Source organism: Azospirillum terrae (assembly GCF_053470425.1).
Map to the genome: position 1 here is coordinate 338,889 of NZ_JBPXMR010000002.1, position 353,223 is coordinate 692,111.

Below are 353,223 nucleotides of genomic sequence, written 5' to 3' on the forward strand. Positions count from 1 at the left end.
CTTCGGCAAGCTGCCCGAACGAAGCGATGCCGTCATGACGTTCGACGGTTTCCATCACCACGAAGCGATCCCGAACCGTCACCGCCACGTGCCGGTGGCGTTGGATGGCCCATACGGTGTCGCGCCCCGGCTGGCGTTCGATCTCGGCCTCTTCGATGATGCGGAAGGACCAGCCGAGGCCGCGATAGACCTCGGCGGCGAGCTGCAGCTTCCGATCATAATCCGCGTCGTCGTCCGGGTTGTAGGCCTTCTTGATCTCGCCGATCTCCACGCGCCCGCCAGCCATGTTGCGGCGCACGTCGGGAAAGTAGATCAGAGGACGCGCCCGGCCGATTTCGATCTCGAGCCGATGTGGCTGGGAAAGGTAGGTGATGACGTCGGTGTCGGCCTCGCAATGCCAGAAATAGGCCCGCTCGCGTTTGTCCTCCCAGGGCAACGCCCGACGCGCTTTGGCTCTGGAATACCGGCCCGTCGGCTTGCGGTGCCGTCCGTTGATGATCCGACGCATGGGGCCGCCCAGCGGATCCTCCACGACCCGTGCGACCGTGCGCATCTGCAGTACGGCTTCATCGATGTCAAACGGCATCTGGACCTTCCAGCAATAGGCCACAGGGGACCGCTTGCGCCCAAGGCGCCCGCGTCGCGACCGCATCGTCGGATGACTTGACCGACCGACGCGCGGACATGAGCATTCACGGTTCGAACATTGTTCGCAACGGTGCTTTCGGCTAGGCTTGCCGACCGAGGCATACCACCTGCGTTAGGATTCCCAGGTGCTGGATCGGCTTGCCTCGTCGAGGTGGACTTGCTTCCATGAGGGTCCTGAGGGCGAAGACGATGAATGCAGAACATCGCGACGGCACGAATGCTTTGATCTCCGGCCTATCGGCGCTTAGGGCCTTGTCGCGTCGCGAGCGTCACTGGACGACCGTGGTGGGCGTGCTGCGCCCAGCCCTGGAGACTGGGGCCTGGAAGTCCTCCTATCACTCAGAAAGCGCATTCCTGGCCGCGGTTTCCCAGGCATCCGGATACAGCAGGACGATGTTGCAGAGGGCCGTCAGGGCGGACGCCTTCGCCCAGCGCCTCGCCACCGAAGGCCACGCGCCGCTGGAACGCATCGTGGGCTTGCCTTTCGGTATCGTGGAGGAACTTGCGTCGATCGATGCCCACTCGCCCGAACTCGCGCATCGTATGTTGGCTCGGGCTCTGGAGGGTGAGATGACGCTGGGCGAACTCCGGAAGGTCCATCAGGAATCCGTTGCTTCCCTCGCAGAGCAGCGGCCGGGGAAGATTGCGGGGAGACGGCTGTTGCTCGATCTGGAGCGTCGCATCGTGCAGGCGCTCATCGCGAACCCTTCCGCCTTCGTCGCGCCGCCGGTGCGCATCGTCGCGGTGGACACGCCCTTGGGGCGGGGGGGCTGCGATGCGATTGCCACGCGGATCGTGCATGGTGTGCTGGAGACCATTGCCTTTGAAGTCAAGGTTACCAGCCGGTCAGCGGATGCGGGGCATCTGCTCGCGATTATGCCCCAGGTCGCGTTGGCCAGTTCCTTCCACACTGATTATTGGGTGCTCTCGAACGCTGGAGAGCGAGAGCTTCGGGAATTTGCAACCGAGATCGGAGAACTGAGCCTTGCCAACGTCGGATTGGCAACTGTGCGGGATGAAGGAGGTTGCTTTTCATTCCGCCCTACGCGCCGTCCGTCCGGTCTACCTACTCCGGATCGGCGTCTGGAAACGATTCGAATGTTGGGGCGAGCCGGTCTCAATAATCGCATTTCCAATAAACCTTAGCGACCCTCGCGAGTTCGCTGTTGGATCCTCAGCCCCGGGCTCAATCACCGGGCCATTTCCCCGGCTTGGCTGTAGACCCCCGCCAACCAATAAACTTCCCGGCTTCGTGCCGGTTGGCACATGGAGAAATAAGGGAGGTCATAACCTTCCGAACTCCATCGTGCCAACTATCTCTTGGAAAATTACTCTTTAGGTGGTACATCCTGCGATGAATGCGGCTTTTATGGTGGTTTTGCCATGCAGGTGGTGTCATTTGGATGTCGAAACTACAAGCCGTTCAAGGGTGACGTCTCCGTCGAGCTTCGCCCGCTGACGTTAGTTTTTGGGAAGAACAGTAGCGGAAAATCTGCCCTTATACGTTTGATTCGTCTGTTGCTGCGAGCATTGTCGGCCCGCTGCAGGGGGGGCTTTCCGCTTGAAGTGGACGAATTGTCTTTCGGGACCACATTCCGCGATCTTATTCACGGCAAATCTCCTCATGGAAACGTGTCCTTCTCCCTGAAACTTCAGGGGGATGATGGCGTTTTTGATGTGAATGCCAATGTGCAGAATATCGATGAGACCATCGCCCCGGCGGGGCTCCCGACGGAATATAGTGTCGTTTCCCGTTTTGAATTGCGGGAGCCATTTCCCTTGCAGCTGGATTGGATGCCGGCTGCCGCGACGGCTCCAGAATACGAAGGCAAAGGTGTTGTGCCTTTCCGAGGATTGATGCCATCCATCAGTATGTCGCTGGAGGCGGAATGCGGCGGGAAGACTCTTCAGAACTGGAGGGGGCTGATCCAGGAGTACGAAGCAGAGATCGAGCACCTAGGGCCATTCCGAGCGCGTATTGATCGTGTTTATTCAATGGGCACCAGGGTGCCTCTTGGTTTTGACGGAAGGGGCGCTCCAATCCGCCTTGCTCTTGACGACCGATTGGCTGATGCGGCTTCCTCTTGGTACGAAGAAAATCTCGACGGCTGGCGGTTGGTCATCAGCAAGCCAGCTGCGGCATTTCAGTGCATCATTTCTAGGGGCAAATCTTGGGAAGTCAATCTTGCAGATGTCGGGCAGGGAATGCAGCAAGTTCTGCCTATCGTTGTCCAGCAATTGGGGCGCCAACTTTATGGGGAAGCTGGTTTCCTGGACATTATTGAACAACCGGAACTGCACCTGCACACAGCAGCGCAAGCCCCGCTCGGCGAACTTTTCCTGAACACGGCGACGCTCTGCCACGGGCAAGTGATCGTTGAAACTCATTCGGAAAATTTGCTGCTGCGCATTCGGCGGCTGATCGCGGAAGGCGCTGACCCAGCGTTGGTTGCACTCTACTGGGTGGATGAGCAGGAAGATGGCCACAGTACCGTCCGGCGAATTCACATCGATCAGGATGGCAATCTCGACTGGTGGCGCGAGGGCGTGTTCTCAGAAGGCTATGAGGAGGTGCGTGCAATTCGTCGCGCTATCCGGGGGCGTACACCCTCCGGGGAGGCTATATAATGCGGGTTCGTTTCAAAGATTGTGCCTTGTCGTCGGCGAAGCATTTTAAGCATCTCGACGCCATCATCGCGCGGGTCGAGGTGGGGGCTCATGAGTGGGACGTTGATGATCCCGACACAGTTGAGCAAAGTTGCTGGCTAGCGAGTGCTCGTGATTTCTGCAAAGAAGTCTTTGAGAAGGCGGCTAAGGCGTCATCCTATCCATCTGGCTCAGAAATTCATAAACGGCTTATCATTGTAGCCGTTGCTCCAAATGGCCGGGAGATGGATCCTGACAAAGCGTCCCGTTATCTATCGAATCCGTTAAGAATTATAGTCGAAAACCAATTTACAGATGGGGCCTTCCTTGATTGCATTTTGCGTTTCCTCGCTCCCGAGAAGCTTAGAAAATTGCACGTAGAGGGTGGTGTTCCCAATTTATTCGAAATCGAGGGCGCGGGGGGTTTGGGAGAAGTGCCCAAGCATGTCTGTTATCGCGCCGAGACGGCGGCGCAGGAAGGATTGCCGATCCGGATCGTTGTCTTCACCGACAGCGATAGTCGATACGCTGGCCATCAGGACAGCCAAGTAGCCGCGGTGGAGTTAGCCTGTCAAAACCATAACGTACCCTATCGTATCCTCAAAAAACGAAGTATTGAAAACTATATACCTGATGAGGCATTGTCGGCTTGGGCTACCAGGAATGGGGGGCGTCGGCATATTGTGAGTGCACTAATCGGATTGCCAGACGGAATCCGTGATTATTTTCCGATCAAAAAAGGGCTGCCAGCGGTAAGTCCGAGTCCGGATGAAACGGCGTTCTATGCCTCCCTCCAGGAACCAGATCGCAGCACGCTGCGTAATGGCTTGGGTGACATCGCCATTGCCTGTTTTAAGGAGAATGTGTCATCCATCTCTGCCGAGGCGTTGCGACGGCGGGATTACGGCGGCGATCTGGACGATTTGGTTCAGATGATCGTAGACGAACTTTAGGAGAGGGTGATGGAACAAGAATCAACGCACGCCGAGGTAAAGCCCGAGATGGTTCTATTTAGGGACCTTGTTCGACATGTTGTTGAGGGGCGTGTGCGAATTCCGAGATTTCAACGCCCTTTCGTTTGGCGACGCGATCAAATGATCGACCTGCTGGATAGCATTCGACGTCAATATCCTATTGGCAGCTTGCTCATCTGGGAAACCGATACTCCGCGCAATACCTTGGACTGGGTTGGGCCGGTGCGGATTTCCTCTCCGCCATCGGGAGTTGTTTCTCTTGTTCTCGATGGTCAGCAACGCTTGTCAACGCTGGTGGGGATCCTCAGAAAGCCAGTGGGGCCTGAAGAGCTGCGCCCTGGCGAAGATGATCCGGGCCGCTGGAAGATTTTTTTTAACGCTAAGGATAACCGTTTTGAGCACCTAAAGCCAGATGAAAGCGTCGAGGCTTGGCACTTCCCTTTGGGGAGCTTGCTAAACACAGTGGCTTTTATTAATGAATCAAGGAGGATTATGGATAGCGGGCATGCAGATGCTGAAAATTTTGTGCAGAATTCAGAGCAGATGGCTCAAAAATTTAGCAGCTATCTTGTTCCCGTCATCCGCATTAAGAACACTGAGTTACCTCAAGCTATCGAAATTTTTGCCCGCCTGAACTCCAAGGGGCAGTCCATGACAGCGGACCAGATGGTGTCCGCGCTAAGTTATGGAGAAGCTCTCGATGGCACAACAACGTTTGATTTAGCTGAAGAGATTGGGGCGCTTGTTGACCGGCTTGATGATTTTGGATTCAGGGGGGTTGACCGAGTCGTCGTGCTGCGCTGTTTTTTGGCGACTCTGAAGACCGACATTTACCGCACTGACTGGACGCGGCTGGCGGACGCGACACAAAAGGAACTGCGTGAGAAACTGCCCACAGTCATTGAATCCACAGGCGAGGCACTGGAGCGCGCCGTTCGATTCCTGCACGGATTGGGGGTGCGCAGTCACCGTCTGCTGCCGTACGCTATGCAACTCGTTGTGCTGTGCGCATTTTTCTTGGAGTGCCCGGACCCGACCGAAGAACAGAGGCGATTCCTGAAGCGATGGTTCTGGGTGTCGTCGTTCACGGCGCGCTTTTCCTCCAGTAATCCTTCGCGCGATGGGTACCTTGTCGCTGAATTCCGGGATCGTGTGTCCCGTACGGCAAATCCCACGACATTGGATTACATGCGCCTCGACGTTCCAGCCGAACCGTTCCCCTCGACCTTCGACATGCGCAGCGCCCGTGCTCGCACGTTGCTGCTTGTTCTGTTGTCGCTCGCACCACGCGCCGCCAATGGAGAGGTGATCCCTGAACCCTGGCGACGCATCGCCGACCACGGCCCGAACGCTATCGGCTATCTGTTGGCAACCGTGAACGATAAGGAATTGAGGTCTAGCCCTGCGAACCGCATTCTTCGAATTGACATGGCGCAACGCCGGTCCCAGGCAAAAAACTGGCTGGAAACTCTTTCTGACACTTCAGATGACATTGGAAACATAGTTCTGAAAAGTCATGGAATACCAGTTGAGGCTTTTCAATCTCTTCTGAATGGAGATGGTGAGGAATTCCTTCGTCTGCGCCGCTCTCATCTGATTGATCTGGAGCGCCAGTTTATGAGCGGTCAGGGGGTCATTTTGCCGCGAGACCTGGAACCGAAACCTGCGGCAATCGACAACGACGAGGACTGACCTCGGCACGCTCCAAGCGGGTATCCGGTCCCCTCACCGAAGTCGAGGGGGTGCGATGGCTGCCGCAGGCATGAGTCGGAAAACTCCTTCATTGGGGGCTCCGCGTATGGGGTGGCACGTCAAGGGTCAGTCCTATTGTGGGTCAGGGTCAGTTATATTGTGGTTTAGGGTCAAGTATATTGTGGTTCAGGGTCAAGTATATTGTGGTCCGACAAGCTCAGCGCCGCCCGAACAGCTTCTCGATGTCCGCCAGCTTCAGCTCCACGTACGTCGGCCGGCCGTGGTTGCACTGGCCGGAGTGCGGGGTGGCCTCCATCTGGCGCAGCAGGGCGTTCATTTCCTCGACGTTCAGCGTGCGCCCCGCCCGCACCGAGCCGTGGCAGGCCATGGTGGCGCACACCTCCTCCAGCCGCTCCTTCAGCGACAGCGTGTCGCCCAGTTCCGCCAACTCCTCGGCGAGGTCCTTGACCAGCCCCTTGACGTCTGCCTGACCCAGCAGCGCCGGCACCTCGCGCACCATCAGGCAGCCGGGGCCGAACGGCTCGACCACCAGCCCCAGCTCGGCCAGTTCCGCCGCCCGCGCGGTCAGGCGGTTGGCGGAGGGTTCGTCCAGTTCCACCACCTCGGGGATCAGCAGGCCCTGGCGCTTGACGCCGCCGCCGACCATCGCCTCCTTCATGCGCTCGTAGACGAGGCGCTCGTGCGCCGCGTGCTGGTCGACGATGACGATGCCGCGGCTGGTCTGCGCGACGATGTAGGTGTTGTGCACCTGGGCGCGCGCGGCCCCCAGCGGGTGCTCGTCCAGCGGGGCCGCCTCGGGCGGCGGCGCGGCGTATTCCGGGGCGCGGGCCGAGGGCGTCGACTCGAAGCCGGACAGCGGCGCCTGGAACGCCATGGAGCGTTCGGCCAGCCCGCGCGACACCGGCGGGTCCGGCTGGTAGCTCCAGGACTGGTACCCGGAGGACGGCTGCGGCGACCGGTAGGGCAGGGGCGGCGGCGCCGCTCCCATTCCCGCTCCTTCCGGCCGCAGCGCGCCCAGTGTGGCGACGCCCACGGTGGTGGAGGCGCGGTGCCCGGCCTCGGCCAGGGCGTGCTTGAGCGAGCCGACGATCAGACCGCGCACCAGCCCCTGGTCGCGGAAGCGCACCTCGGCCTTGGCGGGGTGGACGTTCACGTCCACCTCCTGCGGGTCGATGTCGAGGAACAGCGCCAGCATCGGGTGGCGGTCGCGCGGCAGGAAGTCGGCGTAGGCGCCGCGCACCGCGCCGACCATCAGCTTGTCGCGCACCGGCCGGCCGTTGACGAACAGATGCTGGTGGCGCGCGGTGGGGCGGTGCAGGGTGGGCAGGCCGATCCAGCCGCTCAGCCGCACGCCCTCGCGCACGGCGTCCACCGGCACCGCGTTGTCCTGGAAGTCGCGGCCCATCAGGGCGCCCAGCCGCACCAGCCGGGCGTCCGCCAGTTCGCCCTGCACCGCGCCGAGGCGCAACGCCGAGCGGGCATCGTCGGCCAGCGTGAAGCCGACGTTCGGGTGCGCCATGGCGAGGCGCTCGATGCAGTCGGCGATGTGATCGAACTCGGTGCGCGCGGCTTTTAGGAACTTCAGGCGGGCCGGCACCGCGGCGAACAGGTCGCGCACCTCGACGCGCGTGCCGCCGGTCAGCGCGGCGGGCTGCGGCCGGCCCTTGGCCCCGGCGTCCACCACCATGGCCCAGGCGGAGTCGGCCCCCTTGGGCCGGCTGGTGAGGGTCAGCCGGCTGACCGCGCCGATGGACGGCAGCGCCTCGCCGCGGAACCCCAGCGAGCGGATGTCCAGCAGATCGTCGCTGGGAAGCTTGGAGGTGGCGTGGCGTTCGACAGCCAGTTCCAGCTCGTCGGGCGTCATGCCGCAGCCGTCGTCGGTGATGGAGATCAGCGACTTGCCGCCGTCGCGCACCACCACGTCGATGCGGGTGGCGCCGGCATCGATGGCGTTCTCCACCAACTCCTTCACGGCGGCGGCGGGGCGTTCGACGACCTCGCCGGCGGCGATGCGGTTGACGAGCGTTTCGGGCAACAGGCGGATCGGCATGGGGCAAATATAGGGGGTGCGCGCACCCCATGCCACAAGGATGTCCCGGTCAGGAAACGAACGCGACGATGCCGGGATGGTTTCCGTCGCCGCTCGGCACGAATGCATGTCTCGCTGGGAGGCACGCGGAGAAGCTGAAAAGTCATTGGAAAAGCATCGGTGTTTCGTGAGAAAAAACGAGTGGCTGAATGCTTTCCGGTACAGGTGCCGCCATGTTGGGCCGATCCTTTTCAAACGCGGTCGCCGCGGCTTACGCCGTTGCCGGATCGGTGTGGATTCTGGCGGGGAGCGAGGCGGCGGACCAACTGTTCGGCGCCGACATCGCCGCGCTGGGATGGTTCGAGATCGCCAAGGGGCTCATCTTCGTCGCCGTCACCGCTCTGGCGTTGCGCTATCTGCTGCAACGCGAACTGCGGCGGCGCGGGGAGGCGGAGCTGGCCCAGGCCAAGGCCGCGGAGCGGTTGAAACTGCTGTTGCAGGAAACCGTCGGCGCGCTGTCGCACACGCTGAGCCAGCGCGACCCCTACACCGCCGGCCACCAGGAGCGCGTCGCCGCCCTGTCCATCGCCATCGCGCGCCGCATGGGGCTGACCGAGGAGCGGGTGGACAGCATCCGCACCGGCGCGCTGCTGCACGACATCGGCAAGATCTCCATCCCGGCCGAACTGCTGTCAAAGCCGGGGCGGCTGACGGTGGACGAGTTCGCCCTCGTCAAGGGGCACGCCGCCAGCGGCCACGCCATCGTCGGCAAGATCGCCTTCCCCCCGGCGGTGCACGCCATCGTCGCCCAGCACCACGAGCGCCTCGACGGCTCCGGCTATCCCGCGGCCCTGCGCGCCGACGCCATCGCCCTGGAGGCCCGCATCGTCGCCGTGGCCGACGTGGTGGAGGCGATGACCTCGCACCGCCCGTACCGTCCGGGCCTGGGCATCCAGGCGGCCACCGACGAGATCCGCGCCCAGCGCGGGACGCGGCTGGACCCGGCGGTGGTGGACGCCTGCCTCGCCGTCGTCGAGTCCGGGCTGGACCGCGTCTGGCCGGCGCCGGAGGCATCGGTTCGCGATGCCGCGGCGCGGGCCGACGCGCTGACGGTGTAGGCCGCCTTCCCCTACCGGTGCCGCTGGTACCAGCCGATCAGCCCGCCGGTCGAGGTGTCGTGGCCGGGAACCGGCGCAGCGGCGCACGGTGCCGACAGTTCCGGCAGGATCTTGGAGGCGAGCTGCTTGCCCAGCTCAACGCCCCACTGGTCGAAGCTGTTGATGTTCCACACGATGCCCTGCACGAACACCTTGTGCTCGTACAGCGCGACCAGGGCGCCCAGCGTGTGCGGATCGAGCTTGCGGAACAGGATGCTGTTGGTCGGCTTGTTGCCGGCGAACACGCGGTGCGGCACCAGCTCCTCGATCTCGGTGTCCGGCACGCCCTTCCGGCGCATCTCCTCGCGCACCTCGTCCGCGGTCTTGCCACGCATCAGCGCTTCCGGCTGGGCGAAGAAGTTGGACAGCAGGATGCGGTGATGGTCGCCAATGGGGTTGTGCGTCACCGCGGGCGCCAGGAAGTCGCACGGCACCAGCTCGGTGCCCTGGTGGATGAGCTGGTAGAAGGCGTGCTGGCCGTTGGTGCCGGGCTCGCCGAACACCACCGGGCCGGTGGCGTAATTCACCGGGCGGCCCTGGCGGTCCACCGACTTGCCGTTTGACTCCATGTCGAGCTGCTGGAGGTAGGCTGGGAAACGGTGCAGGTACTGGTCGTAGGGCAGCACGGCGTGCGCCCGCGCGTCCCAGAAATCCACGTACCAGACGCCCAGCATCGCCATCAGCACGGGCATGTTGCGCTCCAGCGGGGCGGTGCGGAAATGCTCGTCCATGGCGTGGGCGCCGGCCAGCATCTCCTCGAACGCCTCCATGCCGATGCCCAGCGCGATGGGCAGGCCGATGGCCGACCACAGCGAGTAGCGGCCGCCGACCCAGTCCCAGAAGCCGAACATGTTCTGCGGGTCGATGCCGAATTTGCGCACCTCTACTTCGTTGGTGGAGACGGCGACGAAGTGCCTGGCGATGTGCGCCTCGTCCTGCGCGCTCTCCAGCAGCCAGCGGCGGGCGGTGTGGGCGTTGGTCAGCGTCTCCTGGGTGGTGAAGGTCTTCGACGCGATGACGAACAGCGTCGTCTCCGGGTCCAGCCACTCCAGCGTCTCCATGATGTGGGTGCCGTCCACGTTGGAGACGAAATGCACGCCGATGTTCGGGTGCAGATAGGGCGACAGCGCCTCGCTCGCCATGACCGGGCCGAGGTCGGAGCCGCCGATGCCGATGTTGACGATGTCGGTGATCGGCTGGCCGGTCCAGCCGGTCCACGTCCCCTCGCGCACCGCGTGGACGAAGCGACCCATGCGCTCCAGCACACCGTTGATTTCCGGCATGACGTCCTGGCCGTCCACCATCACCGGGCGGTTGGAGCGGTTGCGGAGCGCCGTGTGCAGCACCGCGCGGTTCTCGGTGGTGTTGATCCGGTCGCCGGCGAACATGCGGTCGCGCCAGCCCTCGACGTTCTGCTGGCGGGCGAGGCCGAGCAGGAGGTTCACCGTCTCGTCGGTGGCGCGGTTCTTGGAATAGTCGAACAGCAGCCCGGCGGCTTCCAGCGAGAAGCGCTCAAAGCGGTTGAAGTCACGGGCGAACAGGTTGCGCATGTGAGTGTCGGCCATGGCGTGGCGATGCGCCGACAGCGCCGTCCAGGCGGCGGATTGGGTGAGTGCGGACATCGACGGTCTTCTCCTCCTCGGAACTCAGGTGGACGGTACCACCGGCGGCGACGGGCGGGTATCTGACAAAACGCGCACCCCCCTATGCGATGGCTCAGCTCCCGCCATCCAGCGTCCGCGTCGCCGTTACGCCTTCCGGCCGGCCAACCAGCACCGTCAGCAGCTTGGCGGGGTCGAGCAGGCGCTTGGCGACGCGCTGCACATCCGCCTTGGTCACCGCGTTGATCAGCGCGTCGCGCTTGTCCAGATAGTCGATGCCCAGATTGTCGCGCTTCACCTGCAACAGAATCCGCGCGATCGCCGAGGTCGAGCTGAACTGCAACGGGAACGAACCGGTCAGATAGGTCTTGGCGTCCTGGATCTCCTGGTCGGTGGCGCCGGCCTCGGCCATGCGCTTCCACTCCGAGCGGATGATGTCCAGCGTCTCGCCGGCCTTGGCGTTGACGGTGGAGCCGCTGGCCAGGATCAGCGCCCCGTGGTCGAGCGGGATCAGATAGCTGTAGACGCCGTAGGACAGGCCGCGCTTCTCGCGCACCTCCTCCATCAGCCGCGACGTGAAGCCGCCGCCACCGAGGATGTAGTTCATCACGCTGGCCGCGTACCAGTCCGGGTCGTCGCGCCGCACCCCCTGCTGGCCCAGCAGGATCAGCGTCTGCGCGGTCGGGCGCGGCGCCACCAGCGTCTCGCCGAGCCCCTTGGCCACCACGTCGGGCAGCGGGGTGGCTTGGCTCTTGGCCGGCAGGCCGCCGAAGATGCGGTCCAGCGCCTTGCCCAGCTCGTCCGGCGTGATGGCGCCCGAAGCGGCGACCACCAGCCGGTCGCGGGTCAGTTCGGCCCTCACGAAGGCGCGCAGGTCGTCGGCGGTCACCTTGGGCAGGCTCTCAAGCGTGCCGCGCACCTCGCCGCCATAGGGATGGTCGGGGTAGGCGGCGGCGTAGAAGGCCCGGCGCGCCACGTAGTTGGGGTCGGCCAGTTCCCGCCGCAGGCTCGACAGGACGGAGGTGCGCACGCGCTCCACCGCGTCGGCGTCGAAGCGCGGCTCGGCCAGCGACAGGCGCGTCAGCTCGAACGCCTCGTCCCGGTTGTCCTTCAGCGTGCGCAAGGACCCGCTGAAGCCGTCTCGCCCGGCTTCGAAGCCCAGGCTGACCGCCAGATCCTGCATGCGCCCCTGGAAGGCCTGCGAGTCGTAGGGGCCGGCGCCCTCGTCGAGGGTCTGGGCCGCCAGATTGCCGCGGCCTTCCTTGCCTTGGGGGTCGATGCCGCCCGCCCCCTCGAACGCCCATTCCAGCGCCACCACGGGGATCTTGTGATCCTCGACCAGCCACGCCTCGATGCCGCCGGGGCTGACCACGCGCTTGACCTCGATGGCCTGCGCCGGAAGCGTGACGAACAGCACCAGCAGTGCCGCGATGATGGTGCGCATGCGTCAGCTCCCCTTGTGGTTGGCCGGCAGCAGCAGGCCGGTGACGTAGTTGGTCTTGCCCAGCACGGCGCGCGCGGCGGCGTTGACCTGCTCGGCCGTCACGTTGTCGATGCGCACCGGCCAGCTTTCCACGTCGTCGATGCTCTGCCCGGTGGCGAGCGCCTGACCCAGCGCGTTGGCCGGGCCGGACAGGCTGTCGCGGGCATAGGCTGCCTCGGTCAGCATGCGCTTTTTGGCGGTGGCGACCTCCTCGGCCGTCACGCCGTCCTTCAGCAGCTTGGCCGTCTCGGCCTCCAGCGCTGCCTCCAGGCGGTCCATCTCGACGCCCGGCGCCGGGGCGGCGCCCATGGCCAGCATGGTGTCGTCCCAGGACGACGCGCCGTAGCTGAGCCACGCCGACGTGGCGATCTTCTGGTCGACCACCAGCGAACGGTAGAGCCGCCCGGTGGCGCCGCCGCTCATGATCTCGCCCAGCACCTGGAGCGCGTAGGCCTGCCCGTCCTTGTCCGTGCGGTAGGAGGGGGCGTGCCACAGCCGGCGGATCGACGGCTGGCGCACCTCGGCGTCGCGCAGGATGACGCGGCGCTCGGCGCTGATAAGCGGCTCGACCACCCGTTTGCGCTCCGGCACCGGCTTGGCGGCCACCTTGCCGTAGTATTTCTCGGCCAATGGCTTCAGCTCCTCCGCCGACACGTCGCCGGAGACCACGAGGATTGCGTTGTTGGGCGCGTACCAGCGCTTGTAGAAGGCTTCCGCCTCCTCGCGGGTCATCGCCGCCATCTCCTGCGGCCAGCCGAGGACCGGCGTGCCGTAGGGGTGGTGGACGTAGAGCGTAGCGTTGATCTGCTCACCGATCTTATCGGCCGGCTCGTTCTCGACGCGCTGGCGGCGCTCCTCCAGCACCACGTCGCGCTCGGGGTAGACGACCTGATCGGTGAGCTTGAGGTTGGCCATGCGGTCCGCCTCCATGCGCATCACCAGCTCCAGCCGGTCGCGGGCGACGCTCTGGTGGTAGGCGGTGTAGTCCCAGGAGGTGAAGGCGTTGTCACGCCCGCCGTTCTTGGCGACGATGCGCGAGAAGGCGCCGGGCGGCAGCTCGTCGGTGCCCTTGAACATCAGGTGCTCGAGGAAGTGCGCGAGGCCGGAGTGGCCGCGCTCCTCGTCGGCGCCGCCGACCTTGTACCAGACCATGTGGGTGACCACCGGAACGCGGCGGTTGGTGATGACCACCACCTGCATGCCGTTGGCGAGCTGGAACGTCTCGGGGAAGAAGACGCCTTTCTCCGCGGCCTGTGAGAGGTTGGGGGCGGCGGCCAGCAGGGCGAGTGCCGCCAGCAGGGCGCGGGTGGTACGCAGCATCGGCCATCTCCGGAATCGAAAAAGGGGCGCCCGGATGGGCGCCCCTGGAATTTGGGATCTTGCGTCGCTTAGAACAATCCTTCCAGCGGCGCCTTGCGCTTGCGCTCGATGGTCGGGACGGTGCCGTCGTTGACCGGCTTGCCCTGCGCCTGCGCCTCGCGCAGGCGCTGGCTTTCCTTCTTCGGGTCGACGATCTGGTAGGGTTGCTCCTGCTTCTGCCAGAACAGCAGCGTGTCGATCCAACGCTTGTCGGCGACGATCAGCGCCGAGGTTTCCTGGTCGACCCGGTTGCGGATGTCCGGCTCGGCGTTGCCGGCCTTGCCGAGCAGCGCCGCTTCACCCTGCGAGGGGGCCTTGCCGCCCGCTTTGGACATGGCGGTGCGCGACGCGCCGCCGAAGACGGTGGACGCGGCGAGCTGGGCCGAGGTGGCCTCCTGCGGGCGCATGGCGCCGGGGCGCGGCGGGGCGAGGCGCATGTCGGGCGGCAGGGTCAGGGGCGCGCGCGACACGACGGCGAACTCGTCCGGCGCGTTGCGGTCGAGGCCGATGGCCCTGCGGGCGTCCGAACAGCCGGAAAGAGCCAGGGCGACCAGCGCCAGCCCGACGAACAGGGAGGCGTTGCGGCGCGGGGAAACGGAGGAGGTGCTGCTGTACACGGCTTTCAGATCCCGTCGTGTGTCATGGGCCGTTGGACGGCCTGCGCGGATGTTCTACTACGCCTTGTCGTTCCCTGCCAACAATCCGTCGAGGACCAGCAGCGTCACACCGACGCTGATTCCGGTGTCGGCGACGTTGAAGGCCCAGAAATGCCAGCCCAGGGCGTGGAAGTCCAGGAAGTCGGCAACCGCGCCGTAGCGGAACCGGTCGATGACGTTGCCCACGGCGCCGCCGACGATCATGCCGATGCTCAGCGCCACCAGCACCCGGTCGGCGGTGCGCAGCCAGCCGAGCAGCACCACGACGATGACCAGCGCCACCGCTGACAACACGTAGGGCATCACGGATGTCTCGTTGGAGAACATGCCGAAGCTGACGCCCTGGTTCCAGGCGAGCACCAGATTGAAGAAGGGGGTGACCTCGACGACGCGCGGCGGCTGCATGACGCGTTCGAGGACCCACCATTTGCTCAGCTGGTCGAGCACCACCACGAGCACCGCGATGGCGAACCCCAGGCCGAAATACGACTGCCGCTGCGGCGCGACGAAGGCTTGCATGCTTCTCCCTCTCCCCTCCGGGGCGTGAAGCCGACGGCCGAAGGCCGGACGGGCGCCGAAGGCGACTGTAGGCGGAACGCGGTCGCGAGACTTGCGAGCGACCTGGGCTGGGGTGAGGGGGGCCTGCGTGTGCCGAACTTACCCGTCCCCCGTGGCCCCCCTCACCCTAACCCTCTCCCCAGGGGGGAGAGGGGGCTTAAGCTACATATGCTCCACCGCGTCCGCGCAGCGGTGGCAGAGCGTCGGGTGGGCGGCGTCCTGCCCGACTTCCGGCAGCACCTTCCAGCAGCGCTCGCACTTCTCGCCCTCGGCCAGCCCCGGCACCACGGCAATGCCGGGCACGTCGGCCAGCGTGAAGGCTCCCTCGGGCGCCGCCGCTTCGGTGAGCCTGATCGCCGAGGTGATGCACACGTCGTTGAAGTCCAGCCCCGCCAGCAACGCCGTGGTGTCCGCGTCCACATGAACGGTCGGCTCCGCCTGCAACGACGAGCCGATCTTCTTGTTGGCGCGCTCCAGCTCCAGCGCACCCGTGACCACGCGCCGCACGTCGCGGATCTTGCCCCACTTCTCGGCCAGCGCGTCGTCGCGCCAGGAGGCCGGCACCACCGGGAAGACGCGCAGGTGCACGCTCTTCTCGGTCCAGCCGGTGCCGGTGGTCAGGCCCTCCGGTCGGGCCAGCCACGCCTCCTCGGCGGTGAAGCAGAGCACCGGGGCCAGCCACGCGGTGAGCGTGGAGAACAGCTGCTCCATCACCGTGCGGACCGAGCGGCGGCGCACGGAGTCGTGACGGTCGCAGTACAGGCTGTCCTTGCGGACGTCGAAGTAGAACGCCGACAGATCCACCGCGCAGAAATTGTGCAGCGCCGTGAACAGGCCGTGGAAGTCGTAGGCCTCGATGCTCGCGCGCACCAGCGCGTCCATCTCCACCAGACGGTGCAGCACCCAGCGCTCCAACTCCGGCATCTCAGCCTTCTCGATACGCTCCTCCGGCTTGAAGTCGGCGAGCGCCCCCAGCAGGTAGCGCAGCGTGTTGCGCAGGCGGCGGTACAGGTCGGCCTGGGACTTGATGATCTCCGGGCCGATGCGCTGGTCTTCCGAGTAGTCGGTGCCGACCACCCACAGGCGCAGGATGTCGGCGCCGAACTTGTCGCAGACCTCCTGCGGGGCGACCACGTTGCCCAGCGACTTGGACATCTTGCGGCCCTGCTCGTCCATGGTGAAGCCGTGCGTCAGCACGGCGTCATAGGGCGCCCGGCCGTTGGTGCCGCACGACTCCAGCAGCGACGAGTGGAACCAGCCACGGTGCTGGTCCGAACCCTCCAGGTACAAGGACGCCGGCCAGCCCAGCTCCGGCCGCTGGCGCAGCACGAAGGCGTGCGTCGAGCCGGACTCGAACCACACGTCGACGATGTCCTTGATCTGCTCGAAGTCGTCGGCCTTGTACGAATTCCCCAGGAAGTCCTGCGGGTCGCGGGCGAACCACGCGTCGGAGCCTTCCGTCTCGAAGATGTCGGCGATGCGGGTGAACACCGCTTCGTCGCGCAGGATCTGGCCGTCCGACTTGCGCACGAACAGCGCGATCGGCACGCCCCAGGCGCGCTGGCGGCTGATGCACCAGTCCGGGCGCTGCTCGATCATCGCGCGGATGCGGTTCTGTCCCTGTTCCGGCACCCAGCGCGTGTCGGCGATGGCCTGCAACGCCACCTTGCGCAGATCGTTCGTCTCCATGGAGATGAACCACTGCGGCGTGGTGCGGAAGATCAACGGCGCCTTGGAGCGCCAGGAGTGCGGGTAGCTGTGCTTGACCTTGTCGCGCGCCAGCAGGCCGCCGGCCTCGGTGATGGCCTTCAGCACGGCGTTGTTGGCCTCGCCGGGCTTGCCTTCGGCGGTGTAGACGCGCAAGCCCGCGAACAGCGGCACGTGCTCGTAGTAGCGGCCGTCCTCGCCCACCGTCTGCGGCACGTCCACGCCGTTGGCGGTGCCCAGATAGAAGTCGTCCTCGCCGTGGCCGGGGGCGATGTGCACGAAGCCGGTGCCAGCGTCGGTGGTGACGAAGTCGCCCGCCAGCATCCGCACCTTGAAGTCGTAGCCCTGGCCGTGCAGCGGGTGGCGGCAGATGGTGCCGGCGATGCGCGAGCCGGGGAAGCGATGAATCTGCTTCCACTCCGTGATCTTGGCGGCCTGGAACACCTGCTCGGCCAGCGCGGTGGCGAGGATCAGGCGCTCGCCCACCTGGGCGAGGCTGCCCTCGGCGACGCCGGTCACCTTGTAGGTGCCGTACTCGATCTCCTCGCCATAGGCGAGCGCGCGGTTGCCGGGCAGCGTCCACGGCGTGGTGGTCCAGATCACGATGTTGGCGTGATCGACCTCCGGCGCGCCGGCCCCCTCGACCGGGAAGCGCACGAAGCAGGTGGTGGAGGTGTGGTCGTGGTACTCGACCTCCGCCTCGGCCAGCGCGGTCTTTTCCACGACCGACCACAGCACCGGCTTGGCGCCCTTGTAGAGGCCGCCGTTCATGGCGAACTTGTGGATCTCGCGGACGATCTGCGCCTCGGCGTTCAGCGTCATGGTCAGGTAGGGGCGCTTCCAGTCGCCCTCGACGCCCAGCCGCTTGAACTCGGTCGTCTGCACGTCCACCCAGTGCTGGGCGAACTCGCGGCATTCCGCGCGGAACTGGATGACCGGGACCTCATCCTTGTCCTTGCCGGCGGCGCGGTACTTTTCCTCGATCTTCCACTCGATGGGCAGGCCGTGGCAGTCCCAGCCGGGCACGTAGTTGGCGTCGAAGCCCTGCATCTGGCGCGACCGGTTGATCACGTCCTTGAGGATCTTGTTCAGCGCGTGGCCGATGTGGATGTTGCCGTTGGCGTAGGGAGGGCCGTCGTGCAGGACGAACTTCGGCCGGTCCTTGGAGGTTTCGCGGAGCCGGGCGAACAGGTCCATCTCCGCCCAGCGCTTCAGCAGCTCGGGCTCCTTGGTGGGCAGACCGCCGCGCATGGGGAAATCGGTGCGCGGCAGGAAGACGGTGGACTTGTAATCGCGGGTCATTGGGAGGGTCCCTGGGGCAAAAAGGTCCGGGGCGCCACGGTCAGGGCTCCCGGCAGCAACGCGTCTGTCCCGGCCCCCCTCAGAGGACCGGGCCGATAATTCGCAGATCGTACCCCAGGCAGCTCGTCATGGGCCGGGATATTAGCCGTGTGTGGGGTTCGGTCAAGGCGGCGCTCAGTCCATCGTCGCCTTGCCGCCGTGCGCGGCGGACCAGTCCACCGGGGCGTGCAGGAACTTCTCCACCTCGTCCAAGGTCTTGACGTCGAAGTAGTTGTTGTCGCGCGCCACCTTCAGCACGTCCCACCAGGTGCACAGTGTGTGCAGGCGCACGCCGATGCTGTCCATGATCTGCTTCGACTGCGGGAAGATGCCGTAATAGAAGATCACGAAGGTGTCCGTGCACTCGCAGCCGGCATCGCGCAGCGCGTTGACGAAGTTGACCTTGCTCTTGCCGTCGGTGGCGAGGTCTTCCACCAGCACGACCTTCTGCCCGTCCGTGACCACGCCCTCGATCTGGGCGTTGCGGCCGAAGCCCTTCGGCTTCTTGCGGATGTACTGCATGGGCAGGCCCATGCGCTCGGCGATCCAGGCGGCGAAGGGGATGCCGGCGGTCTCGCCGCCGGCGATGGCGTCGATGCTCTCGTAGCCGCATTCGCGCAGGATTGTCGCCACCGAGAAGTCCATCAGCGCCGCGCGGGCGCGCGGGAACGAGATGATGCGCCGGCAGTCGGTGTAGACCGGGCTCGCCCAGCCGGAGGTGAAGATGAACGGCGTCTCGGCGTTGAAGTGCAGCGCCTTGATCTCAAGCAGCAGCTTGGCGGCGGTGGACGCGATGACCTCGCGGTCGGGAAGGGCGGCGAGCGACTGCATGGCGGGGCACTCCGGCGAGCTTACGGGCGAACGCCCTGTGTAAACAGCCGCGCCGGGATTCGCAACGGGGGAGGGAGCCGGCTCCTCAGTAGATCAGTTCGTTCTCGCCGCCACCCTCGGAGATGACGATCTCGCCGCGCGCCGCCAGGTCCTTGGCGAGCTGGACCATGTACATCTGCGCCTCGTCCACGTCGCGCACCCGCACCGGGCCCATCGCCGCCATGTCCTCGCGCATGATCTTGCCGGCGCGCTCCGACATGTTGGAGAAGAACAGGTCCTTCAGCGTCTCCGAAGCACCCTTCAAGGCGGTGCCCAGCTTGGTCTTGTCCACGTTCCTGAGCAACGTCTGCACGCCGGACGGGTCGAGCTTGGAGAGGTCCTCGAAGGTGAACATCAACGCCTTGATGCGCTCGGCGCTGTCGCGGTTGCGCTCCTCCAGCGCGGCCATGAAGCGGTGCTCGGTGGTGCGGTCCAGCCCGTTGAAGATCTCCGCCAGCATCTCGTGGCTGTCGCGCCGGCTGGTGCGCGCCAGATTGGTCATGAACTCGGTGCGCAGCGTGCGCTCGACGTCGTCCAACACCTCCTTCTGCACCGCCTCCATGCGCAGCATGCGCATGACGCACTCCATGGCGAAGCTCTCGGGCAGCTGGGTCAGCACGCGCCCGGCGTGCTCGGGGCGGATTTTCGAGAGCACCACGGCGACGGTCTGCGGGTATTCGTTCTTCAGGTAGTTGGACAGCACCTGCTCGGACACGTTGCCGAGCTTGTCCCACATGGTGCGGCCGGCGGGGCCGCGGATCTCCTCCATGATCACGTCGACCTTGTCCTTGGGCAAGGTCTTCAGCAGCAGGCGTTCGGTGGAATCGAAGGTGCCGACCAGCGAGCCGGTGGCCGACATCTGCTCGGCGAACTCGACGAACAGGCGCTCGATCAGGTTGGCCGAGACGGTGCCCAGGTTGGCCATCACCTGGGACAGTTCCTTGATTTCGTCGTCGTCCATCAGCGAGAACATCTTGGACGCGTGTTCTTCGCCCAAGGACAGCATCAGGATGGCCGCCTTCTCAGGTCCCGTCAGAGTGCGGTAGTCCTCGCGTACCTTGAGCGCCATAAACCCGTCTCCACCTCTTTACCGGCGGCAACCGCCGCGCGACGGGCACGACTATAGCGCATTCGCAACGCCGGGGGATGTGCCTTTCCTTGGACGCAGGGCGGTCCCTATACATCCCGCGGCTGGGCCAGCGCCCGGCGGGCGGCCTCGGCGTCTTGGATGATCTGCATCTTTAGATCGTCGAAACTGGCGAATCTTCTCTCCGGGCGAATGTGCTCGATGAGCTGGACGCGCAAATGCTGGCCGTACAGGTCGCCGGAAAAGTTGAGCAGGTGTGCTTCCAGCCGCTCCGTCGTGCCGCCCACGGTCGGGCGCAGGCCGAGGTTGGCGACGCCGTCGTGCCACACCGTGCCGGCGCCGTGGTCCACCCCGGCGCGCACGGCGTAGACGCCGAAGGCCGGGCGCAGGTACTCGCCCAGCTCGATGTTGGCGGTGGGGAAGCCGATGGTGCGGCCGCGCTGTTCGCCGTGTTCGACGCGGCCCTCGATCTCCCAGTAATGGCCCAGCAGGTGCGCGGCTTCCCGCGTGTTGCCGGCCAGCAGCGCGTCGCGCACGCGGGTCGAGGAATACACCCCGCCGCGCGGGTCGGTCACCGGGCCGACCGCGGTGACGCCGAAGCCGTGCGTGGCGCCATAGCGCTCCAGCAAGGCCACGTCGCCGGCCCGCTTGTGGCCGAACAGAAAATCACTGCCGCACACCGCGTGGCGGATGGCGAGGCCGCGGACCAGATCGTCCTCGATGAAGGATACGGCGGACTTGTGCAGGAAGCTGTCGTCGAAGTGGCAGACCACCAGCAGGTCCAGACCGAGCGCCTCCAGCTGGCGCGCCTTGACGCGGAACGGCGACAGGCGGAACTGCGGCACGTCCTTGCGGAAGACGCTGCGCGGGTGCGGCTCGAAGCTGACGACGCCGGCCGGGCAGCCCAGCTCGCGCGCGATGGCCTGCGCAGTGCCGATCACCGCCTGATGGCCGCGGTGCACGCCGTCGAAGTTGCCGAGCGCCAGAACGGCGCCGCGTGCGTCTTCGGGCAGATCGTCGGTGTGTCGGAACAGTCGCAAGGAGTGAGCCTCTCGCCGGAAGGCCGGGCGGTCCGCGGAACGGGCGGGCCGGACGGCTGGGCGAGTATATAGAACAGCGCCGACGCGGGGTAAACGCGTCGGCGCTGTATCGACGAACCTCGATACCGCCGCCGCGGATCAGCCGCGCGACGGAACCATCAGCATCGCTTCGCCTTCGAGCACGACGGTCTCACCGACGGTGCAGACCGTGCGCATGATGACGCGGCGCTTTTCCGGGATGATCTCGGTGATGGTGCCGCGGGCGGTGACGGTGTCGCCCGAGCGGACCGGCGCCTTGAACTTCAGTGTCTGCGAGATGTAGATGCAGCCCGGACCCGGCAGCTTGGTGCCCAGCACCGCCGAGATGAAGCCGGCCGACAGCATGCCGTGCGCGATGCGGCCCTGGAACATGGTGCCGCTGGCGTATTCCTGGTTCAGGTGCACCGGGTTGGTGTCGCCCGAGATGCCGGCGAACAGCACGATGTCGGCATCGGTGATCGTCTTGGCGTAGGCGGCCGTCATGCCAATGGACAGGTCTTCGATGTAGTGACCGTCCAATTCCTTCGAGATCTGACGAACGTCGTCCATACGCTGGGTCCTCTCTCTTCCGTGCTCCGCCGGTGCGGTGCAGCAAGCAATTGGTGCGGCGCGGTATATGCACCGCAGATGCATCATGACAACACATAGGGCGGAAAAAAATGGTTAATTTCCCCCGGGCGCGGCCAAAACGAGGGGCCTGTCTCCTTTTTCTCATCGCAGGTGCAAAACGGCCGATCCCCGAGTCGGATCCCATCCCAGGCGGGGTATCCATTCCTCGGCGCAGGAGATGGAAGACGCGCTTCCCCCTGACGGTCGGCCGCTCAATCATCAGCGACTCGGAGGATGACTTTCGGCAGGGTTGACCCCCGCCTTTACGGCACGAAGGTCTGACTGACGATCCGCCCGCAGCAAGGATGCCGTACGATGCCCTATCGTTTCGCCCTGGTGACCGGCGCCTCGTCCGGCATCGGCGCCGCCTTCGCCCGCGCGCTGCCGGCCGAGACCGACCTTTTGCTGACCGCGCGCAACGCCGAGGCGCTGGCCCAGGCGCGCCAGTCGCTGTCCCGTCCCGGCCGCACAGTGGAGGTGCTGTCCGCCGACCTCACCACCGGCGAGGGCCGCCAGGCGCTGATCGCCAGGGCCGAGGCGCTGGGCATCGACCTGCTGATCAACAACGCCGGGACTGGCGCCTTCGGCGCGGTCATCGCCAACAAGCCGGAGGAGGAGCGTGCCACCATCAACCTGAACGTCACGGCGGTGAGCGAGCTGACCCGCGCGCTGCTGCCGGGGATGATCGACCGCGCCGCGGCCAGCGGCCGGCGCGCCGGGCTGTTGCTGGTATCCAGCACCACGGCGTTCCAGCCCGTGCCCTACCTCGCCACCTACAGCGCCAGCAAGGCGTTCGTCCTGTCCTATGGCGAGGCGTTGGCGACGGAGTTGCGCCGCAAACCCATCGACGTGCTGGTGCTGTGCCCCGGCGCCACGCGCACGAACTTCGGCGAAAGCTCCGGCTTCGAGGTGGGCCGGCTGCCCGGCGCCGACGACGCCGACGATGTGGCGCGCGCCGGGCTGTCCGCCATCGGCCGGCGCACGGTGCACGTCATGGGCATGGGCAAGCGCACGGCGCTGGCGCCCTTCCTGTGGTCGCGCCACACCGCGGCCGGGGGCTTGGGGGCCGTGCTGTCGGTGTTCGACCGCGGCCGCCGGAGTTCGCGGATGTAAGGCATTCCGCTCCGCTGGACCGCCGGCCCGCGCGATGCTTCAATGCGCCCGCACGACGGAGGGATGATGGCGGACGCAAGTGGAGTGACGACGGGCACGGGGCCGGAGTTCGGCTGGCTGGATCTGCCCGACGGCGCGCGGCTGCGCACGGCCCGTTGGCGCGCCGGGACTGAGCCGCGCGGCACGTTCGTCCTGCTCACCGGCCGCGCCGAGTTCATCGAGAAGTATCAGGAAACCGCCGAAACGCTGGTGGCGCGCGGTTTCGACGTGTTTTCCATGGACTGGCGCAACCAGGGCCTCTCGACCCGGCCGCTCGCCAACCCGCAGGTCCACCACGTCGAGGATTTCGCCGGCCTCGCCGACGACCTGGAGCAATTCGTGTCCCGGGTGGTGGAACTGCAGGCACGCGGGCCGCTGCTGCTGATGGCGCATTCCATGGGCGGGCTGGTGGCGACGCTGTACGCGGCGCGCCAGCCCGACCGCTTCCGCGCGATGATCCTTTCCGCCCCCATGCACGACATCAACCTGCGCGGTTTGCCGGTGTGGCTGGCGCGCCGGCTGGCGGATGCCGCCTGCGCGCTGGGGTTCGGCAGCCGCTACGCCTTTGGCCAGGGCGACTACGACCCGCACGAGGCGGTCTTCGCCGGCAACGTCATCTCCAGCGACCCGCGCCGTTACGCCACCTTCCACGACGCCTTCCGCGACCGGCCGGAGCTGCGCGTCGGCGGCGTCACCTTCGGCTGGCTGCGCGCGGCGTTCCGCGCCGCCGACGCGGTGCGGACCACCGAACCGCTGGACCGCGTGCGCACGCCGGCGCTGTTGCTGAGCGCGTCCGGCGACCTCGTGGTGGACTCGAAGGCCCAGGCGGCGGTGGCGCGGCGCTGGCCCGGCTGCACGCTGGTGAGCTATCCCGACGCCCGACACGAAGTCCTGATGGAGCGCGACGAGATCCGCGACCGCGTGTGGGCGGACATCGACGCCTTCCTCGCCCGCCATTCCTTATAGAGCCCGCCATGCCCGATTTCTGGAAAAGCTCCGGCTACCATCTGCTGGACCGCGACGCCGGGGGAAGGCTCGCGGTGACCGACGACTTCCTGCGCGCCTACCTGCTGCGGCCGGAGATGCAGCCCCCGCCCGAGGCCTGCGCCAACGAGCGCGCGCTGTACGAGGGCCTGCTGGAGACCCCGCAACGCCCGGTGCCCGAATCCGCCATCACCGCGCTGGCCGATCCGGACGCGCGCGACAACTGGCAGGTCTTGCTGGCTTTCCGCGACCGCCTGATCGCGGCCGGCACGCTGGAGGCCTGCTACCTGCGCCTGTTCCGCGAGGGGGCGCGCGGCGTGCCGGGGCTGTTCGTCGACCAGCTCGTGCACGCCATCCTGCGCGGCATCCTCGACGAGACGCCGTCCGGCCTGCGGGCGCGGGCGGGCGAGCTGTTCTTCCGGGCGCAGACGGTATCGCTGGACGACGGGCGGGTGCGGCTGGCCGATTCCGAGACGGTCGCCATGCACGCCGCCACCGGCGGCTTCGGCAATCTGGGCAAGCTGGTGGTGGAGGCCGGCACGGCGCCGCGCTCGGTGGAGCTGGACGTGCTCGACGAGCGCTCGCACGCCCTCTACTGGGGCCGTGACGAAAAGTACGACACGGTGCTCGACGTCACCTTCGGTGCCGCGGGGCTGGACGCGCTGTGCCGGGTGCTGGAGCGCTGGGTGGCGCATTTCCTGGGCGTCGCGGTCACCGTCCACCCCGTGCAGACCATCAACGACGAGCGCTGGGTCTGGCACGTCGGGCTGGACGCCGAGGCGACGGCCATCCTCAACGACCTCTACCAGGGCGCCGAGGTGGCGGAGGAGCGCATGGCGCGAATCCTGGCGCTGTTCCGCCTGGAGTTCGCCGACCCCGCCGCCATGCGCGCCGACATCGCCGGCCGCCCGGTCTACCTCGCCATGGCGATGGCGCCCGACCGCACGCTGCGCCTCAAGCCGCAGAACCTGTTAGTAAACCTGCCAACAGCGGCAGTGTCCTGACGGGCGCTTTGGCGGGAAGCGACGCCGTCATGGCGGCGGCGATCACCTCCATGTCGTGGTCGCTGACCGTGAACAGCCCGAAGCGCAGCTGGTAGCCCCAGGACCGCCCACCCGCCGCGAGGTCCAGCGTCCCGAGCAGCGGCCGGATCGGTGCCTCGTGTGCGTCGATCCAGTCCACATCGCGGCGGAACGGGTGGAAGTCTCCGCCCATATCCGCCTGATAGGGCTCGCCGTCCTTGACGATGCCGATGGCGGTGAAGGCTTGCAGCGTGTCCGTGCCGCGGAACGTCGCGGTGGGCGAATAGTAGGCGACGCGGTCCCCCGGCCGCAGGCGGCGCAGCGGCGCCGCCTTGCCGTGGCAGACCTGCATGAAGCCGCCCGCACGCCCGATCTTGACATGCTCGCCCGAGGCGACCGCGATCCAGTTCGCGCTCATGGCCCTGCTCACGGCGCGGCCGGGGCGAACACCCGCAGGCGGTGGCCGTCCGGGTCGAGCGCCACGAAGGTGTGGCCGAAGTCCATGGCGGTGGGCTCCTGCGCGATGGGCAGGCCGCGCTGTTTCCAGTCCTGGTGGGTCGCGCGGACGGCGTCGGCGTCGGCGACCGTGAAGGCGACCTCCGCACCGCCGCCGGCCGCGGTGGCGGCGGGCTCCACCGTGTGCCGCGACCACAGCCCGAGCATGACGCCCGATTCCATGGCGAACATGGCGAAGGTCGGCGAGGCTTCCACCGGCTGCTTGCCCAGCAGCTCGGCGTAGAAGGCGGCGCTGGCCGAGGGGCTGTCGACATAGAGGATGACGAAGTTCAGGTCGCGCATGGCGTGGTCCTCACGGTTGGTTGCTCGTTGAGACGGACCTTAAGCGAGGCTGCTGACAGTTTCTGTCAGCAGTGTGCTACCGCGCGGCGATGCCCTCCACCTCCCGCCACTCCTTGAGCAGCGCCTGCCGCCGCCGCGGGTAGCGCGTCTCGGTCACCGTCAGCGCGGCGATGCGGTCGGTGCGGAAGTGGCGGATCGCCCCGCGCAGCTCGCACCACGCGACCACCACGCGCACGCGCTCGAAGAAGCCCAGCGCGAACGGCCAGATGACCCGCCGGGTCTCCGTCGCCGCCCCATCGCGGTAGGCGATGGCGAGCTTGCGCTCGCTGCGGATCGCCCGGCGGATGTCCGCGAGGTCGGCCTCCCCGGCGGCGACCGGCTCGCCCGGCCCGACCAGCAGCGCCGAGGCGTCGAGCGCCTCTCGCAGATCGTCCGGCAGCACCGCGGCGATCTTGGCCAGCGCGTTGCGCGCCGCGGCGCCGAGCTGCGCGTCCGCCCGCTCGGCGACCCACCGTGCGCCCAGCACCAGCGCCTCGATCTCTTCCTCCGAGAACATCAGCGGCGGCATCAGGAAGCCCGGCCGCAGCAGGTAGCCGATCCCCGGCTCGCCGTCGATTCGCGCCCCTTGCGCCTGCAACGCGGCGATGTCGCGATAGAGCGTGCGCAGGCTGACGCCCAGCTCGTCCGCGAGCGTGTGGCCGCTCACCGGCCGGCGGTGGCGGCGCAGGATCTGGATCAGGTCGAGAAGGCGTTCGGCGCGCGGCATGTCGGCATACCCCAGGGAATCGCCGACCTTACCATGCCCTGCTGCCAAACCATGTCAGCGGGGGCGCTGAGACATCATGCCGCCTTGGGCGCGGTCGCACGCACGCGTATAGACGCGCCTGGGAGAGCAACGACGCGGCTGCGCCGACAGCGGCTCGCGACAAGGGTGGACATTCCCCATGCATGCCAAGACCATGAAGGCCTCGTCCGACCCGCGTTGGGACGCGGTGGCATGGCAGGACGGATTCGGTGTCGGCCACGCCGTCATCGACGCCGACCACAAGCGCCTGTTCGAGCTGTTCAACGAACTGGTCACCGCCGTCAACGACAACCGGGCGGATTCGGAGATCGAGAGCGTGCTGGTCGAACTGCTGGAGTACACCGACAGCCACTTCGACCGCGAAGAGCAGATGATGAAGGCGCACGCCTACCCGGACTTCGCCATGCACAAGGCCATGCACGACACCTTCGTCCGCCAGATCCACGACGTGAACAACGCGCTGGACGCCGGGGGCGAGCAGGGCGCCTATGTGCTGGGCTTCCTCGCCAAGTGGCTGTCCGGCCACATCCTGAATGTGGACAAGAAGCTGGGCGCCTTCCTGCGCGAGCGCGGCGTCACCGCCTGAGCCCCCCTTGAGTCCGCGGCGGCACTCCGCATACCCTGCCGGATCGTCCGTCCGCACCGCCCCGCGCGGGGCCGCGAGCCACTAGATTTAGTGCCCGCCCGGCGCGAGCCTCGTTCCCCCTTCGTCTTACGCCGACTGCGAAACGGCGGCGCGGCTCCAACCCCTGGAACCGAAGGGAGATATACACGTTGTTCACAGGCACACCATATCCTGGGGATAAGTCGGGGGTCTCCCCCAGATCTGGTTGACCCACTTATCCTTCGTGGTAGGGTGCCCCCATCAGACGGCATCTGGAGTTCGGCAGGCAGCTCAGGCGCCGCCGGTCCATTGGGAAGGGAGCTCGAGTAGCACATGCGGATCCAGCGACGTTTCACGAGCGAAGGTCAGGACGCGTACGCCACCATCGGCTTCCGCCGCACCGGCAGCGAGATCCGCAACCCCGATGGCTCGGTTGTCTTCTCCCAGTCCGACATCGAAGTGCCGGAAGGCATGAGCCAGGTCGCCAGCGACATCCTGGCGCAGAAGTATTTCCGCAAGGCCGGCGTGCCCGCCGCCCTCAAGCCGGTCGAGGAGAACACCGTTCCCTCCTGGCTGTGGCGCAAGGAGGCCGACGAATCGGCGCTCGCCAACCTGCCCAAGGAACAGCGCGTGGTCGGCGAGACCTCGGCCAAGCAGGTGTTCGACCGTCTGGCCGGCACCTGGACCTATTGGGGCTGGAAGGGCGGCTATTTCGACTCGGAGGAGGACGCGCGCGCCTTCAACGACGAAATGCGCTTCATGCTGGCCGCCCAGATGGCGGCGCCGAACAGCCCGCAGTGGTTCAACACCGGCCTGCACTGGGCCTACGGCATCGACGGCCCGAGCCAGGGCCACTACTACGTCGATTTCAAGACCGGCCTGCTGACCTCCTCGGCCACCGCCTACGAGCACCCGCAGCCGCACGCCTGCTTCATCCAGTCGGTCGCCGACGACCTCGTCAACGACGGCGGCATCATGGATCTGTGGGTGCGCGAGGCGCGCCTGTTCAAGTACGGCTCGGGCACCGGCTCCAACTTCTCCCGCCTGCGCGGCGAGGGTGAGCGTCTGGCCGGCGGCGGCCGCTCGTCGGGCCTGATGAGCTTCCTGAAGATCGGCGACCGCGCCGCCGGCGCCATCAAGTCGGGCGGCACCACGCGCCGCGCCGCCAAGATGGTCACCGTCGACCTCGATCACCCGGACATCGAGAACTACATCGACTGGAAGGCGGTCGAGGAGCAGAAGGTCGCCGCCCTGGTCGCCGGCTCGAAGGTCTGCCAGCACCACCTGAGCCTCGTGATGGGCGCCTGCCAGAACGGCACCGACCCGAAGGAGAACAAGGAGCTCAAGCGCGCGATCGTCGCCGCCCGCAAGGCGCAGATCCCGGAGAACTACATCCAGCGCGTGATGCAGTTCGCCAGCCAGGGCTACACCCACATCGACTTCAAGACCTACGACACCGATTGGGATTCGGAGGCCTACCTGACGGTGGCCGGCCAGAACTCCAACAACTCCGTGCGCGTCTCCGACAAGTTCGTGCAGGCGGTGCTGGACGACGGCGCCTGGGATCTGATCCGCCGCACCGACGGCAAGGTCCACAAGACCCTGCGCGCCCGTGAGCTGTGGGACAAGATCGGCCACGCCGCGTGGTCGTGCGCCGATCCGGGCGTGCAGTTCGACACCACCATCAACGACTGGCACACCTGCCCCGAGTCCGGCCGCATCAACGCGTCGAACCCCTGCTCGGAGTACATGTTCCTCGACGACACGGCCTGCAATCTGGCGTCGCTGAACCTGATGACCTTCCGCCGGGCCGACGGCACCTTCGACGTCGAGTCGTTCGAGCACGCCTGCCGCCTGTGGACCATCGTGCTGGAAGTCTCCGTGCTGATGGCGCAGTTCCCGTCCAAGGAAATCGCCCAGCTCTCCTACGAGTTCCGCACGCTCGGCCTCGGTTTCGCCAACCTCGGCGGCCTGCTGATGTCGTCCGGCCTGTCCTACGACTCGGACGAGGGCCGCGCGCTGTGCGCCGCCATCTCCGCCGTGATGACCGGCGTCGCCTACGCCACCTCGGCCGAGATGGCGCAGGAGCTGGGGCCGTTCCCCGGCTTCGAGAAGAACCGCGAGCAGATGCTGCGGGTCATCCGCAACCACCGCCGCGCCGCCTTCGGCGAGTCGGAGGGTTATGAGGGGCTGGCGGTGAAGCCGGTTCCGTTCGTCGCCGACCTCTGCCCGGACGAGGATCTGGCCATGGCCGCCCGCCGCGTCTGGGACGAGGCGCTGAACCTCGGCGAGCAGTACGGCTACCGCAACGCCCAGGCCACGGTGGTCGCGCCGACCGGCACCATCGGTCTGGTCATGGACTGCGACACCACGGGCATCGAGCCGGACTTCGCGCTGGTGAAGTTCAAGAAGCTGGCCGGCGGCGGCTACTTCAAGATCGTCAACCGGCTGGTGCCGGAAGCGCTGACCACCCTCGGCTACTCCGATGAGGAGATCGAGGAGATGGAGCGCTACGCGGTCGGCCACGGCACGCTGAAGGGCGCGCCGGGCGTCAACCACGACACGCTGCGCGCCAAGGGCTTCACCACCGAGGCGCTGACCAAGCTGGAGCTGTCGCTGGGCACCGCCTTCGACATCAAGTTCGTCTTCAACAAGTGGACGCTGGGCACCGAGTTCATCACCACGGCGCTGGGCATTCCGGCCGAGCAGATCGACGCCCCCGGCTTCGACCTGCTGACCGCGCTCGGCTTCGGCAAGGCCGAGATCGAGGAGGCCAACACCTTCTGCTGCGGCGCCATGACGCTGGAGGGTGCGCCGTACCTGCGCGACGAGCACCTGTCGGTGTTCGACTGCGCCAACGCCTGCGGCCGCATCGGCAAGCGCTTCCTGTCCTGGCAGAGCCACATCACCATGATGGCGGCGGCGCAGCCCTTCATCTCCGGCGCCATTTCCAAGACCATCAACATGCCGAACTCGGCGACGGTGGAGGAGTGCAAGGACGCCTACCTGATGTCCTGGCGCCTGGGCCTGAAGGCGAACGCGCTGTACCGCGACGGCTCGAAGCTGAGCCAGCCGCTGTCGTCGGCGCTGATCGACGACGAGGACGGTGTAGACGAGATCGTCGACGCGCCGAACGCCGCCCGCACCCAGATGGTGTCCGAGCGCATCGTCGAGCGGGTGATCGAAAAGATCGTCGAGCGGAAGGTCTCCGACCGCCAGAAGCTGCCGCACCGCCGCAAGGGCTACACCCAGAAGGCGATGGTCGGCGGGCACAAGGTCTACCTGCGCACCGGCGAGTACGAAGACGGTCACCTGGGCGAGATCTTCATCGACATGCACAAGGAAGGCGCCGCCTTCCGCTCGCTGATGAACAACTTCGCCATCGCGGTGTCCATCGGCCTGCAATACGGCGTGCCGCTGGAAGAGTTCGTCGAGGCCTTCACCTTCACCCGCTTCGAGCCGTCGGGCTCGGTGCAGGGCAACGACGCCATCAAGATGGCGACGTCGGTGATCGACTACCTGTTCCGCGAGCTGGCGATCTCCTACCTCGGCCGCAACGATCTGGCGCACGCCACGCCGGACGACCTGCTGCCCTTCACCGTGGGCACCGGCGACAAGCAGGCCGACCTGCCCGACTCGCAGCAGGTGCAGCCGTCGGACATCGTCCGCCGGGTGGCGTCCACCGGCTACGTCCGCAACAACCTGCGCGTCCTCAACGGCGGGCAGGCCCAGCGCGCGGTGGCGGCGATGCAGTTGGCCCAGGCCACCGGCGCCGGTGCGGCGGCGGCGGTCGCCGGTTCGGTGGCGGTCGCCACGGCGACGACCGGCTTCGGCGGCGGCATGGCGTCCGGCACGGTGGCGACCGGCACGTCCTACGGCGGCAGCATGTCCGACAACCGCTACGACCGCGTCCGCGAGGCCCGCGCCCGCGGCTATGAGGGCGACCCCTGCGGCGAATGTGGAAACATGACGCTGGTCCGCAACGGGACTTGCCTCAAGTGCGACACCTGCGGCTCGACGACGGGCTGCTCGTGACCGGCTGCCATCCCAGCCGATGAAGGAAAGGGGCGCCGCGAGGCGCCCCTTTTCGTTTGCCGGCGAGGATTGGCGCTAAGCCGGATTGAGGCCGTATTCCGCCCAGCAATTCGGGGTTTCCCAGATGCGCAGCCGCGCCAGTTCGGCGAACCCGTCGCTGCGCTCGCTCACCTGCGCCGACAGGCGTCCGAACCAGTGAGCCGCCAGCTCCTCGGCGGTCGGGGGTGTCGGCAGAATGTAGAGCTTGGTTCCCAGCCGGCACTCATTGGTGGCGGCGAAGCCGTCCCGCGCGACTGTCGCCCGGACGGCGTCGATCCACCGGCCGGCATCCTGGCCTTCCGGCGCGAACATGGTCAGGAGTTCGACGTCGTCCACCTGGGCGATGAAGCCGTGGTCGCACGGAGCGTCGATCACCGCCATCATCTCCTCCTTCAGGAACCCGAAATCGAGCACCATTCCGCTCTGCTCGCCGGCCTCGTGCAGGCGCGCCGCGCGGCATGTGGCCTCGACCTCGTAGCGATGGCCATGGATGTGCCGGCATTTGGAGCCGTGCGTCATGATGCGGTGCCCGGCATCGACACCGATGCGCCGCGTAACCTGAAAGCTGCTCACGGTATCCCTACCAGTTTGTGTGTCTGCAATCCCAGGCGCCAGCGCGGGTGACGCCGGCACCAGTCCAGGCAAAGCGCCAGCGCATCGGCCGCCCCCGGCCCATCCATCGGCTGAAGAAAGAAGTGCTCGAAGCCGAGCGTCCCCAGCGCCGCCAAGTCCAGGCCATCCTGTGGCCAGACGACCTTCAGCTCGTTGCCGGAGCGCTGCGCCAGGGGCGCGCCCGCCTTGGGGCTGACGCAGATCCAGTCCAGCCCGGCCGGGGCGGGCAGCGTTCCGTTGGTCTCCACGGCGACCGCGAAGCCGCGCCCATGCAGGGCGTCGATCAAGGCGCCGTCGAGCTGAAGGAGAGGTTCGCCGCCGGTGCAGACGACGTAACGGCGCCCGTCGTCATCCGGCGACACCGCGTCCCGCCAGCAGGCTTCGACCGCATCGGCGAGCCCGTCGGCCGACGCGAAGCGCCCGCCGCCGCCTCCGTCCATGCCGACGAAGTCCGTGTCGCAGAAGGTGCAGATCGCGGCGGCCCGGTCGTCCTCGCGGCCGCTCCACAGATTGCAGCCGGAAAAGCGGCAGAACACGGCGACGCGCCCGGTCTGCGCTCCTTCACCCTGCAACGTATGGAAGATCTCTTTGACGGCGTAGCTCACGCGTGCTCCCCGGCCATGTCGGGCACGGTATATCAGTTGCCGCCGGATTCGGCGACAGCGTTGGGGCGACGGCGTCGGCGATCCCGCGCCGCCCTCCGGCCGCAAACTTTTTCGCCCCGTGCAAACTTTTTCCGGCGCAAACAGTTGCCATTTCAATGCCCTAAACCCGGCGCTGCCATGATTCTGACGAAATTCCGCTACACGGGCTCCACAGTGTGGAATAAACCTCGCGAGGGCCGTGTTTCTCAGGTCGGCACCGGACTTCGGGGCGACCTGGGAACCGCGGCCGCGTCTTCCTACTTGTGGGTGGGCCGCACGTCTGGCGGCGCTGCCTGGAACGATCGGGTGCGCGGTTGAGCAAATTCGGGGTCGAGCTGGAGGTCCACATCGCGTCGCTTCGCCGCTATGCGCGGTCGCTGCTGCGCAACCGCGTGGACGCCGAGGATCTGGTGCAGGAGGCTCTGGCGCGTGCGATCTCGCGCGCCGACAGCTTCCAGGCGGGGACGAACCTGCGGGCATGGCTCTTCACCATCCTGCACAACGTCCACGTCAATCAGGTCCGCTCCCGCGTGTCGCGCCCGGACGAGGTTCCGATCGACGCGGTGGAGCACCGGCTGACCACGCCGGCCCGGCAGGAGGAGCGCGTCGAGGTCCGCGAAATGATGCGGGCGGTGGACGAGTTGCCCGACGAGCAGCGGCAGGTGCTGATGCTCGTGGCGCTGGAGGGCCTGAAATACGAGGAGGTCGCCGAGGTCCTCGGCGTTCCGATCGGCACCGTCATGTCGCGCCTCTCCCGCGGGCGCGAGGCGGTGCGGACCAAGATGTCCAGTGGCGGGGCCGCGGCGGGCCTGCGGAGGGTGAAGTGATGACGGCGCATCGGCTGAAGGACGAAGATCTGCACGCCTACGTGGACGGCTATCTGGACGGCGACCGCCGTCTGGCCGTCGAGCGCTGGCTTGCCGACGACCAGGACGCGGCCCGCAAGGTCGAGGACTACCGCGCCCAGGCCGCCCTGCTGCACGAGATCTTCGACCCCGTGCTGCGCGAGGAGTTCGACCCCGCGACCCAGGGCCTCGCCGACCAGCTCAAGGGCCGCATCGCCGGCAACGACAATCGCCCGGCCTGGCACGCCAAGCCCCTGGTGCGCATGGCGGCGGCGATCATGCTGCTGGTTAGCGGCGCGGCCGGCGGCTATTTCGGCCGCGGTGTCACCGGCCCTTTGCCGGCCACCCAGCAACAGCGCCAGACCCTGCTGACCTTCGCCGAGGAGGCCGCCCAGGCCCACCGCTTCTACACCGCCGACGAGCGCTATCAGGTGGAGATGGGGGCCGACGACCCCGGTGCCTTGGACAGCTTCCTGTCGCAGCGCCTGGGCAAGGAGGTGTTCGGCCCCGACCTGTCGAAGGTCGGCTACCGCCTGATCGGCGGCCGTTCGCTGCCCACCGAGCTCGGGGCCGGTGCGCAGTACATGTACATCAACGATCAGGGCAAACGGATCACCCTGTTCGCCGGCTCCGCTCCGGCCGACCAGACCAACAACTTCAGCTTCACCCAGAAAGGCGACGTCGCGACCTTCTACTGGGTTGAGGGCCAGATCGCCTACGCGCTGATCGGCCGCTTGTCGAAGGACGAGCTGATGGGCATCACCAAGGCCGTCTACGAGGATGTCAAGGCCGGCCGCCGCCTCGCCCCGCCGCCTCCGCCGCCGCAGAAGAACCCGGAAGAGAAGAACCCGGACCAGCAGCACCGCGACGGCGAGCAGGGCAACGGCGTCCAACCCGTCAGCGACACCCACAAGCCTAAGGACAGCTAGGGCAGGGAAGGGACTGCGAGAGGCTCTGCCTCTCGCGCTCTCCGCCAAGGGCCGGTCGGCCCTTGGATCCCGGCCTTTAGACGGGAAGCGGCACGCGGTGCGCCGTCAGGGCTTCCGTCTGCCGGCGTTCCAGCTCCGCCACGTCGAAGTCCTTGATCAGGTCCTGGAACAGGCGGAACCAGTTCACCTCGGCTTTCAAATGCAGGAAGACCGAGCCCAGGCCGATCGCCGCGCGGTCCATGAAGACGAACTCGCGCGGCACCTCGACGCCGCCGACGCGGCGCAGCTCGGCGTGCACCTTCTCCGCCGTCTCGCGGCCGTAGTGGCCGGCGTTGGTCTCCTCGATGCGGCGGGTGCGGTCCTCCATGATCGGGGCGTAGACGAAGCGCGCCCAGATGTTCAGCACCTCCACCAGCTCCCGCGACGGGTTCACGAAGCCCCAGGTGCGGTACGCCTCGACCGCCCCGTCCTCGTCCCCGGCGCGCAGCGCGTTGTAGAGGTCGATCACCCCCTTGACGAAGCTCGGGTGGAAGACGCGCACGCAGCCGAAATCCAAGAGGTTGATCGAGCGGTCCGGCCGCACCGTGTAGTTCCCCAGATGCGGGTCGCCGTGGATGACGCCGTAGCCGTAAAACGGCACGTACCACGCCCGGAACATGTTGAGCGCCAGATCGTCGCGCGCCTCGGGGTGCTCCTTGACGAACTCCAGGATGCGCCGGCCCTCCGCCCACTCCAGCGTCAGCAGCCGTTTGGTGGACAGCCCGTGCACCACCGCCGGCACGTGCACGCCCGGCGTCTCGGCCAGCATGGCGCGGTAGAGGCCGGCGTGCCGGCCCTCCAGGTCATAGTCCAGCTCCTCGCGCAGGCGGGCGCCGATTTCCGCCTGGATCTGCTTGGTCGAGATGGCGCTGTCCGAGCGCTCGAAGATGGCGAAGATCAGTGCCAGCTGGCGCAGATCCGCCTCAACCGCAGAGGCCATGTCCGGGTACTGGAGCTTGCAGGCCAGCACGCGGCCCTCGTGGTCCACCGCTTTGTGCACCTGGCCCAGCGAGGCGGCTGCGGCGGCGGTGTGCTCGAAGCGGCTGAACTTCGCTTGCCACGTGGGGCCGAGTTCCGCCGACATGCGGCGCTTGACGAACGGCCAGCCCATGGACGGCGCGTCGGCCTGGAGTTGCGACAGCTCGCTCACATACTCGCGCGGCAGGGCGTCGGGGATGGTCGAGAGGATCTGCGCCACCTTCATCAGCGGGCCTTTCAGCCCGCCCAGCGCCAGACGCAGCTCCTCGGCGTGGCGCTGGCGCGCGACGGGGATGCCCAGCACGCGCTCTCCGGCGAAGCGGGCCGCAAGCCCGCCGACGGCGCTGCCGACCCGCGCATACCGCGCGATCCGCCCGCCAAGTGTGTTCTCTTCAGCCACCCCGCCTCACTCCCCGCGCAGCCGCCGCGTCCACGCCGCCAGCGCGGTCAGCAGGGCGGCGACCTTGCCCGGCACGGACCCGTCCTTCAGCGAGCCGTCGGGGTTGAAGGATTCGGCGTTGCGCACGAGCAGTTCGGGCTTGTTCAGCGGGTGCAGGTCGAGGAACACGCAGGTCTGGCGCAGATGGTATTGCGAGCGCGCGGTGCCCAGGCCGCCGCCGGCGCCCATCAGGGCCAGCGGCTTGTCGGCGAAGGGCTGGTCGGGCGGGCGCGAGGCCCAGTCGATGGCGTTCTTCAGCACGCCGGGGATCGAGTAGTTGTACTCCGGGCAGGCGATCAGCAGCGCGTCCGCCGCGCGGATGCGCTCGCGGAAGTCGCGCACCGGCTCCGGCAGGCCGGCGGCCTCGACGTCGCCGTTGTAGAGCGGGATGGGGGAGAGGTCGAAGACCTCCAGCACCATGCCCTCGGGCACGACCTCCGTCGCCACCCGCAGCAGGCTGCGGTTGGTCGATGCCTTGCGCAACGACCCGGCAAAACCCAGAACGTGGATTGGCGGCGCCATGCCGTCCCTTTCTCATGTGTGCCCGAGAGGGGGCCCAAAGGAGGAGTGGGGTGGCGGAGCGCCTTCGACAAGGGGGAGCGGTCAGCCGCCCTGCGAGCGGATCCAGGCGGCGGTGGCGCTGTCCATGGTGTTCTTGTGGGAAATGAACCAGTTCGGCACCATCTCGCGCACGTACCCGCGGGCGAGCGGGAGGTTGCCGGCGGCCAGCCGCTTCTCGATGCCCTCCAGCTCCAGGCGCACGCGGTCGTGCTCGTGCTTGTGGATGGGGTAGGCGGGGAAGCCGTACTGCTGCATCAGCTCCTCCTCATGGGCGAGGTGCTCGCGCAGGTGGGTGGCGAAGCCGGCGAACTGGGCGCTGAAATCGGCGTCCTCGGCGGCACCGCAGGTGGCGAGGAGTTCCACCGTCTCCTGGTGTTCCGCGTCGATGATGGCGTTGCCGATCTTGAGGCTGTCGTCCCAGGTCAGGGCGGGCAGGGCGGGCATGTGGCCTCCGAATTGAATTCGGCCGGGACCTTACCACCCCGCCCCACCGTTCACTTGATTAATATCAAGTGGCGCTTTCCAACTCATCAATGAAGCCGCGGATGACATCGAGGCCCTTCTGCCAGAACGCCGGGTCGGACGCATCGAGCCCGAACGGCGCCAGCAGGTCCTTGTGGCGCAGCGTGCCGCCGGCCTCCAGCATCGCCAGATAGCGCTGGGCGAAGCCGGCGTCGGCCTCCTGATAGACCGCGTACAGCGAGTTCACCAGACAATCCCCGAACGCGTAGGCGTAGACGTAGAACGGCGAATGCACGAAGTGCGGGATGTAGGCCCAGTAATTGCGGTAATTCTCGTCGAAGCGCAGCGTCGGGCCGAGGCTGTCGGTCTGCACGGCCATCCAGATCTCGCCGATGCGCTCGGGCGTCAGCTCGCCCTCGCGGCGCTCGTTGTGGACGCGGGTCTCGAAATCGTAGAAGGCGATCTGCCGGACCACGGTGTTCAGCATGTCCTCGACCTTGGTCGCCAGCATGATGCGGCGGCGCTTCGGGTCGGTTTCGGCGTCCACCAGGGCGCGGAAGGTCAGCATTTCGCCGAACACCGAGGCGGTTTCGGCTAGCGTCAGCGGCGTGTCGGACATCAGGTGCCCCTGCCGCCCGGCAAGGATCTGGTGCACGCCGTGCCCCAGCTCGTGCGCCAGCGTCATCACGTCGCGCGTCTTGCCCTGGTAGTTGACCAGCAGATAGGGGTGCGCGCTGGGCACCGTCGGGTGGGCGAAGGCGCCCGGCGCCTTGCCGGGGCGCACCGGCGCGTCGATCCACGCATTGTCGAAGAAGCGCTTGCCGTATTCCGCCAGCTCCGGCGAAAAGCGCCCATAGGCGCCGAGCACCAGATCTCGCGCCTCGTCCCAGCGGATGGTGCGGTCGGCGTCGTCGGGCAGGGGCGCGTTGCGGTCCCAGTAATCCAAATGCGTCTGGCCGAACCATTTGGCCTTCAGCGCGTAGTAGCGGTGCGACAGGTCCGGGTAGGCCTGCTTGACGGCGGCGACCAGCGCCTCCACCACCTCGTCCTCGACGCGGTTGGACAGGTTGCGCGACGACACCGGCGTGCGGTAGTTGCGCCACTTGTCCTCGATCTCCTTGTCCTTGGCCAGCGTGTTGGTGATCAGCGCGAACAGGCGGGCGTTGTCGCCCAGCACGCGGCCGACCACCTCGCCGGCCTCGCGGCGCACGGCGGCGTCGCGGTCGGACAGCTTGTTCAGCGCCTCGGCGCAGGTCAGGTCCTTCCCCCCCATGGGAAAGCGCAGCCCGGCGATGGTCTCGTCGAACAGGCGGTTCCAGGCGGCGCGGCCCACCACGTGCTTCTCGTGCAGCAGCCGCTCCAACTCGTCGGACAGCTGGTGCTCGCGGTAGAGCCGGACGTCGCGGACCCACGACGCGTAGTGCGCCAGATCCTTCGAGGCGCGCAGGCGGGCTTGCAGCGCCTCCTCCTCCAGCCGGTTGATCTCCAGCGTGAAGAAGACGAGGTGGGTGGAGATGCCGTTCACCCGCTCCTGCGCCGACTGGTAGAACTTGCCGATGTCCGGGTCGGCCATGTTGCCGGAATAGACCAGCCCGGCGTAGGACATGGCGCGCGACAGCACCTCGTCGATGCGCTCGTACTCGGCGATGGCGCGGGCGAGGCCGTCGCCGTCCAACTCGGCCACCCGGCCGGCGTAGACATCGTGAAAGGCCTTGGCGTCCACATCCATGCGCGCGAGGTCGGCCTTCAGCTCGGGCGACTCCGTCCCCGGATAAAGGTCGCCCAGGTCCCAGATGGGAAGCTGGCCCAAATCGGGGCCGGCGGACGTGTCCAGGGCGGCGCTGCGGATCATGCGTGGTCCTCTCGGGGGTAACATCGTCCTCCCCGATATAGGCGGAGCGGCCGGCAATGGAAAGGCGCCGCGACGTTTGCCCCGCACCGCGGTTCTCCTGGGCGAGGAAACCACGTCCAAGGAGTGCACGCATGCGTACGTTGAGCCTGACCGTCGCCGTGGCCGGATCGCTTCTCCTGCTGGCCCCCGCGGCAATGGCGCAACAGCAGCAGGACCAGGGCTGGCGGGGGACGCTCGACCAGCTGAACCGCGCTGTCAACCCGGACACCCAGCAGCAGCGCGACGAACGCCGCGAGCGGGACTTGGACCAGGACCGCGACCGCAGCGGCCAGTACGACGACCGCACCGACAGCCGCAACCGGCGCCTGGAGGGCTCGTCGGGCAGTTCGTCCGGCCAGTTGCGCAGCTATTCGGACGGGGACATCCGCGACCGCTGGAACCGCCTCAGCGACGAGCAGCGGCAATTGCAGCGCGAGCGCCGTGCGCTGGAGGACGAGATGGACCGCCGGGGCCTGCGCCGCTAAAGGCTCGGTGCGGTCCGCTTATCCGCCCGATTCCTGGACGCGGCGGATGGCGGCCTCGACGCATTGCATGTGCAGCTTGCGCTTGGCCAGCGAGCGCCCGCGCGTCTCGTCGGGGTCGGTGGTCGGCATCGCCTCGATGCGGCAGCCGCGCCAGCCCTGCGCGTCCAGCGCGCGGGCAACCTCGGCGTAGCCGAAATAGCCGTTGTCCGGCTGGTCCCACGGCGAGCGCAGATCGACCCGGCGCAGCACGAAGCGGTTCGACTGGCTGCTCGCCCCGGCGTTGGTCAGCCGCGCCACGATCAGCCGCTCGCCGTCCGGTTGGACGACGGCGAGGATCGGGCGGATTCCGGTGACGGGCGGATCGTAGGACATGCGCGCTGACGCTGGGCGGGGCTTGGCTATCCTGTAGAGGGTGTGGCGCCGATTGACCAGCGCCCAGTGCGCCATCCCCGGCAAAACCGCACGGAGCGGCGCGGGGATGCCTTAGGGTTGTGTCTGCCGGTTGAAGTGTCCGAAAACCCAGGAAAAGCCATATATGAAATAGGTCATAAGCAACGTCCGCCGAATCGAAGCTTGATAATTATCAAGAATGCGGAGGTCTTTGTTTCGTGTTACCTCGAATAGACAGAACAATTGATTTGGATCACTGTTTGCCGCACCAATCGCAGCCAGCCTCTGCCCATCGGCATAGGGCTCTACCCCGATGAGGGGCGATCCTTCCGGCCGAACCAGCAAAAACCCGGTCAGGAGATGGGGATGCCGTTTTCGGTGGCTTCCTGCGGCGACGCAGGCGCAGAGCGCGCGATGATCTCCCAGGTCGAGGCCAAGCCGGCGCCCGCCGGGCAGCGCGAGACGTTCTGCTCGTCGTGCCAGGCCCGCAACAAGGGGATGTGCGGGGCGGTGCCGGCGGCAGAGCTTTCGGGGCTTGGCGCGATTTCCCGCACCCGGGTGCTGGCTTCCGGCATGCCCGTGGCCCGCGAGGGCGACCACGCGGACGCCGTCTACACCGTCGTGTCCGGCATGCTGAAGCTCTACAAGATGCTGCCCGACGGGCGGCAGCAGATCACCGGCTTCGCCACCAGCGGCGACATGGTGGGCCTGTCCTACGGCGAGACCTTCGCCTACACCGCCGAGACGATCACTGCCGCCACGGTCTGCCGCTTCCCGCGCAACGGGCTGACGGTGATGATGGGGCGGCATCCGGCGCTCCAGGCCCGGCTGCTGGCGATGACCTCTATCGAGTTGACCGCGGCGCAGGACCAGATCCTGCTGCTCGGCTGCAAGAACGCGGCGGAGCGCATCGGATCGTTCCTGCTGGCGCTGGCGCGCCGTTCGGCGGAGGAGGGGGTGACGGAGACGACCGTCTTCCTGCCCATGCAGAAGACGGACATGAGCGCCTATCTCGGCCTGCGGCCGGAGACGCTGTCGCGCCAGTTCCGCAAGCTGGAGGAGTCCGGGCTGATCGAGCGCGTCGCCGCCGACCGCATCCGGCTGATCGACATGGCCGCGCTTGCGGATCTGGCCGGCCGGGCGGGGTAGGGCGGCGTCACGCGGTCGCCAGGGACATCGTCCGCTCCGCCTCCACGGCCCCCCTTCCCAGCGTGTCGCCGTTCAGGCGGTAGCCGTGCTCGCGGAACAGCGCGGGAACGTCGCAGCGCGGGACGGTGGCCGCCGAGATGGCGCCCGCGTCCACCGCGACCCTTTCCGCTCCGAAACGTTGTGCCAGCTGGTCGATAGCCTCGATCAGGCCCGCGGTGGTGGCGGGTGCGTCGAACAGGCCGGCAACGGAGAACGGGCCGATCCTCAGCGTCCCGGCCCCGTCCAGCGCATAGCAGAACAGGCCGCGGATGTGGCCCGTGCCCATCCGGCAGGCGATGATTCCGCGCGGCGCCCCCGGCTGCACGAACGGCGCGGCCATGGCGCGCCATTGCGCCGGCGTCATCGCCGGGCGCAGGGGCTGCACGACCGGGAACGCCTGATCGATGTGCTCCGGCGGGAGGGGAGCGACCATGAAGCTCTTGGGCATCGGGGGTCCTTTCGCAAGGCACCTTGCCCGCATTCGCCGGCCGGGGCCTTGATCCCGATCAGGCGTCCGTCGCGCCGCTCCCGTCCATCACACACTCAGCTTCCCGCGCAGCTCGTCCACCGCTTTCTTGGGCAGCAGCTTGCGGGCGGCCAGTTCGTCCACGGCCTGGAAGGGGCGGGCCTCGACGATCTTCTGCGCGCGTTTCGGCCCGATGTGCTTCAGCGAGGCCAGCGCGTCCGGCGCCGCCCGGTTCAGGTCGATGAGCGCCACGGCCGCGGCGGTCACGCCCCCGGCCACCTCCAGCGCGCGATCGATCGCCTTGGCGGTCTTGCCCTTCTTCTTGCCGGCGGTGACGGCGCCGTGCACGCTTACCGCCGCACCGACAATGGCCGCGGCGGCATCGACCACCGCGCGCACCGTGTCGCCGATGCCCACCGCGCCGGCCTTGGGGGCCTTAGCGGTTCGGGGGGGCGGGGTGGGCTTCGCCGCGCGCGCCGGCGCCTTTCTGGCTTCGGCGGTTTTTGTGGTCTTGGCCGTCGCAGCCTTGGCCGCGGGCTTTTTCGGTTCGGTCGGCTTGGTGGTCTTCGTGGTCTTGCTCGGCATGGCAGATCCTCCGGCTTTTCAGGAAAAACCCACAGGAGGGGGCCGTGTTCCCAAGCTCACGCTGAAACGTCGCCTCAGCCGTTCGGCAAATCGAGCAGGCGAGCCATTTCGGCGGGGGCCGCCACCACGTCGGCCAGCGTATAGCGCGACAGCACGCCGATGAACGCGGCCAGCGCCTCGCCCAGGATGCCCTTGAGCCGGCAGGCCGGCGTGACGCGGCAGGCGTTGCCCGACGCGAAGCACTCGACCAGTTCCATATCCTCCAGGTGCCGCACCAGTTCGCCGAGGTTGATGGCATCCGGCGCCCGGGCAAGCCGCAGGCCGCCACCCTTGCCCCGCACCGCATCGACGTAGCCGAGCCGGCTCAACTCCTGCACCACTTTGACCAGATGATTGCCGGAGATGCCGTGGCGGTCCGCGATCTCCTGAGTGGTCGCCAGCGCATCGCGCTTCAGCGCGCAATAGGTCAGAACGCGGATTCCATAGTCTGTGTATCGCGTGATCTGCATCCCGCATCCTAAGGCATGGCGAAGCGTTCAATGAAAGGCGAAAAACGTCCAATCAAAGCACGTTGAAATTGCATAGCGGCCCTGCCGGATTTGCGCGCCGCTCGCTCGCTATAATATGCACTATAAATGCATATTAAAACAAGGAGGCATGGTGATGTCGAATCTGGTTAGCAGCCTGAAGAACGAGCACGCGCAGCTGAAGGAGCTTCTGGACCGCGTGAAGGTGCTGGGCATCGGCACGGAGGAGGGGCGGCGGACGCTGCGCGGTGCGCGTCAGGTGTTCGTCGATCACATCGCGCACGAGGACCGGGAGTTCTACCCGGCCTTCCTGGCGGCCTCGGCCGGCCGCCCCGATGCCGAGCGTCTGGCGATGCAGTTCGCCAGCGAGATGACGGCGATCAGCAAGGACATCCTGGGCTTCTTCGACAAGTACAAGGACGGCGGTTCGGGGCTGGAGTACGCCCGCGACTTCGGCCGCTTGTCCGCCGCGCTGTTCCTGCGCTGGCACAAGGAGGAAAGCGTCCTCTACACCCGGTATGCTGAGCTCGCCGCGAAGACGGCGGCGTAGCTGGTGCGCTGCGGCACGGGCGGATGGCGGCCGCCCGTACCCGGTGCTTCTTGCCACGGCCGGCGAAACGCTATAGGATCGAAGTCCTCAAGCGCCCGAGATGCGTCTGGCGGGAAGCGGCGGAATGCAACGCTCGGCATTCCTGTGTTGCATAGCGTTACACAGCGTTGCATTCGCGGTCCGGCGATCCTCTTTGCACACAAAGGACGTGCTGCACGGCGCACAATGGGAGGGGGCGCCCGAACGCCCCCTCTCCTGGCCCTTCTACTCCGCCGCCAGCGGTTTCGGGGTGGCCGGCTGGTGGAAGGCGTTCAGCAGGTCCGCTTCGCGGGCCTTGGCGGCGGCGACGTTGCGCTCCTTGATGGGGCCGTAGCCGCGCATGTCCATGGGCAGGCTGGCGATCTCCAGGGCGAGGCCGAGGTTCTCGCGCGTCAGCTTCGTCAGCATCTCGCCCACCATCGCCTCGAAATCGGCGATGAGCCGACGCTCCATCCGCCGTTCCGGCAGCCAGCCGAACGGGTCGAGCATCGTGCCGCGCAGCCGCCGGCCCTTGGCGAGCCAGACCATCGCCTTGCGCATCCACGGCCCGTAGGTGCGCTTCTTCGGTTCGCCGCCGTCCGCGTCGGTCTGGCCGAGCACCGGCGGGGAGAGGTGGAACTGGACTTTCCAGTCGCCCTCGAACATGCGGTCCAGCTTGTCGAAGAAGCCGGTGTCGGTGTAGAGCCGCGCCACCTCGTACTCGTCCTTGTAGGCCATCAGCTTGAACAGCGACCGCGCCACCGCCTCGGTCAGGACGGTGGAGCCAGGCATTTTCTGGCCCTCGACGCGGCGGGTCCAGTCCACCGTCGCGTGATAGCGCGCGGCGTAGGCCCCGTCCTGGTACTCGGTGAGGAAGCGCGTGCGCCGCTCGATCACCTCGTCCAGCGTCTCGGAGATACGGTGCTGTTCCTCGATGGGCTCATGGCCGAAGCTCTCCGGCGGCGTCGCCGCGGCCTCGACGGAGGCCGGATCGTGGGCGGCGCGGCGGCCCCAGAGGAACGCTTGGCGGTTCATCTCGACCGCCGCGCCGTTCAGTTCGATGGCCTTCAGCAGCGCCTCGGCGGACAACGGGATCAGCCCCTTCTGCCACGCGTAGCCGAGCATGAACGGGTTGGACGCGATGCTGTCGCCGAGCAGCGCCACGGAAAGCCCGGTGGCGTCCACCGCCGACACGCGGTCCTTGCCGCCGCAGGCCGCCTCGATGTCGCCGACCAGGGCGCCGACCGGCACGGTCAGGTCGCGCTGCTTGGTGAAATCGGCGGTGATCAGCTCGTGCGTGTTGACGATGGCGCGGGTCTTGCCGGCGGCCATCTTCGACAGGCCGTCGCCGGCCGCCGCCACCACCACGTCGCAGGCCACCACCGCGTCGGCGCCACCGGCGGCGATGCGGACGGAGTGGATGTCGTCCGGTGTCCGGCCGATGCGGATGTGGCTGGTCACCGCACCGCCCTTCTGCGCCAGCCCGGTCATGTCGAGCACGCCGATGCCCTTGCCCTCCAGGTGCGCGGCCATGCCGAGCAGCGCACCCACCGTCACCACGCCGGTGCCGCCGACGCCGGTGATGTAGATGCTCCACGGCCGCTCGCCGATCTCGGGCAGGACGGGGTCGGGCAAGGCCGAGGCGTCCACGCCGGTCTTGGCGACCGGCTTCGGCTTGCGCAGGTTGCCGCCGTGGATGGTGACGAAGCTCGGGCAGAAGCCTTTCACGCAGGAGAAGTCCTTGTTGCAGGTGGACTGGTCGATCTGTCGCTTGCGGCCGAACTCGGTCTCCACCGGGATCACCGACACGCAGTTGGACTTGACCGAGCAGTCGCCGCACGCCTCGCAGACCAGCTCGTTGATGACCGTGCGCTTGGCCAGATCCGGCATCTTGCCGCGCTTGCGGCGGCGGCGCTTCTCGGTGGCGCAGGTCTGGTCGTAGATCAGGATGCTGACGCCCCCCCCCTCGCGCAGTTCCTTCTGCACGCGTTCGAGGTCGTCGCGGTGCTCGACGCTGGTGAAGGGCGGCAGGCCGGAGTCGGCGCCGTACTTCTCCGGCTCGTCGGAGACCACGATGATGCGGCTCACCCCCTCGGCGGTCAACTGCTTGGCCAGCGAGGCGACGGTCAGCGTGCCGTCCACCGGTTGGCCGCCGGTCATGGCGACCGCGTCGTTGTAGAGGATCTTGTAGGTGATGTTCACCTTGGCGGCGATGGCCTGCCGGATTGCCAGGATGCCGGAGTGATAGTACGTGCCGTCGCCGAGGTTGGCGAAGATGTGCTTTTCCTCGGTGAACGGGGCCTGCCCGACCCACGGCACGCCCTCGCCGCCCATCTGGGTGAAGGTGTCGGTCCGCCGGTCGAGCCACGTCGCCATGTAGTGGCAGCCGATGCCGCCGAGTGCCCGCGAGCCCTCCGGCACGACGGTCGAGGTGTTGTGTGGGCAGCCCGAGCAGAAGGTCGGCTTGCGGACGATGCGCGCGACGTGCGCCTTCTGCTTCTCTTGGGCGTCGAGGAAGGCGACGCGCTGGCGGATCTGCTCGTTGTCCACGAAGCGCAGCAGCCGCCGGCCGATGACCACGGCGATCTGCGCAGGCGACAGCTCGCCGGCCGAGGGGAGGATCCAGTCGTTGTTCTCGTCGAACTTGCCGACCACCCGCGGACGCACCTCGGGGTTCCAGTTGTAGAGCTGTTCCTTGAGCTGGTTCTCGATGACCGCGCGCTTCTCCTCGACGACGACGATCTCGTCGAGGCCCTCGCAGAAGTGGCGCGCGCCCTCGCGCTCCAGCGGCCAGGGCATGGCGACCTTGTAGACGGTGATGCCCAGGTCGGCCGCCATCGCCTCGGAAATGCCCAGCTCGTCCAGGGCTTGGCGGACGTCCAGATAGCTCTTGCCCGTGGTGACGATGCCGAAGCGCGGGCGGGGGGAGGATATGACGACTTGGTCCAGCTTGTTGGCCCGCGCGAACGCCAGGGCGGCGTACAGCTTGTGCCGCATCAGCCGGTATTCCTGCTCCAGCGGCGGGTCCGGCCAGCGGATGTTGAGGCCCCCCAAGGGCATGGGGAAGTCCTCGGGGATCACCGGATGCACGCGCAGCGGATCGACCATGACCGAGGCGGAGGTGTCCACCGTCTCGGCGATGGTCTTCATGGCGATCCAGCAGCCGGACCAGCGGCTCATCGCCCAGCCGATCAGGCCGTAGTCGAGGATCTCCTGCACGCCGGCCGGGTTCAGCACCGGGATCATGGCGTGCATGAACGCGTGCTCGGACTGGTGCGGGAAGGTGGAGGACTTGGCGTTGTGGTCGTCGCCGGCCAGCACCAGCACGCCGCCATGCCGGGACGTGCCGGCCCCGTTGGCGTGCTTGAAGACGTCGCCGGAGCGGTCCACACCCGGCCCCTTGCCGTACCACATGGCGAAGACGCCGTCGTACTTGGCGCCGGGGAACATGCCGACCTGCTGGCTGCCCCACACGGCGGTGGCGCCCAGCTCCTCGTTGACGCCGGGCTGGAAGTGGATGTGGCTCTTCGCCAGGAACTCCTTGGCGTTCCACAAATTCTGGTCGAGCCCGCCCAGCGGCGAGCCGCGGTAGCCCGAAATGAAGCACCCGGTGTTGAGCCCGGCGGCCAGATCCCGCTGGCGCTGCATCATCGGCAGGCGCACCAGCGCCTGGGTGCCGGTGAGGTACACGCGCCCCTGTTCGAGCGCGTACTTGTCCTGAAGCGACACGTTGGCGAGAGTCACGGTGGCGAGTGCCATCTTTCCATCCCCGTACGACGCGGCGAAACTCCGCGTGTTCTTATGTTTGACTGACAGAAAGGTAATTCTTGCTGTCGTATCAGTCCATCGCCGGCCGGGGTGCCGTGTGAAAAAGCAAGGAATGGTCGGCGGATGCGTTTCCGTCGACAGTGAATATAGGGATTCGCGGGGCCAACGGAAATTACCGGTCCGGCCTATGGAGGGGCGTACCGATCAGCCGATCAGCCGATCAGCCGGGCTTCGCGCGGACCGCGGGGCGCCTCCGGCTCATCCCAACTCGTGCCCTCGACCATGGGGTGGTTCTCGATCAGGGAGTCCACGCCGGTGGCAAGGCAGACGGCAAGGCTGCGGTCGGCGGCCAGCCGGTCGCCCCTGTCGCGGGTGACCAGCCAGCGCAGCCCGGCGTGATGCGCCCTCAGCGTCTCGAAGAAGGCCGGGACGAACGGGTCCACCTTGGTGACGCAGCGCGCCAGCGAGCGGACGATCTCCTCCACGACCGGGTCGCCGGACGCCCCGTGCTGGAGGTCGGCGGCGACGACGCGCAGCGCACCCAGGTTCAGGTCGCGCCGGTCCAGCACGCTTTCCAGACGGTCCAGCGCCATGAGCAGGCGCAGGCACCGCTCACGCTCGGCCGGCGAGGCGTCGCCGCCGGGCAGGCGCGGCGGGCTGTGCGGGAACAGCGCCCCGCCGGGCGGCAGCGCCGGATGCTGGATGTGCGGGGCGGTGGCCGGGACCGGGCGGCGGGGCCGGCGCAGCACCGCCTCGATCCGCCGGGCGATGACCGCCGCCGATACCGGCTTGGCGAGCACTGCGTCGGCTCCGACGTCCCAGGCGGCGCGAACGGTCGGAACGTCGGCCTGAGCGGTGAGCACGATGACCGGCAGGTCGTGGCGCGGGCTGTCTGGCGCGTGGCGGAGCCAGCGCAGCAACGCCGCTCCGTTGACCGGCGCCATGATCCAATCGGTCACCACCAGATCGACGGGCTCGCTGCACAGGATGCTCCTGGCCTCGGCGCCGTCGGCGGCGGTGAGCACCCGGACGACGCCCCACTGGATGAGCATTTCCTGAAGCCCACAACGCAGCAGGGCGTTGTCGTCGGCGACGAGAATCTTCAGGCGGGCGAGGGGGCGTGGGGTCATGGCGCTGGCGTTCGCTTCGTCGTGCATCGTCGATCGGACATATCGGCCGTGGGGGCCGCCGACGCAGGACGTGGAGACGGATTAGCGCCATTCCCGGACCGCTCGCCGGGAGGGGATTGCTTTGGGGGGATGGGCGCCCGATCAGGAGGGCCGCAAGCGCCGGGGGCAGACCGGCGCGCGTCCTCAAGGGGTTACCCCTTCACCAAGGTCAGGTCGCGCAGCACGGCCACCTCGTGTGCCTGCTCGTTCAGGCGGGCCTTCACCACGTCGCCGATGGAGACGATGCCGACAAGGTCGCCCACGTCGTTGCACACCGGCACGTGGCGGTGGCGGCGCATGGTCATCATCTGCATCAGGTCCTTGATGGAGTCCTTCGGCGTGCAGGTGCGGACCTCCTTGGTCATCAGATCCTCGACCTTGTCCTGCAAGGCGTCTTCGCCATGGTCGGCGATGGCGCGGACGATGTCGCGCTCCGACAGGATGCCCACCAGCTTGCCGCGCTTATCGCGCACGACGACGGCGCCGATCCGCTTGTCGGTCAGCAGCCGGGCGGCGTCCTCCAGCGTGCTGTTCGGCAGGATCGAGACGATGGTGTGGCCCTTGTTGCCCAGCACGTCGGCGATGGTGCTCATGCCTTCTCTCCCCTTGTGTGGAGCCGATTGTTGGCCCCTCATCATTTAGCGTTGCGCCCGCCGGCAACAACGGCGCAAAGGGAAGTCTTTGCATCAGGGAAACGGCATGAGGGGGCCTGGACGTGCAGGCGGCTGGTCTGAGCGTTCAGGTGGCCGGGATCTTTTCCGCGAGAATGATGTACTGGAGCGGCAGGACGCCCTCGGCAAATCCGTCCGGGTCGATGCCCATGGCCTGCACCGCGGGGCGCAGGGTGTCGGCGAAGCGCATCCCGTCCTCGCGGTCGAAGATGCGGCCGCGCACGTCGGCCGGCTGCCAGCCGGCGCGCATGAACAGGTCGAGGCCGCTGTCCAGCGTGAAGAAGCGCAGGTGCGTGCGGTCCAGGATGCCGCCGTCCGTGTAATCCCAGTGCCCGCCCAACAGCGCCGTCAGCACCGACCAGTGCTGGACGTTGGGGATGCAGGCGATAACCACGGCGTCCGCCCGCGTCACGCGGTGCAGACGGGTCAGCAGGCGCGCCGGGTCGATGAGGTGTTCCAGCACGTCCCCGAACACCACGGCGTCGAAGCTGCCGCCGTCGATCTGCGCCAGCACCGAGTCGTCCTCGGCGTCGCCCTCCACCACGCGGTCGAGGCGCTGGCGCGCGACCATGGCGGCCTCGGGGTTCAGTTCCAGCCCGGTGCAGTGCGCCTGCGGCGTGCGGGCCTTGAGCGCCTGCCCGAGTGCGCCGGTGCCGCACCCTACTTCGAGAATTCGCGTCGCGGCGGCGGGGATGGCGTCGAGCAGGTCGGGGTTGACCTGATCATGGTAGGCCAGCGGGTGTCCGCAAAAGGCCGGCATGGGATGGGTTCCTTTCCTCCGCCCGGCCATTCCCGCGTGCCGGGAATGGCCGGGCGGTGGGGCGTGTCTACTCGCCCATGCCCAGGGCCTGCTTGTAGAGCTCCAGGATGGCTTCCTGTTCCTGCAGGTCGTTCTTGTCCATTTTGCGCAGACGGATGATCTGGCGCATGATCTTGGCGTCGAAGCCGGTGCCCTTGGCCTCGGCATAGACTTCCTTGATGTCGTCCTGGAGGCCCTTCTTCTCTTCTTCCAGGCGCTCGATGCGCTCGATGAAGGAGCGCAGGCGATCCACGGCGATGCCGCCGACGTCGGACATGATGGCTAACCTCTCGCACGGTGACCGGGGTGTCTTTCGAAGCGGCGACGATATCGGCGCAAATTGGTGTTAGCAAGGGGGCGGCTTACGTCGTGCGCCGGTTGTCACGCATGGAGCCTATGACCCCCGGTCAGACCAAAGTCGCATCGCCGAAACCGACGCGGTGTGCGAAACCGGCCCATTGCGCCCCATGCGGCAAGGGGGCGGCTTCACAAGCCGTACCGATTGCGGCAAAGATGCCTATTCAAGAAGTGAAATGCCTTCGCGTTGCAGATTCGGGGAAGGGAAAAACAATGAAGGTCGCCATACCCAAGGAACGGCGCCCGAACGAGGCGCGCGTCGCCGCGTCTCCGGAGACGGTGAAAAAGCTTAAGGCCCTCGGGCTGGACATCGTGGTGGAGAGCGGCGCCGGTCTCGGCGCCTCGATCACTGACGATGCCTTCACCGCGGCCGGCGCCACCATTGCGCCCGACGCCGCCACGGCGCTGTCCGGCGCCGACATCGTGCTGAAGGTCCAGCGCCCGCTGCTGCCCGCCGAAGGCGGGGCGGACGAATTGTCGCTGATCAAGCGCGGCGCCCTGCTGTTCGGCATCCTGAACCCGCATGCCAGCCGCGACCACGTCAAGGCGTACGCCGATGCGGGCGTCAATGCCTTCGCCATGGAGTTCATGCCGCGAATCACCCGCGCGCAGGTGATGGACGTGCTGTCCTCCCAGGCCAACCTCGCCGGTTACAAGGCGGTGGTGGACGCGGCCAGCGAGTACACCCGCGGCTTCCCGATGATGATGACCGCTGCCGGTACGGTGCAGCCGGCCCGCGCCTTCATCATGGGTGTCGGAGTCGCCGGCCTCCAGGCCATCGCCACCGCCAAGCGCCTGGGCGCCATCGTCTCGGCCACCGACGTGCGCCCGGCCGTGAAGGAGCAGGTGAAGTCCCTGGGCGGCAGCTTCGTTGCCGTCGAGAACGACGAGTTCAAACAGGCCGAGACCGCCGGCGGCTACGCCAAGGAGATGTCGGACGACTACAAGCGCCAGCAGGCGGCGCTGGTGGCCGAGCACATCAAGAAGCAGGACATCGTCATCACCACCGCGCTGATCCCCGGCCGCAAGGCTCCGGTGCTGGTGACCGCCGAGCACGTCGCCTCGATGAAGCCCGGTTCGGTGATCGTCGATCTCGCGGTCGAGCAGGGCGGCAACGTCGAGGGCTCCAAGCCCGGCGAGACGGTGATGACCGCCAACGGCGTCAAGATCGTCGGCCATCTGAATTACCCGAGCCGCATCGCGGTCGACGCCTCGCTGCTCTACGCCAAGAACCTGCTGGCCCTCCTGACGTCGCTGCACGACAAGGAGAAGGGCATCGCGCTCAACTGGGACGACGAGATCGTCAAGGCCATCGCGCTGACCCGCGACGGTCAGGTCGTCCATCCGGCCTTCGCCGCCCAGCCGGCTTAAGGAGAGACCCAAACCATGGACCAGACCCAACTGTCCAACCGCCTCGCCGAGATCAAGGGGAACCTGGCGGTGCTCTCCAACCAGGCGGACGCGCTGGCCGCGCAGATCGCCACCAGCGCCGCCCCGGCGGCCGAGGCGGCCGGCGGCCACGGCAGCTTCTTCATCACCGGCCTGACGGTGTTCGTGCTGGCCTGCTTTGTGGGCTACTATGTGGTGTGGCGCGTCACCCCGGCGCTGCACTCGCCGCTGATGGCGGTCACCAACGCGGTGTCCTCGGTGATCATCGTCGGTGCGCTGATTGCCGCCGGCCCGGCCGACTTCGGCTTTTCGAAGATCATGGGCTTCCTGGCGGTCATCCTCGCCAGCGTCAACATCTTCGGCGGCTTCCTGGTCACCCAGCGCATGCTGAGCATGTTCAAGAAGAAGGGCAAATAAGATGGAATCCTTCGCAGCCCTTCTTTATCTGGTCGCCTCGGTCTGCTTCATCATGGCGCTGAGGGGCCTGTCGTCGCCGGAAACCTCGCGGCAAGGCAACATCTACGGCATGGTCGGCATGACCATCGCCATCATCACCACGCTGGCGCTGCCCATCGTGCAGTCCTACTGGATGATCATCCTGGGCATCGCCATCGGTGGCGGCGTCGGCTATGTGGTGGCCAAGCGCATCGAGATGACGGCGCTGCCGCAGCTCGTCGCCGCCTTCCACTCGCTGGTCGGTCTGGCCGCGGTGTTCGTGGCGGTGGCTGCCTTCTACTCGCCCGCGGCCTACGGCATCGGCCTGCCCGGCGCCATCGCCAAGGGCTCGCTGATCGAGATGAGCCTGGGCACAGCCATCGGCGCCATCACCTTCTCCGGCTCCATCGTGGCGTTCGCCAAGCTGCAAGGGCTGGTCAGCGGCAAGCCGCTGATCTTCCCTTACCAGCACCATCTGAACGCGGCGCTCGGCGTCGTCGCCATCCTGACGATCATCTGGCTGATGAACTCCAACTCGGCCGCGGCCCTGTGGATTCTCATCCTCTTGTCGCTGGCGCTCGGCTTCCTGCTGATCCTGCCGATCGGCGGGGCGGACATGCCGGTGGTCATCTCGATGCTGAACAGCTACTCGGGCTGGGCGGCGGCGGGCATCGGCTTCACGTTGCAGAACAATCTGCTGATCGTGACGGGTGCGCTGGTCGGCTCGTCGGGTGCGATCCTGTCCTACATCATGTGCAAGGGCATGAACCGCTCGATCTTCAACGTCATCCTCGGCGGCTTCGGCGGCGAGACCGCCGGCCCGGCGGCGGGGGCGGGCGGTGAGCGCGGCACGGTCAAGGCCGGCTCGCCGGAGGACGCAGCCTACATCATGAAGAACGCCCAGTCGGTGATCGTCGTCCCCGGCTACGGCATGGCGGTGGCGCAGGCGCAGCACGCCCTGCGCGAAATGGCCGACATGCTGAAAAAGGAAGGCGTCGAGGTCAAGTACGCCATCCACCCGGTGGCGGGCCGCATGCCCGGCCACATGAACGTGCTGCTGGCCGAGGCCAACGTGCCGTACGACGAGGTGTTCGAGCTGGAGGACATCAACCGCGACTTCGGCACGGCGGACGTGGCGTTCGTGATCGGCGCCAACGACGTGACCAACCCGGCGGCGAAGACCGACCCGCAATCGCCGATCTACGGCATGCCGATCCTCGACGTGGAGAAGGCCAAGACGGTGTTCTTCATCAAGCGCTCGATGGCCTCGGGTTATGCCGGCGTCGAGAACGAGCTGTTCTTCCGCCCCAACACGATGATGCTGTTCGGCGACGCCAAGAAGGTCACCGAAGAGGTCGTCAAGTCGATGGAACACGCCTGATCGCGTGCTGCGAGGGGGCCTTCGGGCCCCCTCGGTTTTTTGGGAGCAGGGATGGCCGCCTACATCATCGTCGAGGCCGACGTGCACGACCCCATCGCCTACGAGGAATACCGCAGGCTCTCCAGCGATGCGGTGAAGAAGCACGGGGCCACCTTCCTGGTGCGGGGTGGCGCCCGGCACGTGCTGGAGGGCGATTGGCAGCCCAAGCGCATCGTCGTGCTGGAGTTCCCTTCAGCCGAGGCGGCGCACGCCTTCTATCACAGCCCCGAGTACGAAAAGGCCCGCGAGGCGCGCAAGCACGCCGCCAAGCTGAACGTCATCATCGTCGAGGGCGGGGTTTAGGTGGTCAGCTGATCCAGCCGATCCGCTCCAGGCGCAACACTTTGAGCCAGCCCGCCGGGTTGTCCCAGCGCGCGTCGAAGTCCACCGAGAAATGGCGCAGATCGGCGCGGCCGATCAGGTTCTCCGCCGGCACGAACCCCACGCCGCCCATGTCCTGCGGCACGCGGCTGTCCAGCGAGTTGGAGCGGTTGTCGCCCATCATGAAGTAGTGCCCGGCCGGCACCACCAGCTCCGCCGTGTCGTCGAGCGGGCCGAGGACGGGCGCGTGCAGCACCCGGTGGCGCACGCCGCCCGGCAGAGTCTCGATGAACTGCGGGACGCCCTGGTGGTTCTCGACGCGCTCCAGCCGGACGGGTTCGCCGTTGATGGTCAGCACGCCACGCACCATGCGAATGCGGTCGCCGGGCAGGCCGACGACGCGCTTGACGTAGGCCGTCTCCGGGTCGCGCGGCAGCTTGAACACCACGATGTCGCCGCGCTGCGCCGGCCGTTCCAGCGCGCGGCCGGAGAAGAGATTCACGTTCAAGGGCAACGAATGCCGGCTGTATCCGTAGGCGAACTTGCTGGCGAACATGAAGTCGCCGACTGCCAGCGTCGGCAGCATGGACTCCGACGGCACATGAAACGGCTCGGCCACCGCGGTGCGCACGCCGACGGCGAGGAGACACGCCAGAACGACGGTCTTCGCCGTCTCGCGCCAGGAAGTCTTGCCGGTGCTCATCGTCCGCTCCGCATGGTTGTGCCCACGCATGCTAACAGCTTGGACGTGGCGGACAAGGGCGTCAGGTGCTCGCATGCCTCTTCCGCGCGATAGCGCTTGGCGCTATCATTATCATATGAATAAGGCGCACCGCACGACCCTGGCCGCCATCTTTGACCGTCCGACCCGCGCGGGCATCCGGTGGGCCGATATCGAAGCGTTGATCAGGGCTCTGGACGGTGTGGTAGAGGAGCGCGCCGGCAGCCGCGTGTGGGTGGAGGTCAACGGCAAGGGTGCCGTGTTCCATCGCCCGCACCCGCAACCGGAGACGAAGAAGGGCGCCGTGGACGCCGTGCGCACGCTGTTGGTCAACGCAGGGATCAAGCCATGACCATGGAGTACAAGGGCTACGTTTCAGGTCCCATCGACTTCGACCCGGAGGACGGCACCTTCTCGAGTACGGTCGCCGGCCTGTCGGACGTGATCCATTTCGAGGGTATGAACGCTGTCGAGTTGTGGGACAGCTTCCGGGGCAGCATCGACGAGTATCTGGCGATTTGCGCCGAGAAGGGCCGCTCGCCCGACAAGCCGTTCAACGGCAAGATCCTGGTGCGCACCGCGCCGGAACTGCACCGCAAGGCCGCCCTGCGCGCCGCGGCCGAGGGCATCAGCCTCAGCCAATGGATCGCCCGCCAGATCGAAGCGGCGCCCTGACCGGCGGTCAGCCCTTCTTCACCCCGAAGCAATGCTCATCGGCCGGGAAGCGCCGCGCCTTCACGTCGGCGGCGTACTCCGCAGCGGCCCGCGACACCTGCTCGCCCAGTTGTGCATAGCGGCGGACGAACTTCGGCGTGAACTCCGCGAACAGGCCGAGCAGGTCGTCGCTCACCAGCACCTGACCGTCGCACGCGGGGGAGGCGCCGATGCCGATGGTGGGGACAGCGACCTCGGCGGTGATGGCGCGGGCCAGCGGTTCGACCGTGCCCTCGATCACCAGGGCGAAGGCGCCGGCATCGGCGATCGCGCGGGCGTCGGCGCGGATGCGCTCGCTTGATGCCGGGTCGCGGCCGACCGCCTTGTAGCCGCCCAGCGCGTTGACCGACTGCGGCAGCAGCCCGACATGGCCCATCACCGGCACGCCGCGGGCGGTGAGGAAGGCCACCGTCTCGGCCATCTCGGCGCCGCCCTCCAGCTTCACCGCCTGGGCGCCGGTCTCAGCCAGCGCACGCGAGGCGGCGCGGAACGCGGCCTGCGGGGATTCCTGGTAGGTGCCGAAGGGCAGGTCGATGACGACGCAAGCGTGCGTGCTGCCGCGCACCACCGCGCCACCGTGGGCGATCATCAGGTCGAGCGTCACCGGCAGCGTCGAGTCGTAGCCGTAGACCACCATGCCCAGCGAGTCGCCGACCAGCAGCAGGTCAACGTGCGGGTCAAGCAGACGCGCCATGGGCGCGGTGTAAGCGGTGAGACAGACGATAGGCTCGCCGCCCTTGCGGGCGCGCAGCTCGGGCACGCCGATGCGGCGGGTGGACGTGACGGCGCTCATCCGATGTGCTCCGGGTTGGGGGCTTGGGGACAAATGCCAAAACCGCCCTCGCGCAGGCGCGGGGCGGTAGGCTTGACGCATCGACAGGGCGGGTGCGGTAAAACCGCGCCCGGCAGCTACGACTAGTAGCCCTCGCGCTCCATGCGCTTACGCAGAAGCTTGCGGGTGCGGCGAACCGCTTCCGCCTTCTCGCGTGCGCGCTTCTCCGAGGGCTTCTCGTAGTTCCGGCGCAGCTTCATCTCCCGGAAAATGCCCTCGCGCTGCATCTTCTTCTTCAGCGCGCGGAGGGCCTGATCGACGTTGTTGTCACGTACCAGAACTTGCACGGTTGACCGTCATCCCTTCTGAGGCGCCCGGAGGAGCCCTTGGTTTCGCCAAGCAACATTAGGGGATGCGCAATCCCGCGCACCCCTCAGCGGAATTGGATGTATCACGCATTTCCGTCGAAGGGAAGATTTGAATCGGCTTTCTGTTCCCGATGCCGTTCCGGTTGCCGAGGCCGTGCCCGCTCCCAGATAATGAACCATGGCTCTTTTGAAGATTGCCCGCATGGGGCACCCGGTGTTGCGCACCATGGCCGAGCCGGTGCGCGACCCAGCGGACCCGGAGATCCGGCGCCTTGCCGCCGACATGATCGACACGATGCTGGATGCTCCCGGCGTTGGCTTGGCGGCGCCGCAGGTCCACCAGGGGCTGCGCATCGTCGTCATCCGCGTGTCCGCCGAGCGCGCGGGCGGCGAGTCGGTGCCGGAGACGGTGCTGATCAATCCGGAGATCGAGCCCCTGGACGATGAGATGGAACTGGGCTGGGAGGGGTGCCTGTCGATTCCCGGCCTGCGCGGTCTGGTGCCGCGGCATCACCGCATCCGCTACCGCGGCGTCGGCCTCGACGGTGCCGTGATCGAGCGCGAGGCGGAGGGCTTCCATGCCCGCGTGGTGCAGCACGAGGTGGATCATCTCGACGGCGTGCTCTACATCGATCGCATTCCGGACCTGCGGCTGCTCGCCTTCAACGAGGAGTCGCATCACATCGCGGCCGCCCTGGCGGCCCAGCAGGAGGAATAAGATGGACACACCGATGGAAATGGATTCGGTGCGGGACGAGATCCTGCTGGCGACTCTGCCCAACGTTGTCTTCGACGGCTGGAGCGAGCTGGCGTTGCGTGACGGCGCCCGCATAGCCGGCCATGACGCGGTGATGGCGCACCGCGCCTTCCCCGGAGGCATCCCCGAACTGATCGAGCATTTCGGCGCCTGGACCGACCGCCGCATGGCCGAGGAGATGGCAGCGCGCCCGCTGGCCGAGATGCGCACCGGCGACAAGGTCAAGCTGGCGCTGCGCACGCACTTCGAGGTGCTTGAGCCGCACCGCGAGGCCAAGCGGCGCATGATGGCCTATCTGGCGATGCCGCAGAACGTGGCGCTGGGGCTGCAGCTGCTGTACCGCTCAGTGGATTCCATGTGGTACGCGGCCGGCGACGACTCGACCGACTTCAACCACTACACCAAGCGCGCGCTGCTGGCGGCGGTGCTCAGCGCCTCCACCTTCTACTGGCTTGACGATCAGTCGGAGGGGCGCGAGGAATCCTGGTCGTTCATCGATCGCCGCCTCGCCGACGTCATGGGCGTGGGCAAGGCGATGTCGACGGTGGGCGGCATCGGCGGCCTGATCTGGCGCCTGCCGAGCCCGATGCGCTTCGCCCGCCAGCTGCGCCAGCGCACTACCGACGCCCAGGCCGGCAACGCCACGGTGCACATGGCGGAGAACATCTGAGCCGGGGTGCGAGGTGCTGAGACTTCACGGATTGCACGAATTTTTTTCGATGCTTGCACAGCGACGGCGCATCCCGAAGGCCGTTGCTGGGCACGATCAAGAAAAATCCGTGTAATCCGTGCCCAAATCCGTGCAATCCGTGAAGATCTAGTTGTCCTCCACTAGGATCGCGCGCTGCTTCTTCGGCTTCTTAGCGGCCTGCGCCCGCAGCGCAGCGTCATAGGCGGGCCGCGCCCAGGACAGCATTTCGTTGCCATCGTCCAGCACCGAGTCGGGCGGGCGGTGGTAGGGCATCCGCATGGGCTTCTCGGGAAACGGCGCGAACGGCGGCAGGTCGAGTGCCTCGTACGCTGTACGTGTACGCTCGTCGGTGCGCAGGTACAGCACCTCGTCGGCGATCAGCGCCATCATCACGCCGTCGCAGTACACCCCGTACCCGCCGAACATACGGCGGGCACGCACCTCGCCCATAGGGGACAGCAGTTCGCAAACGAGGTCGGCGAACTCGGCCCCTGGCGCGGGCCTGGGCGGCACGGCGACTACTTCTTGCGGAAGGCGTCAAGGGTGACGACTTCGCCGCGCTTCGGCGGCTCGTCGGCGTCGGTGGGGGCGGGCTTCGCCTCCTCCTTGAAGGGCGTACGCTCGCCGATGGGAGCTACCTCGGCGGATTCGGCCGGAGTCGCGGGCTGGAATTGCAGCGCGAAGTTCACCGAGGGGTCGGCGAAGGTGGTGATCGCGCCCAGCGGGATCTCCAGCCGTTCGTGCACGTTGTTGAAGCTCAGCGTCACCGCGAACTTCTCGTCGTCCACCTCCAGCCCATAGTACTGGTACTGGAGAACGATGGTCATCTCGTTCGGGTATTGGCTGCGCAGGTACTCCGGGATGTCGACGCCGGGGTAGCTGGTGCGGAACGTCAGGTAGAAATGGTGATTGCCGGGAAGGCCCCGATCGACGACCTGGCGGATCGCATCGCGCACGACGCCCCGAAGGGCGGTCTCGACCATCTTATCGTAACGGAGCTGCTCTTTCGCCATTCTCACGCCGGCCTTCGAAAAGGAAGTGTGGGCCTTCTGTTGCTAGGTGGCCCACGAACCCCACCTTCAAGTGCTACCCCGAAGGGATTTGATTTAGGCTTACCAGCCGCCGTTAGGCAGCGAGGCGAGCCTGAGCAACGTTGTCATTGGCAACTATTGCGATTGGCCCGATAACGGCGGTACCATGCCGAGCGAAAACTTTACCTTTACTACGCGCGTCGATCCTGTTTCGCCCCCATGAGCCCGCCCGCCCGAAAAACCAGGAGGGAGGGGATTGGTGGAGGCGCCGGGTACCGCCCCCGGGTCCGCAACGCCTATTCCGCAAAGCGTTTATCGCCATAGTCGGTGTTACCCGACGGCGGTAATATAGGGACTTCCGTCGGCCAAAGGAAGAGCAGGGGTGCGGTCGCGGGCATATAATTTTGCGTGGAATTTTCCCCCGCCTGGTCTAGGAATGGCGTAGGGGTCCGTGACCAACCCCCCATATGCTGGAGAACCCATGCCGATCACGCCCGATCAGCGCGCCGAGATCGACCGGCAGCGCGCCGTTTCGTCCGAGACCCGCCGCGCCACCGTGCCGGCCCTGGAAGAGATCCTGTACGAGCCGCTCGAGGTGCTCGACCACGGGTTCGTCCGGGTCATCGACTACATGGGCGACGATGCGGCGGTGGTGCAGGCGGCGCGCGTCTCCTACGGCAAGGGCACCAAGAAGGTCAGCGAAGACGCCGGCCTTATCAAGTACCTGATGCGCCATCGCCACTCGACCCCGTTCGAGATGTGCGAGATCAAGTTCCACGTGAAGCTGCCGATCTTCGTCGCCCGCCAGTGGATTCGCCACCGCACGGCGAACGTCAACGAATACTCGGCGCGCTACTCGATCCTCGACCGGGAGTTCTACGTGCCGGCGCCCGAGCAGCTCGGCGCCCAGTCCACCGACAACCGCCAGGGCCGCGGCGACGTGCTGGTGGGCGATGAGGCGGCGCGGGTCCTGAAGATCCTGCGCGACGACTCCGAAACCTGCTACGCGCACTACGAGGAGCTGCTGAACGTCCGCGAGGACGGCTCGGTCATCGACGAGAACCGCCAGGGGCTGGCGCGCGAGCTGGCGCGCATGAACCTGCCGCTGAACTACTACACGCAGTGGTACTGGAAGGTGGACCTGCACAATCTGCTGCACTTCCTGTCCCTGCGCGCCGACATCCACGCCCAGTACGAGATCCGGGTGTACGCCGAGGCGATGCTGGACGTGGTGAAGCGCTGGGTGCCGGCGGTGTACGACTCGTTCACCCAGTACCGCATGGGCGGCGCGCACCTGTCGCGCACCGGGCTGGAGATCGTCCAGCGCATGCTCTCGGGCGAGGCGGTGACCCAGGAAAACAGCGGCTTGTCCAAGCGCGAATGGCGGGAACTGATGGAGTCGCTGGGACGCGCCGAGTGATCAGCGCTCGCCGCCCTGCAACCCCGTCGCCCACATCATGCCGAGCACCGCGCCCTTGCAGCGCGGCAGCAACGCCAGTGTGAGCGCCAGGGTCAGCAGCGGCCAGATGGCGAAGTGCACCCACGCCTCGGGGTGGTAGGCCTGCTCGACCATCAGCAGGCTCGGCACGACGATGTGGCCGACGATGAGGATCGTCATCCACGGCGGCGCATCGTCGGCGCGCATGTGGCCGTAGGGCTCGCCGCAGGCCGCGCACAGCTCCACCGGCTTCAGGTAGCGGTGCAGCAGCCGGCCGCGGCCGCAGGCCGGGCACGTCTGCGCCACACCGCGCAGCACGGCGGACAGCGTGGATCGCTTCTCCATAGGGATGCTCGCCATTCAGGGCTCTTTCGTTCGGTCCGGCACTCATATGGGGCGCGGACCGGCGTCCGGCACCGAGCGCAAGGCTTCTATGCGCCTGAGGATGTTCTCCAGCCGCATCTGGAGTTCATGGGCGCACAGCGCGTAGGAGCCGGCCCGCGCCTCTCCGGCGATGTCGGCCAGCGCGGATTCCAGCTCGCGGATGCGGGCGTCGCGTGAGTCTTCGGGCATTGCGGCTCCTGGGCGGCTCCTGGCTGCGTGATCTTTCCAGCTGGCATGCTCTCGCACCGGTTGACGGGGCGCGCGGGGCCGGCTAGGGCATGCGAGGAATCATCGTACGCCCAGGAAAATCCGACAAGGGGGACCGAGACCATGACCATTTCGCGCGTCCTGCTGGCTGCCGCCGCGGCGACCCTGTTCGCCTCGCCGGTGCTGGCCCAAAGCAAGTCGGTCGCCATCACCGCCATCGTCGAGCACCCGGCGCTCGACGCCACCCGCGACGGCGTGATCGCGGCGCTGAAGGAGGCCGGCTTCACGCCGGGCCAGGGGCTCAAGGTCGATTACCAGTCGGCGCAGGGCAACCCGGCCACTGCGGCGCAGATCGCCCGGCAGTTCATCGGCCAGCGCCCGGATGTGATCGTGCCGATCTCCACCCCCTCGGCGCAGGCCGTGGCGGCGGCGACGCGCGACGTGCCCGTGGTCTTCACCGCCGTGACCGACCCGGTGGGCGCGCAACTGGTCCGCAGCATGGAGAAGCCCGGCGGCAACGTCACCGGCGTGTCGGACATGGCCCCGGTGGCGGCGCACGTGGCGCTGATCCAGGAGATCGTGCCGGCCGTCAAGCGCATCGGCGTCGTCTACAATCCCGGCGAGCCCAACTCGGTCAGCATGGTCAAGGTGCTGAAGGACGAGGCGGCCAAGAAGGGCTTGAGCGTCGTCGAGGCGGCGGCCAACAAGTCGGCCGACGTGCAGACCGCCGGGCGCAGCCTGGTCGGCAAGGCGGACGCCATCTACGTGCCGCTCGACAACACGGTGGTCTCGGCGCTGGAAGCGCTGAACGCGGTGGGCGCGCAGGCGAAGCTGCCGGTGTTCTCCGCCGACACCGACAGCGTGGCGCGCGGCACGGTGGCGAGCATCGGCTTCGACTATTTCCAGGTCGGCAAGCAGACCGGCGCGGTGGTGGCGCGGGTGCTGAAGGGCGAGAAGCCCGGCGACATCCCGGTGGAACTGGCGAAGGGCACCGACCTGTTCGTCAACCCCAAGGCCGCCGCCGCCATGGGCGTGACCCTGCCGGAGAGCGTCACCAAGCGCGCGACCAAGACCGTTGGACAGTAAACAGTGACTGAAATCGCCTTCTTCGGCGCGGTGGAGATCGGGCTGGTCTACGCGCTGGTGGCGCTCGGGGTGTTCCTGTCGTTCCGGGTGCTCGACTTCCCGGACCTGACGGTGGACGGCAGCTTCCCCCTGGGCGCCGCGGTCGCCGCCACGCTGATCGTCGCCGGGGTCAACCCGTGGCTCGCCAGCCTTGCCGCCATGGCGGCGGGGGCGGGGGCCGGGCTGGTCACGGCGGTGCTCAACGTGCGCTTCCGCATCCTGCATCTGCTGGCCTCGATCCTCACCATGATCGCGCTGTTCTCGGTGAATCTGCGGGTCATGGGGAAACCCAACGTCGCGCTCATCATGCAGGACACGGTGCTGACGCCGTTCTACGGATTGGGGCTGCCCGACCACATCGTGCGGCCACTGTTCGTGGCGGCGGTGGTGCTGGCGGTGGTGGCGCTGCTGGCGCGCTTCCTGGCCAGCGAGTTCGGGCTGGCGATGCGGGCGACCGGCGTCAATGCCCGTATGGCCCGTGCCCAGGGTGTGGAGACCGACACCCACCTGACCCTCGGCATCGCGCTGTCCAACGCGCTGGTCGGGCTGGCCGGGGCGCTGTTCGCGCAGACCAACGGCTTCGCCGACGTCACCACCGGCATCGGCACCATCGTGGTCGGCCTCGCGGCGGTCATCGTCGGCGAGACGGTGCTGCCGATCCGCGGCATCGCCGGGGCGCTGGCGGCCTGCGTGGTGGGCTCGATCCTCTATCGGCTGGCGGTCCAGTTCGCGCTGTCGGCCGACGCCATCGGCTTGCAGGCGTCGGACCTCAATCTGGTGACGGCGGTGCTGGTGGCGGTGGCGCTGATCCTGCCGCGGATGAAGATGCGCGCGGGAGCGTTTGCGAAATGATCGAAGTGAAGGACCTGCACGTCGCCTTCGGCCGCGGCACGCCGCTGGAGAAGCACGCGCTGCGCGGCGTCGACCTGACCATCCCCGAGGGGCAGTTCGTCACCGTCATCGGCTCCAACGGCGCCGGCAAGTCGACGCTGCTCGGCGCCCTGGCCGGCGATGTGATCGCCGAGAGCGGCGCGGTCGCCATCGACGGCACCGACGTGACCCGCTGGCCGACGCCCAGGCGCGCCGGCTATGTGGCGCGCGTCTTCCAGGACCCGATGGCGGGCAGCTGCGCCGCGCTGACCATCGAGGAGAACATGGCGCTGGCCGCGGCGCGCGGGGCGAAGCGCGGGTTCGCCCTGGCGCTCGGGAACCACCGGCGCGAGCGTTTCCGCGAACGCATCGCCGAACTGGGCCTCGGGCTGGAGAACCGGCTGCACGACCGCATGGGGCTGCTGTCCGGCGGCCAGCGGCAGGCGGTCAGCCTGCTGATGGCGACGCTGGCGGGCTGCAAGATCCTGCTGCTGGACGAGCACACCGCGGCGCTCGACCCGGCGACGGCCGACTTCGTGCTGGGCCTGACCCAGCGCATCGTCGAGTCGAAGAACCTGACGGCGCTGATGGTGACGCACTCCATGCGCCAGGCGCTGGACTACGGCGACCGCACGGTGATGCTGCACGAGGGCAAGATCGTGCTGGACGTGGCGGGCGAGCAGCGCGCCGGGCTCGACGTGCCGCACCTGCTGGCCCTGTTCGCCAAACAGCGCGGCGGGGCGGAGATCAGCGACGATTCGCTGCTGATCGGCTGAGCGTGGAACCGGCTGACGACGGAATAGCGGGCGGGGCCTAACCGGCCTGCGAAGGGCGCAGGTCGAGCAACAGATGAACCTCGGATGCCTGCTTGTGCCGATCGATCACAGCCTGCAATTCGTCGATCATCGGCACGAAGCTCTCCTCCCATTTCGCCCGAAGGGGCGCGGCCTGTCCGCTTTGCCCCAGCACCACATGGATGCTGCGAAACAGGTCGAGGATGTCGGTGCCGAACCACCATTCGGCGACCCGCTTCATCTTGAACTCCTGGCACAACCACTCGATGGACGAGTTCGTGTAGAGGTGGGTGTGGGTTGCGGACAGATGGCGCTGCATCACCGATGGGAACACTGCTTCAAAGCACACGGTCGGGCTGTATAAGGGTAATGAGAGATAAAGGTATCTTGCTGCCGGGTTGTCTTTGATGAGCTTGAGTATCTCGCGAGGGTTCTGCAGATGCTCAAGCACCCCGATCATGGAGATGACGTGGGCTTCGACGGTGTGGGCGATAGACGGCATCTCGTCCATCTTGTGGGACCGTATGTCGATGCCGCGTGCCATGGCCTTCGCGAACGCGACCTGCGCTTCGGAGACCTCGTAGCCCACCATGTTTGCACAACCAATGGCCGCCATGGCTGCAACGAAATAACCTGATCCAGCTCCGAGATCTGCATAACGCAAGGATGCCGGTTTGTGGCCTTCGGCGAGCAAGGCCTCTTCCAGGAACGTTGCCTTCGGAACATAGATCTGAGCCAGCCGGCCAGCGTACGTGTCCTTGTCGGTCGCGGTGTACCTATTCGCGTAAGAATCATCATCGGTGTATACCGAAGCGCAGAATGTGTCCGTATCCTCAAAGCATCCGTTTAGGTGTCCGCAGCATTCGCAAAAATAATATGTGATTGTATTCTTGACGAATGTCTCGTTATTTGGGGGGGCTGACCACATGTTTTGCACGATATTCTTCTTGGCTGCCCTTTGTAGAGGCGAGCGATGTTTGTCTCGCGAGCGTGGAGAGCGTCATTGTCGGTGAAGAAGAATTTCTTGAGCGATAACAAGGCGCTGGACGCCTTGCTGTATTTCGTCAGCATGGTGATCCCCTGAAGCCCTCTTCATGCCTCGCCAAACAGGTTTCGGTGGAAAATAGTCAACAAACGGTAACTCATCTGATGGCGGCTGTTGGGTGTCGGCGCGGATGCCGGGTGACGGCCAATCCAATGCTCTTCATGCCTGTATAGCAGGGTTGACGCTTTGCGGGTGGGGCTAAATGTCCCCCTCTGTCGTTATGTGCTCAGGGAGGGCGGTATGAAGACCCGTGCGATTCTGTCGCTGGCGATGGCGGCGCTGGCCGCCTGCGCCAGCCCCGAGGCCGATCTGGCGAAGCAGGCGCCGCAGACGCTGGTCGGCATGCCCAAAGGCGATCTGCTGGCCTGCGCCGGGGTGCCCCAGCACAGCACCACTGGTTCGGACGGCACCGAGTATCTGAGCTACGGCCGCCAGCAGACCAACATCCACCGCGACTACGACGGGCCGGGGCTCTTCGGCGGCGGTGGACCGTTCAGCATCTTCGGCGACGTCGACACCTGGACGACCGAGTACAGCTGCGTGGCGACCTTCGCCGTCCGGCAGGGGCGGGTGGTCGATCTGCGCTACAACGAGAACCGCGACATCCAGCTCTGCTATCAGATGATCGGCAACTGCCTGCCGCCGGTTCGGCGGTGAGACGGCCGAATGGAACAGTTTGGAACACTATGGAACAGTGTGCGGGGGGTGTTCAGTACGATTCCCTGCGCACCGGGCGCACCTCGGGTACGCTGCGAATTAAATCCTAAGCGATTGCGGTGGATTTGGCAAGCGGCTTTGGCAGGGCAATCGCTTGAATGCCCCTCTCCCTTGACGGGAGAGGGGCTTTTTAGTCGGTGGCTGGCCTACTGCACGACGATCCGCGGCGCCTGCCGTCCGGCCGCGCCGCCGACCTTCTCCCAGACCTTGCGGGCGATCTCGCGGTAGACCTTGGAGTGCTCCGAGTCGGGCTGCGAGACGACGATGGGCTGGCCCTGGTCGGAGGTCTCGCGGATGACGATGTCCAGCGGCACCTCGCCCAGGAAGTCGGTGCCGAGGCTTTCCGCCTCCTTGCGCGCCCCGCCGTGGCTGAAGATGTCCGTGCGGTGGCCGCAGTTCGGGCAGCAGAAGTAGCTCATGTTCTCGACGATGCCGAGGACCGGCACGTCCACCTTGCGGAACATGTTCAGGCCCTTGCGGGCGTCCAGCAACGCGATGTCCTGCGGCGTCGAGACGATCACCGCGCCGGCCAGCGGCACCTGCTGCGCCATGGTCAGCTGGGCGTCGCCGGTGCCCGGCGGCATGTCCACCACCAGCACGTCCAGCTCGCCCCAGTTCACGTCGCCCAGCATCTGCTGGATGGCGCTCATCACCATCGGGCCGCGCCAGATCATCGGCGTGTCCTCCGGCACCAGGAAGCCCATGGACATCACCTTAATGCCATAGTTCTCCATGGGCTCCAGCGTCTTGCCGTCGTGGGTGACCGGGCGGCCCTGGATGTTCAGCATGCGCGGCATGCTGGGGCCGTAGATGTCGGCGTCCAGCAGGCCGACCTTCTGCCCGTTGGCGGCCAGCGCCAGGGCGAGGTTGACCGAGGTGGTGGACTTGCCGACGCCGCCCTTGCCCGACGCCACGGCGACGATGGCCTTCACGCCCGGCACCAGCTTCTTCTGCGGCTGGCCGTGGCCATGCCCGTGCCCGCCATGGTCATGCCCATGGCCCTGCTGTTGATGGACGGGTGCAGTCGGCGCGCCGGCCGGGCGGTGCGCGGTCAGCACCGCGGTCACCGAGGTGACGCCGGGCAGCGCTTCCACCGCCTTCTCGGCGGCGTGGCGAACCGGCTCGGCCTGAGCGCCGCGCTTGGGATCGACCTCGATGGAAAAGGCGACGTTGCTGTCCCGAATCATCAGGCCGGACAGCATGTTGAGCGCAACAATGTCCTTTCCCTGCTCCGGGTCGATGACGGTCTTGAGCGCCGCAATAACCTGCGCTTCGGTGACCTGCGCCATGGTTGAAAACTCCGGTTCTTTCCCGATATCTGCGGATATCCGTCGGTTCGTTCGCCCCGAGCGGGAGGGCGCACTATAGAACCGACCGTCAATAATGGTAAAGCGACCGGGAACACCGGCAATCGAGAGCGAGGGGGATCACAGGTATGCCGTGGAACAATCAAGGCGGGGGCCAGGGTGGGGGCGGCGGTGGCGGCCCCTGGGGGCCACCCCCCAGCGGCGGCGGACCGAGCCCGTGGGGGCGCCCGCCCGGCGGTGGCGGCGGTGGCGGCGGCCCGCAGCCGCCCGACCTTGAGGATCTCCTGCGGCGCAGCCAGGACCGGCTGAAGCGCGTCCTGCCCCCCGGCGGCATGGGGAATAGCCGCAACATTCTGCTGGTGATCGTCGCGTTGTTGGTGATCTGGGGGCTGACCGGCTTCTACCGCGTGCAGCCGGACGAGAAGGGCGTGGTGCTGCGCTTCGGCGAATGGGTGCGCACTGCGGATTCCGGCCTGCGCTACCACCTGCCGTCTCCTATCGAGTCGGTGCTGCTGCCCAAGGTGACGCGGATCAACCGAATCGAGATCGGCTACCGCTCGGCCACCGAGGGCCGGCGCAACGAGCGCGACGTGGTGGACGAGTCGCTGATGCTGACCGGCGACGAGAACATCATCGACATCGACTACACGGTGTTCTGGGTCATCAAGGACGCCGGCCAGTACCTGTTCAAGATCCGTGATCCCGAGGGTACGGTGAAGAAGGCGGCCGAGAGCGCCATGCGCGAGGTCATCGGCCGCACCGAGTTGCAGCCGGCGTTGACCGAGGCGCGCGCGCAGATCGAGGCGTCCACCAAGCAACTCCTCCAGGCCATGCTGGACGAGTTCGAGGCGGGCATCACCATCACCCAGGTGCAGTTGCAGAAGGCCGACCCGCCCGCCCCGGTCATCGACGCCTTCAACGACGTGCAGCGTGCCCGCGCCGACCGCGAGCGTCTGCGCAACGAGGCCGAGACCTACCGCAACGACGTGATCCCGCGCGCCCGCGGCGAGGCCGAGCGGCTGATCCAGGAGGCGTCCGCCTACCGCGAGCAGGTCATCAACCTGGCGCGCGGCGACGCCGAGCGGTTCAGCAAGATCTACCAGGCCTACAGCCAGTCCAAGGAGGTTCTGGGCAAGCGCATGTACCTGGAAACCATGGAGCAGATCCTGAGCGGCGCCCACAAGGTGATCATCGACGGCAACGTCGGTGGCGCCGGTCAGGGCGTGGTGCCGTACCTGCCGCTCGACAAGCTCCAGCCGCCCGTGGCGGCCCCCGCGCCGGCCAAGGCCGGCGGCCAACAGCGCACGCAGTGAGGGCGACGCCATGAACCGAAACCTCATCATTGCGGGCGTCGGCGTCCTCGTCCTGCTCATCCTGGCGTCCGCCTCGCTGTTCACGGTGACGCAGGCGCAGCAGGCGCTCGTCGTCCAGCTGGGCGCCATCAAGCGCGAGATCCAGGAACCGGGCCTGCACGCCAAGATCCCCTTCATCGAGGACGTGGTCTACATCGACCGCCGCGTTCTCGACCTCGACCCGCCGGTCGAGCAGGTGATCCTCGCCGACCAGAAGCGCCTGGACGTGGACGCCTTCGCCCGCTACCGCATCATCGACCCGAAGCTGTATTTCCAGTCGCTGCGCACCGAACAGGCGGCGAACGCCCAGATGGGCAGCGTCGTCAACTCGGCGATGCGGCGCGTGCTGGGCAGCGTGACGCTGCTGGCCGTGCTGTCGGACGAGCGCCCGCGGGTCATGAACGACATCCGCACTCAGGTGAACGCCGAGGCCAAGCAGCGCGGCATCGAGATCGTCGACGTCCGCATCCGCCGCGCCGATCTGCCGGAGGAGACCAGTCAGGCGATCTTCGCCCGCATGCGCTCCGAACGCGAACGCGAGGCGGCCGAGGCGCGGGCGCAGGGCCAGGAGCAGTCGCAGCAGATCAAGGCCCGCGCCGAGCGCGAACGCACGGTCATCCTGGCCGAGGCGCAGCGCGACGCGCAGATCCAGCGCGGCGAGGGCGACAATCAGGCGCTGAAGACGATCGCGGACGCGACCTCGTCCGACCCGCAGTTCTACGGCTTCTACCGTTCGCTGGAAGCGTACCGGAAGGCGCTGAACAAGGACGACACCACGCTGGTGCTGTCGCCCAACGGCGAGTTCTTCCGCTATTTCAACGACGCCAGCGGCGGAGTTCCGGCGGCCCCGGCTCCGGCTTCGGCGCCGGTCCGTCAGACCGCACAGTAACGCGACGCGTTGCCCCCACCCCAGCCCTTCCCCGTTTCGCAGGGGAGGGGTTAGGGATGGGGGCAAACGTCTCCCGACTCGAAGACCCCCCATGGACGACCTTCTCACCGCACTCGCCCTGGTCCTGGTGATCGAGGGCGCGCTGTACGCCCTGTTCCCAACGGGCATGCGGCGCGTCATCGAACAGGCGCTCACCATTCCCGAACCGCAGATGCGCGCCGCCGGCCTTGCCGCCACGGCGCTGGGCGTCGGCCTCGTCTGGCTGTTGCGGGCGGCGTGAGCGGTTGCGGAATGCCTTTTTTCCACCATACTCGTCTTCGCATACTCGCCGGCCGCTCTTTCGGTGGAAATCCGTGTGTTCGCTTGAAGCGCTTTCACACACGGATTACATCCGCCAAGCGGGAGGCGTGTGCACCGACGCCTGGGATCGCTTGAGCACGACTTGGCGAATCACCGGGCGCGGCGTTCGTGGCAGGGAGATCACCCCAGTGAACCGAGACAACGATAATTCCAACACCATGGTGGCGCGTCGCGGCCTGCTTGGCCGGCTGGCCGGGCTGCCGGTGGTTGCAGCACTGGCCTGCGCGCTGACGTTCTCCGCCGTGGGCAGCCCGGCGGCGGCGCAGCCGCGCGCGGGCGGACCGGCCAACGGCTTCGCCGATCTGGCGGAGAAGCTCCTGCCCGCCGTCGTCAACATCTCCACCAGCCAGACCGCCCCGCAGCAGCGTGTGGAGCGCAACGGCCGGCCGGACCGTCCCGACGGGCAGCAGCGCCCCGACGGCTCGCGCCCGGAGATCCCGCAGTTCCCGCCGGGCTCGCCGTTCGAGGAGTTCTTCAAGGACTTCTTCGACCGCCATGGCCAGCAGCCGGACGCGCCGGCGCGCAAGGCGACCTCGCTGGGCTCGGGCTTCATCATCGACGCCAAGAACGGCTACGTGGTCACCAACAACCACGTGGTGCAGGACGCCGACGAGATCACCGTCATCCTGCAGGACGACACCAACATCAAGGCGGAGATCGTCGGCCGCGACAGCAAGACCGATCTGGCGCTGCTGAAGATCAAGACCCAGCACCCGCTGGTCGACGTGAAGTTCGGCGACAGCGACATCATGCGCGTCGGCGACTGGGTGGTCGCCATCGGCAACCCGTTCGGCCTGGGCGGCACGGTGACCGCCGGCATCGTCTCGGCCCGCGCGCGCGACATCAACGCCGGACCGTACGACGACTTCCTGCAGACCGACGCCGCCATCAACCGCGGCAATTCGGGCGGCCCGATGTTCAACATGAACGGCGAGGTGATCGGCATCAACACCGCCATCTTCTCGCCGTCGGGCGGCTCGGTCGGCATCGGCTTCGCCATCCCGTCCAACATCGCCAAGACCGTCTTCGCCCAGCTCAAGGACTTCGGCCGCACCAAGCGCGGCTGGCTCGGCGTGCGCATCCAGGGCGTCACGCCGGAAATCGCCGAGAGCCTCGGCCTTCAGGCGCCGAAGGGTGCGCTGGTCGCTTCGGTGACGCCGAACGGCCCGGCCGCCAAGTCCGGCATCCAGGCCGGCGACGTGGTCACCAAGTTCGACGGCAAGGACATCAACGAGATGCGCCGCCTGCCGCGCGTCGTCGCCGAGACCCCCATCGACAAGTCGGTGCCGGTCGAGGTGTGGCGCAAGGGCAAGCCGACGACCATGCAGGTCAAGGTCGGTGAACTGGAGGCGGCCGAGGAGTCCGGCCTGCTCGCCAACGCGCCGGAAGAGCAGGAGAAGCCCAAGGGCGCCGCGCCGAAGGCCACCGAGGCGCTGGGTCTGAAGCTCACCGGCATCACCCCGGAACTGCGCCAGCAGTTCGAGCTGAAGGCGGAGCAGAAGGGCGTGGTGGTCACCGAAGTGGCGAACGGCACTCCGGCCTCGGAGAAGGGCGTGCGCGCCGGCGACGTGATCGTCGAGGTTGGTCAGGAAGAGGTGAAGGCTCCGGCCGACGTCGCCGCCAAGGTCCAGAAGGCGCGCGAGCAGGGCAAGAAGTCGATCCTGTTGCTGATCGAGCGCCAGGGCGACCTGCGCTTCGTGGCCCTGCCGCTCGGCCAGGGCTGAGCGGGGTTGGAGTTGCAGCGGCACCGGCGGGCGACCGCCGGTGCCGTTTCTTTTTTTGGGAAGACCATACATTGACGGACGACCGCCTGCGTGAGGCCCGCACCCTGCTTGCCGCAGGGCGGTTCGATGCGGCGTTGAAGCGGCTGGCCGGTTTGCCGGACGCGGACGTGCTGCTGGGCGCCGCTTACGCCGGCCGGCGCGATTCCATCAGCGCCTTTGCCCACCTCAAGCGCGCCCTTGCCAACGATCCCGCCGACGCGGAAGCGCTGTTCCACCTCGGCCGCGCCCATCTGGCGGCGAGCGACGCGCACCGCGCGGTCGGCGTGCTGGAAAGCGTCGCGGCGCTGGCGCCCGGCCTTCCCGGCCTCACCGACACGCTGGCCAGCGCCTGCCGCCGTGACGCGCGCTACGCCGACGTGTTGCGCGTCGCCGAGTCGGCGCCGGACCCCAGCATCGACCTGCTGTACGAGGTCGGCCTCAGCCACAACGCCCTGGGCCACGCCGAGCCGGCGCTGGCGGCGTTCGACGCGCTCCTGGCGCGCGACCCCGAGCACGCCGCGGCGTGGCTCGGCAGCCACGCGCCGGCTTTGCACCTGCGCGGACCGGATGACGCGTTGCGTCGCCTGGAACAGTCGGTTTCGCAGACCGGCGCCAACGGCAAGTACTGGGCGCTGCTCGCCGTCTACCGCCGGCTGCTGGGCGACGAGGCCGGCGCGCGCGCCGTTTTCGCCGAGCGCATTGCCACCCAGCCGCGCCGCCGCGCGCTGTGGGACTCGGTGGACGCCATCCGGCCGGCGCTGGCCCCGGACCTGCGCCTGTTCGCGCTCAGCAGCCTGTTGCTGGAGCACGCGGTGGCGCAAGCGACCCAGCCCGGCCTCGTGCTGGAGTTCGGTGTGCGCCGCGGGACCTCCATCGACCGCATCGCCGCGGTGGCGGGGCAGGCGGTGCACGGCTTCGATTCGTTCGAGGGGCTGCCCGAGGCCTGGGGCGCCGAGCCGCGCGGCGTGCTCTCCACCGGCCGCCAACTGCCGGCGGTGCGGCCCAACGTGGCGCTGCACGCGGGCTGGTTCGAGGACACGCTGCCGGCGTTCCTCGCCGCGCACCCCGGCCCGGTGCGTCTGGTCAACGTGGACAGCGACATCTACTCGTCGGCGAAGACGGTGCTGACCGCGCTGGCCGACCGCATCCGGCCGGGCAGCGTGCTGGTCTTCGACGAGTTCATCGGCAACCGCACCTGGCGCGACGACGAGTACAAGGCGTTCCAGGAGTACGTTCAGGCCACCGGCGTGCGCTGGGACATCTTCGCCGTCAGCCCCTTTACCAAGCAGGTGGCGATCCGCATCACCGGCTGACGAACTCGCCCGCCCGGTAGCCCTGCGCGTACAGCAGCGCCGTAAGGTCGCCGTGGTTCACGCGGGCGCGCGCCTCGGCGGCGACCGCGGGCTTGGCGTGGTACGCGACACCCAGCCCGGCGGCCAGCAGCATCGGCAGATCGTTGGCGCCGTCGCCCACCGCCATGGTCTCGGCCACCGGCACGCGGTGGGTGCCGGCGAACTCCATCAGCGAATCGAGCTTGCTCGTCTTATCGAGGATCGGTTCCAGCGCGCGGCCGGTCAGCGTGCCGTCCACCACCTCCAACTCGTTGCCGCGGTCCTCGTCGAAGCCCACCCACTCCCGCACTCGCCTGGTGAAGCAGCGGAAGCCGCCGGACACCAGCACGCACACCGCGCCGTTGGCGTGCATGGTGGCGACCAATTCCTTGGCGCCGGGCATCAGCTCGGCGCGCGCCCAGACCTCGTCCAGCACGCGCTCGGGCAGACCCTTCAGCAGGGCGACGCGCTCGTGCACCGCACCCTTGAAGTCGATCTCGCCGTTCATGGCGCGGGCGGTGATGCCGGCGATGTGGTCCTTGAGGCCGACATAGTCGCCCAGTTCGTCCAGCATCTCCTGCCGGATGATCGTCGATTCCATGTCGGCGATCAGCAGGCGCTTGCGCCGCCCGGCCCGCGGCTGGGCGATGATGTCCACCGGCATGCCGCCCAGGGCGAGCCGCGCGGCGGCCTCCGCCTGTTCTGGCGCCAAGCCCTCGAACGTCAGGTCGCAGGCGGCGCCCGGCGCCAGCCAGTCGGGCTTGGCCACCTCGGCTCCCAGCCCTTGCAGGGAGGAGCGCACGGCCTGCGCGGCGTCGGCGTCGAGGGTGGCGGGGGCGGCGATCAGCGTGACGACGGCTTGCATGGGGCACCGGGCGGTTGGATGGGCGCGGGCGCTCCCTAGCACAGAGCAAGGAGGTGAGCCAACCATTGTGGCCAATTGCAGGCCGGGTCTCGGCGGCCAACTTTATTAGAAAAGCATCCGGGAGGACCGCCGTGGACATGCGCATTTTTGTCGGCCTTGCGATGGCCGCGTTGCTCGGTGCGTGCGCGAAAACCGACATCGCCGACCGGCCTCCGGCCGGCTACGTGCCCGACGTCGGGGCGCGGGTCGCCGCCGCCGATTGGTCGAAGGCCCGCACCGTGGTGGTGACGCTGAACGAATACGCCTTCACGCCAAACGCATTGAACTTCGAACGCGATGTGCCCTACCGGCTGACGCTGGAGAATGCGGGCAAGGGGCCGCACACCTTCACCTCGGAAGGCTTCTTCCGTGCGATTGCCGTGCGCCGCGTGACGACGCCGCAGAACACCATCGAGACGCCGTCACTGGTGAATCTGGAGGTTCCCTCGCAGCAGACCACGGTGATCGAGTTCGTGCCGGTCGACGCCGGCACCTTCGATTTGCGGTGCGATGAACCGCTGCACAGCACGTTCGGCATGACGGGACGGATCACCGTGCGCTAGCTTGCCGCGTTGCGTGTCAGGGGCGGGGTGCATGGGTACCAAGGGCAGGGTCATCGTCGTCGGCGGACCAACGGCGTCCGGCAAGTCCGGCTTGGCCGTCGACATCGCCGAGGCGTTCGGCGGCACCGTCATCAACGCCGACAGCATGCAGCTCTACCGCGAGCTGGACGTGCTCACCGCCCGCCCGGATCCCTCGGATCTGGCGCGCGCCCCGCACCGGCTGTACGGCGTGCTGCCCGGCTCCGAGCGCGGCTCGGCGGCGCGCTGGCGGACGCTGGCGCTGGCGGAAATCGATGCCGCACGCAGCGCGGGCCGCCTGCCCATCGTCGTCGGCGGCACCGGTCTGTACCTGCGCGCCCTCATGGAGGGGCTGTGCGACGTACCCACCATCCCCGAAGCGATCCGCACCGCCGCCCGCGAGCGCCACGCGGCGTTGGGCGGCGAAGCGTTCCGCGCCGGGCTGGTGGCGCGCGACCCGGCGTCCGCACGGCTCAACCCCGGCGACACCACGCGGCTGGTGCGCGCCTGGGAGGTGCTGGAGGCCACCGGGCGCCCGCTCACCGACTGGCAGTCCGCCGCACCCGACGGCCCGCCGCCGGGCCTGCGCTTTCAGACCTATGTCATCGACCCGCCGCGCGCCGACCTCTACGCCATGTGCGACAAGCGTTTCGCCATCATGCTGGAGCGCGGCGCGCTGGACGAGGTGCGGGCGCTGGACGCGCTTGGGCTCGACCTGGAGTTGCCGGTGATGAAGGCGCTGGGCGTGCCGGAACTGCGGGCGCACCTGCGCGGCGAGCTGTCGCTGGCGGCGGCGACCGTCCGGGCGCAGCAGTCCACCCGCCACTACGCCAAGCGGCAGGTGACGTGGTTCCGTCACCAACTTCTGGACAAAGCCGCGCATGCCTGCCATGCCGTTCCTACTCTCTACTCAGCGGCGCATCGTGATGCCATGCTGCGCCCGCTTGAAACGACCTTGCGCGATTGAGTGTCTGGAGGACGGATAGTGACGGTGGATTGGGGACACGTGTTTGCCGGCCGGGTGTCCGGCATGAGCGCTTCGGAAATCCGCGAGCTGCTGAAGCTCATCGACCGGCCGGAGATCATCTCGTTCGCCGGCGGCATCCCCGACCCGGATTTCTTCCCGACCGCGGCGCTGGCGCACGCCTACCAGAAGGTGTTCCAGTCCAACGCCGGGGCCGGCGGTGCGCTCCAGTACACCATCTCCGAGGGCTACACGCCGTTGCGCGACTGGATCTGCGCCTATATGGGCCGGCGCGGCATCAAGACCGGGCTGGACGAGGTGCTGGTCACCAGCGGATCGCAGCAGGCGCTGGAGTTCGTCGGCAAGCTGCTGATCGGGCCGGGCGAAACGGTGGTGGTGACGCGGCCGACCTACCTCGGCGCGCTCCAGGCATTCTCGCCCTACGAGCCCAAGTACATCTCCATCCCCATGGACGATGAGGGGCCGGACCTCGCGGCGCTGGAAGCGGCGCTGGCCGAGAAGCCCAAGTTCTTCTATCTCGTCCCCGACTTCCAGAACCCCAACGGCACCACCGTGTCGCTGGCCCGGCGCGAGGCGCTGCTCGACCTGTGCACCGCGGCCGGCGTGCCGGTGATCGAGGACGCCGCCTACACCGAGCTGCGCTACGAGGGCGAGGCGCTGCCCCCCATCGCCGCGCTGGACGCGGCGCGCAACGGCGGCAAGCCGACCAACGTCATCTATTGCGGCTCGTTCTCCAAGACCATGGTGCCGGCGCTGCGCGTCGGCTGGGTGAACGCGCCGGCCGAGGTGGTCAACCGCCTCGTCCTGATGAAGCAGGCCGGCGACCTGCACACCAGCACCATCAACCAGATCGTGCTGAACGACGTGGTGCACGAGATCTTCGACAGCCATATCAAGACCCTGCGCGGCCACTACAAGGAGCGTCGCGACGCCATGCTCTCGGCGCTGGCGGAGTTCGCCCCGCCGGGCGTCACCTGGACCAAGCCGCAGGGCGGCATGTTCGTCTGGCTGGAGCTGCCGGAGCACGTCAACGGCGTGGCCCTGCTGGAACGCGCCATCAAGGAGGCCAACGTCGCCTTCGTGCCGGGTTCGGCGTTCTTCGCCGACCGCTCGGGGCAGAACACCCTGCGCCTGAGCTTCTCCGCCTCCAAGCCGGAGCGCATCCGCGAGGGCATCGGCCGGATTTGCGATCTGGTGAAGAGCGTAGCCTGAAGACGGGCGCCTGATCGCACGCGAGTCCGCGACAAAGCCCCTCGGCCGCCCGGCCGAGGGGCTTTGTCGTGTCCGGGGCGTCACATTGCATGTCTGCCATGCCCCCTCTGCGCAACATTTGGAAAAGCTGCGGCAAAAAAGCTTTTCGAAACTTCGCAAAATGGGTTGACCTTCCACCCTTGTTTTGACTAGCTTGCCCCTCCCAGCTGTGCCGCGGAGGGGGTAACCCTTTGTTTTGCCTGAATAGGGCAGGGGCGCGGCGGGGATTAGCGAACGAGGTCGCCCCATTCGGGGGCGCCAGCAAGAAGGTCGAACCATGCCCGAACAGAAGCTGACCGGCGCGCAGATCGTCATCAAGGCCTTGAAGGATCAGGGCGTCGATATCGTCTTCGGCTATCCCGGCGGCGCCGTACTTCCCATCTACGACGCGCTGTTCCAGCAGAACGACCTCAAGCACATCCTCGTACGCCACGAGCAGGCCGCCGTGCACGCCGCGGAAGGCTACGCGCGCTCCACCGGCAAGGTGGGCTGCGTGCTGGTGACCTCCGGCCCCGGCGCCACCAACGCGGTGACCGGCCTCTTGGATGCGCTGTGCGACTCGATTCCGATCGTCTGCCTGTCGGGGCAGGTGCCGACGCACCTGATCGGCAACGACGCCTTCCAGGAGGCCGACACGACCGGCATCACCCGGCCGTGCACCAAGCACAATTATCTGGTCAAGGACGTCAACAACCTCGCCCGCACGCTGCACGAGGCGTTCTACGTGGCGCGCACCGGCCGTCCGGGTCCGGTGGTGGTCGACCTGCCGAAGGACGTGCAGCTCGGCGAGGGCACCTACGTGCCGCCGACCGAGGTGAAGCACAAGACCTACCGCCCGCAGATGAAGCCGGAGTTGTCGCGCGTCGAGGAGGCCGTCGAGCTGATCGCCAACGCCAAGCGGCCGATCTTCTACACCGGCGGCGGCGTGGTGAACTCCGGCCCGATGGCAGCCAAGCTGCTGACGCAGTTCGCCAAGATGACCGGCATCCCGGTCACCTCGACGCTGATGGGCCTGGGCGCGTTCCCGGCGTCGGACCCGCAGTGGGTGGGCATGCTGGGCATGCACGGCACCTACGAGGCCAATCTGGCGATGCACGGCTGCGATGTGATGATCAACATCGGCGCCCGCTTCGACGACCGCGTGACCGGCAAGCTGTCGGACTTCGCGCCGGGCTCGAAGAAGATCCACGTCGACATCGACCCCAGCTCGATCAACAAGAACGTCGCCGTGGACATCGCCATCATCGGCGACTGCGCGCATGTGCTTGAGGACATGATCCGCCTGTGGAAGGCCAAGCAGAAGCGCCTGGACCAGCCGGCGCTGAAGGAGTGGTGGGGCAAGATCGACGGCTGGCGCGGCCGCAACTGCCTGAACTACAACCGCACCGAAAGCGTCATCAAGCCGCAGTACGCGCTGGAGCGCCTGCGCGAGGCGCTGAAGGGCAAGGACCACTACATCACCACCGAGGTCGGCCAGCACCAAATGTGGGCCGCGCAGTTCCTGCCCTTCGACCAGCCGAACCGCTGGCTCACCTCGGGCGGCCTGGGCACCATGGGCTACGGCCTGCCGGCGGCCATCGGCGCCCAGCTGGCGCACCCCGGCTCGATCGTCGTGGACGTGTCGGGCGAGGCGTCGTTCCTGATGAACATGCAGGAGATCGGCACCGCGGTGCAGTACCGCGCGCCGGTGAAGATCTTCATCCTGAACAACAAGTACATGGGCATGGTGCGCCAGTGGCAGGAGCTGCTGCACGGCTCGCGCTACTCGGAGAGCTATTCGGAGGCGCTGCCCGACTTCGTCAAGCTGGCGGAGGCCTGGGGCTGCGTCGGCCTGCGCGCCGAGACGGTGGCGGACGTCGATAAGGTGATCGAGCAGATGCTGGCGGTGACCGACAAGCCGGTGATCGTCGACATCCTGGTCGATCCCAAGGAAAACTGCTTCCCCATGATCCCGGGCGGCAAGGCGCACAACGAAATCCTGTTTGGCCCGGAGGACAGCCCCTCCGACGCCACGCCGGAAGACGGCATGGTGCTGGTGTAAGCGAAGAACACGATCTTGGCGGAGTTTCGGGTCATGGAAGATAAGATCGAAAAGCACACCATCGCCGTGCTGGTGGACAACGAGCCGGGCGTCCTCGCCCGCGTCATCGGCCTGTTCTCGGGCCGCGGCTACAACATCGAGAGCCTGACGGTGGCCGAGGTGGACAACACCGGCCACACCTCGCGCATCACGCTGGTCACGTCGGGCACGCGGATGATCGTCGAGCAGATCAAGGCGCAGCTCGACCGTCTGGTGCCGGTGCACAAGGTGCGCGACCTGACCGACGATGGCCCGCGCGTCGAGCGCGAGCTGGCGCTGATCAAGGTGGCCGGCACCGGCGACCGGCGCATCGAGGCGTTGCGTCTGGCCGACATCTACAAGGCGAACGTGGTGGACGCGACGCTGTCGTCGTTCATCTTCGAGCTGACCGGCGCCACCGACCACGTAGAGGAGTTCATCGCGCTGATGAGCCAGCTCGGCATGGTCGAGACCAGCCGCACCGGCGTGCTCGCCATGTCCAAGGGTGCCGCGGGGTTCTGACGCTTGACGCGGCAGCACCAGCGGTGGACTAATCCGCCCGCACCTGCGGGCAGCAACATTTGAGAAGACCAAGGAACCATCACCATGCGCGTCTACTACGATCGTGATGCCGACGTGAACCTGATCAAGGGCAAGAAGGTCGTCATCGTCGGCTACGGCAGCCAGGGCCACGCCCACGCCAACAACCTGCGTGACAGCGGCCTGAAGGACGTGCGCGTCGCGCTGCGTCCGGGTTCGGCCACGGCCAAGAAGGCCGAAGGCGCCGGCTTCACGGTCATGACCCCGGCCGAGGCCGCGGCCTGGGCCGACGTGGTGATGATCCTCACCCCCGACGAGTTGCAGGGCGACCTGTACAAGGACGATCTGGCCAAGAACATGCAGCAGGGCGCCGCGCTGGTGTTCGCGCACGGCCTGAACGTGCACTTCAACCTGATCGAGCCGCGCGCCGACCTCGACGTGTTCATGATCGCACCGAAGGGCCCCGGCCACACCGTGCGCGGCGAGTACCAGCGTGGCGGCGGCGTGCCCTGCCTCGTGGCGGTGCACCAGAACGCCACCGGCAACGCGCTGGACATCGCGCTGTCCTATGCCTCGGCCATCGGCGGCGGCCGCGCCGGCATCATCGAGACCACCTTCAAGGAAGAGTGCGAGACGGATCTGTTCGGCGAGCAGGCCGTGCTCTGCGGCGGCCTGACCGAGCTGATCAAGGCCGGCTACGAGACGCTGACCGAGGCCGGCTACGCCCCGGAGATGGCCTACTTCGAGTGCCTGCACGAAGTGAAGCTGATCGTCGACCTGATGTACGAGGGCGGCATGGCCAACATGCGCTACTCGATCTCCAACACCGCCGAATACGGCGATTACAAGACCGGCCCGCGCATCGTCACCGCCGAGACCAAGGCCGAGATGAAGCGCGTTCTGGACGACATCCAGTCCGGCCGTTTCGTGCGCGACTGGATGCTGGAGTGCAAGGCCGGCCAGCCGAGCTTCAAGGCGACCCGCCGCCGCAACGCCGAGCACTCGATCGAGCAGGTCGGCGAGAAGCTGCGCGCCATGATGCCCTGGATCGCCGAGCGCCGTCTGGTCGACAAGGCCAAGAACTGAGCTTCGGCTTCAGCGTCTGAAAACGGAAAGCGCGCCCTGCGGGGCGCGCTTTTTGTTTGTGCGGGTGGGGGTTCCCGCTACTTTCCGCTCCCATTCACCACCGCCAGTTTCGGCAGCTTCTCGGCGATTCCGTACAAACGCTCCCGCCGCCGCAGTTCGGCGAAGATCTCATCGGGGTGGATGTCCATCGCCGCCCAGAGAACGGACATGTTGTAGAGCAGATCGGCGCTCTCGTTGACCACGCCCTGGCGGTCCTCGGCCATGGCGTCCAGCGCCACTTCCACCGCTTCCTCGCCCACCTTCTTGGCGATCTTTTTCGGCCCGGCGGCGAACAGCTTGGCGGTGCGGGAGTCCGAGGGCGGGCGTCCCTTCCGCTCCCGGACGGCTTCATAGAGGCGCAGGAGATCGTCAGACATTCTTGTGTTCTTCTTCTTCCCATAGGCGCACGGCGCCGACGATTATTCTTTCATCACATAACCCTTATGCGCAAAGTTTTCCATTACCCAACCGGCCAGCCGCCGCCTGCTTTGCAAACAAAAGCCGTATTCCCTTCGTTTTAAACGGCGTCCGGCAGCGGTCAGCCGCTCGCCTCGTCGGCCTTGGGGCGCGGGTCGGCGAGCGGCTGGCCGGTGACCACGAAATGGACGATCTCGGCGATGTTGGTGGCGTGGTCGCCGATGCGCTCCAGCCCCTTGGCGATGAACAGCAGGTGCATGTGCCCGGTGAAGTGCTCCGGCGCCGCCTCGGCGGAGCGCGTGATGTCCTGGCAGAGGCTGGAGTAGAGCGCGTCCACCTCGTCGTCGTTGCGCCAGACCTGCAAGGCCTGCTCGGCGTTCCCTTCGATGTAGGCGTCGATGACCGCGCCCAGCCGCTCGCGCACCAGCCGGCCGAGCGCCGGCAGGGCGGCGAGCGCCGCCGTCTCCGGCACCTCGCGCAACGCCGCCGAGCGCTTGGCGATGTTGGCGGCGTAATCGCCGACGCGTTCCAGATTGCCGGCCATCTTCAGCGCGGCGATCACGTCGCGCAGATCGTCGGCCACCGGCTGGCGCAGCACCAGCAGGCGCATGGCGGCGGCCTCGATCTCCTGTTCCTCGCGGTCGAGCCGGCCGTCGCCGCGCACCACCTCGCCGGCCAGGGCGGGGTCGCGCTGCACCAGACAGGCCAGCGCGCCGTCCATCTGCGTCTCGGCCGCCCCGGCCATCTCCACCACGCTGGAGCGCAGCTTCTTCAGCGCATCCTCATAGGCGGTGACGATGTGGCGGTGGCTGGTCTTCATGGGGGGCTCCGGGGGAGGGCAGGGCGCCCGCACACCTTACGCATTTGTCGCGCCGACAGCACCCGATAAGGTGCGGACGCCGCCCGGCCGGCCGCCGGCGCATGTCCCCCATCCGTCACAGGGCCTTGCGGCGCCGGGGGAGTCCCCCTAGAACTCGTCTCCCAGAGTTTTTGCCGTGGTCGCGCCGTGTGGGGCATAACGGAAAATTAACCCTGATGGGCCAGTGTCCGGGCTGTCCGACGCACGCCGCAAGGCGCTGCCCGGTCCGCACTCTCCGCTTGAGCGCGATGCAGTGTTCGTCTATGCAACGGACGGCGGACGGTTTCGTGAACCGTGCTGCCGGCGAGGCCGTCTCAACCGCATGAAGAAGTAGTCGAGTCCATGCTTTCCAAACTTCTCGGCGTTCTGTCCGCCGACATGGCGATCGATCTGGGGACGGCCAACACCCTGGTCTACGTGAAGGGTCGCGGCATCGTCCTGAACGAACCCTCGGTGGTCGCCATCGCCAACGTCCGCGGCAAGAAGCAGGTGCTTGCCGTTGGCGACGAGGCGAAGATGATGCTGGGCCGCACGCCGGGCAACATTCAGGCCATCCGTCCTCTGCGCGACGGCGTCATCGCCGACTTCGAAGTCGCCGAGGAGATGATCAAGCACTTCATCCGCAAGGTGCACAACCGCCGCAGCTTCGCCAGCCCACAGGTCATCATCTGCGTGCCGTCGGGCTCCACCGCGGTCGAGCGCCGGGCCATCCAGGAGTCGGCCGAGGCCGCCGGTGCGCGCCGGGTCTTCCTCATCGAGGAGCCCATGGCCGCCGCCATCGGCGCCGGGCTGCCGGTGACCGAGCCGACCGGCTCCATGGTCGTCGACATCGGCGGCGGCACCACCGAGGTGGCCGTGCTGTCGCTGGGCGGCATCGTCTATTCGCGCTCCGTGCGCGTCGGCGGCGACAAGATGGACGAAGCCATCATTGGCTACATCCGCCGCACCCATAACCTTCTGGTTGGCGAAGGCTCGGCCGAGCGCATCAAGAAGGAAATCGGCTCTGCCTGCCCGCCGGAAGACGGCGAGGGGCGCATCCTCGAGATCAAGGGCCGCGACCTGATGAACGGCGTGCCCAAGGAGCTGATCATCTCCGAGCGCCAGATCGCCGAGTCCCTGGCCGAGCCGGTCTCGGCCATCGTCGAGGCGGTCAAGGTGGCGCTGGAGCACACGGCCCCCGAACTGGCCGCCGACATCGTCGACAAGGGCATCGTGCTCACCGGCGGCGGCGCGCTGCTCGGCAACCTGGACTTCGTGCTGCGGCACGCCACGGGGTTGCCGGTCTCCATCGCCGACGATCCGCTTTCGTGTGTCGCATTGGGCACAGGCCGCGCCCTGGAAGAGATGAAGACGTTGCGAAACGTCTTGGTCAGCGCCTACTGATCGTGTAATTCTCGATTGAATACCGCGGGCCCTGTGATTCGCCATAATCGCAGGGCCGCGCGGCGGCCAGCCTTCCTGGACGGGATGATCCTGTGAAGACGCGAACATCCGGATCCGTCGTTCGCCTTGCCGCGCCGCTGCGCGCACTCGCTCAGCGATTCTCTTTTCTGCTTCTCGTGGTCGCGTCGATCGCGCTGATGATGGTCGGCAAGGTCGATCCCGTCTTCGTGGACACTGCGCGTTCGCGGGTGACCGACGCCTTCGCGCCCATTCTCGACGCCCTGTCGCGCCCGGCCGCCACCGCGGCCCGCGTCATCGAGTCCGTGGTCGATCTCCAGAACGTCTATGAAGAGAACCAGCGCCTGAAGGCGGAGAACGCGCGGCTGACGCAGTGGCGTCAGGCGGCGCTGCGGCTTGAGGCGGAGAACAACAGCCTGCGCTCGGTGCTGCGCTACAAGCCCGACCCGGCGGCGTCCTACATCACAGCGCGCGTCATCGCCGCGCCCGGCGCCACCTTCTTCCGCACGCTGGTGGTCACCGCCGGCAAGCGCGACGGGGTGCGCAAGGGGCAGGCGGCGCTGGCCGGCTCCGGCATGGTCGGCCGCGTCGTCGAGGTGGGCGAGTGGTCGTCGCGGGTGCTGCTGATCACCGACATCAACGCCCGCGTGCCCGTGGTGCTGGAAAGCTCACGCCAGCGCGCGCTGCTGGCCGGCGACAACTCCGACCAGCCGAAGCTGATCTACCTGCCGCCGGATGCGGCGGCGACGGTGGGCGAGCGGGTGGTCACCTCGGGCCATGGCGGCATCTTCCCGGCCGGCATTCCCATCGGCGTCGTCGCCTCGGTCGGCGAGCGCGGCGTGCGTGTGCTGCCCATCGCCGACCTTTCACGGCTGGAGCACCTGCGACTCGTCGACTTCGGACTGCCGGGCGGCCCCGGCGAAGTCGATCCGTCGCGCGATTGGAAATAGGCCCCGTTTGGACTCGATGACCGTTACCCTCTGGCAGCGTCTGGACAAGACCGGCCGCAACCTGGCCCCGTTCGCGGTCACGGTGATGCTGCTGCTGGTCGGCATGGTGCCGTTGCAGATCCCGTCCTACACGGGCATCGCGCCGGCCCTGACCATGATGGCCGTCTACTACTGGGCGATCCACCGGCCCGACCTGCTGCGGCCGGGCGCGGTGTTCGCCATCGGCCTGTTGCAGGATCTGCTGTCCGGTGGCCCGCTGGGGCTGAACGCGCTGACGCTGGTGTGCGTGCACTGGACGGTGATGACGCAGCGCCGCTTCTTCCTCGCCAACAGCTTCGCGTTGTTGTGGTTCGGCTTCGCCATCATCGTGCTGGGCGCCGCGGTGCTCCAATGGGTGGTGGTGTGCGTGCTCAGCGCGTCGGCCGTGCCGTTCAACGCCCCGTTCTTCCAGGCGCTGCTGACGCTGGCGCTGTTCCCCGTGTTCGCGTGGCTGTTCATCCGCGTGCACCGGGCCTTCCTGCAAGGGTAAGCCCATGCCGCAACTGTCCAGAGAGCGCGACACCGACCGCTACCGTAACTTCACCCGCCGCATGCTGGTGCTGGGCGGTCTCAAGGTGGGGCTGCTGTCGACGCTGGCGGCGCGGCTGTACTACCTCCAGGTCGTGCAGTCGGCCAAGTACACCATGCTGGCCGAGGAGAACCGCATCAGCCTGCGGCTGATCGCCCCCTCGCGCGGGCCGATCACCGACCGTTTCGGCGTGCCGCTGGCGATGAACCAGCAGAATTACCGCATCGTCGTGGTGTCCGAGCGCACCAAGAACATCCCCGAGACGCTGGACAAGATCTCGCAGATCGTGCCGCTGACCGATGGCGACCGCCGCCGCGTCATGCGCGAGATGCAGCGCAAGCGCCGCTTCGTGCCCGTCACCGTGCGCGAGAACCTGACGTGGGAGCAGGTCGCCACGCTGGAAATGAACATGCCCGACCTGCCGGGCGCCGCCATCGACGTGGGCGAGATCCGCTACTACCCGTTCTCCGAGGCGACCGCGCACATCCTCGGCTACGTCGGCGCGGTGTCCGAGGCGGAGCTGAACGGCGACCCCGTGCTGTCGCTGCCGGGCTTCCGCATCGGCAAGAGCGGGCTGGAGAAGTTTCACGAGAAGAACCTGCGCGGCACCGCCGGCACCAGCCAGCTGGAGGTGAACGCGGTCGGCCGCGTCATCCGCGAGCTGTCGCGCGACGAGGGGCAGCCCGGCCGCGAGGTGCAGCTGACCATCGACATCGGCCTCCAGCAGTTCTGTCAGAAGCGCCTCTCGGAGGAGCAGAGCGCGGCGTGCGTGGTGATGGACGTGCACAGCGGCGCCATCTACGCGCTGGCCTCGCATCCCACCTACGACCCCAACCAGTTCACCATGGGCATCAGCGCCGAGCTGTGGGAGGAACTGCTGTCCAACCCCACGACGCCGCTGAGCAACAAGGCGGTGGCCGGTCAATACCCGCCCGGCTCGACCTTCAAGCCGATGGTGGCGCTGGCGGCGCTGGAGGCGGGGTTGGTCAACGCCCGGCACACCGTGCACTGCCCCGGCTACATGGAACTGGGCGACCACCGCTTCCACTGCTGGAAGAAGGGTGGCCACGGCGCGGTGGACATGGTGGGAGCGCTGCGCGACTCCTGCGACGTCTACTTCTACGATCTGGCGCGCCGGCTGGGCATCGACCGCATTTCCGAGATGGCGCACCGCTTCGCCCTGGGCGAGGCGTCGGGCCTCGACCTGCCGCACGAGCGGCCGGGCCTGATCCCGTCGCGCGACTGGAAGAAGAAGGCGCTGAACGCGTCGTGGCAGCAGGGCGAATCGCTGGTGGCGGCGATCGGCCAGGGCTACGTGCTGTCCACGCCGTTGCAGCTCGCCACCATGACCTGCCGGCTGGCCAACGGCGGCTTCGCGGTGAAGCCGCACCTGACCAAGCAGATCAAGGGCGTCGGCGGCGAGCCGTCGAGCTGGCCCTCGCTGGGCGTCAAGAAGGAGAACCTGGACGTCGTGATGGCCGGCATGAACGCGGTCACCAACGTGCAGGGCGGCACCGCCTACAAGGCGCGCATCACCGAGCCGGGCTTCGAGATGGCCGGCAAGACCGGCAGCGCCCAGGTGCGCCGCATTTCCATGGCCGAGCGCAGCACCGGCGTGAAGAAGAACGAGCAGCTGCCCTGGCGCGAGCGCGACCACGCGCTGTTCATCGCCTACGCGCCGGCGCACGCGCCGCGCTACGCCATCGGCATGATCGTCGAGCACGGCGGCGGCGGTTCCACGGCGGCCGCCCCGATCGCGCGCGACATCCTGCTGGAGTGCCAGAAGCGCGACCCCGGCCGCGCCGCGGTCGCCGATGCGCCGGAGCCGAAGGCCCGCGCGCCGCGGAGCTGACCGTTCGGGAAAAATCGCGCAATTTGGCTATCGACAAGCCCCGGAGCCTTTGCTATACCGCGGGCCTCGCCGGCTGGAACGACAGTACGGCCGGGCGGTTTCTTCGGAAGCCGCACAGTAGAGTGAGATGGGCGCATAGCTCAGTTGGTAGAGCAGCTGACTCTTAATCAGCGGGTCCAAGGTTCGAGTCCTTGTGCGCCCACCATCTCCTCAAGACGCGTCGAGCCCGATCGGGAAAGATGGGCGCATAGCTCAGTTGGTAGAGCAGCTGACTCTTAATCAGCGGGTCCAAGGTTCGAGTCCTTGTGCGCCCACCATCTTCCCACAAGACTGCAAGGCCGCCCTCGGGCGGCCTTAGTCGTTTCCGGGCCAGCGCCCCCGGCGCCTCCGCAGCAACCCCAAACGCAAAGACGCCGCGGGGCGGTGCCCGGCGGCGTCTTTGCGTTCGACTCGGAAGATGATCGTCTTATTCGGCGGCGCCGCTCAACACGCGGGGGCGGGCGACCGGCTGGCCGTTGCGATAGTCCTGCAAACGCGTGGCCCGCAGGCCGCGCACGCCGTGACTGTCGATCAGGCGCTGCCAGGACAGGAACTCCTCGACCGACAGGGTGTAGCGGCGGCACGCCTCTTCCAGGCTGATCAGGCCCGAACGCACGCCAGCCACGACTTCGGCCTTCCGTCGCATCACCCAACGCTTGGTGTTGGGCGGCGGCAGATCCTCTTCCGTTATCGGCCGGCCCTCTGGCCCGATGATCGACGCTCCGTTGGAGCCATCGTCGCTCATCTGAGTATCGCGAGATGACATGCGCGGACGCTCCACCACTGCTAGTGCTCTCCACGGTGGGGAGTGTAATGGCGGGCGCTTAACAAAAGCCTAAACGATAGGGTTAATGCTTTAGATGTCAATCAACTGGGTAAAATCGGCCCGAATCCTTGGAATCGGGCCGGGATTTGGGGTCGGGTTCCGGGTTTGGTGACAACCGTCAGTGGACCGAAGCGATTGAGGACAGCGGCAGTTCGCGGCCATCGACGCTCAGCGTGGTTTCGCCGTCCTTGGTCGATCCGACGCCGACGACGGTGCCGAACGTGTAGGTCTTGGGCTCGATGACCGTGTTCTTGTCTTCCGCGGTGGCCGCGACGCTCAGCTTGTAGGTGCCGGCGGGGACCACCTTGCCGTCGTTGTCCTTGTAGTCCCAGCCCAGCTGGTGCTTGCCGGACGCCGTCTCGCCCTTGATCGTGCGGACGGTCTTTCCGTTCGAGTCGACGATCTTCACGTCCACGGTCTTGGCCTTGGTGTCCAACTCGTAGGCGAGCGGCGTGTCCTTGGTGTCGGCGCCGAGCGTGAAGCTGGTGCCTTCGTACGAGACGGTCTTGCCGAGGTAGCTGAGGTTGCTCGACGCCGTGCTGGCCTGCTGCATTTTCAGCAGCTTGTCGAGGCGGGTGTTGGTGCCGATGTTCTGCTCGACGTTGGCGAACTGCACCAACTGCGAGGTCATCTCGTTGGAGTCCATCGGCTTGGTCGGGTCCTGATTCTTCAACTGCGTGGTCAGCAGGTTCAAGAAGTTGTTGAAGTTGTCGCCCAGGCCCTTGACCGCCGCGTCGGTCGAGTTCGAGCTGGTCTTGACGTCGGCCTTGTCGGCCGTCTTCGTCTGCGACTTCGCCTGAAGCTGCGACACGTCCCAGGAGCTGCCCGTGGCGGCGGAGGTGGTGGTCATGGCGAAAATCCTTTCCAGGAGAACCGGTCAGACGCGCACGTCGACGCGTCCGGGGGCGAGATAGAGGGTCTGCATGGCGGCAACCTCGGCTGCGTCGTCGCCGCCACCGCCGAAGCCGCGGCCCCGCCGGCCTGTGCCACGATGGTCATCCCCCCGCTGATCGGCAAAGGAGGAGGCGCCATCGCCCCGCAGGCTGAAGTTGAGGCTGCCGCTGTCGGCCTTCAGTCCAGCGTCTTGCAAGGCCCGTTCCAACCCGCGCGCGTCGCGCTGGAGAAGCTCTAGCGTCTGCGGCTTATCCACCGCCACCATGGCGCTGACGCTGCCGTCCTTGCCGATTTCCAGGCGGATGTCGATGCGCCCCAGCTCTTCCGGGCGCAGCATGATGGTGAATTGCTCGTTGCCCTCGGCGACGTGCCGGCTGATGTTGACCGCCACCTGCTCGGGCACGCCCATGGGCGTGTGCGGCCCGCGCGCCGGGCGCAGGGCGGCGAACGCCGGCGGCGCGTCGGCCGGGGCGGCAGCCTTGACTGCGTCGGTCGGCAGAATCTGCCCGGAGCCCAGGTCCTTGTTGCCGGGTGCGTCCGCCGAGGCGGACACGGAATCCGTGGCGGCGATCTCGTCCACGGCCGCGCCCTCGGCGGCGGCTGTGAAGGACTCTCCCACGGCGCGCTGCGGCTGGACGGGAGGAGGCGCCTGCACCGTGGCCGGCGGCTGCTGCGGCGCGGTGCCGCCGTCCTTGCCGGCCTCGGCATGGCTTTTGGCGGCACCCTTGTCGGCGGCTTTCTCGGTGCCTTTGGGGCCGAGCAGGTCGGCCATGCTGTCCGGCAGCTTGAACTCGTCGTCCTTATCCTTAGGCGCGTCCTTCTTTGCGGGCTTCGCCTCGTTCTTCGCGCCGGTGGGGGCGTCGGCGGGGGTCGCGTCGGCCTTCGCGGTCTTGGCGTCGGCGGGCGGCGCCGCGGTCTTCCCATCGGCCGGCGCCGTCGCGGCCTTCGCCGCAGCCTTGGCGTCGACGGGCGCCGCGTCGCCCTTGGCGGTCGGTGTCGCGTCGGTTGGCGCCGCCGCGGCGGTCAGGTCGGCGGTCGGGAGCGTGATGGCCGGGGTGACGGTGGCGGGAGCGCCTGCCGCCTGCGCGCCGGCCACGGCATCCGCCGCCTGGGTCGCCTGCGCCTTTTGCGGGTCCGCCTGGGGCTGTGCCGGGGCGCTGGCGCCGGCCTGGAGCGCGGCCAGCGCAAGGGCCGCTGGATCGGTGATGTTGGGGGCGGCGCCGGCGGCCGGGGCGGCGGCCGGGGCGGGCGCGACGGTGCCGGGGTCGGCCGTGGCCTCCACGCTGACCTCCGCCTTGGCGGTGACGCTGGTGCTGATGGACGTCGACCCGTCGGCGCCGATGAGCTGGACCGTCGTCTCGACGACGGTCACCTCCGCGTCCATGACGACGAGACCGTTCGGTACGGCGCCGTCCGCAACGGCCGAAGCCTCCGCCGGTGCATCCGCCCCGGTGCCGGACCCGTCCGTCTCGGCGGCATCGGCGCCATCCGCGGTGTTGTCAGCCGCCTCGACCTTCTCGGCCGCCTCGGACCCGGAAGCCTTTTCGGATTTCGCGGCCTTGTGCGCCGTGTCGCTGCGCTCTGTCTTGCCGGGCTTCACGGCCTTGGTGGTGCGCTCGGCCGGCTTGGCCGGCGCCTCGTCCTTGCTCGCCGGCTTGGCGATCTTGTCCTCGGCGTGCGTGTGGGGCGGGGCGGCATCCTTGCGGGCGTCGTTGGCGGCGTGCGCCTCGTCGGCGCGTGGCGAGCGCGGCGGGGTGTGATCGACCGCCGGCTTGGCCGCCGGATGCGAGGGCTGCCAGCGGCGGGGCTCCGCCACGTAAGGCTTCTCCCGGTCCGCCTTGTCGGCCTCGGACTGGCGCTCGGCGGCTCTGGCCGACGCCTGGTCCATCATCTGCGCGAACAGATCGTCCTTGGGGCCGTTCGCCGACGAGCCGACGCTCGGCGTGTCGAAGGTGGTCTGTGGAGCGAACGGCTGGATTTCCATGGGACGCGTTCCTTGCCTGGATTCTTGTCCGGGACGAAGCAACTCTCGGGCCAACTCCGCGGGCGCCTTGCCTTTGAGGAAAATCGTTGATCGTCGGCGCGTGGCGCGCGGCGCTGGGCAGATCCGGCCGGTGGCCGGCAATTTCCGCCGGGTGGCATGGCGCTTCTTGCCGGGCCAAGAAAGAAGGGGCCGCGGTGAGGCGGCCCCTTGAGTTGGATGGATGGAGGTCGTTGAACGGTTCTAAAGGCAGGCGTTGAGCGTCGCCGAGGTGGCGGGCCCGCGCGTCGGGGCACCGTAGCCGCGCAGCGGCTTGCCGCTGGCGGTGGGGGGGCCGTAGCGGACGCCGGGCTCGGTCCGGCGCAGGCGGTTCACCGCGTTCACCAGGGCGTCCACCAGCGTCTGCTGGGATTCCCCGGCGACGCGCAGAACGTGGGCGTTGACGGTGGCGCTTTCGCTCAGCGCCTCGGTCGCGGCGGCCAACCGCTCCCTAAGCTCGGGCGCCAGATCGGCCATGCCGGCGCGGTCGATGCGCAGCAGGCGCGTCAGCTCCTCGTACGCCATGGACAGCGGGTGCTTGGCGGTGGCCAGCGCGATCAGCTCGGCGGCCGGGCGGTGGCTGCGGATCGCCGCGGTTTCGCGCTCGATCTGCGCGGTGAGCCGGGCGCTCAAATCCACCAGCGCCACGGCGCGTTCCTCGGCGTTCCGCGGCAGGTTCAGGGGTTTCTTGCGTTCGCCGAGTGAGCGGATGTCGACCTTATCCATGGCTGGCCTCCTGGGCGCGCAGCAGCTCGCGGTACACGGCGTCGCCGATACCCAGGCCGCCGTGGTTGCTGATTTGCTTGCCGTATTCGTTGACGAGCAGGGAGCGGAACATGTCCTCGCCGTGGCCGCCGCCGAAGGTCGGGTCCGTCTGGATGGTCTCGAACATCGGCGTCAGCATCTGGCTGAGGAACTGCGTCTCGAACTCGTTGGCCGACTTGCGCAGCTTGGCGGCGACCGCCGGGTCCACCTTGCTGCCGTCCCCTTTGATGCCGTTCGGGCGGACCTCGCCGGTGCCGTAGGCCTGGCGGGCGCGCTCGGCCATCGGGCTGAAACGCGGAGCGGATGAGGAGTGCAGGGTGGCGTCCATCAGATCACCTCGATCTCGGCTTGCAGGGCTCCGGCGGCCTTGATCGACTGGAGGATGGCGATCATGTCGCGCGGACCGACACCCAGTGCATTCAAACTCTGTACCAACTCCTGGAGGGTGACGCCGGACTGCATGACGGCGAGGCGATTTTGCGACTGGTCGTCGACCTGGATGTCCGTGCGCGGCACCACCGTGGTCTGGCCGTTGCTGAACGGGCCGGGCTGGCTGACCTGCGGGGTTTCGGTGACGCGGATCGTCAGGTTGCCCTGGGCGATGGCGACGGTGCTGATGCGGACGTTCTCGCCCATCACGATGACGCCGGACTTCTCGTCCACCACCACGCGGGCGATCTGATCGGGGGTGACGCGCAACTGCTCGATCTCGGTGAGCAGGCCCACCACGTCGCCGCGCCGCGCCGCGGGCACCGTCAGCAGCACCGACGAGGGGTCGGTCGCCTGCGCCAGATTGCCGCGCAGCTGGGTGTTGATGGCCAGCGCCACGCGCTGGGCGGTGGTGAAGTCGGGGTTGCGCAGCGACAGGCGCAGCACCGGCAATTCGGCCAGCGCGAACTGGATCTCGCGCTCCACCAGCGCGCCGGAGGAGATGCGGCCCGAGGTCGGCACGCCGCGCGTGATGCTGGCGCCCTGGCCCTGGGCCGAGAAGCCGGAGACGGCGATCGGCCCCTGGCCGACCGCGTAGACCTCGCCATCGGCGCCCATCAGCGGGGTGACCAGCAGGGTGCCGCCCAGCAGGCTCTTGGCGTCGCCCATGGCGCTGACCGTGATGTCGATGCGCGTGCCCTGCGCCTGATAGGCCGGCAGCGTCGCCGTCACCATCACCGCCGCCACGTTCTTGGTGCGCAGGTTGGTGCCGCGGGTGTTGACGCCCATGCGCTCCAGCATGCCCACCAGGCTTTGCTCGGTGAAGGGCGAGTTGTTGAGGCTGTCGCCGGTGCCGTTCAGGCCGACCACGAGGCCGTAGCCGATCAGCATGTTGTCGCGCACGCCCTCCACGTCGAGGATGTCCTTGAGCCGGGCGGACGAGGCGGAGGCCGGTTGCACCAGCGCCAGCGTGAGGCCGGCGGCCAGCACGAGGTGAGCGAGGATACGGATCATGGCGATGGGGGCTTTCGGCTTCATGGCGATCATCACTTCCAGACGGATCGCCAAGCCCCATGCGAAGCCCGTGCCAAGTCAGGTTTTCCGGCGCCTCTCAGGTCCTCGCGGGAAGAGCTGCCCCGCATGTCCAGTTTTTGCCCCAACGAGTCGGCATTTTTTGCCCGATTGCGGCAAACCTTGACCGGGTGTAAAGGTAATAGTCTCTGGTGTTTGCCCTTTTCCGCTATGTGGTTGCGCAGGTCATGAAAGTCGAAGGCTCCGGAAATATTCGCGGCAGCGGTTCGGTCCGGCGTGCGGGCAAGTCGGAGGGCTCCGGCGGTGCCAGCTTTGCCAAGCAATTGGTGGGCGAGAGCAGCCCGACGCAGGGCGTGTCCGGCACCTCCTCGGTGTTCGGGGTGGGCGGCATGCTCGCCTTGCAGGAGGTGGACGACGCCACCGCCCGCGAGTCCCGCGGCAAGATGCGCGCCCAGGACATGCTCGACATCATGGAGGAGATCCGCCACGGCCTGCTGGCCGGCGCGCTCCCCGCACAGAAGCTGACGGACCTGTCGCGCGTCATCCAGTCGCGCAAGGTCCAGGTGGACGACCCCAAGCTGGCTGAAATCCTCGACGAGATCGACCTGCGCGCGCAGGTGGAGTTGGCGAAGCTCCAGTCCTGACGCCACGGCTTCCAGGCCCCGTTCCGCAACGCCCGCCGGATGCCGGCGGGCGTTTTTTGTTGCCCGCAGGTCACACCACGCCGGGTTCCGCCGTGCAATGCTGCAATGCAGCATCTGGTGCTCGAACGATTGTGCGCCATGTCGAGTCCAGGTGCATGAGCCCTTCCGGCTTCCATGAGGTGACACATGAGACTTGCGACAGCCCTGGGCGGCTTCGGCGGATTCAACCTGCACGGCGCGGGCATCCTGGCGGCGATGCGCCGGCTCGGGCTGGAGCCGGACCTGTTCACCGTGACCTCCGGGCAGATCGTCGTCCTGTCGGAATGGCTGCGCGGGCGCAACCCGCGCGACCTGCTGATGGAGAACAGCGCCGCACCCGGCCCCATGCACACGATGACGACCGCCATGAGCGGCCACCCCGGCATCTTCCGCCCGGCCACCTCGGAAAATCTGAAGCGCTGGCTGGACTTCCCGTTCACCGCCACCGGCTTCATGGAGCGCATGATGCCGGCGCGCCGTTATGTGCCCATGCTGCCGCGCGAGCGCTTCGAAGAGATCTCCGCGACCTTCGCCGAGGCCGGGGCCGGCGTGGTGTTCAACACCTACGATTTCACGGCGGGGCAGGGCGTGCTGCACGGCAACGAGCCGGCGCGGGCGCTGATGCCGGCCGACGTGGCGCTGCGCCCGATCACCGCCGACGCGGTGGAGAGCGCGCTCTGGCTCTACCTGTACGGCTTCGAGGAGGCGCCGAACGGGCTGATCGACGGGGCCTATCACCGCTCGCTGATTCTCGGCGAACTGCATGGATTCGACCATGTGGTGGTCGGTTGCCCGTTCCCCACGGCCTGGGAGTGGCCGCCGCCGGCCAATTCGCTGGAGGTCGAGGACTGGAAGATCAAACAGTGGTTCTCCAACTCCTACCGCGCCGAGGTGACCCGCCTGCGCAAGGTCATCGCTCTGATCGAGAAGGGCTCGTTGCAGGATTCCGACTACCGCATCCGGGATCTGACCGAAATACCGCTACAATCACGCTGGGGATACTTCGATTATTTTTCCGAAAAGGAGGATGTGTTCCAGGACGCCCTGGTCGATGCGCTGACGATGCTTGCGCCTCTGGCGCCGCGTCAGTCGAACGACGCCGCCTGAGGATCGCCGGCAAAGCGTGTCGCGCCGAGGTCACATTGCCTCGGGACTCCAAGGGCTTGTTCCGAATCGCCTCCTTCATCCGCAGGGTTGCGGGGCGGGTTCGCTCTACCTATACTCCGCGCCGCTCAGGCTACCCTTTTGAGTTTGGATGCCATCGGATGTCCTCGCAGCTTCTGCCCTCGGACTACATGCCGTCGGATGACGAGCCGTTCATGAACCCGGTCATGCGGGAGTACTTCCGCCAGAAGCTGCTGCGCTGGCGGGCGGAGCTCCTTGCCGAATCGAGTGAGACGCTGCACAGCCTCCAGGAAGGCGGGATCCAGGAGCCGGACATCGCCGACCGCGCGTCGGCGGAGACCGACCGGGCTCTGGAACTGCGCACCCGCGACCGCGAGCGCAAGCTGATCTCCAAGATCGACGCGGCGCTGGAGCGGATCGTCGACGGCTCGTACGGCTACTGCGAGGAAACCGGCGAGCCGATCTCCGTGCGCCGCCTCGACGCCCGCCCCATCGCCACGCTGAGCCTGGAAGCCCAGGAGCGCCACGAGCGCATGGAACGCACCCAGCGCGACGATTGAGCACCAGATCTTCGAATCAGGGCGGGCCGGTCGGGTCCGCCCTTTTTCATGCCCGCGCTCAGCGTTTTCGGAACAGCGTCACGTTGCGGCCGACTGGTTCCAGATCCCAGCCGAATCGCCCGGCGATCCAGGTCAGCGTCTCGGGGCGGTAGAAGGTGACGTGGCTGAGTTCGCGGATGTAGGTCCATGTCGCGAATCCGGCATCATCGCGCAGCACGCCGGTCATCAGTCCCAGCCACCCACCCGGCCGCAGCAGCCCGTCCAGGCGCTCGAATCCGTCGCTCGGCCGGTGGAAGTGCTCGGCCACCTCGGTGCAGGTGACGAAGTCGTAGCGCCGCTCCAGCGCCGCCGCGTCGGGGTGGAAGAGCGGGTCGTAGTTGCGCACGGGATGGCCGCGCTCGCCCAGCATCGCCGCGATGGCCGGCCCCGGCCCGCAGCCGAAGTCCAGCCCCTCCGCCCCCGGTGCGATCCGTTCCAGCAGCGGCTCGGTCACCTGCGCCAGGAAGCGCCGATAGCCCGGATCGCCGGGATCATTTTGGTGCAGCCCGTATTCGGCCCGCTCGGCTTCCAGTGAGGGCAGTTGCGCCGGATCGAGGATGGTGACGCGGCAGTGACCGCAACGCAGATAGCGGCGGCCGGCGACTTCGGCGAACGGGGTGGGAGTCTCGGCGCCGCAGAGCGGGCATAGCCCGTTGTCCGCTTGCTGGTTCACGCCGCCCTCCGTTTTGATGCTGGCATCGGCCACCGTCGCACGCGCCGCATGCGGAAAAAAGGGCCGGCAGTTTCTGCCGGCCCTTCTTGCCTACCCGCGCCGTGTCCGATCCGCGGATCAGAACGGCGAGATGATGTCGAAGAGCTGCTGGCCGTAGCGCGGCTGCTGGATGTCGCTGATCTGGCCGCGGCCGCCGTAGGAAATACGGGCTTCGGCGATCTTCTCGTAGCTGATGGTGTTCTGCGCGGTGATGTCCTCGGGCCGGATGACGCCGTTCATGTTCAGGTCGCGCAGTTCGTAGTTCACCCGCACTTCCTGACGGCCCTGGATGACCAGATTGCCGTTGGGCAGCGTCTGCGTGACCAGGGCTGCCACCTTCAGCTCGATCTGCTCCTTGCGGGTGATGTTGCCCTTGCCGTCGTTGCTGCTCTTGCTGGTGGCGTCCACCAGCTTGGAGGGATCGACGGCGCTCGGCAGCGCGTTCTTGAACTGGCTCTGGAACCCGAACAGGCTCGGCAGGCCCATGCTCTCGCCGTTGTCGCGCGACTTCTTGGTCTCGTTGTTCATCTGCGCCTGATCGTTGATGGTGATCAGCACCGTCAGGATGTCGCCGACCTGCTTGGCGCGCTGGTCCTTGAAGAACGCCTTGGAGCCGGACCGCCACAGCGAGTTGGGATTGCGCTCGGCCGGGATCGGCGTCGGCATCGGCAGGCTGACCGGCTGGTAGCCGGGCTGCGCGTACGGGTCCTTGATCTGGCTGAGCTGCGGTCCGGAGCCGACCTCGGAAAGCCGGGTCATGGAGTTGCAGGCGCTCACCGAAACGGCGAGGGCGGCGGCCAAAGTCAGGCGGACGGCGGTACGAACGGCGGGGCGGGCGGTCATGGCGGCGTTCCTTGTTCTTGCGTGCGGCGTTTTTTGCCTGCGGCGTCTTACCGTTCTGCAAGAGCCATGCCGGGCTTGGCGACGGAGACCCGGCCGGGGCCGGAAACCACCGCTTCGACGATGCGGTTCGACTGGGTGTTGACGACGCGGATCACGTCGCCCTTGCCGCCTTCCTGGAGCGCCTTGCCCTGCGCCGACAGCGACATGTTGGAGCTTTCCAAGGTGATGGTGACGAGCGAGCCCTTGTCGATCATGCGCGGCGACTGCAGGTCGCGCACCCGGACGGGCTGGTTGATCGGGATGCCCCGCTTCGGCGTCATGCCGATCAGCTGCGCCTCGGAGGCGGCGACGTCGGTGCCGGCCTGATCGGCGCGCAGTTCCACCCAGTCCACGTCGTTGGCGGAGATGGTGTCGCCCGGCGACACGCGGTGGTTCAGCACCGGCACGTCCACCGTGCCGTAAGCGCGGCCGGACACCGGCACGCGGACCTGCGGCGCGGTGCCGGGCACCACCAGCTCGGCGGCGAAGCGGCCCTGCACGGCGCTGTAGTAGACGTTTTCGACCGCCAGCCCGCCGCTCGCCGTCTGGCCGGCGGGGACGCGCACTTCGACGGCGCGGTTGTCCAGCTCCAGGTGCATCCGGCCGACCGTGATGTGGCGCGTCAGCGCCTCGGTCAGCGCCGCTTCCGCGTGCGTGGCGCCGTAGACGGCAGCCGGCGGCTCGGCAGAAATCGCCGGGCCGGCAAAAACTGCCAGGCAAAGGGCGGTGCCGAGGATGAGGGCGGTCGCGGTGCGCTTCATGGCGGGTGCTCCTTGGAAGTCGGGTCAGGCGGCGCTGGATCAGCGCATCTGGCCGGCCGACTGCATCATCTCGTCCGTGGTCTTGATGACCTTGGAGTTCATTTCGTAGGCGCGCTGGGCGGAGATCAGCGTGGTGATCTCCTGCACGATGTTGACGTTCGAGGTTTCCAGCGCGCCCTGCACGACGCGGCCGTAGCCGGGGGCGCCGGGGTTGCCCTGCACCACCTGGCCCGACGCCGGGGTTTGCAGGAACAGGTTGTCGCCCACCGCTTCCAGGCCGGTCGGGTTCGGGAAGGCCGCCAGCTGGATCTGGCCGACGTTCTGCGGGTTGATCTGGCCGTCCAGCTTGGCCATCACCTCGCCCGACGGGTTGACGGAAATGTCCACCGCCTCGGTCGGGATGGTGATCGCCGGCTGCACCGGGTAGCCGTCGGCGGTGACGATGACGCCTTCCGGCGACAGCTTGAAGTTGCCGGCGCGGGTGTAGGCGGTGTCGCCGTTCGGCAGCTGGACCTGGAAGTAGCCCGAGCCGTTGACCGCGAGGTCCAGCTTGTTGTCGGTGACGTTCAGGTTGCCCTGCTCCAGCATGCGGGACACCGCGGCGATGCGCACGCCAGCGCCGATCTGCACACCGGTCGGCACCGTGGTGCCGGCGTCGGACGAGGTCGAGCCGATGCGGCGGAAGTTCTGGTAGAGCAGGTCCTGGAACTCGGCGCGCTGCTTCTTGAAGCCGGTCGTCGTCGAGTTGGCGATGTTGTTCGAGATGGTTTCGACGTTGAGCTGCTGGGCCAGCATTCCGGTGGCACCGATGGCGAGGCTGCGCATGGCTTTGTTCTCCTGTTTCTCGTCGCTCAGGCGGTGCGGCCAAGCCGCTGGATAAGGCCCCGGATACGCTCGTGCTCGCTCTCGATCATCTTCTGCGCCTGTTGGTACTGGCGGTTGATCTCGATCATCTGAGTCATCTCGACCACGGGCTTCACGTTGGACTGCTCTAGCATTCCCTGTGCCACTTTCGTCTCGGCCGGGGCCGGCTGCGGCTCTTCGTCGCTGACGTACAGGCCGCTGCCGACTTCGGTCATCAGCTGTTCGCGCTTGAAGGTCACCACGTTCAGGCGGCCGACCGGGCCCAGTTCGGTGGCGACGGTGCCGTCGCCCTTGATCTGGATGGAGGCGGTGCCGTCCGGGATGGTGATCGGCTGGCCGTTGTCGGCCAGCACCGGCAGGCCGCCGCCGTCCACCACCTGACGCTGGTCGTCCAGGCGGAAGTTGCCGTTGCGGGTGTAGCGGCGGCCCGACGCGGTATCGACCGTGAAGTAGCCGGGGCCGCTCAGCGCCACGTCCAGCGAGTTGCCGGTCTGCTGCATGCCGCCGGCGGCCAGATCGCGCACCACGGCGCGGTCCTGGACGAAGCTGGCCTGCTCGTGCATGGCCGGACGCTCGAGGAATTCGGTGAACAGCACCCGCTGCTGCTTGAAGCCGGTGGTGTTCATGTTGGCGACGTTGTTCGCCACGATGTCCATCTGGCGATGCAGCGCCATCTGGCGCGACAGGGCGATGTAGGTCGGGTTTTCCATCGTCGGCTCTCCGGTCCTGGGCGTCGTTGCGGCCATCGCATCGACGCCTTTCCCTATGCAGCCACCGTGCCAACCGCAGAAAGCCGAGGATTCCAAGGGCGCGCACCGACCGCGGCAGCGGTTGCCCGGCAGTTCCTGCCGCATCGGGCCGAAACTGCCGGGCAATTCCGGGCCGAGCCGGGGCGTTCCGTCCCTTGCGCGTGGGGACGGGGCGGGGCGCACGGCCGCCAGGGCCGCGCCGCCGAGGCCGGGGGCGTTGGGATACGGGCCGCCGGCCTCCCGCACACCGCGCGAGGGCGCACCTCGACCGCCGAGGGGCGGGGAGGGCAGGACGGGGACCCGTGTCCGAACGGACTCCTGGCTATGTCGGGGGATGTCTACTCAAGAACCGTGCCGTTTGCCTTCAGCCCGCCAAAGCACCTCCACCCCATTCCCGTCCCCTTCCGCGCCCGGCGTGGTCACACCCCGAAAATGGCCGTTGAAAGGAGTTATTAACTATCCGAAAGATACGGTGACGACTGCCGGAAACGGCCGGACTCCCCGCTCGCGCACAATGGACTTCCAATGACGGCGCACGCCGACGATGACGATCTCTCCACCGACGGCTTGCCGCGCAAGAAGTTCAGCGGCAAGAAGCTGGTGCTGTTCGTCATCCTCCCGCTGGTGCTGCTGATCGGCGCGGGGGCGGGCATCTATTTCTCGGGCGTGCTCGACATGCTGTTGGGCAAGAAGCACGAGGAGCACGTCGAGGAAAAGCCGCCGGAGGTCGAAGGGCCGCCGGTGTTCTACGACCTGCCGGACATGCTGGTGAACCTCAACAGCAGCGGCAAGCGGCCTGCCTTCCTGAAGATCAAGATCTCCATCCAGGTGTCCAAGCGCGAGGACATCCCGGCCGTCGAGCACGTGCTGCCGCGCATCGTCGACAACTTCCAGGTCTACTTGCGCGAACTGCGCCTGGAAGACCTCAAGGGGTCGGCCGGCATGTACCGCCTGCGCCAGGAACTGCTGCTGCGCATCACTGCGGCGGCTTATCCGGTGAAGGTGAAGGACGTGCTGTTCCGCGAAATGCTGGTTCAGTGACGATGCGCGTCGGGGGCACACGATGAGCGACACGGACGAGCTGAGCGAAGAAGAACGCCTCGCCGCCGAATGGGCGGCCCTCGCCGAAGACAGCGGCGACATGGGCGGCGATGACGGCGGCGGTGGTGGCGGCGGTTCCACGCGCGTCCTCAATCAGGACGAAATCGACAGCCTGCTCGGCTTCGACCAGGGTGCCGGCGGCGACGGCGACAACTCCGGCATCATGGCGCTGGTCAACAGCGCGCTCGTCAACTACGAACGCCTGCCCATGCTGGAGGTGGTCTTCGACCGCCTCGTCCGCATGATGTCCACATCCTTGCGCAACTTCACTTCCGACAACGTCGAGGTCAGCCTCGACCAGATCTCGTCGGTGCGCTTCGGCGACTATTTGAACTCGATCCCGCTGCCGGCCATGCTCTCCGTCTTCAAGGCGGAGGAGTGGGACAACTACGGCCTGATGGTGGTGGATTCGGCGCTCATCTACTCCATCGTCGACGTGCTGCTGGGCGGCCGGCGCGGCACCGCGGCCATGCGCATCGAGGGCCGCCCCTACACGACCATCGAGCGCAATCTGGTCGAGCGCATGGTGCACGTCGTGCTGTCCGACCTGTCCGCCGCCTTCGACCCGCTGTCGCCCGTCACCTTCCGCTTCGACCGGCTGGAGACCAACCCGCGCTTCGCGACCATCGCCCGGCCGGCGAACGCGGCGGTGCTGGTCAAGCTGCGCATCGACATGGAGGACCGCGGCGGGCGCCTGGAGCTGATGATCCCCTACGCCACCCTCGAACCCGTCCGCGAGCTGCTGCTCCAGATGTTCATGGGTGAGAAGTTCGGCCGTGACTCCATCTGGGAAACCCACCTGGCGTCCGAGCTGCTGGTCACCGACGTCGATCTGGCGGCGGTGCTCGACGAGATCACCATGACGCTGCACGACGTGCTGAACTGGCGCGTCGGCTCGCGAATCCTGCTCAACGCCACGCCGGACGGCGCCATCGAGCTGCGCTGCGGCGACGTGTCCATGTTCCAGGGCCGCATGGGACGCAAGGGCGGCCACATCGCCGTGCGCCTCGAAAAGGAACTGCCCAAGCAGGAGGTCATGCGCCTATGAGCCCGACCGTCTCCCTGGTGATCGACCTGATCATGGTCGGCCTGCTGGTCGCCACCATCGCCTACGCCATCATCCTCAACCGGCAGATCGTCCGCCTGCGCGAGAGCCGCGGCGAGCTGGCCGAGCTGATCAAGGGCCTGAACGAGGCGATGACCAAGGCCGACGCCGGCGTGCGCGGCATGAAGGCGACCGCGCACAACACCGGCGAGGGCTTGCAGAAGACCATCGACAAGGCCGGGACGTTGCGCGACGAGTTGCAGTTCATGATCGAGGCCGGCAACACGCTGGCCGACCGCCTGTCCGGCTATTCCGACGAGCGCCCGAAGCCGTCGTCCAGGCCGGTGGCGCGGACGCCGGTCTTGCGCCCGGTGCACGACGAGATGGACGAGGAACACCTCGCTCCGCCGCCCGTGCGACGCACCCAGCCGTCCGCCGACGACCGTCCGCGCGAGGGTGAGGAGGGCTTGTCCCGCGCCGAACGCGAGTTGCTGCGCGCCATCGAGAACCGCCGGTAAGGGGGGAGTTCGGTCATGACCAACACCGCCGTGGCACCCGCCGTCAAACCCGCGCCGAAGCCCGCCCCCCGGCCGGCCGCGAAGGCGGCGCGCAAGTCCGCCAAGCCCAGGGGCGAGTCTCCCGCCGGGCGCTTTGCCGCGCGGATGAAGCGCGTGCGCTTCCGCGTGTTGCCGGTGATGATCTTCGTCGCCGTGCTGCTGCTGGGCGTCCGCGTCGGCGAGATGTGGCGGCTGGCGACCCGTGACGCCCGCATGCCCGACTTCCCGACCTCGCACGCCGAGGGCGCGCCGAAGCCTGCCCCGGCCCCGGCGAACGGTGCCAAACCGGCCGCTCCGGCGCCCGGTGCTCCGCCCGCGGCACCCGCCCCACAGCCCTCCCCGCAGCCAACCACTCAGGCATCGCTGCCGGCGCCGGGCGGGACCAGCAACGGCGTGGCGCCGGTCGATGGCGAGATGGCCCAGCACTTTGCCAACCGCCGCGCCGAGGTGGAGCGGCGCACCAAGGACGTGGAGCAGCGCGAGGCGCTGCTGGCCGCCGCCGAAAAGCGCATCGACCAGAAGCTCCAGGAACTGGACAAGGTGCGCACCGACATCCAGAAGCTGCTGCGCACCGGCGACGACAAGCAGAGCGCCCAGCTGGAAAGTCTGGTCAAGATCTACGAGACCATGAAGCCCAAGGAGGCGGCGCGCATCTTCGAGGAACTGGACATGCCCGTCCTCCTCGACGTGATCCAGCGCATGAAGGAGCAGAAGACCGCGCCGATCCTGGCCGCCATGGACCCGGTGAAGGCCAAGACGGTCACCTCCGCGCTGGTCGAGCGCCGCACCATGCCGGCGTTGCCGCAGTAAGAGGCACTGCGGGCTCGGTTAACCCCCTGTTAACCCAAGTATTTTAGGTTAAAACGGGCTCGGAGGGCCCGATTCGCTTCCTCTTTGCGCGCGCTCGCGCGGCCGGGTCCTGCCATGCCGAATGCTTCCTCGCCGGTGACGACCATTGTCCGCGACGTGCTGAACGGCACGGGCGACGGCGTGTCGGCGCACGACGCCAAGCTCTACCGCGAGCTGGAGGAACTGGCGCGCTACATCCACCGCGTCAAGAGCGAGGTGGCGGCGGTCCGCCCGGCCGACATCCGCGACGAGCACATCGCCACCGCCACCGACGAGCTGGATGCCGTGGTCGGCGCCACCGAGAAGGCGACCTTCGCCATCTTCGACGCCTGCGACGTGGTGGGCGCCGTGGCCGGCGCCGTGGACGCGGAGAACGCCGGCAAGCTCAACGACGCGGTCACCCGCATCTACGAGGCGTGCAATTTCCAGGACATCACCGGCCAGCGCATCACCAAGGTGGTCAAGGCGCTGAAGCACATCGAGGCCAAGGTGGACGCGCTGGTGGCCGCCCTGGGCGAGGAAACCTTCCGCGCCCCGGACCCGGCCCCGACGGCGGACGACGATCCCGACAAGGCGCTGCTGCACGGCCCACAGAGTGAGGCGCAGGCCACCAGCCAGGACGAGATCGACCGCCTGCTGGCGAGCTTCGACTGACATGGCCGACTGACATGGCCCTTCCCGGCAAACCGTCGCTTCCCACCAGCCACTCCGGCGGCAACGGCGCCATCGTGCTGCTGCTGTCGCTGTTCCTGCTGCTGCTGGTGTTCTTCATCGTGCTGAACGCGCAGTCGGTGCAGGCGATGTCGCGGGTCAAAGCGGCGCTGGGATCGCTGGAGCGCAGCTTCCACATCGACCCGCGCCTGCGCCATGGCGACGAGCCGGTCGTGTCGCGCGCCGGAACGGTGATCGCGGTGCAGCGGCTGGACGGCGTCGGCGATCTGTTCGCCACCGCCATCGCCGTCTCCAAGGTGACCAATGTGTCGCCCGGCCAGCTGATGGAGGTGCGCCTGGAGGCGGACGAGCTGTTCGAGCCCGGCACCGCGAGCGTGCGCCGCGACCGCCAGGGCCTGATCGACCGCGTCGCCGAGGCCCTGCGCGAAACCCGCGCCGGCGAGCGCATCGAACTGGACGCGCTGCTGGCGCTGTCGCCGACGACCCCCAGCCAGCCGCCCGGCCCCATCGAGCGGGCCGGCGCGCTGGTCCGCGCGCTGGTCGGCGACGGCGCCCCGGCCGAGGCGGTCACCGTCGGCATCGAGCGCGGCGAGCCGGGCACCGCGCGCCTGCTGTTCTCCATCCGCAGCGCCGAGGACCAGACGCGGGGGAGGCGGCGATGATCCGCGTGCCGAAGCCGCGTGCCCACGGCCGCCCCCACGACAGCGATGGGGCCGAAGCGCGCAAGACCATCTGGCTGATCAGCTTCACCGACCTGATGTCGCTGCTGCTGGCCTTCTTCGTGCTGATGTTCTCCATGGCCGAGCCGCAGGCGCAGCGCTGGGCCAAGATGGCGCAGGGCCTGTCGGCCCGCTCCACCGCGACGCGGCCGTCCGACGCGCAGCCGGTGCTGTCCACGGCCTTCAACGCCGCCACGCTGGAGGCGGAATCCTCCATCAACCTGGACTATCTCGGTGCGCTGCTGCACGGGCAGGTGGCCGACATGCCGGAACTGGCAGGCGTGCAGGTGACACGCGAGGACGACCGGGTGGTGATCGGGCTGTCCAGCGACGTGCTGTTCGAGAAGAACGCTCCGATGTTCTCACCGCGCGGGCGGCGGGTGCTGTATCTGCTGGGAGCGGTGGTCGGCCGCATCGGCAACCGCATCGAGGTGGTCGGCCACGCCGAGCGCGAGGACGTGCCGCCGGAGCTGGCCTGGGAACGCTCGCTCGGGCGCGCCGTGGCGGTGTCGATGGCGCTGCGCGAGCACGGCTACCGGCGCGAGCTGGTGGCGCGCACGTCGATGGGCCGGCTGCTGCGGACCGACACCGCGGGGCCGCGCGTCGATATCGTCGTGCGCGAGCAGAAGGAGTGAGGGCGATGGGCTTCGGCGCGAACCCATCAAGGCATGGGCATCGGCGGCATGGGCATCGGCGGATCGGCGGCCTCGCGGCCGTGGCCCTGCTGCTGGCCGCCGCGGGCGCGGCGGCGGCGCCCGTGCCGGTGCGCGGCGCATCGCACAAGGACTATGGCCGCCTCGTCTTCGACTGGCCGCAGAAGGTGGAGTTCACCGCCCGCGTTGAGGGAGAGCGCCTGATCGTCGGCTTCGACCAGTCCATCGAGGCGTCGGTGGACAAGGCGGTGGCGTCGCTGTCCGCCTACGTCTCCGCCGGCCGCATCGCCGCCGACGGCAAGACCGTCGAGTTCGACCTGAAGCGCCCGGTGTCGGTGCGCTCCTTCCGCAACGGCTACGGCGTGGCGCTCGACCTGATGCCGACCACCGGCGCGTCGGCTGTCACGACGCCGACCAGGACCGAGCCTGTCGCGGCCCCGAAGGCCGAGTCCCCCAAGGACGAGGCGCCGGCCAAATCCGCCGCCACCCCAACCTCGACACCGGCCACGCCCCCAAAGCCGGCGCAGGCCGCGTCCGCCGGGGTCAAGCTGCGTGCCGGGGACGATCCGGCGCACAGCCGCATGGTGTTCGAGTGGGCCGCGCCGGTGGACTACACGCTCCAGCGCGACGGGGCGTCGGTGACCTTGCTGTTCGACAAGGCGGCGCAGGCGGATCTGTCGCCCGCCACCAAGGCGAAGCTGCGCAACATCACCAATGTGGAGCAGTTCCGCGGTCCCAACGGCGGCCTCGCGGTGACCTTCGCCGCCCCGCCCGACGCCGACGTGCGCGAGTTCCGCAACGGCAGGTCGGTCATCGTCGATGTCCTGAACCCCGGCACCCGCAAGGCCGCGGCGCCCGCCGAGCCGCAAGCTCCCACGCCGGCTCCCACCAAGACGGCCCCCACCCAGACGGCCGCTGCCCCGCCGCCCGCCGCACAGCCTGCCCCCGCGCAGTCTCCCCCCGCGCAGCCTGCCAAGCCGGCGACCCCCCAGGTTCCGGCTCCGGCCCCCGCTGCCCAACTGGCCCCAGCCCCGGCCGCCCCCGCGATGCAACCGGTCACCGCGTCGCCGGCCAAGCCGGTGGAGCGGGAGAAAGGGCCGGCGCTGGTGTTCGACGCCGGCGGCCCGGCGGCGGCGGCGGTCTACCCGCGCGCCGGTTATCTGTACGTGGTCTTCGACAAGCCGTTGCCCATCGGCGCCGGCAGCGTCGTCGGTTCCGGCGCCGAGCAGGTCGGCGCGGTCGAGCCGGTGCCGGCCACCGGCGGCAGCGCCTTCCGCACGCGCATCGGCCCGTTCATCTGGCCGCAGGTCGAGCGGCAGGGCGCCGTCTGGCGCATCGTGCCGATGACCCGGCTGACCGCCCCGCCGGCCGAGGATCTGCGCATCGACACCGAACCCGACTTCCTGCTGGGCGCGCGCCTTGTCGTGCGGGCGCTGGACGCGGCGTCCGTCGTGCTGCTCAACGATCCCGAGGTGGGCGACCAGCTGCGCGTCGTGCCGCTGCCGCGCCCCGGACAGGCGGTCAACGAGCTGCACCGCTTCGCCGACCTGGAGGTTTTGCCCTCGTTCCAGGGCATCGCCGTGCGGCCGGTCGCCGATTCCATCACCGTGCGCCCGGTCAAGGAGGGTGTCGAGTTGACCTCGGCCGGCGGGCTGCACCTGTCGCCCACCGCCGACATGGGCAACCGCACCGCCGTCGCGGAGGCGTCGGGGCCCCTCACGCCGGCCCCGGCCCCGGCCACGGCACCGCCGCAGGGCGGCGCCTCGCCTGGTCTGGCGCCCCCGCCAGCGGCGCCGAATGCCCAGCCGCGCCTCAGCAACAAGCGCCTGTTCGACCTCGACGCGTGGCAGCGCGGCGGTGCCGAGAAGTACACCGACGCCCGTCAGGCGCTCCAGTTCGCCATCGTCGACGCGCCGGAGAGCGAGCGCCCGCGCGCCCAGCTCGACCTCGCCCGGTTCTACTTCGCCAACGGCATGGGGGCGGAGGCGCAGGGCATGCTGGACGTGCTGCAATCGACGCAGCCGGACCTGGAGGGCTGGGCCGAGTTCAAGGCGCTGCGCGGCGCCGCGCGCGTGCTGTACAACGACCTGGACGGCGCCGCCGACGATTTGAGCCACCCGGCGCTGGCCGACAACGCCGAGATCGGGCTGTGGCGCGCCACCGTCGCCGCCCAGCGCGGCGACTGGCCGGCGGCGGCGCGCGGCTTCAAGGCGGGAGCCGCCATCCTCTCCAAGTACCCCGAGCCGCTGCTGAGCAAGCTGGCGGCGCTGGCCGCCGAGGCGGCGTTGCAGACCGGCGACACCGCCGATGCCAAGCGCCTGCTCGACCGCATCGAGGCTCGCATCGGCCCCGAATCCGAAGAACGGCCGGACCTCCAGTACTTGCGCGGCGAGCTGGCCCGCCAGCAGGGCGACCCCGCCCGCGCCCAGGAGGCGTTGAGCAAATCGTACAACAGTCTCGACCGCTATCACCGCGCCAAGGCCGGCCTGGCGCTGATCAACCTGGAGCTGGCGGAGGGCAAAACCTCCCCCGCCGCGGCGGCCGAGCGGCTGGCCGGGCTGACCTTCATCTGGCGCGGCGACGACATGGAGATGGCGATCCGCCAGCGCCTGGGTGACACGCAGGTGGCCGCCGGGCAGTTCGCCCAGGGCTTCAACACCATGAAGGAAACCGCGGCGCTGATCGGCGACGGCCCGCGCGCCGAAAAGATCACCAAGGACATGGCCCGCGCCTTCGCCGACCTCTACAAGGATGGCGCTGCGCGGATGCCGACCATGGACGCGCTGAAGCTCTACGACCAGTTCCGCGAGCTGACGCCGGTCGGTCCGGCCGGCGACGAGATCATCCGTCAACTGGCCGAGCGGCTGATCCAGATCGACCTGCTCGACCGCGCCGCCGACCTGCTGCAATACCAGACCGAATACCGGCTGGCCGGGGCCGACAAGGCGTATGTCGGCACGCGCCTCGCCACCGTGCGCCTGCTCGACAACAAGCCGGCCGAGGCGCTGAAGGCGCTGGAGATCAGCAACGTGCCGGACATGCCGGCCGAACTGGCGGCCGAGCGCCGCCTGATGCAGGCCAAGGCGCTGGACCAGTTGGGCCGCGGCGACGACGCGCTGCAACTGCTGGCCCAGGACGACACCCGGGAATCGAACCTGCTGCGCATCGACATGGCGTGGCGGGCGCAGAACTGGGGCCACGCGGCGGTGGCGCTCGGCAAGGTGATCGGTCCGCCGCCGGCCGGCGGCCAGCCGCTGGAGCCGGAACGTTCGCAGCTCGTGCTCAACCGCGCGGTGGCGCTGGCATTGGGCGGCGACGGCACCGGACTGGCGCAGCTGCGCAAGGAATTTGGCGGCGCCATGGACAAGAGCCAGGACGCCGACGCCTTCCGGGTGCTGACCCGGCCGGAGCAGGCGACCGGCCTGATCGACGTCAACACCATCCGCTCGCGCGTTGCCGAAGTGGACGTCTTTCAGAAATTCCTCAAGAGTTACAAGGGGCGCCTGTCCGGGGCCAAGCCGAACAGCTGAGGCTTGGTAATTTTGTCTCCATGCCCGCAAACTTATGTTGCGGCGCATCTGTCGGAGGTACCGCCGCCGCCGCCGGAACTCGACGAAATCGCCAATTCTTCTTCCTTTTTTAAGGGGGCATAGGCATATACCTAAGGCGGGGGAAAGCCCCGCTATCTGCATCTGGATCGGGGCGACGTGCTCACTCTCCTGCCGTTCTTGGCCGAGCCTTCACCGGCTACGCTGCTTCTGGGCCTCGCTCTGCTGACCCTCGTGCACGAGGATGTGGCGATCGCCGCCGGTGCCGGCCTGATCACCACCGGAACCCTGCATCTGGGCGTGGCGGCTCTGGCCCTGCTGGGGGGGATCATCGCTGGGGACGTGCTGTTCTACCTTCTTGGCGCGCTGTCGCTGCGCAGCGACTGGATCAAGCGGCGCATGGAGGGGCCAGCGTTCCGGCGCTGCCGGGCCGCGCTCGAACGGAACCTGCTCACGGCGCTGCTGGCCTGCCGGGTGGTGCCGGGCATTCTGATGCCGACTTACTTCGCCTGCGGCGCCATGCGGGTGGGCTTCACGCGTTTTGCGCTGATCACGGTCGGGTCGGCGACGCTGTATTCGGGAGGGCTGCTGCTGCTGATGACCTCGACGCTGGAAGCATCCGTCGTGGAGTTGCAGGCGACCGGCGTGCTGCTGGTTGCCGCCGTCGTGCTGGCGCGCAGCGGCGCGTTGCGCAATTTTTCCGGTTTCCTGCGCACCCTGCTGGCGCCGCGCGCGGCCAGCGCCACGCCGGCCGTGCACCTGCCCGGCATGCCCGTGGTCGCGGCCGGGTCCGGCGCCATCGGCTTGGCGGAGCGCATTCCGCCGCTGCTGTTCTACATCCCGCTGGTCGTCCAGTGGTTCGCCCTGGCGATCAAGCACCGCAGCCTGACGCTGCCCACCGCCGCCAACCCGTCCATCGAGGCGGGCGGCCTGCTCGGCGAATCGAAGATCGCCTGCCTGGACATGATCCGCGGCCCGGCGCGCCGCTGGGTGGCGTCGTCGGTGCCGCTGGCCAACGACGGCCACTGGACGGCCGAAGCGTTGCGCGACCTCGTCGAAACCGCCGGGTTGAGCTTCCCGCTGGTGCTCAAGCCGGACATCGGCTGGCGCGGCTTCGGCGTCCGGCTGGTGACGGACGTGGATTCGCTGGTGGCCGACCTCGCCACCTTCCCGGCGGGCTGCTCGCTGATCCTCCAGGCCTACGTGCGGTATGCCGGTGAGGCTGGAATCTTCTACGTGCGGCGGCCGGGCGAGGAGCGCGGCTTCATCTTCTCCATGACCTTCCGCTATTTCCCGCACGTGGTCGGCGACGGCCGCTCGACGCTGGACGAGTTGATCGAGCGCGATCCGCGCGCGTCCTGGAAGGCGAAGCTGCACCGCGAGACGCTGGGCGAGCGTCTGCGGACGGTGCCGGCGGCCGGCGAGCTGGTGCGCCTGCACATGGTGGGATCGAGCCGGGTGGGCGGCCTGTACAAGGACGCGCAGGCCTACGCCACCCCGGCGCTGGCCCGCCGGTTCGACGAGATCGCCGATGCCATGCCGAATTTCCACTTCGGCCGCTTCGACGTGCGCTTCGCCTCGGCCGAGCGGCTGATGGAAGGCGAGGACATCCAGATCATCGAGGTCAACGGCGCTGGTGCCGAGGCCATCCACGTCTGGGACCCGGAGTTCCGGCTGGCCGACGTCTACGCCGACCTGTTCCGCCAGCAGGCTCTGATGTTCGAGGTCGGCGCGCTCAACCGCGCCCGCGGCTTCCGGCCGTTGAGCCTGCGCGAATTGGTGGGATTCCAGCAGCGCCAGCAGCGGCTCCTGTCGATCTATCCGGCCTCCAACTGAGGACGCATTTTCGTTGTAAGAGGTGTTTGCTCCGGCGGATGTGTTGCGCTATGGTGCGCCTCCGTTGCTGCTGGACCCGTAGCTCAGCTGGATAGAGCGCTGCCCTCCGAAGGCAGAGGCCACAGGTTCGAATCCTGTCGGGTCCGCCATCACCTCGGACCGTGTTGTTGATCGCAAAGGCTTTTTTCAGCCTCCGTTCGACGCCGTCCCATTTTCCACTCCGCAGATGAATGCCGATTTGGGCGTTGGTTCGAACCGGCGCGCAAGCCGCCGCAGAAGTTTGCTCATGCCGATTGCCGGATCATCCGGGCCGACACAGCTCTAGGGGGAGGCTTCCCCTCGCGGAGGTGCGCGCATGCTGGTCACGGCGGTCTATTGGCTTTTCATCCTGCTGACCGCGGTGGGCAAGCTGGTGGCCTTCGTGGCGCTGGTGGTGTTCGCCATCGCGCTGCCGCTCACCCGCATCCAGGTCGCCTGGGCAAGGCGCGCCGCCGACATCGGCCGCGTGCTGGCGACCAACCTCGCCGTGGCCGCCTTCGGTGTGGTGGGGGTGTTCATCCTGCTGGAAAACGCCCGGATCTTCCTCGCCGCACTCTGATCGTCTGTCTCCATTGCGAGACATTGTCTCCATGCGGAGACGATGAGGCGGCCATTCTGTCTCTAATAGGAGACAATTCCCCTTCGGTGTTTAAAAAAGTGGCGCATCCGCGGCGTTCCGCCGCATGGCATGGCCTTTGCAAAATTCATCGTGTCCTAACGAACGGCACACGGCTTCAGGCCATGGCACGCGTCACCATGAAGGCTCTTCTGCCCGTCTCCGCGCAGCGGCTTTGGCCGCTGGTGCGCTGGGATGGGCGATTGCTCGACTGGTACCCAGGCGCCGTCGCCCTGGACGTGGACGGGACGGCGAAGGGTGATCTCCGCCGTCTGCGGCTTCGGGAAGGGGCGGTGCTCGTGCATCGGCTCGACCACCTCAGCCGGATCGAGGATGCCTACACCTACTCGGTGCTCGACGGCCCTTATCCGGTCGCCGGCTACCTCGCGCAGATTCGCGTGCTGCCGCACGAGGATGGCCGCGCCACCCTGATCTGGACCGCGAATTTCCTGCCGGCCGGCATCGCCGAGGACGCGGCGGAGGACTTCATCCGCCGCCTCTATCAAGCCGGTTTCGACAGCCTCTACAGCCTCCTCGCCGACGGTGCCGGCGCGGAGAAGACATCCACAGCCAGGGCCGGGCTGCGACACGGCCCCAACACGCCTCAAATGGGGAGTTAACCGTCCATGAGTCTTCTGATCTGCGTAGGAGCGCTCGCGTTCCTGATGTTCGTGGCCTATCGAGGCTTCAGCGTCATCCTCTTCGCCCCCATCGCGGCGCTCGGCGCCGTTCTGCTCACCGACCCCTCGGCGGTGCCGCCGATCTTCACCGGCCTGTTCATGGACAAGATGGTCGGCTTCGTGAAGCTGTACTTCCCGGTGTTCCTGCTGGGCGCCGTGTTCGGCAAGGTCATCGAGCTGTCGGGCTTCTCCAAGTCCATCGTCTCGGCGGTCATCAAGATGGTCGGGCGTGAACGCGCCGTCATGTCCATCGTGCTGGTCTGCCTGCTGCTGACCTACGGCGGCGTGTCGCTGTTCGTCGTGGTGTTCGCGGTCTATCCCTTCGCGGCCGAGATGTTCCGCCAGGGCGATATCCCCAAGCGCCTGATCCCCGGCACCATCGCGCTGGGCGCCTTCACGGTGACCATGGATTCGCTGCCGGGCACCCCGCAGATCCAGAACATCATCCCGACCACCTTCTTCAAGACCGACGCCTTCGCCGCCCCGTGGCTGGGCACCATCGGCGCGATCTTCATCCTGGTCGTCGGCATCGCCTATCTGGAATGGCGCCTGAAGGCCGCCGCCGCGGCCGGCGAAGGCTATGGCGAGGGCCACACCAACGAACCGGAGGCCATCACCGCCGAGACCCTGCCCAGCCCGGTCATCGCCATCCTGCCGCTGGTCGTCGTCGGTGTGCTGAACAAGGTGTTCACCATGATGATCCCGGCGTTCTACGGGGCCAGCAATCAGGTGGCGCTGACGTCGGGCGCCAAGCCGCTGGTGACGCAGGTCTCCTCGATCGCCGGCATCTGGGCGGTGGAGGGCGCGCTGCTCGCCGGTGTGCTGACCGTGCTGGCCTTCGCGTGGAAGCCGGTGTCGCAGCGCTTCGCCGAGGGCACCAAGGCGGCTATCGGCGGCTCGCTGCTGGCGTCGATGAACACGGCGTCGGAGTACGGTTTCGGCGCGGTCATCGCGGCGCTGCCGGGCTTCCTGGTGATCGCCGACGTGCTGAAGGCCATCCCCAACCCGCTGGTCAACGAGGCCATCACCGTCACCACGCTGGCCGGCGTCACCGGTTCCGCGTCGGGCGGCATGAGCATCGCGCTGGCCGCCATGGCCGAGCAGTTCATCACGGCCGCCAACGCCTCCGGCATTCCGATGGAAGTGCTGCACCGCGTCGCCTCGATGGCGTCGGGCGGCATGGACACGCTGCCGCACAACGGCGCCGTCATCACGCTGCTGGGTGTCACCGGGCTGACGCACCGCCAGTCCTACGGCGACATCTTCGCCATCACCTGCATCAAGACCCTGGCGGTCTTCGTCGTGATCGCCGTGTACTACCTGACCGGGATTGTCTGACATGAAAAAAATCATCCCGTTGGCCGAGGTCGTCGAGAAGATTCCCGACGGTGCCTCGCTCCTGATCGGCGGCTTCATGGCCGCCGGCAGCCCGCTCCGCGTCATCGACGAGCTGATCCGCCAGGGCAAGAAGGACCTGACCGTCATCGGCAACGACACCGCCCGCCCCCACCAGGGCATCGGCAAGCTCGTGGTCGAGAAGCTGGTTCGCAAGGTCATCACCAGCCACATCGGCCTGAACCCCGAGACCCAGCGCCAGATGATCGCCGGCGAGCTGGAGGTCGAGCTGGTGCCGCAGGGCACGCTGGCCGAGCGCATCCGCGCCGCCGGCTTCGGCCTGGGCGGCGTGCTGACCCCGACCGGCGTCGGCACCACCGTCGAGGACGGCAAGCAGACCATCGAGGTGGACGGCAAGATCTTCCTGCTGGAAAAGCCGATCAGGGCCGACTTCGCGCTGATCAACGCCAAGCAGGCGGACTATTACGGCAACCTCGCCTACGCGCTGACCTCGCGCAATTTCAACCCGATCATGGCGATGGCGGCCGAAACTGTCATCGCCGAGGCTCAGGACATCGTGCCTCTGGGTGTCATTCCGCCGGACGCCGTCGTCACCCCGTCAGTCCTCGTGGACTACATCGTCGCCCAAGAGAAGCATTGAGGGGAGAAGCGCCATGGATGAGAAAACCCTGATCGCCAAGCGCGTCGCTCTCGAACTGAACGATGGTGACCTCGTCAACCTGGGCATCGGCCTGCCGACGCTGGTCGCGCGCTACGTCCCCTCGGACCGGCACGTGTTCTTCCAGTCCGAGAACGGCATCATCGGCATGTCCGGGCCGATCGCCGGGGCGGAGAACCAGGACCTGACCGACGCCGGTGGCGCGCCCATCAGCGCGTTGCCCGGTGCGGCGTCCTTCGACAGCGCCATGTCCTTCGGCCTGATCCGCGGCGGCCATCTGGCCGTGACGGTGCTGGGCGGATTGCAGGTGGACCAGGAAGGGCAGCTCGCCAACTGGATGGTGCCGGGCAAGATGGTGCCGGGCATGGGCGGTGCGATGGATCTGGTCACCGGCGCCAAGCGGGTGATCGTCGCCATGCAGCACGCCGCCAAGGGCGAGTCCAAGATCGTCAAGCGCTGCACGCTGCCGCTCACCTCGGTGCGCCGGGTCGACCTGATCGTCACCGATCTGGCGGTGATCGAGCCGACGGATCAGGGCTTGGTCCTCAAGGAGACCGCGCCCGGCGTCACCGTCGAGCAGGTGCTGGCCAACACCGCCTGCGAACTGATCGTGCCGGCCAACGTGCCGGCCATGCCGCTGTGAGCGGAGGAGGAAACAACCATGCTTAAGGGCAAATCGGCCATCGTCACCGGCTCCACCAGCGGCATCGGCCTGGGCGTGGCGCGGGCTCTGGCGGGGCAGGGCGTCGACGTCATGCTCAACGGCTTCGGCGATCAGGCTGAGATCGCGAAGCTGTGCGAGGACCTCGGCCGCGAGTTCGGCGTGCGCGTCGGCTATGACGCCGCGGACATGAGCAAGCCGGCCGAGATCAAGGCGCTGGTCGCCGCGGCGCAAGTGGCGTTCGGCAAGGTGGATATCCTGGTCAACAACGCCGGCATCCAGCACGTCTCTCCGGTGGAGGAGTTCCCCGAGGACGCCTGGGAGCGGGTGATCGCCATCGACCTGTCGGCGGTCTTCTACGGCACGCGTTATGCGTTGCCGGGCATGAAGGCGCGCAACTGGGGGCGCATCATCAACATCGCCTCGGTGCATGGCCTGGTGGCGTCGGTCAACAAGGCGGCGTACGTGGCCGCCAAGCACGGCGTCATCGGCCTGACCAAGACGGTGGCGCTGGAGACCGCGCAGACCGGGGTCACCTGCAACGCGATCTGCCCCGGCTGGGTGCTGACCCCGCTGGTGCAGAAGCAGATCGACGCCCTGGCCGCCAAGAACGGCTGGAGTAACGAGCAGGCCGGCCGCGAACTGCTGAGCGAAAAGCAGCCTTCGCAGAGCTTCGTGACGCCCGAGCAGTTGGGCGAACTGGCGGTGTTCCTGTGCTCCGACGCGGCGTCCAACATGCGGGGCGCGGCGATCAACATGGACGGTGGTTGGGTGGCGCGGTAGGTCTCGGCGCCGGCCCCCACCCCATCCCTCCCCTGCGAAGCGGGGGAGGGATGGGGTGGGGGCCGGCGCAGCCGCTTTACCGCCCCGCCCGTATCCCCGCCTTCGCCAGCTTCTTGTACATCGCCGCCCGCGAGATCCCGAGCCGTTTGGCGGCTTCCGCCGCGCGGTTGCCGGACGCGTCCAGGGCCTGTTGCAGCAATTCCCGCTCGAACGACGCGAACGCGTCGTCGTACGGACGCACCCCGGTCGCGGCCATCGGAACCAGCGGCACCGCCGCCGCAACCATCGCCTCGTCCCGCCGCGCGGTCGGCAGCGCTTCGGCCAGATCGGCCACCGTCAGGCGCAGATTGTCGGTCAGCATGCACACCCGCTCCAGCACGTTGCGCAGCTCGCGCACGTTGCCGGGCCAGCCGTAGCGCGCCAGCACCTCCACCGCGTCGGGCGTCAGCACCCGGCCGGGCATGCCGGTGCGCAGCGCGATCTCCTGAAGGATGGACTCGGCGATGGCCTCCAGGCCGCTGCCCATCTCCGACAGCGACGGCAGGCGGATCGACAGCACGTTCAGCCGGTAATACAGGTCGGAGCGGAACCGGCCGTCGCGGATGCGGTGCTCCAGATCGACGTTGGTCGCGGCGATCACCCGCACGTCCACCTTGACCGGCCGGTCGGAGCCGAGCGGCTCGATCTCCTGCTCCTGCAAGGCGCGCAGCAGCTTGGCCTGCAAGGCCATGGGCATGTCGCCGATCTCGTCGAGGAACAGCGTGCCGCCATCGGCGCTCTTGAAGCGGCCCTCGCGGCCGCGGCGGTCCACACCGGTGTAGGCGCCGGGCACCGCGCCGAAAAATTCCGCCTCCAGCAGCGTGTCGGGAATGGCGGCGACGTTGACGCCGACGAACGGCTTGGCCGCCCGCGACGACAGGCCGTGGATGCCCTGGGCGATCAGTTCCTTGCCGGTGCCGGTCTCGCCCAGCAGCAGGATCGGCGCGTCGTGGTGCGCGGCCAGCCGCGCCCGGCGCTTGACCTCCAGGCAGGCCGGGCTGTCGCCTACGTAGCTTTGCAGCGTGTAGCGCGGCTGCCGCCTTTCGTTGAGGTGGCGCTTCGCCGTCTCCAGCTCCGCTTCCAGGCGGGCCAGTTCGCTCAGCAGCGGCTTCAGGCGGTGCAGGCTGTCGTAGAACACGAAGCCCACCGCGCCGATGACGCTTCCGTCGTCGTCGGTGAGCGGAAAGCGCGACACCACCAGACGCTGGGTGCCGAAGAACATGACGTCGAGCAGGATCGGCTGTCCGCTGGTCACCACCTGACGCATCAGGCTGTTGGGGATGACCTCCTCGACCTCGCGGCCGATGGCGAGGGCCGGGTCGGCGACGCCGAGCATCTTGGCGTACTTGTCGTTGATCCAGACAATCCGCGCGTCGCGGTCCACCGCCACGGTTCCTTCGGACTGCTTCTCCAGCGCTTCGAACAGGGAGGGCATGGCCCGCCGCCGCAGCACCTCCGCCCCGCCGCTGAACCCTGCTTCGAACACGATGCCTCACCGTTCCAGTCCGAGGAGAGTATAGAACAACGCCGCCCGCATCCGGTATCCTCGGCTGGCCCGCCTTCCTGCGAAGTTCCCGATCCCATGACGCGCCCGCTGGACAGCATCGATACCAACATCCTGCGCGCGTTGCAGGAGGACGGCCGCATCACCAACGTTGATCTGGCGAAGCGCGTCCACCTCAGCCCTGCCGCCTGCCTGGAGCGCGTCAAGCGCCTGCAAACGGAAGGCTACATCCAGCAGTACACGGCGCTGCTCGATCCGGCGCGGCTGGACGCCGGGCTCTTGGTGTTCGTCGAGGTGGTGCTGGACCGCACCACGCCCGACGCCTTCGACGACTTCCGCCGCGCCATCGTCGCCATGCCGGAGATCATGGAGTGCCACATGGTGGCCGGCGGCTTCGACTATCTGGTGAAGGCGCGCCTGAAGGACATGGGCGAGTACCGCGAGTTCCTCGGCCGCTTCCTTTCCGTGACCCGCGGCGTGCGCGAGACGCACACCTACCCGGTGATGGAGGAGGTCAAGAACGTCACGGCGATCCCGTTGCGGGGGGCTCGCTGAAATTCCCCTCTCCCGTCCCAGGAGAGGGTGGCCGCTCGTAGAGCGGCCGGGTGAGGGTAGCGCAAGGATACTTGGAGGCACCCTCACCTTCCCACGCTGCGCGTGGGCCCCTCCCTCTCCCGGGGCGGGAGAGGGAAAACAAGGCGCTCCGTCTAAAATTCATGAAATTACGTTTTCTCCGCAGGAAATTCGTATTCAAAGGCGTAAGTCCGTCACTCATATGGCGTTTCTCCCGGTACGGTGAATGATCATCCATTCATTTGGGGTTTCGCCGCATGTCCGCGCTGCCGCTGCCGTCCGCCTCCAGCCACGACCGCCTCGCCATCGACCGGCTCTATCGCGCCGACGAGACCGCCGTCGTGACCGCGCTGACCCGCGCGGCGGCGCTGCCCGAGGACGCCCGCCGGCGCGTGCAGGCCGAGGCCGCCAAGCTGGTGGAGGGCGTGCGCGCCTCGCGTACCCGCTTCGGCGTGCTGGACGCCTTCCTTCAGGAATTCGGCCTGTCCTCGCAGGAGGGCGTGGCGCTGATGTGTCTGGCCGAGGCCCTGCTGCGCATCCCCGACGCCGAGACCGCCGACGCCCTCATCCGCGACAAGATCGGCACCGCCGACTGGAGCCGCCATCTGGGCAAGGCCGACAGCCTGTTCGTCAACGCCTCGACCTGGGCGCTGATGCTGACCGGCAAGGTGGTGCGCCTGGACGGCGAGGGGGAGCCGGTGCGCGTGCTCGACCGGCTGGTGAACCGGGTGGGCGAGCCGATCATCCGGCAGGCGATGATGCAGGCCATGCGCATCCTCGGCCGCCAGTTCGTCATGGGCCGCAGCATCGACGAGGCGCTGACCCGCGCCCGCGACGACGAGGCGCTCGGCTACCGGCACTCCTACGACATGCTGGGCGAGGCGGCCCGCACCATGGAGGACGCCAAACGCTACTTCGACCTGTACAGCATGGCGATTGCCGCCATCGGCGGTGCGCGGGGGCCGCGGGACGTGTTCGCGTCGCCTGGCATTTCCGTGAAACTCTCGGCCCTGCACCCGCGCTATGAACTGGCCCAGCGCGACCGCGTGATGGCCGAACTGCTGCCGCGCGTGAAGGATCTGGCGCTCAAGGCGAAGTCCGCCGGCATTCACCTCACCGTGGACGCCGAGGAGGCCGACCGGCTGGACCTCTCCCTCGACCTCATCGAGGCGGTGTTCCGCGACCCGGCCCTGAACGGGTGGGAGGGCTTCGGCCTCGCCGTGCAGGCGTATCAGAAGCGGGCGCTGCCGCTGATCGGCTGGCTGGAGGATCTGGCGCGCTCGACCGGCCGGCGGCTGATGGTGCGCCTCGTCAAGGGCGCCTACTGGGACAGCGAGATCAAGCGCGCGCAGGAGCGCGGGCTGGACGGCTACCCGGTGTTCACCCGCAAGGCGTCGACGGACGTGTCGTACCTCGCCTGCGCCCGGCGCCTGCTGGCGGCGCGGGACGCCTTCTACCCGATGTTCGCCACGCACAACGCGCACACCGTCGCCTCGGTGCTGGAGATGGCCGGGAACCGGGAGGGCTACGAGTTCCAGCGCCTGCACGGCATGGGCGAGCCGCTGTATCATCAGATCGTGGCTCCCGACATGCCCGTGCGCCTCTACGCCCCGGTCGGCAGCCATGAAGACTTGCTGGCGTATCTCGTTCGCCGCCTGCTGGAGAACGGCGCCAACAGCTCCTTCGTCAACCGCATCCAGGACGAGCAGGTGCCGGTCGCCGCCATCGTCGCCGACCCGGTGGCGCGCGTCGCAGCCCTGCCCAGCAAGCCGCACCCCGGCATCCCGCTGCCCAAGGATCTGTTCGGAGCCGAGCGGCGCAACAGCGACGGCCTGGACCTCAGCGACGCCGCGCAGATCCAGCCGCTGCTCGACCATGTCGCCGCCAGCCGCCGCATCGCCGGTCCCGTGGCGGAGACCGCGCCGGAGGATGTGGACCGCGCGCTCTCCGTCGCGGCGTCGGCGCAGCGCGCCTGGGCGGCGCGGCCGGTGGCCGAGCGTGCCGCCTGCCTGGAGCGCCTCGGCGACCTGCTGGAGGGTGAACGCAACGAATTGGTCGCCTTGCTGGTGCGCGAGGCCGGCAAGACGATCCCCGACGCGCTGGCCGAACTGCGCGAGGCGGTGGACTTCTGCCGCTACTACGCCGCCCGCGCGCGGGCCGACTTCGAGCCGAAGCTGATGCCCGGCCCGACCGGCGAGCGCAACGAACTGCGCCTGACCGGCCGCGGCGTCTTCGTCTGCATCAGCCCGTGGAACTTTCCGCTGGCGATCTTCCTCGGCCAGGTCGCGGCGGCGCTGGTCGCCGGCAACGCGGTGATCGCCAAGCCGGCCGAGCAGACGCCGCGGATCGCCGCGCTCGCAACCGGGCTGGCGCACCGCGCCGGGGTGCCGGTGGAGGTGCTGCACCTGCTGCCGGGCGACGGTGCCACGGTGGGCGGGCGGCTGGTGGCCGACCGGCGGGTGGCCGGCGTGGCGTTCACCGGCTCGACGGAGACGGCGCAGCGCATCGGCCTGACGCTGATGCAGCGCGGCGGCCCGATGGTGCCGTTCATCGCCGAAACCGGCGGGCAGAACGCCATGATCGTCGACAACTCGGCCCTGCCCGAGCAGGTGGTGGACGATGTGGTGACCAGCGCCTTCCGCTCGGCCGGGCAGCGCTGTTCGGCGCTGCGCGTGCTGTTCGTGCAGGACGGCATCGCGCCCAAGGTGATCCGCATGCTGCGGGGGGCGGTGGCGGAACTGCGGCTGGGCGATCCCGGCCTGCTGTCCACCGACATCGGGCCGGTGATCGACGCGGAGGCGCGATCCATGCTGATGACGCACGTCGAGCGCATGACCCGCGAGGCCACGCCGCTGTTCGCCGGCACTTTGCCGCCGGACGGCGTGCACGGCAACTTCGTCGCCCCGCACGCCTTCGAGATCGACCGCCTCGACCGGCTGGAGCGCGAGGTGTTCGGGCCGATCCTGCACGTCATCCGCTTCAAGGGCGACCAGCTGGACGCGGTGCTGGACGCCATCGAGGCGACCGGCTACGGCCTGACGCTGGGCATCCACACGCGCATCGACCGCACCGCGCGCCGCATCACCGAGCGCATGGCGGTGGGCAACACCTACGTCAACCGCAACATGATCGGCGCGGTGGTCGGCGTGCAGCCCTTCGGCGGCGAGGGCCTGTCCGGCACCGGCCCGAAGGCCGGCGGTCCGCACTACCTCTACCGTTTTGCGGCGGAGCGCACGCTGACGGTCAATACCACCGCGGCCGGCGGGAATGCGTCGCTGGTGTCGCTGGGCGAGGAGGAGTAGGGGGCTACGCCCCCCATTCCGTATGCACCATCCCCGGCCGGTCGATGCGCTCGTACCCGTGCGCGCCGAAGCAGTCGCGCTGAGCCTGGATCATGTTCGCCCACAGCCGGCCGCTGCGCCAGCCGTCCCAGTAGGACAGCGCCGAGGCCATTGCCGGCACCGGCACGGCCGCCAGCGCTGCCGCCGCAACTACCCGCCGGAACCCTGCATCGCCGCGCGTCATCAGCGCCGCGATGTCCGGGTCGAACATCAGGTTGGGCAATTCCGGCGCGCGGGTGAGCGCCGTCCTGATGCGGTCCACCAGCCGCGCCCGGATGATGCAGCCGCCCCGCCAGACCGAGGCCACCGCCGCCAGATCCACGTCCCAGCCGAACGCACGGCTGCCCGCCGCGATCACCGCGAAGCCCTGGGCGTAGACGGCGATCCGCCCGCACAGCAGCGCGTCGCCCACTGCCGCCACCAGATCGTCGCCGGCCGGGGCCGGGGAGGGTGCGGGGAACGCCGATGCCGCGCGTTCGCGCTCGTCCTTCAGCGCCGACAGGCAGCGGGCGTGCACCGCCTCGGCAATGGTGGGCGCGGGCATGCCGAGTTCCAGCGCCGTGGTCGCCGCCCAATGGCCGGTGCCCTTCTGTCCGGCGGCGTCGCGGATCACCTCCAGGATCGGCCCGCCGGTTTCCGGGTCCGTCGTGCGCAGGATGTCGGTGGTGATCTCCATCAGGTAGGACGCCAGTTCGCCGCCGTTCCACGCCGCGAAAATCTCCGCCAGGCGCTCGTACGAGAAGCCGCAGAGGTTCCGCAGCAGGTGGTACGCCTCGGCGATCAACTGCATGTCGGCGTATTCGATGCCGTTGTGGATCATCTTGACGAAGTGCCCGGTGCCGTCCGGCCCGACCCGCGCGAAGCACGGCGCGCCGTCCGCCGCCCGCGCCGCGATGGCGGTCAGCAGTGGCGCCACCGGGGCGATGGCCTCCGGCGCACCGCCGGCCATCAGCGCCGGTCCGTGCCGCGCCCCTTCCTCGCCGCCCGACACGCCGAGCCCGACGAAATGCACGCCCACTGCGGCGGTTTGCGCGGCCCGGCGGCGCGTATCGTTGTAATGCGAGTTGCCGCCGTCGATCAGCACGTCGCCGGGCGCCAGCGTCGGCAGCAGCGCGCCGACCAGTTGGTCAACCGCCGGTCCGGCCGGCACCATCATCAGGATCACGCGGGGAGTCTTCAGCGCCGCCAGCATGTCGTTGGTCGAGGCGCAGGCCACCGCCGACTCCGCCTGCGCGGCAAAGGCCGCCCGCCGCCCGCCGTCCAGATCGTACCCGGCGACCGCCGTCCCATGATCGGCGAGGTTGGCGGCCAGATTGCGGCCCATCACCCCGAGGCCGACCAGCCCCATATCCGCCTGTTTCATGGCGTGTTCTCCATGTTCTGGGGGCGCAACGCCCGCATCAGCTCCTCGACGATGCGGTCGGGGCCGAGGGCGATGTCCACGACGATGGCGTCGCTCGGCGTCTCCAGCGTGTCGAACTGGTTCTGCAACAGCGCCGGATCGAAGAAATGGCCGCGGCGCGCTGCCAGCCGCTCGCGGATCAGCGCCGGGTCGCCGGTGAGGTGGACGAACAGCACGTCGTCCCCCTCCGACAGCACCCGGCGGTAGGATTCCTTGAGCGCCGAGCACGCCAGCACATGGTCCTCGCCGCGCGCGATGGCGGTGACGATGGCCGCGCGGATGGCGCGCAGCCACGGCCAGCGGTCCTCGTCGGTGAGCGCCATGCCCCTACTCATCTTGTCGATGTTGCCGGGCGGATGGAAGGCGTCGGCGTCGCTGAACGGGCAGCCCAGGCGATCCGCCAGCAACTGGCCGATGGTGCTCTTGCCGCAGCCGGAGACGCCCATGACGACGACGATCATACTCGCTTCCCGTTCCCGTCCGGGGGCAACACGATCAGGGACAACACGATAGGTCCGCGGTTTTTGCAAGGCAAGCGCCGCCGGGGTCTCCTATCCTGTGCGCCGCATTGGGGAGGACCGAGCATGACCGGAACCATCGACGAAGCCCGTGTTTCCGCCGCGGCGGAACGGCTGCTGACCGCGCGACGGACGCGCGCGTGGCTGGCGGCGTTGCCCGACGACGCGCGCCCACGCAGCGAGGCGGAGGCCGACGCGGTGCAAGACGCCGTGGCGCGGCGGAGCGGCCCGCAAGTGGCCTGGAAGGTCGGCGCCCGCACGCCGGTGGGCGAGCCGTTCCGCGCACCGCTGAACGCCGCCACGGTGTGGCCGGGGGCGTCGGTGCTGCCGGCCGACGCGGTGCAGTTCATCGGCCTGGAGGCGGAGATCGCCTACCGTTTCGACCGCGATTTGCCGCCGCGCGATCTGCCCTATGCGGCCGACGAGGTGTACGCCGCCATTGGCTCGATCCACCCGGCCATCGAGATCGTCGATACCCGGTTCACGGCTTTTGGCGGGACGGACGCGCTGTCGCACCGCGCCGACCAGATGAACCACGGGGCGCTGATCGTCGGCGCGGGCCGGCGCGATTGGCGGGCGTTCACGCCGGTGACGCAGCCCGTGCGGCTGGAGATCGACGGCGCCGTGGCGTCTGAAGGCATCGGCGGCAACACGGCCGGCGATCCGCTGCGCCTGCTGGTGTGGCTGGCGAACGTCGGCACGCGGACGCTGGGCGGCATCGCCGCCGGGCAGATCGTCACCACCGGTTCGTGCACGGGGACCATCTTCGCCAAGCCGGGTGTGGCGGCCACCGCGAGCTTTCCGGGATTGGGGGCGGTGAGCGTGACGGTGGAGGGGGGTTAACGCGCCAGCCGCCGCAACACCCCTTCCAACTCCCGCAAGTCGCCGATCACCACCGTTCCCTGCGGGAACGGATGCCCGCCCTCGCGGTCGCGCACGCCGATGAACGCCAGTCCGAGCGCCGCCGCCGCGTCGTAGTCCTGCACGGCGTCGCCGACGAACGCCACCCGCTTAGGCCGGAAGCCGTGGCGGGCGATGATGGCGGCGGCGGTCTCGGCCTTGCCCGGCGGGCTGCCGTAGACCTCGACGAAGCGATTTGCCATGCCCCGCGCGACGACGATGCGGACCATCTCGTCGTGCGGGGTCGCCGAGATGACGAACAGCGGCAGCCGGCCGGCGTACGCCGCCACGAACTCCGCCGCACCGGGGATCGGTGGGCAGCGCACCACCGCCTGTTCCACCGTCGCGGCGAAGCGGTCCGCCAGCGCCTCCACCCGCTTCTCGTCCACCGCGCGGCCGAGGAACTCGCGCTCGAAACGGCGCAGTTTCTCGCGGCGCGGCATGCCGCCGTTGGCGTCGTGGAAAGCGCGGATGGCGGCTTGCGCCTGCGGCCCCTCATCGGCGTACAGCGCCTCGAAGGCCTCGCCCTTCAGCCCGTTGGAATCGCAGAGCACCCCGTCGAAATCGAAGAGGATCGCATCCCAATGATCTTGCAAAGGCGCTTCCATCCAGACCGTCCCCATACCGTGACCCGCAGCGCGGGTGCCATGCCGAATTCGCTCTTGCGCTTTTAGAACGTTCTAAAACAGAATGCTTACTAACAAAACAAAGTGACGCCCGTGGGAGGACGTCGTGGGTGCAAGACGCCGAGAGCGCGTGACGCTCAAGGAGATCGCGGAGCACAGCGGACTGTCACCTTCGACGGTGTCGCTGGTCTTGCGCAACAGCCCATTGGTGGCGGACGGCACACGCCGCAAGGTGCAGGCCTCCATCGACGCGCTGGGCTATGTCTACAACCGCGCCGCCGCCAACCTGCGCGGGGCGGCCAGCAAAGCCGTGGGCCTGCTGATCGGCGAGATCACCAACCCCTTCTATGCTGAGCTGACGGCCGGCGTCGATGCTGTGCTGGAGCGCGCCGACCACATCGCCTTCCTCGGCAACACGCAGGAATCGGTGGAGCGGCAGGGCCGCTTTCTGGCCCGCCTGCGCGAACAGAACGTCGATGGCGTCATCCTCTGCCCGGCCGAGGGCTCGACCGGGGCCACGCTGACGCCGATCCTCGGCTGGGGCCTGCCGTGCGTGCAGACGCTGCGCTACCTCCAGGGGGTCGAGCTGGATTACGTCGGCGCCGACTACCGGCTGGGCATGCAGATGGCGGTGGAGCATCTCGTGCGCCTGGGTCACCATCGGATCGCGCTGGTCGGCGGCGCCATGCACCATTCGGCGGTGCGCGAGCGCCGCGCCGGCTTCCGCGACGCCATGGAGCGCGCCGCTCTTGCCGGCGACCTGATCGTGCCGTGCCCGCTGACCCGCCGCCACGGCGCCGAGGCCGTCGAGGACCTGATGGAGCGCGCGGACAGCCCCACGGGCATCATCGCCTACAACGACATCGTGGCGTTGGGCGTCATGCAGGGGCTGGCGCGGCGCGGGCTGCGCACGGGCGCCGACGTCGCCGTCATCGGCTGCGACAACATCGAGGAGGCCGCCTTGGCCGAACCCGGGCTGACCACCGTCGCCACCAACCCGCGCCGCATCGGCGAGGAGGCCGCGTCCCTCCTGTTGCGGCGCATCGAGGACCCGCGCGGCGCCCGCGACCGGGTGATCGTGCCGCCCTGTCTGGTGGTCCGCCGCTCCTGCGGCGAGGCCGCCGCTTAAGGTCCCTGGAGAACGACCATGGATTACGTGTTCCAGTTCGGCGATGTGATCGACGCGAGGGACGAGCTGCTGGAAGGTGTCTGGCTGACCATCCGGCTGTCGGCGCTGTCCATGGTGCTGGGGCTGCTGGTCGCCGTGCTGTGCGCGCTGGGGCGGAGCTTCGGACCGCGGCCGGTCAAGTGGCTGATCGCCGCGTATGTCGAGGTGATCCGCAACACGCCGTTCCTGGTGCAGATCTTCATCATCTTCTTCGGCCTGCCGACCGCCGGCGTCCGCCTCAGCCCCAACAGCGCGGCGCTGCTGGCCATGGTGGTGAACCTCGGCGCCTACGCCACGGAGATCGTGCGGGCCGGCATCGAGTCCATCCACAAGGGCCAGATCGAGGCGGGTCTGGCGGTGGGCCTCAGGCCCTTGCAGGTGTTCCGCTACGTCATCCTGTTCCCGGCGGTGAAGACCGTGTTCCCGGCGCTGTCGAGCCAGTTCATCCTGTTGATGCTGGGCTCCAGCGTGGTGTCCGCCATCTCGGCGGAGGAGTTGACGGCGGTCGCCAACAACATCCAGTCGCGGACCTTCCGCAGCTTCGAGATCTACATCGTCATCACCGGCATCTATCTGGCGCTGTCGCTGGCGTTCTCCGGGATCTTCGCGGCCATCGACCGGCTGGTCTTCCAGCGCGGCGGCGCGCGCTAGCAGGGGAGGGGACGGGCATGATCCATCAATTCTCCACCAACGACGTCGTCTTCCTGCTGATGGCCGCGCGCTGGACGGTGCTGCTGACGCTGATCGCGTTTCTCGGCGGCGGGGTGGTCGGACTGGCGGTGGCGCTCGGGCGCACGGCGGCGCGGCGGCCGATCCGCTGGTTCTTCACCGGCTACATCCAGCTGTTCCAGGGCACGCCCTTGCTGATGCAGCTGTTCCTGGTGTTCTTCGGCGTCAACATCATCGGCCTGTCGGTCGATCCGTGGAGCGCCGCGGCGCTCGGCCTGACGCTGAACGCCAGCGCCTTCCTGGGCAACACCTGGGCCGGCGCCATCCGCGCCATTCCCTTGGGCCAGTGGGAGGCGGCGCGCGCCATGGGCCTGCGCTACCGCCACGTGATGCTGGACATCGTGCTGCCGCAGGCGGTGAAGGTCGCCCTGCCGCCGACGGTGGGCTTCATGGTGCAACTGCTGAAGGGCACCTCGCTGGCGGCGATCATCGGCTTCACCGAGCTGACCCGCGCCGGGCAGATCATCAACACCGCGACCTTCCAGCCCTTCCTGGTGTTCGGAATCGTCGCGGCCATCTACTTCGCGATGTGCTGGCCCCTGTCGCTGCTGAGCCAGCGGCTGGAGCGGCGCTTCGGAACGGTCGCACGCTGACGCGTCGGCCCCTGCTGCACATAAGAATAGGGAGAAGAGCCATGATTGCGTTGCGTGACCTGTTCCGCCCCCTGGTCCTGGCGGCTGCGGTGGTCGCCTCGATGGCGGTGCTCAGCCAGTCCGTCCAGGCGCAGAGCGTCGACGACATCCTCAAGAAGAAGAAGATCACCATCGGCATCCTCGCCGACTACCCGCCCTTCGGCTTCACCAACGAGAAGAACGAGCTGGACGGCTACGACATCGAAGTCGGCAAGCTGATGGCCAAGTATCTGGGCGTCGAGGCCGAGATCGTCGGCGTCACCGGCCCGAACCGCATCCCCTACCTGCTGACCAACAAGGTGGACGTGCTGATCGCCACCTTCGGCATCACGCCGGAGCGCGCCAAGCAGGTGCAGTTCTCCATCCCCTACAGCAGCATCGACATCCTGGTGCTGGCCGACAAGGACCAGAAGATCACCTCGGCGGCCGAGTTGTCGGGCAAGCGCGTGGCGGTCACCCGCGCCTCGACCCAGGACACCGCGCTGAGCGCCGCGGCGCCCAAGGACGCGCAGTTGATGCGCTTCGACGACGACGCCACGGCGGCGCAGGCGCTCTTGTCCGGTCAGGTCGATGCCATGGGCGTGTCCTCGGTGGTGGCGGCGCAGATCCAGAAGCAGAACCCGGCCAAGGGCTATGAGGTGAAGTTCGTCATGCGCCGCCAGCCCAACGGCGTCGCCATCCGCCGTGGTCAAGCCGACCTGCTGCAATGGGTCAACACGTTCATCTACTTCGTGAAGAACAACGGTGAGTTGGACGCCCTCCACCAGAAGTGGCTCGGCGCCCCGCTGCCGAACCTGCCGGTGTTCTGACCGCCGGGGCCGTGCGGGGTGGCCGACGCCGCCCCGCGGGCTCCACCATCAGGGAAAACCGCCATGACGACTGTCGAGCCCACCACAACCGCCGCTCCCCACAAGCTCGGCGATCCCATCATCCGCATGGAGGGGGTGCAGAAGTTCTACGGCGACTTCCAGGCGCTGAAGGACATCGACCTCACCGTCTACCAGGGCGAGCGCATCGTGCTGTGCGGCCCATCCGGCTCGGGCAAGTCGACGCTGATCCGCTGCATCAACCGCCTGGAGGAACACCAGGGCGGCCGCATCACCGTCAACGGCACCGAGTTGACCAGCGATCTGCGCCACGTCGACGCCGTGCGCCGCGAGGTCGGCATGGTGTTCCAGTCCTTCAACCTGTTCCCGCACCTGACGGTGCTTCAGAACTGCACGCTGGCGCTCATCCGCGTGCGCGGCATGGCGAAGGCCGACGCCGATGCGCTGGGGATGAAGTATCTCACCCGCGTGCGCATCCCGGAACAGGCCGGCAAGTATCCCGGCCAACTCTCCGGCGGCCAGCAGCAGCGCGTCGCCATCGCCCGCGCCTTGTGCATGAACCCCAAGGTGATGCTGTTCGACGAACCCACGTCCGCCCTCGACCCCGAGATGGTCAAGGAGGTGCTCGACGTGATGGTGACGCTGGCGCACGAGGGCATGACCATGCTCTGCGTGACGCACGAGATGGGCTTCGCCAAGTCGGTGGCCGACCGGGTGATCTTCATGGACCGCGGCGAGATCGTCGAGCAGGCCCCGCCCGAGGAGTTCTTCGCCAACCCGAAATCCGACCGCACCAAACTGTTCCTCAGCCAGATTTTGCAGCACTGAAAGCAAGCCGACATGACCGTGGACATTCTTGCCGTCGAACCGCTGATGCACGAGGCGATGGCCGTGCTGGAGCAGCGCTACGCCGTGCACCGCCTGTGGCAGGCGCCCGACCGCGCGGCCTTCGTCGCCGGGCTGGCCGACCGCGTGCGCGGCGTGGTGACCGGCGGCGGCACCGGCATCTCCAACGATGTCCTGAACGCGTTGCCGAAGCTGGAGATCATCTCGGTCAATGGCGTCGGCACCGACAAGATCGACCTGGATCTGTGCCGGCGGCGCGGCATCCGCGTCTGCACGACGCTGGGCACGCTGACCGACGACGTGGCCGACATGGCGTTCGGCCTGATGCTGGCGGTGACGCGGCGGCTGGCGCAGGGCGACCGCTTCGTGCGGGCCGGCGGCTGGCTGAACGGCGGGTTGCCCTTGGGCCGCAAGCTGACCGGCAAGCGGTTGGGCATCTTCGGCCTGGGCCAGATCGGCCGCGCCATCGCCAAACGCGCCGCCGGCTTCGCCATGGACGTGTCCTACGTCAACCGCAGCCCGGTGGAGGGCGTGTCATACCGCGCTGTGGGCGACATCGTCGAATTGGCGAAGTCGGTGGACATCCTGGTGATCGCCGCGTCGGCCTCGGCGGAGACGAAGGGGATCATCGGCCGCGCCGTGCTCGACGCCTTGGGGCCGGAGGGCGTGCTGGTCAACGTCGCCCGCGGCAGCCTGATCGACGAACCGGAACTGGTCGCCGCACTGTCTGAAGGCCGCCTGGGCGGCGCTGGCCTGGACGTCTTCGCCGACGAGCCGCGCGTGCCGGCGGCGCTGTTCACCTTGGACAACGTCGTGCTGGAGCCGCATCAGGCCAGCGCCACGCTGGAGACGCGCCGCGCCATGGGCGCGCTGGTGCTCGGCAATCTGGAGGACCATTTCGCCGGGCGGGAGCCGCGGACGGCGATTGTGTGAGGGGGGCCGCGCTTGCCCATGCCACCGCCCGCGCTATGATGCGCCCATAAGAACGGGGACTGGAGACGCAATGACGGGCACCGCCCGCGATGCCGGACGATGGCCATGCGGCTGATCGTCTCCGGCCTCACGCACCGTTACGACGATCTGGTCGTCCTCGACGGCATCGACCTTGCCGCCGGGGAGGGCGAGGTGCTGGCCGTCATCGGCCCGTCGGGCTGCGGGAAATCCACGCTGCTGGGCATCGCCGGCGGCATCGTCGCGCCCACGTCCGGCCGCGTCGAGGTGGTGGGCGAGCCGCCGGCCGGCTGCCTCAACCCGATCACCTTCATCTTCCAGGACTTCGCCCTGCTGCCGTGGCGCACGGTGGAGGACAACGTCTCGCTGGCCCTCGAACACCACCCCCTCGACAGGGCAGAGCGGCGCGAGCGCATCGAGGCCGGCTTGCGCCGCATGGACCTGTGGGACTTCCGCGCCGCCTTGCCCAAGCAGCTTTCCGGCGGCATGCGCCAGCGCGTCGGCATCGCCCGCGCGCTGGCGGTGCGGCCGGCGGTGCTGCTGCTGGACGAGCCGCTGTCGGCGCTCGACGCACAGACCCGCGAATTGCTGATGGAGGACTTCCTCGAACTCTGGCGGCGCGAGCGCACCACCGCGCTGTACGTGACGCACAATCTGGACGAGGCGCTGCACCTCGCCGACCGCGTGGCGGTGCTGAGCCGCCGGCCGGGCCAAGTGCGCGAACTGGTCACCATCGAGGAACCGCGCGACGCCCGCCGCACGCCCACCGCCCAGCGGCATCTGGCGGAGATCCGCGAGCGCCTGTGGAGCCACATCCGCGCCGAGGCGCAACTCGCCGACCGGGAAATCGCCGATGCCTGACGCGCACACCACCTCCGTGCAGCCCGTCCGCTTCCGCGGCGGCGGCTTCCTCGCCACGCGCAACCGCTGGGCGGCAATCGTCGCCTTCGCCGTGCTGCTGGCGGTGTGGGAGGCGGTGAGCCGGCTCGGGCTGGTCAGCACGCTGTTCCTGCCGCCGCCCAGCGCCGTGGGCGCGGCGCTCTGGGCCATCGCGGCGGACGGGTCGCTGTGGCTGCACCTCAAGGCGTCGCTGCTGCGCATCGGCGTGGGGTGGCTGATGGGGACGCTGGCGGGGATCGCGGTGGGCTTCGCCATGGGCATTGCGCCGCTGGCCCGGTCGGTCGGCGTGCCGCTGGTGTCGGCGCTGTTCCCGATTCCGAAGATCGCGCTGCTGCCGCTGTTCATACTGTGGTTCGGCATCGGCGAGCCGTCGAAGTTCGCCACCATCGGCTTCGGCGTCTTCTTCCCGACGGTGATCGCCACTTACAGCGCCATCGACGCGGTGCCGCGCAACCTGATCCGCATGGCGCAGAGCTTCGACCTGCCATGGCGCGACATTCTGCGCAAGATCGTGCTGCCCGGCGCCATGCCCGGCATCCTGGCGGGTTTCCGCATCACCGCGTCCATCGCGCTGATCCTGGTCGTCGCCGCCGAGATGATCGGCGCCGAGTACGGCATCGGCGCCTTCGTGCTGACCGCCGGCAACCTGATGCTAACCGATCAGCTCTTGGCCGGCGTGCTGGTTTTGTCGATCATGGGGCTGGGGATCGGCACGCTGCTGTCGGCCGTGGAGCGCCGCCTGCTGCGCTGGCGCTGAGTTTCGAACGATAAAGGGGAGGGGTGGGGATGAGGCTCAAGTGGAACCGGCGGGCCGTGGTCACCGCCTTTGGGGCCGCCATCGGTGCGGCGCTGGCCGTGGGCCTGGGCGCGGCACCCGTGGCGGCGCAGGAGAAGACGTCCATCGGCGTGCTGGCGCTGTCGTCGTCGGGTCCGGTCTACATCGCCAAGAGCAAGGGCTACTTTGCCAAGGAGGGCCTGGACGTCGATCTGAAGATCTTCACCTCGGCGCAGCAGGTGCCGGTGGCGGTGGCTTCGGGCGATGTGGATTTCGGCGTCACCGGCCTGACGGCGGGCTTCTACAATCTGGCCGCCAAGGGTGCGATCACCATGATCGCCGCGCAGAGCCGCGACGAACCGGGCTTCCCCTTAAGCGCCTATGTCGCCACCAAGGCGGCTTACGAGTCCGGCCTGACCAAGCCCGCCGACCTCAAGGGAAAGCGCATCGCCATCACCACGGTGGGCTCGACCTTTCACTACATGATCGGGATTCTCGGGCAGAAGTACGGCTTCACGGTCAAGGACGTGACCATGGTGCCGTTGCAGGACGTGCCGAAGATGGTCGCCGCCTTCAAGGGTGGGCAGGTGGACGCCATCCTCGCCCCGGTGACGGTGGCGCGGCAGGTGGTAGCGGACGGCTCCGGCACCATCATCGGCTGGGCCGGCGACGAGACGCCGTGGCAGCTCGGCGCGCTGTTCACCAGCCCGAAGATGGTGGCGCAACGCCGCGAGACGGTGGTGAAGTTCATCCGCGCCTACCAGACCGCGACCGCCGAATACCACGCGGCGTTCAACACCCGCGACGCGGCGGGCAAGCCGGTGAAGGGGCCGAATTATGACGAGCTGCTGGCCATCGTCGCCGAGGCCACCAAACAGAAGCCGGAAATCGTCGCCGAGGGACTGCCCTACATCGACCCGCAGGGCCGGCTGATGGTGAACGACATCCACAATCAGGTGCGGTTCTGGCAGTCCGAGGGGCAGGTGGACAAGGCGCTGGACCCGGCGAGCATCCTCGATTTGAGCTTCGTGCAGGGGCACACGGGGGTGCCGAAGTAGCGCGTTACACCGTCCGCGTCACCTTCCTCAGCGCCCGCGGCCGGTCCGGGTCCAGCCCGCGGTCGGCCGCCACGCCGTCGATCATCAGGTAGAACGCCTGCACCGCCACGATGGGGTCCAGCATGGGGTGCAGCGGCGCCGGCAACGGCAGGGGCGTGTGCGCCAACGCCAGCGCCTCCGGAATCGCCGAGGCCACCAGCAGGTGCGCCCCCTGCGCCCGCAGCCGCCGGGCCACGTCCAGCACTCCCCCCAGTGTCTGGTCTGGCAGGGCCAGCAGCAGCACCGGAAAGCCCTCGTCCACCAGCGCCACTGGGCCGTGCAGCAGCTCGGCGGTGCTGAACGGCTCGGCGTGCAGCGCGCAGGTTTCCTTGCCCTTCAGCGCCATTTCCTGCGCCACCGGCAGCGCGTAGCCGCGCCCGACCACCAGCAGCGACTCCGCGTCCCGCAGCACCGGCCGCGCCGCCGACCAATCCACCGCGCAAGCCGCGCGCAGCCGGCCGGGCAGGGCGTTCAATGCATCCAGCAGCGCCGCGTCCCGCCGCCACGCCGCCACCAGCGCCGCCACGGCGGACAGGCTGGCGATGAAGCTCTTGGTGGCGGCGACCGCCGCCTCCGGCCCGGCCATCAGCGGCAGGATATGCTCCGCAGAAAGGGCCAACGGCGAGTCTTCCGTGTTGACCAGCGCCACCGTGCGCGCCCCGCCGCGCCGCGCCGCCTCCAGAGTCGCCAGCAGGTCGGGGCTTCCCCCCGATTGGGAGATGGCCAGCACCAGCGCGCCGTCCACCCGCATATCCGCGCCATAGCAGGTGACGACGGACGGCGCCGCCGACGCCGTCACCAGCCCTAGCGCGGTCTCGAACAGATAGCGCGCGTAGCCCGCCGCGTGGTCCGAACTGCCGCGCGCCACCGTCATGGCGAAGGCCGGCGGCCGGGCGCGCAGCGATTCCGCCAAGCGCTCCAGGCGCGGCCCGAGGGTTGCCGACTGTGCAGCAACGCAATCGGGCGCCTCCAGGGCTTCGGTGCGCATCATGGTCATGGACGGGCCTCCGCAGTATCCGCAGAGGATGTCATCCGGCGGCGGAGCCGGTCCATGGAAACTGTCAGACGTCGTGGATCTTGCCGGGGGAGTTCTTGTTCTTGCCGCCGGCCTGCTCCTCGGTCTTCTCGGTCAGGGTCTTGTCGGGACCCTTGTCGCCGCTCTGCTTGGACGCGGCGGTCGCCGAGCGGTTGGCTGTGGCGGGCTTGCGCTTGCGGTCGTCGGCCATGGTCGGGCTCGCCTTTGCGGTGGGGAATGCCACATCAACACCGGGCGCGCGGTTGCGTTGCACCGGCAACAAATGGCCTCGCCGCGTGTCATAGCTGCATTGCCCATTCACGGAGGAGGAATCCGATGCGCACACTTCTCACGCTCGCCCTGCCGGTGGTCCTGCTGCTGTCCACGCCCGCCCTGGCCCAGATGCAGTCCCAATCCCGCGACCGCACGAGCACCGGCAGCGGCATGACCAACCCGTCCCGAGAGGTCGATGCCTCGGACGTCACCCCGTCGCGCAACCTGATCGGCAAGCCGATCACCTACCGTTATCAGGGCGGAACCGCGGGCACGATCCGCGACGTGGTGACCGGCGACGACGGCCGGCCGAAGCTGGTGATGGAGACGCGGGACACGCGCCGTCAGGTGGTGCTCGACCTATCCGAGGTCCGCCGGCGCGGCAACGGCGTTCAACTCATGATCGACCCCGAGCAGGTCGCCGGCCTGCCTGATTTCCAGGGACAGGGCAGCATGGGCACGATGGGCCGCTCCATGGGCAACACGCCGGGCGCCACCGGGCGCTGACCGGCACCGGCGCGCGCTCCATACCCGGCGCGCGCGCCTACGTGGTTTGCAACTCGCAGTCGGCGACCTTGGCGGCGGCCAGCGCCTCGGCGGTCAGCGCCGCGGCGCGCAGGTCGCAGTTGCGCACGCTGGCGCCTTCGAAGCGGGTCGGCAGCGTGCCGCCGCTGCGCAGCGCCAGCGGTGTCGCGTCGGCACCGTGGAAGCTGGAGAACTGCACCTGCGCGTTGGAGAAATTGGCGCCGCGGATGTCGGCGCCGGAAAAGTCGGCGTACTGGATGGTGGCGCCGCTGAGGTCGGCCGCCGCCAGCACCGCGTTGGTCAGCGTGGCGCCGCTGAGGTCGGAGCCGGCGAAGGACACCGTCGCCAGCATCAGCCCGGACAGGTCGATGCCGCGCAGGTTGCGGCCGGCGAAGTCGGCGCGCTGGCCGTCCGTGCCGCCGCTGTCCACCCAGGCGCGGTGCATCTCGGCAGCGCGCTTGGCCTCGGCGCGGACATCCAGGTAACGGCGGAAGCCCTCGTTCATCTGCAAGGCGTTGATGGTCTCCGGCGTCACGTCGAAGATGGTGTTCTCCACCGTCACGTCGGTCAGCACGGCGTCCGTCAGCACCGCGCCGGCCAGCGTCGAGCCCGACAGGTCCGCCCCCTTCAGGTCGGCGCCGGTCAGGTCGGCGCCCTGGAGGTTGGCGTTGCGGATGCGGCAGCCGGCCATGTCCGCCCCGCGCAGCGACGCCCCGGCGAAGTTGGAGTTGGACAGGTCGGTTTCCTGCACCACCGTCTGTTCGCGCTTCTTGCCGCCCGGCGACGTGAGGTCGTCGCGGTAGACCATCACCGAGCCCTGCTTCATCCGCGTGTCGTTGAGCGTGGCGTCCTGGGCATCGGCGTAATGGAAGCGCACCCCGTTCAGCGTGGCGCCCGAGAAGTCCGTGCGCACCAGATTGCTGCGGATGAACAGGCTGTTGGTGAGGTCGGTGTCGCGGAACTGCGCCCCCTCCAGGTTCGAGTAGGAGAAGTTGCAGGCCACCATGGCGCCCTTGGAGAAGTCGAAATTCTCCAGGATCACGTAGGAGAGATTCGACATCGTCAGGTTGAGGCGCTTGCCTCCGCGGCCGGACAGATGAAGCAAATGGTTCCGCAGCGACTCCCGCATGCGGCTGAGCCGGTCCTGCTTATCCGCCGCTTTCGTCGCGCTGCCGGTGTTCACGCTGATGCTCATGACTCCTTGGTATTGCCCCGGTGGTCATTCGAGGACAAACTGTCTCTTACACCGGAATGATATATGCCCGCTGGATCAATTTTCGTCAAATTGTGACATACTAAAAGCCACACTGAAAGTCTGGGCTCTGCCGCATCCTTGGGTTAGGGTGTGGCGGCCATGCCGGGAGAGCCACGCCGATGGACAGCGAACTGCGCCTCACCAACCTCGACCAGATCGACGACGATCACGAGCAACTGCTTTTCGCGTTGCAGGAGCTGGCGTACGGCGACGGGCTCGGGTGGGTGGGCATGGACCGGCTGATCGCCCAGGTGGTCGATCACTTCGACCACGAAATGCCGCACCTGGAGCGTATCGGCGGCGCGCTGAAGGCGCGTCACCTCGGCGCGCACGCGCTGTTCCTCGACCGCCTGTCGGCGATCCGCGACCGTTGCGAGGCTGAGCCCGACCGCGCCCGCGCCGAACTGGCGGAGATCACCGCGCGTTTCATTTCGCACACCAACACCGACGATCTGGAGATCGTCGAGGCGTTGAAGACGCTCGCCCCGGTGGAAGCGGCCCCCCCGATGGTGAGTCTGAACGACATCATGCTGTAGCAGGGTGAACCAACCCGCGGGTTCGGGCGTTGAGAAAGCATGAGCATCCCCGTACGAGACAACGCGGCGCAGAGCCGCTTTGAGTTGGACGTGGACGGCCGCATCGTCTTCGCCAACTACCGCCGGCAGGGCTCGACCCTGTACATCCCCTACGTGGAGGCGCCGCCCTCGCTGCGCGGCACCGGCGCCGCCGGCCGGCTGATGCAGGGCATCATGGACATCGCGCGCGCCGAGACGCTGAAAGTCGTGCCGATCTGCGGTTACGCGTCCCATTGGGTCCGCCGCCACCGGGAATACCACGACCTGCTGGGCTGACGTTTCACTCGATCACGAGGACGTGACGGCACCTGTCTGGAGCCGTCCGCCGCTCTTGCCCTATATTAGAGGCAGGCCGGTCCCGGAGCATCGCATGGAAGCCGCAATCCGGCTGGGGATCTTCCTCGGCCTCTTCATCGTCGCAGCGCTGCTGGAGGCGGCGTTCCCCAAGCGTCCGCCGACCGTTGGCCGGGGGCGGCGCTGGGCCGTCAATCTGGGCCTCATCGCCGTGGATGTCGCCGTGCAGCGCCTGACCGTCGGCGCACTGGCCGTCGTCACCGCGGCCTGGGCGCAGGAGCGGGGCGTGGGGCTGTTCAACGTGCTCGACCTGCCCTGGTGGGCCGGGGCGGTGGTCACCTTCCTGGTGCTCGACTTCGCCATCTATCTCCAGCACGTGCTGTCGCACCGCATGCCGCTGTTCTGGCGTCTGCACCGGGTGCACCACGCCGACCTGGACATCGACGTCACCTCCGGCCTGCGTTTCCACCCCGTGGAGATTCTGCTGTCGCTGGTCTGGAAATCGGCGGTGGTCGCGGCCATCGGCGCCGACCCCTGGGTGGTCGTGGCGTTCGAGGCGGTGCTGAACGGCTCGGCCATCTTCACGCACGCTAACCTCCGCTTGCCGTCCGGGCTCGACACCGCGTTGCGCTGGCTGGTCTGCACGCCGGACATGCACCGCGTCCATCACTCCATCGAGCGGGCGGAGGCGGACACCAACTATGGTTTCTTCCTGTCGGTGTGGGACCGGCTGTGCGGCACCTACCATGCTGCGCCCCCGGCCTCCGGGCACGAGCGCGCGCCCCTGGGCATCGCCGGTTTCCGCGAGCAGCTCGGCCTGCCGCAACTGCTGGCGATGCCGTTCAGGAGCGACGCCGCCCCGCAACCCGCCGTGAGGGCGTGACGCCATGGACGGTTTCGTCTCACCGCCTAAGTTCCGCGACCCGCTCGTCACCGCGGAGGGCAAGCCGCGCGCGTCGGTGGATCTCGGCGGGCTGACCACTCTGTGGTTCAACACCGGCACGCTGTGCAACCTGACCTGCGTGAACTGCTACATCGAGTCCTCGCCGCGCAACGATTCGCTGGTCTACCTCACCCCCGCCGAGGTGCGCCGCTTCCTCGACGAGGCGGCGCACGCGGCGCCGGAACTGCGCGAGGTCGGCTTCACCGGCGGCGAGCCGTTTCTCAACCGCGATCTGCCGGCGATGCTGGAGGATGTGCTGGGGCGCGGCCTGCACGCGCTGGTGCTGACCAATGGCATGCGGCCGATGATGCTGAAGCGCAAGGCGTTGCGGGCGCTGGCCGCGGCGCACGGCGAGCGGCTGGTGCTGCGCGTCTCGCTCGACCACCACACCGCCGGCGGGCACGAGGCGCTGCGCGGGGCCGGCACCTTCGCCAAGGCGCTGGAGGGGCTGCGCTGGCTGGCGGACAACGGCCTGCACGTGGCGGTCGCTAGCCGCACCGTGTCCGGCGAGGGACAGGCGGCGCTGCGCCAGGGTTTCGCGGGCCTGTTCGCCGCGCAGGGGCTGGCGCTCGACGCGCACGATCCCAAGCAGCTCGTCCTGTTCCCTGAGATGGACGGCAGCACCGAGGTGCCGGAGATCGCCGAGACCTGCTGGGCCATCCTCGGCAAGAATCCGGAGGCGATGATGTGCGCCTCCTCGCGCATGGTCGTGCACCGCAAGGGCGAGCCGGAGGCGCGCGTCGCCGCCTGCACGCTGCTGCCGCACGACCCGCGCTTCGACTGCGGCGCCACGCTGGCGGAGGCGCGGCGGCGCGTCTGGCTCAGCCATCCGCATTGCAGCCGGTTCTGCGCGCTGGGGGGCGCCAGCTGCGCTTCATAAGCGCTTGTGCGGGGGCGATTGCCGCGGTCATCATGCGCGTTCATCGCCCATCACGCCGAGGTCCTCCGTGCCGAGCCTGCCGCCTTTACGCCCTGCCACCAACGCGCGGCCGCTCCCCATGGGACGGTGCGGCGCCCGATTGGTTAGCTGGTGATCTCCACGGGCGGACGGGAGCGGCGATGCGCAGAGTGAAGGCGACCGGGCGGGTCGATTGGCGGCCGGGCTTGCGCAAGTACCCCTACGGCATGGCGGCGTCCGCGGCCGGGGCGCTGTGGCGCGAGGACGCGCGCTATGAGTTCTCCGCCCAGCAGATCGACCTGATCGAGAGCGTCGCCGACGAACTGCACGGCATGGTCCGCGAGGGGCTGCGCGCCGTCGTCGAGGACAAGCTGCTCAGCGACCTAGGCCTGCGCGGCGAGGCGGCGCGGCTGGTCGATGCCTCGTGGACGGATTACTGGCGGCCGGGCGGCATCAACGAGCGGGCCGGGTGTCTGGTCGGGCGCCTCACGCTGGCCTACGACGGGCGCGATTCGGTCAAGCTGCTGGCCTGCAACTACGACATGGCGCCGGGGCTGTTCGCCGCGGCGCTGGTGCAGCGCAACTGGCTGGAGGCGATGGCCCCCGACGCCGACCAGTTCAACGGCCTGCACGAGGCGCTGATCGAGCGTTGGGAGGAGTTGGTGCACGGCGTGCCCGGCCGCGCCCGCCTGCACTTCGCCTGCGCCACCCCCGACCCGATGCGCGAGGGCGAGCTGATCTACCTCGCCGCCACCGCCGCCGAGGCGGGGATCGAGACGGTTCTGCTGCCGCTCCAGGACATCGGCTGGGAGGACGGGCGCTTCCGCGACCAGGCCGGTGAGGCCATCGCCTGGCTCGCCAAGCTCTACCCGTGGGAGGCGCTGGGCAGCGACGCTTTCGTGCAGCGCTTGCGCTCCGCCGGCATGGGGGTGCTGGAGCCGGCGTGGTGCTGGGCGGCGTCGAACCACGGGCTGCTGGCGGTGCTCTGGCACCTCTACCCCGGCCACGCCAACCTGTGCCGCGCGGCGCTGGACGATTCGGCGCTGGGGCCGGTGGAGGCGGTGACGGTGCGCAGCCTGTTCGGCCTCGACCACGCGGCGACCCGTCTGGGCGAGCACGGCCGCGTGGTGGCCGAGGCGGGGGCGGTGGCCGAGCCCGGCGGTTGGCTGTGGCTGGAAACCCCGCCGACCTTCGAGCAGGACGGCGTGCACGCGGTGCTCGACGCCTGGATCATCGGCGACAAGTGTCTGGGGATGATGGTCCGCGAGGCGGCTGGCCCGTTGGTGGGGGCGGACGCCGCGGTGGTGCCGCACCTGTTTCGGGGGTGAGTGCGGGCACGAGCGGAAGGTCTGGGCGTAGGGAGCAAGATTTTACACGGATTTCACGGATTTAGGCACGAATTACACGGATTTTCTTTTATTCGTGCGCGGCAACGGCTTGCGGGGCAAGCTAGGGCTGTGCACGATCAAAGAAAATCCGTGTAATCCGTGTTCAAATCCCCAAAATCCGTGTGAAGTCTTGCTTCGGCCTCGGATCATCCCCGTGTTGCCGATGACTATCCAAAAAAAACAAAAAGGGCGAGGAAATCCCCGCCCTCGTGTCGCTCATTCCCGCCGGCTCAGTTCTTCTTGGCGCCGGTCTTGGTTATGCTGGCGATCTGCTTCTGCAAATCGTCGACCCGCTTCTGCAACTCGTCCAGCGAGTAATCGGCCGGCGGCCTAGCCCCTACGGTCGGGGCGGAGTGCGGCTCGTCGCCCTCCTCGTGCGCGCCGAATGGGGTGAACATGCGCATCGCCCGCTCGAACATGGCGAGGTTCTGCTTGCCCATCTCCTCCAGACGACCGAACGGGAACATGCCGCCCAGCGTGTTCTGGAAATAGTCGCGCATCTGCTCCTGGTTGCGGGCGAACGACTGCATCGAATATTCCAGGTACCGCGGCACCATCCACTGCATGTTGTCGCCGTAGAAGCCGATCAACTGGCGCAGGAAGGGGATGGGAAGCAGATTCTGCCCCTTGCTCTCCTCCTCGACGATGATCTGGGTCAGCACCGAACGGGTGATGTCTTCGCCCGTCTTGGCGTCGTAGACGACGAAGTCCAGCCCATCCTTGACCATCTGGCACAGGTGGTCGAGCGTGACGTAGCTGCTGGTCGCCGTGTTGTAAAGCCGCCGGTTGGCGTACTTCTTGATCGTGATCACGGCGGACTTCTGATCTTCCTTTTCGGCCATCGCGGGGTCTTTCTTGTGAGCCAACGTCGGGAATCTCTCTGAGCTTAGAACTACGACATGGGGCGCCGACTGGCAAGTCTCCAGCCGAAAAGGGGGCATTCCGGCCTCCGTTACCCCCCATTCGCGCGGCGCTGGTCAAGTCTGTGCCCCTCCTCTTATACTGCCGGCATGGCCGACCCTACCGACTCCGACATTCCCACCCTGGACGCTCTGGCGCGGCGCTACCTCGACCTGTGGCAGGAGCAGTGGTCGGCGCTGGCCTCCGACCCGGAGGTGGCGGACAATGTCGCCCGGATGTTCCAGATGCTGGGGCAGGGGGCGGCGGCGTTCGCGCCGACGGTGTTCGGGCCGGGCGGCTTCGCCTACGGCAGCCCGCCGGGCGCCGGATGGGACCCGCGCCCGCAACAGGGCTGGCCCTTCAACAACAAACCCGCCGAACCAACGGAGGGAGCCGTCCATGACCGCCCAACAAGCCCCCCGGCCCCCGCTGCGCCAGGGCCCGCGCCCGCTGGGACTGCACCTGTCGACCGTCCTGACGGCGCTGCTGAGCTCGCCCGGCGGCTTGCCACACTTGAGGAACGGCTCGCTTCCATGGAGGCCGGGCCTCGCCGAGCGGGCGGCGGAACTGCGAAGTCTCGTCGCCGCCGCGGACCCGGACGCGCTTCATGACGCCGTCGATCTCGAGGTGCGGCGGCGCATCGACCGGCTGCTGACCGGCGTCGAGCGCTACCGGCACCACCCCTACCGCCGCGACCTGCCCGACCCGCCCGTGGTGTGGACCGAGGGCGGCAGCCGCCTGCTCGACTATGGCGCTCTCAACCCCGATGCGACCGGCGTGCCGGTGCTGTTCGTGCCGTCGCTGGTCAACCGCCACTACATCCTCGACCTGTCCGCCAAGAAGAGCATGATGCGCTGGCTGGCGGCGCGGGGGCTGCGGCCGTACCTCATCGACTGGGGCCGGCCGGGGCCGCTGGAGCGGCGCTTCACCATGACCGACTACATCGCCGGCCGGCTGGAGCGCGTGCTCGACGCCGTGGTGGCGCTGACTGGGCGGCCGGTGCCGGTGGTCGGCTATTGCATGGGCGGGCTGCTGGTCACCGCGCTGGCGCTGCGCCGGCCGCGCGAGGTGGCCGGCATGGTGCTGATGGCGACGCCCTGGGACTTCCACGCCGACGACGCGGCCAGCGCCCGGCGCGCCGCGTCCTTCTTCCAGCCCTTCGGGCCGCTGCTGGAGGCGTGGGGCGAACTGCCGGTGGACGTGCTCCAGGCTCTGTTCGCCCAGCTCGACCCGATGCTGGCGTTGAAGAAGTTCTCGCACTTCGCCCGCATGGCGCCGGACAGCGCGGCGGCGGAAGACTTCGTGGCGCTGGAGGACTGGCTGAACGACGGCATTCCGCTGGCCGCCGGGGTGGTGCGCGACGCGCTGGCCGGCTGGTACGGGCGCAACGACCCGGCGCTCGGCAACTGGCTGGTCGGCGGGCTGCCGGTGGAGCCGGCGCGGATCACCGTGCCGACGCTGGCCCTCGTTCCCGAGCGCGACCGCATCGTTCCGCCAGCATCGGCAACTGTTTTGGTACAGTCAATTCCGGGTGCTCAAATGTTGAGACCCTCACTGGGGCATATCGGAATGGTGGTCAGTGCCGGAGCAGAGACCGGCGTATGGCTTCCCCTGGCCAAATGGCTTAATACCAGAGCTTAACCCCAGCCGGACGGGGGCCTTGCATTAGCAAAATCTTGCGCCTAGGCTACGCCGTCTCCGGCATCCATGAACTGTCGATAATAAAACTGTCAAATCTGAGGAGCGTTGTCATGACCGAGGTTGTTATCGCCGGTGCGGCCCGCACCGCTGTGGGCGCGTTTAACGGTAGCCTGAGCTCCGTTCCGGCACATTATCTGGGTGAGGTCGCGATCCGCGAGGCGCTGAGCCGCGCGAAGACGGATGCCGCTGAGGTCACCGAAGTCATCATGGGTCAGATCCTGACCGCCGGTCAGGGCCAGAACCCGGCTCGCCAAGCCGCCATCAACGCCGGCATCCCCGCCGAGAAGACCGCCTTCGGCATCAACCAGCTGTGCGGCTCCGGCCTGCGCGCCGCTGCGCTCGGCTATCAGGCGATCCGCGAGGGCGACGCCGAGGTCATGGTCGTCGGCGGCCAGGAGAGCATGAGCCAGGCTCCGCACGTCATGCACCTGCGCAACGGCGTGAAGATGGGCTCGGCCGAGCTGCTCGACACCATGCTGCGCGACGGTCTGACCGATGCCTTCCACGGCTATCACATGGGCAACACCGCCGAGAACGTCGCCCAGAAGTGGCAGCTGACCCGCGACGAGCAGGACGCCTTCGCCGCCGGCTCGCAGCAGAAGGCCGAGGCCGCCGTCAAGGCCGGCAAGTTCAAGGACGAGATCGTCCCGGTCACCATCAAGGGCCGCAAGGGCGACGTGATCGTCGACACCGACGAGTACCCGAAGTTCGGCACCACCGTTGAGTCGCTCGCCAAGCTGCGCCCGGCCTTCTCGAAGGACGGCACGGTGACCGCCGGCAACGCTTCGGGCATCAACGACGGAGCCGCCGCGCTGGTGCTGATGAGCGCCGACAACGCCGCCAAGCGTGGCGTCGCCCCGCTGGCCCGCATCGTCGCCTGGGCGACCGCCGGCGTCGATCCGGCGATCATGGGCACCGGCCCGATCCCGGCGTCGCGTCTGGCCCTGCAGAAGGCCGGCTGGAAGATCGAGGACCTCGACCTGATCGAGGCCAACGAGGCGTTCGCCGCGCAGGCGCTGGCCGTCAACAAGGACATGGGCTGGGATACGTCCAAGGTGAACGTCAACGGCGGCGCCATCGCGCTCGGCCATCCGGTCGGCGCCTCGGGTGCCCGCGTGCTGACGACGCTGCTGTTCGAGATGCAGAAGCGTGACGCCAAGAAGGGCCTCGCCACGCTGTGCATCGGCGGTGGCATGGGCATCGCTCTCTGCGTTCAGCGCGACTAATCGGGGCACGGGCCGTTTTCTGAAAAGGGAACGGCCCGCTTCCTTTCGGCGCTCGACAAAAAACGTCAATCAACAGACGTAAAACTTAAATACGGGGGAGAAACGAAATGGCTCGAGTTGCAGTAGTCACCGGTGGTACGCGCGGCATTGGCGAGGCGATCTCGGTCGGGCTGAAGAAGGCCGGCTACACGGTTGCCGCCAACTACGCCGGCAACGACGAGCGCGCTAAGGAGTTCTCGGCGCGCACGGGCATCGCCGTTTACAAGTTCGACGTGTCGGACTTCGACCAGTGCAAGGCCGGCATCGAGAAGATCACCGCCGAGCTCGGCCCAGTCGACGTGCTCATCAACAACGCCGGCATCACCCGCGACGGCGTCATGCACCGCATGACCTATCAGCAGTGGGAGGAGGTGATCCACACCAACCTCTCGTCCTGCTTCAACATGTGCCGCAACGTCATCGACAGCATGCGCGAGCGTGGCTTCGGCCGCATCGTCAACATCGGCTCGGTGAACGGTCAGGCTGGCCAGTACGGTCAGGTCAACTACGCCGCCGCCAAGTCGGGCATCCACGGCTTCACCAAGGCCCTGGCGCAGGAGAGCGCGGCCAAGGGCATCACGGTGAACGCCATCGCGCCCGGCTACATCGACACCGACATGGTGCGCGCGGTGCCGGCCCACGTGCTGGAGAAGATCGTCGCCAAGATCCCGGTCGGCCGCCTCGGCCGCGCCGACGAGATCGCCAAGGCGGTGCTGTACCTCGTCGATGACGAGAACGGCTTCATGACGGGCTCGACGCTGTCGGTCAACGGCGGCCAGCACATGTACTGATCGCCGGGCCGGACACGGCCTGGACGAGACGATGGCCCCTTCCCCAGAGCGGGGGGGGCCTTTTTCGTTTTGTGGCAAAGCCTCACGGCCGCAGCTTGTAGATCTCCGCCCGCGCGTGGTCGGTGGACACCTCGGCGCAGCCGCCGATGGCCGGCCCGACCGGCAACTCGCCGAACGCCGCCACCGCGCCCTCGTCCTTCAGCCGCCCGACGAATCCCGCCTCGCGGCCACGCGCCACCCAGGCGAAGCCCAGCCATGTCGGGCGGACCGGCTCGCCACCGGCGCGGACCATGGCGCCGAACGCCGCGTCGTCCGGCGTGCCCGGCGGGAAGACGGCGAGCACCATGCCGTCCGTTTCCTCCGGCAGCGCCGCCTGACGCAGCGACACCGTCATCAGCCCCAGCCACACCGCCAGCACCACGCCGCCGAGGGCGAGGGCGAAGCCGTGGCCGAGGCCCATGGACGGTGTGTCGTGCATGGCCGGTATTTAGGCTCCCGCCTCGGCGCTTGCCAGGGAGGGTGCCGGCTTCTCGGCGATCGGCCAGTGCACGATGGCGGCGAGCAACGCCAGCGCCACGCTCAGCCACCACACCACGTTGTAGGAGCCGGTGCGCTCGTACAGCACGCCGCCCAGCCAGACGCCGATGAAGGCGCCGACCTGATGGCTGAAGAAGGCGAATCCGTAGAGCATGCCGAGATACCGCGTGCCGAACATCAGCGCCACCAGCCCCGAGGTCGGCGGCACGGTGGACAGCCACAGCAGGCCCATGACCGCGGCGTAGACCAGCACGGAGGCCGGCGTGACCGGCAGCAGGATGAACACCGCCGTCGAGACGCCGCGCAGGACGTAGTTGCCGACCAGCAGAGTGCGCTTGCTCATCTTGCCGCCGAGCACGCCCGACGTGTAGGAGCCGGCCACGTTGAACAGCCCGATCAGCGCCAGCGCCCAGGCCGCGAGGCCGGGGCTGATGCCCGCTTCGATCAGATAAGGCGGCAGGTGCGTGGTGATGAAGGCGAGCTGGAAGCCGCACACGAAGAACCCGGACACCAGCAGCACATAGCTGCGATGGCGGAACGCCTGTCGGATCGCTTCCACGAAGCCGATGTTGGCGCCGGTGATCGCGACTTTGCTGTTGCCCATGCCGCCCGATCCGGCGAAGGCGCTGGCCAGCACCGGGATCAGCAGCATGGAGCCGCCCAACAGCGCCAGCGCCGTCTGCCAGCCGTACCCGGCGATGAACGCCTGCCCCATGGGGGCGAACAGGAACTGGCCCATCGAGCCGGCGGCGGTGGCGATGCCCATGGACCACGAGCGCTTTTCGGCCGGCACCATGCGGCTGAAGCCGGCGATGACGATGCCGAACGAGGCGCCCGCCAGACCCAGTCCGATCAGCACACCGGCGCTGAGGTGCAGCATGAGCTGGGTGTCGGCGATGGACATCAGCCACAGGCCCAGCGCGTACAGCACGCCGCCGCCGGCCAGCACCGGGGCCGGCCCATAGCGGTCGGCCAGCGCGCCCGCGAACGGCCCGCCGAGGCCCCACAGGACGTTCTGGATCGCCATGGCGAGCGCGAAGACGTCGCGGCCCCAGCCTCGGGTTTCCGACAGCGGGCCGATGAACAGCCCCATGCTGGAGCGCGGTCCAAAGGCGAGCATGGCGACCAGACAGCCGCAGACGATGATGATTGCGGGCGTGCGCCAGCCGGCTGCGCTGGTGGACGCGGGGGTGCTGCTCATGGTCCTGTCCCTCCCACCGGTGCGTGCCCCGACGGTCTGTGTCGACACGGCCCGGTTTATAGCCGGTGATGGTACGCGGGGTGGCGGCTTTCCGCCAATTCATAATGGGAAACTGGATTATTCCGCGGCGGAATGCACGAGGTCGAGCGGCCGGTGGAGGTGGCGCCGCAGGCTGCCTTCCAGCGCGTCGAACACCGGGGCGAGGCGGCCGCTGTGCCGGGCGCGCAGCAGCCAGACGGCGACGGTCAGGCGGAAGCCCTCGACCTCGACCGGGGCCAGCCGGCGGCCGTCCTCGGTGCCGTTGATCAGCCGCAGCGGCCCGACGCCGAAGCCGACGCCGCGCGCCGCCAGCGACAGCAGCAGCTCCTGGTCGAACGCCTCGACCGCCACGTTGATGGACAGGCCGCGCTTCTCCAGCGCACGTTCGAGCGCCGTGCGGTAGCCGCAGCCTTCGGGTTGCAGCACCCAGCCCAGAGCGTTCATCGCCTCCAGCGTGCGGCCATGCCCGGCGATCAGCGCGGGCGTGCCGACGACGCGCACCTCCTCCAGCGCCAGCCGGCACCCCTCCATGTCGCGCGGCGCGTCGCCGGCAGCGGGTTGCAGCAGCAGCGCGCCGTCCAGCGCCCCGCTGGCGAGCTGTTCCAGCAGCACCTCGCTCCAATCGGAATGCAGCCGCACGGTGAGCGCGGGGAACGACGCCCGCAGCGTGTCGAGCGGATCACCGGCGATGGTGCGCGCCAGCACGTGCGAAGAGCCCAGGCGCAGGATGCCGGCCGGCTGGCCGCTGCCGGCGAACACCTCGCCCAGCCCTTCGACCGCCTCCAGCACGCGCCGCGCGTGGGCGAGCGCCACCTGGCCGTCGCGGGTCAGCATGAGCGGCTTTGTCTGCCGGTCGAACAGGGTGGCGCCGACCTCGGCCTCCAGGCGCTGGATCAGGCGCGACACGGCGGATTGGGTGACGTGCAGCCGGTTCGCCGCCTCCTGCACCGACTGCGCCTCGGCCACCGTCACGAAGGTGCGGATCTCGTTGAGCTTCATGGGGGCGGTCCGGCAGGCTCGAACGGGTTGAACAGCGGGATGCCGAGGTTCTGGAAATCGCGCACGTTGCGCGTGGCGACGGTCAGGCCATGCGCCGCAGCCGTGGCGGCGATCAGCAGGTCTTCCGGATCGCGTCGGGGGTGATTCAGGCGCAACTCCGCCCACCGCTTGCTCGTCCTGACATCGACGGGAAGGATGCTGTCGCGCCGAAGGTCCTCGATATCCGCGAGCCAAATATCGAGGTGCGCTGCGCGCTCCTTATCGCGTCCCCGCAGGCCGACAATGCCGCGATGAATTTCTCCGATGGTGATGACGCTGATGAAAGCGCTTCCCTCCGGCAGGGCAGTCATCCATGCAACGACGCCAGGGTGCGGGCGCGGCCTGTACGCCTCCGACAGCACATTGGTGTCCAGGAGAAAGGCCGTCATTCGAAATCAGGCGGTTCGCGGCGCCATGCTCCACCACGTGGGCCGATGTACGGATCCAGATCGACTGCGGCCTCTTGGGGCCGTCGCAGGATTAATTCCGTCAGAGTCGGCCGCCGCTCGCCAGTCAGCCGCTGGTACTCCTCGGCGGGCACGACCACGGCCGCTGGCACCCCGTCGCGGGTGATGGTCAGCGGTCCTTCGCTCAGCGCGCGTTCGACGACGGCGCGCAGTTCCTCGTTGTCCTTCTTGAGCGGCAAAACGCCCATGGCCCGACCTCCAGCTGACGGCGCCCCGTCCGACAAACGAGTGTCGGAGCGGGGCGGAGCCGTGTCAAGGGAGGCCCAAACGAAGAAAGGTTCAGTCGTCCTGGTCCTGCGCCAGCTCATCGGCCAGCTCGCCGGCCATTTCGGCGAACAGGCCGGCGTCCACCGTCAGGCCGCGCTGTTCGCAGATGCGCACGAAGATGCGCCAGGAATGCAGGATGGCGACGTCGAGCACGGCCTCGTCGGCCTCCTCGCTGTGGCTGTCCTTGATGGCGCGCTCGGAGAGCGTGGCCACGACATCGTGCTCGGCGGCCTGAAGAACCGCTTCCATGGCACGCTTGTGGAGGTCCGACATGGCGTTCGTCCAATGGTCCGTTTTGAATAAGCTTTGGCTCCGGCGCCCGCTCGTCCATGCTGACAGGCAGGGAAACCCGGAAGGGTGATTTCATAGAAGCCCGGCCCACCGGAAGCAACACCGACGCATATGACCGACACCGCATCCGACCGTACCGCGCGCGAATACCCCGACCGCCCCTGGGTGGGCGTGGGCGTCATCGTCTGGAAGGGCGACCGTCTGCTGCTGGTTCGCCGCGGCCGGGCGCCGCGGCTCGGCCAATGGAGCCTGCCCGGCGGCGCCCAGGGCGTCGGCGAAACGGTGTTCGAGGCGGCGGCCCGCGAGGTGCTGGAGGAGGCCGGGCTGACCGTGCGCCCCATCGAGGTGGTCACCGTGGTGGACGCCATCACCCGCGACGCGGCCAGCGCCGTCCACTACCACTACACGCTGGTCGAGGTGGCCGCCGAGTGGACGGCCGGCGAGGCGACGGCCATGGACGACGCGCTGGACGTGCGCTGGGCCGATGTGGAGGAGGCGGTGGCGCTGGTCCCCTGGGACGAGACCGACCGCGTCATCCGGCTGGCGGCTGCCCGGCGTTTCGGGAAATGAAGGCGGGCACGTCGTCGGCGGCCAGCGGCCGGGAGAAGTGGTAACCCTGGATGCGGTCGCAGCGGTAGGCGCGCAGGAACAGCAACTGCTCCGCCGTCTCCACCCCCTCGGCGATGACCTGGAGGCCGAGCGCGTGCGCCAGCGCCACGATGGCGTGCACGATGGCGGCGGCGTCGCGGTCCTCGACCATCGCCGAGACGAAGTGCTTGTCGATCTTCAGCGCCTCCACCGGCACCTTGCGCAGCAGCGACAGCGACGAATAGCCGGTGCCGAAATCGTCGAGCACCAGCCGCACCCCGGCGCCGCGCAGTTCCAGCAGGAGCTGCCGCGCCTGCTCGCCGCCCTGGAACAGCACGGTTTCCGTCAGCTCCAGCTTGAGGTTCGAGGCCGGCAGCCCGGTTTCGTTGAGCACCCCCAGCACGGCGCGGGCGAGGCCGGGATCCTCCAGCTGGCGGGACGACAAATTGACCGCGACGGCCACGTCGGCCAGCCCGTCGCGCATCCACCCCGCGGCGGTGGCGCAGGCGCGCCGCAGCACCCAGTCACCCAGGATGTGGATGCCGTCGCCGGCTTCGGCCATGGGGATGAAGACGTCGGGCGGCAGCACCGTGCCGTCCGGCAGCCGCCAGCGCACCAGCGCCTCGAACCCGGTCAGCCGGCCGGTGTGCGCGTCGGCCTGTGGCTGGTAGGCGAGCCACAGCTCGTCCCGGTCGATGGCCGCGCGCAGCCGCTCGGCGAAGGCGGCGGCGACCTCGTTCTCCGGCATGCCTTCGGCCGTTCGGCCCTCGGGCAGCGGGCCGAGAAGGCCCGCCTCCGCCAACGCCTTGATGCCCGCCGCCATGACACCTCCTGATCCCCGCATCGGCTATAACAACCGAGTCGACGATTTGTTAACCATAATTCAGGAGTAGTTAACGCGGTTTTGATTGGTTGCGAAAGCGTTAACGGAATTGCGCGCGGTGACAAGAATGGGGGCGCAACGAAAAAGGCGCCGACCCTTGCGGACCGGCGCCTTTCCCTCAGGAAGCCCTGAATGCGTCAAACATTAAACCGGAAGTGGAAGATGTCGCCGTCCTGGACGACGTACTCCTTGCCTTCCTGGCGCATCTTGCCGGCGTCCTTGGCGCCCTGTTCGCCGCCAAGGGTCACGAAGCTCTCGTAATCGATGGTCTCGGCGCGGATGAAGCCGCGCTCGAAGTCAGTGTGGATGACGCCCGCGGCCTCCGGCGCCTTGGCGCCGCGGTGCACGGTCCAGGCGCGCGCCTCCTTGGGGCCGACGGTGAAGAAGGTAATCAGGTTCAGCAGCTTGAAGCCGGCGTGGATCAGCCGGTTCAGCCCGGTTTCCTCCAGCCCCATGGCGCCGAGGAACTCCTGCTTCTCGGCCGGGTCGGAGAGCTGCGCCACCTCGGACTCGATGGCGGCCGAGATGACCACGCAGCCGGCGTTCTCGGACGCCGCCTTCCTGGCGACCATCTCGGAGAATTTGTTGCCGGTGGCGGCCGAAGCCTCCTCGACGTTGCAGACATAGAGCACGGGCTTGTCGGTCAGCAGCATGAACTGCTTGAAGACCGGCTTCTCCTCGGCGTCCAGTTCGACCACGCGGGCCGGCTTGCCGTCCTGGAGGACCTTGAGCGCGCGCTCCATCAGATCGGCCTTGATCTTGGAGTCCTTGTCGCCGCCCTTGGCCTTCTTCTGAAGGTTGGTGAGCTGGCGCTCCAGGCTCTCCATGTCGGCGAGCATCAGCTCGGTCTCGACCACCTCGGCGTCGCGCAGGGGATCGACGTTGCCCTCGACGTGGGTGACGTCGTCGTCCTCGAAGCAGCGCAGCACGTGGACGATGGCGTCCACCTCGCGGATGTTCGCCAGGAACTGGTTGCCCAGGCCCTCACCCTTGGAGGCGCCGCGGATCAGGCCGGCGATGTCGACGAATTCGAGTTGCGTCGGGATGATCTTCTGCGACTTGGCGATCACCACCAGCTTATCCAGCCGCGGGTCGGGCACGCCGACGCGGCCGACGTTCGGCTCCTTGGTGCAGAAGGGGAAGTTGGCCGCCTCCGCCGCCTGGGTGGCGGTCAGGGCGTTGAACAGGGTCGACTTGCCGACGTTGGGCAGGCCGACGATACCGCAATTGAAACCCATGGGTCGGGGTGCTCGCCGTCGGAAATGCTGAAAGTTGGCCGCTTTATCCTACGTGGGGGCGGAAAGCGCAAACGCGAAGTGGGGGCGGGGTGCCGCAGGGCGCACTTGACCGAAATCAACGCGGTGCCGCGGGGGTGGGGAGAGTATTCACAAAATCCCGCTTGCGCCGCTGTAGAATAGCGGCCGGCCTGTAAATTAGGAGGTTCTCATGAGCGTGCGCGACACCGCCGGCTTAGCTCTTATCCTTGCCGTTGCCCTGGCCACGGGAGCACAGGCCGCGACCTTGACGCCCAACTGCGTCGATCCGGTGGAGTACAACTGCACGCTGGCCGACCTGCGCGGCAAGGACTTCTCGAACCTCAAAATGCCCGAGGCGAATTTCGAGGCGGCGCTGCTGGAGGGTGCCAAGTTCCGCAACGCCGACCTGCGCTCAGCCAATTTCCAGGTGGCGCTGGCGCCGCAGATCGATCTGTCCGGCGCCAATCTGGAGAACGCCCCGGCGTTCGCCACCTACATGAAGGATGCCAACCTGCAAGGCGCCAACCTGAAGGGCGTCAACTTCACCCGCGCGACGCTGGAGGGCGCCAACCTGAAGGGCGCCAACCTGGAAGGCACGATCCTGATCGGCACGCGCCTGAGCGGCGCCACCTGGACGGACGGCCGCGTGTGCGCGGCGGAGTCGATTGGGGAGTGCCGGTAGCCGCATCCAAGGGAGAACAGGGTCTCATACCCCCGATGCGGCATCGCGGTGATGCCGCATCGGCCTCGGTGCGTTCAGTTTCCGACCAACAGCTTGCGGCGCAGCGCGGTGTATTCGTCGGGCGTAATGGCGCCTGCCTCACGCGCTCTCGCCAAGTCGGCCAATTCCTGTTCCGGCGAGACCAGCCGATTGACCACCACGCGGGGACTGTCCGAAGCGCACCCGGCCAGCAGAAGAAGAGCCGCGATGGAGGTCGATTTCGAGATGCCCCCCATAGCGCCTATTCCTTCAAGATCTTCTGTTTCTGCGCTTCGTAATCGGCCGGGGAGATGGCCCCGCTGTCCAGAGCCTGCTTCAAGTCGATCAGCGCCTGTCCTTTTGAAACGGTGGTGTTTTGGATCGCCGTTTCCGAGCGCGCTCCGCCCCCGCCACAGGCGGCAAGCCCGCAATTTGCGCTGATCACCACCGCCATCGCAAAAAGCTGTCGAAAGCTCATGTCGCCCTTCCTTGACCAAGGATCGCACCTCGGATTTCAGCGTATCCATCCCTCTGAAAGCAAACGGGCTTCCGAGGTGCCGCATTCAAATGGTGTTAAGCAGGAATAAGGGTATGTGTAGAGTGCGGGTCATGGAAGGCGAGATGGCCGTGAATCCCTGCGTTACGTAAGCTGTGATACGTAAAGTTACTTGCGTAGCGCCCTGTTGTCGTCGATATGGAGATTGGGTGCGGTCCAGGCGATTACTGGCGCCAAGGGGCGGCTTTTGATAGGGGTGGCCACTCTTTTTTGGCATCCGGGGATTGGCCTGGCCCGATTTGGAAGGGGTGCTGGACCACTGGGATAAGCCTTCAAAACTGACCCACTCCGAGATGGCGTCTGCAGCGACTTGGACGTGGTGGCTTTGAACCGATGGTGCCAAGCGATGGAGGCTCGGATGGACACCGTGGCGTTTCGTGAGCCGGAACTGGAATTCGAGCTTGGCGGCCCCGCCTATCGCATCATGCAGCGCCTCGGCATCGTCAAGGGGGCCGGCCCTTCGGTGATGCGCCGCACCGTCGCTTTCATCGCCATTGCCTGGGTGCCGCTTCTCGTCTTCGCGGTGATGGAAGGGCACGCCTTCGGCCCGACGCCGAGATCGGCCTTCCTGTGGGATTTCGCCACCTATGCGCGGTTTTTCCTGGGGGCTCCGCTGATCTTCGCGGCCGAGCTGCTGGTCGGTCCGCGCATGCGGAGCGCGGGTCTGCGCTTCATCCAGGCCGGCATCGTCCGGCCTGAGAGCCGAGCCGACTTCGCGGCGGCGGTCGAGCGTGTCCAGCGGCGGCGGGAGGCCTATCTGCCGGAGGTGGCGTTCCTGGTCGTCGCCCTGGTCGGTGCACGCTTCGTCAATCTGGAGCAGATGACCGGGCTGACGGCCACCACGTGGCACACGGCCTGGGTGAACGGCGAACTGCATCTGTCCGCTTCGGGGTTCTGGTACCGCTTCGTCGCCATGCCCCTTCTGCAGTTCTTTGTGCTCCGGTGGGTTTGGCGGCTTGTGATCTGGACCCTGTTCCTACGGGAGGTGTCCCAGCTTCGGCTGAACCTCCTTGCGACCCACACCGATATGGCGGCGGGGCTGGGGTTTCTTGGGGTTGCCCATGTCTCGATGGCCATATTCCCGTTTGCCGTGGGGTGCGTGATCGGCGCGGAGATCGCCTTCCGCACCCATTTCGAGGGGCTGGATCTCGCAAGCCTGAAAGCCATGGCGCCCCTGCTCATCGCCTACCTCGTGTTCGTCGAGGTCGCCACCTTCGGGCCGCTGCTGATCTTCGTGCCTTTGCTGGCCCGCACCCGCCTGGAGGCGTTGCGCTCCTATGGGATTCTGGTCCAGCACCACAATCAGCTGTTCCACGACAAATGGATCAAGGACGAGAAGCCGCCCGGCGAGCAGCCGCTCGGAAATCCGGACATGTCGTCGCTGGTCGATCTGGGGTCCAGCTACACGGTGGTGCGCCAGATGCACGTCGTGCCCTTCAGCGCGATCCATCTGGCCCGTGTCGCGGCCATTTCGTGCGTGCCCGGCCTTCCCGTCCTGTTCCAGATATTGCCGTTCACGGAAGCGCTGAAGGTTCTCGCCGGCGTCCTGATCTAGGCCGTATCACTTCGGCGGCTGGGTCGCCAGCGTCACCTTGTTCATGAAATTCTCGGGCTGGCCTTGCACCAGCAGCGGGAAGGACGCCGCGCAGGCGTCGATCAGCGGCTCGATCCACGCCTGATCGGCCTTGGCGAAATCGTGCAGCACGTAGCCGGACACGGCGTTCTTGTCGCCGGGGTGGCCGATCCCCAGGCGCACCCGCCAGTAGTCCTTGCCGATGTGCGCGTCCATCGAGCGCAGGCCGTTGTGGCCGCCGTGGCCGCCGCCCTTCTTGACGCGGATCTTGCCGGGAGCCAGGTCCAGATCGTCGTGGAAGACAACCACCTGCTCGGGCGTCAGCTTGAAGAACTGCATCGCCGCGCCGACCGACTGGCCGGACAGGTTCATGTAGGTGAGCGGTTCGAGCGCCAGCACCTTGTCGCCGGCGACGGTGCCCTCGGCGGTCTGCCCCTGGAAACGCTTCTTCCAGGGCGAGAAGCCGTGACGGCGGGCGATCTCTTCGACCGCCATGAAACCGATGTTGTGCCGGTTGCGCGCGTATTCCGCGCCCGGATTGCCGAGTCCGACCAGCAGCAGCATGGACAATCAAAGCCTTGGCGGGGGAGTGCGAGGGGACCGAAGCCCCCTCGCGAACCCTTATCAGGACGCAGCGGCTTCTTCGCCCTCGGCCGCTTCGGACTTCAGGCCCGACGGAGCGGCGACGGTGGCGATGGTGAAGTCGCGGTCGATGGTCGGCTTGACGCCTTCCGGCAGCTTGACCGACGAGATGTGGATCGAGTCGCCGACGTCGAAGCCCTCGCACGACACGGTGATGTGCTCGGGGATGTTGTCGGCGACGGCGGTCACTTCGATCTCGTGACGGACGATGTTCAGCACGCCGCCCTTCTTGAGGCCGGCCGACTTGTCCTGGTTCACGAACTCGACCGGCACCATGACGGTGATGCGGGTGTTGCCCGACACGCGCAGGAAGTCCACGTGCAGCGGCAGATCGCTGACCGGGTGGAACTGCACGTCGCGCGGCAGCACGTGGTGCGTGGCGCCGTCGACGGTCACGTCGAACAGGTGGGTGAAGAAGCCCGGCTGGTGCAGGATGCGCACGAAGCTGCGCTGATCCAGCGAAATGGTGATGGGGGGCTGCTTGTCGCCATAGATCACGGCGGGAATGCGGCCGTCGCGGCGGGTCTGGCGGGCGGTCCCCTTGCCGCTCCGCTCACGCACCTCGGCGGTGAGCGCGATAACCTGAGTCATGCTGTGCTCCTACACGAAAAGGCGCCCGCCTCCAGGGGTGCGGGCGCGTGAGCCGCGGTGTTTACGCCCAGGGGGCGGTTTCGTCAAGAGAGGAGGGGCGCGGCCTGTCCCGGCGGTTCCGCGTGGGGAAGGCAAGATTCACACGGATTGCACGGATTTAGGCACGGATTACACGGATTTTTTGATGCTTGCAGCGCATCAGCTTTCCCGCAAGCCGATGCTGCGCACGAATAAAAAAATCCGTGTAATCCGTGTTCAAATCCCCAAAATCCGTGTGAATCTTGCCCTGTCTGCCCGGATCTCGGGGGAACGGCGCACCTTACCGCGCCAGTTCCTTCGACCGCCTGGTCGCCGCCGCCACCGCTCGCGTCATCAGTTCGGTCATTCCGTCCGGCGCCATCAGCACGTCGAGCGCGGCGCGGGTGGTGCCGCCGGGGCTGGTGACCGCCTCGCGCAGTTGCGAGGCCAGGGCCGGGGACTGGTGCAGCAGCTCGCCGGAGCCGGACACCGTAGCGCGTGCCAGACGTTGCGCCAGCTCGGACGGCAGGCCCGCGGCTTCACCAGCGGCGGCCAGCGCCTCGGCCAGCAGGAAGACGTAGGCCGGGCCGCTGCCGGACACGGCGGTGACCGCGTCCATCTGGGACTCGCACTCGGCCCAGGCCACCTCGCCGACGGCGGCCAGAAGCGCTTCGCACAGCGCACGCTGGCCGGCGGTCACGCTGGCGTTCGGCACGGCGACGGTGATGCCGCGGCCGATGGCGGCAGGGGTGTTGGGCATGGCGCGCACGATGGCCGCCGCACCGCCGAGGTGGCGGTGGAAATAGTCGATGGTCTTGCCGGCGGCGATGGACAGGAAGACCGTCTTCGGCCCGACCAGCCCGGCATAGCCCGGCACCACGCCATCCATGACCTGCGGCTTGACCGCCAGCACCACCACGTCCGGCAAGAAGCCGGCCGGCAAATCCTGCGGGCCGGGCACCGTGGTGACGGCCGGGTGGTTCAGGCCGTCCGGCAGCCCGCCGGGTTCGACCACGACGACGCGCTCGACGGTGCCGGCCTTCAGCCAGCCGTCCAGCATGGCGCCGCCCATCTTGCCGCAGCCGACCAGCAGAAGCGAAGCCGCCATGGGATCAGGCCTCGCCCATGGTGTCGAGGATGGCGGCGGACACCGCCTCCGCCGCGGTCTTGCCGCCCCAGATGACGAACTGGAAGGCGGGATAGAAGCGCTCGCACTCCGACAGCGCGATCTCCACCAGATCCTCCAGCTGCTCCACCGTGGCGCCGCGCGAGCCGCGCAGCAGGGTGGTCTGGCGGAACATCGGGGTGTGCTCCTCGCTGCACACGTCGAAATGGCCCAGCCACAGGCGCGAGTTCACCTCGCCCAGCAGCTCGGACACGGCGTGGCGGCGGGTGGCCTGCACCTTCATGTCGAACTGGCAGGAGAACTGCATCGCGCAGACGTCCGGCTGCCACACGAAATAGAGCCGGTAGTCGCACCACCGTCCCCCGATCTCGACGATCAGCTCGTCCTCGCCGGCCCGTTCAAAGGGCCATTCGTTGGCGGTGACGATCTCCTCGACCACATCAAGGGGATTGCGGATGTTCACGGGGGTGTCGACGGCTACTGCCGACATGGTCTGCGTCCTCCTCTGAAGGCGCGGTGGACGGCACAAAGCTCCAGACGCCGGGTGCCCCGATACCTGGGACTATGACCCGAGATCTTGTGGATCAGCACGTGGGGGCTACTACAAAAAGCAACGTGCCAAAAGCACCGCGGGCGCGCAACAGGATTCGTCCCCGAGGCCGCGAAGGTCTCAGGAATGTTCGCGTGCCGGGCGAGTGGATGTCCGGTGCTCAGGCCTTGGCCCCGGAGTGGGGCGCGTCGTTGTGCCCCGTCGCGTGCCGGCGCGGCGCCGCGTCCCCGTGGCGCAGCTGGTGCTCGGCCAGCAGGGTGGCGACCGTGGCTTCCAGCGAGACGACGCGCTCGTTCAGCGTCTCCTGTTCCTCGCGGGCCTTGGCGGCCATGGCGCGGATGGCGTCGAATTCCTCGCGCGAGACCACGTCCATGCGCGACAGGATGCGTTCGAACTGTTGGCGCATCTGCGCCTCCGCTTCCTCGCGCAGGTTGGACAGCGCGCCGAGCGCACCGCCGGCCACACGGGCAAGATCGTCGAGAAGCTTGTTGTCGACCTGCATCGATTCGATTCCGTTTCCGGGGGCCCGTCGCCGGGCACTGCTCATTAATAAGGGCGCACTCGCACCGATTCAACGTTCTGAGGCGCGGCCCGTCACGCCGGTCCGGCCAGAAGGGCGCGCAACTCTTCCTTTTCGCCGGCCGTCCGGCCCAGAAGGCCGAGGACATGCTCCCAGTCGGGATCGTCCATCACGAAATCCGGCTGACCCGCCAGCATCTGATAGGCGGCGGCGCACGCGCTGTCGAGCACGAAGGCATTCACCGACCGCGCGGACGAGGCGGCAGCCCGGTGCAGGACCCGGCGCTGGGCGGGGCTGGCGCGCAGTTGCATGCGCACCGATGTCCGGCTCTTCCCCTGGCTCATGGGCGTTGCCTCCTTCGCTCCGATCCGGGCCCGAGCATGCGCCCGTCCCCGGCGTGGGTCAACGCCTTGCGGGGCGGCCGGTCACACCCTATAACCCGGCGGTTGGATATTCCGGGGGCAGGAGCGGCAGGCGCATGATCGTGGTCACCGGCGGCGCCGGCTTCATCGGATCAAACCTCGTGGCCGGACTGGCGGCGCGCGGCGTTACCGACGTGGCGGTGGTGGACCGCTTCCGCGACGGCGACAAGTGGCGCAACCTCGCCAAGCGCGAGGTGAAGGCCCTGGTGCGGCCGGACGACGTCATGGCCTTCCTCGACAGCCACGCGGCCGAGGTGGACGTGGTCTTCCATCTGGGCGCCATCTCGGCGACCACCGAGCGCGACGTGGACAAGATCGTCGCCAACAACATTGCCCTGTCCATGGATCTGTGGACGTGGTGCGCGTGGCGCGGGGCGCGCTTCATCTACGCGTCCTCGGCGGCGACCTACGGCGACGGCGCCCAGGGCTTCGACGACGACGGTTCGGTGGAGGCGCTGGCGGACCTGCGCCCGCTCAACCCCTACGGCTGGTCCAAGCACGTCTTCGACCGCCGCGTGGCGCGCGCCGTGCTGGACGGCGAGACGGTGCCGCCGCAGTGGGCCGGGCTGAAGTTCTTCAACGTCTACGGCCCCAACGAGGCGCACAAGGGCGACATGATGAGCGTCGTCGCCAAGCTCCACCCCAAGCTGGCGGCCGGCGAGCCGGCGCGGCTGTTCAAGTCGCACCGCGACGGCGTGGCGGACGGCGGGCAGAGCCGCGACTTCATCTGGGTCGGCGACTGCGTGGACGTCATGCTCTGGCTGCTCGACAACCCCGAGGTGTCCGGCCTGTTCAACGTCGGCACCGGCGAGGCGCGCAGCTTCGGGGATCTGGCGGAGGCGACCTTCGCGGCGCTGGGGCAGGCCCCGCGCATCGAGTATTTCGACATGCCCGAGCCTCTGCGCGACAAGTACCAGTACTTCACCCAGGCCAGCACCGCGCGCCTGCGCGCCGCCGGCTACGACGCGCCGTTCACCGGGCTGGAGGAGGGGGTGCGCCGCTACGTGCAGGACTTCCTCGCCCAGCCCGACCCGTACGCCTGAGGCCGATCCGCCATGCTCGCCATCGCCTTTCCCACCATCGATCCGGTCGCCGTCGCCATCGGGCCGATCGCCATCCGCTGGTACGCGCTGGCGTACCTCGCCGGGTTCATCCTCGGCTGGCGCTATTGCCTGAGCCTCGCCCGCGCCACCCCCGGCCGGCCGTCGCCGGACGATTACGACGAGTTCCTGACCTGGGCGGTGCTGGGCGTCATTCTCGGCGGGCGGATCGGCTACGTGCTGTTCTACAATCTGCCGTACTACATGCAGGACCCGCTGGAGGCGCTGGCGGTCTGGCACGGCGGCATGTCGTTCCACGGCGGCACGCTGGGCGTGCTGGCGGCAATCCTGCTGTTCTGCTGGCGGCGCGGGCTGTCGCCCTACAGCTTCGCCGACCTGATCTGCGCCGCCGCGCCCATCGGCCTGTTCTTCGGCCGCATCGCCAATTTCATCAACGGCGAGCTGTACGGCCGCCCGGCCCCCGACTTCGAATGGGCGGTGGTGTTCCCGCGCGACCCGCTCCAGGTGCCGCGCCACCCCAGCCAGCTCTACGAGGCGGCTCTGGAGGGCGCGGTGCTGTTCGCCGTGCTGGCGGTGGCGGTGCGCAGCCCGGCGGTGCGGGCGCGGCCGGGCATGGTGTCCGGGCTGTTCCTGATCGGCTACGGCCTCAGCCGCATCATCGTCGAGTTCTTCCGCGAGCCGGACGCGCAGTTGGGCTTCCTGTGGGGCGGCGCCACCATGGGGCAGATACTGTCCATTCCGATGGTGCTGGTCGGCCTGTGGCTGGCGCTGCGGTCTCGCCGCGCAGTCACGGCGTAAGGCGATGAGCGCCGACACGCTGGCCCAAACGCTTGCCCGGCGCATCGTGCTGGAAGGGCCGATGACGGTCGGCACCTTCATGGCCGAGGCGCTGGGCCATCCCCGCTTCGGCTATTACATGAAGCAGGACCCGTTCGGTGCGGCCGGCGACTTCGTCACCGCGCCCGAGGTCAGCCAGATGTTCGGCGAGCTGATCGGCCTGTGGTGCGCCGACGCGTGGCAGCGCCTGGGCATGCCCGCGACGATCCACCTCATCGAGCTCGGCCCCGGCCGCGGCACGCTGATGGCCGACGCGTTGCGCGCCGCCTCCATCCTGCAGCCGTTCCGCGCCGCGGTGCAGGTGCATCTGGTGGAGACCAGCCCGGCCCTGCGCGAACGCCAGCGCGCCACCCTCGCCCCGCTCACCCGGCCCGTTTGGCACGACCGCCTGGACGATGTGCCGGACGGCCCGAGCCTGATCATCGCCAACGAGTTCTTCGATGCGCTGCCGATCCGTCAGGTGCAGCGCACCGTGCACGGCTGGTCGGAGCGGCTGATCGACCTCGACCCGGACGCGCCCGACGATTCGCCGCGCTTCCGCTTCGTGCTGGAATTGGGCCGCAGCCCCGGCCGCACCCTGGTCCCCGAAAGCCTGCGCGACTCTCCCGTGGGCAGCATCGTCGAGGTGTCGCCGGCCAGCCAGTCCGTCGCCCGCCTGCTGGGCGCGCGGCTGGCGGCGCATGGCGGCGCGGCGCTGGTGATCGATTACGGCTACGCCGACGGCCCATCGGTGGGCGACACGTTGCAGGCGTTGCGCAGCCACGCTTTCGCCCCGGTGCTGGAGGCGCCCGGCGACGCCGACCTGACCGCGCACGTGGACTTCGCCACGCTGGCCGCCGCCGCGCGCGACGGCTGTGCGGAGGCGTACGGCCCGATCCCGCAGGGCGAACTGCTGCTGCGTCTGGGCATCGTCCAGCGCGCGCAGGTGCTCAAGCGCACCGCCACGCCCAAACAGGCCGCCGACATCGACGCCGCGCTGGAACGCTTGATCGGCGGCGACGGCATGGGCACCTTGTTCAAGGCGCTCGCGCTGTCCTCCCCCGGCTTCGGCCCGCCGGCGGCGTTCGAGTCCCCAAACCCGTCTTAGGCCCCGTTTCAGGCCCGCAAACAGCAGGACCGGCTTCGTGATCACCCTCGGCGCGCTCAACGACCTCAACGGTATCCGCCACGCCTTCTTCACCCGCGAGGGCGGCGTGTCCACCGGCATCTACGCCTCGCTCAACTGCGGCCTCGGCTCGGGCGACGACCCGGCGGCGGTGACCGAGAACCGGGCGCGCGCCGCCGGGCGCATGGGCGTCGAGCCCGACCGGCTGGTCACCGCCTACCAGATCCACAGCCCGACCTGCCTCGTCGTCGACAAGCCCTGGGGGCCGGACGAGCGGCCGCAGGCCGACGCCATGGTCACCCGGTCGCCGGGGCTGGCGCTGGGCATCCTCACCGCGGACTGCGCGCCGGTGCTGTTCGCCGACGCCAGCGCCAAGGTCATCGGCGCCGCGCACGCCGGCTGGAAGGGTGCCAAGGGCGGCGTGATCGAGGCGACGGTCGCCCGCATGATCGAACTGGGCGCCAAGGCCGAGCGCATCGTCGCCGCCGTCGGCCCGTGCATCGCCATGCGCTCCTATGAGGTGGGGCCGGAGTTCCCGGCGCCGATCCTCGCCGAGGACGAGCGCACGGCGGACTTCTTCGCGCCGTCGCGCCGCGAGGGGCACTTCCTGTTCGACCTCGCCGGCTATGTCGGCCACCGTCTCGCCAAGGCGGGGGTGGAGGTGGTGGCGCGCTGCCCCAACGACACGCTGGCCGAGGAAAAGCGCTTCTTCAGCTACCGCCGCGCCTGCCTGCGCGGCGAGACGGACTATGGCCGCGGCCTGTCCGCCATCGCACTCCAATCATGAGCGAGGCCCGGAACATGGACCGTCTGGTGATGACGCGCACGGTGAAGTGGGGCGACTGCGACCCGGCGGGCATCCTCTACACGCCGCGCGTCTTCGACTACATCACCGAGGCGGTGGAGGCGTGGTTCCACGAGATCGGCGGCGTTCCCTGGATGGAACTGATCGCCGAAGGGCAGGGGGCGCCCACTGTGCACACCTCGGTGGACTTCCGCACGCCGATGGCGCCGGGGCTGGAGATGAACGTGTCGGTGCTGCTGGAAAAGGTCGGCGGCTCCAGCCTGGCCTTCCGCGTCGTCGGCGACGATGCTCTGGGGACGTGCTATTTCGAGGGCAAGCTGGTCTCCGTCGTCATCGACTTCGCGACGCGCCGCCCCATCCCCATCCCCGCCGCCCTCCGCGCCCGCGCCGAGGCGTACGCCAGGGTGTAGAGCACTCCGTTCGCTGTACCCTTAGTTCGCTAAGCCGATTGCAACGCCCGGCGCGTTGGGCGATGATCCGTAGGCGCAGCCTTGCCGATTCGGGGGTCGGTCGCCCCCGTGCCGGCCCGATCGGAAGCGGAAGGGGGAGCCATGGTTCTCGACTGGCGCGAGGAGATGAACATCGACCACGGCGGTCTGGATTCGGACCACCACGAGCAGCACGAACTGATCCGCCGCTTCGTCGACACCACCGGCGCGGAGGAACACCGCGAGACCGCGCTGGACGTGCTCTATACCCTGCGCAAGCACACGGTTCGCCACTTCGCCCGCGAGGAGCGGGTGCAGGCATCGATCCGCTACCCGCACATCACCGAGCATCAGGCGCAGCACGCCCGCCTGCTGGAGCTTCTGGACGAGCTGATCACCCAGGTTGAGGCGCGCGAGTCCGCCTTCGATTTCAACTACGTCAAGGGCAATGCGGATCAGGTGCTGCAATTCTGGTTCCTGGATCACTTCGCCAAGGCCGACCTGAAGCTGCGCCACCACCTCGCCAAATACACTCCGAAATAGGGAGCCGCGCCGCGCGCGCCGGCCACGCTCCCCGCGCAACGGACCTCTGCGCGGGCGTTTCCGTCCGGGCGTCATAGGACGTTTACAGGGGGGCGACCCTTTGTTATGGTCCCGCGCGTTTTTCGGGGGGTGCAGTTGGGGCCACGTGGCCGACCGCGGCACCCGGTGCGAACCTCCTTCAGAAAGAGCCGACTGCGATGAAAGTGCTTGCCGGCAACAGCAACCGTCCGCTTGCCGAAGCCATTTCCACGTGCCTGGGTGTTCCGCTTGCCAAGGCGAGCGTCCGGCGGTTCTCCGACATGGAGGTCTTCGTCGAGATCAACGAGAACGTCCGCGGCGAGGACGTCTTCGTGATCCAGTCGACCTCGTTCCCGGCGAACGACAACCTGATGGAACTGCTGGTCACCATCGACGCGCTGAAGCGCGGCTCGGCCCGGCGCATCACGGCGGTGATCCCGTACTTCGGCTATGCCCGCCAGGACCGCAAGACCGGCCCGCGCACGCCGATTTCGGCCAAGCTGGTGGCGAACCTGATCACCCAGGCCGGCGCCAACCGCGTGCTGACCATGGATCTGCACGCCGGTCAGATCCAGGGCTTCTTCGACATCCCGCTCGACAACCTGATGGCCGCTCCGGTGTTCGAGAAGGACATCCGCGCCGCCTTCGGCGAGAAGGGCGAGATCACCATCGTGTCGCCCGACGTCGGCGGCGTGGTGCGCGCGCGGTCGCTGGCCAAGCGCCTGGACGCCGACCTCGCCATCATCGACAAGCGCCGTGAGCGCGCCGGTGTGTCGGAGGTGATGAACATCATCGGCGACGTGCAGGGCACCCACTGCATCCTGGTGGACGACATCGTCGATTCCGGCGGCACGCTGTGCAACGCCGCGGTCGCGCTGATGGAAGCCGGGGCCAAGTCGGTCGGCGCCTACGTGACGCACGGCGTGCTGTCCGGCGGTGCCGTTGCCCGCATCGCCGTGGCGCCCATCGAGATGCTGGTCTCTACCGACAGCATCCAGGCGACCGAGGCGGTGCGCGTCAGCCGCAACATCCGCCAGCTCACCATCGCCCCGCTGATCGCCGAGGCGATCATGCGCATCAGCGAAGAGCGGTCGGTCTCCAGCCTGTTCTCGTAATGACCGCGCTCAGCCCATCCGCCGCCCGCGTCCAGGCCCTCCTGGACGCGATCGGCCTGGGTCACCGCGTCGTCGAGCACGCCGACAGCACCCACACCTCCGAAGACGCCGCGGCGGCCATCGGCTGCACGGTGGCGCAGATCGCCAAGTCGCTGATCTTCCGCGCGAAGACGTCCGGCACGCCGGTGCTGGTGATCGCCAGCGGCGCCAACCGCGTGAACGAGAAGGCGGTGGGCGCGCTGATCGGCGAGAAGATCGAGCGCGCCGACCCAGACTTCGTGCGCGAGTCCACCGGCTTCGCCATCGGCGGCGTCCCGCCGTTGGGCCACGCGGTGCCGCCGCTGGTGCTGATCGACGACGACCTGATGGGGCTGGAGTCGATCTGGGCCGCCGCCGGCTCGCCCAACGCCGTCTTCCGCCTGACCCCGGACCAGCTGGTCAGCATGACCGGCGGGCGCGTGGCGGCGGTGAAGAAGTAAGGCGCCCCTCCCCAACGGCGCCCGCGTTCCCCACATTGTCCGTCATGGACGAGCTTTCCCGCACCATTCTCGACCGCGCCATGGATCTCGCCGCCGAGCGCGGCTGGCGGCGCACCGGTCTGGCCGATGTCGCGCGCGCCGTGCCCGTGCCGCTCGGCGAGCTGTACCGGCGTTTCCCCACCCGCGCCGCGCTGCTTGCCGGCGTCGCCGAGGCGGCCGACGCTGCCGTGCTCGCCAGCGACATCCCGCCCGACCCGGAGGAGAGCGCGCGTGACCGTGTCTTCGACGTGATGATGCGGCGCTTCGACGCACTGGTGCCCTACCGCGCCGGCTTGGCCGCCGTCATGCGCGACCTGCCGCGCGAGCCGCTGACCGCGCTGGCCTTCGCGCGCACCTTTGCCCGCTCCATGGCGTGGATGCTGCGGGCGGCCGGGATCGACCCGGACGGGCCGGGCGGGGCGGCGCTGGTGGCGGGCCTGGGGGGCGTGCACGCCCGCGTCATGCGCAGCTTTCTCAAGGACGACACCGCCGATCTGGCGCGCACCATGGCCGCCCTGGACGCCGAGCTGCGCCGCGCCGAATCCTGGGCCAACACCCTGTTCCGATCCGGGCGCCTTCCCGCGCCCGGCGCCGCTCAATCATCCGACACGGGCAGGGAACCTGTGGATGCTGCGGCCGGTTGAATGTGAACCCTTGCGGCGTCTTGTATGTTGCGCCGCAGCAATCCGTTGATTATGGTGTGGGCACTTCAAACGCGCCCTGCTGGCTGCGCCGCAGCCCGGCCGGACCATATACGGGGATGAAACATGGCGACCAAGCCGACTGGCAATCCGTTCTTCGACGTGGATTTCTCGAAGGTGCTGACCGACCTCAAGGTGCCCGGCATCGACGTGGACGCGATTCTGGCCACGCAGCGCAAGAACATCGAGGCGGTGACCGCCGCGAACCAGCTCGCCATCGAGGGCCTGCAGGCCGTGCTCCGCCGTCAGGCCGAGATCGTGCGCCAGTCGCTGGAAGCCGCCGGCAGCGCCGCCACCGAAGTGATCGCCGCCGGCTCGCCGGAAGACAAGGCCGCCAAGCAGGCCGAGCTGATCAAGGCCACGTTCGAGAAGTCGCTGTCGAACATCCGCGAGCTGTCCGAGATGGTCGCCAAGTCGAACAGCGAGGCCGCCGACGTGCTCGCCAAGCGCGTGTCGGAGAGCCTGGACGAGGTCAAGTCGGCCATCGCCGGCGCCAAGGCCAAGGCTGGCAAGAAGTAAGCAGCATCCGCTCCGGGGAGGACGCCCCGGAGAAGATGACGCCGAGGGGGCCGCTCCGTGCCGGAGCGGCCCTTTTGCGTTTTCGGCCGCCCGACTCCATGGTCCGGTTTTTGACACAGCACGGCGCCGCCCAAACGCTTAGCCTTCATCGAAGAAGATCAAGCAACGGTGAGGGAAGCCATGCTGCGGCTAGGGACCAGAGTCAGAATAGATGGTCGGGAAGCGCTCGTCGTTGCTCGTACGCTGGCGGGCGTTCCACGCTACGATGTTCGCCTGGACGACGGGCAACTGGTCAAATACGTCTTCGAATCTCAATTGGAAGTGGTTGGGACGAATAATGTCATGGCCCCCACTCTGCGTGATCCGGCGCGTGGTGGCGCGTGGAGTGGCCATGGCTGTGCCTGACGCGCTTCCCGAAGCCCCGCCCTCACCGCGAATTCCGGTGACGCGGGACGACTTCCCTTACTCGCTCCGCGCCTACGCCACGACGGCGGGCGACGACGAGTCCGGCCGCCCGAACTGGAGCCTGTTCCTCTACCGGGCGACCGATCCGGCCGAGCGCACGTGGCTATTGGAGAACGGGTTCACCCTGCAAGGGCGGCTCTGGGTCCGGGTGGCCACAAGCGACGCGGAATTGGTGCCGGCGTCTGGGGCCGGCGTTCGAGGATAGTTGAGTCCGGGCGTCGGATCATCGAAGATGCGGCCATCATGCTGACGGTGCTGATTGCCGACGACCACCCGCTGTTCCGCAACGCGCTCAGGGACATCCTGCGCTCGACCGGAGAGGCGTTCGACATCGTCGAGGCCGCCACCGTGGAGGAGGCCAAGCGCAAGGCCAACGACGACCTCGACCTCATCCTGCTCGACCTGTCGATGCCCGAGGCGGTGGGGTTCAGCGCGCTGGTCGGCCTGCGCAACGCGGTGCCGTCGGTGCCGATCCTCATCGTCTCGGCGTTCGCCGACCCGGACACGGTGCGCCAGGCGGCGACCTACGGGGCGGCGGGGTTCATCGCCAAGACGGCGGAGCCCATGGCTATGGCGGCGGCGGTGTCCAAGGTGCTGGCCGGCGGCCGCTACTGGCCGACCGCCCCGGTGGCCGCGGACGTGCCGGCCGGGGGCGGCGAGGCGACGCCCGACGCCTTCAAGAAGCTGAGCCGCACCGAGTCCAAGGTGCTGGCGCTGATGGCCGAGGGCAAGGCCAACAAGCTGATCGCCTACGAGCTGGGCATCAAGGAATCGACGGTGAAGACGCACGTCACCGGGCTGCTGCGCAAGCTGAACGTCTACAACCGGACGCAGGCGGTGATGCTCGCCAATCAGGCGCGGTTCGGGAAACCGTGATTGATCCCCTCTCCCGTCCCGGGAGAGGGAGGGGCCCGCTCGAAGAGCGGGAGGGTGAGGGTGCATCCAAGGATCCTTGCTCTACCCTCACCCGGCGCCTGCGGCGCCACCCTCTCCCGGGGCGGGAGAGGGTTAAGCGACTTCCGGCACCTTCGTCAGCGCGTGGCTGACCAGGGCGCGCAGCTTTGCGGGCTTCAGCGGCTTGTGCAGCAGGTGCAGGCCCTCGCGTTCGATGCGTTCGCGGACCGCCGCGGTGCGGTCGGCGGTGACGATGATCGCCGGCACCTCGGCACCCAGCGCGCGCCGCGCCGCGCGCACGAAATCCACGCCGATCGCCCCCTCGTCCAGATGGAAATCGGCGATCAGCAGGTCGGGCACGAAGCCGGAGCGCAGCGCCTCCGTGACGGCGTCCTCCGGCGCCGTGCCCGGCAGCACCTCGCAATCCCAGGCGCGCAGCAGCGAGGTCAGCCCCATCAGCACGCTCTCGTCGTTGTCCACGGCGAGGATGGCGACGCCGGCCAGATCGTCCTCGGCGTCCGGTGCGGCGGCCTCTGGAACGGCGGCGCCGAGCACCCGCGGCACCGCCAGCGTGAACACCGATCCCTTGCCGACCACCGAGCGCACGCCGACCCCATGCCCCAGCACGCGGGCGATGCGCTCGACGATGGCGAGGCCCAGGCCGGCACCGCGGGCGTGGATGCGGGCGGCGCGGCCCTCGCGGTGGAACTCCTCGAAGATCTTGGTCAGGCGGTCGTGCGGGATGCCGATGCCGGTGTCCCACACCTCGATGCGCACCGCGTCGCCCTCATATCGACATCCCACCAGAACGCGCCCCTGCCGGGTGTAGCGGATGGCGTTGCTGACCAGATTGCGCAGGACCCGGCGCAGCAGATGCGCGTCGGTCCGCACCACCTGATGGCAGGGCAGCACCTTCAACGCCAGTCCCGCCGCCTCGGCCAGCGGAGCGAACTCGGTCGCCAGGGAGTCGAGCAGCGGCCCGAGCGCCACGGCGGACACCTGCGGGGTGACGCCGCCGGCATCCAGCTTGGAGATGTCCAGCAGGTCGCTCAGCAGATCGTCGGCGCCGCTCAGGGCGACGTGGATGTTCTCGACCAGCTCGCGGTTTTCCGGCCGCATGGGGCGCTCGATCAGGCTCGCCACCATCAGGCGGGCGGCGCTCATGGGCTGGAGCAGGTCGTGGCTGGCGGCGGCCAGGAAGCGGTCCTTGGAGCGGTTGGCCTCCTCCGCCTCGTTGCGGGCGGCCTCCAACGCCGCCTCGACGGCGCGGCGCTCGGCGATCTCCTGCATCAGCTCGGCGGTGCGCTCGTCGACGCGGCGCTCCAGCACCTCCTTGGCCTCGATCAGCTTGCGGGCGTTCTCCCGCACGACGATGGAGGCGATCAGCACGTGCCCGAAGATCAGCGCCGCCAGCGTCAGCGACGACACCGAATGCACGATCTGCATGATCTGCATCTTCTGCAGCTCGACCAGCGCCAGCGGGAACAGCAGCGCCAAACCGCTGTAGCTGACCACGATGCCGCCGCCCACCGCCGACCAGAACACCAGATGCTCGGTGCTGCCCAGCGGGCGGGGCAGGGCGGCGGGGTCGGGCGTGCGCGGCGCGCTCCTCCAGAAGCGGAACCGCCCGCCGGCCGGCACGTGGTTGCGAATCCACACCAGCACCAGCAGCGCCACGCCCAGCATGAAGGTCCAGCTGACCATGTCGTGGATCTGCTTGGCCGACAGCGCCATGGTGGCGAACGCGTCCTTGCCGACCAGCGGCGCGATCATGCGCCGGCCGTAGAGGATCGTCAGGCCGGTGCCGCCGAGCAGCAGGAAGCTGACCGCCGTGGTGCCGTAGGCCAGCCGTTCCAGGTTGCGGAAGTGCCCGGCCCAGCGGGCGAGCGTCCCGGCGGCGCCGCGCAGGCGGCCTTGCAGCATCAAGAAGGCGACCAGCACCGCCGCGGTGATGGCGACCAGTTGCTTGCCGTAGGTGGCGACGATGTCCGTGCGCACCGAGCCCCAGTCGGCGCCGGTCAGCTGGATCAGCACGCCGCGGTGCCACGGGCTCGGCTGGTTGACGGTGCCCTCAGCGCCATTGCGCACGTCGCGCCAGAAATCGGCGCGGCCGGGCCAGCGGTCGGTTTGCAGCATGAGGGGATCGACGCCGGACGGCGTCTCACGCCCGGCCCACTCCGAAGGCGGGGCGGCGTGGGCGAGGGGGGAGAGGGCGAGGAAAAGGAGGAGGGTGAGCGCCAGCGCGCTTCTAAGCCCCTCTCCCCTTGGGGGGCGAGGGGCTTCGTTCTCCGGTCCGATCATCGCCTTGCTCATGGAACACAGGCTACACGATGCCGGCGGCGGGGCGATTGACCTCCCTCAATCCCCCGCCGGCACCGGCTCCGGCGTCCCGTGCGCGTGCATCACCGGCAGCACGCGGGCCAGCACGATGTAGGCCAGCACCTCGAAGGCGATCATGCCGATGGTCACCATCAGCTCCGGCACCGAGGGGAAGTAGTGGAACGCGTCGCCGTTCGGCGTCATCGCCACCAGGAACCCGTCCACCCGATACAGCGCCGCCGCCAGCAGCATGCTGATCGAACCGACGAGCAGCAGCCGCGGGCTCTCGCGCCATTCGGCCTTGCTGAACAGCGCGATGGGCAGGGCGAACAGCGCGATCTCCAGCCAGAACATGCCGGCCAGGAAGTCGCCTTTGAACAGCGCCGGGATCTGCCCGCGCCACGCCAGATCGCCGAAGCGCACCAGCAGATAGACGCTCAGGATTCCCGCCAGCACCACGGCCAGCTTCTTCAGTATGTGCGTCTCGCGCGGGCGGCGGAAGCCGTCGGCGGACAGGGTCGCCTCGAACATCACCACCGCGAAGCCCATGGAGATCGCCGACAGCAGGAACAGCCCCGGCAGCAGCATGGTGTGCCAGCGCGGGTCCACCTTGGCGCCCATGACGATCAGCAGCGAGCCCAGCGACGACTGGTGCATCATCGGGAACAGGCAGCCCAGCGCCACCAGCACCCACATCGCCTTGTTGGTCCGCCGCGCCGCGTTCTTCCAGCCCCAGCGCTCGTACATGGTCGGCGAGAACTCGAACCACAGCACGTGGATGTACAGCGCGATGCAGACCGCCACCTCGAACATGACCGAGTTGGGGTTGGCGTAGCCCGGCGACAGGATGTGCCAGAAGTTCCACCAGCGCCCGAGGTCCACCATCACCGCCACACCGCCCAGCGTGTAGCCGAACACCGAGGCGAGCAGCGCCGGGCGCACCAGCGGATGGTATTCGCCCCGGTTGAACACGTAGACCAGCAGCGCCAGCGCATAGCCGCCGCAGGCGAGGCCCGTGCCGATCACCACGTCGTAGACGACCCAGATGCCCCAGCTGTAGCCGTCGTTCAGGTTGGTGACCGCGCCAAAGGGGGTCGGGGCGCCGATGCCGTAGATGAAGCGCATCAGGATGAAGTACCCGGCGATGGCGACCAGCGCGCCCAGGAACAGGGTGACCGGGGTGACCAGCTTGCCGCCGGCGGATTCGTACTTACTCATCGCCCTGCTCCTTGTGCTCGCCGGTCTTGCGCGAACTGCGGTAGGTGGCGGCCAGCAAGCCGCCGAGCACCGCCGCCGGGGCGATCAGCCCGTCGTACAGCGTGTGCTGCACCGTCTCCGACATGCTGGCGTAGGAGCGCTCGGGCAGGGTCGGCAGGCCCAGCTTGTCGAACGGCACCCCGCTCAGCATGAGCATCTGCGTGCCGCCGCCTTCCTTCTCGCCGTAGATGTGGTCCACATACTTGGCGGCCGGCTTTTCCTTGGTCTGGTCGCCGGTCTCGGTGGAGCGGCGCGGGAATTTGGCGATCGTGCCGGGCTCCATCGCCTGCCGCCGCTTGGCCTCGGCCAGCAGTTTGGTCACCGGGCCGAAGATGGTGGCGCCGGTCGGGCAGACGTCGGCGCAGGCCGAGAAGCGGCCGTCCTTCCACAGATGATTGCAGAGCTGGCACTTGTGGATTTCGGGCACCGCCTTGTCGTAATCGAACTTCGGGATGCCGAAGGGGCAGGCCATCACGCAGTAGCGGCAGCCGATGCAGGCGTCGGCGTTGTAGCTGACCACGCCCGTCCTGGCGTCCTTGGTCATCGCGTTGACCGGGCAGGCCGAGACGCAGCCGGGATCGACGCAGTGCATGCACGAGCGCTTGATGAACGAGAAGCCGTCCTGCGCGGTGTCCTTCGCCTTGGGCTCACCCTCCTTGAACATCTTGATGATGTTGAAGGAGGTGGGGGAGAGCGCCTCGCTCGGGTCCTCGTAGGCGCGCTCCATGGGCACCTGGATCGGCAGGCCGTTGGCCTCCTTGCAGGCGACCACGCAGGCCTTGCAGCCGACGCACATGGTGGCGTCGAACAGCAGGCCGACCGCTTCGGGCGGCAGCTCCTTGTTGCCGCGCGCCTCGGCCGGCGCGGGGGCGGCGACGGAGGCCGCGGCGGCGGTGCAGCCGGCGGCGGCGCCGCGCAGGAAATTGCGTCTGCTGACGGTCATCGTTCAGTCCCCGTGCCCGAGGGCGTGGTGTTCGGCCGCGTCCGGCTTGCCCAGACGCACCAGCAGGCGCAGCGCACCCAGCAGGCCGAGCACCGCGAAGCCGCCGAGCACGGCGAGCGCGCCGGTTTCCGGTCCGGTGCCGACGCTGACCAGCGGCGGCGACATGGTGGCGTGCACCGGCAGGGCGAAGCCGACCAGTTTCTCGCTGCACGGCCGGTTGTCGGCGCAGGCGGGGTTCGGCGGGTGCATCAGGTAGTCGGCCTTGACGCTGGAACTGGAGGGACGGCCGGTCTCGCCGCCCTTCACCGCCTGCCAGAAGTCGGCGACGCTGGCGCGTCCGGGCGTCTCGTTGAAGGGCTTGACGCCGACCTCCTGCGCCGCCGCGGGGGCGGAGAGCAGGAGGAGGACGGGGATCAGGTATCTCGTGTGCATGCGCTTACACCGCTCGTGGCCCATTCCCTCCCCCGCCCCGGGGGAGGGTTAGGGTGGGGGGAAAGCCAAGGATCCTTGGCCTTACCCTCACCCGGCCGCCTGCGGCGGCCACCCTCTCCCGGGACGGGAGAGGGCTCTTCTTACTGCCCCGACTTCATCTGGTACGCCGTGCCCCAGCCCCACGCGCCTGAGCCGAAGCCGCGCGCCACCACGCGCTCGCGGTAGATGTCCGACACCACGTTGCCGTCGCCGGCCAGCAGCGCCTTGGTCGAGCACAGCTCGGCGCACAGCGGCAGCTTGCCTTCGGCGATGCGGTTGCGACCGTACTTCTTGAACTCGGCGTCGGTGTTCGTGGGCTCCGGGCCGCCGTTGCAGAAGGTGCACTTGTCCATCTTGCCGCGGCTGCCGAACGCCCCGGCCTGCGGGTACTGCGGCGCGCCGAACGGGCAGGCGTAGAAGCAATAGCCGCAGCCGATGCACAGGTCCTTGTTGTGCAGGACCACGCCGTCTTCGGTCTGGATGAAGCAGTTGACCGGGCACACCGCCTTGCACGGCGCGTCCGAACAGTGCATGCACGCCACCGAGATCGAGCGCTCCCCCGGCTTTCCGTCGCCGATGGTGACGACGCGGCGGCGGTTGATGCCCCAGGGCACCTCGTGTTCGTTCTTGCAGGCGGTGACGCAGGCGTTGCACTCGATGCAGCGGTCCGCGTCACACAGGAATTTCATACGCGCCATAATCAAAAAACTCCTGTGATCAAGCGGCCGAGATGCGGCAGAGCGTGGCCTTGGTTTCCTGCATCAGCGTGATCGGATCGTAGCCGTAGGTCGTGGCGGTGTTGGCCGCCTCGCCCAGCACGATGGGATCGGCGCCCTTCGGGTAGTGCGAGCGCCGGTCCTCGCCCTGGAAATGGCCGCCGAAATGGAAGGGCATGAACGCCACGCCGCGCCCGACGCGCTCGGTGACCAGCGCCTTGACCTTCACGCGGCCCTTTTCCGGCCCCTCGACCCACACCATGGCGCCCTCGCGGATGCCCAGATTGTTGGCGTCGGCCGGGTTGATCTCGACGAACATATCCTGCTGCAACTCGGCCAGCCACGGGTTGGAGCGCGTCTCCTCGCCGCCGCCCTCGTACTCGACCAGACGGCCGGAGGTGAGGATGATCGGGTACTCCTTGGCCACGTCGCGGTCCTGGATCGACTTGTAGAGCGTCGGCAGGCGCCAGAGCTTGGTGTCCTTGTAGGTCGGGTACTGCTCCACCAGATCGCGGCGCGAGGTGTACAGCGGCTCGCGGTGCACCGGCACCGGATCGGGGAAGTTCCAGGCCACGCAGCGCGCCTTGGCGTTGCCGGGCGGGTTCAGGCCGTGCTTGATCGCCACGCGCTGGATGCCGCCGGAGAGATCCGTCGTCCAGCTGACCGCGCCGATCTTCTCGCCGCCGATCTTGGAAATGACGGCCATTTCCGCCTCGGTCAGGTCCTTGTCCCAGCCCATCTTCTGGAGCATGGCCATGGTGACCTCGGGGTAGCCGTCCTTGATCTCCGAGCCCACGGGGTAGGAGTTCTCGGCCAGCAGGTTGGCGCCCTTGTACTCGACGCCGAAGCGGGCGCGGAAGGCGCCACCGCCCTCGGCGACGGGGAGCGAGGGATCGTACAGGTTGGCGGAGCCGGGATGCTTCATCTCCGGCGTGCCCCAGCACGGCCACGGTAGGCCGAAATAGTCGCCGTCGCACGGGCCGCCGACGGCGCGCAGCGTCGTCTTGTCGAAGGTCTGCTGGTGCTGCATGTGCAGCTTGATGCGCTCCGGCGACTGGCCGGTGTAGCCCACCGACCACATGCCGCGGTTCCATTCCCGCGTCGTGTCCTCGATGTCCGGCTCGTTGCCGTTCACCTTGATGTTCTTGAACATCGGCTCAGCGAAGCCGAACTTCTTGGCGAACAGGTGCATGATCTCGTGGTCGGTCTTGCTCTCGAAGAGCGGCTCCATGACCTTGTCGCGCCACTGCACCGAGCGGTTGGACGCGGTGGCCGAGCCGACCGTCTCGAACTGCGTCGCCGCCGGCAGCAGATAGACGCCGTCCTTGCGGTCGTGCAGCACCGCGGTCATGGTCGGGAACGGATCGACCACCACCAGGATGTCCAGCTTCTCCATCGCCTTCTTCATCTCGGGCAGACGGACCTGGCTGTTGGGCGCGTGGCCCCAGAACACCATGCCCTTCACGGTGTCGGGCTGGTCGATGTTCTCCTTGGCTTCCAGCACGCCGTCGAACCAGCGGGAGACTGGGATGCCGGTCTTCTCCATGAAGTCCTTCGACTTGAAGCGCGCCAGGATCTGGTCGTACGGCACGTCCCAGACGCGCGCCCAATGCTTCCACGCTCCCTCGGCGAGGCCGTAGTAGCCGGGCAGGCTGTCCGACACGACGCCGAAGTCGGTGGCGCCCTGCACGTTGTCATGGCCGCGGAAGATGTTGGTGCCGCCGCCGGCAACACCGACGTTGCCCAGCGCCAGCTGCAAAATGCAGTAGGCGCGCGTGTTGCTGGAGCCGACATGGTGCTGAGTGCCGCCCATGCACCAGACCAGCGTGCCGGGCTTGTTGGACGCCAGCGTGCGGGCGACGCGCTTGAGTTGGCTACCGGGAACGCCGGTGACGCGCTCGACCTCGGCCGGGGTCCACTTCGCCACCTCGGCGCGGACGTCGTCGAAGCCGTAGACGCGCTTGGCGATGTAGTCCTTGTCCTCCCAGCCGTTCTCCAGCACGTGCCAGAGCAGGCCCCAGATCAAGGGAACGTCGGTGCCGGGGCGGAAGCGGATGTACTCGTCGGCCTTGGCCGCCGTGCGGGTGAAGCGCGGATCGGCGACGATCAGCGGCGCGTTGTTCTGCTCCTTGGCCTTCAGCACGTGCAGCATCGCCACCGGGTGCGCCTCGGCGGCGTTCGAGCCGATGAAGAACATCGCCCGCGACTTCTGGATGTCGTTGTAGCTGTTCGTCATGGCGCCGTAGCCCCAGACGTTCGCCACGCCGGCCACCGTCGTCGAGTGACAGATGCGCGCCTGATGGTCGACGTTGTTGGTGCCCCAGAACGCCGCGAACTTGCGGAACAGGTAGGCCTGCTCGTTGGAGAACTTCGCCGAACCCAGCCAGAACACCGAATCCGGGCCGGAGGTCTCACGGATGCTCAGCAGCTTGTCGCCGACCTCGGTGATCGCCTGCTCCCAGGAGATGCGGGTGTACTTGCCGTCCACCAGCTTCATCGGGTAGCGCAGCCGGCGGTCGCCGTGCGCGTGCTCGCGCACCGCGGCGCCCTTGGCGCAATGCGCGCCGAGGTTCAGCGGGCTGTCGAAGGCCGGCTCCTGGCCGATCCACACGCCGTTCTGCACCTCGGCGATGACCGTGCAGCCCACCGAGCAGTGCGTGCAGATGGTCTTGACTTGGCGGATGGTGGCGCCAGCGGCGGTGGGCGCGGCAGCCTCGGCCTTGCGGGTCATGCCCAGCGGCAGGCCGATGGCGGCGGTGCCGGCGGCCAGACCAGAATTGCGCAGGAAGGCGCGGCGGTCGACGGTCGAACCGGTGAGGCCGGACAGCGCCTTGGCGAGGCCGCGGCCGGAAGCCGACGCGGTGGTTTTCTTCTTCAGCATCGGAGCCTCCTAGAAGCGGGCGAGCGCGTAGGCTTTGCGGACGTGTTCCGTCTCGCGATAGCCGGACTCCGGGGCGGGTTCCGCCGCCGGGGCGGTGCCGGGGGCGCTCACGGCCGCCGCGACGCCGAGCGCGACGCCGCTGGTGGTGCGGAACAGGAAGTCCCGTCGGTGGATGCCGGACCGGCGCTCGTCGCTGCTCATCTGTTCGGACCTCGTCTCGTCATGCCCATTGGCCGTCGACGGGTCGGACCGTATGCGCGTGGTGCCGGACAGAAAATGAGCGAGGCCGTGGGCATGCGTCGAAGCATTCGGAAGCCGCAAAGCCCCGAATGTCGTTCATACCCATACTTGCGGCGTTTTGATCGCGCCTTGAGATGCCGCGTTCGCCGCGAATATCGTTCGTGTACCCGCTCTCTGACCGGGAAGGCGTACGTTTCCTACCCAATCGGTAAGATACCAAACGGGTTGTTTCGCCGCACAGTCCACCAATGGTCGGACGATTCCGGCAAAACCTCCCCCATCGGGGGGAGGGCTCCTAAAGCGGATTGTGATCCGCTTTAGCTTCATATGGCCTCACACGCCGGCTCTCAGCGGATGCCTTTGGCATCCGCCTGCCGCCGTCAGGCCAATCCTCCGGATTGGCCGAGAGGCCAGGCTTCTGGCGCACGCGCGCCCGGGACCGCAGTCGCGGTCCAGATCGGATCGTAATCCGATCTAAAGCGCGCTCTCCACCGAGGTCGCCGCCGCCTTGAGGATCTCGGCGCTGCGCTTCAGCGCGGCCTCCTCGTCGGGGGTGAGCGGCGGCATGACGGTGCCCAGCACGCCGCCGGCCCCCACCACGCGCGGCAGCGACAGCGCCACCTCCGGCACGCCGACCACCTCGGCGTTGAGGATCGAGCAGGTGATGACCGCGCGCTCGTCGCCGCGGATCGCCGCCACCAGCCGCGCCAGCCCGCCGCCGATGCCGAAGGCGGTGTGGCCCTTGCCCTCGATGATGCGGTAGGCGGCGCGGCGGACGCCCTCGTCGATGGAGGCGCGGTCCTCGGCGGTCATCGGCCGGCCGGTCTGCGCCGCGAACGCCTCGACCGGCAACCCGGCGGCGCTGGCGACGGACCACAGCAGCACCTCGGAATCCCCGTGCTCGCCGACCACCACCGCGTGCACCGAGCGCGGCGTCAGCCCGAGCCGCGCCCCCAGCAGCGCCCGGAACCGCGCGGTGTCCAGGATGGTGCCCGAACCGACGACCCGCCCCGGGGCCAAGCCAGAGATGCGGGTGGCGATCTGCGTCATCACGTCCACCGGGTTGCTCGCCACCAGCAGCACGGCGTCGGGTGCCGCGGCCAGCGCCTTGGGGATGATGTCGGCGTAGATCCGCGCGTTGCGTTCCAGCAGTTGCAGCCGCGTCTCGCCCGGCTTCTGCCCGGCCCCGGCCGCCAGCACCACCACGCCGGCCCCGGCCAGATCGGCATAATCGCCGGGGCGCACGACGGCGGCGTGGGCGAAGGGAATGGCGTGCGCGATGTCGTCCGCCTGGGCCAGCGCCAGCGCCGGATTGGCGTCCACCAGCACGATCTCGCTGGCGGCCCCGGTCATCACCATGGCGAACCCGGCCGTGCTGCCGACGAATCCGGCCCCGACGATTCCGACCTTCATGGATGGTCTCCCGACTTCGGGTTGGTTGCGACCGAACAAGGATGCGGCGACTTCCCGCCCCTGACAAGGGCACGGCCGGCGCGGCGATTTCCGGCTACCCCGCCCGAACGGGAATAAAGATCGAAGCCCCGTGTTCGTGCTATTACCGGGGCCTGTCCCCGCATCGGCACACGGGTAGGAAGACCATGTCGAAGAGTTCTGGATATCGGGCCTTGGCGGCCGGCGCGGTGGCCGCGGTTCTCGCGCTGGCGCTGCCGGCGGCGGCGCACGCCGATTCCTGGGAGTACGGGCGCGGGCACCACCGGCATCACCACGACCGTGACTGGCGCGGCTACTACGCGCCGCCGGTCGTCGTCGTGCCACCCCCGCCGCCGCGGGTGGTCTACGCGCCGCCGCCGGGCTACTACTACGACCAGCCGCCCGCCGTGGTCTATGCACCGCCTCCGCCGCCGCGCGTCGTCTACCCGGCCCCGGCCGGCGTCAATCTCGGCGTCTACATACCGTTCCGCTGAGCCGCCGGCTAACAACCGGCCCTCACAACCGGCCCTCACACCGGCAGGCGGACCAGCACGCGCAGGCCGCCGTGCGGGCTGTCGGACAGGGTGACGTCGCCGCCGTGGCTGTGCACCACGTCGCGCGCGATGGTCAGCCCCAGCCCGGCGCCGCCGGTGGCCTTGTTGCGTGAGGTTTCAATCCGGAAGAACGGCTTGAACACATCGTCGCGCGACCGCGCCGGAATGCCCGGCCCGTCGTCGTCGATGACGATCTCGATCAGGTTGCGGCGGCGCTGCGCGGTGACCCAGATGCGGCCGGCGTGGCGCCGCGCGTTGGCCAGAAGGTTCGCCAGACAGCGGCGGAACGCGTTGGGGCGCAGCGGCAGCGCCAGATTCTCCTCCGGCACGGTCAGGCTGACGTCGGCACCCTCGCGCCGTACCCCGGCGACCACCTCGTTCAGCAGGCGCGTCAGGTCGGTGGGCTGCACCGCCTCGGTCCCCTCGCCGCGGGCGAAGGCGAGATAGCCCTCGATCATCGTTTCCATCTCGGAAACGTCGGTCATCAGCTCCTCGACCTCCGGCCCCTCGCCCAGCATGTCGAGCGCCAGCTTCATGCGGGTCAGCGGCGTGCGCAGATCGTGGCTCACCCCCGCCAGCATCTCCGTGCGCTGGGTGATCTGGCGCTGGATGCGCTCGCGCATCTTTAAAAAGGCGCTGGCCGCCTGCCGCACCTCCTGGGCGCCCTCCGGCTTGAAGTTGGGCACGTCGCGCCCCTTGCCGAAGCTGTCCGCGGCGACGGCGAGGCGGCGGATCGGCCGGATCTGGTTGCGCATGAAGACGATGGCGATGGCGAACAGCACCAGCGCCGAGCCGACCATCCACAGGATGAAGATGTAGGTGGTCGGGCTGAACAGCCGGCGTTCCGGCGACATCACCGACAGCACGCCCTCGGGCGTCTGCACGCGGATCTCGTACCACTCCCGCGCCACTTCGGTGTTGATGGTGAAGGGGCGGTGCACGCGCTCGTTCAGCGCCTGGCCCAGCGTCGTCTCCAGCGTGCCGCGCAGCTTGCGGGTCGGTTCGCCCAGCGTGCGGCCGGGCTCGATGGTGACGATCAGGTCGCTGCTGCGCGCCGTCATGGCGATGGTGCGCTGCCGGCCCTCCGGGGTGGGGTCGCGTTCCAGCATCTCCACCACCATGGCGATGTCGCCGGCCACCGCGTTGGCGAGCCGGTTGGCCATGGTGTCCCAGTGACGGTCGTAGAAGATCCAGGTCGCCACCGCCTGGGCCAGGATCACCGGCGTCACGATGATCAGCAGCGAGCGCGCGAACAGCGTGCGCGGCAGGAAGCGCTTCAACCCCGACGGCGCCCCGGCGGACGGCACCGACGTGCGTGCCGCCGTATCGGCGGGCGCCGTCATGCGTCGGGCCTCAGCACATAGCCCTCGCCGCGCACGGTGTGCAGATAGCGCGGCTCGCGCGGGTCGGGTTCGATCTTGCGCCTGAGGCGGGTCACCTGCACGTCGATGGTGCGGGCGTTGCCGACGACCTTGGAGCGCTCGGTCAACTCCTCGCGGGTGAAGGTGACGCCGGGCTGGCCGGCCAGCACGCGCAGCAGCCCCGCCTCGGCGGTGGTCAGGCGGATCACCTCGTCGCCGTTGCGCAGCTCGTCGCGGTCGGGCAGGTACAGGAGCGGCCCCAGGCGCACGGGCTGGGCCGGCGGCGGGTCGGGCGGCTTGGCGGCCTGCCGCCGCAGGATCGAGGTGATGCGCAGCACCAGTTCGCGCGGCTGGAACGGCTTGGCGAGGTAGTCGTCGGCCCCGGCTTCCAGCCCGGCGATGCGGTCGTCGGGCTCGCCCCGCGCGGTCAGCAGCAGGATGGGAATGGCGCTGCTGTCGCGGCGCAGCCATTCGGTCAGTTCCAGCCCGCTCTCGCCCGGCATCATGACGTCGAGCACGATGAGGTCGAAGGCAAGGCTCTTCAGCTTGGCCCGCGCGTCCGCCGCGTCCGCCGCGGTGGTCACCAGGAAGCCGTTGCCGGCGAGGTACTTGCGCAAAAGCTCGCGCAGCCGGGTGTCGTCGTCGACGACCAGCACGTGGGGCAGGGACTGGACTTCTTCCTCGGTCATGGCGGCGACTATAGCGCGGCGGCAGGGCAGGACGGTAGAGGCGCGGCGCGGGAGCGGACGCCCATCGCATCGGGTGAATTCAGGATGGTGTTGACAATTTTATATTATATCGAAGCTAATGCGGTGGTACTACCATTGGCGTATGACCGTTGACCAGCCGGCGGCCCGGCCTTCCTCAGCGGACGGAGAAGCGCATGAGCGTTTTCAGGAATTTGTCGGTTTCCGCCAAGGTCTATCTGGTGGTCGTCCTGCTGTCGGTCGTCGCGGCGGCGGTTGGCGGGCTGGGGGTGATGGCCATGACGGTCTATTCGGCCAAGGTCGAGGAGATTCGCAACGCCGACGAACGCGCCCTGCTCAGCGAGCGGATCAATGGGCTGACGCTCGCCGTGGTCATGGATTCGCGCGGCATCTACATGGCTACCGACGTCGCCGAGGCGCAGAAGTACGGCAAGCCGCTGCTGGGCAACCTGAAGACGATGGAAAGGCTGCTGGCCGAGTGGGCAGCGCTGGTGCCGCCGTCCGAGCGGGCGCGCTTCGCCGCCGCCCAGGACCGTGCCGGGGAGTTCGCCCGATTCCGCAGCGATCTGGTGCGTATCGGCTCCGAGCAGGGGGCGGCCGCTGCGCGCGCTGTCGGCGACAACGAGACCAACCGCGCCAACCGTCAGGCGCTCAACAAGGAACTGGAGGTTCTCGCCGACGAGACCTCGCGCCTGTCGCAACGCCTGCACAAGGAGCTGGAGGAGAGCGGCGCCCACTGGCTGAGCCTGCTGATCGGCATCGGCCTGGGCGGCGTGACGGCCGGCATCGTGCTGGCGGTGTTCATGGCGCGGGCGCTGATCGCCAAGCCCATCGTGTGCATCACCGGTGTGATGAACGCGTTGGCCGCCGGCAACACGGCGGTGGAGGTCCCGGCGCTTGAGAACCGCGACGAGATCGGCGCCATGGCCCGTGCCGTCGCCCGTTTCCGCGAGCAGTCCATAGAGAACGAAGGTCTGCGCGCCGAGCAGGAGCGCATGCGCGCCGCCGCCGAGGCGCAGCGTCTGGCCGCGCTCGAGGGCATGGCGGCGACGGTCGAGCAGGAAAGCCGCACCGCGGTGAACGCCGTCGCCTCGCGCACCGCCGCCATGAGCGGCGACGCCGAGCGCATGACCGCGGCGGCGCAGCGCGTCGGCCACAACGCGCAGGAGGTGGCGGCGGCTGCCCAGCAGGCGCTCGCCAACGTCGAGACGGTGGCCGCCGCCGCCGAACAGCTCACCACCTCGATCCAGGAGATCGGCCGTCAAGTGGCGCAGGCCAGCGGCGTCACCCGCCTGTCGGTGGACAGCAGCCAGGTGACGCAGCAGACCATCCAGTCGCTGAGCGAAGCGGTGGGACGCATCGGTGACGTGGCCGACCTGATCGCCGACATTGCCAGCCAGACCAACCTGCTGGCGCTCAACGCCACCATCGAGGCGGCGCGGGCGGGCGAGGCGGGCAAGGGCTTCGCCGTGGTCGCTGGCGAGGTGAAGGCGCTCGCCACCCAGACCGCCAGGGCCACCGAGGAGATCGCCTCGCAGATCGCCCAGGTGCGCGAGGTTACCGGCGCGGCGGTGTCCTCGGTGTCGGAGATCGGCGGGCACATTATGCAGATCGACGGCATTGCCAACTCCATCGCCGTGGCGGTGGAGGAGCAGGCGGCGGCGACGCTGGAGATCTCGCGCAATGTGGCCGAGACGGCGCACGCGGCGCGGCAGGTCTCGGCGCGCATCGAGGAGGTTTCCGTCGACGCCCGCACCACCGGCTCGGTCGCCGACAGCGTGCGCGCCACCGCCGCCGGCGTCGCCGAGAGCATTGAGGATCTCCAGCACGTGCTGGTGCGGGTGGTGCGCACCTCTACCAAGGACGCCGACCGCCGCCGCCGGCCGCGCTACCGCGTCGACCGCGCCGCTCAGGTGTCGGTCGACGGCAACCGCCAGCCGGTCACCGTGCGCAATCTTTCCGAGGGTGGCGCGCTGATCGACGGTGGAGCGGCGCTGGCCGAAGGGGCGCGGGGCACTCTGTCGCTGGATGGCTTCGCGCAGCCGCTGGCGTTCCGCACCCTCGCCGACGGTCACGAGGGACTGCATGTCCGGTTCGAGTTGGACGCCCGCGCGCAGGAGGCGTTCGGCGCGTTCTTCCGGACGCTGGTGCAGGGCCGGACGCCGCTGGCGGCTTAGGGGAGGGCGTCAAAAGCGAAGGAGAGTCATCGCCGCAGGAGGCCTTCTACCGCTTCACCCCCGCCACCCGCGGCTCGGCCGGCGGGGCGAACTTGCCGCGGTCTTCCTCGTCCAGCATGCCCATCATCACCTTGCGGAAGCCCTGCACCGCCTCGGCCCCTGCCATGCGGTAGGCGCGGGCGATGCGCTGGCGCTGCGTCTCCGACAGCTGGCGTTCCAGCTCCACACCCTTCTCGGTCAGCTCCAGCAGGCGCTGGCGGCGGTCGCGCAGGCCGGTGGCCTGGGTGATGAACCCCTGCCGCACCAGCTCGCCCAGCACGCGCGACAGGCTCTGCTTGGTTATTTTGAGGATCGCCAGCAGCTCCGACACCGTTATCCGGGGGTGGCGGCCGACGAAGTAGATCACCCGGTGATGCGCCCGGCCGAAGCCGAGCTGGCCCAGGATCTCGTCCGGTTCCGCGGTGAACTCACGGTACGCGTAGAACAGCAGCTCCATCCCGGTGCGGAGCTCCTCCTCACGCAGGAACAGCTGGTTCACGCCTGCTTTTATGTCAGCCATGTTGACGTGGTTTGGTTCGGATGTTACGAATGGGTCAGTGATACAGACATAAACGAACCCAACGGCTCAGGCAAGGAGAGGTGGACCCCCATGGCGATGATCCCTTTCGACGACCGTGACGGCGCGATCTGGTTCGACGGCGCGCTCGTGCCTTGGCGGGAGGCCAAGATCCACGTGCTGACGCACGGTCTGCACTATGGAAGCTGTGTATTCGAAGGCGAGCGGGTTTACAACGGCACCGTCTTCAAGTTGACGGAGCACAGCGCCCGTTTGGCCAAGTCGGCGGAGCTGCTGGGCTTCGAGATCCCGTACTCGGTGGCCGAGATCGACGCCGCCACCAACGCGGCGGTGGCCGCCATGGGGATGAAGGACGCCTACGTGCGCCCGGTGGCGTGGCGCGGCAGCGAGGTGATGGGCGTTTCGGCGCAGCAGAGCCGGATTCACCTCGCCATTGCCGTGTGGGACTGGCCCAGCTACTTCAGCCCGGAGGCGAAGATGGCCGGCATCCGCCTGATGTGGGCGCCGTGGCGCCGCCCGGCGCCGGACACCGCGCCGACCAGGGCGAAGGCCGCCGGCCTCTACATGATCTGCACCCTGTCCAAGCACGCGGCGGAGGACCAGGGCTATCAGGACGCGGTGATGCTCGACTACCGCGGGCTGCTGGCCGAGGCGACCGGCGCCAACCTGTTCCTGGTGATGGACGGCAAGATCCACACGCCGACGCCGGACTGCTTCCTCGACGGCATCACCCGGCGCACGGTGATCGACCTCGCCCGCAAGCGCGGCATCGAGGTGATCGAGCGCGCCATCAGGCCCGAGGAACTGGCGAACGCGCAGGAGGTGTTCCTGACCGGCACCGCGGCCGAGGTCACCCCGGTCTCCGAGATCGGCGAGCACCGCTTCACGCCGGGTCCGGTGTGCGAAGCGCTGGTCCGCGACTACGACGCGCTGGTTCGGGGGTAGCCCCTTATCCGCAGCCGCCGCTCCGTCCGCGCCGTTGTCTCGCCCCTGACCCACCCGCAATATCGGGTAATTCGGCACGGGTGGAGGCGGCGATGCGGGTACGGACGGCGGCTTTTCTTCTCCTGGCGTTGGGCTTCGGACCGGCGGCGCACGCCGGCTCGCTGCTGGACCGCGTCGGCGGCAGCTTCGAGGACCATTTCGACCGCTTCGACGTGGCGCGCTGGCAACGGTCGGACGGCTGGAGCAACGGCCATTACATGGGCTGCGGCTGGAGCGCCCGGAACCTCGCCCTGCGCAACGGCCGTCTGGCGCTGTCGATCACCGACCAGCCCGCCGCCGGCGAGCGCTACGCCTGCGCCGAGTACCGCACGCATCAGCCCTACGGCTACGGCACCTACAGCGTGAACCTGAAGGCGATCCGCGCCGACGGGGTGATGACGACCGTCTCCAACTACACCGGCCGCCCGTTCGGCGACCCGTGGGACGAGATCACCCTGGGCATCGCCGGCAAGGACACCACCAAGCTGGAGCTCGGCTATGTGGTAGACGGCGTCGGCCACCGCGACGTGGTGGTCGATCTGGGCTTCGACGCCGCCCAGGGCTTCCACACCTACGGCTTCGAGCGGCGTGCGGACCGCATCACCTGGTTCGTCGACGGCCGGGCGGTGCACAGCGTGCAGGGGGCTGCGCGCGACCTGCCGCGGGCACCCGGACGGATCTACCTGCAACTGTGGAACGGCGTCGGCGCCAGCCCCTGGCTCAAGGAATTCCGCTACCCCGGCTCCCCGCTGACGGCGGAAATCGCCTGGGTGCGCTACGAGGAGGCGGCTGCCTCGCTGAACAACTGAACCTTCGCGTCGGCCAGCGCTCCCCCGGTCCTTTCGTCGCGGGGGGCGAAAGCCGCCCTTTGGCGGGGTGACAGCGTTCGATTGCCCGGCCCATACTGCGGCGCAGGCTGTATGGACCGTTACGGCGAACGATGACCGCCCTCCCGAATCCGGCGCATGGGCGCCACGCCAAGCCGCTCAGGCTGCACCTCGTGCTTCTCGTGGTCGGGGCGTTGCTGCCGCTCATCGTGATGGGTGGCTGGTTCATCGTTCGCGATGCCGAGGCGCGCCGGCTCGACACCCGCCAGCGCATGGTCGAGACCACCCGCGCGCTGACCCTGGCGCTCGACAAGCAGATCGAGGCGTCCTTCGCCACCCTGCGCACGCTCGCCCACCTCCGCAGCCTGGCCGAGGGGGACTTCGAACGTTTCGGCGCCACCGCCGCCGCCGTGCTGATGGAGCGGCCGGAGTGGAGTTCGCTGCTGCTCCTCGACCTTTCGGGCCAGCCGGTGCTCACCGTGCCGCCGGAGCCGGCGCTGGCGCCGCCGCGCGTCGCCGAACTGGAGGTGGTCGAGCGCGTCCTGCGCACCGGCGCGCCGGCCGTTTCCAACCTGCTGGCCGGCGACGGCGGCAAGCGCCCGCTGGTGCAGGCCGTGGCGCCGGTGTTCATCGGCGGCGCCGCGGCCTACGTGCTCGCCGCCGGCATCCTGCCCGAGCGGCTGGGCGACCTGCTGCTGCAACAGCGCCTGCCCGAGCGCTGGGAGGGCTCCATCGTCGACGGCGCCGGCACCATCATCGCCCGCGCCCGCAATCTGGAGGAGAGCGTCGGCAAGCCGGCGATGCGCTGGTTCGTCGAGGGCAGCCGCGCCGCCGTCGAGGGCACGCTGACCGGCCGCGCCGCCAACGGCGACCGGGCCGACGGCGACCGGATGGAGGTCACCTTCCGACACTCGTCCCTGGGGCCGTGGACGCTCGCCTTCGGCGCGCCGGTGGACGTGATGGACGCGGCGCTGTGGCGCACGCTGACCTACGGTCTGGTGTCGAGCGCCGCGGTGCTGCTGCTCTCGGTCGGGTTCGCGCTGGTGCTCGGGCAGCGCATCGTCCAGCCCATGGTGGCGCTGGTGCGCGCCGCCGACGCCATGAACCGGGACACCGCCGTGCCCGAGGCGCCGGCCTCGCCGGTGGTCGAGGTGAACGCCGCGGTGGCCGCCATGCAGCGCGCCGCCCGCCGGCTGGCCGCCGCCGCCGCCGAGCGCGAGCGCCGCCTGCGCGACGACGCCCAGCGCACCGAGCAGGGTTTCCGTCTGGCGACCACGGTCGGCCGGCTGATCGCCTTCCGGGTGGATTCCGCCTTCCGCTACACCTGGGTCAGCGCCCCGCTCATGGAGCTGGAGGTGGTCGCCGTGCTCGGCCGCCGCAGCGAGGAACTGTTCGAGCCCGAGACCGCGGCGGCGCTCACCGATCTGTTCCGCCGGGTGTGGGAGAGCGGCCGTGGTGAGCGTGCCCAGGTGACCGTCCGCCGCCCCGGCCAGCCGCACAAGCGCCACATCGACCTCGTCGTTGAGCCGGCGCGCGGCGCAGAGGGGGCGGGGGCGGGGGAGGGCGCCGTGGCGAGCCTGACTGGCGTCGCCTACGACGTCACCGAGCACGTGCGCGCCAAGCGCACGGCGGAGCGCGCCAACGACGCCAAGACCCGCTTTCTGGCCGCCGCCAGCCATGATCTGCGCCAGCCGATCCAGGCGCTGCGGCTGCTGCTGTATCTGCTGATGGAGAAGGCGGCGACCGATCCGAAGCTGGTGCGCGTGACCACCCGCATGGGCGAGGCGCTGGACAGCACCGAGCGCATGCTGGGCCGGCTCATGGAGTTCGCGGCGCTGGAGAGCGGCAAGGTGACGGTGGCTGGGCAGGTCTTCCGCCTGGACGAGCTGGTGGCGCGCATCGCCGCCGAGACGACGCCGGAGGCCGAGCGCAAGGGCCTGATGCTGCGCGCCCGCACCTTCCCCTGCGCCACGAGGTCCGACCCGGTGCTGCTGGAGCGCATCCTGCGCAATTTGGTGTCGAACGCCATCCGCTACACGCCGTCCGGCGGCATCCTCGTGGGGCTGCGGCGCGGTGGGCGGACGGTGCGGGTGGTGGTCTACGACACCGGCTGCGGCGTGCCGGAGGCCATGCGCGACGTCATCTTCGAGGAGTTCCGCCAGCTCTCCAACCCCGAGCGCGACCGCAGCAAGGGCATGGGCCTCGGGCTGGCGATCGTCGCGCGCACGGCGGAGCTGCTGGGGCATCGGCTGGGCCTGCGCTCGCGCGAGAATCGCGGCTCGGCCTTTTCGGTGACGGTGCCGCTGCTGCCGCCCGCGTCGGTGGCGGTGCAGCCCACGCTCGAACTGCCGGCCCCGATGGTGGAGGGCGCCAGCCTGCTGCTGGTCGAGGACGACCCCATGCAGGCCATGGCGCTGGCCTCGATCCTGGAGGGGGCGGGGTTCCGCGTGGCGGCGGCGAACGACTGGCGCTCGGCCGAGTGGGCGCTGAAGTGTGGGATGCCGGACCTGATCGTCTCGGACTTCCGCCTGCCGGACGGCGCGTCCGGCCTGGACATCATCCGCGCCGCGCGGACGCGTTACGAGCGCTTCATCCCGGCGATCCTGGTGACGGGCGACACCCAGTCCACCATCGCCGAGGAGGCCGCCATGGAGGCCTGCGCCATCTTCCACAAACCCTACACGCCGCAGGCTCTGGTCGAGGCCATCAACCGCCGCTTGGCCGAGGTCCGGCGCGCGGAGGCGGAAGCGGTGGACGCGTAACGCCCGCTGATGGGCGCCCGTCAGCGGAATTTAGCGCCCTTCGGTTGATTGTGAAGCCCCTCTCCCTTGACGGGAGAGGGGTTGGGGAGAGGGTGGCGCCGCGAAGCGGCCAGGAACTATTTTCCCGGCTGCCGCCGGTAATTCCCCCTCTCCCCAACCCCTCCCCCGCAAGGGGGGAGGGGCTTTAAAAATGAAGCGCAAACTGATCTGGTGTTACGCCACCGGGGCGCCGAAGCGGTTCTCGGTCGGGGTGCCGGCCAGGAAGCCGGTCTCGACGATCGCCCAGAGCGGCCCGATGGCCGGGACGAGCTGGATCAGGATCCACCACCCCGACTTGTTGCGGTCGTGCCAGCGCTTCACCTGAATGGCGAGCGCCGGCCACAGCGACACCACCAGCACGGCGATGCTCAGCCACGGCACTCCGGGGTCTTCCATATTCATGGTGGCGGAATCGACGCCCATGACGACGGCGAGGATCACCAGATAGGCGATCATGAACAGCCAGAAATGCTTGCGGGACGCGCGCCCGCTGAAGCTGAAGAGAAGGGTCGTGATGCTCATGGTTATGTCCTTGAATGTGTGTTGGTGCATGGGGTGGGCGCGGAAAGAAAGGAGCATTCCCGCCCGATGTGCTCGATCTGGGGCGGATGATACGGCAGCAGCGGGTTTTTAGCCCGCGCTGACTCCGTGATCTTTCCGTCAATGCTAGTGTTCGGTGCGAAATCTCCGCCCGTTTGCCGGTGCAGTATAGGGTTGCTGGCGCTGAAAAGGCTATAAGATTTTGATTTATTTGAAGTTATGTCACCGGATACTCGAAGCGGCAGCATCGGCCGTGTGTGGCTTGGCTGCATTGCTTGGGGCGAAAACATTTCTCCCTTGAAGTGAATTGGGGCGCTGCCGGAGGCGAGGTGCTTTCCACTCCAAGACACCTGCTTCAGCGCCCCCGCCGTTCGCCGGGCCACAGGCGCACGCCCAGTGCGGCGGTCGCGGCGACGGTCGCCACCGCGGTAACGCCCATCCAGCCCCAGGCGGCCAGTGCCTGGCTGCCCAGCGTGGAGCCGGTTGCCATGCCGACGAACACGCCCACCATCAGCACGGCGTTCAGCCGGCTGCGCGCCGCGGGGTCGATGCCGTAAACGATGGTTTGATGCGCGATGAGGGACGCTTGGATGCCCAGATCGAAGGCGACGGCGCTGCCTCCGATGAGCCACAGCTGGACCTGCGGCGGCACCCAGGGGGAGAGCGCCATGGCGGCGAACGCCACGGCGGCCAACCCGGCGCCGAGACGGGTTACGCGTTCCGGCCCATGGCGGTCGGCGATGCGGCCGGCCACCGGTGCGGCCAGCGCGCCCACGGCGCCCGCCAAGCCAAAGGCCCCCGCCGCAGCCGCGCCCAGATGGAAGGGCTCGGCGTACAGCATCATCGCCAGCGTCGACCAGAACGCGCTGAAGCCGAGCGAGAGCAACCCCTGCGCCAGTGCGGCGCGGCGCAGCGCGCGGTGGTGGCCCCACAGCGTGACGAGCGATCCCAGCAAGGCACCATAGGCAAGCTGCGTGGTCGGCGCAAAGCGCGGCAGGCCGCGCCACAGCGCCGCTGCCAGCAGGGCAATGACGATGGCGGCGCCCACGAACATGGCGCGCCAGCCGAAATGTTCGGCCACGAAGCCACTCGCCACCCGCGACAGCAGAATGCCCAGCAACAGCCCGGTCATGACCGAGCCCACCACCTTGCCGCGGTGCGCGGGTGCCGCCAGCGTGGCTGCGGCCGGCACGAGGTCCTGCGCCAGCGTGGCGGCCAATCCAACCCCCAGACTCGCGGCCAGCAGCACGCCGATCGAAGGTGCGGCCCCGGCCAGCAGAAGCCCCGCGCCCAGCGCAGCCGTCTTGACCAGGATGATGCGGCGCCGGTCATAGCGATCGCCCAGCGGCGCCAGCAACAGAATGCCAAGCGCATAGCCCAGCTGCGTGAGAGTCGGTATCCAGCCCACGACGCGGTCGTCGGCGTGGAAATCGGCGCCGAGCACGCCCAGCATGGGCTGGCTGTAATAGAGAGAGGCCACCGCCAGCCCGGCGCCTCCGGCGAGCAGAAGCACCAGCGACTGAGGCAGGCCGGCGTCGGCGGTGCTTGGCGTTGCATGCGCCGTATGAATGGAAGACATGTGCGGAGCCCTTCTGAATGCGGCGACGGGGTGGATAATGAGGCTGGAAACCGGCAATCGGTAGTCGCGAGCCGCGCACATGCGTTATACACTCGGCGTATGAAAGCCGATGCCTTGCTGGCCGCCGGTGCCGACCGGATGGCGTTGATGGAAACCTTCGTGCGCATCGTCGAGGCCGGCAGCCTGTCGGCCGCCGCGGTGCAGTTGAACAGCACCCAACCCACCGTGAGCCGCCGGCTTCAGGCGCTGGAGCGGTGGCTGGGCGTGCGGCTGTTGCAGCGCTCCACTCACACGATGAAGCTCACCAGCGACGGCGCGCGGTGCTACGGGCGGGCCAAGGAGCTGATCGCCGACTGGCAGGTCCTGGAAAGCGAAATGCGCGGCGCCAGTGACGAGCCGGCCGGCCTGTTGCGTGTGGTGGCGCCGCACGCCTTTGGGCAGCAGCAGCTCGTTGGCCCGCTGGCGGCGTACTTGCAGCGCTATCCGCGCATGACGGTGGAATGGCTGCTCCACGACCGGATGCCGGATTTCATCGCCGAAGGCATCGATTGCGCCATCCGCGTGGGCGAGGTGCCCGATCCGTCGGTCGTGGCGGTGCGCCTGGGGCTGGTTCCCCGCATCGTGGTAGCCGCGCCTGCGGTGCTGGGCGGCGCACCGCTTCCTGCGCACCCAACGGAGCTGGCGCGTCTGCCTTGGCTGGCGCTGCACACCTTTTACCGCGACGAGGTAGTGCTGACCCATGCTGAAACCGGCGAGACCGTTCACTTTCCCATACGGCCGCGGCTATCGACCGATGGCCTCTATGCGTTGCGCAGCGCCGCCGTGATGGGACTGGGTGCCGGTATCGCGTCGGCTTGGGCGCTTGGTGAGGAGTTGGCCGCCGGACGGCTGCTCCATGTGGCGCCGGATTGGCAGGCGGCGCCATTGCCGGTGTACTTGGTCTATCCGCCGGCACGCTTCTATCCGGCACGCCTGCGCCGTTTCATCGAAACCATGCGCGCCGCGCTGCCGGAGGCGTTGGGCACGGCGGTGACGTGATCGGCCGGCAATGACCTGATGGACGCTAATTTGAGATCTGGGTCCCGATCAAAGCGCCCAGACCCGCGCCGGCCAGACCGAACAAGGGGCTGGTCGGCGGCCCCACGGTCGCGGCGACGGCGACGCTCGGAGCAAGCACCGGCAGAATGAAGAAGCCTGCCGCCGCGCCCACGAGGGCGCCGGCCGCGACCGGCAGCATCTTGGCCACGAACGGCGTCTCCGGCGGAGCCGGCGGCACGGCCGGAGAGGCCGCAGCCGCGGGCGCCGCGATGGCCAGGACCAACGCGGCGGCGACAAGAGCGTGGGTGCAGCGCGTCTTCATCGTGAGCGGGCTCCGTGCGGAAGGCGTGGTTGGGGGTGTCGCTTTGGGCTTTAGCGCGTCGCCAGATAGCCGGTGCCGCCGACCACCGCCCCGACGGCCGCGCCCGGATTCCAGAGCGCCGCGGTGGAGGCAATCGGCGTGATGGCGATGGTGCCGGCGGCGAGGCCGGGCCACGCGACGGCGCCGATCACGGCCCCGGTGATGGTCCACAGCGTCACCGGGAGGTAGGTCGCGATGGTGTTCGTGACGGTCTGCGTCTGCGCCTGCGCTGGACCGCTGGCGGCCAGAAACACGGCCGCGACGGCTGCGATGGTGACTGTGCGTGCGCTCATGGAACCTGCTCCCTTCATGGCGCCCGGATGGCGGCGGATCGGCTCGCCACCCCACGGGCCGCCGGTTTATCCGTTGGTGCCGATGTACTTGAAGTCGATGGTGCGCGCGGCGTCGGTGCGCGGCACCCCCATGTATTTCGCCCAGCCCAGCTCATGCATGTAGAACTTGGCGCTGTTGATGGTGATCTGCAGCACTTCCAGGGCGCCGGTCGCGACGTAGCTGCCGGTCCAATAGTAATCGACGAAGATGTGCGAAATCGACACGATCACCCGATAGGAGAAGGCCTTGACCGCCGTCACCACCGAAAGGTCGGGTGCCGTGCTGCTCGACCCCTGACCGTTCTCCAGCAGCGCTTCCGCCTGAACTTCGTATTCTTTCTGCGAGATCTGCCCGCTTTGGCGCAGCAGTTCCAGTCCCGCCATGTGCCGGCCGATGGCGTCGGCCGCCGGGGTTTTCCGGGTCGGGTCGGGCATCGGGATGGCGTAGTCGGTCCCCGCCCGGCCTTTCAGGCTGGCGTCCACCACCGCGGCGTATCCGACCGCCCAGTTGCTGACGCCCTGCGCCACGGCGGCGCGGTCGCGATTCTCGTCCAGCCGGCCGGCCATCCAGCCGGAATCCTTCCACCGGCCCGCCGCTTCACCCGGAAGGCCGCGGGTTTCCGGCACGAAATGGTAGCGGACGTCGAGCACGTCGGTGCGGTTCGCCGAACGGAAGCCCGCGGTCAGCAGGGTGCCCGGCACCTTCCATCCGTTCTGCGCGGCGAACCCCTTCGCCTTGAGCCAGACCGGGTTCTCGTCCTTGTTCATCACCGTGTGGGTGACGAAGAAGCAGGAGCCGTCCCATCCCGCTCGGTAGCGGACCACCGCAAGCACCAGATCGGTGCGCGCGCAGCTGGAGGCCATGCCCCAGCCGTCGGTCGCCGCGAGCGCGTTGGTGTGCACCTCGAGAACGGCGTCGAGCTTCCCTTCGGTGACGCGGAACAGGACCAGCGAGCGCAGATAGCCATACGCGCCCAGCTTGGGGTCGTTCCAGCCGCTGTCGCCATCGGCGCCGACCACCCAGCGCCCCTCGGGCAGGGGCAGTTTCCGGCCGTCGATGGTCAGCAGGCGCTCGACCGTCGCGCCTTGGGCCAGAACCCCCTCGGCGCGCGCCGGGGCGGCCAGGGCGAGCACCGCCAGAACCCCCGCCATAATCAGGGACGCGATGGCGCTGCGGATCTTCATACCCGGCATCTTCGACAGGCCCCCCATCAGAGTCGGGCCTCCGCGCCCACATGTTCGCCGATATAGGTGAAATCGACCAGACGCTCGGCGTTGTGCGTGTTCAGCTTGGCGTAATGGTCGTCCCAATACTGGTCGTTGAGCACGAACCAAACCGAGTCGGTGGCGTTCAGCGTCAGCGCGATGCCCCACGAGATGTAGCTGTTGGCCGTCACCAGGTAGGCGATGCCGTAATCGACGATCGTGCCGATCGAACGGAAGGAGATGTTCTTGCGCACGGAGGTCGACACCAGCGAGGTCGACGGCTTGTACTCGGGAACCTCGGTCTTCGCCCGCTCCACCTGCGCGTCGTACGTCGCCTTGTCGATCTGGCCGTCACGCAGCAGGCGGTTCAGCTCGGTCACCTTCAGATCGACGTAGGACGGGGTGGGCGCGGCGAGTTCCGGCAGCGGGCCGGGGGAGTCCGCGATCCGGTTGCGCAAGCCCCGCTCGATCCACGCGTCGAACCCCGAGGCCCAGGCCGCCACGGCCTGCACCGCGCCCTGGCGCAGCGGGTCGCTCTTCGCCGCCTCGCCGGACCAGTCGCGCAGCTGGGCGAGCTGCAACGCCGCCGGCCCCAGCAGCAGCGCCGGGCTGATATGGTACCGCGCGTCGATCAGGTCCTGCCGGTCGCTGACCCGGAAGCCGGCGGTCAGCCAGATCTCCGGCATCGTCAGCTTGGTCTTGGTAATGAAGGCGCGCGCCTTCTCCCAAGCCTCCGGGCCGCGTGCCTCGGGGCCGAAGTGCGTCGGCCGAAGGAACTGGCAGGAGGTCTCCCAACCCGTGCGGTAGCGGGTGATCAGCATCAGCTGCCCGTCCTCGGGGGCGCAGGCCCGCGTCCGTCCCCAGCCGTCGCTGCTCGGCAGCGCGTTGGCGTTGACCTCCAGCACGGCCTGGACGCGATTGTCGCGTGTCAGCAGCAGCACCGCGGAGCGGATGGCCCCGAAGGCGCCGACCTCCGGCATGGAGAAGGACTGTGTTCCCAACCCGGCGACGATCCAGTTGCCGGAAGGCAGAGGCACCTGCTTCGCCCCCAGCTCGAACTGGCCGGAGACCGTGTCGCCGACATTCAAAGCCAGCGCCCGCGACGGCGTCAGCGCGGTCCACGCGGTAAACGCCAAGGCCAACGCGACGAAACACCGGGCGCGCCGCTTCAAAAAGCCGGAGGGCCGAGCAGAGGAAAGCATAGTGCAGACCCTCGCAAACGCTCTTGTGGACAAGGAAGCTTAGCATCATGAACTATAATGAGGTAATTCTAACGCGCATAGATCGGTTTGCAAAACAATTTCCCGGATCGACAGCCACGGGCAAGGCTCCGCTCGACAGCCTCCCCCTAAGAGGCCATATACTCGGTTCACGATCCGTACCGGCCCAATCCGAACTCGACGGCTCCCCATGTCGCATCCCGTGCTCGAAGCCATCCCGCGCAAGCCGCTCGCCCGCCTCGGCACCGACCGCCCGTTGGAGGTCGTGTCCGAGTACACCCCCGCCGGCGACCAGCCCAAGGCCATCGAGGAACTCACGGCCGGCATCGAAACCGGCGAGCGCGATCAGGTGCTGCTCGGCGTCACCGGCTCCGGCAAGACCTTCACCATGGCGCACGTCATCCAGCGCGTGCAGCGTCCGACCCTCGTCCTCGCCCCCAACAAGACGCTGGCGGCGCAGCTCTATGGCGAGATGAAGTCGTTCTTCCCGAACAACGCGGTGGAGTACTTCGTCTCCTACTACGACTACTATCAGCCCGAAGCCTACGTCCCGCGCACCGACACCTACATCGAGAAGGAATCCTCGATCAACGAGCAGATCGACCGCATGCGCCACTCCGCGACTCGGGCGCTGCTGGAGCACGACGACGTCATCATCGTCGCCTCGGTCAGCTGCATCTACGGCATCGGCTCGGTCGAGCTGTACGCCGAGATGACCATCGACCTTAAGGTCGGCCAGATCATCGCCCAGCCCGAGCTGTCCCGCAAACTGACCGAGCTGCAATACAAGCGCAACGACGCCGCCTTCGGCCGCGGCCTGTTCCGCGTGCGCGGCGACACGCTGGAGCTGTTCCCCGCCCACATGGAGGACCGCGCGTGGCGCATCTCGCTCTTCGGCGACGAGATCGAGGCGATCCACGAGATCGACCCCCTCACCGGCGAAAAGCTCGCCTCCCTGGAGGCCGTGCGCATCTACCCCAACAGCCACTACGTGACGCCCAAGCCGACGCTCAACCAGGCCATCGAGCAGATCAAGCGCGACCTCAAGACCCGCCTCGCCGAACTCAACGACGAGGGCAAGCTCCTCGAAGCGCAACGCCTGGAGCAGCGCACCACCTTCGACATCGAGATGATGGCCGCCACCGGCTCCTGCGCCGGCATCGAGAACTACAGCCGCTACCTCACCGGCCGCGCCCCCGGCGAGCCGCCGCCCACTCTGTTCGAGTACCTGCCCAAGGACTCCCTGCTGATCGTCGACGAATCCCACGTCATGGTGCCGCAGATCGGCGGCATGTACCGCGGCGACTTCATGCGCAAATCGACGCTCTCCGACTTCGGCTTCCGCCTGCCCAGCTGCCGGGACAACCGCCCGCTCAAGTTCGAGGAGTGGGAGAGCATGCGCCCGCAGACCGTCTTCGTCTCCGCCACCCCCGGCAACTGGGAGCTGGAGCGCACCGGCGGCGTCTTCACCGAACAGGTCGTCCGCCCCACCGGCCTCATCGACCCGGAAGTCATCATCCGCCCCACCGAAACCCAGGTGGACGACCTGCTCGACGAGTGCAAGCAGGTGGCGGCCAAGGGCTTCCGCGTCCTCGTCACCACGCTGACCAAGAAGATGGCCGAGGCTCTGACCGAGTACATGCACGAGGCCGGCCTGCGCGTGCGCTACCTCCACTCCGACGTCGAGACGCTGGAGCGCATCGAGATCATCCGCGACCTGCGCCTGGGCGCCTTCGACGTGCTGATCGGCATCAACCTGCTGCGCGAGGGCCTCGACATCCCGGAATGCGCGCTCGTGGCGATCCTCGACGCCGACAAGGAGGGCTTCCTGCGCTCCAAGACCTCGCTCGTCCAGACCATCGGCCGCGCCGCCCGCAACGTCGAGGGCCGGGCGCTCCTCTACGCCGACAGCATCACCGACAGCATGCAGTACGCCATCGACGAAACCGCCCGCCGCCGCGAGAAGCAGCGCGCCTACAACGAGGCCAACGGCATCACGCCTGAATCGGTCAAGAAGGCCATCGGCGACATCCTGCAAAGCGTCTACGAACGCGGCGACCACGTCACCGTGGACGCCGGTGCCGCCGACACCATCGGCCACAACCTGAAGGCGGTGATCGCCGACCTGGAAAAGAAGATGCGCGCCGCCGCCGCCGACCTGGAGTTCGAGGAGGCCAGCCGCCTGCGCGACGAGATCCGCCGCCTGGAGGCCCTGGACCTCGGCATCGGCCTCGGCGAGTCGCCGAGCATCGGCATCTCCACCGGCCGCTACGCCCGCGGCGTCCCCGCCAACGCCCCCGGCGCCCCCTACAGCAAGTCCGGCAAAGCGGCGATCAAAGCCAAGAAGGGCAAGCGGTAGCTCAGCCGGAAGCGAGGAGGGTGGGACAAGGTGTTGGACGAGAGGCAGGAGGGCTCCGCCCTCCCGCACCCACCCGCCAAGGGCCGGTCGGCCCTTGTATCCCTTTACTTTGGGTCCTGGAGTCGGCGCCGCGCGGGATGTCCGCACAGCGCCCCTGACGGGACAGCATAATTCCCTCTCCCCCTGGGGCGTGGAGCCGACGGCCGGAGGCCGGATGGGCGCCGAAGGCGGCCATAGGCGGAGCGCGGTCGCGAGACTTGCGAGCGACCTGGGTTAGGGTGAGGGGGTCCCGCACCGCGGACATTACGGGACAAATCCCTCTCCCGCCCCGGGAGAGGGTGGCGCGCAGCGCCGGGTGAGGGTCCCCCCAAGGATCGCCCCCTTACCCCACCCCCGCCATCCGCCTTATATCCCCGACCAGCCCGCCCATCAGCGCGGCATCGACCTTATCTTCCATGCGCCATTGCACGCACTCGGACTTTCCGAGCAGCCCGCGCAAGGTGTCGGGCTTAGCGTCCAGCAAGCGCGCGGTAGCCTGATCGCACGTCCGGTCCGCCTGTTCCGATCGGTCCCAGGCTCGCTCGACCTCGTCGGTTTCGGCGCCGGCCCTCTCGGGTTCCGCAGCCTTTTCATATCATTGGCGGGAGGTGGGGCCGGCGCCATGTCATTGCGTGCGCCACTGGCGCCGCTTTCCCATGAAATCCGTTGCGAGCATCAGGAAAAAATCCATTGTACTCGATCAGATTCCACTCCGCATCGGCGGCCTGGAAATGATGTGCGGCCAGAAGAATTCAGGAGAATAGTGTCGCCTCGTAAGGCGCAGCGCATCGGTTCCTTTGCTCCCTGGCCAGCCGCGTCACGCCCCACCGACCAGCTCGCGAACCGCTGTCGCCACCTCGCCAGCCGGGACGGTGAAATCGTGATCGAACGCGTAGCGGCTGCGGTTGCCGGCCGCCTCGCCGACGATCTGGCGGTAGCGCTGGCCGAGCAGCGCGGTGAGCAGCCCGTACTGCGGGAGTGTGATGCGGCTGTGCACCAGCTCCACATAGGCCGCATCGTGCGGCGCGAAGACAATGGCTGCCGAGCCGCCGCCGATGGGGCCGACGATCAGTTCCGCCGAGGCGAACAGTGCGATCTGCTCGGCCATCGGGAAATCCTCCGCCACCACCGGTTCGACCCCCAGCGGGGCGAGGGCGGCCAGCACCTCCGCCTCATTGAGCAGCGCACGGTATCCGGCTTGGCGGCGCGACAGGAAGATCCGTCGGCGTGGCCGACCCATGCCCTCGCCGATGGGGCCGGCGAGGTGACGGCGCAGAAACTCCACGTGCATCGGCGCGGTGTACTGGTAGCGGTGCGTCAGCGACGGCAGCCACAGGCGGCGCGCGCAGACCACCTCGCCGGGTGTCAGCGGCATTATCCGGTCAGGCTCCAGCCCCTGGAGTTCCAGCAGGTCGCGGACCGGACGGATGGTGTCGGCGGACACCAGGACCGGTAGCCGCCTCAACTCGGGGAAGCGTTCAAGCACCGCCAGCTTGGAACTCCAGTCCAGAACCCCGTGCGACCAGTTCGGTCCACCGCCCAGCAGGATCGCCTCTTCCTCGATGGTACGTGCCGGTTCCGGTAGGTCGAGCAGCATGCGCTCGTCCGGGCTGTGCCAGACGACATGCGGCACCAGCGTCAAACTGCCGCGCGAACTGGTGCTGAAGCCGTCGATCAGCAGAGTGTCGCCGCCGACCAGGGGCGCGTGGACCCGCGGCACGATCACCGCATTCTCGGCAAAGGCCAGAAAGGCTTCGGGCGTCTCGTAGGTGCAGGATGCGCCGGTCGCATCGGTCAGGTGGACAGGGGTGGGCGAGGCGACAGTGTGGTAGGGCCAGCCATGCGCCCTACACGCTTCGGCGGCCGGGCGCACTCTGACGCGGCGCGGCGGATTGCCCGGAAAACGGGTGCGCTCGCCGGTTATGGCGGCAAAGCGCCGGTAGATCTCTGCCGCTGCTACCTCGTGCCCGAGGTCGAACAACAGGGCACCGATGCGATGCAGCGCATCCGCGTCCTGCGCCCGGTTGGCTGCGGCGGCATCCAGTTGCCGGGCGGCTTCGTCGTCGCGCCCGAGCGCCTTCAGCGCCGACGCCAGCTTAAGCTGTGCATTAAGGCCGAGAGGGTGCAGGGCGATCGCCCGCTCGTAGGCCTCGACCGCCTCTGAGTGGCGCCCCTGCGCCTCCAGCGCATCTCCCAGCGCCAGATGAATTTCGGCGACGCTGGCGTCGGCCGCCAGCGCCCGGCGGGCGCACCATTCAGCCGCCTGCGTGTTGCCGATGGTCAGATAGAGGCCGGAGACTTGGCGCAGCACCACCGGGTGCTCCGGATCGGCGGTTATCGCCCGGTCGAAGAGCCCGGCTGCATCAGCGATGCGCTCCTCCCACATTCGCAGTGCGCCCAGGTGGGCCAGTGCGTCAAGGTTGATTGGCTCCAGTGTCAGGGCTCGCTTGAAGTGCTCCGCCGCGGCCGGATCACCGGCAAGCGCTAGAATATGTCCATGCTTAATATGTCGGCGGGCCGTGTCGACGTCGGAATGGGGGGCATGGGTGCGCTCCGCTGCATCCGCTACCACAGATCACGCGTTGCCGGGTGATGGCGCGTGAGAGAGGTAACAGTTGTCAAAAATATGCCAATTGCAATGCTGCATAGCAATGACTTGTCTCGTTAATTAGTATTTTTTCTTACGCAAGCAAGGGAAGGTGGAGGGCGGGACGCAGTTCCGTGTATGCTTCCTGCTGGTATGCTCACCCGCCCCCATGAATAGGATTTTCGCGTCCTGGTAGGAGCTGCCAAGCACGTCATGCGCCTACTGAATGTTACGGGAATAAAATCCAACGACGTGTCGTAGCGGATTAATCTGAGGTTCGTGTGGAAGGTGCTGTCGGGGATTCTGGAAACGGCCCCTAAATCTCCGTCCATAGCGGAAGGGGTCTGAAGAAGGCGGCGCCTTGCCCGCCGTGCTTTTCATGCATCTTGAGATTTATGTCCTTTCATGATAGGAATAAAAACAATCACCATTCACGAAGGACCCACCCATGCCCATCGACGACCTGCACGACGATCCGTACGAAGACCCCTTCGCCGAAGAGAAGCCCGCCCGCCACACCCGGCGTCCCCGGCGCGACGACGTCGCCCGCAAGGAGAAGGAGCACGAGAGCCGCACCATCGACCTGCCCTCGGACGGCACCGGCATGGCGGTCCTGGACGAGCCGCCGGTGCCGCGCGACCGGCTGGTGCCGAGGTCGCGCTTCTCGGACGAGCAGTGGGAGCGGGCGGCCTACATGATCGCGGCGGGCTGCGCCATGATCCAGGTGGCGAAGGCCATGGGCGCCAGCCGCCCCACCATCTGGCGGGCCTACACCACGTCGCCGGACTTCCGCACGCGCATCTGGTGGGAACGCCAGCACCTGATCCGCGAGGCGAAGGCGCGCGTCCGCTCGTTGCGCGCCATGGTCGCCACCCAGCTCGAACACGCGGTGAGCCGCGGCGACATGGCGACGGTACGCTGGCTGGCCGACCGGCTCGGCGTCGTCGCGCACGAGGCCGCCGACACGGCCGACGCCGATCCCGCCGCCTTCCGCGGCGAGTTCGCCCCCAGCCCCGACGATGTCGCCCGCTTCGCCGCCGAAGCCGAGCAACCGCGCCCCTACGGCTACCCGTTCTTCGCGCCCGACGACGTCGTCGCCCCGCTGCCGGTCGAAAGCCTGCCGTGAAAGACACACGAAAAAGCGTTTCATAGTGTTTCACAGTGTTTCATTCGGGCCGTTCCATCCCACCCGGCGGGGCGGCCCGGATGCCCCCGCCGCCCCGGCCGGCCTGACGTTCGGCATAGCTCGCCGCCCACGTGTCGCTAAAAAGTCGCATGGCGGGTTTTGCAATTTCGAGTTAGGATACCTCCTACGCAAAACGCGGGTGTACGGCCATGGTTACCACCACAGCTCCCTCGAACTATCTCTCCAGCGGCGTTACGGACCTGAATCGTAACTATCTTTGGAGCAAGCTGACCGACGCGGAGCAGGCCAAGTACACCTCGTCGACTTCAACGACGGGCACCTCCGGCACCTCGACCAGTGGCACCACCACGGGAACGAGCGGAACCTCGACGACCACCTCCACGGGGGGCAAGTTCGTCTCGGTGGGGACCTCGGCGGAGATGTCCGGCGCGGCCTTCACCGGCCGGCTCGATTCGCGCTCCGCCACGCCGAGCAGTTCCACGCTGTCCGGTTTCAGCAAGCTGTGGGCCAGCGACGCGCTGCTTCAGGCGCAGCTTTCGGCCACCACGGACACGGCCAGCAAGGGCGGCGCCGTTTTCGTCAACTTCAAGTCCGGCACGGTGGCCGATACGGCGCGGCCCTACGATGGTTCCTCCGGCAACATCACCGGCTTGGGGTCGCTGCCGCGCGGCAAGAACTCCTATGGGTACTTCAGCACCGATCCGGCGATGAGCGCCACGCCCTTCGTGCAGCAGATGCCCAACGCCGACGGCTCCGTTACCGAGACGAGTTGGAGCGAAAGCACCGGCAAGACCTACAATGAATGGCTGAAGACAGCCAAGAGCCGCTACGACGAGTTCGAGGCGCTGGTCACCAAGCAGCAGGACGGGCTGTCGGCGACCTTCGGGTCGGGGCAGGGGCTGCTGGGGTACGATGTCAACAACAACGGCATCATCGACAACGAGACGGAGCTGTTCGGCTTCGACAAGGGGCTGAGCCTCGACGGCTCCGCGACCATCACCTCGGCCGACAAGCTCTCCACCCAGTCCCTCACGTTCCTGACGGGCGGGCGGCTGACGGGCGATCCGCTGGATGCGGCGCAGACGTCGGACACCTCGATCTACCGCCGCTTCATGGTGTTGGGCTCCGACGGCAAGTCGACCAGCGTGCTGCAATCGTCGATCGGCTACGCCGCCGGCATCAAAGAGTACGTCACCGCGCAGTCCACGCTCAGCTTCGACAGCGGCACCGCCACCGTCACGGCCGTCGCTCAGAAAGGCTTCAGCGTCTCCGCCTAGCTCGGATCGTCATCCGGCTTGACCTGGGTACGGCGCAGGGTACGTATGGCCCTATGGCAGAGATCAAACGGAAAGCGGCCCTGGTCACCGGGGCCGGCAAACGGATTGGCCGGGCGATCGCGCTCGACCTCGCGGCGCAGGGCTGGGCCGTGGGGGTTCACCACCACCACTCGCGTCCCGAGGCCGACTCCGTCGTGGCGGAGATCGAGGCCGCCGGCGGCCGCGCCGTCGCCCTCCAGGCCGATCTCGGCGCCGAGGATCAGGTCCGCCGCCTCGTCCCGGCCCTGACCGACGCCTTTGGGCCGTTGACGGTTCTGGTCAACAACGCCGCCCCTTTCGTCCGCGACGAGGCCGCCACCGTCACCCGCGACTCGTGGGACCTGCACATGGAGGCCAACCTCCGCGCCCCCTTCGTGCTGATGCAGGCCTTCGCCGCGCAACTTCCGGCGGACGAGCACGGTCTGGTCGTGAACATGCTGGACCAGCGGGTGTGGAACCTCACCCCGCACTTCATGTCCTACACGGTGTCGAAGGCCGGCCTGTGGACGCTGACGCAGACCATGGCGTTGGCTCTGGCCCCGCGCATCCGCGTGAACGGCATCGGCCCCGGCCCGACCCTGCGCAACGAGCGCCAGTCCGAGGCCCAGTTCGCCGCTCAACAGGCCGCCACACCGCTGAAGCGCGGCTCTTCGCCCGAGGAGATCTGCGCCGCCATCCGATTCCTGATCGCCGCCCCGGCGGTGACCGGCCAGATGATCGCCCTGGACGGCGGCGAGCACCTGGGCTGGGCACAGTCCTCGCGCGGCTTCGTGGCCACGGAGTAGCACCCCGTGCGGGATGATTTTTACCGCTTGGCGATCGGCGGGGAATTTGAGGGCGGTGCGTTTTACACAGGGCGCCACGACCGCGCAAGTGGCCTTTTTGCCCGCGTGACAATTTTATGAGGCACCCCCAGGGTCCCCGCTTGACATCTGCTAATCCAAGCAAAATCAATGGCTTGGCGCATTTGCTTAAAAAATAGGCGGTCGCTACGCAGCCCTTGTGCCGCCTGACTCCCGGCACGATATCGAAGGGGTTATCGACACACTTATCCACAGGAATGGTGGATAGTCTTAAGCCGTGGTTGAGTCGGAGGTATTAACGCTTATGGTGAGGGGGCGGTTGACCGCAAACGTCTGGTCGCCGACATTCCCGGCATGTCCGACGCTCCCGAGACCATTCCCGACTCCAAACCGCGCCGCCGCCGCGTCTCCGACCTGGCGCGCGGGGTGGAGGTCATCCAGGCCTACCTGAAGACGCTCCCTTCCAACCCCGGCGTCTATCGGATGATCGCGGCCGATGGCGCGGTGCTGTACGTCGGCAAGGCGAAGAACCTCAAGCGCCGCGTCTTCAACTACACCCAGGTCAACCGCCTGCCGATCCGCCTCCAGCGCATGGTGGCGGAGACCGAGACGATGGAGTTCGTCACGACCCACACCGAGGTCGAGGCGCTGCTGCTCGAATCGAACCTCATCAAGCGGCTGATGCCGCGCTACAACGTGCTGCTGCGCGACGACAAATCGTTTCCCTACATCATGATCACCAAGGGCCACGACTACCCTCAGCTCCTCAAGCACCGCGGCAGCCGGTCGGGTGACGCGCACTATTTCGGCCCCTTCGCCTCGGGCATGGCGGTGACCCGCACCATCACGGCCTTGCAGCGCGCGTTCATGCTGCGCAACTGCGCCGACACGGTGTTCAACACCCGCACCCGGCCCTGCCTGCAATACCAGATCAAGCGCTGCACCGCCCCTTGCGTCGGCCGAGTCTCCTCCGCCGAGTACCGCGCCCAGGTCGAGCAAGCCCGCGCCTTCCTGTCCGGCAAGAGCCGCGACATCCAGGCCGAACTGGCGCAGCAGATGATGCAGGCTTCCGAAGAGCTGAACTTCGAGACCGCCGCGCAGATCCGCGACCGCATCAAGGCGCTCACCGCCATTCAGGCGCACCAGGACATCAACATCGAGGGCGTGGTCGAGGACGCCGACGTCATCGCCGCCTACGCCGAAGGCGGGGCCACCTGCATCCAGGTGTTTTTCTTCCGCGGCGGGCGGAACTACGGCAACCGCGCCTATTTCCCCAGCCACGACAAGGCGCAGGAGGTGGAGGAGGTGTTGGGCTCCTTCATCGCGCAGTTTTACGACAACAAGGCCGCTCCGCCGCTGATCCTCATCAGCCACGAGCTGCCGGAATCGGTTCTTCTCACCGAGGCGCTGGCCCTGCGCGCTGGCCACAAGGTGGAACTGGTCGAGCCCAAGCGCGGCGACAAGCGCCGCATCCTCGACCACGCGCTGACCAACGCCCGCGAGGCGCATGGCCGGCGCTTGGCCGAGCATTCCTCGCAGGCGCGCCTGCTGGAGGGGGTGGCGACCGTCTTCGGCCTGGACGGCCCGCCAGAGCGCATCGAGGTCTACGACAACAGCCACGTGCAGGGCGCCTTCGCCATCGGTGCGATGATCGTCGCCGGGCCGGACGGCTACATGAAGAACGCCTACCGCAAGTTCAACATCCGCGCGCAAGACGCGGCCGGCGACGACTACGCCATGATGCGCGAGGTGTTCACCCGCCGCTTCGCCCGCGCCCTCAAGGAGGACCCGGAGCGCGCTCGCGGCACCTGGCCCGACTTGGTGCTGATCGACGGCGGCCTGGGCCAGCTCAACGTGGTGCGGGAGGTGCTGGCCGAGCTGGGCATCGACGATGTGGCGCTGGTCTCCATCGCCAAGGGGCCGGACCGCGACGCCGGGCGGGAGCGCTTTTTCCTGCCCGACCGTGCGCCGTTCCAACTGGAGCCGCGCGACCCGGTCCTGTACTTCCTGCAACGGCTGCGGGACGAGGCGCACCGCTTTGCCATCGGCACCCACCGGGCGCAGCGGACCAAGGCCATCGCGAAATCACCCATCGACGAGATCCCCGGCATCGGCCCGGCGCGCAAGAAGGCGCTGCTGCACCATTTCGGCAGCGGCAAGGCGGTGGCGCGGGCCGGGCTGGCCGATCTGGAGGCGGTGGAGGGAATCAATCGTACGGTTGCGAAAAAGATATACGATCATTTCCATCCAGACGGTTAGAATGCCGCCGAACCTTCTCCAGCCGCCCGGACCCATGCTGACCAGCCTGCCCAACCTTCTGACGCTCTCGCGGATCGCGGTGATTCCGCCGGTGGTCGGGCTGTTCTACGTGCCGGAGGCATGGGCGGCCTGGACCAGCCTCTCGCTGTTCGGTGCCGCCTGCATCACCGACTGGTTCGACGGCTACCTCGCCCGCGTGTGGGAGCAGGAGTCGGTCATCGGCAAGTTCCTCGACCCTATCGCCGACAAGCTGCTGGTGGCCGCGGTGCTGATCATGCTGGTCGGCTTCGGCCGGCTGACCGGGTTCTCGGTGCTGGCGGCGGTGGTGATCCTCCTGCGCGAGGTGCTGGTGTCGGGCCTGCGCGAGTACCTCGCCGGGCTCCATGTCGGCGTTCCGGTGACGCGGCTCGCCAAGTGGAAGACAACCATCCAGATGCTGGCGATCGGCTTCCTGATCGTCGGCGACTACGGCCCGCCGGAGATCCCCTCGGTGATCATCGGCACCACGGGGCTGTGGGCGGCGGCGATGCTCACCTTCGTCACCGGCTGGGACTACACCCGCGTCGGCCTCCGGCACATGATGGCGGCCCCGCCCCGGCACCCCAACCCCCGCGCCACCAAGACGGCCCGTTCCGCATGAAGATCTTCGGTTTGACGGGGTGGAGCGGCAGCGGCAAGACCACGCTGATCGTCAAGCTGCTGCCCGCGCTGATCGCGCGCGGCCTGCGCGTGTCGACGCTCAAGCACGCCCACAAGGGCTTCGACATCGACCACCCCGGCAAGGACAGCCACAACCACCGCCTTGCCGGCGCCACCGAGGTGGTGGTCAGCTCGCCCACGCGCTGGGCCGTCATGCACGAGCTGCGCGACGAGCCCGAGCCGACGCTGGCGGAACTGCTGGCGAAGGTGACCCCGGTCGACCTCCTGCTGATCGAGGGCTTCAAGCGCGACCGCCACCCCAAGCTGGAGGTCTGGCGCCGCTCGGTCGGCAAGCCGCTGATCGCGGTGGACGATCCGACCATCGTGGCGGTGGCGAGCGACGGCCCGGTGCCGGAAGCGTCGGTGCCGGTCTTCGACCTGGAGGATTCCGCGGGCATCGCGGCGCTGATCGTCGAGTGCGCGGTGCCTGCCCCGCGCTGAGCCGGCGGCCGGACGTGGTTCCGGTGCTTTAAATCCTTCTTCGCCGCGGCGGCCCCGCCGCCCACGCCGACTCCGCCACCCCGGCGACGTGCAACACCGTGTTGCATTGGCGTTGCGGCGCGGTGCATTGGCCGAAAACGGGTTTTGTTGAGAATCAACGGCTTGCCTCGGCTTGGCGGCACCGGATGAAACGCTGTGAAACACTATGCAACGCTTTTCCCTGTGGTGTTGCATTCCGCCGATCCCCGCCGTTTCCGTCCAATCCAAGGACAAAAAACCTACAACGAATCGTCGTTCAGAGCAAGCCGCCGTTCGAACCGTGGCGCAACCGGGGGCAATTCCCTCTCCCGTCTCGGGCGACCGGCCCCCTGCGCCGAGCCCTACCGGCTGGCGACGGTGACCGAGCCGCGCCGGTCGTCGCTGCGGCGGCAGAGGTCCACCATGTGGGAATAGCTGTCGGGCTTCAGGGCGGCGCCCGGCGTGCTCAGTCTGGCGCACGCTTGCGGGGAATGGACCTGCCACGGCGCCAGCATGGCCATCGACCCCAGACCCATCCGCGCCCCCTCCGGGTTGCCGAGCCGGTACAGGGCGTCGTGCAGCACCCCGTCAGGGGCCGAGCACGCCCCCAGCAGCAGCGCCCCGAGCAGCGCCCCCCGGTGAGTCCGGGAGCTCATGGCCCACCCCCGCCGGCCCGCAGTTGGCGCAACTGGTGATTCAAACTGTCGCGGTGCAGTACCAGACGCTCAAGGTGCTGGAAGTCATGGATGGTGTTCCTTGCCCGGAACATTCGAATCTGTCGATCGACATCTTCGATAAGGGAGACGAGGCGCCTTTCTGCCATCGGTCGCTCCAGTAAAATCCGGGCTCGTCTTCTGACGAGCGGTGCTGAAGTATCATTGTTTGGATGATTGTTCGGATTCAAGACAGTTTAATAGGTAAGGTTTTATCCATATTCGGCCCAACCGGGCCGGACTGCCCTCAACCCCTTGTGTTTCCGCGGGCGCCTCCGTCCTTGGCAGGAGGGCAAAGGAAAAGGGAGGATGCGCGCCGGTCGAAGGGAAAAGTGCCCATCCAATTCCCTCTCCCCCCCTGGGGAGAGGATTAGGGTGAGGGGCGCGCGCAGCGCCGGCTGAGGAGGCTCCCAACGCTGGCGCTTAACACCAACCTACGAGTTTCCGCTCGCATCAGTTCATCGATAACAGGCGTTAGCCGGAATATGCATACACTCGGCAAGCTGCTGGCGGCGCGGCGCTCGCGGACGGCGGCTCCGCAGGTCTCCTCTGGGGCCAAAGCCCCTGGGACCATCGTCGGAGCGCCGTGAGGGTTGCGTCGGAACCCGGCGCGCTTGCACTATGCGGGGATTCCGCGACCGACGAGCCCGCACTTCCCATGGCCCAGCTCTCTGACGACTGTTTCGCCTTCGGCGGCGACTTGATGCCGGTGCACACGGCGCTCAACGTGCTGCGACGGCGCGTGGCTTCCGTGACCGCGGCGCAGACGGTGCCGCTGGCCGACGCGCTCGGCCGCGTGCTGGCCGAGGATGTGGTGGCGCCCTTCGACGTGCCGCCGCACGACAACTCCGCCGTGGACGGCTATGCGGTGTTCTTCGACGATCTGGACGCGGACGCCGAGACCGTGCTGCCGGTCACCGGGCGCGTCGCGGCGGGGCACCTGCTCGGCCGCGACGGGCGGCGCGGCGAGGCGGTGCGCATCTTCACCGGCGCCCCCATGCCCGCCGGATTCGACACCGTGCTGATGCAGGAGGATTGCCGGGCGGCCAAGGACGGCGATGGGGGGGATGCCGTGGGCATCCCGCCGGGCATCAAGCGGGGCGCCAACCGGCGCAATGCCGGCGAGGATGTGACGCGCGGCGCGGTGGTGCTGGCGGCCGGACGGCGGCTGCGGCCGGAGGACATCGGGCTGGCCGCCTCGCTGGGCCGCTCGGATCTGTCGGTGCGCCGGCCGCTGCGCGCCGCGGTGTTCTCCACCGGCGACGAGGTGCGCGAGCCGGGGCAGGGGCTGCCGCAGGGCTGCATCTACGACGCCAACCGGTTCGCGCTGATGGCGGCGCTGCGGGGGTTGGGGTGCGAGGTCACCGATCTGGGGATCCTGCCGGATCGGCTGGACGCCATTCGCGGCGCGCTGGATGAGGCCTCGGCGGGGCACGACGTGCTGGTCACCTCGGGCGGCATGTCCACCGGCGAGGAGGACCATGTCAAGGCGGCGGTCGAGGATCTCGGCTCGCTGCATTTCTGGCGGCTCGCCATCAAGCCGGGGCGGCCGGTGGCGCTCGGGCAGGTGGGAGGGGCGGCGTTCGTCGGGCTGCCCGGCAACCCGGTGGCGGTGATGGTCACCTTCCTGCGGGTGGCGCGGCCGATCCTGCTGCGGCTGATGGGGGCGGAGGAGTCCGAGCCTCGGCTGTTTCCGGTGCGCTCGGGCTTCGCCTATAAGAAGAAGGCGGGGCGGCGCGAGTATGTGCGCGCGACGCTGGTGCGCGGCGAGGATGGCGTGTTGACGGCGGTCAAGCACCCGCGCGACGGGGCGGGCATCCTGTCGTCGCTGGTCGAATCCGACGGGCTGGTCGAGCTGCCCGAAGATCTGTCACGGCTGGAACCCGGCGTGATGGTCGAGTTCCTGCCCTTCAGCGAGGTCCGGTGATGAAGGTTCTGTATTTCGCGTGGCTGCGCACCAAGATCGGCGTGGCGCAGGAGCAGGTGGAGCCGCCGCCCGAGGTGACGGACGTGGGCGGGCTGGTCGAGTGGCTGAAGGGCCGCGGGCCGAAATACGCCGAGGCGCTGGCGAACACCGCCGTCGTCAAGGTGGCGGTGAACCAGGAGCACGTGCCCTTCGACCACCCCGTGGCGGCGGGGGATGAGGTGGCGCTGTTCCCGCCCGTTACCGGGGGGTGAGAAGCCCAGAGGAGGTGATGTTATGACCGTGCGGGTGCAGCAGGGCGACTTCGACGTGGGCGCCGAGCTGGCGGCGCTGACGCAGGGCAGTACGTCGATCGGCGGGGTGACGAGCTTTCTCGGGCTGGTGCGCGATATGGCGGGCGGGGCGGCGGTGTCGGCAATGACGCTGGAGCACTACCCCGGCATGACCGAACGCCAGCTGGAGGCCATCGAGGCGGAAGCGCGGAAGCGCTGGCCGCTGGACGATGTGCTGATCATCCACCGCTATGGGCGGCTGGAGCCGGGGGACCGCATCGTGCTGGTGGCGACGGCCTCGGCGCATCGGGAAGCGGCGTTCGAGAGCTGCCACTTCCTGATCGACTGGCTGAAGACCAGGGCGCCGTTCTGGAAGCTGGAAGCGACGCCGGAGGGGGATGAGCGCTGGGTGGAGGCGAAGGGGACCGACGACGCGGCGGCGGCGCGCTGGGAAAAATAATCCCCCCCGCCGGAGGCAGGGGAGGGGTAAAGGTCAATCCACCCGGCGCAGCACCGTGTCCAGGCGGCCCTTGCCGGACTTGTCCATCCACGTGGCGGCCAGCTTGCCGTCCGGGCGCACGTAGTAGCGCAGCACGTTGCGGCCCTTCTCGTCGAAGACCAGTTCGTCGTCGGTGACGTGGCCCTTGCGGCGGACGTGCTCCAGGCCCTGGTCGGGCTCGACGCCGGCGCCCAGGACGTAGTCGGCGCTGACGGTGTCGCCCTCGCCGCGCTGGACGCGCAGCATCACCTCACGGCCGTTGATGTAGGTGCCGTACCACGTGCCGAGGAACGGGCCGATGGTGCCGTGCGTGCCGCTGGCCGGGGTGGGGGCCGGGGCGCTGCCGGCGCTGGCTTGCAGCAGGCCGGGGCTCGGGCTGCGGCCCCAGGCCTCGTCGCAGGGCGGGTCGCCGGCCTTGGGGGGCGCTTCGGCGAAGCGGTCGATGCAGGCGCCGAAGCGGCGCACGAACATGCCGGAATTGGCGGCGCCGTGGCCGGTCAGGTTGGCGGGCTGGTCGACGATCAGGTTCTCGATGCCGCGGCCGGCAAGGATGGTGCGCGCCTGCTCGCCGCGCCCGCCCGGATCGAAGTCGTCGCCGTGGAAGAAGAACAGCATCACCCGCGCCGAGCGCACGTTGCGCAGGATCGGCCAGAGCTGGGTGGCGTTGTCGCGGTAGGAGTCGTACGCCTCGGAGAAGTTGCCGAAGGCGGCCGGGGCGGTGCCGATCACCGCGTCCACCTGATCGGTGCGGCCTGCGGCCAGCAGCGAGATGAAGGCGCCGAAGGACTGCCCGGTCAGGACGACGCGGCGGTAGCCGCGCTGCTTCAACTGCTCGGCGTATTCGGCCAGGGCGCGGGAGCTGTTGGGCAGGGTGTCGCTGACCCGCATGCGGTCCACGCGGTAGACGTCCCAGCCGGCCTCGCGCAGCAGCTTCATGTAGAGCGGGGTGGGGGCGGTGGAGTCCTCGTACTCGACGGCGCGGCCGTGGCTCCAGATCACGGCGCCGCGGGACTTGCCCGGACCCTGCAACGAGCCGTCGCCGTACGCAGCGTTCATGCGGATCTGCGCGGCCGCCGGGGCGGCGGTGCCGGCCACGATACCGGCGAACAGAAGACCCAGGAGGGTTTTACCAAGCTTGCGCATCGTCGTTCCCACGCCTCTCACATCGAGCGACGCCAGAATTTCCGATTCAGGTTAACGCGTTCTTGCCGCGGTCTGGAGGTACCACGAATGTCACGGCCCCACCCCCTTCGCGCAGGCTGCGGCGGTGCGCCGCGGTTTTGCAAATGAGAATGACTCGCAATTAGTATCAAAGGCGGGTAACATGCCTTCATCATCAGAAGGAGGGAAGGGGACCATGGGCGTGACGATGACGGTGCAGGACCTGACGGAAGGCGAGTGCGCGGTGCTGATGGCGGTGCGGCTGTGGTTCCGCGGTGGCACGGTGCGCTCCATGGCGGCGATCCGCGCGGCGTTCCAGGGCGCCGGCATTCCGGCCGAGGCATTGCTGCCGCTGTTCGCCTTCCTGGGGGTGTTCGCCGCCAACGGCTCGCGCCGGCCAAACGCGCTGAACCCGGCGGCGCTGATGGTCAACGGCGACGAAGCGGCGCTGCTGGAGGCGCTGGGCGCCTTGCAGCACGGCAACGAGGATGCCGGACTGCCGGTGCTCGACCGCTGGCTGCCGCTGGTGGCGCTGTGCATGGCGGCGAGTTCGGCGCAGGAATTCGGGCGGGTGCTCGCCGCTGCGGGGGTGTTCCTGCCCTACGGGCGGGCGCCGCTGCGGGCGGCGCTGGCGGCAGAGTGAGCGCTCAGCGTGCCGCCGGACACCCGGTCGGCCAGCAGGCGCTTGCGCAGCAGCCACTGGTCCACCGACACTTCGATCAGACGGCCGTCCGGCGTGCGGTAAGCGAAGGTGCCGCGCTCGGAGCCGGCAGAGGCGTAGCCCAGACGGCGGTAGAAACGCAGGACGCCGGCGTTGTCGCGGTCGACGCCCAACTCGGCCTCGGTCACGCCGCGGGCCAGTACGGTGCGCTCGGCGGCCTGCATCAGCAAGGTGCCCAGGCCGCCGCCCTGGAACGCCGGGAAGACCCGCACCGCCCACAAGGTCGCCAGACCCAGATGCGCCTTGCGGGCGAAGTCGATCCACGCCTGCCCGGCCGGGAAACCGTTGGCGTCGGCCACCAGCATGGCGCCGTCGCCGCGCCGCTGGGCGCGGAAGGCGGCCTGGATGACCGCGCGCATGGGGGTGTAGAGGCCGTACCATTCCAGCGCCGCCAAGTCCTCGGCGCGGGCCGGGCGGATAGTGACCGGCACGTGGGCGGTGCCCTGCATCCGCACGCCGTCCTCGTCCATGCAACCCCTCCCGTGATCCCCCGTTGAGCTAACGCCACCGTTCCCTGCGCCGTTCCCGGTGAACCGGCGGTTGGTGAGCGCGTTTACGCCCGTGACTGCACATGGGGAGGCTGTGGCTTGGACGCACGGGCGAATGAACAACTCGCCGAGCGCTGGCTGGCGGCGATGCGGATGGGCGACTTCGCGCGGGCGTGGGAGGTGAGCGATCTCGTGCAGCGCCGCACCGCGCCGGAAGACTTCGACCGCCGCGACCGGCCGCTCCACCGGCGCGCGGTGTGGAACGGCGCGCCCCTGGAGGGCAGGCGCGTTCTGGTGCGCTGCTATCATGGTCTGGGCGACATCCTGCATATGGCGCGCTATCTGCCGCTGCTGGCGAAACGCGCGCGCGGTGTGGCGGTGCAGGCGCCGGACGCGGTGCGCGGGGTGTTGGCGGCGCTGCCCGGCGTCGATGCGGTGCTGCCGCTCACCGATGATTTGGACGTGGCCTGCGATGTCGCCGTCGAGTTGATGGAACTGCCGCACGCCTTCCGCACCACGCTGGAGACGCTGCCCGCAGCGGTGCCCTACGTCACCGTGGACGAGGGTCGCGTCGCCGCGCAGGCGGCGCGGCTGCGGCGGCGCGGGCGGCGGATGGTGGGGATCGCCTGGGCGGCCGGCGCTTGGGACGGGGGGCTGCGCTCGCTGCCGCCCGAGTTGCTGGACCGGTTGGCGGCGATACCGGATGTGGACTGGGTGTGCCTGCAACGCGGTCCGGCGCTGGCCGATGGGGTGGGGCGCATGGAGTTTCGCGACGCCGGCCCGCGCACCGGCGACGTGCTGGACACCGCGGCGATGATCCGGGCGCTGGATCTGGTGGTGTCGGTGGACACCATGGTGGCACACCTCGCCGGTGCCCTCGGGGCGCCGGTGTGGACGCTGCTGCGCTTCGCGGCGGACTGGCGGTGGATGGCCGGGCGCGACGACAGCCCCTGGTACCCGACCATGCGCCTGTTCCGCCAGCCCACGCCGGGGGATTGGGCCACGCCGGTGGAGGCGGTGGCGCGGACCCTCAGTTCTCCGCGAAACGCAGCGCCGTGCGGGCGGTGACGGTCGGGGGAGGCGGCGGGAAGGCGAGGGTGATGGTGGTGCCGCGGCCGGGCGTGCTGTCGATGCTCAGGCTGCCGCCGTGCAACTCGACCAAGCCCTTGACCAGCGGCAGGCCGAGGCCGGTGCCAGTCTGCGCGCGGGTCAGCAGATTGTCCACTTGGCCGAAGCGCTGCAACGCTTTGACGATGCCCTCGGGGGTCATGCCGACGCCGCTGTCGCTCACCGTCACAACTGTGCCGCCGCCCGGCGCATCGCGGAACTCCAGGCGCACGGTGCCGCCGGTGGGGGTGAACTTGCAGGCGTTGGACAGCAAATTGACGATGACCTGCCGGGCGGCGCGCGGGTCGGCGTAGAACGGCGCGGCGTTCTCCGCCACGCTCATCGCGATCTCGACGCCCGACGCGCGCGCCTGCCCGCTGGACAGCCGGTAGCAGGCCTGGGCGACGTCGCGGGCGCAGAGCGGTTCAGGGTGCAGCGTCATGCGCCCGGCCTCGATCTTGGCGAGGTCCAGCACGTCGTTCAGCACCGACAGCAGGTGCGTGCCGGCGGCGTGGATGTCGCCGGCATACTCCACATAGCGGTCCTCGGCTCCCGCGCCCCAGGCGCGGTCGCGGATCATCTCGGAGAAGCCCAGCACGGTGTTGAGGGGCGTGCGCAACTCGTGGCTCATCAGCGCCAGAAAATCGGACTTGGCACGGCTCGCCTCCTCGGCGGCCTGCATGCGGCGCATCCACGCGAACAGCGCCACCGTCAGCGCCAGCACGCCGGTGGCGACCGCCACGCCGACCAGCGCCGCCTCCATCGCGGTGGCGCGCCAGCCGGCCAGAATTGCCGACCAGGGCTGGCTGAGCGAGACCACCAGCCCGGTGCCGGCGACGTCCTGGTGGACGACCAGCCGCGGCGCATCGCCGGCCGCAGCGGTCGGCCGCGGCGTGCGCAGGAGCGGCGTGCCGTCCGGCAGGCCGATGTCGATGCCTCCCTGGCCGGGCAGGTCGACCGCGTCGATCAGGCGTTGCAACGCCTGCGTCGGCATGCTGGCGACCACGAGCCCGTCTGGTGCGCGGTGGGTGAACACCAGCATCGGCGGTTCGTTGGGAGCGCTTTCCGCGATGCGCGGGAGCGGGTGCACGCCAAGCCGGCCGCTAGGCGACCGAGCCGCCTCCCGGACCGCCGGCAGCGCCGCCAACGCCGGGTCCCCGGCCCGTAGCGTGCCGTCCGGCGCCAGGATCGCCACCGCGGACAGTGGTGCCCGCACCGGCGAGGCCGGCGTGTGGGCGACCAACTCCATCTCGCGGGCGACGTTTTCCAGGGCGTAGCCGGCCACGCCGGCGGCCAGCCGCGCGAGGTTCTGGGCGTTACGCTCCGCCTCGTGCACCGTGCGGTCGTGCTCGCGCCACAGCGCACCGCCGGCCAGCGCCACATAGCCGGTGACGATGGCGACCGCCAGCGCGGCCAGCAGCGCCCACGGCCGCAACGGCCGGCGGCGCAGGCCGGCGCGGCGGGGGGCCGCAGCCATCGGGCTGGTGGCGGGACTGGCTCCCATGCGGCGTTGATCCGATCCGCGAAAAATAAGTTCTCGAAGAGAGTACTATATTTGCCCGAGCCATTCGGCCACTTCAACGGCCTTGGCCCCTGGCCGCTGGTCGTATGGGTGGAAATAAGACGTTTGTCCGACGTGACCGCGCCAGAAATTCTTGGTAAGTGTCTAAACAGACAACTGCGAGGCGCAGAGAATTTCATACGAAGTTTTCTCAAAGTTTAGAGAAAATCGTCTGTGTGCAACAAGGAGGGTGCCATGCTGAAAATCGTGAACCTTGGTCGCACTGGGCTGTATGTTGTGATGCGCGGCGGTATGCTGGCGACGCTGGGCGGGCGCAGCTATTGGCCGGACGCGGCCCAGGCGCGCGACGCCGCCCGCCGCGAGAACGCTCCCGTCAGCGACGGCATCCTGCACACGCTGCCTTGAGGTTCAGATCAGCCCGCAAGCCGATCCGGCGGGCACGCCGTGGCGAACCGGAAACACAAAAGGCACGGAGACACAGAGGTTTCGCTCTCTGTGTCTCCGTGCCTCTGTGGTGATCCCCGACGGCCGAATGCCGGTCCGGCCGACTGACGCTGCTCCCCGCCCTCAGCCCGCGCGGACGCGGGCGAGGAAGCGGTCGACCTCGCTGCGCAGGGTGTCGGACTGGCGGCTCAGCTCGTCGGTGGCCTGAAGCACGTTGCGCGCCTCGCTGCCGGTCTCGGAGGCCGAGGCGTTGACGCGCACGATGGTCTCGCTGACCTCGCGGGTGCCGATGGAGGCCTGCTGAACGTTGCGGGCGATCTCCGTGGTCGCCGACCCCTGCGCGTCCATCGCCGAGGCGATGGAGGTGGTGATGTCGTTGATGCGGTCGATGGTCTCGGAGATGCTGCGGATGGCGCCCACGGCGTCCTGGGTGGCGCCCTGGACCGAGCCGATCTGCGTGTTGATCTCCTCGGTGGCCTTGGCGGTCTGGTTGGCCAGCGACTTCACCTCGGACGCCACGACAGCGAAGCCTTTGCCGGCCTCACCGGCACGGGCGGCCTCGATGGTGGCGTTGAGCGCCAGCAGGTTGGTCTGCGACGCGATGTCGTGGATGAGCTTGACCACCTGACCGATCTTGCTGGCGGCGTCCGCCAGGCCCTGCACGGTGGTGTTGGTGCGCTCGGCCTGGGTCTTGGCCTCGTTGGCGATGCGGGCGGATTGCGTCACCTGACCGGTGATCGCGCCGATGGAGGCCGAAAGCTCCTCGGCGGCGGCGGCGACGGTCTGGATGTTGACCGAGGCTTCCTCGGCGGCGGCGGCCACCTGGGTGGACTGGGCCGAGGTCTCCTCGGCGGTGCGGCTCATGGAGCGGGCGGTGCCCTGAAGCTGGGTGGCGGCCGACGCCACGGCCTGCACCACGCTCTTCACCTCGCGCTCGAACGAATCGGCGGTGCCGCCCAACTCGCGCGAGATGATCGCCGCGGTGTTGAGGTCGACATAGACCGACAGCGCCAGATCCATGTCCAGGAAGACCGCCTTGTTGACCGCGCCCAAGACCTGGGCCAGCCGCTCCGGCTTCTTGCGGTAGACCTGTGCTGCGACCTCGATCAGCTTGTTCAGCGTGAAGCAGTAGGCGCCCATGTACCAGCGCGGCTCCAGCCCGATTCGCTGGTGCGCCTGACCGATGCGCAGCACCTGCGCCATGTAGCCTTCGTCGAACGTGCCGGTGAAGACGTTGCGTAGCCAATGCTGCTTCTGCGCGTCCTTGGCGCGCGAGACCGCCGCCGGGTTGGACAGAAGGTCCGCCACCTGGGGCACCGAGCGCATGTAGCCGTAGAAGTCCTCCAGCAGCGAGTCCATGCGTGCCGCCACGTGCGGCTGGAACTCCCGCAGCAGCGCCTTGCTGGTTTCGTCAATGCGCAGGAAGCGGATGCGCTCGAGAATGGACTGGTTCTGGGCGGGGGTGGACATGGGCGGTTGGCTCCTGGGCGTCAATGGCCGCATTCTGCGCGGATTTTGTTAAAGTACAATGTAATTTACTGCGAAGCCTGCATAATGGCGTTGCACCATAACTGTGAAAACCGCACGCATTGTCGCAGGCAAACTTTTGTTCCCACATACGATAAGGCCGACGGCGCCCGGAACGGGCGGCCGCCGGCCGTACTGAAAGAGCGTGCGGTGAGGGGCCTTGCCGGCTACGCGGCGACGGCGGCTGCCGTCGGGCGGCGCAGGGCTTGGGCGGCGCTCAGCACCGCCTTTTGAAGCTTTTCGAACGCGCGCACCTCGATCTGCCGCACGCGCTCCCGCGAGACGGAGAACTGCTGGCTCAGCGCCTCCAGCGTCGAGGGATCTTCGCGCAGCCGGCGCTCGAACAGGATCCGCCGCTCGCGGTCGTCCAGGCGCTCCAGCGCCTGACCCACCAGCCGGCGGCGCAGGGCCAGCTCGTTGGCGTCGGCGATGGTGATTTCCTGGTTGGGCCGGTCGTCGGCCAGCAATTCCAGCCAGTTGGTCTCGCCGTCGCCGCTCATGGTGGCGTCCAGCGAGCTGTCGGAGGAGGCCAGCCGGCGGTTCATCTCCACCACCTCGCCCTCCGGCACGTCCAGCGTGGCGGCGATGGCGGCGACGGCCTCCGGCGACAGGTCGCCTTGCTCCAACTCCTCCATGCGGCTCTTCAGCCGGCGCAGGTTGAAGAACAGCTTCTTCTGCGCGGCGGTGGTGCCCATCTTCACCAGCGACCAGGAGTGCAGGATGTATTCCTGGATGGCGGCGCGAATCCACCATGTGGCGTAGGTGGCGAAGCGGAAGCCGCGCTCCGGGTCGAATTTCTGGGCGGCCTGCATCAGGCCGACGTTGCCCTCCGCCACCAGATCGGTCAGCGGCAGGCCGTAGCCGGCGAAGCCGCGGGCGATCTTGATGACCAGACGCAGGTGGCTGCCCACCAGCTTCTCCAAGGCGCCGCCGTGGCCGCGGACGCGCCACGCGACCGCCAGCTCGTGTTCGTCGTCCGGGGCGAGGATCGGGTACCGCTTCGATTCCTCGACGTAGCGGGACAGGCTGGCGTTCTCACCGATCAGCAGTTTCTTGAGCACTCCGAACCTCCTCTCTCGATCCCGCGCCAAGCGGGGTTCACGGATCCGGCTGTTCGATTCATTTCATTAAAAAGAGCCGAAATAACCGAGGTGAACCCGCCGAACACCGGTACTGTGCCGTGGGCATGAAGATCAGGCAACTCGTTAAAGCGGTGGGCCATAATGTTTTTCGGCGTATGTCCGGGCTATTCTGTCCCAGCGACAGCTCAGCCGAGGGGATGATCCTTTTGAACGCCGCGATGGACTAGCCACTCTGACCTTCGGCCGAAGGAGAGAAGGGGTATTTTACATTTCGTAGAGCGATCGGACAGACGGTGGACCCCGTTGGGGGTGTGCGCCATTGACGGGGACGGCGAGGGGGTGTCTTCTCGTCCCACGCAGAAAAACTCGCCAGGATTATTGGGAGCCGCACGATGACACTGGACCGGCGCCCGCCGCTCTACATCACCTCACCCATCGCGGCGCTGGTGGAGGGCATCTACCGCGACGACACGACGGTCGCCCATGTGCGGGCGAACGGCGATTTCGGCATCGGCACTTTCAACGACCTCGACGGCGAGATGGTGATGCTCGACGGCGTGGTCTACCAGATGCGCGCCGACGGCGTGGTCGTGCGGGTGGAGGATACGGTGCAGACGCCGTTTGCCTGCGTCACCAGTTTTCTCGGCGACACCGAGGAGCGCTTCGCCGATCCGATGCCCCACGCGGTGTTGGAGGAACGCTTGCTGGCGCTGCTGCCGTCCACCAACCTCGTCTATGCGGTGCGCGTCGAGGGGCGGTTCGGGCGCGTGCGCGTGCGCTCCGTGCCGCGGCAGGAGAACTACCGCCCGCTGGCCGAGGTGGCGAAGACGCAGACCACATTCGAGTTCGCCGGCCTGGAGGGCACGCTGGTGGGGTTCTGGACGCCGTCGTTCCTCAGTTCGGTGCACGTCGCCGGCTTCCACCTGCACTTCGTGTCGGCCGACCGCCGCGTCGGCGGGCATCTGCTGGCCGCCGATACGGCGGATGTGTCGATCCGTCTTCAGCACGTGCCCTCGGTGACGCTGGATCTGCCGATGACTCTCGACTTCCTGACCATGGACATGACGCGCGACCTGCACGCCGACATCGCCGCCGTGGAGCGCTAAAGAAAAGGCCGCCGGTGATGAACGGCGGCCTTGAGTATAGGGAGGAAACGCTCCTAGAAGCGTATGGCCGAAGTCTATGCCGCGGTGCGGTAGACTGCCATGGGCAGTTTGTCGCAGTTGCGGTATGTTGTACGTATGCGAACTTATTCGGCCGCCATCGCCGCCGTCATGCCGGCCACCGCGTCGCGCACGCTGGAGGTGACGCGGGTGACGCGGCCCGCCTCCATCTCGATCAGCATGTCGCAGTCGCGCAGCGTGGCGAGGCGGTGGGTGATCATGAAGGTCGTGCGGCCCTCCATCAGCACCTCGATGCCGTCCATGATGGCCTTCTCGGTGCGGCTGTCCACGGCGCTGGTCGGCTCGTCGAGGATCAGGATCGGCGCGTCGCACAGGAAGGCGCGGGCCAGCGCCACGCGCTGGCGCTCGCCGCCGGAGAAGCGCATGCCGCGCTCGCCCACCGGCGTGTCGTAGCCCTCGGGAAGGCGCATGATGAAGTCGTGCGCGTCGGCGGCCTTGGTGGCGGCCTCGATCTGCGCGCGGGTGGCGCCGGGGCGGCCGTAGGCAATGTTTTCGGCCACCGTGGTCGAGAACAGGATGGTGTCCTGGCCGACGATGGCGAACTGCCGGCGCAGGTCGCGGAGCTTCCAGCCGCGCAGATCCTCGCCGTCCAGCGTCACCACGCCGGACTTCGGGTCGTAAAGCCGCGTCAGCAGGCCGATCAACGAGGACTTGCCGGCGCCCGACTTGCCGACGATGCCGACCTTGCTGCCGGCCGGGATCTCGAAGTCGATGGTGTGCAGGATGTTGCGGCCGGTGCCGTGGTCGTAGCTGACGTTGCGGAACGCGATGTCGCCCACGGCGCGCGGCAGAGCCATGGCGTTGGCGGTCTCGGCCGGGTCCTGGCGCTCGTCGAGCAGGGAAAAGGCGCGCTCCAGGTTCGCCATCAGCTTCTGCTGGGCGGCCACCTGATGCCCCATGTTCTGCAAGGGCTGGTAGAGCTGCCCCAGGTAGGACAGCGCCAGCAGCAACTCGCCCACCGTGAGCGCCCCGGCCTGCACGTCGGTCACGCCGATGTACAGCACCGCCGCGGTGCCGCAGGACAGCAGCATCGACACGCAAAAGCCCATGGCGGCCTCGGCGCGCACGGCGCCGAAGAAACGGCTGATCATGCGGTCGGTGCGCTCGGCGAAGCGCTTGACCTCGCGCTCCTCCTGGCCGAAGGCGCGCACCACGCGCAGCGCCGACAGGGTTTCGTGCAGCACGGCCTTGGCCTTGCTGTCCTCCTCGCACACCGCGTCCCAGCGCGAGCGCAGGCGGGTGTGCGACAGCGCGGTCAGCAGCGCGAACAGCGGCGACACCGCCAGTGCCACCATGGCGAGCTTGGCGTTGATCATCGCCGTCACCCACACCATGCCGGCGAAGTAGGCGGCCGAGGTGACGAAGGGCAGGATGACGTGGCTGATCTGCCATTGGATGGCGCTGGAATCGTCCTCGATGCGGTTCTGCGCGTCGGAGATGCCCTTGGCGTCGTGCCGCTGGATGGCGAGGTGCTGGGCGTGCAGGAACAGCTTGGCGCGGAAGCGCGCCACCATGCGCTGCCCGGTCCAGTCGCGCAGGAAACGGTCGGCAAGGCCATGCACCTGGGTGAACAGCGCCGTCGCCACCACCAGCCCCACCGCCAGCAGCAGCGGCGTGGCCATTAGTCCATCAGGCAACCAGCCGGACACCGCGGCGGGAAGCGGCTTGCCGCCAATCACCGAATCCACCGCGATGGTGACGGGCAGCGGCATCAGCAGGCCGAGCGGCGTGCCCAGCAGCCCCAGCGCCAGCAGGGCGCCGAGGTGAACACGGAACGGCTTTGCCTCGCGGAAGACGCGGCGGTACAGCGTCAGCGTGCGGCGGGCCGGCGTGCGGCAGGTCTGTGTGTCGGCCATGATCGCGGGCTCGAGGTTTTTGCTAAAACTCGAGCCAATTTGGCGGGGTATGGTTAACGTGCGGTAACTATGACCGAGGTCGCATTTTTGTCGCGCGGTGCTCTATGTGATGCTCAGCTCGACCTCGTGGCCAAGAGCCCTGAGCACCGCGGCCACGGCGGTGGCGGGGTCGCTCAACCGCTCGCCGTCGTCGCCGTGTCCCGAATAGCGTAACTCGACGACCGTGCCGTCCGGCTTGGTGATGCTGACCGTGATGACCTCATAGGGGCCGCACTCGTCGCAATTGCCCTGGCCATCGGTCCATTCGATCCGTATCGCTCCCATGGGAACCCCTCCTTGCCGCACGGCCTGACGCTGAGACCGCGCGTGGGGGTTGTCCTTGACCGCCGTCATGGGCGGGACTTCTGCTACACTCCTTACAAAAGGGGAGGAAGGCGCGCCATGTCCGACACCGAAGCCGTCCGCGTGCGCCGGTTCCGCGAGATCCTGCTGTGGCCTGTGCAGCTCATGCCTTTGCAGGAGAGCGCACAGATCCAGCGGCATTGGGAGCGGCTGGGCGGCGCCGACTGCGTCTGGCAGGAGGTGGCCGACGAGTTCACCCTCGACCCGGCCGAGTTCAAGGAACGCCACTACATCGAGTTCAGCGCCTTCCTGCCCTACGTGCAGCGCTTTCTCTACGGTGAGGGGGCGGCGGGAGGCGCGGGGCCAAGTGGAGGTATGACCGGATATGGCGCCTCGCCGATCCGGGTGTTCCGCCGCCGCGACGTGGCGAGCGCGCGCATCACGCTGAGCGACGGCGTGCCGCTGGACGTCGAGGTCATCCACATGGACCTCTACTTCTTCCACGACGTGGACGTGGCGATCCTGGCGGTGGAGATCGCCGCCGAGGACGTCGAGCTGTCCCGCGTGCTGGACCTGATGTACCGCTTCGGGCGCACCTACCCGTCGTTCTGGAACGCCGACGGCAGCGCCGGCCAGTGCTGCAAGCGGGTGGAATGGCTGGCGGCGGACGGCACGGTGCTGGCGTCCTCCGACACCGACGACAAGGCGAAGTATCTGGCCTTCGTCTGCAAGAACCGCGCGCCCTACATCGCGGCGCACTGGGCGTTCCTGCTGAAGCCGCTGGCGCTTTATCATTCTGAGGAGACCGGCGAGCTGCAATACCGCCAGCTCGAATACCAGCGCATGCCGCTGCTGGCCTATCTGTCCATGGACGACCCGACCCGGCTGACCCGCGCCGACTGGGTGCGTCTGGGCCTCGCCACCGGGCCGGGAGCGGAGGAGGGGACGCTGCCCTTCGCCGAGAGCTTTCTGTATGGCTTCGAGCAGCGCTACTGCTACGACCGCTATTGGAATCTGGCGCCGGGCTGCGGGCTGAGCAGTTGCCGGATGATCTGCTGCGGGCACGCGCTGGTGATGGTCGGGCGCGACGGCGACCCGTTCTTCACCGACCTGGAAACCGGCCTGCTCGGCCAGTTCCGCCACCAGTATTTCCTGCTCGGCCTGATCGCCCACTTTCATCGGGCGGCGCTGCTGATGATGTCGGACCGGCTGGTGGTCGCGGTCAGCCGGCTGGACATCACCAGCGTGGAATCGGTGAAACTGTTCAAGCGCGCGATCCGCCAGCTGTTCGAGATCTTCCTGCGCTTCACCCACCGCTACTGGTTCCACGAGGTGTCCAACCAGGGGCCGGCGCGCGACTTGTTCCGCATGTGGTCCGAGCATCTGGGTACTGCGCGCCTGTTCGCCGAGGTGCGCGACGAGGTGCAGGACATGAGCGACTATCTGGATTCCGATGGGCTGCGCCGGCAGGCCAATTCGGTGCTGCGGCTGACGGTGGTGACGGTGGTCGGCCTGATCGGCACGCTGGTCACCGGCTTTCTCGGCATGAACCTGCTGGCGATGGGCGACGAACCGCTGGCGATCCGCATCCTGGTCTTCGTGCTGACGCTGGTGCCGACGGTGGCGTTGATTCTGTTGTCGGTGATCAAGTCGAAGCAGCTGGCGGACTTCCTGGAGGCGCTGTCCGACGACCGCCTGCCGCTCGCCCGCAAGCTCGGCCCCTTCGGCGCACGGCGGCGCGACCGGTTCTGAAGCGCCTGTTATGGCAAATGGCCCGTTATGGCAAATGGCCCGTTATGGCAAATGGAACGTGGAAAGGCCGGGAAGGGCCGGATACAGTGACCCCCTGCTGGAGACCGCAGCGTCAAGTATTCGCGCCAGCGTTCTTTGGAGGTGGGTCCGATGACCGCCATCGAAGATGAAGCCGCAGAACGCCTCGAAGCCCGCTCGTTGTGGATCGTCCAGGCGGCAATGGCCAAGCTCTTCCGCGAACGGCCCGTCATCCCGAAAACATTGGCCGCTCGGGTGCGCGCCGCCTGCGCCCTGGACAACACCTATCATCTGGCCTTTCTGGTGAACGCAACGGCGTTTGCCAGCCCTGCCGTGTTCAGCGAGTACATGCTGTGGACGCGCCGCATCCTTGCCGTCCGTGGCGTGCAGCCGGCCGATCTGACCGCCAATCTCGCGTGCCTGCGGGACGCCATCCAAGACATGCTTCCCGGGCGTTTGACCCCGCCGGTCCTTGCCATCATGTCCGCCGCGCAATCGGCCCTCGACGCCGCGCCGGTCCTTCCGGACGGCGACATACCCTTTGGTCTCGAAGCGCTCGACGGCTTGGCGCGCAGCTATCTGGCATTGGCCCTGGAGGGGCAGCGCGAGGCCGCCGTGAACCTCATCCGGTCGGCTTTCAAGCAAAGCCTCGACTTGCCGGCCATCTATAAGGACATCCTCGGTCCCGCCCAGCGTGAGATCGGACACCTTTGGGAGTTCGACCGAATCACCACGGCGCACGAGCACCGCTGCACCGCCATTTCCCAACTGGCGGTGGCGCAGCTTTACCCACGCATTCTGTCCTTGCGCAACCAGCGCTTAAACGGCCGCACACTCATCGCCGCCTCGGTCGGGGGCGATCTGCACGAACTCGGCTTGCGCATGGTGTGCGATGTCTTCGACGCCGCGGGATGGACGACGACCTATCTGGGGGCGTCGGCGCCGCTGGCCGGGATCCTGCGCTTGGCCGGCGAGGAGCGCCCGAACCTTGTGCTGCTGTCCGTGTCCATGGGCATGCACCTGCTCAGCGCGTGGGACATCATTCAGGCCCTGCGCGCGGACCCGGCCACCCGCAGCCTGCCCGTGCTCGTCGGCGGCCGGGCGTTCGCCGTGGATCCCACCATCGCAAACCGGCTGGGGGCCAACGCGTACGCGCCGAGTGCCGGGCAAGCGCTTGCCGTCGCGGAGAAAGAGCTGGTTTAGAGAAATGGTGGCGCTGGTGCCCATGGAGGCGCCGTGCCGGTTCTCTGAACGGAACGGCGTCCGCGCTGTTGTCCGGGGTGACCCCGATTGGAGGACGCCATGGCCCGCGAGCGCGACAATCCAAAATTCGCCAACGACGTGGACGGCCAGCAGATCCCGTCCATCGAGACCACGCCGGGAACCATCCCGCAGACGCCGCTGCCCGGCAAGGCGCCGTCGCGCCCGCAGGCCGACCGGCCGCCCGAAAAGCGGCGTGACGACGCGCCGTGAGCGCCGGAAGGGACATTCTTGCCGGGTTCCCCCGGTAGGTATCGCCGCAGGGGGGAGTTTTTTTCCTACCACGCTGCGGAGCCTGCCGTTGCCGTTGCTGCCGGCCCCGGTCGCCACTTCCAGGCATAAGTTCAATGAAAACAGTGGATTGACGCGGTGTTCATGCGGTTGGCACACCCCTTGCTACGTAGTGTTCAGACAACGCCACATCAGCTCTGAACGAGCAAACAAGGGGGCTCTTCATCATGGCCAACTCAATCAACACCAACCAAAGCTCTCTGGTTGCTCTGCAGAGCCTGAACGGCACTGTCAGCATGCTGAACAAGGTTCAGAAGCGCGTCACGACCGGCTTCAAGGTTGCCGACTCGGTGGACGACGGCGCGGCGTTCGCGGTGGCCCAGTCGCTGCGTTCGGACAAGGGTGCCATCGACGCGGTCAACAGCCAGCTGAACATCGCCAAGGGCGCCACCTCGGTGTTCGCCACCGCGGCGACCAACATTTCGGACGCGCTGGCCCGGTCGCGTGAGACGCTGACCAAGCTGGCCGACCAGAACCTCAACACCGACATGCGCACGAAGTACAACAATGACTTCTCCGCGCTGAAGGCCGAGGTGCAGAACTACATCAAGAGCGCCAAGTTCAACAACATGAACTTGCTGAGCGGCCAGAAGACCACGATCTCGGTGATCGCCAACCAGGACGGCACCCAGTACACGGTCGGTGGTAAGGGTGTTGCGCTGTCGGCGACCATCTCGTCGGCGTTCACTGCGGTCGGCACCGCGACGTCGGCGGTCTCGCTGCTCACCGGCAACTTCGCCTCGGCCGAGCGGACGACGGGCGACGTTCTGAACACGCTGGGCGCCGACTCGCGCCGCCTGGATGCGCAGATCAAGTTCAACACGACCATGCAGGATGCACTGACCACCAGCTTGGGCGCCATCGTCGACGCCGATCTGGCGAAGGAAAGCGCCAACCTGCAGGCCTTGCAAATCAAGCAGCAGCTCGGCGGCCAGACCTTGGGCATCGCCAACCAGTCGCCGCAGATCCTGCAGAGCCTGTTCAAGGGCTAAGCACCGTTCCGCGCAGGCGGCCCGTGATCGGGCCGCCACCGCGCGAGCGGCCCAAGGGCGAGCGATCAAGAGTTTCGGCGGCCGGATGGCCGCATCATTCGTTTCTGCGGCCCCACGAAAGTTTCGGGGCTGCGACCCTTTCGGGATGCGGCGGAACGCTGCGGCTCAGCCCGCGTTTCCTCTTGGACAATTCGCGTTCAGGAGGCACCGATGGGGCTCAGCACCATTCTTCTTATCGTTCTGATCCTGCTGCTGATCGGCGCGGTCCCGGCATGGCCGTACAGCCGCAGTTGGGGCTACGGCCCAAGCGGCATCCTCGGCCTGCTGCTGATCGTGATCCTGATTCTGGCGTTGACCGGACGGTTCTAGCGGCGGTTCGCAAAAAGCCCCTCTTCCTTCACGGAAGAGGGGCTTTTGAGCGTTCGGCTCAGGCCTTCGAGGCGCGGTTGGCGGCGCTGACCAGGGCGCGCAAAGACGCGGTGACGATGTCCGGGTCGATGCCGACGCCGTACAGCGTGCGGCCGTCGCCGGTGCGCACCTCGACGAAGGCGGCGGCCTGCGAATCCTCACCGGTGGTCACCGCGTGCTCGTGGTAATCGACCACGTGCAGGTCGATGCCCGCCCCTTGGCGCAGCGCGTCCACGAACGCGTCGATCGGGCCGGTGCCCCGGCCGCGGATCGTCGTCGGCGTGCCGTCACGCTCCACAACGGCGGTCAGCGTGCGCGGGCCGGAGTTCGGGCCGCGCGGCTCGGTGCCGTGCTCGACCAGCGACAGCGGCCGGTCGGTGTCCAGGTATTCGGCCCGGAACGCCTCGTAGATCGAGGTCGGCGACAGCTCCTTGCCGGTCTCGTCGGCGATGCGCTGGACGATCTTGGAGAACTCCATCTGCAGGCGCCGCGGGATCTGCAAGCCGAACTCGTTCTCCAGCACATAGGCGATGCCGCCCTTGCCGGACTGGCTGTTGATGCGGATCACCGCCTCGTAGCTGCGGCCGATGTCCTGCGGGTCGATGGGCAGGTACGGGACCTCCCACTTGCCGCTGTTGGACTTGGCCAGCGCCTTGAGGCCCTTGTTGATGGCGTCCTGGTGCGAGCCGGAGAAGGCGGTGAACACCAGTTCGCCGGCGTAGGGGTGGCGCGGCGGGACGGGCAGTTGGGTGCAGTACTCCGACACCCGGACCACTTCGTTGATGTCGTCGATGACCAGCCCCGGATCGACGCCCTGGGTGAACATGTTGAGCGCCAGCGTGATGACGTCCACGTTGCCGGTGCGCTCGCCGTTGCCGAACAGTGTGCCCTCGACGCGGTCCGCGCCGGCCAGCAGGCCCAGTTCAGCCGCCGCCACGGCGGTGCCGCGGTCGTTGTGCGGGTGCAGGCTGACGATGAAGCGCTCGCGGCCCTTGATGGTGCGGCAGAACCACTCGATCTGGTCGGCGTGCACGTTGGGCGACGACATTTCAACCGTCGCCGGCAGGTTGACGATCATCGGCCGGTCGGCCGTCGGCCCCCAGGCCTCGGCCACCGCCTCGCAGATCTCCACCGCGAAGTCCAGCTCGGTGCCGGTGAAGCTCTCCGGCGAGTATTGCAGGATGATCTCGGTCTCCGGGTACTCGGCGGCCATCTGCTTGACCAGATTCGTGCCGGCGACGGCGATGTCGGTGATGCCCTGGCGGTCCTGGCCGAACACCACGCGGCGTTGCAGCTCGGAGGTCGAGTTGTAGATGTGGACGACGGCGCGCTTCGCCCCTTTGATGCCCTCGAAGGTGCGGCGGATCAGCTCCTCGCGCGCCTGGGTCAGCACCTGGATGGTGACGTCGTCGGGGATGCGGCCGCCGTCGATCAGCTCGCGGCAGAAATCGAAGTCGGTCTGCGAGGCGGCCGGGAAGCCCACCTCGATCTCCTTGAAGCCCATGCGGACCAGCAGGTCGAACATGGCGCGCTTGCGCTCGGCGCCCATGGGCTCGATCAGCGCCTGGTTGCCGTCGCGCAGATCGACCGAGCACCAGATCGGCGCCTTGTCCAGCGTGCGGTTCGGCCACTGGCGGTCGGTCAGCGTGACCGGGGGAAAGGGCGTATACTTCTCGGCCGGCATATGGATGTGGGTCATGGCACTGCAACTCGTCTCAAGCGTCGGGGAAACCGGCTGACGGTTCGGCCGCCGAGCCGCCGGGCGGGCTCAACGGCCGTTGCTAAGTCGCAGCCCCGGCCTCGGCCGGGCAATCGGGCTTTGGGTGCTCATGGGGAAATGACGTCGACCAGTGAATAAGGAAACCGAACGCGCAGAAACCCGGACGCCGTCAAAGCGCCGGGCCGATAAGTCGCAGAAGCGCGTTCGTGTGGTCGATGCCGATCATGGCCGGTAATCTGCGGGGCGGACGGTCCGCTGTCAAGCCGCGATGCGGAATGAGTGCCGATGACGCGTTCCGGTGTCTCCCGGAATGCGATCTCCAGTGGCGCGTCGGATGCCGCAAACTCGAAAAAACCACAGACTATACCCTCATAGAAGTAGTGAATTGATAAAGATCAACGTCAAGCGCGCGCTTGCAGCGCATGGTGCACCGGCAGCGCTCTATACCTTGTCGCCTATGCTTATCGGAGTATGTCGCCATGCCGTCCCTGCACGCTCACGCCGAAGCCGGATTCTTCGCCAACCTGAAGATACGCACCAAGGTCTTCCTGGTGTCGGCCTGCGTGCTGGCGATCACGGCGGGTTTGGCAGTGACGAGCTACTCGTCCTTCTCCGCGGTGGAGAAGGGGTTCGTCTCCTATGCCCGGCGCGTCGCCGTCGGCGACCTCGCCCGCGACATCGACCGCAGCGTCCTCGACCTGCGCCGCAACGTGCGTGAGTTCGCCGCCTCCGGCCAGGAGGACAGGGCGGAGGCCGCGCGCAAGGGGATCGCGCAGCTGCGCCAGGAATACGACAAGGGGCTGTCCACCATCCATCGCCCCGAATGGCTGGACCGGCTGAAGGCGAGCCAGCAGCAGTTCGACCGGTACGCCAAGGATTTCGACAAGGTCGTCGAGTGGAAGCGCGAGCAGGTCCGGCTGGTCAACGACGTGCTGGATCCCGCGGGCGTCAAGATGCAGGGTCTGTTCGAGACGCTGCACGGGATGGCCTTCGACGACGCCAACGAGGTTGCCGCCGCGGCGGCTCAGGCCGGACTGCAAAGCCTGATGGAGGCCCGTCTCTCATCCAACAAGATGCTTGGCCGCCACGACGACGAGTCGGCAAAGATCGCCGAGAAGTATTTCGCCGAGCTCGACCGAAAGATCGAGCGGGTGCACGGCGCCGTGGCCGGCACGCTCTACTCCAAGATCGACGACGAGATGCTCGCTCTGGCCGGCAAGTACCGCGAGTCCTTCCGCCGCACCAAGGAGGTGAACGGCCTGCTGGAGCGGCTGCTCAACACCGAGATGCGCAAGGTCAGCGAGGAGATCGCCGCCGACGTCGCCTTCATCCGCGAAGCCGGTGTGGCGGAGGAGCACGCGGTCGAGCGGGAAACCGACGAGCTGATCGATTCCGCGAAGGCGCTGGTGCTGACGCTGTCGCTGATCGGCGTCGCGGCGGGCCTGGTGGTGGCGCTGCTGATCGGGCGCGGCATTTCCGCCCCGATCATGCGCATCACCGACGCCATGCGGCGTCTCGCCGACGGCGACAAGGCGGCGGAGATCCCCGGCGTCGGCCGCCGCGACGAGGTTGGGCAGATGGCCGACACCCTCCAGGTCTTCAAGGAAAGCCTGATCGCCAACGACCGCATGCGCGCCGAGCAGGAAAACGCCAAGCGCCGCAACGAGCAGGAACGGCGCGCGGCGATGATGGCGCTGGCCGACGACTTCCAGGGCCATGTGGAGGGCGTGGTCGAGCACGTCTCCTCGGCCTCGACCGAGATGAACACCACCGCCAGCGCCATGGCCGCGGTGGCCGAGCAGGCGACCCGCCAGTCGGCCGCGGCCGCCGCCGCCGAGGAAGCCTCCGCCAACGTGCAGACGGTGGCGTCGGCGGCCGAGGAGCTGACCTCCTCCATCGCCGAGATCAGCCGCCGGGTGACCGAGTCCACCGGCACCATCCAGCTCGCCGTGGACAAGGCCGAGCGCACCAACGAGATCGTCGGCGGCCTGAACGTCGCCGCCCAGAAGATCGGCGCCGTCGTCCAGCTCATCCAGGACATTGCCAGCCAGACCAACCTGCTGGCCTTGAACGCAACCATCGAGGCGGCGCGCGCGGGCGAAGCGGGCAAGGGCTTCGCCGTGGTGGCCAGCGAGGTCAAGCTGCTCGCCAACCAGACCGCCAAGGCGACGGACGAGATCGGCCAACAGATCAACGCGGTGCAGGGCGCCACCGATCAGGCCGTCGGCGCCATCGAGGACATTTTGAAGACCATCGGCGACGTCAGTCGCACCTCGACGCAGATCGCCGAGGCGGTCGGGCAGCAGCAGGCCGCCACCGCCGAGATCGCTCGCAACGTCGAGCAGGCCGCCCAGGGCACGCAGGAGGTCGCCACCAACATCCACGGCGTCAGCGAGGCCGCCGTCGAAGCCGGCCGCTCCGCCGATCAGGTGCTGCGCGAGGCCGGCGAACTGGCCAAGCAGTCGGTGACCCTGCGCAAGGAAGTGGACAGCTTCATCGCCAAGGTGCGCGCGGCCTAATATTTTCCCTCAGACGGCTCTCAGCGGATCTTCGATCCGCCTGACGCCGGCAGCGCAAACAAAGTTTGCGCGAGAGGCGGGCGGGGCCATCCGGCCCCTTGCCTTCGCGGCCATGGGGCCGCGGGGCCGCGGTCGCGGCCCATTTCGGCGCCTACCCGAACAGCCGCGCCAGCACCGGCAGCAGCACCGCCGTCGCCAGCCCGTTCAGCCCCATTGCCAGCCCGGAAAACGCGCCGGCGGTCTCGTTGACCTGCAAGGCGCGGGCGGTGCCGATGCCGTGCGCCGCGACTCCCATGCCGAAGCCGCGCGCCCGCCAGTCGGTCACCCGGATCAGGTTGAGGACCGTCGTGCCCAGCGTCGCCCCGACGATCCCCGTCAGGATGACGAACACCGCGGTCAGCGAGGGCAGGCCGCCGAGCTGCTCGGCGATGCCCATGGCGATGGGCGTGGTCACCGACTTGGGCGCCAGTGACAGCAGCGTCTTCCCCGACGCGCCGAACAGCCAGCCGAGCGCCACCGCACTGCCCGCCGCCGTCAGCGAGCCCACCAGCAGCGCGGCCAGCATGGCCGGCGCCGAGCGGCGCACCTGATGGAACTGGTTGTACAGCGGCACCGCCAGCGCCACCGTCGCCGGGCCGAGCAGGAAGTGCACGAACTGCGCGCCGTCGAAATAGCGCTTGTAGTCGATGCCGGCACCCTTCAGCACGGCGACCAGCAGCAGCACCGCGATCAGCACCGGGTTGACCAGCGGCGTGCGCCCGCAGCGCTCGAACGCCCATACCCCGACCTGATAGGCCAGCAGGGTAAGGGTCAGCCACGCCAGCGGGCTGGCCGACAGATAGACCCAGACGTCGGCCAGTCGCTCGTTCATCGCCCCGGCGTTCATGCCCCGGGTCCCCCGTTGCCGGTGCGCTTCAGCAGCGCCGCCATCACCCAGGCGGTCACGGCGATGGACAGGAGCGTGCTGCCGATCAGGGCGGCGGCGATGGGCAGCGCCTCGTCCGACAGGCGCCCGAGATGCGCGACCACGCCGACCCCGGCCGGCACGAACAGCAGCGACAGGTTGCGCAGCAACCCGCCCGCGGTGTCGCTGACCGGCCGCGGCACGCCGCCGCGCACCAGCAGCCCGGCGAACAGCAGCAGCATGCCCAGCACCGGGCCGGGGATCGGCAGCTTCAGCACCAGCACGGTCAATTCGCCGACGAGCTGGCAGACCAGCAGGATGGTGATCGAGCCCAGCATGGTCAGAGGTCCATGCCGACCAGCGCCGAGAGGTCGCGGACCTCGGTCACCGGGTCGCCGGCGTACTCGCGCGGCCGGCCGGCGCGGTTGACCCAGACCACGCGGAAGCCGAAGGCGCTCGCCCCCGCCGCGTCCCAGGCGTTGGAGGACTGAAACGAGATGCCGGCCGGCGGCACGCCCAGGTGCTTTTCCGCCAGCTCGTAGACGCGGCGGTCGGGCTTGTAGATGCCGATCTCCTCGACCGAGATGACGGCGTCCAGCAAATCGCCGATGCCCGCCGCCTGCACCGCGTCGGCCAGCATCTGCGGCGTGCCGTTCGACAGGATGGCGGTGCGGGCACCCCGCGCCTTCAGCGCCGCCAGCACGTCCGGCACCTCCGGGTAGGCGTCCAGCGTGCGATAGGCGTCCAGCAGCGCGGCGCGCAACTCGCCCCCCGGCACGCCGGTGGCGGCCATGGCATAGTCGAGTGCGCGCTCGGTCAGCGCCCAGAAATCCGGGTGGCGGCCGATCAGGCTCTCGACCCAACTGTATTCGAGCTGCTTGCCGCGCCACAGCTCCGCCAGCCGTTCCCATTGCGGGCCGACCGCGGCTGCGTGGCGGGAGGCGGCGGAGTGCACGTCGAACAGCGTGCCGTAGGCATCGAACACATACGCGGCAATGGGCATGGCGCGGCTCTCCTTGTGGCGCGCCGAAGTCTAAACCACGCGGCGCCCGGCGTGACAGTGAACTTCCGTCTGCGTTATCCTTCCAGACAAAGAAGAGACCGGGAGGAACAAGACCATGGACACCCCTTTGTGGAGCCCGTCCGCCGAGCGCGTGGCGGCGTCGAACCTGACCGCGTTCCGCGAGGCCGCCAACGCCCGCTTCGGCCTGTCGCTCGGCGACTATGAGGCGCTGTGGGACTGGTCGGTGGCGAAGAAGGAGGACTTCTGGCGCTTCCTGTGGGACTGGGCCGGCATCCGGGGTGAGCCGGGAAGCACCGTCCTGCGCGACGGCGACAGGATGCCCGGCGCGCAGTGGTTTCCCGAGGCCCGGCTGAACTACGCCGAGAATTTGCTGGCCGGCTCCGCTGACGAGGCCCTGGTGTTCTGGGGCGAGGACAAGGTCAAGCGCCGGTGGTCCCGCGCCGAACTGGTTGCCGAGGTTTCCCGCCTGCAACAGGCGCTGAAGGCCGCGGGCGTCGGCGTCGGCGACCGGGTCGCCGCCTACATGCCCAACATGCCCGAAACGCTGGCCGCCATGCTCGCCACCGCCAGCCTGGGCGCCACGTGGTCGTCGTGCTCGCCGGATTTCGGCGTGCAGGGCGTGGTCGACCGATTCGGCCAGATCGAGCCCAAGGTGCTCTTCTTCCCCGACGCCTACTGGTACAACGGCAAGGCGCACGACGTGCGCGGCAAGGCCGCAGAGGTGTTGAAGGATCTGCCCAGCGTCAGCCACGCGGTGTGCGTCCCCTACGTCGCCGGGGATGCGGATGTTTCCGCGGTGCCGAAGGGCGTGGCCTATCGCGACTTCCTGGCGCCCTACACGGCCGGGGAACCGGCGTTCGAGCGGGTGCCGTTCAACCACCCGCTGTTCATCCTGTATTCCTCGGGCACCACCGGAAAGCCCAAGTGCATCGTGCATGGGGTCGGCGGCACGCTGTTGCAGCACGTCAAGGAGCACCGGCTGCACTGCGACCTGAAGCCGGGCGACCGGATGTTCTACTTCACCACCTGCGGCTGGATGATGTGGAACTGGCTGATCACCGGGCTGGCCAGCGGCGCCACGCTGCTGCTCTACGACGGCTCGCCGTTCGCGCCGGACGGCAACATCCTGTTCGACTACGCCGACGCCGAGTCGATGACGCTGTTCGGCACGTCCGCCAAGTACATCCAGTCGCTGGAAAAGGCCGGGCAGGAGCCGAAGAGCACCCACAGGCTCTCCACGGTGAGGACGATGACCTCGACCGGTTCGCCGCTGATGGCGGAGAACTTCGATTACGTCTATCGCGACATCAAACAGGACCTGCACCTGGCGTCGATCAGCGGCGGCACGGACATCATGGGGTGCTTCGTGCTTGGCAACCCCGCTGCCCCGGTGTGGCGGGGCGAGATCCAGACGCGCGGCCTGGGGCTCGCGGTGGAGGCGTTCTCCGACGACGGCCACCCCGTGCGCGGCGAAAAGGGCGAGCTGGTGTGCACCAAGCCGTTTCCCTCAATGCCCATCGGCTTCTGGAATGACCCGGACGGGGCGAGGTACCGCAGCGCCTATTTCGACCGCTTTCCCAACATCTGGACGCACGGCGACTTCATCGAGCAGACGGAACACGGCGGCTGGGTGATCTACGGACGCTCCGACGCGGTGCTGAACCCCGGCGGCGTGCGCATCGGCACGGCGGAGATCTACCGTCAGGTCGAGCAGTTGCCGGAGATCATGGAGGCGATCTGCATCGGCCAGGAGTGGGACGGCGACGTGCGGGTCGTGCTGTTCGTCGTGCTGCGCGAGGGGATGACGCTCGACAAGGCGATGGAGGACGCCATCCGCAAGCGCATCCGCGACAACTGCTCGCCGCGGCATGTGCCGGCGAAGATCGTGCAGGTGACGGACATCCCGCGCACGCGCTCCGGCAAGATCACCGAGCTTGCGGTGCGCGACGCGGTGCACGGCCGGCCGATCAAAAACACCGAGGCGCTCGCCAACCCGCAGGCGCTCGACGAGTTCACTGGGCGGCCGGAGCTTTCCTCATTATAAGGCCGCCATGGCGAATCGTTCCCTCTTCCTCGACCTCGACGGCGTGCTGGCCGACTTCGACCGCGGCGTGCGGGCGGTCACCGGCAAGCCGCCGGAGGAACTGCCCACAAAAGTCATGTGGCGCGAGCTGTCGCGCCACAAGGACTTCTACGGCACGCTGGAGTTCATGCACGACGCGCAGGAGCTGTGGCGCTTCTGCGAACCGTTCGAACCCACCATCCTCACCGGCCTGCCGCTGGGCTCGTGGGCGCCGGAGCAGAAGCGGCGCTGGGTGGCGCGCATGCTAGGCTCCCACGTGAAGGTCATCACCTGCATGGCCCGCGACAAGCACAGCTACGCCCATCCCGGCGCCGTTCTGGTCGACGACCGCGAGAAGGCGCGCGAGCCCTGGGAGGCGGCCGGCGGCATTTTCGTCCTGCACACCAGTGCCGAAAACTCCATCGCCGCCCTCAAAAATATTGGATTTTAAGCATCGATTCGCGGTGGAACGTGTGGAAACACGGTTAACGGCTGTGTTGCGGTGCGTCAAAAAAGCGCGCTTCTGCAAGGCATTGATGCATGAACGCCACACGTTGCCTAAGAATGCCGGCCTAGCAATAAATTCGCAGTTGCCGCCGCGCCATTCACTCTTGTGCTGATGGTTTCCATCTGCCAATAACACCCAAAGCCCATTTTCGACGCTTTCACGGGAGTGCTTTCATGAACCAGGCCGAACTGATCGAATCCGTTGCCACCACCGCCGGCATCAAGAAGACCGAGGCCGCCAAGGTGGTCCAGGCTGTGTTCGAGGGCATCTCGGGCGCGCTGGGCAAGGGCGAGGAAGTCCGTCTGGCCGGCTTCGGCATCTTCGAGGTGGCCGAGCGCGCCGCCCGCGAAGGCCGCAACCCGCGCACCGGCGAAGTCGTGAAGATCGCCGCCTCCAAGGCGCCGAAGTTCAAGCCGGCCAAGCAGTTGCGCGACTCCGTCAACGGCTGATCCCCACTCGTCAGCCGCAGGGAGCCGCCATGTCGAACGATACCTCAGAGCTTCAGGTCCTGACCGCCAAGGTCGTTGCCGCGTATGTCGGCAAGAACCCCGTGGCGGTGAGCGATCTTTCCACGCTTATCAACAGCGTCCAGTCGGCATTCCAGGGCCTCGGGGAAGACAAGGCGGCTCCGCAGAAGACGGAGCAGACGCCCGCCGTTCCGATCAAGAAGTCGGTGACGCCGGACTACATCGTTTGCCTGGAAGACGGTAAGAAGCTGAAGATGCTCAAGCGGCATCTGAAGACCGTCTATGATCTGTCGCCGGACGAATACCGCATCAAGTGGTCGCTGCCGCCGGAGTACCCGATGGTGGCGCCGAATTACGCGAAGGCGCGTTCGGAAATGGCGACCAAGCTCGGCCTCGGCCGCAAGAAAGCCTTCCAGGGCTAACCGCCCGGCCGATCTTCGCAGTCTTCACGGCAGGCGCTCCCCTCCCAAGGGGGGCGCCTGTCGCGTTTTTTGGCCTGTCGCTTTTTGGGGAGTGGTTCAAAGCCGCGCCTTCAGCCAGTCGCTCACCTCGCGGCAGACGGCTTCGGCGGTTTCGTCCAGCCCGTGCGACGCGCCGGGCATGAGGACGAGCTTCTTGGGCTCGCGCGCGATGCGGTGCACGTACAGGGAGCACTGCGGCGCCAGCACCTCGTCGGCCTCGCCGTGGATCAGCAGCAGCGGAATGCCCAGATCGTGCGCCACGTCGGCGCCGAACCCCTGCGTCGCCAGCGTCACCACCGTGCGCACCAGATCCGGCCGCGCCACCGCCGCTTGCAACGCCACAGCGCCGCCCAGGGAATGGCCGATCACCGCCGCGTCGCGCACCCCTTGCGCGCTCAGGAAGTCCAACCCGGCCAGCACGTCCAGCACCGCCTCGTCCAGTCGGGTCGGAAAGCGGAAGCGCACGCGCAGCGACTGGATGCCGTGGCGGGTCAGATCCTCGCACAAGCGCGGGTAGAGGCCGCGGGCCGGCGTGTCGAAACCGCCGCCGATGCCGCCCACCCAGATCGCGCCGCGTGTGGCGCCGTCCGCCGGGTAATGCCGCGCCTCGATGCTGCCGCGGCCGGCGCCCAGCGTTACCGTGCGGTAGCCCTTGTCCAGGGTCGCCATACGCTCGTCTCCCACGGGGTTTCCTTTGCTAACAGCGCCGGTGCGGCGGGGTTTCCGGGGACTCTTGCGTCCACCGCCTGTTGTGCTGTCGGCGGCAACAGATCATGGGAGTTTCCAATGCCCAAGCTGCAACGCATCTCGCTCGATACCGTGAAACGCGCGGCCGACCTCGCCTCCGAGGCGGTGGAGGACCGCCAGCGCTACGTCGCCGGCATGCGCAACATCGACCTCGGCGAGCAGGTGGCCGAGCGCGGCTCGCGCAACCCCACCGATCTGGACACGCTCAACGTCGTCCCGGCCGAGGCCAGCGCCGCCATCGACGAACTGAAGACCCTGCTGGCCGGCCTGACGCCGGAGGAGCGAATCGAACTGCGTGCCGTGATGCTGGTCGGGCGTGGCGACTACGCCGCCAACCAGTGGGACGAGGCGCTGATGAACGCCGGCAGCGCCCCGGACGCCAGCTCCCCCGCCGACATCGCCGAGAAGATCGAGCTGCACGATTTCCTGATGAAGGGCCTCTACGCCCTGGACCTGATGGACAAGGAGGGGCAATGAGCGTCGAAACGCTGGCCCGCCGGGCCGTCGAGGCCCCGGTGCAGGCGCTGAACCGATTGCAAGGGCCCGGACCGGACGGGCAGGGCGCCGCCGCCGGCCCGGCCGAGCGCTGGATCGCCATCATGGGCGGCACGGCGCTGGGGCTGGCGGGCTTGAGGCGTGGCGACTGGGTCGGCCTGACGCTGGCGGCGTGCGGCGGCGGGCTGTTCTTCGCCGGCGCCGCCGGTGTGCCGCTGGCCGCTCCGGTGGCGCGGCAGGTGCCGCGCGTCGCCGGCATGGTGCCGGGGCTCGACCGCGAGCCGACCACCGTGCAGGCCAGCGTCACCATATCCGCACCGCGGGAGAAGGTTTTCCGCTTCTGGCGCAACTTCGGCAATGTGCCCAAGGTGATGAGCCATCTGGAGGTCGTGGAGATCGAGTCCGCCACCCGCTCCTGCTGGAAGGCGCGCGGGCCGGGGGGCGTGGAGGTGCGCTGGCATTCGGAGATCGACAAGGAGCGCGAAGGCGAGCTGATCTCCTGGCACACCGTCGAGGACGCCGACCTGCCGCACCGCGGTCAGGTCATGTTCAAGGACGCGCCGGGCGGACGCGGCACCGAGGTTCGGTTGACGCTGGTCTACCGGCCGCCGGGTGGGCAGGCCGGGCGCGCGGTGGCGCGGCTGTTCGGCTCGGCGCCGGGGCAGCAGGCCCGCGAGGCGCTGCGCAAGCTCAAGTACCTCATGGAAGTCGGCGAGATGCCGACCACCGAGGGGCAGCCGCATGGCGTGCGTGGAACGATAAAGGTGACCCCATGATGAAGGCGCTCTGCTGGAACGGCGTGAACGATCTGCGGGTGGAGCGGGTGGCGGACCCCAAGCTCATCAACCCGCACGACGTCATCATCAAGGTCATTCTGTCGTCGGTGTGCGGGTCGGACCTGCACCTGCTGGACGGCTATGTCCCCACCATGCAGCCCGGCGACATCATCGGCCATGAATTCCTCGGCGAGGTGGTCGAGAAGGGGCCGGAGGTGCTGACGCTCAACCGCGGCGACCGGGTCATCACCGTGTCGGTCATCGGCTGCGGCAAGTGCTGGCATTGCCAGCACGAGGAATATTCGCTGTGCGACAACTCCAACCCGCACCCGCATTACGAGGAGACGGCGTACGGGCAGAGCACGGCGGGCATCTTCGGCTACAGCCATGCTTTCGGCGGCTACGCCGGCAGCCACGCCGAGTACGTCCGCGTGCCGTTCGCCGACAACAACTGCTTCCGCGTGCCGGACGGCGTCAGCGACGAGCAGGCGGTGTTCGTCTCGGACGCAGCACCCACCGGCTACATGGCCGCCGACATGGGCGGCATCCGACCGGGCGACATCGTCGCCGTGTGGGGCTGCGGCGGCGTCGGGCAGATGGCGATCCGCAGCGCGTACCTCATGGGCGCCGAGCGCGTCATCGGCATCGACCGCTACCCGGACCGCCTGCGCGCGGCGCAGATGCGGGCCGGGGCCGAGCCCTTGGACTACACGCGCGCGGACGTCTTCGATTCGCTGATGGCGATGACCGGCGGGCGCGGGCCGGACGTCTGCATCGACGCGGTGGGCATGGAGGCGAACGGCTTCGATACGGGTGTCGAGCACTGGTATGACAAGGCCAAGCAGATGGCCGGGCTGGAAACCGACCGGCCGGCGGTGCTGCGCGAAGCGATCCGGTGCTGCCGCAAGGGTGGCACGCTGTCCATCGTCGGCGTTTACGGCGGCGTGCTGGACAAATTCCCCATGGGTGCGGCGATGAACAAGGGCCTGACCTTCCGCATGGGCCAGCAGCACGGCCAACGCTACGCCGCGCGCCTGTTCGCCCACATCGAGAAGGGCGAACTGGACCCGTCCTACCTGCTGACCCACAAGTGGTCGCTGGACGACGGGCCGCAGGGCTACCGCATGTTCAAGCAGAAGGCGGACGACTGCATGCGCGTGGTCTTCGCGCCTTGAGAGGTTACGGGCATGAACATCGTCTATGCCTACATGGCCGAGCGGGGCGACGCGGTGCAGGCCGAGGTGCTGGCCCTGCTGCGCGCCCGCTTCGGCAGCGCCGATACGCTGAGCGTCGAGGAACGCGACGCCGAGACCGGCGGCGGGACCGACGTGCTGGTGACGGTGCGCGTCCCCGCCGACCACGTGGAGGCCGCCCTCGCGGCGGTCCGCGCCCACGACGCCGTCATCGACGCCGCCGCGGGGAGCTTCGGCGAGCGGGTGTAGGAAGCAGCTATCCCCGCAGCACCACCTGAAAGCGCGCCCCTTTGCCATTGCCGTCGCCCAACCGCAGTTCGGCGTCGATCTTCTCGGTCAGCGCCACCAGCACGCGCATGCCCAGGCCCGGCGAAGCGCCGGGGTCGAATCCCGGCTGCAGGCCGACGCCGTCGTCCGACACCGCCAGACGCAGCCGGCCCTCCGGCGTGCGGTCGAGCGTCACGCGCACCGAGCCGGGCTCGCCCGTGGGGTAGGCGTATTTGGCGGCGTTGGTCACCAGCTCGTTGACGATCAGGCCGAGCGTGATGGCGGTGTCGGCCGCCAGCGTCATTTCGATGGCCTCGACCTCCAACTGCCCATCGTCGAGCCCGAGCGCCCCGCCGATGTCGTCGCAGAGGTCGCGCAGGTATGGGGCGGACTCCACACTGTCCAGGCCGCTGGCCTGATAGAGGCGCCGGTGCACCAGGGCCACCGTGGCGATGCGCGTCGCCGTCTCCTCGAAGCGGACGCGGATGGCCGGGTCCTTGATGTCGATGGCCTGCATGTGGACCAGCAGCGCCACCATCTGAAGCGAATTCTTGATGCGGTGGTTCATCTCGCGCATCAGCAGTTCCTGCTGGCGCATCAACTCCTCGCGCTCGGCTTCCGCCTGCCGGCGCGCCGAGATGTCCTCGATGACGGACAGCACATAGGCCGTCCGGCCCGCCGCATCGCGCACCGCGGAACTGGACAGGCTCACCCACACCGTGCCGCCGCCCTTGAGCAGGTAGCGCTTCTCCTGGGTGAAGCTGTCCCGCTCGCCGGTGTAGAGCTGCTCGGTGAGGGCAAGGCCGGCGGCCCGTTCGTCGGGGTGGGTGACGTTCTGGAAGCCGAGGTCGAGCAATTCTTCCCGCGCATAGCCGACGATGGCGCAGAAGCGGTCGTTGACGCGCAGGAAGCGGCCGTCCCGGCCGGTTTCGGCGATGCCGACCGCCGCCTGCTCGAAGGCGGCGCGGTAGCGCGCCTCGCTGGCGGCGGTGGAATGCAGCGCCTTGATCAGGCGGTCGCGCGCTTGGCGCAGGTCCGCCTCCATGCGGACGCGTTCCTCGACGTCCTGCACGATGGTGACGCCCATCCGGATCTTGCCGTCCGCGTCGCGGACCGGCGTTGCGCTGATCAGCAGATGGGTTAGCCGGCCGTCGCCGCGCCGGTAGAGCATCGGCTCCTGATCGACCGTCTCGCCGTGGAGCACCGCCCGCGCCATGGGGTATTCCTCACCCCGATAAGGCGTGCCATCGGGATGCACCGCCCCATACTGCGCATAGTCCGCGGTGGTCTCCGACGGCTGCATGGGGTGGCCCAGCAACTCGATGCCCTTGTCGTTGTACAGGATCAGCCGGCCCGACGGCGCCTCGGCGACGGCGACGCCCAGCGGCAGTTGGGCCAGCACCGCATCGAATTGGGCATGGTTGATCCGGGCGCTGGCTTCCGCCTCGACGCGACGGATGGCGGCGCCCAGCAGGTGGGCGAAGCCCTGCATGAACAGGACGTCCATCTCATGGAAGTCCCGGGGCTCGCTGCCGTCCACCTCCAGCACGCCCCAAAGGGCGGCTTCGGTGTCGATCGGCACGTTCAGCGCGGAGATGACCCCATGCTCGGCCAGCAGGCGGTTCGCGTGCAACGGGCTCAGGCTGCGAAGATCCGAAACTGCCACCGGTTGCCGGGTGGCGAGCGAGCGGCCGGGCGGCGTGTCGGGATCGTTCGGCACCACCGTCCGGCCGATCACGCCCTCATACCAGCCCACACCGGCGATCACCAGGAAGTCGTCCGTCTGCGGGCGGTAGCGAAGGATCTTGGTGCGCCGGAAGTCCATGCCCTCTGCCGCGTCGGCCGCCGCCTGTTGCAACAGGGCGCCCAAGTCGTCCTCCGTCAGCGCGCGCGCGCCAAATCGGCTCAGGATGCGCTGATGGCGCAGGCTGGTCTGCAAAAGATCCGGCTGCGGGGCGCAAGGGCTGTGCGGGCTCGGGTGGTCCATGAGGCAAGAGTAGGCCAGTTTATTTTGATAGCGAACTAAGTCTGTGTCCGATAACATTCCCTTGCCAACACCAATTCCGGACTATGGAATCGTCTCCAACGGTGCGCGTTTGCCCCGTACGGGGGCAACGAGCCCTTGCGGCGGGGCGGCCCAGCGCACGACGTTGGCGATGACGCGCTGGATGCGCGGGTCGTGGTAGGTCGGGAAGGTCTCGTGACCGGGGCGGAAGTAGAAGACCCGGCCCATCCCGCGCCGCCAGCCGCAGCCGCTGCGGAACACCTCGCCGCCTTTGAACCAGGAGATGAAGACCAACTCGTCCGGCGGTGGCACGTCGAAGGGCTCGCCGTACATCTCCTCCTGCGGCAGTTCGATCATGTCGCCGATGCCCGCGGCCACGGGGTGGCCGGGATCGACCACCCACAGCCGCTCCGGCTCGCCGGCCACGCGGTATTTGAGGAAGCAGCCCGTCCCCATCAGCGCCAGGAACGGCTTGGAAAAGTGCGCGGAGTGCAGCGGCACGAAGCCCATGCCGGCCTCGGTGACGCGTTTCCTCACCCGTTCGGCCGCCGCGCCCGACACCTCGGCGTGCGCCTTGTGGCCCCACCAGACCAGCACGTCGGTGGCGGCCAGACGCTCCTCGCTCAGTCCATGCTCCGGTTCGTCCAGCGTGGCGGTGGTCACGTGCTCCAGGCCGTGGGCGCGCAGCGCGTCGGCCAAGGTGGTGTGAATTCCCTCCGGGTAGAGGCGGGCGACCGCCTCGTCGCGGCGTTCGTGAAGGAACTCGTTCCAGATAAGGACGCGTTGCATGCGGATTGTTTCCTGATCGAATGGTGTTCTTCGCAAGGCGTGGCCGACAGCGTGCCACCCGACCATGCGCAATGCCACATCGGGCGCGCGGACACGGGATCAATGTGCCTTGCCGGCTGTTTGTGGGGGACCCGATGGATAAGTTTCACTCACCGAAAGGCTATAACCCTGTGACCAGCGCCGCCGTCCGATCCGAAGACGCGCCCATGCCCGCCGTGCTGCGCCGCTACCCCGTGGGGGCCGAAGTGCTGCCGGGCGGAGCGGTGCATTTCCGCCTGTGGGCGCCCAAGTGCAGCCGCGCCTCGGTGCTGATTGGGCCGGACATTGGGCCCGATGCTCGTGCGGAGCCGCTGGAGGCGGAGGGCGACGGCTATTTCTCGGCGCTGGTGGACGGCGTGCCGGTGGGCAGCCGGTACCGCTTCCGCGTGGATCAGGACAAGACGCCGTACCCGGACCCGGCTTCGCGTTTCCAGCCTGAAGGGCCGCACGGGCCGTCGCAGGTGGTGGACCCGTTCCGCTTCGACTGGACCGACCACGCGTGGCAAGGCCGCTCGATCCGGGGGCAGGTCGTCTACGAGATGCACGTCGGCACCTTCACCCCCGAGGGCACTTGGGACGCGGCCATGGAACAGTTGCCGCGCTTGGCCGAGTTGGGCGTCACGGTGCTGGAGTTGATGCCGGTGTCGGAGTTCTCCGGCCGGTTCGGCTGGGGCTACGACGGGGTGAACCTGTTCGCGCCGACGCGGCTGTATGGCGAGCCCGATGCCATGCGCCGCTTCGTCGACCGTGCGCACGGCTTGGGGTTGGCGGTCATTCTCGACGTGGTCTACAACCACTTCGGGCCGGACGGCAATTATCTGAAGTGCTTCTCGGACGCCTACTTCACCGGCAAGTACGAGAACGAGTGGGGCGAGGCGATCAACTTCGACGGACCGGACAGCGGCCCGGTGCGCGAATACTTCGTCATGAACGCCGGTTATTGGGTGGACGAGTTCCACCTTGACGGATTGCGGCTCGACGCCACGCAGCAGATCTTCGATTCCTCGCCGGTCAACGTGATGGCGGAGATCAGCGCGGCGGTGCGCGCGGCGGCGCGCGGCCGCGCCACCATCCTGGTTGGCGAGAACGAGCCGCAGCACTCCGAACTGCTGCGCCCGTGCGAGGAGGGCGGCGGGGCTTGCGGCCTGGACGCGCTGTGGAACGACGACTTCCACCATTCCGCCATGGTGGCGCTGACCGGGCGGAACGAGGCGTACTACACCGACTATCGCGGCACGCCGCAGGAATTCGTGTCGGCCATGAAGTACGGCTTCCTCTACCAGGGGCAGTGGTACGCATGGCAGAAAAAGCGGCGCGGCATGCCGGCGTTCGGCGTCGATCCGGCGGCCATGGTCACCTTTTTGCAGAACCACGACCAGATCGCCAATTCCGGGCGGGGCTTGCGCGTGCACGCGCTGACCGCGCCGGGGCGTTACCGGGCGTTCACCGCGCTGATGCTGCTCGGTCCCGGCACGCCCATGCTGTTCCAGGGGCAGGAGTTCGCGTCCTCGTCGCCGTTCTTCTACTTCGCCGACCACAAGCCGGATTTGGCCGAACTGGTGGCGAAGGGGCGGGGCGAGTTCCTGGCGCAGTTCCCCAGCATCGCCACGCCGGCCATGCAGACGCAACTCGCCGTGCCGCACGATCCGCGGACCTTCGAGCGCTCCAAGCTCGATCCCGCCGAGCGCGAGCGGAACGCCTGGGCGACGGCGCTGCACCGCGACCTGCTGCGCCTGCGCCGCGAGGATGCGGTGTTCCGCGCCCAGCGCCCGCGCGGCCTGGATGGCGCCGTGCTGGCCGAGGAGGCGTTCGTCCTGCGCTTTTTCGGTGAGGACGGCGACGATCGGCTGTTGCTGGTCAACATGGGGCGCGACCTCACCCTGACGCCGGTGCCGGAACCGCTGCTCGCCCCGCCGCTCGGTCACCGCTGGCGCCTGCTGTGGTCCAGCGAGGAGCCGGTCTACGGCGGCGGCGGCACGCCGGAGGTGGAAACCGACGGCTCCTGGCACCTCTCCGGCCACGCCGCGATGGTGCTGGCACCTCGTACGGAATAAGGAAAGCCATGCCTGAGATCGTCCGCACGCTCGGCCGCGACATTCTGACCTCGGCCCCGGACGCGGCGCTGACCCGCGAATGGCTGGTGTCCAACGGGCTGGGCGGCTACGCCTCGTCCTCGGTCAGCGGCGCCGTCACCCGGCGTTATCATGGATTGCTGATCGCCGCCTTGCCGGCGCCGCTCGGCCGCGTCGTCATGCTCAGCCAGCTCAACGACGTGATTATCTTGCCGGACGGCACGGAGCGGCGGCTGACCAGCCACGACCCCGGCCCCAACTCGCGCAGCGGCGACTGGCAGGGGCACGTGGCCGAGTTCCGGCTGGAGATGGGGCTGCCGGTCTGGCGCTATGAGCTGGACGGCATCATCATCGAGAAGCAGGTGGTGCTGCCGTACCGGCAGAACATCGTGCACGTCACCTACCGCGTGGTGAAGGCGCCGGAGGCGGTGCAGCTGCGCCTGCGGCCGGTGCTGGCGTTCCGTCGGCTGGAAGCGGCGGTGGACCAGCCGCTGGCCCGCGACTACCGCGTCGTCGCCGACGGTCACCATTACGACGTGTGGGCCGGCCCCGACCTGCCGGTGCTGCGCATGACCATCGAGGGCGCGCAGATGCCGCTGACGCTTGACGGCGGCGCCCGGCGCGACCTGTTCTATTCGGTCGAGGCGGAGCGCGGCTACGATTCCCGCGGCTCGCTGTGGACGCCGGGCTATTTCAGCGGCCCGCTGCACCAGGGGCAGACGCTGACCTTCGCGGCGGCCACCGAATCCTGGCAGCGCGTCGAGGCGCTGCCCCCCGACGACGTGCTGAAGTTCGAGCACGAACGCCGCCGCCGGCTGGTGCGAACGTCGCATCCCTCGCTTCGCCAGGGGCCGATGGCCGAGCTGGTGCTGGCGGCGGACAGCTTCGTCTTCGTGCCGGCCGGCCGGCTGGTGGACCAGATGCGCGCCCGCGCCGAGGGCGACGAGGTGCGCACGGTGATCGCCGGCTACCACTGGTTCACCGACTGGGGCCGCGACACCATGATCAGCCTGGAGGGGCTGACGCTGACCACCGGGCGGCACGTCGAGGCGGGGTGGATCCTGCGCACCTTCGCGCATTACATCCGCCACGGCCTGATCCCCAACATGTTCCCGGACGGCAAGGACGAGGGACTCTACCACACCGCCGACGCGACGCTGTGGTTCTTCCACGCGCTGAACCGCTATGTGCGGGCGACCGGCGACCGCCACACGCTGCGCATCATCCTGCCGCGGCTGGTCGACGTCATCGAGCACCACCGGCGCGGCACCGACTACGGCATCAGGATGGACGATGCCGATGGCCTGCTGCGCCAGGGAGAGGAGGGCTATCAGCTCACCTGGATGGACGCCAAGGTGGACGACTGGGTGGTCACCCCGCGCCGTGGCAAGGCGGTGGAGATCAACGCGCTGTGGTACAACGCGCTGTGCCTCACCGCCGGCTGGCTGGAGGAGGAAGAGGGCACCCAGGCCGCCGAGCCCTATCGGGCGATGGCGGCCAAGGCGCTGGCGTCCTTCAACAAGCGCTTCTGGAACGAGGGGCGCGGCTGCCTGTACGACGTCATCGACGGCGAGCATGGCGACGACGACGCCATCCGCCCGAACCAGATCTTCGCCGTCTCGCTGGACAACCCGGTGCTCGACCGCAAGCATTGGGAGGCGGTGGTCACCATCGTGCGCGAGCGGCTGGAAACGCCGGTCGGTCTGCGTTCGCTGGCGCCGGGGCATCCAGACTACAAGGCGAAGTACTTCGGCGATCTGCGGGCGCGCGACGCCGCGTATCACCAGGGCACGGTGTGGGCCTGGCTGATCGGCCCGCTGGTGGATTCGTGGCTGAAGCTGCACCCGGAGGATCTGGCCGGCGCGCGCAAGCTGCTGGACGGCTTCCTGCCGCACCTGAACGAGGCGGGCATCGGCACCATCTCCGAGGTCTTCGATGCCGAGCCGCCCTTCACCCCGCGCGGCTGCATCGCCCAGGCCTGGAGCGTCGCCGAAGTGGTCCGCTGCTGGGCCGCCACCGAACCGCCGATGGCCCAGGCGGCGGAGTAGGGGGCGGCAGAGTAGGGGGCATACTCCCTAGCGATAGATGTACCTCCGGCTCGGGCTTCTACCGATAGGGCTAGGTAGAACAGACTCGATGCAAGCCCGTTGGAATGGTTTATATTCGATTACCAGCGCTCTGGAATTTCCGGGGCGCGCGGTCCAGGAGGTGCCCATGCAGGATGTCTTCGGGACGTCTTGCGAGCCGCGCTCCACGCGGCATCCGGCCATGAGCGGCGGTCCCCGCCGTTTCGGCTATGTGGCGCCGACGCTGGCCGCCACCGTGTTCGCCGCGCTGATCCTGCACCTGTTGGCCGAGCTCGCCTCGCGGCTTGATGCCGGCGACCCGGCCGGCGCCGTCGCGGTGCTGCTGGGGGTGGCGGCGGTGCTGGTGACGCTGATGCCCTTCGCCGTGCTGTTTGCCTTGCGCGCGCGCCGTGCTTGGCTCGCCACCATGACGCCGGACGCCCGATCGGGCGGGTCGGCGCTGGTGTCCGGCCGGCGATGACCCCAACTCACGGTTTCGGTTGCGCCGGCCCGGATGCCTGCGCATAAACTCGACGCGCACCGTTCGCGAAGGGATGCGCACCGATGGGCCTGTTTGATTTTCTGAAGACTTCTGTCAAGGACGGCAAGAAGAAGCCCGGAGCGAAAGCGGCCGGTGCCCGCAAGGCGGCCAGCGGCAGCAGCATCGCCTTCGACGGCAAGAGCTTCCCGCTGGCGGCCATCACCACCAAGGGTTTCTCCACGTCGAGCTTCGACGGCTCGCTGATTTCCGGTCAGAACGCGCGGGTCACCGTGACCGTGGATGACCAATACGGCCGCTTCAGCTTTACCACCAACGTGATGATCAGCGAGGCCGACAACAGCAAATGCGTCGGCGCCTGGATGATGATCGCCCCCGATCTGGAGGCGGTCATCCGCAAGTACGGTCAGAACAAGAAAGCCGCCGGGAAGTGAATTTCCTGATCAGTGCGGCGCGGCGCCGATGGTGGCGCGGGCGCTGATCACGGGTTCGGCGGCGTTCACCAACTGCGGCGCCGCCAGATTGCGCATGCTGGCGATCCACTCCGACAGGGTGACGAACTCACAGCCCTTGGCGCGCAGCGTTGCGATGACGCGCGGCAGCGCGGTGGCCGTCGACGGGTAGGTGGAGTGCAGCAGGATGACGCTGCCGGTGCCGGCGTCGGTCTTCACGTGCTGGACGATCTTGTCAGGATCGCGCACCTGCCAGTCGCGGGTATCGACGTTCCACAGCACCGGGCTCATGTGCTCCTTACGGGTGTTCGCCAGCAGTTCCAGCGTGTAGCGGCCGTAGGGCGGGCGGAACAGCACCGGGTTGGCGCCGAAGCTGCGCAGGATGCGGTTGGTCTCGGCGATTTCGAAGCGCTGCGCTTCCGAAGGCATGGAGCGCAGATCGCTGTGCGTGAAGCTGTGGTTGCCGATCTCGTGGCCGGCGGCGACGAAGTCGCGGATCACGTCGCCGTGCTTGGACGCCGCGTTGCCGACCGGGAAATAGGTGGCGCGGATCTTCTCCTGGTTCAGGATGTCGAGGATCTGCCGGGTCACCGTGCGGTGCGGGCCGTCGTCGAAGGTCAGCGCGCAGAGGTTCCAGCCGCGCTTGGTCAGCACCGCCGGCATGATGTCCATGTCGGTGTCCGGCACCACGGAACCGAGCCGGCCGCGCCGGCGGGCGCGCTTCTCGATCTCGACCATCGTCGTAGCGTATTCGTCGTTGTAGAAGACGATGCCTTCCATGGGGTTGCTCTGCGACGCCTGGGCCGCCTGGGCCGCCTCCGGAAGCACGGCCGGCGCGGGTGCGGCCGGCACGGAAGCGACCTGTGCCGGTGCAGCCTGTGTCTGCGCCGTCTGTGTCTGTGCCGGCGCCGGCTTGGGAGCCGCCACCACCTCGGTCCGCGTGCCCGCGGTGGCGGGCCGGGGCGGCGGCGGGGCGGGGGCCGCCGCCGGTGGGGCCGGTGCCGCGGCCGAGGCCGCCGCGTCCTTGTCCAGCAGCACGCAGCCGAAGCCGGCGCTGACGATGCGGCGGCACAGCACGGCGGCGTTGCCGTCGGCCGTCATGGAGGCGCGCAACGCCACGCCGCCGCCCTGGCGCTTGGAGTCGAGCGTCACCACGGTGGGGGTCAGGCTGCGCGCAATGTCCGGTCCACGGCGCTGGATCTGCTGCCACGCCCACCACGCCTCGCCCTCTTTCTGAAAGAGGCCGAGCTGGAGCACGGGGCCACCCTTCGGCGCCGGGGCCGCTGCGGACGCCGGAACGGCGGCGTACAGCGAAACGGCTATGCCGAACAGCGCCGAGGAAAGGCGGCCGGTGCGGGCAGTCTGAAACGAAGGCAGGAGCGGCAAGGCAGTGGACCCCGTCTAAGGCCCGCAACTCTGTGCAGGACCAGTCGTCGGATACCACCCCTTTGAGAGTAATTCAAAGGACAAGGTAGGGGCGAACGGCCCCTCAGTCGCTTTCCTCGTCCGAGTTGCACGCAAGATACGGTCGGTAGAGGGCGTCCGCCTGCAAAATGTGCTCCCGCAGCCACCGGCTCAGGAAATCCAGCACTTCGTCGCCGAGGCCGGCCTGATCGCCCTCCACCACGCGGCGGCGGATCGCCAGCACCTGCTCGGTCAGGACGGCGTGCGTGCGCTTGTGGCCGGGCAGCGCCGGATAGCCGGCGCGCTCCATGTATTGCTCTTCCTTCTCGAAGTGGAAGACCGTGTAGTCGACCAGCTCGTCAAGCACCGCTTCCAGATTGATGCGGTCCTGCCGGCTCTCCGCCCCGGCCAGCTGGTTGATCAGCTCGATCAGCACACGGTGGTCGTTGTCGAGGTCTTCGACGCCGACGCTCATGCCGTCGTTCCAGGTGATGATGGTGACGGCCGCACGCATCTCCATGACCTTCAAGAACGCGTCGACAACCACCGGGTCGAACTCGATCCCGGCGCGGTCACGCACATAGGCGATGGCTTCGGCCTGCGGCCATGCGTCCTTGTAGGAGCGGCGGTGTGTCAGCGCGTCGAACACGTCGGCCACCGCGACGATGCGCGCCGACAGCGGGATCGCCTCGCCCTTCAGACCGCTGGGATAGCCGCTGCCGTCGAACTTCTCGTGGTGAAAGCCGGCGATCTCCGCCCCCATGGCGAGGTAGCCGCCGACCTCCGACAGGCGCGCCGCGCGCTCCAGGATGACACGGCCGTTGTGGCTGTGGTTCTGCATCAGCGCCCGTTCCTCGGGGGCGAGGCGGCCGGGCTTTTGTAGGATGCCATCGGGGATCGTCACCTTGCCGACGTCGTGCAGCATGCTGGCGACGCGCATCAGCTCGCGGAAACGGGCGTCGATGCGGTCGCGGTAGGGACCGGCCTGCTGGAGCGCGCGGGCGATCTCGTCGGTCAGCCGCGAGACGCGCAGGATGTGCTGCGAGGCGTAGGAATCCTTGTGCTCGGCCAGGGTGGCGAGTGCCACCACGCTGGCCTTGTGCACGCGCCGGAAACGCAGCTCGGCCAGCACCGTGTCGTCCGCAGCGGGATTGCGGGTGGGATTACGGGTGGCTGGGGGAGGGCCGCCGAGGGCGCGGCGGCCGATCCGGAAGCGCCGGCCCGTCGCGCCAAACTCAGTCGAACCCATCATCCTCTCCGCATGGACATCGGTCAATTTCACGTGGGTAAATAGTGCGGCTGCGTGGTGTGGTTTTTCAAGCCTCTTAGAAACTTAAGGTTTTTTGATCAGATGCGTTGGTAGAGGGAAGCGTCGGTCAATGCCGACAATCCGATGATGAGTTCCTCCGTACCGCCGCCCTCCACGCGCAGACGCGCGTGCGGCGGCAACCCGGTGCGCTGGTCGAAGGCGACGACGACCAGCACGCGGTGCGGCTGTCCGGTGCGGATGAAGCGGTCGCCGACCGCGATCGGTTTTTGCCGCCACGCCATGCGGATCCCCTCTGTGGCGGCGCCCACCGGCGCGCGCGTCTCAGGGAACTTGGGCGGGCATGGGAGCCCGGCAAGCGGGTACCTCCATGGCGGAATCCGGGGACGGAATCCGTGCGGAACCAAGGGCTGCGCTGCCCGGTTAAGAAGCCGCAGCCTTCATAGACTTCCCGCCCGCTGCCGCCCATTGCCGCCCATTGCCCAGGAGGAGAGCACCCGGAATGGCCGATGACCTGGAAGACCGCATCCGCCGGCGCGCCCATCAGATCTGGGAGCGCGAAGGCCGCCCGGAGGGGCGTCATGCCGACCATTGGGCGCTTGCCAAGGAGGAGATCGCCATCGAGGACAACTATGGCGAAACCCTGAAACCCAACCCCGCGCATGGGCCTGACGACACCGCCGCACGCACCGAGCCGGTCGAGCCGGTGCTGAGCATGGCGAGCCAGGGAGAGATGCCGGGCATCACCGACCAGGGCGAGGAGTTCCAGATCCCCGGGCGCGGCGACCGTGCGCCCTGGCCGGAAACCGACACCGACCGTGCCCGCGACCGCGGCGCCACCGGCTCGGCGCCCGTCACAGGGGAGCCGGGGCGCCGGAAGGGACGCAGCAAAGTCGCCGGCTGAGAACGCGCCTCACGAGGGGGACCGCCATGAACACGAACCTGGAAATCGCCTTCCACAACATGGACACGTCCGAAGCGTTGGAGGCTTACATCCGCGAACGCTCGGAAAAGCTGGAGCGCATGTACGACCGTCTGGTCGGCATGCGCGTCGCTGTGGAGAAGCAGCACCGCCAGCACCGCACCGGCAATGTCTTCGACGTCCACATCGAACTGATGGTGCCTGGCCAGGACATCGTCGTCAGCCGCAAGCCGGCCAAGGCGCACGAGAAATACGTCAACCCCGACGCCCGCACCTCGGTGCGCGACGCCTTCGACGCGGCGGAGCGCCAACTCATCGAGTACAAGCAGAAGCAGCGCGGCGCCGTGAAGGTGCACGATGCCGAGGAGCCCGGCTACATCACGCAGATCAACGGCGACCACGGCTTCCTGCGGACCAACACCGGCACGCAGCTCTATTTCCACCGCAACTCGTGCATCAACGTGGTGCTGGAGGAACTGCACCAGGGCGACCCGGTGAAGTACGTGGAGACGGTGGGCGACACCGGCCCCACCGCGTCCAAGGTCTGGCGTGCGGCGGGATCGGAAACCGAACTGGCGCGGACGTGAGAGGGGAGTATCGGTCACCATTCTTCACGGATGTCACGGATTGAGGCACGGATTTCACGGATTTTTTGATGCTTGCAGCGCCGTGGCCCACGGGCAGGCGCGCGCTGCGGCAAGATTAAAAAATCCGTGTAATCTGTGTCCAAATCCGCGAAATCCGTGTGAATTCAGTGGTTCCCATTGAAGGACTCACTCCACCAGCTTCTGGTGCTCCAGGAACGCGGCCTTCAGCAGCGCCTTCAGCTCGTCCGGGTAGTTCTGGAAGCGCACGGAGATCTGCTCCTTGGCCCGGTTCACGTGCACCACCACCACCTGGGTCTCGGCCGTGACCTCCGGGCGGCCGGCCAACGCCAGACGGACATCCACCACCTTGCCGTGCCGCCACGGCAGGTCGGGTGCCTGGAGGCACAGGCCGCCGACCGACCAGTTGCGGGTGCGGTGCTCGCCGCGTTCGCTGGTCGCCACGATCACCGGGCGGACGTAGCGCTTCTGCCGTCGCCGCTCGTGGGGCTCGGCGGGGCGGGGCGGCGCCGTGTCGCCCGGCGTCAGGCCCGAGCCCTCCAGCCGTGCACGGTCCAGGCGCACCGAGCGCACGATGGCCTGGTGCAGGTCGGCATCGCGCAGATCGGCGCCCGACAGGTCGGCGCCGTCGAAGTTGGCCGGCCATGAGCGCCCGCCGGACAGCACCAGCGGCTTTGCCACCGCGCGCGCCAGCACCACTCCCTTGAGCACGCATCGGCGCAGCGTGGCACCGCGCAGATCGGCGCGGGCGAGGTCGGCGCCTTCCAGTTCGCTGTAGGACAAATCCACCATCTGCAAATCCGCCCCGGCGAGCCGCGCGCCCGGCAACCGGCAGCGTCGCAGCCGCGCCGCCGCCAGCACCCGCCCGGCCAGTTCGATTCCCGGCGGCAGCGCCACCAGATCGAGGTCGAGGCGGGTGCCGGCGTGGCCCTGCCGTTCGACCCACGCCTCGTGCGCCGCCAGCGCGGCGAGGAACGCCGCAGCGGTCATCGGCGTGCAGCGCGGCTCGACGATGGCGTCGGGCGGCAGCGCGAAGGGGATGAAGGTGCGGTCCAGCGTGGCGCGGTCGATCACCGTGCCGCCGAAGATGGCGCCGTCCAGCGTGGCGCCGGTCAGGTCGATGCCGAGCAGCACCGCCGCGGACAGCTCCGCCCCAGTCAGGTCGGCGTCGTTGAGGTCGGCGCCCGACAGGTCGCAGCCGGTGAAATTGGCCCCGGTGAGGATCGAGCGCTCCATCTGCGCCTCGGTCAGGCGCGTGAGGCCGCCGGCCCGGACGGCCGCCGCCGCGGGTCCGCCGACCTCTTCCATCAGTTCGCCGGCCCGGCAGTCGGCCCCGCGCATCACGGCGTCGGTCAGCACAGCGCGGTGCAGGTTGGCGCCGCGCAGGTCGGCACCGGACAGGTTGGCCCCGGTGAGGTCGGCGCGCTCCAGGTCAGCGCCGAACAGGTCGGTCTGGCTGAGGTCGGCGGTCATCAGTCTGGCGCCGGCCAGATTGGCGCCGGCCAGCTTGGCCCCGGTGAGCGTCACCCGGCGCAGGTCCATTTCGGCGAGGTCGCGGAAGCTCAGGTCGGCCCGCCGCCCGCCGCGCCGCCGCAACCAGTTCTGGTGAGCGAGCAGTATGCCCTTGATCTCTTCGGTGTCGGCGGTGTCGCAGGTGAGCATGTGGAAACGCGGATGGGGAAGCTCAGGCTTGAGTATGCGCGCCCGCGCGCTGTCCGTCACGCATTGGCCGTCACGCGCTGCCCTTGAACCACGGGGGGTGAAGCGCCACTGTTCCAGCGTCCGTTGCGTTGCGGCATCGGTTTCGCCCGCGCGTTCTCGAAGAGTGCTTGGAATGATCGAACTGGATGAGCTGGAGCGCGACGCGCTGACCGAGCTGCTCAACATGGGGGTCAGCCGGGCCGCCACGTTCCTCAGCAAGATGGTGTCCGATCAGGTCACCCTGTCCGTGCCGACGGTCTCCATTGTCGAGCGCGAGACCGCCGTCCACACGCTCACCCGCGACGAGCCGGTGCAGTTCGTTGCGGTCGGGCAGAATTTCCAGGGCCGCTTTTCCGGCCGCGCGCTGCTGATCTTCCCCGAGGTCAACTCGCTGGAACTGGTGCGCGCCGCCGTTGGCGACGGCTACAGCCTGGAGGAGATCGCCGACCTGGAGCAGGAGGCGCTGACCGAGATGGGCAACATCATCCTCAACGGCTGCCTGTCGATCATCGCCAACTCGCTGCGCGAGACCCTCGACATCTCGCTGCCCAGCCTGCTGCGCGGCGATGGGCGCAGCATCCTCTACAGCCGCAGCGCCGACGACATGCCGAGCGACCATGTGCTGCTGCTCTACATCGACTTCTCGATCCGCAGCCGCAACGTCCGCGGCTACATCGCGCTGCTGATGGATCTGCCGTCGCTGACGGCGCTGCGCGAACTGATCCACCGGTTCATCGCCGGCATGGCACCGGAGGCCGGTCATGGCCAGCGACCGGGCTAATCCGCCCGCCCTCGCGCCGCCTGAGGTGCTGTCCGGCATCCTGGGCGCGCTCGATGCCGGGGTCGTCGTGCTGGATTCGGCGCGGCGCGTGCGTCTGTGGAACGGCTGGATGGAGCGCGCCACCGGCCGCCCGGCCGCCGATGCGCTGGGGCGCGGCTTTCTGGAGCTGTTCCCGGAGGTGCGCGAGTCGCGCATCGACGCGGCAATCGCCGACGCGCTGGAAAACGGAGCCCCGGCGGTGCTGTCGCACACGCTGAACCGTTTCCTGTTCGGGCTGAAGCGGGCGGATGGCCAGCCCATGGTGCACAGCACCACCGTGCGCCGCCTGGACGCCGGCGGCTATGCCGACACGCCGGGGCCGCTGTGTCTGGTGCAGATCGCCGACGTGACGCCCGCCGCCCAGCGCGACCGGCTGCTGCGCGAGCGGCGCGAGGCGCGTTACCGCGCGGTGGTCGACACGGCGCGCGACGCCATCGTCACCACCGACGTCGCCGGCACCATCCAATGGCTGAACCGCGCCGCCGAGCACGGCTTCGGCTACGGCGCGGCCGAGGCGGTGGGGCAGCCTATCGGCCTGATCCTCGGTGACGCCGCCGCGCTGTGGCTGGCGCCGCCCGACCCGGCGGGCGAGGCTGGCCCGTACGAGGCGGCCGGCCGGCGCAAGGGCGGCGGCACGGTGGATCTGGAGCTGTCGCTGGCGCGCTGGACGGTGGAGGGCCGCGGTTCGATCACCGGCATCCTGCGCGACGTGACCGAGCGCCGCCGCGTGCAGCAGGAACTGCACCGCGCCGTGGAGCAGAAGAGTTTGCTGCTGCGCGAGGTCAACCACCGCGTCAAGAACAGCCTGCATCTGGTGTCCAGCCTGATGCAGCTTCAGATGCGCGGCCTGGCGGACCCGGAGCTGCGGCGTCAAGTGCAGGACGCCATCGGCCGCATCCACGCCATCGCCCAGGTGCACTCGCGCCTCTACCAGACCGAGCGGTTCGAGACGGTGGAACTGTCCACCTACCTCCAGGCGCTGTGCGACGATCTGGTCAGCGCGTCCGGCGATTCGTCCGGCTTCCAGTTGCGGGTCGAGGCGGACGTGGTGGAGTTGCCAACCGACCACGCGGTGCCGCTCGGCCTCATCGCCAACGAGATGATCACCAACGCCATCAAGCACGGCGCCGGCCGGCCCCTGGAGGTGGTGGTGTCGTTGCGCCGCGCGGCGCCCCGGCTGCTGTTCACCGTCTCGGACAACGGCCCCGGCCTACCGGCGGACTTCAGCCTGAACGCCACCCGGAGCCTGGGCATGCGCATCGTTACGACGCTGAGCCGGCAGATCGGCGGCACGCTGGAGGTGCTGCCGACAGAGCAGGGCGCCAGCTTCCGCCTCGTCCTCCCGCTGAGCGGCGAGGACGGCCCGGCCGCGGAAAGCGTGGTGGCCCTGTAGGTTTTACGCCGCTGCCGCGGCCTGCTTGCGGCGCCCGGGCAGGACGCGGCGGATCACCACCGCCAGCACGATCCCGGCGACGATCAAGCCGGCGCCGATCAGCGGACGATGCGCCAGCCACGCCACCGCGATCACGCCGAGCGTCAGCGGAACGGCGACGACCAGCGCCAGCCCGAAGCTGGCGACGTCCACCACCGATTCCAGGAAGGGCACGACGCTGGCCAGCCACGCGATCGGGCTCGCCATCAGCACCAGGCCGAACAGCATCACGAAGAAGCCCACGGCGCGCAGCACCCAGGTCAGGATGTTCTCGTCCGACTTGGCGTCCTGGAACATGGCCGCCGCGCTGTGCGTGCCGACCTCGACGAGGTTGATGGTGTGCCCCCGCTCGCCCGGGAAAGCGGCCAGCGTGCCACCGGTCTGCGCGGCGACGACGCTGATGGTCTGCGCCGGCACGACCCGGAAGCCGACCCGCAGGTCGCCGATCCGCGGTTGGTCGGGCGAGGCGCCGCGGTAGAGCTGATCGCCGACCCATCGGAACCCCTGGGGCACGGCGGCGGTGGAGTCCGCCGGCAGAGGCTCGAACGCGTCGATTTTCTTGATCTGGCTCTGGTCCAGCGTGAACGCGCCGAGCTTGGCCCCACGCGCGTCGACGGTGGTGGTGCGGTAGGGCATGGCGGGGTTGACGTGCCCCTCCTGCTTCTTGAAGGACCCGGAATCGATGGGATTCTCGGACCATTCCTTGGCGTAGTGATAGGTGGTCGTCTTGGTCTCGCCGCCGCCCAGAGACTTCTCGGTCTTGCTCTCCTCCGTCTGGCGCCACTGGTACATCTCGACCCGGCGTTCGAGTCGCAGCACCCCCGCCGCGCCGACGTGAAAGGCCGTGTCGGTCAGCGATCCGGGCGCCGTGACGGGACCGGCGACGTGGATGAGGCGCCCTTCGTTGGCCGGCAGGACGGACTCGGCCAACACCGACACCACCGTCTTCGCTCCGGCGTTCAGCGCGGTGATCGCATCCACCGCGCGCCCCTCGTTCCAATAGAGCAGGACGATGCTGCCGACAAACATGAGCAGGCCGATGAACACCCCCGCGATCGAATTGCCGAAGCGGCCGAGCCAACTCGAGTGCGTCACGTCGGTGACGCTGTCGGCGTCCGTGTCGCTGCTCGTGGTGAAGGTGTCTGAGGTGTCAGAGCCAGCGTCGCTGGTGGTCGTGAAGGTGTCGTCGTCGTCGGCCATGGCTGCCTCACACGTGCTCGGGCGAATTCGGGCAGCCTAGCAGAGCAATTTTGATCCGATACCCCTTTCGCGCATCCCGCAGACACAAAAAAGGCCGCCCGCGGGCGGCCTCTTCCGTTTCGTCACGGCCGGGGATCAGCCCGGCTGCGAGGTCTTCTGGCGCAGCGCCTGGATCAGGCCCTCGATGCGGCCGCCGTTCGACTGGATCACCGAGGAGAACTCCTGGCGCTGGGTCACGCCCATGCTCACCCCCTCGACCACCACGTCGATGATCTTGTAGCTGGCGTCACGCTTGCGCACGCGCCAGTCCACCGCCACCGGCGGGCCGTTCGGGCGGATCACCTGCGTCGTCACCATGGTGTCGTTGTCGCCCTCGGGGCGCGAACCGGTGATCTTGAACGTCTCGCCGGAGTATTCGACGAAGCGGTCGGCGTAGGTCTTGACGATCAGCCGCTCGAACAGCTGCTGGTATTCCTGCTGCTGCTGCGGGCTGGCCTGATTCCAGTAGCGGCCCAGCACCCAGCGGCCGATGTACGGCACGTCGAAACCGGTGTTCAACAGCTCCTTGAAGCGGGCCAGGGCTTCCGGCTTCGGCTTGCTCTTGTTGGCAAAGCTGCTGATCGCCTCGTTGCCGAGCTTCTGAATGAACGCGCTGGCGCCCGTATCGGACGACTGAGCGAAGGCGGAGGGTATGGCCCAACTGCTGAACGCGAGCAGGGCTGCACCGGTGAGGAAATGGCGGCGGGTCAGCATGGCAAGGTCAAGATGGCTGTGGTGTGGCTTTTGTCAACTGTAATGGGGTCAGCGCAACGGCGAGATGTTCGGCCTAGCGTCTTCCGGGAACTCCGGGAATTCCGGGGTGCCGGTGGTCGTGCTGTTGCTGATCGCGGCGGCGCGCTGCTGGTGGTAGAGGCTGCGCGCGGCCGCGTAGAAGTCCAGCGAGTTGCGGCGCAGGTCGTCCACCTCGCGCAGGAGACGCGAGCGGGTGTCGATCGCCGCCGTGGCGGAGCGGCCATAGAGTGCGCTCTTGGCGTCGTTAGCCGACGTCCAGATCCGGAACGGGTCGGCCACCGTGTCGACGCCATAGCCCACCGCGTCGCGGGCGTTCGAGCGGCCGATCAGCGGCAGCACCAGATACGGCCCTTCGCCCACGCCCCACACGCCCAGCGTCTGGCCGAAATCCTCGGTGCGGTACGGCGGAATGCCGGCCGTGGAGGCCACGTCGAGGACGCCGCCCAAGCCGAGGATGGCGTTGGTCATGAAGCGGCCGGTGGCGTCGCTGGCGTTCTTCACGTCACCTTGCAGCAGCGAGTTGCCGATCACCAGCGGCGCCAGCAGGGTGTCCAGAACGTTCTGCACGGCATCGCGCACCGGGTCGGGCACCACGCCGTGATACACCTCCGCCGCCGGGCGGATGACCAGCGTGTCGGCCGCGTCGTTCAGCGCGAACACGAAGCGATTCGGCACCTCCAGGGGGTCGTAGACCTCGTCGTTCGACGCGACCTTGGTACCGGACGCGCACCCGGCCAGCGCCAGGGCGACGGTGGCGGCGAGCGCCGTGCGGAAGATCGTGCGGGAAAGGCTGGCCGGGATCATGGAGGGCAATTCGTTTCTTGTTGCAGGGGAGGCCGGCCACCCGATGCGGTGCGCGCCGGGCGGCGAGTTTGGAAGCGCTCTCATTTCCGGCGGAAGCCTCCGGTCGGAAAACCGGACCGCACCCGCCCAGTCAGTCCACTAACACAGGCGTTGCCATTTGACCAGTGTGGGACAAACCCCTTGGATCGCATGGGGAGCAACTGTGGTAATCGCGCCCCTGTCCGCGCACCCGCTGCACACGCCTTGGGCGGTGGGGTTGGCCTTTGCCGCGGGAGAGCGGGCCGAGGTTGCGGAATTCGGTTTACGCTGCATAAAGATATCTTTATATCTCTATCCGTAGGAGCGGGGCGCGGCCTCAGCAAGTGGATTGGCGGCTGGCGATGGACGATTTGCTGGCAACACTGAAGGCGGCGGCGGAGCCGACACGACTGCGTCTGCTGGCGCTGTGCGCGCACGGCGAGCTGACGGTCAGCGAACTGACGCACATCCTAGGGCAGAGCCAGCCGCGCGTCTCACGCCATTTGAAGCTGCTGTGCGACGCCGGTCTGCTCGACCGCTTCCGCGAGGGTACCTTCGCCTTCTACCGGCAGGCCGAGAAGGGGCCGTCGGCGGCGCTGGCGCGGGTGCTGGTGGACGCCATCCCGGACGATGATCCGACCCTGGCGCTCGACCTGGAGCGGCTGGAGGCGATCAAGCGTTCGCGCTCCGAGGCGGCGGCGACCTATTTCCGCGAGAACGCCCAGCGCTGGCACGAGATCCGCTCGCTGCACGTGCCCGAGCGCGAGGTGGAGGAGGCGCTGCTGCGTCTGCTGCCCGACGACGGCGTGGGCGAGTTGCTGGACATCGGCACCGGCACCGGGCGCATGCTGGAGGTGCTGGGGCCGAAGAGCCCGCGCGCCGTCGGCATCGACCAGTCGCGCGAGATGCTGTCGGTCGCCCGCTCCAAGCTGGAGGCGGCGGGCCTGCGCCACTGCCACGTCCGGCAGGCGGACATGTACCAGATGCCGTTCCCGGCGGCCTCCTTCGACACCGCGGTGGTGCATCAGGTGCTGCATTACACCGAGGACCCGGCCGACGTGCTGGCCGAGGCGGCGCGCGTTCTGCGCCCCGGCGGCCGGCTGCTGATCGTCGATTTCGCGCCGCACGGGCTGGAAGTCCTGCGCGCCGAGCACGCCCACCGCCGCCTGGGCTTCGCCGACGACGAGGTCGCGGCGTGGTGCCGGCAGGCCGGCCTCGATTGCGGGCCGGTGGTGCATCTGCCGGGCGACCCGCTTACCGTTTCCATCTGGCCCGCCGTCCGCCTCGCGGCGCGCGCGGCAGGTGCCGACATTCCCTCTCTCTCCATTTCTGGAGCCCTGTCATGAATTCTTCAGCCCCGGCGGTCAGCTTCGAGTTCTTCCCGCCCAAGACGGAGAAGATGGAACAGAGCCTGTGGCAGGCCATCCAGCGCCTTGCCCCGCTGTCGCCCGCCTTCGTCTCGGTGACCTACGGGGCCGGCGGCTCGACCCGCGAGCGCACGCACAACACGGTGTGCCGCATCCAGAAGGAAACCGGCATCCCGGCGGCGGCGCACTTCACCTGCGTCGGCGCCACGCGGGACGAGATCGACGCCATCGCCCGTACCTACTGGGACGCCGGCATCCGTCACCTCGTGGCTCTGCGCGGCGACCCGCCGGAGACCGAGGGCGGGGTGGGGGGGCGCTATACGCCGTACCCCGGCGGCTACGCCTACGCCGCCGATCTGGTGGAGGGGATGAAGCGGGTTGCCGGCTTCGAGATTTCCGTGGCCGCCTACCCGGAGACCCACCCGGAGGCGCCCAGCGCGCAGTTCGACCTGGACAATCTCAAGCGCAAGGTGGACGCCGGGGCGACCCGCGCTATCACGCAGTTCTTCTTCGACAACGACGCGTATTTCCGCTTCCTGGACCGCTGTGCGGCGGCGGGGATTCACGTGCCGATCGTGCCGGGCATCCTGCCGATCACCAACTACGCCCGCGCGGTGGAGTTCGCCGGCAAGTGCAACGCCAGGATTCCGGAGAAGATGGCTGCGACCTTCGAAGGGCTGGACGCCGACCCGGAGACCCGGCTGCTGGTGGCGGCGACGGTGGCGGCCGAGCAGTGCCAGGCCTTGCAGGCGGCCGGGGTGGAGCACTTCCACTTCTACACGCTGAACCGCGCCGACCTGACGGTGGCCATCTGCCGGATGCTGGGCATCAAGGCGGCGGCCCCGGCTCCGGCGGCTGGGTGAGACGACGGACGGAGCCCATGTTAGGGTGATGGGAACGTATGCGCGGAGGCCGGCCATGAGCGGTAAGTTCGCTTACGACGAAGACTATTACGCCTGGACCCAGGAACAGGCGCGGCTTCTGCGCGAGGCGGCCACGACACGGATCAACATGCCCCTGGATTTCGAGAATCTGGCCGAGGAGATCGAGAGTATGGGGCGCTCGGACGCAAGGGCACTGAGCAGCGCCCTCATGCGTGTCATCGAACATTTGCTGAAGCTCGAACACTCCACGGCTGCCGATCCGCGGGCGGGGTGGCGGCGCTCCGTCGTCAACCACCGCATCGACGCGGAGGAGGAACTGGAGACGAGCCCCAGCCTGCGCGGCCGCATCGATCTCGGCCGCATTCACCGCAACGCACTGCGTCTGGCAGCCAACGGGTTGGAGTGCGACGGCGTCTCCGCGAAGGCGCTGCCGCCCGAATGCCCCTACACCCTTGACCAGATCCTCGACCATGACTGGTGGCCGGCGAACCGGCACGCTCTCGACTGACCCCGACCCATCCAAGAAAACGAACAGAGTCCCATGCCCCACATCCTCGACACCCTGCGTGACCGCGTTCTCCTGTGCGACGGCGGGTTCGGCAGCCGCATCCAGGCCATCGACCTTGACGTCGAGAAGGACTTCTGGGGGCACGAGAACTGCACCGACATCCTGCCGCTGTCGCGCCCCGACATCGTCCGCGAGATCCACCGCGGCTACTATGAAGCCGGCGCCGACATGGTGGAGACCGACACCTTCGGCGCCTCGCCGGTGACGCTGGGCGAGTTCGGGATCGGCGACAAGGCGTTCGAGATCAACCAGCGCGCCGTCGAACTGGCGCGCGAAGCGGCGGAGACGTTCAAGGATGGCCGGCCGCGCTTCGTCCTCGGCTCCATCGGGCCGGGCACCAAGCTGCCGAGCCTCGGGCACATGCCCTACGCCGCCCTGGAGGACAGCTTCCATGTGCAGGCGGCCGGGCTGATCGCCGGTGGCGCCGACGCCATCCTCATCGAGACCTGCCAGGACCCCTTGCAGATCAAGGCCGCCGTCAACGGCGTCAAGCGCGCCCGCAACGAGGCCGGCAGCGACACGCCGGTCTTCGTGCAGGTGACCGTCGAGACCACCGGCACGCTGCTGGTCGGCACGGACATCGCCGCGGCGGCGACCATCATCCAGGCGCTCGACGTGCCGCTGATGGGCCTGAACTGCGCCACCGGGCCGCTGGAGATGGGCGAGCACGTGCGCTGGCTATCCCAGAACTGGCCGGGCCTGATCTCCGTGCAGCCCAACGCCGGCCTGCCGGAACTGGTGGACGGCAAGACGCACTACCCGCTGGCGGCGGCCGATTTCGGCCACTGGCTGGAGCGCTTCATCGCCGAGGACGGCGTCAATCTGGTGGGTGGCTGCTGCGGCACCAACGTGCCGCACATCGCCGCGGCCGACGCCGTGCTGCGCAAGCTGGCGCCGGCCGGCCAGCACCGCCCGTCGCCCAAGGGGCGCACCGTGCACTGGGTGCCGGCCGTGGCGTCGCTGTACTCCCAGGTCACGCTGCGCCAGGAGAACGCCTTCTTCGCCATCGGCGAGCGCTGCAACGCCAACGGCTCCAAGAAGTGGCGCGAGCTTCAGGAACGCCACGACTGGGACGGCTGCGTCGAGATGGCGCGCGAGCAGGTCAAGGAGGGCAGCCACTCCCTCGACGTCTGCACCGCCTTCGTCGGCCGCAACGAAGTCGCCGAGATGACCGAGGTGGTGCAGCGCTTCGTCGGCTCGGTCACCGCCCCGCTGGTCATCGATTCGACCGAGCTGGTGGTGCTGGACACCGCGCTCCAGCTCTATGGCGGCAAGGCGATCATCAACTCCATCAACTTCGAGGACGGCGAGGAGCCGGCCCGCAAACGCCTGGAACTCGCCAAAAAATTCGGCGCCGCGGTGATCGCGCTGACCATCGACGAGGAAGGCATGGCGAAGACGCCCGAGCGCAAGCTCGCCGTCGCCAAGCGCCTCTACGATCTGGCGGTGGGCGAGTACGGGCTGGCCCCGGCCGATCTGCTGTTCGACCCGCTGACCTTCACCATCGCCACCGGCAACGAGGACGACCGCAAGCTGGCGATCTGGACGCTGGAGGGCATCGAGGCGATCGCCAGGGAGATGCCCGGCTGCCAGATCATCCTCGGCCTGTCGAACGTGTCGTTCGGCCTGAACGCGGCGGCGCGGCACGTACTGAACTCGGTGTTCCTCGACCACGCCGTCAAGCGCGGCATGACCGGCGCCATCGTGCACGTCTCCAAGATCATGCCGCTGCACCAGATTGCCGAGCAGGAGGTGAAGGTCGCCGAAGACCTGATCTTCGACCGGCGGGCGGAGGGTTACGACCCGCTCCAGGCCTTCATCGCGCTGTTCGAGGGCCGCAAGGCGGCCGACGCCAAGAAGAAGACCCGCCCGGAAACCGTCGAGGAGTGCCTGAAGCAGCGCATCATTGACGGCGACCGCACCGGCCTGGACGACGACCTCAAGGCGGCGCTGGAAAAGTACCCCCCGCTGGAGATCATCAACACCTTCCTGCTCGACGGCATGAAGGTGGTGGGCGAACTGTTCGGCAGCGGCAAGATGCAGCTTCCCTTCGTGCTCCAGTCGGCCGAGACGATGAAGGCGGCGGTGGCCTACCTGGAACCCCTGATGGAGAAGATCGAGGGCCAGCAGAAGGGCACGATGGTGCTCGCCACGGTGAAGGGCGACGTGCACGACATCGGCAAGAACCTTGTGGACATCATCCTCACCAACAACGGCTACAAGGTCGTCAACCTCGGCATCAAGCAGCCTATCGGCGCCATCATCCAGGCGGCGAAAGAGCACAAGGCGGATGCCGTGGGCATGTCCGGCCTGCTGGTGAAGTCCACCGTCGTCATGCGCGAGAACCTCGCGGAGATGACCCGCGAAGGGCTGGAGATCCCGGTGATGCTCGGCGGTGCGGCGCTGACCCGCGCCTATGTCGAGGACGACTGCGTCAAGTCCTACGGCTCCGGTCGCGTGGCGTACGCGGGGGATGCCTTCGACGGGCTGACGCTGATGGACAAGGTGGTCACCGGCGACTTCGACAACTTCCTCGCCGTCCAGCAGGCCAAGCGCGCCGGCAAGGCGACCAACCGCCGCCGCGTGCTCGGGCAGGCCACCAGCGCCGCCACCGGCCCGGTGGACGTAGAGGCCGTGCGCGCCCGCCGCAACCGCCTGAACGAGGGCGTTGCGGTGCCCACTCCGCCGTTCTGGGGCGCCAAGGTCATCGAGTACGTGCCGCTGAAGACGCTGGTGACGTACCTGAACGAGCGCATGCTGTACCAGCTGCAGTGGGGCTACCGGAAGGACGGCAAGTCCTTCGAGGAGTTCATGGCGTGGGCGAAGAAGGATCTGCGCCCGGTGCTCGACCGCATGCTGCAGATCTGCGCCAAGGAGGAGATCCTGCACCCGCAGGCCGCCTACGGCTACTGGAAGGCGGCGGCCGAAGGCAACGACGTGGTGCTGTTCGATGAATCGGGCAAGGCCGAGGTGGCCCGCTTCACCCTGCCGCGCCAGGGCAAGGAGGATGGTGAGTGCATCGCCGACTTCTTCCGCGACGTGAACGACCCCGAGCGCGACGTGATCGGCCTCCAGGTGGTGACCATGGGCCAGAAGGCCAGCGACGTGGCGAACCAGTGGTTCGCCGAGAACCGCTACCAGGATTACCTGTACCTGCACGGCATCTCGGTGGAGATGGCCGAGGCGATGGCCGAGTACGTGCACGCCCGCATCCGCGCCGAGTTGGGCTTCGGCGCCGAGGACGCCCGCGACAAGGAGAAGCTGTTGCAGCAGGGCTACCACGGCTCGCGGTATTCGTTCGGCTACCCGGCGTGCCCGAACCTGGAGGACCAGAAGCACCTGATGAAACTGCTGGGCGCCGAGCGCATCGGCGTCGAACTGTCCGACGAGTTCCAGCTCCACCCGGAGCAGAGCACGTCCGCCATCGTCGTGCACCACCCCAGGGCGAAGTACTTCAGCGTGTGATGGGCGGCGTGTGATGGGCGACCTCCGCCGTCGTTGTGTTATAGTAACGGCGGAGGCATCCCATGGCTGTGGTCGATGAAAAGCTGAAGATCCTGCTGGACCGGATCGTCCCGGCCTTGAACCCGGAGGCCGTCTACCTGTTCGGCAGCCGCGCCCGCGGCGACTTCCACGAGGACAGCGACTACGATCTGCTGGTCGTGGTGCCGGACAACGCGCCGAAAGAGCACCGCTCCGCGGTTTACGCCTACTCTACTAAGCTCGGAACCGGTATCCCGGCGGATATCATTCCGTGCAGTCGCGCGTTCTTTGAAGCCAACCGGGATCAGGTTGGAACGCTCAGTTACAAAGCGGTGCGAGAAGGTGTCCGTGTCTATGGCGCGTAGGATTGGCCCAGCAGATTGGCTAAAGGTCGTCGATGACGATCTGAAAGCCATTCGGGCCTGCTTGGCTGCCGAGCCTCCGGTCCTGCTTCCGGCGGTGTATCATTGCCAGCAGGCGGCGGAGAAACTCGTCAAGACCGTGCTTGTTTCGCAGGGCATCGACTTTCCGAAGACGCACGACATCGACCGGCTGGCGCAATCGGTCCCGGAAACTGTTTCCATCCGGGCCATGCTCGTTCCTATGGCGCGCTTTACGCCCTACGCGGCTGTTTACCGTTATCCGGGCGAATCCCACGATTTGTCCGACGAACCCACCGCATCGGAAGTCGCCTCCTGGCTCGCCGAGATCGAATCCGTGCGGGCCGAGGTTGAGCGGTTCCTCGCCCCATGACCACCACACCCACCCCCCTCCATCTCCACACCGAGACCGTCCGGCCGGAGTGGATCGACTACAACGGCCACATGAACGTGGCCTACTACCTGCTGGCGTTCGATCACGCGACCGACGCGGTGCTCGGCCATCTCGGCGTCGGCGAGGCCTACGCCGCGTCCGCCAACCGTTCGCTGTTCGTGGTCGAGGCGCACCTGACCTACGCGCGCGAAGTGACGCAGGGCGATCATCTGCGCTTCGCCTCCACCATCCTCGGCGCCGACGCCAAGCGGCTGCATCTGTTCCACGAGATGCACCACGCGGAAGAGGGATTCCTGGCCGCCACCGCAGAATTTATGCTGCTGCACGTGGACCTTGCCGACCGCCGCGCCTTGCCGTTCCCGGATGCGATCCACACCCGGCTGGCGGCCATGGCGGAAGCGCACGCCGCCTTGCCGCGTCCGCCGCAGGCCGGCCGGGCGGTGGGGCAGCGCCGATAAGGTTTGGTATTCCGGGGCGACTCTCCTATCTGTTGCGAGATGAAACGGACAATTTTCGCAACCTTCGTGCTGATTGCCGCCGCCCTCCCGGCGGACGCCGCCTGCACCGACCCGGCGCAGCCCAACGTGCAATGGCGGCGCTGCTACTTCGATGGCGGCGAGCTGGCCGGGGCGGGCCTGTCCGGCGCCGAGCTGCGCGACGCCACCTTCGCGCGCGCCACCCTCACCAACGCCACGCTGACCGGGGCCGACGCCTACCGCGCCAAGTTCGTCAGCGCCGTGATGACCGGGGTCAAGCTCGACGGCGCGCGGCTGATCGAGGCGGACTTCACCCGCGCCGAGCTGGACGGTGCCTCGTTCCGCGACGCCGACCTGCGCAACGCCAAGCTGGTGGGGGCGTCGCTGAAGCGCGCCGACTTCACCGGCGCCAAGCTGGGCGGGGCGGATTTCCGTCACGCCGACCTTACCGGCGCCATCTGGGTCGACGGCAAGAAGATCTGCGGCGAAAGCTCCCTCGGCCAGTGCAATTAAAGATCGGCAGGTGAAGACGGCGTGTCCTTTTCGCCTTTACCAACAATGACACTTGCCGCGCCATGAAGCGGCAAGATACCGTGCACTCTGGTCTTGGGCGGGAGTTGCGGGCCGTGGCGTACACCGACGATTTCGAAAAGGCGGGCGAACTGGCGGCGCGGGCCATGAACCGCATGCTGGCCGACCGGCTGCCGCCCAACCCGGAGAATTTCTCGCTCTGGTACGCTTATTACAGCGGCCAGTTGCCCGACCTGACGCGCGCCGTCGACATGGCGACGCGCGAGGGCGGCGCGCTGACGCAGTCGCATTGCGACGAACTCTTCAAGCGCTTCTTCACCCTCGACGCCGAGGCGCAGGCGATCCGCGAGACCAGCGAGAAGGCGCGCTCGGCGCTCGGCAAGATCCTCGAGATGCTGAACGTGGCGGGCTCCGACACCAACCGTTACGGGCACGCGCTGGCCGGCTTCCAGGGGGAGTTGGACGAGCCCATGTCGATGGGCGACCTGCGCGCCATGGTCGCCGCCATCGCCGCCGAGACCACGGCCATCGCCGACCAGCAGACCCGCCTGCAATCGCAGCTTCTCGATTCCAGCCAGCAACTGGCGGAGATGCGCGTCAACCTGGACACGGCGCGCCGCGAGGCGATGACGGACGGCCTGACGGGCATCGCCAACCGCAAGGCGTTCGACACCACGCTGAACGAGGCGGCTCGCGAGGCCGAGCAGGAGGGGCAGCCGCTGGCCCTGCTGATGGTCGACATCGACCATTTCAAGACCTTCAACGACACGCACGGCCATCTGGTGGGCGACCACGTGCTGCGCCTGGTCGCCAGGGTGCTGACCGAGTGCATCAAGGGCCGCGACACGGCGGCCCGCTACGGTGGCGAGGAATTCTCCATCATCCTGCCGCGCACCGGCCTGGACAACGCGCTGAAGGTCGGCGAGCAGATCCGCAGCAACGTCGGCTCGCGGCAGATCATCAACAAGTCGCGCGGCGCGTCCTACGGCACGGTGACGCTGTCGGTGGGGGCGGCGCAGTACCGTGCCGGCGAGTCGCTGGCCGATCTGATCCGCCGCGCCGACACCGCGCTGTACACCGCCAAGCGCACCGGGCGGAACAAGGTGTGCGGAGAGGCGTGATGGGGCGGCCCGTGCGCGTGGCGGCGGCTCTGGTCCTGCTGGCGCTGCTCGCCGGCTGCAACACGTGGGAGGGCGTGCGCCAGGACGCCAAGGCCGGCGCCGAAGCCATCGAGCGCACCGCGACCAAGGTGAAGAACAAGCTTTAGGCTGTGTCCGTGTCGCATTCCACATCAGGTATTAGCATTTCGACATAGCAGTTCAACAATCCAGAGGTATGGTTGCCCCCGGCGCGAGCGTTATGAGATAGTTCGCGGCGCAACAACGCGAATTCGAGCGCAGGGGGAATGCGTATGGGTGCTTCGACGCTGCGGGGCGTGCTGAAGGCGCTGGCGGTAGCCGGCGCGGCCGCGGTCATGGTTGCGGGGGTGGCCAAGGCCGACCCGATCAAGGTCGGCTACGTCGAGTTCCCGCCCTACACCTACACCTACACCGAGGACGGCAAGCCCAAGGGCAGCCTGATCGAGATGCTGGAAAAGGTCGCCGCCGACCAGGGCGTCGCCTTCAAGGCCGAGTCCGCCCCGGCGCGGCGCATCTTCAGCGGCATTCTGGAGGGCGAGTTCCACCTGTTCATGGGCGTCAAGAACGTCAAGGACTTCGAAGGGGCGACGCTGGCCAGCGCGGCACCGATCGGCAAGATCGAGCTGAACGCCTATGCCCTGGGCGAGGCGCCGGCGGTGAAGACGAAGGAGGATCTGTCCGGCAAGGCGGCGGTGGTGCTGACCGGCTACAGCTACGGCGGCTGGCGCCCGTGGCTGGAGGACCCCGCCAACAAGGTGATGCTGGTCGAGGCGCGCACCGCCGAACAGGCGTTGAACCTACTCCAGGCCGGCCGCGCGCCGGTGCTGCTGCAATATTCCCTGCCCATGCAGCAGGCGCTGGCCGGCAAGACGCTCGCCGAACTGAAGGCGACGCAGATCTCTTCCCTGGACGTGTACTTCGTCGTCTCCAAGAAGACGCCGGACGCCGAGGCGGTTCTGCAGAAGCTCGAAGCCGGCTACGCGAAGCTGAAGGCCGCCGGCACGGTGCAATGATCGGGTGTTGGGGAGCGGAATCATGACGAACGGCGGGACGGGTGGCGGCATTTTCGGCGGGCTCAGCCTGAGGATGCGGGCGGTGGTGCTGATCGGCGGGGTGTTCCTCGCCTATCAGGCCATCGCCATCGCGATGGGCGTGCACGGCGCCACCACCGAGGCGCACGAGGCGCTCCAGGCGCGCGCGCGGATGATCGCGTCGCTCCAGGCGCGGGCGGCCGGCATTCCGCTCTACGACCTCGACCTTGAACAGGTGAAGCAGGTCGCCAAGGCGCCGTCGAGCGACCCCGACTACCGCGCCGGCATCGTCCGCGACGACAAGGGCAAGGTGGTGGCGGAGGACGGCGACGTCCGCGCCGGCAAGGACTATGTCGAGGTGGCGGCGCCGATCCTCGGCGGGCAGGCCGGGCAGCAGAAGGCCCTGGGCGAGTACGTGCTGCGCCTGCGCACCGACCGCGTCGAGGCCCGCATCGCCGAGGCCGCCGTGGTCGAGGTGCTGGGCGGCAGCGCGGCGTTCCTGGCGATCATGGCCGTGCTGTACCTCGTCGTCTCGACCATCACCCGGCCGCTGTCGCAGATCACCGGCATCGTCGGGCGACTGGCCGAGGGCGACTACGGCATCATCGTGCCGGCGCTGGAGCGCCGTGACGAGGTGGGCGCCATGGCGCGCGCCATCGACGTGCTGCGCGGCAACGCCGAGCACCGCCAGCGCCTGGAGGCAGAGAAGCTCGCCCGTCAGGCCGAGGAGGTGAAGCGCGCCGAGCGTCTGGCCGAACTGGCCGGTACCTTCGACAACCGCATGCAGTCCATGGTGCAGGAGGCGTCCGCCGCCGCCTCGCAGATGCAGGGCAGCGCCGGCACCATGCTGGACAGCGCGCTGCGCGCCGACCAGTGCAACGCCACCGTGGCCGGCGCCGCCGAAGGCGCCAGCCGCAGCGTGCGGGCCGCCAGCACGGCCGCTGAGGATCTGACCCGCTCGATCCGCGCCATCGCCGAGAGCGTCAACCAGTCCGTCACCATCTCCGGCCAGGCCATCGAGCGGGCGCGCGCCAGCCGCGAGACGGTGGAGGCGCTGGCGACCTCGGCCGCCAAGATCGGCGAGATCACCAGCCTCATTCAGGACATCGCCGGGCAGACCAACCTGCTGGCGCTCAACGCCACCATCGAGGCGGCGCGGGCGGGTGAAGCGGGCAAGGGGTTTGCGGTGGTGGCGCAGGAGGTGAAGAACCTCGCCAACCAGACGGCGAAGGCGACCGAGGACATCTCCAGCCAGATCGGCGCCATCCAGGCGGTGACGCACGACGCGGTGAGCGCCATCGGCGCCATCACCGACACCATCGGCACGCTGAGCCAGCGCTCCTCCGACATCGCCGTGGCGGTCGAGCAGCAATTAGGTGCGACGGGCGAGATCGCCAATCAGGTGCGTTCGGTGGCGCACGAGGCCGAGACGGTGACGCAGAGCATCGGCGTGGCGTCGGGTGCGTCGTCCGAGGTGGCCGGCGCGGCGCGGCAGTCGGTGGACGTGGCGAAGATGCTCCAGCAGCGCTTCGTGACCCTGCGCGACGAGGTTCAGCGCTTCCTGGTGTCGATCAAGGCGGCGTAGGTTTTGTTGCCCTCCCCCGGCCGAGCCGAGGGAGGGCAAGTTACCGGCTCACATCATCCCCAACGCCCGTGGCAGCCACAGCGACAGCGCCGGCACGTAGGTGACCAGCGCCAGGAACCCCAGCATCGCCAGCAGCCACGGCCACACCGCGACCGTCAGCTCGGTGATGCCCATCTTGGTGATGCCGCTCGCCACATAGAGGTTCAGGCCGACCGGGGGGTGGCACATGCCGACCTCCATGTTGACCACGATCAGGATGCCGAAGTGCACCGGGTCGATGCCCAGCTTGACCGCCACCGGGAACAGGATCGGCGCCATGATCAGCACGATGGACGACGGCTCCATGAAGTTGCCGGCGGCCAGCAGCAGAATGTTGGTCACCAGGAGGAAGGCGATCACCCCGAACCCCTGGCCGACGATCCAGTCGGCGACCTGCTGCGGGATGTTTTCAGACGTCAGCACGAACGAGAACAGCACCGCGTTGGTGATGATGTAGAGCAGCATCGCCGACATGTTCGCCGACGACAGCAGCACCTTGGGCACGCCCTTCAGCGACATGTCCTTGTAGACGAACACCGCGACGACGAAGGCGTAGACCGCGCTCATGGCCGCCGCCTCGGTCGGCGTGAAGACGCCGGTGTAGATGCCGCCGATGACGATGACGATCAGCAGCAAGCCCCAGATCGCCTCGCGGAAGGTGTGGAAGCGTTGCGCCATGCTGGCTCGGGGCAAGCGCGGGTAGCCGTTCTTCCAGGCCCGGTACCACGTCACCCCGCCCAGCAGAGCCGCCAGCATCAGGCCCGGAATGACACCGGCGATGAACAGCTGGCCCACCGAGGCGGAGTGCTGGCTGCCGCTGGTCGCCACCGCGTACATCACCATGACGATGGACGGCGGGATCAGGATGCCCAGGGCGCCCGAGGTGGTGATGACTCCGGCGCCGAACTGGCGCGGAAAGCCCTGCGCCACCATGGCCGGCAGCACGATGGAGCCGATGGCGACCACCGTCGCCGGGCTGGAGCCCGACACTGCGGCGAACAGCGCGCAGCCCATGACGCCGGCCAGCCCGAGGCCGCCGTGCCAGTGCCCGACCATGGCCGAGGCGAAGTTGATCATGCGGCGCGCGACACCGCCGTGGGTGAGGAAGTTGCCGGCCAGGATGAAGAACGGGATCGCCATGATCTCGAACTTCTCGATGCCGGTGAACAGCTTCAGCGCCACCGCCTGGATCGGCACCTCGGTCATGGTGAACAGGAAGGTGAGCACGGTTAGGCCGAGCGAGATGGAGACCGGCATGCCGGTCAGCATGAGGCCCAGCAGCAGCCCGAAGATGACGGCGGCGTTCATCGGTTGTCCTCCTTCTCCCGGCGCTCATCGCCTTCGTGATGGGCGATGTCGTGCGGGTGCAGGTGGTCGTCCATCTGGAACCAGTTGACGTCCTGCGCCGCGCGCTGGGGATCGGCGGCGCCTTCCTCCAGGCCCTCGACGTGGCCGTGGTCGTGGTGCGGCAACTCGCCGGTGCGCAGGAACGACACCGTCACTTGCAGGAAGCGGAAGCACATCAGGTAGGAGCCGAGCGGGATCGCCAGATAGATGATCCACATCGGCCACTCCAGATCGGCCGAGGTCTGGTCGGTCTCCGACATGTGCCAGACGAAGTTGGCGCCCAGCGAACCGACGATGCCGGTGAATAGCGCCCCGGCTAGCAGGCCGAAGATGATGAACTTCGCGCGGGTCCTGGGTTCCAGCGTGTTGATCAGCACGTCCACGCCGACGTGGATGCCGGTGCGCACGCCATAGGCGGCGCCGAACTTGGCCATCCACACGAACATGTAGATGCACAGCTCCTGCGCCCAGGCGAAGTTCCAGTGCAGGATGTAGTCCTGGATGACGGGGATGCCCGAGGCGTAACGATGGACCACCGCGACGAAGATGATCGTCGTCGCCAGCCCCATGAGCGTGGCGATGATGATCTCCTCAAGATGGTCGAGGATTTTCATGGGCATGGCGGCAGCTCCGCGCGCAAGGGGAAGCGCCCGCCGGCAACGGGCGGGCGCTTCCAGGCAACCGACAGGCTCACATCTTGAAGCCGGCGGCGGCGGCTTCCTTGTAGATGGCGTCCATCAGGTCCTTGCCGACGCGGCTTTCCATCTCCTTGTGGACCGGCAGCAGCGCCTTGCGCCACGCGTCCAGTTCGTCCGCGGTGGGCGTGTAGAACTCGGTCTTGCCAGACGCCTTCATCTGCGCCATCGCCACGTCGTTCTCGTTCTGCGCGATGTCGTTGGCGTAGGCGGTGGCGTCCTTCATGGCGCCTTCGAGCTGGGTGCGGATGTCCGTCGGCAGGCCGTCCCAGAACTTCTTGTTCACGATCACCGCATAGCCGAGATAGCCGTGGTTGGTGATCGTGGCGTGCTTCTGCACCTCGTGCATCTTCTGGGTGTACATGTTCGACGGCGGGTTCTCGGTGCCGTCCACCACGCCGGTCTGCAAGGCTTGGTAGACTTCGGAGAAAGCCATGACCTGCGGCAGCGCCCCCAGCGCCCGCATCTGCGAATCCAGCACCTTGGACGACTGGATGCGCAGCTTCAGGCCCTTCATGTCGGTCGGCAGATGGATCGGCTTGTTGGCGCTCATGATCTTGAAGCCGTTGTCCCAATAGGCCAGCCCGGTGATGCCCTTGGACTCCAGCTTCTGGAACAGCATCTTGCCGACCGGGCCGGTGGTCACGCGGACCAGCACCTCCTTGTTCGGGAAGATGTAGGGCAGGTCGAAGACCTCGAACTCCTTCGCCCCCAGCGGGCCGAACTTGGCGAGCGACGGGGCGAGCATCTGCACGGCCCCCAACTGCAACGCCTCCAACTCCTCCTTGTCCTTGTAGAGCTGGCTGTTGGGGTAGACCTCGATCTTCACCTTGCCGTTGGTGCGCGCCTCGGCCAGCTCCTTGAATTTCTCGGCGCCCTTGCCCTTCGGGGTGTCGGGCGCCACGACGTGGCTGAACTTGATGACGATCGGGGTCTGCGCCAGCACCGGCGACGCCAGCAGGCAGCCGAGGGCCGCCGCGCACAGCAGCTTCGAGAGCTTCATGGTCCGCTTCCTCCACATTTTTTATCGTTCGCCTGCCAAGCATTCTTCGCCGGTTCGGGTTCGGCCGCTATTGTGGAAATCCGTATCTTTCCCGATAAGGGAGCCATGATCCGCTTGCCCACCGCGTTGAGCCGCCGCGGCACCGCCATGCCCATCGTCGCCATGGTGCTGGTCGTGGTGCTGCTGGGCGTGTTCCTGTGGCTGCTCGACCGCTCCGAACGCGAGGAGGAGGAGAGCGCGCTGATCCGCGACGCGCTGTGGGTCGAACAGAGCCTGCGCTTCCAGCTTGCCTCCGACGTGGACCGGCTGGAACAGTTGGCCGATTCCCTCGGCCGTGCGGATGGCGAGGGGGGCCGCATCACCGGCGCCATGCGCCAGCTGGTCACCACCAACCCGGCCATCGAACGGGTGCTGTGGCTGGACGCCGAGGGGCGGACCGTCGCCGCAGTGCCGCCGGTGCCCGATGGGCGCGCGGTGGACGACAGCCTGGAGCCGTCATCGCGCGGCGATGCCTTCCGCATCGCCCGCTCGCTGGGCAAGCGCTTCTTCACGTCGCCCTACCGGCTGGCGCTGGCCGGCGTGGGGTTCGATGTGCTGGTGCCGGTGTTTCAGGAAAGCGGCTTCGCCGGGGCGCTGGTCGGCGTCTTCTCCATCGACGACATCCTGACCCACCACGTGCCGTGGTGGATCGCCGAGCGCTACCAGATCGCCATCGCCGATGCCACCGGCGCCGTGCTGGGGGCCAAGTCGCGCATCGCCGAGGCCGAGCCGCGGCGCAGCCACGCCATCCCCTTCGACCCGCCGGGGCAGGGGCTGACGCTGGTCGCCACCGTGCACCGGACCGACAGCAACCTGACCCGCACCGTGCTGGTGGTGGCGATCTTCGGGCTGACCGGCTCGGCGCTGTGGAGTTTGTGGACGGTGCGCCGGCACATCCGCCGCCGCGTCCGGGCCGAACAGGATCTGCGCACCGAGCACGCCTTCCGCAAGGCCATGGAGGACTCGCTGACGGTGGGCATGCGGGCGCGCGACCTGGACGGGCGCATCGTCTACGTGAACCCCGCCTTCTGCCGCATGACCGGCTGGACCGAGGCGGAACTGATCGGCCGCGGCCCGCCCATGCCCTATTGGCCGCCGGAGGACCTGGAGCGCTGCGAGACGGTGTTCCGCTCGGTCCTGGCCGGGCAGGCGCCGCCGAGCGGCTTCGAGCTGCGTTTCATGCGCTGCAACGGCGAGCGCTTCGACGCGCTGGTCTACGAGGCGCCGCTGATCGACGCCAACGGCCGGCAGACCGGCTGGATGGGCTCTTTCGTGGACATCACCGAGCGCAAGCGCGCCGAGGACCTCGCCCGCCAGCAGCAGGAGCGCCTGCAACAGACCTCACGCCTGATCACCATGGGTGAGATGGCCTCCACCCTGGCGCACGAGCTGAACCAGCCGCTGTCGGCCATCGCCAGCTATTCCGCCGGCTGCCTGAACAAGCTGCGCGCCGACAGCGTCGCCTCGGCCGAGCTGATCCCGCCCCTGGACAAGCTGTCCAAGCAGGCCATGCGCGCCGGCCGCATCATCCGCCGCATCCACGAGTTCGTCCGCAAGCGCGACCCCAAGGTGGCGCCCTGCGATCTGGTCGAGGTGGTGGAGGACAGCGTCTCGCTGCTCCGCGCCGACGCACGCAAGCACGGCATGCGCATCGAGGTGGATCTGGACCGCGCGGCGCCCGCGGTGCTGGCCGACCGCATCCTGGTGCAGCAGGTGCTGCTCAACCTGATGCGCAACGGTATGGAGGCGATGGCGCAGACACCGCGCGAGGCGCGCTTGCTGCGCATCTCCACGCGGGTCCAGAATGGCGCGGTGCTGATCCGCATCCGCGACCGCGGCTGCGGCGTGGCGCCGGAGGTGGCGGAGACGCTGTTCTCGCCGTTCTTCACCACCAAGACGGAAGGCATGGGCATGGGCCTGAACATCTGCCGCTCCATCATCGAGAGCCACCAGGGCCGCCTGTGGTTCGAGCCGGCCAAGGGGGGCGGCACCGCCTTCCTGTTCAGCCTGCCGGTGGCGCCGTGAGCGGGGCACCCTGGACCGACGCCAAGGTCCACATCGTCGATGACGACGAGGCGATCCGTGACGCGCTGTCCTGGCTGCTGCAATCGCGCGATGTGCGGGCAGAGACCTGGGAATCGGCCGAGGCGTTCCTCGCCTCCTGGAAGCCGTGCATGGCCGGCTGCCTGCTGCTGGACATCCGCATGGAGGGGATGACCGGGCTGGAACTGTTCGAGCGCCTGCGCGAGCGCGGCTGCCGGCTGCCGGTGATCTTCCTGACCGGGCACGGCGACGTGCCCAACGCCGTCTCGGCGCTGAAGAAGGGAGCGCGCGACTTCGTCGAGAAGCCTTTCAACGACAACGATCTGGTGGACCGGGTGATCGAGGCGCTGGTCTTCGACGCCGAGCAGCGCGCCCGCGAGGCCGGGCAGGCGTCGGTGGCGGCGCGGCTGGCGACGCTGACCCAGCGCGAGCGGCAGGTGATGGACCTCGTGGTGGCCGGCAAGCTGAACAAGGTGATCGCCGACGATCTGGGCATCAGCATGCGCACCGTCGAGGTGCACCGTGCGCACGTCTTCGAGAAGATGGGCGTGAAGACGGCGGTGGAACTGGCCAGGATGCTGTGACTTTTGACGCCCTCCCCCAGCGGGGCTGGGGGAGGGCATGGAAAACGTTACGCCGCCGCCCGCGATAATTGCCGTTCCAACTCGTCGATGGCTTGCAGCATCTCGCTCACGGCCTGGTCGGCGTGGGCGCGGGCGAAGGGCCAGGAATCGTCGCTGGCCTGGTGGGCGGCCTCGACGCGGGCGAGCACGCGGTTGCACAGCCCGCGGGCGTGGTCCAGCGCGCGCTCCAGGTCCAGGCGCTCGCCGGCTCTGCGCTCCACGACGCTGCGGAGCTGTTCCAGGCGGCCCTCGGCGTGCGCAAGCAGATCGCGGCACCGGGCCTCATGGCCGTGCCGCTTTTGGCGACTCATGATGTCTCTCCCCCTCGGGCGTGCTTTGTTGGTCCGATTCGGTCGTCGGCAGTCCGCTCAGGCCAAAACACCGTAATTTGTGCGGTGCGAAGAAGTCTGTGTGCGGTGCCGCAAGAAAAATCGACCGGGGGCCTGTCATCAATCTGACAAATGCCGCCCGGACGCCGAAGTCATTGGGTGGTATGGTGCGTTCCCTCGGTGGCCGGTTGTGCCCGACCGCTTGATTATTCTGGTGTATCCAGCCTTGTTTTGATGACTATCTGCCCGATTCACTGATGTTCGTCAATCTAACCAACAGCATAGTCCGATGGCACTTTGTCGCAGGGGTGCGGCTGTGCCTCACGGCAGGCCGGCGCAGGCGACCTTCATCCAATCCTTGCCGGCGGTTCCGGTCAATGGCCCGCAGTTGGTGTCGGCCCATTGGCCGGCCTTCGCCCAGGTCTTCACCCGCAGAACGGAGCCCATGTAGTAGGGCGCCCGGTAGTAACGGCCGCCGTTGGCCAGGGAGATGACCGTCCCGTTGGTCAGGCCGACCTCCTGCCCGACGTCGTTCAGGTTGGCGAGGAACGCCTTGTTCTTCCAGCCGTGCGGAACCCCGATGTGGCACAGCGTGCACCTGTACTTGCTGGTGTCGCCGCCGTTGGCGTTGGCGATGCGGTCGACGTGGTGGCCGTGCAGGTTCTGGTTGCCGGTGCTGATGTCCCAGAAGCCGCTCTTGCGCGTGGTCTTGCCGCCGGCGGTGGCGTAGGCGACGGAGTCATGGCAATGCAGGCACAGATCGTTGGAGTTGGCCGGGTTGCCGGTGTTCTCGCTCCACGGCGCCTTCAGGATGAACTTGTTGCTGGAGCCGTGCGGCCCCCAGGGGTTGCCGTCCTCGTTGCTGGCCGAGTTGCCGTCCGGCGTCACCTTTCCGGCCGTGGTCACGTTGCTGCCGTGGCAATCCGAGCAGTACATGGTCTGGGTGCCGACCGCCTTGCTGAACGGGCCCAGCCAGTTGACGTTCATGCCGGAGTTCCCGCGGATCGTGGCGGTGCGCCCGGTGGGCGCCATGACCGGATGCCAGGAGCGGTGGTTGCCGCCCGGCTCGCCGGTGTCGTTGGTCGGCGCCTGGAACTCCATCGCCTGGTTGGTGTACAGCAGCGAGCCGGTCCAGGTGGTGGTCTCGGTCGGCGTGAAGTACTTCGACGTGGTGCCGGATGCCGAGCCGAGCATCGGCGGGTTGGTGCCGTAGGCGTAGTTGGAGTGGCACTTCAGGCAGATCTGGTACTCTTTGGTCACGTAGGTCTGGTCCACGTCGGTGGCGGTGCTGACCCCCGGATCGCCGCGCTTGACGGTGAAGCCCGTCGGGTTGGTGCCGAAGGCGCTGGTCAGCACCGAGGCGTACGTCGGCTCGACCCCCCAGGTGCCGCGCAGCACGCCCGAGATGGTGTTGCTGTGCGCCGTGTTGCCCGTGTCGTCGTGCATGTGCGTGCCGGCCGTGGTGGCGCCGGAGCCGTCGAAGACCTTGTTCTTCAGCACGCGGTGCGGGTTGTGGCAGTCCGGGCACTCGACGTGCCGGTTGGCAAGGTTGGCCTGCGTCTCGACGCCGTCCTTGTTGGTGATCTCGTGCGTCTCGGCGCCCGCGATGGTGATGGGCATGTGCGAGCCCGGCGAGGGCTGGGTGAAGTCGGTCTTGATGTCCGGCACCGGGAAGTTGGCGGTGCCCTGGTTGGTCAGCACCGGCTTGGCGAAGTTGCCGGTCTTGGAATGGCAGGCGTAGCAGACCTCCTCGGTCGCCGCAGTGCCGCCGGTGTGGTGGCCGCTGCCGTCGTCCGGCCCGTCGGTGCCCTCGCGCAGCAGCCGGCGCGAGCCCTGCACGGTGTGCGGGTCGTGGCAGTTCAGGCAGCTCGCCTGCCAGACCTGGGTGCCCACCGGAAAGCCGCGGTCGGTGGCGGCGGTGTTGGTGTACGTCTCGTTCGCCACACTCTGGTTGGCGTGAGCCGACTGGGCGTAGCCGTCCTTGGTGTGGCAGGCCAGACAGATCAGGTCGTTCGCCGGGTTGAACGTCGTCGTCGGCCCGGCGTTCTTCTGCAACCGGTTGAGGCGCAGGAACTTCCGGTTGAGGTCCGAGGCGTCGTAGAGGTGCGGGTCGTGGCAGGTGGTGCACTGCATCTGCCCGCTCTCCAGGGGCAGGGTCGGCGTCACCCCGTGCGAGCGGGTGGCGATCAGGTTGGCGGACGTGCTGGGCTTGCGCAGTTCGCCGTCCTTGGTGGCCAGCGCGTCGTCGTAGGTGAACGAGATCGGGTGGTCGTTGCTCAGGTCGGTGCCGAGGCGGCGGGTGAAGCCGGTGGTCGCACCTTCCCCGGCCGGCATCGTGCCGCCGGTCCCGGTGCCGGTCATGGTGGCGGTCTGATTAGCCTTGCCGTTCAGCACGCCGACCTGCCCGACGGCGAGAGTGCCGTCATGGCAGGACAGGCACAGCTTGCTCGCTCCGCCGGGCTGGCCCAGGTTGGTCTCGCCGGCAGCCAGCGAGTCCAGCGACTTCGAGCCGTAGGTGGAGTAGGTCGCGGTGGACAGTTTGCGGTTCCACAGCGGCCCCACCGGGCTTTTCGTGTTGTCCTGGGTGGCGGCGTGTGGCGTGTGGCAGAACACGCAGACCTGATCCACGTCGGTGGACTTCACCGTGTTCGCGGCGGGCGCGTTCTTCGACAGATTGTGCTTGGTCTGCCGGATGTTCGACTGCGCCTGGGCCAGCGCGTCCTGCGCCGGCGCATCCACGAGGATCGCCGCGAGCGCCACGAGCAAGGCGCACAGGACCCGCCGGGGCCACGCCCGGCCGCCGGGACGGGTGTTGCTGCTCAATTCGGTTTCCATTCCTTCGTACGGTCGCCCGACCGTTCCTGCCTCGGCACGCGCTCAGGATGGCGGCTGCCTGCCAAGTCTGCCGGCAGCCATGTCATACAGTTCTATTAAAAATGTGCAATGGTGTCACGCCGGGCTGAAGGTCCCGCTGATGACAAAGAAACGCCAGAAGCAAAGAAGCGCCACTGGGCTGACCAGCGGCGCTGTGGATTGTCGTGTTCTGGTTGCTGCTCGATGCAGGTTCTAAAGCGTTCGCTTTAGTAGCGGCGCCTTGTTTGGAAGGTCACTCCGCAGCGACGCCGTACGCGTAACCCGTGTCGTTCGCGACTTCGGTCTCGCTGTTCTTGCAGTCGCCGCAGTTGCCGCCGCAACCGGTGCGCTTCTCCTCGCGGTGTTCCGCCACCATGTCCCGCACGGTGGGCACGCACTTGCCGCACTGGATCTTGTGACCGAAATGCCGGAACACCGCTGCGGTCGTCTGCGCACCGTCGTTGAGAACCTGACGGATCTGCTTGTCGGTGATCGGATGGCAGATGCACACGTACATTGGAGTGGTGTCCCTGGCGTCTCGGTGACTCCACAGGTAATGTGATTGCGAATCATTGTCAATCGCGCTCTGGGGCCTTCGGAAGAGGATGCGCGGAATTGTCACAGGGGCGATCCGGCGGCGGGTGCGGAATCGTGCGGGGAACAGGCGGGGCAGGGGGAACGGATGGCGGAGTGGTGGCGCGGCGCGGTGGTCTACCAGATCTACCCGCGCAGCTTCCTCGACACGAACGGCGACGGCGTCGGCGATCTCGCCGGGGTGACGGAGCGGCTGTACCACGTGGCGGCGCTGGGTGCCGACGCGGTGTGGCTGTCGCCGTTCTTCCGCTCGCCGATGAAGGACTTCGGCTACGACGTGGCGGACTATCGGGCGGTGGACCCGCTTTTCGGCACCCTGGGAGACTTCGACCGGCTGCTGGAGCGGGCGCATGCGCTGGGGCTCAAGGTGCTGATCGATATGGTGCTCAGCCACACCTCGGACCGCCACGCGTGGTTCCGCGAGAGCCGGCAGGGGCATGACACCCCACGCGCCGATTGGTACGTCTGGGCCGACCCGAAGCCGGACGGTTCGCCGCCCAACAACTGGCTGTCGGTGTTCGGCGGCCCAGCCTGGACCTGGGACAGCCGGCGCCGGCAGTACTATCTGCACAACTTCCTCGCCAGCCAGCCCGACCTCAACCTGCACAAGCGCGAGGTGCAGGACGCGGTGCTGGCGGAGTGCGCGTTCTGGCTGGACCGCGGGGTGGACGGCTTCCGGCTGGACGTCGCCAACTACTACCTGCACGACCGGCTGCTGCGCGACAACCCGGCGCGCGCCCCGGACGCTCCCTGGCCCGACGGCGTGCCACCGGGCAGCGCGTACGGCATGCAAGTGCACCTGCACGACAAGTCGCAGCCGGAGAACGTGGCCGTGCTGCGCCGCCTGCGCGACCTGCTCGACCGCTACCCGGACCGCATGGCGGTGGCCGAGGTGCACGACGACGACAGCGTCGCCCGCGCCGCGGAGTACGTCGGCGCCCCCGACCGCCTGCACACCGCCTACAACTTCGCGCTGCTCGGCCCCCTGCACAGCGCGTCCGCGATCCGCCACGCCGTCGAAGCGTTCGAGCGGCAGCCCGGCCACGGCTGGCCGTCCTGGGCCTTCTCCAACCACGACGTGGAGCGGGTGGCGAGCCGCTGGAGCGGTCCCGAGGCGCCGCCGCACGCCGCAAAGCTGTTCCTGGCGCTGCTGACCAGCCTGCGCGGCACCGCCTTCGTCTACCAGGGCGAGGAACTGGGGCTGCCGCAGGCCGAGGTGCCGTACGAGCGCCTGCGCGATCCCTTCGGCATCGCCTTGTGGCCGGAGCCCGGCGGCCGTGACGGCTGTCGCACGCCCATGCCGTGGACCGAAGAGGGGCCGCACGCCGGCTTCTCCGCCGCCGAGCCGTGGCTGCCCATTCCCGACGCGCACCGGCCGCGCGCCGTGGACGTGCAGCGCACCGACCCCGACAGCGTGCTCGCCTTCGCCCGCGGCTGGCTGGCGTGGCGGCGCGGGCAGCCGGCGCTGCGGCTGGGGGACATCCGGTTTCGCGATGCCCCCGAACCGCTGCTGGCGTTCGAGCGCCGGCACGAGGGGCAGCGGGTGCTGTGCGTGTTCAATCTCGGCCCCCGCGCGGTCGAATGGCCGCTGCCTGACGCCGGGCGCTGGCAAGCGCTGCACGACCACGGCATGGCCGGGGCGCTGTCCGATGGCGTCGTGCATCTGCCGGGGTGGGGCGGGGTGCTTGCAATCGCCGTGGAAGGGCTGTAGCCCCTGCGCATGACCGAGCCCCCCATGACTGAACACCTGCATCAGACCATCTACCTCGCCGCCGAAGGCTTCGTGGACGACCTCGTTGCCGAGTTGGGCGACGTCGCGGCCGTCGAGGACCGGCTGGTCTTCGCCGACGGGCCGGCGCGGCCGGCCGCCTGGGCGCAGAACATCTGGCACGACCCGGTGCGCATCGAGGTGGAATCCATCAAGGAGGCCGCCCGCAAGCTGCGCGCCATCCAGCGGAACTGGGCGCTGTGGTCGCTGCGCCACCATCGCCGCGCCAATTTGATCCAGGAGAACCTGCCGCACGTCTCGGCCAAGCCTATCGTCTTCCCGTCGCCGAAGCCGACGGCGCCGCTCGGCTCATGGACGCTGCTGGACGAGTTCACGGTGATCGCGGCGGCGCACTGCTCCAGCCCGTACCGCCACGGCGAGCTGCACTTCGTCGAGAACCGGACCGCGCCGCCCAACCGCGCCTATCTCAAGCTGTGGGAGGCGCTGACCCGCATGGGGGCGCAGCCCGGACCGGGCGACCGCTGCCTCGACCTCGGCTCCAGCCCCGGCGGCTGGACCTGGGTGCTGCACGAGCTGGGCGCCGACGTGATCAGCATCGACAAGGCGCCGCTGGCGCCGGAGATCGCGGCGCTGCCCCGCGTCGAGTACCGGCAGGAGAGCGCCTTCGCCCTGAAGCCGCAGGACATCGGCCCGCTGGACTGGCTGGTCTGCGACGTGATCTGCTACCCGACGCGGCTGCTGCGCCATGTTGAGGGGTGGATGCAGAGCGGGCTGGTGAAGAACTTCGTCTGCACGCTGAAGTTCCAGGCCGAAACCGACCACGAAACGGCGCGCGCCTTCGCCGCCATCCCCGGCGGGCGGGTCGAGCACCTGTTCCACAACAAGCACGAAGTCACCTGGATGTGGCCGGCGGGCTGATGAGCGGCCGTCTGCGGCACTCGGTCGCACGGCTGGTGAGAACGATTCGCATTGACAGGCTTCTCCGGAAGATGAGAATTGTTCGCAATATGCCAACTGGACTCGGGGATTGTCCGACATGCGCCACCTGATCGCCGCCGCCCTCCTTGCCGCTCCGCTCGCGTTCGCGGGCGCCGCCCTCGCGGCTGACGGCGAATACTCGCTGACCATCAAGGACCACAAGTTCGAGCCGGCGACGCTGGAGATCCCCGCGGGCAAGAAGGTGACGCTGATCGTCGACAACAAGGACAGCACGGCCGAGGAATTCGAAAGCAAGGACCTCAAGATCGAGAAGGTGATCGGCGGCGGCAAGACCGGGCGCGTCAACGTCGGCCCGCTGAAGCCCGGCCAGTACAGCTTCGTTGGCGAGTTCCACGAAGAGACGGCCAAAGGCACGCTGATTGCAAAGTAGGGCCGACACGTTCCACCGGAGAAACGCCCATGCTCGCCAGTCTCATCATCGTGTTCCGTGAGGTGCTCGAAGCCGGTCTGATCATCGGCATCGTGCTCGCGGCGACGCGCGGCGTTCCCGGCCGGGGGCGCTGGGTGGCGGCGGGCATCGGCGCCGGCTTGGCCGGGGCCTGTCTGGTGGCTGCCTTCGCCGACGCCATTTCCGCCCAACTGGAAGGCAGCGGGCAGGAACTGTTCAACGCCGCGGTGCTGCTGACGGCGGTGGTCATGCTGGCGTGGCACAACGCCTGGATGGCCCGGCACGGGCGCGAGCACGCCGCCGAGATGCGCGCGGTCGGCCGCGCCGTGGAGGCCGGCGACCGGCCGCCGCAGGCCCTGGCGGTGGTGGTCGGCGTGGCGGTGCTGCGCGAGGGGGCGGAGGTCGTGCTGTTCCTGGCCGGCATCGCGTCCGCCGATGGCGGCGGGGCGGCGCAGCTGGCGCTGGGGGCGGCCGGCGGCATCGGGCTCGGCGGGCTGTTGGCGCTGCTGATCTACAAGGGCCTGCTCAACATCCCGACGCGCCACCTGTTCAGCGTCACCACGTGGCTGATCACGCTGCTGGCCGCCGGCATGGCGGCCTCGGCCATGCACTACCTGTCGCAGGCCGGCGTCGTCACCATCGGCGAGACGGAGCTGTGGGACAGCCGTTTCCTGCTCAGCGACGGCAGTCTGCTGGGGCAGGTGCTGCACATCCTGATCGGCTACACCGACCGGCCCAGCGCCTTGCAGGCCGTGGCCTGGGTGTCGGTGGTCGCCGCCATCACCCTGCTGACCCGCATGGCGCGCGGGCACTCGCCGTCCTCGTCGGTTCCGGCGGAGTGATTTGGATTAGGCCAGCCGCAGCGCCAGTTCGATCTGCGGGCGCATGATCGAGGCGGCGGCGTAGCCGATCTCCACCACCTCGGCGGCGCGGTCGAACTCCAGGATGCCGATGTGGCCGAGCCGCGGCGTCACCAGCACGTCCGGCGGCTCGCCGGCAAGGCGTGAGCGGGTGATGCGGTCCTGCATGACGTCGATGGAGCCGGCCAGGATCTCCAGCACGTTGGGCGCCGGCTCATGGGCCGTCGCCTCGATCTGGGCGGCGAGGAAGCGCGTGCGGATGCCGGGCCGCCGGCCGATCCAGGCGCTGACCTGCTGGGTGAGATGCCCGAAGGTCGAGGTCGCCACGCCGGCCTCGGCCATCACCGGGCGCGACGGCGTCGACATCTCGCTGTTCAGGTTCACCGCGATCACCACGTCCGCCCCCAGCGCCCGGCACAGCGACACCGGCACCGGGTTGACCAGCGCGCCGTCCACCAGCCACTGCTGCCCGGTGCGCACCGCCGGGAAGATGCCGGGCATCGCCGCCGAGGCGCACACCGCGTCCAGCATCGGCCCCTCGCGCAGCCAGATCTCCCGCCCCGTGCCCAGATCGGTGGCGACGGCGGCGTAAGGCTTGGGCAGATCCTCGATGCGGACATCGGTGTGGGCGTTGCGGAAGCGCTCGAACACGCGCTCGGCGGCGACCAGCCCGCCGCGCCGGAACGTCACGTCGATGATCCCCAGCATGCCGAGCAGGCCCATGCTCTGCGCCCAGCTCTGCAACTCGTCCATCTGGCCGGTCAGGTAGGCGGCGCCGACCGCGGCGCCGACCGAGGTGCCGCAGACGATGTCCGGCTCGATGCCCAACTCGTTCAGCGCCCGCAGCACGCCGATGTGCGCCCAGCCGCGCGCTGCCCCGCTGCCCAGCGCCAGTCCGATCCTGCGTCCCGTCACGATGCGCCTCGTCTGCCTGCTTTCGTGTATTTGGGCGGCCGGCCGTTCGTTGGTAAGGCCGCCGGACGGCAGCCCGCCGGATGGGGGAGTCCCTTACGCCGCCCGGCCAGGATCGCCCATCCGGGTAAACGGCCGGGTTGCGGCAATTATCGAAAGTTTTTGGTAATCATCCTTTGGATTTCTTTAATGCGGCGAGTGCTGTGACGATTTTCGGCTGGAAGATTTTTTCTCTGCTGCACGTTAACCAATAAGCAACTTGCCGGCGGGTAGATTGATCACAGAGCAGATCTTCACCGTGCGGAGGACATCATGTCGAGCGACCTGAAAAGCTTCAAAAAGGACTGGCAGCGCTGGACCCGTGTGGAGCGTCTGACCGCCATCGCTCTGCTGATCGGCGCCACCGCCGCGCTGGGTGGCCCGCTGACGCTGGGCATCCTCTGAGCTTTTAAAGAGCCGCTGCTAACGCGAGCAGCCCGAACCCGGCCAGCACGGCGCCCGACGCCCGGTTGATCCACAGCATCGCCGAGGCCGTCACCCGCCGCCGGAACACACCGACCCCGGCGCTCAGCGCCAGCCACCACGCCGCCGACCCCAGGAACACGCCGAGCACCAGCGCCGCCGCCCCCAACGCGGGTGCGCCGCCCGTCTCGGCCAGCCCCAGCGCGCCGAACACCGCGGCGAAGCTGATGATCGTCGCCGGATTGGCGAGCGTCAGCACCACCGTCGTCGCGTAGGCGCCGGCCAGACTGTGCGTGGTGGGGGCGTTCGCGGCGTTCTCGGCCGGCCGGGCGCGCATGGTGGCGACCCCCAGCCACAGCAGCACCAGCCCGCCCACCAGCCGCAACGCCGTCTGCCAGCCGAACAGCAGGTCGGTGACCGCGGCCAGCCCGAACCCGGCCACCGCGCCGTACGCCGCGTCGGCGGTGGCGGCGCCCAGCCCGGTGGCGAAGCCCACCGCCGCTCCATCGGCCAGCGTCCGGCGAATGCACAGCAGCCCGATCGGCCCGACCGGCGCCGCGATCGACAGGCCGATGACGGCGCCCTTGAGGAACAGGAAGGTGGTGTCCATGGCGCCTATCCGAGCATGTTTTTCGAAACGGCGCGACACATAAGAAGAAACGGCGTGGCTGGCATCGCTACATTTGGTAGCTTGAGGCCCAACTCATCCTATATGCTGCGGGCCTCGGACCGTCACGCGATGGAGGAAACGGGCGTCATGATCAAGGTCAGCATCCACTACCCGAACACCCAGGGCAGCCGCTTCGACACCGACTACTATCTGAACACGCATATGCCGATGGCCATCGCCAAGCTCGGCCCGGCGCTCAAGGGCGTGTCCGTGGACATCGGCGTGAGCGGAGGGGGGCCCGAGACACCGCCGGCCTACGCAGCGATGTGCCATCTTCTGTTCGAAACGGTGGAGACGTTCTATGGCGCGTTCATGCCGCACGCGGACGCGCTGCAAGGCGACATCCCGAACTACACGGATGTCACCCCCATCATCCAGATCAGCGATGTGAGGATTGCCCGCTAGCCGGTCCGCAAGATCCCTCCTCCACCGTTGGCGGAGGAGGGGGCTTTGCCGTCAGTCGCCGATCTCGCCCATGGCGGTTTGCAGGTAATTCTGCAAGCCGACGCTGTCGATCAGGCCAAGCTGCGTCTCGACGTAGTCGAGCCGTTCTTCGGCTTCCTCCAGGATGTCCTCCAGGAGGTCGCGGGACACATAGTCGGCCTTGGCCTCGCAGAGCGCGATGGCCGCGACGATGCGGTCGCGGTATTCCCGCTCCATGGTCAGGTCGGCGGTCAGGATCTCGGGCACGTCCTCGCCGATCCGCAACTTGCCGAGATCCTGGAGGTTGGGGATCGCCTCCAGGAACAGGATGCGCTCGATCAGTTCGTCGGCGCTCTTCATGACTTCGATGGAGGCGTGGTATTCCCACTTGCCCAACGCCTTCAGGCCCCAGTTCTTCTCCATGCGCGCGTGCAGGAAATACTGGCTGATGGCGGTCAGCTGGTCCCGGAGGACGATCTGAAGCTGGGCGATGACGTCGGCGTTGCCCTTCATGATCGTGCCCCTCAGCCGGAAATCTTGCCGATGGCCGATTGCAGATAATTCTGCAAGCCGATCATGTCGATGAGGCCGATCTGCTGCTCCAGCCAGTGGGCGTGGTCTTCCTCGGTGTCTTCCAGCAACTCCACGAGGATGCGCCGGGTGTCGTAGTCCTGCTCGGCCTCGCAATGGGCGATGGCTTCCTTCAGGGCGGCGACCACTTCCAGTTCGAGCGTCAGGTCGTTGCGCAGCATCTCCGGCACGTCCTTGCCGATGCGCAGCGGGTCGCGGCTGGCGACGTTGGGCGTGCCTTCCAGGAACAGGATGCGCTTGATCAGCTTGTCGGCGTGCGCCAGCTCGTCGTGCCGCTCGTGCGCGATGCGCTCGTACAGCGCCTTGAAGCCCCAGTTCTCCATCATCGAGGAGTGGGCGAGGTACTGGTCGGCCGCGCTCAATTCGCCGACGAGCAGCGTGTTCAAGCGGTCGATGACGCTCTGTTTCCCCTGCATGGCCTGCCTCTTCTTTTTGTATCGATGCAAGCCGTATGACACGGAGATTGGAATTGGTCAAATCGAAACCGAAGTAATGATAAAACGCTAATGAGAGAGCGCTCCGCTATACTGTGCCCATATTCTGGGCACGCGGAGGAATGTCTGTGTAAATGAGAATGATGCGCAGAAGAGGGCTGGACTCAGACCGTTTCCGCCTTGCTGGTCAGCCCCAGACTTTCGGCGGTGTTGGCGACGGTGTTGAGGCAGGTGGCGGCGCGCTCGGCCGGGATGGAGACGGCGAAGCGGATGGCGTAACGCCCGCCCTCGCGGTCGGGCAGCGTCTGCGCGTCGAGGCGGACGATGTTCGCCCCGAACTGCCCGAAGATGTCCGACAGCCGGGCGATCAGCCCCGGCTGGTCACCGCCCGACACCTCGACCCGGTGGGTGATGACGCCCATCGGGCCGGGATTCGGGTCGAAGTCGAAGCGCGTCACTTTGATCTGCGCGCCCGCCAGTTCCGGCGTGGCGGTCAGGCTGGCGTGCAGTTCCTCGACATCCAGGCCGGCCGGCAGCTCGCAGACGGCGGAGAACTCCGCGCCCGAACCCATGACGGCGAAGGTGACGTCGCGCAGGTTTATGCCCTGGTCGAACAGGTGGCCGGTGATCCCGGCGATCAGACCGACCCGGTCCGGGCAGAATGTCGATACCAGCGCGAGAGCCGCCACGGTTGCCTCCCTGGATACAGCGTCACCTCGGCTTTACGCCGCGGTGCCGCCAACGGTCAACCCGTCCAGACGGAGGGTGGGTTGCCCCACGCCCACCGGCACGCCCTGGCCGTCCTTGCCGCAGGTGCCGACGCCTGGATCGAGGCGGCTGTCGTTGCCGACCATGGCGACACGGGTCAGGCTGTCCGGGCCGTTGCCGATCAGCGTCGCACCCTTCACCGCCGGACCCAGCTTGCCGTCCTCGATCAGGTAGGCCTCGGACGCCGAGAACACGAACTTGCCCGACGTGATGTCCACCTGACCGCCGCCGAAGTTCTTGGCGTACAAGCCCTTCTTCACCGAGGCGATGATCTCCTCCGGCGTGTTCGGGCCGGAGCGCATCACCGTGTTGGTCATGCGCGGCATGGGGTGATAGGCGAAGCTCTGCCGGCGGCCGTTGCCGGTGGGCCTGACACCCATCAGCCGCGCGTTCATGCGGTCCTGCATGTAGCCGACCAGGATGCCGTCCTCGATCAGCGTCGTGCTCTGGCCGGGGGTGCCCTCGTCGTCCACGCTGATCGAGCCGCGAGCGTTCTCGATGGTGCCGTCGTCCACCACCGTGACGCCCGGTGCCGCGATGCGCTGGCCCATCAAGCCGGCGAAGGCCGAGGTCTTCTTGCGGTTGAAGTCGCCCTCCAGCCCGTGGCCGATGGCCTCGTGCAGCAAGATGCCGGGCCAGCCGGGGCCGAGCACCACGGTCATCTCACCGGCCGGCGCCGCCACGGAATCCAGGTTCACCAGCGCCTGGCGCAGCGCCTCGTCGACGAAATAGCGCCAGGTCTCCGGCTGCATGTACTGCTCGTAGGTGACGCGGCCGCCACCGCCATAGCTGCCGGTCTCCATCTTGTCGCCGTCCGCCACCACCATCGACACGGACAGCCGCACCAGCGGGCGCAGGTCGGCCACGCGCACGCCGTCGCCGCGCAGGATCTGCACCGCCTGCCACTCGCCGCTGATCGAGCAGCTGACCTGCCGGACGCGCGGGTCCTTGGCGCGGGCGTAGGTGTCGATGTCCGCCAGCAGCTTCACCTTGTCCTCGAACGGCACCAGCGACAGCGGGTTGTCGGGCATGTAGAGCGCGCGGTTGGTGCCCGGCGGCGGCTCGGCCACCGTGCCGGAATGGCCGGCCTGCACGGCGCGCACCGTCTCGGCGGCGCGGCGGATGGCGTCCTCGGACAGGTTGGACGCGTGCGCGAAGCCCGTCGCCTCGCCGGAAATGCCGCGCAGGCCGAAGCCCTGCGTGGTGTCGAAGCTGGCCGCCTTCAGCTTGCCGTCGTCCCAGCCCAGGCTCTCGCTCTGGGCGTACTCCAGGTACAGCTCGCCATCGTCGGCGCCGCGCAGGGCTTCGGACACGATGCCCTCGACACGGGGGCGGTCGAGGCCGGCGCGGTTGAAGAACAGGTCGTCGGTGACGGCGAGCGCGCTCATGGAGACTCCGGTGCTTGGTACTAATGGAGGAACGCGGGCACCTAGGCGCCCGGCCGCAGGATATGGTCTTATAGTGTGGCAACGCAAACCCGGCCCGGCAAGGCTTGCCGTCCAACTGTACCGTATGAGGGCATAGGTGTGAGCGATCCGAGCGCGGGCCTGTCCGCCGGAACCGACCGGCCCATCGCGGCCACCAACCAGCCGCTGCGCGAGCATGCCCTGCGCGTGCCGCTGACCAACGAGGTGCACGCCCGTCCGTCCGAGGCGATGCGGGCGCCGGTGCGCGCCACCATGCTGGCGATGCTCTCAGGCGAGGCAGCGGGGGAACGCGAGCGCGCGCATTTGGAACAGCTCTGCGACTGGGCCGGCGTGGCGCGGCCGGCGGCGGGGGCGACGCATTACAGCGGCGCCTTCGGCAGCTTCCGCCTGAAGTGGGAGCGGCACACGGAGTTCTCCACCTGGACCGTCTTCCGCGAAGGCGCCTTCGGCGAGCCGTTCGCCGACCCGGCGCTGAACGCGCTGCCGCGCGACTGGCTGGCCGGCTTGGCGGGAGAGCTGCTGGTCGGCGTGCACGTCGCGGTGATCGACGCCGACGCGGCGGAGCCGACGCCGGCGCAGCTCGCCGGGATTTTCGGATCGGACGCCTATGTGGGCTCGCGGGTCGCCGGGCGCGCGGCCACGGCGTGGACCGATTTCCGCATCCACGGCGACGGCTTCTCGCGCCTGCTGATCGCCAATCACTCCATGTCGGCGTGGCAGACCGGCCGCATCGTCCAGCGCCTGCTGGAGATCGAGGTGTACCGGATGATGGCGCTGCTGGCGCTGCCCATGGCGCGCGGCGTGCTGCCGCGCATCGGCGCCATCGAGCGCGAGCTGGCCGAACTGACCGCGCTGACCGCCTCGGTGACCGGGCTGGAGGACGAGCGCGGCGTGCTCGACCGGCTGACGCGGCTGTCGGCGCAGACCGAGCAGATCGCCGCCGAGACCGCCTACCGCTTCGGCGCCGCGCGCGCCTATCACGAATTGGTGGAGCGCCGCATCGGCGAACTGCGCGAGCTGCGCATGGAAGGCTTGCAGACGGTGTCGGAGTTCATGGAACGCCGCCTCACCCCGGCGATCCGCACCTGCGAGGCGGTGCAGGGGCGCCTGGACACGCTGTCGCAACGGCTGGCGCGGGCGAGCAACCTGCTGCGCACCCGCGTGGAGATCGCCGTCGAGGGGCAGAACGCCGAACTGCTGAAGTCCATGGACCGCCGCGCCGACCTGCAACTGCGCTTGCAGGAGACGGTCGAGGGGCTGTCAGTGGTGGCGATCAGCTATTACCTGATCGGCATCGTCGGGTACGCCGCCAAGTCGTTGAAGGGTTTTGGGCTGAAGCTCGACCCGGACATCGTCGTCGGGCTGATGATCCCCGTGGTGCTCTTCATCGTGTGGAAGGGCGTGCGGCGGATTCGCAAAGTGCTGGGCGAACACGGGTGAATTTCCGCGGGCATGCGGCGATCAGCATCCGAGGCAACATTCGCACGGATTGCACGGATTCAGGCACGGATTACACGGATTTTCTTATTCGTGCCCAGCAGCGGTCATCGGGATGGCTCGCGGTTTTGCGAGCTTAAAAAATCCGTGTAATCCGTGCAATCCGTGTTAAAATCCAAAAAATCCGTGTGAAATCTTGCCCTCCGTACCGTAACGCCCGCTGCCCAAGCCTGCGCCAATTTGCGCAGTTACCGGGCACGGTTGCATGCATAAAGCTCTCACTAAATTGCGCGGGATCAGCCCGGCGGGTTGTGGGGAGGGTGTGTGATGACGATCCGGGCGAAGCTGCTGCTGCTGGTCGCGATTCTCGGCGCCATGCTGGTCGCCGTCGCCGGGTATCAGGCGCTCAATGCTCTGGAGACACGGCGCGCGGCCGAGCGCGTGCGCGCCATCAATGGCCTGTCCGACCAGTTGTTGACCGCCGCCGGGGCCTGGGCGGTGGAGCGCGGCACCGCCAACGCCGTGCTGGCCGATCCCAAGGCCGCGACCCCGGCGCAACGCGACGACATCGCCGCCAAGCGCCGCGCTGGTGATGCCGCCTTTGCCGACGCGCAGGCGCGCGCGCGCGCCCTGACCGGCGGTGCCGCGCTCGACACGGCGTTGCGCGAGGCCGAGGCGGCGTTGCGCGCCGTGGAGGGGCTGCGTCGGCAGGTGGACGAGGCGCTGGCGAAGGGCGAGGCTGTGGCGGATCTGCGCCGCGACTGGTTCCCGCGCATGAGTGCGCTGATCCTGGCGAGCCAGACGCTGCGCGGTGCCGTGGAGGATTCCGGGCCGGCGAGCGGCGGGCTGGTGCTGCGCGCCTTCGACCTGAAGAACGCCCTGTGGGAGATGAGCGAGTTCGCCGGGCGCGAGCGCGGCATGGTGGCCGGCGCGGTGGCCGGCGGCAAGCCGTTCACCGCCGCGCAGCTGGAGGCGGTGTCGCGCGCCCGCGGCCGTGTGGACAGCGGCTGGACGGCGTTCCGCCGGCTGGTGAGCGGCTTCGGCGCGAGCATGGCGGCGGCCGGCGGCGCCATCGACCGCGTCTATTTCGGCGAGTTCGAGACGACCCGCGCTGCGGTCTACGAAGCGTCGGCCAAGGCCGCGGCGTATCCGGTGGATGGTCCGCGCTGGTTCGCCGCGGCGACCGCGGGCATCGAGCGCATCCTGGAGGCGCAGGTGGCGGCGTCCGCCGAAGTGCGCGCGCTGCTCGACCGCGAGGTGGCAGCGGCGGACGGCGCGCTGCTGGTCAGCGTGGCGCTGTTGGCGGCGGTGCTGGTGCTGGCGGCGGTGGCCGCGTGGGTGATCACGGCGCAGGTCAACCGGCCGATCCGCGGCATGACCGACACTATGGGCGTGCTGGCGCAGGGCCGCTTCGACGTCGCGGTGCCGGGCATCGACCGGCAGGACGAGATCGGCCTGATGGCGAAGGCGGTCGAGGTGTTCAAGCGGCACGGCCTGGAGAACGAACGCCTGCACGCCCAGCAGGAACGGGCGCGCCTTGAATCGGAAGCCGCCAAGTGCGCGGCGCTCACCGGCATGGCCGACACGGTGGAGCGCGAGATGCGCGCGGCGGTCGAGCGCGTCGCCGCACGGACCAAGGAGATGGACGGTTCGGCCGGGTCCATGGCGGCGTCGGCCGATCAGGTGTCGATGAACGCGCAGGGGGTCGCCTCGGCGGCCGAGCAGGCGTTGTCCAACGCCCAGTGCGTCGCCACCGCGGTCGAGGAGCTCACTGCGTCCATCCGCGCCATCAACGACCAGGTGACCCACGCCAGCGAGGCCACCCGCCGCGCCGTCGGCGCCGGTGAGCGCACGCAGTCCACCATCCACTCCCTGTCCGAAACCGTGGGCCGCATCGGCGAGGTGGCGAACCTGATCCAGAGCATTGCCGCCCAGACCAACCTGCTGGCGCTGAACGCCACCATCGAGGCGGCGCGTGCGGGCGAGGCCGGCAAGGGGTTTGCCGTGGTGGCGAACGAGGTGAAGAACCTCGCCAACCAGACCGCGAAGGCCACCGAGGAGATCGCCCAGCAGATCGCCGCCGTGCAGGTCGGCACCGCGTCGGCGGTGAACGCCGTGCGCGAGATCGGCGAGACCATCGGCGAGATCGACACCATCGCCAGTTCGGTTGCCGCCGCCATGGGCCAGCAGGGGGCGGCGACGCAGGAGATTTCCCGCAACGTGGTGGAGACCACCGGGGCCGCGCAAGAGGTGTCTGTGCGCATCGCCGAGGTCTCGTCGGAGGCGATGGCGAACGGTGCGCGGGCTTCGGACGTGCGCGGAGTCGCGGCGGAGCTGGCCGGCAGCATCGACGCGCTGCGCGCCACGCTGGTGCGCGCCGTGCGCACCGCCACGCAGGAGGTGGATCGCCGCCAGCGCCCGCGCTACCGCCTGGAGCGCGCCTGCCGGATCAGCGCGGCGGGTGCCGAGACGGCGGCGCGCGTCGCCGACCTGTCGCAGCTGGGCGCCTGCCTGACCGACGCGCCGGACTTGGCGCCGGGGGTATCGGGAACGCTGCGCGTGGATGGGTTCGCGCTGGCGCTCCCCTTCACGGTCACGGAGCGGCGCGACGGGACGGCGCGCGTGCGCTTCATGCTCTCCGGGAGCGACGCCGAGGCGTTCGACCGCACCTTCCCGCAGCTCGTGGCGGGTGCGGAGCGCTTGGTGAGCGCGGCGTAGTTTCCGCCCCCTACGCACTCCCGACCATTTGGCCATCCTCAACCGTCAGCCGCGCTGACGGCCTGCGTCAACCTGTCGCACTTACCGCCTGACGAAGACACTCAACAATTAGGTCATGGCCACCGCCACGTTCCGGGTAGACCTGCGGCATAAAGCCACAGTTTTTCCGCGGAACCCCTTGTAAGGGGCGGGGGGTTAAGGCCAAGTTCTGGGTGCGCGGATTTGCCGCACATGCAGTGGGGGTATGCGAGGCTCGCTCCACGCGCATGGCACGGCGCCGCCGACAGCAAACACCGGCGCCGCCGGAGACCGCCCGCCCAAGACCCGGAAAACCGGGCGGGGCACGAGACAGGGCGGGGGTGGCAGCCGGGCGAGAGGGGCATCCGCTGGCCGTGCTCGGCGCAGCGGCAAAGAGAGGGTTGGGGATGATGACGCATACCTTACGCGCCGCTGGCGCGGCCGCTGTCACTTGCGCACTCGGGCTGGCTCACGGCGCGCTGGCCGCCGCGCCCCAGCCCTGGGAAATGGGCCTCCAGCCCGCAGCGTCGCCGGTCAAGCACGCGCTGGACGACTTCCACAATCTGCTGCTGGTGATCATCACCGCCATCACGCTGCTGGTGCTGGCGCTGCTGGTGACGGTGGCCGTGCGCTTCAACGCGAAGCGCAACCCGACGCCCTCCAGCGCGTCGCACAACACGCTGCTGGAGGTGGCGTGGACGGTGATCCCGGTGATCATCCTGGTCGTTATCGCCGTGCCGTCGTTCCGCGTCCTCTACATGATGGAGGTGACGCCGCAGGCGGAGATGACCATCAAGGTCACCGGCCGGCAGTGGTATTGGGACTACGAATACCCGGACCAGGGCGGCTTCGCCTTTTCCAGCTACATGATCCAGGACGCCGACCTGAAGGAGGGCCAGAAGCGCCTGCTGGAGGTCGACAACCGCGTGGTCGTCCCGGTGAACACCGTCGTGCGCGTGCAGGTCACGGCCGGCGACGTCATCCACTCCTGGGCGATGCCGGCGTTCGGCGTGAAGAAGGACGCGGTGCCCGGCCGTCTCAACGAGACGTGGTTCAAGGCCGACAAGGAAGGCGTCTACTACGGCCAGTGCTCGGAGATCTGCGGCGCCAACCACGGCTTCATGCCCATCGCCGTCGAGGCGGTGTCGAAGGAAAAGTTCGCCGAGTGGGTCGCCAAGGCCAAGCTCGCCTACGGCACGCCGGACACCACGCGCGAGCTGGCGCAAGTGCCGGCCGAATCCACCGCCAGATAAGAATCGCATAAGCGAGGGATAGAGATGGCCAACACCACGGGCGCGCACCACGACCATGCGCACGATCACAAGCCGGGCTTCGTGCAGCGCTGGCTTTACTCCACCAACCACAAGGACATCGGGACGCTGTATCTGGTGTTCTCCGTCTGCGCCGGCCTGATCGGCGGCCTGTTCTCGGTCATCATGCGCGCCGAGTTGCAGCACCCCGGCCTGCAGATCGTCGGCGACGGCCAGATGTGGAACGTGCTGATCACCGCGCACGGCCTCATCATGGTGTTCTTCGTGGTCATGCCGGCGGTGATCGGCGGCTTCGGCAACTGGTTCGTGCCGTTGATGATCGGGTCGCCGGACATGGCGTTTCCGCGCCTCAACAACATCAGCTTCTGGCTGATCGTCCCGGCCTTCCTGCTGCTGCTGGGCTCCGCTTTCGTCGGCAATGGCGCCGGCACGGGGTGGACCATCTACCCGCCGCTGTCCAGCGCCACGGGCCAGCCCGGACCGTCCGTGGACATGGCGATCTTCGCCCTGCACTTGGCCGGCGCGTCGTCGGTGCTGGGGGCGCTGAACTTCATCACGACGATCTTCAACATGCGTGCGCCGGGCATGACGCTGCACAAGATGCCGCTGTTCGTCTGGGCCATGCTGGTGACGGCCTTCCTGCTGCTGCTCGCCGTGCCCGTGCTGGGCGGCGCCATCACCATGCTGCTGACCGACCGCAACTTCGGATCGAGCTTCTTCAACCCGGAAGGCGGCGGTGATCCGATCCTGTTCCAGCACCTGTTCTGGTTCTTCGGGCATCCCGAAGTCTACATCATGATCCTGCCGGGCTTCGGCATCATCAGCCACATCGTCTCGACCTTCTCCAAGAAGCCGGTGTTCGGCTATCTCGGCATGGCCTACGCGATGGTCGCCATCGGCGTCGTCGGCTTCGTGGTGTGGGCGCACCACATGTACACGGTGGGCCTCAGCGTCGACACCAAGGCGTACTTCACCGCGGCGACGATGATTATCGCGGTGCCGACCGGCATCAAGATCTTCTCGTGGATCGCCACCATGTGGGGCGGCTCCATCGAGTTCAAGACGCCGATGCTCTGGGCCATGGGCTTCATCTTCCTGTTCACGGTGGGCGGCGTCACCGGCGTGGTGCTCGCCAACGGCGGCATGGACGTGGTGCTGCACGACACCTACTACGTGGTGGCGCACTTCCATTATGTGCTGTCGCTGGGTGCCGTGTTCTCGATCTTCGCCGGCTGGTACTACTGGATCGGCAAGATGAGCGGGCGCCAGTACCCGGAGTTCTGGGGCAAGGTCCACTTCTGGACCACCTTCGTCGGCGTGAACATGACCTTCTTCCCGCAGCACTTCCTTGGCCTTTCGGGCATGCCGCGCCGCATCCCGGACTACCCGGATGCGTTTGCCGGGTGGAACATGATTTCTTCCATCGGCTCCTACATCTCTTTCGGCTCCACGCTGTTGTTCGTCTGGATCGCCATCCACACGCTGACCCGCGGGGCGCGGGTGGGGGCGGCCTACTGGGGGCCCAGCGCCACGACGCTGGAGTGGACGGTCAGCTCACCGCCGCCGTTCCACGCCTTCGAGACGCTGCCTCGGGTCAAGTAACGACGTGGGCTTAGGGCCAGGGCTTCGGGAGGAAAAACAATGACGGATCTCACCGTCCAGCGGGTCGTACAGGGGGGCGCCGCCGACACCGCACCGGCCGCTTCGGTCGGCGACTTCATCGAGCTGCTGAAGCCGCGCGTCATGTCGCTGGTGGTGTTCACCGGCTTCGCCGGGCTGGTGGTGGCGCCGGGGCACCTGCACCCGCTGCTGGCCGCGGTGGCGGTGCTGTGCATCGCGGTCGGTGCCGGGGCGTCGGGGGCCATCAACATGTGGTACGACCGCGACATCGACGCGGTGATGGCCCGCACGGCCAAGCGCCCGATCCCCACCGGCCGGGTCGAGCCGGACGAGGCGCTGGCCTTCGGCGTGTTCCTGGCGGTGGCGGCGGTCGTGGTGATGGGGCTGGCGGTCAACTGGGTGGCGGCCGGCATCCTGGCGCTGGCGACGCTGTTCTACGTCTTCGTCTACACCATGTGGCTGAAGCGCCGCACGCCGCAGAACATCGTGATCGGCGGGGCGGCCGGCGCCTTCCCGCCGATGATCGGCTGGGCGGCGGTGACCGGCGGCGTGGATGTGGCGTCGATCGCGCTGTTCGCGCTGATCTTCCTGTGGACGCCGCCGCACTTCTGGGCGCTGGCGCTGTTCCGCAGCGGCGACTACGCGCGGGCCGGCGTGCCGATGCTGCCGGTGGTCGAGGGGGCGGAGGTCACCAAGCGCCAGATGCTGCTCTACACGCTGCTGCTGCTGCCGGCCGCCATGGCGCCGTTTTTCCTGGGCATCGCCGGGTACGCCTATCTGGCGGGAGCGGTTGTCCTGGGATCGCTGTTCGTGCTGTGCGCGGTGCGCGTGCTGACCGGCACCGACGACAAACCGGCCAAACAGATGTTCGGCTTCTCGATCCTCTACCTGTTTTTGCTGTTCGCCCTGTTGGTGGGCGAGCACGTCGTTCCCGGAGGTTTTTAGATGGCGATGACCGAATCTCAAGATGAGCGCAGCCGCCGGCTGCGCGGCCGCAACGTTGCCACGCTGCTGGCGCTGCTGGGGCTGGTGGCGCTGTTCTACCTGATCACCATCGTCCGCATGGGCGGTCATTGACATGGACGAGCGGGTTCACCGGCGCAACCGCGTGTTTCTCATCACCCTGCTGGGGCTGGCCTTCGGCATGATCGGGCTCGCCTACGCGTCGGTGCCGCTCTACTCGCTGTTCTGTCAGGTGACCGGCTTCGGCGGCACGACCCAGCGCGCCAAGGCGGCGCCCGGTGCGGTTCTGGACCGCGTGGTGACGGTGCAGTTCAACGCCGACGTCAACAGCGGCCTGCCCTGGACCTTCCGCCCCAACCAGCGGGAGGTGAAGGTCAAGCTGGGTGAAACCGCGCTGGTCAGCTACCACGCCGAGAACCGCTCCAAGGAACCGCTCGTCGGCACCGCGGTGTTCAATGTGACGCCCGAGAAGACCGGATCCTACTTCGACAAGATCGAGTGCTTCTGCTTCACCGAGCAGACGCTGAATCCCGGCGAGAGCGCCGATCTGCCGGTTGCCTTCTTCGTCGATCCGGCGCTCGCCGACGATCCGGACATGGAGGACGTGACCACCATCACGCTCTCCTACACCTTCTACCGCGCCAAGAACGGCGTGGCTTCGTCAACCAGAGAGCGCACGGCCGCCCGTCCGGGTGAAGCCGGCGCCACGAATTGAGCACGGGGTTGGAGGAACATGGCCGACATCACGCACGGGCATATGCCGCACAGCGTCGCCGAGCCGCATGCCGGCGAAGGCATCCCGCATCCCTACCATCTGGTGAAGCCGAGCCCCTGGCCGCTGCTGGGGGCCGCTGCCGGCGGCATGCTGGCTGTCGGCGGCATCCTCTACATGCACTACAACCAGAAATGGCTGGTGATCATCGGCTTCCTGGCCGTGCTCGCGGTCATGTTCGGCTGGTGGCGCGACATCATCAAGGAGGCGGTGGTCGAGCATGCGCACACCCCGGTCGTCAAGATCGGGCTGCGCTATGGTATGGCGCTGTTCATCGCGTCGGAGGTGATGTTCTTCGCGGCGTTCTTCTGGGCGTATTTCGACGCCTCGCTGTTCCCGAAGATCTTCGCGCAGAACCCGCATGGCGTCTGGCCACCGCCGGCGATCCAGCCCTTCGATCCGTTCCACCTGCCGTTCATGATGACGGTCATCCTGCTGCTGTCGGGCGTGACGGTCACCTGGGCGCACCATGAACTGATGCACGGCAACAACAGGAAGGCCGCCCAGGCGCTGGGTCTGACCGTGCTGCTGGGCGTCATGTTCAGCTTCTTCCAGGGCTGGGAGTACAGCCACGCCGCCTTCGGCTTCACCCAGGGCATCTACCCGTCCACCTTCTTCATGGCGACGGGGTTCCACGGCTTCCACGTCATCATCGGCACCATCTTCCTGGCGGTGTGCTGGTACCGCACGGTGAAGGGCCACTTCACGCCGAACAGCCATTTCGGCTTCGAGGCGGCGGCGTGGTACTGGCACTTCGTCGACGTGGTCTGGCTGTTCCTGTTCACCTCGATCTACTGGTGGGGGTCGCTGGGCGCGGCCCACGCGGGGCATTGACCGCCTATTACCCACGGGTGGCGCCGATGAGCGCGGGCGTGCGGTGCGTGTGCCCGCGTTGCGGCAAGGGCCGCCTGTTCAAGGGCTTTCTGACCGTGGCCGACCGCTGCGACGCCTGCGACCTCGACCTCGCCAAACAGGACACCGGCGACGGCCCGGCGGTGTTCCTGATCTTCCTTCTGGGCTTCCTGGTCGTGCCGGTGGCGCTCTTCGTGTCGATGAAGGTGGAGTGGCCGTTGTGGCTGCACGCGCTGATCTGGGGAACGCTGATCCTCGGCTTGGCGCTGGGCATGCTGCGGCCGGCCAAGGCATATATGATCGCCTTGCAGTACCGCTACCGCCGCCACGACTACGAAGGGCCGGCCGCGTGAGCGCCGCCGCCACCTCCGCCGGTTCCGGACGCCCCAGCCTGTGGGCGACGCTGTTCACCGTGCCGGCGGTGCTGGCGATGCTCGCGCTCGGCACGTGGCAGGTGGAGCGGCTGCACTGGAAGGAAGAGCTGATCCAGCGCGTGCACGAGCGCATGGGGTCCGCCCCGGTGCCCTTGCCGGCCACCATCGCCAATCCCGACGATTTCGACCTGCGCCCCGTCACGGTGACCGGGCGCCTGTTGAACGACCGCGCCATGCTGGTGCTCGCCCGACCGCGCCAGGGGCAGGTGGGCTACGAGGTGGTGACGCCGCTCCAGCGCGCCGCCGGCCCGCCGGTGCTGGTGAACCGCGGCTGGGTTGCCATGGACAAGCGCGCCGCGCTGCACGATGGCCCAGCCGGCGAGGTCACGCTGCGCGGTGTGGCGCGCGTGCCGGCGCCGCCCGGTTGGATGCAGCCCGACAACCGTCCCGGCGCCGAGGTGTGGAACCGCATCGACCTGCCGGCCATGGCAGCATCCGCCGGGCTGCCCGCGGTGGCGCCGGTGGTGGTGGAGGCGCTGCCGGGGCAGGCGACCGCCGGCCAGCCCGCTGGCATTGAGCCGCGCGTCGATCTGCCCAACAATCACCTGCAATACGCCATCACGTGGTATAGCCTCGCGGCGACCCTGCTGGTCATCTATGTCGTCTTCCACCTCCGCCGCCGGACGGATTCATGACCGCTTATCAGGATTTGGAACGCCGCTTCGCCCGCATCTCCGCCATCGGGGGCGCGCTGGGCATCCTCGGCTGGGACATGCAGACCATGATGCCGGACGGCGCCGCCGAGGGCCGCGCCGAGCAGACCGCCACGCTGTCCGTCCTGGCGCACGAACTGATGACCGCGCCGGAACTCGGCGACCAGCTCGCCGCCGCGGAAGGGCAGGGCGGCCTCGACGATTGGCAGGCGGCCAACCTGCGCGAGATGCGCCGCTCCCATGTGCAGGCGACCGCCGTTCCCTCCGACCTCGTGGAGGCGACGAGCAAGGCGACCTCCGCCTGCGAGATGGCGTGGCGCACCGCGCGGGCGGAGAGCGACTACGCTGCACTGCTGCCATCCCTGAAGGAGGTGCTGCGTCTGGTGCGCGAGGAGGCGCAGGCCAAGGGGGAGGCGCTGGGCATCGCCCCCTATGACGCGCTGCTCGACGACCATGACCCCGGCTCGCGCACCGTGCGGATCGACGCGCTGTTCGACGATCTGGCGGGCTTTCTGCCCGGCCTGTTTCAGAGCGTGCTCGACAAGCAGGCGTCCGAACCGCCGGTGCTGCGCCCGCACGGGCCGTTCCCGGTGGAAAAGCAGCGGGCGCTGGGCGAGCGCATGATGCGCGCCGCCGGCTTCGACTTCACGCGCGGACGGCTGGACGTGTCGCTGCACCCGTTCTGCGGCGGCGCCAACGACGACGTGCGCATCACCACCCGCTATGACGAGGCCGACTTCACCAAGGCGCTGATGGGCGTGCTGCACGAGACCGGCCACGCGCTGTACGAGCAGGGCCGGCCGCGGGCGTGGATGCTGCAACCAGTGGGGCAGTCGCGCGGCATGGCGGTGCACGAGTCGCAATCGCTGATCGTCGAGATGCAGGCCAGCCGCTCACCGGAGTTCATCGGCTGGCTGGCCGGTGAGGCGCGCGAGGCCTTTGAAGGCCGCGGTCCGGCTTGGGAGACGGACAATCTGCGCCGCCTCTACACCCGCGTCGAGCGCGGCTTCATCCGCGTCGATGCCGACGAGGTGACCTATCCCGCGCACGTCATCCTGCGCTACCGCCTGGAGAAGGCGCTGATCGCCGGCGATCTGGCGCTGGAAGACCTGCCCGACGCCTGGAACGCCGGCATGCGCGAGCTGCTGGGCGTCGAGCCGCCCGACGACCGCCTGGGCTGTTTGCAGGATATCCACTGGCCGGGCGGCGGCTGGGGCTATTTCCCCACCTATACGCTGGGCGCCATGACCGCCGCCCAACTGTTCGAGGCGGCCTGCGCCGCCGAACCGGACGTGAAGCCCGGTCTGGCGCGTGGGGACTTCGCGCCGCTGGTCGGCTGGCTGCGGACCAACGTGCACGCCAAGGGCTGCAAGCCGGCCTCGGGGGATGAGTTGCTGACCGAGGCGACGGGGCGCCCGCTGGACGCGGGCGTGTTCAAGCGGCACCTGGAGCGGCGGTATCTGGGCTGACGCTGGCCCTGCCGCGATTTATCGCGCCCATGCCGCTTGCGGACATCGCACCCATCCCGCTACGTTCGTCGCCTTCTCTATCAGCGAGAGTGAACGCGGTGCGGTACATCAGCACGCGGGGCGCGGCCCCGGCCCTGGGTTTCGAGGACGTCCTTCTGACCGGGCTCGCCCGTGACGGTGGCCTGTACGTGCCCGAGTTCTGGCCGCAGTTCTCTGCCGACGACATCCGTGCGCTGCGCGGCCTGCCGTACAGCGAGGTCGCCGTGCGCGTCATGCTGCCCTTCCTCGGCGGCGCCATCTCGGAAAGCGACTTCCGCGCGCTGGTCACCGACGCCTACGCCGGGTTCGACCACGCCGCGGTGACGCCGCTGGTGCAGCTCGACCAGCGCACCTGGGTGCTGGAGCTGTTCCACGGGCCGACGCTGGCCTTCAAGGATGTGGCGCTGCAACTGCTCGGCCGCCTGTTCGACCATGTGCTGGAAAAGCGCGGTGAGCGGGTGACCATCGTCGGAGCCACCTCCGGCGACACCGGTTCGGCCGCCATCGAGGCGTGCCGCGACCGTCACAACGTGGACATCTTCATCCTGCACCCGAAGGGCCGCACCTCGGAAGTCCAGCGCCGGCAGATGACCAGCGTGCTGTCGAGCAACGTCCACAACATCGCCCTGGAAGGCAGCTTCGACGACTGCCAGGACCTAGTGAAGGCGATGTTCAACGACACCGCCTGCCGCGACACACTCAACCTGTCCGCGGTGAACTCCATCAACTGGGCGCGCATCATGGCCCAGATCGTCTACTACTTCGCCGCCGCCGCGGCGCTCGGCGCGCCGGACCGCGAGATCGACTTCGTCGTGCCCACCGGCAATTTCGGCAACGTCTACGCCGCCTACGGCGCGCGGGCGATGGGGCTGGGGATCGGCAAGCTGATCGTGGGGTCGAACACCAACGACATCCTGGCGCGGTTTTTCGCCAGCGGGACCATGGCGGCACAGGGCGTCACGCCTACTTTAAGCCCCAGCATGGACATCCAGATCTCTTCCAACTTCGAGCGCCTGCTGTTCGATCTGCTCGGCCGCGACGGGGCGGCGGTGGAGGACTGCATGCGCCGCTTCCGGGCCGAGGGCCGCTTCACCGTCACCGATGCGCAACTGGCCGAGGCGCTGGCGATTTTCGCCGGCCACCGGGTGGACGAGGACGCCACCATGGCGACCATCACCGAGACGTGGCGCCGTCACGGCGGCTACACCGTGGACCCGCACACCGCGGTCGGCGTCGCCGCGGCCGCGGCGGTCGCGACGAAGCCAAACGTGCCGGTCGTCGTGCTCGCCACCGCGCACCCCGCCAAGTTCCCCGACGCGGTCGAGAAGGCCACCGGCCGCCGGCCGGCCTTGCCGCCCCGCCTGTCCGACCTTTTCGAGCGTGAGGAGCGCGTGTCCGTGCTGCCCAACGACCTCTCCGCCGTTCAGGCATTCGTCACCGCGCGCGCCCGCGCTGTCACCGGCGCCGACCGGGGGGCTGCATGAGCCACATCCGCGTCACCACGCTGGCGAACGGGCTGCGCGTCGCCACCGACACCATGCCGGACGTGCAGACCGTCTCGCTCGGCTGCTGGGTCGGCGTCGGCACGCGCAACGAGGCGCCGAGCGTCAACGGCGTGGCGCACCTCGTCGAGCACATGCTGTTCAAGGGCACCAAGCGCCGCACGGCCTTCCGCATCTCCGAGGAGATCGAGAACGTCGGCGGCCAGCTGAACGCCTACACCACGCGCGAGCACACGGCGTACTACGCCAAGGTGCTGCACGAGGACGCGCCGCTGGCGCTGGATATCATCGCCGACATGCTCCAGCACTCCGTGCTGGACGAGGCCGAACTGGTGCGTGAGCGCACCGTGGTGTTGCAGGAGATCGGTCAGGCGGCCGACACGCCCGACGACATCATCTTCGATCATTTCCAGACCACCGCCTACCCGGATCAGGCGCTGGGCCGGCCGGTCCTGGGCTCGGCGGAGATCGTCGGCAAGCTGCCGCGTTCGGCGCTGGTGGACTATATGGGCCGGCACTACGCCGGGCCGTCCATCGTGCTGGCCGCCGCCGGCCGCATCGAGCACGACGCCTTCGTCGCCATGGCGGAGAAGGCCTTCGCCAGCCTGCCGTCCGCCACGCATCCCGAACCGGAAAGGGCGCTGTACCGCGGCGGCGATTTCCGCGAGGCGCGCGACCTGGAACAGCTGCACCTCGTGCTGGGCTTCGACGGGGTGGGCATCCACGACCCGGACTTCTACGCGCACTCCGTGCTGTCGACGCTGCTGGGCGGCGGCATGTCGTCCCGCCTGTTCCAGGAGATCCGCGAGAAGCGCGGTCTGGTCTACTCCATCTACACCTTCACCGGCGGCTACCGCGACGGCGGCCTGTTCGGCGTCTACGCCGGCACCGGCGAGGATGAGGTGGAGGAGTTGATCCCCGTCGTTTGCGAGGAGATCGTCAAGGCCGGCGAAGGCGTCACCGAAGACGAGGTCGCCCGCGCCCGCGCCCAGATGAAGGCCGGCACGCTGATGGCGCTTGAGAGCACCATGTCGCGCTGCGAGCAGCTCGGCCAGCAGCTGCTGGTCTACGGCCGGCCGATCCCGGTGGACGAGATCGTCCTGCGCATCGAGGGGGTGGACGCCGAGGCCGTCATGCGCTCCGCGCGCCGCCTGCGGCAGTGCCGGCCGACGGTCGCGGCGCTGGGGCCCGTCCAGGGGCTGGAGACCTATGACCGGATCGCGGCCCGGCTGGCGTAGGAGCCCCCCGCGATGATCCGTCTGCTCGGCAGCGGGCTGATCAGCCCACCGGCGGTGCGGCTCGACGGGCCGACCTGCTACATCCGGCCGCCGCTGCCGCGCGACTGGCGGGAATGGGCCGATCTACGCGCCGATTCCCGTGCCTTCCTGACGCCGTGGGAGCCGACCTGGCCGGCCGACGCGCTGACCCGCTCGGCCTTCACCCGGCGGCTGCGCCGGCAGGCGCAGGAGTGGCGCGACGACGAGGGCTACAGCTTCCTCGCCTTCGACCGGCAGACGGACACCATGGTCGGCGGGCTGGGGCTGTCCAACGTGCGGCGCGGCGTGGCGCAGATGGCGACGCTCGGCTACTGGGCCGGGCGGCCGTACGCACGGCGCGGCTACATCTCGGCGGCGACGCGGCTGGTGCTGGATTTCGCCTTCGGCCAGCTCGGCCTGCACCGGGTCGAGGCCGCCTGCCTGCCGACCAACCACGCCAGCCGCGGCCTGCTGGAAAAGGTCGGTTTCACCCACGAGGGCTACGCCCGCGGCTACCTGCGCATCGACGGCGCGTGGCGGGACCACGTGCTGTACGCCGTGCTGCGCGAAGAGTGGCGTGATTAGGAAATGTCCATAATCGGCGTGCGATCATTCCTAAAATTGCGGCGTTAAGCAGCGTTTAACCTCTGGGCGCCATATTTGGGACATCTCGTTACGAAGCCGATGGTGCAGAGATGGCCGAGAAGCCCATTTGGAAGCAGGAAACCTCCCACCACTACACGCTGAAGCACGCGGGCCAGCGCGTCGACGTACGCTATGAGTCGGCTGGTTTCCAGAGCGCCTGGGGGATCTACGTCGGCAGCCGGATGGTCGAGCGCTGCACCGAATTCATGCAAGCCCGCGGCATCGCTTTGGCGGTGGCTTCGCAGGCGGTTTGAGAGTGATTAGAAGCCCCTCTCCCGCGAAGGGAGAGGGGCTCTAAGAACCTCACGCGTGCCCGGCCTCGCCGGAGAGCATGGAGAGGCTGACGCCCACCTTGCCGAAGGCGCGTTCCCACTTCGCCTCCAGGTCGGGGTCGAACAGCAGGTTCTCGTCGCAGGGCACGTTCAGCCAGCCGTTGGCCTGGATCTCCTGGTCGAGTTGCCCCGGCCCCCAGCCGGCATAGCCCAGCAGCAGGAACGAGCGCTTCGGCCCGCGATTCTCGGCGATGGCGCGCAGGATGTCGATGGTGGCGGTCAGCGCCACGTCGTCGTCCACCACCAGCGTGCCCTCGCGCACGTAATCGGTCGAGTGCAGCACGAATCCGCGCCCGGACTCCACAGGTCCGCCATAATGCACGGGCAAATTGGGCGTGGGCTTGGTATCCTCCAGGCCGAGCTGGTCCAGCAAATCGTCGAAGGTGATCGAGCCGAACAGCTTGTTGATGACGAGGCCCATGGCGCCGTCCTCGTTGTGCGCACACATATAGATCACGGTGCGCTGGAACCGCGGGTCCGTCATGGCGGGCATGGCGATCAGCAGCTGGCCGGTCAGGTACTCGGAAGACTTCAGGTATTCGGAAGACTTGGTCGAGTACGGCATGGGCGGTATCCTTGTGTCCTGGGCGGAAAAGCCCGGGGTGTACGGACCCCGCCGCCGCCTGGCTTCGAGTGTGACAGCAGGAGGCGCGGCCTGTCACCCAAATTTGCGCCACCTGATTTTGCGGCCCGATGCCGCGTCGGCATACGCCGGTTCGCGGAACTGACATGAGAACAGTGCAGCGATGAAAAGGTTTGCCGTCCTTCCGATGCTCCTGGCCCTTGCCCTTTCGGGCAACGCTCTCGCCGCGGCCGGTCCGTGGGCCAAGGGCGGCCCGGTGCAGGCGCGCCTCGTCTCGGCGGTGGAGGGCACCGGCGACCGGGACTCGCTGCCGCTGGCGCTGGAAATTCGCCTGGAGCCCGGCTGGAAGACCTATTGGCGCTCGCCCGGCGACGCCGGCCTGCCGCCGCGCATCGAATGGAACGGCTCGGCCAACCTGAAGGAGGCCAGTTTCGGCTATCCGACGCCGCACCGCACGACGACGCTGGGCATCGAGGCGATCGGCTACGACGGTGCGGTGACCTTCCCGGTGCGCGCCGTGCCGGCCGAGCCCGGCAAGCCGCTGGCGTTGAAGGCCGGCGTCGATCTGCTGGTGTGCTCGGAAATCTGCGTGCCGCAGCGCGTCGACGTGACGCTGGACCTCCCCGCCGGGCCGGCCGTCGCGGGGCCGGAGGCCAACATCGTCTCGCGTGCCGAGAACCGCGTGCCCGGCGACGGCCGCGCCGCCGGGCTGGAGATCCGCGCCGTCCGCACCCAGGGCGCGGTGGTCGAGGTGGAGGCCACGGCCCGCGAACCCTTCGCCACGCCGGACGTCTTCGTCGAACTGGAGCCCCCCATGCCGCTCACCGCGCCGACGGTGCGGCTGTCGGACGGCGGGCGCACGGCGGTGCTGCGCTTCCAGGTGGCCGATGCGCCGAAGGATCTGGACCTCGCCGGCCGGCCGGCGACGCTGACCCTGGTGGACGGCGACCGCGCCGCGGAACTGCACGGCACCGTCGTCGCCGGGCCGGTCGGGCCGGCGGGTGGCGGCGGGATTGCGCCGTCACTGCTCGCCATGCTGGGCGTGGCGCTGCTGGGCGGGCTGATCCTCAACCTGATGCCCTGCGTGCTGCCGGTGCTGTCGCTGAAGCTGCTGCACGCCGTGCAGCACGGCGGGGCGGCGCCGCGCGCGGTGCGGGCCGGTTTCCTGGCCTCGGCCGCGGGCATCGTCGCGTCGTTCCTGGTGCTGGCCGGGGCCATGGTGGGGCTGAAGGCGGCGGGGGCGTCGGTGGGGTGGGGCATCCAGTTCCAGCAGCCGCTGTTCCTGGTCTTCATGGTCGTGCTGGTGACGCTGTTCGCCGCCAACCTCTGGGGCCTGTTCGAGATCCCGCTGCCGCGCCGGCTGGCCGACGCGCTGTCCGGGCCGGAGGAAGGGCACGGCCTGGCCGGCCCGTTCGCTACCGGCGCTTTCGCCACGCTGCTCGCCACGCCGTGTTCGGCGCCGTTCCTCGGCACCGCGGTGGGCTTCGCGCTGGCGCGCGGGACGCTGGAGATCGTTGCGGTGTTCGCCGCCCTCGGCGTTGGGCTGGCGCTGCCCTATCTGGCGGTGGCGGCGGTGCCGCGGCTGGCCCGGCTGCTGCCGCGGCCGGGGCACTGGATGCTGACGCTGCGCCGGGTGATGGGGGTGGCGCTGGCGTTGACCGGGGTGTGGCTGCTGATGGTCATGGCGGTGCAGGTCGGTGACACGGTCGCCGGGGTGGTGGGCGCGTTCATGGTGGCGCTGTTGCTGGCGCTGTGGCTCGGCGGCGGCCGGCACGGGCGGGTTGGCTGGGCGGGGACCGCGGTGGCCGGCGTGCTGTTGGTGGCCGCGTTCGCGGTGCCGGCGCAGTTCGGGCGCGGTGCCGATGCCGCTCCGGTGGTGGATTCGGCCTCGCGTTGGGTGACGTTCGACGAAGCGGCGATCCACGGGCATGTGGCGGCCGGGCGCACGGTGTTCGTCGACGTCACCGCCGACTGGTGCATCACCTGTCAGGCCAACAAGAAGCTGGTCATCAACCGCGGCGAGTCGGCCAAGCGCCTGGGCGCCGACGGCGTCGTCGCCATGCGCGCCGACTGGACCCGGCCGGACGAGCGCATCACCGCCTACCTCGCGGCGCACGGGCGCTATGGCATTCCGTTCAACATCGTCTACGGCCCCGGCGCGCCGGACGGCGTGCCGCTGCCCGAACTGCTGAGCGAGGCGGCGGTTGTGGACGCGCTGGACGCGGCGGGCGGCAAGCACTGAGACGTCCGTCCGGCTTGCCGGGCGGCGGTTGCGTGGATAGAACGAACCTTAGGCCCAACAAATCAACGGGAGAGAGACAATCATGGCCATCAACGTCGGCGACACCATTCCGTCCGTCACCCTCAAGCACCTGACCGACAACGGCATGCAGGAGGTCAACACCGGCGACCTCTTCAAGGGCAAGAAGGTCGTCCTGTTCTCGCTGCCCGGCGCCTTCACGCCGACCTGCTCGGCCAAGCACCTACCGGGCTTCGTGCAGAACGCGGACGCCATCAAGGCCAAGGGCGTGCAGGAGATCGTCTGCCTCGCCGTCAACGACCCCTTCGTCATGCGCGCCTGGGGCGAGAAGAACGGCGTGGACGGCAAGGTCTTCCTGCTCCCCGACGGCAACGCGGCCTTCACTGAGGCGCTGGGCCTGACCATGGACGGCTCGGGCTTCGGCCTCGGCAAGCGCGGCCAGCGCTTCGTGCTGGTGGCGGAGGACGGCAAGGTCACCCACCTCGCGGTCGAGCAGCCCGGCCAGTTCGAGGTGTCGAGCGCCGAAGCGGTGATGGCAAAGCTCTGATTTCGTCGGGATTCTGCCCCTCCCCCTACACGAGGGGGAGGGGATCAGGCCCGCCCCAGCCCGCGGCTCTCGCGCGCCTCGGCCAAGCCGCGGCGGGCCAACTCGTCGGCGCGCTCGTTCTCGGGGTGGCCGGCGTGGCCGCGCACCCAGTGGAACTGGATGTCATGGCGTTGCGCCGCCTCGTCCAGGCGCTGCCAGAGGTCGACGTTCTTCACCGGCTTCTTGTCGGCCGTCTTCCAGCCGCGGACCTTCCAGCCCTTGATCCACTGCGTGATGCCGTTCTTCACGTACTCGCTGTCGGTGTAGAGCCGCACCGTCATCGGCCGCTTCAGCGCCTCCAGCGCCTGAATGGCGGCCATCAGCTCCATGCGGTTGTTGGTGGTGCCACCCTCGCCGCCGCACAGCTCCTTCTCGACGCCGTCGTAGCGCAGGATGGCGCCCCAGCCGCCGGGGCCGGGGTTGCCGCTGCACGCGCCATCGGTGAAGATGTCCACGACCTTCGCGCCGCTCGCTTCGTCGCTCATCGGGTCAGGCTCCCGCGTCCAGGCCGTAATCGCCGATGCCCTTGACCGTCTGGTGGAAGCGCAGCTTGCGCAGGTACTCCAGCGGGTCCTTGGGGCGTACGAAGGCGCCCGGCGGGTGGTTCAGCCAGTCGTACAGCCGCGTCAGCAGGAAACGCACGGCGCTGCCGCGGCACAGCCAGGGCAGGGCGCTCAATTCGCTGTCTGACAGCGGGCGCACGCGCTGGTAGCCGGTCAACAGCATCCGCGCCTTGGTGGCGTTGAACGCGCCGTCCGCCTCGAAGCACCACGCGTTCATGCAGATCGCCACGTCGTAGGCCAGGAAGTCGTTGCACGCGAAGTAGAAGTCGATCAGTCCCGACAGCCGCTCGCCGCTGAAGAACACGTTGTCCGGGAACAGGTCGGCGTGGATGATGCCGCTCGGCAGATCGCCGGGCCAGTGCGCGGCGAGGTCGTCCAGCTCGGCCGCCAGCGTGTCGCGCAAACCGTCCCGCACCTCGTCGGCGCGGTCGGCGCACTTGGCGAACAGGTCCTGCCAGCCGGCCAGCGACAGCGCGTTCTCGCGCCGCATCCCGAAGCCCGCCCCGGCAAGGTGCAGCCGCGCCAGCGCTTCGCCCAGCTGGCCGCAGTGCTGCGGCTGGATGCGGCGCGGCCACAGGCCCTTGAGGAAGGTGACGATCACCGCCGGCCGGCCGCACAGCTCGTGCAGCGCCTGTCCGTCCGTGGCGTGCACGGGGAGCGGGCAGTCGACGCCGTGCTCCGACAAATGCTCCATCAGGCCGAGGAAGAACGGCAGATCCTCGCGCCGGGTGCGCTTCTCGTAGAGCGTCAGGATGTAAGGGCCGCTTTCGGTGACCAGGAGGAAATTGGAATTCTCCACCCCCTCGGCGATGCCCTTGCACGACAGTACGGCGCCCAGCGCGTACTGGGCGGCGAACGCGCTCAGCTCCTCGTCGGAGACTTCGGTGTATACGGCCATGGGGTCAGGCGCTTACCGGGATTCGCGGCGCCGGTCAACGTCAGAACGCCACGCCTTCGTACAGGGCCGGCAGCGGCAGGTCGATCCCGACCGACGCCAGCGGCAGCGTCGCGGTGTCCGTGAAGTCCTCGACGATCCAGCGCGCCCCGTCGCGCCGCCACAGCTGCGCCCGCGGCGCGCGGCTGTCCACCAGCAGGATCTCCTGCACGGACGCGATCTGCATGTAGTCCGGAACCTTGGTGCCGCGGTCGTGCAGGGCGGTGCTGTCCGACAGAACCTCGGCAATCAGAACCGGGTCCTGCATGAAGCGGCGGCCCGGTTCCGGTGGCGAGCATGTGACGGCAACGTCGGCGACATAATAGCGGTCGTCGCGGTCTTCACGCGCGATGCTCGACTCCCCGATCACCCGGCAAGGGCGTTTGAGGCGGCTGCGGATCTCGAAGGCCAGATTGGTCCCAACCTGACTGTGCGCCTCGGTCCCGCCGGTCATCGCCCGCGGCTGACCATGGACGAGTTCGTACTTCACGTCCGGGTCCTGGTCGGCCCAGTCGAGGAAGTCGTCGATGGTCATGCCCTTGAATGCCGGCTGCGCCACTGAAGCCTCCACCGCTACGGCGTAACCCTATGATTATGCGTTCGCCGCGGCCTTCCGGGAAGGGGCATCCTCGTCGGTCAGCGCCTTGGGCAGCTTGAAGACGACGTCCTCGACGGCGGTGCGCACCTGTTCGACCGTCACCTCGAAACGCGACTTGGCCGCTGCGATCACCTCTTCCACCAGCACCTCCGGCGCCGAGGCGCCGGCCGTAATGCCGAGCCGGCGAATGCCGCCCAGATTCCGCCAGTCGATGTCCGCGGCCCGCTGAACGAGCTGGGCGTGCGGACAGCCGGCGTTCTTCGCTACCTCGACCAGGCGCTTGGAGTTGGACGAGTTGGGCGCGCCCAGCACCAGCACCGCGTCCACCTGCGGGGCGATGGCCTTCACCGCCTGCTGGCGGTTGGTGGTGGCGTAGCAGATGTCCTCCTTGCGCGGGCTGTTGATGGCGGGGAAGCGCGCCTGCAACGCCGCCAGGATGCCGGCCGTCTCGTCCACCGACAGCGTCGTCTGTGTGGCGAAGGCGAGGTTGCCGGGGTTCTCCACGGTGATGCGCGCCACGTCCTCCACCGTCTCCACCAGCAGGACGGCCCCCTCGGGCAGCTGGCCCATGGTGCCGACCACCTCCGGGTGGCCGGCGTGGCCGATCAGGATGACCTGCCGGCCCTCGGTGTGGTGGCGTTCGGCCTCGCGGTGCACCTTGCTGACCAGCGGGCAGGTGGCGTCCAGGTAGAACAGGCCGCGCCGGTCGGCCTCGTCCGGCACCGCCTTGGGCACGCCGTGCGCCGAGAACACCACCGGCACGCCGTCCGGCACCTCGTCCAGCTCGTCCACGAAGACGGCGCCCTTGGCCTCCAGGCTCTCGACCACGAAGCGGTTGTGGACGATCTCGTGCCGGACATAGACCGGGGCGCCGTAACGCTCCAGCGCCACTTCGACGATCTGGATCGCCCGGTCGACGCCGGCGCAGAAGCCGCGCGGGGCGGCCAGCAGGATGGTGAGCGGGGCTTTCGCGGTCATTCTTCCTCGGGTGCGCCAGGGGAGCGGCGCCTTGTGCGGGTGCGGTAGGTTCTCTACAGTGCGGTGCCACCTGATCCAACCTAAAGCAGGCCAGACGCATGGACCGCCGCGACCGTAATATAGGAACCCCTGTCCGGAAAAGCCTGACGGCGCTCGGCCTTTTCGCCGGCCTCTTTGCGCTGGCCGGCTGCTCGCTGCTCGGCGGCGCGGAACAGCCGGGCGATGTGGCGCTCGCCTGCCCCAAGGTGGGGATCGTGCGCGAGTTGCAGGAAGCGACTCAGTTCCGGCCGGGCGGCAAGGACATGACGGACATTTCCTCGCGTGCGGCGCTGACCGATTACAGCGGCAACTGCGAGTACGGCAGTGACGGCGTCACGCTGAACCTCAATCTGTTCGTCCTCGCCGAGCGCGGCCCAGCCCTGCAGGGCAATCAGGCCTCCTACCGCTACTTCGTGGCGCTGACCCGCCCCGACGAGGAGACGCCGGTCAGCAAGAGCGAGTTCGACACCACGGTCGAGTTCCCCAAGGGCCAGAGCCGCGTGGTCACCAAGGAGGAACTGGCGCCGAAGATCCCGCTGCCCAAGGGCACCAACGCCAAGAACTGGAAGGTGCTGGTCGGCTTCCAGCTGACGCCCGAACAGCTCGACTTCAACATGAAACAGGCCAAGCGCTGACCTTCGCACGATTGACAATCGGCCGGGAGCGGTTAGCTTAGGCCGCACACGCTGACGACCCCTCGCGGGAGAGACCGCCGCGGTGCCTGACGGCACCGGCAGGCGGCGCCGAAGGAGCAACCGCCCCCGGAAACTCTCAGGCAAACGGACCGCAGGGACAGGCACTCTGGAAAGCAGGCTCCACGCCCATGGGCGCGGGGCCTCACCGAAGGAGTAAACCGGTTTTCGGGATCGTGCCCGGACGGTGAATCTCTCAGGTCCACGACAGAGGGGGCTGGCACCCGCGCATTCGCGCGGCGTGAACCACTGTCGGAGAACGCGCGTGACCGAGTCGCCTGAAGTCCAGAACAACCAAAGCATCAAAAAGACGCCGCTGCACGCCCTGCACCTCGAGCTGGGCGCCCGCATGGTGCCGTTCGCCGGCTACGACATGCCGGTGCAGTACCCCCTGGGCATCCTCAAGGAACACCAGCACACCCGCGCGCAGGCCGGCCTGTTCGACGTGTCGCACATGGGGCAGGTGCGCTTGACCGGCGCCGATCCGGCGGCGGCGCTGGAGTCGCTGGTGCCCGGCGACATCAAGGGGCTGGGGCGTGGGCGCATGCGCTACACGCTGTTCACCAACGAGACCGGCGGCATCCTCGACGACCTGATGGTCACCAACGCCGGCGACCACCTGTTCCTGGTGGTCAACGCCGCCCGCAAGGAGCACGACATCGCCCATCTGCGCGAACGCCTGAAGGGCAAGGCGGAGGTCGAGCCGCTGCCCGACGCCGCGCTGATGGCGCTGCAAGGCCCCGCCGCGGCGGAGGTGCTGGCGCGCTTCATCCCCGAAGCGGCGTCCATGAAGTTCATGAGCCTGCTGCCGGCCACCTTCAACGGCATCCCGGTGCTGATCTCGCGCTCGGGCTACACCGGCGAGGACGGCTACGAGATCTCCTGCGACCAGAGCGACGCCGAGCCCATTGCCCGCGCCCTGCTGGCGGAAGCCGAGGTGGAAGCGGTCGGCCTGGGCGCCCGCGACTCGCTGCGTCTGGAGGCCGGGCTGTGCCTGTACGGCCACGACATCGACGAGACGACGACGCCCGTCGAGGCGGCGCTGGAGTGGGCGCTGTCCAAGCGCCGCCGCGAAGAGGGCGGCTTTCCCGGAGCGGAGATCGTGCTGGGTCAGCTCAAGGGCGGGGCGCCGCGCCGCCGCGTCGGCATCCGCCCTGACGGCCGGGCGCCTGCGCGCGAACACACGGAGATCGTCGACGAGGCCGGCAACCGGCTGGGCGAGATCACCAGCGGCGGCTTCGGCCCGACGGTGAACGGCCCGATCGCCATGGGCTATGTGGACATCGCCCGCGCCGCCGAGGGCACGCCGCTGACGCTGATGGTCCGCGGCAAGCCGCAGGCCGCCAGGGTCGCGGCGACGCCGTTCGTGCCGCAACGCTATTACCGCGGGTAATCCGCACGCCGATCATGTCGGGCCGCCGGCCCGACCCATAAACAACAGGGGGCACCCATGACCGTCAAGTACACCAAGGACCACGAGTGGATTCGCGTCGAGGGTGACGTCGCCACAGTGGGGATTTCCGACTACGCGCAGAGCCAGCTCGGCGACGTGGTGTTCGTCGAGTTGCCCGAGGTCGGCCGAACCGTCGCGCAGGGCAAGGAAGCCGCCGTCGTCGAGTCCGTCAAGGCCGCCAGCGAAGTGTTCTCCCCGGTGTCCGGCACCGTTACCGAGGTGAATCCCGACCTGGAGAGCGAGCCCGCCAAGGTCAACACCGGCGCCGAGGGCGACGGCTGGTTCTTCAAGCTGCGCCTGTCCAACCCCGGCGAACTGGACGCCCTGATGGACGAGGCCGCCTACAAGGCCTTCGTGGAGGGTCTGCACTGATGCGTTACCTGCCCCTCACCGAGGCCGACCGGCACGCCATGCTGGCATCCATCGGCGCGTCGTCGGTGGACGAGCTGTTCCGCGACGTGCCCGCGGCGGCGCGCCGCTCCGGCCCCGTCGAGGGGCTGCCCAACGTCGCGGGCGAACTGGAGGTCGAACGCCAGCTCTCCGCTATGGCGGCGAAGAACATCGCGGTCGGCAGCGTGCCGAGCTTCGTCGGCTGCGGTGCTTATAAGCACCACGTGCCGGCCACGGTGGACTATATGGTCCAGCGCGGCGAGTTCCTCACCGCCTACACGCCGTACCAGCCGGAAATCAGCCAGGGCACGCTCCAGGTCCTGTTCGAGTTCCAGAGCCAGGTGGCGCTGCTGACCGGCATGGACGTGGCGAACGCCTCCATGTACGACGGCGCCACGGCGTGCGCCGAAGCCGTGATGATGGCGAACCGCCTGACCCGTCGGAAGAAGGCGATCCTGTCCGGCGGCCTGCACCCGCACTACCGCGACGTCACCACCACCGACGCCCACTTCATCGGCTTCCAGGCGGTCGCCATGCCGGCGTCTCCCAGGGGCGGTGAAGATCTGGTGGCGCTGGTGGACGCCGACACCGCGTGCGTCGTCGTGCAGAACCCGGATGTCTTCGGCCACGTGCGCGACTACACGTCCCTCGCCCAGCAGTGCCAGGCCAAGGGCGCGCTGCTGATCGTCGTGGTGACGGAGGCGGTGTCGCTCGGTCTGCTGACCCCGCCGGGCGAGATGGGCGCCGACATCGTCGCCGCCGAGGGACAGTCGCTGGGCAACGCGCTGAACTTCGGTGGGCCGTATGTCGGCCTGTTCGCGGTGAAGGAAAAGTACGTTCGGCAGATGCCCGGCCGCCTGTGCGGCCAGACGGTGGATGCCGACGGGCGGCGCGGCTTCGTGCTGACGCTGTCGACCCGCGAGCAGCACATCCGCCGCGAGAAGGCCACGTCGAATATCTGCACCAACGCCGGCCTGTGCGCGCTGGGCTTCTCCATCCACCTCAGCCTGCTGGGCGAGGAGGGCTTCACGCGGCTCGCCCGCATCAATCATATGAAGGCGGTGCAGCTCGCCGACCGGCTGTCCGGCGTGAAGGGCGTGGAGATCGTCACCGAGGCGTTCTTCAACGAATTCACGGTGACCCTGCCGCGCGACGCCGCCGAGGTGGTGGAGGAGCTGGCCAAGCGCCGCATCCTCGCCGGTGTCCCGGCCTCGCGGCTGTTCGCGGGCGAGCTGAAGGATCACCTGATTCTCGCCGCCACCGAGACCACCACCGATTCCGACATGGACGCGCTCGCCAAGGCGCTGGCCGAGGTTTTGTGATGACGATGAATTCCCAGGGACGCCCGTCCACCCCTGCCGGCGCCGACAGCGCCATCCCGGAGACCGTCACCGGCAACCGTGGCCTTCAGATCGAGGAAGCGCTGATCTTCGAGCAGGACAGCCCCGGCCGTTGCGGCGTCGATCTGCCGCCGATGCCCGCCACGCAGATGCGCCTGGGCACCGTCAAGCCGCGCACCCGCGTCGGTCTGCCCGGCCTGTCCGAGCCGCAGGTTGTGCGCCACTACACGCGGCTGTCGCAGAAGAACTATTCCATCGACACCGGGCTGTACCCGCTCGGTTCCTGCACGATGAAGCACAACCCGCGCCTCAACGAGAAGATGGCGCGGCTGCCGGGCTTCGCCGACGTGCACCCGCTCCAGCCGGAGAGCACGGTGCAGGGCGCGCTGGAACTGATGGACGTGCTGGCGCACTGGCTGAAGACGCTGACCGGCATGCCGGCGGTGACGCTGGCCCCGGCGGCCGGCGCGCATGGCGAGATGGCCGGCATGATGGCGATCCGTGCGGCGCTGGAGCATCGTGGCGAGTCCAGCCGCACCCGCGTCCTGGTGCCGGAGAGCGCGCACGGCACCAACCCGGCGACCGCGGCGGCGCTGGGCTTCTCGGTGGACCCGATCCCGGCGGGGCCGGACGGGCGCGTCGATCTCCAGGCGATGACCGCCAAGCTGGGGCCTGATGTGGCCGGCATCATGCTGACCAACCCCAACACCTGCGGCCTATTCGAGCGCGACATTCGTGCCATCGCCGACGCCATCCACGGCGCGGGCGGCTATTTCTACTGTGACGGCGCCAACTTCAACGCCATCGTCGGCCGGGTGAAGCCCGCCGATTTGGGCATCGACGCCATGCACATCAACCTGCACAAGACGTTCTCCACGCCGCACGGCGGCGGCGGGCCAGGGGCGGGGCCGGTGGTGTTCTCGGCGGCGCTGGCGCCCTTCGTGCCGGTGCCCTACGTGCTGCACGACGCCAACGGCTTCCGTCTGGTGGAGGGAAGCGGGCAGGGCACCGAGTTCGGCCGCATGAAGGCCTTCCACGGCCAGATGGGCATGTTCGTGCGGGCGCTGGCCTACATGCTCAGCCATGGCGCGGACGGGCTGTGGCAGGCGTCGGGCGACGCGGTGCTGAACGCGAACTACGTGATGGCGCGCCTCCAGGACACCATGACGCCGTCGTTCGAGGGGCCGTGCATGCACGAGTGCCTGTTCGACGACCGCTTCCTGAAGGGCACCGGGGTGACCACGCTCGACCTCGCCAAGGCGCTGATCGACGAGGGCTTCCACCCGATGACCATGTACTTCCCGCTGGTCGTCCACGGTGCCTTGCTGATCGAGCCGACCGAAACGGAGTCCAAGGCCGACCTCGACCAGTTCATCCTGGCGCTGAAGTCCCTGGCGGTGCGCGCCAAGGAGGGCGACGTGGCCTATTTCCAGGGAGCGCCGCGGCTCACCCCGCGCCGCCGCCTCGACGAGACCGCGGCGGCCCGCAAGCCGGTGCTGCGCTGGACGCCGTCCACCGAACCGGCGCTGGCCGCCGAGTAGCCAACGCGAAACCGGCCGGAAGCGGGAAGCTTCCGGCCGGCGGCGTGGTGTGGGGCGGGTGTCAGCGCTGGCGGACCAGCGCGCCCTGACCGGCGAAGTTGCCGATGCCGGCGGCGAGGTTCTGCACGTTGGCGGCATTCGCCGGGCCGAACAGGCCGCCGGAGCGCTGGAGAACGGTCGCTCCCTGCACCGCGGTGTTGCCGATGCCGGCCGCCGTGTTGCCGACCGTCGCGGTCGAACCGCCGGAGAACAGCCCGCCCGAGCGCTGGCCGACGAAGGCGTTCTGGCCGGCGAAGTTGCCGATGCCCGCGGCCATGTTCGACACGTTGGCGACGTTCGGGCCGCCGCCGCCGCGCTGGAAGGTGGTGACGCCCTGCACGGCGGTGTTGCCGATGCCCGCGGCGGTGTTGGAGATGTTGGACACGTTCTGCGCCATGGCGGGGGCGGCGAACAGAGCGAGCGAGGCAAAGCCGGCGAGCAGCGAGGTGCGGATCATGGGTCGGTCTCCTGTCAAGGGGGCCGGCGCTCGATGCGTCCGGCGTGTTGTCGATGACAGGAGACTATCCGCGACCGGCCGGGCCGGATGTGAGCCGGGCCACAGGTGGGCGCGGTTTTCGTTCGAGCCCCTACAATCGGGCATCCTGGCGGATCAGCGGACCGGACCAAGCAAGAATTTTTTCATCGGCGGTCAGCAGCGTTGCGTCACGCGTCAGCGCGGTCGCAACGAGGAACCGATCGGCAGGATCGGCATGGAAGCCTGCGATCTCAACGGAGCCGACCGCAGCCACTCCATCAAGCGGAAACTCTTCGATTCCTGTCGTCAGAACCGAATGTCGCCACCGATCCGGTGCCTGCGGCAGAATGATTCTGCTCCGCGAATGGAGCATGGCCGTTTCCCAAAACGTCACGGCTGAGACGTACAGTTGGTCTCTGCTTCTGGCGTCATCGATGGTTCGACGCGCCAAAGGCCCGAGCCGCGCATCGCCTTGCGCGAGCCAGATAAGGACGTGAGTGTCGAGCAGGAAGCGCATTATTTCATTGCATCCCACTCGACATCGATCGGCTCCATAATGTCGCCGATGATCTGGATTTGGCCTTTCATGAAGCCGAACAGGCTTTCCGGCCTCTTCTTGGCGGGCACCAGCTCGGCAACAGGTTTGCCGTTTTTCGTGATGACGATGCTTTCTCCATTCTCGGCGACCTCATCCATCAGGTGCAGGCATTTCGCCTTGAACTCCGATGCCTTCATCATGCGCGGCATGACGCACCTCTATGTGACCATGGTCATGACCATAGTCTAGTGCCCGCCGCCGCTTCCATCAAGCCCTCACCTTATGTTGGGCCGCCGGTTTCCACCGGGACCTTCTGCCTGTTTCCTGCCAGCTTTGATTGATGTACGCTTTTCTCGGGTTGGGAAAACCAATCGGGAGGCGGGTGATGCCGGTGTTGCGCCGTTACCTCGTACGCGAGACGTCCGGGCGGATCGTCGAGCTGCCGAGCCGCGCGTTCGACCGCGCCGACGACGGCGTGGCGCCGATCCCGGACTTCGCCGGGCGGTGCATCGACCTCGTCGCCGCCGTGCTGGTTTCGGAAGAGGGCGGGGAACCGCGCCTCGCGGAGGTCGAGTTCACCAAGTTGTACTTCGACGCCCTGGGCTTCATCGACGGGTCCAAGCGCGACCGCATGATCCGCCTGATGCTGGAGAGCTGCGCCGACCGCCGTTGCGTCTCGCCGAGCCAGCCCGGCTGTCTGGATGCCGCGATGCGGGCCGATGCCGCGCGGCACGAACTGGCGCGCGAGTTCGGCTGGGAACCGGCGCCCGCCGACGTGAACGAGGTGCTGCACCGCCTGGACGGCGTGCGCTGGATGCCGGCCTCGCCGACCTTGCACTGACGGGTAGGGGGAAGGCCGCCCCCTGGTCGCCGCTGTGCCGCCCTCCCATATGCGGTGTCTTGTGCGCGCCCCGCCTTCCCGTCAGGAGCCAGCGAGACCGTCATGCACCGTCGCCCCACCGGCAAGACCACCGCCCTGTCGTACGACCGCGTCCGTCAGCTTGCGCTGATCGGCATGGGCTGGACGATCATCGCGCTGGGCATCCTCATCGCCCCGCTGCCGGGGCCGGGCGGCATCCCGGTGATCCTGCTGGGAGGGGCACTGCTGCTGCGCAACTCCGCCGATGCCCGGCGGATGTTCGTGCGCGCCAAGCGCCGCTGGCCGCGCCTGTTCTCCCCCATCGAAAAGCTGCGCCAGCGTCTGCGCCGGCGCTGAACGGCTGGACAGACGCCGCGCCGCGCTGCAATCCTTTCCGCTTGGTTGAGCGGAGGCGAACGGTGAAGTCTGGCAACGCGATCCTGTCGAGCTACGGGACCACCATCTTCGAGGTGATGTCGCGCCTCGCGGAGGAGCATGGCGCTATCAACCTGGGCCAGGGCTTCCCCGACGAGCGCGGCCCGGCCGACGTGCTGGAGGCGGCGTCAAAGGCGCTGCTGGAGGGCTGGAACCAGTACCCGTCCATGATGGGCACGCCGGAGCTGCGCCAGGCGCTTGCCTCCCACGCCAAGCGCTTCTACGGCCTGGACGTGGACTGGCGGACGGAGACGATGGTGACCTCCGGCGCCACCGAGGCGCTGACCGCCTGTCTGCTGGGCCTTATCAACCCCGGCGACGAGGTGGTGCTGTTCCAGCCCATGTATGACAGCTACCTGCCCATCGTCCGGCTGGCCGGCGGGATTCCGCGCTTCGTGAACCTCAAGGCGCCCGACTGGAGCTTCACCCGCGCCGATCTGGAGGCGGTGTTCTCGGACAAGACCAAGCTCGTCCTCATCAACGACCCGCTGAACCCGGCGGCCAAGGTCTACACCCGCGCCGAGTTGGATCTGCTGGCGGAGTTCGTGCGGCGCTTCGACGCGTTTGCCGTGTGCGACGAAGTGTACGAGCATCTGGTCTTCGACGGCCGGCCGCACATCCCGCTGATGACGCTGCCGGGCATGCGCGAGCGCTGCCTGAAGATCGGCTCGGCCGGCAAGACCTTCTCGCTGACGGGCTGGAAGGTGGGCTACGTCACCGGCGCCCCGCACCTGCTCCAGCCGGTCGCCAAGGCGCACCAGTACATCACCTTCACCACGGCGCCCAACCTGCAAACGGCGGTGGCGTACGGGCTAGGCAAGGAGGACGGCTACTTCACCGGCCTCGCCACGGCCATGCAGGCCAAGCGCGACCGGCTGGCCGCAGGCCTGAGCGCCGCCGGGCTGACGGTGATGCCCAGCGCCGGCACCTACTTCCTCACGGTGGACATCGCGTCGACCGGCTTCGAAGGCGACGATCAGGCGTTCTGCCGCTGGCTGACGGTGGAAGGCGGGGTGACGGCGATCCCCGTCAGCGCCTTCTACGTCGAGAACGCGCCTGCCACCGTCATCCGCTTCTGCTTCTCCAAGAAGGACGAGGTGCTGGACGCGGCGGCGGAGCGGTTGAAGAAGCTCTTCGCATAGGCGCCTTGCCGGTGCGGTAAACCCGTGGCGAAAGCCTCGGCAGTTGGGCATACTCCGCCGCCGGACCGCGCGGGGGAGCCCGCTCTTGCGCGTGTCCATCGTCACGTTCGGCCCTGAGTGCCGAAATCCACAGGGGTTGGGAGCCCGTCCCGGTCATGCAGCGTGCCTTGGCGCGTGTCTTCGCCGTTCTCGTCGCCTCGTCCGTGCCAGCATTCGCCGCCGAGACCGCGCCCCCGCAAGTGCCTCCTGTCGAGGCGCCGGCCCCGGTCGGCTTCGCGGTGAGCAGCACCGAGGTGCTGGCCGAGCGCGACACGCCGCAGGCCTGCTTCACCTTCACCGAACCGCTGGAGAAGTCGCGCGCCGTCGACTACCGCGCCTTCGTCGAGGTGCAGCCGCGCGTCGAGGGCAACGTGGTGCCGCGCGACAAGACGCTGTGCGTCGAGGGGCTCCAGCACGGCCAGATGTACGACGTGACTCTGCGCGCCGGCCTGCCGTCCGCCGGCGAGAGCGTGCTGGCCAACACCGAGCAGCGCCTGGTCGAGGTGCCGAATCGCAAGCCGAGCCTCGCCTTCCGCGGCGCCGGCTACATCCTGCCGCGGGTCGGGCCGGAAGGGCTGCCGCTGCGCACCATCAACGTCGAGCGTGCGCGCCTTCAGGTGCTGCGCCTCACCGACCGCTCGGTGGTCGAGCAGTTCTACTTCGGCCGCATCAACCAGCAGCTCACCGACTACGACGTGGGCGTCATGCTGGACAAGGCGGCTCAGGAGGTGTGGAAGGGCGAAATGGCGGTCCAGTCGGTCCGCAACGCGCCGGTCGTCACCGCCTTCCCCATCGACGCGGTGCTCGGTAAGCTGGAGCCCGGCGTCTACGTGGCCGTGGCCGGCGCCGATGGTGCGCGCGACGACTGGTCGGCGAAGGCGACGCAATGGTTCGTCATCTCCGACCTCGGCCTCAACACCATCCTCGGCGAGGATGGCCTGCTGGTCTTCGCCCGCAGCCTGTCGAAGGCCGAGCCGGTCGGCGGGGTGGAGCTGCGCCTGCTCGCCCGCAACAACGCCGAGCTGGGCAAGATCAGCACCGGCGCGGACGGCATCGCGCGCTTCGACGCCGCGGCCCTGAACCGCGCCGGCAACGAGGTGCCACAAGCGCTGTTCGCCGAGCGTGGCGCCGATTTCGGCTTCCTCGACTTGGCGGTGCCCAGCTTCGACGTGTCCGACCGCGTGCCCGGCGGCCGCCCGGCGCCCGGCCCGCTGGACGCCTTCCTCTACGCCGAGCGCGGCATCTACCGGCCCGGCGAGGCGGTGAACCTCGGCGTGCTGCTGCGCGACGGCGACGTCAACGCGGTGGCGGGCAAGCCGCTGATCGTCAAGGTGCTGCGCCCGGACGGGTTCGAGGTGGAGCGCCGCACGCTCACCGACTCCGGGGCCGGCGGCTACGCCACGCGCATCGACCTACCGTCCAGCGCCTTCCCCGGCACCTGGAGCGTCACCGCGCACGCCGAGGCCGACGGTCCGGCGATCGGCCGCATCGACCTGCTGGTCGATGACTTCGTGCCGCCGCGCCTGGAGTTCAGCGTCATTACCCCGGTCAAGCGGTTGGCCCCCGGCGACACGGCGAAGATCGCCATCGACGCGCATTACCTGTTCGGCGCGCCGGCCGGCGACCTGCCGGGCGAGCTGTCACTGACGCTCCGCGCCGCCCGCAACCCCTACCCGGAACAGGCCGGCTACCGCTTCGGTCTGGCGCAGCAGGAAGTGCAGCCGGTGCGCGCCGACCTGCCGGGCTTCACCACCGACGATTCCGGCAAGGCCGAGGCCGAGGTGAAGCTGGAGCGCAACCCCGACAGCTCCCGTCCGCTGGAGGCGGTGCTGCGCGCCAGCATCTTCGACATCGGTGGCCGTCCGGTCAGCCGCGAGCTGGTGTTGCCCGTGCGCCACCAGCCCTTCGCCATCGGCATCAAGCCGCGCTTCGAGGGCGACGGCGTGCCGGAGGGGGCGACCGCCGGCTTCGACGTGATCGCCGTAGGCCCGGACGGGACGGCCATCGACAAAGCCGACCTCGGCTACGAGCTGTACGAAGAGGATTACGAGTACGTCTGGTACGAGGCGAACGGCCGCTGGGACTACAAGGTCCAGGTCAAGGACAAGCGCGTCACCGGCGGCACCCTGGCCGCGACCGCCGCCAAGCCGGCCTCGGTGGAGGAGCCGGTGGGCGCCGGCCGCTACCGGCTGGAGGTGGTGGACCGCGCGTCCGGCGTGGCGACCAGCGTGCGCTTCGCCGCCGGCTGGTGGATGACCCCCACCGCCGCCGACCGGCCGGACAAGGTCGAGGTCACGGCCATGCTGCCCAGCTACAAGGGTGGCGACACCGCGTGGGTGTACGTCAAGCCGCCGTACAAGAGCCAGGTGCTGGTCGCCGTCGCCGATCGCAAGGTGCATCAGGCGCTGACCCGCGAGATCGGGCCGGAAGGCGCCTTCCTGCAAATCCCCGTGGATGGAACGTGGACCGGCGGCGTTTACGTCGTCGCGACCGCCTTCGCCATGCCCGACCCGCAGATGAAGGGCGCGCCGCGCCGCGCCATCGGTTCGGCCTGGATGCCGGTTGACCCCGCCGCGCGCATGCTGGGCGTCGAGGTCGCTGCCCCCGCCGAGGCGGAGCCGCGCCGCACCGTCACCGCCGCGGTGACGGTGAAGGGCGCCGAGGCGGGTGCGCCGGCCTTCGTCACGCTGGCCGCCGTGGACGATTCGGTGTTGCAGGTGACCGATTTCTGGGCGCCCGACCCCAACGACTATTATCTGGGCAAGCGCCATTTGAGCGTTGAGTTGCGCGACGTCTACGGCCGGCTGATCGGTCCGGAGGCGGAACGCGCCACCGAGCGTCCGGCGCCGCGCCGCCTGCGTCAGGTCATGGCGCTGCCGCAGCGCACATCCCGTGTCGTCTCGCTGTTCTCCGGCATTCTGCCGGTGGGCGAGGGCGGCACGGTGTCGGTGCCGCTGGATCTGCCGGACTTCCAGGGCCGGCTGCGGCTGATGGCGGTGGCGTGGAGCGGCGGCAAGCTCGGCCACTCCGACACCAGCATGCTGGTGCGCGACAAGGTGGTCGCCGACTTGGCTTCGCCGCGCTTCCTGGCGCCGGGGGACAAGGCGCAGGTGGTGGTGACGCTCGACAACCTCGACGGCGCCGCGGGCGCATACGACATCGCGCTGAGCGCCTCGGGCGCGGTCGAACTGGCCGATGGCGCGGTGAAGGTGCCGAACCTCGCGCGCGGCAAGCGCGCCAGCGTCGGGCGCATCGTCACGGGCGTCGCCACCGGGCCGGGCTCGGTGACGCTGGCGGTGACCGGGCCGAACGGCTACGCGTACTCCCGCACCTGGGACATGATGGTGCGGCCGGCGGCGATGCCGGCGGTGCGCAAGCAGGTGGCGACTCTGGCGCCGGGGCAGGCGGTCGCCGTGCCGGCGGACCTCGGCGCCGGGCTGCGGCCGGAAACGCTGTTCGCCGCGCTGTCGCTCGGCACGCTGCCGGACTTCGACGCGCCGGGGCTGTTGGCCACGCTCGACCGCCACCCCTACGGCTCGGCCGAGCAGTCGGCCAGCCGCGTGCTGCCGCTGCTGTCAACTGGCGATCTGGCCGTCTCGCTGGGCCTGTCCAGCGAGGAACGGGTCAAGACCAGGGTGCAGCGCTCGCTCGACCGGCTGCTGACCATGCAGCGTGCGGACGGCGCCTTCGCCCTGTGGTCGCCGAAGGGCGACGCCGACCCATGGCTGACGCCCTACGTGGTGGACGTGCTGGGCCGCGCCAAAGCGGCCGGCTATCGCGTGCCCGAAGTGCCGTACAGGAAGGGCATGGAGTGGCTGCGGGCGCTCATCGACAACACGTGGTTCGACATCGACGAGCTGCCGGGCCGCGCCTACGCGCACTATGTGCTGGCGCGCGGCAAGGCGGTGGACGCCACTGCCGTCCGCTATTTCCAGGAGACGTACTGGGACAAGCTGCAAACCGACTTCGCCCGCGCCCAAGTGGCGGCGGCGTTTGCCCATCTCGGTGACGCGAAGCGAGCGGCCGAAGCGTTCGACAAGCTGTCGGGCGGTGCGCGGGTCGTGCCGGCGTCCTTGCGCGACTACGGTTCGGTGGTGCGCGATCAGGCCGGCGTGGTGGCGCTGATGGCCGAGGCCGGCATCGACCGCGACCGCATCGCTGCCGCCGCCGACCGTCTCGGCAAGGCTTACGCCACGCTGTCCGTGCCCTCGGCGCAGGAACAGGCGTGGCTGCTGCTGGCTTCGCGCGCGCTGGCTGAGCGGTCGGGGGCGATGAAGTTGACGGTGGGCGAGCAGGCGGTGGAGGGCAACAAGCCGTTGACCCTGCGCCTCGACCCGGCGGCTCCGCCCGCCGTGAAGAACGTGGGCACCGAACCCTTGCGCCAGACGCTGACCGTGGCCGGCGTTCCCGCTGCACCGCTGCCCGCCGAGGAGCAGGGGCTGAAGATCGTCCGCCATGTCTTCGACATGGAGGGCCACCCGGTGGACCCCGCCGCGGTGCCGCACAACGAGGTGCTGGTGGTGATCCTGGAGGGCGAATCGACCGATCCGCTGGAGCATCAGGCGCTCGTCGTCGACCCGCTGCCGGCCGGGCTGGAGATCGAGAACGTGCGGCTGGCCGACAGCGCGCAACTCGGCGACCTGACGTGGCTGGGCGAACTGTCGCCGGCGCGCCACGTGGACTACCGCGAGGACCGCTTCGTGGCGGCGGTGGATCTGTCCAAGGAAAAGCCGGGCTTCCGGCTGGTCTATCTGGTGCGGGCGGTCACGCCGGGCGAGTACCTCGCCCCCGGCGCCTCGGTGGAGGACATGAACCGTCCCCACCTCCTGGCCCGCAGCGCCGCCACGCGGATGTACGTGCGGCAGGAGGATTGAGGCAAGAAGCCCCTCTTCCCCGTGGGAGAGGGGCTTTTTCTACGCCCGATGCTCGCCGTCTTCCCCCCGGTGCCGGGTGACGACCATGAGCACGCCCACGAGCACCGCGAAAAACGCGGTGACCGCCACGTAGAACGCCAGGGTGATTCCCACCGTCATGGTGCCGACCAGCACCATGAGGAGAATCCATAAGCCCAGGGCAACGATGCTGCGCGACGTCATAGGGTGTCTCTAACCCGCCCTGTGGAACGGTTTGGATGGAGGTTCCGTGGCCGCTGCATGGGCGTCCGCGTGATTGGTAGGACCAAAGTGCCATCCCGGCGGCAAAACTGAACGTGGCAAGCTGTCACAGCGCCCGTGCGTCGCACCCCACGAAGGAAATAGTCCCTTCCTCAACCTAAACTGCGTACTCCGTTACGCCTCTTGACAGGCCTGGTCACCAACCTTACGTTTACGTCAACGTCAGGTGCGGGAGGACCAAAAAGCCATGAAATCCGTCGTCATTGCGGGCTACGCCCGTTCCCCCTTCGCTTTTGCCCACAAGGGTGAGCTTGCCAAGGTGCGCCCGGACGATCTGCTGGCCCGCGTGGTCGCCGCCCTGGTCGAGCGCGCGCAGGTCAACCCGCAGGACATCGAGGACGTGATCGTCGGCTGCGCCTTCCCCGAGGGCGAGCAGGGCATGAACGTCGCCCGCACCGTCTCTTTCCTGGCGAAGATCCCGCTGACCGCGGCGGCGACGACGGTGAACCGCTACTGCGGCTCGTCGATGCAGGCGATCCACATGGCGGCGGGCGCCATCCAGATGAACGCCGGCGACGTGTTCGTCTGCGGCGGCATCGAATCGATGAGCCGCATCCCGATGATGGGCTTCAACCCGATGCCGAACCCGGAGCTCAAGGCCAGCTACCCGGAATCCTACTGCTCCATGGGGGTTACGGCGGAGAACGTCGCCAAGCGCTACGAGATCGCCCGCGAGCAGCAGCAGGCGCTGGCCGTGTCCTCGCACGTCAAGGCCGCCGCCGCGCAGGCCGCCGGCAAGCTGAGCAACGAGATCGTCGCCATCGAGACCGTCGGCGGTCTGGTCGAGCGTGACGGCTGCATCCGCGCCGGCACCACGCAGGAGACGTTGGCGGGTCTGAAGCCCGCCTTTCTGGCCGACGGCTCGGTGACCGCCGGCACCTCCTCGCCGCTGACCGATGGCGCTTCGGCCGTGCTGGTCGCCTCCGAGGAGTATGCCCGCGCCAACGGCCTGCCGATCCTCGCCCGCATCAAGTCCATCGCCGTGGCCGGCTGCGCGCCGGAACTGATGGGCCTTGGGCCGATTCCCGCTTCGCAGAAGGCGCTGAAGCGCGCCGGCCTGTCGATCAAGGATATCGGCGTGGTCGAGCTGAACGAAGCCTTTGCCACCCAAGCGCTGGCCTGCGTGCGTGAATTGGGCGTGGACGAATCGACGCTGAACCTCGATGGCGGCGCCATCGCGCTCGGCCATCCCCTCGGCGCCACGGGTGCGCGCATCACCGGCAAGGCGGCGTCGCTGCTGAAGCGCGAGGGCGAGCCGTTCGCGCTGGCCAGCCAATGCATCGGCGGCGGCCAGGGCATCGCCACGATCCTCGAGGCCGTGTGAGCGCGGAGGTGGAACCCATGGACATCAAACGCGCCGCCGTGATCGGGGCGGGCGTGATGGGCAGCGGCATCGCCGCCCACATCGCCAACGCCGGCATTCCCGTCGTCCTGCTGGACATCGTGCCGAAGGGGACGGAAGACCGCTCCGCCGTCGCCAAAGGGGCTCTGGAGAAGCTGAAGAAGGCCGACCCGGCCGCCTTCATGCATCCGAAGAACGCCCGACTGGTGACGCCGGGCAATCTGGAAGACGACCTCAACCTGCTCGCCGACTGCGACTGGATCGTTGAGGCGATCATCGAGGACGTCGCTCTCAAGGCCGACCTCTACGCGCGCATCGACCCAGTGCGGAAGCCCGGCTCGGTGGTGTCGTCGAACACCTCGACGATCCCGCTGAACATGCTGACCGAGGGACAGTCGGATGCGTTCAAGCGCGACTTCCTGATCACCCACTTCTTCAACCCGCCGCGCTACATGCGCCTCTTGGAACTGGTTACCAGCGAGCAGACCCGCCCGGACGCCGCCGCGGCCATCGCCGCGTTCTGCGACCGCCGGCTCGGCAAGGGCGTGGTGCGCTGCAAGGACACGCCGGGCTTCATCGCCAACCGCATCGGCGTCCTGTGGATTCAAGCGGCGATCAACGCCGCCGTCGAGTTGGGGATCACGGTCGAGGAGGCGGATGCCATCGTCGGCCGCCCCATGGGCATCCCGAAGACCGGCATTTTCGGCCTGATGGACCTCGTCGGCATCGACCTGATGCCGCACATCGCCAAGAGCCTGCTGTCCACCCTGCCGGCGAACGACTTCTACCGCGGCGTCTACCGCGAGCACGGCGTCATCAAGCAGATGATCGCCGAGGGCTACATCGGCCGCAAGGGCAAGGGCGGCTTCTACCGCCTGAACAAGGAGGGCGGCCGAAAGGTCAAGGAGGCCATCGACCTCCAGTCCGGCCAGTTCCGCCCGTCCGAGAAGCCCCGGCTGGAGAGCGTCGCGGCGGCCGGCAAGGATCTCCGCGCGCTGGCCGAGTTCCCGGACAAGACGGGCGCCTACGCCCGCACGGTGCTGGCGCAGATGCTGGCCTACGCCGCCAGTCTGGTGCCGGAGATCGCCGACTCCATCGTCGCGGTCGATGAGGCCATGCGCCTCGGCTACAACTGGAAATTCGGCCCGTTCGAGCTGATCGACAAGCTGGGCACGGCGTGGTTTGCCGAGCTGTGCCGGTCGGAAGGCATCCCTGTGCCGGCCTTGGTGGCGCAGGCCGATGGCCGCAGCTTCTACCGGGTCGAGGGTGGCCGGCTGCAATACCTCACCACCGGCGGCATCTACGACGACGTGGTGCGGCCGGACGGCGTCCTGCTGCTGTCCGACGTGAAACGCGCGGCCGGCGGCAAGCCGGTGTGGAAGAACGGCTCGGCGGCGCTGTGGGACATCGGCGACGGCGTGCTGTGCTTCGAGTTCACCTCGAAGATGAACGCGCTCGACGACGGCACCATGGCCGCCTACGGCAAGGCGATGGCCCTGATCGGCGACGGCAAGGGGGTGTGGAAGGCGCTGGTCATCCACAACGAGGCGGACAATTTCTCGGTCGGCGCCAACCTCGGCCTCGCCATGTTCGTCATGAACATCGCCCTGTGGCCGCAGATCGAGCAACTGGTCGAGTTGGGCCAGCAGACTTACCGCGCATTGAAGTACGCACCGTTCCCGGTGGTGGCGGCGCCGACGGGCATGGCGCTGGGCGGCGGCTGCGAGATCCTGCTGCATTCCGATCACGTACAGGCGCACGCCGAGACGTACACGGGGCTGGTCGAGGTCGGCGTCGGCCTGCTGCCGGCCTGGGGCGGCTGCACCGAGATGCTGGCCCGCTGCGCCGCCAACCCCAAGGTTCCCAAGGGGCCGATGCCGCCGGTGGGCCAAGCGTTCGAGACCATCAGCCTCGCCAAGGTCGCCAAGTCGGCGGCCGAGGCCAAGGAGCTGCTGTACCTGCGCGCCAGCGACGGCATCACCATGAACCGCGACCGTCTGCTGGCGGATGCCAAGGCGAAGACACTGGAGCTGGCGGTGAACTACACGCCGCCTGAAAAGCCGGCGTACATCCTGCCGGGTCCCGGCGGCCGTGCCGCGCTGGAACTGTTCGTCGAGGGCTTCGCCTTGCAGGGCAAGGCCACGCCGCACGACCTCGTGGTCTGCCGGCGCGTGGCCGAGGTGCTGACCGGCGGCGACGCCGATCCCACCAAGCCGGTGGGCGAGGACCACATCCTGGAGCTGGAACGCACGGCGTTCATGGCGCTCATCCGCACGCCGGCCAGCATGGATCGCATCGAGCACATGCTGACCACCGGCAAACCGTTGCGGAATTAAGGGGAGGGCTGAAGATGCCGATCTACAAGGCTCCGCTGGAGGACGTGCGTTTCGTCCTCGACGAGATCGTCGGCGTCGGGCAGCTCTCCGCGCTGCCCGGTTATGAGGATGCCACGCCGGACCTCATCCATCAGGTGCTCGAAGAGGGCGCCAAGCTGTGCGAGGAGGTGCTGTTCCCGCTGAACCAGTCCGGCGACGCCGAGGGTTGCCGGTTCGAGAACGGCGTGGTCCGTACGCCTCAGGGATTTAAGGAAGCGTACGACACGTACATCGCCGCCGGCTGGCAGGGGTTGTCCTGCGACCCGACGTACGGCGGCCAGGGCTTGCCCAAGCTGGTCAACACCATGCTGGAGGAGTTCATCTGCTCCGCCAACCTCAGCTTCGGCATGTATCCGGGGCTGTCGCTGGGGGCCTACAACGCGCTGTCGCTGTACGGCTCGGACGATTTGAAGGCGCGCATCCTGCAGAAGCTGGTGGACGGCACCTGGGCCGGCACCATGTGCCTGACCGAGCCGCACTGCGGCACCGACCTGGGCATCATCCGCACCAGGGCGGTGCCGCAGGACGACGATAGCTACAAGATCACCGGCACCAAGATCTTCATCTCGGCCGGCGAGCACGATCTGACCGAGAACATCGTCCACCTCGTGCTGGCCCGCCTGCCCGACGCGCCGAAGGGCACGCGCGGCATCAGCCTGTTCCTGGTGCCGAAGTTCCTGTCCAACACGGACGGCACGCTGGGCGCGCGCAACGGCGTCGCCTGCGGTTCCATCGAGCACAAGATGGGCATCAAGGCGTCGTCGACCTGCGTGATGAACTTCGACGACGCCACCGGCTGGCTGGTCGGCGAGCCGCACAAGGGTATGCGCGCCATGTTCGTCATGATGAACGCGGCGCGTCTGGCGGTCGGCATCCAGGGTCTGGGCTTGGCCGAGGTCAGCTACCAGAACGCCGCCGCCTACGCCAAGGAGCGATTGCAAGGGCGTTCGGTGAAGGGGGCGAAGTTCCCGGACCAGCCGGCCGACCCGATCATCGTCCACCCGGACGTGCGCAAGAACCTGCTGACCGCGCGGGCCTACACCGAGGGCAGCCGGGCGCTGGGGGCGCTGGTCGGCTTCCACCTCGATGTGGCCGAGCGGCACCCGGACGAGCGGCAGCGCCGGGAGTCGGACGAGTTCGTCCAGCTGATGACCCCCATCGTCAAGGCGCTGTTCACCGACATCGGCTCGGAGGCAGCCAACATCGCCGTGCAGGTGCACGGCGGCCACGGCTTCATCTGGGAGACCGGCGTCGAGCAGTACGTGCGCGACGCCCGTATCACGCAGATCTACGAAGGCACCAACGGCATCCAGGCGCTGGATCTGGTGGGCCGCAAGATGGGCCAGGACATGGGCCGGCTGCTGCGCCGCTTCTTCCACCCCGTGGCCGCCGACATCGAAGCGGACATGGAGACCGAGGAACTGGCCGAGTTCGTCATCCCGCTCGCTAAAGCCTTCGCCAAGCTCCAGCAGGCCACCGCCATCATCGCCCAGAAGGGCATGAAGGACCCGGAGGAGGCCGCCGCCGCGGCGACCGACTATCTGCGCCTGTTCGGGTTGGTGGCCTTGGGCTGGATGTGGCTGAAGATGGCCAAGGCGTCCAGGGCGAAGCTGGCGGCCGGGGAGGGCGACGCGGCCTTCTTCGAGGCCAAGCTGAAGACGGCGCGCTTCTACATGGCCAAGCTGCTGCCGCAGGTGAACACGCTGTTCATAACCATCATGGCCGGCGCGGCGCCGCTGATGGCGCTGGACGACGCGGCTTTTTGAACGGCTTCGACGCGGTCCCCCGCGTTGTCACTCGGGCGGGCCCTCGCGGGTCCGCCTTTTTTCTGCGCAACGTCATAGATGCCCGCAAACGGCATAAGGAGAAGGTCGGATTTGCGGCGCGCGCAGGGCTTCCTATGATCCGTTGGGGGCACTCCTTACGAGTGCACGGGCCATGACGGACGATCCGCAAAGGACGGCCGCTCCAACACGGGGCGGCAGCCGCCGGGGCTCGGGAAAGGGCGGACATGCGAAGCAAGTTCAGAGCGATCGCGATTCGGGCGCTGAGCATCGGCGTCGCGCGCAACGCAGCACCGCGGCTCGCCAGCGCGTTGCTGGTGCTGGCGGGTGTGTTGCTGGCCATCATGCTGCCGGTGGCGGCGGTGCAGAGCGCGGTGCCGCTTGGCCCCTTCCTGATGTGGTTCAACTGGATGGCGCTGTTCAGCACGGCGGCGGTGGCTGTCGTGGCGGTGCGGCGTGTCCGCCGGCTGGAAGCGGGGTTGCAGGGCGAGCGCCGCCGCTTCCGCGCGCTGGCCGAGGCGGTGCCGGCGGGCGTGTGCCAGTTCGGCCCGGCCGGCGAACTGATGTTCAGCAACAACGCCTGTGAGGCGCTGTTCGGCGGCGTGCCGCAGACGTGCGGCAACGGACCGGCCTTTCGCGGCCTGCACCCCGATGACCGGGCGCGCCTGCGCGACCGCTGGGAGGCGGCGCGCTTCGATCGCCGCGCCTTCGCGGAGGAATTCCGCCTAAGCGCCGATGGTGCCGAGCGTTGGGTGACGCTGAACGCCGTGCCGGTTGCGGATGGCTGCCGGCAGGGATATGTCTGCTGTCTGGCCGAGGGCGCCGCAGCGCGCCGCGGAGCGCCTCCGCCCGATCGGCATCCCCCTCACTGACGGCCTAGGTGCGTGTGACAAACGGCGAATTCGGGTTGTCCAGAGGTATGGGGGCGTGGTACATCTCATTAGTCAATACACAAGATAAACTCCTTCTATATCTTCTGGTTTCACCGCATATGCGAAGCGAATGCCGAATGCATTTGCGGCATGTCTGAAGCCAGACTCTGGGATTGCCTATGGGGGTACTGTCATGAGGATCTTGATCGGCGACGACCACGTGCTTTTCCGCGAGGGACTGCGCCGACTCCTCGAACAGCTCAAAGAAGGAAGCACCTTCATCGAGGCCAGTAACTTCGATGAAATGTTGGATCTCTGCGGCAGCGAGAAGTTCGACCTGATCCTGACCGATCTGCGCATGCCCGGCTGGCCAGGCTTCTCCGGCATCCAGGCGTTGCGCGAGAAGCAGCCCGAGGCGAAGGTGGTGGTGGTGTCCGCGTCCGAGGCGCACCACGACGTCCGCGACGCGCTGGAGCACGGCGCCGCCGGCTACATCCCGAAATCGTCCAGCGTGAAGATCATGCTGAGCGCGCTGGACCTGATCTTCTCCGGCGGCGTCTACGTGCCGGCGACTGTGCTGCGCGAGGGTGGCGCCGAGTCTGCCGAGGCCCGCAACGCCATGCCGCCCGCCGACCCGGCGCTGGAGCAGTTGCTGACGCAGCGTCAACGCGAAGTGCTGGAGCGTCTGCGCGAGGGCAAGTCGAACAAGCAGATCGCCCATGAGCTGGGCTTGTCGGAAGGCACCGTGAAGATCCACATGACGGCAATCTTCAAATCGCTGGGCGTGCGCAACCGCACCCAGGCCGCCATGGCCTTCCCGCAGTCGACCAACGCGTAAGCCATCCGGCGACGGCACTGCGAAAGGCGTTCCACCGCAGAGTGGGGCGCCTTTTCCATGCCCGGAATCCGCCGGCCGCAGATCGCCCGCCGATGCGTGCTGCCCGTATCAGCCGATCCCGGCCACATAGCCGCGCAGGGACTCGACCTCCAACTCGGCGTCGTCCAGGCGGGCCTTGACCACGTCGCCGATGCTGATCAGCCCGATCAGCCGCTCTCCGTCCATCACCGGAAGGTGGCGGATACGCCGCTCGGACATCACCACCATCACCTGCGCCACCGTGTCGGTGGGGTGGCAGGTCACCAGATCGCGGGTCATCAGGGCGGACACCGGCTGTTGCAGGACGGCGCTGCCTTGGGCAGCCACGCCGCGCACGATGTCGCGCTCCGACAGGATGCCGGCCGGCCGGTTGCCCTCCATCACCAGGGCGGCGCCGATGCGACGCTCGGCGAGTGTGCGGGCGACGGCGGAGACCGCCTCGTCCGGGCGGATTGAGACGATGTCGGTTCCCTTCCTCTTCAACACCGCGACGACGAGCATGGGGCGTCCTTCCTCTGTGACCTCCTCTGGTGAGGCCGGTTTCAGCAGGGAATGCTCACACCACAAGGAGGGGGCAGGGAAGCCCCAAAAAAGAGAGGGCCGGGCACCCTGAAGGGGGTACCCGGCCCGTTTCCCTTGTCCTCCGGCCGATCGGCGGAGAAGCCGTCCAATTAGAACTTGTAGCCGACGCCGACGCCGACCAGCCACGGGTTGAGCGTGACCTTCGAGCTCAGCGGGCCGACCACCGAACCGATGCTCACGTCGGTCTTCAGGAAGACCTTCTTGACGTCGAGGTTCAGCAGAATGTTGTCGGTCACGTAGATGTCGGTACCAGCCTGCAGAGCCCAGCCGAAGCGGTTCTTGTAGTTGGTCGAGTTGATGATGCCGCCGGCGGCGTCTTCACGGTAGAAGAGCGTGTAGTTGATGCCGGCGCCGACATACGGGTTGACGCGCGAGTTCGGCAGCGGGTGGTAGGTGGCGGTCAGGACCGGCGGCAGCAGCGACACCTTGCCCACATCCACGCGGCCGACAATGGTGTCCGCCGTGACGTGATGACGGCTGGTGCCGGCGATCAGGTTGACGCCGATGTTCGGCGTGACAAAGTAGGTGAAGTCCAGTTCGGGGATGTAGGCGTTGCCGACGTTGACGGTGCCGATGGTGCCGAGCGCCGAGCTGTTGACGTTGCCTTCCTCTTGCGGAAGGACCGCGAGGCCGCGGGCACGGACGACGAAGTCGCCGCCCTTGACGCCCTTGAAGTCCTGCGCCTGGGCAGTGGAGGCGACGGTGACGACCGCGGTGGTCGCCAGCAGGGCGGCGGTGGCGAGCTTCAGGATGCTCATGATTTTTATGCTCCGAGGCATGATTGTTGTCAGGAAGGCAGGCAAACTCGTTGGATAGGGTTACTACCAAAGTTCTTATGGTTATGCCAGACGTCTGCAACCTTTCTGACAAATTGCGGCGTTGCTGCCACAGTGACGCAGTGCCGCACCCCCTGTCGCACGTCCTCGGATTTCGTGCCGGAGAGTATTCGCAAATTCTAACACGCCCCTAACGCGCCGCTGATCCCGGCGTGGGCGTCTGTTGCGGAACCAGCGCCAGACAGTTCTGCACCACGTACCAGCATTGGCCCAAAGTGCTGCCGCCGCCCGGTGCGCCGCCATAGACCAACCGCTCCACGGTGCCGTTGTGCAGCGTGAACGTGGCCTCGCAGGTGGTGCTGCGAATGTCCGTGTCGTAAAGCGGGAAGCCGGCGCCATAGCCGAATCCCGGCCCCCAGTGGCCGCCCCACACGCCCAGCGAAGCGCTGGGGTAGGAGGTGATTCGCCCGCTGCGGTAGGTGTAGAATTCCTGGCTGCCGACAACCGCCTGACGGTCCGGTACCCCGGCGCAGGACAGCAGGGTCGCCTTCGGCATGCCGACCAGCGCGGACTGCGCGTACAGCGCCTGATCCGCGGCCGGGTTGGCGCACGCCACCAGCAGGGTCACGCCCGCCACGGTGCGCACGATTCGGCGAACGCTCATCGCCTTGGTCTCCTCAATGGTTCAGCGCAGGCGGCCCGGCGCCAGATCCGCCACCGTTACGCCCAACTCCACAACGTCCCGCGGCAGCCCGCCACCGGTTGCCAGCGCGGCGGCGGTGCGCCCCATCGCCGGTGCGGTCTGGATGCCGTAGCCGCCTTGACCGGCCAGCCACAGAAAGCCTTCCGTCTGCGAATCGAAGCCCACCACCGGCACCTTATCGGCGACGAAGCTGCGCAAGCCCGCCCAGCGGTGTGCGATTCGCCGGATGCGGAACCGCGCCGCCTGCTCGACACGATCAACAGCCAAGGCAACGTCCCATTCCTCCGGCTGCACGTCGCAGGGCGCGACCGGAGTCTCGTCGGCCGGCGAGGCGAGCAGCCGGCCGGCGTCGGGCTTGAAATAGAAGGTCTCGTCCACGTCGATCACCATGGGCCAGCCGCCCAGCCCCGCCGCGTTCGCAGGATCGTCGAAGGTGGGATCGAAGGTCAGCGCCGTGCGCCGCTTCGGCACCAGCCCGATCGGCCGCACACCCGCCAACACCGCCAGCGAGTCGGCCCACGCCCCGGCGGCGTTGACCAGCACGGGGGCCGCGAAATCGCCGGCCGGCGTGCGCGCCACCCACAGCCCGTCGCGCCGCTCCAGCGCCCGCACCTCGGCGTCGCCGACCTGAAGGCCGCCACGCGCCTTCAGGCCGCGCAGGTAGCCGTGATGGATGGCATGGACGTCCAGGTCCATGGCCTCGGGCTCCCACACCGCGCCGGCCACATAGTCCTCGCGCAGCATCGGCGCCCGCGCCAACGCCTGCGCCCGGTCCAGCCGCTCGACCGAGGGCGTCAGTCGCCGGCCCTCGGCGAAAGCGTGGTCGAGCGCCGACGTCTGGTCGGCACGGCCGATCAGCAGCACGCCGCGCGGGGTCAGCACCGGGTGCTCGGCGAAGCCCTCGGGCGGATGGTCATAGAAGTCCCAGCTCGCCACCGTCAGCGCCCGCACCACGGCGTGGCCGTACGTCTGAGTGTAGAGCGCCGCCGAACGGCCGGTGGAGTGATAGCCGGGCTGCGCCTCGCGCTCGAGCAGCAGCACGCGGCCGTGCGCCGCCAACGCGTACGCCGCCGACGCTCCGGCCATGCCGGCGCCGACGATCAGGAAATCCGCGTGTTGCACGGTTTGTCCCTCCTGTTTTGCCCCTTTGATTTTGCCCCTTTGATTCTGCTGGGCAGCTTGCGACGGACGGGGACGGCGCGCAAGCCGGGTGCGTTAAGGTATCGTCACGGAGACAGGGGAGGGACGACCGATGACCGCCGACCGCAACACGGACACCGCCGCGCTGATCGCGCGCATCACCAGCCGGGCGCCGGACCGCGATCTCAACGCCGCGGTGGCGCGGGCGCTGGGCTGGACCACGGGGCCGAACACCAAGGGGTGGAAGGTGGTGCAGCCAACGGGCTTCGTCGGCGGCATGGTGGTGCCGCCCCGCGAGGACAGCGCCCCCGCCGAGGCGTGGTTCGACCCCAAGGGCCGCGAACGCGGCCTTGCCGACCGGGAGGACTCGCTGCCCGCCTTTCTCGCCAGCCTGGACGCGGCGCTGGGGGCGGCGCCCTTCGAGGGCCGCGCCGATCTGCTGCATCGCGCACTGGACGCGCACGCGCGGTGGGTGGCGGAAACGGGAAAGCCGGACGCGGCGCTGGTGCGGCTGCCGGCGTTCGTGGTGGCGGAGGTGCTAAGGTTGGGGAAGGATTAGGTTTCTACGACTAAGGTGGTACACGGAATCAACTGGACTAGGCCTTTCGATGGTAGTATACCGCAATGCAGCAGGTTAATCCTTCCGTATATGGGTGCGGCCATGATGCGCAGCTTCAGCAGGGACTGGTCACGGTGGACCCCCTCGGAGCGATTGACCGTTAAGCTCGTCGGGGCCGGCTTCGTGGCGGCTCTGGCGGTGCAAATCGGCTCGCATCTGGTGTGAGGGATACGATGGCTCCGTCGGTGCTCCGTGCTCTCCAGGCGATCAAGCGTTACAACGCCCGGCCCGAGCAGATCGACCACGCCATCCTTTCGGCCATCAACGTCACGCTGTGTCTCGCCTCTGGTGGCGACGACCGGGTCTCCGAAGGCTTCAACCAGGACATCGCCCTCAGCGGCCGCCGCTTCGGTCTCCAGTACTGATACATTGTCGATCGCGTATGGACGCGTAGGTGCTTCAACACTCCGCACCCCTTCCTGGGCCTCTTTTTCCCTGTGATCTCCGCGCAGACGTGGATCTTGAACGTTGTGCGGCGCGCTCCATCCGAATCCTGGGTCCGTGAAGGGAGGGCTGCAGCGGCCCTGCCGTTTTCCGTAAAATCCGCTCCCAGATATTCCTTTGCATGCCCCGGCATGGCCGAGGTGATTGTACGGCGTCGCGATTTAGGGCTAGGAAACAAAATGAGTTACTGTAGCAAACGCGCAATTATGACGGATTGTTACTTCCTGCGACGTGTCTGCAGGCACGATTATTCCATGTAATGAAAGCTTGCGTCGGAGCTTGAAGAGGTCGGTGGGAGTAATTCTAGTGATGGCGGCCTGACGGAACGCTTTGTGTGCGCGTTGTGATTCAGGTGCTGGCTTTCAGGGGCGATTTCTTGGGCGAAGTGTTGGGAGCGCACCACTAGGTTCTTCACTGCAAACCGAAGCAACAGGAGACCCACATGGCAGTTCACACCCGAAACATTGCTCTCTTTCCTGCTATCTTGCTTGCCGCTCTATCTCTCACCGCATGTAGCGGTGACGTGGGAACGCCGCGGCCCGGACGCACGCTGGACCCGGCAACCAGTGGAGGCCAGATGCGGGACGAGAACCCCAGCGGACCGGCGGCCGTACCGCGGTCTGGCACGGGCAGAGATTATGGCACGCCGCGGCCCGGACGCGTGCTGGACCCGGCAACCAGCGGTGAGGAAATGGATCGGACAGGCCGCTGAGCGTTGTCGTCCCCCCCCGCTCGTGCTATGTAGGCCCACTGTCTACATAACCGTGCAAAACGGCTAAAGCAGCAGGGGCACGGCCCGCCGTTTTCCACACGCAAAGGGCAGCGGCGGACTGTTCATGGAACGCATGCGTCTGGTCTTGGAATGTTGCCCTTCTTCCCGGAACAGCCGGTCGCCCTTTCTGCCTGGGCGGCCGGTTTCTTTTTTGCGCTTGGGCAAGCGCATGTCGGCTCCTCCTGCGCATGCGTTATGGAACGTCCCCGAGGGTGATCCCGTCACGCCACCTGTGCGCCGCGCAGCTCTTCCGCCGCGCTCAAATCCACGCTCACCAATTGCGACACACCGCGTTCGGCCATGGTGACGCCGAACAGGCGGTCCACCCGCGCCATGGTCAGGCGGTGGTGGGTGATGATCAGAAAGCGCGTGTCGCCCTCGCGTGCGATGGTCTCGACCAAGTCGCAGAAACGGTTGACGTTGGCCTCGTCCAACGGTGCGTCCACCTCGTCGAGCACGCAGATCGGCGCGGGATTGGAGCGGAAGACGGCGAACAGCAGCGACAGCGCGGTCAGCGCCTGCTCGCCGCCGGACAGCAGCGAGAGGATTTGCAGCTTCTTGCCCGGCGGGCTGGCGTAGATCTCCAGACCGGCGTTCAGCGGGTCCTCGGCGTTGACCAGTTCCAGATACGCCTTGCCGCCGCCGAACAGGCCGGTGAACAGCTCCTGGAAGTTGCGGTTCACCGCGTCGAACGAGGCGGTCAGGCGCTCGCGCGCCTCGCGGTTCAGGCTGCCGATGCCCTGGCGCAGGCGGGCGATGGCGGCGATCAGGTCCTCGCGCTCGGTCTGGAGCGAGGTGATCTGCGCCTCCAGCTCGGTCGCCTCCAGCTCGGCGCGCAGGTTGACCGGCCCCATGTTCTCGCGCTCGCGGACCAGCTTTTCCAGGCGGGACTCGGTGGCGGCGGTCTCGGGCAGCGGGTCGTCGGGGCCGAGTTCGGCGGCGGCGCGCGTCTGCTCGGGCGCGCAGTCCAGGCGCTCGGCGATGCGCTCGGTCAGCGTCTGGCCCTGCTGAACGGCGGCCTGCACGGCGGCCTCGGCGTGGGCGCGCGCCTCGCGGGAGTCGGCGAGGCCGGCTTCGGCCATCTTCAGCGCGTTTTCCGTGTCGGTCAGCCGGGCTTCGGCTTCGGCCAGCACCTCGGCGGCGCGCTTGCGGGCGCGTTCGGACTCGGCGATCCGCGCCAGCAGATCCTGGCGCTCGCCGCCGATCTCGGCTGGGCGGCCGGCGAGCTGGTCGAGTTCGGCCTGCGCCGCGGAGCTGCGCTCCTGAAGTTCGCCGACCCGCCCGCCGGCACCCTGCGAGCGGTTGGCCCAGGACGACACCTCGTGCTGGATGGCGGACAGGCGCTGGCGGCGTGACTGCGCCTCGCGGGTCAGGCGGTCGAGCGCGTTCTGCTTCTCGGCCTGCGCGGTGCGGCGCTCGGCGAGCGCTGCGCGCTGCTCGTTGACCGCCTCGCGGCCTTCGCGCGGGTCGGTCAGCGCGTCGAGCAGGGCGCGGGCGTCGTTCAGGTGGGCTTCGGCGTCGCGGCGGTCGGCTTCCAGGCGTTCGATGCCCTCGACCAGAGCGGCCAGCTTCGAGGCGGCGGCGTCGGCCTCGCGGGCGAGCTTGGTGTGGCGGTCGCGGGCGGTGTTGAGCGCGGCGAAAGCCTCGCGCACCGCGTCGCGGGCGCGGCGGTCGCGCGCACTGGCCTCCTCGGCGGCGAGCTTGGCCGCGTCGAGCGACTCGCGGGCCATCTCGACGGCTTCCTCGGCGGCGTCCAGCTCGTCGCGCAGCTCGCGCAGGCGGTTGCGCTGCTTGAGGCGGATCGCGGCGGCGGTGGGGGCGCCGGCCTGGATGATCAGACCGTCCCAACGCCACGCCCCACCGTCACGGCTGACCAGGATCTGGCCGGCGGAGAGGGTGGGGGCGAGGCGGGCGCCGGTCGCGGAATCGGCCACCACGCCGATGTGGGCGAGGCCGCGGGCCATCGCGTCCGGCCCCTGCACGTGGGCGGCCAGCGGCTCCGCACCGGCGGGCAGGGCGGCTGCCGTCAGCGGCGGCAGAGTGCGCCAGTGCACCGGCGCGGTCTCATCCAGCGGGGCGGTCAGCGCGTCGCCGATCGATGCGGCCAGCGCGCCCTCATACCCCGGCGCCACGGTGACGGCGTCGACCAGCGGTGGGAATTCGGCGGAGGTGCCGGCGGCCAGCAGCTCCGACAGCGCCTTTTCCTCGGCCTTCAGCTTGGTGCGCCAAGCCTCGGCGGCCTGGAGCGCGTCGCGGGCGCGGGCCTGGGCGGGTTCGGAGTCGGCCTTGGCGCGCTCGGCGGCCTCGGCGGCTTCGCGGGAATCCTCGACACGCTGCTCGGCCAATTCGACGGCCATCTCGGCCTCGGCGACGTCGGCGCGGCCGGCGATTTCCTTTTCCAGAAGCGCCCGCTGCATCTGCTGCTCGCCGATGCGCTTGGTCAGCGTGGCGGTGCGGGCCTCCAATTCGCCAACCTGACGCTGGGTGGCGGCGCGGCGGGCCTCGTCGGACGCGACCTGCTCGGTCAGGCGGGTGAGTTCGCGGTCCAGTTCCTCGACGGCCTCGCGGGCGTCGGCCAGCGCCTCGCGGGCGGCCTCCTCCAGCATCTCCTCGTCGGCTTGGGCCTCAAGGAGGTATTCGCGCTCCTCCTCCAGGCGGGACAGCGCATCGCCGGCATCGGCGGCGAGCGCCTGCTCGCGGCCCAGATCGCCGGCGATCTGCTGAAGCCGGGCCTGCAACGCGCGCTGTTGGTCGGCGACGCGGCGCTCTTCGGCGTCGAGCTGTTCCTTGGCGATGACCAGGCGTTGCAGCGCGGCGGCGGCGGCGGCTTCGGCCTGACGCTTTTCCGGCAGGCCGGCGGCGTCCTCGGTGCGCTTGGATGTGAGCTGGGTGACCGCCAGCATCAGGCCGCGCACGGTTTCCTCGACCTTGGCGAAGGCGCTGCGGGCGCGCTCCAGATCGGCCTGGGCGGCGATCCAGCGCAGGTGCCAGAGCACCGCCTCGACCTTGCGGATCTGTTCGGACAGATTGCGGTAGCGGCTGGCCTGCCGCGCCTGCTTCTTCAGGCTCTGGAGCTGCGTGTCCATGGCGCCGATGACGTCGTCCAGACGCATCAGGTTGGACTCGGCGCCCTTCAGGCGCAGTTCCGCCTCGTGCCGGCGGGAGTGCAGGCCGGTGATGCCGGCCGCCTCCTCCAGCAGCATGCGACGGTCCTGCGGCTTGGCGTTGATGATCTGGCCGACCTTGCCCTGGCTGACCAGGGCCGGCGAATTCGCACCCGACGCGTTGTCGGCGAACAGCAACTGCACGTCGCGGGCGCGCACCAGCTTGCCGTTGAGGCGGTAGTCCGAGCCGGACCCGCGCTCGATCCGCCGGGTCACCTCCACCTCGTCGGTTTCGTTGAAGCCGGCGGGGGCGGTGCGCGAGCGGTTGTCGATGGACAGCGACACCTCGGCCAGATTGCGCGCCGGACGGTTGGACGTGCCGCCGAAGATGACGTCGTCCATGTCGCCGCCGCGCATCTTCTTGGCGGAGGTCTCGCCCATCACCCAGCGCAGCGCCTCCACCAGATTCGACTTGCCGCAGCCGTTCGGGCCGACGATGCCGGTCATGCCGGGCTCGATGACAAGCTCGGTGGCGTCGACGAACGACTTGAAGCCGGACAGGCGGAGGCGCGAGAAATGCAACGGGGTGAGCCCTTACTTGGCCAGCTTGTCGATGGCCGCGGCGAACGCCTCGAACGGCTGGGCGCCTTCGATCCGCGCGGCGCCGTCGTTCAGGACGAAGGTCGGCGTCGACTCGATCTTGTCCTTGTTCTGCGCTTCCAGGCGGATGTTGAGGATGCCGTCGGCGAGCTTCTGGTCGTTCCAGCACGCCTTGATGGTGTCCTCGCTGATGCCGGCCAGCTTTCCGATCTGGGTCAGCGCTGCCGCCGGATCCTTGGCGGACGACCACTGCTGCTGCCCCTTGAACAGCACGTCGAGCAGCGGGTAGTAGCGCTCCTGCGGCGCGCAGCGGGCCAGCATGGAGGCGCGCAGAGCCCACTGGTCGAAGGGGAAGTCGCGGAACACCAGCTTGGCCTTGCCGGTGTCGATGTACTTCTCCTTGATCTTCGGCAGCGTCTCGGCTTCGAAGCGGGCGCAGTGCGGGCAGGTCAGCGACGCGTATTCGACGATGGTGACCGGGGCCTTCGGATCGCCCAGCACGCGGTCGGTCAACGCCTTCGTGGTGTCGATGGTCTGAGCACCGGCGGGGCTGCCGACGAGGGCAACCGCGGCAAACAGGGCGAACGCCCCCAGGGCTGCCCTCAGAGTTTCTACGTATCGGCGCACCTTGCCCTCCTGGCTACTAGATGTGGGGATTATAACGAGCGCCTTGGAGGCGACAAGCCCCCAGCGCAGGGATTCACCGTTTCTTGCGCCCCAACAGCGAGCGGCCGAAGCGCTCCAGCGATTCGCGCAGGCCTTCATCCTCAATGGTCGCCGTGGCGGACATGACGGCGATCTCCTCGTCCATGCTGAGAGTGCGCGGCACGGGTGCGCGCAGCGCGGACGTGGTGAGCGGGGCGGCGTGCACGAGGCGCAGGCGCGCCACGGCCTTGTAGCCGAAGAAGCCGTTGATCTTCTCGACGATCAGCGGCTCCAGATGCTGGAGTTCGAGCGCGATGGCGCCCATGGCACGGACGTGCAGCGTGGCGTCCTCGCGCTTGCCCCTGGGGAAGACCAGCTTGTCCGGCTGGGTGCGCAGCGCCAGCTGGTGCCCGACGATGGTCGGCCAGTCGGTGATCAGCGCGCCGAAAGCGAGGCCGCGCTTGCCCAGCGCCTTGCCCGCCACATTCGGCACCGTGCCGCCGATGAGTCGTGGTCCGGCCATGATGTGTTCCGTAAGTGCACCCGGCCTTGAACCTAGCGCGCCCGGCGTTCTCACGCCAGTGCGTGGCTCGTGACCCTTTTGCAGGATGGCGCGGATCGCTATGTGTCAGCCCTATGAACGATGCCATCCACGTGGCCGCAGGGCTGCTCTCCTGGTACGACCGCCACCGCCGCGACCTTCCCTGGCGAAGCCCGCCAGGGGAATACGCCGACCCCTACCGGGTGTGGCTGTCGGAGATCATGCTCCAGCAGACCACGGTGCCGGCCGCCGCCCCCTACTTCCGCGCCTTCACCGAGCGCTGGCCGATGGTGGAGGATCTCGCCGCGGCGTCGCTGGATGAGGTGCTGGTGGCGTGGGCCGGGCTCGGCTACTACGCGCGGGCGCGCAACCTGCATAAGTGCGCGGCATTCGTCACCGAACGGTATAGCGGGCGCTTCCCGGACAGCGAGGCGGCGTTGCTGGAGTTGCCGGGGGTGGGCGCCTACACCGCGGCGGCCATCGCCGCCATCGCGTTCGGCCGGCCGGCCACGGTGGTGGACGGCAACGTCGAGCGCGTCGTCGCCCGCCTGTTTGCGGTCGAGGAGCCGCTGCCCGGTGTCAAGCCGAAGTTGCGGGCGCTGGCCGCCACGCTGACACCGCAAGAGAGGTCAGGTGACTACGCGCAGGCGATGATGGACCTGGGGGCGACGGTCTGCACGCCGCGCAAGCCCAAATGCATGCTCTGTCCGGTGGCCGAGGCCTGCGCCGCCCGCGCCGCCGGCATCCAGGAGGAACTGCCGCGCAAGTCCGCCAAGGGCGAAAAGCCGACGCGGCGCGGCACCGCCTATTGGCTGATCAACCCGGAAGGGGCGGTGCTGCTGCGCCGCCGCGCCGAGACGGGACTGCTGGGCGGCATGGCCGAGGTGCCGTCGTCCGGCTGGGAGCCGGGCGGGGCGCCGCCGCTCGACGTGGCGTGGCGGGCGTTGCCGGGAATGGTCCGCCATACTTTCAGCCATTTTCACCTGGAACTTCAGGTGCTCACCGGCCGCGCCGGGGCCGACTGGGCCGAGGCCGAGGGGCAATGGGTGCCGCTCGACCGGCTTGGCGACCAGGCGCTGCCCTCGGTGATGCGCAAGGTGGTCCGCCACGCGCTGGCGCATGTGTGAACGTATGCCGGGAAATTCGAGCACCTCTCTCAGTCGTCATCCCCGCGCAGGCGGGGATCCACCGGTTCAGGCGCTTCGTCCGGAACAATGGATCCCCGCCTGCGCGGGGATGACGGTGAAAAGGGGGCGGCTTTGGTGGGAATCCAGATGCTGAAACGCCTTCTGTTCCTTGTTCTGCTGCTGGTATCCCTGCCCGCCGCGGCGCAGCCGGTGCCGGGGCGCAAGCCGCAGCCGTTGCGGCCGGTCGGCTTGGAACTGGTGCTGCTGGTGGACGGCTCGGCCAGCATCACGGTGGGCGATCTGGAGTTCCAGCTGCGCGGCCACGCCGCCGCCTTCGCCGACCCGGAGGTCGCCGACGCGCTGGCCGGGCGTGGGGTGGCGGTGACGCTGGCGGTGTTCTCCGGGCCGAAGACGTTGCGGGTGCTGGTGCCGTGGACGGTGATCGCCAGCGCCGACGAGTCGCTGGCCTTCGCCACCAAGGTCCTGACCGCGCCGCGCGACGGCCGGGCGGACTCCACCGCCATCGGCAGCGCCATCGAGGACGCCGCAAAGCTGTTCGCCGGCAGCGGCGTGCGCTCGGAGCGTCAGGTCATCGATCTGGTCGCCAACGGCTTTTCCAACGCCGGGCTCGACCCGGCGGAGGCCCGCGACCGGGCGGTGGCGCGCGGCATCACCATCAACGCGCTCGCCATCCTCGACGAGTTTCCGTGGCTGGAAGAGTACTTCACCGAGAACGTCATCGGCGGCGCAAACTGCTTCACCAAGTCGGCGATGGACCGCGAGACCTTCGTCGAGGCGTTGCGCCAGAAGCTGGTGCTGGAGGTGGCGGCGCTGCCTTAGCGCGAGCGCTCGATCTCCACGCCGACCGAGGCGGCGTCGGGGAACACGTCCAGCTTTTCCACGCGCACGATCGCCTTGCGCACGCGGGCATCCTGAAGGCAGCGGGCGGCGATGCGCTCGGCCAGCGTCTCGATGAGCGTGGTGTGGCCCTGGCCGGCGACGGCGCGGATCGCCGCGACGCCGTCCTCGCCGGTGACGCCGGAGCCGACGACCTCCAAATCGAGGTTCAGGCGGATGCGCTGCGGCGCGACCTTCTCGTGGTCATAGACGCCGATGGAGGCGTCCATCACCATGTCGCGCACGAACACGCGGTTGAGAAGCGTGGCCGTGGCCAAGCGGGGCGCGGTGACGGTGGCAAACAGCTTGTTCATGGGCGAACGGGTACCACGGGGCACCCGCCGCGGACAAGCCCGAGGCCCTGCGGCAAACGCAGGGCTGGCTTCGACACCGTCAGTGCTTCTCCGCCCGGATCTGCTCGCGCAGCACGTCGATGGGCTTGAGCTGGCCGGCGTCCTCGTAGTGCCAGAAGGTCCAGCCGTTGCAGGCCGGCAGGCCGGTCATCGCCGCGCCGACGCGGTGGATCGAACCGGCGTGGTTGCCCAGATGGTTGGTGCCGACCAGCGTGCCGTCGGCCTTCACGTGCGCCGCCACGCGCCGACGCAGGTCGAACAGAGTGACGCCGGGGCGCAGCAGGCCGCGCTCCACCACCGCGCCGAAGGGGATGCGCGGCGCCTGCCGCTTGGGCGGAGCGTCGAGCAGCGACGGGTCCGGCGCCTCCTCGGTGGCGTCGATGCGGGCCTGCGCCATCCTGGCATAGCCTTCCTCGCGCTCCAGGCCGATCCACTTGCGGCCCAGGCGCTTGGCGACGGCGCCGGTGGTGCCGGTGCCGAAGAACGGGTCGAGCACCACGTCGCCCACCTTGGTGGAGGACAGGATGACGCGATAGAGCAGGGACTCCGGCTTCTGCGTCGGGTGGATCTTCTGGCCCTTCTCGTCGCGCAGCCGCTCCGAACCCGTGCAGATCGGCAGCACCCAGTCGCTGCGCATCTGAAGATCCTCGTTGAGGTTCTTCATGGTGTCGTAGTTGAAGCGGTAGCGCGCGTCCTTGTCGCGCGACGCCCAGATCATCGTCTCGTGCGCGTTGGCGAAACGCGTGCCGCGGAAGTTCGGCATCGGGTTGGTCTTGCGCCAGACGATGTCGTTGAGGATCCAGAAGCCGAGATCCTGCAGCACCGAACCGACGCGGAAGATGTTGTGGTAGCTGCCGATCACCCACAGCGTGCCGTCGGGCTTCAGCACGCGGCGCACCGCGGCCAGCCAGTCGCGGGAGAACTTGTCGTAGGTGGAGAAGTCCTGGAACTTGTCCCACTCGTCGTCCACGCCGTCGACGCGGGTGTGGTTCGGGCGCAGCAGCTCGCCGCCGAGCTGGAGGTTGTAGGGCGGGTCGGCGAAGACCATGTCGACCGACCCCGCCGGCAGCCCATTCATCAGGGACACGCAGTCCCCAAGGAGAATCCGATTCGGCTCCAGCATACCCACACCCGTCATTTTCCGCGAATCACCTGAGCCGACAATGATTCAGGCCCGAGTCGCCGTCAACGGGAATTTTAGGAAAGAGTCTTGGGAGTCAGCGTCTTAGAGCCAGTTCCTCAGACACCGGACCAAAGGTGGTACGGTGATGCGGTGTGGGCCCCAAGCGCTTGAGTGCGGCGAGGTGCACGGCGGTCGGATAACCGGCGTTGCTGTCCCAGCCGAAATCGGGGAACTGCGCGTGCAGGTCCATCATGATGCGGTCGCGTTCGACCTTGGCGACGATGGAGGCGGCGGCGATGGACAGGCTGATGCTGTCGCCTTTGACCACCGTCTGCACCGCGCAGGCCAGCTTCGGCGCCTTGTTGCCGTCCACCAGCGCGTGGGTCGGCGCCACGCCCAACCCCTCCACGGCGCGGCGCATGGCGAGCAAGGCGGCGTGCAGGATGTTGATCTCGTCGATCTCCGCCACCGACGCCTCGGCGACGCAGACGGCCAGCGCGTGCTCGCGGATCAGCGGCGCCAATTCCTCACGGGCGCGGGCGGTGAGCTTTTTGCTGTCGTGGATGCGGCTGGCGATGGAGGCCGGCAGGCCGTTCGCGGGCAGCACGACGGCGGCGGCCATGACCGGCCCGGCGAGCGGCCCGCGGCCGACTTCGTCCACCCCGCAGACGATGGCGCTGGGGCCGCAGGCGATTTCCAGGTGCAGGTCGGGGCGGGGGGCGGGAGCTTTCATGGGCGGCAGCATAGCGGGGCGCCGGAAGGGTGCAAGCGGGACGCTCGGGTCGTGGTGCGGCGGGCAAGAATTCACACGGATTTTGGGGATTTGAACACGGATTACACGGATTTTCTTTGATGCTTGCAGAGTCTCGGGTCACCCCGGAGGCCGTTGCTGCGCACGAATAAAAAAAATCCGTGTAATCCGTGCCTAAATCCGTGCAATCCGTGTGAATCTTGCCCCCCATTGCGGACCGCCCAGCCCCAGGCCGGAGCCCGTCACTTCCTTCGGACGTAGTCGAAGAGGATGGAGCCGTTCATGCCGCACCAGTTCCCGCTCGTCGCCCGGTTGGCGTCGTTCTCCGGGATGCGGATGCCGGCCGGGCCGTTGCGTTCCACGATCAGGCCGTTGCCCTCCGCATCCGGCGTGCCGACGACCAGCGCGCCCTTCTCGTTCACCCGGCCGATGCCGGAGAAGTCGCAGACCCAGCGGGCGGACTTCGGTTCGGCGCCGTTGACGCTGAACGCCAGGGTGCCGTTGCGCAGGCCCAGGACGGCGACGTCCATGAAGCCGCCGTAATCGAACCGGCCGATGTAGGGATCGGCGGGCGAGGGCGCTCCCGGATCGGGTTTGAACGTCAGCACCGCCAAGCGCCGCTCATAGCTCGTCCGCAAGCAGCCGGCGTCGGGGCCGCAGGCGTTGCGGTCGGCCAGCCACGCCTTCTGGTCGGCCTTCACCGCCGCCTGGATCGCGTTGGTGTCGGGGTCGGAGCCTCCGAGGCGCTGGATCGCTTCCTTGAAGGCCGCCGCCATGCGTTCGTCGAGCTTGGAAACCGCCGGGTCGGCGCAGATCGCCTTTTCCACCGGGGTCGAAGCCTTGGCGCAGGGGAAGCTCGCTGCCACCGCGCCGGGCGGGCCGGCCAGCAACGCCACGGCAATGCCGCCAAGGAAAGCGAACCGCGGTGTGATCTGTGCCAAGGCTCTCATCCTCCCGGATCAGTCCAGCGTCCAGCGTGTCATATGGGGGAAGGGCGGCAGGCCGTTATCGCCCAGATGGCCGAACATGCCGGAAAAGCCGGTCATGCCGGCCTGGGCCAGGCCCAGCGGACCGTAATGGGTTCCCCGCTCCAGCCACGCCCGCATCGGGTGCGTCCCCTCATACTGGTGCTGGTGGTAGGAACCGGGGAAGAAAATACAGTCCAGCGGCAGCCCAAGATGCACGACGACCGCGTAGGACCATGCCTGTGACATAAATTCGCCCTGCCGGGCCGCCTGTGTAAGCTGAGGATCGGCGAGGTTGTCCGCTCCCGTCTCTTCCGCGAGGAGGGCCTCGATGTCCGCCTGCAAGTCCGTTCCCAGCCTTGGCCAGTAGCGCCGCGGCACGACGATGATGTGCCCGGCCTCGTGTAGGATATCGCCCGATCCGACCAAGGTGTCGGGGTCGATATGGAGCACCCCGGCATGGATGTTCACGCCCGGCAGGAAACCGTTGTGAGCCCCTTCGCCGTACTCGACGCCCAAGCCGATGCCGCGCAGAAAGCCGACGATAGGCTCCAATGCTTCCGGGTGATGCATCCGTCCTCTCCGCTTATTAGAAAACTTGGAGGGATAATCGCGGAATGGACGCGAGCGGGCAACTCACGAATTCAACAGTCGGGCCGCGCGCACCCACCAGCCCGGCCGCGCCAACCGCGCCGCGGCGGCGTCCGCGTCACCGGCCGTGGCGTAGAGCCCGAAGCAGGTCGCCCCGCTGCCCGACAGGCGGGCGAGCCGGCAGCCGGGCGTGGCCTCCAGCGCCGCCAGCACGTCGGCGATCACCGGGGCGACGGTCAGCGCCGGTTCGGTCAGGTCGTTGCGCCGCCGGGCCAGCAGCGCCGCCAGTTCCGCCGCGTCGGCGGGTGCCTGACCAAAGCGGGCGGCTGGCGAGAAACCGCCTTGCCGCGCCTTGAAGACCGCCGGCGTCGGCACCGGCACGCCGGGGTTGACCAGCACGGCGTGCGTCTCGGGAAGGGCGGGGGCGGGGTCGAGCCGGTCGCCGATGCCACCGAAATAGGCCGGCCGGCCGGCGAGGCAGACCGGCACGTCGGCGCCCAGCCCGGCGCCCACCGCATGCAGGTCAGGGTGGTCCGCCGGCAGCCCCCACAGCCGCGCCAGCGCCCGCAGGCACGCCGCCGCGTCGGCCGAGCCGCCGCCGATGCCGGACGCCACCGGCAGGTTCTTTTCCAGGGCGATGCGCACCGTCGCGGTCCGGCCGCAGCGCTCGGCCAGGGCCAGGGCGGCGCGGGTGACCAGATTGCTCTGCGGGGCCTCGGCGATCAGCGGGCCGGCGAAGGGGCCGGTGATGGTCAGGTGCGGGCCATCGGCGGCTGGGCTGACGGTCAGCCGGTCGCCCACATCGGCGAAGGCGACGAGGCTGTCCAACTCGTGGAAGCCGTCGGCTCGCCGGCCGAGCACGTGCAGGTACAGGTTCAGCTTGGCCGGGGCGGCCTCGACGATGGGAGCGGTGTCGGTCATGGCCGACACCTACCCCAAACCTCCTTCACGCGGAAGCGTTCATACCGGCGGCGCTTGATCGTTTCCATCGAGCGCTGCCGGTAAAACCCGACAGATCAATGCTTTAGCATTGATTGAAAGGGTGATGCGGACGACGCCTTCAGGCGCCGGCCGCATCACTGCGGCTTCGGGCCGGGGCTCTCGACCTTGGCGGCCTGGACGGTGGGAAGGCCTTTGTCCAGCTTCTCCAGGATCTCGTCCTTTTCCTTCTGGTCCTCGGCGGTGCGCAGCGCGCGCTGCCATTGGAAACGGGCCTCGTTGCGGCGGCCGACGCGCCAGTAGGCGTCGCCGAGATGGTCGTTGATGGTCGAGTCCACCGGCCGCAACTCGACGGCGCGCTCCAGCTTGCCCACCGCGCCCTCGAACTCGCCCATGCGGTAGAGCGCCCAGCCCAGGCTGTCGATGATGTAGCCGTCGCGCGGCTTCAGCTCGACCGCGCGCTCGATCATCGCCTTGGCCTTGTCCAGGTTCTGCCCGCGGTCCACCCAGCTGTAGCCGAGGTAGTTGAGCAGGTAAGGCTCGTCCGGCTTCAGCTCCAGCGCCTTCTTCAGGTCGGCCTCGGCCTGTGGCCACTGCTCCTGCTTGTCCTGGGTCAGCGCGCGGGCGTAGTAGACGACCCAGTGCCGCTCCTCGGGCGTGCCGATGCGCTCCAGCGCCTTGGTGTAGACCTCCGTCGCCTCGGCGTGGCGCTTGGTGATGCGGTAGAGGTCACCCAGGCGGATCAGCGCGTCGGTGCGTTCCGGCTGCTCGGCGGCCAGCTTGGTCAGCAGGCCGATGGCCTCGTCGTTGCGATCCAGGCGGGACAGCGCCTCTGAGGCGCGCAGGCGGGCGGCCCAGCCCAGCACCGGGTCCTGCTCCAGCGCCTTGTACTCGGCCAGCGCCTCGTCGTGGTGCTCGCGCGCCTCCATGATGTCGCCGATCATCAGGTGCGCCAGCGTCAGGTCCGGACGCAGGTGCAGTGCGATGCGGCCGAACAGCAGCGCGGTCTCCTCCGCCCCCTCGTGGTGCAGCGCGCTGCCCAGGTCGAACAGCGCCTCGCCCAGGCCCTGGCGGGCGTCGGCGACGATGGGCTTGGGCGGCTTGGCCGAGTCCAGCGCCTTCAGCGCCGGCTCGATCATCAAATTGTCCGGGTTGCCGTTGCGGAACGCCGTGTAGAGCTTGCGCGCCTCGTCCTTCTGGCCCTGGCGTTCGTAGAAGTTGCCGACCAGCTGAACGACGCGCAGCGGCGCCTCGTTGCCGATGACGCGGCGATAGAACTCGCCCGCCTCCGCCGGCTTGCCGCCGAGGTCGAGCACCAGCGCCATGTGCAGGTTGTGCAGCGCCGCGAAGCCGCTCGCCGCCGCCAGCGGCGCCAGCCCCTGCTGCGCCTTGGCGGTGTCCTTGCGCGCGGCGGCCAGCCACGCGTCGTACAGCGGCCCGATGAACTTGGCGAGGCCGTCGCGCGGCATCCCCTTCGCCAACTCATCCGCCTCGTTCAGGCGGTCGTGCTTCAGGGCGTCGGCAATCAGCAGCGCCGCGGCGAGCTGTGGTTCGCCGTCCTGGCCGGTCAGGCGCTTCGCCATCATCAGCGCCGCGTCCACCTGCCCCTCGCCGAGCTTCAGGATATAGGCGCGGCGCAGCAGCGACAGGTCGCTGGGATTGGCGGCCAGCGCCTGCCCCATGTAGGTCGCGGCGGCCCCCCAATCGTCCTGATGCTGGGCGAAGCGGCCGGCGAGGTAGCTGCCGGTCCCCGTGACGAGCACCGGCCCATCCGTCGCCGCGAACGCGGGGGCCGTCAGGGGAAGGCTTGCCGCCACGAGCAGGGCGGTCGCCACAACGCCGCGTTTGGTCCGGGAAGTCATCATGCCGCGTCCGATCCAGGTGATGCCGGTAACATAGATAAGTGCGGACGCACCGCTTTCACGGGGTCGGTACTCCGCCGGTCGAATCGAGCCTAAGCCCGAAGGCCCGTGGCTTCAACACGCACGCCGGGGGTGGGGCGCGACAAAACTGGGTGAAGGGCCGCGACTGCGGCCCCGCGCACACGTGTGCGCGAAGGCAAGGGGTCGGATGGCCCCGCCCGCCGATTGAGGGACAAGATAGATTCAGCTCCAGTCCTGGCGGACGTGGTCGATGGTGGCGGGGCGGAAGACGTCGGCGACGCGCTCTTGCAGGTGGGCGCGCAAGGCGTCCGGCATGCCGGGGGAGAGCCGGTCGCCCTCGATCTTCCAGCGCGCCATCCACGACAGGCTGCGCAGCCACGTGAGGCGGCGCAACGGCTTCAGCCATGGTTTGACGGCGGCGGCGAGGCTGCCGGGGACGGCGTGTTCCCACGCCGCATGGAAGGCGGCCACATCATTCGGGGTCAGCGCCGCCGCCACGTCCGGGTCCCACATGGTGGAGGTGTAGAGGCTGGCGTGGGCGAGGTCGATGGCCGGGTGGCCGTACTGTGCCTTCTCCAGATCGGTGAACCACGCCTTGCCCGCGGCGTCGATCAGGAAGTTGCCGGGGTGGGTGTCGGTGCCGACCAGCGTGATAGGCATGGGGGCGTCGATTTTTGCAGCCTGCGCGGCGGCCAACTCCGCCTCGATGCGGACGAGGGCGTCCGGTTCCAGGCCGGCGCGGGCGAAATGCTCGGCTTGCCGCAGCACCAGCGCCAGCGTCGCGGCCACCGGGTCGGGTGGGCTCGCCAGCGGCGGGCGTTCATTGGGCAGCGGCAGGCGGTGCAGCGCGGCCAGGGCTTCGGCGATGGCCGGCATGTCGTCGGGCAGGCGCGGCGGGCGGCCGGCGATCTCGGTGACCAGCAGGGCACCCATGGGCAGCCCGTCGCGCGGCTCCAGCACGCCGACCAGTTCCGGCGTGTGGCCGCCCGCGGCGGCGCGGGCGAAGGCGGCGGCTTGGTAGGCGAGGTTGGCCGCCGGGTCGAGCCCGACCTGACTCCAGCGCGGCACCCGCGCGACGACACCGCGGCCGATGAGGCGTACGTGGTCGTGCGCCACGCCCTTGAGGGGCATGGGCTGGAGGTCGGCGCCGAGGATTGCGGTAAGGGCGCTCAATACCCCTCCCCCTGCTCCGCAGGGGGAGGGAGGGGCCCACGAAGTGGGAGGGTGGGGGCTCGTTGTGTCCGAGAATCCACGGTTCAGCGGGGCTGAGGATTCTCGGGAAGGCCGTTGCCCCCTCCTAATCTCCCCCAGCGGGGCTGGGGGAGGGACTTTATTTTTCATGTTCGCGAAGCCGCGGCATCAGCTCGACGAGGTTGCAGGGGCGGTGGCGGTTGTCCAGTTGGGCTTCCAGAATGCCGTCCCAGGCGTCGCGGCAGGCGCTCGGCGAGCCGGGCAGCGCGAAGATGTAGGTCCCGTTCGCCACGCCGCCGGTCGCCCGGCTCTGAATCGTCGAGGTGCCGACCTTCTCGTAGCTCAGCCAGCGGAACAGCTCGCCGAAGCCGGGGATGCTCTTCTCGAACAGGCCCTCGACCGCCTCGGGCGTCACGTCGCGCCCCGTCACGCCGGTGCCGCCGGTGGTCAGCACCACGTCCACTTGCCCGTCGGCGATCCACGCCTGGACCTGCGCGCGGATGGACGCGATGTCGTCCTTCACGATGGCCCGTGCGGTCAGCGTGTGCCCGGCTTTTTCCAACCGCTCGATCAGCGCGGCGCCGGACTTGTCGTCGTCCAGGCTGCGCGTGTCGGACACGGTCATCACGGCGATGTTGACGGGGAGGAAGGGGCGGGTCTCGTCAATCCTGGGCATGCTGGGCGACCTGCGTCGGACGGGTATCCACCGGCATATAGACCGGCCAGCCCCCCGCCGCAACGGCGTCCAGCGACGTGGTCGGCTGGCCCAGGCGCATGCGGTAGATCCAGTAGTTCGCCAGCACCTTCCCGACGTAGTCGCGCGTCTCGCCGTAGGGCACGCTTTCGATGAACAGCAGCGGGTCGGTCACGTCGTCCATCTCGCGCCGCCACTTGGACAGCGTGCCGGGGCCGGCGTTGTAGGCCATGGCGAGCAGGAACAGGTTGTTGCCGACTTCCGGCATCGCCATCACCTCGGCCAGATAGCGCTGCCCCAGTTCCATGTTGTTGGCCGGGTCGAACAGCGCCGAGGGCTCGCTGTCCTTGTTGCCCAGATCCTCGTGACGGCCGACGACGTGCTCGGCGGTGGCCGGGATGATCTGCATGAGGCCGGTGGCGCCGGCCGAGCTGACCATGCGCGGCTCGAAGCGCGACTCCTGGCGCATCACCGCGAACACCAGCGCGCGGTCCACGGCAAAGCCGTTGCGCGGCTGCCAGTGCGGCAGCGGGAACAGCGCCGCGTCGTAGGGTGCGCCGTCCGGTGCCGTCACCGCGTTGCCGAGCCGCAGCGCCAGACTGGCCAGCCCGGCACGGTCGGCGAGCACCAGCAGCGCCTGTTCGACCAGCGCGTTGCCGCGCGGGTGAATGCGCCGCAGCTCGCGCTCGGCGGTGTCGGTCTGGCCGACCTGGAGCAAGGCGACGGCGCGCGCCCCGCCGGCCCGCTGGGCAAGTGCTGCGAGGTGCTGCCCGGTCAGTTCCGGTAACTGCCAGTTCAGCGCCTGCTGCTGGCCCAGCGTGCGCCCGGCGATCAGGCCGTAGAAGGTGTGCGGGTAGCGCGCCGCCACGGCAAGCTGGGCGCGCGCCTCGTCGTGCCGGCCTTTCCTGGCGTGCGCCCGCGCCGCCCAATAGGCCCCGGCGGCGACCATCCACGGCGAGCGCGGCCGGGCCGCCACCAGCGCGTCGAAATGGCGCGACGCCCGGTCGTACTGGTTGAGCCGCCACGCCGCCAGGCCGGCGATCCAGTGCGCGTCCTTCACCACCTCGCCCGAGCGGGCGGCGCTGGCCGAAGCCAGCGACAGCGCCTGCGAAACCTCGCCGCTGTAGTAGAGGGCGCTGGCGATGCGGGCGCGGGCGGTGTCGTACTGCACGGCGTCGAGCTGGCCCGACACGCCGTCGTCGCCGAGCAGCTTCAGCGCCGCTCCCGCCTTGCCGGCGCGCAGCAGATCGGTGACGCGGGACAGCGCCGCGGTGTCGGCGCGATTGCGCGCGGTGCGGCTGCGCGGTGTCACGCTGAGCGTCTCGCCCTCACCCTCGTCGCCGTCGTCGGCGAGCGGACGGGCGCCGGCCAGCCGTTCCAGCGAGCCGGTCAGCTTTTCCTCGTCGTGCTGCGGCGCCTTGGGTGCGCGGCCGCCGCTGGGCTGGCGACGCAACGCCAACTGGTGGATGCGGTCGGCACCGGCAAGGTCGGAATAGCGGTGCAGCCAGTCGTTCAGCTCGTCCCAGCCGGCCTTGCGGTCGGGGTGCAGCAGGCGCTGGCGCAGCACATGGCCGAGCAGCCGCTTGTCCTTCAGCGCGCGGATCTCGGCGTCGGCCGCGTCCCAGTCGGCGCGGTCCTGCTGCTCGAAGATGCGGCGATAGCGGGCGGCGTCCTCGTCACCGAGGAGGGCTGCGCGTGCCGTCTCGTCCGCCGGCAAAGTCACGGGCAGTCGTTCGGCAACGCCGACGTCCATCGGTGCGATCGGACGACCGTCCGGACCGTGGATCACGAGGGCGGCGCGGGCGGCGTTGTAAAGGCCATCCGAACCAGGCGCGGCGGAAACCAGAAGTGCCGCGCACAAGGCCCTCAGGAGTGTCTGCCGCAGCACGGTGGCATTCCATGCTGCGCTGCGAGATATCCCGAGCATTTGCCTGAAATATACTCATAACCGGCGAATGGCAAGTGTCCGATTCGCCGTACGCCGCTCCCCAAGTCATGGTGATGCAGCAAAAGTCGAAGCGGCACAACGGTTTGAGGTTCGTCGAGAACAATGGCACTAGCCCGTGTGGCCGATCCTTTGGCGCAAGGTTAGCAGATCACGCCACGCCTCGCGTTTGGATATGGGATTCCTCAAGAGATACGCGGGGTGCAGCATGGGCATTACGGGCACGGGCTTGCGCAGTCCGGGGGTGTTGTACTCGAACCACTGGCCGCGCAGCCGGGTGATCCCCTCCGGCCGGTCGAGCAGCGTCTTGGCCGAGGTGCCGCCCAGCAGCACCAGCACGTCTGGGCCGACCAGCTCGACATGGCGTTCCAGGAAGGGCAGGCAGGCGGTGATCTCCGCCTGAGCGGGGCTGCGGTTGCCGGGCGGGCGCCAGGGCAGGATGTTGGTGATGTAGACCTTGGTCCGGTCCAGGCCGATCCATTCCAGCATGCGGTCGAGCAGCTTGCCGCTGACGCCGACGAAGGGCTTGCCCTGACGGTCCTCGTCCTCGCCCGGCGCCTCGCCGATCAGCATGATCTTCGCCTGCGGGTCGCCATCGGCGAACACCGTGTTGGTGGCCGTGCGCTTCAGCGGGCAGCCGTCGAAGGCGCGCAGCGCCGCCTCCAGTTCGGCCAGAGTGCGGGCCTCGGCGGCGCGGGCGCGCGCCAACGCGCCGGCCTCGCTGGCGCCCAGCGGCTGGTCGGGGTTGGCGGCCGGCATGCGCTGCGCGGTGGCGGCCGGAGCTTTCGCGCGCGCCGCCGGCTGTGGGCGGGCGGCGAAATTGCTCCAGTCGGTCGGCGTGTCGGCGATCGCCTCGTCGCAGCCGATATCCACATGCCAGCGTAGCGCGGTGAGGATGTCGCAGAGGTCACTCATGGTTTGACCTTAGCACGGCTCCTGTGGTCATACAGTGGGATACCATGTCCAACATATGGACCAAGCCGCCCTGGCGGCAGGCAAGAAGAATTCGGGAGGCCGTCAATGGAGCGCGAACCGCGTGAGGTGATGGAATACGACGTCGTCGTCGTGGGTGGCGGTCCGTCCGGGCTGTCCGCCGCCATCCGTCTGAAACAACTGGCGAACGAGAGCGGCCGCGAGCTGTCGGTGTGCCTCATCGAGAAGGGCTCGGAGGTCGGCGCGCACCTGCTCTCCGGCGCCGTGTTCGAGCCGCACGCGCTCGACGAGCTGATCCCCGACTGGCGCGACAAGGGCGCGCCGCTGACCACGCGCGCCGCGGAAGACCGCTTCCTGTTCCTGACGGAAGCCAAGGCCTACCGCCTGCCCACCCCGCCGCAGATGAACAACCACGGCAACTTCATCATCAGCCTCGGCAACCTCGGCCGCTGGCTGGCCACCCAGGCCGAGGAGCTGGGCGTGGAGATCTACGCCGGCTTCGCGGGCGCCGAGGTGCTCTACGACGACACCGGCGCGGTCAAGGGTGTGGCCACCGGCGACATGGGCATCGGCAAGTCCGGCGAGCCGACCGGCAATTACACGCCGGGTGTGGAGCTGCACGCCCGCCAGACCATCTTCGCCGAGGGCTGCCGCGGCTCGCTGAGCAAGCTCCTGATGCAGAAGTTCAATCTGCGCGACGGCGTCGATCCGCAGACCTACGGCCTGGGCATCAAGGAGCTGTGGGAGATCGACCCGGCCAAGTCGAAGCCCGGTCTGATCGAGCACACGGTGGGCTGGCCCTTGGACCGCAAGACCTACGGCGGCTCGTGGCTGTACCACCTCGACAACAACCTGGTCTCGGTCGGCTTCGTCATCGGGCTCGACTACGAGAACCCGCACCTCAGCCCGTTCGAGGAGTTCCAGCGCTACAAGACGCACCCCGCCATCCGCCCGACCTTCGAGGGCGGCCGGCGCATCTCCTACGGCGCGCGCGCGCTCTCGGAAGGCGGCTTCCAGTCGATCCCCAAGCTGACCTTCCCCGGCGGGCTGCTGGTCGGCGACACGGC

The 353,223-nt window shown here is 68.3% G+C and carries 351 protein-coding genes, 3 tRNA genes, 1 other RNA gene, 1 pseudogene and 1 riboswitch (1 of these 357 cut by a window edge); of the genes and pseudogenes, 198 read left to right on the plus strand and 158 right to left on the minus strand.

The genetic code is table 11. The features are described from left to right. Positions 1-586, minus strand: partial view of a hypothetical protein gene (locus ACSVDD_RS08030; RefSeq protein ID WP_448188808.1) — the 5' portion only. It extends 149 nt beyond the left edge of the window; 586 of the gene's 735 nt are visible here — the first part of the coding sequence; the start codon lies at positions 584-586; its stop codon lies beyond the left edge, outside the window. 251 nt (positions 587-837) lie between these two features. Between ACSVDD_RS08030 and ACSVDD_RS08035 the strand changes: the two genes are divergently transcribed. The 4 genes from ACSVDD_RS08035 to ACSVDD_RS08050 all read left to right on the plus strand — a co-directional run bounded on the left by ACSVDD_RS08035 (position 838) and on the right by ACSVDD_RS08050 (position 5,960). Further along, positions 838-1,794, plus strand: a complete 957-nt coding sequence (locus tag ACSVDD_RS08035) for a hypothetical protein (RefSeq protein WP_448188809.1) — start codon at positions 838-840, stop codon at positions 1,792-1,794. Between the two features lie 237 nt (positions 1,795-2,031). Beyond that, positions 2,032-3,276, plus strand: a complete 1,245-nt coding sequence (locus ACSVDD_RS08040) for an AAA family ATPase (RefSeq protein WP_448188810.1) — start codon at positions 2,032-2,034, stop codon at positions 3,274-3,276. Continuing rightward, positions 3,276-4,247, plus strand: coding sequence for a hypothetical protein (locus tag ACSVDD_RS08045; protein WP_448188811.1), 972 nt, complete (start codon positions 3,276-3,278; stop codon positions 4,245-4,247). The genes ACSVDD_RS08040 and ACSVDD_RS08045 overlap by 1 nt, the downstream gene beginning before the upstream one ends. 48 nt (positions 4,248-4,295) lie before the next feature. Next, entirely contained in the window at positions 4,296-5,960 is a 1,665-nt protein-coding gene (locus tag ACSVDD_RS08050) for a GmrSD restriction endonuclease domain-containing protein (RefSeq protein WP_448189151.1), read from the plus strand. 217 nt (positions 5,961-6,177) lie between these two features. Here the strand turns inward: ACSVDD_RS08050 and mutL are convergent, their stop codons facing one another. Next, positions 6,178-8,031, minus strand: a complete 1,854-nt coding sequence (mutL, locus tag ACSVDD_RS08055; protein ID WP_448188812.1) for a DNA mismatch repair endonuclease MutL — start codon at positions 8,029-8,031, stop codon at positions 6,178-6,180. A gap of 212 nt (positions 8,032-8,243) precedes the next feature. Here mutL and ACSVDD_RS08060 point away from each other — a divergent pair, with 212 nt between their 5' ends. Then, positions 8,244-9,128: an HD-GYP domain-containing protein gene (locus ACSVDD_RS08060; RefSeq protein WP_448188813.1), complete on the plus strand. Its 885-nt coding sequence runs from the start codon at positions 8,244-8,246 to the stop codon at positions 9,126-9,128. A gap of 11 nt (positions 9,129-9,139) precedes the next feature. Here the strand turns inward: ACSVDD_RS08060 and pgi are convergent, their stop codons facing one another. The 10 genes from pgi to ACSVDD_RS08110 form a co-directional block, all read right to left on the minus strand. Further along, entirely contained in the window at positions 9,140-10,789 is a 1,650-nt protein-coding gene (pgi, locus tag ACSVDD_RS08065; protein WP_448188814.1) for a glucose-6-phosphate isomerase, read from the minus strand. A 94-nt stretch (positions 10,790-10,883) separates the two neighbouring features. After that, the gene (locus ACSVDD_RS08070; RefSeq protein WP_448188815.1) at positions 10,884-12,212 is read right to left on the minus strand and encodes a M16 family metallopeptidase; all 1,329 of its coding nucleotides are present in this window, start codon (positions 12,210-12,212) and stop codon (positions 10,884-10,886) included. A gap of 3 nt (positions 12,213-12,215) precedes the next feature. Next, entirely contained in the window at positions 12,216-13,571 is a 1,356-nt protein-coding gene (locus ACSVDD_RS08075) for a M16 family metallopeptidase (protein ID WP_448188816.1), read from the minus strand. 68 nt (positions 13,572-13,639) lie between these two features. Further along, a complete protein-coding gene (locus ACSVDD_RS08080; RefSeq protein ID WP_448188817.1) occupies positions 13,640-14,227 on the minus strand; it encodes a DUF3035 domain-containing protein in 588 nt (195 codons plus the stop codon). A gap of 57 nt (positions 14,228-14,284) precedes the next feature. Beyond that, a complete protein-coding gene (gene lspA, locus ACSVDD_RS08085; protein ID WP_448188818.1) occupies positions 14,285-14,785 on the minus strand; it encodes a signal peptidase II in 501 nt (166 codons plus the stop codon). 201 nt (positions 14,786-14,986) lie between these two features. After that, a complete protein-coding gene (gene ileS / locus ACSVDD_RS08090) occupies positions 14,987-17,833 on the minus strand; it encodes an isoleucine--tRNA ligase (protein ID WP_448188819.1) in 2,847 nt (948 codons plus the stop codon). A gap of 174 nt (positions 17,834-18,007) precedes the next feature. After that, positions 18,008-18,703, minus strand: a complete 696-nt coding sequence (locus ACSVDD_RS08095; protein ID WP_448188820.1) for an orotate phosphoribosyltransferase — start codon at positions 18,701-18,703, stop codon at positions 18,008-18,010. Between the two features lie 85 nt (positions 18,704-18,788). After that, positions 18,789-19,811, minus strand: coding sequence for a flagellar motor switch protein FliG (fliG, locus tag ACSVDD_RS08100; RefSeq protein ID WP_448188821.1), 1,023 nt, complete (start codon positions 19,809-19,811; stop codon positions 18,789-18,791). A gap of 107 nt (positions 19,812-19,918) precedes the next feature. Further along, on the minus strand, positions 19,919-20,869 hold the full coding sequence (locus ACSVDD_RS08105; protein WP_448188822.1) for a bifunctional riboflavin kinase/FAD synthetase: 951 nt from the start codon (positions 20,867-20,869) through the stop codon (positions 19,919-19,921). A 138-nt stretch (positions 20,870-21,007) separates the two neighbouring features. Beyond that, positions 21,008-21,457, minus strand: a complete 450-nt coding sequence (locus ACSVDD_RS08110; protein WP_448188823.1) for a MaoC family dehydratase — start codon at positions 21,455-21,457, stop codon at positions 21,008-21,010. 375 nt (positions 21,458-21,832) lie between these two features. Here ACSVDD_RS08110 and ACSVDD_RS08115 point away from each other — a divergent pair, with 375 nt between their 5' ends. From ACSVDD_RS08115 to ACSVDD_RS08125, 3 genes are all read left to right on the plus strand, one after another. After that, positions 21,833-22,630 carry an SDR family NAD(P)-dependent oxidoreductase gene (locus ACSVDD_RS08115; RefSeq protein WP_448188824.1) on the plus strand — a complete coding sequence of 266 codons (798 nt, stop codon included), beginning with the start codon at positions 21,833-21,835 and terminating at the stop codon, positions 22,628-22,630. Positions 22,631-22,714: 84 nt separating this feature from the next. Beyond that, positions 22,715-23,635 (plus strand): alpha/beta fold hydrolase, encoded by a 921-nt coding sequence (locus tag ACSVDD_RS08120; RefSeq protein ID WP_448188825.1) that lies wholly within the window; start codon positions 22,715-22,717, stop codon positions 23,633-23,635. 8 nt (positions 23,636-23,643) lie between these two features. Beyond that, complete coding sequence (locus tag ACSVDD_RS08125) at positions 23,644-24,657, plus strand: DUF6352 family protein (protein ID WP_448188826.1); 1,014 nt, start codon at positions 23,644-23,646, stop codon at positions 24,655-24,657. Here the strand turns inward: ACSVDD_RS08125 and ACSVDD_RS08130 are convergent. The 3 genes from ACSVDD_RS08130 to ACSVDD_RS08140 all read right to left on the minus strand — a co-directional run bounded on the left by ACSVDD_RS08130 (position 24,608) and on the right by ACSVDD_RS08140 (position 26,239). Then, a complete protein-coding gene (locus tag ACSVDD_RS08130) occupies positions 24,608-25,093 on the minus strand; it encodes an EVE domain-containing protein (protein ID WP_448188827.1) in 486 nt (161 codons plus the stop codon). The two genes, ACSVDD_RS08125 and ACSVDD_RS08130, sit on opposite strands and share 50 nt — an antisense overlap. 8 nt (positions 25,094-25,101) lie before the next feature. After that, positions 25,102-25,473: a VOC family protein gene (locus ACSVDD_RS08135; RefSeq protein ID WP_448188828.1), complete on the minus strand. Its 372-nt coding sequence runs from the start codon at positions 25,471-25,473 to the stop codon at positions 25,102-25,104. Positions 25,474-25,549: 76 nt separating this feature from the next. Beyond that, entirely contained in the window at positions 25,550-26,239 is a 690-nt protein-coding gene (locus tag ACSVDD_RS08140; protein WP_448188829.1) for a helix-turn-helix transcriptional regulator, read from the minus strand. 178 nt (positions 26,240-26,417) lie between these two features. Here ACSVDD_RS08140 and ACSVDD_RS08145 point away from each other — a divergent pair, with 178 nt between their 5' ends. Further along, positions 26,418-26,864, plus strand: coding sequence for a bacteriohemerythrin (locus ACSVDD_RS08145; RefSeq protein ID WP_448188830.1), 447 nt, complete (start codon positions 26,418-26,420; stop codon positions 26,862-26,864). Between the two features lie 351 nt (positions 26,865-27,215). Then, entirely contained in the window at positions 27,216-30,917 is a 3,702-nt protein-coding gene (locus tag ACSVDD_RS08150; RefSeq protein WP_448188831.1) for a vitamin B12-dependent ribonucleotide reductase, read from the plus strand. A 75-nt stretch (positions 30,918-30,992) separates the two neighbouring features. On the opposite strand, the gene ACSVDD_RS08155 is transcribed toward ACSVDD_RS08150, so the two are convergent. Both ACSVDD_RS08155 and queE read right to left on the minus strand, forming a co-directional pair. Next, positions 30,993-31,529, minus strand: coding sequence for a 6-carboxytetrahydropterin synthase (locus tag ACSVDD_RS08155; protein WP_448188832.1), 537 nt, complete (start codon positions 31,527-31,529; stop codon positions 30,993-30,995). Then, the gene (gene queE, locus ACSVDD_RS08160; RefSeq protein WP_448188833.1) at positions 31,526-32,173 is read right to left on the minus strand and encodes a 7-carboxy-7-deazaguanine synthase; all 648 of its coding nucleotides are present in this window, start codon (positions 32,171-32,173) and stop codon (positions 31,526-31,528) included. Before queE ends, ACSVDD_RS08155 begins: the two co-directional genes overlap by 4 nt. A gap of 353 nt (positions 32,174-32,526) precedes the next feature. On the opposite strand from queE, the gene ACSVDD_RS08165 reads away from it, so the two are divergent. Both ACSVDD_RS08165 and ACSVDD_RS08170 read left to right on the plus strand, forming a co-directional pair. Further along, complete coding sequence (locus ACSVDD_RS08165) at positions 32,527-33,039, plus strand: sigma-70 family RNA polymerase sigma factor (protein ID WP_448188834.1); 513 nt, start codon at positions 32,527-32,529, stop codon at positions 33,037-33,039. Further along, positions 33,039-33,986 (plus strand): anti-sigma factor family protein, encoded by a 948-nt coding sequence (locus ACSVDD_RS08170; protein ID WP_448188835.1) that lies wholly within the window; start codon positions 33,039-33,041, stop codon positions 33,984-33,986. Before ACSVDD_RS08165 ends, ACSVDD_RS08170 begins: the two co-directional genes overlap by 1 nt. Before the next feature lie 76 nt (positions 33,987-34,062). Here the strand turns inward: ACSVDD_RS08170 and ACSVDD_RS08175 are convergent, their stop codons facing one another. The 4 genes from ACSVDD_RS08175 to ACSVDD_RS08190 form a co-directional block, all read right to left on the minus strand. Further along, positions 34,063-35,403, minus strand: coding sequence for an ABC1 kinase family protein (locus ACSVDD_RS08175; protein WP_448188836.1), 1,341 nt, complete (start codon positions 35,401-35,403; stop codon positions 34,063-34,065). Positions 35,404-35,409: 6 nt separating this feature from the next. After that, positions 35,410-35,964, minus strand: coding sequence for an NADPH-dependent FMN reductase (locus ACSVDD_RS08180; RefSeq protein WP_448188837.1), 555 nt, complete (start codon positions 35,962-35,964; stop codon positions 35,410-35,412). An 81-nt stretch (positions 35,965-36,045) separates the two neighbouring features. Then, positions 36,046-36,447, minus strand: a complete 402-nt coding sequence (locus tag ACSVDD_RS08185) for a bacteriohemerythrin (RefSeq protein ID WP_448188838.1) — start codon at positions 36,445-36,447, stop codon at positions 36,046-36,048. Between the two features lie 64 nt (positions 36,448-36,511). After that, complete coding sequence (locus ACSVDD_RS08190) at positions 36,512-38,317, minus strand: M3 family oligoendopeptidase (protein ID WP_448188839.1); 1,806 nt, start codon at positions 38,315-38,317, stop codon at positions 36,512-36,514. A 131-nt stretch (positions 38,318-38,448) separates the two neighbouring features. Here ACSVDD_RS08190 and ACSVDD_RS08195 point away from each other — a divergent pair, with 131 nt between their 5' ends. Next, the gene (locus tag ACSVDD_RS08195; RefSeq protein ID WP_448188840.1) at positions 38,449-38,841 is read left to right on the plus strand and encodes a hypothetical protein; all 393 of its coding nucleotides are present in this window, start codon (positions 38,449-38,451) and stop codon (positions 38,839-38,841) included. A gap of 18 nt (positions 38,842-38,859) precedes the next feature. Here the strand turns inward: ACSVDD_RS08195 and ACSVDD_RS08200 are convergent, their stop codons facing one another. Continuing rightward, positions 38,860-39,213 carry a hypothetical protein gene (locus ACSVDD_RS08200; RefSeq protein WP_448188841.1) on the minus strand — a complete coding sequence of 118 codons (354 nt, stop codon included), beginning with the start codon at positions 39,211-39,213 and terminating at the stop codon, positions 38,860-38,862. A 384-nt stretch (positions 39,214-39,597) separates the two neighbouring features. Between ACSVDD_RS08200 and ACSVDD_RS08205 the strand changes: the two genes are divergently transcribed. Beyond that, positions 39,598-40,380 carry a Crp/Fnr family transcriptional regulator gene (locus ACSVDD_RS08205; RefSeq protein ID WP_448188842.1) on the plus strand — a complete coding sequence of 261 codons (783 nt, stop codon included), beginning with the start codon at positions 39,598-39,600 and terminating at the stop codon, positions 40,378-40,380. 7 nt (positions 40,381-40,387) lie between these two features. On the opposite strand, the gene ACSVDD_RS08210 is transcribed toward ACSVDD_RS08205, so the two are convergent. The 3 genes from ACSVDD_RS08210 to ACSVDD_RS08220 all read right to left on the minus strand — a co-directional run bounded on the left by ACSVDD_RS08210 (position 40,388) and on the right by ACSVDD_RS08220 (position 41,979). Then, the gene (locus tag ACSVDD_RS08210; RefSeq protein ID WP_448188843.1) at positions 40,388-40,867 is read right to left on the minus strand and encodes a hypothetical protein; all 480 of its coding nucleotides are present in this window, start codon (positions 40,865-40,867) and stop codon (positions 40,388-40,390) included. 87 nt (positions 40,868-40,954) lie between these two features. Continuing rightward, positions 40,955-41,470, minus strand: coding sequence for a ComEA family DNA-binding protein (locus tag ACSVDD_RS08215; protein ID WP_448188844.1), 516 nt, complete (start codon positions 41,468-41,470; stop codon positions 40,955-40,957). A 74-nt stretch (positions 41,471-41,544) separates the two neighbouring features. Further along, positions 41,545-41,979 (minus strand): Rrf2 family transcriptional regulator, encoded by a 435-nt coding sequence (locus ACSVDD_RS08220; protein WP_448188845.1) that lies wholly within the window; start codon positions 41,977-41,979, stop codon positions 41,545-41,547. A gap of 154 nt (positions 41,980-42,133) precedes the next feature. Between ACSVDD_RS08220 and ACSVDD_RS08225 the strand changes: the two genes are divergently transcribed. Next, the gene (locus ACSVDD_RS08225) at positions 42,134-42,547 is read left to right on the plus strand and encodes a hemerythrin domain-containing protein (protein WP_448188846.1); all 414 of its coding nucleotides are present in this window, start codon (positions 42,134-42,136) and stop codon (positions 42,545-42,547) included. A 264-nt stretch (positions 42,548-42,811) separates the two neighbouring features. Here the strand turns inward: ACSVDD_RS08225 and ACSVDD_RS08230 are convergent, their stop codons facing one another. The 5 genes from ACSVDD_RS08230 to ACSVDD_RS08250 form a co-directional block, all read right to left on the minus strand. Continuing rightward, on the minus strand, positions 42,812-46,324 hold the full coding sequence (locus ACSVDD_RS08230) for an indolepyruvate ferredoxin oxidoreductase family protein (RefSeq protein WP_448188847.1): 3,513 nt from the start codon (positions 46,322-46,324) through the stop codon (positions 42,812-42,814). Between the two features lie 221 nt (positions 46,325-46,545). Beyond that, the gene (locus ACSVDD_RS08235; RefSeq protein ID WP_448188848.1) at positions 46,546-47,463 is read right to left on the minus strand and encodes a response regulator transcription factor; all 918 of its coding nucleotides are present in this window, start codon (positions 47,461-47,463) and stop codon (positions 46,546-46,548) included. A 191-nt stretch (positions 47,464-47,654) separates the two neighbouring features. Next, positions 47,655-48,095, minus strand: coding sequence for a CBS domain-containing protein (locus ACSVDD_RS08240; protein WP_448188849.1), 441 nt, complete (start codon positions 48,093-48,095; stop codon positions 47,655-47,657). Between the two features lie 145 nt (positions 48,096-48,240). Beyond that, on the minus strand, positions 48,241-48,933 hold the full coding sequence (locus tag ACSVDD_RS08245) for a class I SAM-dependent methyltransferase (RefSeq protein ID WP_448188850.1): 693 nt from the start codon (positions 48,931-48,933) through the stop codon (positions 48,241-48,243). A gap of 67 nt (positions 48,934-49,000) precedes the next feature. Further along, on the minus strand, positions 49,001-49,249 hold the full coding sequence (locus ACSVDD_RS08250; RefSeq protein ID WP_448188851.1) for a DUF2312 domain-containing protein: 249 nt from the start codon (positions 49,247-49,249) through the stop codon (positions 49,001-49,003). A 293-nt stretch (positions 49,250-49,542) separates the two neighbouring features. Here ACSVDD_RS08250 and ACSVDD_RS08255 point away from each other — a divergent pair, with 293 nt between their 5' ends. The 4 genes from ACSVDD_RS08255 to ACSVDD_RS08270 are packed head-to-tail and all read left to right on the plus strand — an operon-like array spanning position 49,543 to position 52,876. After that, complete coding sequence (locus tag ACSVDD_RS08255; RefSeq protein ID WP_448188852.1) at positions 49,543-50,700, plus strand: Re/Si-specific NAD(P)(+) transhydrogenase subunit alpha; 1,158 nt, start codon at positions 49,543-49,545, stop codon at positions 50,698-50,700. Between the two features lie 15 nt (positions 50,701-50,715). Continuing rightward, positions 50,716-51,135, plus strand: a complete 420-nt coding sequence (locus ACSVDD_RS08260) for an NAD(P) transhydrogenase subunit alpha part 2 (protein ID WP_448188853.1) — start codon at positions 50,716-50,718, stop codon at positions 51,133-51,135. Position 51,136: 1 nt separating this feature from the next. Then, positions 51,137-52,534 (plus strand): NAD(P)(+) transhydrogenase (Re/Si-specific) subunit beta, encoded by a 1,398-nt coding sequence (locus ACSVDD_RS08265; protein WP_448188854.1) that lies wholly within the window; start codon positions 51,137-51,139, stop codon positions 52,532-52,534. Between the two features lie 51 nt (positions 52,535-52,585). Then, the gene (locus tag ACSVDD_RS08270; RefSeq protein WP_448188855.1) at positions 52,586-52,876 is read left to right on the plus strand and encodes a DUF1330 domain-containing protein; all 291 of its coding nucleotides are present in this window, start codon (positions 52,586-52,588) and stop codon (positions 52,874-52,876) included. 4 nt (positions 52,877-52,880) lie between these two features. Here the strand turns inward: ACSVDD_RS08270 and lepB are convergent, their stop codons facing one another. Then, on the minus strand, positions 52,881-53,597 hold the full coding sequence (gene lepB / locus ACSVDD_RS08275; RefSeq protein WP_448188856.1) for a signal peptidase I: 717 nt from the start codon (positions 53,595-53,597) through the stop codon (positions 52,881-52,883). A 73-nt stretch (positions 53,598-53,670) separates the two neighbouring features. Between lepB and ACSVDD_RS08280 the strand changes: the two genes are divergently transcribed. Continuing rightward, on the plus strand, positions 53,671-53,967 hold the full coding sequence (locus ACSVDD_RS08280; RefSeq protein WP_448188857.1) for a type II toxin-antitoxin system HicA family toxin: 297 nt from the start codon (positions 53,671-53,673) through the stop codon (positions 53,965-53,967). Next, positions 53,964-54,290: a type II toxin-antitoxin system HicB family antitoxin gene (locus ACSVDD_RS08285; RefSeq protein ID WP_448188858.1), complete on the plus strand. Its 327-nt coding sequence runs from the start codon at positions 53,964-53,966 to the stop codon at positions 54,288-54,290. The genes ACSVDD_RS08280 and ACSVDD_RS08285 overlap by 4 nt, the downstream gene beginning before the upstream one ends. 7 nt (positions 54,291-54,297) lie before the next feature. Here the strand turns inward: ACSVDD_RS08285 and panB are convergent, their stop codons facing one another. Together panB and rpsU are read right to left on the minus strand one after the other, a co-directional pair. Continuing rightward, positions 54,298-55,122 carry a 3-methyl-2-oxobutanoate hydroxymethyltransferase gene (gene panB / locus ACSVDD_RS08290; protein ID WP_448188859.1) on the minus strand — a complete coding sequence of 275 codons (825 nt, stop codon included), beginning with the start codon at positions 55,120-55,122 and terminating at the stop codon, positions 54,298-54,300. Positions 55,123-55,244: 122 nt separating this feature from the next. Continuing rightward, positions 55,245-55,448: a 30S ribosomal protein S21 gene (gene rpsU, locus ACSVDD_RS08295; RefSeq protein WP_012974546.1), complete on the minus strand. Its 204-nt coding sequence runs from the start codon at positions 55,446-55,448 to the stop codon at positions 55,245-55,247. Between the two features lie 199 nt (positions 55,449-55,647). Here rpsU and def point away from each other — a divergent pair, with 199 nt between their 5' ends. Together def and ACSVDD_RS08305 are read left to right on the plus strand one after the other, a co-directional pair. After that, a complete protein-coding gene (def, locus tag ACSVDD_RS08300) occupies positions 55,648-56,187 on the plus strand; it encodes a peptide deformylase (RefSeq protein WP_448188860.1) in 540 nt (179 codons plus the stop codon). Position 56,188: 1 nt separating this feature from the next. Continuing rightward, positions 56,189-56,896 (plus strand): COQ9 family protein, encoded by a 708-nt coding sequence (locus ACSVDD_RS08305; RefSeq protein WP_448188861.1) that lies wholly within the window; start codon positions 56,189-56,191, stop codon positions 56,894-56,896. A gap of 147 nt (positions 56,897-57,043) precedes the next feature. On the opposite strand, the gene ACSVDD_RS08310 is transcribed toward ACSVDD_RS08305, so the two are convergent. The 3 genes from ACSVDD_RS08310 to ssrA all read right to left on the minus strand — a co-directional run bounded on the left by ACSVDD_RS08310 (position 57,044) and on the right by ssrA (position 58,326). Beyond that, entirely contained in the window at positions 57,044-57,430 is a 387-nt protein-coding gene (locus ACSVDD_RS08310; RefSeq protein WP_448188862.1) for a TfoX/Sxy family protein, read from the minus strand. Between the two features lie 5 nt (positions 57,431-57,435). Further along, positions 57,436-57,930: an SspB family protein gene (locus tag ACSVDD_RS08315; RefSeq protein WP_448189152.1), complete on the minus strand. Its 495-nt coding sequence runs from the start codon at positions 57,928-57,930 to the stop codon at positions 57,436-57,438. 24 nt (positions 57,931-57,954) lie between these two features. After that, positions 57,955-58,326, minus strand: a transfer-messenger RNA (tmRNA) gene (ssrA, locus tag ACSVDD_RS08320). 103 nt (positions 58,327-58,429) lie between these two features. Between ssrA and thyX the strand changes: the two genes are divergently transcribed. After that, a complete protein-coding gene (gene thyX / locus ACSVDD_RS08325; RefSeq protein WP_448188863.1) occupies positions 58,430-59,368 on the plus strand; it encodes an FAD-dependent thymidylate synthase in 939 nt (312 codons plus the stop codon). Here thyX and ACSVDD_RS08330 read toward each other — a convergent pair whose 3' ends face one another. Then, positions 59,369-59,746 carry a DUF983 domain-containing protein gene (locus tag ACSVDD_RS08330; protein WP_448188864.1) on the minus strand — a complete coding sequence of 126 codons (378 nt, stop codon included), beginning with the start codon at positions 59,744-59,746 and terminating at the stop codon, positions 59,369-59,371. Positions 59,747-59,773: 27 nt separating this feature from the next. After that, positions 59,774-59,959 carry a hypothetical protein gene (locus ACSVDD_RS08335; RefSeq protein ID WP_448188865.1) on the minus strand — a complete coding sequence of 62 codons (186 nt, stop codon included), beginning with the start codon at positions 59,957-59,959 and terminating at the stop codon, positions 59,774-59,776. 141 nt (positions 59,960-60,100) lie between these two features. Between ACSVDD_RS08335 and ACSVDD_RS08340 the strand changes: the two genes are divergently transcribed. The 3 genes from ACSVDD_RS08340 to ACSVDD_RS08350 are packed head-to-tail and all read left to right on the plus strand — an operon-like array spanning position 60,101 to position 62,748. Next, positions 60,101-61,063, plus strand: a complete 963-nt coding sequence (locus ACSVDD_RS08340; RefSeq protein ID WP_448188866.1) for an ABC transporter substrate-binding protein — start codon at positions 60,101-60,103, stop codon at positions 61,061-61,063. Positions 61,064-61,066: 3 nt separating this feature from the next. Then, entirely contained in the window at positions 61,067-61,954 is an 888-nt protein-coding gene (locus ACSVDD_RS08345; protein WP_448188867.1) for an ABC transporter permease, read from the plus strand. Further along, entirely contained in the window at positions 61,951-62,748 is a 798-nt protein-coding gene (locus ACSVDD_RS08350) for an ABC transporter ATP-binding protein (protein ID WP_448188868.1), read from the plus strand. The genes ACSVDD_RS08345 and ACSVDD_RS08350 overlap by 4 nt, the downstream gene beginning before the upstream one ends. Before the next feature lie 37 nt (positions 62,749-62,785). Here the strand turns inward: ACSVDD_RS08350 and ACSVDD_RS08355 are convergent, their stop codons facing one another. Further along, the gene (locus tag ACSVDD_RS08355) at positions 62,786-63,460 is read right to left on the minus strand and encodes a class I SAM-dependent methyltransferase (RefSeq protein ID WP_448188869.1); all 675 of its coding nucleotides are present in this window, start codon (positions 63,458-63,460) and stop codon (positions 62,786-62,788) included. A 591-nt stretch (positions 63,461-64,051) separates the two neighbouring features. Here ACSVDD_RS08355 and ACSVDD_RS08360 point away from each other — a divergent pair. Next, positions 64,052-64,468 carry a hypothetical protein gene (locus ACSVDD_RS08360; protein ID WP_448188870.1) on the plus strand — a complete coding sequence of 139 codons (417 nt, stop codon included), beginning with the start codon at positions 64,052-64,054 and terminating at the stop codon, positions 64,466-64,468. A gap of 206 nt (positions 64,469-64,674) precedes the next feature. On the opposite strand, the gene apbC is transcribed toward ACSVDD_RS08360, so the two are convergent. Next, positions 64,675-65,817 carry an iron-sulfur cluster carrier protein ApbC gene (gene apbC, locus ACSVDD_RS08365; RefSeq protein ID WP_448188871.1) on the minus strand — a complete coding sequence of 381 codons (1,143 nt, stop codon included), beginning with the start codon at positions 65,815-65,817 and terminating at the stop codon, positions 64,675-64,677. Between the two features lie 146 nt (positions 65,818-65,963). On the opposite strand from apbC, the gene hflK reads away from it, so the two are divergent. The 5 genes from hflK to ACSVDD_RS08390 all read left to right on the plus strand — a co-directional run bounded on the left by hflK (position 65,964) and on the right by ACSVDD_RS08390 (position 71,512). Then, a complete protein-coding gene (gene hflK, locus ACSVDD_RS08370) occupies positions 65,964-67,148 on the plus strand; it encodes an FtsH protease activity modulator HflK (RefSeq protein ID WP_448188872.1) in 1,185 nt (394 codons plus the stop codon). Positions 67,149-67,158: 10 nt separating this feature from the next. Continuing rightward, positions 67,159-68,076, plus strand: a complete 918-nt coding sequence (hflC, locus tag ACSVDD_RS08375) for a protease modulator HflC (RefSeq protein WP_448188873.1) — start codon at positions 67,159-67,161, stop codon at positions 68,074-68,076. A gap of 91 nt (positions 68,077-68,167) precedes the next feature. Further along, the gene (locus ACSVDD_RS08380) at positions 68,168-68,356 is read left to right on the plus strand and encodes a DUF2065 family protein (RefSeq protein ID WP_448188874.1); all 189 of its coding nucleotides are present in this window, start codon (positions 68,168-68,170) and stop codon (positions 68,354-68,356) included. Positions 68,357-68,594: 238 nt separating this feature from the next. After that, the gene (locus ACSVDD_RS08385; RefSeq protein ID WP_448189153.1) at positions 68,595-70,160 is read left to right on the plus strand and encodes a DegQ family serine endoprotease; all 1,566 of its coding nucleotides are present in this window, start codon (positions 68,595-68,597) and stop codon (positions 70,158-70,160) included. Positions 70,161-70,231: 71 nt separating this feature from the next. Further along, positions 70,232-71,512 carry a TylF/MycF/NovP-related O-methyltransferase gene (locus tag ACSVDD_RS08390; RefSeq protein ID WP_448188875.1) on the plus strand — a complete coding sequence of 427 codons (1,281 nt, stop codon included), beginning with the start codon at positions 70,232-70,234 and terminating at the stop codon, positions 71,510-71,512. On the opposite strand, the gene serB is transcribed toward ACSVDD_RS08390, so the two are convergent. Further along, positions 71,502-72,395 carry a phosphoserine phosphatase SerB gene (gene serB / locus ACSVDD_RS08395; RefSeq protein ID WP_448188876.1) on the minus strand — a complete coding sequence of 298 codons (894 nt, stop codon included), beginning with the start codon at positions 72,393-72,395 and terminating at the stop codon, positions 71,502-71,504. The two genes, ACSVDD_RS08390 and serB, sit on opposite strands and share 11 nt — an antisense overlap. A gap of 137 nt (positions 72,396-72,532) precedes the next feature. Between serB and ACSVDD_RS08400 the strand changes: the two genes are divergently transcribed. From ACSVDD_RS08400 to ilvC, 6 genes are all read left to right on the plus strand, one after another. Further along, complete coding sequence (locus ACSVDD_RS08400) at positions 72,533-72,997, plus strand: cupredoxin domain-containing protein (protein ID WP_448189154.1); 465 nt, start codon at positions 72,533-72,535, stop codon at positions 72,995-72,997. Positions 72,998-73,028: 31 nt separating this feature from the next. Then, positions 73,029-73,982 carry a tRNA (adenosine(37)-N6)-dimethylallyltransferase MiaA gene (gene miaA, locus ACSVDD_RS08405; protein WP_448188877.1) on the plus strand — a complete coding sequence of 318 codons (954 nt, stop codon included), beginning with the start codon at positions 73,029-73,031 and terminating at the stop codon, positions 73,980-73,982. Between the two features lie 63 nt (positions 73,983-74,045). Next, the gene (locus ACSVDD_RS08410; RefSeq protein WP_448188878.1) at positions 74,046-75,212 is read left to right on the plus strand and encodes an aminotransferase-like domain-containing protein; all 1,167 of its coding nucleotides are present in this window, start codon (positions 74,046-74,048) and stop codon (positions 75,210-75,212) included. A gap of 316 nt (positions 75,213-75,528) precedes the next feature. Next, positions 75,529-77,292: an acetolactate synthase 3 large subunit gene (locus ACSVDD_RS08415; protein ID WP_448188879.1), complete on the plus strand. Its 1,764-nt coding sequence runs from the start codon at positions 75,529-75,531 to the stop codon at positions 77,290-77,292. A 33-nt stretch (positions 77,293-77,325) separates the two neighbouring features. Beyond that, a complete protein-coding gene (ilvN, locus tag ACSVDD_RS08420) occupies positions 77,326-77,832 on the plus strand; it encodes an acetolactate synthase small subunit (RefSeq protein WP_448188880.1) in 507 nt (168 codons plus the stop codon). 84 nt (positions 77,833-77,916) lie between these two features. Continuing rightward, positions 77,917-78,936 carry a ketol-acid reductoisomerase gene (ilvC, locus tag ACSVDD_RS08425; protein ID WP_448188881.1) on the plus strand — a complete coding sequence of 340 codons (1,020 nt, stop codon included), beginning with the start codon at positions 77,917-77,919 and terminating at the stop codon, positions 78,934-78,936. Between the two features lie 77 nt (positions 78,937-79,013). Here ilvC and hisE read toward each other — a convergent pair whose 3' ends face one another. After that, complete coding sequence (gene hisE, locus ACSVDD_RS08430; protein WP_448188882.1) at positions 79,014-79,352, minus strand: phosphoribosyl-ATP diphosphatase; 339 nt, start codon at positions 79,350-79,352, stop codon at positions 79,014-79,016. Positions 79,353-79,513: 161 nt separating this feature from the next. Then, positions 79,514-80,212: a phosphate signaling complex protein PhoU gene (gene phoU, locus ACSVDD_RS08435; protein ID WP_448188883.1), complete on the minus strand. Its 699-nt coding sequence runs from the start codon at positions 80,210-80,212 to the stop codon at positions 79,514-79,516. A gap of 381 nt (positions 80,213-80,593) precedes the next feature. Between phoU and ACSVDD_RS08440 the strand changes: the two genes are divergently transcribed. From ACSVDD_RS08440 to ACSVDD_RS08465, 6 genes are all read left to right on the plus strand, one after another. Beyond that, on the plus strand, positions 80,594-81,634 hold the full coding sequence (locus ACSVDD_RS08440) for a rod shape-determining protein (RefSeq protein WP_014240000.1): 1,041 nt from the start codon (positions 80,594-80,596) through the stop codon (positions 81,632-81,634). 92 nt (positions 81,635-81,726) lie between these two features. Continuing rightward, positions 81,727-82,602 carry a rod shape-determining protein MreC gene (gene mreC, locus ACSVDD_RS08445; protein WP_448188884.1) on the plus strand — a complete coding sequence of 292 codons (876 nt, stop codon included), beginning with the start codon at positions 81,727-81,729 and terminating at the stop codon, positions 82,600-82,602. A 16-nt stretch (positions 82,603-82,618) separates the two neighbouring features. Then, entirely contained in the window at positions 82,619-83,131 is a 513-nt protein-coding gene (gene mreD, locus ACSVDD_RS08450) for a rod shape-determining protein MreD (RefSeq protein ID WP_448188885.1), read from the plus strand. 4 nt (positions 83,132-83,135) lie between these two features. Beyond that, positions 83,136-85,022 (plus strand): penicillin-binding protein 2, encoded by a 1,887-nt coding sequence (mrdA, locus tag ACSVDD_RS08455; protein WP_448188886.1) that lies wholly within the window; start codon positions 83,136-83,138, stop codon positions 85,020-85,022. A 129-nt stretch (positions 85,023-85,151) separates the two neighbouring features. Then, positions 85,152-85,227 (plus strand) — tRNA-Lys (locus ACSVDD_RS08460). 36 nt (positions 85,228-85,263) lie between these two features. After that, positions 85,264-85,339 (plus strand) — tRNA-Lys (locus ACSVDD_RS08465). Positions 85,340-85,488: 149 nt separating this feature from the next. On the opposite strand, the gene sciP is transcribed toward ACSVDD_RS08465, so the two are convergent. The 6 genes from sciP to ACSVDD_RS08495 all read right to left on the minus strand — a co-directional run bounded on the left by sciP (position 85,489) and on the right by ACSVDD_RS08495 (position 91,033). Then, positions 85,489-85,806 (minus strand): CtrA inhibitor SciP, encoded by a 318-nt coding sequence (gene sciP, locus ACSVDD_RS08470; RefSeq protein ID WP_448188887.1) that lies wholly within the window; start codon positions 85,804-85,806, stop codon positions 85,489-85,491. Between the two features lie 199 nt (positions 85,807-86,005). Next, entirely contained in the window at positions 86,006-86,737 is a 732-nt protein-coding gene (locus ACSVDD_RS08475; RefSeq protein ID WP_448188888.1) for a flagellar hook assembly protein FlgD, read from the minus strand. A 27-nt stretch (positions 86,738-86,764) separates the two neighbouring features. Continuing rightward, positions 86,765-88,765: a flagellar hook-length control protein FliK gene (locus ACSVDD_RS08480; RefSeq protein ID WP_448188889.1), complete on the minus strand. Its 2,001-nt coding sequence runs from the start codon at positions 88,763-88,765 to the stop codon at positions 86,765-86,767. Between the two features lie 240 nt (positions 88,766-89,005). Then, on the minus strand, positions 89,006-89,527 hold the full coding sequence (locus ACSVDD_RS08485; protein ID WP_448188890.1) for a flagellar basal-body protein: 522 nt from the start codon (positions 89,525-89,527) through the stop codon (positions 89,006-89,008). Further along, positions 89,520-89,894, minus strand: a complete 375-nt coding sequence (locus ACSVDD_RS08490; RefSeq protein ID WP_448188891.1) for a rod-binding protein — start codon at positions 89,892-89,894, stop codon at positions 89,520-89,522. Before ACSVDD_RS08490 ends, ACSVDD_RS08485 begins: the two co-directional genes overlap by 8 nt. Next, positions 89,894-91,033 carry a flagellar basal body P-ring protein FlgI gene (locus ACSVDD_RS08495; protein WP_448189155.1) on the minus strand — a complete coding sequence of 380 codons (1,140 nt, stop codon included), beginning with the start codon at positions 91,031-91,033 and terminating at the stop codon, positions 89,894-89,896. The genes ACSVDD_RS08490 and ACSVDD_RS08495 overlap by 1 nt, the downstream gene beginning before the upstream one ends. A gap of 221 nt (positions 91,034-91,254) precedes the next feature. Between ACSVDD_RS08495 and ACSVDD_RS08500 the strand changes: the two genes are divergently transcribed. From ACSVDD_RS08500 to dksA, 3 genes are all read left to right on the plus strand, one after another. After that, a complete protein-coding gene (locus tag ACSVDD_RS08500) occupies positions 91,255-91,671 on the plus strand; it encodes a flagellar assembly protein FliX (RefSeq protein WP_448188892.1) in 417 nt (138 codons plus the stop codon). A 186-nt stretch (positions 91,672-91,857) separates the two neighbouring features. After that, complete coding sequence (locus ACSVDD_RS08505) at positions 91,858-92,817, plus strand: hypothetical protein (RefSeq protein ID WP_448188893.1); 960 nt, start codon at positions 91,858-91,860, stop codon at positions 92,815-92,817. 158 nt (positions 92,818-92,975) lie between these two features. After that, on the plus strand, positions 92,976-93,395 hold the full coding sequence (gene dksA / locus ACSVDD_RS08510) for an RNA polymerase-binding protein DksA (RefSeq protein ID WP_448188894.1): 420 nt from the start codon (positions 92,976-92,978) through the stop codon (positions 93,393-93,395). A gap of 58 nt (positions 93,396-93,453) precedes the next feature. Here the strand turns inward: dksA and ACSVDD_RS08515 are convergent, their stop codons facing one another. The 5 genes from ACSVDD_RS08515 to flgF form a co-directional block, all read right to left on the minus strand. After that, a complete protein-coding gene (locus tag ACSVDD_RS08515; protein ID WP_448188895.1) occupies positions 93,454-94,107 on the minus strand; it encodes a class I SAM-dependent methyltransferase in 654 nt (217 codons plus the stop codon). Between the two features lie 117 nt (positions 94,108-94,224). Beyond that, the gene (gene flgH / locus ACSVDD_RS08520) at positions 94,225-94,989 is read right to left on the minus strand and encodes a flagellar basal body L-ring protein FlgH (RefSeq protein WP_448188896.1); all 765 of its coding nucleotides are present in this window, start codon (positions 94,987-94,989) and stop codon (positions 94,225-94,227) included. Between the two features lie 47 nt (positions 94,990-95,036). Continuing rightward, positions 95,037-95,789 carry a flagellar basal body P-ring formation chaperone FlgA gene (flgA, locus tag ACSVDD_RS08525; protein WP_448188897.1) on the minus strand — a complete coding sequence of 251 codons (753 nt, stop codon included), beginning with the start codon at positions 95,787-95,789 and terminating at the stop codon, positions 95,037-95,039. A gap of 39 nt (positions 95,790-95,828) precedes the next feature. Then, on the minus strand, positions 95,829-96,614 hold the full coding sequence (gene flgG / locus ACSVDD_RS08530) for a flagellar basal-body rod protein FlgG (protein ID WP_448188898.1): 786 nt from the start codon (positions 96,612-96,614) through the stop codon (positions 95,829-95,831). 26 nt (positions 96,615-96,640) lie between these two features. Continuing rightward, positions 96,641-97,363, minus strand: a complete 723-nt coding sequence (flgF, locus tag ACSVDD_RS08535) for a flagellar basal-body rod protein FlgF (protein ID WP_448188899.1) — start codon at positions 97,361-97,363, stop codon at positions 96,641-96,643. 564 nt (positions 97,364-97,927) lie between these two features. Between flgF and ACSVDD_RS08540 the strand changes: the two genes are divergently transcribed. The 16 genes from ACSVDD_RS08540 to ACSVDD_RS08615 all read left to right on the plus strand — a co-directional run bounded on the left by ACSVDD_RS08540 (position 97,928) and on the right by ACSVDD_RS08615 (position 113,175). After that, the gene (locus ACSVDD_RS08540; RefSeq protein ID WP_448188900.1) at positions 97,928-98,443 is read left to right on the plus strand and encodes a flagellar basal body-associated FliL family protein; all 516 of its coding nucleotides are present in this window, start codon (positions 97,928-97,930) and stop codon (positions 98,441-98,443) included. A gap of 22 nt (positions 98,444-98,465) precedes the next feature. Beyond that, positions 98,466-99,551, plus strand: coding sequence for a flagellar motor switch protein FliM (gene fliM, locus ACSVDD_RS08545; protein WP_448188901.1), 1,086 nt, complete (start codon positions 98,466-98,468; stop codon positions 99,549-99,551). Further along, positions 99,548-100,066 carry a DUF6468 domain-containing protein gene (locus ACSVDD_RS08550; protein ID WP_448188902.1) on the plus strand — a complete coding sequence of 173 codons (519 nt, stop codon included), beginning with the start codon at positions 99,548-99,550 and terminating at the stop codon, positions 100,064-100,066. Before fliM ends, ACSVDD_RS08550 begins: the two co-directional genes overlap by 4 nt. 15 nt (positions 100,067-100,081) lie before the next feature. Further along, positions 100,082-100,915 (plus strand): MotE family protein, encoded by an 834-nt coding sequence (locus ACSVDD_RS08555; protein ID WP_448188903.1) that lies wholly within the window; start codon positions 100,082-100,084, stop codon positions 100,913-100,915. Positions 100,916-101,029: 114 nt separating this feature from the next. Further along, the gene (locus tag ACSVDD_RS08560) at positions 101,030-101,608 is read left to right on the plus strand and encodes a protein phosphatase CheZ (protein WP_448188904.1); all 579 of its coding nucleotides are present in this window, start codon (positions 101,030-101,032) and stop codon (positions 101,606-101,608) included. Positions 101,609-101,622: 14 nt separating this feature from the next. Beyond that, the gene (locus tag ACSVDD_RS08565) at positions 101,623-102,288 is read left to right on the plus strand and encodes a hypothetical protein (protein WP_448188905.1); all 666 of its coding nucleotides are present in this window, start codon (positions 101,623-101,625) and stop codon (positions 102,286-102,288) included. After that, positions 102,285-102,980 carry an OmpA/MotB family protein gene (locus ACSVDD_RS08570; RefSeq protein WP_448188906.1) on the plus strand — a complete coding sequence of 232 codons (696 nt, stop codon included), beginning with the start codon at positions 102,285-102,287 and terminating at the stop codon, positions 102,978-102,980. The genes ACSVDD_RS08565 and ACSVDD_RS08570 overlap by 4 nt, the downstream gene beginning before the upstream one ends. A 5-nt stretch (positions 102,981-102,985) precedes the next feature. Continuing rightward, positions 102,986-106,528: a tetratricopeptide repeat protein gene (locus ACSVDD_RS08575; protein WP_448188907.1), complete on the plus strand. Its 3,543-nt coding sequence runs from the start codon at positions 102,986-102,988 to the stop codon at positions 106,526-106,528. A gap of 177 nt (positions 106,529-106,705) precedes the next feature. Next, positions 106,706-108,382, plus strand: a complete 1,677-nt coding sequence (locus ACSVDD_RS08580) for a DedA family protein (protein WP_448188908.1) — start codon at positions 106,706-106,708, stop codon at positions 108,380-108,382. 72 nt (positions 108,383-108,454) lie between these two features. Next, positions 108,455-108,531, plus strand: a tRNA-Arg gene (locus ACSVDD_RS08585). Positions 108,532-108,737: 206 nt separating this feature from the next. Beyond that, positions 108,738-108,980 carry a hypothetical protein gene (locus ACSVDD_RS08590; RefSeq protein ID WP_448188909.1) on the plus strand — a complete coding sequence of 81 codons (243 nt, stop codon included), beginning with the start codon at positions 108,738-108,740 and terminating at the stop codon, positions 108,978-108,980. Between the two features lie 182 nt (positions 108,981-109,162). Then, positions 109,163-109,657: an SRPBCC family protein gene (locus tag ACSVDD_RS08595; protein ID WP_448188910.1), complete on the plus strand. Its 495-nt coding sequence runs from the start codon at positions 109,163-109,165 to the stop codon at positions 109,655-109,657. Positions 109,658-109,663: 6 nt separating this feature from the next. After that, positions 109,664-111,055 carry a GntP family permease gene (locus tag ACSVDD_RS08600; RefSeq protein ID WP_448188911.1) on the plus strand — a complete coding sequence of 464 codons (1,392 nt, stop codon included), beginning with the start codon at positions 109,664-109,666 and terminating at the stop codon, positions 111,053-111,055. Position 111,056: 1 nt separating this feature from the next. Further along, positions 111,057-111,713, plus strand: coding sequence for a CoA transferase subunit A (locus tag ACSVDD_RS08605; RefSeq protein WP_448188912.1), 657 nt, complete (start codon positions 111,057-111,059; stop codon positions 111,711-111,713). 13 nt (positions 111,714-111,726) lie between these two features. Next, positions 111,727-112,374 (plus strand): 3-oxoacid CoA-transferase subunit B, encoded by a 648-nt coding sequence (locus ACSVDD_RS08610; protein ID WP_448188913.1) that lies wholly within the window; start codon positions 111,727-111,729, stop codon positions 112,372-112,374. Positions 112,375-112,392: 18 nt separating this feature from the next. Then, positions 112,393-113,175, plus strand: coding sequence for a 3-hydroxybutyrate dehydrogenase (locus ACSVDD_RS08615; RefSeq protein WP_448188914.1), 783 nt, complete (start codon positions 112,393-112,395; stop codon positions 113,173-113,175). A 76-nt stretch (positions 113,176-113,251) separates the two neighbouring features. Here ACSVDD_RS08615 and ACSVDD_RS08620 read toward each other — a convergent pair whose 3' ends face one another. After that, positions 113,252-114,700, minus strand: a complete 1,449-nt coding sequence (locus ACSVDD_RS08620) for a sigma-54 interaction domain-containing protein (RefSeq protein WP_448188915.1) — start codon at positions 114,698-114,700, stop codon at positions 113,252-113,254. Positions 114,701-114,796: 96 nt separating this feature from the next. Between ACSVDD_RS08620 and ACSVDD_RS08625 the strand changes: the two genes are divergently transcribed. Then, a complete protein-coding gene (locus ACSVDD_RS08625) occupies positions 114,797-115,273 on the plus strand; it encodes an Lrp/AsnC ligand binding domain-containing protein (protein WP_448188916.1) in 477 nt (158 codons plus the stop codon). A gap of 275 nt (positions 115,274-115,548) precedes the next feature. After that, the gene (putA, locus tag ACSVDD_RS08630) at positions 115,549-118,593 is read left to right on the plus strand and encodes a bifunctional proline dehydrogenase/L-glutamate gamma-semialdehyde dehydrogenase PutA (protein WP_448188917.1); all 3,045 of its coding nucleotides are present in this window, start codon (positions 115,549-115,551) and stop codon (positions 118,591-118,593) included. Between the two features lie 4 nt (positions 118,594-118,597). On the opposite strand, the gene gnd is transcribed toward putA, so the two are convergent. Then, positions 118,598-119,995, minus strand: a complete 1,398-nt coding sequence (gene gnd, locus ACSVDD_RS08635) for an NADP-dependent phosphogluconate dehydrogenase (protein ID WP_448188918.1) — start codon at positions 119,993-119,995, stop codon at positions 118,598-118,600. After that, positions 119,992-120,495: a gluconokinase gene (locus ACSVDD_RS08640; RefSeq protein WP_448188919.1), complete on the minus strand. Its 504-nt coding sequence runs from the start codon at positions 120,493-120,495 to the stop codon at positions 119,992-119,994. Before ACSVDD_RS08640 ends, gnd begins: the two co-directional genes overlap by 4 nt. Before the next feature lie 123 nt (positions 120,496-120,618). On the opposite strand from ACSVDD_RS08640, the gene ACSVDD_RS08645 reads away from it, so the two are divergent. Next, positions 120,619-121,395, plus strand: a complete 777-nt coding sequence (locus ACSVDD_RS08645) for a 2-keto-4-pentenoate hydratase (RefSeq protein ID WP_448188920.1) — start codon at positions 120,619-120,621, stop codon at positions 121,393-121,395. On the opposite strand, the gene ACSVDD_RS08650 is transcribed toward ACSVDD_RS08645, so the two are convergent. Continuing rightward, on the minus strand, positions 121,392-122,060 hold the full coding sequence (locus ACSVDD_RS08650; RefSeq protein ID WP_448188921.1) for an HAD family hydrolase: 669 nt from the start codon (positions 122,058-122,060) through the stop codon (positions 121,392-121,394). The genes ACSVDD_RS08645 and ACSVDD_RS08650 overlap by 4 nt on opposite strands. Positions 122,061-122,184: 124 nt before the next feature. Between ACSVDD_RS08650 and ACSVDD_RS08655 the strand changes: the two genes are divergently transcribed. The 9 genes from ACSVDD_RS08655 to ACSVDD_RS08695 all read left to right on the plus strand — a co-directional run bounded on the left by ACSVDD_RS08655 (position 122,185) and on the right by ACSVDD_RS08695 (position 129,964). Further along, positions 122,185-123,207, plus strand: a complete 1,023-nt coding sequence (locus tag ACSVDD_RS08655; RefSeq protein ID WP_448188922.1) for a LacI family DNA-binding transcriptional regulator — start codon at positions 122,185-122,187, stop codon at positions 123,205-123,207. 18 nt (positions 123,208-123,225) lie between these two features. Continuing rightward, positions 123,226-123,897: an amino acid ABC transporter permease gene (locus ACSVDD_RS08660; RefSeq protein ID WP_448188923.1), complete on the plus strand. Its 672-nt coding sequence runs from the start codon at positions 123,226-123,228 to the stop codon at positions 123,895-123,897. A gap of 17 nt (positions 123,898-123,914) precedes the next feature. Beyond that, positions 123,915-124,568, plus strand: a complete 654-nt coding sequence (locus ACSVDD_RS08665; protein WP_448188924.1) for an amino acid ABC transporter permease — start codon at positions 123,915-123,917, stop codon at positions 124,566-124,568. 41 nt (positions 124,569-124,609) lie between these two features. Continuing rightward, entirely contained in the window at positions 124,610-125,416 is an 807-nt protein-coding gene (locus ACSVDD_RS08670; RefSeq protein ID WP_448188925.1) for a transporter substrate-binding domain-containing protein, read from the plus strand. 63 nt (positions 125,417-125,479) lie between these two features. Continuing rightward, a complete protein-coding gene (locus ACSVDD_RS08675; RefSeq protein ID WP_448188926.1) occupies positions 125,480-126,262 on the plus strand; it encodes an amino acid ABC transporter ATP-binding protein in 783 nt (260 codons plus the stop codon). Between the two features lie 12 nt (positions 126,263-126,274). Then, positions 126,275-127,213: a 2-hydroxyacid dehydrogenase gene (locus ACSVDD_RS08680; protein WP_448188927.1), complete on the plus strand. Its 939-nt coding sequence runs from the start codon at positions 126,275-126,277 to the stop codon at positions 127,211-127,213. A 105-nt stretch (positions 127,214-127,318) separates the two neighbouring features. Further along, positions 127,319-128,092, plus strand: coding sequence for an ABC transporter ATP-binding protein (locus ACSVDD_RS08685; protein WP_448188928.1), 774 nt, complete (start codon positions 127,319-127,321; stop codon positions 128,090-128,092). Next, positions 128,085-128,888, plus strand: coding sequence for an ABC transporter permease (locus tag ACSVDD_RS08690; protein ID WP_448188929.1), 804 nt, complete (start codon positions 128,085-128,087; stop codon positions 128,886-128,888). The genes ACSVDD_RS08685 and ACSVDD_RS08690 overlap by 8 nt, the downstream gene beginning before the upstream one ends. 29 nt (positions 128,889-128,917) lie before the next feature. Further along, a complete protein-coding gene (locus tag ACSVDD_RS08695) occupies positions 128,918-129,964 on the plus strand; it encodes an ABC transporter substrate-binding protein (protein WP_448188930.1) in 1,047 nt (348 codons plus the stop codon). 4 nt (positions 129,965-129,968) lie between these two features. On the opposite strand, the gene ACSVDD_RS08700 is transcribed toward ACSVDD_RS08695, so the two are convergent. Continuing rightward, a complete protein-coding gene (locus ACSVDD_RS08700; protein ID WP_448188931.1) occupies positions 129,969-131,000 on the minus strand; it encodes an SIS domain-containing protein in 1,032 nt (343 codons plus the stop codon). A 64-nt stretch (positions 131,001-131,064) separates the two neighbouring features. Next, a complete protein-coding gene (locus ACSVDD_RS08705) occupies positions 131,065-131,229 on the minus strand; it encodes a hypothetical protein (RefSeq protein WP_448188932.1) in 165 nt (54 codons plus the stop codon). Between the two features lie 125 nt (positions 131,230-131,354). Here ACSVDD_RS08705 and ACSVDD_RS08710 point away from each other — a divergent pair, with 125 nt between their 5' ends. Next, complete coding sequence (locus ACSVDD_RS08710; protein ID WP_448188933.1) at positions 131,355-131,798, plus strand: hypothetical protein; 444 nt, start codon at positions 131,355-131,357, stop codon at positions 131,796-131,798. Between the two features lie 37 nt (positions 131,799-131,835). Here ACSVDD_RS08710 and ACSVDD_RS08715 read toward each other — a convergent pair whose 3' ends face one another. Next, complete coding sequence (locus ACSVDD_RS08715) at positions 131,836-133,011, minus strand: pentapeptide repeat-containing protein (protein WP_448188934.1); 1,176 nt, start codon at positions 133,009-133,011, stop codon at positions 131,836-131,838. Positions 133,012-133,190: 179 nt separating this feature from the next. On the opposite strand from ACSVDD_RS08715, the gene ACSVDD_RS08720 reads away from it, so the two are divergent. The 5 genes from ACSVDD_RS08720 to ACSVDD_RS08740 all read left to right on the plus strand — a co-directional run bounded on the left by ACSVDD_RS08720 (position 133,191) and on the right by ACSVDD_RS08740 (position 137,109). Then, entirely contained in the window at positions 133,191-133,607 is a 417-nt protein-coding gene (locus ACSVDD_RS08720; protein ID WP_448188935.1) for a hypothetical protein, read from the plus strand. A 39-nt stretch (positions 133,608-133,646) separates the two neighbouring features. Next, the gene (locus ACSVDD_RS08725) at positions 133,647-133,922 is read left to right on the plus strand and encodes a GNAT family N-acetyltransferase (protein WP_448188936.1); all 276 of its coding nucleotides are present in this window, start codon (positions 133,647-133,649) and stop codon (positions 133,920-133,922) included. Positions 133,923-134,016: 94 nt separating this feature from the next. Further along, positions 134,017-134,823: a sterol desaturase family protein gene (locus ACSVDD_RS08730; protein ID WP_448188937.1), complete on the plus strand. Its 807-nt coding sequence runs from the start codon at positions 134,017-134,019 to the stop codon at positions 134,821-134,823. Between the two features lie 4 nt (positions 134,824-134,827). Continuing rightward, positions 134,828-135,763, plus strand: a complete 936-nt coding sequence (locus tag ACSVDD_RS08735; protein WP_448188938.1) for a radical SAM protein — start codon at positions 134,828-134,830, stop codon at positions 135,761-135,763. 179 nt (positions 135,764-135,942) lie between these two features. Further along, the gene (locus ACSVDD_RS08740; RefSeq protein WP_448188939.1) at positions 135,943-137,109 is read left to right on the plus strand and encodes a glutathionylspermidine synthase family protein; all 1,167 of its coding nucleotides are present in this window, start codon (positions 135,943-135,945) and stop codon (positions 137,107-137,109) included. A gap of 290 nt (positions 137,110-137,399) precedes the next feature. Here ACSVDD_RS08740 and phaR read toward each other — a convergent pair whose 3' ends face one another. Further along, the gene (phaR, locus tag ACSVDD_RS08745; RefSeq protein ID WP_448188940.1) at positions 137,400-138,011 is read right to left on the minus strand and encodes a polyhydroxyalkanoate synthesis repressor PhaR; all 612 of its coding nucleotides are present in this window, start codon (positions 138,009-138,011) and stop codon (positions 137,400-137,402) included. 457 nt (positions 138,012-138,468) lie between these two features. On the opposite strand from phaR, the gene ACSVDD_RS08750 reads away from it, so the two are divergent. The 3 genes from ACSVDD_RS08750 (at position 138,469) to phbB (ending at position 141,826) form a co-directional block, all read left to right on the plus strand. Further along, positions 138,469-139,710, plus strand: a complete 1,242-nt coding sequence (locus ACSVDD_RS08750) for an alpha/beta fold hydrolase (RefSeq protein ID WP_448188941.1) — start codon at positions 138,469-138,471, stop codon at positions 139,708-139,710. A 110-nt stretch (positions 139,711-139,820) separates the two neighbouring features. Then, positions 139,821-140,996, plus strand: coding sequence for an acetyl-CoA C-acetyltransferase (locus ACSVDD_RS08755; protein WP_448188942.1), 1,176 nt, complete (start codon positions 139,821-139,823; stop codon positions 140,994-140,996). A 107-nt stretch (positions 140,997-141,103) separates the two neighbouring features. Beyond that, complete coding sequence (gene phbB / locus ACSVDD_RS08760) at positions 141,104-141,826, plus strand: acetoacetyl-CoA reductase (RefSeq protein WP_448188943.1); 723 nt, start codon at positions 141,104-141,106, stop codon at positions 141,824-141,826. A gap of 82 nt (positions 141,827-141,908) precedes the next feature. On the opposite strand, the gene ACSVDD_RS08765 is transcribed toward phbB, so the two are convergent. From ACSVDD_RS08765 to ACSVDD_RS08790, 6 genes are all read right to left on the minus strand, one after another. Beyond that, positions 141,909-142,304, minus strand: coding sequence for a hypothetical protein (locus tag ACSVDD_RS08765; RefSeq protein ID WP_448188944.1), 396 nt, complete (start codon positions 142,302-142,304; stop codon positions 141,909-141,911). Between the two features lie 9 nt (positions 142,305-142,313). Further along, on the minus strand, positions 142,314-143,564 hold the full coding sequence (locus ACSVDD_RS08770; protein ID WP_448188945.1) for an MFS transporter: 1,251 nt from the start codon (positions 143,562-143,564) through the stop codon (positions 142,314-142,316). 117 nt (positions 143,565-143,681) lie between these two features. Continuing rightward, a complete protein-coding gene (locus tag ACSVDD_RS08775; RefSeq protein ID WP_448188946.1) occupies positions 143,682-144,602 on the minus strand; it encodes a LysR family transcriptional regulator in 921 nt (306 codons plus the stop codon). Continuing rightward, positions 144,599-145,030, minus strand: coding sequence for a type II toxin-antitoxin system VapC family toxin (locus ACSVDD_RS08780; protein WP_448188947.1), 432 nt, complete (start codon positions 145,028-145,030; stop codon positions 144,599-144,601). The genes ACSVDD_RS08775 and ACSVDD_RS08780 overlap by 4 nt, the downstream gene beginning before the upstream one ends. Continuing rightward, positions 145,027-145,296, minus strand: a complete 270-nt coding sequence (locus ACSVDD_RS08785) for a type II toxin-antitoxin system prevent-host-death family antitoxin (RefSeq protein WP_448188948.1) — start codon at positions 145,294-145,296, stop codon at positions 145,027-145,029. The genes ACSVDD_RS08780 and ACSVDD_RS08785 overlap by 4 nt, the downstream gene beginning before the upstream one ends. Before the next feature lie 91 nt (positions 145,297-145,387). Then, a complete protein-coding gene (locus ACSVDD_RS08790) occupies positions 145,388-145,648 on the minus strand; it encodes a hypothetical protein (RefSeq protein WP_448188949.1) in 261 nt (86 codons plus the stop codon). A 129-nt stretch (positions 145,649-145,777) separates the two neighbouring features. Here ACSVDD_RS08790 and ACSVDD_RS08795 point away from each other — a divergent pair, with 129 nt between their 5' ends. Then, a complete protein-coding gene (locus ACSVDD_RS08795) occupies positions 145,778-146,236 on the plus strand; it encodes an NUDIX hydrolase (RefSeq protein ID WP_448188950.1) in 459 nt (152 codons plus the stop codon). Here ACSVDD_RS08795 and ACSVDD_RS08800 read toward each other — a convergent pair. Further along, positions 146,199-147,077, minus strand: a complete 879-nt coding sequence (locus ACSVDD_RS08800) for a putative bifunctional diguanylate cyclase/phosphodiesterase (protein WP_448188951.1) — start codon at positions 147,075-147,077, stop codon at positions 146,199-146,201. The genes ACSVDD_RS08795 and ACSVDD_RS08800 overlap by 38 nt on opposite strands. Positions 147,078-147,274: 197 nt before the next feature. Continuing rightward, positions 147,275-148,375, minus strand: a complete 1,101-nt coding sequence (gene ychF, locus ACSVDD_RS08805; protein ID WP_448188952.1) for a redox-regulated ATPase YchF — start codon at positions 148,373-148,375, stop codon at positions 147,275-147,277. A gap of 208 nt (positions 148,376-148,583) precedes the next feature. On the opposite strand from ychF, the gene ACSVDD_RS08810 reads away from it, so the two are divergent. After that, on the plus strand, positions 148,584-149,075 hold the full coding sequence (locus ACSVDD_RS08810; RefSeq protein ID WP_448188953.1) for a pentapeptide repeat-containing protein: 492 nt from the start codon (positions 148,584-148,586) through the stop codon (positions 149,073-149,075). 74 nt (positions 149,076-149,149) lie between these two features. On the opposite strand, the gene ACSVDD_RS08815 is transcribed toward ACSVDD_RS08810, so the two are convergent. After that, a complete protein-coding gene (locus ACSVDD_RS08815) occupies positions 149,150-149,350 on the minus strand; it encodes an SHOCT domain-containing protein (RefSeq protein ID WP_448188954.1) in 201 nt (66 codons plus the stop codon). A gap of 5 nt (positions 149,351-149,355) precedes the next feature. Beyond that, positions 149,356-149,571: an SHOCT domain-containing protein gene (locus ACSVDD_RS08820; protein WP_448188955.1), complete on the minus strand. Its 216-nt coding sequence runs from the start codon at positions 149,569-149,571 to the stop codon at positions 149,356-149,358. Positions 149,572-150,007: 436 nt separating this feature from the next. Here ACSVDD_RS08820 and ACSVDD_RS08825 point away from each other — a divergent pair, with 436 nt between their 5' ends. Next, positions 150,008-151,204 carry a hypothetical protein gene (locus tag ACSVDD_RS08825; protein WP_448188956.1) on the plus strand — a complete coding sequence of 399 codons (1,197 nt, stop codon included), beginning with the start codon at positions 150,008-150,010 and terminating at the stop codon, positions 151,202-151,204. A 6-nt stretch (positions 151,205-151,210) separates the two neighbouring features. On the opposite strand, the gene pth is transcribed toward ACSVDD_RS08825, so the two are convergent. The 6 genes from pth to ACSVDD_RS08855 form a co-directional block, all read right to left on the minus strand. Then, entirely contained in the window at positions 151,211-151,786 is a 576-nt protein-coding gene (pth, locus tag ACSVDD_RS08830) for an aminoacyl-tRNA hydrolase (protein ID WP_448188957.1), read from the minus strand. A gap of 60 nt (positions 151,787-151,846) precedes the next feature. Then, a complete protein-coding gene (locus ACSVDD_RS08835) occupies positions 151,847-152,455 on the minus strand; it encodes a 50S ribosomal protein L25/general stress protein Ctc (RefSeq protein WP_448188958.1) in 609 nt (202 codons plus the stop codon). A 319-nt stretch (positions 152,456-152,774) separates the two neighbouring features. Further along, positions 152,775-153,581: a pyrroline-5-carboxylate reductase gene (proC, locus tag ACSVDD_RS08840; RefSeq protein ID WP_448188959.1), complete on the minus strand. Its 807-nt coding sequence runs from the start codon at positions 153,579-153,581 to the stop codon at positions 152,775-152,777. Between the two features lie 4 nt (positions 153,582-153,585). After that, on the minus strand, positions 153,586-154,089 hold the full coding sequence (locus ACSVDD_RS08845; RefSeq protein ID WP_448188960.1) for a type III secretion system chaperone family protein: 504 nt from the start codon (positions 154,087-154,089) through the stop codon (positions 153,586-153,588). A gap of 220 nt (positions 154,090-154,309) precedes the next feature. Beyond that, the gene (locus ACSVDD_RS08850; RefSeq protein WP_448188961.1) at positions 154,310-154,651 is read right to left on the minus strand and encodes an accessory factor UbiK family protein; all 342 of its coding nucleotides are present in this window, start codon (positions 154,649-154,651) and stop codon (positions 154,310-154,312) included. Between the two features lie 92 nt (positions 154,652-154,743). Further along, positions 154,744-155,013, minus strand: a complete 270-nt coding sequence (locus ACSVDD_RS08855; protein WP_448188962.1) for a type II toxin-antitoxin system TacA family antitoxin — start codon at positions 155,011-155,013, stop codon at positions 154,744-154,746. Positions 155,014-155,147: 134 nt separating this feature from the next. On the opposite strand from ACSVDD_RS08855, the gene rfaD reads away from it, so the two are divergent. From rfaD to ACSVDD_RS08915, 12 genes are all read left to right on the plus strand, one after another. After that, complete coding sequence (gene rfaD, locus ACSVDD_RS08860; protein ID WP_448188963.1) at positions 155,148-156,134, plus strand: ADP-glyceromanno-heptose 6-epimerase; 987 nt, start codon at positions 155,148-155,150, stop codon at positions 156,132-156,134. 12 nt (positions 156,135-156,146) lie between these two features. Next, a complete protein-coding gene (gene lgt / locus ACSVDD_RS08865) occupies positions 156,147-156,950 on the plus strand; it encodes a prolipoprotein diacylglyceryl transferase (protein WP_448188964.1) in 804 nt (267 codons plus the stop codon). Between the two features lie 4 nt (positions 156,951-156,954). Next, positions 156,955-158,076, plus strand: a complete 1,122-nt coding sequence (locus ACSVDD_RS08870) for a class I SAM-dependent methyltransferase (protein WP_448188965.1) — start codon at positions 156,955-156,957, stop codon at positions 158,074-158,076. 37 nt (positions 158,077-158,113) lie between these two features. Beyond that, positions 158,114-158,881 carry a peptidoglycan editing factor PgeF gene (gene pgeF / locus ACSVDD_RS08875; protein ID WP_448188966.1) on the plus strand — a complete coding sequence of 256 codons (768 nt, stop codon included), beginning with the start codon at positions 158,114-158,116 and terminating at the stop codon, positions 158,879-158,881. Then, a complete protein-coding gene (locus tag ACSVDD_RS08880) occupies positions 158,878-159,309 on the plus strand; it encodes an acyl-CoA thioesterase (protein WP_448188967.1) in 432 nt (143 codons plus the stop codon). The genes pgeF and ACSVDD_RS08880 overlap by 4 nt, the downstream gene beginning before the upstream one ends. A gap of 141 nt (positions 159,310-159,450) precedes the next feature. Further along, the gene (locus ACSVDD_RS08885; protein WP_448188968.1) at positions 159,451-159,870 is read left to right on the plus strand and encodes a bacteriohemerythrin; all 420 of its coding nucleotides are present in this window, start codon (positions 159,451-159,453) and stop codon (positions 159,868-159,870) included. 197 nt (positions 159,871-160,067) lie between these two features. After that, positions 160,068-161,003 (plus strand): ribose-phosphate pyrophosphokinase, encoded by a 936-nt coding sequence (locus tag ACSVDD_RS08890; RefSeq protein ID WP_448188969.1) that lies wholly within the window; start codon positions 160,068-160,070, stop codon positions 161,001-161,003. Further along, complete coding sequence (locus ACSVDD_RS08895; RefSeq protein WP_448188970.1) at positions 161,003-161,482, plus strand: YbaK/EbsC family protein; 480 nt, start codon at positions 161,003-161,005, stop codon at positions 161,480-161,482. The genes ACSVDD_RS08890 and ACSVDD_RS08895 overlap by 1 nt, the downstream gene beginning before the upstream one ends. A 44-nt stretch (positions 161,483-161,526) precedes the next feature. Continuing rightward, a complete protein-coding gene (locus tag ACSVDD_RS08900; protein ID WP_448188971.1) occupies positions 161,527-162,165 on the plus strand; it encodes a TetR family transcriptional regulator in 639 nt (212 codons plus the stop codon). A gap of 123 nt (positions 162,166-162,288) precedes the next feature. Beyond that, a complete protein-coding gene (locus ACSVDD_RS08905; RefSeq protein WP_448188972.1) occupies positions 162,289-162,741 on the plus strand; it encodes a phasin family protein in 453 nt (150 codons plus the stop codon). Between the two features lie 391 nt (positions 162,742-163,132). Next, entirely contained in the window at positions 163,133-163,411 is a 279-nt protein-coding gene (locus ACSVDD_RS08910) for a hypothetical protein (RefSeq protein ID WP_448188973.1), read from the plus strand. Positions 163,412-163,449: 38 nt separating this feature from the next. After that, entirely contained in the window at positions 163,450-164,082 is a 633-nt protein-coding gene (locus tag ACSVDD_RS08915) for a response regulator (protein WP_448188974.1), read from the plus strand. 132 nt (positions 164,083-164,214) lie between these two features. Here the strand turns inward: ACSVDD_RS08915 and ACSVDD_RS08920 are convergent, their stop codons facing one another. The 8 genes from ACSVDD_RS08920 to ACSVDD_RS08955 form a co-directional block, all read right to left on the minus strand. Beyond that, complete coding sequence (locus ACSVDD_RS08920; protein ID WP_448188975.1) at positions 164,215-166,413, minus strand: NahK/ErcS family hybrid sensor histidine kinase/response regulator; 2,199 nt, start codon at positions 166,411-166,413, stop codon at positions 164,215-164,217. Positions 166,414-166,458: 45 nt separating this feature from the next. Beyond that, on the minus strand, positions 166,459-167,637 hold the full coding sequence (gene hybB / locus ACSVDD_RS08925) for a Ni/Fe-hydrogenase cytochrome b subunit (protein ID WP_448188976.1): 1,179 nt from the start codon (positions 167,635-167,637) through the stop codon (positions 166,459-166,461). Continuing rightward, entirely contained in the window at positions 167,630-168,619 is a 990-nt protein-coding gene (hybA, locus tag ACSVDD_RS08930) for a hydrogenase 2 operon protein HybA (RefSeq protein ID WP_448188977.1), read from the minus strand. Before hybA ends, hybB begins: the two co-directional genes overlap by 8 nt. 3 nt (positions 168,620-168,622) lie before the next feature. After that, a complete protein-coding gene (locus tag ACSVDD_RS08935) occupies positions 168,623-169,051 on the minus strand; it encodes a hypothetical protein (RefSeq protein ID WP_448188978.1) in 429 nt (142 codons plus the stop codon). A gap of 140 nt (positions 169,052-169,191) precedes the next feature. Next, entirely contained in the window at positions 169,192-169,788 is a 597-nt protein-coding gene (fdh3B, locus tag ACSVDD_RS08940; RefSeq protein ID WP_448188979.1) for a formate dehydrogenase FDH3 subunit beta, read from the minus strand. Between the two features lie 19 nt (positions 169,789-169,807). Further along, positions 169,808-172,687 (minus strand): formate dehydrogenase subunit alpha, encoded by a 2,880-nt coding sequence (locus ACSVDD_RS08945; RefSeq protein ID WP_448188980.1) that lies wholly within the window; start codon positions 172,685-172,687, stop codon positions 169,808-169,810. A 9-nt stretch (positions 172,688-172,696) separates the two neighbouring features. Continuing rightward, positions 172,697-172,888, minus strand: coding sequence for a formate dehydrogenase (locus ACSVDD_RS08950; RefSeq protein ID WP_448188981.1), 192 nt, complete (start codon positions 172,886-172,888; stop codon positions 172,697-172,699). Positions 172,889-173,401: 513 nt separating this feature from the next. Then, positions 173,402-174,340 carry an L-lactate dehydrogenase gene (locus ACSVDD_RS08955; RefSeq protein WP_448188982.1) on the minus strand — a complete coding sequence of 313 codons (939 nt, stop codon included), beginning with the start codon at positions 174,338-174,340 and terminating at the stop codon, positions 173,402-173,404. Between the two features lie 185 nt (positions 174,341-174,525). On the opposite strand from ACSVDD_RS08955, the gene ACSVDD_RS08960 reads away from it, so the two are divergent. Continuing rightward, the gene (locus ACSVDD_RS08960) at positions 174,526-174,852 is read left to right on the plus strand and encodes a hypothetical protein (RefSeq protein ID WP_448188983.1); all 327 of its coding nucleotides are present in this window, start codon (positions 174,526-174,528) and stop codon (positions 174,850-174,852) included. Between the two features lie 35 nt (positions 174,853-174,887). Here the strand turns inward: ACSVDD_RS08960 and ACSVDD_RS08965 are convergent, their stop codons facing one another. Both ACSVDD_RS08965 and ACSVDD_RS08970 read right to left on the minus strand, forming a co-directional pair. After that, positions 174,888-176,255, minus strand: a complete 1,368-nt coding sequence (locus tag ACSVDD_RS08965) for an ATP-binding protein (RefSeq protein WP_448188984.1) — start codon at positions 176,253-176,255, stop codon at positions 174,888-174,890. Further along, positions 176,252-176,962 carry a response regulator gene (locus ACSVDD_RS08970; RefSeq protein WP_448188985.1) on the minus strand — a complete coding sequence of 237 codons (711 nt, stop codon included), beginning with the start codon at positions 176,960-176,962 and terminating at the stop codon, positions 176,252-176,254. The genes ACSVDD_RS08965 and ACSVDD_RS08970 overlap by 4 nt, the downstream gene beginning before the upstream one ends. Positions 176,963-177,156: 194 nt before the next feature. On the opposite strand from ACSVDD_RS08970, the gene ACSVDD_RS08975 reads away from it, so the two are divergent. Continuing rightward, the gene (locus ACSVDD_RS08975) at positions 177,157-179,157 is read left to right on the plus strand and encodes a methyl-accepting chemotaxis protein (RefSeq protein ID WP_448188986.1); all 2,001 of its coding nucleotides are present in this window, start codon (positions 177,157-177,159) and stop codon (positions 179,155-179,157) included. Positions 179,158-179,203: 46 nt separating this feature from the next. On the opposite strand, the gene ACSVDD_RS08980 is transcribed toward ACSVDD_RS08975, so the two are convergent. After that, entirely contained in the window at positions 179,204-179,716 is a 513-nt protein-coding gene (locus tag ACSVDD_RS08980; protein ID WP_448188987.1) for a MarR family winged helix-turn-helix transcriptional regulator, read from the minus strand. 90 nt (positions 179,717-179,806) lie between these two features. Between ACSVDD_RS08980 and ACSVDD_RS08985 the strand changes: the two genes are divergently transcribed. The 3 genes from ACSVDD_RS08985 to ACSVDD_RS08995 all read left to right on the plus strand — a co-directional run bounded on the left by ACSVDD_RS08985 (position 179,807) and on the right by ACSVDD_RS08995 (position 184,307). Further along, positions 179,807-180,679 carry a branched-chain amino acid aminotransferase gene (locus tag ACSVDD_RS08985; protein ID WP_448188988.1) on the plus strand — a complete coding sequence of 291 codons (873 nt, stop codon included), beginning with the start codon at positions 179,807-179,809 and terminating at the stop codon, positions 180,677-180,679. A 92-nt stretch (positions 180,680-180,771) separates the two neighbouring features. After that, positions 180,772-181,527: a family 16 glycosylhydrolase gene (locus tag ACSVDD_RS08990; RefSeq protein ID WP_448188989.1), complete on the plus strand. Its 756-nt coding sequence runs from the start codon at positions 180,772-180,774 to the stop codon at positions 181,525-181,527. Between the two features lie 131 nt (positions 181,528-181,658). Continuing rightward, on the plus strand, positions 181,659-184,307 hold the full coding sequence (locus ACSVDD_RS08995; protein WP_448188990.1) for a hybrid sensor histidine kinase/response regulator: 2,649 nt from the start codon (positions 181,659-181,661) through the stop codon (positions 184,305-184,307). Between the two features lie 213 nt (positions 184,308-184,520). Here the strand turns inward: ACSVDD_RS08995 and ACSVDD_RS09000 are convergent, their stop codons facing one another. After that, positions 184,521-184,868 carry a DUF805 domain-containing protein gene (locus ACSVDD_RS09000; RefSeq protein WP_448188991.1) on the minus strand — a complete coding sequence of 116 codons (348 nt, stop codon included), beginning with the start codon at positions 184,866-184,868 and terminating at the stop codon, positions 184,521-184,523. Between the two features lie 373 nt (positions 184,869-185,241). Further along, a complete protein-coding gene (locus tag ACSVDD_RS09005; protein WP_448188992.1) occupies positions 185,242-186,465 on the minus strand; it encodes an MFS transporter in 1,224 nt (407 codons plus the stop codon). A 99-nt stretch (positions 186,466-186,564) separates the two neighbouring features. Here ACSVDD_RS09005 and ACSVDD_RS09010 point away from each other — a divergent pair, with 99 nt between their 5' ends. Further along, complete coding sequence (locus ACSVDD_RS09010) at positions 186,565-187,503, plus strand: LysR family transcriptional regulator (protein WP_448188993.1); 939 nt, start codon at positions 186,565-186,567, stop codon at positions 187,501-187,503. Positions 187,504-187,528: 25 nt separating this feature from the next. Here the strand turns inward: ACSVDD_RS09010 and ACSVDD_RS09015 are convergent, their stop codons facing one another. The 4 genes from ACSVDD_RS09015 to ACSVDD_RS09030 form a co-directional block, all read right to left on the minus strand. After that, positions 187,529-187,825, minus strand: a complete 297-nt coding sequence (locus ACSVDD_RS09015) for a hypothetical protein (protein WP_448188994.1) — start codon at positions 187,823-187,825, stop codon at positions 187,529-187,531. Positions 187,826-187,875: 50 nt separating this feature from the next. Continuing rightward, positions 187,876-188,157, minus strand: a complete 282-nt coding sequence (locus ACSVDD_RS09020) for a hypothetical protein (RefSeq protein ID WP_448188995.1) — start codon at positions 188,155-188,157, stop codon at positions 187,876-187,878. Between the two features lie 66 nt (positions 188,158-188,223). Beyond that, positions 188,224-189,381, minus strand: coding sequence for a DUF2061 domain-containing protein (locus ACSVDD_RS09025; RefSeq protein ID WP_448188996.1), 1,158 nt, complete (start codon positions 189,379-189,381; stop codon positions 188,224-188,226). A 26-nt stretch (positions 189,382-189,407) separates the two neighbouring features. Then, on the minus strand, positions 189,408-190,544 hold the full coding sequence (locus ACSVDD_RS09030) for a DUF2061 domain-containing protein (protein WP_448188997.1): 1,137 nt from the start codon (positions 190,542-190,544) through the stop codon (positions 189,408-189,410). A 268-nt stretch (positions 190,545-190,812) separates the two neighbouring features. Between ACSVDD_RS09030 and uvrB the strand changes: the two genes are divergently transcribed. Then, positions 190,813-192,981, plus strand: a complete 2,169-nt coding sequence (uvrB, locus tag ACSVDD_RS09035) for an excinuclease ABC subunit UvrB (protein ID WP_448188998.1) — start codon at positions 190,813-190,815, stop codon at positions 192,979-192,981. An 856-nt stretch (positions 192,982-193,837) separates the two neighbouring features. Here the strand turns inward: uvrB and ACSVDD_RS09040 are convergent. Next, positions 193,838-195,331 (minus strand): glycosyltransferase family 61 protein, encoded by a 1,494-nt coding sequence (locus tag ACSVDD_RS09040; protein ID WP_448189156.1) that lies wholly within the window; start codon positions 195,329-195,331, stop codon positions 193,838-193,840. Between the two features lie 15 nt (positions 195,332-195,346). Next, positions 195,347-195,592 (minus strand): annotated as a pseudogene (locus ACSVDD_RS09045) (hypothetical protein); the annotation flags it as partial. A 463-nt stretch (positions 195,593-196,055) separates the two neighbouring features. Between ACSVDD_RS09045 and ACSVDD_RS09050 the strand changes: the two are divergent. From ACSVDD_RS09050 to mobB, 6 genes are all read left to right on the plus strand, one after another. Then, a complete protein-coding gene (locus ACSVDD_RS09050) occupies positions 196,056-196,733 on the plus strand; it encodes a hypothetical protein (RefSeq protein WP_448188999.1) in 678 nt (225 codons plus the stop codon). A gap of 209 nt (positions 196,734-196,942) precedes the next feature. Then, positions 196,943-198,031: a hypothetical protein gene (locus ACSVDD_RS09055; protein ID WP_448189000.1), complete on the plus strand. Its 1,089-nt coding sequence runs from the start codon at positions 196,943-196,945 to the stop codon at positions 198,029-198,031. A gap of 53 nt (positions 198,032-198,084) precedes the next feature. Beyond that, positions 198,085-198,855, plus strand: a complete 771-nt coding sequence (locus tag ACSVDD_RS09060) for an SDR family oxidoreductase (protein ID WP_448189001.1) — start codon at positions 198,085-198,087, stop codon at positions 198,853-198,855. A 372-nt stretch (positions 198,856-199,227) separates the two neighbouring features. Next, positions 199,228-201,132 carry an excinuclease ABC subunit UvrC gene (gene uvrC / locus ACSVDD_RS09065; RefSeq protein ID WP_448189002.1) on the plus strand — a complete coding sequence of 635 codons (1,905 nt, stop codon included), beginning with the start codon at positions 199,228-199,230 and terminating at the stop codon, positions 201,130-201,132. A gap of 34 nt (positions 201,133-201,166) precedes the next feature. Then, the gene (gene pgsA / locus ACSVDD_RS09070) at positions 201,167-201,772 is read left to right on the plus strand and encodes a CDP-diacylglycerol--glycerol-3-phosphate 3-phosphatidyltransferase (protein WP_448189157.1); all 606 of its coding nucleotides are present in this window, start codon (positions 201,167-201,169) and stop codon (positions 201,770-201,772) included. After that, positions 201,769-202,272, plus strand: a complete 504-nt coding sequence (mobB, locus tag ACSVDD_RS09075) for a molybdopterin-guanine dinucleotide biosynthesis protein B (RefSeq protein ID WP_448189003.1) — start codon at positions 201,769-201,771, stop codon at positions 202,270-202,272. The genes pgsA and mobB overlap by 4 nt, the downstream gene beginning before the upstream one ends. Before the next feature lie 380 nt (positions 202,273-202,652). Here mobB and ACSVDD_RS09080 read toward each other — a convergent pair whose 3' ends face one another. Then, the gene (locus tag ACSVDD_RS09080; RefSeq protein WP_448189004.1) at positions 202,653-202,946 is read right to left on the minus strand and encodes a hypothetical protein; all 294 of its coding nucleotides are present in this window, start codon (positions 202,944-202,946) and stop codon (positions 202,653-202,655) included. Positions 202,947-203,661: 715 nt separating this feature from the next. Between ACSVDD_RS09080 and moeA the strand changes: the two genes are divergently transcribed. Genes moeA through ACSVDD_RS09095 form a run of 3 tightly spaced genes read left to right on the plus strand, consistent with a single transcriptional unit; the run spans position 203,662 to position 205,659 of the window. After that, positions 203,662-204,930: a molybdopterin molybdotransferase MoeA gene (gene moeA / locus ACSVDD_RS09085; RefSeq protein ID WP_448189005.1), complete on the plus strand. Its 1,269-nt coding sequence runs from the start codon at positions 203,662-203,664 to the stop codon at positions 204,928-204,930. Further along, entirely contained in the window at positions 204,930-205,181 is a 252-nt protein-coding gene (gene moaD / locus ACSVDD_RS09090) for a molybdopterin converting factor subunit 1 (RefSeq protein ID WP_448189006.1), read from the plus strand. Before moeA ends, moaD begins: the two co-directional genes overlap by 1 nt. A gap of 22 nt (positions 205,182-205,203) precedes the next feature. After that, on the plus strand, positions 205,204-205,659 hold the full coding sequence (locus tag ACSVDD_RS09095) for a molybdenum cofactor biosynthesis protein MoaE (RefSeq protein ID WP_448189007.1): 456 nt from the start codon (positions 205,204-205,206) through the stop codon (positions 205,657-205,659). A gap of 33 nt (positions 205,660-205,692) precedes the next feature. Here the strand turns inward: ACSVDD_RS09095 and ACSVDD_RS09100 are convergent, their stop codons facing one another. Continuing rightward, entirely contained in the window at positions 205,693-206,841 is a 1,149-nt protein-coding gene (locus tag ACSVDD_RS09100; protein ID WP_448189008.1) for an alpha/beta hydrolase, read from the minus strand. Positions 206,842-207,055: 214 nt separating this feature from the next. Here ACSVDD_RS09100 and ACSVDD_RS09105 point away from each other — a divergent pair, with 214 nt between their 5' ends. Then, the gene (locus ACSVDD_RS09105; protein ID WP_448189009.1) at positions 207,056-207,502 is read left to right on the plus strand and encodes a hypothetical protein; all 447 of its coding nucleotides are present in this window, start codon (positions 207,056-207,058) and stop codon (positions 207,500-207,502) included. Here ACSVDD_RS09105 and ACSVDD_RS09110 read toward each other — a convergent pair. Next, positions 207,460-208,050: a GNAT family N-acetyltransferase gene (locus ACSVDD_RS09110; RefSeq protein ID WP_448189010.1), complete on the minus strand. Its 591-nt coding sequence runs from the start codon at positions 208,048-208,050 to the stop codon at positions 207,460-207,462. The two genes, ACSVDD_RS09105 and ACSVDD_RS09110, sit on opposite strands and share 43 nt — an antisense overlap. Before the next feature lie 117 nt (positions 208,051-208,167). Here ACSVDD_RS09110 and ACSVDD_RS09115 point away from each other — a divergent pair, with 117 nt between their 5' ends. Continuing rightward, complete coding sequence (locus ACSVDD_RS09115) at positions 208,168-209,136, plus strand: glycosyltransferase family protein (RefSeq protein ID WP_448189011.1); 969 nt, start codon at positions 208,168-208,170, stop codon at positions 209,134-209,136. On the opposite strand, the gene ACSVDD_RS09120 is transcribed toward ACSVDD_RS09115, so the two are convergent. Next, entirely contained in the window at positions 209,099-210,679 is a 1,581-nt protein-coding gene (locus tag ACSVDD_RS09120; protein ID WP_448189012.1) for a sensor histidine kinase, read from the minus strand. The genes ACSVDD_RS09115 and ACSVDD_RS09120 overlap by 38 nt on opposite strands. 252 nt (positions 210,680-210,931) lie before the next feature. On the opposite strand from ACSVDD_RS09120, the gene ACSVDD_RS09125 reads away from it, so the two are divergent. Then, positions 210,932-211,102 carry a hypothetical protein gene (locus ACSVDD_RS09125; protein WP_448189013.1) on the plus strand — a complete coding sequence of 57 codons (171 nt, stop codon included), beginning with the start codon at positions 210,932-210,934 and terminating at the stop codon, positions 211,100-211,102. A 162-nt stretch (positions 211,103-211,264) separates the two neighbouring features. Here ACSVDD_RS09125 and ACSVDD_RS09130 read toward each other — a convergent pair whose 3' ends face one another. After that, positions 211,265-212,611, minus strand: coding sequence for a protoglobin domain-containing protein (locus ACSVDD_RS09130; RefSeq protein WP_448189014.1), 1,347 nt, complete (start codon positions 212,609-212,611; stop codon positions 211,265-211,267). A gap of 224 nt (positions 212,612-212,835) precedes the next feature. Further along, positions 212,836-213,729 carry an RNA polymerase sigma factor RpoH gene (gene rpoH / locus ACSVDD_RS09135; RefSeq protein WP_448189015.1) on the minus strand — a complete coding sequence of 298 codons (894 nt, stop codon included), beginning with the start codon at positions 213,727-213,729 and terminating at the stop codon, positions 212,836-212,838. A 413-nt stretch (positions 213,730-214,142) separates the two neighbouring features. Here rpoH and budA point away from each other — a divergent pair, with 413 nt between their 5' ends. After that, positions 214,143-214,856, plus strand: coding sequence for an acetolactate decarboxylase (gene budA / locus ACSVDD_RS09140; protein WP_448189016.1), 714 nt, complete (start codon positions 214,143-214,145; stop codon positions 214,854-214,856). Between the two features lie 143 nt (positions 214,857-214,999). Here the strand turns inward: budA and ACSVDD_RS09145 are convergent, their stop codons facing one another. Both ACSVDD_RS09145 and ACSVDD_RS09150 read right to left on the minus strand, forming a co-directional pair. Further along, entirely contained in the window at positions 215,000-216,790 is a 1,791-nt protein-coding gene (locus ACSVDD_RS09145; RefSeq protein WP_448189017.1) for an ABC transporter ATP-binding protein, read from the minus strand. Positions 216,791-216,892: 102 nt separating this feature from the next. Then, complete coding sequence (locus tag ACSVDD_RS09150; RefSeq protein WP_448189018.1) at positions 216,893-217,114, minus strand: hypothetical protein; 222 nt, start codon at positions 217,112-217,114, stop codon at positions 216,893-216,895. 117 nt (positions 217,115-217,231) lie between these two features. On the opposite strand from ACSVDD_RS09150, the gene ACSVDD_RS09155 reads away from it, so the two are divergent. The 5 genes from ACSVDD_RS09155 to ACSVDD_RS09175 all read left to right on the plus strand — a co-directional run bounded on the left by ACSVDD_RS09155 (position 217,232) and on the right by ACSVDD_RS09175 (position 221,814). Beyond that, positions 217,232-218,884 (plus strand): CorA family divalent cation transporter, encoded by a 1,653-nt coding sequence (locus ACSVDD_RS09155; RefSeq protein ID WP_448189019.1) that lies wholly within the window; start codon positions 217,232-217,234, stop codon positions 218,882-218,884. 150 nt (positions 218,885-219,034) lie between these two features. Then, complete coding sequence (locus ACSVDD_RS09160) at positions 219,035-220,105, plus strand: cobalamin B12-binding domain-containing protein (RefSeq protein ID WP_448189020.1); 1,071 nt, start codon at positions 219,035-219,037, stop codon at positions 220,103-220,105. 99 nt (positions 220,106-220,204) lie between these two features. Continuing rightward, positions 220,205-220,375, plus strand: a complete 171-nt coding sequence (locus ACSVDD_RS09165) for a hypothetical protein (RefSeq protein ID WP_448189021.1) — start codon at positions 220,205-220,207, stop codon at positions 220,373-220,375. Between the two features lie 245 nt (positions 220,376-220,620). After that, positions 220,621-221,445, plus strand: a complete 825-nt coding sequence (locus ACSVDD_RS09170) for a flagellin (RefSeq protein WP_448189022.1) — start codon at positions 220,621-220,623, stop codon at positions 221,443-221,445. Positions 221,446-221,655: 210 nt separating this feature from the next. Continuing rightward, a complete protein-coding gene (locus tag ACSVDD_RS09175) occupies positions 221,656-221,814 on the plus strand; it encodes a DUF3309 family protein (RefSeq protein WP_448189023.1) in 159 nt (52 codons plus the stop codon). A 58-nt stretch (positions 221,815-221,872) separates the two neighbouring features. Here the strand turns inward: ACSVDD_RS09175 and leuA are convergent, their stop codons facing one another. Then, positions 221,873-223,552: a 2-isopropylmalate synthase gene (leuA, locus tag ACSVDD_RS09180; RefSeq protein ID WP_448189024.1), complete on the minus strand. Its 1,680-nt coding sequence runs from the start codon at positions 223,550-223,552 to the stop codon at positions 221,873-221,875. A 500-nt stretch (positions 223,553-224,052) separates the two neighbouring features. Between leuA and ACSVDD_RS09185 the strand changes: the two genes are divergently transcribed. Next, complete coding sequence (locus tag ACSVDD_RS09185; protein WP_448189025.1) at positions 224,053-226,092, plus strand: HAMP domain-containing methyl-accepting chemotaxis protein; 2,040 nt, start codon at positions 224,053-224,055, stop codon at positions 226,090-226,092. A gap of 151 nt (positions 226,093-226,243) precedes the next feature. Here ACSVDD_RS09185 and ACSVDD_RS09190 read toward each other — a convergent pair whose 3' ends face one another. From ACSVDD_RS09190 to ACSVDD_RS09200, 3 genes are read right to left on the minus strand one after another with little or no spacing between them, the layout of a single operon-like run. Beyond that, a complete protein-coding gene (locus ACSVDD_RS09190) occupies positions 226,244-226,963 on the minus strand; it encodes an LrgB family protein (RefSeq protein ID WP_448189158.1) in 720 nt (239 codons plus the stop codon). Between the two features lie 11 nt (positions 226,964-226,974). Then, positions 226,975-227,334: a CidA/LrgA family protein gene (locus ACSVDD_RS09195; RefSeq protein WP_448189026.1), complete on the minus strand. Its 360-nt coding sequence runs from the start codon at positions 227,332-227,334 to the stop codon at positions 226,975-226,977. Between the two features lie 2 nt (positions 227,335-227,336). After that, positions 227,337-227,999 (minus strand): haloacid dehalogenase type II, encoded by a 663-nt coding sequence (locus tag ACSVDD_RS09200; RefSeq protein ID WP_448189027.1) that lies wholly within the window; start codon positions 227,997-227,999, stop codon positions 227,337-227,339. Positions 228,000-228,114: 115 nt separating this feature from the next. Here ACSVDD_RS09200 and ACSVDD_RS09205 point away from each other — a divergent pair, with 115 nt between their 5' ends. The 4 genes from ACSVDD_RS09205 (at position 228,115) to ACSVDD_RS09220 (ending at position 231,479) form a co-directional block, all read left to right on the plus strand. Beyond that, positions 228,115-230,064, plus strand: coding sequence for an acetoacetate--CoA ligase (locus ACSVDD_RS09205; protein ID WP_448189028.1), 1,950 nt, complete (start codon positions 228,115-228,117; stop codon positions 230,062-230,064). Positions 230,065-230,071: 7 nt separating this feature from the next. Beyond that, on the plus strand, positions 230,072-230,533 hold the full coding sequence (locus ACSVDD_RS09210) for a hypothetical protein (protein WP_448189029.1): 462 nt from the start codon (positions 230,072-230,074) through the stop codon (positions 230,531-230,533). 185 nt (positions 230,534-230,718) lie between these two features. Beyond that, positions 230,719-231,039, plus strand: coding sequence for an HU family DNA-binding protein (locus ACSVDD_RS09215; protein WP_448189159.1), 321 nt, complete (start codon positions 230,719-230,721; stop codon positions 231,037-231,039). A gap of 29 nt (positions 231,040-231,068) precedes the next feature. Next, entirely contained in the window at positions 231,069-231,479 is a 411-nt protein-coding gene (locus ACSVDD_RS09220) for a Ros/MucR family transcriptional regulator (protein ID WP_448189030.1), read from the plus strand. Between the two features lie 96 nt (positions 231,480-231,575). Here the strand turns inward: ACSVDD_RS09220 and ACSVDD_RS09225 are convergent, their stop codons facing one another. Continuing rightward, positions 231,576-232,187, minus strand: coding sequence for an alpha/beta hydrolase (locus ACSVDD_RS09225; protein WP_448189031.1), 612 nt, complete (start codon positions 232,185-232,187; stop codon positions 231,576-231,578). A gap of 117 nt (positions 232,188-232,304) precedes the next feature. Here ACSVDD_RS09225 and ACSVDD_RS09230 point away from each other — a divergent pair, with 117 nt between their 5' ends. From ACSVDD_RS09230 to ACSVDD_RS09245, 4 genes are read left to right on the plus strand one after another with little or no spacing between them, the layout of a single operon-like run. Then, positions 232,305-232,742, plus strand: a complete 438-nt coding sequence (locus ACSVDD_RS09230) for a DUF3775 domain-containing protein (RefSeq protein ID WP_448189032.1) — start codon at positions 232,305-232,307, stop codon at positions 232,740-232,742. Beyond that, the gene (locus tag ACSVDD_RS09235; protein ID WP_448189033.1) at positions 232,739-233,536 is read left to right on the plus strand and encodes an SRPBCC family protein; all 798 of its coding nucleotides are present in this window, start codon (positions 232,739-232,741) and stop codon (positions 233,534-233,536) included. Before ACSVDD_RS09230 ends, ACSVDD_RS09235 begins: the two co-directional genes overlap by 4 nt. Further along, positions 233,536-234,711 carry a zinc-dependent alcohol dehydrogenase gene (locus tag ACSVDD_RS09240; protein WP_448189160.1) on the plus strand — a complete coding sequence of 392 codons (1,176 nt, stop codon included), beginning with the start codon at positions 233,536-233,538 and terminating at the stop codon, positions 234,709-234,711. Before ACSVDD_RS09235 ends, ACSVDD_RS09240 begins: the two co-directional genes overlap by 1 nt. Positions 234,712-234,723: 12 nt before the next feature. Then, positions 234,724-234,978 carry a hypothetical protein gene (locus ACSVDD_RS09245; protein WP_448189034.1) on the plus strand — a complete coding sequence of 85 codons (255 nt, stop codon included), beginning with the start codon at positions 234,724-234,726 and terminating at the stop codon, positions 234,976-234,978. A gap of 7 nt (positions 234,979-234,985) precedes the next feature. Here ACSVDD_RS09245 and ACSVDD_RS09250 read toward each other — a convergent pair whose 3' ends face one another. Next, positions 234,986-236,935 (minus strand): PAS domain S-box protein, encoded by a 1,950-nt coding sequence (locus ACSVDD_RS09250; RefSeq protein ID WP_448189035.1) that lies wholly within the window; start codon positions 236,933-236,935, stop codon positions 234,986-234,988. Between the two features lie 129 nt (positions 236,936-237,064). After that, positions 237,065-237,790, minus strand: a complete 726-nt coding sequence (locus tag ACSVDD_RS09255; RefSeq protein ID WP_448189036.1) for a ThuA domain-containing protein — start codon at positions 237,788-237,790, stop codon at positions 237,065-237,067. 206 nt (positions 237,791-237,996) lie between these two features. Between ACSVDD_RS09255 and treZ the strand changes: the two genes are divergently transcribed. The 4 genes from treZ to ACSVDD_RS09275 all read left to right on the plus strand — a co-directional run bounded on the left by treZ (position 237,997) and on the right by ACSVDD_RS09275 (position 242,900). Further along, positions 237,997-239,883 carry a malto-oligosyltrehalose trehalohydrolase gene (gene treZ / locus ACSVDD_RS09260; RefSeq protein ID WP_448189037.1) on the plus strand — a complete coding sequence of 629 codons (1,887 nt, stop codon included), beginning with the start codon at positions 237,997-237,999 and terminating at the stop codon, positions 239,881-239,883. An 8-nt stretch (positions 239,884-239,891) separates the two neighbouring features. After that, positions 239,892-241,949 carry an amylo-alpha-1,6-glucosidase gene (locus ACSVDD_RS09265; protein ID WP_448189038.1) on the plus strand — a complete coding sequence of 686 codons (2,058 nt, stop codon included), beginning with the start codon at positions 239,892-239,894 and terminating at the stop codon, positions 241,947-241,949. A gap of 166 nt (positions 241,950-242,115) precedes the next feature. Beyond that, the gene (locus ACSVDD_RS09270) at positions 242,116-242,448 is read left to right on the plus strand and encodes a hypothetical protein (RefSeq protein WP_448189039.1); all 333 of its coding nucleotides are present in this window, start codon (positions 242,116-242,118) and stop codon (positions 242,446-242,448) included. Positions 242,449-242,531: 83 nt separating this feature from the next. Next, positions 242,532-242,900: a hypothetical protein gene (locus ACSVDD_RS09275; protein WP_448189040.1), complete on the plus strand. Its 369-nt coding sequence runs from the start codon at positions 242,532-242,534 to the stop codon at positions 242,898-242,900. Positions 242,901-242,909: 9 nt separating this feature from the next. On the opposite strand, the gene ACSVDD_RS09280 is transcribed toward ACSVDD_RS09275, so the two are convergent. From ACSVDD_RS09280 to ACSVDD_RS09290, 3 genes are all read right to left on the minus strand, one after another. Beyond that, the gene (locus ACSVDD_RS09280) at positions 242,910-244,304 is read right to left on the minus strand and encodes a polysaccharide deacetylase family protein (protein WP_448189041.1); all 1,395 of its coding nucleotides are present in this window, start codon (positions 244,302-244,304) and stop codon (positions 242,910-242,912) included. Positions 244,305-244,407: 103 nt separating this feature from the next. After that, complete coding sequence (locus ACSVDD_RS09285; RefSeq protein WP_448189042.1) at positions 244,408-245,571, minus strand: bacteriohemerythrin; 1,164 nt, start codon at positions 245,569-245,571, stop codon at positions 244,408-244,410. 98 nt (positions 245,572-245,669) lie between these two features. Next, positions 245,670-245,873 carry a hypothetical protein gene (locus ACSVDD_RS09290; protein ID WP_448189043.1) on the minus strand — a complete coding sequence of 68 codons (204 nt, stop codon included), beginning with the start codon at positions 245,871-245,873 and terminating at the stop codon, positions 245,670-245,672. 218 nt (positions 245,874-246,091) lie between these two features. On the opposite strand from ACSVDD_RS09290, the gene ACSVDD_RS09295 reads away from it, so the two are divergent. Together ACSVDD_RS09295 and ACSVDD_RS09300 are read left to right on the plus strand one after the other, a co-directional pair. Beyond that, positions 246,092-246,493: a DUF2934 domain-containing protein gene (locus ACSVDD_RS09295; protein ID WP_448189044.1), complete on the plus strand. Its 402-nt coding sequence runs from the start codon at positions 246,092-246,094 to the stop codon at positions 246,491-246,493. Between the two features lie 26 nt (positions 246,494-246,519). After that, a complete protein-coding gene (locus ACSVDD_RS09300) occupies positions 246,520-247,098 on the plus strand; it encodes an HPF/RaiA family ribosome-associated protein (protein WP_448189045.1) in 579 nt (192 codons plus the stop codon). A 186-nt stretch (positions 247,099-247,284) separates the two neighbouring features. Here ACSVDD_RS09300 and ACSVDD_RS09305 read toward each other — a convergent pair whose 3' ends face one another. Further along, positions 247,285-248,778, minus strand: coding sequence for a pentapeptide repeat-containing protein (locus ACSVDD_RS09305; protein WP_448189046.1), 1,494 nt, complete (start codon positions 248,776-248,778; stop codon positions 247,285-247,287). Between the two features lie 172 nt (positions 248,779-248,950). On the opposite strand from ACSVDD_RS09305, the gene ACSVDD_RS09310 reads away from it, so the two are divergent. Continuing rightward, positions 248,951-249,598, plus strand: a complete 648-nt coding sequence (locus tag ACSVDD_RS09310) for a chemotaxis protein CheX (protein ID WP_448189047.1) — start codon at positions 248,951-248,953, stop codon at positions 249,596-249,598. Next, positions 249,579-251,030, plus strand: a complete 1,452-nt coding sequence (locus tag ACSVDD_RS09315) for a sensor histidine kinase (protein WP_448189048.1) — start codon at positions 249,579-249,581, stop codon at positions 251,028-251,030. Before ACSVDD_RS09310 ends, ACSVDD_RS09315 begins: the two co-directional genes overlap by 20 nt. Before the next feature lie 3 nt (positions 251,031-251,033). Here ACSVDD_RS09315 and ACSVDD_RS09320 read toward each other — a convergent pair whose 3' ends face one another. The 3 genes from ACSVDD_RS09320 to ACSVDD_RS09330 form a co-directional block, all read right to left on the minus strand. After that, positions 251,034-252,269, minus strand: a complete 1,236-nt coding sequence (locus ACSVDD_RS09320) for a TMEM43 family protein (protein WP_448189049.1) — start codon at positions 252,267-252,269, stop codon at positions 251,034-251,036. A 135-nt stretch (positions 252,270-252,404) separates the two neighbouring features. After that, on the minus strand, positions 252,405-253,022 hold the full coding sequence (locus ACSVDD_RS09325; RefSeq protein WP_448189050.1) for an MlaC/ttg2D family ABC transporter substrate-binding protein: 618 nt from the start codon (positions 253,020-253,022) through the stop codon (positions 252,405-252,407). Positions 253,023-253,070: 48 nt separating this feature from the next. Next, a complete protein-coding gene (locus ACSVDD_RS09330) occupies positions 253,071-253,865 on the minus strand; it encodes an MlaA family lipoprotein (RefSeq protein ID WP_448189051.1) in 795 nt (264 codons plus the stop codon). A 380-nt stretch (positions 253,866-254,245) separates the two neighbouring features. Here ACSVDD_RS09330 and ACSVDD_RS09335 point away from each other — a divergent pair, with 380 nt between their 5' ends. The 12 genes from ACSVDD_RS09335 (at position 254,246) to ACSVDD_RS09390 (ending at position 265,721) form a co-directional block, all read left to right on the plus strand. Then, complete coding sequence (locus ACSVDD_RS09335; RefSeq protein WP_448189052.1) at positions 254,246-255,229, plus strand: ArsR/SmtB family transcription factor; 984 nt, start codon at positions 254,246-254,248, stop codon at positions 255,227-255,229. Next, entirely contained in the window at positions 255,226-256,113 is an 888-nt protein-coding gene (metF, locus tag ACSVDD_RS09340; RefSeq protein ID WP_448189053.1) for a methylenetetrahydrofolate reductase [NAD(P)H], read from the plus strand. The genes ACSVDD_RS09335 and metF overlap by 4 nt, the downstream gene beginning before the upstream one ends. A gap of 55 nt (positions 256,114-256,168) precedes the next feature. Continuing rightward, the gene (locus tag ACSVDD_RS09345; RefSeq protein ID WP_448189054.1) at positions 256,169-256,642 is read left to right on the plus strand and encodes a DUF29 domain-containing protein; all 474 of its coding nucleotides are present in this window, start codon (positions 256,169-256,171) and stop codon (positions 256,640-256,642) included. A 33-nt stretch (positions 256,643-256,675) separates the two neighbouring features. Next, positions 256,676-260,167: a methionine synthase gene (gene metH, locus ACSVDD_RS09350; RefSeq protein WP_448189055.1), complete on the plus strand. Its 3,492-nt coding sequence runs from the start codon at positions 256,676-256,678 to the stop codon at positions 260,165-260,167. A gap of 62 nt (positions 260,168-260,229) precedes the next feature. Further along, positions 260,230-260,550, plus strand: coding sequence for a nucleotidyltransferase domain-containing protein (locus tag ACSVDD_RS09355; RefSeq protein ID WP_448189056.1), 321 nt, complete (start codon positions 260,230-260,232; stop codon positions 260,548-260,550). Further along, entirely contained in the window at positions 260,540-260,938 is a 399-nt protein-coding gene (locus tag ACSVDD_RS09360; RefSeq protein ID WP_448189057.1) for a HEPN domain-containing protein, read from the plus strand. The genes ACSVDD_RS09355 and ACSVDD_RS09360 overlap by 11 nt, the downstream gene beginning before the upstream one ends. Beyond that, complete coding sequence (locus ACSVDD_RS09365; protein WP_448189058.1) at positions 260,935-261,417, plus strand: thioesterase family protein; 483 nt, start codon at positions 260,935-260,937, stop codon at positions 261,415-261,417. The genes ACSVDD_RS09360 and ACSVDD_RS09365 overlap by 4 nt, the downstream gene beginning before the upstream one ends. Positions 261,418-261,456: 39 nt before the next feature. Continuing rightward, on the plus strand, positions 261,457-261,948 hold the full coding sequence (locus ACSVDD_RS09370) for a pentapeptide repeat-containing protein (RefSeq protein WP_448189059.1): 492 nt from the start codon (positions 261,457-261,459) through the stop codon (positions 261,946-261,948). A 113-nt stretch (positions 261,949-262,061) separates the two neighbouring features. Beyond that, on the plus strand, positions 262,062-263,087 hold the full coding sequence (locus tag ACSVDD_RS09375; RefSeq protein WP_448189060.1) for a GGDEF domain-containing protein: 1,026 nt from the start codon (positions 262,062-262,064) through the stop codon (positions 263,085-263,087). Then, entirely contained in the window at positions 263,087-263,233 is a 147-nt protein-coding gene (locus tag ACSVDD_RS09380; RefSeq protein WP_448189061.1) for a hypothetical protein, read from the plus strand. Before ACSVDD_RS09375 ends, ACSVDD_RS09380 begins: the two co-directional genes overlap by 1 nt. Positions 263,234-263,377: 144 nt before the next feature. Beyond that, positions 263,378-264,118: a substrate-binding periplasmic protein gene (locus tag ACSVDD_RS09385; protein ID WP_448189062.1), complete on the plus strand. Its 741-nt coding sequence runs from the start codon at positions 263,378-263,380 to the stop codon at positions 264,116-264,118. A gap of 22 nt (positions 264,119-264,140) precedes the next feature. Next, a complete protein-coding gene (locus ACSVDD_RS09390; RefSeq protein ID WP_448189063.1) occupies positions 264,141-265,721 on the plus strand; it encodes a methyl-accepting chemotaxis protein in 1,581 nt (526 codons plus the stop codon). Positions 265,722-265,769: 48 nt separating this feature from the next. Here the strand turns inward: ACSVDD_RS09390 and ACSVDD_RS09395 are convergent, their stop codons facing one another. From ACSVDD_RS09395 to ACSVDD_RS09405, 3 genes are all read right to left on the minus strand, one after another. Further along, entirely contained in the window at positions 265,770-267,068 is a 1,299-nt protein-coding gene (locus ACSVDD_RS09395; RefSeq protein ID WP_448189064.1) for a TRAP transporter large permease, read from the minus strand. After that, positions 267,065-267,727 carry a TRAP transporter small permease gene (locus tag ACSVDD_RS09400; protein WP_448189065.1) on the minus strand — a complete coding sequence of 221 codons (663 nt, stop codon included), beginning with the start codon at positions 267,725-267,727 and terminating at the stop codon, positions 267,065-267,067. Before ACSVDD_RS09400 ends, ACSVDD_RS09395 begins: the two co-directional genes overlap by 4 nt. 70 nt (positions 267,728-267,797) lie before the next feature. After that, a complete protein-coding gene (locus ACSVDD_RS09405; protein ID WP_448189066.1) occupies positions 267,798-268,805 on the minus strand; it encodes a TRAP transporter substrate-binding protein in 1,008 nt (335 codons plus the stop codon). Between the two features lie 105 nt (positions 268,806-268,910). On the opposite strand from ACSVDD_RS09405, the gene ACSVDD_RS09410 reads away from it, so the two are divergent. Beyond that, on the plus strand, positions 268,911-270,869 hold the full coding sequence (locus ACSVDD_RS09410) for a PAS domain S-box protein (protein WP_448189067.1): 1,959 nt from the start codon (positions 268,911-268,913) through the stop codon (positions 270,867-270,869). Next, positions 270,866-271,471, plus strand: a complete 606-nt coding sequence (locus ACSVDD_RS09415) for a response regulator transcription factor (protein WP_448189068.1) — start codon at positions 270,866-270,868, stop codon at positions 271,469-271,471. The genes ACSVDD_RS09410 and ACSVDD_RS09415 overlap by 4 nt, the downstream gene beginning before the upstream one ends. A 47-nt stretch (positions 271,472-271,518) precedes the next feature. Here the strand turns inward: ACSVDD_RS09415 and ACSVDD_RS09420 are convergent, their stop codons facing one another. From ACSVDD_RS09420 to ACSVDD_RS09430, 3 genes are all read right to left on the minus strand, one after another. Then, positions 271,519-271,821, minus strand: coding sequence for a hypothetical protein (locus ACSVDD_RS09420; protein WP_448189069.1), 303 nt, complete (start codon positions 271,819-271,821; stop codon positions 271,519-271,521). A 339-nt stretch (positions 271,822-272,160) separates the two neighbouring features. Beyond that, entirely contained in the window at positions 272,161-274,662 is a 2,502-nt protein-coding gene (locus ACSVDD_RS09425) for a hypothetical protein (RefSeq protein ID WP_448189070.1), read from the minus strand. Positions 274,663-274,945: 283 nt separating this feature from the next. Then, on the minus strand, positions 274,946-275,209 hold the full coding sequence (locus ACSVDD_RS09430; RefSeq protein ID WP_448189071.1) for a (2Fe-2S)-binding protein: 264 nt from the start codon (positions 275,207-275,209) through the stop codon (positions 274,946-274,948). Between the two features lie 165 nt (positions 275,210-275,374). Here ACSVDD_RS09430 and ACSVDD_RS09435 point away from each other — a divergent pair, with 165 nt between their 5' ends. The 4 genes from ACSVDD_RS09435 (at position 275,375) to ACSVDD_RS09450 (ending at position 279,244) form a co-directional block, all read left to right on the plus strand. Further along, a complete protein-coding gene (locus ACSVDD_RS09435) occupies positions 275,375-276,997 on the plus strand; it encodes an alpha-glucosidase family protein (protein ID WP_448189072.1) in 1,623 nt (540 codons plus the stop codon). Positions 276,998-277,021: 24 nt separating this feature from the next. Then, a complete protein-coding gene (locus tag ACSVDD_RS09440) occupies positions 277,022-277,933 on the plus strand; it encodes an SAM-dependent methyltransferase (RefSeq protein WP_448189073.1) in 912 nt (303 codons plus the stop codon). A 118-nt stretch (positions 277,934-278,051) separates the two neighbouring features. Then, entirely contained in the window at positions 278,052-278,384 is a 333-nt protein-coding gene (locus ACSVDD_RS09445) for a cupredoxin domain-containing protein (RefSeq protein WP_448189074.1), read from the plus strand. Between the two features lie 29 nt (positions 278,385-278,413). Then, positions 278,414-279,244 carry an FTR1 family iron permease gene (locus tag ACSVDD_RS09450; RefSeq protein ID WP_448189075.1) on the plus strand — a complete coding sequence of 277 codons (831 nt, stop codon included), beginning with the start codon at positions 278,414-278,416 and terminating at the stop codon, positions 279,242-279,244. A 6-nt stretch (positions 279,245-279,250) separates the two neighbouring features. Here the strand turns inward: ACSVDD_RS09450 and rssA are convergent, their stop codons facing one another. Beyond that, positions 279,251-280,177: a patatin-like phospholipase RssA gene (gene rssA / locus ACSVDD_RS09455; RefSeq protein WP_448189076.1), complete on the minus strand. Its 927-nt coding sequence runs from the start codon at positions 280,175-280,177 to the stop codon at positions 279,251-279,253. A 309-nt stretch (positions 280,178-280,486) separates the two neighbouring features. Between rssA and ACSVDD_RS09460 the strand changes: the two genes are divergently transcribed. Beyond that, on the plus strand, positions 280,487-280,618 hold the full coding sequence (locus ACSVDD_RS09460; protein WP_448189077.1) for a hypothetical protein: 132 nt from the start codon (positions 280,487-280,489) through the stop codon (positions 280,616-280,618). Between the two features lie 4 nt (positions 280,619-280,622). On the opposite strand, the gene ACSVDD_RS09465 is transcribed toward ACSVDD_RS09460, so the two are convergent. Then, positions 280,623-281,246 carry a LysE family transporter gene (locus tag ACSVDD_RS09465; protein WP_448189078.1) on the minus strand — a complete coding sequence of 208 codons (624 nt, stop codon included), beginning with the start codon at positions 281,244-281,246 and terminating at the stop codon, positions 280,623-280,625. A 147-nt stretch (positions 281,247-281,393) separates the two neighbouring features. Between ACSVDD_RS09465 and ACSVDD_RS09470 the strand changes: the two genes are divergently transcribed. Beyond that, positions 281,394-281,711 (plus strand): EthD family reductase, encoded by a 318-nt coding sequence (locus tag ACSVDD_RS09470; RefSeq protein ID WP_448189079.1) that lies wholly within the window; start codon positions 281,394-281,396, stop codon positions 281,709-281,711. A gap of 51 nt (positions 281,712-281,762) precedes the next feature. On the opposite strand, the gene bfr (ACSVDD_RS09475) is transcribed toward ACSVDD_RS09470, so the two are convergent. The 4 genes from bfr (ACSVDD_RS09475) to tldD all read right to left on the minus strand — a co-directional run bounded on the left by bfr (ACSVDD_RS09475) (position 281,763) and on the right by tldD (position 284,910). Beyond that, positions 281,763-282,242 (minus strand): bacterioferritin, encoded by a 480-nt coding sequence (bfr, locus tag ACSVDD_RS09475; protein ID WP_448189080.1) that lies wholly within the window; start codon positions 282,240-282,242, stop codon positions 281,763-281,765. A gap of 11 nt (positions 282,243-282,253) precedes the next feature. Beyond that, a complete protein-coding gene (gene bfr / locus ACSVDD_RS09480; RefSeq protein WP_448189081.1) occupies positions 282,254-282,736 on the minus strand; it encodes a bacterioferritin in 483 nt (160 codons plus the stop codon). Positions 282,737-282,918: 182 nt separating this feature from the next. After that, complete coding sequence (locus tag ACSVDD_RS09485; RefSeq protein ID WP_448189082.1) at positions 282,919-283,443, minus strand: glycine cleavage system transcriptional repressor; 525 nt, start codon at positions 283,441-283,443, stop codon at positions 282,919-282,921. 33 nt (positions 283,444-283,476) lie between these two features. Further along, positions 283,477-284,910, minus strand: coding sequence for a metalloprotease TldD (gene tldD, locus ACSVDD_RS09490; protein ID WP_448189083.1), 1,434 nt, complete (start codon positions 284,908-284,910; stop codon positions 283,477-283,479). 138 nt (positions 284,911-285,048) lie between these two features. Between tldD and ACSVDD_RS09495 the strand changes: the two genes are divergently transcribed. From ACSVDD_RS09495 to ACSVDD_RS09565, 15 genes are all read left to right on the plus strand, one after another. After that, a complete protein-coding gene (locus ACSVDD_RS09495) occupies positions 285,049-286,389 on the plus strand; it encodes a DUF3422 family protein (RefSeq protein ID WP_448189084.1) in 1,341 nt (446 codons plus the stop codon). Positions 286,390-286,713: 324 nt separating this feature from the next. Then, positions 286,714-289,104: a methyl-accepting chemotaxis protein gene (locus ACSVDD_RS09500; RefSeq protein WP_448189085.1), complete on the plus strand. Its 2,391-nt coding sequence runs from the start codon at positions 286,714-286,716 to the stop codon at positions 289,102-289,104. 425 nt (positions 289,105-289,529) lie between these two features. Then, positions 289,530-290,375 carry a cytochrome c oxidase subunit II gene (gene coxB, locus ACSVDD_RS09505; protein ID WP_448189086.1) on the plus strand — a complete coding sequence of 282 codons (846 nt, stop codon included), beginning with the start codon at positions 289,530-289,532 and terminating at the stop codon, positions 290,373-290,375. A gap of 24 nt (positions 290,376-290,399) precedes the next feature. Then, on the plus strand, positions 290,400-291,995 hold the full coding sequence (gene ctaD, locus ACSVDD_RS09510; RefSeq protein ID WP_448189087.1) for a cytochrome c oxidase subunit I: 1,596 nt from the start codon (positions 290,400-290,402) through the stop codon (positions 291,993-291,995). A gap of 39 nt (positions 291,996-292,034) precedes the next feature. Beyond that, on the plus strand, positions 292,035-292,958 hold the full coding sequence (gene cyoE, locus ACSVDD_RS09515) for a heme o synthase (protein WP_448189088.1): 924 nt from the start codon (positions 292,035-292,037) through the stop codon (positions 292,956-292,958). Then, positions 292,959-293,090, plus strand: a complete 132-nt coding sequence (locus ACSVDD_RS09520; RefSeq protein ID WP_448189089.1) for a cytochrome c oxidase system small membrane protein — start codon at positions 292,959-292,961, stop codon at positions 293,088-293,090. It begins immediately after the preceding gene. Between the two features lies 1 nt (position 293,091). Beyond that, positions 293,092-293,691, plus strand: coding sequence for a cytochrome c oxidase assembly protein (locus ACSVDD_RS09525; RefSeq protein WP_448189090.1), 600 nt, complete (start codon positions 293,092-293,094; stop codon positions 293,689-293,691). Between the two features lie 18 nt (positions 293,692-293,709). Beyond that, a complete protein-coding gene (locus tag ACSVDD_RS09530) occupies positions 293,710-294,582 on the plus strand; it encodes a cytochrome c oxidase subunit 3 (protein ID WP_448189091.1) in 873 nt (290 codons plus the stop codon). Between the two features lie 26 nt (positions 294,583-294,608). Further along, positions 294,609-294,953 (plus strand): DUF983 domain-containing protein, encoded by a 345-nt coding sequence (locus tag ACSVDD_RS09535; protein ID WP_448189092.1) that lies wholly within the window; start codon positions 294,609-294,611, stop codon positions 294,951-294,953. Next, on the plus strand, positions 294,950-295,669 hold the full coding sequence (locus ACSVDD_RS09540) for an SURF1 family protein (RefSeq protein WP_448189093.1): 720 nt from the start codon (positions 294,950-294,952) through the stop codon (positions 295,667-295,669). Before ACSVDD_RS09535 ends, ACSVDD_RS09540 begins: the two co-directional genes overlap by 4 nt. Then, positions 295,666-297,156, plus strand: coding sequence for a carboxypeptidase M32 (locus ACSVDD_RS09545; protein ID WP_448189094.1), 1,491 nt, complete (start codon positions 295,666-295,668; stop codon positions 297,154-297,156). The genes ACSVDD_RS09540 and ACSVDD_RS09545 overlap by 4 nt, the downstream gene beginning before the upstream one ends. Positions 297,157-297,254: 98 nt before the next feature. After that, on the plus strand, positions 297,255-298,679 hold the full coding sequence (gene thrC / locus ACSVDD_RS09550; protein WP_448189095.1) for a threonine synthase: 1,425 nt from the start codon (positions 297,255-297,257) through the stop codon (positions 298,677-298,679). Beyond that, positions 298,676-299,935: a M16 family metallopeptidase gene (locus ACSVDD_RS09555; protein WP_448189096.1), complete on the plus strand. Its 1,260-nt coding sequence runs from the start codon at positions 298,676-298,678 to the stop codon at positions 299,933-299,935. The genes thrC and ACSVDD_RS09555 overlap by 4 nt, the downstream gene beginning before the upstream one ends. A 12-nt stretch (positions 299,936-299,947) precedes the next feature. After that, a complete protein-coding gene (locus ACSVDD_RS09560) occupies positions 299,948-300,538 on the plus strand; it encodes a GNAT family N-acetyltransferase (RefSeq protein WP_448189097.1) in 591 nt (196 codons plus the stop codon). A gap of 110 nt (positions 300,539-300,648) precedes the next feature. Continuing rightward, positions 300,649-300,852, plus strand: coding sequence for a hypothetical protein (locus tag ACSVDD_RS09565; RefSeq protein WP_448189098.1), 204 nt, complete (start codon positions 300,649-300,651; stop codon positions 300,850-300,852). Positions 300,853-300,901: 49 nt separating this feature from the next. Here ACSVDD_RS09565 and ACSVDD_RS09570 read toward each other — a convergent pair whose 3' ends face one another. Further along, positions 300,902-301,495, minus strand: coding sequence for a YqgE/AlgH family protein (locus ACSVDD_RS09570; protein ID WP_448189099.1), 594 nt, complete (start codon positions 301,493-301,495; stop codon positions 300,902-300,904). A gap of 205 nt (positions 301,496-301,700) precedes the next feature. Between ACSVDD_RS09570 and ACSVDD_RS09575 the strand changes: the two genes are divergently transcribed. Together ACSVDD_RS09575 and ACSVDD_RS09580 are read left to right on the plus strand one after the other, a co-directional pair. Next, positions 301,701-303,755 (plus strand): protein-disulfide reductase DsbD family protein, encoded by a 2,055-nt coding sequence (locus tag ACSVDD_RS09575; RefSeq protein WP_448189100.1) that lies wholly within the window; start codon positions 301,701-301,703, stop codon positions 303,753-303,755. Between the two features lie 82 nt (positions 303,756-303,837). Further along, positions 303,838-304,320: a peroxiredoxin gene (locus ACSVDD_RS09580; protein ID WP_448189101.1), complete on the plus strand. Its 483-nt coding sequence runs from the start codon at positions 303,838-303,840 to the stop codon at positions 304,318-304,320. Positions 304,321-304,364: 44 nt separating this feature from the next. Here the strand turns inward: ACSVDD_RS09580 and rnhA are convergent, their stop codons facing one another. The 4 genes from rnhA to ispH are packed head-to-tail and all read right to left on the minus strand — an operon-like array spanning position 304,365 to position 307,432. Continuing rightward, positions 304,365-304,844, minus strand: a complete 480-nt coding sequence (gene rnhA, locus ACSVDD_RS09585; RefSeq protein WP_448189102.1) for a ribonuclease HI — start codon at positions 304,842-304,844, stop codon at positions 304,365-304,367. A 4-nt stretch (positions 304,845-304,848) separates the two neighbouring features. Continuing rightward, positions 304,849-305,820, minus strand: coding sequence for a homoserine kinase (locus ACSVDD_RS09590; RefSeq protein ID WP_448189103.1), 972 nt, complete (start codon positions 305,818-305,820; stop codon positions 304,849-304,851). Between the two features lie 40 nt (positions 305,821-305,860). Further along, the gene (locus ACSVDD_RS09595) at positions 305,861-306,415 is read right to left on the minus strand and encodes a Uma2 family endonuclease (protein ID WP_448189104.1); all 555 of its coding nucleotides are present in this window, start codon (positions 306,413-306,415) and stop codon (positions 305,861-305,863) included. Positions 306,416-306,448: 33 nt separating this feature from the next. Next, a complete protein-coding gene (gene ispH, locus ACSVDD_RS09600) occupies positions 306,449-307,432 on the minus strand; it encodes a 4-hydroxy-3-methylbut-2-enyl diphosphate reductase (RefSeq protein ID WP_448189105.1) in 984 nt (327 codons plus the stop codon). 98 nt (positions 307,433-307,530) lie between these two features. On the opposite strand from ispH, the gene ACSVDD_RS09605 reads away from it, so the two are divergent. The 5 genes from ACSVDD_RS09605 to gcvPB all read left to right on the plus strand — a co-directional run bounded on the left by ACSVDD_RS09605 (position 307,531) and on the right by gcvPB (position 312,887). Next, positions 307,531-308,106, plus strand: coding sequence for a hypothetical protein (locus ACSVDD_RS09605; protein WP_448189106.1), 576 nt, complete (start codon positions 307,531-307,533; stop codon positions 308,104-308,106). Positions 308,107-308,161: 55 nt separating this feature from the next. Then, positions 308,162-308,268: riboswitch (glycine riboswitch) on the plus strand. Between the two features lie 160 nt (positions 308,269-308,428). After that, positions 308,429-309,556: a glycine cleavage system aminomethyltransferase GcvT gene (gene gcvT / locus ACSVDD_RS09610; protein ID WP_448189107.1), complete on the plus strand. Its 1,128-nt coding sequence runs from the start codon at positions 308,429-308,431 to the stop codon at positions 309,554-309,556. 57 nt (positions 309,557-309,613) lie between these two features. Beyond that, complete coding sequence (gene gcvH / locus ACSVDD_RS09615; protein WP_448189108.1) at positions 309,614-309,988, plus strand: glycine cleavage system protein GcvH; 375 nt, start codon at positions 309,614-309,616, stop codon at positions 309,986-309,988. Beyond that, complete coding sequence (gene gcvPA / locus ACSVDD_RS09620) at positions 309,988-311,328, plus strand: aminomethyl-transferring glycine dehydrogenase subunit GcvPA (protein WP_448189109.1); 1,341 nt, start codon at positions 309,988-309,990, stop codon at positions 311,326-311,328. Before gcvH ends, gcvPA begins: the two co-directional genes overlap by 1 nt. Beyond that, positions 311,328-312,887 carry an aminomethyl-transferring glycine dehydrogenase subunit GcvPB gene (gene gcvPB, locus ACSVDD_RS09625; RefSeq protein ID WP_448189110.1) on the plus strand — a complete coding sequence of 520 codons (1,560 nt, stop codon included), beginning with the start codon at positions 311,328-311,330 and terminating at the stop codon, positions 312,885-312,887. Before gcvPA ends, gcvPB begins: the two co-directional genes overlap by 1 nt. Positions 312,888-312,948: 61 nt before the next feature. Here gcvPB and ACSVDD_RS09630 read toward each other — a convergent pair whose 3' ends face one another. From ACSVDD_RS09630 to ACSVDD_RS09640, 3 genes are all read right to left on the minus strand, one after another. Further along, positions 312,949-313,383, minus strand: coding sequence for a hypothetical protein (locus ACSVDD_RS09630; RefSeq protein WP_448189111.1), 435 nt, complete (start codon positions 313,381-313,383; stop codon positions 312,949-312,951). A gap of 130 nt (positions 313,384-313,513) precedes the next feature. Then, positions 313,514-313,918: a type II toxin-antitoxin system VapC family toxin gene (locus ACSVDD_RS09635; protein ID WP_448189112.1), complete on the minus strand. Its 405-nt coding sequence runs from the start codon at positions 313,916-313,918 to the stop codon at positions 313,514-313,516. After that, positions 313,918-314,148, minus strand: coding sequence for a type II toxin-antitoxin system Phd/YefM family antitoxin (locus tag ACSVDD_RS09640; protein WP_448189113.1), 231 nt, complete (start codon positions 314,146-314,148; stop codon positions 313,918-313,920). Before ACSVDD_RS09640 ends, ACSVDD_RS09635 begins: the two co-directional genes overlap by 1 nt. Before the next feature lie 176 nt (positions 314,149-314,324). Between ACSVDD_RS09640 and ACSVDD_RS09645 the strand changes: the two genes are divergently transcribed. From ACSVDD_RS09645 to ACSVDD_RS09660, 4 genes are all read left to right on the plus strand, one after another. Then, positions 314,325-314,780 (plus strand): hypothetical protein, encoded by a 456-nt coding sequence (locus tag ACSVDD_RS09645; protein ID WP_448189114.1) that lies wholly within the window; start codon positions 314,325-314,327, stop codon positions 314,778-314,780. A 102-nt stretch (positions 314,781-314,882) separates the two neighbouring features. Then, positions 314,883-315,155 (plus strand): PGPGW domain-containing protein, encoded by a 273-nt coding sequence (locus ACSVDD_RS09650; RefSeq protein WP_448189115.1) that lies wholly within the window; start codon positions 314,883-314,885, stop codon positions 315,153-315,155. Positions 315,156-315,217: 62 nt separating this feature from the next. Continuing rightward, on the plus strand, positions 315,218-316,375 hold the full coding sequence (locus tag ACSVDD_RS09655) for an aminotransferase (protein ID WP_448189116.1): 1,158 nt from the start codon (positions 315,218-315,220) through the stop codon (positions 316,373-316,375). Positions 316,376-316,530: 155 nt separating this feature from the next. Beyond that, positions 316,531-321,288, plus strand: coding sequence for an alpha-2-macroglobulin family protein (locus tag ACSVDD_RS09660; RefSeq protein WP_448189117.1), 4,758 nt, complete (start codon positions 316,531-316,533; stop codon positions 321,286-321,288). A gap of 39 nt (positions 321,289-321,327) precedes the next feature. Here the strand turns inward: ACSVDD_RS09660 and ACSVDD_RS09665 are convergent, their stop codons facing one another. Beyond that, entirely contained in the window at positions 321,328-321,510 is a 183-nt protein-coding gene (locus ACSVDD_RS09665) for a hypothetical protein (RefSeq protein WP_448189118.1), read from the minus strand. 265 nt (positions 321,511-321,775) lie between these two features. Between ACSVDD_RS09665 and ACSVDD_RS09670 the strand changes: the two genes are divergently transcribed. The 5 genes from ACSVDD_RS09670 (at position 321,776) to ACSVDD_RS09690 (ending at position 328,799) form a co-directional block, all read left to right on the plus strand. Continuing rightward, positions 321,776-322,912, plus strand: coding sequence for a thiolase family protein (locus ACSVDD_RS09670; protein WP_448189119.1), 1,137 nt, complete (start codon positions 321,776-321,778; stop codon positions 322,910-322,912). A 17-nt stretch (positions 322,913-322,929) separates the two neighbouring features. After that, a complete protein-coding gene (locus ACSVDD_RS09675) occupies positions 322,930-325,266 on the plus strand; it encodes a 3-hydroxyacyl-CoA dehydrogenase/enoyl-CoA hydratase family protein (protein ID WP_448189120.1) in 2,337 nt (778 codons plus the stop codon). A gap of 14 nt (positions 325,267-325,280) precedes the next feature. Continuing rightward, the gene (locus ACSVDD_RS09680) at positions 325,281-327,071 is read left to right on the plus strand and encodes an acyl-CoA dehydrogenase C-terminal domain-containing protein (RefSeq protein ID WP_448189121.1); all 1,791 of its coding nucleotides are present in this window, start codon (positions 325,281-325,283) and stop codon (positions 327,069-327,071) included. Positions 327,072-327,316: 245 nt separating this feature from the next. Further along, on the plus strand, positions 327,317-327,961 hold the full coding sequence (locus ACSVDD_RS09685; protein ID WP_448189122.1) for a PAS domain S-box protein: 645 nt from the start codon (positions 327,317-327,319) through the stop codon (positions 327,959-327,961). Between the two features lie 193 nt (positions 327,962-328,154). Next, positions 328,155-328,799, plus strand: coding sequence for a response regulator (locus ACSVDD_RS09690; protein ID WP_448189123.1), 645 nt, complete (start codon positions 328,155-328,157; stop codon positions 328,797-328,799). Positions 328,800-328,907: 108 nt separating this feature from the next. Here ACSVDD_RS09690 and ACSVDD_RS09695 read toward each other — a convergent pair whose 3' ends face one another. From ACSVDD_RS09695 to ACSVDD_RS09710, 4 genes are all read right to left on the minus strand, one after another. After that, positions 328,908-329,339 carry a CBS domain-containing protein gene (locus tag ACSVDD_RS09695; protein WP_448189124.1) on the minus strand — a complete coding sequence of 144 codons (432 nt, stop codon included), beginning with the start codon at positions 329,337-329,339 and terminating at the stop codon, positions 328,908-328,910. Between the two features lie 170 nt (positions 329,340-329,509). Then, positions 329,510-330,178: an OmpW/AlkL family protein gene (locus ACSVDD_RS09700; RefSeq protein ID WP_448189125.1), complete on the minus strand. Its 669-nt coding sequence runs from the start codon at positions 330,176-330,178 to the stop codon at positions 329,510-329,512. 208 nt (positions 330,179-330,386) lie between these two features. Continuing rightward, positions 330,387-330,860, minus strand: a complete 474-nt coding sequence (locus ACSVDD_RS09705) for a hypothetical protein (protein ID WP_448189126.1) — start codon at positions 330,858-330,860, stop codon at positions 330,387-330,389. Positions 330,861-330,881: 21 nt separating this feature from the next. Then, positions 330,882-332,021, minus strand: a complete 1,140-nt coding sequence (locus tag ACSVDD_RS09710; RefSeq protein ID WP_448189127.1) for an NAD(P)/FAD-dependent oxidoreductase — start codon at positions 332,019-332,021, stop codon at positions 330,882-330,884. Positions 332,022-332,151: 130 nt separating this feature from the next. On the opposite strand from ACSVDD_RS09710, the gene ACSVDD_RS09715 reads away from it, so the two are divergent. Continuing rightward, a complete protein-coding gene (locus ACSVDD_RS09715; RefSeq protein ID WP_448189128.1) occupies positions 332,152-332,598 on the plus strand; it encodes a hypothetical protein in 447 nt (148 codons plus the stop codon). A gap of 245 nt (positions 332,599-332,843) precedes the next feature. Then, positions 332,844-333,023 carry a hypothetical protein gene (locus ACSVDD_RS09720; protein WP_448189129.1) on the plus strand — a complete coding sequence of 60 codons (180 nt, stop codon included), beginning with the start codon at positions 332,844-332,846 and terminating at the stop codon, positions 333,021-333,023. Between the two features lie 1,072 nt (positions 333,024-334,095). Here ACSVDD_RS09720 and smc read toward each other — a convergent pair. From smc to ACSVDD_RS09735, 3 genes are all read right to left on the minus strand, one after another. Further along, positions 334,096-337,560, minus strand: a complete 3,465-nt coding sequence (gene smc, locus ACSVDD_RS09725) for a chromosome segregation protein SMC (protein ID WP_448189130.1) — start codon at positions 337,558-337,560, stop codon at positions 334,096-334,098. 12 nt (positions 337,561-337,572) lie between these two features. Next, entirely contained in the window at positions 337,573-338,205 is a 633-nt protein-coding gene (locus ACSVDD_RS09730) for a DsbA family protein (RefSeq protein WP_448189131.1), read from the minus strand. A 73-nt stretch (positions 338,206-338,278) separates the two neighbouring features. Beyond that, entirely contained in the window at positions 338,279-338,746 is a 468-nt protein-coding gene (locus tag ACSVDD_RS09735) for a DUF721 domain-containing protein (protein WP_448189132.1), read from the minus strand. A gap of 113 nt (positions 338,747-338,859) precedes the next feature. Here ACSVDD_RS09735 and mutY point away from each other — a divergent pair, with 113 nt between their 5' ends. Continuing rightward, complete coding sequence (gene mutY, locus ACSVDD_RS09740) at positions 338,860-339,891, plus strand: A/G-specific adenine glycosylase (protein ID WP_448189133.1); 1,032 nt, start codon at positions 338,860-338,862, stop codon at positions 339,889-339,891. 147 nt (positions 339,892-340,038) lie between these two features. Beyond that, positions 340,039-340,731 carry a DUF1194 domain-containing protein gene (locus ACSVDD_RS09745; RefSeq protein WP_448189134.1) on the plus strand — a complete coding sequence of 231 codons (693 nt, stop codon included), beginning with the start codon at positions 340,039-340,041 and terminating at the stop codon, positions 340,729-340,731. Here ACSVDD_RS09745 and ACSVDD_RS09750 read toward each other — a convergent pair. The 11 genes from ACSVDD_RS09750 to ACSVDD_RS09800 form a co-directional block, all read right to left on the minus strand. After that, entirely contained in the window at positions 340,728-341,102 is a 375-nt protein-coding gene (locus ACSVDD_RS09750; RefSeq protein ID WP_448189135.1) for a dihydroneopterin aldolase, read from the minus strand. The two genes, ACSVDD_RS09745 and ACSVDD_RS09750, sit on opposite strands and share 4 nt — an antisense overlap. Before the next feature lie 79 nt (positions 341,103-341,181). Beyond that, complete coding sequence (locus ACSVDD_RS09755; RefSeq protein ID WP_448189136.1) at positions 341,182-342,264, minus strand: site-specific DNA-methyltransferase; 1,083 nt, start codon at positions 342,262-342,264, stop codon at positions 341,182-341,184. Positions 342,265-342,358: 94 nt separating this feature from the next. Then, complete coding sequence (rnhB, locus tag ACSVDD_RS09760) at positions 342,359-342,997, minus strand: ribonuclease HII (protein WP_448189137.1); 639 nt, start codon at positions 342,995-342,997, stop codon at positions 342,359-342,361. Positions 342,998-343,257: 260 nt separating this feature from the next. Further along, a complete protein-coding gene (locus ACSVDD_RS09765; protein ID WP_448189138.1) occupies positions 343,258-343,956 on the minus strand; it encodes a lysozyme inhibitor LprI family protein in 699 nt (232 codons plus the stop codon). A gap of 18 nt (positions 343,957-343,974) precedes the next feature. Then, positions 343,975-344,553 carry a hypothetical protein gene (locus ACSVDD_RS09770; protein ID WP_448189139.1) on the minus strand — a complete coding sequence of 193 codons (579 nt, stop codon included), beginning with the start codon at positions 344,551-344,553 and terminating at the stop codon, positions 343,975-343,977. A gap of 63 nt (positions 344,554-344,616) precedes the next feature. Then, positions 344,617-345,492, minus strand: a complete 876-nt coding sequence (locus ACSVDD_RS09775) for a 4-(cytidine 5'-diphospho)-2-C-methyl-D-erythritol kinase (RefSeq protein ID WP_448189140.1) — start codon at positions 345,490-345,492, stop codon at positions 344,617-344,619. A gap of 155 nt (positions 345,493-345,647) precedes the next feature. After that, positions 345,648-347,375, minus strand: a complete 1,728-nt coding sequence (locus tag ACSVDD_RS09780; RefSeq protein ID WP_448189141.1) for a tetratricopeptide repeat protein — start codon at positions 347,373-347,375, stop codon at positions 345,648-345,650. A gap of 240 nt (positions 347,376-347,615) precedes the next feature. Further along, positions 347,616-348,566: an aminoglycoside phosphotransferase family protein gene (locus ACSVDD_RS09785; RefSeq protein ID WP_448189142.1), complete on the minus strand. Its 951-nt coding sequence runs from the start codon at positions 348,564-348,566 to the stop codon at positions 347,616-347,618. Positions 348,567-348,723: 157 nt separating this feature from the next. Then, positions 348,724-349,260, minus strand: a complete 537-nt coding sequence (gene moaB, locus ACSVDD_RS09790) for a molybdenum cofactor biosynthesis protein B (RefSeq protein WP_448189143.1) — start codon at positions 349,258-349,260, stop codon at positions 348,724-348,726. Beyond that, on the minus strand, positions 349,247-351,031 hold the full coding sequence (locus ACSVDD_RS09795; RefSeq protein ID WP_448189144.1) for a lytic transglycosylase domain-containing protein: 1,785 nt from the start codon (positions 351,029-351,031) through the stop codon (positions 349,247-349,249). The genes moaB and ACSVDD_RS09795 overlap by 14 nt, the downstream gene beginning before the upstream one ends. Positions 351,032-351,334: 303 nt before the next feature. Further along, positions 351,335-352,138 (minus strand): uracil-DNA glycosylase, encoded by an 804-nt coding sequence (locus ACSVDD_RS09800; RefSeq protein ID WP_448189145.1) that lies wholly within the window; start codon positions 352,136-352,138, stop codon positions 351,335-351,337. A 105-nt stretch (positions 352,139-352,243) separates the two neighbouring features. Here ACSVDD_RS09800 and ACSVDD_RS09805 point away from each other — a divergent pair. Beyond that, positions 352,244-353,223: NAD(P)/FAD-dependent oxidoreductase (locus tag ACSVDD_RS09805; protein ID WP_448189146.1), on the plus strand; the 980-nt coding region annotated here is incomplete at its 3' end.

Coding starts and splice junctions, on each gene's coding strand:
- ACSVDD_RS08035 (WP_448188809.1), top strand. CDS start 838: ATGAATGCAGAACATCGCGACGGCACGAATGCTTTGATCTCCGGCCTA.
- ACSVDD_RS08040 (WP_448188810.1), top strand. CDS start 2,032: ATGCAGGTGGTGTCATTTGGATGTCGAAACTACAAGCCGTTCAAGGGT.
- ACSVDD_RS08045 (WP_448188811.1), top strand. CDS start 3,276: ATGCGGGTTCGTTTCAAAGATTGTGCCTTGTCGTCGGCGAAGCATTTT.
- ACSVDD_RS08050 (WP_448189151.1), top strand. CDS start 4,296: ATGGTTCTATTTAGGGACCTTGTTCGACATGTTGTTGAGGGGCGTGTG.
- mutL (WP_448188812.1), bottom strand. CDS start 8,031: ATGCCGATCCGCCTGTTGCCCGAAACGCTCGTCAACCGCATCGCCGCC.
- ACSVDD_RS08060 (WP_448188813.1), top strand. CDS start 8,244: ATGTTGGGCCGATCCTTTTCAAACGCGGTCGCCGCGGCTTACGCCGTT.
- pgi (WP_448188814.1), bottom strand. CDS start 10,789: ATGTCCGCACTCACCCAATCCGCCGCCTGGACGGCGCTGTCGGCGCAT.
- ACSVDD_RS08070 (WP_448188815.1), bottom strand. CDS start 12,212: ATGCGCACCATCATCGCGGCACTGCTGGTGCTGTTCGTCACGCTTCCG.
- ACSVDD_RS08075 (WP_448188816.1), bottom strand. CDS start 13,571: ATGCTGCGTACCACCCGCGCCCTGCTGGCGGCACTCGCCCTGCTGGCC.
- lspA (WP_448188818.1), bottom strand. CDS start 14,785: ATGCAAGCCTTCGTCGCGCCGCAGCGGCAGTCGTATTTCGGCCTGGGG.
- ileS (WP_448188819.1), bottom strand. CDS start 17,833: ATGACCCGCGATTACAAGTCCACCGTCTTCCTGCCGCGCACCGATTTC.
- ACSVDD_RS08095 (WP_448188820.1), bottom strand. CDS start 18,703: ATGCAGTCGCTCGCCGCCCTTCCCGACCGCGAGGTCATCGCGTCCACC.
- fliG (WP_448188821.1), bottom strand. CDS start 19,811: ATGGCGCTCAAGGTACGCGAGGACTACCGCACTCTGACGGGACCTGAG.
- ACSVDD_RS08110 (WP_448188823.1), bottom strand. CDS start 21,457: ATGGACGACGTTCGTCAGATCTCGAAGGAATTGGACGGTCACTACATC.
- ACSVDD_RS08115 (WP_448188824.1), top strand. CDS start 21,833: ATGCCCTATCGTTTCGCCCTGGTGACCGGCGCCTCGTCCGGCATCGGC.
- ACSVDD_RS08125 (WP_448188826.1), top strand. CDS start 23,644: ATGCCCGATTTCTGGAAAAGCTCCGGCTACCATCTGCTGGACCGCGAC.
- ACSVDD_RS08130 (WP_448188827.1), bottom strand. CDS start 25,093: ATGAGCGCGAACTGGATCGCGGTCGCCTCGGGCGAGCATGTCAAGATC.
- ACSVDD_RS08135 (WP_448188828.1), bottom strand. CDS start 25,473: ATGCGCGACCTGAACTTCGTCATCCTCTATGTCGACAGCCCCTCGGCC.
- ACSVDD_RS08140 (WP_448188829.1), bottom strand. CDS start 26,239: ATGCCGCGCGCCGAACGCCTTCTCGACCTGATCCAGATCCTGCGCCGC.
- ACSVDD_RS08145 (WP_448188830.1), top strand. CDS start 26,418: ATGCATGCCAAGACCATGAAGGCCTCGTCCGACCCGCGTTGGGACGCG.
- ACSVDD_RS08150 (WP_448188831.1), top strand. CDS start 27,216: ATGCGGATCCAGCGACGTTTCACGAGCGAAGGTCAGGACGCGTACGCC.
- ACSVDD_RS08170 (WP_448188835.1), top strand. CDS start 33,039: ATGACGGCGCATCGGCTGAAGGACGAAGATCTGCACGCCTACGTGGAC.
- ACSVDD_RS08180 (WP_448188837.1), bottom strand. CDS start 35,964: ATGGCGCCGCCAATCCACGTTCTGGGTTTTGCCGGGTCGTTGCGCAAG.
- ACSVDD_RS08185 (WP_448188838.1), bottom strand. CDS start 36,447: ATGCCCGCCCTGCCCGCCCTGACCTGGGACGACAGCCTCAAGATCGGC.
- ACSVDD_RS08190 (WP_448188839.1), bottom strand. CDS start 38,317: ATGATCCGCAGCGCCGCCCTGGACACGTCCGCCGGCCCCGATTTGGGC.
- ACSVDD_RS08195 (WP_448188840.1), top strand. CDS start 38,449: ATGCGTACGTTGAGCCTGACCGTCGCCGTGGCCGGATCGCTTCTCCTG.
- ACSVDD_RS08200 (WP_448188841.1), bottom strand. CDS start 39,213: ATGTCCTACGATCCGCCCGTCACCGGAATCCGCCCGATCCTCGCCGTC.
- ACSVDD_RS08205 (WP_448188842.1), top strand. CDS start 39,598: ATGCCGTTTTCGGTGGCTTCCTGCGGCGACGCAGGCGCAGAGCGCGCG.
- ACSVDD_RS08210 (WP_448188843.1), bottom strand. CDS start 40,867: ATGCCCAAGAGCTTCATGGTCGCTCCCCTCCCGCCGGAGCACATCGAT.
- ACSVDD_RS08215 (WP_448188844.1), bottom strand. CDS start 41,470: ATGCCGAGCAAGACCACGAAGACCACCAAGCCGACCGAACCGAAAAAG.
- ACSVDD_RS08220 (WP_448188845.1), bottom strand. CDS start 41,979: ATGCAGATCACGCGATACACAGACTATGGAATCCGCGTTCTGACCTAT.
- ACSVDD_RS08225 (WP_448188846.1), top strand. CDS start 42,134: ATGTCGAATCTGGTTAGCAGCCTGAAGAACGAGCACGCGCAGCTGAAG.
- ACSVDD_RS08230 (WP_448188847.1), bottom strand. CDS start 46,324: ATGGCACTCGCCACCGTGACTCTCGCCAACGTGTCGCTTCAGGACAAG.
- ACSVDD_RS08235 (WP_448188848.1), bottom strand. CDS start 47,463: ATGACCCCACGCCCCCTCGCCCGCCTGAAGATTCTCGTCGCCGACGAC.
- ACSVDD_RS08240 (WP_448188849.1), bottom strand. CDS start 48,095: ATGAGCACCATCGCCGACGTGCTGGGCAACAAGGGCCACACCATCGTC.
- ACSVDD_RS08245 (WP_448188850.1), bottom strand. CDS start 48,933: ATGCCGGCCTTTTGCGGACACCCGCTGGCCTACCATGATCAGGTCAAC.
- ACSVDD_RS08250 (WP_448188851.1), bottom strand. CDS start 49,249: ATGTCCGACGTCGGCGGCATCGCCGTGGATCGCCTGCGCTCCTTCATC.
- ACSVDD_RS08255 (WP_448188852.1), top strand. CDS start 49,543: ATGAAGGTCGCCATACCCAAGGAACGGCGCCCGAACGAGGCGCGCGTC.
- ACSVDD_RS08260 (WP_448188853.1), top strand. CDS start 50,716: ATGGACCAGACCCAACTGTCCAACCGCCTCGCCGAGATCAAGGGGAAC.
- ACSVDD_RS08265 (WP_448188854.1), top strand. CDS start 51,137: ATGGAATCCTTCGCAGCCCTTCTTTATCTGGTCGCCTCGGTCTGCTTC.
- ACSVDD_RS08270 (WP_448188855.1), top strand. CDS start 52,586: ATGGCCGCCTACATCATCGTCGAGGCCGACGTGCACGACCCCATCGCC.
- lepB (WP_448188856.1), bottom strand. CDS start 53,597: ATGAGCACCGGCAAGACTTCCTGGCGCGAGACGGCGAAGACCGTCGTT.
- ACSVDD_RS08280 (WP_448188857.1), top strand. CDS start 53,671: ATGCCTCTTCCGCGCGATAGCGCTTGGCGCTATCATTATCATATGAAT.
- ACSVDD_RS08285 (WP_448188858.1), top strand. CDS start 53,964: ATGACCATGGAGTACAAGGGCTACGTTTCAGGTCCCATCGACTTCGAC.
- panB (WP_448188859.1), bottom strand. CDS start 55,122: ATGAGCGCCGTCACGTCCACCCGCCGCATCGGCGTGCCCGAGCTGCGC.
- def (WP_448188860.1), top strand. CDS start 55,648: ATGGCTCTTTTGAAGATTGCCCGCATGGGGCACCCGGTGTTGCGCACC.
- ACSVDD_RS08305 (WP_448188861.1), top strand. CDS start 56,189: ATGGACACACCGATGGAAATGGATTCGGTGCGGGACGAGATCCTGCTG.
- ACSVDD_RS08315 (WP_448189152.1), bottom strand. CDS start 57,930: ATGGCGAAAGAGCAGCTCCGTTACGATAAGATGGTCGAGACCGCCCTT.
- thyX (WP_448188863.1), top strand. CDS start 58,430: ATGCCGATCACGCCCGATCAGCGCGCCGAGATCGACCGGCAGCGCGCC.
- ACSVDD_RS08330 (WP_448188864.1), bottom strand. CDS start 59,746: ATGGCGAGCATCCCTATGGAGAAGCGATCCACGCTGTCCGCCGTGCTG.
- ACSVDD_RS08335 (WP_448188865.1), bottom strand. CDS start 59,959: ATGCCCGAAGACTCACGCGACGCCCGCATCCGCGAGCTGGAATCCGCG.
- ACSVDD_RS08340 (WP_448188866.1), top strand. CDS start 60,101: ATGACCATTTCGCGCGTCCTGCTGGCTGCCGCCGCGGCGACCCTGTTC.
- ACSVDD_RS08350 (WP_448188868.1), top strand. CDS start 61,951: ATGATCGAAGTGAAGGACCTGCACGTCGCCTTCGGCCGCGGCACGCCG.
- ACSVDD_RS08360 (WP_448188870.1), top strand. CDS start 64,052: ATGAAGACCCGTGCGATTCTGTCGCTGGCGATGGCGGCGCTGGCCGCC.
- apbC (WP_448188871.1), bottom strand. CDS start 65,817: ATGGCGCAGGTCACCGAAGCGCAGGTTATTGCGGCGCTCAAGACCGTC.
- hflK (WP_448188872.1), top strand. CDS start 65,964: ATGCCGTGGAACAATCAAGGCGGGGGCCAGGGTGGGGGCGGCGGTGGC.
- hflC (WP_448188873.1), top strand. CDS start 67,159: ATGAACCGAAACCTCATCATTGCGGGCGTCGGCGTCCTCGTCCTGCTC.
- ACSVDD_RS08380 (WP_448188874.1), top strand. CDS start 68,168: ATGGACGACCTTCTCACCGCACTCGCCCTGGTCCTGGTGATCGAGGGC.
- ACSVDD_RS08385 (WP_448189153.1), top strand. CDS start 68,595: ATGGTGGCGCGTCGCGGCCTGCTTGGCCGGCTGGCCGGGCTGCCGGTG.
- serB (WP_448188876.1), bottom strand. CDS start 72,395: ATGCAAGCCGTCGTCACGCTGATCGCCGCCCCCGCCACCCTCGACGCC.
- ACSVDD_RS08400 (WP_448189154.1), top strand. CDS start 72,533: ATGCGCATTTTTGTCGGCCTTGCGATGGCCGCGTTGCTCGGTGCGTGC.
- miaA (WP_448188877.1), top strand. CDS start 73,029: ATGGGTACCAAGGGCAGGGTCATCGTCGTCGGCGGACCAACGGCGTCC.
- ACSVDD_RS08410 (WP_448188878.1), top strand. CDS start 74,046: ATGAGCGCTTCGGAAATCCGCGAGCTGCTGAAGCTCATCGACCGGCCG.
- ACSVDD_RS08415 (WP_448188879.1), top strand. CDS start 75,529: ATGCCCGAACAGAAGCTGACCGGCGCGCAGATCGTCATCAAGGCCTTG.
- ilvN (WP_448188880.1), top strand. CDS start 77,326: ATGGAAGATAAGATCGAAAAGCACACCATCGCCGTGCTGGTGGACAAC.
- ilvC (WP_448188881.1), top strand. CDS start 77,917: ATGCGCGTCTACTACGATCGTGATGCCGACGTGAACCTGATCAAGGGC.
- hisE (WP_448188882.1), bottom strand. CDS start 79,352: ATGTCTGACGATCTCCTGCGCCTCTATGAAGCCGTCCGGGAGCGGAAG.
- phoU (WP_448188883.1), bottom strand. CDS start 80,212: ATGAAGACCAGCCACCGCCACATCGTCACCGCCTATGAGGATGCGCTG.
- ACSVDD_RS08440 (WP_014240000.1), top strand. CDS start 80,594: ATGCTTTCCAAACTTCTCGGCGTTCTGTCCGCCGACATGGCGATCGAT.
- mreD (WP_448188885.1), top strand. CDS start 82,619: ATGACCGTTACCCTCTGGCAGCGTCTGGACAAGACCGGCCGCAACCTG.
- mrdA (WP_448188886.1), top strand. CDS start 83,136: ATGCCGCAACTGTCCAGAGAGCGCGACACCGACCGCTACCGTAACTTC.
- sciP (WP_448188887.1), bottom strand. CDS start 85,806: ATGAGCGACGATGGCTCCAACGGAGCGTCGATCATCGGGCCAGAGGGC.
- ACSVDD_RS08475 (WP_448188888.1), bottom strand. CDS start 86,737: ATGACCACCACCTCCGCCGCCACGGGCAGCTCCTGGGACGTGTCGCAG.
- ACSVDD_RS08480 (WP_448188889.1), bottom strand. CDS start 88,765: ATGGAAATCCAGCCGTTCGCTCCACAGACCACCTTCGACACGCCGAGC.
- ACSVDD_RS08485 (WP_448188890.1), bottom strand. CDS start 89,527: ATGGATAAGGTCGACATCCGCTCACTCGGCGAACGCAAGAAACCCCTG.
- ACSVDD_RS08490 (WP_448188891.1), bottom strand. CDS start 89,894: ATGGACGCCACCCTGCACTCCTCATCCGCTCCGCGTTTCAGCCCGATG.
- ACSVDD_RS08495 (WP_448189155.1), bottom strand. CDS start 91,033: ATGAAGCCGAAAGCCCCCATCGCCATGATCCGTATCCTCGCTCACCTC.
- ACSVDD_RS08500 (WP_448188892.1), top strand. CDS start 91,255: ATGAAAGTCGAAGGCTCCGGAAATATTCGCGGCAGCGGTTCGGTCCGG.
- ACSVDD_RS08505 (WP_448188893.1), top strand. CDS start 91,858: ATGAGACTTGCGACAGCCCTGGGCGGCTTCGGCGGATTCAACCTGCAC.
- dksA (WP_448188894.1), top strand. CDS start 92,976: ATGTCCTCGCAGCTTCTGCCCTCGGACTACATGCCGTCGGATGACGAG.
- flgH (WP_448188896.1), bottom strand. CDS start 94,989: ATGACCGCCCGCCCCGCCGTTCGTACCGCCGTCCGCCTGACTTTGGCC.
- flgA (WP_448188897.1), bottom strand. CDS start 95,789: ATGAAGCGCACCGCGACCGCCCTCATCCTCGGCACCGCCCTTTGCCTG.
- flgG (WP_448188898.1), bottom strand. CDS start 96,614: ATGCGCAGCCTCGCCATCGGTGCCACCGGAATGCTGGCCCAGCAGCTC.
- flgF (WP_448188899.1), bottom strand. CDS start 97,363: ATGGAAAACCCGACCTACATCGCCCTGTCGCGCCAGATGGCGCTGCAT.
- ACSVDD_RS08540 (WP_448188900.1), top strand. CDS start 97,928: ATGACGGCGCACGCCGACGATGACGATCTCTCCACCGACGGCTTGCCG.
- fliM (WP_448188901.1), top strand. CDS start 98,466: ATGAGCGACACGGACGAGCTGAGCGAAGAAGAACGCCTCGCCGCCGAA.
- ACSVDD_RS08550 (WP_448188902.1), top strand. CDS start 99,548: ATGAGCCCGACCGTCTCCCTGGTGATCGACCTGATCATGGTCGGCCTG.
- ACSVDD_RS08555 (WP_448188903.1), top strand. CDS start 100,082: ATGACCAACACCGCCGTGGCACCCGCCGTCAAACCCGCGCCGAAGCCC.
- ACSVDD_RS08560 (WP_448188904.1), top strand. CDS start 101,030: ATGCCGAATGCTTCCTCGCCGGTGACGACCATTGTCCGCGACGTGCTG.
- ACSVDD_RS08565 (WP_448188905.1), top strand. CDS start 101,623: ATGGCCCTTCCCGGCAAACCGTCGCTTCCCACCAGCCACTCCGGCGGC.
- ACSVDD_RS08570 (WP_448188906.1), top strand. CDS start 102,285: ATGATCCGCGTGCCGAAGCCGCGTGCCCACGGCCGCCCCCACGACAGC.
- ACSVDD_RS08575 (WP_448188907.1), top strand. CDS start 102,986: ATGGGCTTCGGCGCGAACCCATCAAGGCATGGGCATCGGCGGCATGGG.
- ACSVDD_RS08590 (WP_448188909.1), top strand. CDS start 108,738: ATGCTGGTCACGGCGGTCTATTGGCTTTTCATCCTGCTGACCGCGGTG.
- ACSVDD_RS08595 (WP_448188910.1), top strand. CDS start 109,163: ATGGCACGCGTCACCATGAAGGCTCTTCTGCCCGTCTCCGCGCAGCGG.
- ACSVDD_RS08600 (WP_448188911.1), top strand. CDS start 109,664: ATGAGTCTTCTGATCTGCGTAGGAGCGCTCGCGTTCCTGATGTTCGTG.
- ACSVDD_RS08605 (WP_448188912.1), top strand. CDS start 111,057: ATGAAAAAAATCATCCCGTTGGCCGAGGTCGTCGAGAAGATTCCCGAC.
- ACSVDD_RS08610 (WP_448188913.1), top strand. CDS start 111,727: ATGGATGAGAAAACCCTGATCGCCAAGCGCGTCGCTCTCGAACTGAAC.
- ACSVDD_RS08615 (WP_448188914.1), top strand. CDS start 112,393: ATGCTTAAGGGCAAATCGGCCATCGTCACCGGCTCCACCAGCGGCATC.
- ACSVDD_RS08625 (WP_448188916.1), top strand. CDS start 114,797: ATGACGCGCCCGCTGGACAGCATCGATACCAACATCCTGCGCGCGTTG.
- putA (WP_448188917.1), top strand. CDS start 115,549: ATGTCCGCGCTGCCGCTGCCGTCCGCCTCCAGCCACGACCGCCTCGCC.
- gnd (WP_448188918.1), bottom strand. CDS start 119,995: ATGAAACAGGCGGATATGGGGCTGGTCGGCCTCGGGGTGATGGGCCGC.
- ACSVDD_RS08640 (WP_448188919.1), bottom strand. CDS start 120,495: ATGATCGTCGTCGTCATGGGCGTCTCCGGCTGCGGCAAGAGCACCATC.
- ACSVDD_RS08645 (WP_448188920.1), top strand. CDS start 120,619: ATGACCGGAACCATCGACGAAGCCCGTGTTTCCGCCGCGGCGGAACGG.
- ACSVDD_RS08650 (WP_448188921.1), bottom strand. CDS start 122,060: ATGGAAGCGCCTTTGCAAGATCATTGGGATGCGATCCTCTTCGATTTC.
- ACSVDD_RS08660 (WP_448188923.1), top strand. CDS start 123,226: ATGGATTACGTGTTCCAGTTCGGCGATGTGATCGACGCGAGGGACGAG.
- ACSVDD_RS08665 (WP_448188924.1), top strand. CDS start 123,915: ATGATCCATCAATTCTCCACCAACGACGTCGTCTTCCTGCTGATGGCC.
- ACSVDD_RS08670 (WP_448188925.1), top strand. CDS start 124,610: ATGATTGCGTTGCGTGACCTGTTCCGCCCCCTGGTCCTGGCGGCTGCG.
- ACSVDD_RS08675 (WP_448188926.1), top strand. CDS start 125,480: ATGACGACTGTCGAGCCCACCACAACCGCCGCTCCCCACAAGCTCGGC.
- ACSVDD_RS08680 (WP_448188927.1), top strand. CDS start 126,275: ATGACCGTGGACATTCTTGCCGTCGAACCGCTGATGCACGAGGCGATG.
- ACSVDD_RS08685 (WP_448188928.1), top strand. CDS start 127,319: ATGCGGCTGATCGTCTCCGGCCTCACGCACCGTTACGACGATCTGGTC.
- ACSVDD_RS08690 (WP_448188929.1), top strand. CDS start 128,085: ATGCCTGACGCGCACACCACCTCCGTGCAGCCCGTCCGCTTCCGCGGC.
- ACSVDD_RS08695 (WP_448188930.1), top strand. CDS start 128,918: ATGAGGCTCAAGTGGAACCGGCGGGCCGTGGTCACCGCCTTTGGGGCC.
- ACSVDD_RS08700 (WP_448188931.1), bottom strand. CDS start 131,000: ATGACCATGATGCGCACCGAAGCCCTGGAGGCGCCCGATTGCGTTGCT.
- ACSVDD_RS08705 (WP_448188932.1), bottom strand. CDS start 131,229: ATGGCCGACGACCGCAAGCGCAAGCCCGCCACAGCCAACCGCTCGGCG.
- ACSVDD_RS08710 (WP_448188933.1), top strand. CDS start 131,355: ATGCGCACACTTCTCACGCTCGCCCTGCCGGTGGTCCTGCTGCTGTCC.
- ACSVDD_RS08715 (WP_448188934.1), bottom strand. CDS start 133,011: ATGAGCATCAGCGTGAACACCGGCAGCGCGACGAAAGCGGCGGATAAG.
- ACSVDD_RS08720 (WP_448188935.1), top strand. CDS start 133,191: ATGGACAGCGAACTGCGCCTCACCAACCTCGACCAGATCGACGACGAT.
- ACSVDD_RS08725 (WP_448188936.1), top strand. CDS start 133,647: ATGAGCATCCCCGTACGAGACAACGCGGCGCAGAGCCGCTTTGAGTTG.
- ACSVDD_RS08730 (WP_448188937.1), top strand. CDS start 134,017: ATGGAAGCCGCAATCCGGCTGGGGATCTTCCTCGGCCTCTTCATCGTC.
- ACSVDD_RS08735 (WP_448188938.1), top strand. CDS start 134,828: ATGGACGGTTTCGTCTCACCGCCTAAGTTCCGCGACCCGCTCGTCACC.
- ACSVDD_RS08740 (WP_448188939.1), top strand. CDS start 135,943: ATGCGCAGAGTGAAGGCGACCGGGCGGGTCGATTGGCGGCCGGGCTTG.
- phaR (WP_448188940.1), bottom strand. CDS start 138,011: ATGGCCGAAAAGGAAGATCAGAAGTCCGCCGTGATCACGATCAAGAAG.
- ACSVDD_RS08750 (WP_448188941.1), top strand. CDS start 138,469: ATGACCGCCCAACAAGCCCCCCGGCCCCCGCTGCGCCAGGGCCCGCGC.
- ACSVDD_RS08755 (WP_448188942.1), top strand. CDS start 139,821: ATGACCGAGGTTGTTATCGCCGGTGCGGCCCGCACCGCTGTGGGCGCG.
- phbB (WP_448188943.1), top strand. CDS start 141,104: ATGGCTCGAGTTGCAGTAGTCACCGGTGGTACGCGCGGCATTGGCGAG.
- ACSVDD_RS08765 (WP_448188944.1), bottom strand. CDS start 142,304: ATGCACGACACACCGTCCATGGGCCTCGGCCACGGCTTCGCCCTCGCC.
- ACSVDD_RS08770 (WP_448188945.1), bottom strand. CDS start 143,564: ATGAGCAGCACCCCCGCGTCCACCAGCGCAGCCGGCTGGCGCACGCCC.
- ACSVDD_RS08775 (WP_448188946.1), bottom strand. CDS start 144,602: ATGAAGCTCAACGAGATCCGCACCTTCGTGACGGTGGCCGAGGCGCAG.
- ACSVDD_RS08780 (WP_448188947.1), bottom strand. CDS start 145,030: ATGACGGCCTTTCTCCTGGACACCAATGTGCTGTCGGAGGCGTACAGG.
- ACSVDD_RS08785 (WP_448188948.1), bottom strand. CDS start 145,296: ATGGGCGTTTTGCCGCTCAAGAAGGACAACGAGGAACTGCGCGCCGTC.
- ACSVDD_RS08790 (WP_448188949.1), bottom strand. CDS start 145,648: ATGTCGGACCTCCACAAGCGTGCCATGGAAGCGGTTCTTCAGGCCGCC.
- ACSVDD_RS08795 (WP_448188950.1), top strand. CDS start 145,778: ATGACCGACACCGCATCCGACCGTACCGCGCGCGAATACCCCGACCGC.
- ACSVDD_RS08800 (WP_448188951.1), bottom strand. CDS start 147,077: ATGGCGGCGGGCATCAAGGCGTTGGCGGAGGCGGGCCTTCTCGGCCCG.
- ychF (WP_448188952.1), bottom strand. CDS start 148,375: ATGGGTTTCAATTGCGGTATCGTCGGCCTGCCCAACGTCGGCAAGTCG.
- ACSVDD_RS08810 (WP_448188953.1), top strand. CDS start 148,584: ATGAGCGTGCGCGACACCGCCGGCTTAGCTCTTATCCTTGCCGTTGCC.
- ACSVDD_RS08815 (WP_448188954.1), bottom strand. CDS start 149,350: ATGGGGGGCATCTCGAAATCGACCTCCATCGCGGCTCTTCTTCTGCTG.
- ACSVDD_RS08820 (WP_448188955.1), bottom strand. CDS start 149,571: ATGAGCTTTCGACAGCTTTTTGCGATGGCGGTGGTGATCAGCGCAAAT.
- ACSVDD_RS08825 (WP_448188956.1), top strand. CDS start 150,008: ATGGACACCGTGGCGTTTCGTGAGCCGGAACTGGAATTCGAGCTTGGC.
- pth (WP_448188957.1), bottom strand. CDS start 151,786: ATGCTGCTGCTGGTCGGACTCGGCAATCCGGGCGCGGAATACGCGCGC.
- ACSVDD_RS08835 (WP_448188958.1), bottom strand. CDS start 152,455: ATGACTCAGGTTATCGCGCTCACCGCCGAGGTGCGTGAGCGGAGCGGC.
- proC (WP_448188959.1), bottom strand. CDS start 153,581: ATGGCGGCTTCGCTTCTGCTGGTCGGCTGCGGCAAGATGGGCGGCGCC.
- ACSVDD_RS08845 (WP_448188960.1), bottom strand. CDS start 154,089: ATGTCGGCAGTAGCCGTCGACACCCCCGTGAACATCCGCAATCCCCTT.
- ACSVDD_RS08850 (WP_448188961.1), bottom strand. CDS start 154,651: ATGCAGGTCGACAACAAGCTTCTCGACGATCTTGCCCGTGTGGCCGGC.
- ACSVDD_RS08855 (WP_448188962.1), bottom strand. CDS start 155,013: ATGAGCCAGGGGAAGAGCCGGACATCGGTGCGCATGCAACTGCGCGCC.
- rfaD (WP_448188963.1), top strand. CDS start 155,148: ATGATCGTGGTCACCGGCGGCGCCGGCTTCATCGGATCAAACCTCGTG.
- lgt (WP_448188964.1), top strand. CDS start 156,147: ATGCTCGCCATCGCCTTTCCCACCATCGATCCGGTCGCCGTCGCCATC.
- ACSVDD_RS08870 (WP_448188965.1), top strand. CDS start 156,955: ATGAGCGCCGACACGCTGGCCCAAACGCTTGCCCGGCGCATCGTGCTG.
- ACSVDD_RS08880 (WP_448188967.1), top strand. CDS start 158,878: ATGAGCGAGGCCCGGAACATGGACCGTCTGGTGATGACGCGCACGGTG.
- ACSVDD_RS08885 (WP_448188968.1), top strand. CDS start 159,451: ATGGTTCTCGACTGGCGCGAGGAGATGAACATCGACCACGGCGGTCTG.
- ACSVDD_RS08890 (WP_448188969.1), top strand. CDS start 160,068: ATGAAAGTGCTTGCCGGCAACAGCAACCGTCCGCTTGCCGAAGCCATT.
- ACSVDD_RS08895 (WP_448188970.1), top strand. CDS start 161,003: ATGACCGCGCTCAGCCCATCCGCCGCCCGCGTCCAGGCCCTCCTGGAC.
- ACSVDD_RS08900 (WP_448188971.1), top strand. CDS start 161,527: ATGGACGAGCTTTCCCGCACCATTCTCGACCGCGCCATGGATCTCGCC.
- ACSVDD_RS08905 (WP_448188972.1), top strand. CDS start 162,289: ATGGCGACCAAGCCGACTGGCAATCCGTTCTTCGACGTGGATTTCTCG.
- ACSVDD_RS08910 (WP_448188973.1), top strand. CDS start 163,133: ATGGCTGTGCCTGACGCGCTTCCCGAAGCCCCGCCCTCACCGCGAATT.
- ACSVDD_RS08915 (WP_448188974.1), top strand. CDS start 163,450: ATGCTGACGGTGCTGATTGCCGACGACCACCCGCTGTTCCGCAACGCG.
- ACSVDD_RS08920 (WP_448188975.1), bottom strand. CDS start 166,413: ATGAGCAAGGCGATGATCGGACCGGAGAACGAAGCCCCTCGCCCCCCA.
- hybB (WP_448188976.1), bottom strand. CDS start 167,637: ATGAGTAAGTACGAATCCGCCGGCGGCAAGCTGGTCACCCCGGTCACC.
- hybA (WP_448188977.1), bottom strand. CDS start 168,619: ATGACCGTCAGCAGACGCAATTTCCTGCGCGGCGCCGCCGCCGGCTGC.
- ACSVDD_RS08935 (WP_448188978.1), bottom strand. CDS start 169,051: ATGCACACGAGATACCTGATCCCCGTCCTCCTCCTGCTCTCCGCCCCC.
- fdh3B (WP_448188979.1), bottom strand. CDS start 169,788: ATGGCGCGTATGAAATTCCTGTGTGACGCGGACCGCTGCATCGAGTGC.
- ACSVDD_RS08945 (WP_448188980.1), bottom strand. CDS start 172,687: ATGCTGAAGAAGAAAACCACCGCGTCGGCTTCCGGCCGCGGCCTCGCC.
- ACSVDD_RS08950 (WP_448188981.1), bottom strand. CDS start 172,888: ATGAGCAGCGACGAGCGCCGGTCCGGCATCCACCGACGGGACTTCCTG.
- ACSVDD_RS08955 (WP_448188982.1), bottom strand. CDS start 174,340: ATGAAGGTCGGAATCGTCGGGGCCGGATTCGTCGGCAGCACGGCCGGG.
- ACSVDD_RS08960 (WP_448188983.1), top strand. CDS start 174,526: ATGTCGAAGAGTTCTGGATATCGGGCCTTGGCGGCCGGCGCGGTGGCC.
- ACSVDD_RS08965 (WP_448188984.1), bottom strand. CDS start 176,255: ATGACGGCGCCCGCCGATACGGCGGCACGCACGTCGGTGCCGTCCGCC.
- ACSVDD_RS08970 (WP_448188985.1), bottom strand. CDS start 176,962: ATGACCGAGGAAGAAGTCCAGTCCCTGCCCCACGTGCTGGTCGTCGAC.
- ACSVDD_RS08975 (WP_448188986.1), top strand. CDS start 177,157: ATGAGCGTTTTCAGGAATTTGTCGGTTTCCGCCAAGGTCTATCTGGTG.
- ACSVDD_RS08980 (WP_448188987.1), bottom strand. CDS start 179,716: ATGGCTGACATAAAAGCAGGCGTGAACCAGCTGTTCCTGCGTGAGGAG.
- ACSVDD_RS08985 (WP_448188988.1), top strand. CDS start 179,807: ATGGCGATGATCCCTTTCGACGACCGTGACGGCGCGATCTGGTTCGAC.
- ACSVDD_RS08990 (WP_448188989.1), top strand. CDS start 180,772: ATGCGGGTACGGACGGCGGCTTTTCTTCTCCTGGCGTTGGGCTTCGGA.
- ACSVDD_RS08995 (WP_448188990.1), top strand. CDS start 181,659: ATGACCGCCCTCCCGAATCCGGCGCATGGGCGCCACGCCAAGCCGCTC.
- ACSVDD_RS09000 (WP_448188991.1), bottom strand. CDS start 184,868: ATGAGCATCACGACCCTTCTCTTCAGCTTCAGCGGGCGCGCGTCCCGC.
- ACSVDD_RS09005 (WP_448188992.1), bottom strand. CDS start 186,465: ATGTCTTCCATTCATACGGCGCATGCAACGCCAAGCACCGCCGACGCC.
- ACSVDD_RS09010 (WP_448188993.1), top strand. CDS start 186,565: ATGAAAGCCGATGCCTTGCTGGCCGCCGGTGCCGACCGGATGGCGTTG.
- ACSVDD_RS09015 (WP_448188994.1), bottom strand. CDS start 187,825: ATGAAGACGCGCTGCACCCACGCTCTTGTCGCCGCCGCGTTGGTCCTG.
- ACSVDD_RS09020 (WP_448188995.1), bottom strand. CDS start 188,157: ATGAGCGCACGCACAGTCACCATCGCAGCCGTCGCGGCCGTGTTTCTG.
- ACSVDD_RS09025 (WP_448188996.1), bottom strand. CDS start 189,381: ATGAAGATCCGCAGCGCCATCGCGTCCCTGATTATGGCGGGGGTTCTG.
- uvrB (WP_448188998.1), top strand. CDS start 190,813: ATGTCGCATCCCGTGCTCGAAGCCATCCCGCGCAAGCCGCTCGCCCGC.
- ACSVDD_RS09050 (WP_448188999.1), top strand. CDS start 196,056: ATGCCCATCGACGACCTGCACGACGATCCGTACGAAGACCCCTTCGCC.
- ACSVDD_RS09055 (WP_448189000.1), top strand. CDS start 196,943: ATGGTTACCACCACAGCTCCCTCGAACTATCTCTCCAGCGGCGTTACG.
- ACSVDD_RS09060 (WP_448189001.1), top strand. CDS start 198,085: ATGGCAGAGATCAAACGGAAAGCGGCCCTGGTCACCGGGGCCGGCAAA.
- uvrC (WP_448189002.1), top strand. CDS start 199,228: ATGTCCGACGCTCCCGAGACCATTCCCGACTCCAAACCGCGCCGCCGC.
- pgsA (WP_448189157.1), top strand. CDS start 201,167: ATGCTGACCAGCCTGCCCAACCTTCTGACGCTCTCGCGGATCGCGGTG.
- mobB (WP_448189003.1), top strand. CDS start 201,769: ATGAAGATCTTCGGTTTGACGGGGTGGAGCGGCAGCGGCAAGACCACG.
- ACSVDD_RS09080 (WP_448189004.1), bottom strand. CDS start 202,946: ATGAGCTCCCGGACTCACCGGGGGGCGCTGCTCGGGGCGCTGCTGCTG.
- moeA (WP_448189005.1), top strand. CDS start 203,662: ATGGCCCAGCTCTCTGACGACTGTTTCGCCTTCGGCGGCGACTTGATG.
- moaD (WP_448189006.1), top strand. CDS start 204,930: ATGAAGGTTCTGTATTTCGCGTGGCTGCGCACCAAGATCGGCGTGGCG.
- ACSVDD_RS09095 (WP_448189007.1), top strand. CDS start 205,204: ATGACCGTGCGGGTGCAGCAGGGCGACTTCGACGTGGGCGCCGAGCTG.
- ACSVDD_RS09100 (WP_448189008.1), bottom strand. CDS start 206,841: ATGCGCAAGCTTGGTAAAACCCTCCTGGGTCTTCTGTTCGCCGGTATC.
- ACSVDD_RS09105 (WP_448189009.1), top strand. CDS start 207,056: ATGGGCGTGACGATGACGGTGCAGGACCTGACGGAAGGCGAGTGCGCG.
- ACSVDD_RS09110 (WP_448189010.1), bottom strand. CDS start 208,050: ATGGACGAGGACGGCGTGCGGATGCAGGGCACCGCCCACGTGCCGGTC.
- ACSVDD_RS09120 (WP_448189012.1), bottom strand. CDS start 210,679: ATGGGAGCCAGTCCCGCCACCAGCCCGATGGCTGCGGCCCCCCGCCGC.
- ACSVDD_RS09125 (WP_448189013.1), top strand. CDS start 210,932: ATGCTGAAAATCGTGAACCTTGGTCGCACTGGGCTGTATGTTGTGATG.
- ACSVDD_RS09130 (WP_448189014.1), bottom strand. CDS start 212,611: ATGTCCACCCCCGCCCAGAACCAGTCCATTCTCGAGCGCATCCGCTTC.
- budA (WP_448189016.1), top strand. CDS start 214,143: ATGACACTGGACCGGCGCCCGCCGCTCTACATCACCTCACCCATCGCG.
- ACSVDD_RS09145 (WP_448189017.1), bottom strand. CDS start 216,790: ATGGCCGACACACAGACCTGCCGCACGCCGGCCCGCCGCACGCTGACG.
- ACSVDD_RS09150 (WP_448189018.1), bottom strand. CDS start 217,114: ATGGGAGCGATACGGATCGAATGGACCGATGGCCAGGGCAATTGCGAC.
- ACSVDD_RS09155 (WP_448189019.1), top strand. CDS start 217,232: ATGTCCGACACCGAAGCCGTCCGCGTGCGCCGGTTCCGCGAGATCCTG.
- ACSVDD_RS09160 (WP_448189020.1), top strand. CDS start 219,035: ATGACCGCCATCGAAGATGAAGCCGCAGAACGCCTCGAAGCCCGCTCG.
- ACSVDD_RS09165 (WP_448189021.1), top strand. CDS start 220,205: ATGGCCCGCGAGCGCGACAATCCAAAATTCGCCAACGACGTGGACGGC.
- ACSVDD_RS09170 (WP_448189022.1), top strand. CDS start 220,621: ATGGCCAACTCAATCAACACCAACCAAAGCTCTCTGGTTGCTCTGCAG.
- ACSVDD_RS09175 (WP_448189023.1), top strand. CDS start 221,656: ATGGGGCTCAGCACCATTCTTCTTATCGTTCTGATCCTGCTGCTGATC.
- leuA (WP_448189024.1), bottom strand. CDS start 223,552: ATGACCCACATCCATATGCCGGCCGAGAAGTATACGCCCTTTCCCCCG.
- ACSVDD_RS09185 (WP_448189025.1), top strand. CDS start 224,053: ATGCCGTCCCTGCACGCTCACGCCGAAGCCGGATTCTTCGCCAACCTG.
- ACSVDD_RS09190 (WP_448189158.1), bottom strand. CDS start 226,963: ATGAACGAGCGACTGGCCGACGTCTGGGTCTATCTGTCGGCCAGCCCG.
- ACSVDD_RS09195 (WP_448189026.1), bottom strand. CDS start 227,334: ATGCTGGGCTCGATCACCATCCTGCTGGTCTGCCAGCTCGTCGGCGAA.
- ACSVDD_RS09200 (WP_448189027.1), bottom strand. CDS start 227,999: ATGCCCATTGCCGCGTATGTGTTCGATGCCTACGGCACGCTGTTCGAC.
- ACSVDD_RS09205 (WP_448189028.1), top strand. CDS start 228,115: ATGGACACCCCTTTGTGGAGCCCGTCCGCCGAGCGCGTGGCGGCGTCG.
- ACSVDD_RS09210 (WP_448189029.1), top strand. CDS start 230,072: ATGGCGAATCGTTCCCTCTTCCTCGACCTCGACGGCGTGCTGGCCGAC.
- ACSVDD_RS09220 (WP_448189030.1), top strand. CDS start 231,069: ATGTCGAACGATACCTCAGAGCTTCAGGTCCTGACCGCCAAGGTCGTT.
- ACSVDD_RS09225 (WP_448189031.1), bottom strand. CDS start 232,187: ATGGCGACCCTGGACAAGGGCTACCGCACGGTAACGCTGGGCGCCGGC.
- ACSVDD_RS09230 (WP_448189032.1), top strand. CDS start 232,305: ATGCCCAAGCTGCAACGCATCTCGCTCGATACCGTGAAACGCGCGGCC.
- ACSVDD_RS09235 (WP_448189033.1), top strand. CDS start 232,739: ATGAGCGTCGAAACGCTGGCCCGCCGGGCCGTCGAGGCCCCGGTGCAG.
- ACSVDD_RS09240 (WP_448189160.1), top strand. CDS start 233,536: ATGAAGGCGCTCTGCTGGAACGGCGTGAACGATCTGCGGGTGGAGCGG.
- ACSVDD_RS09245 (WP_448189034.1), top strand. CDS start 234,724: ATGAACATCGTCTATGCCTACATGGCCGAGCGGGGCGACGCGGTGCAG.
- ACSVDD_RS09255 (WP_448189036.1), bottom strand. CDS start 237,790: ATGCAACGCGTCCTTATCTGGAACGAGTTCCTTCACGAACGCCGCGAC.
- treZ (WP_448189037.1), top strand. CDS start 237,997: ATGCCCGCCGTGCTGCGCCGCTACCCCGTGGGGGCCGAAGTGCTGCCG.
- ACSVDD_RS09265 (WP_448189038.1), top strand. CDS start 239,892: ATGCCTGAGATCGTCCGCACGCTCGGCCGCGACATTCTGACCTCGGCC.
- ACSVDD_RS09270 (WP_448189039.1), top strand. CDS start 242,116: ATGCAGGATGTCTTCGGGACGTCTTGCGAGCCGCGCTCCACGCGGCAT.
- ACSVDD_RS09275 (WP_448189040.1), top strand. CDS start 242,532: ATGGGCCTGTTTGATTTTCTGAAGACTTCTGTCAAGGACGGCAAGAAG.
- ACSVDD_RS09285 (WP_448189042.1), bottom strand. CDS start 245,571: ATGGGTTCGACTGAGTTTGGCGCGACGGGCCGGCGCTTCCGGATCGGC.
- ACSVDD_RS09290 (WP_448189043.1), bottom strand. CDS start 245,873: ATGGCGTGGCGGCAAAAACCGATCGCGGTCGGCGACCGCTTCATCCGC.
- ACSVDD_RS09295 (WP_448189044.1), top strand. CDS start 246,092: ATGGCCGATGACCTGGAAGACCGCATCCGCCGGCGCGCCCATCAGATC.
- ACSVDD_RS09300 (WP_448189045.1), top strand. CDS start 246,520: ATGAACACGAACCTGGAAATCGCCTTCCACAACATGGACACGTCCGAA.
- ACSVDD_RS09305 (WP_448189046.1), bottom strand. CDS start 248,778: ATGCTCACCTGCGACACCGCCGACACCGAAGAGATCAAGGGCATACTG.
- ACSVDD_RS09310 (WP_448189047.1), top strand. CDS start 248,951: ATGATCGAACTGGATGAGCTGGAGCGCGACGCGCTGACCGAGCTGCTC.
- ACSVDD_RS09315 (WP_448189048.1), top strand. CDS start 249,579: ATGGCCAGCGACCGGGCTAATCCGCCCGCCCTCGCGCCGCCTGAGGTG.
- ACSVDD_RS09320 (WP_448189049.1), bottom strand. CDS start 252,269: ATGGCCGACGACGACGACACCTTCACGACCACCAGCGACGCTGGCTCT.
- ACSVDD_RS09325 (WP_448189050.1), bottom strand. CDS start 253,022: ATGCTGACCCGCCGCCATTTCCTCACCGGTGCAGCCCTGCTCGCGTTC.
- ACSVDD_RS09330 (WP_448189051.1), bottom strand. CDS start 253,865: ATGATCCCGGCCAGCCTTTCCCGCACGATCTTCCGCACGGCGCTCGCC.
- ACSVDD_RS09335 (WP_448189052.1), top strand. CDS start 254,246: ATGGACGATTTGCTGGCAACACTGAAGGCGGCGGCGGAGCCGACACGA.
- metF (WP_448189053.1), top strand. CDS start 255,226: ATGAATTCTTCAGCCCCGGCGGTCAGCTTCGAGTTCTTCCCGCCCAAG.
- ACSVDD_RS09345 (WP_448189054.1), top strand. CDS start 256,169: ATGAGCGGTAAGTTCGCTTACGACGAAGACTATTACGCCTGGACCCAG.
- metH (WP_448189055.1), top strand. CDS start 256,676: ATGCCCCACATCCTCGACACCCTGCGTGACCGCGTTCTCCTGTGCGAC.
- ACSVDD_RS09355 (WP_448189056.1), top strand. CDS start 260,230: ATGGCTGTGGTCGATGAAAAGCTGAAGATCCTGCTGGACCGGATCGTC.
- ACSVDD_RS09360 (WP_448189057.1), top strand. CDS start 260,540: ATGGCGCGTAGGATTGGCCCAGCAGATTGGCTAAAGGTCGTCGATGAC.
- ACSVDD_RS09365 (WP_448189058.1), top strand. CDS start 260,935: ATGACCACCACACCCACCCCCCTCCATCTCCACACCGAGACCGTCCGG.
- ACSVDD_RS09370 (WP_448189059.1), top strand. CDS start 261,457: ATGAAACGGACAATTTTCGCAACCTTCGTGCTGATTGCCGCCGCCCTC.
- ACSVDD_RS09380 (WP_448189061.1), top strand. CDS start 263,087: ATGGGGCGGCCCGTGCGCGTGGCGGCGGCTCTGGTCCTGCTGGCGCTG.
- ACSVDD_RS09385 (WP_448189062.1), top strand. CDS start 263,378: ATGGGTGCTTCGACGCTGCGGGGCGTGCTGAAGGCGCTGGCGGTAGCC.
- ACSVDD_RS09390 (WP_448189063.1), top strand. CDS start 264,141: ATGACGAACGGCGGGACGGGTGGCGGCATTTTCGGCGGGCTCAGCCTG.
- ACSVDD_RS09395 (WP_448189064.1), bottom strand. CDS start 267,068: ATGAACGCCGCCGTCATCTTCGGGCTGCTGCTGGGCCTCATGCTGACC.
- ACSVDD_RS09400 (WP_448189065.1), bottom strand. CDS start 267,727: ATGCCCATGAAAATCCTCGACCATCTTGAGGAGATCATCATCGCCACG.
- ACSVDD_RS09405 (WP_448189066.1), bottom strand. CDS start 268,805: ATGAAGCTCTCGAAGCTGCTGTGCGCGGCGGCCCTCGGCTGCCTGCTG.
- ACSVDD_RS09410 (WP_448189067.1), top strand. CDS start 268,911: ATGATCCGCTTGCCCACCGCGTTGAGCCGCCGCGGCACCGCCATGCCC.
- ACSVDD_RS09420 (WP_448189069.1), bottom strand. CDS start 271,821: ATGAGTCGCCAAAAGCGGCACGGCCATGAGGCCCGGTGCCGCGATCTG.
- ACSVDD_RS09430 (WP_448189071.1), bottom strand. CDS start 275,209: ATGTACGTGTGCATCTGCCATCCGATCACCGACAAGCAGATCCGTCAG.
- ACSVDD_RS09435 (WP_448189072.1), top strand. CDS start 275,375: ATGGCGGAGTGGTGGCGCGGCGCGGTGGTCTACCAGATCTACCCGCGC.
- ACSVDD_RS09440 (WP_448189073.1), top strand. CDS start 277,022: ATGACTGAACACCTGCATCAGACCATCTACCTCGCCGCCGAAGGCTTC.
- ACSVDD_RS09445 (WP_448189074.1), top strand. CDS start 278,052: ATGCGCCACCTGATCGCCGCCGCCCTCCTTGCCGCTCCGCTCGCGTTC.
- ACSVDD_RS09450 (WP_448189075.1), top strand. CDS start 278,414: ATGCTCGCCAGTCTCATCATCGTGTTCCGTGAGGTGCTCGAAGCCGGT.
- ACSVDD_RS09460 (WP_448189077.1), top strand. CDS start 280,487: ATGTCGAGCGACCTGAAAAGCTTCAAAAAGGACTGGCAGCGCTGGACC.
- ACSVDD_RS09465 (WP_448189078.1), bottom strand. CDS start 281,246: ATGGACACCACCTTCCTGTTCCTCAAGGGCGCCGTCATCGGCCTGTCG.
- ACSVDD_RS09470 (WP_448189079.1), top strand. CDS start 281,394: ATGATCAAGGTCAGCATCCACTACCCGAACACCCAGGGCAGCCGCTTC.
- bfr (WP_448189080.1), bottom strand. CDS start 282,242: ATGAAGGGCAACGCCGACGTCATCGCCCAGCTTCAGATCGTCCTCCGG.
- bfr (WP_448189081.1), bottom strand. CDS start 282,736: ATGCAGGGGAAACAGAGCGTCATCGACCGCTTGAACACGCTGCTCGTC.
- tldD (WP_448189083.1), bottom strand. CDS start 284,910: ATGAGCGCGCTCGCCGTCACCGACGACCTGTTCTTCAACCGCGCCGGC.
- ACSVDD_RS09500 (WP_448189085.1), top strand. CDS start 286,714: ATGACGATCCGGGCGAAGCTGCTGCTGCTGGTCGCGATTCTCGGCGCC.
- coxB (WP_448189086.1), top strand. CDS start 289,530: ATGATGACGCATACCTTACGCGCCGCTGGCGCGGCCGCTGTCACTTGC.
- ctaD (WP_448189087.1), top strand. CDS start 290,400: ATGGCCAACACCACGGGCGCGCACCACGACCATGCGCACGATCACAAG.
- cyoE (WP_448189088.1), top strand. CDS start 292,035: ATGACGGATCTCACCGTCCAGCGGGTCGTACAGGGGGGCGCCGCCGAC.
- ACSVDD_RS09520 (WP_448189089.1), top strand. CDS start 292,959: ATGGCGATGACCGAATCTCAAGATGAGCGCAGCCGCCGGCTGCGCGGC.
- ACSVDD_RS09525 (WP_448189090.1), top strand. CDS start 293,092: ATGGACGAGCGGGTTCACCGGCGCAACCGCGTGTTTCTCATCACCCTG.
- ACSVDD_RS09530 (WP_448189091.1), top strand. CDS start 293,710: ATGGCCGACATCACGCACGGGCATATGCCGCACAGCGTCGCCGAGCCG.
- ACSVDD_RS09535 (WP_448189092.1), top strand. CDS start 294,609: ATGAGCGCGGGCGTGCGGTGCGTGTGCCCGCGTTGCGGCAAGGGCCGC.
- ACSVDD_RS09545 (WP_448189094.1), top strand. CDS start 295,666: ATGACCGCTTATCAGGATTTGGAACGCCGCTTCGCCCGCATCTCCGCC.
- ACSVDD_RS09555 (WP_448189096.1), top strand. CDS start 298,676: ATGAGCCACATCCGCGTCACCACGCTGGCGAACGGGCTGCGCGTCGCC.
- ACSVDD_RS09560 (WP_448189097.1), top strand. CDS start 299,948: ATGATCCGTCTGCTCGGCAGCGGGCTGATCAGCCCACCGGCGGTGCGG.
- ACSVDD_RS09565 (WP_448189098.1), top strand. CDS start 300,649: ATGGCCGAGAAGCCCATTTGGAAGCAGGAAACCTCCCACCACTACACG.
- ACSVDD_RS09570 (WP_448189099.1), bottom strand. CDS start 301,495: ATGCCGTACTCGACCAAGTCTTCCGAATACCTGAAGTCTTCCGAGTAC.
- ACSVDD_RS09575 (WP_448189100.1), top strand. CDS start 301,701: ATGCTCCTGGCCCTTGCCCTTTCGGGCAACGCTCTCGCCGCGGCCGGT.
- ACSVDD_RS09580 (WP_448189101.1), top strand. CDS start 303,838: ATGGCCATCAACGTCGGCGACACCATTCCGTCCGTCACCCTCAAGCAC.
- rnhA (WP_448189102.1), bottom strand. CDS start 304,844: ATGAGCGACGAAGCGAGCGGCGCGAAGGTCGTGGACATCTTCACCGAT.
- ACSVDD_RS09590 (WP_448189103.1), bottom strand. CDS start 305,820: ATGGCCGTATACACCGAAGTCTCCGACGAGGAGCTGAGCGCGTTCGCC.
- ispH (WP_448189105.1), bottom strand. CDS start 307,432: ATGACCGCGAAAGCCCCGCTCACCATCCTGCTGGCCGCCCCGCGCGGC.
- ACSVDD_RS09605 (WP_448189106.1), top strand. CDS start 307,531: ATGGACCGCCGCGACCGTAATATAGGAACCCCTGTCCGGAAAAGCCTG.
- gcvH (WP_448189108.1), top strand. CDS start 309,614: ATGACCGTCAAGTACACCAAGGACCACGAGTGGATTCGCGTCGAGGGT.
- gcvPA (WP_448189109.1), top strand. CDS start 309,988: ATGCGTTACCTGCCCCTCACCGAGGCCGACCGGCACGCCATGCTGGCA.
- gcvPB (WP_448189110.1), top strand. CDS start 311,328: ATGACGATGAATTCCCAGGGACGCCCGTCCACCCCTGCCGGCGCCGAC.
- ACSVDD_RS09630 (WP_448189111.1), bottom strand. CDS start 313,383: ATGATCCGCACCTCGCTGCTCGCCGGCTTTGCCTCGCTCGCTCTGTTC.
- ACSVDD_RS09635 (WP_448189112.1), bottom strand. CDS start 313,918: ATGCGCTTCCTGCTCGACACTCACGTCCTTATCTGGCTCGCGCAAGGC.
- ACSVDD_RS09640 (WP_448189113.1), bottom strand. CDS start 314,148: ATGCCGCGCATGATGAAGGCATCGGAGTTCAAGGCGAAATGCCTGCAC.
- ACSVDD_RS09645 (WP_448189114.1), top strand. CDS start 314,325: ATGCCGGTGTTGCGCCGTTACCTCGTACGCGAGACGTCCGGGCGGATC.
- ACSVDD_RS09650 (WP_448189115.1), top strand. CDS start 314,883: ATGCACCGTCGCCCCACCGGCAAGACCACCGCCCTGTCGTACGACCGC.
- ACSVDD_RS09660 (WP_448189117.1), top strand. CDS start 316,531: ATGCAGCGTGCCTTGGCGCGTGTCTTCGCCGTTCTCGTCGCCTCGTCC.
- ACSVDD_RS09665 (WP_448189118.1), bottom strand. CDS start 321,510: ATGACGTCGCGCAGCATCGTTGCCCTGGGCTTATGGATTCTCCTCATG.
- ACSVDD_RS09670 (WP_448189119.1), top strand. CDS start 321,776: ATGAAATCCGTCGTCATTGCGGGCTACGCCCGTTCCCCCTTCGCTTTT.
- ACSVDD_RS09675 (WP_448189120.1), top strand. CDS start 322,930: ATGGACATCAAACGCGCCGCCGTGATCGGGGCGGGCGTGATGGGCAGC.
- ACSVDD_RS09680 (WP_448189121.1), top strand. CDS start 325,281: ATGCCGATCTACAAGGCTCCGCTGGAGGACGTGCGTTTCGTCCTCGAC.
- ACSVDD_RS09685 (WP_448189122.1), top strand. CDS start 327,317: ATGCGAAGCAAGTTCAGAGCGATCGCGATTCGGGCGCTGAGCATCGGC.
- ACSVDD_RS09690 (WP_448189123.1), top strand. CDS start 328,155: ATGAGGATCTTGATCGGCGACGACCACGTGCTTTTCCGCGAGGGACTG.
- ACSVDD_RS09695 (WP_448189124.1), bottom strand. CDS start 329,339: ATGCTCGTCGTCGCGGTGTTGAAGAGGAAGGGAACCGACATCGTCTCA.
- ACSVDD_RS09700 (WP_448189125.1), bottom strand. CDS start 330,178: ATGAGCATCCTGAAGCTCGCCACCGCCGCCCTGCTGGCGACCACCGCG.
- ACSVDD_RS09705 (WP_448189126.1), bottom strand. CDS start 330,860: ATGAGCGTTCGCCGAATCGTGCGCACCGTGGCGGGCGTGACCCTGCTG.
- ACSVDD_RS09715 (WP_448189128.1), top strand. CDS start 332,152: ATGACCGCCGACCGCAACACGGACACCGCCGCGCTGATCGCGCGCATC.
- ACSVDD_RS09735 (WP_448189132.1), bottom strand. CDS start 338,746: ATGGCCGGACCACGACTCATCGGCGGCACGGTGCCGAATGTGGCGGGC.
- mutY (WP_448189133.1), top strand. CDS start 338,860: ATGAACGATGCCATCCACGTGGCCGCAGGGCTGCTCTCCTGGTACGAC.
- ACSVDD_RS09745 (WP_448189134.1), top strand. CDS start 340,039: ATGCTGAAACGCCTTCTGTTCCTTGTTCTGCTGCTGGTATCCCTGCCC.
- ACSVDD_RS09750 (WP_448189135.1), bottom strand. CDS start 341,102: ATGAACAAGCTGTTTGCCACCGTCACCGCGCCCCGCTTGGCCACGGCC.
- ACSVDD_RS09755 (WP_448189136.1), bottom strand. CDS start 342,264: ATGCTGGAGCCGAATCGGATTCTCCTTGGGGACTGCGTGTCCCTGATG.
- rnhB (WP_448189137.1), bottom strand. CDS start 342,997: ATGAAAGCTCCCGCCCCCCGCCCCGACCTGCACCTGGAAATCGCCTGC.
- ACSVDD_RS09770 (WP_448189139.1), bottom strand. CDS start 344,553: ATGCATCACCCGGAAGCATTGGAGCCTATCGTCGGCTTTCTGCGCGGC.
- ACSVDD_RS09775 (WP_448189140.1), bottom strand. CDS start 345,492: ATGACCGACACCGCTCCCATCGTCGAGGCCGCCCCGGCCAAGCTGAAC.
- ACSVDD_RS09780 (WP_448189141.1), bottom strand. CDS start 347,375: ATGATGACTTCCCGGACCAAACGCGGCGTTGTGGCGACCGCCCTGCTC.
- moaB (WP_448189143.1), bottom strand. CDS start 349,260: ATGCCCAGGATTGACGAGACCCGCCCCTTCCTCCCCGTCAACATCGCC.
- ACSVDD_RS09795 (WP_448189144.1), bottom strand. CDS start 351,031: ATGGACGTCGGCGTTGCCGAACGACTGCCCGTGACTTTGCCGGCGGAC.
- ACSVDD_RS09800 (WP_448189145.1), bottom strand. CDS start 352,138: ATGAGTGACCTCTGCGACATCCTCACCGCGCTACGCTGGCATGTGGAT.